Source organism: Alkalihalobacillus trypoxylicola (assembly GCF_001590785.1).
GTDB lineage: Bacteria > Bacillota > Bacilli > Bacillales > Bacillaceae_D > Alkalihalobacillus > Alkalihalobacillus trypoxylicola.
Map to the genome: position 1 here is coordinate 57672 of NZ_LTAO01000001.1, position 461373 is coordinate 519044.

Annotated in this window: 457 protein-coding genes, 4 pseudogenes, 1 riboswitch and 1 other annotated feature (1 of these 463 cut by a window edge); of the genes and pseudogenes, 63 read left to right on the forward strand and 398 right to left on the reverse strand. The window is 35.9% G+C overall.

Annotation, left to right across the window (positions count from 1 at the left end):
• The 40 genes from AZF04_RS00250 to AZF04_RS00440 all read right to left on the reverse strand — a co-directional run.
• Nucleotides 1–114, reverse strand: partial view of a YokU family protein gene (locus tag AZF04_RS00250; protein WP_412459184.1) — the 5' end (the start) only. Its footprint begins 159 nt before the window's first position; the window shows 114 of its 273 coding nt (coding positions 1–114); its start codon is at nucleotides 112–114; its stop codon lies beyond the left edge, outside the window.
• Nucleotides 111–1520: a lysine 2,3-aminomutase gene (gene kamA / locus AZF04_RS00255; RefSeq protein WP_061947063.1), complete on the reverse strand. Its 1410-nt coding sequence runs from the start codon at nucleotides 1518–1520 to the stop codon at nucleotides 111–113. Before kamA ends, AZF04_RS00250 begins: the two co-directional genes overlap by 4 nt.
• 74 nt (nucleotides 1521–1594) lie before the next feature.
• Complete coding sequence (ablB, locus tag AZF04_RS00260) at nucleotides 1595–2446, reverse strand: putative beta-lysine N-acetyltransferase (RefSeq protein WP_061947064.1); 852 nt, start codon at nucleotides 2444–2446, stop codon at nucleotides 1595–1597.
• A 429-nt stretch (nucleotides 2447–2875) separates the two neighbouring features.
• The gene (locus AZF04_RS00265) at nucleotides 2876–3448 is read right to left on the reverse strand and encodes a class D sortase (protein WP_045481843.1); all 573 of its coding nucleotides are present in this window, start codon (nucleotides 3446–3448) and stop codon (nucleotides 2876–2878) included.
• Nucleotides 3449–3460: 12 nt separating this feature from the next.
• Nucleotides 3461–5302 (reverse strand): ABC transporter ATP-binding protein, encoded by a 1842-nt coding sequence (locus AZF04_RS00270; RefSeq protein WP_061947065.1) that lies wholly within the window; start codon nucleotides 5300–5302, stop codon nucleotides 3461–3463.
• The gene (locus AZF04_RS00275; RefSeq protein ID WP_061947066.1) at nucleotides 5302–7035 is read right to left on the reverse strand and encodes an ABC transporter ATP-binding protein; all 1734 of its coding nucleotides are present in this window, start codon (nucleotides 7033–7035) and stop codon (nucleotides 5302–5304) included. The genes AZF04_RS00270 and AZF04_RS00275 overlap by 1 nt, the downstream gene beginning before the upstream one ends.
• 40 nt (nucleotides 7036–7075) lie before the next feature.
• Nucleotides 7076–9010, reverse strand: coding sequence for an ATP-dependent DNA helicase (locus AZF04_RS00280; protein ID WP_061947067.1), 1935 nt, complete (start codon nucleotides 9008–9010; stop codon nucleotides 7076–7078).
• Nucleotides 9011–9078: 68 nt separating this feature from the next.
• Nucleotides 9079–10245 carry a Ger(x)C family spore germination protein gene (locus AZF04_RS00285; RefSeq protein ID WP_082795235.1) on the reverse strand — a complete coding sequence of 389 codons (1167 nt, stop codon included), beginning with the start codon at nucleotides 10243–10245 and terminating at the stop codon, nucleotides 9079–9081.
• Between the two features lie 5 nt (nucleotides 10246–10250).
• Nucleotides 10251–11735, reverse strand: coding sequence for a spore germination protein (locus AZF04_RS00290; RefSeq protein WP_061947069.1), 1485 nt, complete (start codon nucleotides 11733–11735; stop codon nucleotides 10251–10253).
• Entirely contained in the window at nucleotides 11707–12825 is a 1119-nt protein-coding gene (locus AZF04_RS00295) for an endospore germination permease (RefSeq protein WP_061947070.1), read from the reverse strand. Before AZF04_RS00295 ends, AZF04_RS00290 begins: the two co-directional genes overlap by 29 nt.
• Nucleotides 12826–12933: 108 nt before the next feature.
• Nucleotides 12934–14271, reverse strand: a complete 1338-nt coding sequence (locus AZF04_RS00300) for an MATE family efflux transporter (RefSeq protein ID WP_061947071.1) — start codon at nucleotides 14269–14271, stop codon at nucleotides 12934–12936.
• Nucleotides 14272–14519: 248 nt separating this feature from the next.
• Nucleotides 14520–15515 carry an oxidoreductase gene (locus tag AZF04_RS00305; RefSeq protein ID WP_061947072.1) on the reverse strand — a complete coding sequence of 332 codons (996 nt, stop codon included), beginning with the start codon at nucleotides 15513–15515 and terminating at the stop codon, nucleotides 14520–14522.
• Nucleotides 15516–15543: 28 nt separating this feature from the next.
• Nucleotides 15544–16017, reverse strand: coding sequence for a DinB family protein (locus tag AZF04_RS00310; RefSeq protein ID WP_061947073.1), 474 nt, complete (start codon nucleotides 16015–16017; stop codon nucleotides 15544–15546).
• Between the two features lie 157 nt (nucleotides 16018–16174).
• The gene (locus AZF04_RS00315) at nucleotides 16175–17275 is read right to left on the reverse strand and encodes a branched-chain amino acid aminotransferase (protein WP_061947074.1); all 1101 of its coding nucleotides are present in this window, start codon (nucleotides 17273–17275) and stop codon (nucleotides 16175–16177) included.
• 533 nt (nucleotides 17276–17808) lie between these two features.
• Nucleotides 17809–18675: a foldase protein PrsA gene (locus AZF04_RS00320; RefSeq protein ID WP_061947075.1), complete on the reverse strand. Its 867-nt coding sequence runs from the start codon at nucleotides 18673–18675 to the stop codon at nucleotides 17809–17811.
• A gap of 2 nt (nucleotides 18676–18677) precedes the next feature.
• Nucleotides 18678–19919: a S1C family serine protease gene (locus tag AZF04_RS00325; RefSeq protein WP_235599892.1), complete on the reverse strand. Its 1242-nt coding sequence runs from the start codon at nucleotides 19917–19919 to the stop codon at nucleotides 18678–18680.
• A gap of 138 nt (nucleotides 19920–20057) precedes the next feature.
• Complete coding sequence (gene ssuE, locus AZF04_RS00330; protein ID WP_061947077.1) at nucleotides 20058–20579, reverse strand: NADPH-dependent FMN reductase; 522 nt, start codon at nucleotides 20577–20579, stop codon at nucleotides 20058–20060.
• 96 nt (nucleotides 20580–20675) lie between these two features.
• Nucleotides 20676–21182 (reverse strand): hypothetical protein, encoded by a 507-nt coding sequence (locus AZF04_RS00335; protein ID WP_061947078.1) that lies wholly within the window; start codon nucleotides 21180–21182, stop codon nucleotides 20676–20678.
• Nucleotides 21183–21286: 104 nt separating this feature from the next.
• Nucleotides 21287–21577 (reverse strand): hypothetical protein, encoded by a 291-nt coding sequence (locus AZF04_RS00340; protein WP_061947079.1) that lies wholly within the window; start codon nucleotides 21575–21577, stop codon nucleotides 21287–21289.
• Nucleotides 21578–21657: 80 nt separating this feature from the next.
• On the reverse strand, nucleotides 21658–22737 hold the full coding sequence (locus tag AZF04_RS00345; RefSeq protein ID WP_061947080.1) for a sulfate/molybdate ABC transporter ATP-binding protein: 1080 nt from the start codon (nucleotides 22735–22737) through the stop codon (nucleotides 21658–21660).
• A 7-nt stretch (nucleotides 22738–22744) separates the two neighbouring features.
• Nucleotides 22745–23617 carry a sulfate ABC transporter permease subunit CysW gene (gene cysW / locus AZF04_RS00350; RefSeq protein WP_061947081.1) on the reverse strand — a complete coding sequence of 291 codons (873 nt, stop codon included), beginning with the start codon at nucleotides 23615–23617 and terminating at the stop codon, nucleotides 22745–22747.
• A 14-nt stretch (nucleotides 23618–23631) separates the two neighbouring features.
• Nucleotides 23632–24468 (reverse strand): sulfate ABC transporter permease subunit CysT, encoded by an 837-nt coding sequence (gene cysT, locus AZF04_RS00355; protein ID WP_061947082.1) that lies wholly within the window; start codon nucleotides 24466–24468, stop codon nucleotides 23632–23634.
• A 99-nt stretch (nucleotides 24469–24567) separates the two neighbouring features.
• Nucleotides 24568–25632, reverse strand: a complete 1065-nt coding sequence (locus AZF04_RS00360; protein ID WP_412459186.1) for a sulfate ABC transporter substrate-binding protein — start codon at nucleotides 25630–25632, stop codon at nucleotides 24568–24570.
• A gap of 42 nt (nucleotides 25633–25674) precedes the next feature.
• A complete protein-coding gene (locus AZF04_RS20480) occupies nucleotides 25675–25842 on the reverse strand; it encodes a YezD family protein (RefSeq protein ID WP_081766590.1) in 168 nt (55 codons plus the stop codon).
• Nucleotides 25826–26272 carry an RrF2 family transcriptional regulator gene (locus AZF04_RS00365; protein WP_061947084.1) on the reverse strand — a complete coding sequence of 149 codons (447 nt, stop codon included), beginning with the start codon at nucleotides 26270–26272 and terminating at the stop codon, nucleotides 25826–25828. The genes AZF04_RS20480 and AZF04_RS00365 overlap by 17 nt, the downstream gene beginning before the upstream one ends.
• Before the next feature lie 197 nt (nucleotides 26273–26469).
• Nucleotides 26470–27252 carry an ABC transporter ATP-binding protein gene (locus tag AZF04_RS00370; protein WP_061947085.1) on the reverse strand — a complete coding sequence of 261 codons (783 nt, stop codon included), beginning with the start codon at nucleotides 27250–27252 and terminating at the stop codon, nucleotides 26470–26472.
• Between the two features lie 109 nt (nucleotides 27253–27361).
• On the reverse strand, nucleotides 27362–29245 hold the full coding sequence (locus AZF04_RS00375) for an LTA synthase family protein (protein WP_061947478.1): 1884 nt from the start codon (nucleotides 29243–29245) through the stop codon (nucleotides 27362–27364).
• A 357-nt stretch (nucleotides 29246–29602) separates the two neighbouring features.
• Complete coding sequence (zwf, locus tag AZF04_RS00380; protein WP_061947086.1) at nucleotides 29603–31099, reverse strand: glucose-6-phosphate dehydrogenase; 1497 nt, start codon at nucleotides 31097–31099, stop codon at nucleotides 29603–29605.
• Between the two features lie 469 nt (nucleotides 31100–31568).
• Nucleotides 31569–32045, reverse strand: a complete 477-nt coding sequence (locus AZF04_RS00385) for a thioredoxin family protein (protein WP_052340072.1) — start codon at nucleotides 32043–32045, stop codon at nucleotides 31569–31571.
• A complete protein-coding gene (locus AZF04_RS00390; RefSeq protein WP_061947087.1) occupies nucleotides 32042–32473 on the reverse strand; it encodes a disulfide oxidoreductase in 432 nt (143 codons plus the stop codon). The genes AZF04_RS00385 and AZF04_RS00390 overlap by 4 nt, the downstream gene beginning before the upstream one ends.
• 422 nt (nucleotides 32474–32895) lie before the next feature.
• Nucleotides 32896–34245: a 5'-deoxyadenosine deaminase gene (locus AZF04_RS00395; protein WP_061947088.1), complete on the reverse strand. Its 1350-nt coding sequence runs from the start codon at nucleotides 34243–34245 to the stop codon at nucleotides 32896–32898.
• A gap of 28 nt (nucleotides 34246–34273) precedes the next feature.
• Nucleotides 34274–34373, reverse strand: a riboswitch (purine riboswitch).
• Nucleotides 34361–34852, reverse strand: coding sequence for a (2Fe-2S)-binding protein (locus AZF04_RS00400; protein WP_061947089.1), 492 nt, complete (start codon nucleotides 34850–34852; stop codon nucleotides 34361–34363). Its footprint overlaps the riboswitch before it by 13 nt.
• On the reverse strand, nucleotides 34797–37115 hold the full coding sequence (gene pucD, locus AZF04_RS00405; RefSeq protein WP_061947090.1) for a xanthine dehydrogenase subunit D: 2319 nt from the start codon (nucleotides 37113–37115) through the stop codon (nucleotides 34797–34799). Before pucD ends, AZF04_RS00400 begins: the two co-directional genes overlap by 56 nt.
• Complete coding sequence (locus AZF04_RS00410; protein ID WP_061947091.1) at nucleotides 37112–37996, reverse strand: FAD binding domain-containing protein; 885 nt, start codon at nucleotides 37994–37996, stop codon at nucleotides 37112–37114. The genes pucD and AZF04_RS00410 overlap by 4 nt, the downstream gene beginning before the upstream one ends.
• Before the next feature lie 10 nt (nucleotides 37997–38006).
• Complete coding sequence (locus tag AZF04_RS00415; RefSeq protein WP_061947092.1) at nucleotides 38007–38642, reverse strand: nucleotidyltransferase family protein; 636 nt, start codon at nucleotides 38640–38642, stop codon at nucleotides 38007–38009.
• Nucleotides 38639–39658: an XdhC family protein gene (locus AZF04_RS00420; RefSeq protein ID WP_061947093.1), complete on the reverse strand. Its 1020-nt coding sequence runs from the start codon at nucleotides 39656–39658 to the stop codon at nucleotides 38639–38641. Before AZF04_RS00420 ends, AZF04_RS00415 begins: the two co-directional genes overlap by 4 nt.
• A gap of 449 nt (nucleotides 39659–40107) precedes the next feature.
• The gene (locus tag AZF04_RS00425) at nucleotides 40108–40929 is read right to left on the reverse strand and encodes a uroporphyrinogen-III synthase (RefSeq protein ID WP_061947094.1); all 822 of its coding nucleotides are present in this window, start codon (nucleotides 40927–40929) and stop codon (nucleotides 40108–40110) included.
• Entirely contained in the window at nucleotides 40922–42382 is a 1461-nt protein-coding gene (locus AZF04_RS00430; RefSeq protein WP_061947095.1) for a HAMP domain-containing sensor histidine kinase, read from the reverse strand. The genes AZF04_RS00425 and AZF04_RS00430 overlap by 8 nt, the downstream gene beginning before the upstream one ends.
• A complete protein-coding gene (locus AZF04_RS00435; RefSeq protein WP_061947096.1) occupies nucleotides 42366–43055 on the reverse strand; it encodes a response regulator transcription factor in 690 nt (229 codons plus the stop codon). The genes AZF04_RS00430 and AZF04_RS00435 overlap by 17 nt, the downstream gene beginning before the upstream one ends.
• A 149-nt stretch (nucleotides 43056–43204) precedes the next feature.
• Nucleotides 43205–44002: a S1 family peptidase gene (locus AZF04_RS00440; RefSeq protein ID WP_061947097.1), complete on the reverse strand. Its 798-nt coding sequence runs from the start codon at nucleotides 44000–44002 to the stop codon at nucleotides 43205–43207.
• 195 nt (nucleotides 44003–44197) lie between these two features.
• Between AZF04_RS00440 and AZF04_RS00445 the strand changes: the two genes are divergently transcribed.
• Together AZF04_RS00445 and bshB2 are read left to right on the forward strand one after the other, a co-directional pair.
• A complete protein-coding gene (locus AZF04_RS00445; RefSeq protein ID WP_061947098.1) occupies nucleotides 44198–44548 on the forward strand; it encodes a YojF family protein in 351 nt (116 codons plus the stop codon).
• Between the two features lie 15 nt (nucleotides 44549–44563).
• The gene (bshB2, locus tag AZF04_RS00450; protein WP_045481741.1) at nucleotides 44564–45232 is read left to right on the forward strand and encodes a bacillithiol biosynthesis deacetylase BshB2; all 669 of its coding nucleotides are present in this window, start codon (nucleotides 44564–44566) and stop codon (nucleotides 45230–45232) included.
• A 51-nt stretch (nucleotides 45233–45283) separates the two neighbouring features.
• On the opposite strand, the gene AZF04_RS00455 is transcribed toward bshB2, so the two are convergent.
• Complete coding sequence (locus AZF04_RS00455; RefSeq protein ID WP_061947099.1) at nucleotides 45284–47080, reverse strand: methyl-accepting chemotaxis protein; 1797 nt, start codon at nucleotides 47078–47080, stop codon at nucleotides 45284–45286.
• Between the two features lie 996 nt (nucleotides 47081–48076).
• Between AZF04_RS00455 and AZF04_RS00460 the strand changes: the two genes are divergently transcribed.
• Entirely contained in the window at nucleotides 48077–49015 is a 939-nt protein-coding gene (locus AZF04_RS00460) for an ArsR/SmtB family transcription factor (RefSeq protein WP_061947100.1), read from the forward strand.
• Between the two features lie 49 nt (nucleotides 49016–49064).
• Here AZF04_RS00460 and AZF04_RS00465 read toward each other — a convergent pair whose 3' ends face one another.
• The 5 genes from AZF04_RS00465 to AZF04_RS00485 form a co-directional block, all read right to left on the reverse strand.
• Nucleotides 49065–50150: a GntR family transcriptional regulator gene (locus tag AZF04_RS00465; RefSeq protein ID WP_061947101.1), complete on the reverse strand. Its 1086-nt coding sequence runs from the start codon at nucleotides 50148–50150 to the stop codon at nucleotides 49065–49067.
• Nucleotides 50151–50289: 139 nt separating this feature from the next.
• Entirely contained in the window at nucleotides 50290–51783 is a 1494-nt protein-coding gene (araA, locus tag AZF04_RS00470; RefSeq protein WP_061947102.1) for an L-arabinose isomerase, read from the reverse strand.
• Between the two features lie 11 nt (nucleotides 51784–51794).
• The gene (locus tag AZF04_RS00475; protein ID WP_061947103.1) at nucleotides 51795–53462 is read right to left on the reverse strand and encodes a ribulokinase; all 1668 of its coding nucleotides are present in this window, start codon (nucleotides 53460–53462) and stop codon (nucleotides 51795–51797) included.
• A 2-nt stretch (nucleotides 53463–53464) separates the two neighbouring features.
• Nucleotides 53465–54163, reverse strand: a complete 699-nt coding sequence (gene araD, locus AZF04_RS00480) for an L-ribulose-5-phosphate 4-epimerase (protein WP_061947104.1) — start codon at nucleotides 54161–54163, stop codon at nucleotides 53465–53467.
• A 724-nt stretch (nucleotides 54164–54887) separates the two neighbouring features.
• Nucleotides 54888–55922: an aldose epimerase family protein gene (locus tag AZF04_RS00485; protein ID WP_061947105.1), complete on the reverse strand. Its 1035-nt coding sequence runs from the start codon at nucleotides 55920–55922 to the stop codon at nucleotides 54888–54890.
• A gap of 193 nt (nucleotides 55923–56115) precedes the next feature.
• Here AZF04_RS00485 and AZF04_RS00490 point away from each other — a divergent pair, with 193 nt between their 5' ends.
• The 4 genes from AZF04_RS00490 to AZF04_RS00505 all read left to right on the forward strand — a co-directional run bounded on the left by AZF04_RS00490 (nucleotide 56116) and on the right by AZF04_RS00505 (nucleotide 59629).
• Complete coding sequence (locus tag AZF04_RS00490) at nucleotides 56116–56904, forward strand: HAD-IIA family hydrolase (RefSeq protein ID WP_061947106.1); 789 nt, start codon at nucleotides 56116–56118, stop codon at nucleotides 56902–56904.
• 3 nt (nucleotides 56905–56907) lie between these two features.
• Nucleotides 56908–58065 carry a sn-glycerol-1-phosphate dehydrogenase gene (locus AZF04_RS00495; protein ID WP_061947107.1) on the forward strand — a complete coding sequence of 386 codons (1158 nt, stop codon included), beginning with the start codon at nucleotides 56908–56910 and terminating at the stop codon, nucleotides 58063–58065.
• A gap of 41 nt (nucleotides 58066–58106) precedes the next feature.
• Nucleotides 58107–59018: a 5'-3' exonuclease gene (locus AZF04_RS00500; protein ID WP_061947108.1), complete on the forward strand. Its 912-nt coding sequence runs from the start codon at nucleotides 58107–58109 to the stop codon at nucleotides 59016–59018.
• A gap of 116 nt (nucleotides 59019–59134) precedes the next feature.
• Entirely contained in the window at nucleotides 59135–59629 is a 495-nt protein-coding gene (locus tag AZF04_RS00505; RefSeq protein ID WP_061947109.1) for a hypothetical protein, read from the forward strand.
• Between the two features lie 76 nt (nucleotides 59630–59705).
• On the opposite strand, the gene AZF04_RS00510 is transcribed toward AZF04_RS00505, so the two are convergent.
• From AZF04_RS00510 to AZF04_RS00530, 5 genes are all read right to left on the reverse strand, one after another.
• Nucleotides 59706–60368, reverse strand: a complete 663-nt coding sequence (locus tag AZF04_RS00510; protein ID WP_061947110.1) for a hypothetical protein — start codon at nucleotides 60366–60368, stop codon at nucleotides 59706–59708.
• A gap of 127 nt (nucleotides 60369–60495) precedes the next feature.
• Nucleotides 60496–61452: a DUF4349 domain-containing protein gene (locus AZF04_RS00515; RefSeq protein ID WP_061947111.1), complete on the reverse strand. Its 957-nt coding sequence runs from the start codon at nucleotides 61450–61452 to the stop codon at nucleotides 60496–60498.
• A gap of 754 nt (nucleotides 61453–62206) precedes the next feature.
• Nucleotides 62207–63061: a DegV family protein gene (locus tag AZF04_RS00520; protein ID WP_061947112.1), complete on the reverse strand. Its 855-nt coding sequence runs from the start codon at nucleotides 63059–63061 to the stop codon at nucleotides 62207–62209.
• A 178-nt stretch (nucleotides 63062–63239) separates the two neighbouring features.
• Nucleotides 63240–65351 (reverse strand): DNA helicase RecQ, encoded by a 2112-nt coding sequence (gene recQ, locus AZF04_RS00525; RefSeq protein ID WP_235599893.1) that lies wholly within the window; start codon nucleotides 65349–65351, stop codon nucleotides 63240–63242.
• A gap of 25 nt (nucleotides 65352–65376) precedes the next feature.
• A complete protein-coding gene (locus tag AZF04_RS00530; RefSeq protein ID WP_061947113.1) occupies nucleotides 65377–66474 on the reverse strand; it encodes a PQQ-dependent sugar dehydrogenase in 1098 nt (365 codons plus the stop codon).
• 157 nt (nucleotides 66475–66631) lie between these two features.
• Between AZF04_RS00530 and AZF04_RS00535 the strand changes: the two genes are divergently transcribed.
• Nucleotides 66632–68218 (forward strand): ABC-F family ATP-binding cassette domain-containing protein, encoded by a 1587-nt coding sequence (locus tag AZF04_RS00535; protein ID WP_061947114.1) that lies wholly within the window; start codon nucleotides 66632–66634, stop codon nucleotides 68216–68218.
• A 31-nt stretch (nucleotides 68219–68249) separates the two neighbouring features.
• Here the strand turns inward: AZF04_RS00535 and AZF04_RS00540 are convergent, their stop codons facing one another.
• The 4 genes from AZF04_RS00540 to AZF04_RS00555 all read right to left on the reverse strand — a co-directional run bounded on the left by AZF04_RS00540 (nucleotide 68250) and on the right by AZF04_RS00555 (nucleotide 73474).
• Nucleotides 68250–68912, reverse strand: coding sequence for a DedA family protein (locus AZF04_RS00540; protein ID WP_235599894.1), 663 nt, complete (start codon nucleotides 68910–68912; stop codon nucleotides 68250–68252).
• A gap of 67 nt (nucleotides 68913–68979) precedes the next feature.
• Nucleotides 68980–69180 (reverse strand): DUF6501 family protein, encoded by a 201-nt coding sequence (locus AZF04_RS00545; RefSeq protein WP_045481687.1) that lies wholly within the window; start codon nucleotides 69178–69180, stop codon nucleotides 68980–68982.
• Nucleotides 69181–69356: 176 nt separating this feature from the next.
• Nucleotides 69357–70610: a 2-oxoglutarate dehydrogenase complex dihydrolipoyllysine-residue succinyltransferase gene (gene odhB, locus AZF04_RS00550; RefSeq protein WP_061947116.1), complete on the reverse strand. Its 1254-nt coding sequence runs from the start codon at nucleotides 70608–70610 to the stop codon at nucleotides 69357–69359.
• Between the two features lie 14 nt (nucleotides 70611–70624).
• Nucleotides 70625–73474: a 2-oxoglutarate dehydrogenase E1 component gene (locus tag AZF04_RS00555; protein ID WP_061947117.1), complete on the reverse strand. Its 2850-nt coding sequence runs from the start codon at nucleotides 73472–73474 to the stop codon at nucleotides 70625–70627.
• 736 nt (nucleotides 73475–74210) lie between these two features.
• Between AZF04_RS00555 and AZF04_RS00560 the strand changes: the two genes are divergently transcribed.
• Entirely contained in the window at nucleotides 74211–74819 is a 609-nt protein-coding gene (locus AZF04_RS00560; protein WP_061947118.1) for a lytic transglycosylase domain-containing protein, read from the forward strand.
• Nucleotides 74820–74850: 31 nt separating this feature from the next.
• On the opposite strand, the gene AZF04_RS00565 is transcribed toward AZF04_RS00560, so the two are convergent.
• The gene (locus AZF04_RS00565) at nucleotides 74851–76026 is read right to left on the reverse strand and encodes an MFS transporter (protein ID WP_045488574.1); all 1176 of its coding nucleotides are present in this window, start codon (nucleotides 76024–76026) and stop codon (nucleotides 74851–74853) included.
• Nucleotides 76027–76311: 285 nt separating this feature from the next.
• Between AZF04_RS00565 and AZF04_RS00570 the strand changes: the two genes are divergently transcribed.
• Both AZF04_RS00570 and AZF04_RS00575 read left to right on the forward strand, forming a co-directional pair.
• Nucleotides 76312–77544: an aminopeptidase gene (locus AZF04_RS00570; RefSeq protein ID WP_061947480.1), complete on the forward strand. Its 1233-nt coding sequence runs from the start codon at nucleotides 76312–76314 to the stop codon at nucleotides 77542–77544.
• Nucleotides 77545–77714: 170 nt separating this feature from the next.
• Nucleotides 77715–77954, forward strand: a complete 240-nt coding sequence (locus AZF04_RS00575; protein ID WP_061947119.1) for a hypothetical protein — start codon at nucleotides 77715–77717, stop codon at nucleotides 77952–77954.
• A 53-nt stretch (nucleotides 77955–78007) separates the two neighbouring features.
• Here the strand turns inward: AZF04_RS00575 and AZF04_RS00580 are convergent, their stop codons facing one another.
• From AZF04_RS00580 to AZF04_RS00610, 7 genes are all read right to left on the reverse strand, one after another.
• Nucleotides 78008–79138, reverse strand: coding sequence for an alpha/beta hydrolase (locus AZF04_RS00580; RefSeq protein WP_061947481.1), 1131 nt, complete (start codon nucleotides 79136–79138; stop codon nucleotides 78008–78010).
• 669 nt (nucleotides 79139–79807) lie between these two features.
• Nucleotides 79808–80335: a peptide-methionine (S)-S-oxide reductase MsrA gene (msrA, locus tag AZF04_RS00585; protein WP_061947120.1), complete on the reverse strand. Its 528-nt coding sequence runs from the start codon at nucleotides 80333–80335 to the stop codon at nucleotides 79808–79810.
• Between the two features lie 36 nt (nucleotides 80336–80371).
• Complete coding sequence (locus AZF04_RS00590; protein ID WP_045488562.1) at nucleotides 80372–80662, reverse strand: HesB/YadR/YfhF family protein; 291 nt, start codon at nucleotides 80660–80662, stop codon at nucleotides 80372–80374.
• 299 nt (nucleotides 80663–80961) lie between these two features.
• Complete coding sequence (locus AZF04_RS00595; protein WP_045488559.1) at nucleotides 80962–81168, reverse strand: hypothetical protein; 207 nt, start codon at nucleotides 81166–81168, stop codon at nucleotides 80962–80964.
• An 83-nt stretch (nucleotides 81169–81251) separates the two neighbouring features.
• Complete coding sequence (locus tag AZF04_RS00600) at nucleotides 81252–82139, reverse strand: chemotaxis protein (RefSeq protein WP_082795210.1); 888 nt, start codon at nucleotides 82137–82139, stop codon at nucleotides 81252–81254.
• Between the two features lie 180 nt (nucleotides 82140–82319).
• Nucleotides 82320–83042, reverse strand: a complete 723-nt coding sequence (locus AZF04_RS00605) for a SurA N-terminal domain-containing protein (protein WP_061947122.1) — start codon at nucleotides 83040–83042, stop codon at nucleotides 82320–82322.
• A gap of 221 nt (nucleotides 83043–83263) precedes the next feature.
• Complete coding sequence (locus AZF04_RS00610) at nucleotides 83264–84196, reverse strand: dipeptidase (RefSeq protein WP_061947123.1); 933 nt, start codon at nucleotides 84194–84196, stop codon at nucleotides 83264–83266.
• 81 nt (nucleotides 84197–84277) lie between these two features.
• On the opposite strand from AZF04_RS00610, the gene AZF04_RS00615 reads away from it, so the two are divergent.
• Nucleotides 84278–84685, forward strand: coding sequence for an Hsp20/alpha crystallin family protein (locus tag AZF04_RS00615; protein WP_061947124.1), 408 nt, complete (start codon nucleotides 84278–84280; stop codon nucleotides 84683–84685).
• Nucleotides 84686–84719: 34 nt separating this feature from the next.
• The gene (locus AZF04_RS00620; protein WP_061947125.1) at nucleotides 84720–85088 is read left to right on the forward strand and encodes a YppG family protein; all 369 of its coding nucleotides are present in this window, start codon (nucleotides 84720–84722) and stop codon (nucleotides 85086–85088) included.
• 1 nt (nucleotide 85089) lies between these two features.
• On the opposite strand, the gene AZF04_RS00625 is transcribed toward AZF04_RS00620, so the two are convergent.
• From AZF04_RS00625 to metA, 5 genes are all read right to left on the reverse strand, one after another.
• Nucleotides 85090–85392, reverse strand: coding sequence for an iron-sulfur cluster biosynthesis family protein (locus AZF04_RS00625; protein WP_082795209.1), 303 nt, complete (start codon nucleotides 85390–85392; stop codon nucleotides 85090–85092).
• A complete protein-coding gene (locus tag AZF04_RS00630) occupies nucleotides 85393–86580 on the reverse strand; it encodes an MFS transporter (protein WP_061947126.1) in 1188 nt (395 codons plus the stop codon).
• 105 nt (nucleotides 86581–86685) lie between these two features.
• On the reverse strand, nucleotides 86686–87903 hold the full coding sequence (locus AZF04_RS00635; protein WP_061947127.1) for an EAL domain-containing protein: 1218 nt from the start codon (nucleotides 87901–87903) through the stop codon (nucleotides 86686–86688).
• 92 nt (nucleotides 87904–87995) lie between these two features.
• A complete protein-coding gene (locus AZF04_RS00640; protein WP_235599895.1) occupies nucleotides 87996–88856 on the reverse strand; it encodes an alpha/beta fold hydrolase in 861 nt (286 codons plus the stop codon).
• Nucleotides 88857–88973: 117 nt separating this feature from the next.
• Entirely contained in the window at nucleotides 88974–89885 is a 912-nt protein-coding gene (gene metA, locus AZF04_RS00645; RefSeq protein WP_061947129.1) for a homoserine O-acetyltransferase MetA, read from the reverse strand.
• 168 nt (nucleotides 89886–90053) lie between these two features.
• Here metA and AZF04_RS00650 point away from each other — a divergent pair, with 168 nt between their 5' ends.
• Entirely contained in the window at nucleotides 90054–90719 is a 666-nt protein-coding gene (locus tag AZF04_RS00650) for a reverse transcriptase-like protein (RefSeq protein ID WP_061947130.1), read from the forward strand.
• Here AZF04_RS00650 and AZF04_RS00655 read toward each other — a convergent pair whose 3' ends face one another.
• From AZF04_RS00655 to AZF04_RS00680, 6 genes are all read right to left on the reverse strand, one after another.
• Nucleotides 90720–91589 (reverse strand): PHP domain-containing protein, encoded by an 870-nt coding sequence (locus tag AZF04_RS00655; RefSeq protein WP_061947131.1) that lies wholly within the window; start codon nucleotides 91587–91589, stop codon nucleotides 90720–90722.
• Nucleotides 91590–91672: 83 nt separating this feature from the next.
• Nucleotides 91673–92500, reverse strand: coding sequence for an ammonia-dependent NAD(+) synthetase (nadE, locus tag AZF04_RS00660; RefSeq protein WP_061947132.1), 828 nt, complete (start codon nucleotides 92498–92500; stop codon nucleotides 91673–91675).
• Nucleotides 92451–92825 carry a hypothetical protein gene (locus AZF04_RS00665; protein ID WP_064504010.1) on the reverse strand — a complete coding sequence of 125 codons (375 nt, stop codon included), beginning with the start codon at nucleotides 92823–92825 and terminating at the stop codon, nucleotides 92451–92453. The genes nadE and AZF04_RS00665 overlap by 50 nt, the downstream gene beginning before the upstream one ends.
• Before the next feature lie 100 nt (nucleotides 92826–92925).
• A complete protein-coding gene (locus tag AZF04_RS00670; protein ID WP_061947133.1) occupies nucleotides 92926–93351 on the reverse strand; it encodes an acyl-CoA thioesterase in 426 nt (141 codons plus the stop codon).
• 19 nt (nucleotides 93352–93370) lie between these two features.
• A complete protein-coding gene (locus tag AZF04_RS00675) occupies nucleotides 93371–95704 on the reverse strand; it encodes an AAA family ATPase (RefSeq protein WP_061947134.1) in 2334 nt (777 codons plus the stop codon).
• A gap of 526 nt (nucleotides 95705–96230) precedes the next feature.
• Complete coding sequence (locus AZF04_RS00680; RefSeq protein WP_061947135.1) at nucleotides 96231–96683, reverse strand: VanZ family protein; 453 nt, start codon at nucleotides 96681–96683, stop codon at nucleotides 96231–96233.
• A gap of 432 nt (nucleotides 96684–97115) precedes the next feature.
• Between AZF04_RS00680 and AZF04_RS00685 the strand changes: the two genes are divergently transcribed.
• The gene (locus AZF04_RS00685; RefSeq protein WP_061947136.1) at nucleotides 97116–100094 is read left to right on the forward strand and encodes a 5'-nucleotidase C-terminal domain-containing protein; all 2979 of its coding nucleotides are present in this window, start codon (nucleotides 97116–97118) and stop codon (nucleotides 100092–100094) included.
• 266 nt (nucleotides 100095–100360) lie between these two features.
• Here AZF04_RS00685 and AZF04_RS20485 read toward each other — a convergent pair whose 3' ends face one another.
• The 6 genes from AZF04_RS20485 to AZF04_RS00710 all read right to left on the reverse strand — a co-directional run bounded on the left by AZF04_RS20485 (nucleotide 100361) and on the right by AZF04_RS00710 (nucleotide 109409).
• Nucleotides 100361–100489, reverse strand: coding sequence for an FbpB family small basic protein (locus AZF04_RS20485; RefSeq protein ID WP_081766758.1), 129 nt, complete (start codon nucleotides 100487–100489; stop codon nucleotides 100361–100363).
• Nucleotides 100490–100540: 51 nt separating this feature from the next.
• A complete protein-coding gene (locus AZF04_RS00690; protein ID WP_061947137.1) occupies nucleotides 100541–101260 on the reverse strand; it encodes a DUF421 domain-containing protein in 720 nt (239 codons plus the stop codon).
• A 616-nt stretch (nucleotides 101261–101876) separates the two neighbouring features.
• Nucleotides 101877–105191: an efflux RND transporter permease subunit gene (locus AZF04_RS00695; RefSeq protein WP_061947138.1), complete on the reverse strand. Its 3315-nt coding sequence runs from the start codon at nucleotides 105189–105191 to the stop codon at nucleotides 101877–101879.
• Between the two features lie 142 nt (nucleotides 105192–105333).
• Nucleotides 105334–105780 (reverse strand): MarR family winged helix-turn-helix transcriptional regulator, encoded by a 447-nt coding sequence (locus AZF04_RS00700; protein ID WP_061947139.1) that lies wholly within the window; start codon nucleotides 105778–105780, stop codon nucleotides 105334–105336.
• A gap of 118 nt (nucleotides 105781–105898) precedes the next feature.
• Nucleotides 105899–108613 carry an aconitate hydratase AcnA gene (acnA, locus tag AZF04_RS00705; RefSeq protein ID WP_061947140.1) on the reverse strand — a complete coding sequence of 905 codons (2715 nt, stop codon included), beginning with the start codon at nucleotides 108611–108613 and terminating at the stop codon, nucleotides 105899–105901.
• A gap of 292 nt (nucleotides 108614–108905) precedes the next feature.
• Nucleotides 108906–109409, reverse strand: a complete 504-nt coding sequence (locus tag AZF04_RS00710; RefSeq protein ID WP_045488515.1) for an acyl-CoA thioesterase — start codon at nucleotides 109407–109409, stop codon at nucleotides 108906–108908.
• A 408-nt stretch (nucleotides 109410–109817) separates the two neighbouring features.
• On the opposite strand from AZF04_RS00710, the gene AZF04_RS00715 reads away from it, so the two are divergent.
• From AZF04_RS00715 to AZF04_RS21860, 3 genes are all read left to right on the forward strand, one after another.
• Entirely contained in the window at nucleotides 109818–110141 is a 324-nt protein-coding gene (locus AZF04_RS00715; RefSeq protein WP_061947141.1) for a hypothetical protein, read from the forward strand.
• Between the two features lie 21 nt (nucleotides 110142–110162).
• The gene (locus tag AZF04_RS21715) at nucleotides 110163–110288 is read left to right on the forward strand and encodes a hypothetical protein (RefSeq protein WP_268753406.1); all 126 of its coding nucleotides are present in this window, start codon (nucleotides 110163–110165) and stop codon (nucleotides 110286–110288) included.
• A gap of 212 nt (nucleotides 110289–110500) precedes the next feature.
• Nucleotides 110501–111409 carry a peptidoglycan-binding protein gene (locus AZF04_RS21860; RefSeq protein WP_061947142.1) on the forward strand — a complete coding sequence of 303 codons (909 nt, stop codon included), beginning with the start codon at nucleotides 110501–110503 and terminating at the stop codon, nucleotides 111407–111409.
• A 74-nt stretch (nucleotides 111410–111483) separates the two neighbouring features.
• Here the strand turns inward: AZF04_RS21860 and AZF04_RS20390 are convergent, their stop codons facing one another.
• Genes AZF04_RS20390 through AZF04_RS00730 form a run of 3 tightly spaced genes read right to left on the reverse strand, consistent with a single transcriptional unit; the run spans nucleotide 111484 to nucleotide 112328 of the window.
• On the reverse strand, nucleotides 111484–111651 hold the full coding sequence (locus AZF04_RS20390; RefSeq protein ID WP_045488508.1) for a PspC domain-containing protein: 168 nt from the start codon (nucleotides 111649–111651) through the stop codon (nucleotides 111484–111486).
• 40 nt (nucleotides 111652–111691) lie between these two features.
• Entirely contained in the window at nucleotides 111692–111886 is a 195-nt protein-coding gene (locus AZF04_RS00725; protein WP_061947143.1) for a hypothetical protein, read from the reverse strand.
• A gap of 19 nt (nucleotides 111887–111905) precedes the next feature.
• On the reverse strand, nucleotides 111906–112328 hold the full coding sequence (locus AZF04_RS00730) for a hypothetical protein (RefSeq protein ID WP_061947144.1): 423 nt from the start codon (nucleotides 112326–112328) through the stop codon (nucleotides 111906–111908).
• Between the two features lie 126 nt (nucleotides 112329–112454).
• Between AZF04_RS00730 and AZF04_RS00735 the strand changes: the two genes are divergently transcribed.
• The gene (locus AZF04_RS00735; RefSeq protein ID WP_061947145.1) at nucleotides 112455–112889 is read left to right on the forward strand and encodes a DUF2621 domain-containing protein; all 435 of its coding nucleotides are present in this window, start codon (nucleotides 112455–112457) and stop codon (nucleotides 112887–112889) included.
• 58 nt (nucleotides 112890–112947) lie between these two features.
• Here the strand turns inward: AZF04_RS00735 and AZF04_RS00740 are convergent, their stop codons facing one another.
• Together AZF04_RS00740 and AZF04_RS00745 are read right to left on the reverse strand one after the other, a co-directional pair.
• On the reverse strand, nucleotides 112948–113481 hold the full coding sequence (locus AZF04_RS00740; protein ID WP_061947146.1) for a CcdC family protein: 534 nt from the start codon (nucleotides 113479–113481) through the stop codon (nucleotides 112948–112950).
• 224 nt (nucleotides 113482–113705) lie between these two features.
• Nucleotides 113706–113957, reverse strand: a complete 252-nt coding sequence (locus AZF04_RS00745; RefSeq protein WP_061947147.1) for a hypothetical protein — start codon at nucleotides 113955–113957, stop codon at nucleotides 113706–113708.
• 427 nt (nucleotides 113958–114384) lie between these two features.
• Between AZF04_RS00745 and AZF04_RS00750 the strand changes: the two genes are divergently transcribed.
• On the forward strand, nucleotides 114385–114639 hold the full coding sequence (locus tag AZF04_RS00750; RefSeq protein ID WP_061947148.1) for a hypothetical protein: 255 nt from the start codon (nucleotides 114385–114387) through the stop codon (nucleotides 114637–114639).
• Between the two features lie 371 nt (nucleotides 114640–115010).
• Here the strand turns inward: AZF04_RS00750 and AZF04_RS20870 are convergent.
• Together AZF04_RS20870 and AZF04_RS00755 are read right to left on the reverse strand one after the other, a co-directional pair.
• A pseudogene (locus AZF04_RS20870) lies at nucleotides 115011–115103 on the reverse strand (YneF family protein); the annotation flags it as partial.
• Nucleotides 115104–115268: 165 nt separating this feature from the next.
• A complete protein-coding gene (locus tag AZF04_RS00755; RefSeq protein WP_061947149.1) occupies nucleotides 115269–115490 on the reverse strand; it encodes a hypothetical protein in 222 nt (73 codons plus the stop codon).
• 153 nt (nucleotides 115491–115643) lie between these two features.
• On the opposite strand from AZF04_RS00755, the gene AZF04_RS00760 reads away from it, so the two are divergent.
• Complete coding sequence (locus AZF04_RS00760) at nucleotides 115644–115847, forward strand: helix-turn-helix domain-containing protein (protein ID WP_061947150.1); 204 nt, start codon at nucleotides 115644–115646, stop codon at nucleotides 115845–115847.
• A 19-nt stretch (nucleotides 115848–115866) separates the two neighbouring features.
• On the opposite strand, the gene AZF04_RS00765 is transcribed toward AZF04_RS00760, so the two are convergent.
• Nucleotides 115867–116079, reverse strand: a complete 213-nt coding sequence (locus AZF04_RS00765; RefSeq protein ID WP_061947151.1) for a helix-turn-helix domain-containing protein — start codon at nucleotides 116077–116079, stop codon at nucleotides 115867–115869.
• Nucleotides 116080–116107: 28 nt separating this feature from the next.
• Entirely contained in the window at nucleotides 116108–116299 is a 192-nt protein-coding gene (locus AZF04_RS00770) for a helix-turn-helix domain-containing protein (RefSeq protein ID WP_061947152.1), read from the reverse strand.
• Between the two features lie 307 nt (nucleotides 116300–116606).
• On the opposite strand from AZF04_RS00770, the gene AZF04_RS00775 reads away from it, so the two are divergent.
• Both AZF04_RS00775 and AZF04_RS21070 read left to right on the forward strand, forming a co-directional pair.
• Nucleotides 116607–116933 (forward strand): hypothetical protein, encoded by a 327-nt coding sequence (locus AZF04_RS00775; protein WP_061947153.1) that lies wholly within the window; start codon nucleotides 116607–116609, stop codon nucleotides 116931–116933.
• Between the two features lie 153 nt (nucleotides 116934–117086).
• Nucleotides 117087–117251 carry a hypothetical protein gene (locus AZF04_RS21070; protein WP_156479501.1) on the forward strand — a complete coding sequence of 55 codons (165 nt, stop codon included), beginning with the start codon at nucleotides 117087–117089 and terminating at the stop codon, nucleotides 117249–117251.
• Nucleotides 117252–117370: 119 nt separating this feature from the next.
• On the opposite strand, the gene AZF04_RS00780 is transcribed toward AZF04_RS21070, so the two are convergent.
• From AZF04_RS00780 to AZF04_RS00790, 3 genes are all read right to left on the reverse strand, one after another.
• The gene (locus tag AZF04_RS00780; RefSeq protein ID WP_061947154.1) at nucleotides 117371–118288 is read right to left on the reverse strand and encodes a peptidoglycan recognition protein family protein; all 918 of its coding nucleotides are present in this window, start codon (nucleotides 118286–118288) and stop codon (nucleotides 117371–117373) included.
• A complete protein-coding gene (locus AZF04_RS21720; protein WP_235819837.1) occupies nucleotides 118288–118431 on the reverse strand; it encodes a phage holin in 144 nt (47 codons plus the stop codon). The genes AZF04_RS00780 and AZF04_RS21720 overlap by 1 nt, the downstream gene beginning before the upstream one ends.
• A 103-nt stretch (nucleotides 118432–118534) precedes the next feature.
• The gene (locus AZF04_RS00790; protein WP_061947155.1) at nucleotides 118535–118975 is read right to left on the reverse strand and encodes a hypothetical protein; all 441 of its coding nucleotides are present in this window, start codon (nucleotides 118973–118975) and stop codon (nucleotides 118535–118537) included.
• A 122-nt stretch (nucleotides 118976–119097) separates the two neighbouring features.
• Here AZF04_RS00790 and AZF04_RS00795 point away from each other — a divergent pair, with 122 nt between their 5' ends.
• Nucleotides 119098–119601, forward strand: coding sequence for a hypothetical protein (locus tag AZF04_RS00795; protein ID WP_061947156.1), 504 nt, complete (start codon nucleotides 119098–119100; stop codon nucleotides 119599–119601).
• 25 nt (nucleotides 119602–119626) lie between these two features.
• On the opposite strand, the gene AZF04_RS00800 is transcribed toward AZF04_RS00795, so the two are convergent.
• From AZF04_RS00800 to AZF04_RS00905, 22 genes are all read right to left on the reverse strand, one after another.
• Nucleotides 119627–119875 (reverse strand): hypothetical protein, encoded by a 249-nt coding sequence (locus AZF04_RS00800; RefSeq protein WP_061947157.1) that lies wholly within the window; start codon nucleotides 119873–119875, stop codon nucleotides 119627–119629.
• A complete protein-coding gene (locus tag AZF04_RS00805) occupies nucleotides 119875–120315 on the reverse strand; it encodes a hypothetical protein (protein ID WP_061947158.1) in 441 nt (146 codons plus the stop codon). The genes AZF04_RS00800 and AZF04_RS00805 overlap by 1 nt, the downstream gene beginning before the upstream one ends.
• A complete protein-coding gene (locus tag AZF04_RS00810) occupies nucleotides 120312–124964 on the reverse strand; it encodes a phage tail spike protein (RefSeq protein WP_061947159.1) in 4653 nt (1550 codons plus the stop codon). Before AZF04_RS00810 ends, AZF04_RS00805 begins: the two co-directional genes overlap by 4 nt.
• A gap of 24 nt (nucleotides 124965–124988) precedes the next feature.
• The gene (locus AZF04_RS00815) at nucleotides 124989–125690 is read right to left on the reverse strand and encodes a distal tail protein Dit (protein WP_061947160.1); all 702 of its coding nucleotides are present in this window, start codon (nucleotides 125688–125690) and stop codon (nucleotides 124989–124991) included.
• The gene (locus tag AZF04_RS00820; protein WP_061947161.1) at nucleotides 125687–128509 is read right to left on the reverse strand and encodes a tape measure protein; all 2823 of its coding nucleotides are present in this window, start codon (nucleotides 128507–128509) and stop codon (nucleotides 125687–125689) included. Before AZF04_RS00820 ends, AZF04_RS00815 begins: the two co-directional genes overlap by 4 nt.
• Nucleotides 128509–128889 (reverse strand): hypothetical protein, encoded by a 381-nt coding sequence (locus AZF04_RS00825; protein ID WP_061947162.1) that lies wholly within the window; start codon nucleotides 128887–128889, stop codon nucleotides 128509–128511. Before AZF04_RS00825 ends, AZF04_RS00820 begins: the two co-directional genes overlap by 1 nt.
• 62 nt (nucleotides 128890–128951) lie before the next feature.
• The gene (locus tag AZF04_RS00830) at nucleotides 128952–129260 is read right to left on the reverse strand and encodes a hypothetical protein (protein WP_061947163.1); all 309 of its coding nucleotides are present in this window, start codon (nucleotides 129258–129260) and stop codon (nucleotides 128952–128954) included.
• A gap of 45 nt (nucleotides 129261–129305) precedes the next feature.
• The gene (locus AZF04_RS00835; RefSeq protein WP_061947164.1) at nucleotides 129306–129809 is read right to left on the reverse strand and encodes a phage major tail protein, TP901-1 family; all 504 of its coding nucleotides are present in this window, start codon (nucleotides 129807–129809) and stop codon (nucleotides 129306–129308) included.
• 14 nt (nucleotides 129810–129823) lie between these two features.
• Nucleotides 129824–130237, reverse strand: coding sequence for a DUF5072 family protein (locus AZF04_RS00840; protein ID WP_061947165.1), 414 nt, complete (start codon nucleotides 130235–130237; stop codon nucleotides 129824–129826).
• 1 nt (nucleotide 130238) lies between these two features.
• Complete coding sequence (locus tag AZF04_RS00845) at nucleotides 130239–130604, reverse strand: hypothetical protein (RefSeq protein ID WP_061947166.1); 366 nt, start codon at nucleotides 130602–130604, stop codon at nucleotides 130239–130241.
• A complete protein-coding gene (locus AZF04_RS00850; protein WP_061947167.1) occupies nucleotides 130604–130912 on the reverse strand; it encodes a hypothetical protein in 309 nt (102 codons plus the stop codon). The genes AZF04_RS00845 and AZF04_RS00850 overlap by 1 nt, the downstream gene beginning before the upstream one ends.
• Nucleotides 130909–131241, reverse strand: a complete 333-nt coding sequence (locus tag AZF04_RS00855; RefSeq protein WP_061947168.1) for a phage head-tail connector protein — start codon at nucleotides 131239–131241, stop codon at nucleotides 130909–130911. Before AZF04_RS00855 ends, AZF04_RS00850 begins: the two co-directional genes overlap by 4 nt.
• Before the next feature lie 111 nt (nucleotides 131242–131352).
• Nucleotides 131353–132159, reverse strand: a complete 807-nt coding sequence (locus AZF04_RS00860; RefSeq protein WP_061947169.1) for a N4-gp56 family major capsid protein — start codon at nucleotides 132157–132159, stop codon at nucleotides 131353–131355.
• A 17-nt stretch (nucleotides 132160–132176) separates the two neighbouring features.
• Entirely contained in the window at nucleotides 132177–132749 is a 573-nt protein-coding gene (locus AZF04_RS00865) for a DUF4355 domain-containing protein (RefSeq protein WP_061947170.1), read from the reverse strand.
• 258 nt (nucleotides 132750–133007) lie between these two features.
• Nucleotides 133008–133919: a minor capsid protein gene (locus AZF04_RS00870; RefSeq protein WP_061947171.1), complete on the reverse strand. Its 912-nt coding sequence runs from the start codon at nucleotides 133917–133919 to the stop codon at nucleotides 133008–133010.
• Nucleotides 133903–135267, reverse strand: coding sequence for a phage portal protein (locus AZF04_RS00875; protein ID WP_061947172.1), 1365 nt, complete (start codon nucleotides 135265–135267; stop codon nucleotides 133903–133905). The genes AZF04_RS00870 and AZF04_RS00875 overlap by 17 nt, the downstream gene beginning before the upstream one ends.
• A 15-nt stretch (nucleotides 135268–135282) precedes the next feature.
• Entirely contained in the window at nucleotides 135283–136653 is a 1371-nt protein-coding gene (terL, locus tag AZF04_RS00880; RefSeq protein ID WP_082795203.1) for a phage terminase large subunit, read from the reverse strand.
• Nucleotides 136654–136808: 155 nt separating this feature from the next.
• Nucleotides 136809–137378: a recombinase family protein gene (locus AZF04_RS00885; protein ID WP_061947173.1), complete on the reverse strand. Its 570-nt coding sequence runs from the start codon at nucleotides 137376–137378 to the stop codon at nucleotides 136809–136811.
• Between the two features lie 172 nt (nucleotides 137379–137550).
• Nucleotides 137551–137991 carry a terminase small subunit gene (locus tag AZF04_RS00890; protein WP_061947174.1) on the reverse strand — a complete coding sequence of 147 codons (441 nt, stop codon included), beginning with the start codon at nucleotides 137989–137991 and terminating at the stop codon, nucleotides 137551–137553.
• Between the two features lie 88 nt (nucleotides 137992–138079).
• Entirely contained in the window at nucleotides 138080–138853 is a 774-nt protein-coding gene (locus AZF04_RS00895) for a hypothetical protein (RefSeq protein ID WP_061947175.1), read from the reverse strand.
• A gap of 13 nt (nucleotides 138854–138866) precedes the next feature.
• Nucleotides 138867–139238 carry a PH domain-containing protein gene (locus AZF04_RS00900; RefSeq protein WP_061947176.1) on the reverse strand — a complete coding sequence of 124 codons (372 nt, stop codon included), beginning with the start codon at nucleotides 139236–139238 and terminating at the stop codon, nucleotides 138867–138869.
• A 148-nt stretch (nucleotides 139239–139386) separates the two neighbouring features.
• The gene (locus AZF04_RS00905; protein ID WP_061947177.1) at nucleotides 139387–139809 is read right to left on the reverse strand and encodes a DUF3908 family protein; all 423 of its coding nucleotides are present in this window, start codon (nucleotides 139807–139809) and stop codon (nucleotides 139387–139389) included.
• A 213-nt stretch (nucleotides 139810–140022) separates the two neighbouring features.
• On the opposite strand from AZF04_RS00905, the gene AZF04_RS00910 reads away from it, so the two are divergent.
• Together AZF04_RS00910 and AZF04_RS00915 are read left to right on the forward strand one after the other, a co-directional pair.
• Nucleotides 140023–140457 (forward strand): DUF4231 domain-containing protein, encoded by a 435-nt coding sequence (locus AZF04_RS00910; RefSeq protein ID WP_201030524.1) that lies wholly within the window; start codon nucleotides 140023–140025, stop codon nucleotides 140455–140457.
• A gap of 1 nt (nucleotide 140458) precedes the next feature.
• Nucleotides 140459–140860, forward strand: coding sequence for a TIR domain-containing protein (locus tag AZF04_RS00915; protein WP_061947178.1), 402 nt, complete (start codon nucleotides 140459–140461; stop codon nucleotides 140858–140860).
• A 3-nt stretch (nucleotides 140861–140863) separates the two neighbouring features.
• Here the strand turns inward: AZF04_RS00915 and AZF04_RS00920 are convergent, their stop codons facing one another.
• From AZF04_RS00920 to AZF04_RS00940, 7 genes are all read right to left on the reverse strand, one after another.
• On the reverse strand, nucleotides 140864–141058 hold the full coding sequence (locus tag AZF04_RS00920) for a hypothetical protein (RefSeq protein WP_061947179.1): 195 nt from the start codon (nucleotides 141056–141058) through the stop codon (nucleotides 140864–140866).
• 143 nt (nucleotides 141059–141201) lie between these two features.
• The gene (locus AZF04_RS00925; protein ID WP_061947180.1) at nucleotides 141202–141969 is read right to left on the reverse strand and encodes a hypothetical protein; all 768 of its coding nucleotides are present in this window, start codon (nucleotides 141967–141969) and stop codon (nucleotides 141202–141204) included.
• A 406-nt stretch (nucleotides 141970–142375) separates the two neighbouring features.
• Complete coding sequence (locus AZF04_RS21075; RefSeq protein WP_156479500.1) at nucleotides 142376–142534, reverse strand: hypothetical protein; 159 nt, start codon at nucleotides 142532–142534, stop codon at nucleotides 142376–142378.
• A gap of 183 nt (nucleotides 142535–142717) precedes the next feature.
• Nucleotides 142718–145531: a hypothetical protein gene (locus AZF04_RS00930; RefSeq protein WP_061947181.1), complete on the reverse strand. Its 2814-nt coding sequence runs from the start codon at nucleotides 145529–145531 to the stop codon at nucleotides 142718–142720.
• 354 nt (nucleotides 145532–145885) lie between these two features.
• Nucleotides 145886–146773 carry a hypothetical protein gene (locus tag AZF04_RS00935; RefSeq protein WP_061947182.1) on the reverse strand — a complete coding sequence of 296 codons (888 nt, stop codon included), beginning with the start codon at nucleotides 146771–146773 and terminating at the stop codon, nucleotides 145886–145888.
• Between the two features lie 90 nt (nucleotides 146774–146863).
• Nucleotides 146864–147016 (reverse strand): hypothetical protein, encoded by a 153-nt coding sequence (locus tag AZF04_RS21080; protein ID WP_156479499.1) that lies wholly within the window; start codon nucleotides 147014–147016, stop codon nucleotides 146864–146866.
• A 278-nt stretch (nucleotides 147017–147294) separates the two neighbouring features.
• A complete protein-coding gene (locus AZF04_RS00940) occupies nucleotides 147295–147894 on the reverse strand; it encodes a hypothetical protein (RefSeq protein WP_061947183.1) in 600 nt (199 codons plus the stop codon).
• A gap of 426 nt (nucleotides 147895–148320) precedes the next feature.
• On the opposite strand from AZF04_RS00940, the gene AZF04_RS00945 reads away from it, so the two are divergent.
• Nucleotides 148321–148983: an SOS response-associated peptidase gene (locus tag AZF04_RS00945; RefSeq protein ID WP_061947184.1), complete on the forward strand. Its 663-nt coding sequence runs from the start codon at nucleotides 148321–148323 to the stop codon at nucleotides 148981–148983.
• Nucleotides 148984–149305: 322 nt separating this feature from the next.
• Here the strand turns inward: AZF04_RS00945 and AZF04_RS00950 are convergent, their stop codons facing one another.
• The 7 genes from AZF04_RS00950 to AZF04_RS00980 all read right to left on the reverse strand — a co-directional run bounded on the left by AZF04_RS00950 (nucleotide 149306) and on the right by AZF04_RS00980 (nucleotide 156866).
• Nucleotides 149306–150112 carry a helix-turn-helix domain-containing protein gene (locus AZF04_RS00950; protein ID WP_061947185.1) on the reverse strand — a complete coding sequence of 269 codons (807 nt, stop codon included), beginning with the start codon at nucleotides 150110–150112 and terminating at the stop codon, nucleotides 149306–149308.
• A gap of 442 nt (nucleotides 150113–150554) precedes the next feature.
• Nucleotides 150555–151469 (reverse strand): tyrosine-type recombinase/integrase, encoded by a 915-nt coding sequence (locus AZF04_RS00955; RefSeq protein WP_061947186.1) that lies wholly within the window; start codon nucleotides 151467–151469, stop codon nucleotides 150555–150557.
• 256 nt (nucleotides 151470–151725) lie between these two features.
• Complete coding sequence (locus AZF04_RS00960) at nucleotides 151726–151941, reverse strand: YneF family protein (RefSeq protein ID WP_045479009.1); 216 nt, start codon at nucleotides 151939–151941, stop codon at nucleotides 151726–151728.
• Between the two features lie 142 nt (nucleotides 151942–152083).
• A complete protein-coding gene (sirA, locus tag AZF04_RS00965; protein WP_061947187.1) occupies nucleotides 152084–152542 on the reverse strand; it encodes a sporulation inhibitor of replication protein SirA in 459 nt (152 codons plus the stop codon).
• Between the two features lie 208 nt (nucleotides 152543–152750).
• Entirely contained in the window at nucleotides 152751–154748 is a 1998-nt protein-coding gene (tkt, locus tag AZF04_RS00970; RefSeq protein ID WP_061947188.1) for a transketolase, read from the reverse strand.
• Between the two features lie 241 nt (nucleotides 154749–154989).
• A complete protein-coding gene (locus AZF04_RS00975) occupies nucleotides 154990–155229 on the reverse strand; it encodes a DUF896 domain-containing protein (RefSeq protein WP_061947189.1) in 240 nt (79 codons plus the stop codon).
• 656 nt (nucleotides 155230–155885) lie between these two features.
• Nucleotides 155886–156866 (reverse strand): TraB/GumN family protein, encoded by a 981-nt coding sequence (locus tag AZF04_RS00980; protein WP_061947190.1) that lies wholly within the window; start codon nucleotides 156864–156866, stop codon nucleotides 155886–155888.
• A gap of 422 nt (nucleotides 156867–157288) precedes the next feature.
• On the opposite strand from AZF04_RS00980, the gene AZF04_RS00985 reads away from it, so the two are divergent.
• Nucleotides 157289–157732, forward strand: coding sequence for a hypothetical protein (locus AZF04_RS00985; protein ID WP_153017185.1), 444 nt, complete (start codon nucleotides 157289–157291; stop codon nucleotides 157730–157732).
• Between the two features lie 54 nt (nucleotides 157733–157786).
• On the opposite strand, the gene AZF04_RS00990 is transcribed toward AZF04_RS00985, so the two are convergent.
• The 3 genes from AZF04_RS00990 to AZF04_RS01000 form a co-directional block, all read right to left on the reverse strand.
• Entirely contained in the window at nucleotides 157787–158002 is a 216-nt protein-coding gene (locus tag AZF04_RS00990; RefSeq protein ID WP_061947192.1) for a hypothetical protein, read from the reverse strand.
• 573 nt (nucleotides 158003–158575) lie between these two features.
• Entirely contained in the window at nucleotides 158576–159235 is a 660-nt protein-coding gene (locus AZF04_RS00995; RefSeq protein WP_061947193.1) for a YneB family resolvase-like protein, read from the reverse strand.
• Nucleotides 159236–159266: 31 nt separating this feature from the next.
• Nucleotides 159267–159485 carry a hypothetical protein gene (locus AZF04_RS01000; RefSeq protein WP_061947194.1) on the reverse strand — a complete coding sequence of 73 codons (219 nt, stop codon included), beginning with the start codon at nucleotides 159483–159485 and terminating at the stop codon, nucleotides 159267–159269.
• A gap of 154 nt (nucleotides 159486–159639) precedes the next feature.
• Between AZF04_RS01000 and lexA the strand changes: the two genes are divergently transcribed.
• Entirely contained in the window at nucleotides 159640–160278 is a 639-nt protein-coding gene (gene lexA, locus AZF04_RS01005) for a transcriptional repressor LexA (protein ID WP_061947195.1), read from the forward strand.
• Nucleotides 160279–160436: 158 nt separating this feature from the next.
• Nucleotides 160437–160676 (forward strand): hypothetical protein, encoded by a 240-nt coding sequence (locus AZF04_RS01010; protein ID WP_061947196.1) that lies wholly within the window; start codon nucleotides 160437–160439, stop codon nucleotides 160674–160676.
• A 111-nt stretch (nucleotides 160677–160787) separates the two neighbouring features.
• Here AZF04_RS01010 and adhE read toward each other — a convergent pair whose 3' ends face one another.
• The 7 genes from adhE to AZF04_RS01040 all read right to left on the reverse strand — a co-directional run bounded on the left by adhE (nucleotide 160788) and on the right by AZF04_RS01040 (nucleotide 167271).
• A complete protein-coding gene (adhE, locus tag AZF04_RS01015) occupies nucleotides 160788–163400 on the reverse strand; it encodes a bifunctional acetaldehyde-CoA/alcohol dehydrogenase (protein ID WP_305765090.1) in 2613 nt (870 codons plus the stop codon).
• A 360-nt stretch (nucleotides 163401–163760) separates the two neighbouring features.
• On the reverse strand, nucleotides 163761–163883 hold the full coding sequence (locus AZF04_RS21725; RefSeq protein WP_268753408.1) for a hypothetical protein: 123 nt from the start codon (nucleotides 163881–163883) through the stop codon (nucleotides 163761–163763).
• An 894-nt stretch (nucleotides 163884–164777) separates the two neighbouring features.
• Complete coding sequence (locus AZF04_RS01020; protein ID WP_061950394.1) at nucleotides 164778–165248, reverse strand: hypothetical protein; 471 nt, start codon at nucleotides 165246–165248, stop codon at nucleotides 164778–164780.
• 28 nt (nucleotides 165249–165276) lie between these two features.
• Entirely contained in the window at nucleotides 165277–165501 is a 225-nt protein-coding gene (locus tag AZF04_RS01025; RefSeq protein ID WP_061947198.1) for a helix-turn-helix domain-containing protein, read from the reverse strand.
• A gap of 9 nt (nucleotides 165502–165510) precedes the next feature.
• On the reverse strand, nucleotides 165511–165987 hold the full coding sequence (locus tag AZF04_RS01030; RefSeq protein WP_061947199.1) for a DUF2975 domain-containing protein: 477 nt from the start codon (nucleotides 165985–165987) through the stop codon (nucleotides 165511–165513).
• Between the two features lie 638 nt (nucleotides 165988–166625).
• On the reverse strand, nucleotides 166626–167060 hold the full coding sequence (locus AZF04_RS01035) for a DUF6773 family protein (protein WP_061947200.1): 435 nt from the start codon (nucleotides 167058–167060) through the stop codon (nucleotides 166626–166628).
• Between the two features lie 4 nt (nucleotides 167061–167064).
• Nucleotides 167065–167271: a helix-turn-helix transcriptional regulator gene (locus tag AZF04_RS01040; RefSeq protein ID WP_061947201.1), complete on the reverse strand. Its 207-nt coding sequence runs from the start codon at nucleotides 167269–167271 to the stop codon at nucleotides 167065–167067.
• 306 nt (nucleotides 167272–167577) lie between these two features.
• On the opposite strand from AZF04_RS01040, the gene AZF04_RS20875 reads away from it, so the two are divergent.
• The 3 genes from AZF04_RS20875 to AZF04_RS01055 are packed head-to-tail and all read left to right on the forward strand — an operon-like array spanning nucleotide 167578 to nucleotide 169003.
• On the forward strand, nucleotides 167578–167901 hold the full coding sequence (locus tag AZF04_RS20875; protein WP_045479042.1) for an ArsR/SmtB family transcription factor: 324 nt from the start codon (nucleotides 167578–167580) through the stop codon (nucleotides 167899–167901).
• A 3-nt stretch (nucleotides 167902–167904) separates the two neighbouring features.
• Complete coding sequence (locus tag AZF04_RS20880) at nucleotides 167905–168300, forward strand: SRPBCC family protein (protein WP_061947202.1); 396 nt, start codon at nucleotides 167905–167907, stop codon at nucleotides 168298–168300.
• A gap of 1 nt (nucleotide 168301) precedes the next feature.
• On the forward strand, nucleotides 168302–169003 hold the full coding sequence (locus AZF04_RS01055) for an FAD-dependent oxidoreductase (protein ID WP_061947203.1): 702 nt from the start codon (nucleotides 168302–168304) through the stop codon (nucleotides 169001–169003).
• 372 nt (nucleotides 169004–169375) lie between these two features.
• Here AZF04_RS01055 and AZF04_RS01060 read toward each other — a convergent pair whose 3' ends face one another.
• Nucleotides 169376–169840 carry a spore coat protein gene (locus AZF04_RS01060; protein ID WP_061947204.1) on the reverse strand — a complete coding sequence of 155 codons (465 nt, stop codon included), beginning with the start codon at nucleotides 169838–169840 and terminating at the stop codon, nucleotides 169376–169378.
• A gap of 80 nt (nucleotides 169841–169920) precedes the next feature.
• On the reverse strand, nucleotides 169921–170271 hold the full coding sequence (locus AZF04_RS01065; RefSeq protein WP_061947205.1) for a hypothetical protein: 351 nt from the start codon (nucleotides 170269–170271) through the stop codon (nucleotides 169921–169923).
• A 320-nt stretch (nucleotides 170272–170591) separates the two neighbouring features.
• On the opposite strand from AZF04_RS01065, the gene AZF04_RS01070 reads away from it, so the two are divergent.
• Entirely contained in the window at nucleotides 170592–171155 is a 564-nt protein-coding gene (locus AZF04_RS01070; RefSeq protein ID WP_061947206.1) for a GNAT family N-acetyltransferase, read from the forward strand.
• Between the two features lie 196 nt (nucleotides 171156–171351).
• Here AZF04_RS01070 and AZF04_RS01075 read toward each other — a convergent pair whose 3' ends face one another.
• Nucleotides 171352–171828 carry a hypothetical protein gene (locus AZF04_RS01075; RefSeq protein ID WP_061947207.1) on the reverse strand — a complete coding sequence of 159 codons (477 nt, stop codon included), beginning with the start codon at nucleotides 171826–171828 and terminating at the stop codon, nucleotides 171352–171354.
• A gap of 154 nt (nucleotides 171829–171982) precedes the next feature.
• On the opposite strand from AZF04_RS01075, the gene AZF04_RS01080 reads away from it, so the two are divergent.
• A complete protein-coding gene (locus AZF04_RS01080) occupies nucleotides 171983–172195 on the forward strand; it encodes a hypothetical protein (RefSeq protein WP_061947208.1) in 213 nt (70 codons plus the stop codon).
• 71 nt (nucleotides 172196–172266) lie between these two features.
• On the opposite strand, the gene AZF04_RS01085 is transcribed toward AZF04_RS01080, so the two are convergent.
• Together AZF04_RS01085 and AZF04_RS01090 are read right to left on the reverse strand one after the other, a co-directional pair.
• Entirely contained in the window at nucleotides 172267–173082 is an 816-nt protein-coding gene (locus tag AZF04_RS01085; protein WP_061947209.1) for an SMI1/KNR4 family protein, read from the reverse strand.
• 64 nt (nucleotides 173083–173146) lie between these two features.
• On the reverse strand, nucleotides 173147–173629 hold the full coding sequence (locus AZF04_RS01090; RefSeq protein ID WP_061947210.1) for a hypothetical protein: 483 nt from the start codon (nucleotides 173627–173629) through the stop codon (nucleotides 173147–173149).
• Nucleotides 173630–173816: 187 nt separating this feature from the next.
• Between AZF04_RS01090 and AZF04_RS01095 the strand changes: the two genes are divergently transcribed.
• Nucleotides 173817–174029, forward strand: a complete 213-nt coding sequence (locus AZF04_RS01095) for a DUF6366 family protein (protein WP_061947211.1) — start codon at nucleotides 173817–173819, stop codon at nucleotides 174027–174029.
• Nucleotides 174030–174143: 114 nt separating this feature from the next.
• Here AZF04_RS01095 and AZF04_RS01100 read toward each other — a convergent pair whose 3' ends face one another.
• Genes AZF04_RS01100 through AZF04_RS01105 form a run of 3 tightly spaced genes read right to left on the reverse strand, consistent with a single transcriptional unit; the run spans nucleotide 174144 to nucleotide 175381 of the window.
• On the reverse strand, nucleotides 174144–174866 hold the full coding sequence (locus tag AZF04_RS01100) for a hypothetical protein (protein ID WP_061947212.1): 723 nt from the start codon (nucleotides 174864–174866) through the stop codon (nucleotides 174144–174146).
• A gap of 54 nt (nucleotides 174867–174920) precedes the next feature.
• A complete protein-coding gene (locus AZF04_RS21730) occupies nucleotides 174921–175046 on the reverse strand; it encodes a hypothetical protein (RefSeq protein WP_268753409.1) in 126 nt (41 codons plus the stop codon).
• Between the two features lie 2 nt (nucleotides 175047–175048).
• Nucleotides 175049–175381, reverse strand: coding sequence for a GNAT family N-acetyltransferase (locus tag AZF04_RS01105; protein ID WP_061947213.1), 333 nt, complete (start codon nucleotides 175379–175381; stop codon nucleotides 175049–175051).
• A 179-nt stretch (nucleotides 175382–175560) separates the two neighbouring features.
• Here AZF04_RS01105 and AZF04_RS01110 point away from each other — a divergent pair, with 179 nt between their 5' ends.
• Nucleotides 175561–175962 carry a hypothetical protein gene (locus tag AZF04_RS01110; protein WP_061947214.1) on the forward strand — a complete coding sequence of 134 codons (402 nt, stop codon included), beginning with the start codon at nucleotides 175561–175563 and terminating at the stop codon, nucleotides 175960–175962.
• Nucleotides 175963–176288: 326 nt separating this feature from the next.
• On the opposite strand, the pseudogene AZF04_RS21995 reads toward AZF04_RS01110, so the two are convergent.
• The 3 genes and pseudogenes from AZF04_RS21995 to AZF04_RS21085 all read right to left on the reverse strand — a co-directional run.
• Nucleotides 176289–176438, reverse strand: a pseudogene (locus tag AZF04_RS21995) (hypothetical protein); the annotation flags it as partial.
• Between the two features lie 415 nt (nucleotides 176439–176853).
• Nucleotides 176854–177105: a hypothetical protein gene (locus tag AZF04_RS01115; protein ID WP_061947215.1), complete on the reverse strand. Its 252-nt coding sequence runs from the start codon at nucleotides 177103–177105 to the stop codon at nucleotides 176854–176856.
• Nucleotides 177106–177970: 865 nt separating this feature from the next.
• Complete coding sequence (locus tag AZF04_RS21085; RefSeq protein WP_156479555.1) at nucleotides 177971–178126, reverse strand: hypothetical protein; 156 nt, start codon at nucleotides 178124–178126, stop codon at nucleotides 177971–177973.
• A gap of 207 nt (nucleotides 178127–178333) precedes the next feature.
• Here AZF04_RS21085 and AZF04_RS01120 point away from each other — a divergent pair, with 207 nt between their 5' ends.
• On the forward strand, nucleotides 178334–178798 hold the full coding sequence (locus AZF04_RS01120; protein WP_061947216.1) for a DUF3888 domain-containing protein: 465 nt from the start codon (nucleotides 178334–178336) through the stop codon (nucleotides 178796–178798).
• Between the two features lie 197 nt (nucleotides 178799–178995).
• Here AZF04_RS01120 and AZF04_RS01125 read toward each other — a convergent pair whose 3' ends face one another.
• On the reverse strand, nucleotides 178996–179211 hold the full coding sequence (locus AZF04_RS01125) for a hypothetical protein (protein WP_061947217.1): 216 nt from the start codon (nucleotides 179209–179211) through the stop codon (nucleotides 178996–178998).
• A gap of 246 nt (nucleotides 179212–179457) precedes the next feature.
• Entirely contained in the window at nucleotides 179458–179676 is a 219-nt protein-coding gene (locus AZF04_RS01130; protein ID WP_061947218.1) for a hypothetical protein, read from the reverse strand.
• 369 nt (nucleotides 179677–180045) lie between these two features.
• On the opposite strand from AZF04_RS01130, the gene AZF04_RS01135 reads away from it, so the two are divergent.
• Nucleotides 180046–180387 carry a YolD-like family protein gene (locus AZF04_RS01135; protein WP_061947219.1) on the forward strand — a complete coding sequence of 114 codons (342 nt, stop codon included), beginning with the start codon at nucleotides 180046–180048 and terminating at the stop codon, nucleotides 180385–180387.
• Between the two features lie 103 nt (nucleotides 180388–180490).
• Here AZF04_RS01135 and AZF04_RS01140 read toward each other — a convergent pair whose 3' ends face one another.
• The 4 genes from AZF04_RS01140 to AZF04_RS01155 all read right to left on the reverse strand — a co-directional run bounded on the left by AZF04_RS01140 (nucleotide 180491) and on the right by AZF04_RS01155 (nucleotide 184463).
• Complete coding sequence (locus AZF04_RS01140; RefSeq protein ID WP_061947220.1) at nucleotides 180491–180967, reverse strand: hypothetical protein; 477 nt, start codon at nucleotides 180965–180967, stop codon at nucleotides 180491–180493.
• A 339-nt stretch (nucleotides 180968–181306) separates the two neighbouring features.
• Nucleotides 181307–182656 (reverse strand): type I glutamate--ammonia ligase, encoded by a 1350-nt coding sequence (gene glnA / locus AZF04_RS01145; protein ID WP_061947221.1) that lies wholly within the window; start codon nucleotides 182654–182656, stop codon nucleotides 181307–181309.
• A 69-nt stretch (nucleotides 182657–182725) separates the two neighbouring features.
• A complete protein-coding gene (locus AZF04_RS01150; RefSeq protein ID WP_045479108.1) occupies nucleotides 182726–183130 on the reverse strand; it encodes a MerR family transcriptional regulator in 405 nt (134 codons plus the stop codon).
• An 82-nt stretch (nucleotides 183131–183212) separates the two neighbouring features.
• The gene (locus AZF04_RS01155; RefSeq protein WP_153017186.1) at nucleotides 183213–184463 is read right to left on the reverse strand and encodes a methionine gamma-lyase family protein; all 1251 of its coding nucleotides are present in this window, start codon (nucleotides 184461–184463) and stop codon (nucleotides 183213–183215) included.
• 662 nt (nucleotides 184464–185125) lie between these two features.
• Here AZF04_RS01155 and AZF04_RS01160 point away from each other — a divergent pair.
• Nucleotides 185126–185543 (forward strand): annotated as a pseudogene (locus AZF04_RS01160) (VOC family protein).
• A gap of 520 nt (nucleotides 185544–186063) precedes the next feature.
• On the opposite strand, the gene spoVK reads toward AZF04_RS01160, so the two are convergent.
• Entirely contained in the window at nucleotides 186064–187014 is a 951-nt protein-coding gene (spoVK, locus tag AZF04_RS01165) for a stage V sporulation protein K (RefSeq protein WP_061947223.1), read from the reverse strand.
• A 186-nt stretch (nucleotides 187015–187200) separates the two neighbouring features.
• Between spoVK and AZF04_RS01170 the strand changes: the two genes are divergently transcribed.
• Complete coding sequence (locus AZF04_RS01170) at nucleotides 187201–188193, forward strand: tyrosine-type recombinase/integrase (protein WP_061947224.1); 993 nt, start codon at nucleotides 187201–187203, stop codon at nucleotides 188191–188193.
• A gap of 49 nt (nucleotides 188194–188242) precedes the next feature.
• Here the strand turns inward: AZF04_RS01170 and hfq are convergent, their stop codons facing one another.
• The 115 genes from hfq to AZF04_RS01745 all read right to left on the reverse strand — a co-directional run bounded on the left by hfq (nucleotide 188243) and on the right by AZF04_RS01745 (nucleotide 305437).
• The gene (hfq, locus tag AZF04_RS01175) at nucleotides 188243–188476 is read right to left on the reverse strand and encodes an RNA chaperone Hfq (RefSeq protein ID WP_045479119.1); all 234 of its coding nucleotides are present in this window, start codon (nucleotides 188474–188476) and stop codon (nucleotides 188243–188245) included.
• Nucleotides 188477–188506: 30 nt separating this feature from the next.
• Nucleotides 188507–189448, reverse strand: coding sequence for a tRNA (adenosine(37)-N6)-dimethylallyltransferase MiaA (gene miaA / locus AZF04_RS01180; RefSeq protein WP_061947225.1), 942 nt, complete (start codon nucleotides 189446–189448; stop codon nucleotides 188507–188509).
• 33 nt (nucleotides 189449–189481) lie between these two features.
• Nucleotides 189482–190285: a class I SAM-dependent methyltransferase gene (locus AZF04_RS01185; RefSeq protein ID WP_061947226.1), complete on the reverse strand. Its 804-nt coding sequence runs from the start codon at nucleotides 190283–190285 to the stop codon at nucleotides 189482–189484.
• A 19-nt stretch (nucleotides 190286–190304) separates the two neighbouring features.
• Nucleotides 190305–192236 (reverse strand): DNA mismatch repair endonuclease MutL, encoded by a 1932-nt coding sequence (mutL, locus tag AZF04_RS01190; protein WP_061947227.1) that lies wholly within the window; start codon nucleotides 192234–192236, stop codon nucleotides 190305–190307.
• 12 nt (nucleotides 192237–192248) lie between these two features.
• On the reverse strand, nucleotides 192249–194864 hold the full coding sequence (gene mutS, locus AZF04_RS01195; RefSeq protein ID WP_061947228.1) for a DNA mismatch repair protein MutS: 2616 nt from the start codon (nucleotides 194862–194864) through the stop codon (nucleotides 192249–192251).
• 429 nt (nucleotides 194865–195293) lie between these two features.
• Entirely contained in the window at nucleotides 195294–195869 is a 576-nt protein-coding gene (locus tag AZF04_RS01200; RefSeq protein WP_061947229.1) for an outer spore coat protein CotE, read from the reverse strand.
• Between the two features lie 276 nt (nucleotides 195870–196145).
• Nucleotides 196146–196571 (reverse strand): YlbF/YmcA family competence regulator, encoded by a 426-nt coding sequence (locus AZF04_RS01205; protein WP_045479134.1) that lies wholly within the window; start codon nucleotides 196569–196571, stop codon nucleotides 196146–196148.
• The gene (miaB, locus tag AZF04_RS01210) at nucleotides 196571–198199 is read right to left on the reverse strand and encodes a tRNA (N6-isopentenyl adenosine(37)-C2)-methylthiotransferase MiaB (protein ID WP_061947230.1); all 1629 of its coding nucleotides are present in this window, start codon (nucleotides 198197–198199) and stop codon (nucleotides 196571–196573) included. The genes AZF04_RS01205 and miaB overlap by 1 nt, the downstream gene beginning before the upstream one ends.
• Nucleotides 198200–198601: 402 nt before the next feature.
• Nucleotides 198602–198862, reverse strand: a complete 261-nt coding sequence (locus AZF04_RS01215; protein ID WP_003321353.1) for a stage V sporulation protein S — start codon at nucleotides 198860–198862, stop codon at nucleotides 198602–198604.
• Nucleotides 198863–199122: 260 nt separating this feature from the next.
• Nucleotides 199123–199920 (reverse strand): TIGR00282 family metallophosphoesterase, encoded by a 798-nt coding sequence (locus tag AZF04_RS01220; protein ID WP_061947231.1) that lies wholly within the window; start codon nucleotides 199918–199920, stop codon nucleotides 199123–199125.
• A gap of 137 nt (nucleotides 199921–200057) precedes the next feature.
• A complete protein-coding gene (gene rny / locus AZF04_RS01225; protein WP_045479142.1) occupies nucleotides 200058–201632 on the reverse strand; it encodes a ribonuclease Y in 1575 nt (524 codons plus the stop codon).
• A 152-nt stretch (nucleotides 201633–201784) separates the two neighbouring features.
• Nucleotides 201785–202450: an ATPase gene (locus AZF04_RS01230; protein ID WP_052339997.1), complete on the reverse strand. Its 666-nt coding sequence runs from the start codon at nucleotides 202448–202450 to the stop codon at nucleotides 201785–201787.
• The gene (locus AZF04_RS01235; RefSeq protein WP_045479145.1) at nucleotides 202437–202700 is read right to left on the reverse strand and encodes a hypothetical protein; all 264 of its coding nucleotides are present in this window, start codon (nucleotides 202698–202700) and stop codon (nucleotides 202437–202439) included. Before AZF04_RS01235 ends, AZF04_RS01230 begins: the two co-directional genes overlap by 14 nt.
• A gap of 1 nt (nucleotide 202701) precedes the next feature.
• A complete protein-coding gene (locus tag AZF04_RS01240) occupies nucleotides 202702–204153 on the reverse strand; it encodes an AAA family ATPase (RefSeq protein WP_061947232.1) in 1452 nt (483 codons plus the stop codon).
• Nucleotides 204146–205135, reverse strand: a complete 990-nt coding sequence (locus AZF04_RS01245; RefSeq protein ID WP_061947233.1) for a metallophosphoesterase family protein — start codon at nucleotides 205133–205135, stop codon at nucleotides 204146–204148. The genes AZF04_RS01240 and AZF04_RS01245 overlap by 8 nt, the downstream gene beginning before the upstream one ends.
• A gap of 464 nt (nucleotides 205136–205599) precedes the next feature.
• On the reverse strand, nucleotides 205600–206652 hold the full coding sequence (recA, locus tag AZF04_RS01250) for a recombinase RecA (protein ID WP_045479150.1): 1053 nt from the start codon (nucleotides 206650–206652) through the stop codon (nucleotides 205600–205602).
• Nucleotides 206653–207011: 359 nt separating this feature from the next.
• Nucleotides 207012–208616 (reverse strand): DEAD/DEAH box helicase, encoded by a 1605-nt coding sequence (locus tag AZF04_RS01255; protein ID WP_061947234.1) that lies wholly within the window; start codon nucleotides 208614–208616, stop codon nucleotides 207012–207014.
• The gene (locus AZF04_RS01260; RefSeq protein ID WP_061947235.1) at nucleotides 208613–209869 is read right to left on the reverse strand and encodes a competence/damage-inducible protein A; all 1257 of its coding nucleotides are present in this window, start codon (nucleotides 209867–209869) and stop codon (nucleotides 208613–208615) included. Before AZF04_RS01260 ends, AZF04_RS01255 begins: the two co-directional genes overlap by 4 nt.
• An 18-nt stretch (nucleotides 209870–209887) precedes the next feature.
• Complete coding sequence (gene pgsA, locus AZF04_RS01265) at nucleotides 209888–210466, reverse strand: CDP-diacylglycerol--glycerol-3-phosphate 3-phosphatidyltransferase (protein ID WP_045479159.1); 579 nt, start codon at nucleotides 210464–210466, stop codon at nucleotides 209888–209890.
• Nucleotides 210467–210491: 25 nt separating this feature from the next.
• Nucleotides 210492–210986 carry a YajQ family cyclic di-GMP-binding protein gene (locus AZF04_RS01270; protein WP_045479163.1) on the reverse strand — a complete coding sequence of 165 codons (495 nt, stop codon included), beginning with the start codon at nucleotides 210984–210986 and terminating at the stop codon, nucleotides 210492–210494.
• Between the two features lie 275 nt (nucleotides 210987–211261).
• Nucleotides 211262–212140 carry a helix-turn-helix domain-containing protein gene (locus tag AZF04_RS01275; protein ID WP_061947236.1) on the reverse strand — a complete coding sequence of 293 codons (879 nt, stop codon included), beginning with the start codon at nucleotides 212138–212140 and terminating at the stop codon, nucleotides 211262–211264.
• Between the two features lie 20 nt (nucleotides 212141–212160).
• Complete coding sequence (locus AZF04_RS01280; RefSeq protein ID WP_045479169.1) at nucleotides 212161–212934, reverse strand: YmfK family protein; 774 nt, start codon at nucleotides 212932–212934, stop codon at nucleotides 212161–212163.
• 240 nt (nucleotides 212935–213174) lie between these two features.
• Nucleotides 213175–213426 (reverse strand): DUF3243 domain-containing protein, encoded by a 252-nt coding sequence (locus tag AZF04_RS01285; protein ID WP_061947237.1) that lies wholly within the window; start codon nucleotides 213424–213426, stop codon nucleotides 213175–213177.
• An 86-nt stretch (nucleotides 213427–213512) separates the two neighbouring features.
• Nucleotides 213513–214238, reverse strand: a complete 726-nt coding sequence (gene ymfI / locus AZF04_RS01290) for an elongation factor P 5-aminopentanone reductase (protein ID WP_061947238.1) — start codon at nucleotides 214236–214238, stop codon at nucleotides 213513–213515.
• A complete protein-coding gene (gene yfmH, locus AZF04_RS01295) occupies nucleotides 214231–215526 on the reverse strand; it encodes an EF-P 5-aminopentanol modification-associated protein YfmH (protein WP_061947239.1) in 1296 nt (431 codons plus the stop codon). Before yfmH ends, ymfI begins: the two co-directional genes overlap by 8 nt.
• A gap of 3 nt (nucleotides 215527–215529) precedes the next feature.
• Complete coding sequence (gene yfmF / locus AZF04_RS01300) at nucleotides 215530–216810, reverse strand: EF-P 5-aminopentanol modification-associated protein YfmF (RefSeq protein ID WP_061947240.1); 1281 nt, start codon at nucleotides 216808–216810, stop codon at nucleotides 215530–215532.
• Between the two features lie 35 nt (nucleotides 216811–216845).
• Nucleotides 216846–217571 (reverse strand): GntR family transcriptional regulator, encoded by a 726-nt coding sequence (locus tag AZF04_RS01305; RefSeq protein ID WP_061947241.1) that lies wholly within the window; start codon nucleotides 217569–217571, stop codon nucleotides 216846–216848.
• Nucleotides 217572–217645: 74 nt separating this feature from the next.
• Nucleotides 217646–220018, reverse strand: a complete 2373-nt coding sequence (locus tag AZF04_RS01310; protein WP_061947242.1) for a DNA translocase FtsK — start codon at nucleotides 220016–220018, stop codon at nucleotides 217646–217648.
• A gap of 124 nt (nucleotides 220019–220142) precedes the next feature.
• Nucleotides 220143–220355, reverse strand: coding sequence for a YlzJ-like family protein (locus tag AZF04_RS01315; protein WP_045479188.1), 213 nt, complete (start codon nucleotides 220353–220355; stop codon nucleotides 220143–220145).
• Entirely contained in the window at nucleotides 220352–221095 is a 744-nt protein-coding gene (locus AZF04_RS01320) for a ClpP family protease (RefSeq protein ID WP_045479191.1), read from the reverse strand. Before AZF04_RS01320 ends, AZF04_RS01315 begins: the two co-directional genes overlap by 4 nt.
• Before the next feature lie 348 nt (nucleotides 221096–221443).
• The gene (locus AZF04_RS01325; RefSeq protein ID WP_061947243.1) at nucleotides 221444–223111 is read right to left on the reverse strand and encodes a ribonuclease J; all 1668 of its coding nucleotides are present in this window, start codon (nucleotides 223109–223111) and stop codon (nucleotides 221444–221446) included.
• Nucleotides 223112–223431: 320 nt separating this feature from the next.
• Nucleotides 223432–224304, reverse strand: a complete 873-nt coding sequence (gene dapA / locus AZF04_RS01330) for a 4-hydroxy-tetrahydrodipicolinate synthase (RefSeq protein WP_082795211.1) — start codon at nucleotides 224302–224304, stop codon at nucleotides 223432–223434.
• 76 nt (nucleotides 224305–224380) lie between these two features.
• Nucleotides 224381–225592, reverse strand: coding sequence for an aspartate kinase (dapG, locus tag AZF04_RS01335; RefSeq protein WP_061947245.1), 1212 nt, complete (start codon nucleotides 225590–225592; stop codon nucleotides 224381–224383).
• 12 nt (nucleotides 225593–225604) lie between these two features.
• A complete protein-coding gene (gene asd, locus AZF04_RS01340; RefSeq protein ID WP_061947246.1) occupies nucleotides 225605–226654 on the reverse strand; it encodes an aspartate-semialdehyde dehydrogenase in 1050 nt (349 codons plus the stop codon).
• A 125-nt stretch (nucleotides 226655–226779) separates the two neighbouring features.
• Nucleotides 226780–227376 (reverse strand): dipicolinate synthase subunit B, encoded by a 597-nt coding sequence (locus AZF04_RS01345; protein WP_061947247.1) that lies wholly within the window; start codon nucleotides 227374–227376, stop codon nucleotides 226780–226782.
• Between the two features lie 21 nt (nucleotides 227377–227397).
• A complete protein-coding gene (gene dpaA, locus AZF04_RS01350) occupies nucleotides 227398–228273 on the reverse strand; it encodes a dipicolinic acid synthetase subunit A (protein ID WP_061947248.1) in 876 nt (291 codons plus the stop codon).
• A gap of 186 nt (nucleotides 228274–228459) precedes the next feature.
• The gene (locus AZF04_RS01355; RefSeq protein WP_045479300.1) at nucleotides 228460–228714 is read right to left on the reverse strand and encodes a YlmC/YmxH family sporulation protein; all 255 of its coding nucleotides are present in this window, start codon (nucleotides 228712–228714) and stop codon (nucleotides 228460–228462) included.
• Nucleotides 228715–228805: 91 nt separating this feature from the next.
• The gene (locus tag AZF04_RS20890; RefSeq protein ID WP_061947249.1) at nucleotides 228806–230044 is read right to left on the reverse strand and encodes a M16 family metallopeptidase; all 1239 of its coding nucleotides are present in this window, start codon (nucleotides 230042–230044) and stop codon (nucleotides 228806–228808) included.
• 12 nt (nucleotides 230045–230056) lie between these two features.
• Nucleotides 230057–231025: a polysaccharide deacetylase family protein gene (locus AZF04_RS20895; protein WP_235599908.1), complete on the reverse strand. Its 969-nt coding sequence runs from the start codon at nucleotides 231023–231025 to the stop codon at nucleotides 230057–230059.
• Between the two features lie 257 nt (nucleotides 231026–231282).
• Entirely contained in the window at nucleotides 231283–233397 is a 2115-nt protein-coding gene (gene pnp / locus AZF04_RS01370; protein WP_061947251.1) for a polyribonucleotide nucleotidyltransferase, read from the reverse strand.
• A 183-nt stretch (nucleotides 233398–233580) separates the two neighbouring features.
• Nucleotides 233581–233850 (reverse strand): 30S ribosomal protein S15, encoded by a 270-nt coding sequence (gene rpsO / locus AZF04_RS01375; RefSeq protein WP_061947252.1) that lies wholly within the window; start codon nucleotides 233848–233850, stop codon nucleotides 233581–233583.
• 118 nt (nucleotides 233851–233968) lie between these two features.
• Entirely contained in the window at nucleotides 233969–234925 is a 957-nt protein-coding gene (gene ribF / locus AZF04_RS01380) for a riboflavin biosynthesis protein RibF (protein WP_061947253.1), read from the reverse strand.
• 73 nt (nucleotides 234926–234998) lie between these two features.
• The gene (gene truB, locus AZF04_RS01385; protein ID WP_061947254.1) at nucleotides 234999–235913 is read right to left on the reverse strand and encodes a tRNA pseudouridine(55) synthase TruB; all 915 of its coding nucleotides are present in this window, start codon (nucleotides 235911–235913) and stop codon (nucleotides 234999–235001) included.
• Between the two features lie 77 nt (nucleotides 235914–235990).
• Nucleotides 235991–236356 carry a 30S ribosome-binding factor RbfA gene (gene rbfA, locus AZF04_RS01390; RefSeq protein ID WP_045479317.1) on the reverse strand — a complete coding sequence of 122 codons (366 nt, stop codon included), beginning with the start codon at nucleotides 236354–236356 and terminating at the stop codon, nucleotides 235991–235993.
• A 27-nt stretch (nucleotides 236357–236383) separates the two neighbouring features.
• The gene (locus AZF04_RS01395) at nucleotides 236384–236665 is read right to left on the reverse strand and encodes a DUF503 domain-containing protein (RefSeq protein WP_061947255.1); all 282 of its coding nucleotides are present in this window, start codon (nucleotides 236663–236665) and stop codon (nucleotides 236384–236386) included.
• On the reverse strand, nucleotides 236662–238770 hold the full coding sequence (gene infB / locus AZF04_RS01400) for a translation initiation factor IF-2 (protein ID WP_061947256.1): 2109 nt from the start codon (nucleotides 238768–238770) through the stop codon (nucleotides 236662–236664). Before infB ends, AZF04_RS01395 begins: the two co-directional genes overlap by 4 nt.
• A 15-nt stretch (nucleotides 238771–238785) precedes the next feature.
• A complete protein-coding gene (locus AZF04_RS01405) occupies nucleotides 238786–239097 on the reverse strand; it encodes a YlxQ family RNA-binding protein (protein ID WP_061947257.1) in 312 nt (103 codons plus the stop codon).
• On the reverse strand, nucleotides 239094–239369 hold the full coding sequence (gene rnpM / locus AZF04_RS01410; RefSeq protein ID WP_268753410.1) for an RNase P modulator RnpM: 276 nt from the start codon (nucleotides 239367–239369) through the stop codon (nucleotides 239094–239096). The genes AZF04_RS01405 and rnpM overlap by 4 nt, the downstream gene beginning before the upstream one ends.
• A gap of 20 nt (nucleotides 239370–239389) precedes the next feature.
• Nucleotides 239390–240502 carry a transcription termination factor NusA gene (nusA, locus tag AZF04_RS01415; RefSeq protein ID WP_061947259.1) on the reverse strand — a complete coding sequence of 371 codons (1113 nt, stop codon included), beginning with the start codon at nucleotides 240500–240502 and terminating at the stop codon, nucleotides 239390–239392.
• A gap of 47 nt (nucleotides 240503–240549) precedes the next feature.
• On the reverse strand, nucleotides 240550–241020 hold the full coding sequence (gene rimP / locus AZF04_RS01420) for a ribosome maturation factor RimP (protein WP_061947260.1): 471 nt from the start codon (nucleotides 241018–241020) through the stop codon (nucleotides 240550–240552).
• A gap of 231 nt (nucleotides 241021–241251) precedes the next feature.
• Nucleotides 241252–245556, reverse strand: a complete 4305-nt coding sequence (locus tag AZF04_RS01425) for a PolC-type DNA polymerase III (RefSeq protein ID WP_061947261.1) — start codon at nucleotides 245554–245556, stop codon at nucleotides 241252–241254.
• An 88-nt stretch (nucleotides 245557–245644) separates the two neighbouring features.
• Nucleotides 245645–247357 carry a proline--tRNA ligase gene (locus tag AZF04_RS01430; protein ID WP_061947262.1) on the reverse strand — a complete coding sequence of 571 codons (1713 nt, stop codon included), beginning with the start codon at nucleotides 247355–247357 and terminating at the stop codon, nucleotides 245645–245647.
• A 35-nt stretch (nucleotides 247358–247392) separates the two neighbouring features.
• Nucleotides 247393–248649: an RIP metalloprotease RseP gene (rseP, locus tag AZF04_RS01435; RefSeq protein WP_061947263.1), complete on the reverse strand. Its 1257-nt coding sequence runs from the start codon at nucleotides 248647–248649 to the stop codon at nucleotides 247393–247395.
• A gap of 19 nt (nucleotides 248650–248668) precedes the next feature.
• Nucleotides 248669–249817: a 1-deoxy-D-xylulose-5-phosphate reductoisomerase gene (dxr, locus tag AZF04_RS01440; protein ID WP_061947264.1), complete on the reverse strand. Its 1149-nt coding sequence runs from the start codon at nucleotides 249815–249817 to the stop codon at nucleotides 248669–248671.
• Nucleotides 249818–249850: 33 nt separating this feature from the next.
• Entirely contained in the window at nucleotides 249851–250648 is a 798-nt protein-coding gene (locus AZF04_RS01445) for a phosphatidate cytidylyltransferase (RefSeq protein ID WP_061947265.1), read from the reverse strand.
• Nucleotides 250649–250667: 19 nt separating this feature from the next.
• Nucleotides 250668–251441: an isoprenyl transferase gene (locus AZF04_RS01450; RefSeq protein WP_061947266.1), complete on the reverse strand. Its 774-nt coding sequence runs from the start codon at nucleotides 251439–251441 to the stop codon at nucleotides 250668–250670.
• A 138-nt stretch (nucleotides 251442–251579) separates the two neighbouring features.
• A complete protein-coding gene (frr, locus tag AZF04_RS01455; protein ID WP_045479355.1) occupies nucleotides 251580–252137 on the reverse strand; it encodes a ribosome recycling factor in 558 nt (185 codons plus the stop codon).
• Nucleotide 252138: 1 nt separating this feature from the next.
• On the reverse strand, nucleotides 252139–252855 hold the full coding sequence (pyrH, locus tag AZF04_RS01460; RefSeq protein ID WP_045479359.1) for a UMP kinase: 717 nt from the start codon (nucleotides 252853–252855) through the stop codon (nucleotides 252139–252141).
• A gap of 85 nt (nucleotides 252856–252940) precedes the next feature.
• Nucleotides 252941–253825 carry a translation elongation factor Ts gene (gene tsf, locus AZF04_RS01465; protein WP_061947267.1) on the reverse strand — a complete coding sequence of 295 codons (885 nt, stop codon included), beginning with the start codon at nucleotides 253823–253825 and terminating at the stop codon, nucleotides 252941–252943.
• A gap of 164 nt (nucleotides 253826–253989) precedes the next feature.
• Nucleotides 253990–254715, reverse strand: coding sequence for a 30S ribosomal protein S2 (gene rpsB / locus AZF04_RS01470; RefSeq protein ID WP_045479366.1), 726 nt, complete (start codon nucleotides 254713–254715; stop codon nucleotides 253990–253992).
• Nucleotides 254716–254878: 163 nt separating this feature from the next.
• A complete protein-coding gene (locus AZF04_RS01475; RefSeq protein WP_061947268.1) occupies nucleotides 254879–255397 on the reverse strand; it encodes a DUF6115 domain-containing protein in 519 nt (172 codons plus the stop codon).
• 14 nt (nucleotides 255398–255411) lie between these two features.
• Nucleotides 255412–255732: a hypothetical protein gene (locus tag AZF04_RS01480; RefSeq protein ID WP_061947269.1), complete on the reverse strand. Its 321-nt coding sequence runs from the start codon at nucleotides 255730–255732 to the stop codon at nucleotides 255412–255414.
• 13 nt (nucleotides 255733–255745) lie between these two features.
• Complete coding sequence (locus AZF04_RS01485) at nucleotides 255746–257140, reverse strand: DUF342 domain-containing protein (RefSeq protein WP_061947270.1); 1395 nt, start codon at nucleotides 257138–257140, stop codon at nucleotides 255746–255748.
• Between the two features lie 85 nt (nucleotides 257141–257225).
• On the reverse strand, nucleotides 257226–258002 hold the full coding sequence (locus AZF04_RS01490; protein WP_061947271.1) for a FliA/WhiG family RNA polymerase sigma factor: 777 nt from the start codon (nucleotides 258000–258002) through the stop codon (nucleotides 257226–257228).
• A 22-nt stretch (nucleotides 258003–258024) separates the two neighbouring features.
• A complete protein-coding gene (locus AZF04_RS01495) occupies nucleotides 258025–258510 on the reverse strand; it encodes a chemotaxis protein CheD (protein WP_061947272.1) in 486 nt (161 codons plus the stop codon).
• Entirely contained in the window at nucleotides 258503–259138 is a 636-nt protein-coding gene (locus tag AZF04_RS01500; RefSeq protein ID WP_045479383.1) for a chemotaxis protein CheC, read from the reverse strand. The genes AZF04_RS01495 and AZF04_RS01500 overlap by 8 nt, the downstream gene beginning before the upstream one ends.
• Before the next feature lie 17 nt (nucleotides 259139–259155).
• Entirely contained in the window at nucleotides 259156–260208 is a 1053-nt protein-coding gene (locus tag AZF04_RS01505; RefSeq protein ID WP_061947273.1) for a protein-glutamate methylesterase/protein-glutamine glutaminase, read from the reverse strand.
• 12 nt (nucleotides 260209–260220) lie between these two features.
• A complete protein-coding gene (locus AZF04_RS01510) occupies nucleotides 260221–261084 on the reverse strand; it encodes a MinD/ParA family protein (protein ID WP_061947274.1) in 864 nt (287 codons plus the stop codon).
• A complete protein-coding gene (flhF, locus tag AZF04_RS01515) occupies nucleotides 261077–262219 on the reverse strand; it encodes a flagellar biosynthesis protein FlhF (protein ID WP_061947275.1) in 1143 nt (380 codons plus the stop codon). Before flhF ends, AZF04_RS01510 begins: the two co-directional genes overlap by 8 nt.
• Nucleotides 262216–264255, reverse strand: a complete 2040-nt coding sequence (gene flhA, locus AZF04_RS01520) for a flagellar biosynthesis protein FlhA (RefSeq protein WP_082795212.1) — start codon at nucleotides 264253–264255, stop codon at nucleotides 262216–262218. The genes flhF and flhA overlap by 4 nt, the downstream gene beginning before the upstream one ends.
• A gap of 12 nt (nucleotides 264256–264267) precedes the next feature.
• Nucleotides 264268–265362, reverse strand: coding sequence for a flagellar biosynthesis protein FlhB (flhB, locus tag AZF04_RS01525; RefSeq protein WP_061947276.1), 1095 nt, complete (start codon nucleotides 265360–265362; stop codon nucleotides 264268–264270).
• A gap of 2 nt (nucleotides 265363–265364) precedes the next feature.
• Nucleotides 265365–266141, reverse strand: a complete 777-nt coding sequence (fliR, locus tag AZF04_RS01530) for a flagellar biosynthetic protein FliR (protein WP_061947277.1) — start codon at nucleotides 266139–266141, stop codon at nucleotides 265365–265367.
• Complete coding sequence (gene fliQ / locus AZF04_RS01535) at nucleotides 266141–266410, reverse strand: flagellar biosynthesis protein FliQ (protein WP_045479403.1); 270 nt, start codon at nucleotides 266408–266410, stop codon at nucleotides 266141–266143. Before fliQ ends, fliR begins: the two co-directional genes overlap by 1 nt.
• Before the next feature lie 15 nt (nucleotides 266411–266425).
• Nucleotides 266426–267130 carry a flagellar type III secretion system pore protein FliP gene (fliP, locus tag AZF04_RS01540; protein ID WP_045479406.1) on the reverse strand — a complete coding sequence of 235 codons (705 nt, stop codon included), beginning with the start codon at nucleotides 267128–267130 and terminating at the stop codon, nucleotides 266426–266428.
• Nucleotides 267127–267852 carry a flagellar biosynthetic protein FliO gene (locus tag AZF04_RS01545; RefSeq protein WP_061947278.1) on the reverse strand — a complete coding sequence of 242 codons (726 nt, stop codon included), beginning with the start codon at nucleotides 267850–267852 and terminating at the stop codon, nucleotides 267127–267129. The genes fliP and AZF04_RS01545 overlap by 4 nt, the downstream gene beginning before the upstream one ends.
• 28 nt (nucleotides 267853–267880) lie before the next feature.
• Nucleotides 267881–268243, reverse strand: coding sequence for a response regulator (locus AZF04_RS01550; protein ID WP_061947279.1), 363 nt, complete (start codon nucleotides 268241–268243; stop codon nucleotides 267881–267883).
• A 31-nt stretch (nucleotides 268244–268274) separates the two neighbouring features.
• Nucleotides 268275–269456: a flagellar motor switch phosphatase FliY gene (gene fliY / locus AZF04_RS01555; RefSeq protein WP_061947280.1), complete on the reverse strand. Its 1182-nt coding sequence runs from the start codon at nucleotides 269454–269456 to the stop codon at nucleotides 268275–268277.
• A complete protein-coding gene (gene fliM / locus AZF04_RS01560; RefSeq protein WP_061947281.1) occupies nucleotides 269449–270441 on the reverse strand; it encodes a flagellar motor switch protein FliM in 993 nt (330 codons plus the stop codon). Before fliM ends, fliY begins: the two co-directional genes overlap by 8 nt.
• Before the next feature lie 44 nt (nucleotides 270442–270485).
• Complete coding sequence (fliL, locus tag AZF04_RS01565) at nucleotides 270486–270920, reverse strand: flagellar basal body-associated protein FliL (protein ID WP_061947282.1); 435 nt, start codon at nucleotides 270918–270920, stop codon at nucleotides 270486–270488.
• On the reverse strand, nucleotides 270907–271134 hold the full coding sequence (locus AZF04_RS01570) for a flagellar FlbD family protein (RefSeq protein ID WP_061947487.1): 228 nt from the start codon (nucleotides 271132–271134) through the stop codon (nucleotides 270907–270909). Before AZF04_RS01570 ends, fliL begins: the two co-directional genes overlap by 14 nt.
• Nucleotides 271135–271172: 38 nt before the next feature.
• The gene (flgG, locus tag AZF04_RS01575; RefSeq protein WP_061947283.1) at nucleotides 271173–272009 is read right to left on the reverse strand and encodes a flagellar basal body rod protein FlgG; all 837 of its coding nucleotides are present in this window, start codon (nucleotides 272007–272009) and stop codon (nucleotides 271173–271175) included.
• Between the two features lie 83 nt (nucleotides 272010–272092).
• On the reverse strand, nucleotides 272093–272470 hold the full coding sequence (locus AZF04_RS01580; RefSeq protein ID WP_061947284.1) for a TIGR02530 family flagellar biosynthesis protein: 378 nt from the start codon (nucleotides 272468–272470) through the stop codon (nucleotides 272093–272095).
• Between the two features lie 4 nt (nucleotides 272471–272474).
• Nucleotides 272475–272969 (reverse strand): flagellar hook assembly protein FlgD, encoded by a 495-nt coding sequence (gene flgD / locus AZF04_RS01585; protein ID WP_061947285.1) that lies wholly within the window; start codon nucleotides 272967–272969, stop codon nucleotides 272475–272477.
• Nucleotides 272970–272983: 14 nt separating this feature from the next.
• A complete protein-coding gene (locus AZF04_RS01590) occupies nucleotides 272984–274288 on the reverse strand; it encodes a flagellar hook-length control protein FliK (RefSeq protein WP_061947286.1) in 1305 nt (434 codons plus the stop codon).
• Between the two features lie 40 nt (nucleotides 274289–274328).
• Nucleotides 274329–274910, reverse strand: a complete 582-nt coding sequence (locus tag AZF04_RS01595; RefSeq protein WP_061947287.1) for a magnesium transporter MgtE N-terminal domain-containing protein — start codon at nucleotides 274908–274910, stop codon at nucleotides 274329–274331.
• A gap of 14 nt (nucleotides 274911–274924) precedes the next feature.
• Nucleotides 274925–275362, reverse strand: coding sequence for a flagellar export protein FliJ (fliJ, locus tag AZF04_RS01600; protein ID WP_045479443.1), 438 nt, complete (start codon nucleotides 275360–275362; stop codon nucleotides 274925–274927).
• Nucleotides 275363–275378: 16 nt separating this feature from the next.
• Complete coding sequence (gene fliI, locus AZF04_RS01605; protein WP_061947288.1) at nucleotides 275379–276680, reverse strand: flagellar protein export ATPase FliI; 1302 nt, start codon at nucleotides 276678–276680, stop codon at nucleotides 275379–275381.
• Complete coding sequence (gene fliH / locus AZF04_RS01610; protein ID WP_161485250.1) at nucleotides 276677–277456, reverse strand: flagellar assembly protein FliH; 780 nt, start codon at nucleotides 277454–277456, stop codon at nucleotides 276677–276679. Before fliH ends, fliI begins: the two co-directional genes overlap by 4 nt.
• Entirely contained in the window at nucleotides 277449–278462 is a 1014-nt protein-coding gene (fliG, locus tag AZF04_RS01615) for a flagellar motor switch protein FliG (protein WP_045479448.1), read from the reverse strand. Before fliG ends, fliH begins: the two co-directional genes overlap by 8 nt.
• A gap of 13 nt (nucleotides 278463–278475) precedes the next feature.
• Nucleotides 278476–280053, reverse strand: a complete 1578-nt coding sequence (gene fliF / locus AZF04_RS01620) for a flagellar basal-body MS-ring/collar protein FliF (RefSeq protein WP_045479451.1) — start codon at nucleotides 280051–280053, stop codon at nucleotides 278476–278478.
• Nucleotides 280054–280108: 55 nt separating this feature from the next.
• Nucleotides 280109–280411, reverse strand: coding sequence for a flagellar hook-basal body complex protein FliE (gene fliE / locus AZF04_RS01625; RefSeq protein ID WP_045479454.1), 303 nt, complete (start codon nucleotides 280409–280411; stop codon nucleotides 280109–280111).
• Nucleotides 280412–280427: 16 nt separating this feature from the next.
• Nucleotides 280428–280880: a flagellar basal body rod protein FlgC gene (flgC, locus tag AZF04_RS01630; RefSeq protein ID WP_174522642.1), complete on the reverse strand. Its 453-nt coding sequence runs from the start codon at nucleotides 280878–280880 to the stop codon at nucleotides 280428–280430.
• 4 nt (nucleotides 280881–280884) lie between these two features.
• Nucleotides 280885–281283 carry a flagellar basal body rod protein FlgB gene (gene flgB, locus AZF04_RS01635; protein WP_061947290.1) on the reverse strand — a complete coding sequence of 133 codons (399 nt, stop codon included), beginning with the start codon at nucleotides 281281–281283 and terminating at the stop codon, nucleotides 280885–280887.
• Nucleotides 281284–282190: 907 nt separating this feature from the next.
• Complete coding sequence (codY, locus tag AZF04_RS01640; RefSeq protein ID WP_045479469.1) at nucleotides 282191–282970, reverse strand: GTP-sensing pleiotropic transcriptional regulator CodY; 780 nt, start codon at nucleotides 282968–282970, stop codon at nucleotides 282191–282193.
• Between the two features lie 23 nt (nucleotides 282971–282993).
• Nucleotides 282994–284388, reverse strand: a complete 1395-nt coding sequence (gene hslU, locus AZF04_RS01645; protein WP_061947291.1) for an ATP-dependent protease ATPase subunit HslU — start codon at nucleotides 284386–284388, stop codon at nucleotides 282994–282996.
• Nucleotides 284389–284440: 52 nt separating this feature from the next.
• Nucleotides 284441–284986 carry an ATP-dependent protease subunit HslV gene (hslV, locus tag AZF04_RS01650; protein WP_045479472.1) on the reverse strand — a complete coding sequence of 182 codons (546 nt, stop codon included), beginning with the start codon at nucleotides 284984–284986 and terminating at the stop codon, nucleotides 284441–284443.
• A gap of 41 nt (nucleotides 284987–285027) precedes the next feature.
• A complete protein-coding gene (gene xerC, locus AZF04_RS01655; protein ID WP_061947292.1) occupies nucleotides 285028–285942 on the reverse strand; it encodes a tyrosine recombinase XerC in 915 nt (304 codons plus the stop codon).
• A gap of 60 nt (nucleotides 285943–286002) precedes the next feature.
• Complete coding sequence (gene trmFO / locus AZF04_RS01660; protein ID WP_061947293.1) at nucleotides 286003–287310, reverse strand: FADH(2)-oxidizing methylenetetrahydrofolate--tRNA-(uracil(54)-C(5))-methyltransferase TrmFO; 1308 nt, start codon at nucleotides 287308–287310, stop codon at nucleotides 286003–286005.
• A 275-nt stretch (nucleotides 287311–287585) separates the two neighbouring features.
• A complete protein-coding gene (gene topA / locus AZF04_RS01665; protein WP_061947294.1) occupies nucleotides 287586–289658 on the reverse strand; it encodes a type I DNA topoisomerase in 2073 nt (690 codons plus the stop codon).
• A gap of 124 nt (nucleotides 289659–289782) precedes the next feature.
• Nucleotides 289783–290592 (reverse strand): DNA-processing protein DprA, encoded by an 810-nt coding sequence (dprA, locus tag AZF04_RS01670; RefSeq protein WP_235599896.1) that lies wholly within the window; start codon nucleotides 290590–290592, stop codon nucleotides 289783–289785.
• 552 nt (nucleotides 290593–291144) lie between these two features.
• Complete coding sequence (gene sucD, locus AZF04_RS01675) at nucleotides 291145–292059, reverse strand: succinate--CoA ligase subunit alpha (RefSeq protein WP_045479484.1); 915 nt, start codon at nucleotides 292057–292059, stop codon at nucleotides 291145–291147.
• A 17-nt stretch (nucleotides 292060–292076) separates the two neighbouring features.
• Entirely contained in the window at nucleotides 292077–293237 is a 1161-nt protein-coding gene (gene sucC / locus AZF04_RS01680) for an ADP-forming succinate--CoA ligase subunit beta (RefSeq protein WP_045479487.1), read from the reverse strand.
• A gap of 269 nt (nucleotides 293238–293506) precedes the next feature.
• Complete coding sequence (mnhG, locus tag AZF04_RS01685; RefSeq protein WP_061947295.1) at nucleotides 293507–293890, reverse strand: monovalent cation/H(+) antiporter subunit G; 384 nt, start codon at nucleotides 293888–293890, stop codon at nucleotides 293507–293509.
• On the reverse strand, nucleotides 293877–294152 hold the full coding sequence (locus tag AZF04_RS01690) for a Na(+)/H(+) antiporter subunit F1 (protein ID WP_061947296.1): 276 nt from the start codon (nucleotides 294150–294152) through the stop codon (nucleotides 293877–293879). The genes mnhG and AZF04_RS01690 overlap by 14 nt, the downstream gene beginning before the upstream one ends.
• On the reverse strand, nucleotides 294145–294630 hold the full coding sequence (locus tag AZF04_RS01695) for a Na+/H+ antiporter subunit E (protein ID WP_061947297.1): 486 nt from the start codon (nucleotides 294628–294630) through the stop codon (nucleotides 294145–294147). Before AZF04_RS01695 ends, AZF04_RS01690 begins: the two co-directional genes overlap by 8 nt.
• 5 nt (nucleotides 294631–294635) lie before the next feature.
• Nucleotides 294636–296120: a Na+/H+ antiporter subunit D gene (locus AZF04_RS01700; protein WP_061947298.1), complete on the reverse strand. Its 1485-nt coding sequence runs from the start codon at nucleotides 296118–296120 to the stop codon at nucleotides 294636–294638.
• Nucleotides 296113–296451, reverse strand: coding sequence for a Na(+)/H(+) antiporter subunit C (locus tag AZF04_RS01705; protein WP_061947299.1), 339 nt, complete (start codon nucleotides 296449–296451; stop codon nucleotides 296113–296115). Before AZF04_RS01705 ends, AZF04_RS01700 begins: the two co-directional genes overlap by 8 nt.
• Entirely contained in the window at nucleotides 296451–296885 is a 435-nt protein-coding gene (locus AZF04_RS01710) for an MnhB domain-containing protein (protein ID WP_061947300.1), read from the reverse strand. Before AZF04_RS01710 ends, AZF04_RS01705 begins: the two co-directional genes overlap by 1 nt.
• On the reverse strand, nucleotides 296882–299290 hold the full coding sequence (locus AZF04_RS01715) for a Na+/H+ antiporter subunit A (protein WP_061947301.1): 2409 nt from the start codon (nucleotides 299288–299290) through the stop codon (nucleotides 296882–296884). The genes AZF04_RS01710 and AZF04_RS01715 overlap by 4 nt, the downstream gene beginning before the upstream one ends.
• A gap of 890 nt (nucleotides 299291–300180) precedes the next feature.
• A complete protein-coding gene (locus AZF04_RS01720; RefSeq protein WP_061947302.1) occupies nucleotides 300181–300501 on the reverse strand; it encodes an EscU/YscU/HrcU family type III secretion system export apparatus switch protein in 321 nt (106 codons plus the stop codon).
• Nucleotides 300498–302177: a hypothetical protein gene (locus AZF04_RS01725; RefSeq protein WP_061947303.1), complete on the reverse strand. Its 1680-nt coding sequence runs from the start codon at nucleotides 302175–302177 to the stop codon at nucleotides 300498–300500. The genes AZF04_RS01720 and AZF04_RS01725 overlap by 4 nt, the downstream gene beginning before the upstream one ends.
• Before the next feature lie 20 nt (nucleotides 302178–302197).
• Entirely contained in the window at nucleotides 302198–303022 is an 825-nt protein-coding gene (locus AZF04_RS01730; protein ID WP_061947304.1) for a ribonuclease HII, read from the reverse strand.
• Nucleotides 303023–303242: 220 nt separating this feature from the next.
• Nucleotides 303243–304106 carry a ribosome biogenesis GTPase YlqF gene (gene ylqF / locus AZF04_RS01735; RefSeq protein WP_061947305.1) on the reverse strand — a complete coding sequence of 288 codons (864 nt, stop codon included), beginning with the start codon at nucleotides 304104–304106 and terminating at the stop codon, nucleotides 303243–303245.
• A 12-nt stretch (nucleotides 304107–304118) separates the two neighbouring features.
• Nucleotides 304119–304676, reverse strand: coding sequence for a signal peptidase I (lepB, locus tag AZF04_RS01740; RefSeq protein WP_045479518.1), 558 nt, complete (start codon nucleotides 304674–304676; stop codon nucleotides 304119–304121).
• A gap of 161 nt (nucleotides 304677–304837) precedes the next feature.
• Nucleotides 304838–305437 carry a hypothetical protein gene (locus AZF04_RS01745; RefSeq protein WP_061947306.1) on the reverse strand — a complete coding sequence of 200 codons (600 nt, stop codon included), beginning with the start codon at nucleotides 305435–305437 and terminating at the stop codon, nucleotides 304838–304840.
• A 294-nt stretch (nucleotides 305438–305731) separates the two neighbouring features.
• Here AZF04_RS01745 and AZF04_RS21090 point away from each other — a divergent pair.
• A pseudogene (locus AZF04_RS21090) lies at nucleotides 305732–305851 on the forward strand (SDR family oxidoreductase); the annotation flags it as partial.
• 409 nt (nucleotides 305852–306260) lie between these two features.
• On the opposite strand, the gene AZF04_RS01750 reads toward AZF04_RS21090, so the two are convergent.
• A complete protein-coding gene (locus tag AZF04_RS01750) occupies nucleotides 306261–307232 on the reverse strand; it encodes an N-acetylglucosamine kinase (RefSeq protein WP_061947307.1) in 972 nt (323 codons plus the stop codon).
• 257 nt (nucleotides 307233–307489) lie between these two features.
• On the opposite strand from AZF04_RS01750, the gene glcD reads away from it, so the two are divergent.
• Together glcD and AZF04_RS01760 are read left to right on the forward strand one after the other, a co-directional pair.
• Nucleotides 307490–308905, forward strand: a complete 1416-nt coding sequence (glcD, locus tag AZF04_RS01755) for a glycolate oxidase subunit GlcD (RefSeq protein ID WP_061947308.1) — start codon at nucleotides 307490–307492, stop codon at nucleotides 308903–308905.
• Nucleotides 308902–310230: a (Fe-S)-binding protein gene (locus AZF04_RS01760; protein ID WP_061947309.1), complete on the forward strand. Its 1329-nt coding sequence runs from the start codon at nucleotides 308902–308904 to the stop codon at nucleotides 310228–310230. Before glcD ends, AZF04_RS01760 begins: the two co-directional genes overlap by 4 nt.
• A 145-nt stretch (nucleotides 310231–310375) precedes the next feature.
• On the opposite strand, the gene AZF04_RS01765 is transcribed toward AZF04_RS01760, so the two are convergent.
• From AZF04_RS01765 to murQ, 12 genes are all read right to left on the reverse strand, one after another.
• Entirely contained in the window at nucleotides 310376–311518 is a 1143-nt protein-coding gene (locus AZF04_RS01765) for a CdaR family transcriptional regulator (protein WP_061947310.1), read from the reverse strand.
• A 39-nt stretch (nucleotides 311519–311557) separates the two neighbouring features.
• Complete coding sequence (locus AZF04_RS01770) at nucleotides 311558–312433, reverse strand: MurR/RpiR family transcriptional regulator (protein ID WP_235599897.1); 876 nt, start codon at nucleotides 312431–312433, stop codon at nucleotides 311558–311560.
• A 230-nt stretch (nucleotides 312434–312663) separates the two neighbouring features.
• Nucleotides 312664–313812: an exo-beta-N-acetylmuramidase NamZ family protein gene (locus tag AZF04_RS01775; protein ID WP_061947311.1), complete on the reverse strand. Its 1149-nt coding sequence runs from the start codon at nucleotides 313810–313812 to the stop codon at nucleotides 312664–312666.
• Between the two features lie 26 nt (nucleotides 313813–313838).
• Nucleotides 313839–315395: a beta-N-acetylhexosaminidase gene (nagZ, locus tag AZF04_RS01780; RefSeq protein WP_061947312.1), complete on the reverse strand. Its 1557-nt coding sequence runs from the start codon at nucleotides 315393–315395 to the stop codon at nucleotides 313839–313841.
• 15 nt (nucleotides 315396–315410) lie between these two features.
• Nucleotides 315411–316457, reverse strand: coding sequence for a serine hydrolase domain-containing protein (locus AZF04_RS01785; RefSeq protein WP_061947313.1), 1047 nt, complete (start codon nucleotides 316455–316457; stop codon nucleotides 315411–315413).
• Nucleotides 316458–316463: 6 nt separating this feature from the next.
• Nucleotides 316464–317459 (reverse strand): GNAT family N-acetyltransferase, encoded by a 996-nt coding sequence (locus AZF04_RS01790; protein WP_235599898.1) that lies wholly within the window; start codon nucleotides 317457–317459, stop codon nucleotides 316464–316466.
• A 78-nt stretch (nucleotides 317460–317537) separates the two neighbouring features.
• On the reverse strand, nucleotides 317538–318713 hold the full coding sequence (locus AZF04_RS01795) for an anhydro-N-acetylmuramic acid kinase (RefSeq protein ID WP_061947315.1): 1176 nt from the start codon (nucleotides 318711–318713) through the stop codon (nucleotides 317538–317540).
• A gap of 334 nt (nucleotides 318714–319047) precedes the next feature.
• Nucleotides 319048–320658: a glycoside hydrolase family 3 protein gene (locus tag AZF04_RS01800; RefSeq protein WP_061947316.1), complete on the reverse strand. Its 1611-nt coding sequence runs from the start codon at nucleotides 320656–320658 to the stop codon at nucleotides 319048–319050.
• Nucleotides 320658–321617, reverse strand: coding sequence for a carbohydrate ABC transporter permease (locus AZF04_RS01805; protein ID WP_045479552.1), 960 nt, complete (start codon nucleotides 321615–321617; stop codon nucleotides 320658–320660). The genes AZF04_RS01800 and AZF04_RS01805 overlap by 1 nt, the downstream gene beginning before the upstream one ends.
• 14 nt (nucleotides 321618–321631) lie before the next feature.
• Nucleotides 321632–322552: a carbohydrate ABC transporter permease gene (locus tag AZF04_RS01810; RefSeq protein WP_052340019.1), complete on the reverse strand. Its 921-nt coding sequence runs from the start codon at nucleotides 322550–322552 to the stop codon at nucleotides 321632–321634.
• Nucleotides 322553–322654: 102 nt separating this feature from the next.
• On the reverse strand, nucleotides 322655–323974 hold the full coding sequence (locus AZF04_RS01815) for a sugar ABC transporter substrate-binding protein (protein WP_061947317.1): 1320 nt from the start codon (nucleotides 323972–323974) through the stop codon (nucleotides 322655–322657).
• Nucleotides 323975–324056: 82 nt separating this feature from the next.
• Nucleotides 324057–324959 carry an N-acetylmuramic acid 6-phosphate etherase gene (gene murQ, locus AZF04_RS01820; protein WP_061947318.1) on the reverse strand — a complete coding sequence of 301 codons (903 nt, stop codon included), beginning with the start codon at nucleotides 324957–324959 and terminating at the stop codon, nucleotides 324057–324059.
• A gap of 339 nt (nucleotides 324960–325298) precedes the next feature.
• On the opposite strand from murQ, the gene AZF04_RS21485 reads away from it, so the two are divergent.
• From AZF04_RS21485 to AZF04_RS01845, 5 genes are all read left to right on the forward strand, one after another.
• Entirely contained in the window at nucleotides 325299–329258 is a 3960-nt protein-coding gene (locus AZF04_RS21485; protein ID WP_061947319.1) for a SpoIID/LytB domain-containing protein, read from the forward strand.
• Between the two features lie 696 nt (nucleotides 329259–329954).
• A complete protein-coding gene (locus AZF04_RS01830; protein WP_061947320.1) occupies nucleotides 329955–330719 on the forward strand; it encodes a DeoR/GlpR family DNA-binding transcription regulator in 765 nt (254 codons plus the stop codon).
• On the forward strand, nucleotides 330716–331627 hold the full coding sequence (pfkB, locus tag AZF04_RS01835) for a 1-phosphofructokinase (protein ID WP_061947321.1): 912 nt from the start codon (nucleotides 330716–330718) through the stop codon (nucleotides 331625–331627). The genes AZF04_RS01830 and pfkB overlap by 4 nt, the downstream gene beginning before the upstream one ends.
• A 16-nt stretch (nucleotides 331628–331643) precedes the next feature.
• Entirely contained in the window at nucleotides 331644–333527 is a 1884-nt protein-coding gene (locus tag AZF04_RS01840) for a PTS fructose transporter subunit IIABC (protein ID WP_061947322.1), read from the forward strand.
• Between the two features lie 400 nt (nucleotides 333528–333927).
• On the forward strand, nucleotides 333928–334446 hold the full coding sequence (locus tag AZF04_RS01845; protein ID WP_061947323.1) for a hypothetical protein: 519 nt from the start codon (nucleotides 333928–333930) through the stop codon (nucleotides 334444–334446).
• Nucleotides 334447–334937: 491 nt separating this feature from the next.
• Here AZF04_RS01845 and rplS read toward each other — a convergent pair whose 3' ends face one another.
• The 10 genes from rplS to smc all read right to left on the reverse strand — a co-directional run bounded on the left by rplS (nucleotide 334938) and on the right by smc (nucleotide 344331).
• A complete protein-coding gene (gene rplS / locus AZF04_RS01850) occupies nucleotides 334938–335285 on the reverse strand; it encodes a 50S ribosomal protein L19 (protein WP_045486424.1) in 348 nt (115 codons plus the stop codon).
• A gap of 119 nt (nucleotides 335286–335404) precedes the next feature.
• Nucleotides 335405–336139 carry a tRNA (guanosine(37)-N1)-methyltransferase TrmD gene (gene trmD, locus AZF04_RS01855; protein WP_061947324.1) on the reverse strand — a complete coding sequence of 245 codons (735 nt, stop codon included), beginning with the start codon at nucleotides 336137–336139 and terminating at the stop codon, nucleotides 335405–335407.
• On the reverse strand, nucleotides 336136–336657 hold the full coding sequence (gene rimM, locus AZF04_RS01860) for a ribosome maturation factor RimM (RefSeq protein ID WP_061947325.1): 522 nt from the start codon (nucleotides 336655–336657) through the stop codon (nucleotides 336136–336138). Before rimM ends, trmD begins: the two co-directional genes overlap by 4 nt.
• Nucleotides 336650–337063 (reverse strand): YlqD family protein, encoded by a 414-nt coding sequence (locus AZF04_RS01865; protein ID WP_061947326.1) that lies wholly within the window; start codon nucleotides 337061–337063, stop codon nucleotides 336650–336652. Before AZF04_RS01865 ends, rimM begins: the two co-directional genes overlap by 8 nt.
• Before the next feature lie 134 nt (nucleotides 337064–337197).
• A complete protein-coding gene (locus tag AZF04_RS01870; protein WP_045486436.1) occupies nucleotides 337198–337428 on the reverse strand; it encodes a KH domain-containing protein in 231 nt (76 codons plus the stop codon).
• Nucleotides 337429–337449: 21 nt separating this feature from the next.
• The gene (gene rpsP, locus AZF04_RS01875; protein ID WP_003322054.1) at nucleotides 337450–337722 is read right to left on the reverse strand and encodes a 30S ribosomal protein S16; all 273 of its coding nucleotides are present in this window, start codon (nucleotides 337720–337722) and stop codon (nucleotides 337450–337452) included.
• Between the two features lie 146 nt (nucleotides 337723–337868).
• A complete protein-coding gene (gene ffh / locus AZF04_RS01880) occupies nucleotides 337869–339227 on the reverse strand; it encodes a signal recognition particle protein (protein ID WP_061947327.1) in 1359 nt (452 codons plus the stop codon).
• Between the two features lie 11 nt (nucleotides 339228–339238).
• Nucleotides 339239–339571 (reverse strand): putative DNA-binding protein, encoded by a 333-nt coding sequence (locus tag AZF04_RS01885; protein ID WP_045486443.1) that lies wholly within the window; start codon nucleotides 339569–339571, stop codon nucleotides 339239–339241.
• Nucleotides 339572–339753: 182 nt separating this feature from the next.
• Nucleotides 339754–340752, reverse strand: a complete 999-nt coding sequence (gene ftsY / locus AZF04_RS01890; RefSeq protein WP_045486445.1) for a signal recognition particle-docking protein FtsY — start codon at nucleotides 340750–340752, stop codon at nucleotides 339754–339756.
• 12 nt (nucleotides 340753–340764) lie between these two features.
• Nucleotides 340765–344331, reverse strand: a complete 3567-nt coding sequence (smc, locus tag AZF04_RS01895) for a chromosome segregation protein SMC (RefSeq protein WP_061947328.1) — start codon at nucleotides 344329–344331, stop codon at nucleotides 340765–340767.
• A gap of 235 nt (nucleotides 344332–344566) precedes the next feature.
• Here smc and AZF04_RS01900 point away from each other — a divergent pair, with 235 nt between their 5' ends.
• Nucleotides 344567–344791, forward strand: coding sequence for a DUF1128 domain-containing protein (locus tag AZF04_RS01900; protein WP_045486451.1), 225 nt, complete (start codon nucleotides 344567–344569; stop codon nucleotides 344789–344791).
• Between the two features lie 43 nt (nucleotides 344792–344834).
• Here the strand turns inward: AZF04_RS01900 and rnc are convergent, their stop codons facing one another.
• The 11 genes from rnc to AZF04_RS01955 all read right to left on the reverse strand — a co-directional run bounded on the left by rnc (nucleotide 344835) and on the right by AZF04_RS01955 (nucleotide 355422).
• Complete coding sequence (gene rnc, locus AZF04_RS01905) at nucleotides 344835–345626, reverse strand: ribonuclease III (RefSeq protein WP_045486455.1); 792 nt, start codon at nucleotides 345624–345626, stop codon at nucleotides 344835–344837.
• A gap of 167 nt (nucleotides 345627–345793) precedes the next feature.
• The gene (locus AZF04_RS01910; RefSeq protein ID WP_045486458.1) at nucleotides 345794–346030 is read right to left on the reverse strand and encodes an acyl carrier protein; all 237 of its coding nucleotides are present in this window, start codon (nucleotides 346028–346030) and stop codon (nucleotides 345794–345796) included.
• A 106-nt stretch (nucleotides 346031–346136) separates the two neighbouring features.
• Complete coding sequence (fabG, locus tag AZF04_RS01915) at nucleotides 346137–346880, reverse strand: 3-oxoacyl-ACP reductase FabG (protein WP_061947329.1); 744 nt, start codon at nucleotides 346878–346880, stop codon at nucleotides 346137–346139.
• A 1-nt stretch (nucleotide 346881) separates the two neighbouring features.
• Nucleotides 346882–347829: an ACP S-malonyltransferase gene (fabD, locus tag AZF04_RS01920; RefSeq protein WP_061947330.1), complete on the reverse strand. Its 948-nt coding sequence runs from the start codon at nucleotides 347827–347829 to the stop codon at nucleotides 346882–346884.
• 16 nt (nucleotides 347830–347845) lie between these two features.
• The gene (plsX, locus tag AZF04_RS01925) at nucleotides 347846–348844 is read right to left on the reverse strand and encodes a phosphate acyltransferase PlsX (protein ID WP_061947331.1); all 999 of its coding nucleotides are present in this window, start codon (nucleotides 348842–348844) and stop codon (nucleotides 347846–347848) included.
• Between the two features lie 20 nt (nucleotides 348845–348864).
• Nucleotides 348865–349431, reverse strand: coding sequence for a transcription factor FapR (fapR, locus tag AZF04_RS01930; protein WP_061947332.1), 567 nt, complete (start codon nucleotides 349429–349431; stop codon nucleotides 348865–348867).
• Nucleotides 349432–349515: 84 nt separating this feature from the next.
• The gene (gene recG, locus AZF04_RS01935; RefSeq protein WP_061947333.1) at nucleotides 349516–351564 is read right to left on the reverse strand and encodes an ATP-dependent DNA helicase RecG; all 2049 of its coding nucleotides are present in this window, start codon (nucleotides 351562–351564) and stop codon (nucleotides 349516–349518) included.
• Nucleotides 351564–352445 (reverse strand): L-serine ammonia-lyase, iron-sulfur-dependent, subunit alpha, encoded by an 882-nt coding sequence (gene sdaAA / locus AZF04_RS01940; RefSeq protein WP_045486474.1) that lies wholly within the window; start codon nucleotides 352443–352445, stop codon nucleotides 351564–351566. The genes recG and sdaAA overlap by 1 nt, the downstream gene beginning before the upstream one ends.
• Nucleotides 352446–352466: 21 nt before the next feature.
• On the reverse strand, nucleotides 352467–353129 hold the full coding sequence (gene sdaAB, locus AZF04_RS01945; RefSeq protein WP_061947334.1) for an L-serine ammonia-lyase, iron-sulfur-dependent subunit beta: 663 nt from the start codon (nucleotides 353127–353129) through the stop codon (nucleotides 352467–352469).
• Nucleotides 353130–353341: 212 nt separating this feature from the next.
• Entirely contained in the window at nucleotides 353342–355036 is a 1695-nt protein-coding gene (locus AZF04_RS01950; protein WP_061947335.1) for a DAK2 domain-containing protein, read from the reverse strand.
• A gap of 23 nt (nucleotides 355037–355059) precedes the next feature.
• Entirely contained in the window at nucleotides 355060–355422 is a 363-nt protein-coding gene (locus tag AZF04_RS01955) for an Asp23/Gls24 family envelope stress response protein (RefSeq protein WP_045486481.1), read from the reverse strand.
• Between the two features lie 219 nt (nucleotides 355423–355641).
• Here AZF04_RS01955 and rpmB point away from each other — a divergent pair, with 219 nt between their 5' ends.
• Nucleotides 355642–355830 (forward strand): 50S ribosomal protein L28, encoded by a 189-nt coding sequence (rpmB, locus tag AZF04_RS01960; RefSeq protein ID WP_045486484.1) that lies wholly within the window; start codon nucleotides 355642–355644, stop codon nucleotides 355828–355830.
• 37 nt (nucleotides 355831–355867) lie between these two features.
• Here the strand turns inward: rpmB and spoVM are convergent, their stop codons facing one another.
• From spoVM to AZF04_RS02045, 17 genes are all read right to left on the reverse strand, one after another.
• Nucleotides 355868–355948, reverse strand: a complete 81-nt coding sequence (gene spoVM, locus AZF04_RS01965) for a stage V sporulation protein SpoVM (RefSeq protein ID WP_045486487.1) — start codon at nucleotides 355946–355948, stop codon at nucleotides 355868–355870.
• A gap of 842 nt (nucleotides 355949–356790) precedes the next feature.
• Complete coding sequence (locus AZF04_RS01970; protein ID WP_061947336.1) at nucleotides 356791–357042, reverse strand: GNAT family N-acetyltransferase; 252 nt, start codon at nucleotides 357040–357042, stop codon at nucleotides 356791–356793.
• Between the two features lie 95 nt (nucleotides 357043–357137).
• Nucleotides 357138–358481 carry an FAD-dependent oxidoreductase gene (locus AZF04_RS01975; RefSeq protein WP_153017192.1) on the reverse strand — a complete coding sequence of 448 codons (1344 nt, stop codon included), beginning with the start codon at nucleotides 358479–358481 and terminating at the stop codon, nucleotides 357138–357140.
• Between the two features lie 100 nt (nucleotides 358482–358581).
• Nucleotides 358582–359235 carry a ribulose-phosphate 3-epimerase gene (gene rpe, locus AZF04_RS01980; RefSeq protein ID WP_061947337.1) on the reverse strand — a complete coding sequence of 218 codons (654 nt, stop codon included), beginning with the start codon at nucleotides 359233–359235 and terminating at the stop codon, nucleotides 358582–358584.
• On the reverse strand, nucleotides 359232–360125 hold the full coding sequence (rsgA, locus tag AZF04_RS01985; protein ID WP_061947338.1) for a ribosome small subunit-dependent GTPase A: 894 nt from the start codon (nucleotides 360123–360125) through the stop codon (nucleotides 359232–359234). Before rsgA ends, rpe begins: the two co-directional genes overlap by 4 nt.
• Nucleotides 360126–360145: 20 nt before the next feature.
• The gene (pknB, locus tag AZF04_RS01990) at nucleotides 360146–362188 is read right to left on the reverse strand and encodes a Stk1 family PASTA domain-containing Ser/Thr kinase (RefSeq protein WP_061947492.1); all 2043 of its coding nucleotides are present in this window, start codon (nucleotides 362186–362188) and stop codon (nucleotides 360146–360148) included.
• Between the two features lie 5 nt (nucleotides 362189–362193).
• Complete coding sequence (locus AZF04_RS01995; protein ID WP_144203099.1) at nucleotides 362194–362946, reverse strand: Stp1/IreP family PP2C-type Ser/Thr phosphatase; 753 nt, start codon at nucleotides 362944–362946, stop codon at nucleotides 362194–362196.
• Nucleotides 362947–363001: 55 nt separating this feature from the next.
• A complete protein-coding gene (gene rsmB, locus AZF04_RS02000) occupies nucleotides 363002–364351 on the reverse strand; it encodes a 16S rRNA (cytosine(967)-C(5))-methyltransferase RsmB (RefSeq protein WP_061947339.1) in 1350 nt (449 codons plus the stop codon).
• A 6-nt stretch (nucleotides 364352–364357) separates the two neighbouring features.
• A complete protein-coding gene (fmt, locus tag AZF04_RS02005) occupies nucleotides 364358–365290 on the reverse strand; it encodes a methionyl-tRNA formyltransferase (protein WP_061947340.1) in 933 nt (310 codons plus the stop codon).
• 20 nt (nucleotides 365291–365310) lie between these two features.
• Nucleotides 365311–367722: a primosomal protein N' gene (priA, locus tag AZF04_RS02010; RefSeq protein WP_061947341.1), complete on the reverse strand. Its 2412-nt coding sequence runs from the start codon at nucleotides 367720–367722 to the stop codon at nucleotides 365311–365313.
• Complete coding sequence (gene coaBC, locus AZF04_RS02015) at nucleotides 367719–368951, reverse strand: bifunctional phosphopantothenoylcysteine decarboxylase/phosphopantothenate--cysteine ligase CoaBC (protein WP_412459191.1); 1233 nt, start codon at nucleotides 368949–368951, stop codon at nucleotides 367719–367721. The genes priA and coaBC overlap by 4 nt, the downstream gene beginning before the upstream one ends.
• A gap of 133 nt (nucleotides 368952–369084) precedes the next feature.
• Nucleotides 369085–369306, reverse strand: coding sequence for a DNA-directed RNA polymerase subunit omega (gene rpoZ, locus AZF04_RS02020; RefSeq protein ID WP_061947343.1), 222 nt, complete (start codon nucleotides 369304–369306; stop codon nucleotides 369085–369087).
• A 2-nt stretch (nucleotides 369307–369308) separates the two neighbouring features.
• Entirely contained in the window at nucleotides 369309–369923 is a 615-nt protein-coding gene (gene gmk, locus AZF04_RS02025) for a guanylate kinase (RefSeq protein WP_061947344.1), read from the reverse strand.
• Nucleotides 369924–369984: 61 nt separating this feature from the next.
• The gene (gene remA / locus AZF04_RS02030) at nucleotides 369985–370248 is read right to left on the reverse strand and encodes an extracellular matrix/biofilm regulator RemA (protein ID WP_045486521.1); all 264 of its coding nucleotides are present in this window, start codon (nucleotides 370246–370248) and stop codon (nucleotides 369985–369987) included.
• A gap of 94 nt (nucleotides 370249–370342) precedes the next feature.
• Nucleotides 370343–371227 carry a YicC/YloC family endoribonuclease gene (locus AZF04_RS02035; RefSeq protein WP_061947345.1) on the reverse strand — a complete coding sequence of 295 codons (885 nt, stop codon included), beginning with the start codon at nucleotides 371225–371227 and terminating at the stop codon, nucleotides 370343–370345.
• Between the two features lie 195 nt (nucleotides 371228–371422).
• Nucleotides 371423–373228: an OmpA family protein gene (locus AZF04_RS02040; RefSeq protein ID WP_061947346.1), complete on the reverse strand. Its 1806-nt coding sequence runs from the start codon at nucleotides 373226–373228 to the stop codon at nucleotides 371423–371425.
• Between the two features lie 327 nt (nucleotides 373229–373555).
• A complete protein-coding gene (locus AZF04_RS02045; protein WP_061947347.1) occupies nucleotides 373556–376273 on the reverse strand; it encodes a calcium-translocating P-type ATPase, SERCA-type in 2718 nt (905 codons plus the stop codon).
• A 182-nt stretch (nucleotides 376274–376455) separates the two neighbouring features.
• Here AZF04_RS02045 and AZF04_RS02050 point away from each other — a divergent pair, with 182 nt between their 5' ends.
• Nucleotides 376456–378174 (forward strand): Rqc2 family fibronectin-binding protein, encoded by a 1719-nt coding sequence (locus AZF04_RS02050; protein WP_174522652.1) that lies wholly within the window; start codon nucleotides 376456–376458, stop codon nucleotides 378172–378174.
• Between the two features lie 93 nt (nucleotides 378175–378267).
• Here the strand turns inward: AZF04_RS02050 and moaA are convergent, their stop codons facing one another.
• The 47 genes from moaA to AZF04_RS02280 form a co-directional block, all read right to left on the reverse strand.
• The gene (moaA, locus tag AZF04_RS02055; protein WP_082795272.1) at nucleotides 378268–379290 is read right to left on the reverse strand and encodes a GTP 3',8-cyclase MoaA; all 1023 of its coding nucleotides are present in this window, start codon (nucleotides 379288–379290) and stop codon (nucleotides 378268–378270) included.
• An 86-nt stretch (nucleotides 379291–379376) separates the two neighbouring features.
• The gene (locus tag AZF04_RS02060) at nucleotides 379377–379592 is read right to left on the reverse strand and encodes a helix-turn-helix domain-containing protein (protein WP_045486547.1); all 216 of its coding nucleotides are present in this window, start codon (nucleotides 379590–379592) and stop codon (nucleotides 379377–379379) included.
• A gap of 15 nt (nucleotides 379593–379607) precedes the next feature.
• Nucleotides 379608–380228 (reverse strand): DUF2975 domain-containing protein, encoded by a 621-nt coding sequence (locus tag AZF04_RS02065; RefSeq protein WP_061947350.1) that lies wholly within the window; start codon nucleotides 380226–380228, stop codon nucleotides 379608–379610.
• Between the two features lie 403 nt (nucleotides 380229–380631).
• A complete protein-coding gene (gene pyrE / locus AZF04_RS20900) occupies nucleotides 380632–381264 on the reverse strand; it encodes an orotate phosphoribosyltransferase (RefSeq protein ID WP_061947351.1) in 633 nt (210 codons plus the stop codon).
• A gap of 3 nt (nucleotides 381265–381267) precedes the next feature.
• On the reverse strand, nucleotides 381268–381975 hold the full coding sequence (gene pyrF, locus AZF04_RS20905; protein ID WP_061947352.1) for an orotidine-5'-phosphate decarboxylase: 708 nt from the start codon (nucleotides 381973–381975) through the stop codon (nucleotides 381268–381270).
• Nucleotides 381960–382889: a dihydroorotate dehydrogenase gene (locus AZF04_RS02080; RefSeq protein WP_045486559.1), complete on the reverse strand. Its 930-nt coding sequence runs from the start codon at nucleotides 382887–382889 to the stop codon at nucleotides 381960–381962. Before AZF04_RS02080 ends, pyrF begins: the two co-directional genes overlap by 16 nt.
• Nucleotides 382886–383668 (reverse strand): dihydroorotate dehydrogenase electron transfer subunit, encoded by a 783-nt coding sequence (locus AZF04_RS02085; RefSeq protein ID WP_061947353.1) that lies wholly within the window; start codon nucleotides 383666–383668, stop codon nucleotides 382886–382888. The genes AZF04_RS02080 and AZF04_RS02085 overlap by 4 nt, the downstream gene beginning before the upstream one ends.
• Before the next feature lie 22 nt (nucleotides 383669–383690).
• Nucleotides 383691–386879 (reverse strand): carbamoyl-phosphate synthase large subunit, encoded by a 3189-nt coding sequence (gene carB, locus AZF04_RS02090; protein ID WP_061947354.1) that lies wholly within the window; start codon nucleotides 386877–386879, stop codon nucleotides 383691–383693.
• An 18-nt stretch (nucleotides 386880–386897) separates the two neighbouring features.
• Nucleotides 386898–387989 (reverse strand): glutamine-hydrolyzing carbamoyl-phosphate synthase small subunit, encoded by a 1092-nt coding sequence (gene carA, locus AZF04_RS02095; RefSeq protein WP_061947355.1) that lies wholly within the window; start codon nucleotides 387987–387989, stop codon nucleotides 386898–386900.
• Nucleotides 387986–389272, reverse strand: a complete 1287-nt coding sequence (locus AZF04_RS02100) for a dihydroorotase (RefSeq protein WP_061947356.1) — start codon at nucleotides 389270–389272, stop codon at nucleotides 387986–387988. The genes carA and AZF04_RS02100 overlap by 4 nt, the downstream gene beginning before the upstream one ends.
• A 24-nt stretch (nucleotides 389273–389296) precedes the next feature.
• Entirely contained in the window at nucleotides 389297–390202 is a 906-nt protein-coding gene (locus tag AZF04_RS02105; protein ID WP_061947357.1) for an aspartate carbamoyltransferase catalytic subunit, read from the reverse strand.
• A gap of 171 nt (nucleotides 390203–390373) precedes the next feature.
• A complete protein-coding gene (locus AZF04_RS02110) occupies nucleotides 390374–391699 on the reverse strand; it encodes a solute carrier family 23 protein (protein WP_061947358.1) in 1326 nt (441 codons plus the stop codon).
• 164 nt (nucleotides 391700–391863) lie between these two features.
• Nucleotides 391864–392400, reverse strand: a complete 537-nt coding sequence (gene pyrR, locus AZF04_RS02115; protein WP_045486577.1) for a bifunctional pyr operon transcriptional regulator/uracil phosphoribosyltransferase PyrR — start codon at nucleotides 392398–392400, stop codon at nucleotides 391864–391866.
• Between the two features lie 194 nt (nucleotides 392401–392594).
• The gene (locus AZF04_RS02120; protein ID WP_061947359.1) at nucleotides 392595–393509 is read right to left on the reverse strand and encodes an RluA family pseudouridine synthase; all 915 of its coding nucleotides are present in this window, start codon (nucleotides 393507–393509) and stop codon (nucleotides 392595–392597) included.
• A complete protein-coding gene (gene lspA, locus AZF04_RS02125) occupies nucleotides 393506–393976 on the reverse strand; it encodes a signal peptidase II (protein WP_045486582.1) in 471 nt (156 codons plus the stop codon). The genes AZF04_RS02120 and lspA overlap by 4 nt, the downstream gene beginning before the upstream one ends.
• Before the next feature lie 71 nt (nucleotides 393977–394047).
• The gene (locus AZF04_RS02130; RefSeq protein ID WP_061947360.1) at nucleotides 394048–394707 is read right to left on the reverse strand and encodes a TraR/DksA C4-type zinc finger protein; all 660 of its coding nucleotides are present in this window, start codon (nucleotides 394705–394707) and stop codon (nucleotides 394048–394050) included.
• Between the two features lie 217 nt (nucleotides 394708–394924).
• Complete coding sequence (gene ileS / locus AZF04_RS02135) at nucleotides 394925–397699, reverse strand: isoleucine--tRNA ligase (protein ID WP_061947361.1); 2775 nt, start codon at nucleotides 397697–397699, stop codon at nucleotides 394925–394927.
• A 76-nt stretch (nucleotides 397700–397775) separates the two neighbouring features.
• Nucleotides 397776–397996 (reverse strand) — a binding site (T-box leader).
• Nucleotides 397997–398053: 57 nt separating this feature from the next.
• A complete protein-coding gene (locus AZF04_RS02140) occupies nucleotides 398054–398539 on the reverse strand; it encodes a DivIVA domain-containing protein (RefSeq protein ID WP_061947362.1) in 486 nt (161 codons plus the stop codon).
• A 97-nt stretch (nucleotides 398540–398636) separates the two neighbouring features.
• Nucleotides 398637–399410 (reverse strand): YlmH family RNA-binding protein, encoded by a 774-nt coding sequence (locus AZF04_RS02145; protein ID WP_061947363.1) that lies wholly within the window; start codon nucleotides 399408–399410, stop codon nucleotides 398637–398639.
• Between the two features lie 10 nt (nucleotides 399411–399420).
• Nucleotides 399421–399681, reverse strand: a complete 261-nt coding sequence (locus tag AZF04_RS02150) for a YggT family protein (RefSeq protein ID WP_061947364.1) — start codon at nucleotides 399679–399681, stop codon at nucleotides 399421–399423.
• Between the two features lie 40 nt (nucleotides 399682–399721).
• Nucleotides 399722–400177: a cell division protein SepF gene (locus AZF04_RS02155; protein WP_045486596.1), complete on the reverse strand. Its 456-nt coding sequence runs from the start codon at nucleotides 400175–400177 to the stop codon at nucleotides 399722–399724.
• 15 nt (nucleotides 400178–400192) lie between these two features.
• The gene (locus AZF04_RS02160) at nucleotides 400193–400879 is read right to left on the reverse strand and encodes a YggS family pyridoxal phosphate-dependent enzyme (RefSeq protein WP_412459192.1); all 687 of its coding nucleotides are present in this window, start codon (nucleotides 400877–400879) and stop codon (nucleotides 400193–400195) included.
• Nucleotides 400880–400890: 11 nt separating this feature from the next.
• Entirely contained in the window at nucleotides 400891–401715 is an 825-nt protein-coding gene (gene pgeF, locus AZF04_RS02165; protein WP_061947365.1) for a peptidoglycan editing factor PgeF, read from the reverse strand.
• A gap of 104 nt (nucleotides 401716–401819) precedes the next feature.
• Nucleotides 401820–402113: a YlmC/YmxH family sporulation protein gene (locus AZF04_RS02170; protein WP_045486602.1), complete on the reverse strand. Its 294-nt coding sequence runs from the start codon at nucleotides 402111–402113 to the stop codon at nucleotides 401820–401822.
• 359 nt (nucleotides 402114–402472) lie between these two features.
• The gene (gene sigG / locus AZF04_RS02175; RefSeq protein ID WP_061947366.1) at nucleotides 402473–403258 is read right to left on the reverse strand and encodes an RNA polymerase sporulation sigma factor SigG; all 786 of its coding nucleotides are present in this window, start codon (nucleotides 403256–403258) and stop codon (nucleotides 402473–402475) included.
• Nucleotides 403259–403662: 404 nt separating this feature from the next.
• Nucleotides 403663–404376, reverse strand: a complete 714-nt coding sequence (gene sigE / locus AZF04_RS02180; protein WP_045486608.1) for an RNA polymerase sporulation sigma factor SigE — start codon at nucleotides 404374–404376, stop codon at nucleotides 403663–403665.
• Between the two features lie 17 nt (nucleotides 404377–404393).
• On the reverse strand, nucleotides 404394–405320 hold the full coding sequence (gene spoIIGA / locus AZF04_RS02185) for a sigma-E processing peptidase SpoIIGA (protein ID WP_061947367.1): 927 nt from the start codon (nucleotides 405318–405320) through the stop codon (nucleotides 404394–404396).
• A gap of 336 nt (nucleotides 405321–405656) precedes the next feature.
• Nucleotides 405657–406811 (reverse strand): cell division protein FtsZ, encoded by a 1155-nt coding sequence (gene ftsZ / locus AZF04_RS02190; protein ID WP_061947368.1) that lies wholly within the window; start codon nucleotides 406809–406811, stop codon nucleotides 405657–405659.
• A gap of 32 nt (nucleotides 406812–406843) precedes the next feature.
• Nucleotides 406844–408139, reverse strand: coding sequence for a cell division protein FtsA (gene ftsA / locus AZF04_RS02195; protein ID WP_045486616.1), 1296 nt, complete (start codon nucleotides 408137–408139; stop codon nucleotides 406844–406846).
• A gap of 167 nt (nucleotides 408140–408306) precedes the next feature.
• Nucleotides 408307–408672 (reverse strand): small basic family protein, encoded by a 366-nt coding sequence (locus tag AZF04_RS02200; RefSeq protein WP_045486618.1) that lies wholly within the window; start codon nucleotides 408670–408672, stop codon nucleotides 408307–408309.
• 2 nt (nucleotides 408673–408674) lie between these two features.
• Nucleotides 408675–409385 (reverse strand): DUF881 domain-containing protein, encoded by a 711-nt coding sequence (locus AZF04_RS02205; protein WP_061947369.1) that lies wholly within the window; start codon nucleotides 409383–409385, stop codon nucleotides 408675–408677.
• An 8-nt stretch (nucleotides 409386–409393) separates the two neighbouring features.
• Nucleotides 409394–410113 carry a DUF881 domain-containing protein gene (locus tag AZF04_RS02210; protein WP_045486626.1) on the reverse strand — a complete coding sequence of 240 codons (720 nt, stop codon included), beginning with the start codon at nucleotides 410111–410113 and terminating at the stop codon, nucleotides 409394–409396.
• Nucleotides 410097–410906: a cell division protein FtsQ/DivIB gene (locus tag AZF04_RS02215; protein WP_045486628.1), complete on the reverse strand. Its 810-nt coding sequence runs from the start codon at nucleotides 410904–410906 to the stop codon at nucleotides 410097–410099. The genes AZF04_RS02210 and AZF04_RS02215 overlap by 17 nt, the downstream gene beginning before the upstream one ends.
• Before the next feature lie 1289 nt (nucleotides 410907–412195).
• The gene (gene spoVE, locus AZF04_RS02220) at nucleotides 412196–413296 is read right to left on the reverse strand and encodes a stage V sporulation protein E (RefSeq protein WP_061947370.1); all 1101 of its coding nucleotides are present in this window, start codon (nucleotides 413294–413296) and stop codon (nucleotides 412196–412198) included.
• A gap of 253 nt (nucleotides 413297–413549) precedes the next feature.
• Nucleotides 413550–413675, reverse strand: a complete 126-nt coding sequence (locus AZF04_RS21735) for a hypothetical protein (protein ID WP_268753411.1) — start codon at nucleotides 413673–413675, stop codon at nucleotides 413550–413552.
• Between the two features lie 204 nt (nucleotides 413676–413879).
• Entirely contained in the window at nucleotides 413880–415229 is a 1350-nt protein-coding gene (murD, locus tag AZF04_RS02225) for a UDP-N-acetylmuramoyl-L-alanine--D-glutamate ligase (protein ID WP_061947371.1), read from the reverse strand.
• A complete protein-coding gene (gene mraY, locus AZF04_RS21355) occupies nucleotides 415229–416203 on the reverse strand; it encodes a phospho-N-acetylmuramoyl-pentapeptide-transferase (protein WP_045480182.1) in 975 nt (324 codons plus the stop codon). Before mraY ends, murD begins: the two co-directional genes overlap by 1 nt.
• 3 nt (nucleotides 416204–416206) lie before the next feature.
• On the reverse strand, nucleotides 416207–417571 hold the full coding sequence (locus AZF04_RS21360; RefSeq protein ID WP_061947372.1) for a UDP-N-acetylmuramoyl-tripeptide--D-alanyl-D-alanine ligase: 1365 nt from the start codon (nucleotides 417569–417571) through the stop codon (nucleotides 416207–416209).
• A complete protein-coding gene (locus tag AZF04_RS02240; RefSeq protein ID WP_061947373.1) occupies nucleotides 417558–419033 on the reverse strand; it encodes a UDP-N-acetylmuramoyl-L-alanyl-D-glutamate--2,6-diaminopimelate ligase in 1476 nt (491 codons plus the stop codon). Before AZF04_RS02240 ends, AZF04_RS21360 begins: the two co-directional genes overlap by 14 nt.
• Nucleotides 419034–419158: 125 nt before the next feature.
• Complete coding sequence (locus AZF04_RS02245; RefSeq protein WP_061947374.1) at nucleotides 419159–421093, reverse strand: stage V sporulation protein D; 1935 nt, start codon at nucleotides 421091–421093, stop codon at nucleotides 419159–419161.
• Nucleotides 421094–421197: 104 nt separating this feature from the next.
• Complete coding sequence (locus AZF04_RS02250) at nucleotides 421198–423402, reverse strand: penicillin-binding transpeptidase domain-containing protein (protein ID WP_061947375.1); 2205 nt, start codon at nucleotides 423400–423402, stop codon at nucleotides 421198–421200.
• Nucleotides 423403–423486: 84 nt separating this feature from the next.
• Nucleotides 423487–423846: a cell division protein FtsL gene (gene ftsL, locus AZF04_RS02255; RefSeq protein ID WP_061947376.1), complete on the reverse strand. Its 360-nt coding sequence runs from the start codon at nucleotides 423844–423846 to the stop codon at nucleotides 423487–423489.
• A gap of 17 nt (nucleotides 423847–423863) precedes the next feature.
• Entirely contained in the window at nucleotides 423864–424796 is a 933-nt protein-coding gene (gene rsmH / locus AZF04_RS02260) for a 16S rRNA (cytosine(1402)-N(4))-methyltransferase RsmH (RefSeq protein ID WP_061947377.1), read from the reverse strand.
• A 40-nt stretch (nucleotides 424797–424836) separates the two neighbouring features.
• Entirely contained in the window at nucleotides 424837–425268 is a 432-nt protein-coding gene (gene mraZ, locus AZF04_RS02265) for a division/cell wall cluster transcriptional repressor MraZ (protein WP_045480166.1), read from the reverse strand.
• Nucleotides 425269–425421: 153 nt separating this feature from the next.
• The gene (bshC, locus tag AZF04_RS02270; protein WP_061947378.1) at nucleotides 425422–427041 is read right to left on the reverse strand and encodes a bacillithiol biosynthesis cysteine-adding enzyme BshC; all 1620 of its coding nucleotides are present in this window, start codon (nucleotides 427039–427041) and stop codon (nucleotides 425422–425424) included.
• Nucleotides 427042–427185: 144 nt separating this feature from the next.
• Nucleotides 427186–427569, reverse strand: coding sequence for a DUF3397 domain-containing protein (locus tag AZF04_RS02275; RefSeq protein WP_045480161.1), 384 nt, complete (start codon nucleotides 427567–427569; stop codon nucleotides 427186–427188).
• Nucleotides 427570–428487 (reverse strand): 2-dehydropantoate 2-reductase, encoded by a 918-nt coding sequence (locus AZF04_RS02280; RefSeq protein WP_061947379.1) that lies wholly within the window; start codon nucleotides 428485–428487, stop codon nucleotides 427570–427572.
• A 278-nt stretch (nucleotides 428488–428765) separates the two neighbouring features.
• On the opposite strand from AZF04_RS02280, the gene AZF04_RS02285 reads away from it, so the two are divergent.
• Nucleotides 428766–429245, forward strand: coding sequence for an N-acetyltransferase (locus AZF04_RS02285; RefSeq protein ID WP_045480156.1), 480 nt, complete (start codon nucleotides 428766–428768; stop codon nucleotides 429243–429245).
• Between the two features lie 55 nt (nucleotides 429246–429300).
• On the opposite strand, the gene AZF04_RS02290 is transcribed toward AZF04_RS02285, so the two are convergent.
• From AZF04_RS02290 to AZF04_RS02300, 3 genes are all read right to left on the reverse strand, one after another.
• Nucleotides 429301–429924, reverse strand: coding sequence for an RsfA family transcriptional regulator (locus AZF04_RS02290; protein ID WP_045480153.1), 624 nt, complete (start codon nucleotides 429922–429924; stop codon nucleotides 429301–429303).
• Nucleotides 429925–430208: 284 nt separating this feature from the next.
• A complete protein-coding gene (gene rpmF, locus AZF04_RS02295) occupies nucleotides 430209–430382 on the reverse strand; it encodes a 50S ribosomal protein L32 (RefSeq protein WP_003321705.1) in 174 nt (57 codons plus the stop codon).
• 91 nt (nucleotides 430383–430473) lie between these two features.
• A complete protein-coding gene (locus tag AZF04_RS02300) occupies nucleotides 430474–431001 on the reverse strand; it encodes a YceD family protein (RefSeq protein ID WP_061947380.1) in 528 nt (175 codons plus the stop codon).
• A 198-nt stretch (nucleotides 431002–431199) separates the two neighbouring features.
• Here AZF04_RS02300 and AZF04_RS02305 point away from each other — a divergent pair, with 198 nt between their 5' ends.
• The gene (locus AZF04_RS02305; RefSeq protein ID WP_061947381.1) at nucleotides 431200–432420 is read left to right on the forward strand and encodes a nucleotidyltransferase; all 1221 of its coding nucleotides are present in this window, start codon (nucleotides 431200–431202) and stop codon (nucleotides 432418–432420) included.
• 43 nt (nucleotides 432421–432463) lie between these two features.
• On the opposite strand, the gene AZF04_RS02310 is transcribed toward AZF04_RS02305, so the two are convergent.
• Together AZF04_RS02310 and AZF04_RS02315 are read right to left on the reverse strand one after the other, a co-directional pair.
• A complete protein-coding gene (locus AZF04_RS02310) occupies nucleotides 432464–433522 on the reverse strand; it encodes a YlbL family protein (protein WP_235599900.1) in 1059 nt (352 codons plus the stop codon).
• Entirely contained in the window at nucleotides 433512–434315 is an 804-nt protein-coding gene (locus AZF04_RS02315; protein WP_045480145.1) for a patatin-like phospholipase family protein, read from the reverse strand. The genes AZF04_RS02310 and AZF04_RS02315 overlap by 11 nt, the downstream gene beginning before the upstream one ends.
• Nucleotides 434316–434487: 172 nt before the next feature.
• Here AZF04_RS02315 and ylbJ point away from each other — a divergent pair, with 172 nt between their 5' ends.
• On the forward strand, nucleotides 434488–435723 hold the full coding sequence (ylbJ, locus tag AZF04_RS02320; RefSeq protein WP_061947383.1) for a sporulation integral membrane protein YlbJ: 1236 nt from the start codon (nucleotides 434488–434490) through the stop codon (nucleotides 435721–435723).
• A 30-nt stretch (nucleotides 435724–435753) separates the two neighbouring features.
• On the opposite strand, the gene coaD is transcribed toward ylbJ, so the two are convergent.
• Genes coaD through AZF04_RS20910 form a run of 3 tightly spaced genes read right to left on the reverse strand, consistent with a single transcriptional unit; the run spans nucleotide 435754 to nucleotide 437014 of the window.
• Nucleotides 435754–436242 (reverse strand): pantetheine-phosphate adenylyltransferase, encoded by a 489-nt coding sequence (gene coaD, locus AZF04_RS02325; RefSeq protein ID WP_045480139.1) that lies wholly within the window; start codon nucleotides 436240–436242, stop codon nucleotides 435754–435756.
• A gap of 29 nt (nucleotides 436243–436271) precedes the next feature.
• On the reverse strand, nucleotides 436272–436820 hold the full coding sequence (gene rsmD / locus AZF04_RS02330; protein WP_045480137.1) for a 16S rRNA (guanine(966)-N(2))-methyltransferase RsmD: 549 nt from the start codon (nucleotides 436818–436820) through the stop codon (nucleotides 436272–436274).
• Between the two features lie 50 nt (nucleotides 436821–436870).
• On the reverse strand, nucleotides 436871–437014 hold the full coding sequence (locus tag AZF04_RS20910; RefSeq protein ID WP_169802503.1) for a hypothetical protein: 144 nt from the start codon (nucleotides 437012–437014) through the stop codon (nucleotides 436871–436873).
• Between the two features lie 185 nt (nucleotides 437015–437199).
• Here AZF04_RS20910 and AZF04_RS02335 point away from each other — a divergent pair, with 185 nt between their 5' ends.
• Entirely contained in the window at nucleotides 437200–437592 is a 393-nt protein-coding gene (locus AZF04_RS02335; protein ID WP_045480134.1) for a DUF7147 family protein, read from the forward strand.
• 16 nt (nucleotides 437593–437608) lie between these two features.
• On the opposite strand, the gene AZF04_RS02340 is transcribed toward AZF04_RS02335, so the two are convergent.
• The 3 genes from AZF04_RS02340 to AZF04_RS02350 all read right to left on the reverse strand — a co-directional run bounded on the left by AZF04_RS02340 (nucleotide 437609) and on the right by AZF04_RS02350 (nucleotide 439993).
• Nucleotides 437609–438856, reverse strand: a complete 1248-nt coding sequence (locus tag AZF04_RS02340; protein WP_045480131.1) for an MFS transporter — start codon at nucleotides 438854–438856, stop codon at nucleotides 437609–437611.
• Nucleotides 438857–439040: 184 nt separating this feature from the next.
• Nucleotides 439041–439319 carry a YlbG family protein gene (locus AZF04_RS02345; protein WP_045480128.1) on the reverse strand — a complete coding sequence of 93 codons (279 nt, stop codon included), beginning with the start codon at nucleotides 439317–439319 and terminating at the stop codon, nucleotides 439041–439043.
• Nucleotides 439320–439549: 230 nt separating this feature from the next.
• Nucleotides 439550–439993, reverse strand: a complete 444-nt coding sequence (locus AZF04_RS02350) for a YlbF/YmcA family competence regulator (protein WP_061947384.1) — start codon at nucleotides 439991–439993, stop codon at nucleotides 439550–439552.
• Between the two features lie 182 nt (nucleotides 439994–440175).
• Between AZF04_RS02350 and AZF04_RS02355 the strand changes: the two genes are divergently transcribed.
• The gene (locus AZF04_RS02355; RefSeq protein ID WP_061947385.1) at nucleotides 440176–440943 is read left to right on the forward strand and encodes an ATP-grasp domain-containing protein; all 768 of its coding nucleotides are present in this window, start codon (nucleotides 440176–440178) and stop codon (nucleotides 440941–440943) included.
• 88 nt (nucleotides 440944–441031) lie between these two features.
• On the opposite strand, the gene AZF04_RS02360 is transcribed toward AZF04_RS02355, so the two are convergent.
• The 3 genes from AZF04_RS02360 to AZF04_RS02370 form a co-directional block, all read right to left on the reverse strand.
• Nucleotides 441032–441286 carry a YlbE-like family protein gene (locus AZF04_RS02360; protein WP_045480118.1) on the reverse strand — a complete coding sequence of 85 codons (255 nt, stop codon included), beginning with the start codon at nucleotides 441284–441286 and terminating at the stop codon, nucleotides 441032–441034.
• Between the two features lie 19 nt (nucleotides 441287–441305).
• Nucleotides 441306–441752 carry a YlbD family protein gene (locus AZF04_RS02365; protein WP_061947386.1) on the reverse strand — a complete coding sequence of 149 codons (447 nt, stop codon included), beginning with the start codon at nucleotides 441750–441752 and terminating at the stop codon, nucleotides 441306–441308.
• A 70-nt stretch (nucleotides 441753–441822) separates the two neighbouring features.
• Nucleotides 441823–442932 carry a CAP domain-containing protein gene (locus tag AZF04_RS02370; RefSeq protein WP_061947387.1) on the reverse strand — a complete coding sequence of 370 codons (1110 nt, stop codon included), beginning with the start codon at nucleotides 442930–442932 and terminating at the stop codon, nucleotides 441823–441825.
• Between the two features lie 232 nt (nucleotides 442933–443164).
• Between AZF04_RS02370 and AZF04_RS02375 the strand changes: the two genes are divergently transcribed.
• Nucleotides 443165–443515 carry a YugN family protein gene (locus AZF04_RS02375; protein ID WP_045480112.1) on the forward strand — a complete coding sequence of 117 codons (351 nt, stop codon included), beginning with the start codon at nucleotides 443165–443167 and terminating at the stop codon, nucleotides 443513–443515.
• A gap of 72 nt (nucleotides 443516–443587) precedes the next feature.
• On the opposite strand, the gene AZF04_RS02380 is transcribed toward AZF04_RS02375, so the two are convergent.
• The 7 genes from AZF04_RS02380 to cyoE all read right to left on the reverse strand — a co-directional run bounded on the left by AZF04_RS02380 (nucleotide 443588) and on the right by cyoE (nucleotide 450080).
• Nucleotides 443588–444040, reverse strand: coding sequence for a TcaA NTF2-like domain-containing protein (locus tag AZF04_RS02380; protein WP_412459193.1), 453 nt, complete (start codon nucleotides 444038–444040; stop codon nucleotides 443588–443590).
• Between the two features lie 49 nt (nucleotides 444041–444089).
• Nucleotides 444090–444647: a DUF420 domain-containing protein gene (locus AZF04_RS02385; RefSeq protein WP_061947389.1), complete on the reverse strand. Its 558-nt coding sequence runs from the start codon at nucleotides 444645–444647 to the stop codon at nucleotides 444090–444092.
• 463 nt (nucleotides 444648–445110) lie between these two features.
• Nucleotides 445111–445455: a cytochrome o ubiquinol oxidase subunit IV gene (locus AZF04_RS02390; protein WP_061947390.1), complete on the reverse strand. Its 345-nt coding sequence runs from the start codon at nucleotides 445453–445455 to the stop codon at nucleotides 445111–445113.
• A gap of 4 nt (nucleotides 445456–445459) precedes the next feature.
• Entirely contained in the window at nucleotides 445460–446080 is a 621-nt protein-coding gene (locus tag AZF04_RS02395; protein WP_061947391.1) for a cytochrome (ubi)quinol oxidase subunit III, read from the reverse strand.
• Nucleotides 446081–447961: a cytochrome c oxidase subunit I gene (gene ctaD / locus AZF04_RS02400; RefSeq protein WP_061947392.1), complete on the reverse strand. Its 1881-nt coding sequence runs from the start codon at nucleotides 447959–447961 to the stop codon at nucleotides 446081–446083.
• Between the two features lie 44 nt (nucleotides 447962–448005).
• Complete coding sequence (gene coxB / locus AZF04_RS02405; RefSeq protein ID WP_061947393.1) at nucleotides 448006–449043, reverse strand: cytochrome c oxidase subunit II; 1038 nt, start codon at nucleotides 449041–449043, stop codon at nucleotides 448006–448008.
• A gap of 101 nt (nucleotides 449044–449144) precedes the next feature.
• A complete protein-coding gene (gene cyoE, locus AZF04_RS02410; protein WP_061947394.1) occupies nucleotides 449145–450080 on the reverse strand; it encodes a heme o synthase in 936 nt (311 codons plus the stop codon).
• 285 nt (nucleotides 450081–450365) lie between these two features.
• Here cyoE and AZF04_RS02415 point away from each other — a divergent pair, with 285 nt between their 5' ends.
• Nucleotides 450366–451265, forward strand: coding sequence for a COX15/CtaA family protein (locus tag AZF04_RS02415; RefSeq protein WP_061947395.1), 900 nt, complete (start codon nucleotides 450366–450368; stop codon nucleotides 451263–451265).
• A 42-nt stretch (nucleotides 451266–451307) separates the two neighbouring features.
• Here the strand turns inward: AZF04_RS02415 and AZF04_RS02420 are convergent, their stop codons facing one another.
• Entirely contained in the window at nucleotides 451308–451589 is a 282-nt protein-coding gene (locus AZF04_RS02420) for a YlaN family protein (RefSeq protein ID WP_045480090.1), read from the reverse strand.
• A gap of 101 nt (nucleotides 451590–451690) precedes the next feature.
• Complete coding sequence (gene glsA, locus AZF04_RS02425) at nucleotides 451691–452620, reverse strand: glutaminase A (protein ID WP_153017194.1); 930 nt, start codon at nucleotides 452618–452620, stop codon at nucleotides 451691–451693.
• Between the two features lie 138 nt (nucleotides 452621–452758).
• On the opposite strand from glsA, the gene AZF04_RS02430 reads away from it, so the two are divergent.
• Nucleotides 452759–453271 (forward strand): hypothetical protein, encoded by a 513-nt coding sequence (locus AZF04_RS02430; protein ID WP_061947396.1) that lies wholly within the window; start codon nucleotides 452759–452761, stop codon nucleotides 453269–453271.
• A gap of 323 nt (nucleotides 453272–453594) precedes the next feature.
• Here AZF04_RS02430 and AZF04_RS02435 read toward each other — a convergent pair whose 3' ends face one another.
• Nucleotides 453595–454923, reverse strand: a complete 1329-nt coding sequence (locus AZF04_RS02435; RefSeq protein ID WP_045480088.1) for a PhoH family protein — start codon at nucleotides 454921–454923, stop codon at nucleotides 453595–453597.
• Between the two features lie 393 nt (nucleotides 454924–455316).
• Here AZF04_RS02435 and AZF04_RS02440 point away from each other — a divergent pair, with 393 nt between their 5' ends.
• Nucleotides 455317–455520 carry a YlaI family protein gene (locus tag AZF04_RS02440; protein ID WP_045480087.1) on the forward strand — a complete coding sequence of 68 codons (204 nt, stop codon included), beginning with the start codon at nucleotides 455317–455319 and terminating at the stop codon, nucleotides 455518–455520.
• A 17-nt stretch (nucleotides 455521–455537) separates the two neighbouring features.
• Here AZF04_RS02440 and AZF04_RS02445 read toward each other — a convergent pair whose 3' ends face one another.
• Nucleotides 455538–455879, reverse strand: a complete 342-nt coding sequence (locus AZF04_RS02445) for a YlaH-like family protein (protein ID WP_052340033.1) — start codon at nucleotides 455877–455879, stop codon at nucleotides 455538–455540.
• 41 nt (nucleotides 455880–455920) lie between these two features.
• Complete coding sequence (gene typA / locus AZF04_RS02450; protein WP_061947397.1) at nucleotides 455921–457759, reverse strand: translational GTPase TypA; 1839 nt, start codon at nucleotides 457757–457759, stop codon at nucleotides 455921–455923.
• Between the two features lie 173 nt (nucleotides 457760–457932).
• Here typA and AZF04_RS02455 point away from each other — a divergent pair, with 173 nt between their 5' ends.
• Nucleotides 457933–458118 (forward strand): DUF5325 family protein, encoded by a 186-nt coding sequence (locus AZF04_RS02455; protein WP_045480084.1) that lies wholly within the window; start codon nucleotides 457933–457935, stop codon nucleotides 458116–458118.
• A gap of 86 nt (nucleotides 458119–458204) precedes the next feature.
• On the opposite strand, the gene AZF04_RS02460 is transcribed toward AZF04_RS02455, so the two are convergent.
• From AZF04_RS02460 to AZF04_RS02470, 3 genes are all read right to left on the reverse strand, one after another.
• Nucleotides 458205–459092, reverse strand: coding sequence for an NAD(P)-dependent oxidoreductase (locus AZF04_RS02460; protein WP_235599901.1), 888 nt, complete (start codon nucleotides 459090–459092; stop codon nucleotides 458205–458207).
• A gap of 2 nt (nucleotides 459093–459094) precedes the next feature.
• Nucleotides 459095–459898 (reverse strand): inositol monophosphatase family protein, encoded by an 804-nt coding sequence (locus tag AZF04_RS02465; protein ID WP_045480080.1) that lies wholly within the window; start codon nucleotides 459896–459898, stop codon nucleotides 459095–459097.
• Nucleotides 459899–460090: 192 nt separating this feature from the next.
• Nucleotides 460091–460282: a hypothetical protein gene (locus tag AZF04_RS02470; protein ID WP_045480079.1), complete on the reverse strand. Its 192-nt coding sequence runs from the start codon at nucleotides 460280–460282 to the stop codon at nucleotides 460091–460093.
• Between the two features lie 228 nt (nucleotides 460283–460510).
• Between AZF04_RS02470 and AZF04_RS02475 the strand changes: the two genes are divergently transcribed.
• A complete protein-coding gene (locus AZF04_RS02475; RefSeq protein WP_061947399.1) occupies nucleotides 460511–461152 on the forward strand; it encodes a YktB family protein in 642 nt (213 codons plus the stop codon).
• Nucleotides 461153–461373 lie beyond the last annotated feature (221 nt).

The following is a 461373-nucleotide window of genomic DNA, read 5'->3' on the forward strand; positions in this document are numbered from 1 at the left end:
AAGACTGGGTGTTTCCAAAATGATAATAGCTCGATCTCCTGCCGGTAATTCCCAATAAACCGTATGTTTCATTTCTTTGACATTTTGTTCATTACACCATAAACATGTCATCATGACTGACTATCTCCTTCCTCCTTTGCCTTTTTTAACTCTGCTTGGTACTTCTTTTCTTTCAGCTTTTCTCGTATTTCTCTTTTATCCTTAAGAGTGCTACGCTCTGGATTTTTCTCAAATAAATCTCGGCGCTCCAATCGTTCTAATCCTTTTGGTAAAATCGTCGTTTTTCCCCCGGTTAAAAGCGCTGCGATCCCTTCCTGTGCTTTTTCATTCTTTGAGACTGGATAGACCGTTTCAAAATAAGGATCTGCAGCATTAGCATTATAGTCCTTTGGCTCTGGATATGCCGAAATAACTCCTTCATAATTTCTGATTACGACCATATCCGCACTTTGAGATAAAATGTAATTTGGTTGTAAAGTAATTTTTCCACCACCACCAGGAGCATCAACTACAAATTGTGGATTCGCATAACCTGATGTATGACCTCTTAATCCTTCAATAATTTCTAGCCCTTTTGAAATCGGTGCACGAAAATGACTAATTCCCTCTGATAAATCACATTGATAAATGTAATAAGGTCTGACCCTCATCTTTACTAAATCATGCATTAACTTTTTCATAATCCGAACACTATCATTAATTCCAGCTAAAATGACGGCTTGGTTTCCAACAGGTACACCAGCATTTATTAATTTTTCACAAGCAGCCTTCGCTTCCTCCGTAATTTCAATCGAGGTATTAAAATGAGTATTTAGCCAAACAGGATGATATTTCTTTAAAATATCGCATAGTTGATCGGTAATACGTTGAGGAAAGACTACAGGAGCCCTTGTTCCAATTCGTATAATTTCTACATGGTCAATAGCTCTTAAGTTCTTTAATATATATTCAAGGATATGGTCATTAATTAACAGACCATCTCCTCCCGAAATTAACACATCTCTTACTTGTGGAGTGTTTTGAATATATTCAATGGCAGAATCTAACTGTTTTTTTGGAACACCCATTCCTATTTGACCGGAAAATCTCCTTCTCGTACAATACCGACAATACATGGAGCATTGATTGGTCACTAGAAATAAAACGCGGTCAGGGTAACGGTGTGTCAATCCTAATACGGGTGAATCTTCATCTTCTTCTAAAGGATCCTCTAAATCATATTTTGATTTGTTTAGCTCGGAGTCAATGGGAACGGATTGTTTTCTGATTGGACAATCTGGGTTATCTGGATTCATCAAGGATGCATAATAGGGGGTAATATTTAGTGGGATGGTTTTGGTGGCGATTTGTACACCTCTTTCTTCTTCAGGAGTTAAATTAATCACCTTCTTTAAATCCTTTAACGTTCTAATCGTGTGTGTAAGCTGCCAAAGCCAGTCATCCCACTGCTCTTGACTTACGTCTTTCCATAATTCAACCTCCTGCCAATGTCTATTGGGTTTGTAAACGAAATTTTTCATGATATTCGCCTCCTCTTCCTTTCAATATTTATATGCAATAAACTTGGCTAAGGAAAAAAGAAGCGAATGAATACTTAATTATTTTTTTGGTTTTTTACCCATACATTTAAATTTTCATAATCACCAAACATGATACAATTAGCACCCATTCTTCCCTTGTAATCATAGTGTAATTGATAAAATGCTTGATTCATCCCAAAGGAACCTGCTCTTGCAAGAGAGTATAAATAGTAGATGTTTCGTTTTTTTAAATCGTTCTCAATATACGGAATCAATTGCTTCATTAGTCCGTGATTACGAAAATGAACGGAGGTTGCACAATCTGTAATTTCAGCATGATGATAGGTTTGGTTAATATCAGCTGAAGCTGCACAAAGAATTGCATCATTTTTTTTGATCACATAAAAGGAATTGCCTGATTTTAAGGATTTTAATATATAGTCTGGATCGTGAATAGGAACAGGGTAGCTTTCAAAAATACCTTGATAAAAGCTTGCTAATTGATCAGCCTCTTTATCTGACACTACTTTTATCTGATGAACCTCTTTTTTTTCTGCAAGAGATTTTATAGGCTTACTTCTAACTTTTTCTAGTAAATCGTCTTCTGATACCCAATTTCCCTTATTCTTTCTTTCGTTTAGAACATATTTACACATTGCGAAATTATCAATGCCATTAAAAAAACCACTAAATATAGCCTCTAATTGAAACCCAGCTTCTACTAGTTCCTCCCATTGATTTGGCCTGCTATAAATAATCAGCTTTTCATATTGAAATGCTGATAACTCAGAACGTAACGCATCGAATAAATCGTTTACAGAACCTGAAAATTCATCGACACGAATTCTTTTGTTAAAACAATCTAAATAAAGTTGTGCCTGTAACGTTTCTGTCTGTATCATTTTGTTCTTATAAGTATCTGGCATAATTTCCTCCTAAAAATCAATCAAAAGAATGTTATTCTATTATATGGTTGATGAGCTTTTCCTTATGTTGAAAGTTTCGTTTACATGAAAGAAAAAAGTGAGGGACATTACTCATGAATGAAGTACACCACACATGGTAAATACTCCATTATTCTTACCAAAAGCCACAGAAGTCTGGTCGGGTTTCAGCGAACGAACTTTTTTAAAAGGTGAATTTCAGTATAGGAGCTTCATCCATCTGGAGTCTGCGTGCCTTGTGTCCGCTAGATTTCACCTTTCATAAAGGAACAAATCCAAAAGGACCCACCTTCTTTTGGTAAGAAGGAAGGTCCTTTCGTCATTTGTGAATGCATCCACTACACATCATTTCATGTTTCGCTACATGAGCTATTTAAAACAGCTTTTATCCAAGCCTCTTTTGTTTCGTTATTAGTCTAAAACTGGCTTAGCATAGATGATATATCGGTCTGGTGCTGGTCCGATAAAGTTAAACGGATAACAGGTAGATAATGTTAGAATTTCGTCAGGTGCTGTTGAGCGGATAACCGTTGTATCATCCTCAGGAACAATTTCAGAATCATACATTTCATATGTAAAAGTTCCATAAGGCATTTCAACAATAAATTGATCACCATTTTCAAGCTCTCCAAAACCTCTAAAAACAGAGTCTCGATGACCAGATAATAAAACTTGGTCACCTTGTCCTGGAAGTACGGTTGTTTTGTAATGACCGACTCCACGATCCAGCTCCTCTTCTTCTGTTCCTGAAATAATCGGCAGATCTTTTTCTAACTTAGGAATCTTCAATAAGCCGATGACATCACCATCTGATATATCCATGGAATCAGGTCCTTCAACCGTGTGGTCCCCATCCATAGCTAATACTTGATTAGCTTCTGCTAATGATTGTTTTTGCTTCTGGCTAGATTGAAAAATTTCATAACCTCCATAGGCTAGAAAAACGAGACCAACAATCATTATAAGGTAAGCAACATATTTCATAATGGACCCTCCTTAACTTGCTGAATGCTCATCAAATTGACTTTGATAAAGCTCTGCATAAAAACCTTCTTTGTCTAACAATTGCTGATGAGAACCTTTTTCTACAATATCTCCCTTATTTAAAACTAAAATTAAATCTGCGTCTTTTATTGTTGAAAGTCTATGTGCAATTACAAAGCTAGTTCGACCGATCATCATATCCTTCATCGCGTGTTGTATGTTCATTTCTGTCCTTGTATCCACACTACTTGTCGCTTCATCTAAGATTAGTATTTTCGGTTCTGATAAAATAGCTCTTGCTATTGTTAATAACTGCCTCTGACCTTGTGAAATATTGGAAGCATCTTCAGATAAAATTGTATCATACCCATCAGGTAATGTCCTTATAAAATCATCCGCAAATGCTTTTTTTGCCGCTGCCACTACTTCTTCTTTAGTAGCGCCCTCTTTTCCGTAGGCAATATTATCATAAATTGTCCCTTTAAATAACCATGTATCCTGAAGAACCATTGCAAATAATGAACGCGCCTGCTTACGACTAAGCTCCTGTAACGAGACTCCATCTACTTTTATACTTCCTTCATTCACTTCATAAAAACGCAATAATAAATTAATTAATGTTGTTTTTCCGGCACCAGTCGGTCCAACTATCGCAATCGTTTGTCCAGAACTTACATCTAGTGAAAAAGGATTAATGACCGGTTTGTCAGGTTCATAACCAAAAGTAATCCTATGAAATTCTACAGAGGATGCTAAGTGACTTAACTCAACATTAGCTTCATCTTCTTGAATTTCCTCCTCTTCATCTAGTAATTCAAAGATTCGTTCTGCTGAAGCTAATGCAGTTTGAATTAAATTGGCCACACTAGCCACTTGAGTCATCGGTTGAGAGATTTGTTGAGTATATTGAATAAACGCTTGTACATCACCAATTCTAATTGAATTGTTAATAACAAGTAACCCTCCAACTATACTAACTAGAATATATCCTATATTAGATACAAACATCATAAGTGGCATCATGAGACCTGATATAAACTGAGATCGCCAACCTGTTTGATAAAGTTTTTCATTAATAACATTAAAATCTTCAATCGCCTTTTCTTCTTGACCATAAGCTTTTACAACTTGATGTCCACTAAATATCTCCTCAACATGGCCATTAATGGCACCTAACTCTTTTTGTTGTTGCACGAAATACTTTTGTGACATTTTAGCTATTAGCCGGATGACAAGTAAGCTTAAAGGAATGGTCACTAAAATAACCAAAGATAAAAGTGGACTAATGATAAGCATCATCAAAATAATTCCAATAATCGTTATGACAGATGTAATAATTTGCGTTAATGCTTGCTGAAGAGAGTTGTTTATATTATCAATATCATTAACCGCTCTTGATAATAAATCCCCTGTTGAATGCTTATCAAAATAAGATAATGGCAAGCGAGTAAATTTTTCTTTTACTTCCTTACGTATACCTGCTACTATTCTTTGCGATATTCCTGCCATGATAAATTGTTGTATAAAGCTAAAAAAGCTTGCTAGCACGTATAAGCCCATTAGGAAAATTAAAAGCTTAGCTAAAAAAGTAAAATCAACCGGTAGTCCAGAAGTAAAACTATCAAATATAGAAGAGGTAGCATCCCCTAATATTTTTGGACTGACAACATTAAATAAAGTAGCAAAAACAGAGGCTAAAATCACCAATAAAATCGCCCATTTTTGCGGTTTTAAATAAGAAAATAACCTTCTGAAGGTTTTCTTGAAATCTTTTGGCTTTTCCGCCATCATCATCGGTCCATGATGAGAAGGACCTGGTCTGTGCTTACTATTCGTAGTAGATTCTTTACTCATTACGCACTCTCCTCCTCTGATGATTGAGAGCGAACAATTTCTTGATAAATTATATTATCTACTAGCAGCTCTTCGTGAGTACCTTTCCCAACCATTTTTCCTTCATTTATCACGATGATTTGATCAGCATCTTTTATACTGCTTACTCGCTGAGCAACGACAATAAAAGTAGAATTTTTTAAATGAGTTTTTAATTCTTTTCTTAATCTCGCATCCGTTTTATAGTCTAGTGCAGAAAAGCTATCATCGAATAAATAAATACTTGCTTTTCTTAGTATCGCTCTAGCAATTGAAAGCCTTTGTTTTTGACCACCTGATAAATTAGCACCTGATTTATCAATGACACTATTCAATCCATCTTCTTTCTCCATGACAAAATCATATGCTTGGGCTATTTTTAAGGCCTCTTTAATTTCTTCGTCTGTTGCGTCTTTTTTACCCACTCTCATATTTTCGGCAACGGTACCCGTAAATAAGGTAGCTTTTTGAGGAACAAAGCCAATTTGCTTTCTTAGGGCTTCTTGTTTAATGGAACGAACATCGACTCCATCTATTGAAACACTTCCAGCTTCAACATCAAAAAAACGAGGGATTAGATGTAATAATGTCGATTTTCCGGATCCGGTACTTCCAATTATAGCGGTCATCTTTCCTGGCTTCGCCTCAAAGTCAATCTGTTCGAGTACTAACTTTTCGGCATTTTCAAAGCGAAAGTTGACAGAGTCAAAGGTAACGACACCTGAAGAAGAAAATGTTTTCTTCGTAGAGTTCGAGTCTTGGTCTACAATAGAAGGCTTCATATTTAATACTTCGTTAATTCTTTTAGCTGAGGCCTGCGCTCTCGGAATCATGATAAAACCAAATGAAAGCATAATTAGTGACATTAAAATCATCATCGCATATTGTATAAAGGCGATTAAGTTACCAACCTCCATCAGCCCTTGCTCAATTCTAATGGCACCAAACCAAACAATTGCTACATTTGTAAAGTTCATAATGAGCATCATTAATGGAAAAAGAAATGACATGATTTGATTAACTCGAATTCCCGTATCACGAAATTCTTCATTAGCTGAGTTAAATCTCTTTTGTTCCGTTTCTTCTCTGTTGAATGCTCGTATGACTCTGATTCCGTTTAAATTTTCTCGCAAAATCAAATTTAATCGATCTGTTTTCTGTTGTAAAACAGAAAACAAAGGAATGGCTTTTTTACTAATAAAAAAAATCGTTATAGCTAATACTGGTAACGCTCCTAAAAATATTAAAGATAGGCCAGCATCACGAGAAACAGCTAAAATAATCCCACCAATTAACATTAATGGCGCTCTTGTCATCATTCTTAACATCATATTCATAACATCTTGCACTTGTTTAACATCGTTAGTCGTTCTCGTTATAAGAGAAGCAGCCCCAATTCTTTCATATTCTTCAACCGACAGCTTTTCAACATGCACAAATAATGATTTACGAATATCTTTCCCAAAACCAAGTGCCACTCTAGTAGCGAAAAATGAGGAAGTTATCGACAGTAGAATAGCTAAAATCGAACAGACGAGCATCCATCCACCCATTTGAAGCATATACGGCACATCTTCATTTACAATTCCAATATCCACTACTTGGGCCATTAAAGTTGGTAACAATAACTCTAATAAACTCCCTAATAATGTTAGGATTAAAACTAAGACAATGAACCAGCGATATTGAGTTAAATACTTTAATATACTTCTCATTTACTGTACTCCTTACTTGTTGTAGCTTTCGATAAATTCTTTAGGATTCATTTTTAAGCCTTATACTTGTAGGCATCGCTTCATTAAGTTCTTGATATAATTCTTCATACTCTCTTTCTTTCATCCAAACCGTAATTGCACCCGAGTCATTTTGTGTTCTAATTAATCTTCCCATCCCCTGACGTAGGCGTAAAATCATAAAAGGAAGGTCTACGTCTTGAAAAGGGGAATCAGTCGCTTTTCTTTTTGCTTCAAAAACGGGGTCTTCTGGTGGAAAAGGTAATCCTGGTATGAGTACTTGTGTAAGTGACTCACCTGGAATATCGAGCCCTTCCCAAAGATGATAGGAAAGCAAAACAGAAGAGATTTCATTCTGAAATTGTTCTACTAATAAACTAATTTCCTGATCACCCTCAAAATATAATGAGAATGGCCATTGTTTATTATTTGCCCATTTTCGAAAATCCTCCATCTCGTTTTTTGCTCGAAATAAAATCAAACTTTTCCCTTCATTCTTAATCAGAGCCTCTTCTAATTCCTCCCATAACACCTGTTGGTCTTCTCGAAGTATATGAACATCAATAGCCATTTTTGATTCGTAATCAAAGGGAGAATTTACAGAAAATGATAGAGCTTTATTTATGCCAAGACTTGAAGTAATATAAGAAAAATCTTGATTTTTTGATAAAGTTGCAGAAGAAAAAACGATAGGTAACTCTTTCGAAAAGACTTCTTCACTCAGTGTTCCATCTACTAATCGAGGCATAATCACTAGCGATAGTTCTCCCCTATTTTCCTCTACCCATATAATTCCTTCTGATTCCTGAAGAAATGTTTTTATCCCTAAAAGGAAAAAATCAAGATACTCTTCCATCATGTTTAAATAATACCGGTCCATCGTAAATAGTTGTACATCAAAAACAAGCTCGTCTAGAAGTTTTTCCACAACTTGAAACAACCTCTGAGCAATATTAATCATAGAAGGGGTACGCTCAATTTTCATTTTTGTTGAATGAACAACGTTTTGTGAATGTTCTCTTATCTCATCAAACCACTCATCATGTAGTAAAAGAATTTCCTCAATTAAAAATAAAGTCTCTTCGCGTACATTTTCTTCTGTGTAACCTGTAAGGACTTTAGTAAGAGTATCGGAATTAAATCGATAGGTAAATGCTTTCTGAGCGGCAAACTCTAGTAAATGCCCCTCATCAAATATGATACTGCTTGCCTCTGGTAACAATGGCAGCTGTCCTTCTCGTTTTCTCGATTCCTTTGTCCAAATATGCTCCATATAGAAATCATGAGAGCATATCATTAAATCTGAAGCCGCTTTATAATATTCCCTATTTAAGGTTTGACCACATCGATGTCGCAAATCACAAACGGAACACTGCTGTAAAGGGTCATAAGCAATTTCTTCCCATTTATCATCCGATAACCATTCATATTCCTTACGATCACCATAGCGATAATAAGAATCCATCGAATGGGTTTCTTGAAAAACAAAAGAGGGTATTTGATCATATACTTTATGGATTTCTTCATCATCTGTGCTCAAAATCAGATGATCTAACTTTTTAACACAAATATAATTTTCTCGCGCTTTTGCTAAACGAACATCGATTGGAGATTGAAACATTTGTTCCAGCTTCTCTTTATCTCCACCCTTTTTGACAATTTGTTCAATTAGTGTTTCATCAGCACAAGCAATAATAGCTGGCTTACGTAAATATCTTGCATATAAAATTGCATACATTAAATAAACGATGGTTTTACCTGTGCCAACTCCAGCCTCTGCAAAAATGGTTTTTTTTGATATAAAAGCTTGTTCTAATTGAAAAGCCATATAAATTTGTTCATCTCTAAGCTCATAGCCATGCTCTGGCATGATGTCATAAAAAAAATCTCCTACATATTCCCCTAATTTCTGAAAAAAGTGGTCGTTTCGACCAAGTTTAAAAGGTAAGTCTTTCATTTCTATCTCCTTTAAGTCAGCATCATAACTTTATTATTATACTAAAAAGAAGCAGAAATGAATATAAATCAGCTCTCTTTCGTTTCTATTAATTCTTTAGGTTTTAATAATCCAGAATGGTCGATATTTACCTCAACATTTATTTGATTTAAGGAATAGTTCTCTAATCCTGTATCCTGTGAAGAAATGATTTCCTTCCAGTCTTTGTAATGCTTCGTATATAAGAAATATTCTAATTCATACAAATCTATTTGACGCTTCTTTGCCCAGTCATAGGTTGCTTTAACCTGGTCTTCTATGATTGATTCTGCTAATTCTTCTAATTCGTCTACAGGTAATTCTTCTAGTAACTCTACAATGTTTCCTTCCATTTTTATATGAACATTAAAAATGGCTTCATCATTTACTACTTGCTGACTCATTTCAATTTTAGGAAAATCAAAAACTAACACGGCTATTTTTTTCCCTTCTTTTTCTAGCATTAGAGGATATCTTTTTGTATCTTCATTCACCCAATGATAGCCTTTATATTCATCTAAAGAAATAAAGCCTTTATATTGATGGTCCTCTAAAACATAGACACCATTGTACTCTAGCTTATTGGTTGGCTCTAGATTTTTTTTCCATTGAGTACGATTTATTTTTAATGAAGGCAATTTTGTAATTTTCCCAGGCTCATTATAATGAATGAAAACATCCTTTAAGTATAAGCTGTCTACAAATGATTTTTGCTCTAAGATTTCTTCTGGTTTATGTAACAGAGTAACCAAGCTAGACAAATTAAAAAAAGCAGGAGCTGCAAAAATTTCATCAATCGGTTCATTAGTTGCAAATGCCCATTGTGACAGCCTTGTTTCACTATACCTTGTATAACCATCCAAAACTTCTTGTAGTCCATTTTGTAATAATCTTTCTGTGAAAACGACAGATGTCACATGACTCCAAAGCGTTCTAATTTGAGATGATTGATATAAGTTCGATATAGCCATATTAATCGTATCTCCTTCAGATCGACCTATATATACTTGAGCCTCTTGACCCGGGTTACTTTCTCTTTTTGCTACAAAAGAAAAATCCAGCATTTGAGAATAAGCTATGTATTTATTCGTTTCTGGATTATAATCTAACCCTATTGCCACCGAGTAGTTTAAATCTTGAACATCATATAAATCCCAGCACCCTGCTAATAAGCATAGGAGAGAAAGCATTAATATCCACTTCAGTACAACCTTCATTTCTCTCAACCCTTTTTCTTCGTAATAATATTTGGAATATGAACTTTAAGACTTTTCGGTTTATCTAAAACGGCTGTTATCAAATCAAGAAAGGTAACAGGTGAAAGAGGCTCTAAATAACCGACTCCAAAAGAAGTTAATCCAGCTGCATAACAAATGGTTATAAATAGTCCAACAAAAAAACCAAACATCCCTAAAAAAGATGAGATGATTAAAATGAATAGCCTCAATAATGTTACCGTCCCAATTAACGATTGATTAATCAGAGTAAATTGAGCCACTGTCGAGACAGCCATGACAACTAATAGTGTTGGTGAAGTAAGTCCAGCTCTGATAGCCGCATCTCCAACGATTAATCCACCAATAACAGCTATCGTCTGTCCGACTGACTTTGGTAATCTCACTCCAGCTTCGCGAAATATTTCAAACATCCATATCATTAAAAAAGCTTCCATTGGCCCAGAAAAAGGGATACCAAACCTAGAGTTACTTATGGTTGCTAATAAATGAAAGGGAATTTGCTCAACGTTATAAGTAGAAATACCCACCCAAAACCCTGGTAAAAAAACAGATACTAAAAGCCCAAATACTCTTAATAATCGCTCAAGTGCTACAAAATAAAAGGGGTTGTAATAATCCTCAGGTGACTTTATTTGTTCCGTCAAATTCGTAGGAGCAATTAATACCATTGGTGAGCCATCAATAATTAAAGCAAACCTACCTCTCTTTAGACTTTGAACCACAATATCAGCGCGCCCCCCATAGTTCACTAATGGAAACAGTGAAAACCTACCATTTCCTAAATACTCCTCAAGCTGCTGACTACTTTCAACATAATCAATGTCACATTCATCAAGCTTTTGAATAATTTGATCGAGGATTGATGAACTTATTGTCCCCTCTAAATAGAATAAAGCAGCTACCGTCTGACTTTTCTTGCCTAAATCATACATTTTATTTTTTAATAAAGGTGTTTTAAGCCTTTTTCTAATTAAAGAAATATTCGTATGAATGTCCTCGGTAAAGCCATCTCTAGGTCCTTTTACAGAAATCTCCGTAGCCGATTCTTCTGTCTCTCTTTTTGCTACATTTGACATTACTCTAAAATAAAATTGATTCTTATCATGATAGAAGATTAATAAGTTTCCACTCAGCAAATTTTCAAACAAAGAATCGTTTGATGAAATCTTACTAAGTGCCAATGAATGATAATGCTCATCCCATAAGGTGTCCACCTCGTCAAAAAACATTGAGAGTTTTGGTAACAAATAGTCATTTAATTGCTTTAAGTCAATCATTGAGCTCGAATAAATTAACGTTAATTCCTCTTCTTTAAACGATATCGTTTGAAAAACAAAATCATCTGAATGAGCTAATAATTGTCGAATGGTTTTTAAATGATCACTTTTTAAAGCTTCTAAAGAATAGGAATTATAGGGCTGTTGCTGCTTACTCTCATTATCATCCTTGCTTCGATATTTTATTTTCAATCATCCTCCCCTCCTTTTTACTTACAGTCAAAATAATAAAAAAGCTAATAATCATAACAGCTACATAAATATAAAACAGCACTTTAAAATAAACCTTATAAAAATCAATAATGTTAATAAAAGATAAAACAGGTGTAACAATCATCAATAGAAAGCTTATCAGCACCGTCCCTTTTAAAATCACTAATTTTTTTTTAGTCTGAAAAAGGTATTGTGTTAGCTCTATTATTAAATACACCGAAAAAGTGGTGCGAATAAAAGCTCCTGATAACCATTGATAAATCGATAAGAAATCAACATTGGAAATATAATCACCAATCCGTACTAATAGCCACTGTTCATAGGCTGGATAACGCATATCGATGGAATGCAAACCAAAGAGTGCGATCGAAGCCATTAAAGGACCTAATGTTAAACCAATTAAGAAAAAATTTAAAAGCGAAAAATGCTGAGTTTTCATTCTTTTAGTTAATCGATGCTGAATGAGCAATATGGAAAAAGTTTCAAAAGTCGTGCTCAAAATATACAGTAGTGTTTTGCTTATATCCGAATAGGAAGTTGTGAAAAAAGGCTGTAATAAACCGTAATCTTTAAACTGTAGGTTAGCCATTGTGACAAAAAAGCCAAATAAGATTACAAATGGCAAAAGAATCCCTGAAACGATTGCGATTGTTCTAATTCCTTTATTTAACAAATAAAAAATAATGATAATTAAAGTTAATGTTGTGACGATTTTCGGCGTGTTTACTAAATAAGTGAGCTTTGTCCACTCTATGACCTCTTTTAATGTAGTAAAGCCATTTACAAAAAATATAGTGATAAAAATAATGGCCAAAGGATAGCTAACATACTTTCCCGTTCTTTGCTCTAACCAGCTTAAAAAGTGCAAAGAATTCGTTTTTTTCATAAGTAAGGCAAGAAGCCATGCCCACAAAATACAAAAAGGAAGCGCTAGTAATACGGCAATCCATGAATCTTTATTTGAAAATTGTAAAAGTAACGGAATAATTGTCACATGATTAACCAAACCAATAGATAATAACAAAATCAGAAATGTTTGTGAAATCGATATTTTATCGACAGCTATCATAAGGATACCCCCGTGACAATCTTTATTTTTTTAGTTGCCCCTATTAGCGCTTTTTTTATTCATTCCATAAAAAAAAAATCACCCTAATGAGGATGATTTTTTACAAGACTACCCTTTTCTATTTAATGGTCGTAACTTTTCTTTCATTAATAATTGAACTTTCTTCCTTTTTAGAAAGATTAATAAGACAACTAGTTCCACTCCCATTCCAATTGATTGCGCAAAGGCTCCAATCATTCCGTTCCAATGTGGAAAATAAAAGGATAAAACCAATAAAATAACTAGTGCGGTTATAACATTTGACGATTGGGTGAATACCATTACTTTTGTTTGTCCTTTCAGTAATAAAAGACCGTTACAAAAATCAATGAATGGGAATACAAGCACTAAAATAACAAAAACCCTTAAGCTCATAATCGTGGCCGTTAGCAATTCACCTGTTGCTCCTAGAATATTTTCAATTAAAAAAGGGCCAAGATTCGTATAAGAGAGCAGTAATAATATAAGGGTTGGAATAAATCCTATCATCATTAAAAATTGTTTCACCTTTTGACTATCCTTTTGATAATAAGACAAAACAATTTGATGGATATAAGAGAAGAAACTAATTAATAGCTGGGCAATGCTAAGCGCAAGAGCAAATGAGGCGATAGCTAATTCAATTTGCGCTGTTTTCCCCAAAAATATATTAATCATTGGACCAATCATAACAATAATTAAAGAGGAAAGTATTAAAGGACGATAAAAAACAAAAATTTGACTTTGATTTTTAGTCGTTTTTTCTTCTTTTACAGGAAGCTTTTTAACTAAGGATTTCCCTTCCCAATAACTGACTGCACTTTCGATGATCATCCCGACTAAGAATATCCATGCCCCGGTCGTTGCATTAATAGTTCCAAAATGAATGAAAATGAGTGAAAATATATACATTCCAATTAACCGGATAATCATACCGATTGTCAGCCACTTTGTTTTTTTATTGATAATAATAACGCCTTGATACAAACAACGAATGGCAGAAAAGAACGTCACAAAGATTAATAACTGATAAACCGATACGATTTGCTCTACGAGCTGTATTTCTGCTCCAAACAAATGAATAAATATAAAAGGACCCACAGGAGTAAAGGCAATAATCGCCGTTAATAATAATAAAGTTGCAATAACATACATACTAACTCTTTGCATGCTATTAAACGTTAATTGATCTCTAACTAGAGCAGAGCATGTATGTCTTAATAAGACGCCTAATCTTTCTGTAATCGCAAATAAGCTCATTGCTAAAGCATAGCTCGCAATAATGGACTCTGGATCATCACCTCTTGCTAGTGTTCCGTTTATAATTAAGTGCGAGATCATGACTAAGCTTGCAGATAATCCAAGGGGAATAAAAAAAAGCAACATTTGCTTTGTCGTTAATTGATTTTCTTCCTCATTTTCTTTCATGTATATTTCTCCACCCTACTTCATTCTACTATTCTATATTTGTGATGCTACTACCATTATATTTCGCAACACGAAAAATATGTTTAGTATTACGTTAAATCAAAATAGATACAATTACAAGAGAAATCTGAAAATGAAGAAAATATTTATGATGGCATATAAGGAAGATGTTCATTTTTTCGCAAAAAAAGAAAGAAGTAGAGAGCTTTTTGCCTCTTGCTTCTTTTCTTTTACTGACATTAAGAGTATTACTGAGATAAATCGATTACATATCTGCCAATCGACTTTCCGGCTAACAATATTTCCATCGACTTTTGCACTTCATGAAGACTAATGATTTTAGTTATTTCATTCATTTTATCAAGTGATGGGATCGTATCATTAATAAATTGCCAAACTTTTAGCCTTTTCGACATTGGATATTGAACAGAATCGATACCTTTTAATTCAACGCCTCTCGTAATAAATGGAAAGACTGTTGTTGGAAGATTTACTCCTCCCGTTAAACCACTAGCTGCAACAACGCCACCATATTTGGTTTGCGCTATAGCCTGTGCGAGAGTTTCTCCACCAACACAATCTATTACGCCTGCCCATTTCGACTTTTGTAGAGGTTTCTTATTTTCTAACAAGCTTTCTCTACTAATCACCTCTTTTGCTCCTAATGATAATAAAAAATCGTAACATTCCTTTTTTCCTGTACTGGCTACTACAGTAAAACCTAATGAAGCAAGCATAGTAATAGACATACTACCGACACCGCCAGTTGCACCGGTTACTAAAATTGGTCCCGCTTCTTTTGTCAGTCCTGACTCTCTCAACTTTAAAATCGATAAAGCTGCAGTAAAGCCGGCAGTCCCAAATAACATCGCTTGTTTCAAAGACAATTCAGACGGTAGCGGAACGACCCACTTTTCTGGGACTTGTGCTAATTGCGAAAAACCGCCATGATGTGCCGTACCTAATTCATAACTCGTTACAATCACCTTTTGCCCTTGATGGAATTTTGCACTTTTTGATTCCAAGACCGTACCTGATAAATCAATGCCTGGTATTAATGGATAAAAAGAGGCGATTTTATTATCACGCTTTAACGTCATCGCATCTTTATAATTCACACTAGAGTAGGCTACCTTAATTAAAACATCTCCTTCAGGTAAATCATCTTTTGTAAGCTTTTTGATGCTTCCATCTATTTCGTCATGTTCTTTTTTATTCAAAACATAAGCAAGAAAGCTATTCACAAATGACACTCCTTTTAATCAATAAGTGCTATTGCTCTTCTTTAGTAGGTCCAAATAAACCTGTTACTTTTAAACCTGCTTGTCTCATCAAAACAGTTAATTGGCCCCTGTGATGGGTTTGATGTTCGATAATCATAAACAGCAACGTACCTAATGGTATTTTTTGTCCGAACATATCGATTTCTTTTAATAATTCTTGGTCATCCCAATTCTTTTTTACATACGATAGAAATTCACTTGTAGCTATTTCATAAGTGTTGACAATTTCATCTGCTGTGCGTGGTATTTGTTTCTGGTTTTTATTAATACTAAAAGGAATTGAAGCGAGTCCACCCAGTCCAATTACAGAAACCCCAAGATGCCAGCTTAACCAACCAATTGTATTATGATTCTCTACAATGTTCTGGTCTAAAGTCTCATCGGTTACATGAGTTAATAATTGAATCGTTTTCTGTGATTCAACCTGCCAAATATTCACAAAGTCATCTAATTTTCTAAACATAAAATCCTCCTTTATATGGAACCCTTCTAGTATATCCAAAACAATCTTCCTCACGAAAGCTTTTTGCTTGTAAAAAACAGAATAAGGTATTGGCTTAAAGTGTTAAGCCAATACCTTATAAATAATAAATGTATAAAAATAAAAAATGGCAGAAGCATTAATGTGATGGAATCGTTTCGTCTAATTCTCTAACTTGTTGAGTCCATCCAAATGGATCTGAAATTTTACCTGTTTGAATTTTGGTTAAAGTATCATACAGTCTTTTAGCCGTTTCTCCCGTTTCTCCTTGATTAATTTTAATAGAAAGGTCATTCCAAATTAATTCACCTATAGGAGATATAACAGCCGCTGTGCCTGTTCCAAAGGCTTCTTCTAATAAACCTTTTTCATAAGCTTCTACTATTTCCTGTATGGTTATTTTCCTTTCCACAACCGGAACATTCCAAGAATTTAATAGCTGAATAAGTGATTTTCTAGTGATACCTTCTAAAATGCTTCCGTTCAACTCAGGAGTAATAATTTCTCCATTTATTTTGAAGAAAACATTCATACTCCCTACTTCTTCAATATATTTTTTTTCTAATCCATCTAACCAAAGAACTTGTGAGTAACCTAATGTAGAAGCAGCACTTTGGGCATTGTAAGCAGCTGAGTAATTACCGGCAGTTTTTGCCATCCCTGTTCCACCTTTTACGGCTCGGGTAAATTGTTCCTCAACATAAATCCGAACAGGATTTATACCTTCAGGATAATAAGCTGCAACTGGAGATAGAATGATCATAAAAGTATATGAACATGATGGGTTCACATTTAAACTATTTTCCGTTGCGATAATAAATGGACGAATATATAGAGAAGTTCCTGGATCTTTAGGAACCCAATCTTTTTCGATTGAAATAAGCTGTTGTAAGTAATATAATACTTCTTCTTCATCTATCTGCGGAATACTAAGTCTTTCACTTGAAGAATTAAGTCTTCTCATATTTTGTTCAGGTCTAAATAGTAAGATCTGATCATCATTTGTTCTGTATGCTTTTAACCCTTCAAAAACTGTCTGTCCATAATGAAAAATCATTGCCGCTGGATCTAATGTAATCGGTTGATATGGAATAATCTTGGCATCATGCCAACCTTTATCGATTGTATAATTCATTTTAAACATGTGATCAGTAAAAACCGAACCAAATTTAACTTGATTTACATCTGGTTTTTCCTTAGGCTGCATCGTTTTGATGATTTGCAATTTATTACTACTCACTATTTTCATCTCCTTTTGACCGCTAATCACATTTTAAAAGTTCATTCTAAAGATTTCAAGACTTAAAATTATTCCTTTGAGACTGTGTTATAGATTATAACGTTTTCTTATAAGAAAACAAAAAACGAACAAAACCTTATATATCAACATAGAAAACGCTTTATTTTTTTGATTATTCTAAATAAAAATGAAGTCAAAAATTTTTTTAAAATTGTTGTATAACAAAAGAATAGTGGAAGCATAGAAAAAAAGTCGGGATAATATTGATAAATAAAAACCTTGACACTTTTTAGGTGCTTAGACACTTTGCATCCCCCTGGACACTCTGCTGTTCAAAGCAGATTACGTCTTGGTCACTTCATCCTACTGAAACCTCCGTGCCTTGTGTCAGCTAGAATATGTATTTCATAGATCATTTACAAATTCAACAGGACCCTCCTTCTTAAAAAGAAACAGGGTCCTGTTCGTTATTTGTGCATCAATTACATAAATGAATCATTATTATAGCTTCTATCCAACCTAATTAAGCTATTTTAAAAATATTGAATATCATATTCTTCTTTAACGGAAGATAACCAACTATTATATTGTGCTTGAATTTTTTGATCAAGAAGTGCGGATTCAACCTCTTCTTTGTGATCCTCTAAAACGGCTTCTTCTGCTTCAAGTTTGTCAGTAACTTGTACAACATGGAAACCAAAATCAGTTTCAATAGGATCACTAATTTCATCTATATCCATTTCAAATACCGCTGCATCAAAGGCTTCAACCATTTCTCCTCGACCAAAGAAGCCTAGTTCACCACCATTATCTTTATTGGATTCATCTGTTGAATATTCAGCGGCTAATTCTGAAAAAGCTTCTCCATCATTCAATTTTTCGATTACTTCCTCAGCCTCTTCTTCACTTCCAACTAAGATATGGCTTGCTTCCACTTGCTCTTGTTGATTATATTGTTCTTTATTAGAATCAAAATGCGCTTGAATATCTTCATCTGTAATCTCGATGGACGGCTCAATCATTTTTCTTGAAAGTAAATATTGAGTAATGTCATTTTCAATATCCTCCATCAAAACACCATTTAACGCAAGCATTTCTTCAAATGCCTCTTCTCCACCATACAAATCAAAATATCTTTGCTTTTCTTCGTTTATTTCTTCGTCAGAAACCGTTACACCTTGTTTTTCGGCTTCTAATTCAATAACTTTATTTGTCACTAGTGTTTCTAAACCTTCTGTCCCATATTGATCCATAACAAGATTCTGTACGTCTTCTTCTTTAATTTTTTCACCGTTAATACTTGCCATTACATTCGGCGAACCTGAAACCGTTATTCCTAGCAAGATAGCACCGATTAAAACGACCGCTATGGATAAACCATAAATTACATTTTTCTTCATCTTTATTCCCCTTTGTCTAAATTACTTTGGTTTGCTGTAGCTAATTGAATGGTAATTTCAAGAAGTTCTCCTTGACGATATACTTCCACGTCAACCTCATCTCCTACTGAAAGCTGATAGAGCTGTTTTCTAAGTTGAGTAGAGTTTTGAATATCTTCACCAGCTAGTGTAACAATAACATCGCCAGACTGTAAACCGCCTCGTTCAGCAGATGAGTTTGGTTCTACAGCTGTAACGGCAACACCCGTCTCGACTTCAACCGGTAGATTTGGTAAATAGCTCCGCGGAACTTGCTCAAGATTTGCTAATCCAATCCCTAAATAAGGACGAGAAATTTGCCCCGATTCTATTAATTCATCTACCAGTGGGATTAAATCGTTACTTGGAATAGCAAAGCCAAGACCCTCTATTCCATTTTCGGCAATTTTCAAACTATTTATGCCCACTACTTCTCCTGATGTATTAATTAACGCACCTCCACTATTACCTGGATTTATGGCTGCGTCTGTCTGTATTACATCCAAATCCCACTCACCAGCCGATGTTTCCACTGAAATAGAGCGATTTAAAGCAGATACAATTCCCTGTGTAACCGTACGAGATAAATCAAGACCTAGAGGATTTCCAATAGCTAGTACTTGTTCACCTACTCTTAAATCATCTGAATTAGCAAATGATAAAGTCGATTCAACAGAGTCTGCATCAATTTTTAGAACCGCTATATCCGTTAAAATATCTGACCCGACCAATTCTGCTTGAACGGTTTCACCAGACTCTAATGAGACATCGATTTCACTTGCTCCTTCAATTACATGTTGATTTGTAATGACATAGGCTTCCTGTTCATTAATTTTATAAATGACACCAGATCCTGTACCTGCTTCAACAGCTTCATTGTTTAATTCATTTGTTTGGGTTTGATAGAAAGAAGGAAATGATTGTTTTTGTTTATTTATAACACCAACAATAGATTTTGAAGCTTCTTCTATCGTTTCAGAGATGGAGTGAGCATGAGTATCATCATGATTACTTTCTACTTGTTTGTTTACCTCTGTTTCTTCGGCATCAGCTTCACTTGCATAAGAAATTTGATTAGCTACTATATCTTCATAATAACCTGTTAATGGGACAATAGACAATGTTAAAAATGAACCAACCACTCCTGCTGCAAAACCTGTAATAATAGAACGGCCTTTTTTATCCCTTTTTTTCTGTGGAATTTTTTCATTTTCGTGTTCGTGCATGTTTTTCACCATCCATCTTATTTTCTTGTTCTCATCATAAATAAGAAAGATGTCAAGCAAATGTCAAAAACATAAAATGATTAAAATAAAAAAACAATATAAGGGAACTACCTCCCCTTATATTGCCTACCAGATTTATTAATGGTCTAGAAAATCATGAAATGCTTTGTCCAGTCTCGTTTTTGCTTGTTCATTTATTTGTAACTGGTCCTCTTTTACCCATTTCACATCCTGCTCTATCGTATAAACTCCTCTTCTTATGTTATCTGGCTCTAAACTAGCAAGAACAGGCTTTAAACTGTTGTCGAGCATTAAATAATGAGCTAAGCTCCCCCCTAGAACAATCGGTAATATATCCTTGCCTTTAAAGCCTTTTGGAGGAATTAAATCTAAATATGTTTTTAATACTCCTGTAAAAGAAGCTTTATATACTTGAGTAGCCACTATTATTTTTTTAGCTTTATTTATACATTCATGAAAAGCTTGTAAAGCTTGATCTTGATACAATCCTTCTATTAGAACTTGTGCGGGCAAATCTATAATATGCAATATTTCAGCAGTCTCTGATTTATTTTCAGCATATTCTTTTGCGTATTGAATCATTCCATTCAAACGTGAATTCTTTTTTGGACTTCCAGATAAAATCACTATATGACTCATATGATGGCACCTTCCTTTAAACAAGTTTAAAGACAAAAACAAAAAGGTATAGCTACTTAATTTTGTAGCTACACCTCTGGTCATCCAGTCGGGGAATTAAATATAAAAAGTTAAAGGTATATACTTTTTTAATAATGAAAATAAATATTCATTAATTTCTTGGTCAGAATCTTTTCGTTCACAGCGATACGATTTTTTTTCACTCTTTTCCATGACATACATAGTTGGAATCAGCTCGGTCGAAACAATTCGATTTAATATCGGCTTTAAACTAATTTCAATAATGGAAGCATGTACCTGGGTTCCTCCCATAATTACAGGAAGAAGCATTTTACCTTTAAAAAACGTGTGCTCAAAGGTTTGAAGGAAATGAATCATTTGTTTATATGGATTTTCTTTCGCCTCAAACAATAAAATAATCAAATTAGCCTCTTTAACAGCTTGAAAAGCCTGCTCTCTAGAATCCTTTTCATAAAAACAATCTAAAGTAACATTTGAAATCAATTCACCAAACTTGTCTAGCTGAACTTTTAATGCTTTCTCTATGCATTTTAATGATGGCTCATTCGTAGGTACTTCTACGAGCGTTATTTGATAGGACATCGATTATCCCCACACTTTTCTTAATTCTTAATATTCCTAGTTGTTTAATAAGGATTATAACATAATGATAAGAAAAATCAACACTTTAAGTACAGCATTAAAGTTTAGTAATTGAATGGACCATAAGGATACCTTTCCAAATAGCCTTCTTCAGCTTTTTTTAGCATCTCTGACCAATCAGAGAAGTAGGTACGTTCCTTGACGAATTGATTCCACTTGTCACTATCAAAATCAATAAAAATCGTTAACAAAAGATGATCTTCATGTTTATAAGCTATTCTCATAGCCTTCCAAGATAGGAAGTCGGTATCCTTTTTCATAAACTCTTCATGAAAAAGGATAGAAGGTGGTGCGATAAAATAAGGGATCATGAAAAACGAGCTAAACCCTTTCATAAATAATGGATTCCTCCTAAAAAAAGCCTTTATTTCATTTAGAAATAAAAGCTTTCGGTTAACCGATCAGCACTCATAGATTATATTGAGAATTCTTCTGGTAAAAAAACTTTCATTTGTCTAGGCTTAACATAGATTACTTGGTTCAGTTTTAATTGAAGTTGAGAAAATCGTTCTTTTTCTACTTCTAATTCAATGGATTCTCCATTCTCACGTAGTCCCTCTAAAAATACAATTGGACCGACTGCATGTATATATTGCACAGTGATAGGTAAAAATTCAACGTCCTTTTCTAACTGAATATCAAAATGGTGTGGTCTTGTGTAAGCAAGTGCTTCTTCGGCAATTTGAGATTGATCTTTTATATTATTCTCTATATTACTAGTTTGATAGCCTGATGTTTCAAAAACCCCTTCTTGCATACGGCCTTTAAATATATTTACATTCCCTAAGAAATCAAAAACAAATGGACTATTTGGATTTTCATATACATCATCCGGAGAGCCAATTTGTTTGATTTTCCCTTCGTTCATAACGACTACCCGATCAGATACATCTAAAGCTTCTTCTTGGTCATGTGTAACAAACACGCTCGTAATATGATATTCATCATGTAATTTTCTAAGCCATTTACGTAAATCTTTACGGACCTTTGCATCTAAAGCACCAAATGGCTCATCTAACAACAACACTTTAGGCTGAACCGCCAAAGCACGAGCGAGAGCAACGCGTTGTCTTTGCCCACCAGAAAGTTGACTTGGAAAACGCTTGTCATATCCTTCTAATTTAACTAATGAAAGAAGCTCATTCACCTTATCTTTTATATCTTTTTTTGAAAGTCGCTCTTTTTTAGGCTTAACACGAAGTCCATAAGAGATATTATCTGCAACTGTCATATGAGAAAATAATGCATAATGTTGAAAAACAAACCCAACTTGTCGTTTGATTGCCTCAACAGTAGTCATGTTCTGTTCATCAAAATAAATTTGCCCACCATCCGGTTGTTCAAGACCAGCAATAATTCTTAAAAGTGATGTTTTTCCAGAACCTGAGGGACCTAATAAAGCTACTAATTCCCCCGATTCAATATTTACGTTAATATCTGTCAGTGCCTGAAAGGCTCCAAAGCTTTTAGATATATTTTGAATGTGAATAGACACTTTCTTGTTACACCGCCTTCTTATGATTCGCTGCTTTCCATTCTATTGAGTTCTTAACAATGATTGTCACAATGGCTAAAATAGACATTAATGATGCAACGGCAAACGCTGCGGTAAATTGGTATTCATTGTATAAAATTTCTACATGTAAGGGCATTGTATTCGTCATCCCTCTTATCTTTCCAGAAACAACGGACACAGCACCAAATTCACCAATGGCTCTAGCGTTACAAAGAATCATTCCATAGATGAGTCCCCATTTTATATTGGGAAGTGTAACATGCAAGAATGTCTTCCAGCCGTTAGCCCCAAGAGTAACAGAGGCTTCTTCTTCTGCTGTTCCTTGTGCCTGCATTAAAGGAATTAATTCTCTTGCAACAAAAGGAACGGTTACAAACATTGTTGCTAATACAATTCCAGGTAATGAAAAAATAATCTGTAAGCCTCTTTCGATAAAAAAGGGACCCACTAATCCGTGTACACTAAATAACAATACAAAAACAAGTCCTGCAATGACAGGTGAAATGGAGAATGGTAAATCAATAATCGTCGTTAAAAAGCTTTTTCCTCGAAATGAGTATTTAGATATTAACCAGGCTGCCATTAGACCAAATAATGTATTTAATGGTACTGTAATCGCAACGACCAGTAGGGTTAGCTTAATGGCTGATAGTGCATCAGGTTCCGTAATCGATGCCATGTAAACAGATATGCCCTGTTCAAAAGCTTTTATAAAAATAGCCACTAACGGTAGCAATAAAAACAATGTTAAAAATATAAGGGCTATCGTAATTAATGTCCATTGAACGGTTTTTGATTCACTAGTTGACTTGGGACCTGGTATGGTTTTAGTTGTTTTAATGGGTGTCAAGCTAGACATTGAAAACTCTCCTTTTACGCATGTCTTCTCCCACTCCACCATTGAATGAGATTAATAAATAAAAGCATAAAAAACGAAATAACCAGCATAACTGCTGCTATAGCAGTTGCTCCTTGATAATCAAATTGTTCTAATTTAGTCATAATTAACAATGGGGTAATTTCTGTTCGCATAGGCATATTTCCGGATATAAATACGACAGAACCATATTCTCCTAACGCTCTAGCAAATGCGAGTGCAAATCCTGTTAAAAGCGCAGGTAGTACGATAGGTACAATAATTTTAGTGAATGTATAATACCGATTTGCTCCTAGACTAGCTGATGCTTCTTCTAACTCTTTTTCAATACTTGCTAAAACAGGCTGAACCATTCTGACAACAAAAGGCAAACCAATAAAGGTTAAAGCCACCATAATACCAAGTGGAGTAAAAGCGATTCTAATCCCTAAAATATCTAAATATTGTCCTACCCAGCCATTGGAAGCATATAACGTTGTTAAAGCAATCCCAGCTACGGCTGTAGGTAATGCAAAGGGTAAATCAATTAATCCATCTAGTATTCTCTTTCCAGCAAAATCATAGCGTACAAGTACCCAAGCTATAAGCATTCCAAAAATAGCATTTATAAAAGCTGCAACAAAAGCTGCTCCAAAACTTAATTTATAGGAAGCGACCACTCTTGGGTCTGTTACCGTCGCCCAAAAACGCTCCCACCCCATTTCAAATGTATTAAAGAAAATCATTAATAATGGAATTAGAATGAGTAAAGTCACATACATCATGGTGAATCCAAAGGTTAGACCAAATCCAGGTAATACACTATATTGCTTAAATTTCCATTTGCGCCTCAAAACTTAAACTCCTCTCTGCACTTATAAAAAGCTCTATCGATTATCACCATCTTTTCCTCTCTCACCTGGACGAAAAAGTAAGAGAGGAGTTGATAGCCTTTAAGGCTGATAGATTTGGTCGAAGACTCCACCATCATTAAAGTGTACTTCTTGTGCTTCTTGCCAACCTCCGAAAACCTCATCAATTGTAAATAATTGAATATCAGGAAAAATATCATGTTGAGACAAGATTTCCTCATTTCTCGGTCTATAATAATGCTCAGCAGCTAATTCTTGGCCAATATCGGTATACAAATATTCTAAATAGGCTTCCGCAACCTCTCTCGTTCCCTTATTATCTACATTTGTATCTACAACAGAGACAGGAGGTTCAGCTAAAATACTAATCGAAGGATTTATGATCTCAAACTCGTCTTCTCCTAGCTCATTAATAGCTAAATAAGCTTCATTTTCCCACGATAAGAAAACATCACCTATCTTTCTTTCAACAAAGGTAGTGGTTGCTCCCCGAGCACCAGAATCTAGAACTTCTACATTTTGATATAACTTACTAACAAAATCTTGAGCAGCTTCTTCACTACCATATTCTTCTAGTGCATAACCCCAAGCCGCCAGGTAGTTCCAACGGGCTCCTCCAGAAGTTTTTGGATTTGGAGTAATAACTGAAATATCGTCTTTTACTAGGTCATCCCAATCTTGAATGTTATAAGGGTTTCCTTTTCGTACCAAGAAAACGATTGTTGAAGTATATGGAGTAGAATTATCCTCTAAACGTGATTGCCAGTCTTCCGGTATTAGCTCTCTAGAATCATGTAAAACATCGATATCATACGCTAATGCAAGGGTTACTACATCCGCTTCTAATCCATCAATGACAGAGCGCGCCTGACTACCCGAGCCACCGTGAGATTGGTTTATCGTTACATTCTGTCCGGTTTCTTCCTTCCAATAACTTATAAATTCTTCATTAAAATCCTGATATAATTCTCTCGTAGGGTCATAGGAAACGTTAAGAATTTCTATGTTCTCTCCTGCTTCTCCACCTGAGCTTGACTCTTCATTACCTGTTGACGCTTGCTCATTTTGGCACCCGGATAATACCAACCCGGCAATCATTATTAATCCTAGACCTGATACCCACTTGAATTTTTGCATCCTTTCCAACTCCCCTACCCAATTTTTTCATTATCTTGTCATGATTTTATATTATGAGCCGCTCTTTTTTATTTTTCTTTGCTGTGCAAAACGAACTTTCTCCGTAGCATCAATTTGTGTAATTTGATGATCGTGAATGGTGATTAAAACTGTCCCAAAAGCAATCTTTTCAACTGCTTTTTTGATTTCTTCTGCCTTATGTTTATCGTATTGCCCCATTTTGAGCCCCTCCTTTTGTTTGAATGTTTTGTTCTAAAAGGTTCTTTAAAGAGGTTTGGTCCAGCACTTCTGCAACGGTGTCACGAACAATCCCCCACAATGGCTGTAATAAGCACGTAGACTCCAGCACACATGGTTCATAAGAAGTGACACTTACACATCCCATTGGTGCTAGTGGCCCCTCTAATCGACGAATAACATCACCAATAAAAATATCTTGACTGTCTTGCTTTAATTGAAAGCCCCCATCCAATCCTCTTTTACTTGATATATAATCAAGTGTTTTTAACTGAGCCAATAGCTTTTCTAAATAGGGAGCAGGAACTAACGTTTCCTCACTTATTTCCTTCACTTTAAACCTTTTATCAGGTTGCTTAGCTAAAACAATTAAGGCTCTTAGCGAATATTCCCCTTTACTTGACACTCTCATTGCTTCCACCTCTTAATTATAAGTATTAAGATATGTTAAGTCGGGTTTATCCAAAAATAAAAAAATAGCCTTAACTAGTGAGTTGATCTAGCTAAGGCCTTCGGTTGTCCGATCAGCATTATATCTTATTTGTATCTATAATATTATTCATATTAATCATACCTGTCAAGTGTGAATTAAAACTTTTCTAAAATTTCTTACTTTTTTATTTGTAGCCAAGGTCTATCATAATTCCATTGCAAGGTCACAGGAAGCTGAAATGTCTGCGATAGATTATGTTCATTTAACATTTCTCCTTTATTTCCCTTTGCTACTATTTGTCCATTATGTAAAAGCAAAACGTGACTGATGCTCGGTACAATTTCTTCAAGATGATGCGTTACATATAAAATAGTGGGTGCTGTTTCTAATTGAGTAATTTCCTCTATCGTCTCTAATAGCTGTTCTCTTATATAAACATCTAGTCCATTACATGGCTCATCTAATATTAATAATTCTGGCTTAACGATGAGAGCCCTCGCAATCATGGTTCGCCTTTTTTCACCTTGTGATAAATGTTGGAACGTAGCATGTGCAAAATGCTCCATTTTCAGCTGCTTAAGGAGCTCTAGTGCTTCGTCTATCAAGCTCTCCTGAACTTCCTCATAAATACCAACTGAAGCGAATTTCCCGCTTAAAACAACTTCTAATACGGTATCCGTCGCCCTTGTAGCAAACCTTTCATCAAGGGCCGTACTGACCCAACCAATTCGTTTGCGTAATTCATGGATATTAGTTTGACCAAATTTTTGGTCTAGAACTGTAACCTGGCCATCAGTTGCCCATTCAAAGCCTGTTATTAATTTAAGTAATGATGTTTTTCCTGAACCATTCAATCCTAAAATCGCCCAATGCTCACCAGTTTTTACCTGCCAATTAATCCTATCTAAAAGAGTTTTTTTATTTTTTCTCCAATTGACATTTCGTAAATCTACTTTCATTCTGCACCCTCCTATCTGTATATCCTTATATTATATCTTGATTCTCCCTCACTTTGTCAAAGTAAAAAAACCTTCAAATCCTAAGACTTTGAAGGTTTTACTAACTACATTATTTTTCTGATTCGGTCTTCCACTCTTCTTCTGGATTTTTATAGCGTAATAAATCTCCAAAAAGAATTTTATCGGAATAATTGAGATCAAGATTGACTCGTTCAAAATAAGGTTCACAGCTTTCAGCATCTATTTCTTCTTCTGTCTGCTTATCATAACAAATTCCTCTAGTATAAATATAATCATCACTTATGAAGCTTCCATCTCGAAGAACAACAAATGAATCTCTTTCAGGAGAATTTAAATCACTACCAAAATGATACATATCCTTTGTATCAACCCCTAGTAAATGTAACAATGTCGGCTTAATATCGATTTGTCCACCTATCATTTCGCTAACATGGTTTTGATCATAACCTGGTATATGAATATACATAGGAACCCTTTGCAATTGAATCGTATCAAATGGTGTTATTTCTTCTTTTTCTAAGAACATCGCCATAGAACGGTTATGGTTTTCTGAAATACCATAATGGTCACCATATAAAATAAATATCGAATCCTCATAAATTCCTTCTTCTTTTAGTCGATCAAAGAATACTTCTAGAGCATGATCCATATACCGAACAGTAGGGAAGAAGCTGTTTAACGTTCTACTGCGAGAATCATATTCATCAATAAATTTATCCTCTTCATCTAAATCAAACGGATAGTGATTTGTTAATGTAATAAATTTTGTATAATATGGCTCTGGTTGACTTTTCAATAAATCAATAGATTGTTCAAAGAAATCTACATCCTTTAAACCCCAACCAACAGAATTCTCATCATTAACATCGTAGCTATTAATATCAAAATAGCGATCATAACCCAAAGATTGATACATCATGTCACGATTCCAAAAGCTTTTATTATTAGGATGCATAACAGAAGTGAAGTAGCCTTCCTCTCCTAGATTACTAGGTGTCGCATCATATTCGTTTCCGGCATGAGTGAAGAAAACCGATCCACTATCTCTACCAAACATTGAATTTGCAACTAGATATTCAGAATCAGACGTTTTACCTTGAGCTGTTTGATGATAGAAATTCTCAAAATAAATACTTTCATCAATTAAAGAATTAAGAAATGGTGTAATCTCCTGACCATTCATATCATTATTAATGACGAATGTTTGAATCGATTCCATAGAGATTAAAATCACGTTTTTGCCTTCTGCTATACCAAACAATTCATCATTTGGTTCTTTATAATTTGATTTAATATAATGCTCAACTTCAACAAAGTCTGAGCTATCTGCTAATACTCGCTGAGCTCGCGTTTGTGATTGTAAATATCCATCATATATATGATAGTTAAAAATCCCAATGTTTTTAACGATAAGGTCTCTATCGAAAGAGCGAGTCAAAAGCTGAGGTCTTTCAGCCTGTGCTAACGTTAAATTAACAACAAAAATCGAAACCGCAACAGCCATTATTAATAAAGGCTCTCTTTTTAGTGGCTTCAAATTAAAGGCTGCTCTTTTTCTCTTAAAATAATATAGAATAGCAATATCGATAAATAACCAAAAATCATACCAATGAATTAATCCACGAATACTAGACCCTAAATCTCCCATATTACTCGTTTGGAACAAAACAGGGATCGTAATATAGTCAGTAAAAAAGCGATAATATAATAAATTAAAGTAAAGTATTAAAGTCGCAATCGTTGTTAATACGATAATCGCCGATTTTCGCCTTTTTGACGAAAAAAAGAAACCAATCCCTATTATTAATATTGCAGAGCTAAGCGGGTTGAAAAATAGTAAGAACTCTTGCAAAGGATTTTCCGACGGAATATTAAAGCCAATTTTATAAACGAGATACGTTTTTATCCATAAAAAAAAGACTGCTAATGAAAAAAATTGTAACCTATAAAAAAAGTTTTTCACTTTCGTCATATTTAATTTCAATGTAAATTCCCCTTCCTAATCCATAAAACATATTAACTTTTTCTTTATATTTCTCTCTCTTTTTTTAAGTTAACATTAATAATCTTAACGGAATGCCAAAATAAGTCAATAGAAATAATGTGTAAGATCATGAGAAGTACCGACAAAATAATCGAATAAACGAGCTGTTATTCTGCCATCTACTTAATTTAGACGAGATATCATTCAAAAAGGTTTCATTTTTTTTACCTTTTATTCATAAAAAGATCCGACCATCGTCTTTTACAAAACCTTTACCTTTACTTCATATTTCAAAAAAGAACTTTCAGCCTACATAGACTAAAAGTTCTTCTCCAAAATACATTGTTATAATTTCTCTAAAGGCCACCATTTAAACCCATCTTTTTCTAACAAGCGCTCTGATTCAATTGGCCCCATCGTTCCAGCCTCATATTTAGCAATATCTTTGTTTGAATCAGACCACGCTTCAGAAATGGGGTCTATTAACGCCCAAGATAGGTTTACTTCATCCCAATGCGCAAAGTTCGTCGCATCGCCTAGCATACAATCATATATTAGTCTTTCATAAGCCTCTGGTGTATTTACACCATCAACGCTAGTATGACTATAATCTAACTTTACAGGAATTGTCTCACCAAGGAGACCAATTTTTTTACCATTTAAAATTAGAGTAATCCCCTCATCAGGTTGAATATGAATGACTAATAAATTCGGATGAATCGAAGAATCCTGCTTTTCATTTTTTTGAGTATAAACATTCAATGGTAGATCTTTAAACTGTACGACTATTTTTGTCGATTTTTGAGCCATTCTTTTTCCCGTTCTAACATAAAAAGGAACTCCTGCCCAACGATGGTTGTCAATCATTAGCTTTCCGGAAACGAATGTTTCTGTTTTGGATTCAGGATTTACATTCTTTTCACTTCTATATCCTGGGACTTGATGATCCTGAATTGTGCCAGCGTCATATTGTCCACGAATGAAGTAATCATCAGCTTCTTCAGAGGAAATGGAACGAACCGCCCGAAGTACTTTAATTTTTTCACTTCTTACTTCATCTGTTGCTAATCGTATAGGTGGGTCCATCGATAATAATAAAACCATTTGTAATAGGTGGTTTTGAACCATATCCCTTAGTGCACCTGAGGTTTCATAGTAGCCACCACGATCCTCTACACCTAAAACCTCACTTGAAGTAATTTGAATATTTGATATATGTCGATTGTTCCATAATGGTTCAAAGATGGCATTTGCAAAGCGAATCACTTCAATATTTTGGACCATCTCCTTACCTAGATAATGGTCAATTCGATAAATTTGATCTTCTGTAAAGGCTTCTCTAATCTCATTATTTAATTTCTGAGCAGAAGGTAAATCGTGTCCGAATGGCTTTTCAATCACTAAGCGATTCCAACCATCGGATTGTGTAACCCCTTCATTTTTAAGCTGTATGGCGATTGTACCAAAAAATTCTGGCGCCATAGCCATATAATATATACGATTACCAGGTATATGAAATTCAGTTTCGAGTTCCTGTAACCTTTGATTCAAACGTTGGTATGATTTCGTATCTGTTACATCGAAAGGCAAATAAAAGAAATGATTACAAAATTGCTCGATGTTATCAGTAGGCAGATGAGCTTCTTCTATCGCTTTTCTTACATTATCTCTTAATGTTTGGTCATCCCAAGGTCTTCTAGCAATTCCAATGACGACAAACTGCTCAGAAAGCTTCCCAGTTATGTATAAATTATAAATGGATGGGTAGAGCTTACGTTTTGCCAAATCGCCTGTTGCACCGAATAAAACGATGCTTGTTTTTGGATTATGGTTTTCACTCATACGTTCTCATTTCCTCTCTTATCCTGGCATTACACTCCTACCATTTTATATAATGCAGTAAACAATATTCATTCATAGAGACAAACTTTAACTTTTTTCTCTTTCACGTTAAAGCAACATTGTTAATAGTATAACTCATATTTCAAAGATGTAAATAACAATTGTATTGAAAGTCCCTATTGTTTAAGTAGTGGATATTTTTGTTCCCTTAACGATTTATTTTACCGTTTTAATGAAAGAAAAATCAAATATATCAACCAAAACTTTTAATGAAAGAATATTCTAACAAATAAAAAGTATAGTCGAAAATAGTATGAAATACAAGCTTTTAAAAAAGGCTTTTTGTTCACAAAGGTAAAATATCTTCATCCTAATCTTAATAATCACTAGTCAAAAAACCATAAAAAAGGCAATTTTCATAAAAAAACAACCCAGTTACTTAACGTAAGCTTGGGCTGTTAGGTGTGAATTACTCTTCATTTAACGTATAGCTTTCAAAGAATTGTTGGTAATCTTCATTAGATGCTGCCCCAACGATTCTAAATACCTCTTCACCATCTTTGTATTGAACGAGCGTAGGAGTTGAATCAACATTAAAATCATTCCATCCTTGCTCAAATTCTAACAAGTTATATTGAAGCAGGTTAACATTCATGTCATCCGCAATAGGCATTAACCTTGGCGTAACCTCTTGACAATACTGACATTTAGGACTGAAGAAATAAACGGTTGCATCTTCTTCATTTTCTATTTTCTCTTCAAGCTCTTCTGGTAACACGATATTTTGATAATTAGGGTCGTCTAATTGGTCAACGGTTGCTGGATCTAGTCTACTTTTATTGTAAACATTATCCCCAGATTCCTGAGATTGTTGCATATTTGTAACAAGTACTAAAGCGGCAAAGATTACGACGATTACTGAACCAAAAATGATAAGTTTTTTCATGATTTATTTTCACCTCTTCGATTTCTTATAACGACATAACTAACAATGCTAATGATTAAAAAAGCCGTACCAGCTAAAAATGGAATGGTTATAAAACCGAACCAATTTATGTATTGCCCCGTACATGGAACTCGTCCACATGCTGGTGCTGCATCATTAAGAAAGGTCATCTTTTGTAAAGCATAGTGATACGTAGAAAGGCATAGTCCTATTATTGATAAAAAGAATGAATATATAGCTGCAGAACTATCTTTTCTAATAATACCAATTAATAGAATAAGAACAATTGGGTACATTAAAATTCTCTGGTACCAGCATAATGTACATGGCTCAAACAACCTTACCTGAGAAAAATAAAGAGACCCTAATGTGGCAATAAGGGAGGTCGCCCAGCCAAACAACATTAAATTTTCGATTTTTTTCTTCATATATCTGCCTCATTTCGACAAATTCAACTCATTTACTACCTTCACTATTATACGTTAAAAAAAAATTAAATGCTTGTCAATCTAGTGAACATTATATTTTCTAGTTAATATATTATAGTAAGCGATTAATAAAGAGATTTTTTCATTTATTTACATGAATCCATTTCTTTATTCATATTTTATAATGAAAACGGAAACGATTAGGTTTTTGATTTTCACTTTAGGTAGATGCTTTCCCAAGGGCTTGTCTTCAGCTAACTCTGACTACGCAGCGCTTCGTCAGAGTGGATCTTCACACGGCGCTCATCCTTTGGCAGTCACTACCTATCGTTACAATCTACGATTGAATTCACAAACATTCAATACATATGATTTGACAAAAAAACACTTTCTTCAACAAGAAGAAAATGTTTTTTGAACCCTTATAAACGACTAGCTAGATGTGGAATTCTCTTAATTAATCTTGATATGGAATGATCCGCTTCTTTTAAAATCACACTTTTATCTATGGTTTTCATTACTTTATTTTGCATTAAAATTTGCCCATTCACAATAGTAGTCTCAACATCTGAGCGCGTAGCTGAATAAACAATTCTTGAGATAGGATCGACATCAAAAGCAGGATAGCTATGAAATTGATTTAAATCTAGAATGACTAAATCAGCTTTTTTTCCTACCTCTAAGCTTCCAATTTCAGCCTCTAACCCTAAAGCTTTAGCTCCATTAATGGTCGCCATTTCAAAAACGGTCGTAGCGTCCATCGCCGTTGGACCATTTTTAGGCTTATGAATTAAAGCCGCTAATCTCATCTCCTGAAACATGTCTAAATTGTTATTGCATGGTGCACCATCCGCTCCTAGTGAAACCGACATCTGCATTTGTAGAAGCTCAGGAATTTCAGCGATACCAGAAGCTAATTTCAAATTAGAACCTGGGCAATGGCTTACATGAACGCCTCTTTCTTTTATGACCCTTTTTTCTTCACTATTTAACCAAACACAATGAGCTAACAAAAGCCGTTCATTAGCTAACCCAAGATGGTCTAAATATATTATATTTCTCATCCCTGTTTCTGCTTCAACCAGTTTAATTTCTTCTCTGTTCTCAGAAGCATGAGTATGAACTTTAATTTGGTTTACTTCAGATAATTTCTGAACTTCTATTAATAATGTCTCCGTACAGGAAAGGACAAATCTAGGAGCAAACGAATAATGAAGCCTGCCATTATCATAATGATGCCACTTCTCCATTAAATCAACACTTTCTTGTAGAGAAGCGGTTGTCGTTTCTTGTAAATTTTTAGGAACCCCTGCCCCTTTATCCATCATGACTTTTCCTGAAATAGCACGAATACCAGATTGAGCAAGTGCTTCAAAAGCCTCATTAGAATGGTGAACCGTCTCCATATCAGCAATGGTTGTGGTCCCGCTTTCAATAAGCTCTCCAATACCTAGCATGGCAGAGTAAAAGATCGACTCGGGATCATGAGCAGCTTCTAAAGGCCAAATTCGCTTTTTAAGCCAATCCATTAGTTCAAGGTCGTCTCCTTTACCACGGAATATCGTTTGACATAAGTGGATATGAGTTTGAATAAAACCAGGTATGATATATTTATTGGTTGCATCGATTATTCTGTCTACTTGACTAGTTTGTTCAATTTTTGGAGCGATTTCGATAATTTTTGTCGCTTCAATTAATAAATCACCAGTAAAAATATCTCGCTCTTGATTCATTGTAATAATGGTACCATTCTTAATCAAAAGTTTATTCATAACGTTTGTTTTCCTCCTTAATAAATACCTACCATAAAGTTTTTAACGTAGTTAGGATTTATCGGTTCCAAGTAGAGACCCTCAAACCTTATTATTGAGGTTATACGCTATGAAACTACATTAAATTAGAATGAATGACACGTTGAACGGCTCTTTTAATTCCTGCGTAGCCTGTGCAACGACATAGATTACCAGATAATGCTTCTTTTATCTCCTCATCTGTCGGATGATGATTCTCCGATAATAACGCTTTGACCGCTATAATCATACCAGGTGTGCAATAACCACATTGAAAACCACCCTCTTCTATAAATGCTTGTTGAATCGGATCTAGCTCTTTTTGAGAAGCAAGGAATTCAATCGTTTCGATCGTCATGCCGTTCACTTGAAAAGCCATTGTCATGCATGCGTTCATTAAACGACCATTAACAAGAATGGAACAGGCTCCACATCTGCCAATTTCACAAGATACCTTTGTTCCCGTTAATTGTAAATCCTCTCTTAAAATATCCACGACTCGTTTCGTAGGTTCCGTATTTAAAGTAAATGGCTCATTGTTCACACTTATTTTCAACTGAAAAGGGGGAGTCATTGTATGACGATTCATGTAGCACCTCCATGTTCCATTTAGTCATATTCATTAGTCGTTCTCTATCAATTGGTAGTTGATTAAGCCAATTACCGGTCGCATCATGAACAGCTTTTACAATCGCAGGTGCTACAGCAACCGTTCCAATTTCACCTACTCCTCTAGGTCCGAAATGATCCCCCTTTGCTAATGTTTCGATTGCCTTAACTTCTAAATGCTCAGGTGTATCTTTAACGGTAGGAATAAAATACGTATCGAAATTATCTGTTACGTAACGACTTTGCTCCATTTTTGCGTCCTCCATTAATGAATAGCCTAATGACATGATGCCCCCACCTTCAATCTGTCCCAAATATCCTAACTCATTGACAACAGGTCCAGCAGATATAACCTGTGATAAATCAATCACTTTTACTTTACCAGTCCGTAAATCTACTTCAACATCTGCTGTAACTGCAGCAAAGGTAAACAAATAATGACCCGAATCTATTTGATCAGGAGTTGTCGGGAATTGTATTTCCGTTTCAGTCATGATTTCTATTGTGCGATTGGCTAAATCTTTAAAAGAGAGTAAGAAATTTTGTGATGATTGTTTCTCGTAAATCCCCCCAGGTCCAATCGTTAATTCGACTTCAGATAATTTCGTTAATTCAGAAGCGGCTTTTAACATTTTCTTTAGAAAAGTTACTTTCATATTTTGTACACTATGCCAAACCATACTTGTAGCTCGTGAAGCTGTTGATGAACCTGATGAAGGAACTTTTTCTGTATCACCAATAACTATTTTCAAATCAGAAGCATGACAGCCTAACTCTTCTGTGACAATGGTTTCTATAACCGTTAATACTCCTTGACCAAATTCCTCAAATCCAAAAGCAATTTCAATCAAACCATCTTTCCTTAAAGTTAAACGACCACCTGACGGGTCGAGTCTTCCATAGCCAAGCCCTCCACCATGCATAGTGATAGCATATCCTCTCCCATATTTCAGCCAAGGTCTGTTCGATTGTGGTTTAAAGCTCTTTGTTTGCTTCTCCTTTAAACAATGCTCTAAAACATGGCGCGCTCCATTTGTAGGGGCAATACGCTGCCCCAAAGACCCTCGGTCCTGTTCATTTCGAATATTCAACTCTCTTAAATATAATGGACAAATATTTAACCTTTCCGCTAGCCGATCCAGTTGTCCTTCTAATGCAAATGTAACTTGATTACCTCCAAAGCCTCGAAACTCCCCAGACACTCCATTATTAGTAAAAACAGAAATACCATGGACATCAACATTCTCAATCCGATATGGACCTGTAGAGTGCTCGACTGCAAAATCTAAAACCGCTGGACCAAGAGTGGAGTAGGCACCTGTATCAGCTACTATTTTCACTTGATGGGCTACTATTTTCCCTGTATTCTTCGCTCCCGTTTTCATCGTTATTTTCATCGGATGCCTTTTGATTCCTGCTCTTACTGATTCAACTCGTTTATTATGGATTTTGACCGGTCTTTTTGTTTTTAAAGCTAAAAGAGAAGCATAAGGCTGAATATTTAATTCATCCTTTCCTCCAAACGATCCCCCCATTGGACTTGAAATAATCCGAATGGACTTTTCGGGTAAATTCAAAATTCTAGATAATTGAAAACGATCCTTATAGCCATGTTGTGTTCCTACATATACTGTTATACTTCCATCCTCATGAGGAACAACCACTCCTCCTTCTGTTTCCATATATGAATGCATTTGTCTTGGCAATTCATACGTTTCTGAAATTACCACATCACATTCATCCTCTAAACTTTTCTCTACTTCTCCATGAGAGAAAGAAGCTTCATGAAGGATGTTCCCACTAGGGAATAATTGAGGGGCATCATCCTTTAATGCTTCCTCTGGTGAAGTAATAACCGATAATGGTTTGTAAGTTACTTCAATTAAGCTTATAGCTTTCTCAGCAGTTTGAATGGAGGTAGCAGCTACGCAGGCTATTGCATCTCCAGTAAACCGAACGATGGAATCACAAAGAACGGGTTGGTCTGGAGTGACAATTCCAAATCCATTCAGTCCAGGTACATCCTTTGCTGTTAATATGGCTACAATTCCATCAAGCTTTTCCGCTTTACTTATATCAATAGAAAGAATTTCAGCGTGTGGATGGTCACTTCGGTACACCTTTCCATATAACATGTTCGGAAAAGTAAAATCCGTTAAATATTTCAATTTTCCGGTTACTTTTATCGCTCCATCTGGACGTAATCTTTTTCTAGAATGTTTTAATTCTGATTGTAATCTCATGAATGTATTTCACTCCTTTCTAACAATTTCTCCACTAAAAAAGAGGCTAACAAGTTGGCAGCCATCCTTTTTTTGTATTCTGCGGATGCAAACGGATCATCAACAGGATTATATTCTAAAAGAATAACTTTATACATTTCATTAATCTCTTCCTTCGTTAAGGTTTTTCCCTTCATTAATCGTTCCGTTCTTAATAGTCGTTCGGGAAAATGCTGACTAGATGAAACAGCTATTCGACACTCATCAATCTTAAATCCTTTTTGGAGCTCTAAGTAACAAGAGATAGAGATTATGGAAGGAGTAAAAGCTTCCCTTCTACCTATCTTCTCAAAATAAAAAGTATGGTCATAATCAGCTGCTCGATTAGGTATCAAAATATTAATAATTATAGCGTTAGAAAAAGTTTCGGCTTGATTTATCATTAATTCTAAAAACTCATGTAATAAACTCGTTTGTTCACTTACTCCGTCATACCATAAAATTTGTGCATTCAAAGATAAAAGGACATGAATTAAATCTCCATATTGATAACCAATATTTCCGCCAATAGTCGCTTGATTTCTAATACCAGGAGCGGCGATTTCTTTAACTGCTGAAATTAGACTATTTTGATATTTTTGTATAAATGGGTGCTTGAGCAAATAGGATAGAGTTACATTGCTGCCAATAGATAAGAAATCATTTTGAGAGTGACTTACTTCCTGTAAGCTAGGAATCTCTCTTAAGCTAATAAGGTGGTCTGGTTTGGAAATGCCCTTTTCCTCTTGCAGCCTCAAGATTGTTCCTCCTGCTATATAAGCTGAATTATTTCTAAATGTGTTTTTTATTTTCCAGGCTTCTTCTATAGTAACTGGAAGCCATATTTGGGGCACATGGCTCATTTGATTCACCTCATTCTAATTTTTCTTTAATAAAATGATAATCCTTCATGGTATCAATATCAGTAAAAAGTCTCTTATTTTCATACTTTATATGATGAACAAAATCTGGGTCTGTTCCTAAAATTATCGCTTTGGCACCTCTATCACCTTTTAGACTTAATAAAGAAGAGAACGCTTTTTCATTACATAAGATAGGGGGTTGAATTGTTCCTCCTTGACACGAAGTAATAAATGTAATGTCTTTATGTTGCTCTTTAAAATGAGTACGCTTCTTTATTAAGACATCAATCATTCTCCTTGTTATAAAAGGCTGATCAGCAAGAATCGTGACAATGGCGTCAGCTTTTTGACAAATAGCTTCTTTTACACCAGCTCTAACCGACGAAGATTGACCTAAATAAGCTTTTTCATTTATAACAAAAGTAATACGGTCACATTCGTTCATAGTGAAGCTATTTTTGAATTGTTGTACATCCTTATAATGAGAACATACAACAATCAGCCCGTTTAATTGACTTGATAATGCCGTTTTTAAAGCTATTACTCCTAAATAATCATTTTGATAGGGTAACCAAAGCTTTGACACGCCCATTCTCTTTGATAAACCAGCAGCAAGATAGATTCCTATAATTCGGTTATTGTTCATGACCCGACTTCTTGAACCTTTATTTGTTTCATACGGATTAGTTGGGCTACTATACTTATGGCAATTTCATTTGGACCTTCTGCATGGATGTGTTCACCAATTGGACTGTAAACATTAGCGGGGATTTGTTTTTCTTCTAATAATCTCTCAGTTCTCGATTTTGATCCTAAAATACCAATATACGAAATGTTTTGTTTTAGAAGCTGTTTTAATAGAATTTGATCCTTTTGAAATTGATGGGTCATTAGAATGACAAAATCGTCATCTTTAACTTCAATTTGCTGTAATATCTTATCTGTGGAAATTAACTTTTTTTCACACGTTTGAGGAAAGCGTTCGTTACTTATATAACCCTCTCTCCAATCACAAATGACAATTTGAAAATTTAAAGGCTCTAAATAGGATACTAACGGTTTAACATCATCTCCCGCTCCGAAAATGAATACGTTTCTTTTCGGAAGAAACGATTGAAAATATAAATAATCCTTTTTAGATAAACTCACTAGCCCTGCCGTTCCTTTATCTTGTTTGATATCATCAGTCTGAATAAAATCTTTGCCATTTTGGTAAACAGTCATCTGATTCTTTTTTAAAATGACTGTAGAAAAAGAGCGATTTTTTTCGATTTTTTTATAAAGTGTTATTTCTTCTCCATTACGTAAATATGTTTGAATAATCATGGCCGTTTTGCGAATACTCTCAGAGCATGACTCTACAAGAACATGAATGATACCGTTACAACCCGCACCAGCTCCCCAAGATAAATCATCCTCTGATTTCATGTCGAAGGATAGAAGCATACTACTCGGTTTTTTTAATTGTTGAATTCTATTAGCTATATCCTCTTCTAAACAACCTACACTCAAGACTCCATAGCGTTGACCATTTTCACAAAATAACATCATGGTTCCTTCCTTACGATAGGCTGAACCTTCCACTTTAACAATCGTAGCCAAATAATCTTTTTCAGATGCTTTAATGATTTGATTGTTAATGCTATAGCTAGAATCATTCATTTAGATACCCCCAACCTAAACCCAATAAATAATGAGGCTTTCTGTCATTGAATCTGTGATTTACTACCATTAGTTTTGAGTATCATAACCAAAAAGTGAAAGATGTGCCATTCATTTGTAAGATCTAATCACATAATCATTTCTCTTTTGTATTCATTGGCTAAATTAATATGGTACGTGAAATTATTAAAATTGGAATAATGAAGGACCTTTTTGATTTAAGTCTAACAAAATACCTGTCGACAAAGTCTTGTTAATTTTTATCTACTAAAGATAGATGAGGGATTTCGTTATCGAAAACGAAAAGGGGGATATTCGTAGACGACTTTTGTTGTTGTTCACATGAGAAAACGCAACTGAGATTATATCATTTAATAAACAAGTAAGCACCTTTAAGATTAATTTCTCAAAGGTGCTTGCCAACCGTAATTTTTTTATGCTTGTTTTTATTAAACGAGCTTTGTCATCGATTTTACATACTGGGATAGTGTGACAATCATCGCTCCCATTCTTTCATGCTTAGGACTAATAATCCTTTCTACTTTCCATTCTCGTAACTCTTCTGCTGTTACTTTTCCAACGGCTACAGCAATCACTGTATGATTAAACCATTTTCTCAGAACGTCAGCTTGATTTATAGAGACTGCATATTCAAATAAACATCGAACTTGATAATAGGTAGTAAAGCAAATCGCATCAACCTTACCCTTCTCCAATTGTTCAAATAGTTGCTCTACTTGCTCTCGCTCCGCAGGTAAATGCTTATAAGGGTAAATTTCATGGATGATTGCTCCTTTATTCTCTAAAAAAGAGGTTAAAGCTGGAGAATGTAGGCCATGTAATTGCACTGCCACTTTTTGATTCGAAAATGACGTATTTTTCAATGCTGAAATCAAGCCTCTAATTGTCCCATCTTCATCTGTTACTTTAGGAATTAAGCCTAACTCTTTCAATGCAGCTATTGTTTTATATCCTCTAGCGACAAGGTTGGTTTTAGCCCAGGCATCAAGTAGTGCTTCCTTTAAATCAATGCTCTCAGCTGCATCGACGATCGCCTTAGTTCCCATTCCGGTCGTTAAAATGAGCCATTCATATTGATTTTCAATCATTAGTTTTATATCATTTTCTAAATCCTTATGATCTAAAAAGACTGTGCCTTGTAAGGAGAATACTTTTACTTCGCCACCCTGCTTGTTTATTAAAGTAGTCATTTCTTCTGTTTTTCTAGATGCTGTTAACACAACCTGTTTGCCCTCTAATGGTTTACTCATCTAATTCCCTTCTTTCTTCTAAACGTCTTGATACCGGTATGATGACAGTGAAAGTCGTCCCTTCTGAACTTGTTTCCTTTAACTGAAGGTCTCCCTCCATGGCCTGTGCAATCATTTTACTAAATGGAAGCCCTAAACCTAGCCCTCGAATTTTATATTTTTTAGATTCTCCTCTAAAAAAACGCTCAAAAATATAATCCTGCTCACTAGGAGCAATCCCGCTTCCGTTATCCTTAACATCTATCAATAGGACATTTTCTTTTTCATTTAATGTAAGGCATACATATATTTGCTGATACTCTTTATTCATCGAATGATAAGCATTATTTAAAAGATTCATGAGAATTTGTTTAATTCTAGCCGGATCAGCATACATTGTAAAAGGTCGATCCAGGTTCTGAATGACACAATCGACACCTGGTGCTTGTGTCCTTTTCCATAGGTTTACCTGTTCTGAAAGTAAGGAATTGATTTCGATTGGCTCTTTCTGTATCGGAAATTGATTGACCGTAAATGAGTTAAAAGCTAATAAATCATCCACCATCTTATGCAAACGATCCGTTTCTTTTAAGGAGCTCTCAATAAACTCCCTTGCTTCCTCTTCTTCTACTACTCCGTCTTTAACAGCCTGTAATAATCCACTTATAGAGGTTACCGGTGTTTTTAATTCATGAGTAACTCCAGCCAATAGCTCAGTGCGAAGAGTTTCAAGCTGGTGTAGACGCTTAGTCATTTTTTCAAAAGAATCGACCAATTCATGAAGCTCTTTCTCTTTAGGAGCATCTGGTATATGAACATTAAAATGTCCTTGCTCTACCTGTTTGGCTGCATAAGCAACTTGTTCAATTGGTTTGAGAAATCGCTTTGATAAAAAGTAAATAGCAGCCCAGCCTAATAAACCGAGGCTAATGACAAAGATGAATAATAATTGATATTCTTGATTTAGCTTCGTTAAAATTTCTTCAGATTCGACTAGAACCACCCAACCAATGATATGTTCTTGCCATTGTATCGGTGTCTTAACCATATAATAGCTAGCACGTATAGGGTTGGTCACATTAATCTTTTGGATAGGTTCTTCCGCATATAGAAGCTCTATAGGAATTTGAAAGCTAAATAAGCGTTCGTTTTGCTCATTTATTGAGATAATAGCTCCATCTGGATTCACAATATATATAGAAGGATCACTATCCAAATCGATTAACTGATTTCTTTCAGATACAAAACCGTGAACATCTCCTCTTGTTCTAGGTTCACCACCTGTAATCTCAACAAATCTAGAGGCAATTTCTTCTCCTAGTAACGTCGTCATATTTAATCGATGCTCTAGTGTCGTATGACGAATCCAGATAACAGAAAGGACCGTAATCACTAATAAACCAATGACCAGCGTGATCACATAATTTTTTGTCCACGAACGCAATAGACTTTTACGATTAGAAGTTGTTTTCATTGACACGAAGTTGATACCCCAATCCTCTTAATGTTAAAATTTCCCCTTCTTTTTCTGGCCAATTCTTTAACTCTTTTCTTACTCTTTTGATAGATAAATCAACAGCTCGATCACTGCCTTCATAATCCATTCCCCATACATGATCTAGTAGTTGCTCCCGCGTGAACGTTTGGTTAGGGTGTTTGCTCAAAAACAAAAAGAGAGAAAGATCCTTTGGGGTTAGCGTTAGTTCTTGCTCTTTTATCCATATTCGATGTGATTTGTAATCGATAGCAAGTGAACCAAACTTCTTACTCTCCATATGTTTAGACGGATTCGACCTTCTTAATACAGCATGCACTCTTGCGACCATTTCTTCTGCAACAAAAGGCTTTGTAATATAATCATCCGCACCACCATGTAATCCAGCTAACTTATCATTTACATCATTTAAAGCTGTGAGCATAATCACTGGACAACTAGATTGATTTCTGATTTCTGCCAGAATACTCCACCCGTCCTTATTAGGAAGCATGACGTCTAATAAAACTAAATCAGGCTGAAAATCAATAAAAACCTCGATTGCTTCTCCTCCATCAAACACTTGTTTCAAATGAAAGCCTTCTTTCCTTAAGTAAGCATTTAATACCTGACTAATTGGTTTTTCATCTTCTATAATTAAAATTTTTTCCATCGTCTTCACACTTCCTCAAACCATCACAATATTTAATATAGAATACCTTCTAGACATGTCAAGTGTAAGTCAAAACGATTCGATTTCCCTATATTATAGCAAAAATTTTCTAAAAGCTTTCTTGGCTGGTTATTCAAGGATTTATCCAATTATTTTTGAAAATATTCTAATTCACTTATAATCGGTTCAATAGGGACGGCTAAACCTCTTCTATTTTCAGATGATGACACTCTTCTCGCATAAACAACCCCTACTACTTCTCCGTTTTCTGAAATAACAGGACTTCCACTATGCCCTGGAAATATCGGATTAGTAATTTCTAAAACGTTGAAATCCTCTTCATTTTCATTATGTATAGTTCCTTTATTGGCAATCTGGGATTGAAGTAAAGGATTCCCTATCACATAAATCGTATCATTCCCTTGACCATTTTCTGAGCTTATATTCAAATGAGGGATTCCTTCTGCCTCTACTTTTAAAAGAGCAACATCTAAGGTAGGATGTTCTTCTATGATCTCTGCTTCATAATAATCACCTGATGGGAAGAAAATAAGGATGGGTGCTTGTTCGTTCACAACATGTTCATTCGTTAATAGATACCCATCGCTTGTAATAGAAAATCCCGTCCCTCTAGACGTACCGTTTTGAATTGAAACGACGGCATCCTGACTAGCTTGTACAATTTCTTCCTCGGAAAGCTTTTCTGATTCTTGTCTGAGTGAAATAGTATCCAAATTAAACATATCAAACCACATGGAAAAAACTTGTATAATTAAACCAGTAATAATCAAAGCTGCAAGAGATTGAAAAATCCTCTTCTTTCGCTTTTTTTTCTGTTTCTCTATCTCTGTTTCTTCTTCTTCTTCATAAAATGCTTCTAATGGTGGCTCGTCTATTTCGAGGTTTTCGTTCTCTGAATGTTTCTTATTCTCTTCATTATTGGACAATTTACATTCTCCTTCTAATAAAAATATACTATCTATCATAGCTATTTCATTTATTTAATGGTTGTCTTCTATTTTACCATGATTAATCAGATGAAGTTAAAGAAAGTGATTCTTTACATTTAAGGACTAAATGATTGCTCATTTACGCTCATATCGCTACAATGGATAGTAATTAGTAGAAGGAGGGTGGCAGAAATGGAACCCATATTAGATAAAGAAATACTTCAAAAAAACATTGATCGATATGCATTAAAAAATATATACCTTCATTTAGAAACAACTAATGGCGCTTACGCCTCTCATCACAATGAAAAATTCTTTTCAGCAAGTGCTTATATAAGAAATGCTGAAATTAAATATGAGCATGGCAAAATAACCGGCAGTGGTCCTTATCGTATTGGACTAAAATTAGAAAAACTAGGTTGGGTATATGCAGAAGGTTTAACTCACTTTGAAGCAAATGATAACCAACTTTTACTTGCTGGACATGGTTCAGATGGAAAGTTAGGAGTTGCCTTACAGCTTAGTCAAACTCCATTTCAATAATAACAGGAGGATTTTATGAAAAAGGAAAAACATGTACTTGTCATTTTCCCCCATCCCGACGATGAAGCTTTTGGGGTGTCGGGGACGATTTCTAAACACCGCGCTAATGGCACTCCTGTCACCTATGCATGCTTAACTTTAGGAGAGATGGGTCGTAATTTAGGAAACCCTCCTTTTGCCACTAGAGAATCCTTACCAAAAATTAGAGAAAAAGAGTTACAAAAAGCAGCACAGGTTATGGATATTCAAGATTTACGAATGCTAGGATTTCGTGATAAAACGATTGAATTTGAAGACCATGAAAAAATGGTTCGGTTATTTACCGATTTACTTGACGAAATAAAGCCTACCTTAGTGATTACTTTTTATCCTGAATATTCCGTACACCCCGATCACGATGCAACGGCAAGATATGTGATAGATGCTATAGGTCGTAAAAAGAAAAAAGATAGACCTGTCGTTCACTGTATTGCTTTTTCAAAAGGACACGAAAAGCATATCGGAACTCCAGATGTCATCCACGATGTTACTGAATTTGCTGAACAGAAAAAAGGGGCAATGAGAGCGCATATTTCTCAAACATCTTGGATGCTTGAAGAAATGGAGCCAAAGTGGCAAGAACAAGACCCTGAGGCGATGAAATGGTTACAATACGAACGGTTTTGGACCTATCATTTTGAATAATATCTCCTATTAAAAAACCACGTGAGCTAAGCTGCTCATGTGGTTTTTCGTTTATATTTGGAAACGTCTCATCAAATTTCTTAATTGTTCTGTTGTTTCTTTTAAGCGATTTGTATTTTCTACAACTACTTCTGTAGATTGATTTTGCATATGAACGGAACGAGATGCCACTTCGACACTAGCTGTCGTTTGTTCGGTTGCCGCTGCCAACTGATTAACAGATTCCTGTATACCACTACTTTCTAAAGCCATATCTGATATTTGCTCGGTTATCACTTTAATTTCCTGCCCCATGGTAGCGATCGCTTTTTGAATTTCGAATATATCTTGACCTGTGTGTTCAATCATATTCATCCCGTCTTGAGCCTCAACATTTGCCTCAGTTAAAACGGTACTAACGCGCTTCGTTTCTTGCTGTACACTTGAGGTAATGGATACAATCTTCTCTATTGAATTACTAACTTCATTAGACAATTTTCTAATTTCATTTGCAACAACAGCAAAGCCTTTTCCTACATCCCCTGCTCTTGCAGCTTCAATCGAAGCATTTAAGGCTAATAAATTAGTTTGATCCGCGACGCCTCGAATAACATCTACCATCTGATTAATCTCAATTGATTTTTTGGCTAACTGATTTATACTCTCCGTTGCCTCTTCAATGGTATCATGAATGTGAGTCACCTTATCAATCGACTGTTTCATTTTTTCATTACCATTTGTCGTCAATTGAATAATACCTTCACTAGATTCGCGAATGGTCTGACCTGATTCATCAATCGTTTTAATCTGATCATTAAAATTCGTCGTCGATTGTGAAATATCAACAGTCGTTGATGTTTGTTCTTGTGAAACCGCTAACAATTGATTGAGCGTATCCGTAATTTGAACACTTCCTTCATTCAATTGAACAGAAGATTGTTCTAAGCTATCTCCTTGCTTATTCACACGATTCGTTACGACCGCTAACTCTTCAATAATCGTTACTAAACTAATATGCATTTGATTTAATGAATTTCCTATCACGCTAAATTCATCTTTACCTGTTACCTTTAATGGCTGAACCGTCAAATCACCATCGGCTATTTTTCCACTAAAACGAACGGTTTGAATCATAGAGCGTTTTACAATTTTATTAATCACTAAAATAACACTTATCCCTAATAGTAAGGAAATAACTACCGCTATTATCGTCGTCAAAATCGTCTGGTCAATTTGTTTTCTTGCCATTTCTGAATCGGCAATCCTTTGTTCATCTACAATCTTTTTTAATTGCTCAAAAGCAGCTAATGTTTGCGCTCTCAATCTTTCGATTCGGACATAAGTATACGACTGAAACTCTACATTACTTGCCATTCTTTCGTCTAATACATCGTTTGAAAATATTAATTCTATCTGTTCTTGATTATTCTCAGCATACGTTAATAGGTTTTGCATTTCTTGCTTATCCAAATAAGGTTCAATTTCCACTCGGTGCGTTTCAAGTTCTAGCGCTTTTTCTTCAAATTGTGTGACTAAAACATCATCTGCTCGATTAATATAACTTAATGTTAAAAAGATTAACTCTTGATATAAATCATTCATCTCTGAAATTTTAGCAGAGCGTTCAGCACTTCGGTCAAATTGAACCATCTCTCTCTGGACATCGTTCAAATTAGTAACTAAAATAGCTGTGGTTAAACAAAATAAGAAAATAGTAACGATAAATGCAAATCCATACTTCCAGGCCAAACTTAGCTTATTCCATATGAATACTTTACTAAAGAGTGAGCCTAACTTCCTCCAAATGATCATGTTTTTTAATGTCGAGCTTCCTTTTTTAAAAAATTTAAGCCCTTTCATTTTTTTCATTTCATCCCCTCCAATATCGTGAATCCCCTAGAAAATCACTATATCTTTCTTATATTGTAAAGTAATTGTGTCATTTATACTATTATTTTTTTCTTATTTTTTGAATTTTCCTCCTTTTTTTTAAATAAAATTACATTTAATAGGTATTTTTTACTATTCGTTTTGTTCATTTTACTAGATGAGAGAATTTCATCATTGCTCTATAAGAATGAAACTGAACGTTTCTTATAAAATATGTTTTGAATGTTTACGAATACACTTGTTGATTGTAACGGTAGGTAGTGACTCCCAAAGGAAGAGCGCAGTAAAATATGTTTTGAATGTTTACGAATACACTTGTTGATTGTAACGGTAGGTAGTGACTCCCAAAGGAAGAGCGCAGTGTGAAGATCCACTCTAACGAAGCTTTGCGTAGTCGGAGTTAGCTGAAGACAAGCCCTTGGGAAAGCACCTACCTAAAGTGAAAATCAAAAACCTAATCATTCGGTTTTCATTAAAAAAATGTCTTTAATGTTTGTGAATTCACTTGTTGATTGTAACGGCAGGTAGTGACTCCCAAAGGATGAGCGCAGTGTGAAGATCCACTCTGACGACGCTCTGAATAGTCAGAGTTAGCTGAAGACAAGCCCTTGGGAAAGCATCTACCTAAAGTGAAAATCAAAAACCTAATCATTCGGTTTTCATTATAAAAATGTCTTTAATGTTTGTGAATTCACTCGTTGATTGTAACGGTAGGTAGTGACTCCCAAAGGATGAGCGCAGTCTGAAGATCCACTTTGGCGAAGCTTTGCGTAGTCAGAGTTTGCTGAAGACAAGCCCTTGGGAAAGCATCTACCTAAAGTGAAAATCAAAAACCTAATCATTCGGTTTTCATGATAGGAATGATGAAATGGATTCAGATAAAAAAAACTAGCTGTTTTACTTGTTAACCTTCCTATAAACCGATATCATTATATTAAACAAAAATATTAATTGCTTAGTTAATGGAGGAAACAAATGCGAATCGATTTATCACTTGAATCTTTGCCCGTATATGAAGCACTCTCAAGCAAAGTTCGCTTAGCTATTATCCATTTTTTATCAGACAAACCGATGAATGTGAAAGAATTAGCGGAAGCCGTAGGGTTAAGTAGCGCGATCATGACCATGCATATAAAAAAGTTAGAAAAGGCAGGCATTATAAAGACAGAGATGGTACCAGGAAAAGCTGGTGTTCAGAAGCTTTGTTTTTTAGTTATTGACCAAATTGAAATAAACTTTCCTAAATTAATTTCACAAAAAAAGGATTTTCATGAGACGGAAGTGTCAATTGGTCATTATACTGATTTTCAAATTGAACCGACCTGTGGAATTGCTACTCCAGAAATCATTATTGGAGAATTTGATGAACCAAGATATTTTTTAGCTAACGAACGTGTTGATGCCAAAATTTTATGGTTCAGCAAAGGGTTTATTGAGTACAAAATCCCTAACTTTTTACTCTATAGTCAAAAAGCGAAAGAATTAGAAATCACTTTAGAATTATCTTCAGAGGCGCCATTTACAAACGAAAATTGGCCTTCTGATATTAGTTTTTTGTTAAACGGCGTTACCCTAGGTACATGGACTAGCCCTGGAGATTTCGGAGATAGTCCTGGAAAGTATACACCCGATTGGTGGCCAAGAGTGATTAATCAATATGGATTATTAAAATGCTTAAGAATTAACGAAAAGGGTACCTACATGGATGGTATCCAAATATCTAATATAACGATTGACGATATAGATGTTAAAGCTAAGCAATGGACCTTTAAAATCGCTGTAGATGAGCAGGCAGAACATGTCGGAGGGGCAACTGTTTTTGGAAAGGGCTTTGGTAACTATAATCAAGATATTATTTTCCGCTTGTATTATGTAAAAGAAGAGGGTCCTATAGTAGAAGAAAAAGAGAGCTAAAAAATAAGAAACGATCCAACATTTACTTGGATCGTTTTTAATATTGATATTATGGTGCATAGCTAGTTGATTTTCGAATAATAAGTTTCGGTTCGTATTGCTTCATTTCTAGTGAAGTTTGTTCAGGGTTTTCTATGATTGAAACAAGACTTTCAGCCGCTTCATAACCTAGCTCATTTTTAGGATGTTCAATGGTAGTTAGTTTAACTTCTGTAGCTTCTGATAAAAATGAGTTATCAAATCCTACTAAAGAAATTTGACTAGGAACGGCCATTTTTCGAGTTCTTAATTCGTTTAACATTAGAACCGCTAACTCGTCATTATAGCAAACAATTCCTGTTATAAGACGATGATCTAACAGTTTTTTTAATTCTTCTAACGGTTTTGTAGATTTTACTTCTGACGTGTATGTAATAATGTGTTCTGGATTTATGTCAATTGAATGTTTTCGATGAGCTTTAATAAAGCCTTTTAATCGTTGAACTCCTTGACGATCATCTGTTTTAAAAAAACCAGCAATTTCCCTATGGTTTCTTTCAATTAAATGCTCGGTTTGGATAAATCCTCCTTTTTCATCATTTATAACGAAAGCAGCAGGCTCTAGCTCCTCATAATATCCGTTAATCATAATATAAGGTATTTGTTGTTTTTCTAATTGAAAGTAATAGCTTAAATTAGGACATGTATAAGCACTTTTAGTAGGCTCAATGATTACTCCATCGAATCGTTGCTGTATAATTTTTTCTAGTATGGATTTTTCCTTCTCACTGTCGTTGTTTGTACTAAATAAGCTTACTTGATAGCCTTTTTCACTTAAATAAGATTCCGCTCCTCTAATAATGGACGGAAAAATATAATCAGAAATAAAAGTGGTAATAATCGCAATCGATTTAGGTGTGTGCACCGCTTCCTCTTTTTGCGACACTTTATCTTGAACGAAGGTACCAGCACCTTGCTCACGATACAACCAACCTTCATTAACTAATTCTCCTATCGCCATTCTAACAGTATGGCGACTCACTTCATGTTGCTTCATTAATTGACTTTCAGAATCAATTCTTTGATTCGCTTGATATTCACCAGCTAAAATTCTCTCTTTTATACGATCCTTAACCATACGATACTTTGTTTGCACCTAACACACCTCAAATTTAAGGATTAATACCTTCACTATCCCATGCATCTTTCCTATCTTATCATAAAATCTCTTCCTTAATAAAAAAGTAATGTAGATGCAGGAAAAAAGAGGGAAATGTCCCTCTTTTCTTTAAGATTTAAATATTTAATTTATAAGCTATTTCATTCCATCTTAATTCCTGCTGAAAGCTTCTAATTGTCGTATCTTCATTAATATTAACACTTTCCACATTAAACATATCGGCTAAATCATGAATTTGCTCTGGTGAAATTTCATAAGAAAAGACAGTATGATGAGCTCCTCCTGCATAAATCCATGCTTCTGCTGATTCACTTAATGATGGTAGTGGCTTCCATAATACTTGGGCAACAGGTAAATTCGGCATTTCTTTCTCCGTATCAACCGCTTCAACTTCATTAATAACCAAACGGAAACGATGACCTAAATCTATGACCGAAACATTCAACGCTCTTCCTTTTTTACCGTTAAAAATAAGTCGTGCTGGGTCTTCCTTACCACCTATTGATAATGGATGGACCGCAATTTTAGGTGTATCCGTTGCGATTGTCGGACAAACCTCTAACATATGAGATCCTAACACAAGCTCATTTTCTGGCTCGAAATGATACGTATAATCCTCCATAAAGGATGTTCCTTTATTATTAGCCATAATTTTCATTAATCTTAAAAGAGCAGCTGTTTTCCAATCTCCTTCTCCAGCAAAGCCATATCCATCAGCCATCAACCGTTGAACCGCTAATCCTGGAAGCTGTTTCATACCATGTAAATCCTCAAATGTGGTCGTAAATGCCGTAAATCCACCTTCTTCTAAAAAGGCTCTTAAACCTAATTCAATTCTTGCTTGCTCTAAAATAGAATTTTGAATAGGACCTTCCTGTAAAGCGTCCTCCTCAAGCTTAAAGACCTTTTTATACTCATTAAACAGTGCATACACGTCTTCTTCTGAGAACTCATTCATTTTTTGAACTAAATCACCGATCCCAAATCCGTACACAGACCATCCAAATTGAATTTGAGCCTCTACCTTATCACCTTCTGTAACAGCTACCTCTCTCATATTATCTCCGAATCGAGCCACTTTAATAGATTGACTTTCCATCCACGAAATAGCTGTACTTATCCATTTTCCAATACGGACTTTAACATCCTCTGACTCCCAATGACCAACCACTACTTTTCGAGCCTTATTCAGCCTAGTTGTCATAAATCCATATTCACGATCTCCGTGAGCAGATTGATTTAAATTCATAAAATCCATATCAATTTCATTCCAAGGAATATCGCGATTAAATTGGGTATGAAGGTGTAAAAGCGGCTTTGATAATTGTTTTAAACCAGCAATCCACATTTTTGCAGGTGAAAAGGTGTGCATCCATGTGATAAGCCCCGCACAATCAGAATCAGAATTGGCATCTATTGTAAGTTGTCTAATCGAATCAGGATTCGTTAATACAGGCTTTAATACAATTTCAGCTGGGAAAAAATCACATTCGTTAAAGTGCTGAACCATCTTTCTAGAATGCTCTTCAACTTGTTGAATGGTTTCCTCTCCATATAAGTGTTGACTTCCTGTCACGAACCAAAGTTGATATTTTTTTGTTTGAAGCATAATATTCCCTCCTATTGATAGGTTCTCAAATTTTTAAGACGTTTCATCACATCATTGGCTCCACGACCAAAATAATCATGTAATTGACTATATTCCTCATATAGCTTTTGATAGATTTCAACATTTTGTGGAATCGGTGTATACACTTCATCCTTCACTCTTGCCATAGCTTTTGCAGCATCGACAATGGTTTCGTACCCACCTTTTTCAATACCAGCAGCAACTGCACCAAACATAGCTGCTCCTAAGGCTGGAGTTTGCTTGGATGCAGCAATTTTAATAGGACGGTTTGTTACATCAGCATATATTTGCATTAATAATTGATTTTTTTGTGGAAGACCTCCACATGCAAACAATTCATCCACTTCTACTCCTTGATGATGAAAAGCATCCACTATTTTGCGAGTGCCAAATGCCGTTGCTTCTAGTAATGCACGATATAATTCTTCTGGTTTTGTTTGAAGTGTCATTCCGATAAAAAGTCCACTTAATTCTGTATCAACTAATACAGAACGATTTCCATTCCACCAATCTAGTGCTAGAATACCTGATTGACCAGGAGCCAGTTTCTTTGCTGCATTTTCTAACCATTGATGGACATTCAGACCTTCTTGTTTGGCCTGTTCATAAACATGTGCAGGGACATTTTGTTCAACGAACCATCCGAAAATATCTCCTACAGCGGATTGACCTGCCTCATAGCCTAAATAACCAGGAATGATTCCATCTTCCACTACTCCACACATACCTTCTACTAGTGTCTCTTTCTCACCTAATATCGTATGACAAATAGAGGTTCCCATCGCCATAACAAGCTTACCAGGTGTCACAACACCAACAGCTGGCATAGCGGCATGTGCATCAACATTACCTACAGCTACTGCTGTACCAGCTAATAAGCCCATCTTTTCTGCCATTTCTTCTGTTAATTCTCCTGCTTTCGATCCTAGTGGAACGATTTCGCCTCTTAATTTGGTTTCGGTCAAGTTTTCAAGACGAGGATCTAAAGCTTTAAAGAATTCCTTTGATGGATAGCCATCACGTTTATGCCAGATCGCTTTATACCCAGCTGTACAGCTATTCTTGGTAATACTTCCTGTCATTTTGGAAATAACCCAGTCAGTTGCTTCAATAAATTGGTCGGTTTCTTGATAAATCTCCTCATCTTCATTTAGAACCTGCCATATTTTTGCTATCATCCATTCAGAAGAAATTTTCCCCCCATATCTAGGTAGAAATTCTTCACCTCTTTGCTCAGCTAATTCATTGATAGAATTTGCTTCAGGCTGTGCGGCATGGTGCTTCCATAGCTTACACCAGCTATGCGGTCGGTTTTTCCACTTTTGATCAAAACTTAACGGCTCACCTTGTTTATCGATAGGAAGCATTGTACAAGCAGTAAAATCGATTCCAATACCAATGACGTCCTCTGCTTGAATACGAGCCTGTTTAATGACAGCTGGTACCGAATTCATTAAAACATCTAAATAATCATGGGGATGCTGCAGTGCCCATTCATGCTCTAAAGTAATATCAGTACCTGGTAAATACTCATCAATGACCGCGTGATGGTAGTCTGTCACATGATCACTTACTTCATGACCATTTTCTAAATCAACTAATACTGCTCTACCAGATAACGTCCCATAATCAATACCAATTGCATATTTTTTTGCCATTTTTATTCCTCCTTTTTTTGACCGTAATAAGCGTTAGCACCATGCTTTCTTAAAAAATGTTTATCTAATAATGTTTGATTCATAGATTCAACTTGTGGATTTAACATGTACGTACGTGATGCCATTTTTGCAACTTCCTCTAGAACTACAGCATTATGAAACGCATTATTAGCATCTTTTCCCCATGCAAACGGCGCATGTGAGTGTACTAAAACACCTGGTATATAATCTTCATTTAACTCCTTAAATGTTTCAATAATGACACTTCCCGTTTCCTTTTCATAGTCTGCTAGAATTTCTGAATCAATCATCGGTCTTGTGCATGGAATTTCTCCATAGAAATAATCAGCCTGTGTAGTACCTAGTGCAGGAATTCCTCTTCCTGCTTGAGCAAAGCTTGTAGCCCAAGGAGAATGAGTATGAACAATTCCCCCTATATTAGGAAAGGCTTTATATAGTTCAATATGGGTAGGAGTATCAGATGAAGGCTTTAAATCCCCTTCTACAACTTGACCATTTAAATCGACAACTACAAGATCTTCTAATTTCAACTCCTCATACTTTACTCCGCTTGGCTTTATTACAATTAATCCTTTTTCTCGATCAATTCCACTTACGTTTCCCCATGTAAACGTAACCATTTTGTATTTGGGTAATTGTAAGTTAGCATCTAAAACTTCCTGCTTTAACTTTTCAAGCATTTTCTCAACTCCTAAAGAGATTATCTACCTTTCATTATACACATGTACGGACATATTTCTAGTTTTTTTTATAATGGAATCAATTTCATCATTCATATCTTAACTCTGACTATTCATAGCGTCGTCAGAGTGGATCTTCAGACTGTGCTGATCCTTTGGGAGTCACTACCTACCGTTTCAATCATGAAGTTAATTCGCAAAAGTTTAGAACATATTTTATAAGAAACGTTCGGTTTTATTCGTTTATAAAGCAATGATGAAATTCACTCAATGATTTAAAAAAACAAAATAAAGGTAGCCATTGAATAAATACGCAGAAATAAAAATACCTTAGAAGCTAGATGCACGGCTGTTTATCCCCAAAACACTCCGCGTCCTGAAGGGCGCTACCTATCAATTTTTTTAAAGGGTTTTGACATCGCCTCCTTAGCCTACTTAAGTTCCCGCTCCTTGTGCCGGCAAACTTATATCATTTACTCAAAATTCAACAGGCCCCCTACTTAGCAAAAGAAGGAAGACCTGTTGGTTGTCTGTGTATTTATTTATTTATTCAAATCGTTTCAAATTTCACTACATGAAATTTTTTAAAAATAGCTTTTGTTCTAGCCCCATTACCTTGTTTTTCAATAGAAGGGTGAAGACTCGAACGTTCTCAACTTCTTTCATCGTGACTACACTTAACTTAATCATCACAGTTTATTTCAAGAACCAGTTTAGTCGAACTTTATGATTCTACCGAGAAAGACCATGTCGTTTCTACTTGATACGTATCTTCCTTTTTTAAAACAATGGAAGGAAAGTTTTGATGATGGATCGCATCTGGGTGTGCTTGCGTCTCTAAACAAATACCTAAATATGGCTTCCCTTCAGTATGTCTAATGGAAACCGAAGAGTCCAGCTGATTAGACGTATAAATAACAACCGCTTTTTGATCCGTTACGACTTGAAGGCAACGCCCACTTTTTTCGTCCTTTAGAAAAATGTCTCCTTTTGATAGAACAAATGGGTGGTCATATCCTCCTCCGGCTAATGTAATTTGTGAGTGATCCGATTGAAACCCTTCCTTAAGAAATTGACCATTAGTAAAATCAAATGGTGTTCCTTCTACATTTTGTATTTCTCCAGTTGGTATAAGATCATTTTTTAAAGGGAGAAAATAAGGGCTGTTCATTTTTAACCAGTGATTCGAAACATCCTCTTTATAATTTCCACTTAAATTAAAATAAGTATGATTGGTCATATTCAATAACGTATCTTGATCACTATTTGCAACATACATTAGCTTTAATTCATTATTTTCTGTTAACTCATATGTAACACTCACATGTAAGTTTCCAGGATATCCTTCCTGACGATCTTCACTTAAATAAGAAAAAGTGATCTTTAACCCATTATCATCATACGAAGCTTTCCATATTTTACTATCAAAACCTGATTGACCACCATGCAAGTGATTCTCACCTTCATTTTTAGGAAGTTTGTAAGTTTGATCATTTAATATGAATTCACTTCCAGCAATTCGTCCAGCTACTCTCCCTATAATCGCACCAAAATATCCAGGATTTTTTCTATACTCATCTAATGAATCATATCCTAGGACTACATTTTCTAATTGACCTTCTCGATCAGGAACGAGAATATCAGTAATTACACAGCCATAATCCAAAAATACAACCTGCATTCCATGATGATTTGTTAACGTATACTTATGAACAAACTCTGATTCTACTTGACCGAATTTCTCTTTTTTTATTGTCATAACGCTACACCCTTCTCACTTTATTAATTAATTTTATTATCTTACATTCATCGTATTATAGTTTTTGTATAAAAGGAAGAGCCTTTTCAAAATTCATAAAAGAAAACAGTGATTGACGTTTTCTTTTTCATCACTAATAATAAAATGGTAGAAGATTAAACGGTTTTTTTCAGAAAAAGGAGTGGAGAAGCTAGTGAATTCTGAAGTTCTAGGATATTTAATCGATTTAGATGGTACCGTTTTTCAAGGGGAAAAATTAATTAGCGGTGCCGCTCAATCTATCCATAAAATGCAAGAACAAGGAAAGAAAATAGTATTCTTAAGTAATCGTGGAAATGTTTCACAGAAACAATGTTTAGAGCAATTAAAGCTGCATAATATTAACGTTGATGAGGAACAAATTCTTTTATCCTCTACTGTAACCGCTCAGTACATAAGAAATTACTACCCACTTGCAAGTGTATGGACTCTTGCCGATCAAGGTTTAAGAGATGAGCTGGCAACTCATAATATTAGGCTTGCCAAGCAACCAGAAGAAGCTGAATTTTTAGTCATATCTTTACATGAACACCTACAATATAGTGATTTGAATTTAGCATTTAAAGCGGTTATGAATGGAGCTAGAATTATCGCAACTAACGCTGATAAAATGTTCCCTAATGAAGAGGGACCGGCCTTTGATGTAGCCGGATTAATTGGAGCCATTGAAGCCACTACAGGAAAAAGTCCTGAAATCATTTTAGGTAAACCATCTGTTTTTATGGCAAAAGCCGCACTGACTCAACTACAATTACCTCCAGAAAAATGTATGATTATTGGAGATAGTCCAGATTCTGATATTCTACTAGGCAATACTCACCAAATGAAAACCGCTCTCGTTTTAACGGGAAATACAAATAAAGAACAAGCTCAGCGCTTAACTGGAATGAGAAAACCTGACTATATTATACATTCAATCGCTGATTGTATGAAGGAGATATGATATATGAATATTAACGCCCTAAATGAGTTAGGAAAGCAAGAAACATCTTTAAATCTTTTTTCTATTCAAATAGAGAAATTAATTATAGACGAGCATGCAGTCGAGATGCTGTTAGACTATGTTTCTAAAAAATCGTATCGCACCATTAAACTCATAACTGATGCAAACATATGGAATTTGTACGGACAAGATTTGGTAAAAAGATTCAATCAAGATCATCTTTTGCCTACTACTATTATTGCTGAAAATAAACAAGGTGATGTCGTAGCAGATGAAAGAGCGATTATGCAAGCTTTACTAGAAACACCTAATGAAGTTGACGTATTCATTGCTTTAGGCTCAGGAACCATTCACGATATTACACGCATAGCAAGCTACAAAATGAAAGTTCCATTCATCTCAGTACCAACAGCTCCTTCTGTAGACGGCTTTAACTCAATGGGTGCTCCGCTCATTATTAATGAGCATAAGGTCACCTATCAAACGCAGGCACCGATTGCTTTATTCGCCCCATTAGCTTGGTTAAAAGATGCACCAAAAGAAATGATCGCCGCTGGCTTCGGTGACATGCTAGGAAAAATCACGTCCCTAGCTGATTGGACATTTGGACATTTGTCAGCAAACGAACCCTATTCCGAGATCGTTGCCAATATGACACGTCATGCATTAAATAGATGTTTGGATAGCCTACCACTTTTAATGAGTCATGATGAAAAAGGAATAAAGATCCTGATGGAAAGCTTAGTTGAATCAGGACTTGCTATGCTTATGTTAGGCCAATCTCACCCTGCTTCTGGTGGAGAGCATCATTTGTCTCATTATTGGGAAATGGATTTTATTAAACAGAATAAAAAGCAAGTTTTGCATGGGACTAAGGTCGCCATTGCAACTTTAGCTATAATAGAATACTATAAAAAAAATATGAATACACTTATTGAAAATGATGAAATGGACGAATCAAGTCAAAAAGAAATAGAGAAACTAATCGCTAAATTCCCTGATCCTAAATTGTTAAAAAGATGGATTGAAGAAATCGGAGGAAAAACGAGCATAGCTGATATCTCAGTATCTCCTAATCTTTTTGAAGAAAGCCTTTCACATGCTCACACGATTCGTAATCGTTACACCATGCTTCGTTATATTAATGAAAATAAAAAGTAACCATAAATAACTATGATTATTTGAAAAGGAAATGATAAGGTATGAGTTCACAGCAATTACTTTTAATAGATGGTTTTAATTTATTAAGTAGAGGTTATTTTGCCACCTCCTACGGAAAAGAAGAATCTCAATTAGCAACAAATAAAGATGGCGAATATATTAATGGAGTACGTGTCTTTTTTCAAAAATTATTTCAGTTAATTAAAAACGAACCCTATACTCATGCCATTATTGCTTGGGATGTTAAAAGAGAGGAATCTATTCGTAGACAATACGCACCTGATTATAAAGGAACACGAGGCGAATTACCCACTCCACTTATTGAGCAATATGAAACTTGTACAAAACTATTAGATAAGCTGCAAATCCACCAATTAACTCTCTCTCCATATGAGGCAGATGATATTATCGGTACGATTTCTTCTCACTGGAGAAATCATTACCAAGCTCCATGTTCTATTTATAGTAATGATCGTGATTTACTACAACTTATTAATGAATCGACGGTCCAGATAATCGCTAAAAAAGCTGGAGAAGTGAAGTATGATTTAGAATCTTTTCAGAATGATTATGCTCTTTCACCATCTCAGTGGGTTGATGTTAAAGCTTTACTTGGTGATAAAAGCGATAATATCCCTGGTTGTGCAGGTGTTGGAGAAAAGTCTGCTTTGCCGTTAATTCAACAATATGAAAATATTGATACACTTTATAAAAACCTTCAAGCGAATACGGTAGATACAACGTTTAAACGCTACTTCAAGAAATTATCCAGTGGATACGAATCGGTTTTATTGAGCAAAAAATTAGCTACGATTATTTGTGATATTCCACATTTAGAGGATTTTAATTTTGAAGATTGTATACTTCCTGTCAATAAAGAGGAGATTGAAAATATATTGGCTAGCTATGGTCTATCCATCAAGTATCAACCTCTTCATTTGATTGCTAACTAAATGGCGTCTAAACGAGTCAACATCAAGTTGCAAATTGCAGCTTCATGTTGACTTTTTTTTGTAATTACATTATAATTCTATATTTGTGTTTGAAAATTAGTTTAAGAGGTGGTTAAATGCTACTAACAAAGCCTTCTTCCTTAGAGGAAAAAATCGAAGATATGGAATTTCAATTTTATAGATTACAAGATAATTTAAAAAAGATTGCCAAGCAGTGGAAAGTATTGGGTTTTGAAGAATATCAGGATCATAAATGGGTAGTTGTATCCGTAGTGGATGATGCAAATGTATGTAAAATCATGCTTAATACTTGTGAGCAATCCTTTCTCGGTCACTGGGATTTTACCATTCAAGCTCAATATCTGAATGATTATACGATTCATATTGGAGATATTATCGGACAACCTAATAAAGGTTTTGGCAGCATATGTATGAGGTATTTAAAAGAATATGCCTCATCAAAGAATATCCAAATAATTGAGGGTGACATTGCAAAGAGAGATTGGGGCCATCTAGATAGACTTACCCATTTTTATAAGAAACATCAATTTCAAATTGAACTTGATAACGAGAACAAACAAGGAAAAATTATTTGTAACCCTCATTTATAACTATAACAAACATTAAAAGGCTAGCTTAACGCTCTTAATCCGTTAAGCTAGCTTCACTTATTTCCTATCTAAACCCTTAAGGAAAAGATAAAGAATCAACCATCGTCCAAAACTCTTCTTCTACTCTTTCACTATCGGCATTAACAGGTATAAACATTTCAAAGGACAAAATGTCTGAACCATAGCTTTTTGCAAAATAATAGGTTTTTACTTCTTCATCCTCCACGAGTAAAGAATATTCTAATCCATCCATTGGTATCTCTACATCCTCTATAAGTTGACCTTCAGCAAACTCAATAATATTGTCTTTAATAAGGTCCATTTCCGCCTCTGGTCCATTAGAAATAATTCTAGTAAATGCCAAACCATCATCTTCTACGTAAATTTGATCTCTTCTTGGCTCTTCAGGAGTAAACACATAATCATTTAACACATAAACTTCATAGCCCGAATCACTTTGTTCATACTGACCAGAATCGGCTTGCTCTTCACTTTGATCTTCGTCTGTAGCCTCTTCCGTATTGTCTGTAGATTCTGAACCATCCTCATTAGACGATTCTTCATTATTATCATTGTCGCCTTCGACTTCTTCTTCTTCAATGGAGTCTTCTTGATCGATCACTTCTGGCTCATCATCCGTATCTATGCCCTGATCATCATTCATTCCTTCTTCGTTTGTTGAACAGCCAGCAATAATAAAGAATGCCGCTACTGTTACACTTAATTTCTTCCAATTCATTATTTGATCCTCCTATGCTGTAATCAACCTTAATAATCTCATCTTACCCTTTCTAGTTTCTCAATGTTCAATCAATAACTGTTCGTTTTATTTAACTTTATCATCCAACTCTTAAATCAACTATAAACTATTCCACTTTTTGGTTATCTTTGGCTTTTTTCTTTTTTCTAAGAGTATATAGGATAGATCCAAAGATAAGAAATAATGGAACTAATACAGGAGATGCGCCTAAAACAAACACGATAATATTTGAGAAAAATGAGATTAATAAATTTATTGTATCATAAAAAAGTTTCTTTGTTCTTTCCATAATGTTTAAAGATTGATTATCTTGAATTGGATCAATACGGACTTTTTCTTCAAACCAGTTTATAGTTACTAATGAATAGTCTATGCGTTGATCCAAGTATTGAATTCGCCCTTCTAATTGCTCAATTTCGGTTTGAGTTTCATCTAAATCTCTGGAAATCGTCAATAAATCCTCTGTATTTTCAGCTTCGTCTAAAAAGTTTAACAATCTTTCTTCTACTACTTTTTTAGAGGAAAGTCGACTATTTAAATCAACATATTCTTCTGTTACATCATTTCCGTTAACATTTTTTTGTATGAGCTTTTGTCCCTCTTTTTCAACATCTAATAAAAAGGCTTGAAATTGATTTTGTGGGATTCTTATACTTAAGCTTCCACTTATCATATCACTGTGTTCATAATAAGAAGCATCTATCAAAAATCCTCCCAATTGTTCAGCCTTTTTAATTAATGCCTCCTCAACCTCTTCATATTGAATGACTTCTAATTCCAAAAAAGCTTCGTATATTACTTTACGATCGGACGTACTGAAATCACTTTCAGATGAGATTTCTATTTCTGCCATTTCTGTACCCGATTCAGTATTTATTATATCTGAATCTGTAGAATCCTCGATTGACATTTCATTTTCTTGTTGTGTGGGTGATGTCTCAAAAGTAGCTGATTGCCTATCTATTGATACTGTATCTTCTGCCGAATCTTCTGTAGATTGCTGACAGCCAATTAATATCCATACCATACAAAATAAAGTAAATAAAAATAATATTTTTTTCATCGTAAAATACCCTCTTTTCGCTCTATTTATTATAGAACGCTGTGATGACAAAAAAGGTTTCTACATGAATAAAAACGTTTTTATATTATGTGAATCAATTTCATCATTCATCTTATAATGAAAACCGAATGATTAGGTTTTTGATTTCCACTATAGGTAGATGCTTTCCCAAGGGCTTGTCTTCAGCTAACTCTGACTATTCATAGCGTCGTCAGAGTGGATCATCTTCAGACTGCTCTGCTCCTTCGGGAGTCCACTACCTACCGTTACAATCAACAAGTGAATTCGGAAACATTCAAGACATTTTTTATAATGAATGGTCTGCTTGAATCACTTAAACCCATTCATCATTTATAACTTTTAATGAGAACGGAGCGATTAGGTTTTTGATTTTCACTTTAGGTAGATGCTTTCCCAAGGGCTTGTCTTCAGCTAACTCTGACTATTCATAGCGTCGTCAGAGTGGATCTTCAGACTGCGCTGATCCTTTGGGAGTCACTACCTACCGTTTCAATCAAGAAGTTAATTCGAAAATGTTTAAAACATATTTTATAAGAAACGTTCGATTTTATTCATTTATAGAGCAATTATGAAATTCACTCATGTATTGTAAAAATTGCAAGGTAAATTTAAAAGACGAACATTTCTATAAAGAAACGTCGTCTTTTGTCTAATACAGTATCATTTATATGATTTCTCTTTTCTAGCTCCTGCTAGTCTGAATATTATAAACTCTTGTCTTCATCCCCTATTATTACTCTGCATAATACATAAGTGCAATAGCACCTGGACCCGTATGTGTACTTATAATAGGAGAAGTTTCTGTAATCAAAACTTGAGGTAAAGTAGCCACTTGCTGTAGTGATTCCTTTAAAGAATTGGCTAATTTTTCAGCATCTATATGAGCAATTGCCACGCTCTTTATAGATTTTCCTTTTTGAATGGTTTCTTGTTCAAACTTCTTTGTAAATAATTGAATCATTTGTAAGTGTGTTCGAACTTTTTCAACAGGCGAATAGACGCCATCAGCAAGAGACGCGATTGGTTTGATTTTTAGAAGTGAACCTAATAAGGCTTTACCTTTTCCGATTCTTCCACCTTTTGCTAAATATTCTAGCGTATCAACCATAATATATAAAGATGAATTGTCTTTAACCACGTTTAAACGCTCTACAATTTCATTTACTGTGTACCCTTGTTTTGCTAGAGTTGCAGCCTCTAGTACTTGAAATCCAAGAGCATGAGAAATAAATCTGGAATTAATCACCGTCACATTAGCATCCACCATATTAGCAGCTAAGGAAGCGGTTTGATAGGTTCCACTCATTCCTTCTGTTAAATGAATGGAAATAATCTCTACATCCTCGCCTTCTTCCTCATATATTCTCGAATAAACTTCTTGAAATACACCAATAGCCGGCTGAGAGCTTTTAGGAAGATCATGAGAAGAAACTAATTTCTTTAAGAACTCTGCTTTTGTTATATCAATTCCATCTAAATAGGATTTCCCTTCGATCGTAATTGAAAGCGGTATCACTTCGATTTTTTCTCGTTCTAATATTTCTTTAGGTAAATCACATGTAGAATCTGTTACAATTCGAATTGTCATCGATTTAACTCCTTACTTTCTATCACTTTTCCATTTTGTTTTACTTTAACTTTGTCATAAAATAATAAACTTTTTTTCATCATAACATAGGTAGAAGCTTGAAAGATAGGGGTTTTTTACGAAGTCACAAAGTCATCAAAGAATATCCACACTAAAAACACAGACATTGGCCACTAGACTATTTTCCTACAACAAAACGTATCTCTTGATAACTAATGTCAGCAGGAAGTAATTCTTTAATAGGCTTTAACTTCTCTATTCCTACTTTTTCAATGGCTTTTTTAATCTGCTGTACCTTTTCCTCTTCTACATATTGTTCTAAGGAAGTAATCTCTTGATTATGAAAGCCTTTTAATAGATGGTTTTGGACCGTTATCTCTGTTAATTGTCGTTCATTCGCAATTTCCTCTATTGTCTTCCCGGCTAAAAATAATTCAACTGAAATTTTGTATCCATTCTTTTTAGTCGCTTTACCCTCTGGTGTTGAACGTTTTTTCATTACGTTATCATCTTTTTTTATTTGTTGTAATTGCTCTAAAAAAATCGGCCCATAATCACGTAGCTTCTGCATTCCTACTCCGGAAATATTCATTAGTTCTTCTTCCGTCACTGGAATGGTTCGTGCCATTTCCTTTAATGTCTTATCAGAAAAAATATAATATGGTGGGAGTTGCTTTTCTTTTGCCAGCTGTCTTCTTTTCTCTTTTAAGATTAAGAAAATATCATCATCCTCGGAAACACTCTCAATATTTTCGCGAATACGTTGTTCAATTTTTTGCTGTCCCTTTAATACATAAAGAGCTTTATTCGTTAATTCCAAAACCGGATAACTACTATTCGTCGGCTTTAAAAATTGCTCAGCTATTAAATAATCGATAAAAGAAGTCGTTTCTTTTAATGACCATGAGTTCAGTAAGCCATATGTGGAGACATCATCTAAATTCCACTGTTTGACTTTTTGATTACTAGAACCTACGACAACTTGGGCAATCATCGTCTTACCATATCTTTCTCTTAGCCTTTTAATCGTAGATAAGATGATTTGTGCCTCTTTTGTCCGGTCGATCAGTTGCCCTTGCGTTTTACAGTTGTAGCACTTTCCACATGGCTTAGATGAACTCTCTCCAAAGTACCGAAGAATATATTCGCTTAAGCAAGCATCTGTATGACAATAACCAATCATTTTCTGTAAATTTTCATATTCTTGGGCTTGTCTATCCGGATCTTGATTTGACTGCTCGATTAAGTATTGCTGCGTCCGGATATCTTGAGGAGAAAAAAGCAAAATACATTCACTTTCTTCTCCATCACGCCCCGCTCTTCCCGCTTCTTGATAATAAGCTTCGATTGTTCTTGGTAGTTGGTAATGGATAATAAAACGAACATTTGATTTATTAATCCCCATCCCGAAAGCATTGGTAGCAATCATAATAGATGCCTCATCGAATAAAAATTTCTCCTGATTCATCTGTCTTTCAGCTTCACTCAAACCGCCATGATAATAGGTTACAGATAACCCTTCTTTTTTTAATTGATGATACAGCATCTCTACATCCTTTCTAGTAGTAGAGTAAAGGATACCTGAGGAATGACGGTTTGCTTTTAAATACTTTAATACATAGGAAACTCTTTCAACATTTTTTAATACCGTTAACGTTAAATTAGAACGTGCATAGCCTGTTGAAACAAGCTGGTCGTCATCTAAATATAAATGACTCATTAAATCATTCTTTACTTTATTCGTCGCAGTAGCCGTTAAGGCAAGTATTGTCGGTTTTTCCTTTAATTGTTGAATCCAATCAGGAATTTTCCGATAACTTGGTCTAAAGTCATGTCCCCACTGAGATAAGCAATGAGCCTCGTCAATTGCAACAAGTGAGATATTTAAACGTTTCGTAATATCGATAAATTTAGCTTGTGCAAGCCGCTCAGGAGCAACATAAACCAATTTATAAAATTGTCTTTTCAACCCGTGCAATCGTTCTTTTTCTTCCGTTGATGTTAACGTACTATTAATATAAGTAGCTTCTATGCCTAAATGTTTTAAAGAATCTACTTGATCTTTCATTAATGAAATAAGTGGTGTAACAACAACGGTTACACCATCTAATATTAAGGCAGGAATTTGATAACAAAGAGATTTTCCACTTCCGGTTGGCATAATCGCTAATGAGCTCTGTTTATTTAAAATCTGATAGATTAGCCGCTCCTGACCTTCTCGGAACTTTTGATATCCATATATAATGTTTAACTTTTCCTGTGCTAATTCCATCATTTCATCGATTTTCACGTTTTGATCACGTTCCTTACCATTCTTATTCGTTTAAGGCGTTGATCGGTATGGAAATGAACCGATCGTCTTCCTCCTCTGGTGAACCTCTACCATCACGATTATTCGTGATAAAAAATAAAAGGTCGTCCTTAATATATACATCTCTTATCCTACCATAATCATGCACAACTTGTTCAAGGTCTTGATTATGAACATGATAACGGAACACACCCTCCCCTCTTAAACCAGCGAAATATAAATAATCTCCTAAGACAGCTGCACCTGATGGCGCCCACGTATCGTCTCCTGAATGAATGAGAGGATTGACCATTCCATCCATCTCTTCATCTCCTACTATTTCAGGCCAGCCATAATTGCTTTGAGATTCGATTTCATTTATTTCATCATGAGCCGTTGGACCATGCTCTGTACTAAATAATTGTAGTTCTTGACCCCAAGCCAGGCCTTGAGGATTTCGGTGACCAAAACTGTAAATATAAGAGCTCTCAGTAGGGTTATCTGGGGGTACAGATCCATCTAACTCTACTCTTAAAATAGAACCAGCAAGTTGACTTTTATCCTGTGAATATTCAGGGACATTGGCATCTCCTGTTGTTACATAAAGCTTTTCGTCATGACCAATCTTTAATCGTCCGCCATTATGAATCGGGTCTCCAGGTATTAGCTCTACTAAATGGTTTTGTTCTCTCCAAACTTGTTCCTGCTGATCCCATTTTACTTTTGCCACTTTATTATAGATCGCTCCGTCTTCTAATTGATATGTATAATAGATATACCCTTCTTCATTTTCTTCAAATTGAGGGTCTAAAACAAAACCAAGTAAGCCGGCTTCCCCTTCTGTGAACAGATCATAAAGTAAATGTAATTCCTGTCTCTCTATCATGTTATCCTCAATACGAACGATAGCTCCGTTTCTTTCAGTTAAGTAAAAGACATTTTCATATTCTGCTATTGCCCAAGGGATTTCTAACCCTTCTGCAAGAATATTAACATCCTCTTCCTCAACATTTTCAATGACATCCGCATCTGCCTCTAAACTATTCTCATTCTCTACGGTATTTTCGTTAACTCCACAGCCTGTTAATACCATTAATACTATTATGAAATAAACGATTTTCATATCAGTACTCCATCCTCTCTATTAAAACTCTACTCTTTCCTTACCCTTTCTTACTAGCTTCTATGATTCTTTTTTGATTTTTTTTACGAATCGCCTCTAATATAGTACAATCAATGGTATAATTCATTTCGATTAACTATTTGGAGGATAATGATTCATGATAACTGTAACAAATGTAGGATTACAATATGGAGATCGTAAATTATTTGAAGAAGTAAACATTAAATTCACCCCAGGCAACTGTTACGGGTTAATAGGGGCAAATGGAGCAGGAAAATCAACTTTTCTAAAGGTATTGTCAGGTGAAATTGAGCCTCAATCTGGTGACGTCTCATTAAAAGCAGGCCAGCGCTTAACCGTTTTAAAACAAAATCATTTTGAATATGAAGAGCAGGTAGTTCTTGATACGGTTATTATGGGACATGCTAGACTATACGACGTCAGACAAGAAAAAGATGCTATATACATGAAAGAAGAAATGACAGATGAGGACGGCTTGAAGGCAGCAGAGCTTGAAGGAGAGTTTGCTGAACTGAATGGCTGGGAAGCAGAGTCTGAAGCAGCGATTTTATTAAAGGGACTAGGAATTGGTGAAAGCTTACATGAGAAAAAAATGGCTGATTTATCTGGCTCAGAAAAAGTAAAAGTTCTTTTAGCACAAGCTTTATTCGGGGATCCAGACGTATTACTTTTAGATGAGCCTACCAACCATTTAGACCTTAAAGCCATTCAATGGTTAGAAGAGTTTCTAATGAACTTTGAAAATACAGTCATAGTTGTATCACATGACAGGCACTTTTTAAACAAAGTTTGTACACATATTGCTGATTTAGACTTTGGTAAAATCCAAATATATGTTGGTAATTATGATTTCTGGTATGAGTCAAGTCAATTAGCATTAAGAATGGCTCAAGATGCGAATAAGAAAAAAGAAGAGAAAATTAAGGAATTACAAAACTTTATTGCTCGATTTAGTGCAAATGCTTCTAAATCAAAGCAAGCAACTTCACGAAAGAAATTATTAGATAAAATAGACCTTGATGATATTAAGCCTTCTTCAAGAAAATACCCTTACGTACACTTTTCTCCTGAGCGAGAAATTGGAAACGATGTTCTTAGGGTAGAAAATTTATCGAAAACGATAGACGGAGTCAAGGTGTTAAACAATATTAGCTTTGTTTTGAACAAAGAGGATAAAATTGCACTTTTAGGTTCTAACGAAATAGCCAAAACAACCTTGTTTAAAATACTTGCTGGTGAATTAGAGCCAGATGAAGGAACATACAAATGGGGTATAACTACTTCACAAGCTTATTTTCCTAAGGATAACTCTGCTTTCTTTGAGGAATCTTCATTGAATCTTGTCGATTGGTTAAGACAATTTTCTCCAAAGGATGATAGTGATACCTTTTTAAGAGGATTTTTAGGAAGAATGTTATTCTCAGGCGATGAAGTAAAGAAAAAAGCTTCCGTCCTTTCTGGTGGTGAGAAGGTAAGATGTATGCTATCTAAAATGATGCTAAGCGGAGCCAATGTATTACTTTTAGATGAGCCTACCAACCACTTGGACCTTGAATCGATTACAGCTGTAAATAATGGACTGATTCAATTTAAAGGCGCTCTTATTTTCTCATCTCATGACCATCAATTTAATGAGACGGTCGCAAATCGATTAATTGAATTAACAGAGGATGGGTTAATCGATAAAGAAATGAGCTATAACGAATACTTGGAAACTAAATAAAACCATAAAAAACAGAACTAAACTTTCAAGCTTACGTTCTGTTTTTTTTCATCTTATTTTTCCAACTAGCTTTTTTTAATCGTTCCTTTAAAACAAGTGCCATAATGACCAAACAGGCTAAAACCACTAAAGTGAGTATTAATTGTTCAACAAAAGAGGTCCAATCATTGATCGTTCTGCCATAATAAAATCCTAAAAAGAAATAGATTGACATCCATACTAATGCTGAACTAAAGCTTATGAAAAAGAAGTTTATGTATTTGTACTTACTAAGTCCGATCGCAAAAGGAACGGCATGTCTAACAAAGGGAAAAAAATAGCTGAAAGCGGCTGTTTTTAATCCGTATTTTTCTAAGAGTTCATTTCCCTTCTGTGCTTTCTTTCTCCATTTCTGTTTTGAAGATGCAATATGATTCATGTTAAGGCTGGTTTTGTGACCGAGGAAATACAAAAAGCTACCATGAAAAATAATCGCTAGAAATATCGTAATAAAGGCTGTTAAAGGGGTTAAAAAGCTATACGTAGCAAGATACCCGCCTGCCATAAGTAACACTTCATTTGGAACAGGGAAAATAAACAAACCAATAGCGAAAAGCAAAAAAAAGGCGATGTAACCATATTCTCTAATGTACATATATATGGTTGATAATTCCATAATCGCTCTCCCATCATTTAAAATCAATATCTTTTTCATATTCTTCTCTAATACTATTTTACAAAAAAAACAAAAAAAGAGATAGTATTTGCTATCTCTTTATCGGTTAGTTTTGAAAATATTCTTTATAATAGCCACCTATTTTTCCCGTGTTATCTATTACAAAATAAAATTCCTCTGTTTCATTTTTTAACTCGTAACTTTTTCCTTCAGTTAAAGAACCACTTACTTTATACTTTTTAGCATTTGTATGTATACATGTAACGCTTCGAATTGTTTTTGTATTTTCCCATTGGTGATGAATCATCTGCCATCTCGCCCTTCTCTCTTTTTAATCTACATATTTCTTTTATCTATTTTAACAAACTTTTCTCATAAGCTCCAACACTATCCTTTAGAGAAGGTCTGGTTGGCATATTTATAAAAGAAAAAATTGTTTCAAACAAAAAGCAGCTTCTCTATTATAGAAAAGCTGCTCTGCTATTAACCTTCTAATAAAAGTGATTCTGGATCTTCTAACAATTCTTTGACTTTAACAAGGAAACTAACTGCTTCTTTACCATCTACAATACGATGATCGTAGGATAAAGCAATATACATCATTGGACGGTTTTCAAAATTTTCTTGGTCGATTGCAACTGGTCTCCACTGAATTTTATGCATTCCAAGAATTCCAACTTGTGGCGCATTTAAAATTGGTGTCGACATTAATGAACCGAATGTACCTCCGTTTGTTATGGTAAAGCTTCCACCTTGTAAATCATTCAAAGTTAATTTATTATCACGAGCTTTTCTTCCGAGCTCTCCAATTCCTTTTTCAATTCCCGCAAAGCTAAGCTTATCTGCGTCGCGGACTACTGGTACAACTAGACCATTATCAGTCGAAACTGCAATACCAATATCATAGTACTGCTTCATTAAAATTTCGTCTCCTTGAATTTCAGCGTTAAGAAGAGGAAATTCTTTTAATGCTCCAATTACTGCTTTAGTAAAGAAGGACATAAAACCTAATTTTACTCCATTCTTATCTAAGAAAGCATCTTTACGACGTTTACGAACATCCATAACAGCTGTCATATCTACTTCGTTAAAAGTTGTAAGCATTGCTGCTGTTTGTTGTGCTTCAACAAGACGCTTAGCAATCGTTTGACGACGACGTGTCATTTTAATACGTTCTACTGGTTTCCCGTCGTTCGAAGCAGGAGCTGATTTTGGAGTTGATGTCTTCTGTTCTGTGTTAGAAGCCTTCGGTTGATTTTGGTAACTTTCAACATCTTGTTTACGAACACGACCAGTTGGGTCATTCGTAGAAATATCTTTTAAGTCAATTCCTTTTTCTCTAGCTAATTTACGAGCTGCTGGAGAAGCTAATGGACGTTCATCTGAAGAAGTAGACTCTTCGGACTTTTGCTCTTCTTTAGCTTCTGGCTTACTCTCTGTTTTTTCAACTTTATCTTCTTTTTCTTCTTCTTTACTGCTAGATTCAGAGCTTCCTTCTGTACCTTCATTATCGATTACAGCTATTACTTCTCCTACTTCGACTGTATCACCAGGTTCTTTTTTTAGTTCTTTAATAACACCAGAGTGCTCTGCTGTAATTTCTAAGTTTACTTTATCTGTTTCTAATTCTGCGATGTAGTCTCCTTGATTGACAAATTCGCCGACTTCTTTTAACCATTGAGCAATAGTTCCTTCTGTAATTGATTCTGCTAGTTCAGGTACTTTAATTTCGATCACGACTTATGGCCTCCTTAGTTTTTGCGAGTCAAAGATTCTGTAATAATACGCTCTTGTTCTGTTCTATGAGCGATCGGACTTCCCTCAGCTGGACTTGAACGGAATGTTCTTCCTATATAACTAAGGTTGACTTTATCTGGTGTAATATCACGAATTCGTGATTCCATAAACGGCCAAGCGCCCATATTCTTTGGCTCTTCTTGAACCCAAATTACCTCTTTCAAGTTTTTGAAACGTGCAAATAATTCACGGATAGGTCGCTTAGGAAATGGATATAATTCTTCCACTCTGGCAATATGTAGCCAGTCCCAATCCTTCTCTTCACTTTTTTCCATTTTTTCAGTGATATCAATAGATATTTTACCACTACATAAAATAATTCTTTCTACCTTTGTTACTTTTGTGCCCAATCCTTTCTGTTCAAGGACAGGAAGGAACTCACCCTCAGTGAATTCATCAGCAACCGATGTCGCATAAGGGTTTCTTAATAAACTCTTTGGAGTCATGATAATAAGAGGACGAACAGAATCCTTTTTTAGGATGGCTGCTTGACGTCTTAAAATATGGAAATATTGAGCAGGTGTAGTACAGTTGGCAATCGTCCAGTTGTTCTCTGCACCTAGAACTAAAAATCTTTCTACTCGCCCACTAGAGTGTTCAGGACCTTGACCTTCATGACCATGTGGAAGTAAAATAACAAGCCCTGATTTTTGGCCCCATTTAGCTCTTCCCGCTGATATCCATTGGTCAAACATTACCTGAGCTCCGTTCGCAAAATCTCCGAATTGAGCCTCCCAGAGAACAAGCGTTTCAGGAGATTGAACATTATACCCATATTCAAAGCCAACCACAGCTGCTTCAGATAATGGACTGTTATAAACAGCAAATGAAGCATCAGCACTTTTAAACTCTTTTAATGGAGTATATAGTTTATCAGAATCTTTGTCATGTAGGACGAGATGGCGCTGTACAAACGTCCCACGTTCAGAATCTTGCCCGGATAAACGAATTGGTGTGCCATCAGCTAAAATGGACGCAAATGCAAGCACCTCTCCATGAGCCCAATCAACCTTACCGCCTTCATCAAAGCTTGAAAGACGCCTTTGTAAGATTTTACCGATTTTATCATGAGCTTTAAAATCAGAAGGCCATTCTAATAGCTCTTCATTATATTTTGTTAAGTTGTCTAGTTCAACAGCTGTTTTTACTTTTGGTAATCCGTTTACAATAAAATCTGGTTGAGATATTTCAATACTATTATGCGCTTTATTCTCAGCCACTTGGTCATATTCGCTACGTAAATGCTCTAAGATTTCTTTGTCTAATTGATCGCCGAAGCCTTTTTCAACCACTCCAGAACTCTCTAAAAAGTCCGCATAAATTTTTCGAGCTGTTGGGTGTTTTTTTATAATAGTATAGGTTTCAGGCTGAGTCATGGAAGGATCATCTGTTTCGTTATGACCTAATCTTCTATAACCAATTAAATCAATTAAGAAATCCTTTTTAAAACGTTTTCGGTATTGAAACGCTAAATGAATAGCTGCCATACAGGCCTCTGCATCATCCGCATTGACATGCAGAATTGGAATTTCAAATCCTTTAGCTGGATCACTTGCATAAGTTGTTGATCTTGAGTCATAGGTCTCAGTAGTAAAGCCGATGTTATTGTTCGCAATAATGTGAAGTGAACCACCTACTTGATACCCTGTTAAACGACTTAAATTTAATGTCTCGGTTACGATTCCTTGCCCAGGGAAAGCTGCATCACCGTGTATTAAAACGGAATATGCCTTTAATATTTCTTGCTCAGGATCACCTTTTGATGTTCTAACTTCTTGCGCTGCTCTTGCATAGCCTTCAACAATAGGACTAACGAACTCAAGATGTGATGGATTGTTAGCAAGAGTAACCGTTGCTTCCACTGTATTTTCTTCTTTTATTTGACGGTCTGCTCCTAAATGATATTTAACATCACCCGTCCAGCCATTAATTCCAGTTGAGCTTTCGGACGATGTATCTTTTTTAGGTGCATGTAAAAATTCAGAGAAAATCATACGATATGGTTTACCCAACGTATGGGTTAAAACATTTAATCGACCTCGGTGCGCCATACCAATCATAATATTTTCAGTTCCCTCGTGAACAGACTCACGTACGGCTTCATCTAGCATTGGCACAAGTGTATCTAAACCTTCTATAGAAAATCGTTTTTGTCCGACAAAAGTACGATGTATAAATTTTTCAAATCCTTCAACCGCCGTTAACCTTTTTAATAAATTAACTCTGGCAGTTTTTGATAGATTCGGTAAATACATACCAGACTCTACCATTTTATATAACCATTTTCTCTCTTCTTCATCCTGAACATGCCCAAATTCAAAAGCAGCACTTTGAGTATAAACTTGCTTTAAGTATTCAATCGCTTCGAAACCGTTTTTAATATGCTCTGGCGCTTCAGGAATTAGCATTTCTACAGGCACTTGTCTTAAATCCTCTTCCGTTAAATCAAAACGACTTAACGTGATTAAATCTCCGTTCGTTCTTTCTTTTAAAATTGGATGAACATCAGCAGCTAAATGCCCTTTTGTTCGGATTGTATCGGCTAAATTAACAGCACTTACAACCTTCTTCATCATGTCCGTCCCTGCAGAAACATTTACCACTGGAACTTCTGCTGCGCTGAACCTTTCTTTCTCATCATCAGACGTAGGCGGAGGACCTAACGTATCGAAGAGTTCTCTTAAATCTTCATCGACCGCGTATGGGTCTTTCGTATACTCCTCATATAGTTCAATCGCAACGCCAAGGTTTGGACCATGGAATCTTTTCCATGACTCGGCTGATTTGTTCTCCTTGCTGGACATGTGACAAAAACCTCCTAGTTACTTTTAAGTCAAATCTTCAGAAGTTGCTAATATAACGCTTTCATTCCTATTTTATCATGTTTCCGTTTTTTGCTCAAAGGTTATATGTTCAAATTCGTCGATTTGTGAAACGATTTTTTGAATGAATGATTTAAGTTACACAATATTGATGGAACATTATTCGTCTCATTAAAAGTTTAAATCTTTTTATTCTGAAAATCTAGTGATTTGTCATAAAATATTCTTATTTTTATAACTTTTTTTAAGAATCGAGGTCATTTATAAAAAGAACTAATACTATTTTCATAAAAATAGATAATTACACATAAACAAACGTTGTTATTTTTATAAAATTACATTATTTTTTTAAAATATTCTAAATAATTATGATACTACTTTCGATGCGTTTATTTTAATACTTTTCAGTCCATTCGATATTACAAAAAGGAAACTAAGTTCTTTCAAATATGATTATGTTTAGTAATTAACCTCTCTTTTTCAAATCATTTGTTCATTTACCATTCGTTCTTTTCAATTTTTCCGTTTTAATGGATAAATGTCTTTCAATTTCAGTGTTGTTTCATTTCTTGTCTTATATTTTTTTAACTATGATTCTTGTCATTTCATCAAAAATTAACGAATTCGCCATATTTCATACTTATTTTTAAATGTGTTATTTTCATATTATTCTTTGTGTTTTATAATGAAACAAGATTATAAGAAAGGTGTCGACAAAATGATGAAATGGAAACGTTACATCATTCTGTTCTTTTTCATTACCTTATTGCTTTTTATTATTGTTTTACGTATTGCGCCGACTGAAAAATGGCAAGAATTTAAAATGAAATCTTCTATTAGTCAGCATGAAATACCTGAAGAATATATTGATTTATATCAAGAGGCGGCAAACGAATATCATATACCTTGGGAGCTTCTTGCCTCGGTTCACCGAGTTGAAACTATTTTTTCAACTATGGATCCCCTTGTTAGCCCAGTAGGTGCATTAGGACACTTTCAATTTATGCCTAGAACTTGGGTTGGCTGGACTTATCCAGGAGGAGATTTAGGCGAAATCGATGAAGATGTCGATATAACGGACCTTACACTTATTGAAGAGCATGGAGGATATGGTGTAGATGGAAACGGTGATGGTATTGCAGATCCATTTGATATTGTAGATGCTGCCTATTCAGCAGCTAAATATTTATCAAAATATGGTGCATCTGAAGGGAATTATGAAGAAGCTTTATTTGCCTATAATAAAAGTGATGATTATGTAGAAGAAGTAATGATGTATTTTAATACCTATCAAGAAAATTATGAAACATTCACTCTTCAAGAGTAAAAAAACAGACCTTTTATAAGGGTCTGTTTTTTTAACTGGCTGCTCTTAACGTCTTCTTTTTGATTTTTTGTTTGTATACATAACAAAAAGTGAATAAAGTCATGATAAAAATCGAAACACCGACAAATTGATACGTAAAGCGAATCGTTTCGTTCCCCACAAGCCAACCAATAAAATCTAAAACAAGTGGTGAGAGAAATTGCCCTAAAAACAACATGCTTGTGACAATTGCCATCGCTCTTACCGTTTTATTTCGAGGAACTAATTTAGTTACTCTATCCATAACGGTCGGCATGAGACTACCAAATCCGAAGCCGATTATACCAATGCCTAGCATTAAAAAAATGATGTGATAAGACCAACCCATAATCACAAATCCGATGCTCATTAGTAAAAGTTGAATAACTAAGAAATAGCCCTTCAACCAATAGGTTAGTTTAGATAAAAGCAACCCGGCAAAAAAACCTGTTGCTGTTCCAATCGAGATAACAATTCCGGCAAACTTTGAATCCCCTAACCCTGTTTCCTGCATATATAAAGCTATATTAGCGGGGAGTGAATAAAAAGCAAGTAATAAAAAGAACATGGCCAAACCATAACCATAAACGGATACAGGAAGTTTTGATTTTTTATTCATCATTGAAGCTTCCTCGTCCTTAGGTGTCGGAGGCAAAAAGAAAAATACTAAAAGGGCAACTATAATAGCAACTAAATACACAGAGAATGACATTCTCCAACTTATAGATGCTAAAAACCCAGAAGATATAAACAAGACGATCCCACCAAGATTATTAGCAGCACTTACCTGCCCCATTACCTTTGTACGCATAGCACCATCGTAAAAGTCAGCAACGATGCTTGTAGAAATCGGCATTAATAGCCCTACTCCAATTCCTAAAATAGCCCGAAACAAAAGAAGCGTTTCTATAGAAGTAACGAGTCCTCCACAAAATCCGCCAATTACATAAAAAATTATACCGACTAAAACTAAATTTTTCTTTGTAAATTTGTTACACAAATAACTTGAAATAAATGTAAAAGGAATAATCATGACCGATGGAAGTGTTAAAATTAGTTTAATCATTGTTTCACTTGCATCTGGAAATGCTTTCGCAATATCAGCCAATGCTGGTGAAATAGCGGCACCAGCCATCACGGTCAAAAGTGAAATAGACAAAATCGCTATGCGAAGCGTATTAGAATTCATTAAAACCCTTCTTTCTATTTGTATCCACTGCTAAATGGCATCACCTTTATTATTTTACACAATACACTCTTAAAAACTCAAGAAAAATATTTCGATTCACGAAATATCATTTTTTTTTGAATTGCTAGATTTTTTGTTCCCTGCTTTTTTAGATGATATTGGGTGTTTCTAGCCTTTCCTTTTGGGATTTGTTAAAATAAATAATGAAAATTCAGATGACCTAATCAATACATTTTTGCAGAATGTGTCATCTAAGCTTTCAAATTTTTGTAAAAAAGGATGATTATATTGTCATTTGAAGAAAAATTAGAAAAATATGCAGAGCTTGCTGTTGAAGTTGGCGTAAATATTCAAAAAGATCAAACCTTAGTCATTAGAACCTCGCTTTTTGCCGCCCCTTTTGTACGCCTAATAACCAAAAAAGCTTATGAACTTGGTGCTAAACATGTACATATGGATTGGAGTGATGAGGAGGTAACGAAATTAAAATATAAGCTTGCACCAGAAGAAGCTTTTAATGAGTTTCCTCAATGGATTGCTGACGGCTATGAAAAAATGGCCGACCAAGGCGCTGCTTTTTTGAGTATCGCTGGAGCTGATCCCGATTTATTAAAAGGTGTCGATCCCAATCGTATTGCTGCTGCGAATAAAGCAAGTGGAATAGCAATGGAAGGCTTTCGTTCTTACATGACCTCCGATAAAGTCAGTTGGTCAATTGTTGCTCACCCATCTCACAAATGGGCTAAGAAAGTTTTTCCAGAATTAGATGAAGAGCAAGCGATGACAAAGCTTTGGGAAGCTATATTTTCTGCTACTCGTATGGATGAGGAAAATCCTGTAGATGCTTGGAAGAAGCATTTAGAAGTTTTAGATGAGAAAATGAACTCTTTGAATGAGAAAAATTACCACGCCCTACATTATAAAAGTGAAGGAACTGACTTAACCATTGAGCTCCCTGAAAAGCATATATGGATAAGTGGGGGTAGTACAAACAAAGAAGGAGTTCCTTTCGTTGCAAATATGCCAACTGAGGAAGTTTTTACAGCCGCTAAAAAGAATGGTGTAAATGGAGTCGTTAGCTCCACAAAGCCATTGAATTATGGTGGAACTTTAATTGAAAATTTCAGTTTAACATTTAAAGATGGCGCAGTTGTTGACTTTACTGCAGAAAAAGGATACGAAACATTAAAAAGACTTCTTGAAACCGATGAAGGTGCCAGGTATATTGGTGAAGTCGCACTAGTGCCACATGATTCGCCTATTTCAAATGCTAATATTGTCTTTTATAACACTTTGTTTGACGAAAATGCGTCCAATCATTTAGCACTCGGGAGTGCTTATGCCTTTAGTATTAAAGGTGGGAAAGAAATGAATAAAAAACAACTTGAAGAGAATGATTTAAATACGAGTATTACCCACGTTGACTTTATGATGGGTTCAGCAACAATGGATATCGATGGTCTGAAAAAAGATGGTACAAGAGAGCCATTATTCAGAAAAGGAAATTGGGCTTTCTAAATTCCTCCCTTTACCGTTTTCTTTTGTAATATAATAAACCGCCGGTTTGTACTGGCGGTTTTTTTCTTTTAATATAAACCAACTTATCGTCATTTCCTTATTTAGTTATGAAGCTTTTATGAGTGATTTTTGTATTTATGGTTACACTAACTAAAAAAGGAGGAATCAGTATGACTACACCCTACAATTGTCCGAGTTGCAAAACAAACCGAACGAGGTTTCATATCATTGAACAAGTAGCTCAAGCTGTTAAGTTGAATCCGGAAACAGGTGCGATAGTTGAAAAGTATGAAGCAAATGAATTACAGCCTTTTCATCTTCCTTACCAAGGTCCTTCTTTAAAAATACAATGCGGGGCCTGTGGTTTAATCGAAAACGAATCCATGTTTTCAAGAAGAGCACAAGCATAAAAGAATCCATATTAAGACTTTTGAATTGTCTTAATATGGACGATTATTTTCGTTTAATCAAAGCTTGATATGATTTGTTTTCCAATAAGAAAGCTTCCTATTGCATACGCTTCTATTTCTTCACGTAACTTTTTATTATGGTCTATATCGTCTACAACTCTTAATTGATAGGGCTGATAAAAGATCTCCTCATTAAAAGCTTTATGCAAAAAATGAGATGTTTGAGCTAATCCGTGGTTGCCATGATATAAAACTTGATGAAAAGATATAAAACCATGCATTACACCATTATAACGAATGGATTCAACAGGATTGCCACTTTTAGATAGCTTTTTAGCATATTCTTCTCCTTCGTCTCGTAAAGGATCAAATTCAGCCGTCACAACAAATGCTGGAGGAAGATTACTTAAATCTTCTGCATCTAAAGGTGATGTATAAGGTAAACTCCACGTCTCCTGATCAGGAGTATATTGTTCCCTTGCCTTCATCATGACATTTCTTGAAAGCAAATAATAGCCACTGTCATATGCTTCACGCGAATAAAAATCTACATCTGAAAAAGTGGTAAGTGGATATAATAATACTTGTGCCACAAGATCAGGTCCGCTGCGATCACGGGACATCATCGAAACAACAGCTGCTAAATTACCTCCAGCACTATCTCCTACTACTGCTATTTTATCCGCATCCCCATTCAATTGTTCTGCATTTTCATATGCCCAAAGTAAAGCCTCGTAGCTATCTTCAATCGCTGTTGGAAAAGGAAAATCAGGAGCTACTCTGTAGCCAACAGCAATCACAACGCTACCCGTTCTTGCAGCTAATGACCGAATAACATTATCATGAGTGTCAATGCTTCCATAACCCTCCATAAAAGCTCCGCCATGATAATACATAATAATCGGATGCGGACCCTCTTTCAAAGGTTGATAGATTCTCAAAGAAATGTCATCACCATCTGAGGTCGGCATTTGGATCACTTCACTTGTAAAAGTAGGTGTTCCTTGTTTGGCAAAAATCCTTGGTACTTTCATATCTGGTGCCACTAAATTATGATGAACAGCGTGAAGTAAAACCCCCGTTTTTATAGGTACCTTCCCTGCTTCCGTATAGGAAATATATTGAACAGCTACAATCATCGTCGTTAGAAGCCCAATCATAGCTAAACTGAATACTATAATCATACGTTTCAATTTTCTTCTTATCCTCATGCATGTCACCTCTCTTACGAAGTAAATCATTCCATCCATTCGACATTTTATTATTATATTAAAATTGTATCATAATTTTATAAATTTTCACATATTTTTTCACTACTTTTATGTATTTACATAATTGTGTCGAAATCTATAGAACCGCTCTTAATCTTTGAGGTTAAGAGGTTAAATTCATAAGCATGAATTGTTCCTCAACCAAAAGAGGATAACACATTTTTACGATTTATCTATGTCTTTATGATTGCTGCCTACCACTCATTTTCTTTAATTGTTTCCCATGAAAAAGAAACCAAGAAGCTTTATGACTTCTTAGGTTTCCTTTTTTTATTCTTATAACGAAAATTGAATCCATTTCATCATTCATATCTTATAATAAAAATCGAACGTTTTGGTTTTTGATTTTCACTTTAGGCAGATGCTTTCCCAAGGGCTTGTTCTCAGCTAACTCTGACTATTCAGAGCGTCGCCAGAGTGGAACTTCAGACTGCACTGATCCTTTTGGAGTCACTACCTACCGTTTCAATCAAGAAGTTAATTCACAAACGTTTAAAACATACTTTATAAGAAACGTTCGGTTTAATTCGTTTATAGAGCCATTATGAAATTCACTCAATTAGAAGAATCTACAATTAAGATTTATTCCCAATGAGTGGTAATAAACTCATCCCGCCCTGATTTTTTTCGATCGGCTTTATAATGGTCAGGAGATTTTTTATAAAAATCTTGATGATACTCTTCTGCGGGGTAAAAAGGTTGGGCTTGCAGTATCTCCGTTACAATAGGCTTCTTAAAAGTACCCTTCTGTTTCAACTTTTCCTTAGATTGCTCGGCAAGCTTTTTTTGCTCATCTGTATGATAAAAAATGGCTGTACGATATTGAGCACCTCTATCATGAAATTGTCCATCTGGATCCGTCGGATCAATTTGCGGCCAATAAAGCTCTAACAGAGATTGATATGAAAAAAGGCTCGGATCATAAGTGATTTGTATAACCTCATAATGGCCAGAATCACCTTTTTTAACTTGTTCATAGGTTGGATTCTCAATATTTCCTCCAGAGTAACCCGATTCAACTTTTATAATCCCTGGTAACTGGTCAAAAGGTTGAACCATGCACCAAAAACAACCTCCTGCAAACGTAGCAAGTTCATTTTCTTTAGTCATCTCATCCTTCTTCCTTCCCAAATCGAATGGCTGCTTTTATAAGTATTCGAATTCTATTTCATCGAGTTTGCGACTGTATTTTACATTTAAATGCTGATCATTAAAATACCATAAGTCCGATTCTTCTACAAAAAACTTTAAACCTTCTATTTCAACTAAAGAACCGGCAGACGATGGTTCTTCTATTGCGACACCTAATGAAAAACCTTTTTGTATGGTTGCACAACCACCATATCGAGCAAAAAAGCGAATGTACTCACCTTCACCCTTTAAATCGAATTCTTTTTTGAACCATTGAACAGCAGGCTTTGTCACTTGAATGTTCATTCTATCCCACTCCTAATTAGTGTTGGCTTTTTATTTCTTATCTTATTTTATCTTATCAACCTCAATGAATTCTGTCCATTTTTTCACTTTTTGTTCATAAGTTGAATTAAGGAAACATTTTTGCCTTAATTGAATATTCTATAGAAAAGGAGTTCACAAAAATGAAAAAGAAATCTTTACAATATGCTTTATTATTTGAAAAGCTAGGTATCATTAACAAAGAACAAATGGAGCAAATCGAAAAGAGCTCGTCCACCCCATATAAAATAAGATAAAAATAACAGTCGATTACACGACTGTTATTTGATCCCTTTTCCTTTTGTTAAATGACAGGGTACACCTTTTCCAATACTCCCTGGAACACTCATTTTTTCTATATATTCTATCCCTTTTTTACATTTCTGTTTACATATTATACATGTATCGGAAGTAACATGCTTTAGCGTATGCTGATACTTTTCATTAGGTGTACTTTTAGTTTGTATTTTTTTCTTTGCTTTAGCCATCTTTTTCCCTGCCTTTATATGAACTAATGCATCATATGCGGAAGGAATGAGATGGTGATTAACCTATCTTAAGCTTTTTTCTATTAAGCCAAGCATTGATCAATGGTTGTTATTAATCTTCCTATTTCAGGCTTCGATATCTGTTCTGTTGCACCCACTTTTTCACCTTTATGATATAAATCATCACTTATAATCGATGAGAAAATGACAATAGGAATTTGATTTAATTCAGGATGCTCTTTTATTTTTTTCGTTAAATGATGTCCATCCATTTGAGGCATTTCAATATCAGAAATCACTAAATCGATCACTGGATTTTCTACATTTTCTGTAGATAAATAAGTCCATGCTGCTTTCCCATCATTAAAAAAGTGTAAATGATTGTATCCAGCAGTCGAAAGAGTTTCTTCTAACAATTTACGCAAAACTGCCGAATCTTCAGCTATAAGTATATGTTTATTAGAGCGCTCACGCTCACCTAAGGATTTTACTTCTTCTACATCTAGTCCTGTCTTAGGATTGATATCCACTACTATTTTTTCAAAATCAAGTAATAGTGCTAAGATTTGATCCATCTTCACAATCCCTATTGTGTGGCTTTCAAAACCAGTAGATAAATCACTTGGCTTTTCAATTTGCTCCCATGAGATACGATGGATCCTAGATACAGAGTGAACATGAAAAGCGACTTTCATCTTATTCAGCTCAGCAATTATTAATTTATCTTGTGCTGGCTTTTCTGAAGGAGGTAGCGCTAAAACATTCGCTAAATCAACAACAGGAATAACTTCTTGTCTTAATCTAATAATCCCCTCAACATGTTGGTGGCTATTGGGAGTAGCCGTAATCGGTAACGGGTTAATGATTTCCCTTACCTTTAATACATTTATACCAAAAGAACTATTTGCAATTGTAAATAATACAATTTCTAATTCATTTGTTCCACTCTCTAATAAAATATCGTGATTCAATATATTCCCCTCATTTCATTAACTTATTATATATATCGGCCAAAACTAAAAAATTTTTATTACAAAAGACCTAACTAAAAAATTATTTATATTAATTTTATAGGATAAAAGATAGATTCCGCAAGTAGAAATTAAAAAAGAGTGACAAATAGGATTTTCCTATATGTCACTACTTTGTAATTAAAGATAAATTTGAACTTCATTCTCTTCTCTTAGCTGGTCTAATAATTCAACTAAACCTTGTAAGTATTGTTCATTTTCAACCTCAAGTGATAATCGCTCTTTTTCTTCTTCAAACTCTCCTAATTCCATTTGCTCCGTTTTTGAATCATATAAATCTCTCATATCTTCCTCAGATGCCTCTTCAACGACGATGTGCTCGTCCAAATATTTCTCTCGTTTTATATAGGTTTGAGCTTCTTCTCTTAAATCACTCAGCGTCATATCATGTTCAGCCAGTAAGTGTTCTAACTCTTCATCGTTTGTGACCTGAAGGTTCATTTTTTGCATTTCTATCGCTTGCTGAATTTCTTCCTCCGCTACTTCAATCGATTCATTTTCCACTACTTGAACAAGCAACTCATCATTGATGAATAAATCTAAAACCTGTGTTTCAAGTTCTTTCATCGATTGCTTTCCTTCATCTGTATTTAAATCTAAATCCACACCACTTAACGCTAAAAAGCTAGCACGGTCTTCTAAATAAGAAACAAAAGGCTCTCTCTCAATTTCTTCACCGTTAACGGATGCGATTACCTCTGGATAATCCTCTTCATTTATTTCTATTTGAACATTTTCTTCACTTTCACCGGAGGCATTCTCTTGATCCTCAGAAGCACCACATGCCACTAAAATGATCATTGAAAGCAAAGCAATAACTGTCAATTTTCCCTTTTCTAACATTCAATAAAGACCCCTTTCATATAAGTGAAACTGTCTCTATTGTAACATAATTTTAATTAAATCATTCATATTACATAAACCACTTCGAACTTAAAAACAGGTTTTTTTTTACTTTTTTGAAAGTATCACATAAATATGAAAGGAAAAATCATGCATTTAGCCGCTCTTTTCAATGTTTGCTTCAAAATGACCAAAAAAATGTAAGATTTTCAAAACATTTTTTATATGAATTTTCTTTGGATAAATGCTTTAAAATTTTGATGAGCAATCTTTTCAATGAGTTCTACTGGAAAAAACTTCGTTAGCTCCTGCAAAAGAAAAGGTAATTTTCCAGAATGCTCAACATCTGTTATAAAGCAATCAATTCCATCAAAATCAGAACCGATACCAATAAGATTTTCTCCTCCTAATGAACAAATATGTTCAATGTGACTTGCTAAATCTTTTATTGCCGCTTGTTTTGTTCCTGTTAGAAATTCTGGATAAAGAACCAAGCCCATATAGCCACCTTTTAAGATTAAGGCTTTAATTTGTTCATCTGTTAAATTTCTAGGACTATTACAAATAGCTTTTGCATTAGAATGACTGGCAATCGGGAATTCAGCTCGTTCCATTACATCCCAAAAACCTTTCTCACTAATGTGTGAAACATCGGTTAATATCCCTTTCTTATTGAACTCCAAAACCATTTCTTTTCCAAGCTCGGTTAATCCTGCTCCTCTTGTCTCATTGACTCCATCAGCAAATAAGTTAGCAAAATTCCAAGTTAGCCCTACCGATAACACACCTAATTGAGTGAGAATAGACATTTTCGTCAAGTCATTACCAATCGCATCTAATCCTTCTAGTGCTAATACAGCACCTATCTCCCCCTCTTTTAAATCAAACATATCTTGCCATTGACGAATATGCTTCATTCTAGGATTAGGTTTTAAAATTTTTTCATAAAATGCCTGAACCTGATCCAATACATGGTCAAATTTATGATTTTGTTTGATCTCAGGCTCAATAAAAATAGCAAAAAATTGAAGCTTCACGTTACCAGTCTGCAAATGATGATAATTCGTTTGAATATCACTATTATCCGTAAATGAACGCGATGGATCCTCGGTTAGCTTCAATAGTGCATCACAATGTGTATCTATAATTTCCATTTGTATTTAAACACTCCTTTACTCACTTTGTACTGGTTATTCACATAGGATAAAAAAAGAAATTCTTATGGAGGGATTTTAATGTCTGAGCAAGCTCCTAAAAATGAAAAGCAAGTCGCTCCTTTAAATATGCTAAAATCGATTGATGATTTTTTCCAACAGTCCTTCAATCGCTCTCCACTTCATTCTCTATTTGACCAACCAATTCCTATTAAAGTAGAAGATTTAGAGGATGGATTTTTTGTCAAAGCACAATTGCCTGGAATCCATAAAAGTCAAATCGAGTTAAATGTCTATCACCATGCTGTCCAAATTATTATTTATCAGGATAAAGCAATATCCTCTACTCATAATCATTATGAAAAAAGAGAAAGAACGATTGGCGTACCTTTTTTAATTGACTACGAGCATGTTCAAGCCCAATATCAAAACGGCCTATTGACTATTAAGTTGCTTCCGAAAAAGAAGGCTATTCAAATTGAAACATAAAAATATATGATCTCTATAGAAAGGAGCATTTTTTATGTATAACCCACATTTTCAACATTATAGAAAAAATAATAACCAACCTAGCATTCAGCCATATTATCAACCAAAGCCCATGCATTCTCCTTATCATTCTATGAAGCCATCACCCAATCATTCAAACAAACCGATTTTCAGACCATTTTCTTCAAAGACATTACAAAAAGAAGGCAGATTTCCTAATAAAGAGAAAGAAAATGACCTTCCTACCTTAAAATCGCCTTCTCTATTAAAAAAAGTATTCTTTGATGAACAAGGTCAAATCGATTTAAGTCAAGCTGTAAAAACGGTCGATCAGGTTGCGAGAGTAGTCGGTGAAATTACCCCGATCGTTCAACAGGTTAGTCATTTTTTTACCAAGAAGTAAGTTATTCGATAGTACGGGCATAGGCGAGTATTTGATTTTTGTTCGTAAGTTTAATTCCTTGATTAGAAATATAATCAATTTTTAAATAATCTCCAATTTCTTCGATGGCCTTTTGATCATAAAGGAAAGTGATTCCCTCTACTTCTATCATTTGATCATTTTCCTTTTTAGAATCTTTCATTAGTTTATAATCAACCATCGTACTGCATTCAAACGTATCAAAAGCGACTACTCTTAAAGGAGCCCCTTCTTCCAATTGTTGTTTTACAAAATATTTAGCATCTTCCGTAAGAATAATATTCATCTAAAGTCCCTCCTTGATATGTTCCTTTTTCTCTTGAAATAATAGAAAAATTACAAATAAAATCATACCTATAAAAGAGCTGAGCCCCATTAGAAAATACATATGCGCTATACTAAAAATATCCATAATGATCCCACCAAGTAAAGAACCTATAATCCCTGATAAAGCAAAAAATGTCGTAATAAACAAAACATGCCCTGTTGCCTGTAATTGCTCTGGGAACATTTTGCTAACATATTGCAGGGCGGTAATATAGATTAAGCCAAAAGAAAATCCATGCAGTACTTGTAATGGTAGAATGAACCAAGGATTGGTAATAAAACTCATAAGTGTCCACCTAATCACAAATATAAAGGCAGCTGCAATGATGAGCTTTATTGGATGAATGTTTTTAAACCATGTCAAACTAATAGCAAAAACAAATGCTTCAGCTATAACGGCTATAAACCAAGCCCAGCCGATCATGGATTCTAGACCACCTAATTCAATAATATAAATACCTAAATAGCTATCATTTGTTCGATGAGGAATAGAAATAAAAATAATACAACCTAAAAACAGAGCAAGCTTCTTATTCACACCAATTTTGAGTGCATGAATAATCGTCACAGGCTTTGTAGAACCTGGCACATCTTCTACTAAACAAGCACATATAAAAGCTATAAAGGCCATTGTAATTAATGGGATAACGAAATGATTAACACCTATAATGGATAATATATAGCCTGTTATTAATGAGGTGGTTGCAAATCCAAATGAGCCCCACATTCTGAGCCTTCCGAAATTTAACCCGCGATAATTCGCCGTTTTTTGAGCAAGACTATCTCCGAGTGGAGTAATCGGTGATAAAAATAAAAACAAAACAAACATGACGATGATATATTGATAAAATCCAGAAGTTATATAATAAAGTGAAGCAGTTAAAATTAGACCAATTAAGGCTATCATTAACATTCTCTTTATTGTTTTAAATTTATCACTTAAATATCCCCAAATAGGCTGGGCTACTAGCATAGCCATTGGCCCTACTGCCATTAAAATACCTACTTCACTACCAGATAAGCCCTCTTCTCGATAAAAAACAGAAATATAACTAATAATGACTGTGTTGGTGGAATAGGCAAAAAACAAATAAATAATTAGCCGATAAACAGCTGAATGACTACCAGTTAATACTGGCTCTTTCACATTAAATCTTCCTTTCTAATAAAAGCTGATTGTGAGCAACCTTCGAAGCTTCCCCAATCAGCCACTCATTGTTCATTAATCACTTCTCTATATAAATGAAAATCTTTATAGAAGTCCTTCTTGTTCAAATAAATAATCATAAGGAATATCTATAAATAAATATAAAAAGTCCGATAACGGATAGGAATAAGTACGAATTCTCTCATCTCGCTCAATGTCTGTATAGAGATCCGATAGTAATCCTTTTTTTTCTACGTTCATTCTAACGATATTTTCTAAGAAATACGGTCTCCAACTCCAGTTCTTATATCGACCTTCCGGGAGTAACTCCCATTTCCCTGTGCTATTTTTTTCTGCATTAGCCGTTTGTTGAAAGCCTTCTTGATCGCAAATATACACGCGAAAGGCAAAATCATGACAACTCGTAGCTATGTGCAAAAGATGTTCATCTAATTGGTCGAAGCTCGTCATTTTAATAAGCTGTTTTAGTTTTTGGCTTATGACATTCGACAATTGAATTTGTGATTCTACTTTTTTTCGTTCGAATGTGATGAAATGCTGAAATTCCTTCTGAATTTTTTCTTTGCAATCATCTAAAGGAATAAAGGATGAATGAGCCTTTGACAAATAATCTCCCTGATAATATCTTCCTCCGTTACGCCATGCATAATTCAACTGATTGAAGCTTGATATCCCTTCGAATAAAAGAGTAGCTCCGATTTTTCTAGAGAGCATTGAAATCGAATGATGTACTTCTCGGTATAAATGGGGTAATGAATCTTCGTCTAAAAAGTCAACATCTACTTTAACAATATTAGGTTTTAAAAGGGCAAGGTTATCAAGGTTTGTATGATTAAAACCGACATTATTAATGGCGATGCGAATACCTGTACTCTGAATATATGTAAGAAGATGTTTAAAATCATCTACTTGCTTCGAAATGACTTGTTCATCTAACTGAATAACGACTTGACTCTTAATGTTTGGATACTCTTTTTCCACCTCATCTAATCTCTTAAGTAGCGTTTCTCCATTATCTTTTAGTAGCAGAGTCGCATCATAATGGAAAAATAGGTTAACAAAATCATTCGATATGATTAGATTGTTTATAGCCATTTTTTGGATATGGTCTTCTAATTCGAGACGGTATTCATCTGGAATCGAACGATCGTTAAAAAACCACCCTAAGCTTCTCACCCCTTCGTCACTCTGCAACTTTGCCAAAACTTCATATCCTATGATAAGCTGCTTGTCGGCACTAATAATAGGTTGATAATAAGGGATTACTTTTTCTTTATTCATCATTACATCTAATGGGTCCACGCTTTCCACCTCCAAAGCTAAGCCTTTTTCATTATATCATACCGTGTTGTGAATAGCGGTAACAGAACTCCTGTACACAAAAAGAAATCAACCTACTTAAGAGTTGATTCCTTCGAAATAATATCATTAAAAAACCGATGAATATGCTTTACGATTTCTTTTGGTCGCTCCTCAGGTAAAAGATGTCCGGTTTTCTTAAAGCTATAAAATTGATTATGAGGTAAATCCACCGAGAGCTTCCTTCCAATATGAAGAGGAATAATTTGATCATTTTCTCCCCACAAAATTAAAGCTGGATGTTGAATGGTTTTTAATTGTTCTTTAGTTAAGTCTCCTTCGCGATCTCTCATCAGGTAAAGTAATGAATGATAAAATTCTTTATCCAAAAATGGCCTACTATATTCTTCCACAATCTGGTTGCTAATCATTTTTCGATTAAAGACCACTTGTTCTATCGTCTCACGATAATTCTTTTTAGCCATCCACCAGCGCATAATCTGAGGAGCAAAAGGAAAATAGGTTGCATAATAATAAGCCTTTTTTACCTTTTTTAAATAAGCTGAGCTATTTAATAAAATAAGTGAATGAACAAACTGAGGTGATTGGCTAGCCATATAAAGGGCAACCTGCCCACCCATCGAATGCCCTAACAATATCGCCTGATTAATATGTAGAAGCTTGGCTAACGTTAAAACCAATTTCGCGTAATTTTCGAAAGAGTAGTGAAAATCTCGATTTTTCCCACTTCTACCAAACCCCGGCAAATCGATTAATAAGCAATTAAAATCTTTTTGTAGGAGTGAAACCATTTTTCTAAAACAATAGCTAGAAGAAAGAAAACCGTGAATCATAATAATAACAGGTCTATTTTCTTTGTTGGGATGCTTATAATATTCATAGTACACATCTGAATTCAACAAAAACACAGTTGATTTATCAACAGTAGCCTTCACATGGATCACTCCCATTCATCAAATCGTTTTTTGATTAGGGTGACCCAAACATTCGCTTTTCATTTATGATTCACAATATTTACTTACTATTCTTTAATTGACCCTCATACTTGCCATTTAAATAGTGAAATCATATGGTGTTTCCTGATAAACATAATAATTTAACCAATTAGAAAATAACAAGTTGGAATGAGCTCTCCACCTTAATCTTGGTTTATCATTTTGATTATTATTTGGAAAATAATTACTAGGTATTTCTACAGATAGCCCTTTTTGGATATCACGATGATACTCTTCCTCTAGCGTACAGGCATCATACTCAGAGTGTCCTGTAACAAAAACCTGTCTGCCATCTTTAGATGCACACAAATATACTCCAGCTTCATCCGAAACACTTAATAGCTGCAATTGCTCATGAGCAAGGATATCTTCAGCCTTTACATCCATATATCGAGAATGAGGGGCTAAAAATTCATCATCAAACCCTCTGATTAGGTTCACATTATTTTCTGTTACATAATGATTGAATACACCAAATACCTTCTTATCGACAGGATTTTTTTCAATCCCAAAATGATGGTAAAGCCCTGCTAGTGCTCCCCAGCATATGTGAAGGGTTGAAGTCACATTTTTCTTACTCCAATCCATAATCATCTGAAGCTCTTTCCAATAATCAACTTCTTCAAATTTTAACTTTTCAACGGGTGCTCCCGTAATAATCATTCCATCGAAATTTTGTGATTTTACCTCATCTATAGTTTTATAAAACGAGGTTAAGTGTTCAAAAGATGTGTTCTTTGAACGGTGAGTATCTGGATGAATAAAAGATACGTCAAGCTGTAAAGGTGTATTACCTAGAAGTCTTAAAATTTGTGTTTCCGTTGTTTCTTTAATAGGCATTAAATTTAAAATGACAATTTTTAATGGTCGAATATCTTGAGAATATGCGCGACTTTCATCCATTACAAATATGTTCTCACTATTTAAAATGTCTTTGGCTGGTAAATTATCTGGAACTTTAATCGGCATTTTCTCCAACTCCTTATATGTATATGTCTATCTATTATGCTAAAGTGCTTCCATGTCGATACACCTGACAAATAATTCTGAAATTTCTCTGTTCAAAACGTCATTTTAGCCGACATTTGACAATAAGTCAACATTTGTCTAAGCTAATTTCTAAAAAGGAGGAAAACAATGGAATTAAGACTTGAATGGAATTATAAGCCTCTTAAACATCACCAATCCTTTAAGATGGAAAGTGAATGGCTCACCATAGATGAAAGCATTTCATTAAAAAACGATTTAGAAAAAACAGGTAGAGCGAAAGACATGAATTGGTACGACCGGCGTGGAGTCGTATGGAGTAACAAAGATTTATCTAAATTAAAAGAGGAACTATTTGAGCTCCCTCATAATGTGACCTCCTACTTTGATGCTAGTTTTGACAAAGAATCTAAAAAAAGCGGCCTAGGCTATGTGTTATACTTTCAACAAAACGGACAGGAATGGCGCGTTCGTGCGAATCAAAAGCAAGAGCTTTTAACCGATAACAACGAAAGTGAATATAGTGCTTTGTATGCTTTATTAGCGAAGTGTGAAGAATTAGAAATAAAACATCAGCTCATAACGGTCCAATCAGATTCAATGGTTGTCATACACCAAATGACCGATGAATGGCCCGTATATGAAGAACATTATTTAAGATGGTATAATCGAATTAAAGAAAAGCAAAATAAGCTCGGATTATCGATTGATTACCAATGGATTCCACGAGAAAAAAATAAAGAGGCAGACAAATTGGCTGCACAGGCTTTAAAAAACGAAGAAATTGATGCTAAGCTTCCAAAAAACAAGCGATAACTATCGCTTGTTTTTTATTGCCTCCATTAATGCTTCTGCATATCGATTATCGATTCTTGTTTTGCCCAAAGGCTCTAATGTTCGACCATAATCCTCATGATGAAAATCAGAACCACCAGTCACTAAAAGTTTTTTATTCAATTTCTTTTCTAATTCTAGATGTATTTTTTGATATTTACTTCGTTCTTCGGGTGAATGGTCACGATGAAAAATTTCTAAGCCATCTAAATGATATTCCTGACACCAATATAAGAGATGTTGATCAAGGTGAGAATAATGACCAGGATGAGCCACTATAGCGACACCTTTACAGAGGTGAATCCAATCAATAGCTTCCTGAATGGACATCTCCTTCTCTTTTTCAACATAAGCTGGTTTTCCTTCAGCAAGATACAAATCAAAAGCTTCTGCCACACTATTAACCACTTTATTTTCTACCATTGCTTTAGCAATATGAGGTCTTCCTATACTTCCTCCATCAACATGCTTTAGAACAGAATTTGCCGATAAAGTAATGTTCACCTGAGCAAGTTTATTCAAGATATGGTCTAATCTTTTTCTTCTCTCCTGCTGCTGTTTATTTAGTAATTCAATCAAGGGCGTATAAGTGACATCGAGACCGTAGCCTAAAATATGAACACTTGTTTTCTCGAACTTTGTAGAAAATTCAATACCTGGTATCACATGCATGCCTAGTTTATCTGCCGTCATCTTTGCTTCTAAAAATCCATTAACCGTATCATGATCAGTTAAGGATACATATTTTAAACCGACTGCATGACATTTTTTCATTAACTCTGTAGGGCTGTAGCCTCCATCAGAAGCGGTTGAATGCATATGAAGATCGCTTTGATCATTTTCTCTGCTCATGAGTAGGTCTCCTTTTTATGAAAGAAATGTAACCTCTGATAGAATCAGCACGTAAAAACGTTAAAGTGCACCTCTATCTTTCGTTATTTCCACCATGAATCAGATAAAACGACGGGCTGATTTCTTTTGTGTTCTGTCATTTTATAGCGCCTTTCAATTTGGGTAGCGATGGTTTTATCCACATCTTTTCCCTCTAAATAATCATCTAATTGGTCATAGGTGATTCCTAATGCTACTTCATCAGGTATTCCTGGTTTGTCATCTTCTAAATCCGCTGTAGGAGCCTTTAAATATAATTTTTCTGGTGCATTTAAATGAATGAGCAATTCTTTACCTTGTCGTTTTGTTAATCCAAATAATGGAGCAATATCACATGCACCATCGCCGTATTTAGTAAAAAAGCCAGTAACCGCTTCGGCTGCATGATCGGTTCCTACAACCAAGCATCCATAATGAGCTCCCACATCATATTGTGCTTTCATTCTTTCTCTTGCTTTTGTATTTCCTTGAACAAATAATGACATTTGTTCGTTAGTAGCCTTAGTAAATGAGGCAATTGATGCTTGTACAGCAGGCTTAATATTAATAGTGAGCTGATTAGAAGGCTTGATAAAGTTCAGGGCAGCCTGAGCGTCTTCTTCATCTAGCTGTTCCCCATATGGCAATCTCATCGCAAAGAACTGGTAGGTCTTCTCTTTTTGTTCTTCATTTAATTCATCTACGGCCATTTGAGTCAGCTTCCCAGCAAGTGTCGAATCTTGTCCACCTGAAATCCCAAGAACAAATCCATTAGTACCGCTTTTAACGACATAATCTTTCAAAAATTGTACTCTAGCCTTTATTTCTTCCTCTGCGTTAATTTTAGCTTTCGAATGTAAATCCGCCATGATTTTCTCTTGATTTACTAACATAAAGATTATAACCTCCACTACTTTTTTTCAGATTTAGTCTTTCCAGTTGCTCCAGCTTATTTTCCGCTTGCAATACTTGATATTGCTTCTCTCCTAATAAATCAAAATGTGGAAAGTGACCTCTTTTATCTATCCAGTTTGGGTGAAGCTCATATTGTTTTCCCCACTCCATTAACTGTTCGACATTTATACAGCCAACTTTTGTTACAGTCTTACATCCTGGAAATCGTTCATCATACCAATAATGAGTTAAAAAGGAAATTTCTCCTTTGTTAACATTGTGTTTCCATTCTGATAATTGTTCTTTTGTTATGCCAAAGGCCATATAATAAGCACCCTCCAAAAATCAAAAAATATATACTCTACTCTCTCATTTATGATAGCATAAAATCCTTAACGAGGCTGCAATCAACGATTTTCCCCAATCAAGAATTCTTATTTTTGATTTCTTCATACAGATCATGCCATTTTGGTAAATATTTTCTTATAGAAATAGGTCGGAAACCTTCTTTTTTGACACAAACATGGACAGAACGTCCTGTTACACAAAGCTCCTTTTGCTCATTCACTATTTCATATCCATAAGTAATTCGTAACCCGTCATAGGCATCGACCCACGTTTTAAGTGTTACTGTTTCTCCATATAGAGTAGGTTTTTTATAAGAAATGTTAATATCAACAACAGGAGAGAGAATACCATCCTTCTCCATTTCAGCATAATGGTATCCTAAATCTTTAATAAATTCGGTTCGACCTACCTCAAACCAGACTACATAATTAGAATGATGTACAATACCCATTTGGTCTGTTTCTGCATATCGCACATCTATATTGGTTGTAACGATTTTCATCCTATCCATTCCTCCTAAATTAAACGGCTTCACTTACTGCCTGTAAATCTTCTTCTTTAACCATCATTAAATCTTCTTTACTCATTTCAGACTCTTCTACTAATCGCTCAGCTTGAGCTTGAATAATTTTTTGGACTAAATTCGTAGCAAATCTTCCATTACCTGAATGTCCCGTTTCCGGAATAAGTTTTACTAATAGACTGGAAGCCTTTTCCGACAATTTATATCCTAAATCATTTATTTGCTTTTCTATGATAGCGAGCAGTTCTGACCGATTATAAGACGGAAAATCAATTTCTTTCGAAAACCTTGAGCGTATCCCTGGGTTACTGGAAAGAAGCTGCTGCATTTCTTCTTCATAGCCAGCAAGGATTACGACAATATTTTCTTGATGAATGCTCATCTCTTGTAAAAGGGTTGCCATTGCTTCTTTACCAAAATCTCCTCTACCTTCCGAATAAAGAGAGTAAGCCTCATCAATAAATAAGACACCACCAAGAGCATCTTTTATTTTTTCTTTTGTTTTTCGTGCAGTTTGACCGGTGTACCCTGCCACTAAGTCTGCTCGACTCGCTACGACTAAATGACCTCTTTTTAGCAGTCCAATTTCCTTTAAGGCTTTCGCATACAAAGAGGCAACCGTTGTTTTTCCTGTTCCTGAAGCACCGGTAAAAATAGTATGTACCGTAATCGGATTAGTTTTCATATGATGCTGTCGTCTCAGTTGCTGAACCTGTATGTATGCAGTCATTTTTTTTATTTCCTTTTTCACATTTTCTAAACCGATTAAGGATTGAAGCTCGACCAATGCTTCCTTATCTTCATTTTCTGTCTTTTTAGGAAGAAAATCCTCTTCATCTAAAAGGATGTAAGCTGACGTTCCTAGCTCCTCACTTTGCTGGCTTGAACCCTTTTCAAAAATAGCATCTAAGACAATATTTTTGACTGTGCGAGCATTTCCAAAAGAATCATCTACTTGGGCCCTTTCGATTCTTTCCTTTAAAGCAGTTAAACCGGCCTCTGTAAGGATAAAATCATTTTCTTTTGCCACACTCTCTCCTATCTTTAATAATTCACTCATGGAGTAATCTTCAAGTAATAAAAGGTTCTGCTCTGGAAATCTAGAGCGAAGACCTGGATTTGAGCGTAAAAATAAATTCATCTCCTCTGGATATCCCGCTAAAATAACCGCAAAGGTATTCGCTAATTTCTCATTTGTCATAGCCGAAACTAATGTATCGATCACCGTTTGCCCAAAATCATTATTATCAGCGCCAGTACGTTTTAAACTGTAGGCTTCGTCAATGAAAAGAACCCCACCATTTGCTTTTTCAATCGCACGCATTGTTTGTTCTTCCGTTTGACCAACATAGGCCCCTACTAACTGAGACCTATCAACTTCTAGCACCGTTTCATGCTCTAATAATCCTAACTCATAATAGATTTTAGCCATTAGTCTTGCTAAACTGGTTTTACCAGTTCCGGGATTCCCTATAAAAATCATATGTAAGCTCATTGCATCACGGGTTCTAAAGCCTAGTTCTGTCCGTTTTTTCTGATATTGTAAATACTGATAGAGCTTATGAATTCGTTTTTTTATCGGAGCGAGACCTATCATATCATTTAATTGTTCGAGTGCAGAGGTATTCTCCGTCTGATCGGTAAGCTGTAGTAGTCGTTCTTTCCACTCTTGAGAAAGCTGTTCAATTTGATTTGTCGCTTCTTTTATTTGTTTCAATTGCTCTGCAGAGTAATAAATTCCAGATATCGATTTGGCATATTCCCTGGTAGCTTTCGAAATTAATAAAAATGGCTCCTCAAATTGCTTATACAATTCTACAAGCTTCTTCATTTCCTCAGTACGCGAGTCGTGTTCAATGACATTAAAATGGTTCTGTAAATCTCGATACACTACTTCTAATTTCTCGAGGTTTTGGAAAAATTGCTCAGCAAGGTGATAATATTGCTCAGCTCTTTCTTTTTTTGTCGAGCTATGGTCGGTTTCTCTTATAACCGGAAGCTGTTCCGGAAAGTCGTCAAACTCCAAACATGCTTCTAGTATTTTTTCCAATTGATATTTTTTGATTTCAATATTTTGACCATCAAGCTGAATCGCTTGCTCCATCCAACTTTTTGATAAAGTATCTAATCGATGTGATTCACTCCATCTTTTTTCAACCAATTTTGTATAAATAAGAGAACGAAGCTCCTTATTTTTTTCAGAAGGCTGTTTTTCTTGTTCTAACTGCTTAATAAGCAAAAATGCTTGAGACTCTGAAAGCTGGTTAGAATGGTTATCAGTATCCTTAATCCAATCTTCTATTTGGTCGATTGTCCATTGCTTATTTTTCATATAAGAACAACACCTTTCTATGTAAAAGCTATTTTATCACTAACCATGATAGAAAGTACAAAAAAAGACGCTATTAAAAGCAGCCGCAGCCTGTCGACAAAGTCTCATAAAATGGAAACAAGTCAACCGTTTTTTCACTAGCAGTTAGGATGCGGCTCTGCGACTCAGCTACCGATATGGGGGCTCGCTTTCCACAGGAGAGCGTTGAACTAACCGGCTGCTCCCCATCACATTGGGGATTATCATTATTAACAAAAAAAGCAACCTCCCCCTAAGCAGGACAAGGTTGCAGTAGTCGTTTGTATGAAGTGTATGTATTCCATAGCGAACACAAGGCATGAAGACTTCAGTGGGAAGTAATGACCATGTCGAAATCCTCTTTTAGTTCGACGTAACTCCACCGGACGTTTAGTGTCTTGAGAGAGCGGTCAACCGGACTACCTAACACGTGTGGCATTTTTCATTCATGAGTATTGTCCCACCCTCATTTGTCTACGGTCTGATAAGGCAATTAAAAAAAGCCGTTTTATACGTCTATATAAATTATTCTTTGTTTAAGTTTAACAAAAAGTTGATACAAAAAAAATCCAAGACTGACCCCTAACGTATTTAAAATTAAATCATCCACATCTGCTACTCGATACATAAATGAAAATTGAAATAGTTCAATGCAAAAAGAAGTTAAGAACCCTAGTATCGTGATTTTCACAAGACGAATTTTAATTAAGAAAGGAAGTAAAAAGCCAAAAGGGATAAATAATAAAATATTTCCGACGACTATTTTTAAAGGGTCGAATATGGTAGGACTATACCAACTAATTCGGTAAATACTTCTAAAAGGAATGACATTATAATTCCTTCCCCCAGGACCTCCATCCCCTAACGATGCTCCATAATTCCATGCTAAAAGAGTAATATAAATTAATACCATTAGATAAGTTGAAAATAGTATAAAGGGAATCAATTTAGATTTATTCATATCATCATTCCTAGATTAAAAGTTATTTACTATCCTATGCCTGTCTTATTATTTTTAAAACACATTTGTTCGTCGGTTCATGAACTCTTACAATGAATTTTATTTTTGAATGAAAACTATGATTCATCTAAAAACAAAGCCCGTCATTACCATTGTGTTAAAAGTATTGTAAATACGTTTACATGTAATCGTCCTTCTTTACAAAAAGGATAGGCGCTCTACTAATCTAGCTTTTATAAAACGTTTGAGCCTCTTGCCGTTTCTAGTCCTTTACCAATGAAGGTTAATCATTGGTGTACCATGTAGGCAGTTAGAAATCTTTACATGTTTTTTATAGAATTTTAGTAGAAATCGCGATTTTTTTTGTTACCATTATGATAGAGACGGGTGAATCTTACCTTGTCTACTATTATAAAAACATGGAGGTAATCTATGAATAACGTTCTTACTTGGCGAACGCCAAAAGTTCTTTCGATTTTTGTTGTGCTATTTTTTTTCCTTTCTTTCTTTAACCAAGCCGAAGCAAATGAAGAACTTGATTTAACCATTCTACATACGAATGATATTCACGCAACTTTTGATCAATATGCAAAGGTTTCTGCATATGTCAAAGAACAACGTGAGTTATCGAATTATTTCCTTTATCTTGATGCTGGTGATGCAGTTAGTGGAAATCCAGTCGTAGATTTAAATAAAGGAAAACCTATCTATGAAGTTTTTAATCTAGCTGGCGTAGATGCATTTACACTCGGTAATCATGAATTTGATTTTGGGCAAGAAGCCTTCTCAGAAAATATGGCTCTATCTGAATTCCCATGGTTGGCCGCTAACATGGATGTAGGGACGACAAATATAGAGCAGCCTAAACCATATGAAATTTTCGATTTCGATGGCTTATCGGTAGCTATCTTCTCACTTACTCAAGCTCCCCCAGCTACAGCTCCTGCTAATACGGTAGGAATGGAATTTGATGGGAACTATGCTGAAGTAGCTAAATCCTATCAAGAAGAATTAGAGACACAAGCAGATGTAATCGTTGCACTTACTCACATTGGTTTCGACTATGACAAGCAACTAGCTGAGGAAGTCGATTATTTTGACCTCATTATCGGTGGTCATTCACATACGACTCTAAATGCACCTAATGTTGTTAATGGAACCCCCATTGTTCAAACAGGATCTAACTTGAACAATGTAGGAAAAGTAACCTTAACATACGATCCAGCTACTGATGCAATCGTTAATACGACAGGAAGCCTATTATCGGTATCCTCTTTAACTGATATCGATGAAGAGGTACAGGCTGTGATTGACGGATACAACGCTGATATGGAAGACCTTCTTGGTGAAGTAATCGGAACTTCTTCAAACGGATTAACTAGAGACGGGCGTTTTAATGGTGATGCTCCTCTTGGTAACTTCTGGACAGATGCGATGCGTGATATAGCTAACAGTGATATTGCCTTTACGAACAACGGTGGAATCCGCGCGAGTATAGATGCTGGCGAAGTAACATTAGGAGATATTTATCAAATTGAACCTTTCGCTAATGAAGTGATGGTTTTTGAAATGACCGGCCAAGCGATTAAAGATGTGCTTGCCTACTCTTATTCTCGTGATAACCGTAATGAAATTGATTTACAAGTATCTGGATTGCATTATAATGTGATAACGGGACCTACAGGAAGCTTTCAAGATGTGTTATTAACGATGAACAATGAACCGATTAACTTAGATGATACGTATACGGTGGCCGTTGCCAATTATATTGGTACTGGTGGTTCAGGCTATCATTTTGAAGGAACCGTCCTTTCTGAAACAGTTGGATTAATGACGGAAGCCATGAAAAACTATGTATTAAAGCTTACAGCTGAAGGAAAAACTCTTGATTATTCAAGAGAAGGCAGAATTAGACTATCAGTCGATCCAACCGCTCCACTACCAGGTGAAATCATCGGTTCAACGGAATCAGGATTATATTCTGCCAATAAAAATAGAAACGATGTAGGAATCGGAAACCTATACACAGACGCTATTCGTGCTAAGGCAGGGACAGATATCGGACTATTAAATGGCTCATCCGTTACAGGTGAAATTCTTCCTGGTCCGATTACCGATCAACAAATCGAATCTCTAGATAGTTTCGGTAACGTCATTGTATCGGTAGAAGCAACCGGTAGCAAAATTAAGGATGTAATACTAGAACAAGCTAAATACCGTCGTGGTGTTGATATTCAAGTTTCTGGGCTCACTTATAACTTAATTACAAATGAAAATGGTGCCATCATAGATGTTGAGATCAGCTTAGCAAACGGAGATACTTTTGACTTAGATAAAATTTATACCGTTGCATACAATGACTACATGCATGGTACTAATTTTTATAATTTAAATTCAAATACAATCGAAGCGAATTTAGGACCAGTCTGGACTTCAGTGGTTGATTATATTACAGCCCAAGAAACGGCTATTAATTACGAAGAAGGAAATCGTATTACTATTAATGGTGAAGGATCTGAAGAAGATCCAACCGGTTTACGAACTGTAGCTGAAGCAATCGCAAACAACAGTGGCACTGCTAAAGTAAAAGGATATATTGTCGGTTCTATTGTCAACTCTTCACCTGTTATCGGCGAAGGTACACATGCACCATCAAATCTATTACTAGCAGACTCACCAAATGAGACTGATCGCTCCAAAATGCTACCCGTTCAACTCGTGAATGGAACGGCTGTTCGTAACGGACTGAATCTACCTTCAAATCCTGAAAATTTAGGAAAATTAATTACGGTAACAGGGTCACTCGAGGCTTATTTCTCTACTCCAGGAATGAGAGCCCCTACTACCTTTACATTTGAAGAAGTGGAAGAAGAGCCTGAGGTTCCTGAAGAACCAGAAGTTCCAGAACAACCTGAAGCACCTAGTTGCGAATTTGAAGCTTGGGATGCTCATACAATATATGTAGCTGGTGACAAAATTGAACATGAAGGTAACTTCTATGAGGCACAATGGTGGACTCAAAACCAAAATCCTAATAACAACTCTGGTAACTGGCAAGTTTGGCAAAAAGTAGCTGATTGTTATGAAATTCCTGACGGTCCACAAGATTGGAAGGAGACAACTATCTATAATACAGGTGACCAAGTAATTGTCGACGGTCAAGTATATGAAGCCAAATGGTGGACTCAAGGTCAGAATCCTATTGACCACTCTGGCACTTGGGAGGTTTGGCAAAAGGTAAATGAAACAGAGCCGGAAGGACCACAGGAATGGGATAGTCAAGCCATTTATACTGCTGGAGACACTGTCACACTTGATGGCAAAATGTATGAAGCCAAATGGTGGACTCAAAACCAAAATCCTAAAAATAACTCTGGCACTTGGGACGTTTGGAAGGAAATAAAAGAATAAGCTAAAGAAAAAGTGAAATAGAGTGCACTCTATTTCGCTTTTTTTGGTGGTGATTTCAACATTTCTTCTAAAGTGGAGTATTAAAGGGTCAAACGCAAAAGCTAGTAACTTTTTCTGTTGAAAGTTTCATCGTCCATCTATGTTCTCCATTATTAAATATCATTACGATTCTAAAAATAAATTCATGAAAACTAAATCAAAAAACCCGAAAAATTAATGCTACGCTTTTCGGGTTTCTCTTGTTGTTAATCAAAGGTTTTTTATTTTTATTTACTAAATTGATGACGTTCTTCAAAACGTTTCTCTAGTTGCTCCATTTTTTCCTGATCATTCATAATTTCTTCCTTATTTTCTTTTACTAATTCTGCAAATGATAACGTTCTAATTTTTCTCATGCACTATGCACCTCGCTTTTTTTATACAAGTTTGGTACATTTTCTCTATTATTATACATGATTCGTAGCTGATTTTTTTGGACTTATGTAAACTTGACCCGCTTCGTTCATACTCATCATAAAAATATCTCGATACGTATACCCTTTTTTATGGAGAATCTCCTTAACATGTTCGACTGTCGTGATTTTTTCTATGTTCCTCATAACCAGCATTCCATCCTCAATGAGAATTTTTGGGTAACCCGAGGATGCTTTCTCTTGTTTCAAGTCGTTTAACGTTACAGGGTTATATTGATCTTTTTTAATCACACTAATTTGTCCATTCATTTCAATAATCGCGTAATCAACCTCTGTTAAATCACTAACATTGTTTAATCTTAATCCCATCAACAGAGACTCTAAAGTTACTTTAGATTTTTTTAATTGTTCATGTAAGATCATTCCATGCTTCATAATAATCAATGGTTCATTTTCAATAACTCTTCTAAATCTTGGTGTTTTTAAGGCGATAAACGATAAAGATAAATGGATACAGCCTATTGTTGCCGCTGCAGCAAATGGTCCTGTTAACGGTAGTTCTCCATCCGTTAAGGGTTCACCTAGAATATCTCCAATCACGACACCAAAAATAAAATCTAAAGGATCGATCGAACCCATTGAGCGTTGACCGAGTATTTTTACAATCGTAAAAATATAAAGATAGATAATAACTGCTCTAATGAAAAATCCATATATAGGCAATGATTGATTACCTGTCCAAAAGTCTAACATATCATATAACTCCTAGCTCTTATACTTGGATTTTTTTCTTGAAAAATCGTTACTCATTTTGGCCACTTCTTGTTCAGCATAAGACCCTTTGCTTTTTGCGAAAATTTTATCACTTTTTTTTGGTTCCTTATTTTTATTCAATGTAACTTCACACTCCCATCTACCTTATTATGAGTTAGTAAATGCCATTTTATTAAAATAACTTAGTTGTTTTTTAAATTTTGGAAGTTGAATCAATTTCATAATACATATCTTATAATGAAAAACTAACGATTTGTTTTTTGATTTTCACTTTAGGTAGATGCTTTCCCAAGGGCTTGTCTTCAGCTAACTCTGACTACGCAGAGCTTCGTCAGAGTGGATCTTCAGACTGCGCTGGGAGACACTACCTACCGTTTCAATCAAGAAGTAAATTAAAAACGTTTAAAACATATTTTATAAGAAACGTTCGGTTTTATTCGTTTATAAAGCAATTATGAAATTCACTCAGTTGTATTATAATATTTCTTTATTCGAAAGCATTTTTTCTTTTTAATAGCAAAACGCCCTCGAGAATAAAATCTCAAAGGCGTTTCCTAGGTTTACTCATTTAAAGCAAAACCACTCATATTTCCTGTTATTTCTTTTTATTAGAATCAACAATTCGTTCTAGTAACTGAATAATCTCTTCTTTACTAATTTCATTACCTTCTTTTGGTTCTTTTTCATGTTGTTGCTCCGAATTTTCTTCGGTTTTTTCTTCTGCTTTATCTGCTGTTTCTGCTTGATTGTTTTTAGCTTTCTCTTCAGATTTTTCTTCTTCAACAAATGAAGCTTCTAAATCTTCATAGGTTGGCAATTGCTCACGTTCCGTTACTTCTACATATTCTCCTTCTACGGTTACATAATGCCTTCTCTTCCTTCTTGTTTCTTTGTCGAGATAACTATAAATGACCGGAATTAAAAATAATGATAGGAATGTACTACTTATTAATCCACCAATCACCACAAGTGCCATCGGTTGCTGAATATCAGCTCCTTCTCCAATACCGAGCGCTAAAGGAATCATTCCTAGTATAGTGGTAACCGAGGTTAAGACGATTGGTCTTGTACGGTCCTTAATTCCTTTAACTAACGCTTCATATGTCGCCATTCCTTTTGTTTTTAATTGATTCACATAATCTACTAGGACAATTGCATTATTAGTGACAATTCCGATTAATACCATCAGTCCAATAAATACAACCACACTGATTGGTGTTTGTGTAATGGTTAATATAAGCGCCGCTCCAATCACGACTAGAGGAACCGTAAACATGATAATAAATGGAGCTTTGAATGACTCAAATTGAGCGGCCATTACTAAATAAATAAATATAGTTCCTAAAATTAAGGCTAAAATCATGCTAGTAGCTGAATCCTCAAGCAATTCTTGATCTCCACCGTATTGAAAGCTTGTTCCATCATCAAAATTCACTTCATCTACTGCATCTGCAATGATTTCTGTAATCGTACTCTGAGGCGTATCGACTGAATAATGAACCACAAATTCTACCGCTTCCTCTTGCTCCCAACGGTTTATAGTAGCAGTACTCTCACCATCTACAACTTCGGCAACCTCACCTAGTGCTATAAATTCATTTGCCCCATTTTGTATTTGCAAGTTCTCTAAAGCTGATATGTTTTCAATAAAATCCGGCTCTAATTGAACAATAATATCATAAATATCAAAGTCCTCTGTCTGAAGAGTCGAAGCCGTTTGACCACGAGTTAGTGAATTTAATTGTTGAGCAATTTGTGCAGGAGCAAGTCCATTCTCTCTTGCCGCGTCTGGGTCAATTTCAATGGCAACCTCTGGAATGGTATCCTCTATACTCGTATCCACTGAACGGATAGAATTTGATTCTTCTATTTCAGCTTGTAATTCATCGGCAGTTTCGTATAGACGGTTAGAATTAGAGTCACTGATTGTAAAGACAACCGTATTCGCTTCTCCTCCCATTGCCGTCATGGTGAGAATAGAAATTTCAGCATCATCATCTGCACGTCTAATATCTCTTTCAATTGATTCAATAAATTGACTTGTACTAATGGAACGATTTTCGACAGGAACCATTGAAACGGAGATTTGAGCAATATTACTCGTCCCTCCACCTGCCATATCTTGAGCACTTGAACCTACGGTTGTCATATAGCTAGAAATTTCATTATTATAATCATCTAGAATATCTTCAACGGCTTCGGCCGCTTCTTGTGTTCGAGACAGTGACGTTCCAGATTCCATCTCAATATCAATCGTGAAAGAGCCTTGGTCTCCATCTGGTAAAAATTCAAATCCCACTGTTGTTAATCCGAAAATCCCGATCACTAAGGTTACTAATGTAATGAAAATGACAGTGATTCTGTGATTTAAAACCCATTTTGCCATTGATTCCAGCATTTTCATTGTGTTGGATTCGTTTCTTTTTTCTTCTAAATTTTCCTTTGGTGTCTTTAACCATCGACTTGCAAGCATTGGAATAACGGTCACTGCTACTAATAATGAGGCTAATAAACTAAAGGATACGGTTAAAGCAAATTCCGCAAACAAACTTCCTATTAAGCCGCTTATGAATACGATAGGTAAAAAGACAGAGATCGTAGTCAAGGTAGAGGCAGTAATCGCAGAAGCGACCTCTTTCGTTCCCTCTAATGCGGCTGTTTTTGGATCTTTTTTCATGGATAAATGTCGATAAATATTTTCAATAACAACGATCGCATTATCGATGAGCATTCCTATTCCTAGAGCTAGTCCACCTAAACTCATTAAATTTAAACCAATGTTCGTAAAATACATAAAAGCAAAGGTCGTTATGACAGAAAATGGGATTGCAATCCCAATAATCAAAGGAGTTTTCATATTTCTTAAAAAGAAAAATAGAACGAGCATGGCGAGTATTCCACCAAAAATGAGCGCACTTGACACGCTATTAATCGATAAATTTATAAATTCTCCTTCATCATACAGCGTAATAATGCTTAAATCTTCGTATTGGCTTTCATCCATCAATTCGCTTATTCTTTCATTGACTACATCTGAAACAGCCACCGTATTCGCTTCAGATTCTTTCATAATGGTTAATTGAATTGCTTCTTCTTGATTGGCTCTTGTTATAATATTTTGGTCCTCTAAGGCAATTTGAACGGAAGCAACTTCATTTAATGAAATGTCTTCTCCTGTTTGCGGATCGACCGTTAGGATTAAATTTTCTATATCTTCCACAGAGGTTAATTCACTAATATATCTAGTTGTGAAGCTCAAATCATCCTCGACTACCGTTCCACCTGGCATCGAAATATTATGTGCTTGAATAACCGAGATGACATCATCCTGTGTTAAGCCCGCATCTACTAAATCATCTTGATTTAAGTCTACATGGACCTCTTCTATTAGGGAACCTGATTCGTTTACACTTGCAACACCAGGTATTTTTAAAATTTCATCTTGTAAATCAAATACCGCATCTTGAAAATCTACAATAGAATCATTAGAAGTTACGGCAATTTGCAACATAGGAAGCATAGATGGATCAAATTTTAAAAAACTTGGTTCGTTGGCCCCATCTGGTAAGGGAATTTGTCGAATCGTATTAATAATATCTAACTCAACATCATCAATCGTTGTCGACCAATCAAACTCTAATAAAATTAAGGCCGAACCTTCAGACGTTTGTGAAGTAATTCTTTTTAATCCAGAGGTGGTTGCTAATCGACTTTCTAAAGGTTCAGTAACCCGTTCTAGCACCTCCTCTGGACTAGCACCATCGTAACTAGTTGCAACAGCTGCAATTGGTGGATTAATACTTGGAAATAACTGAAGTGGTAAATTACTGAGAGAAACAAAACCAAATATTAATAGAAATACCATTGCAACAATGGTGAATTTTGGTCTTTTAATGGAAAAATTGGTCATTCTACACTCCTACCTCATTTCTTGAAAATAGTTTAAAAGCTTAATAGTTTATTTACTTAATTAAATTCATGCTATTATGCTACTACGAGACTGTCAATTAATCCGATTCATACTTCAATGCTTTTACATGATTTCACATACTCTAAGATTGATTTTTTGTTTCTCGAATAATTTCCTCGAATTGTTCAAGTGTATGTAGAGAATGCTTTAAATCCTCAATCGGAATCTTCTTAATGTACTCATTGACTACTTTTCTTTCAAACTGCTGCAGTTCCTTTTTGACGATTTCCCCTTTTTGACCTAAGGATAATCGCACTTCTCTTCGATTTTCCAAATTGATCGTTCGCATGAGTAAATCCTTATCCTCTAATTTATTTACAATTTGTGTAACAGCACTTTTACTAATATCTAGAAAATCAGCTAACTCTCTTAATGTAATATTTGGATTTCTTAGAAATAATAATAAAATGGCTTCTTGTGTTCTTGATAAATTTAGCTGACTTAATTGCTCAATTTCAGGTGTTAAATTTTTCGTTATATGATGAACGGCTGCCTCGATTTTTAACAAAACCTCTCTATACTCATCCATTCGCACTCACCTCACTAGCATTTTTTTCAAGAAACGTTTTATTTAGTTAATCAAAGTCTAAAAAAAATTGCAAATGAAAAAGACCAGCTATCAAAAACTGGCCTTTTCCCTTTCATTATTATGATAACTTTTGACGAAGTACCATTTGTAAGATACCACCATGCTTATAGTAATCTACATCGACTTCACTATCAAAACGAACTAATGCTTCAAACTCGGTTTTGTTACCAGCTTCATTTGTAGCTATTACAGTTACATATTGACGTGGTTTTACATCTTCAGGTAAATGAACTTCAATTGCTTCTTTACCTGTTAAACCTAAGCTTTCCGCACTTTCACCATCTTTAAACTGAAGAGGAAGTACTCCCATCAATACAAGGTTACTACGGTGAATTCTTTCGTAGCTTTCTGCAATAACGGTTTTAATTCCTAATAGGTTGGTTCCTTTAGCTGCCCAGTCACGAGAGCTTCCCATTCCATAGTCTTTACCAGCTAATACAACTAAACCAGTATTCGTTTCTTTATATTTCATCGCTGCATCATAAATCGACATAACCTCACCTGTTGGCCAATACGTTGTATAGCCACCTTCTGTACCAGGTGCAATTTGGTTACGAATTCGGATGTTCGCAAAAGTTCCACGCATCATCACTTCGTGATGACCACGACGCGAACCATATGAATTAAAGTCACGTTGCTCAACGCCTTTGTCTAGTAAATACTTACCTGCTGGTGTATCTTTTCCAATTGCACCTGCTGGTGAGATATGATCAGTCGTTACTGTATCACCAAATTTACCGACTACACGTAAGTCCTTGAGTGGCTTAATGCTTTCAGGCTCTTTAGATAAACCTTCAAAGAAAGGAGGATTCGCAATATAAGTCGATTGGTCATCCCATTTATATAAAGAATCATCCGTTGTGTTAATTTCATTCCAGCGCTCGTTGCTTGAGAACACATCTTCATATTCACGACGGAATAGTTCAGGCGTGACCGTTTCTAATACAACTTTTCGAATCTCTTCGGCTGTTGGCCAAATGTCACTGAAATAAATATCTTTACCATCTTTACTTTTTCCGATTGGATCGTTTTTCAAGTCGATATCAACCGTCCCAGCTAAAGAATAAGCCACAACTAATGGTGGAGATGCTAAATAGTTAGCCTTCACTAATGGATGAATACGACCTTCAAAGTTTCGATTTCCTGAAAGAACAGAAGTAACCGTTAAGTCATTGTCAGCTACTGCTTTTTCAATTTCATCTTCTAGAGGACCAGAATTCCCGATACAGGTCGTACAGCCATACCCAACGATATTATAACCAAGCTTCTCCATATAAGGTAGAAGACCAGAATCTGTTAAATAACCAGTAACGACTTTAGAACCTGGCGCTAAAGATGTTTTCACATACTCAGGAACCTCTAATCCAAATTCTACCGCTTTTTTCGCTACGAGGCCTGCCCCAATAAGTACATATGGGTTAGATGTATTCGTACAGCTTGTAATAGCAGCAATCGCAATAGAACCTGTTTTCATCGTTGTTTTACGGCCATCTGCAAAATCTACAGAAACTTCTTTATTAAACTCTTCCTCAGACAAACCGAGCCCTTGAGTTCCTTGAGGAGCTACAATCGCATCACGGAAAGAAGTTTGCATATCAGATAATGGCACTAAATCCTGTGGACGTTTTGGACCAGAAAGATTGGCTTCAATTTCAGACAATTCAATTTCTACTACATCTGTATAAGTAGGATCTGGAGTTTGTCCTGGGACATAGAATAACCCATTTTCTTTGCTATATTGTTCTACTAATGAAATTTGTTCTTCAGAACGACCTGTTAAGCGAAGATAGTTTAAAGACTCGCTATCTACAGGGAAAAATCCACAGGTAGCACCATACTCAGGAGCCATGTTAGATATGGTCGCACGGTCAGCAAGAGGCATAAATTCAAGTCCTGGACCAAAGAATTCAACAAATTTACCAACTACCTTTTTCTCACGAAGTACTTGTGTTACTTTTAGCGCTACATCTGTAGCTGTTGTTCCACTAGGTAGCTCTCCAGTTAGTTTCACTCCGATTACTTCTGGAACTGGGAAATAAGAAGGCTGCCCTAACATGCCGGCCTCTGCTTCAATTCCTCCAACACCCCATCCAAGAACACCAATACCATTGATCATGGTAGTATGAGAGTCTGTCCCTACTAAAGTATCAGGAAAAGCAACCGTTTCTCCATCCTTCTCGATAGCATGAACGACATTCGCTAAATACTCTAAGTTTACTTGGTGAACAATTCCAGTTGCCGGTGGTACAGCACGATAATTATCGAATGCTTTTTTTGCCCAGCTTAAAAATTCATAACGCTCTGCGTTACGTTTGAATTCTAAGTTCATATTATAAAGTAATGAGTCACTTGTTCCAGCTTTATCGACTTGAACAGAGTGGTCAATAACTAAATCAACAGGGATTTCTGGGTTAATTTGGCTTGGATCGCCACCCATGTCAGCCATAGCCTTACGAAGTGCTGCTAAATCCACTACTGTTGGAACACCCGTAAAATCTTGTAAAATAACTCGAGATGGCTTAAATGGTACCGAGATATCCTCATTTTGCTCTGGAGTTCCCCATTTTGCTAGATTTTCAACGTGTTCTTTTTTAATAAAATAATCATCATATTGGCGAAGCACAGATTCTAATAACACCTTAATAGAATAAGGTAATTTAGAAATTTCACCGATTCCCGCTTGCTCAAGAGCGTCTAAGGAATAATACTTGAAAGATTTGTCACCGACGTTAAACGCTTTTTGTGACTTAAAAACATCTAAATTTTTTGACATATGTATTCCCTCCTCCATATTCAATCATACCGTAAACATACAAAATTGTCTAAAATCTAACCTGTTTTAAAAGGTTACTTATGTAAGAAAGCGCTTTATTATACAAAAAGCGACATCCCTTATATAGAATAGCAAAAGTTATGAAAAGAATAAATCATTTTTTATATTTTTATAAGAATTTAATCAAAGAATTACTTATTTTCTTATTCTTTTAGGAATGAAAAAGGTAGCTCTTGGAAACCTCATTCTAAGCAACAGCATGCTCTTTTGCTTGACACATTTTATGATTCTATTATGAATCATCTTGACTAAGGTGTTCTCTCGCTTTTCTCTCCTGTCGTCTTTTTTCTCTATTTTTGAACCTCTCTTCTGCTCCTTGATATTGCCATCTTTCTTCTTCTGTTTCAGGAATAATTTTCGGAACCGGTGTAGGTTTTCCTTTTTCATCTAATGCGACGAATGTAAGATAAGCACTAGCTGTTAATCGTCTTTGCCCCGTTAATAAATTCTCAGCCTCGACCTTTACATAGATTTCCATTGAAGTGGTTTTTGTATAACTAACGAATGCTTCTAAACAAATCGCTTCTCCGGTATGAATAGGTGCGATAAAGTCCAAGCTATCACTTGATGCTGTCACGACTCTTGCTCTTGCATGCCTCATAGCTGATATGCTTGCTACTTTATCTGCATAAGCCATCACATTTCCGCCAAACATCGTCCCATGATAATTCGTATCCGGTGGTAAAACTAAATCTGTAAAAATCGTTCTAGACTCACTTACTTTTTTACTTCCCATTATAAAGCCCCTTTATTATTAAATTCATACTTATTATATAGTTTTTTGAATGACTGTGCATCATTCATATCTTATAATGAAATCCGAACAGTTAGGTTTTTGATTTTCACTTTAGGTAGATGCTTTCCCAAGGGCTTGTCTTCAGCTAACTCTGACTAGGCAGAGCGTCGTCAGAGTGGATCTTCAAACTACGCTCATCCTTTGGGAGTCACTACCTACCGTTACAATCGACAAGTTAATGAACAACCATTCAAGACATATTTTATAATAAAAGTTCGATTTCATTCACTTATAGAACAATGATGAAATTCACTCATTTATAAAATCTATACTTTTATCCCTTTTCAAAATAAAGATAACCGTATATAATGACCTATACTCCTATTATGAGTTAGGAAGGTGCGAGCATTGAAAAAATATATTTTGGGTGTATTAAGTCTTGCAATCTTGCTATCTTTTATTGTGCAAATACCTTCCAGTACAGATGCCCACATACTTAACAAAATGATTTCTGCTTCTGTTGATGTGAATTCTTCAACTGCTATTAACGAATTCTCCATTAGCACAAGTGACGGTACGCTCGAGAACCTTTCTATCGGTTTAATGGAATTGGGTAGCCAACTATTAGTAGTAGCTAGTTTCGTATTTAGTTTACTCACGCTCCCCTTTTTACTATCTCGATTTTACCAATCGAATTACCTCATCCTTTCTGATCAATTATTAATTAAATAATTGACTATGAAGGAGGGTTTTATGATGATGTGGATTCGCATGATTTTAATTGTTATTCTATCATTTACCGCTTTAAGCTTCTTTACCTTTCAAGGAATTGAAGGAGTTAAGGCCGTTATCGAAATCATTAAATCAACGAAAGCTTAATCGAAGAACCAAGAGCCAAAACTTTAAAGTTTTGGCTCTTTTTTTACATGGAAATAAATGGACATAATTTAACAAGAGGATTTCAAACTCTCTACTTGGATCATCTAGATTACAATATGATTTCGTTCCGATTAAAAAAGCCCCTTTTGCTTGCTTCCACCTGTGATCGGCTGTTAGGATAGCAATCGTTAGACAAAAAAGGAGGTTTTCAGATGATGAAAACAAACAAAGCGACAGCTATTAGAAATCTAGGATTACCAATTGTAGCTGCTGGTGCCATTCTCTTTTTTACCCCTTCACATGCAGGAGCAGAAAAATTAGAGGACAACGTATTGTTAAAAGGCATGGATGGAGACCAAATCGAAGAGCTACAAGAAAAGCTTTTTGAAGATGGCTTTCTCGATAAAGAGGCTATCCATGGTTCTTATGACAACGATACTAAGGAAGCTGTAAAATCGTTTCAAAAAGAACATCAATTATATATAGATGGCATTGCAGGACCTCAAACAATGGGTGCTATTATGGTCTTGGAAGAAGGAGATGATGGTATCTATGTTAAAGCTCTTCAAAAAATATTAGGAGACTTTGATTATTATGATGGAGAAATTACAGGTGATTTTGACAATGAAACCAAAAATGCTGTAAAGAAAGCCCAAAAGGATTTACAAATTACAGTAGATGGAATAGCTGGACCAGACACTTTTGGTTCTTTATATAACGGTGTCTACAACACGGAAGAAACATTAGAATCATCTGAAAATAAAGAAGTAGCACCTGTGGCAACCTCTCAACCCAATAATAACGAAAGCTCTGAGAGTGATAACGCAGATGGAACGGTATTAACCATGGAGGCAACAGCCTACACTGCTGAATGCGAAGGCTGCTCAGGTATCACAGCAACCGGTATTGATTTACTAGCTGACCGTAACAAAAAAGTAATTGCGGTTGACCCAAGCGTCATACCACTTGGAACTAGAGTACACGTAGAAGGTTATGGTGAAGCAATTGCTGGTGATACAGGTGGAGCGATAAAAGGAAACAAAGTGGATCTTCATGTTCCTACTAAAAATGAAGCTATTCAATTTGGTAGACAAAATGTGAAGGTAACGATTCTAGATTAATAGCAAGTAAAAAAGACAGTAGAGCAAGCAATTACTCTACTGTCTTTTTAATTTCGAAAATGAACGTTTTACTGTTAGGCTTCTGTTAAGATAACAGCCATTAAAAGATAAGCAATTATAGAAATTGGTAAGATAACAAATAACACTCTGACGAGAAAGCTTGATATACCGAGGTGCTGTGCAATTCCTCCACATACGCCAAAAAACATTTTGTCCGTTGATGATCGGTGCAATCCACTCATTATATCTCTCCTTTTCTTCATAAAACCCTATGTAAGGATATTATTTCGTCCAGCCTGGTTCATATGTATATTCGATATTTCCTTTATGCTGTGCATTCCCTCTGAAGGATTGTTTGTCCTCCTGCTCCATCAGTATTTCTCTGAACATTAGAAATCGTTCTTTTTGTACTAATATAGATGGTACTTCATTATTCCTTAATGCTTGTAACTGATTCACTATTTCTTCTTTTTCCATAACCTATTCATCCTTTACATTAAATAAAGTACGGTAGAATTTTTACTGCAAACATAATAATAATAGTAAGAGTTAGCAGTAGACTAAACACAAATAAGCTTTGTATTTCTTCTTCATTATGTTGCTGATTTCCTAAAGAAGCAAGGCTTAATCGAACTTTCTTTGCCGTAAATCCTAATAGCACTCCTAAACCTAACCATATTAAGAAAACAGATATGGTCCACAGTGATAACCAATTCTGAATCATAATTAAACCAGATACAAAAGATATAATAAGAGCGATATGAGCAACTGAGATAATACGTCTGTATATTTTTAAAAGCACCACTAATTTACTCGGCTCTAAACTACCAACACCTTTTATCAATATAGGAAAAGGAATTATAATAAAAAAGACTACTGCTATTAATACATGTATGCCGTAACTTACGATATAATCCATTACGATGACACCTCCTAAAACATCATACAAAATTAAACCATTTTTTTAAAGCTAAAATACTCTTCATTCCACTTTCTTTTAAAAATATGGTAGGATATGATCGAAAGTAAACGAGGTGAGATATAAATGGAGAACCTTTTTATGTGGTTTATCATTTTTTGGACAATATTTTTAATTACAGTCATGTTTATAGGCGGTTATTTCATGTTTCGAAAGTTTTTAAAAAGACTTCCTAAAGATGATGGTAAATCAATATTGGACTGGCAGGAATTTTATATTAATGAAACGATTGAGCTATGGCACGATGAGCAAAAAAATTTATTAAACGAATTAGTAGAGCCTGTTCCAGACCTATTTCGAGACGTAGCAAAAGGTAAAATCGCAGGCAAAATTAGTGAGCTCGTCTACAAAGAAAAAGCGAATGAAATCACTTTGGATTATATTATTCGTGGTTATATTATCGCTACTCCAAAAAGAGATCATAAATTTCTAAAAAAGAAGTTAACCGAGCTAGATATTGATATAAAACCTTATCAACCACTTTTTGAGCAATCTAGCTAAAAAACCGTTCTCCTTGATCGAAGTTCAAGGAAGAACGGTTTTTTACTTATGTATTGTATTAGCGTTGAATCGGCGTATCCCAGCTCACATTTGTTTCGAATTGCTGTTGTTTTTGAAGCTTCTTAAAGGAACGAAGCATCGCAATTCTCCACGGAAGGAGCATCGAAAAAGCTAAAATAAAAAACATACCTGCAAGTTGCTCATAGGTTATGATATGTCCAAAAATAAAACGAGCTAATAAACGAATACTAAATAAACCAATTAGCAAAACAGGAAACCACTTTGAATGCTTGAAAAATATAGAACCCTTTTTTATTTCAAATTTTGAGGTTAAAATTAATGGAATCGAAAAGAGCAGCCCTACTGTTACAGCTTCCACGATTAATAGTAACGAAAGCCTAGTTGGCTCGTATAAAAACATTAAAAACCCTGTTGACATAAAAAAAGGAGGTAATACTATTTTTTTTAGTGAAGCTGGCTTTTTTTGTGACTTTAAACGAATCATAATGGCTAAAATGGCCATACAGACCGCACCTACAGATGAAATGATGATGTAATACTGCTCCAACAAGCTCAATCCTTTCAAATACATCTTATATCCAACATTATTAAAGATATAGGAATTCTCCCTTAAAAACAAATGAATATTGTTCTTATTTAAATAGGGAGGTAATTTGATAGGCTTTATTAACGTATTAAGGTTTCTCTTTAAATGATTTCTATTATAAAGTCGTAAAGCTCTCGCTCATGATTTTAATTTCCTAAATTTTTGTTGCTTCATTCAGTAGATTAGATTTTTTTTATAATACATTCGTTCTACTTACTTAAAAAGGAAATGGTTAATTTGTTCTCACCGATATAATGTTTGATTTCTCCCTTTAGAAAAAGTGGCGTATTTTTATCCAAATACTTATACACCGGTGGAAAACCACTATCGTTGTTTATTTTTAATAATACTTTTTCAATGGAGATATTGTATAATTGACAAATATCTTGTGGGCTGACTAAATGTTTTTTTTGATGGTTACTTTTTTCCTCTTCTTTACTGACCATTTTTATCTGTACCATGTTATCTATTTTCCCCCTAAAGCTTTTTAAAAAATTAACATACCATTAGCTTCTGTACAAAAAATGTACGAATCTGATATGATTTAAAAAGTCGGGCATAGGGAGACGGATGATATTTTAAAATTTTCGATACTGAATAAGCACCCTTCCCCAAATCAAACGTCCCAGCGCCAAGCTTTTTTCAAAAAAGGAATTTATTATGGTTATTTTGATTAGGCGATGGTACCCTTTAGTTCGTATTGATTATGCCCGTGAAGAAAGTACTGTTTATTTTGGAATAATAGTACCTTTTTCCTAAATGAATGTTAATTTTATAACTGCATATAGACTGTTCATTCACCTATACTCCATAAATGATAGGTCATTTAAGTTCTTTTACTGTATACTATTGTATAAGCCATTATTTTCAACATAATCAGGGGGACTCATGAAAAAATATATTTATCCGATATTTCTTGCATTCTTACTTGTTTTTATTTGTTTTTCCGTATATAAAATCATTCCAAATTTGAATACCTTATTTACATTAATCTTCATTATGATTTTAGGTGCAACCGGACACTTTTTGATGGAGTTTCTAAAAAAGCATGCAAATCAATATGATGAAAGTGCTAAAAAAATTAAAACAACCTTTTTCTCTACCTTCATTATTTTAGCCGGTGCTTGCTTGTTCTTCATTTAATGAATTCCCTATATAAAGGGGATTTTTTGTTTTTATTCGCCATTTTTCGAGTGATTAGCTCGTCATCTCAGAGACCATGTTAAAAAGGACGAAAAATAGATTAGCCTTGTTTACTATGGCATTCTTAAATCCGAAGCCTTTAATTCATACTAAAACCTCAAAGATTACAAAACAACTTTTTAACTTCTACTAATAATTATAAAAAAAACCACTCTCTCACGGTTTAAAATTCTCCCGAGAAAAAGCAGTTTTGTTTGTTTAGAAGATTATGATTGATTGAAAATAAAACGATTAGTGGATTTCACTTTCAATCCCTTAAAATGATGTGTCCATATACATAAAACCCAATATAAGTGGGTTAAATTCAATGTTTATTTCCCTTGCTGTCTTTGCATAGCCTGCATCATTTGGTTAATTTTCTTTTGCGATGGCTTTTGACCCATTTGCATCATCATTACTCGTAACTACTGATATATAAGGGTTTATCAATATACTTCCATTTCAATTCTCCGTAAGAAAAATATACCACAGTTAGTTAAATTTTGTCTATAAAAAACATTTAGATTTACTTTAGTGCTTAATTTTCCTACTAATATTTATTATAGAAGAAACTCGTCAAAATGCCATTATTATCTATAACCTTTTTCTATAACCTCTTTCACACTGATTTCCCAATCTGCAGCATTCAACTCTGAAACTTTTCCATTCCAGCTTGTTAATTTAACAGTATTTACATCAGTTGTAACATCATTAAAATCATTCAATGCAATTTTTTTAGCAACATCCTCATTTACCGCTTCTACCTCCACCACTGATAACACTGTAGTTTCTACTAATACTTCAAACTTCATAAACTAAATCCCCCCTCAACGAACCTTATGAGGTTCATTTATTAATTCAAATAATATACCTTATAAGGTTCAAAGTCAATAAATAATTATTATTTTTTCGCACTTTATAAGGTATAATATAATTATAACTAGTTAATATTAGGAGGTAATAAATTGATTAAAAATAATATCAGTGAAATTATGAAGAAGAAAAAAATGAATATCACCCAATTGTCCGAGGAATCTAGTTTACATCGAAATATCATTTCTAGGTTAATTAATAATAAAACCAACGGTATCGACTTTAGCACGATGAACAAGCTTTGCAAAGCACTTGAGTGCCAAGTAGGTGACTTGTTTATTTACATAGAAGAATAAGAGACCATAAATAGGTCTCTTATAGCTTATACATGTAACTATTACAGTTGTTCACATTTCTTATCCACTTGTCTAATTCTTCTCTATGCACTTTAAGCTGTCTTCCAAACCTCATAACTGGAAAATCACCAGAATGCATTATTTCATAAACCCTATCTCTACCCAAACCTGTTATTCTTTGAACATCATTCACTCCTAAGAATAACCCTTCTTCTTTGTTGTTAATGTTCATTAAACCACCTCTAAAAACTATTTTAATTCTATCTATACAATGAATTATTTTTTTCGTCCATAATCCAAGTATAGAATTTACTCTCTTCCACATAATATCTTCCACCAATCTTCATACTGGGTAAACTTTTGTTATGAATAACCTCATATGCAGTATGTAAACTTATACCTAAAATTTCTGCTATATCTTTTGCTTTTAATAATTTGATTTTATCGCTCAACAGTAACCGTCCCCTTCAAATAACGTAAATTATTGATTACTCTTTTCTCCCCTTTAATTCTCAGTTAAAAGATATTATCTAAAATAAACCTTAATGGATCGTAACATATAACTCAATTAATTTCCAATATATGGTTATGTTTATGTATTATATTTAATTAAATACAACATTCATTTTAAAATTTTCCCTACTCACTAGGTATAAAGACCATACTTACACTAGGCATTATTATGTATTATAAAAAATAAAGGGACAATTTTGATTTGAAATATTGAAAGGTAAAACTTTGTGTAGAGGGGATATGACAATGAATATTGGTGATTTAGGTGAAAGAGAATTTATTGAGATATGCACTGAAGCCATCATGAATTGTTATACGCAATATATATATTTACTTTACGAGTTGCCAAATGGAGTTAGGTTCTTTCAAGTTGAGTGTGAATTAAATCATGCTAACTGTAATTTAAAGTTGAAAGATGGTACACCGATTAGATTAATATGCGTCATGGGAAGAGATTTAATAGAGGATTTCCATCAGAAAGCTTTGAATGATGAATTAGGTATTGAGTGGGTAAATAAAGGGGTTAAACATGTAATTGCAACGGGAGAATTGGGAGCTAATAAGATTGTATAAGTATTTGAATTACGAAAAAAAGTTATTGTTAAATTGACTTCTTCTAACAAGTGACATTTTAAATAGGTGTGCATAACTTTACACTGCTATATTTTTATATTATAATCTAGCCTCATATTTTCAAAATATATTATTTTAGGAGAGTAATTATTTATGTTGAACGAAGATAATTATAATAACAAAAAGGTCTACATGACTAAGAGTGGTGTTGAAGTTACCGTAATCGAGTTGAATAAACCTAATTTCTCACGAATGGCAGAGGCGTTACGTCAATTCGTGAAGGATGTAAATGATTATAATAAGTTGAATGGACGATAAGTTAGAATAATCTGAAGACAGTTATACCTGATTTTTCTCCATCATTTTTAAGTTATCAATTCTATTTACTAATAAATCTTTACGAATATAAATCTAGCCCCTAAAAAGGGGCATTTTTTCTATCTAAACAATCTACTCCAAGTATCTCTGCCAACCAATCCATCAACGACTAATTTATTTTGTCTCTGAAACTTTTTAACTGCATTCTCACACCCATTACCAAATATTCCATCGAATCCATTAGGATCAAGCTTATGACAATACAACATGCCTTGAAGAATATACGTTATATTTCCTCTAGCTCCATGTCTAACAACACGTGTAGCATTCAGAGTATTATTACCCCAGATACCATCCTCAACTAATCCAGCTTTAAATTGTTTATTTAACTCTTTTTGATAAGCCCTGATGGCTTCACGTTTAGTTAAATTTCCGTAAATGTTATCTGTTGCTAATTTACTTTTATAGTTTGAGTTAATCCATGTTTGGAAAGTTCTAATGTATGTATTTGTGTTGGAAGGTTGAGGGGTTTTGTTAGGTTGTTTAGGTGTAGAGGATTTTTTTGATTGATTATTTATCATATCTTTTAAATCAGTCATTCTAAAATGTTTACCAGGACAAGCAGTTGCAACTATATCTTTATGACCGATTATATCATTTGCTGATTTAATATTAGGACATTGACTCATTAACCATGCATTTAATGCCGCTCCAGACTCAACCTGAGCATCCGTCATTGATTGAGAAGTAAAATCACCTTGATAGCCAATACCTAGTGTAGTGCTGTTGTTACCAGCGCAGTGAGCACCTACATTCCAGCCTCTACCTTTATATATGGTTCCATCAAAAGCGATCCACCAATTATAGCCAATACCTACCCATTTGTTACTATCACGATGAAAATTATGTACTTGCTGGACTGTCCAACTTTTATGAGCCATATGATGTTGAACTAACTTTGAAATACGATTCTTATTAATAGGTGTAAGATTACCAAAAGATAATTTACCATCTACTATATTTGGTTTTCTAGACATCATTTATCCCCTTTCGTTAAACCTTGTTCAACTAGTACTTCTTTCTGCTGTCTACCCTTAGCAGTCACATAATTATTTTTAAACCATGTCCATACTGATACAATAAAAGCCAACCCATAAGCGACTGACTCCTCATCTAACACTGGAATTGGTTACAAATTGTAATTGACTAATAACATGTTTATCCACGTTATTCCTAATAATATGGTACGTGAAATTGTGCCTTTATCCATATTTCTTCACTCCTTATAAATTTAAATCTAAGCCAAAAAAAGCACCGACTAATAACACACCGATACCTACAATCCATAATATTTTTTTCATCAAATCTTTGTTTTGTTCTTTCAGGTAAGTTTGATTTTCTTTCATAATCTCAACTATTTGTATCTGATTATCTTTCTGCATATTAATAATCTTCTGATGATTATCTTTATCTTCTTCAACGATTTTCTGAACAGAATCTACTTTATTATTCGTATCACTAGATTCTCTCTTGAGTTGCTCTAACAATAATTCAAAAGCTTTTATACGCTCTTCAATAGCGTTGATACGATTGTGTGTTTTAATCGTGTGTTTATTGATAACTTCATCTTTAGCATCAAGTTCTTGCTTAAGTCTATCAACTTCTAATCGAACAGCATGGACTTGATTTTCTAAGTCATGCAATTTTTTATCTATGTCTGACAAATATAAGTCTCCTTTCTAAGAAAATATTATATATTCATTTAAAATTAAATCTTAAAACATTAACAAATACTCCGATAATATCAATGAGTAAACTAAATTTTACCCTTTTAATGGAGCTGAAAATGGAAAATAAAAAATCATTATTCCAACGATATAGTAATATAAATAACAAAAGTCTGCTAAGCATTTATAATGACATATTGTTAAGACCTGAAGAAGTTGATGAATCTTTTCAAAGTTCACCATTTTATGAGCAGGAAAATTTAATTGCCCAATGCAAACAAGCTATTGAGACACAACAGTCTAGTTTTTCAAAATCAATGGGTTTGCTAACTCTAACGGTAGCCTTAGTTACAGTAGTAATTACAACTATATTCACTATTTATAATTCAATAACTAGTCTCCCTATAACATCAGAAAATGAATATAATAACTTAATTCTAGGAATTTTAAATGAGTATACAACTGGAATATATCTACTACTTGTAATGCTTGTAATTTTTACAGTAACATCTACATTTTTGTTTATTCGTGATTATTTCTTAACAATAAAAAGAGGAAAATTAGTATTTTTACTTAGTCACTTGGAATCTTTCAAAACTAGACAATATATTAAGAACCCTTAGAAATTAACCCTAGAACAGAGAGCCTTTATTCGGCTCCCTGTTCTTCTCCTAATAATCTCTCAATAAACTTTTCTTTCGCTAGACCAGCTAAAGCATTTAGTCCTGGATTGGCTAGATATTCCTGCATGGTTGCTGCCACTCGACCACTTGCATTAATTTCACCTAATGGATCAGTTGCATTAAATCGAATTCTTACCCCACTTACTTCTCCATTGCTATGCGTAAAATCTACACCCGACACACGAAAGTCTAAAGCTTGTACTTGTTCTGTCATTATTCGTCATCTCCCTTTTCTTCTTGATTTTCTTTTGCTATTTCAAATGCTTCAACCCATAAAAAATGAGCTTCCGCATCAGATTCGGAAAGCTCTTTGTTATAATCCATCATGACCTCTTCAACGGTTTTGAGTGCCGTTTCAAAGTTTTTACCTTCTAAAATATAATCTTCATCCATCAACTCTTGCTGCTGTTTTTTAAATTCTTTCTTATCCCCTACTAATTTAAAACCACCTCCTTCAGCTTGTACCAAATCACCGTTATCATCTAGTTCAGCAAATGATTTTAATAACTCTAGTTCCTCATCACCAAAAACCTTATGTTGCTCTTGTAATACCTTAACCACTCTCATACGATGAACCGATTTCTTCCCTTCCAACGTAACCTTTAATAAAAAATCTGCTGCCTTTTTTAAATCCTGTTTTTGTAATCTAATCACTCGATCATCTCCCTTAATTGTTTAACTTCTTCTTCTAATTTTTTAACCCGCTGGTCTGTTAATTGCATCCTTAAATCAAAAATATCAAACCGATCCTCATGGTTATCTAAAACCTCAGTTAAATCTTTGACACCTTTCCATATATGTGATGCCATAGAGTAAAAATCTAGCGTATCTCCTGTCTGAGCATGTATGATGCCTGGTACTTCATCAAGCATTAATCCAAGCCTTGCTTTTGCTTCGCTTTCCTCCCATTTATAGTTATATGTGTAAACATCAGAATTTCTAAAAACATCAAGTGTATTTGTTTGATACAATTCAATATCACGTTTTGTTTCTCTGGTGGAAGATGGAGGTTGAAAAGCGCTTGCTCTAATGGCTTGATAAGTACCCGTAGTTCCTGTTCGAGTAATCCTGACTTCGCCAGTGGTGCCTGTTGGTCTGATATAGATATGAGAGCCTCCAACACCACTATGCTGGTCAAAGGTATTACCATAATACCCACTAGCTCTTACGCTTGTGTAGGTAGTGGATTCATGACTTCCACCCCATAAACCGTTTGTTGTTACTCGTAATTCTGAGGATCCTGTACCACCAGTTCCAACATAAAAATTACTACCACTTGTTTCTGAGTTACTGCGAATACTGTGAGCTAAGATTTCATTAACTTGCAAGTCTGTATAGTTGCTAGAGCTTCCAGTTCCCATGATTCGAACACGTTGATCCGTCCTTAAATATAAAATAGCGCTTGTGTTTACTTGTAAGCTATCTGCCAAGATACCAGAAGCTCTAAGATTACGATACACACCGCCAGCAAGTCCCTCCGAAGTAATTCTGACTTCATTGTCTGTACCAATATAGGCGCTTGAATTAGGTGGAGATTTAAACCCCCTGGCTCTTACGTTTATATAAGAATAATCAGAAGCACTTCCACCACCTGGAATTGTGTCTCTTCGAACGGCTCGTACTTCTCCCCTGGTATCACTATCACCTGCAGCTAAATAAATATTTAAGTTTGATGTTCCTAATGCTGCTGAAGTAATGAGGGAAGAATCGGCTTGAAATCGCAAGCTTCCATTTGCATTGTACCCATATAAGCCATCAGGATTAATCTCGACCCTTTGACCATTTGAGCGTTGAAACCTAGCGTTACCGCCTATGATCTCCATGAAATCCGTATGGTTAGCAGAATAGAATCTAGCACCTTGTACATCAATACCAATCAAGGTTCCTGTTGTGATTTTTACAGCAGATAGATTGGCAATCTTAGCATCATCAATCGTAGCATCTGCAATCTTAGCTCCTGTAATGGTACTTTGTTCAATGTGGACATTTTGTATAATACCTTGTTGGAGATTTAAGCTTGTAATAGCTGCATTGGCTATGGCTCCATTGCCTGCTGTAATGCTGTTGGCGCTCATGTGGTTAGCTGTGATGGCCCCATCAACAAATACATTAGTATCAGACATTCTTCTTAAAACAGGATCTTGAAAGTAATATCTTGGGTTATTACCATTATCCATAACTCGTAGAAATAGACACATATATCTGGCTCTAGGTGGTATTGTTGTTTTACTTTCTGTCAACCTCCAAGCTGTTACACCTGTATTTACTGTGCCACCGCCAAAATTAACAAAATTTCTATTAGCATCCAGGTAACGTAACTCTAATCTAACTTGATTAAAGGGACCCGCTCCAACTGCCCTATACCAAATGGAAAAGTAATATTGCTCCCCTTCTGTGACTTCTATTAAATGATTCCCACCTAGTCCCATTCTTCCCTCTGGTTGATTAGAAACGGCTTGATGTTCTAAAAATTGTGCCCCTTCTACTCTTGATGTTGTACTTGTTAAAGTTCTCCAAGTGCCACGATCTACAAAGTGACCACTCAAACCTTGACTAAAATCAGCATTTTGAATTAAATTACTAAAATTACCGATGCTTAAAAGCCTTGTGTCAATCTTCACTTGCTCTGGGGTTATATTTAGGGCGCTGACTATTCCATCTCTCTCGACTCTGGCATTAATTCTATCGGACTGAACCGATAGCTCACCTTCTGCTTTCGTCATTCGGTTTCCTACAACTTCTATTTCTTGCGCTCGAAGATTAATAGAAGTTGCATTTTGTACTATGGCTGTTTCTGCTGAATAAATCCTTGAACTGTAATTGTTAGTTCTATTACCAAAACTTAAATTACCGTTATCAATAGTGAACTGAACATCTAACCAACCAACATCAGCAGGTGAAAAATACTCATTACCATTACCTTCACCGATTCCACCATAAGCAATTAAAACATAAGTTGGATGGCTCCCTGTCCAATCTGCATCAATAAATAACTCTTTTGATCCACCGTTTTTATATATAGCATCGGGTAAACCTTCAAGGTGTCTATTTCTAGCAGGTGCATGAGCCCCAACTAAAACAAAAATTTTGTCTTGTGTTAGCTCATTCAACGCTTCTGCTAGATATCTCGCATTAATTTGATCACTATAAATATCATACCTTGTATGACTTTCCCATCTCTTTGAATCACGATTATAAATACTAAGGGTATAAGACCTATCCTGTGATTGGCTATTTCCCCATAAGGTTTCACCGTTTGTCTTGTATAAACCCGAATGCTTTCTGTAATTGGCAAACCCAGAATTGTTATACCTAACAGCAACCGCATGATAACGTTCAATGCTATCAAATTCACTTCTTAAATCACTAACCGTTACACTAAATTCATCAAATCCTAAGACTAAATTAGTCACTTGATTGCTAACATTTGTAACTTTACCGTCAATAGCTTCTACTACCGTTCGGTCAGCTTTAGCTTCAAAACGCCCCTCAAATTCTTCAATTGATGTTGATATCAGATCAATACTTTCCTCAACATTTCCAAATTTACCGTCCACATATTCAAGCCTTGCCCTGTCTGCCAACTCCTGCATTAACGCATTTTCAGTATGTTGTATCTCTTGGTCGGTATATACTTTAGCATCAGCTTGTATCTGGTCTAATACTTCTTGACGTATATTCTCAAAGTTGATTCCGTCTTTCCCTATGATGTCAGCTTCTTCGTGCAACTCTCTCATTTTCTCAGCAAGCTCTGGACCAAATAAAATATCCTCTGTCAAAATACGAGCTGTAGTAGCCGATACTTGTTGACTAAACTCACTTGTCGTACCTTGATGATTAACGGCTCGAATACGATAATACCAACGTTCATCCGTATTTACGGCGTGTGAATAAGCAGACACCATCCCACGCCACAATAGATGTTCGGGTTGTGGAATAAAGTTTTCTACTTGGGATCCATACACTTCATAATGCTTGATATAAATAGCACTATCAAAAGCCCAATAAAGTTGAATGACTTTCATCCCTGATTTAGCTACTACTTGTGATGGTGTACCAGGTTTAATGTCTGGGAAACTTCCCTCACCAACCTTTTGTGGACGATTACCTATCTTTTGAATTTCTTCTTCTAATCTTCCGATCCTATCATCTGGTTGTTCCACTGATAAGAACTGACCAATCTCAACGATTGCGGTTCCTTCAATGTCCAATAAGTCATATTCAATCGCTATGACTCTAGCTTGCACCTCAATAGGTCGAGCAAATTCACGGTCAAACGCTCTAACCGTATCACCTAGACTTACTTTTTCGTGTTCGTAACCTGCGATATGTTCTAATAACTGTACGGATAATTTATAATTTATTTCTGGTTCAGAAAGGGATTGTAGCTCTTGCCATGTAGCCATCAGTAATTCTTCTGGATTTTCAATATCACCATTTTCCCAAGTCGTATCTAAATGAATTCTCTCTCCATCTTGTAAGTATCCATACTTCTCTAATGCACCAGGATTACCAACCCACAATTGACCAAGAGGTTTATCAACTGGATCGCCATTTGATACTTTCCATTCCACATCACCAAAACCAATATATCGAGTGTATCCACCTATTTCTTTACCTTCTTCATCCTCAGTTGGCAACGAAGCACCACGACCATAAAGTGCTGTATATGGATAAGATAAAACTACACGTTGAATCTCTTCGATATCATGGTCAATTTCAAAACGTTTACCACGGTCTACTCCTAACCGTTGCATGAGCTTAACTTGACGAGTTGTGATAATATTTTGAGCATCAAATAAGACTACATCTTTAATATCTCCACCCCATGTATTACGGACATTCCATAATGCATTAAGTGATGAGATGTAATAAAAATTCGTTGAAGCAGTACCAAATGAACCTTCTACTATCCCTGACCACCTAGTCCCTTGTAAAGATGCATTAAGAGCTGTTTGTGCTTGTTGATTATTAAATCTTCGGTCAACAACAGTATGATTACTTAATTCAACCACGAAAGCTGGCAAACAAATTGCTGTTGTTTCTACACCATTAATATTGTTTATATCATCAATTTCCTTGATAACATAAAGTCTCAAATCACCATCTTTATCACGAAAGACCACTTGATTATCTTCCACAACATGAACAGCTTCTTCAGTATTTGCATCAACTGTAAATACAAATGGCTCACTTGCAATCTGGTTCAATTCATCACGAACCTTTGTGCTAGTAAGTCCAGTTTCTTCTGTTATGGTGGCTAATAGTTTATCATCTTTGTTTAAAATATAAATTTCTGCCAAGTGAATCCTCCTTTCTAATAGACTTTAATAAAACCTTTCGTCATAAGTAATAGTCGTAGCTCTACTGGCTCTTAAGCGATTAACACCTGGTTTAAGGTCAAACCAATATGACTGCATAGATAATATTTCTGGTCTGACTGTTCCACTTACTATTATCTTGCGTTTAAGATAATCTATTTCTAAAATATCACCTTGAATAAAGTTATAGTTTAAAAGTATTAGACCGCCTTTATCATTTTCAAGCGTGAAACTAATAGCTGCAGAACTAAAAACCGTTCGACTTTTCCAAGGTGTTTCGACTTGACCAATAACTATGTAATTTGAATATGTTGATGAAACCTCAATATCTTTTGATTTCCCTAATTTAAATGGGACTTCGCATAGAAATGTCAAAGTCCCTCTCATAATATTGAACTCATCTTGTAAATCAATTCTAGCTAATCTTGCCATATAGTAAATATCAGGAAAATGATTAAACTCCAATCTTTTGCTTTCAGATTTCTTTAACCAGCCTATTAAATCAACCTTTAAGTTATCAATACCAGTACCGTCATCTTTAATTATTACAGGAACATCAATATACAACTCTTTAAGCATTGATTTTTTTACTCTGCCACCAAACCTATTATTTTGATGTATTTCATGTTCAATTTCAGTAATTGTTGGCAGAGTAAAATTGACAGAGACATTTAAATAATCTTTTTCTATCCCATTAAATATCATCATACAAATACACCATTATATCTTTTTCCTCTCCCTTGGGTTCTTTTTTGAAATCTTGTTATATCATCTACGGTGGCACGAGCTATTTCTCTACCATCTATATAAATTGGTATCTCAGCAGAAATAGAATCATTTTCATTAGAGTGTGAATTATTTGTATGTATAATTCTTGCATGATTAGAATTAGCTTTACCAGCTTCACGAGCATATTTCATAGAAACATCATGAGGGATTACCTGTGTTCCGTTTGGTAACTTAACTAGTTCTCCACGACCACCCTCATTCATTCGAGCGAAACCACCACCCCAATCATCTGTACCACGTTGCAATTGTGGGATTGGACTTATATTGACTCCAGGAATTTTATTGATTAATCCTATAGCAGAGTTAATGCTACGGATGACAACATTGACAAACCCTTTAACTTGACTAACTAACTTACTAACATTGTCTCCTAGTCCATCAAAGATACCAGATACAAAAGATTTTAAGCCATCCCATGAGCTGGTTATGGCGTTAAAAACATTTTTAATGATATTTGAGACTCCAGACATAATATTAGAGACGATAGATTGTATCTTGTTAAAGACACTTGAGACCTTGCCACTTAATTTTGAAATCGTGTTCGAGATATTTTGAATTGAAGAAGAAATAAATTGCATGATTCCACGAAAAATACCAGAAATAATATTAAAGACTGAGGTAAAAACCCCTGACACAAATGTGGTAATTGGTTTAATTACTTTGAAAATTGATGCTATTACGTTTGCTATAAATGTGATAATTGGAGAAATTATCGCAATAATACTTGAGATTATACCTGCTACAAAAGCAATTATTGGCATGATTGTAGCCATTATATTCGCCATAACGTTAATCACTGTTGTTAATACAGCCATTACAACTGGCATAATAGCTTCAAAAATAGCAATCACCGCACCAATAATAGCAATCAATGCTGGAGCTACCGCTTGGACAATATTTAATATCACGTCCACCATCATCAGTAGAACGGGTACAAGTGCATCAATTATTGTTGATACAAGAGGCATTAATTGTGATACCAGTCCTATTACAGTTGTAACCAATGACATAACAACAGGTACTAATTGCATAAATAAATTTAAAAGAATCGGTAACACAGCCATAACAATGCTCATAAAAGCAGTCCCTAAGTTTATAATAATCGGTATTAATTGCGAAACTACATTAAGAACCATTGGAATAATAGCTGCTGCTAATTGACCTAATGTTTGACCTAATAAATTTAGAATCGGCATAGCCATTGAAGCTATTTGGCTAAATCCTTGAGCTATTTGTGGAGCGAACTCCGATAATACCATCATCGCCAATTTTAAAATTGGATTGAATCCAAAGAATAGAGAAGATAAAGTAGAAACTTCACCACCTGCACCTTGAAATCCACTTATAATACTTGATACAAATTGACCAATGACATCCACTACAGTACTAACAACAGAGGATATTAACTGAAACCCCGAAATAAGCTTATCACCTATGGTTGATGCAAATGATTGAGCACCTTCAATTCCACTACTCCACAAACTTTGAAGTATTGGTGTAATGAAAGCTATCGCAGTAGATATGGCATTTTTAACAGTATCAAACACAGCAAATACTTTACTTCTAAATTCTTCACTTTTAACCATAGCTATTCCAAAAACAACACCTAAACCAATGATTGCACCAGCAACTAATCCAATTGGGCTTAATAAAAATGATGCTAAGGTTGCTAAGGTTCCAAATCCACTCATCAGTGAGCCTATAATTTTCAAAGCGGGACCGATACCTACCAATATAGCCGTACCAATACCAACTGCATGTAAAATAGTACTTTGCATAGATGGAGATAACCCATCAAATCTGGCTTTCATTTCACTTGCCTTGTCCAAGAAGTTGTTAAATGATTCACCAAATGCGACACCAAGTTGAGCGGCTTTATCTTCGACTACTCCTAATGAATTGTTAAAGCCTGTAAGGAGTGGTTTCATTGTTGAAAAAAAGCCACCACCTTTTCCACCAGCATCTAAAAAGTTAGCTCCAATTCTCCCTACTGATGCCCAAATATTAGCTATACCAGCTGTAAATGAGTTTTCACCCATGATTTTAGCAGCACCACCAATATTGTTCTCAATAGCTTTCAAAAAATCTTTAGAAGATACTTCACCGTTAGATGCCATATCTCTGATTGCTTCTGCTGATGTATTGGCTTCGACTGCAAGCCATTGATAGATTGGAATTCCTCTTTCAGCAAGCATATTTAAATCACCTGTATAGGCTTTTTGAGCTGTCTGCACCTTGTTAAAAATTGAACCCATCCCATCCATACTGTCTCCAGCCATCGCTGCAGCGTCACCGGTCAATGACAAATATCTAGTTAATTCTTTACCGGGTTTAATTCCAGCAGCAACAGCACTTGCAGCAGTAGTAGCAGCAGAATCTAATCCATAAGAAGTACCTTTAACGGAGTCTAATGCTGAATTCATTATAATTTCTATATTTTTAGCATCATGTCCTAATCCCATCAACTTTGCTTGAGCTGTGTCAATACCTGTAAGTCGATTAAAACCTTTTACTAAGGTAATACCCGTTAATGCAGTGGTTGCACCAAGAGCAGGAGTAGTTATACTTCTCGTTAATTTATCACCAACGCTATTTAATGACTTACCAATATTATCAAATGTTTTACCAACATTACCTACACGACTTTGTATATTAGATAGTGATTGTTGCGCTTTAGCAAAACCTTTTGCAAATCCACTAGCATCTGCGGTTAGCTTAGCTGTTAATGTGTATGACATTATCTACCTCCTTTCTTAGTGGGGCGTTTTTGTCCAGACATTGAGTAAATTTTATCCACCCATGATTTCCCTTCATTTTCCTCAGTTTGTTTAATAATTGATTCAGCATTTTGATTAAACTCTTTATCAACTTTCTTGCGACTCTTCTTAAATAAATCGATAAACTTTTTGTTTTTCTTTCGTTTTGAGTTTACTATTGCGTTAAGATGAGCGTTACGTGCAAAAGTTGATTCATTAACAACCTTATCCTCATAGGCTTTATATATAAATGCTTTTTCCAGTTCAGTTAGTTGGTTATATTCAGCTTTTGAGTAGTTAAAATTAACAACAAAAAAAGCGAAGTCCCTTACACCTTGATAGGACTTTGCTTCTTCTATCATCTTTTTTTCGTTATCGGTTAACGGCTTTGAGCCACCTTCGTCACCAAAATAGTCATACTCAATTAAGCGTTGTGGAACAAAAAAGCTAAGTCTTCTTCTAATTTTCCGATGATAATATTATTGAGGTTTACATATCCATTTTCTTCAATTAAAGATTCAAAAATGTCTAGTGCTTTTTGACCTTTTACAGTCTTTTCTTCGCTTGTGTTATATAGACCAACACTAAATAATCCCTCCATTAGATGGAGAGACAGCATTCCTCTATTTTTAGTTAACTCTGCCATAAGTGAAATATTATACATACTTTCTAACGTTTTCATTTTTTGTCTATTAAATCTCAAATCTAACACATCATTTTCTACTTTAAACATTTACATTCCTCCGATTTTTATATAAGTATTTTTTTTGATATTAAATTAATCTTCTCCGTTATCTAAGTCTGGTAGTCGATCAGCATCTTTATCTGTTAAATCAACTAATCCACCATTACCCTCAAAAGATGCTGAATAGGTCATAGCGTCATCAAATGGTGCTTCCAAAGAGTAGTCACTAAGGATAGCTAAACCTCCAAACATACCTGTCCGAGTCTTTTGGTTAATGACTTTTAAGCATACAAACTCTCCATCATTAAAAGCTTTAGACAATGCTTTGTGCGATGCATGATCTGCTACATAAAGCCCATCATTATCGATTGACCATTCTTTCATCCCTGCAATTTTCGACTTCCAACCACCCTTGGTGTCTTTACTTGTTACTTCAATTGAGTCTGCCGAACGATTAATAGTCAACCCTTGTTGACCAGCAATAGCAAGTAAATCACTACCTGTGCTATCAAATACAGCCAACACAATATCCTTACCAGCTACCGCTTGAGCTGCACCTTGTGTAAAATCACAATATAAATTATCTTCAAATGCCATTTATATCACTCCTGTTAAATTTTAATTTTAAATCCGTATGACACATTAAAAATGAACCCCAAAACTGCATGGCGTTCATTCGTTTCTTTCTCTATGTAGTTGCTAATAAGACCACTAGATGCTTGTTTAAATAGCTCAAATCCGTCTGGTAAACGTATGTATTCGGTTAAGGCTTCCTGTACTGAGCTTATATTTGCATAATGTCCGATACTACTGTTAGATGGCTCACTTATTACATGCACATGGATAATATACTCATCAACATACATAGTCTTTGTATTTTTTTCAGTCATTCCCACAATCTCTAAAAAAGTGAAGGGGGATGGCTCATTAACTCCAACATTATCAATACACTTTAAATGGGTATTCGCTTCAATTTTATTCTTGAGTGCAACATGCATATCTAAAATAGATAATTTTTTAAGCATATTATCCCTCCTTCATTTTTGAGATTAAATCTTGTTTAAATATAGGTTGTTGGATATTTACATTTGACTGTAAATAATATTGACCACTTACATAGCCACCATTTTTTAAACGATGACCATGCTCTACGTGTGGTGCATAATCCTTTGTATAACCCATAATCCCATTGTTTAAATCAACCCCAACTGACTGTCTTAATTCATTTTTATCTACAGGCGTACCACCACTTGATGGAGACTGAGATGATACGGCACGGTTACGCATCTCTAATAGATTCTTGGCTTCAACTTTTTTAAAGTCAGTCTCACTCTTTTTTTGTAATTGGTCAACTAATGTCTCAATGCCCATCCACTCGTATCTAATTCGCACTATGTAAAATACTCTCTAACGTGCAATATTCTCCAACGAACATAGTCACGTTTATCATTAATAATGGAGTATCGATCGTCACCAACTCTAATAAAGTCAGCTTGTTTAATTATATCAAGTGGTGCATCAGTCATTAGTTTACGTTGAGTGCGTGTAACTTCTCTGTCGAGTAGAGCGATTTCTTCAGATGACCAATTGTTAAATCTACCATCATGTGAGCCAATAACAACAGTGTCATAGATTGGATTACCTAATACATCTTCATCAATTTTCACATTAGCGTAAAAGTCAATTTGCTCAAATCTCATAAAAATCTAACCTTGCTACGAGATGAATCTTCTTCATTTTCAATCATCCGCTTATACTCCAATAGTTCAGTCTCATATTGCTTGATTAAATCATTGACAAATTTTATTGAGAATCCATCTACACTTTCACTGTCAGTTCCTTCGTGCTTCATTATGTGTTTGTTGTACATAGCCGCCACAATTTCAATACAGATTGATTCTAATTGAACAGGAAAAGACTGATCAAACAGCCCAATTCGTAATTTAATACGATCTTGAGCTGTTGTAATCAATTCATTTGCAATTCCATCATCAATATTTGGTATTCGTAATTTTAAACGTTCAATCATGGTTAATCACCACGCTTTATTTTTTTAGTTACTTTCTTTTTTGGTGGAGTTGGTGTTGATTTAGGCTGTTTCACCTCTTTATTTTTTCGATGTCTTCTCAACAACATGAGATTACTCTCCAGAGCCTGTGGCTTGGATTTTTACAACACCAGCATCGTTATAAAGATTTACAGTATAATATTCGTTACCTGTAATTACGACTGTACGATTTAAAATATCCTCATCAGCTTTAATCTCAGGATATTTTTTTAATACAATCTCAACTGCACCTTGCTTTTGTAGATAAGATGTACCTTCAGCTAAACGCTTTGTACGGACAATGTCTTTTACACCAACAAGTTCAGAAACTTGCCCTGAAGTCAATGCCGTTTGACCAGTTTGACCATTAGTATTAAGCAAGGATTTTACTAGCTTAGTATAGTCTTTCGTATTAACGAATAAGATATAATCTTGCTCATCTTCATCATCAAATACATCTACAGCGTCAAGGATAGATTCTGCATTTGTCGCTGTGCCGTTAAATGATAATTGTGTTTCACCTAATGCTGTTAAGTAATCAATCTCAACTTTGTCTTTAAGAGCAAGTAGAATTTGATTCTCCGCTTCTTCCAAAGTACCACTTACATTAGTTAAAATTGCACGTTCTGTAATTTCTACGGCTTTACCAGTCTCTTTTACAGTAACTTTAGTAGTAGACATGCTTAATTTAGTTGTATCCATAGGTAACCCTTCAACTAAATCTTCAGCAGCTCCAATGTAAGCATATTTTGGACGAGTAATTGTATCACCTGGCTGACCAACTAATTTTGTATCAATACGTGCAAATGGTGCAAAGCGAATAGCTTGCGGTAATTTTGCTGAGATAGCATCTGCCATTACCTCAGGGTTTATTAAATCTATAGCTTTTGTTTGTGTCATAATAAATCAAACTCCTTTTAATTGGTTAATTTTTTGTATGTATCATAATCTTTTTTGTAAAGCTCATCTCTTTCGATGTAAGAAAGCTTGTTAAAATCTTCTTTCGTCAAAGTAACAGGCGTTTCCGTTTGCTTTTTAGGTGATTTACCCTTCATTTTTTCAAGTATTTGGGCATCAACGATACGAGCCACTAATGAACTAAAAGCAGATACAGCCACTTTAGTTGCTTCAGCATCTTCTCGCACAACTAATGAAAGAATCTCGTCATCTGCAATAATATTAGAGTCTGCTAACATCTTAGCTGCTTCTCGTCCAAGCGAATATTTATTTTGTGCAGCTTTCAATTCTTCATTTTCACGCTGAAGCTTTTCAAATTCATACTTCTGCTTTTCATCAGCATTCATTTTAGCTAACTTTTCAGCTTCTTCGATTGCCTTTGCTTTGTCTTTTTCAGCTCTAGCTAAACGAGATTGTACAACTTTCTCCAACTCTTCTTGGGTAAAAGTTTTAACTTCGTCTTGCTTTTTTTCTGCTAATTCATCTTCTTTATTTTTTAATTCTTCATCAACAATATTGTTTTCTTCGGGCATAATGGAGATCTCCTTTTTTATACTCTTGTGAGAGTTTATCCTTGCACAGTTATAAGCCATAAGCATGTTTTGGGCATAAAAAATAAGCCTTAGTAGGCTTTAAAATTTATTTCTTTTACTTTTTTCCCATAATGTATGCTGTTTAATTTTTTGATACCAAAATATCTCACACTTATCACAATGATAAGAGGTGACAAAGTTAGTTACTATAAGCAACTCTAACTTAGTACCACAATCCATACAATGCATATAATCCTCCTAATCTAACAAACCATCTAAATTCCCAATAAAAGTAGTTCTACACCAAGAATGGAACGGAGGGAAATTCACTCCTACCTCCATATCCTCAAATCTAAATGTTTGACCATCTAAACTTCTACAAATTTGACTTGTCTTACTATCACGAATAGCAGATATTGTATACTCTGTTACTCCAGCATCAATATAGGCTTTAGTATGGGATTGATTTAATACAAATGATGATTCTGTAAAAACTAATCGTTTAGCATCATACATACCTACTTCAAATCGTTTGGACATAACTTTAGCTGTCTTATAATAATTGTCGCCACGAGCGACAGAATCACGAAATTCTGTTTGCATATAGCTAGACATCTTTAATTTATTTTTCCAGATACGGTCACTAAAATTTTCATCATTTACCCATTTGGTGAATATAGTATCTCTCATGACTTGGTCATTTACAGCCACAAAAGAGTTGCCTAAACCAAGTTCCTTCATTAATTTATTATAATTTTTACCGTATGTATCAAGTAGATGTTTTTCAAGTAAATCATGCTCAATTGCACCTAGTTCCAGTAATTTTAGATTAGTAGAGTAATGTAAGCCTTGTAATCTATTTAGATTATAAATACTTTCACGAACAGGCATTAAATGAGAATGTTGTGGATACTTTACTGCAAACTCACCCATAGATTGATAGAGTAAGTTGCGCTCATCAGTGGATAGTGATTCGAGTAGATTGCGATATTCAATTAGATTATCTTTACCGTATTTGGCAAAATAGGATGCAATCTCTTTCTCGTATTCTTTGGACATACGAGAATACTTTTTGTTTAACTTAACTGTTGCTTGATTATCAGATTTATCTTGATTATCTAACCATTGATTATGTCTATTCTGCCAATATTCCTTATTCTTCTTGGACATTGGCGGCTACTCCAAATGGCGTATTCATGTCATTAGCGAATGTATTAGCTTGATTAGCTTCTTTCGCTGATTCGGCTTGAATTTGGTCTAATTCGTCCTGTACATTATCAACTACTGATAGCATGGATAATTGTGTGCGTTTAGATACTCGCCCAGCTAACATATTGACTGCATTAGCTTCATCAACAATATTGTGCGGCTTATTGTATGTAAATACATAATCAATATCAAGATAAGATTCTTTGTCTACTCCAAAATTAGTAGGAATTGCAAACATCATCTTAAATCTTTGCATTATACCTGCTGTAAATTTCCGTGTTTTTAATTTAGCTACATCGTCCATAGACTTTAACTTATACTCTAATGCAATACCACTCGAAGCACCAAATGACTCATCCGAGATGTTAGCCACCATAGATTTTTGATAGATTTGATCTTCTAAACGATTGATTAAATTTTCTTGTGTTGTGTCTGCGTTCGGCTTATCCAAAAATTGAACAGTGATACTTTTGGAGTCTCCATCTTTTAGATTGATGATACGATTATCACGAATGTTTTTAATTGTTTCTTCATCTAGATCAATCCCCAGCACGGACAAGTAAGCATCGGCAAAATAATCCACATCGTTCGCTTTTTCAGATATAGCTTTGTTATAAGCGTTAATTAATGAGATAACATTCTCAAACGCTGATTGCCGTTCTTCATTTTCTATGTATTCTATAAGTGGTACATCACCATAATAATGTTCACGTTGTTCAGGTGATATTACAATTTCAGACTTGTCGTTAGTAAAAAAATCAGTTTCATCAAAATTAGAGTAAATATTGCCGAATTTATTACCATCTTTATCTGACATCACACGTACACCATATAATGGATCTTGTGAGATAGTGTCATCATAAATAACAAATGCCGATAGTGGATCGAGGTATGTGACACGAGTATTAGCATCTTCATCTTGATAAAGAAACTCATATGCATGACCATAAATAGATGTCATTTTCGATAACTCTGCATTGTTGTCATTTTGACTATTACGCTTGGCAATTAGTTTCATTTTATCTGCAACAGACTTATCTGGATGAACGGTTTTAACTGGATTACCAATAAAATAACCGTTTAATGTATCAACAATGTACTTTGCAAAGTTAACTACTAAACGGTTATCTGGTTTATTCATCTGTTTTTTAGCTTGCTTTACAATATCATGATTACCCTTATACATGTCCATTAAGTAGTTGTATCGTGGTATTCTTGCTGAGTGTAAATCTATGTATTCTTTCAATTTTTCAGATGTTAATTCTTCTTTCTTTTCCATAGTAAATATAGATGGTGCAGTAAATAACATTACTTCCCTCCTTTTTTATAAAGATGTTTTAAATAGTTTAATTACAATGTGATTATTTATGGATTCAGCAATTCCAGTTAAACAGTCAACTGCATCATCGTGTTTGTTACGCTTATCTTTTTGATAAGTTGTAATAGCTTTATAAAACTCTTTCCACCTTATATTCCAATTATGAGGAAAATAAATATGCTTCATGACAAAGTGTGAGTTTGATACAATACGTGCTTTCTTATTTTTAGATTGGTGAAACCATTCAATGACAGTTTTACGTGTATTGTGGTTATCCCATAATAAGCGCTCGACATTTCTTGCAGCACCCTTACCACCATTGTTAGATTCAAATTTAGCTAAGTTTACTTCATTGTCATATAACATTTTAGCTGTAGCAGGTTCAGTCACTTCCATACCTTCTTGAGTATAGTAAACATCGAGAAGGTAAGCTTCACCATTGTATAAACCTGCCACAATCGTACACCAGTAGTCATTACCTTGATCGGCTGTGTCAGTGTAGGATATAATCTGCTCAAACTTAGAGTTACCCTTGTCATCTTGTGGGATATCATCATAGGTGAGTAAGTCCTTATATAGAGAGCCTTTCACATCAATTGGCTCTTGATGGTAGTTGCTTGCAAAAGACAACGGATCTGACTGACGTTTTAAATACAAATAACGCTCCTTAGACAGAACGTCATCACAAAGCATAGTATCTGTTTTTTCGTTGTAGGCTTCCATTTTTAAGATGTACCATTCGTCAGCATCTTCAGAGTCTAGTATGCGACCACACGGATCACCATTAGCCCAACGAGTCATATTCATGATTTCTATAGAGTTGGATTCAGCACGAGAAATAAATGTACCTGTATACCACTTCCATATCTTATCTAATGCATCATCATTAGTGGCAACCTCTATGTCCTTTACTAAATCATCACATATAAGGATATTTGCACCCTTACCTGTAACACCACCACCAATACCAACACCTTTGTATGAGAAGAATGACCCCTCTAATGCCCAAGTTTGGACACTAGCATTACCATCTTTAATTTTAGTTTGTGGAAATACATCAGAGTAGATAATATCAGTGGGAATATTTTTAGTTTCCTTGATTCCATCACGACAATAACGTGAGAAATCTGTAGCCATATCGTCATTATAGGAAGCTGTAATAATCTTATTTTGATTATTAATTCCAAGTAACCACTTAGTAAAGTTAACTAATGTACGTGATTTACCGTGACGAGGTGGAATATTCATCATTAACTTTCGGTAAGGTTTACCAGTTTTTTTATTTATTAATGTACCCTCATATAAGGCTTGAAGCGTGTCGCAAATCTCCTTGAGATATAATCGGTCATCTTGATAAAAGTCTTGCTCTAACGTCATACAAAACTCCCAAAATAACTTACGTGATTGACGTAGTTTCAGCTCACGCTCAATAGCTAACTCTTGTTTAATCTGCTCAATATCAACTGTGCTTATATTATTCACCCCCTGTTTTAAGCATAAAAAAAGACAGCTCACTTTATATGGTGGCTGTCTTACTGTTCTAATTTACGTTTATTAATTTCTTTGTATAGTTTACCTTGAGATATGCCGACTTGTTCAACTATCTCTTTTATACTGTATTCACTACTGTCATACATTCTTAAAGCAACGTTGACTTTATCATTATCTAATTTTGGTCTACCTAGCTTCTTTCCTCTATTTTTAGCACTTTGTAAGCCTTCTTTAACACGTTCAGCAATCATGTCCCGTTCTAATTCAGCGATAACGCACATCATTTTAAACATAGCCTGCCCAGTAGGTGTAGAGGTGTCCATCTTTTCTTTCAAACTGTTAAATATAACACCTTTTTGTTGTAATTCATCGACTATGCTAAGTATATCTAACGTTTTACGACCAATTCGAGAGATGGATTCAACTATCACCGTATCGCCTTTTTGGACACGATCCATTAATTCATTTAATCCTTCTCGTTCACGTTTAGTCCCTGTATATTTCTCTTTGATAAGAATATCATATCCATGTTTTTGTAATGCGTCTAATTGTCTATCTAAATGTTGATCTTGAGTCGATACCCTTGCATAAGCTATTACTTGATTTTTCATTGATTATCGCTCCCTGTATTATTGTTAATTTAAATATAATACAAACGATAATTAATGTAAACCTTTTGTGTAATATTAAATGCAACTATTTTATGTAAAGTAAAAAGCCTATTAAATCAACAATCGACAACTAGATAAAATTATTACATTTAATAATTGTTTTATGTAATATTTAAGCGTTATTTTTAAATTTCTTCTGTTCTTCATAAGCCTTCAATATCTCATCATCTGACATTTGCTCAAATGGATTAGAATGCTCATTTTGTATAATCTGCTTATCGGTAAACATAGCTAAATGTTGACCAAGTAACTTATATGCGTTTAACTTTTCTGTCCGAGTCGCTTCTTTGTGATTAGCAATATCCAAAATTCCAGCTAATACATTTTCAACTGTTACAAGCGAAGCCATTTCAAACTCTTTCTCCTTAGCTTGAATTGCTTTCTTTACTTTAGGAAGTTTTAATATTTGACTCGCCATACTATCAGCACTTTTCTCACTATATCCTGCCTCTAATGCTGCTTTTCTTCCAACTCCACTCTTTAGATAAGCATTCACAAATTTACGTTGTTGAAATGTTAAATCATCTCGTTTGCTCTTTTCAGCTCTAGGCATTGACTTACCTCCTTTATATTAAATTTAACTACTTTTAAGACATTTTCTATAAAAAAACTAACAAAAAACACTACAATTAAAGTAGTGTTTACTTATGATTTTTAATAAACTGCAAGGTTGAAATCATATTTATTAATTTTAATGCATCTACCCTAGTCCATAGACTTGGGTCATCTCTTCCATGCAATATCCAATTTCTATTTATTACAGTCCCTCTTTCATCTGTGAAATCTTTACGAACAAAAATATTACTAATTAAGTATTCTTGCAGTGTGTATGAAACAAGAACCATAAAACCCTTATGATTTTCATCAGACTGCTCTTTCCATTCATTCAACAACCTTTTTCCGATGTTGTCACTATTTGCTATTTTAGAGATTTCGCCTTCAACTATGGTAATTAGCATAGGAATTATTACTCTAAACTTTTCTGTTTCATACAAATGAATACAGTCTTCCAGAACATTTTTCCATTTATCATCTATTGTACTCATTATTGTATCCACTGTAAGCATTAAATTTTTATTAGAATTATATTCAAAATACGCCTTAAAAGCTGAATCAATAAATTCTTGATCCTTTTCCAATAAATCTTCATCTAAATACATATTAGTGTCTATCTCCCCAGTAAGTGTCCACCCATATTTAGAATTGTTTTTTGCCAATTTTTCTATTTTACCAGTATCAATTTCGATTAGTGGAAATTCAAACTTTGGAAATACTATTTTAGGTAATTCTATTTTTGGAATATTAGCAGTTATAGACTCTCTAAATCTTTCAACTAATTTTACCTGCTCACCAATTGCTCTTAGAAACTTAGTCTGCTCATCAAACACTTTAAATAGTTTCTCATTAGGTATCATAAGATCACCTCACTTACAAATCATGCCTGTAACTTACTCCAACTAATTCTTTACTTACTTTACTAGCTTTACGAATAGCCTCTCTTACATCATGTGGACTCTTAATCTGCTTAAGTAACAGCACTGGATCACTCTCATCAGCAGATACAATTTCAATATCGCCCAAATCCATCATTTTATCTTTCATTTTTTGTTTAACAGTAATATCTTTAATTTTAAACAACTCAATATCACTTCTCGTCTCCGTCAATACACCTTGCTTAGTAATTTTCAATCGTTCGTTTGTTAACTCATAATACTCTTTCGGTATATTTAAAAATCCAGCTTTTTTTCCCTTAATACCAAACAAATGATTTTCGAATGCCATAATTGTTTTTTCACTCATATTTAGACCCACCTTTTACCGTATTTTACTATTTATATACGTATATATTCGTGGTTAAGTTGCATTATCCTCTAAAGATTTTATTTATCATCCTATTCTTCCTGATTTAGAGAAATAAAAAAGCCACTCAATCGAGTGACCGCTAAAATTATTTAATTAACTCTCTGTAAAATTCTCTTATTGCACCTGAGTATTCGTACACCCAATTTTCATTCGAATCAGCTTTACTGTTAAGTATCAACACATCTCCACTTTTAAAGTTTACTGTCAAAACAACCTCATTCTGATGTTTAGATGATATCAATTCAATCCTATTGATAAGCTTCTCAAATGATATGATACTAATTTGATTCTCTAAATTAGCCTTAACTAAAAAAACCTTATTTTCAGTTAAAAAAATAAATTCTTTTTCTTCGATGTCATTATATAAGTTCTTCGGATAAAAATTTGTGATCATATTACTATCTATTAACCCATCCAATTCACTAATTAATCTGCTAAACACTCGTGAATACTCAGCTACTCGTCTACTTTTAACATCTTCTTTAAAGTCGTTATAATTGTAGTCCATTTCCCACTCTCCTCTTCCAGCATAACGCTTAATTCTACACGAAGAGACAAAAGTCCTGCTACATATTAAGATAATTAATAGTTTTATAGAATATAATGTAAAATAATCTAGGTAATTACCAAAAAATCCTTCAATTTATACGAACTTTGTAAGATAATAGTATTAGTATTAAATCTTTAAAATATTTTGAACAGGTGGTGAAATTTATTACAATTGAAAATTTCTGAAGAAAAATATATTCAAGAAAGACTTGATGACCAGATTAATTGGTATGACAGTAAAAGTATGGTAGCACAAAAAATTTATAAGCGCTCAAAAATTTTTGTTATTATTCTATCAGCCTCAATCCCCTTGTTAATAGGGTTAATACCAGATTTCAAATTTATTGTAATTTTGGTTAGTCTTATAGGTGTAACAATAACCGGGATCGAAGCTTGGCTAGGATTATCGAAATATCACGAGAATTGGATCGAATACAGAAGTATTTGCGAAACTTTAAGACATGAAAAATACATGTACCTTACTAAAACCGGGGTTTACGATACAGAAATTCCATTCAAGGCTCTTGTAGAAAGAGTGGAAAGTATAATCTCTAAAGAAAATGTAAACTGGGCAAATTTAAATAGTAAGGAAAAAGGAGGAAAATAAAATGGCAAAGAAAGTATTTGTTAGTTATCACTCTGCACTTGAGGATACAAGGTATAAAAACTTATTAGTAGCTTGGTCTAAGAATGATAATGGTTATTTTGATTTAAAATTTGACGACACTTCTGTAGGTGTATCCATTAACTCTACCAATGCAACTTATATAAAAAGTGTGATAAAAGGTAAGATTTCTGATAGTTCAGTATTTCTTTGTTTAGTAGGTGAAAACACACATAATAGTGATTGGGTTAAATGGGAAATTAATAAAGCTGTGGAATTAGGTAAAAAAGTGGTGGCAGTAAAAATTAAAAGTTCATATCAAACACCTGAAAATCTTTATGGTATTGGCGCTAAATGGGCTATGAGTTTTACTTACGAATCAATTAAAAAAGCATTAAATAACTAATAGTTAATCAATAAGTTTATAAGTTTTCTCAAAAATATCTGGTTTAACTGGATACTTTTCGCCATGAACCCCTGTAACTATCCAATCACCAGGAGAAGCTTTCATTGTGCCTTCCAAGGTTTTTATATCCATTTCTTCAGTCACTTGATAAGCTTCTACAACAACTGGTTTTTTTATGAATTTCTTCTTAGAAACCATCAAAACACCTCTTTATATAATTGATTTGTATTTTTGCTAGTTATTTACGTATTAGCTCTAGAGGTGTTTTCCCTTTAATCTAACACTCCAAACCATCAAAGTTACTATCATTTTAAATAGAAAATTAAAATATTATGTATTTATCAATTAGTAAAATAAAAATAAATCTTACCGTCTTTAAAGCTCATTACATGCTTATTCGTTCTAATATCTAGCTTCTGAACAATATTATCATCATGGTCGTAATATCTAGTTATCATATCGATAGCTGATTTTGTAAAATTAGCAGTATCAAATTTTGCAATATGGTCATAAGCAAGATGCATTTTGACTGGTTTACTCCAATCCACATTTAACTCTTCTTCTTTCGGCATTTGAAAATATGGAAAATAATCACACCACGTTTTAAATGCATGTGTTTTGACCCATTTGTTTTTAGTCAGAGACTCATATTGACGATTCTCACTAAATGGGTGATAGTTTATACAATGATACTTATCGATCGGTAACTCTAACTTACTCAATCTACGCTCCAACTGCCTAATCTTCTTCGTCTGAGCCGTTTTATCTCCACCATGCATCTTATTAGTCAATCTAATCACATCATTTTTAATCTCACCAACTAACTCCTGTAGCTGCATAATCTCCCAAGTTCGATAATTCAATACATTATTATTAATACGTTGCTCAATTACATCAATAATAATGTTACACATAGTGATACGATCCTCATTTTTTATTCGCTTCGTCTCACGCTCAATTTTACTCAACTCACAAAATAATTTGTACTCACCAGGGATATCATCACACGACATAAACGTCTTTCTAATACGGTACTTACTATACTTTACATTAAATGCTTTTGCTTGCTCCTCTGCTGATACTCGTTCTAATGTTGCACCTTGGTTCATTAATTATCAACGTCCTTTTTTGGGTAGTAGCGTATACTTGTACGCTCTGTTCAACCTCATCTATTTGTGTAATAAAAAAACTTGAGCTATAGCTCCCAAACTATAGCTCACGCTACTACACAAGGGTTGACGAGACCCAACAGAAAGCACAAAAAGCGTATGACACCTAATTTAATAACTAGATGCCATACAAAAAATGGAGGTAAAAATTTAGATAAAATCAGGAATTATTGGCTAGATAACTCCTCGCCAATTTACAATCACTCTCAACGCTATCACCTGTTCTATTAAGTAAATTATAAATTGGAGACAAATTATCTATTTTAGGGGTTGTAAATAGAGCACAAAATGTGATAAATTATAATTACGGAATCGTATGCAGTTGTAAAAATATAAAAAGAGAGGATTACTTCCTCTCTAATTCTTCACGATCTATTAATCTGCAAAATTCTTTCATGCACTTATCTAAATTAGGCTTATTGACCGCTGTCACAATCAGCTTTCTTTTTTTACTCGTTCCTATCTTGTTAATAGTTTTTTTATATTCACCTGAGGAATGATTCAAAATAATTAACCCTCCTTAGATTTTGTTTTTATATCAGATGGAGAAAGATAAAATCCGAACTTTATGATCTATTAACGTCATTACCTTTCCTTTAGAGGGGATTTTCGTATAAAAATAACACCTCAAAATTATCCCATTTTTAAAGGCTTTTTGAGGTGTTATCATTTTATTTTTTAAAATTCATCAGGACACTTTTTCTGTCTGCTTTTTACTCTGCCTACTTTTACGTTTTCTCACTGCATCTAGGTGTTTATTTCGCTTAATCTGACACATTTCACATCTGATTTGTCTCTCTTTTGTTATCTCAACCTCACATTTACAATCCAAACATTCTAATTTATTATGTACATTTCTATTTATATTCCACACAATAACATGACCAAACGCATCCCATAATAAGTTTTTATTTTTACTTCGCTTTTCGTATAAGTATTCCACTAATACATCTGCAATAAAAACATCATCATTCTTTATTAGGCGAAGTTGCTTGCGTATATCTTTAATTACTCTAAATTCAACTTTCCTCATACTTTTACCTTGCAGCCTAGATTCTTTCTTTATTGCCCAGTGTTTTTTGCGGTTTAATTCATCATACTTCTCAATAATATTTACCGCTAACTTCGAATTAATATTTACACTCTTGTTATATAGTAGATTACTATAATCAAACGTTCCAACTACATCTTTAAAGATAATATGCTTACTGGTAGGTGGAATAATTTTATCCCTCTCAAGTCTATTGACTACACTGTTATTAATTTTAGCTACATTCTTTTTAGATTTATTTTTTGCGCTGATAAAAAAGTGAGGCACTCTACCATTTGCAAACTTTTTAATTTCTTTATCGACTTCATTCGGTCTTGTTGGCATCCACAAAGTCTTAGCGTAATCAATGACAGCATTACTTTCTAGGCACAACCATTTTACAACTCTAACCGCATTTTCATCCACTGCACCAGAGTTCCACACTTTAGTAATTTGATTATTTACCGTACCGATATTTTTTTCGTACGCTGATTTTAGGCTATTAAATATTATTTGATTGTCGATAATATCTGGTTGAGCACTCTTTAAGCTATATTGCAAAGGCACAACACCTTTAATGTTCCTCTCTACGATATTGATCCATTTTTCATCGCTCACGATCAACGCTTCGTCTCCATCTACATCAAACATTAATAGCTGACTAATGAGCGATTCTACACTAGTATAAATACAATTAGTAACAAACCATTCCTTAATATCTTTATTGACTTTATTAACGTTTATACTGTGTTCCTTGTACAAGTGAGGGGATCGAAGCACGTCTAATTTTTGACCGTCATCATATAAACTACAACTTACTTCTCCATCATTCAGCAAACCTTTGGGTTGGTCGATATTTAAAAACAACTTCTCGCAAAATGCGTATGTATCCGGAGCAATAAATACTCGTTTATTGCCACTCAATAACAACTTTCCACTCTTGGCACGCTTTATTAACGCTCGTCTAGTTTCCTTCATTTCCTCTTTGGTATGCTCATCATTTACTAAATTAGGATATAGATCAATTGCTTCTTGGAAGCTATTTTTATGCTCATTCTCATCATTTGCCCCGAGAACATCTAATATCACATCCAAATCATTACCAAACTTATTTATGTTATGTACAGTCTGACTAGCTATGTATTCCAACTCACTATTTGAAACATCAGTTAGAGTTTGTAAAACTTGATAAGATAACAGTTTATCATCAAAACCATCTTCATCCACTTCTTCCATTGCGATTGCAGCTTCACAATTAAATTCATTAAATGCCGTTCGGTAATCATCCCAACTTTTATCTTTATCTTCTCTATTAATAAAGTAGCCCCATGCCTTAAATTGACTTTTAGTAAAAATTATAGAGATATCATCTTTTATCACATTCCACTCTTTACCATATATATCAGTTACAACTGGAGAAGCACCAGGGTTTTCATTTATAAATTTATCGAAAGGTGTTGGAATTAATAGACCTTTAAAAAACGGTAAACGTATCTGTATCGCTTTATTTGACACAGATGGTAAACATATCCCAGCACCATCTGTATGAGTAATATCAACAGGATAATTTTTTTTACGATTAATGTTATAATTTTCATCAATATAATCTACAGTTCCAAAAACTGAAGTTTCCAAATCATCCACAACAATACAGTTTTCAATATTGAATCCTTCCCACTCCACACTCGCTGTCATACTTAGTGCCGTATAAGCATTATATTTATTGGGATTCATGCCGCCATTTTTATTGATACGTTCACGAGTCAACCCAGCAAATAAAGAAGATTGAACCTTATCCAATACTGACTTCTTGATAAATACAGACTTTTTATTTCTAATCCCTCCAGCACTTGATGTGAAGTAGCAATATTTTTCACCAGATGCATTAGTAAATCCATTAACAACAAGTTTTTCAAATATTTTATAACGATATGCTCTAATCATAATAATATCATCTGTTGTCTCATCTTTATTAATTCCTAATGCTCTAGTTAAAACAGAATCAAATTGTGATATTATATTACTTTCGATTAAATCTTGATTTCTCAGCGTGCGAATACCTTCAAATTGGTCAGCCATTTTATCTAATTCAGCGACAATATTAGTGATTCTATTATTGTATGGTTCAAACAATTGCTTTTTCAGCTTATTAATTTGTTTTTTGTTCCGATTGATAGCCGTTAATTCTTCAATAATTCGCTCTTCCAGCATCTCATTAAATCCAAAAAAATAAAAATTATACAATGGTGCAGAGCGAGCAACATTAGCAAAAGAGAAAGCTTTATAATATTTTTCGAGATCCTTATCTTCAATCACTCTAGTTGATTCAAGTTTATTTAGAATATCTTTATACAATGACATCCCTAATTCTAATGTCTGCTTTTCATCATGGATCTTTCTTTCCTCATCACTCAAAAAACTCTCCGTAGATAAACTATAAATATAAATTTGATCCTGTAAATTTTCCGCCAAATATTTCACTCTCCATTTTCAATTTTAATATGATCAATATTCCCTTTCCTGTGCGTCAAGCACAGCGGTATGGAGAAATCCATGCCGAGAAGATTCTAAAGAATCTTCTTATATATCTACTTATATATTTTCTAAATAAATATTATTAAATAGTCTTCTTATGTATATTATTATGTATCTTCTAAAAGATCTTATAGAGAACGCACACACCACTCAAACCCTTACACCACAAAGGATACAAATTCTCATTTTCGAATTTTCTTCCATAAAACAAAAAACAACTTCCTAAAGAATAAAATTAATTTCCTTATTATAAAAATCTATTTCCCTATTTTTATAATTCATTTCCGATTTTTAATAGTCAGCTTCCAATTCTTTAAAAACATCTTCCATATCATCAAAATCTACTTCCGTCTTTTCTAAGTTTACTGCCGTCTTTTTTGACGTTCGCTCAATTACCGTATTCATTAATGCTAGGTTATGTATTGGAGTGTAGGAAGAAGAAGGCTCTTCACCATTATCAATTTTAAAATTATAGTTAGCTGGTCTAACCTCCGATATAAGATCGAGATCAATTAGTTTATTGACATATTTATGTGTATTTTGATTAAGTTTGATATTTAACCTCTCTGACAATTTACTTATCGTTATGTAAATAGACTTATTTGCCTTTTCACGGTTTATACGGTTAAAAAATAAGTATGTTATAAACTCTTTTCTATTTAAAATTCCATTATGTAATAAATCGAACTCATCAATATGGACATTAAAATAGCTATGATATTTAACTTCACCAGACTTAGCACTTTTTACTGGAGGTATAAAATCAACATAATAGTGTGTAATCTTTTGGTTTTTTTGAGCAACTGGATTGTATGCAGCGTGTATTTTTTTGTTGACTAAATATGCTTCTTGTTCATCGACCTCTCTAAGTTCACCATATATCCAATGGTATCTCGCATTAGTTTTAGATTTAATTTCACCAAGTTTAATAATACTCGTTCTAATTTGTTTGTCGCTCATTTTTAAATACTTTGCAATTTCCATCTTAGACAAAACTAATTTATTTTGGTTGATTAATTGTAAAAATGCAAATACAATCAAATCAGCTTCAGTAATTTTCCCCTTCTCATATATGTCGTCAAATATATTGTTATTTACCTGGACAAAAGCTAAATTACTCTTGATATAGTTTTTAATTTCATCATAACCCCTAATTTTCTTTCGTTTAATTCGCCCCATTCAATTCCTCCATTTTTTGTATTTTCCAATGACATTAGCAACAAACAGCTGAACTATTACATCTCACTCACCTCCTCTCAATTAATAAAATTACTCAGCTTGAGCATATAATTTAATCAACATATCTTCATCTTTGTACTCACACTGTCCACTAAAATCCTCATAACTCTCTAATAAAGCTTCAGTCTCATTTTGATTATTGTCATTTAATAAAGTTAAATACCCTATCAATAGTTTGTCCATTGTTCGTTCAACCTCCCAGTATTTGTAATTTATATATAATCTGTATTATATATATTTTCTAGTTGACTTATAGTTTACTTCCAAGTATACTTTACCTATGTTAAAAATAAATACAGGGAAAACTCTATTTTTTTGAGTCGTGCTTTGATATTAAACTATCAGACTAACAAAGTCAATAGTTTATTTGTGTTTTTAAAATACTTTAAAGCTAATCCAGATACAGGGTTAACTTTAAAGTATTTATGTGTTATCTTTTTAGTATATTATTGACAATAATCTTATCGTTTTTCTAAGATTGTTTTAGCTGCTTTGTATCTTATTTCTTCTTCATTGCTATTTAATAATTTCTCTAATACACTCATTGCTTTATCTTCTAACGAAGAATTTAGCTCTAACTCTTTTTCACCATAAATTATACTATTAACAACATTATAATGCTTTGTTATATCTGCAATTGCCCCTGGGTATCTCATTGATACCTTTAATTCTTCTGGTAATTCAGTTCTAATTAAAGGTTCTTTATCAAAAAACCATTTAACTCTTCTTTGATGTGGATATCCAGTTCCTTTTTTATCAATATCTAAACTCTCTTCGTATACATACTCAGATTTAATTTCTCCAAAATATACATCTTTCTTATTATCATCTGGTACAACGACAATATCTCCTCTTTTCATAACATTAACAAAAGAATTTACATTCCCAACACCTTCCTCCCAGTCAAACTGTTCCAAAAGGGTACGAATATCTGAATAATTATGATTAATTAAATTTTTACCAACAGGATACCCAACAGCAATAATATCTGAATTTAAGAAATCCACCATATGGTTAGTTCCATGCGGTAAAGGTCTGACAAGCCATACATTTTTTCTCATATTCTACACTCCTTATTCATCTTTATAATTAATTATAATGAAACATGATAACTAATTATGTTAACTTATGATAACACATAATAACTTATGAGTAAATATGAAAATGTTTTGATTTAGAAATAATTTCCTAATCTATACTGATTACCATCTACTGTAATCTCATAATTCTCTCCACCTAATTCACACATGTCCTCCATTTTCCCTTATTCTACCTACGTTTTTTCCACTTTTCCTCTAAAATTACGACTCATATTTTCGACTCTTGCTCTCCATTCCTACTATCACCACTTTCCCCTTATGATACATAGCTTTTTCACACTTTCCACACCTATATTCGACTCACACTGTTTAATTTGCATCTCATCCTCACATACTATAATCTTATAAATAATTATATCTAACCCTATTCTAAAACGAGGTGAAACTATGTGTGGAAGATTTACAATAATCACACCTAAAGAATCTCTTGAAGAACAATTACAGCTCCCTTTTCCTGAATTTAGTCCAAATTACAACGTAGCTCCTTCTCAAAAAGTATTATCTATTGTTTCTGATTCCTCTAACAAATGGAAATCAGGATTTCTACAATGGGGTTTAGTTCCATCATGGGCTAAAGACACTAAGATTGGCTATAAGATGATCAATGCTCGTGGTGAAACTTTAGATGAAAAACCTTCTTTTAAACGTTTATTATCTCGTAGACGTTGCTTAATACCAGCGGATAGTTTTTATGAATGGAAACGTAATGATGATAATACCAAACAACCCTATAGAATAATGGTAAATAAGGGAGATGTTTTTACATTTGCTGGACTATGGGATAGATGGAAAACAGATACTCAAGAAATTGTGACTTGTACGATTATTACCACTAAACCAAATCATTTCATTAGTAATATACATGATCGAATGCCTGTTATATTAGATGGTGAAGATAGAAAGACTTGGTTAGACAATTCTATTGAGGATAAACATATTCTTAAGGAATTATTCACACCTTATGATGAAAATAAGATGTCAGCTTATGAAGTGTCTACACTAGTGAATAGCCCAAGAAATAATAGTGCTGAATGTGTGGAGGGAATATAAAAATCGCATAAAATAAATTCCTTTAATTCCTCACACCATTATTGGAATTTTTTACTTATTGATAGCTTTATGTTTTTTAATATATAATCACATTACAAAAGCTCAGTAAGGGCGTGGCGTTAGGTGTGTAACTTGACTCCAGGAAGAGTTATCATATTCTCCATTAATGGTTTTGGAGTGTTTGATAGCTCTTTTTTTTATTTTATTAAGATTTATACTATCTACATAAGTGCCATAATTAAGTGATATCCAATTAAAACAGCTGCACATATTAAAATTAGCTTTTGGTCAATATCTAAGTGGATAAAACGTTTGATTATACTCATTTTGACACCTCTTTTAATTGTGCCAGTTCCAAATCAAATAACCGATCAAAAGTTTCTAATACACCTTTATATAAATATCCAAATATATTTTTGATTTTACCGTATTTGACTTTATAAACCACTCCTTGCAAAACTCTGATTACATCGTCTAAATAAGCGTCTATAGAGTGATCTAGGGCGCATTTAGAATATGCTAATTGGACTTTGTTATAGAGTTTAACAATGTCAGATTCATTTTTAGAGATTAGTTTTGCATACATGGCGAATCGATTAGGGATATAAGTTGGTAAACAAAATATTTCATTTTGATTGGAAGGATCGCTAATTACGTTTACTAGATCTTTAGATTTTTTAAAAGGTTGTTTAAGAGATTGTTTTGATAGACTGACCCCATGACTACTAGGCTGAATATTATCATTTTTAAGCTCTGTAAGAGGCTCTACAGGCAAAATAACATAAGTATTACTCGTTTGCCCTCTCCTCTTTATATCTTGCGTCTGATAAGCTTTGATGATCTTTAAGGCGATTAACTCCTTGATAGACCTCTGAATAGTCCTAACGCTCACTTTCAGATGCTCTGCCATAGTTTTATTAGACATCCAAGAGACACCTAAAATAACAACGCTGTGAGAGCTAATATGCGCTAGTAATGCCATAATAGATTCTTTACATGAGTAAGCCTTTAAAGTGTCCATGTGAGCCGATACGGACTGATTTAGAGCATCTAGAGTTGCGAATGATTGTAGTGTATTTCGCTCATTTGAGAGAATATAATCTGGATTGTATTTAATTAGTGGATTCATTGTTTTAGTCTCCTTTTAATTAAAGGACACTCGCCAACTTATTACCCTCTGTCTTATTTTTCGACATACTTAAATAAACCTACAAAGAAGTGGATTTTTTTGAGGTAACTGTGATAAAATAATATTAGTGAGATATTATTTATCGGTTGGGCATTGTGAGTGTTGGTAGCACTCATAGTGTCCTTTTTATTTGTTTATTATTTCAATATTAATTGAACTGTAACTATCTTATTTCTCTACCGATCAATAGCTCTAACTCTTCTTTGATTGTATTGAGAGAATCTAAAGAGCCTTGAATATAACCAAAGCGTTCCAGTAAGTGCTTGGGTGGGTTATTCCCGTATTCTTCTAATATCGAATTAAATTCTTCTTCATTCCGTCTAATAATCTTCGTTTATGGGTTTTAAATTACTCACTTATTTGTCACTCCTCTTAAATTTTGCTAGTACACATTGTGTAGATTCATTAGTGGACTTGAAGAAATCGCTTTTACTGATAATTGCGAGCTATCCAAACTCCTCAAATATCGCTCCGTTATATTTATATCACTGTGTCCTAAAAGTTTGGATAAACTGTAGATGTCAATGCCAGATAAGACACTCTGTACTGCAAAATAATGCCTAAACATATGTGGTGAAACCCTCTTACTATCTATGCCAACACGCTTTGAAGACTCTTTAACTAAGTTATAAACTGCTACAGTAGACATTGACTTACCCTGATAAGCTAAAAAATAGTGGTCACTTTGCTTAATCCTACCTTTAAAATATTGACGTTTTACTCTCTCATATTTAATTAATATCTTTTTTAACGCTGGAGAAATAAAAACCAATCTCTCTTTACTCCCTTTTCCGAAAACTAAAATTTCCGTCTCACGTACATTAACCTCCTTCAATCCAGAAACTTCCATCGCTCTTAAACCGCAGTCAGTCATAATACACAAAATTGCCAAATTTCTGGTATTTAAGAAATCATTGCCTTTAAAGGAGTTCATCATTTTTACGACTTCGTTTGTTGTTAGTCCAGTTAATACAAGTTTAGGTACTTTTGGTAGAGCCACTTTATCCATCGGACTCTTAACTAAATATTCTTCATTAACACACCAGTTAAAAAATGCCTTAACTTGTTTAGCCATACTTTGAATAGACTGGGGTTTTAACCCTGAATTTTGCTTATATCTTAAATAGGCTTTCATGTCTGCTTGGTGAATCGATGTAAGCTCTGTTATACCTCTCTTCTCAACTAAAAAAGCTTTGAGTTGCTTATATTCTTGACGTTTATTAATCATAGTTTTCTTTGTATAATTTCGTGCAAGACAGTGATACTCATATTCCATAAACGCATCCTCTAATAGCATTAATTTCACCTCTACACTTAATCTATCCTTTTGGAAATTAAAGCAGAAAAATTAACCAAAATCCCTTTTAAAACACAAAAAAATCACATCCTCTCCTTAATTTTACATACGGAGATAATGTGATTTAAAAGTAAATTAATTGTAATTTTAAAAGAGTGATGATGGATTAAGCCAATCAATATTTTAGAATATTAGATAACGTTAATTCAATAATCAAAACTCTTGTAACCCTTGTTATATCAGTAGTTTTTGTAGTTTATTTCCCTTGCTGTCTTTGCATAGCCTGCATCATTTGGTTAATTTTCTTTTGCGATGGCTTTTGACCCATTTGCATCATCATTACTCGTAACATTTGCTCGTTAATTGGTGGATTTTTCTTCAAATAATTTTTCATTGTTGCCCTAGCAATAAAAAACCCAATAGCTAGTCCAGCTAATACGGCAGCTGTGTAACCAAGAATATGCCAAATCATTCCAACTTCCTCCTTCGACCTTTAAAACATTCAAGCTAAGCGACATCATGTGCTTGACTCAATCTTTTTCATTATATCTTAATGAAGATCGTTTTAAAAGGTCTAAAAAATCAGTTTTATAAATATTCTCCCTTAAAACGATTTAATTCCAAGAAACACCAGTTAAATATTTGGCTTGTCGTATCGGATTTAACCACCCAAAATGCTTTTGTTCAACATCTACAGCGAAAAAGCAAGGGTCAATCTTTCTTAATACCTCAAAATAAATCGTTTCCGCATCTAATGCCCCTTGTGATGTCACCGTCAAATAATGCTGATTTATAATGAGATCAGCTGAGCTAAATGGCTCTTTGATTTGGACACGATGAATTTGCTCTGATTCAGAATAACCTCTACTCTCTCTTAACGATTGTTTGATTCTTTGTTGCAATAATAAGGTTGGAAGAGGCTTGGAAATATACTCTATTTGTTTTTCAATAATGATTCGATCTGCTAAAGAACCTCTCTCGCGATCAGAAAACAATTGAAAGAGTTTAGGTTCTTGTCCGAAATAATGACTAGCGACTTTTTCCTGTAATAAATACACTTGGTAACGTCTCATTATGAACAGCTCCTTCAGACAAGTTTTTTTCTATTATACCTATTCCCCAGTAAAATCTCTGTCTGTTTGTAGGAGAAGGAAACCACTGTTTTTGTCGAAATTTTGCTACTATAGGATACTTTTCTGCTACCAAGAGTAAGAAATGTCGAAATCTTTGTAATCGCTAAAAAACCCCTTCCTAATAAGGAAAGGGGTTAAGATGCATCGTTTATTTTAATAAAGCTTTTGCTTTTGCTGCAACGTTTTCTGCTGTAAAGCCATATTCAGATAAAATTTTATCAGCAGGTGCTGAAGCTCCAAACGTATCGATCGCTAGAACATCCCCATGATCACCTACGTATTTAGCCCAACCTATGGAAGAACCCATTTCAATCCCTAAACGAGCTTTAACGGATGATGGCAATACAGAGTTTTTATATTCATCCGATTGCTTTTCAAAGCGATCCCAGCTTGGCATACTAACTACAGAAGCTTGAATTCCTTCTTTTTCTAATAAAGACTGCGCTTCAACCGCTAAAGGTACTTCTGAACCAGAAGCTAGCAATAATACCTCGGCTTCTTCTTTTGCTTTCGAAACCACATATGCTCCTTTTTTGACACCTTCATAAGCATGCTCGTCGGTACCTTCAATTGTTTTAAGGTTTTGTCGAGTTAATACTAATGCAGTAGGAACCTCCTTGCTCTCAAGTGCAAGTTTCCAAGCAGCAACTGTTTCATTACTATCTCCAGGTCGGATAACAGACAATCCCGGCATAGCACGTAAAGCAGCTAATTGCTCGACTGGCTCATGAGTTGGTCCATCTTCCCCTACAGCAATACTATCGTGCGTGAAAATATAAATAACTGGTAACTTCATTAGTGCAGCTAATCGAATAGCAGGTCTTAAGTAATCAGAAAAAACAAAGAAGGTTGCTCCAAATACTTTTAAACCTCCGTGTAATGCCATTCCGTTGATAGCCGTTCCCATCGCAAACTCACGAACCCCAAACCAAATGTTCTTTCCTTCATAGCTGTTACGTGAATAGTCACCTAAATCCTTCATATAAGATTTATTAGAACCAGCAAGGTCGGCAGAACCACCAAAAATTTGTGGTACATTTTGAGCAAAAGCATTTAATGCTTCTCCAGAAGATGAACGTGTAGCAACGCTTGAGCCAGCTTCATATGTTGGAGCTTGACTATCCCAACCTTCAGGAAGTTCACCTGAAGTAGCTAACTCATACTGCTTCGCTAATTCTGGATACTCTTTTTTATAAGAAGCGAATAGCTGATTCCACTCATCTTCTTTTTTCTGACCTTGTTGTTTTTGTTCAGAGAAAAATTGAGCCACTTCATCTGGTACATGAAAATCTTCTTCAAAGGTCCATTTATAGTAATCCTTTGTTAGTTTGATTTCATCATCACCTAGAGGAGCACCATGAGAGGCAGATTTTCCTGATTTATTAGGTGAACCGTAACCAATGACCGTTTTCACTTCAATTAATGTCGGACGCTCGTCTGCTTGAGCTTGCTCAATGGCTCGTCCTATTTCTTCTAAATCTCTTCCGTCTTCAACACGAATCACTTGCCATCCGTATGCTTTGTAACGATCTTCCACATTCTCAGAGAAAGAAAGGTTTAGATCTCCATCTAAAGAAATATCGTTAGAATCATACAGAACAATAAGACGTCCAAGCTTCAAATGGGCCGCTAAAGAGGCTGCTTCTGCAGATACTCCTTCCATTAAATCTCCATCTCCACAAATACTATATGTAAAGTGATCAACAATTGGGAAATTTTCTTTATTATATGTAGCAGCTAAATGACTTTCTGCCATCGCCATACCTACAGCCATTCCTATTCCTTGACCTAATGGACCAGTTGTTGCTTCAACTCCTGGAGTATGACCATATTCAGGATGCCCAGGTGTCTTACTTCCCCACTGTCTAAATTGCTTTAAATCCTCAATTGAGACATCGTACCCAGTCAAATGTAATAAACTATATAGGAGCATTGAGCCATGACCGGCTGATAAAACAAAACGGTCACGATTATCCCAGTTTGGATTGCTTGGATTATGGTTCATAAATTTCGTCCATAAACTAAACGCCATAGGTGCGGCACCCATTGGCATACCTGGATGACCAGAATTTGCTTTTTGAACAGAATCAATTGATAATGTTCGAATCGTATTAATAGCTAATTGTTCAACATTTGTTGTCAACATGCTTCATCCTTTCCACACTTAACATTTTCTCGTTATAATCATATACTTTCTTACTGCATAGTACAAGAGTTACCATTATGAATATTTTCTTTCATTTTTAAAAATTCTGTTAATCTCATTTTAAATATTATGTTACGAAAGAAAACTACTATACTTTTCAGGATAGTAGCTATCTTTTAATAGAAGATATTCATCATGAAAATACTCTCTTACTTTCATTCATGAGGGATTCAATATTTAATTATTGTTGGAAACCCCGATACGTTTTTTTACTTTCCCTTAATGCATTAGGAGTCACGTCATCTCCCTTTTCATCTACTACTTTTACATTGTGAAGTTGATTTTTAAATGAATTTCTAAAGGTATTTAAATACTCTTGTCTAAGTTTGTGTTGTTCCTTCTCCTCAGATTTTGTAAGTCCTCCCGCCTTTGCGCGTTTGGACAATTCATTTATTCGATCGATTTTATCCTTCGATAACATCTTATTCACTCACTTTCTAATTTTAAAAAATTAACTAATTGAATCCATTTCATCATTCTTATCTTATAATGAAAACCGAACGATTTGGTTTTTGATTTTCACTTTAGGTAGATGCTTTCCCAAGGGCTTGTCTTCAGCTAACTCCGACTTCGCAGGGCTTCGTCAGAGTGGATCTTCAAACTGCGCTCATCCTTTGGGAGTCACTACCTACCGTTTCAATCAAGAATTTCATTCGCAAACGTTTAAAACATATTTTATAAGAAACGTTCGATTTTATTCGTTTATAGATCAATTATGAAATTCACTCAATCCTATGAATGACAGGTCTAATTCTAGCTTTTACCCATGCTTACATCACAGATAATAAAAATGCCTGCTTACACAAACAGTTTAGCATGTGTACTTTTGTTACCGCAACTTTCGGAATTAGAATGAGATTGGAAATCTTGATAGTTGTTTATTCATGATAAGTATTTTTACACTTACTCAGATTTGTTTGCGATTTAAGGTACGCTTCTGACACTAGCTACCGATTTTTTTTTTACTATTTTGTCCTTTAAAAATAAAAAAGAAGCTTCCCTCACTAAATGTAAAAGGAAAACTTCTCAAATTATGTGTTTTATAAGAAAGAAAAAAGTAAATTCGCAAAAGCCTTATTAATAAATATGTTCAATCTCATACCCCATATCTTCTAGAATGGAAGGAATACTCGGCTCCATTAAGACATGAGCCGTTCCGACAAAAACAAAATACGTTTGCCCAGAATCCTCTTGTAAAATCTCATCAATTTGTACTGCCATTCCCATGTTTCTTTCATCATTAATAGCTTCCCAATATTCGTCATCAATGCCCGCCTCATCAAAACTCTCTGTCATATTAGCTAAGGCTTCATAATTTCCATCTAGCCAATCTTGAGCCAATTGTTCTACATTTTTAATTTCTTCATCGAAATTCTCGATCATGAACTCTAGGGTTTGAATTTGTGTTTCTAAAGACAGGTCACTCAGCATATTATATTGGAGTTCTTCACTTTCCAATGGACGGATTTCCTTTCCAGCTGCTTCAGCTCGTTCTAAGAAGTATAAATCTACTGCATAATTTGGAGATATCGTAGACTCTTGTACAATCATTTGAAACAGAAATCCTAGCTCAACATACCAAGGCTGAAAATGATTCACCATATCCATTTCTAAGTCATATCTTTCTAAAATAACCTGTAATTGTTCATAAGCATCTTCTGACAGTAAATCGTCTAATGTCGTTTCATCTTCAAGCATTGCTAAATCTATTAAATCATCAGGTGACATGGTCATTTCTAATAAATTGATTTCTGGTAATACAACGTCTGCATTTTCAAAAGCACCTTCAATTTCTGGGTGCAGCGGATAAAAATCTTCTGTCCCTACATGAATCGTTCCTTGCATGTAAACTTCCGTATCACCTGATTCCACTTTCCAGAGAAATCCACCATTATCGGTTTCTTCTTGAGCTTCTTCCTCATTGACCTCCTCCTCTTGTGCTTCACCGTTTTCACTCGTACCTGTTTCTGTTTCCTGTGATTCCTCAACTGTTTCAGTATCATCATTACATGCAACAAGTGCTATTGATAATAGTAAAAGTAGTATATATTTTTTCATTTGATTTCCCCCAAATCCTATTTTTTTCTTCTCTGAACCTTTAATTTCCTAAATAAAGGTAAATAAAACCTGATTTTCAAAAGGATGTTTTCGTACATATTTTTTTCTTTTGGCATTAAAAAGGCATTTATTCACTATTTTATTGTATGATTAGAGGAAGATTTCTTCATCAACTAAAGGGGAGAAAAGTCTTATAAGTTTTCTCCAAAAACGATTAGCAGTTAAAAGCAGGATTAGTAAGACTAGAAAAAATTAAAAAAGGAGAAATAGAAGATATTATGACTAAAAGAAACTTTTATATTATACTTTCTTTCCTTCTTTTAAATGGAATATATCTTATGTTACATTTTGGACATTTTTTCCTAGTTTACTTAGGTATTTCAGGATTCTACCCAATACTTCTCCTCAATGGAGTGTTCTTAGTGTCTGTCAGTTTTTTTAAGCACTTCCCTAAAATTTTAAGAACAATTTCGAACATCCTGGCTCTATCCTTTATCACCATTTTCCTCGTCTGTTTCATGGTTGTTTCATTGTTCGGACCTACTTATCTCACATTAGAATCTAAAAATGGAGATTTGAAAGTAACAGTTGAATATACTGATTCATCATTTTTAGATATACATCTAGGAATGAATTTATATGAAACGACTGGCTTTTTTGCTCACAAGTTAAATGAAGATAAAATAGATGTGATGGTTATAATGAATCAGGCAGACGGACGCCCTTCTAGTTTTTTCCTTGGACTTGAAGGTGCATATTGGACCGAAGATAGCCAAATTCACTTACCAGTATGGCGAAATGAAGTCACTTTAAACGTCAGCCGTTCAAGTTCAATTACAGGTGGAGAACCCCTTCATATACAGTAAGATGAAGATGAACTATTGAAAGCAAGAATGCCACTTCTTCAACAATATTAGAGTTTAATAATAGAAATCGCTAGCAAATTCTACATGCTTGAATTCTGCAATATTTTGATAATGTAATTGTTTTAAACCATTTAAATGTATTTCTACTAATGTCTCTAACTCCATTTGTTTGGTTAAATGATTGAAGGTTAATAGTTTCCACTGCTTTTTATTTCTTGCTTCTAGTAAATGGTCTAAGATTTCTTTTAAGAATTTCATTCCTTGCCCCATTATAGATACCATCCTTTTAGGCTAGTATGATAACTCAACAACAAAAAACGTTAATCCTCTTAGAATTAACGCCACTTAAACTTTATTTTAATTCAACCATATCTCACAAACCGAATAAATAAAATCTAATTGAACATAGAATAGTTTAAGTAACTAAAGTTCTCCCTTACTACTAAAATACTTAAAAGTGATTATCGAAAAAATTACTTATAGAGCCTTACTCTTGTAATTCCATTCAAAGGAAATACTTCAAGGTAAAGTTATATGCTCAATTGGAATACTTACTTCATTTATTCTTTTCAATAAATGAAGCAATTTCATAATTCATATCTTATAATGAAAAACGAACGATTAGGTTTTTGATTTCCTCTTTAGGTAGATGCTTTCCCAAGGGCTTGTCTTCAGCTAACTCCGACTACGCAGGGCATCGTCAGAGTGGATCTTCAAACAGCGCTCATCCTTTGGGAGTTACTACCTATCGTTTCAATCAACAAGTTAATTCACAAACATTCAAAACATAACTTATAAGAAAAATTCGGTTCCATTCACATGTAGAGCAATTATGAAATTCACTCAAATATGATTTGATTCGATTTCTTTTACATACTGTTGGTACCGTCTGTGTACAGTAGCTTTAGAAATGTCGTAACCAAATCCTCTTAAAGTAGCAGCGATATCATGGAACGGTAATTTTTTTTCTCGCAATCGGACAATCTCTTCTATCGGTGCCTCGATTTTTTTTCTTCCACCCGTATTATTCTTAGATAAATTTCTTTCTGGTTGATATCCATTTCGGACCGCCGTTTTCATACCACGACTTATTTTCAGATTGTGGATTTTTCTTTGATATTCTTCTACGATCGAGACAATTTCAAGCACCATATGATCAGCCTCAGATAATTGAAGCTCTCCACCATCCTGAACGGTAAAAATGGTTGTACCGTGCTTGGTCAATTCATGAACAATCGCCATCTTAGCATGGCCTCTCCCGATTCTAGTATCATCCTGAACCAAAACTCTATCAATCGATTCAGATTTACAAAATGATAATAAATCAATTAATTCTGGACGATCCATTTCATATCCACTAGCAACCTCTTTAAAAACCTTCACTATTTTCCAGCCTTTTTCAGTAGCGATACTCTTTAACTCAGCAACTTGCCTCACCAAAGAGCTTTCTTGTATTTCTTTTGATGTACTTACTCTTCCATAAATAACGATATTTTCCGACATTAGACACTCTCTTTTCATTTCTTACTGATAGTTACTGAGAGAAGGATGTCATACTCTTCTCTTTTTCTACTAATTGATCATATTCTGATTTGCTTAATATTCTTTCTTCTTGATCATCTTCAAAAGTTATCAAGGGCTCATTTTCAATCGTCGAACTCTTATCGACTTGTAATATAGGAAGTAGCATTAGTCCTAAAGTTAGAAAAGCTACTAGAATCATCATTTTATCTTGTCCTGTAATTTTTTTCATCACATTCACCTCAAATAGGAATATACGTTCTGTCACTTATACTAAACTAGAACATTTGTTTGTGTCAAGCTTTATTTAGAACTTATGTTTGCATTACATACGTTCGCATGTTACAATTTATTTAATCAAAGAAAAAGAAAAAAGGGGTGACATCGTGACACTTACTAAACTATCTAAAAGACAACAGGAAATTTTAGATTTTATAAAAATTGAAGTACGAAAAAAGGGTTATCCACCTTCTGTACGTGAGATTGGTGAAGCAGTAGGGTTAGCTTCTAGTTCTACCGTTCATGGTCATTTATCTAGACTTGAGAAAAAGGGATACATTCGTCGCGATCCTACCAAACCAAGGGCAATTGAAGTGTTAGACTTAGACCAAGGACAAGTAGTAGAGATGGATTCTATTGACAGAAAAGTGAATCATATTCCTATTATTGGTAAAGTTACGGCTGGTTCTCCTATTACTGCCATTGAAAATATTGAAGGGTATTTACCATTGCCTGAGCATCTTTCTTCAAATGAACAAACTTACGTGCTTGTAATTGAAGGAGATAGTATGATAGAAGCTGGTATATTTAATGGTGACATGGTGATTGTTAAACAGCAGCAAACGGCTAATAATGGTGATATCATTGTTGCCATGACAGAAGACGAAGAAGCGACGGTAAAAAGGTTCTTTAAAGAAAAAGACTTTATTCGCCTTCAGCCTGAGAATTCTACAATGGACCCTATTCTATTAAAAAATGTTTCCATTCTAGGAAAAGTAATTGGTGTTTTTAGAACGATTCATTAAAGAGTATGTTAACTACTAAAGGAATATTCCTTTAGTAGTTTTTTATTTGTATGATATTCGACAAATGTAACAGATATTGTTGAACGATTTAGGAAGGATTGATCGACTTTTTAGCTAATAAGTTTAGTAAGAAAAACCTAATCTTAGGAGGATTTAGTGTGAATAATGAGGATCGTTTAATACTAATCGTTATAAAGGGTATGTGTGAGGGTCATGTTTTTCCATCGATTGAAACGTTATGTTTAAGTACAGGTCATTCTCGAAAAACATTGTTTCCCATTTTATATCGACTCAGTAAAGAAGGAAAGATTGCTTGGGTTAATGAGGATGCTGTCATGAGTGTTCCTAGCCAAAACCATAATTTAACTACATCAACTAGTGTGCAGAAAATCATTTAACATAAAAGAGAAAATGAAAGTGCTCTGAACGACATCGTCGCTAAGAGCACTTGTTTTGATACTATACATTTTAAACTAGATCAGGCTATCACTTTTCGTAACTCGCTCCACTTATACCCCTTCATACGCCTTTTGATAGATTTCTTTCAACTCCTCGATTAGTGGCATTCTAGGATTGGCCGTTGTACATTGATCTTCGAAGGCACGTTGAGATAGTCGATTGATTTTCTCTTTAAATAACGTTTGATCAATCCCACAAAGTGAAAGACTCATAGGTATATTTAATTTCTTTGCGAGCTTTATAATCGCTTCTACAAGACTATCCACCCCTTCTTCTGTAGATGCTGCGTTGAGCCCTAATACACGTGCAATTTCAGCATATTTCTTATCTGCTTGATAGTATTGATACTTAGGGAAACTAGTAAATTTAGTTGGCTTTTGTGCATTGTATCGAATAACGTGAGGCATCAGAATTGTATTTGCGCGCCCGTGAGACAAATGAAATTCTGCCCCTAGCTTATGAGCAAGGCTATGATTAATTCCTAAAAAGGCATTAGCGAAAGCCATTCCAGCGATAGTAGAAGCATTATGCATTTTTTCACGTGCAAGAGAATCATTTCCATTGTGATAGGCTTTTGGCAAATATTCAAAAACAAGTTGAATCGCTTTGATAGATAAGCCCTCTGTATAATCATTAGCCATCACAGAAACGTAGGATTCAATAGCATGAGTTAGTACATCCATTCCTGTATCTGCCGTCACTTCTGGTGGAACCGACTGTACATAAACAGGATCAATAATCGCTATATCAGGTGTTAACTCATAATCGGCAAGAGGATATTTTGTTTGTCCTTTTTGATCGGTAATCACCGTAAATGGAGTGACCTCTGAGCCTGTTCCAGAAGTTGTTGGAATCGCAATAAATTTTGCTTTTTTGCCTAGCTTCGGATATTTAAAAACTCGCTTTCGGATATCTAAGAACTTTTGTTTTAAGCCGTCAAATTCAATGGATGGATCCTCGTAAAATAACCACATTGCTTTGGCAGCATCCATTGCCGATCCACCTCCTAACGCTATAATGGTATCAGGATTAAAATCATTCATTGCCTTTGTTCCCCTATAGACCGTTTCTAAGGAAGGATCGGGTTCGACATTAGAAAATACCTCGTATAGAACTTTCTCGTCTCGACGATTTAAATAGGATAAGACGTTTTCAACATAACCCATTTTTACCATAATATCGTCGGTAATAATCATTACTCTCGATAACCCCGGTATATCTTTCAAATATTGGGTAGAATTTTTTTCAAAGTACATTTTCGCAGGTACTTTAAACCATTGCATATTATTTTGCCTTTTAGCTATTTTTTTAATATTAATTAAGTGTTGGATGCCCACATTAGAGGAAGTAGAATTCTTACCGTAGGAGCCACAGCCTAATGTTAGTGATGGTAGTAATTGATTATAAATATCTCCTATTGCTCCTTGTGATGAAGGAGCATTGGTAATAATTCGACAAGCCTTCATTTTTAACCCGAATTTTTCCATTAATTGTTCATTCTGAGTATGAATAACCGCTGTGTGCCCCAGTCCTCCAAAAGCTAGAATTTCTTCTGAAAGCTTGAAACCATGCTCTACGTTTTCCGCCTTATAGCAAGCTAATACAGGACTTAGCTTCTCTCTTGATAATGGAGATTGAGAGCCTACAGTCGTTAGTTCTGCTATTAAAATTTTCGTGTCGATTGGAACATTAATACCCGCATATTGTGCTATTTCATAGGCTTTTTTTCCGACAATTGAAGGATTTACTGCACAAGTTTTTTCACTAATTACTAATTTTTCAACTTTTTTTAGCTCCTCCTTATTTAAGAAATAGCATTGATAAAATTGAAGTTCTTTTTTGGTTACTTCATATATTTCTTGATCGATAATGACGGCCTGCTCGGAGGCGCAAATCATGCCATTATCAAATGTTTTCGACAAGATTAAATCATTTACGGCTTGCTTCACATTTGCTTCTTTGTGTATATAACACGGAACATTCCCAGGTCCTACACCAAGAGCTGGCTTACCTGTTCGATAAGCAGATTGCACCATTGCTGCACCACCCGTTGCTAAAACAATCGCAATATCTTGATGATTCATTAATTGTGTAGTGGCTTCTAAAGATGGCGATTCAATCCATTGAATGCAGTTACTTGGAGCTCCTGCTTTCATAGCAGCAGAGTACATAATTTCTGCTGCTTTTTGACTACATTTTTGAGCAGAGGGATGGAAAGCAAAAATGATTGGATTTCTTGTTTTTAGAGCAATTAAGATTTTAAACATCGTGGTAGAGGTCGGATTGGTGACTGGTGTAACACCTGCAATAACTCCTAATGGCTCAGCTATTTCTATGACTTCTTTGTGTGGATCCTGATTGATTATTCCAACTGTTTTTTCGTCTTTTATTGAATGATACACATATTCAGTAGAAAATATATTTTTAATCATTTTATCTTCTACAACACCCCTACCAGTCTCTTTTACAGCTAATTCTGCTAGTTGAGCATGTGCATCTAAGCCTGCTAAAGCGAGAGCTTGAACCACTTGATCAACCTGTTCTTGAGTATGAGTTAACAGCTCTTTGTATGCCTTCTCTCCTTTTTTTACTAATGAATCAATCATCTGCTCAACTGAATTATTTACATTTTTCTTTAACGTCATTTCTTTTGTTTTCTCCATTTTCACCACTCCTTTTAAAAATTAGTTTGTGAACATTTTCACAAGTTCTGTTAAAAAAAAGATGAATGGCCAAATCACTTTTTATACTTTAAGTATATGTATATATTTTCAAGATGTCTTTGACTAAATGGTGAATATTATGAGTACACTCCTTCACATTTTTGCCATTTTTATTATCTTACTATTTGAAAACCTGCTGAGAAAAGTAAACAATTTGATAATTACTTCCAGCTAATGGTGGCAAGCTCCACCATCTCCCCCTATCATTAATCACTAAAAAATAAAAACCAGTGATTTTACGATTGTAAAGTGCACTGGTTCTTTATATTAAGGTGGCGATTACGCCAACCTTTAAGTTCATTACATGCTATGTTTAACAATTAACGTTAGAACGACAATTGTTCCAATTAATAAAGTATTCATCCAAAAATTTTCTTTTTTCATTTTTTCATAGTTAATTTCATTATTATTTGTTTGTCCCAACCATTATCACCTCCAGCTTTTTATAATATTTAAATATCCCCATAATATTTATTGTCTACTACAAAATATGTAAGTAGGCCTAATGATTATACTTTCATTAAGCATTGGGACTTATCTTTCATTTTACCATATTTTATGTCTACGCAATGAATTAATTATGTATAAATTTCGTCAATTATAGGAATTTGTTTTAAATTGAATCAATTTCATAATAATGAAAACCGAACGATTAGGTGTTTGAATTTCAATTTAGGTAGATGCTTTCCCAAGGGCTTGTCTTCAGCTAATTAGAAAAGAAATAAAGCATCGGTTAAATTATAAGTGAAAATCATAATAAGTTTAACCTTTCCTCCATTATTAGGTCACTTGATTTATGTAATCATGCGACTAATTCATTTAATTTTTATAATTACAACATCTACCTTGAAATATGTGAGACAATGGATGTAAGGAGGAGTGCCTTATTTATATACTGATTAGATGTATAAAAGGGAAAGAGGAAACGTTGAAAGATTCTATTACTCAAAACCCAAAAGCCTTCCTTACCATACACGAAGCTAAATCATTAGCTGATAAATTGAATCACCATTTGAACAAGAAAAAAGTTAATTTATGGACCGTTAAATCTATAAAATAATGATTTATTAGTGTACATTCAGGTATCCAAGAGATACCTTTTTTGTTTATTGTCCCCCAAAGCGGGTATATCCATTATTAATTACTAAAATTTGGGGTGTTTAACTTGAAAAGAAAATATATACTCATTTATGTTTTAGCTTTTTTCGCAGTGCTAATCGGGAGTGCTTTAGCTCGATCGATTTTTGGCTAAAGTAAATTGAGCCAATGGCATACTTTTAAATTCTTGATCAATGCCTTTATGCTCACTGACTAATATTAATAACTAAAAAGCCAAATATATTTTACTTCATTCTCCACAGTCCAAGCTGTCAATTTAATCCTCTGCTTCTTATCCTTATATTCGATCGCTTCTCCTAATCCCATTTCTTTATAAGTATAATAATTATTTCCATAAGCAGTAATTACATCTTCATCTATGTTCCCTGTTTTTATGCCCCGAGAAGTTTCTAAATGATTGCTTATTGAAATCGATTCAATATAGTGATGATAATCCGTTTTTATATAAATATCGTCACCACTATATCCATATCCCCCAGGTTGCTTGTCTTTTTGATTAATCCCATATAATGAAAGTAATTGTTCGTCTATTTTATTACCTATAGAAAAAGGTCCAATAGACTCGTCTTTTAAAGAGGTTGAGGGAGTAAGAAATTCCGTAATAGGAACAAACCATAAAAGAACGATCATCATCAGTAGCACTATCGTTATTATCCTTAATCGTTTCAAAATTCCACCTTCCTATCGAGAGATATTTTTACACGTTATTATCATTGTTATTGTTCCGATACTCAAGAATATCACCTGGTTGACATTCTAATGCCTCACATATTGAATCCAATGTTGATATTCGGATAGCTTTCGCTTTTCCATTTTTTAAAATTGAGAGATTTGCCATCGTAATCCCTACTTTTTCTGAAAGCTCTGTTACACTCATTTTTCTTTTGGCTAACATGACATCGATATTAATAATAATAGCCATCATTTCACCTCATACGGTTAAATCATTTTCAGATTTTATTTCTAATGCGTTTCTTAATAGCGTTTGTAGTAACATGGAAAAGACAGCTACAACAAAAGAAGAAAAAATAATAGTTAAAATCATTAATGCGATTCCTGGATGAAAAGCATTTTGTATCATTAGAAAAATGGCACCCAATGTATAAAATAAACTAATCATAATAGCACACGATTTAATAACCCTTAAACCTTTTACAGATTTTATTGAAAAGGCGTCATTTTTTTCTATTCGACGTAACAATTTAACAGCTTGATATAGAGCTATGTAGAAAGGTGGAATGGTTGCATACAATCCAATTAAAACTGGATACCTTAAGTACGAATACTCCGGAAACATCTCCGCTGTTTTTTTAGCTAGTGATGGCATGAAAAAAATACATAAGATTAATACAATGAATCCGATTATAATAATCGCCATCTTTAAAAAAGTTGTTTTACCCTTTTCCATGAAAAAACCCCCTCTTAGACTTTCTATTTATATGAATCCATCATAATCTAAAATTTATCGTTTTACAATAAATTTTTAATATTTAATAATAAATATTCAGTGAATTTCAATAATAATCCCAAAAAAAGTATCTATTCTGCGCTTTTCATTTCCAAATCACATAGGCTTATTTTGAGAAATCGTTTGCCAGAAAAATAGTAATTGTTTTATTAAAGGTTTTCATGGGAAAATAACCGATTGTTCATATTTATAGTTGAACCCTTTCTTAATAAAGAGTTCAATAATGTCTTTCGGTCTATGGGGAGGTCAACAACTAAAAAAGTCAACCTAAAGGGATGGATTTCAGTAACATTAGGAATTATTACTTTCAGTGATTGGTTTTTTGTGGGGCTAATAGGATATTTAAATTATGTCAAAACAAAGAGGATTTAAATTAATTTTAATAATTGGAATGACTTTGAACATTCTCTTAACTTTCATTGGATTTTCTTAACACCAGTAAGCAAGTTTAGTTTTACCTTTTTCTACACAATAGAAGCACACCTTACATACTCATGATTAAGCTTATCTGTTTATGAGAAGAATGGGCATAATCATGAGTAGACTTCTTCATCTCGTTCATCATCCCGTTTCCACGTTTATTCTTCATCCTCTAATTTTTTTGCCTTTTCTTTACGCAAATAAAAAATATATAAAGATGGGATAAATATCGCGATAAAGAAGAAAAACATACTTATACTTTTAGCAACTAATGAATTGTCTTGTAAAAGGACAAACGCTATAACAAAGGATAGAAGTAAGCTTACTATCAAGCTTACACCGATGGAATATTTTGATGGCTTTTTATCGTTATCATCATTCTCAACAGATAGATTCATCTGTAAATAACCAGAAACTATACCTGTAATAATAAAAACGTACCAAACAGGTGTTGATGTTAATTCAGCTATTCCATGTTCAATCACATGTAGAGTGAGTAAGAATATAATTCCTAATGTTTGAATGATAAATAATGTTCGGAACATTTTCAGGTTTTTCTCAGCAATTCTTTCATCCGTTATTTTTTTAAACATTTGCTTAATCCCCTTCCTTATCTATCCAAAATAATTGATCAAGTGTCTTTTCAAGCTCATAACAAATCTCCATACAAAGCTTTAAAGATGGATTATAAGCCCCTTTTTCGATCAAGCTAATCGTTTGTCTAGTAATCCCAATTTTTTGCGCTAATTGTTGCTGTGTATATCCTTTTTCCATTCTTGCTATCTTCATTTTATGATTCAACATTCTTCTCCTCCTACATGAATTGTAACATATAAATTGCATTATGAAATATATATATTACATTCTTACATAACAGATTTTAAACTTGACCTTGGTAATTAACATCGATTCGAATGGAAAAAATCCCCTCATCGATCATCAAAATATTTTCCAAGGGAAAATCTTGGTCAATTTTCCCGTACATTTATCAAGTATTTGAAGCATCAACATTAGCTCATTGTTCCACTATTTCATTTTTCGATTGACACGACACCTTAAAGTGTCATATCATTAAAAGACACTTTAAGGTGTCTTTTTTCGGAGGTGACTATGAATCAAGCAGCACGTCAGCAACATGATATATTTTTTGCTATTGCTGACCCTACAAGACGTAAAATGATACAACTATTATCAAAAGAAAAAGAACTCGCTTTACATGAATTAACCCCTCATTTTCCTATTGGTAGAACAGCCGTCACCAAACATCTTACTATTTTGAATGAGGTAAATCTTGTTTATAAAAGAAAAGTTGGTCGAGAAACGATATTCAGTTTTAATGGTGCACCCCTACAGGAAATAAAGGATTGGGTGCTTTACTATGAAGAATTTTGGAGAGAACGCGGAAATTTATTAAAAAACATATTGGAGGAATAATCTTTGTTTAATGTATCACTTGATTTTGAATATAAAAGTCCAATAGACAAAGTGTGGAATGCTTTAACCAATCCGGACATACTTGCTCAGTGGGTCATGGAAAATAATTTTAAACCTATCGTTGGCTATAAATGTAGGTTTTGGAATAAAGAAATTGGTTTAGTCGTACATAGTGAAGTGCTGACTGTAAATAAACCCTCTCAATTATCGTACACTTGGATTGGAGGCCCTATCGATACAGTTGTTACATGGACTTTAAAGCAGGAAGGTGACATAACCTATGTACACTTAGAACAAACGGGCTTTCCTGACCAAAGCACTGAATATTACGGAGCCTATTATGGCTGGTCTAGTATGTTAGAGAAATTATCATCATATTTAAGCGGGGAGTCGATATAGTATGGGCTTTTTAAAGGATTCATTAACAATCTTTAAAAAAAATGAACTTTCTTTTCTTAAAAAGGAATCAGAGGGTTCTAACATATGGACCTTTTATTTTAAAAAACCAAAAAACTTACATTGGCATTCTGGTCAACATGGACTTTTTAAAATAAATCAAAAAAATCTTAAGGATTCTACTCGAGCTTTTACCTTATCTTCATCACCTACTGAAGAATTCATTACGATTACAACTTCAATAAAAGAATCACCAAGTGATTTCAAAAATGCTTTATTTCATTTAAAGCCGGATGAGACAGTCACTTTGAATGGTCCTGTTGGCTCTTTTTATGTGAAAGAAGATAAACCTTTGTATTTCATTGCTGAAGGGATTGGGATAACTCCCTTTTACTCCATGCTCAAACATATGAGCGACCAAAACAATAATCATACAATGAAAATCAAACTTCTATACGTGGATAAATATGATAGATTCCCGTTCAAAAACCATTTGACAACACTATCTCAATCTTTACCTTTAGACATCGTCTACCTTACTGACGCCTCGGCGCTTTCAGCTCAACTCAAAGCCAGCGTTAACGAAGAAAAAGAAGCATTTTATTATATCGCGGGAAGTAAAGCCTTCATTCATGACAATGTGAAGCAATTAAAGCAATACAACGTACCTAGCAAACATATTTTTAAGGATTCATTCTTTGCTTAATAACGAATAGAGAGAAGGTTAAGACCCTCTATTTTTCTATACATCCAAAAACAAAACGTAGGGAGATTAACATTTCAAGCTTAAAGCTTATGTATAGACTTACAAAAACCAAGAAAGCTTGCCACTATACCTTTTTTTAACCTGGTAATGAGATTTAACAAATTCTATACTATTTTATAAATGATATTTTCAGCAATGTTTCTTTTTCGCTCTTTCTTTATGACTTTTAGTCACATAACTAAATGATAAGCATATATTGATAGTAAGAATTATTGTCACTCAAAAGTAAAGGGGCAATTCTCTTACTTTCGATTATTGCCCCATCCACTATCATGAGCTAGGCTTTATAAAGCTTTAGTCTGGCTCTTCTTTTTATAAAATGTCTAATTGTACTAATAAAGCTAATAGAATTTGAAGTAACAGCTGAATATTGATCGCGATTTGAGTATCAGTTGTGCTAACATCTACATTTCTAGAATTTTCTACAACTGTTTTTTGATAGCTTAATTGTTTAACTTTAGAGCTTTGTAAAAGATCTTGAGTAATTTTTTCAGCTCTTTCACTATCTGCAATAGAAATACTAATGACTAGAGCAATAGCAGCTTGTAAAGAAGCTTGCAAAGAAAGAGCAGCTTTTGTATCGGTAGAATTGACCGTTACATCACAGGAATCTTTAATGAAAATATACTCCTCTGAAAGCTGTAAAGTCTTATTCGTTTGATCAGCATTTTGATTTTCACTATTACCGTTGTTACCCATTGGATGACATGAATTCGGATCAAGAGCTGACCATCTTCTTGCTCCCTCTACTTCTAAAGAATTATTTTGTTCACTCATTTTTCATTTCCCCTTTCTTGTAAGATAATTTAAATTATGTTTTTTTTTTGATTTTGCTTGGACGAACTAATTAAAATCTCTTAAAATCTTTTTTGATTGAAAAAATGGTTATTTGAATATTTTCTAGTAATTTTAGCTGTTGGTTGATCGAAAAAATTAACTTTAGGAATTTGATTTTCACTTTCACTAGTGTTTACTCTTTTTGCAGAAGAACGATCATTATCTCTCTTAAACGATTGACTATCCATTGACGCTTCAACGGTTTCTAGATTTAAGCCTTGCAAAAATTTATTCACCTCATCTTGAATACCTAGGACCGTGCTTTTCACTTTTGCTTGATCATTTAAGGATAAGTCATTGCTACTTCTTACATTATGTTTATCTAGAATTCGACCTACCGCTACCTCTACTAATTTTTGCTGATTTTTCATTATTACTCTCCTTTCAAATATCTTTTATTCTTATTTCATGACAGACAAAATGATAGAAAACTAGAAATACACTACTAGTCTCTCTAGGGCTATCTTATGTTTTTTTGCTTGTTTTGCTTGGGCTTTTCTTAAATTCAAGCTAAAAGCTTGTACATACATTTAATAGACTTCTATACCTACTTAGCTAAAAAAAACAACAAGAAAGTGAGAGATGCAAAAAGAGAATTTCCCTTCTTAATCTTGTATATAAATGATTTACATCTTTCCACTACTGTATTAAATTGTAATATAAAGAGAATTTGAAATGGAGGGATTATGAGATGCTTCAAACATCAGAATCAAAAGTAACACTAAGAAAAGTTGCCCATACGGATGTGGATACTTACCATAAATGGCGGAATGATTTTGAAGTAATGAATTCCACAAGTCTTTCATTGGATGTATACAGTTTAGAAGAAACGAAAGATTTCTTTGAACAGGTTATTTTAAATGGAAATCATTCAAAAAGTTATATAATTGAGGAAACGGAAGGAAATAATCCTATAGGGATTACCTCTTTAATCAACATCGATTCCAAAAATAGAAATGCTGAGTTTATTATTGATATTGGAGAAAAGGAATATTGGGGGCAAGGCATCGCAACGATTGTCTTAAAGGAAATTTTAGATTTTGCTTTTTTTGAATTAAACTTACATAAAGTCTATCTAAAGGTATTCTCTTTTAATGAAAAAGCCGTTCACCTTTACACTAAACTGGGCTTCAAACAAGAAGGAGCAAACAGAGAGGCACTTTTTAGAGGGAATCGCTGGCATGATATTATACATATGGGCATTTTAAAGAAGGAATGGGAACTAAATAAGGAGAGTCGAGCTGTGACTAACTGATGAGCCAAATAGGTGAAACCACCTTCTCAGATCTAACAATTAGAACTACTAAAAAGGTCACCCTCATCCTAGGTGACCTTTTTTTTATCCTATTGGTTTACCTACATTTTATACATTTATATCTCAACTGGAACACGGCAGTTCAAGAATCCTCTTCAGCAAAAAATAGGAATCAAAGAGTTTTCTTAATGAAAATTCAATCCATCACATGCATTTTAATAGGTTCGATTTTCACCTCAATATCCATTTCATTTTCATCCTCATCTTCAAGCGTCAATAAAGAGCTAGTAAGAATGTCATAATCCCCTTGTTCTTTTAGGATAAATTCTTCTTTTGTGTTAATGGATTTTCCCTTCTTAAATTCAGTTGTAACTGCCATATCCACATAAGCTATTCCGAAATCAACTTCTTCTCCATGATCATGCAAAAATGTATTTCTTATAAAAGGGTTGGCATGCATAACCGAAATATCGTCTGTTCCTTCATAAATTAACTTCTTCTCAATCCAAAAAGGCTCATCTACATTTACTTGAATGGGTACCGTTAGTTCAATTGTAAAGTACTCCCCTTTTTCTAAGTAGGTCTGTGTATCGTGATGAACTTGTCGTTCACTCTCATTACATCCACTTAAAATCATGAATATAAGGAGTAGGCATGTATATTTAATTTTCAAACCAAAACCTCCTTTATAAATAGATAGTCCAATCAATAGGACCTTCATTATGTACATAGTATAGGTCTTGAGCAGGCAGCTTTCACCTAAATCTGTTTTACCATCCATTTTTTAGGGTAAATAACAGAGTAATACATGATGATGAGGTGATAACATGGTTTCTTTTAAAAAAAGAATGCATCATTCAAGATACCGTACTGTTTTAACTTGTATGTTTTCTATGCCGATTATTGCCGTTTTAGGCTTTTTTAATATCATCCCTGTTTCCAATACATTAGCTTGGTTTGCACTCGCAGCCTTTATTGTTAGTTTGATTGTTTATTTTGGGACATTCAAAAAAAGAAATCCAGCTGATGAAATAAATTAAAGATATTCTATAAAATTAGGATATCTTTTTATCAGTAAAAGTATATAAATACCCCCTAAAGGTTCAAGACCTTAACTTATCCTCTTTTGTAATTTTTCCAAGCTGTAATCTGTTAATTCTTTCACTTCTTTATTTTTACTTTTGGAAAGGTCATTTAGTATGTTTAGTAAATCGCTATCTTCTATTGTCCCTTGATTTTCCCCTTCAGCGCAGCACATTAAAAATAACAGTAAATAGACTTGTACCTTTGGCTTTTTGTGTTCTTTCATTTTTTTTACCATATATCGTATTAACTCATTATTCGTTGAGAGCACTTTCGTGAAAAGACGGTCTACTTCTTTTGGAGTACCTTTTAGGATTACTTGATCGATTTCACTATAGTAATGCTTCACTTCCTCATTTGTAAGCTCTTTATCATAGGTAGATGGCTCTTCTTCTATATACTCAACTAACCCTGAGATCAATTCATCAAAGTTCTCTGCTAATTTAAATTCTTGGTTTTCATCTACATCTATACATATAACCGATGGATTTTTTCTGTTTCTATAGTCTAGGCAAAGAAACATTGGTGGTTCAGCGGAGATGATGATTAATTTTTGACTACGAATTCCCCATTCTTTTCGTAAATACAAAGTATCTAAAATTCCAGGACTCTCTCCAATTCCCAATAGATAATCGATATAAACCGATTGTTCACTCCAGCTATTAGGTTCGTTTGTGGGAAAATATTTATTGGTCAAATAAAACCCATTTCTATTTTTCATCAAGTTTACATACGAGCTAGGTAAAACAATGTTTAATTCATTTTGTATTTTTTCTATTTGCTCAGTGCTCGGTTCTCCAAGATAATAATCATCAAGCTCTTTTTCCCATAGTACTCTCGTCATATTCTTCATTCTCCTTTATTCTTGCACTATACTAGTAGCTCAACTTTCTAACATCACTTACTCGTTATTTTATAACAACATCTATTTTGGGATTTTGAAGCGGTTCTTCACTGATATGATAAAAAAATTGAGACTCTGAATCATAGCTTATCGCTTCATTATTTAATAATACTTCGTCCGCATGATGGAATGTCAAGTTCTTTCCAAATAGTATCGTTACATCTCCTTCGTCTATGAGTTCATACGAAAAATCAACTTCTCCCTCGAAATCGATAAAATTACCGTTCAAATAACCTCTACTATCTTGTTTATCCTCTCTATATACGGTGAGAAAATTAATAGCAGCCGAATTTTTATAGCCTCTAATCAGCACATAAATTTCTTTTTCATTAGATAGTTTTTTCTGTTCTATTATTCTAATATCTGGATCGATTGACTGGATAAAGCTTTCAGCATCAAACACTGTCTGTTGACGATTATTTTCTAACAGAAAGGAACAAGAACACAAAAGCAATAGGTAGAGTATTATCGCTAATTTCTTAATCATTGGACCACCTACTTCCTAAAATGAATGAGATATACAACATTTTTACCAATTAGAAATTCCTTCATTTCATTCAATATCAACTTTCTTCCAAATTTAAGCTTCAATAATGAAATGTATAGTTATAAAACGAAGCTAAATCATATATAATGAGGTTAATCTAGTTAAATATTGAAAAAGGAGGGAAAACATGAAAGAAACTAAGCAAACACCTCAAGAAAGAAGAGAAAAGCTAAGACAAGATGAACTCAAAGGAAACCCTACAGGAAATCTGGGTGATGCATTTAACCGATCACAATTCGGAAGTCTGTCTGATTTGGTTGGTAGTTTAGGGTGGAAAAGATTTGGCATACTAATCCTAGTCATTATTGTCTTAATGGTTTTCGCTTATTTTTTTATTTAAGCAAGTAATTAGAGCTAAGTGTCATTAAAAGAACATTAGCAGAAAAAAAGATGATTCTAGAAGCATCTTAAGAATATTGAAAATTACATGATTTCTGATAATAGAGAACCTTATCTAATTCTTTTCAAAAATTTTTGAAAAGTCTTCTTCCGTCATGTTTTCTACTAAATTATCATATATAATCACCTGCTGATGATAATCAATTGCTCTACCATCTCTAAATTGATAAACGATTTCCTCGCTCTGCTCATCTTCACTCTTGTTCAGTCTAATCCTATAATCTAAATCTCCTTTTATTCTCTTAGAAACAAATTTGAGGTTTTTCTCAGCTGAAATTTCTATCTGATATAATTCATGCGCTAGACTATACCCATTTTCAACAGTTGGATTTTCACTTAGTAATAGGATATATTCTTTTTCCGGATCAGGCTCTTCATAATCGAGATTCGGCAACGTAACCGTAGTGATATAACGACCTCTCTCATTAAAGATATCCATTTTTTCTTCGTAAGGTATAAGTACCGAAATACTAGTCGGTGATTGACCTTTATAATACTCGGTTATATGAAAGTTAAAAACACGTCCTTCATAATAAAAATCTTCGGAAGGTACTTTACCTTCTTCATCAGAGGTAATCATATTAACTGACTCTAGATAATGAGTAAAATGGCCTTTTATAATAACATCTCCGCTGCCGATTAACTCTTCTATTGAGTTAGGTGGACTTTCATTATCAATCTTGTCATAAATCGTTAATACTTTTCCTTGTGAGCAAGCACTAAGAACAAAAATGAGAAATATAGCTTTTATAAGTATCCCTTTAGACACTCTTACCATTAAAAGGTACCTCCATTCTTAAGAGACATATTATAAATATCCAATCTATCATTTCTAAGGTACAAATTTCATACTCGTAATAAAGACATCAGGTCCTACTTCAATATCTTCAAACTCAACAAATCCAAATAAATTATAAAGCCTTTTAGCAGGTTCATTTTTTGCTCCAGTACTTACCATTACTAAAGAATCTTTCGTAACTTTATTTTTATAAAATATTCTAGTAAACTCTTCGCTATCCCTCTCCGAAAATGACTGGGGTCTACAACTAACTTACCTATTTGAAAGGAATCTCGCTTTTTTATGTAGGAAATAAAGCCGATTAACACACCTCTTTCTATATAACCTAAATATGTTTCTTCGGAATAAATAATTTCATCGATTGTTTCTTTTAATGGTGGAATTCCATCAAAACGAATGATTTCTGCTTCTACTTTATAAGCTAATAACTGAATGGTAAGTATTTCCTTAGCGGTCTCTTGATTTTTAACATTTATTTTAACGATGATAAACAACACTTCCTATACATTTCTTTTATGTATATATTTTACTATTAAATGATAATTAATTACATGATCTTTACTTAATAGGAAATGAATGAGATACTTTAAGACGAATTTACATTTGCTATATTACGAGACGTAAGCTCTACTAATTCAAATGGTTAATAAATTCAAGATGAAAGGTTTTGTTTATGAGAAAATATTTAAAATGGATTCTTTCTATAACAGCATGTTTGTTACTATATGTAATGTATATGTCCTTCTTTTATAACCCTCATGAAATAGACGTTCATGTAAAAAATGAGACTCATGAAGCGATAATGGGTTTGTCGATTACTTATACGAATGTTGAATCACCGATTGAACTGCCTGCCATACAAGCTGGCGAAACTCATAGCATAAAAATTGATATAATGGAAAGCTCAAATGAGCAGTTTCATGAAGGTTCTATGGAACTACACTATCATGAAAAGTATGAAAAAACGATTATTGGTTATTTCGGAAAAGGCTATAATGGAAAAGTGGACATTATTATTGAGGAAATAGATAGCAACGGTCAACTATCGATTGAATCTAGTACAACAGTAAGATAAGCAGTATCCAATCTAGGACAAAGAAATTTATTGACTGCATGTCGAAAATGAATGTATTGAAAAGTGGCAGATACCAAATGCATGATTGAAGAGCACCGTATGTGTAAAGTGCTCTAGTTAAATCCACCAACCCACTCTTCGTCCGGTGGAAGCACCAAATGAACGATAATAATCAGCTCGGTTAGGTTATTTATTTAGATTCTTCAACAAGACCTCCCTTCTATAAATAAAAAGGAAGGTCTATTTCTTGTGTACCTATTCATTACACTCCCTATTAGATTTCGCTTCATTCAAAAATTTAATAAGTAGGTCTGTTCATCGTTTCATTAGTTGCTCTTAATCAAAGACTTTACAAAATCAAGCGTAATGGTTTTTAATGAGGAATTAATTTTTAAATTCGCCCTCTCTAAGCATTTAGAGCAAATCCAATTCTCTTCAGCTATTTTATATCTATTTAACCCTACATGTTGGTTACAAACTGCACACTCAACAAAAAAACCATTCTATCACCTCTCCCAGTATATACGTAAAATAAAATGGAAAGTTCCGGACATGATAATCTCTTAAACTTTGCATAATTCTATCAATATATTCGCTCTTATAAAGTGACTATTTTGATTGAGGTGGTGTCGCTTTGAAACTTTAGTTGAAGTAATTCGTATGTATATTAGAAACGCTTTTAAAATGCTTAGGAGGTTCAATCATGTTCAAAAACTGGTATAGCTACTTTCTTTGTATCATCACTTTTTTGATTATTGGATTTTTAACTTTTAATAATACTACTTCAGCTATCATTTTTGGAATAGTAAGTGGTGGAATCTTTGGATGGGTTCTTTCCTCTCCCTCAAAAAAAAGTAACAAAAGCTAATTGCTTTCTGTATTAAAAATAAACTAAAAAATATTCCATAACATATAAATGACTTCTACTAACAAAACTGTCACGAAAAAACCGACAATGCCTATAACCCATTTTTTATTTTTCGTATTAGATCGTACCATTTCAATGGCAATTAAAGTTACAGTAAGGGCTACCGATAAATTAAAACCAATATCAAGCCATATTAAATCAACGAAAAATTCAACGACAAAAATAATTAATGCTACAATTGCAGTCCATGGCCACAATCTTTGTGCTAGTTTCATACATTTCCCCCGCAATCTGGTTGTATTTTATTTATTTCACCAAAATGATAAAAGAGGTACGATAATTAAATATTTTCCCCTTATAGAACGTTAAGTCCTCTTTGCTCAATCCTCTTTCCACATTAATATCATGCAGGATTTTAGTATTTTTTGTCAAATTACTTTTTTTAAAAAAAGTATGGAACTAGGAGGAATAAAGAATATTATTATTCATTATTTTAATGAGCGTGTAATGACCGACTTTACGTCCATTTTATTTGTTTACTTCTCTTTATTTGAAACCATTTCATAATGCATATCTTATAATGATAACCGCACGAGTTGGTTTTTGATTTTCACTTTAGGTAGATGCTTTCCCAAGGGCTTGTCTTCAGCTAACTCCGACTACGCAGGGCTTCGTCAGAGTGGATTTTCACACTGCGCTGATCCTTTGGGAGTCACTACCTATCGTTACAATCAACGAGTTAATTCGAAAGCATTCAAAACTTCTTTAAATAACTTGTCTGTTTTATTCTTAAACCCACTTCATCCTTCCTATCTTTTAATAAAAATCGAGCGGTTAAGTTTTTGATTTACACTTTAGGTAGATGTTTTCCCAAGGGCTTGTCTTCAGCTAACTCTGACTAGGCAGAGCGTCGTCAGAGTGGATTTTCAAACGGCGCTCATCCTTTGGGAGTCACTACCTACCGTTACAATCAACAAGTAAATTCACAAACATTCAGGACATGGTTTTTAATAAACGTTCTTTTTTCATTCATTTATAGAGCAATGATAAAATTCACTCATTTGTTTTAATCTATAAATTTTAACCAAGAAAAAAAGGCAATGTAACTACATTACCTAATCATTATCGTTCTGAAGATTTTCATTTAAATTTTAAAGCATTAGTTAGAACTTCAGAAAGCGAAGCTTCTAGCTCATCAGGAAAAGTTTCTAAATCATTTTTAAGCTCTTCTATCTGATTCTCAACCATTTTAAATCTTGGGTCACCTTCTTTGATTCGTCCAAATATGAACATCATTAACACCTCCTTGTTACGATTTTAGCTTATGACGCAGCGTAACAAGCAAGACGTTTATTTATTGTATTTTAAGAATCGAATAATTTTAAGAGGTCAATTTTAATCGAGTCAAAAAAAGTATAGTGTCAAACTTCATTTTCTACACACTCTAAATTTTATATATTATGGACACTTCCATGTATGTTTTTTACTAAAAGTGGAAATATAATGATTATTCAACTAAAGGGTGGTTTAAGTATGAAATATCGGATTGTTCTTTGTGTTTTTATTTTACTTATATTTTTTCCTGGTAATACTGGCTTAACTTATACTATTGATACGAATAGAGAATCAAATGATTTAATCATTCATGATGCACTAATGTCCTTACTTGAAGCCCCTATTGCTAAAGCCGTTGGAGAATTTTATTCCCAGTCGCTAACAGAACAACCTGAGGTTTATCCCTATGATATTGATATTATTCAATTAAAGAGAGTAAATGGCTTTCGTAGCTTCTTATTTGAAATTACTGTAGAAGTAATGCCTGTTCTTGGACCTCATATACAAGTTGGTAAAGATAGATTGACGTTGGAACTCCCTTCTTCTCCCACTACTCCAATAAAGGTAGTAAAATATAATCATTTAGAAACCTATGAATTACCTCCAAATTGGAAGAATGTCTTAAAGAGATAAGCTATACTTCGTAGGTTTCTCCAGCTCATAGTAATAACAAACAATCCTCTTTCATTATTAACAATTAATCAAGGTGTTTCATGGTGATTATTTAAAAAAGAGTGTTAATCTAATTCAGTACTAAATACCATTGGAACAACATGAATTCACTTCATATTTAGAACGTAAAAAAGACCACTCATTCGAGCAGCCTATTATTATTCATTAACAAGTTCTTTAATTTTTACATGTGTGACATTCTCAGAACAAACAATGACCTCATCTTCCCCTACATTCCCAAAAGTCACATATCGGTTTTCTGTTAATGCTCCATCAACAGCTTTTACTACTTTTTTAATGTTATCATCTTCTCTTTCTGCTTCAAAAACAGGTTTATCTCTTCCCACGACATAAACTTCCATCGAGAATTTCACTATAGTCACTCCTTATTTTGTAGCATTTTCACTAATCTTTACCCCGAAATAAGGTGTGATATTCATGGAATTTATGAAAAATTCTATAGTATTATGCCTTTTTAAGAAAATAATATAGAGAATGTTATTATAAAAGCGAGTACTCAAATATGCCATGCGTTAATGAATGAATGACTATTGTTAATGAGAATAAGATAATCTATTTTAATAATTTCCTCTTATACATCTATTTCTGAGCGTGACTTTTTACTTATATAATTTTTTGTAGCCTGTCATCCCTTTTTTCCAAAAGAAAAAGAGAAATATTGCTATATATATAGGATGTATTGCAAAAGTAATGATGTATACCCTAATTACATAATCCCTAATATGATAAAAGGTACTACCAAATACAAAAAACAATACTTCAGTTATTAACACAATTAAAAAGGTAATCCAAAACCAAATAGGATATCTCTTAATCATAATCTATCTCCTTTTAAAGAAATAACTTCTTATACCCATATTTTATACGTCACCATCTGTTCTTTTAATGCTCTCATTATACGCTCCATTTATTAATTTATATCCGAATGTTCCTAATACCATTAAACTCAACATACAATTAGTACGATCCCATTTCAAGAAAATGTTACCATAATTATCTTAAAAAATGGAAATAGTTTCAAGGTAATTTGCTCTTCATTTGATATTTACTCCGTTAATCTCACAGTCTCTCATTTCTAATACAATTCATGAATACCCGAGTTCTTTTATTTTTGCGAACAAACATTCTTTAAATAAGTTGATGTAGGAACCTATGTTCGCATATACTATATATAGGGAGTTGATTAAATGACAGACGCAGTCCATTTAAGACGAAGGAATAAACTTTGGAAAACTAGCTTTATCTTGCCTGAACATGTCATCGAATTACAGAATTTAAAGCAAGAGGATCAAAAAATGCCAAAATCTTTATTAAATGAACAAGAACTATATGAACTTGGCTTAATTGCTTATGATAGCTTAAAGAACTCTTTGGAAGTAAAAGTGACGTATTGGGCAGATGGTTTCTTTAAAGAAATTTTGGGAATAGTAGACTCTATTGATCATCTACTTAATAGATTTAAATTAAGTATAGGAGAAGAATTCATGTGGATTGATGTAGTGAAACTTCAATCATTAGAAAGAATATAGCTTTATATAAATTAGGTTATTAGAAATCTAGCAAACACTTATAACTAAAAAAAATAAGTCCTTTTAGGGGCTTATTTGTAATATTTATCTCTTATTTTTTCTTCTAACTGTGGGCTTTATCTAATTGTAACTTCATATTTGTATTTCCTGTAACATCTATTAAAAATTGAAAAAAACGCTTAGAACCTGTTAACATTGTTATTAAAAATTCTCTACTAGGTAAAACTATTTTTTTATTGTGCACTTGAAAATACAATTGATTATGAACCTGTTTAATAGATAGTAAAGCTTGAGAATTTGAGAATGAAATCGAAGCTTCTCCTCGTAAAATAAACGCCTCTATCAATTTTAAATAATTAGGCCAAAGGTAATCAAGATCATCCGAATAAATTTCTGTTAAAAAGATTATATTCTGATATCTAACCTCAATATATCCAAAAATATCTGTTATGAGTTTACCACCTGAAAATTTCATCCTTTCACGAAGCATAGCAGCTGCGGCATTATAATCCTCTTCAATAGAAAGATAAGTAAATTTTTTTTTCTGCAGAAATGATTTTACTTCCATTTGATTAAACAACTGCATCATCCCTTCAATCAATTAGTTACGTACTGAAAGAATGTTATGACATGGCCTCTGTCAAACATACACAAATTATACTAACTCCATTATACGTAGATAAAATTGACATTCCAAAATTTAAAATTAGTTATTGCTTCATTTTGAGTTGCAAAGCTACTGTTCTAATTGATATTAAACTGTCCACGCTACATATGCTACAGAAGCTTTGTGACTTTTTTGGAATGATTAAGCTTTCTGGGTGTATTCTGGGTGCACCCAGAATCACCCTTAGTTTCTTCACTTAATTAAAGTGCAACAAAAACCCTTAACACTATATGTGTCAAGGGTTTCGGGTCATTAATAGTTTTGTAGGTATTGGTCACGTTCCCAAGGGTGTACTTGCGTGCGGAACATATCCCATTCGATTTCTTTTGCTTCGACGAAGTGTTCTACTGCGTGCTCACCTAGTGCTTCGACTAGTACTTCATCTTTTAATAGAGCGTCGATTGCTTCTTTTAATGTAGCTGGAAGGTCATCGATGCCTTCTTCTACGCGCTCTTCTTTGCTCATAATATAAATATTACGGTCTGTTGCTTCAGGTGGAGATAGTTTCTTTTTCACTCCATCAAGTCCTGCTGCAAGCATAGCTGCCATTGCTAAATATGGATTAGCTGCTGGATCTGGGCTACGTACTTCAATACGAGTACTTACTCCTCTAGAAGATGGAATACGTACTAGTGGACTTCTATTACGCATAGACCAAGCCACGTATACAGGCGCTTCATAACCTGGTACTAAACGCTTATAAGAGTTTACGATTGGATTCGTAATTGCTGTAAAAGCTTCTGCATGCTTCAAAATACCAGCTAAGAACTGCATCGCTGTTTCACTCAATTGAGACTCAGTGCTCTCATCAAAGAACACATTTCCTTCTTTTGTGAATAGTGACATGTTACAGTGCATTCCTGAGCCGTTTACACCAAATAATGGTTTTGGCATGAAGGTTGCATGCAATCCATGCTTACGAGCAATCGTTTTTACGACTAATTTAAACGTTTGAATGTTATCACACGCTGTGATTGCATCTGCATATTTAAAATCAATTTCGTGCTGACCAAGAGCTACCTCGTGGTGAGAAGCTTCGATATCAAAGCCCATATCCTCTAATTCTAGAACGATATCACGACGACAGTTTTCTCCTAAATCTGTCGGAGCAAGGTCAAAGTAACCACCTTTATCATTAAGCTCTAAAGTTGGCTCGCCTTTTTCATCATTTTTAAATAGGAAGAATTCTGGCTCTGGTCCAATATTAAAGGCTGTGAAGCCTAGTTCTTCAGCTTGCTTTAATACTCTCTTTAAAATTCCTCGAGGGTCGCCCTCGAATGGAGTAGGCTGCTCTCCTGGCTTTCCTGGCATATAAATATCACAAATTAAACGAGCAACTCGTCCTTTTTCAGGTGTCCAAGGGAAAATAACCCATGTATCCAAATCAGGATATAAATACATATCTGACTCTTCAATTCGAACAAATCCTTCGATAGAAGAACCATCAAACATCATTTTGTTGTCAAGAGCTTTTGTTAATTGGTCAACGGGAATTTCTACATTCTTAATGGTTCCTAATAAATCAGAAAACTGCAAACGTATAAAACGAACATTGTTTTCTTCTGCAATTTTTAGAATATCTTCTTTTGTAAACTTCGCCATTTGTTGTTTTTCCCCTCTCAAAATCATTTTATATGGATATAGTATTCCTTTACCTTTGGAACCTATTTATCACCTTTTATGTTGTGGATAGAATCTAGATAATTCTCCTTGGATTAAGGACGCTTTTCCATTTTTCCCTGCTTGCATAATCTCTGACTTTAATCGTTTTCTTAACTCTCGCTGTGATAATTCTTTCTTCACTGTTCGCTCTTTTAAAGTCTCTTTAGTTTTTTCTTGCTCTTCTAGATAATGCTTAATTGCAGATAAATTAAAGCCTTTTTCTAATAAATCCTTAATTTCTAACAAACGGTCAACATCATTAAAAGTAAACAACCTTTGGTTTCCTTTTGTTCGAACCGGCTTCACTAATTGATGCTCTTCATAATAACGGATTTGTCTCGCTGTCAGCTCGGTTAGTTGGATTACAATCCCGATTGGAAACAATGGCGTATTACGACGATCCTCTATTCTCATCACGTCACCTCCGCTTAAACCTACTATTAGACTACTAGATGTAAGATTCAATGTCAACTAATGTGAGCATTCTTGACATGGATTACTTTTTTAAGGAATCTAATGTTTTAAGCGCTTCTATTATCGCATATTTTACGTGCTCATACGTGAGACCACCTTGTACATACGCTGTATACGGAGGGCGAATTGGACCATCAGCCGTCAATTCAATGCTTGCACCTTGGATAAATGTACCAGCTGCCATAATCACTTCACTTTCATAGCCAGGCATGGAGCTCGGATAAGGTGTAACATGACTATTAATAGGAGAATTCAATTGAATAGATTGGCAAAATTGAATCATCTCATCCGCTGAAGGAAAAGAAACCGATTGAATTAAATCCGTGCGGGGATCACTCCACTTCGGTGAGGATTCAAGACCCCTTTCCTCTAAGCAAGCTGCTGTAAAGATGGCTCCCTTTAAAGCTTGAGCGACAACATGGGGGGCTAAAAAGAAACCTTGATACATTTCCTGTAAGCTATATAGTGTCGCTCCTCCTTCCTTGCCAATCCCAGGAGCAGCTAAACGATAAGAAGCGAGCTCTATGAGTCGTTGCTTACCCACGATATACCCTCCAGTTTTAACGATTCCACCGCCAGGGTTTTTTATTAAAGAGCCTGCCATCAAATCAGCTCCAACATGACACGGTTCAAACTCCTCTACAAATTCACCATAGCAATTATCAACAAAAATGATAATATCTTCATTGATGCTCTTAATAAATTCAATCATCCTTTTAATTTGCTCGATTGTAAAAGATGGACGATTATCATAGCCTCTTGAACGTTGAATGCCAATCATTTTCGTTTTCTCTGAAATCGCTTCTTTAATTTTTCCCTCATCAATCCAATCGTTTTGAAGTGGAATCGCTCGATAATCTATTTGAAATTCCTTTAATGAGCCATGTCCATTACCACGTATTCCAACAATCTCTTCTAACGTATCATAAGGCTTACCTGTTATGTAAATCAATTCATCTCCAGGACGTAACACACCGAATAAGCAGGTGGCAATTGCATGAGTACCTGATATGATTTGTGGTCTTACAAGTGCGGCTTCTCCACCAAACACATCTGCATAAATTTCTTCTAACGTTTCTCTTCCTACATCATCATAGCCATAGCCGGTCGATGGTGTAAAATGAAAATCTGAAACCTGATGCTGTCGAAAGGCTTCAATCACTTTTCCTTGATTTTTAAAAGCGATTTTATCTTTTTCTTTATGTATGGCTTCTATCTTTTTTTCTACCCTTTCTAAAAATGCTTCAAACGTCTCATTTTGCGTATTATCCATCATAATCTTCCTTTTCTATCTTACTTAAAAGTCTACTTTGTCATTATAGCACGACGTTGAATATTGTCGAAATTGATAGGGGGAAAACGTAGGCTCTTAAATAGATGTGACAACCTAAAAGTTGGATTATAAAATAAGACTCTTTAATAAAGACGATTTTCGTAAATTGTAACGCATGTAGTGACTCCCAAAGGATCAGCACAGTTTGAAAATCCACTCTACGACGCTTTGCGTAGTCGGAGTTTGCTGAATACAAGCCCTTGGGAAAGCATCTACCTAAAGTGAAAATCAAAAACCTAATCGCTCCGTTTTCACTATAAAATATGAATTATGAAATTGATTCAAGTAAATAAAATTGAACGTCTATTATAAAATATCCTTAAATGTTTTTGAATTTTCTTGTTGATTGAAACGGTAGGTAGTGACTCCCAAAAGATCAGAGCAGTCTGAAGATCCACTCTACGACGCTCTGCGTAGTCAGAGTTAGCTGAAAACAAGCCCTTGGGAAAGCATCTACCTAAAGTGAAAATCAAACACCTAATCGCTCAAGAAGAAGTCTTTGAAAGAAATCAGAATTAACAAATAAACAATAGAAGATTAGAAGGAGAAGTATCCAAAAAAGAGAATAGTCTAATGATCAAAAAATGGGAGTAGTTTTTAATTTGAGTGAAAAATTATGGAGAATTGGCACTACTTATATTCCAGTAACGAACGTAGAAAACTCATCTGATTGGTACGTAATTAAAATTGGTGCGGAGTTAAATTATAAAGATGAAAACAAAGCGATTTTAAACCTTGCGAACCAAAGTATTTTTTAGTTAAATCAAATGCCACCAAAGTTCTAATTTCATAGATATTTATGGAGAAGAACGTTTATCTTTAACTTTTGAAGTGAATGGGATAGATGCTCTGGGAGCCGTTCATAAAGATTTTATTGAGAATGAAGTAATAGTTGGAGACATTGAAAAAAGAGGACACTCTGGGAAAAATTTTGTTTTTTATGATTTGGATCAAAATAAGTTTGATGTATGGAGTGAACTGAGCCCCATTTTCAAAGAAAGATATGTAACCTCACAATAATTAAGCTAACAGAGTAAAAGAACGACTATAGGCACTTCCTTTGGGAGTAGACTTCAACATGACCAAATAGAAAACTTTAGGATAGAACAAGCAGGGAGAAAATCTGCTTTAAAACATCACATTAGAGAAACTTGAAATAATGTGGAATGTTGCAAACAACAATAACGAACCATGCAACCTCCTTATATTAAAAAGGAGGTTCTTTTGAACGGGTAGATTCCATACGACAGACTTAAGCTAGCGGACACAAGACACGGAGACTCCAGTGGGAAGTAGTGGCCATGCCGAAATCCACTTTAAAAAAAGTTAGTTCGGCGGCACCCCACAGGACGCGAAGTGTCTTGGGAGAGCGAACAGGCTGGGAGCTAAAATGTGTGGAATCATTCATTCGTGAGTATTGTCCCTCTCCTATTCTTTGTATGTGTAACCATCCATCACATTACACACCATTTCTTATTTCGATTTAATAAGTCAATTAAAGAAACGTTTGACTCCACCGTCACGACAACTACGATTCTTTTTATTGTGTATTAACTCGAGACGCTTGAAAATTAAAATCATCTGCTTCAAGTGTTTCTAAATGTTTGCGCTCAAATAGCCCACCTCTTAACAGGCGAACTGCTTGCTTACGAATGGCTTCTTCTACTAAATTTCTAATATACCTTCCATTACTGAATGAGCGCTCCTGCTCAAATCGTATAATCTTTATGTGCTCTCTTAAATGACGTGTTGCTTCCTGACTTAATTTATATTCTCTCTCACTGGCCATCGCCATTAAGATATCAATTAACTCTTCTAATGAATAATTCGGAAATTCCATTGAAATCGGAAATCTCGATGGTAGACCTGGATTCAAGGACATAAAATAATCCATTTCCTTCGAATAACCGGCTAAAATGAGCACAAAATCATGCTGCTGATCCTCCATAGCCTTTACCATCGTATCAATGGCCTCTTTACCAAAGTCTTTTTCTCCACCACGAGCTAAAGAATAAGCTTCATCAACGAATAACACACCACCTTGAGCCTTTTTAATGACTTCTCTCGTTTTCTGAGCCGTATGGCCAATGTATTCTCCAACTAAGTCAGCTCGTTCCACTTCTAGCAAGTGACCTTTTTCTAAAACGTTCATATCATGGAAAAATTCTGCAATAAGCCTAGCTACGGTCGTCTTTCCTGTGCCTGGATTTCCTTTAAAAATCATGTGGAGCACTTGCTTGGATACCTTTAAACCATTCTCTTCTCGACAGCGATTAACGTAGAGCCATGCATAAATTTCATTAATGAGCCTTTTTACATCTTTCAGCCCGACATATTGATTCATCTTTTCTTCGAATTTTTTTAATACTTCATGCTTTTCTTTATCTTGCTCTGAATAATAAACAAGAGTCTTGGAGTCTTTTTCTACCCTCGTTTGGTTTAATACGACATTAATTCGTCCGTTCCTTTTAGTGTTTATGGGGTTACTCATGCTGCTCACCCTTCCATCACTTACCCTTATTTTTAATTCTACGCTGAAATGATTAAATTGTGACAAATGCCTAAAAAAAGATGCTAAAAAGTGATAGGATATCATTATAATCGAGTAATATTTATATGAAATGGTTCCGATGATTACGGTTAACCATTATCACTCATCACTAAGTGAGGTGACAAAATGAATGAGCTTCCAGAAATCGCAAATAACTTTTTAGATCATTTATATGTAAAAGGTCGAAAGAAATCAACCATAAAACGTTATCAATATGATTATCAAGATTTTTTTTCTTGGTTAAACGTACAATATCCAAAGCAAGAATTAACTCATTCCTGGAATTCTCTTTCGATAAAGGCAGGTAAAGCATTTCTCGATTTTTTAATACAAGAAAAGCAGTATAAGGTCGTTACGATACGAAGAATTCATTCTGCGCTTAGACAGCTTGCAGTCTATACTTGCTCAGAAAAAAATCTTTCCCATCCATTTATCGTTATCGAACCTCCTGATTCAATAGAAATACCTTTATCAGCCTCAGAATGGGTATCCAAAAAAGAAGCCGATCAATTATTATTTACGATTAAAAATGACTATGATTTATCAGAAGCACAAATAGGGGTTAGACCTTTATTAAAAGCTAGAAATGAAATAATAGTCCTTCTCTTTTTACGCTATGGATTAACCTTACAAGAGGTCGTACAGCTGAAAATGAAGGACATGCGGTTTGAAAAAGGGGAAATTTATGTTTATCGGAATGGTGAGTATAGAAGTATTTCTCTAACAGCTTCTGATCAACAATTGGCCTTTCGTTATTATCAAAATATACCGGAAGCTGTTCGACCACGCTATCATGGCGAAGATCCCTTTTTTGTCGCGTTTGATTTTCAAAGAAAAACCTATCGTTGGTCCTATGAGGACGATCGTCCAAAGAACTTAACTAATATTGCTATCCAAAAAATGATTAGAGTAGAAGCTAAAAGAGCTATGCTAAGAAGGGGTATATCTGCACAGCATTTAAGGAATCGTTTTATCTTACATTCTCTTTTGATCGGAGAGCTATCATTACTTAACTACCAAAAGCTAGGATTTAAATCTTCTCTTTCTTTCAGACGCTATACGCTAACACTAGAAAACGTAACTTCAAACGAAACGAAAGAGCTTCAAACAAAGATATAAAATAAAAAAAGCCCATTATTTGGGCTTTCTTTATTAAACATGCTCTATTTTACTCGGTTCCTTCATTTTTCAACTGAACATTTCTTTGCGGTGCGAAGGTTGATATAGCGTGTTTATAAACCAATTGTTGCTTCCCATCTGTTTCAAGGATAATAGTAAAATTATCAAAGCCTTTTACAAAGCCACGCAATTGAAACCCGTTTAGTAGGAAAACTGTTACAGAGATATTATCTTTTCTTAATTGGTTTAAAAATTGGTCTTGGATATTAATGGATTGTTTCATTCGTCTGTCCCCCTCTAATTAGCTATCTTTTTATTTCGATATATTCTTTATTTTTCCTTCTATAAAGTCTGAGATTTGTTGAAAAACTTTTGGAGTGATTCCATCAGACATATCGAACCATGTTGTATTCGTTTTATTTTTGAACCATGTAAATTGTCTTTTCGCATATCGTCTAGAATTTTGCTTTAGATTTTCAATCGCCTTCTCCAAGCTAACGTCTCCATCCATATATTCAAAAAGCTCTTTATAACCGATGGCTTGAACGGATTGTACACCTTTTAGCCCCTGCTTGTAAAGCGATTCCACTTCGTTTAATAAACCATCCTCTAACATCTTATCGACCCTATCATTAATTCGGCTATAAAGCTGCTCTCGTGGCATCGTTAACCCGATTAAGGCTAAATGATAAAATTCATCATTTGGATGATTGATTTGTTGCTTTGTAAAAGGAATCCCTGTTACATGAAAAACCTCTAAAGCACGAATTACTCTTCTTTGATTATTAGGATGAATAACATGTTTCGCATCTGGATCAACGGCTAAAAGCTTTTGATATAGAGCCTCTTTTCCTGCTGATAAAGCCCATTCCTCTAGCTTTTTCCGATAGGAACTGTCTTCTTCTTTTTCTTGAAATTGATAACGGTTGATAATGGCATTTACATATAAGCCTGTTCCGCCTGTTAAGATGGGCATTTTACCCTTCTCGTTCAAATTTGAAATTAAAGGGAGAGTACGATCTTGAAATTCTGCTACAGAAAAATCTTCATCGGGATTTTTAAAATCTATTAAATGATGAGGAATTCCTTTTTTTTCTTCCTCTGTCACCTTAGCCGTTCCGATATCCATCCCTCGATACACCTGCATAGAATCTCCACTAATCACTTCTCCATTGTATTTCTGAGCTAACGAAATACTTAAAGCAGTCTTTCCAACTCCAGTAGGTCCAACAATTGCAATTAAATTCTCTTTCATCATCTTCTCCCTATTTTATTACTTCCAAACATCCTAAAGACGGTTTTTTTCTAGCATATCCTCATTTATATCATAGTAACCATAATGAAAGGCTGCATGCTGGCGTTTCACAACCTTTAGCCCAAACCTTTCAAATCTACTACTTTTCCAATGGTCCTTTAAAACAATACGGTGTTTCGCAACTCGTTGTGCTTCTTGAAACGATTCTATTAGCAAATCCTCATATAATGCTATTTCTTTTAATCCTTTAATTCCCGTCGACTCATCTATACTCTGTTCAAACATAGGATCAAAATAGACAATGTCGAAGGAACGGCTTGGCTGCTTTTTTAAAAAAGAAAGATGATGTTCGTGATGAACCTTAATATTTTTCATTAACTCTAAAAGATCAGAGCGAGCATCATTCCATGTTTGAAGCCCTTGCTTCACGATAAAAGCAATCATTTCATTCGCTTCAACACCTACCACTTTTCCTTCATGTCCGACTAAGTATTGAGCGACTAAGCTATCTGCAGCTAGACCTAATGTACAATCTAAAAAGCTCATTCCCTTTTGTAATCCAGTCATTTCCTTCAATGGCTCACGCTGATTATTCTCAATTTGCTTTATTCTAATGAGAGCAGAATTAGGATGATAAAAAAATGGCTGATTACTTCCTTGTGGATAGTAAGTATGTTTATTTTTCCCTACCACCAAAATATCATCCTTCAACCTATCAACCAGCGACTGCAATGACTCACTTTTTCTTTCGATATATGGACTTTCAAAAGCATTGGCTATTTCCTTAGCTAACGGTTCTAGCTTTTGACTATTCTTTCTAACCGTTGTTACGTGCAAGTGTGAAAACTCCCTCCATTTACATGACTCTTTTAAACATTTTCTCTAGTTCATGCGTTGAAAAATGAATGAAAATAGGACGCCCATGAGGACATGTAAAAGGATCATCACAGGTTCTTAAAGTTTCTAAAAGAGAGAATAACTCATCCTGTCTCAAATGGCGATTCGCCTTAATGGCCGCTTTACAGGACATGAGAATAGCTGCTTCCTCCCGAAAAGCCCCTATGTCTAACCTTTGATTTTGAAAAAGCTGATCGATTAATTCTCTAACCGTTTCCTCTTCTAACCCTTTAGGAAACCAAGTAGGGTGGGAGCGAACGATAAAAGAATTCATTCCAAAATCTTCAACAAATATTCCAACCGTTTCAAGCTTTTGAAGATTGTCTGTTATAATGGCTTTTTCTTGATTGGTGCACTCAATCGTAATCGGGACGAGTAGTTCCTGTACACTCGAATCGACTACTTTAACTTTCTCCCTATAATACTCGTATTTAATACGCTCCTGCGCCGCGTGCTGATCAATCAAATACATTCCTTGGTCATTTTGAGCAATGATATAGGTTCCATGGACCTGTCCTACTGGATAAAGAGTAGGTACACGAGAATTAGGAATAGAACCTTCACCCTGGTCGCGGTCGTCACTTTCAATTTTTTCTTTATGACTAGAATCTATCACATTGTTATTTAAACTTTCATTATAAAATGTAACTTCTTCTGCTGTATGTGAATGGTCTTCTTTCCATTCATGATTTGCACTCTCTTCTTTTAACGGGTCTTCATCAGCTTTTCGTGGTTGTTTTGGAAGTGATGATCGCTTATGTTCAACTGCTTTTGCTACTTCTCGTACATTACTTAACCGCTCATTTTCCTCCTTAACAGCCGTTTCAGAGTAGGATTCAAATTGGAGCGACATTTGCTCACTTGAGGCAACCTTCTTTTTCGGCAAAGTGGCTTCTGGAATAAGAGTTTGCTTTTGAAAAACTTTTTTTATGCTGTCTGTTATTAAATGACTAAGCTCCGCTTCTTTACTCAATCTTACTTCTAGCTTAGCAGGGTGAACATTGACATCTACTAGTAAAGGGTCCATTTCTATAACTAAGACGACAATCGGAAAGCGACCGATAGGTAATAACGTGTGATAGGCCTGTTGAATGGCTTTTGTTAAGGCGTAATTTTTTATATAGCGACCATTTACAATAAGTGATACATATTGCCTAGATGCTCGTGTTATTTCTGGCTTACTCACATACCCTATTAGATGATAATCCAAGGTTTCTCCATTTATTTCTAACAAATGAGTTGCAACATTTCGACCATATATAGCGGCCATAACCTGCTGTCGATCTCCATTTCCAGACGTTTTTAAAAGTAGCTTGTTTTCATGATAACACTCAAAGGATATGTGTGGATGAGCAAGAGCTAAACGATTAACAATGTCACTAATATTGCCTGTTTCGGTCGAGACGGTTTTTAAATATTTGAGTCTTGCAGGTGTATTATAGAATAATTGACTAATAAAGATTTCTGTTCCCTTTCGGGTCGCTGCTGCTTTTGATTCTATAATTCTTCCACCTTCTAGTGTTAGCTCCGTTCCTACTCCACTTCCAGTGCCTGTTTTTATCGTCAAATGAGAAACTGAGGCAATACTAGGCAATGCTTCCCCACGAAACCCTAATGTTCTAATATGAAATAAATCATGGTCGGTGGCAATCTTACTCGTAGCATGCCTTAAAAAGGCTGTTTGAACATCTTCTTTATCCATGCCTTCTCCGTTATCAACGATCCGAATCGAACGAAGGCCTCCTTCTTCTATTTCAATTAAAATATGGGTGCTTTTTGCATCAATAGCATTCTCAACTAGCTCTTTCACAATTGAAGCTGGCCTTTCGACAACTTCTCCTGCCGCTATTTTATTAGATAGACGATCATCAAGTTGTTTTATTTTGCCCATTCGTAATCCTCCCTATGACTTTAGACATTTTTGCCATTCGTATACCTTCTGAATGGCTTCAAATGGTGTTAAATGAAGGACATCAACCTCTTTAATCATTTTTAATAGCTCTTTTTCTGACTTCGATATGCCTTGCTTTTGTCCGGATGATTCTGGATTGACTGGGAATAGAGATAATTGTGTTGGCTCATCCATTGCCTCATGAACCACCAGCTCTTTATGCTCACGATCATCCTTTTTCGTGTCAAGCGGTTGCCCCTGCTCCAATTCCTCAAGAAGCTTTTCAGCTCTTTTTGTGACAGTTGAAGGCATTTGGGCTAATTCAGCAACATATATTCCATAGCTTCTGTCAGCTTGTCCATCTATGACTTTATGTAAAAACACAACAAGCCCATCATCCTCAGTAGCTGAAACATGAACATTTTTTAAATGACGAAGAGAATTCTCTAAGTCTGTCAATTCATGATAGTGAGTAGAAAATAACGTTTTAGCTTTAATCTCTTCATGAATATATTCGATAATTGCCTGTGCCAAAGCTATTCCATCATACGTTGAGGTTCCTCTTCCAATTTCATCTAATAGAATTAAACTGTTTTGCGTTGCTTTCGTTAATGCATATTGTGTTTCTAGCATTTCAACCATAAAAGTACTTTGTCCACTTGCAAGGTCGTCAGCCGCTCCGATTCTTGTAAATATTTGATCGAAGACGGGCAACTCGACCGATTCTGCTGGAACAAACGAACCAATCTGCGCTAAAACAACCGTTAATGCTAGCTGTCTCATATATGTACTTTTACCCGCCATATTTGGTCCCGTAATTAAAAGCATTTCCCGTCCTTGCTCCATAAACACGTCATTTGCGACATAATCTCCCTTTGGAATGACGGTCTCGACTACAGGATGCCTACCAGCTACAATTTTGACCGTTTGGTTTTGGGAGAAGGATGGTTGTACATAGCGATTTTTTTCTGCAACTGCCGCAAATCCTGCCAATACATCCACTTCACTTATCGCTTTTGCTAAAGTCTGAATCGATGATACATATTCTTTTGCTGTTTGACGTATGTCAACAAACAACTCATATTCTAGCTGCTCCATTTTATCTTCTGCATTTAAAATAAGCGCTTCTTTTTCTTTGAGCTCTGGTGTAATATAGCGCTCTGCATTCGTTAAGGTTTGCTTACGTTCATATCTACCTTCAGGTAATAAGTGAGTGTTAGCTCTCGTAACCTCTATATAGTAACCAAAAACTTTATTAAAGCCGACCTTTAGAGATTTTATCCCTGTGATTTGGCGCTCTTGCTGTTCTAACTGTGCAATCCATCTCTTGCCATTAGCTGAGGCGTCCTTATACCGATCTAACTCTTCATGAAATCCGTCTTTTATTAAACCGCCCTCTTTTATTGATATAGGAGGGTCTTCGATTATACTTGCTTCTAATAACTCTATTAACTCATGATAGCTTTGATTCTCACTAAACCATCTCTTTACATAAGATGGGTTCATTTTCTCTAATAATTGTTTAATCAAAGGAATTTTCTTAAGCGAGCGTTTTAATTGAATTAGCTCTCTAGCATTCACATTTCCGTAAGCTATACGCCCAACCAAACGTTCTAGGTCATAGACCTGCTTCAATTCATCACGCAATTCCTCTCTCTCGAAATAAGAATTCAGCATCTGATCGACAATCTGGTGGCGTTCGATAATCCTTTTTTCTTTTATTAATGGTTGTTCTATCCATTTTTTTAGCATTCTCCCTCCCATCGATGTGACCGTTTGATCCACTACGGCTAGAAGTGAGCCTTGCTTTTTTTTATCTCGTAAAGATTCAATTAATTCTAGATTTCTTTTAGAATGTCGATCAATTTTCAAATAAGAGTTAGCAGGATAATAGACAATAGGCTGAAGATGGTCAAGTGAGCGCTTTTGTGTGCGCTTAAAATAATGACACATCCGCCAGAATGTTTTTTGTAGCTTTATTTGCTCTAAGTTGATTACTAGATGCTTATACTCTTCTATTTCCTCAATCTGATCTTCATAAGAAATCGTTACATCGGTCATTTCTTTTATTTTCTCCAGTTGCTCCTCTTTGAAGTCTGTTGAAATAACCAATTCCTTCGAATGAGAATTCGAGATTTCTTGTAACCACTCTTGTACATCATCTGTCAATAAAGTGACTTCATTTTCACCTGTTGATAAATCAGATCGAATAAAACCAACCGTTCCATCACCAAAATCCGTTAAAGAGGTTAAAAAATTATTTTCCTTTTCTTGAATTAATTGACTTTCCACAATGGTTCCTGGGGTTAATACTCGAACAACCTCTCGTTTAACGACACCTTTGGCCGTTGCTGGGTCCTCCACCTGTTCACAAATAGCAATTTTAAAACCTCGTTCTATTAATTTAGCAAAATATTGCTCGGCAGAATGATGAGGAACCCCACACATAGGAATTCGATGCTCACCTTTTCCTCGACCTGTTAATGTAATTTCTAGCTCTTGAACTGCTTTTTCAGCATCCTCATAAAATAATTCATAAAAGTCGCCTAAACGAAAAAATAAAAAGGCATCTTTGTATTGTGCCTTAATTTCTAAATATTGCTTCATCATAGGTGTTTCTTGCATGATTCTAATACCTCCACCGTCCAGTCTACATTAGTCATTATTATACCATATGAAAATTAATTGTATCTAGGTCTATGCCTATTCACTCTAAATTAATCGTTAGGGTCTGGGCAAAGTGAAATTTGAAGTGGTGAATGAATTCATACACAACAAATAGTCTATTCCTTCCTTTGATAAAGAAGAGGACCTTTGGAATTCGAAGAACACTGTTGAGTCACTTAGGGTAGGAAAAACTTATTTGTAAAAAGGGCTTTTAATAGCACCTCAGCGTACGCAGAGTTTTTTGAGGGAGTGAACCCGTTTATACCTAACATCTGTGGTATTCTTTCTTCATTCGAATGGTCAGAGCTGCTTTTTTTTTCGTATTACACTCTTTCAATTTAAGGAACTACTAAAAAAAAAGAGAACCAGAATCATCCGGTTCTTCAGGCATTATTTTTTATGAAGTTCCTCATGCAAAAAATTCGGATCTAGGCGCTCAAATTCTTCATCACTAACCTCATCATTAAAATCTTTAGCAGGTAATTCTTGGATTACACCCTCTGGGTTTACAGCAACCGCTACCTTCGTTTCTCCTATACATTCAACCACAAATTCTCTCTCTACCTGAACCGCTACACTATCTCCCTTTTCGGTAATCGTCGCTTCTAGTGTATTAGGCTGTTGAATCGCTCTTGCAATAACGTCCATATCCTCTGATAATACATTCTGATCCCGTACGGTTAGCTCAATAATGTCTGTATACCTTACAGTCTGAGTGGCAACATCGGTTTTCGTATTATTATCATAGGAAAACCATACATTTATATCATAACTTCCTTTTACTTCCACGTTCTCCCCTTTTTTTGCCGCATCATATTTGTGGTTGATAATCCAGCAGCCAAGAATACTTGAAGGTTTGTGTGATGGGCTAACTTTGTGAGTGTTCTCAGAAAACTTTCGCCCTTTTCCGCATATGGCCTTCGTGATAATCTCTCGATAGCTAAATTCCTGATCATTTAGAGACATGTAACATTACCCTCCTCTTTCTTGTATCGTTCTTGATAGTCGGTTGCTCTTACTGGCTTTCGCCTCGTTCGCAAGCAAACTGTTCACTCCCATCCTATGCAGGACAAATGACTAGTGTGCAAAAATAATCCAGAATGAACTTTTCTATAAACGATATGTAATCAGCAGGTGAAATAGTACGTGTTTCTTTAGAAAAAAGTTATTTTTTTTCCTTTTATTGATCATAATAAAAAAGAACTCTAAAGTTTTCATCCTTTAGAGCTCTCTAAGATCATATTAGCATTTATCTTGAATTAGTGGATTTTTGACAGTCGTTCCTCTCAACACATCTCCACCCATAGAGACAATTATCTCTTCTGTAATTTTCTTTGTAATAGTGTTAGATACCATTTGTAATAGTTCATTTACTTCTAGCTGACTTTGTTGAAACTCTTGTACAAGTGGAATTTGTTCAATTTCATCTTGTAGCGCATCAATTTTTTCTTCTGTTTGTTTTAATGCTTCAATCTTTTGATAATGCTTAAGATTGACGGCTTCTTTTTGGAGCTTCTTAATTTGAGCGATTAACTCTTGAACACGTAAATGCTCATTAATTTTTTTCTCTGCCTTTTTAAAAAAGTCAACCTCTTCTGTTTGAGCCATCATACTCGCTAGCTCTTTTGATTTTTGGATAATTTCATCTCTTGTATATTTTGTTTCCATTATCTTACTACCTCCGCAGATTCAACTAATTCTCCGTCTAAAGACCATGTTTTAACATTGGTGATTTTTACAAAACAGATTTTGCCAATGATTGATTTTGGCGCTCTAAAATTAACCAATCGATTGGTTCTTGTTCGTCCAGCTAAAATATCTGGATTTTTCTTACTTTCCCCTTCAACTAGCACTTCAACAATTTTACCTTGATATCCAAGATTCTTTTTAGCTGACATTTCATTCACAAGTGCATTTAAACGACCTAATCGCTCTCGTTTCACTTCATCAGGTACATTGTCCTTCATTTTCGCAGCTGGTGTTCCTTCTCTTGGTGAATAAATATACGTATACGCACTATCAAATTCGATTTCTCTTACCAATGATAAGGTATCTTGAAACTGTTCTTCTGTTTCATTAGGAAACCCTACAATTAAATCGGTTGTAAAGGATGCATTTGGAATCGTATCTTTTATCTTATTGGCTAGCTCAATATATCTTTCACGAGTATATTTACGTGCCATGAGCTTTAATATTTGAGAATTCCCATGCTGAACAGGCAAATGAATGTGCTCTACTAAGTTTCCACCTTTAGCAAGAACCTCAATTAAATGGTCATCGAAGTCCCGAGGGTGACTAGTGGTAAATCTAACTCTCGGTATATCAATTTTATGAATATCATCCATAAGATGTCCTAAACGATAATCCATATCGTCTAAATCCTTACCATAGGCATTTACATTTTGTCCTAAAAGAGTAATCTCTTTATAGCCCTGCCTTGCTAACTCACGAACTTCCTCGATAATATCTTCTGGACGGCGGCTTCGTTCTTTTCCTCGCGTATACGGGACAATACAGTACGTACAGAATTTATCACAGCCATACATAATGTTAACCCAGGCTTGTGTTTTCCCTTTACGTTCCCTTGGCATATTTTCAATTATATCGCCTTCTTTGGACCACACTTCAACGACCATTTCTTTACCAAAAATCGCTTCTTGAAGAAGATGAGGCAATCGGTGAATATTATGTGTTCCAAAAATTAAATCCATATGTTGATGCTTTTTCATAATACGATTTACTACATTTTCTTCTTGTGACATACATCCGCAAATTCCAAGGATTAATTCCGGTCGTTCTTTTTTTAATGTTTTTAGATGTCCGATCTCTCCAAAAACTTTGTTCTCCGCATTTTCACGAATGGCACATGTATTTAATAAAATAACATCCGCTTCCATATGATCTTCTGTTTCAGAGAAGCCCATCTCTAGCATTAAACCAGACATGTTCTCTGAATCATGAACATTCATTTGGCAACCATACGTTCGAATAAGGAATTTCTTACCTTGTCCAATCGATTTCATTTCTGTAGGAATTAACTGCTCAGGACGAATGACTTTAGCATCTTCTTTCCCCCGTCGCTTTCCTTGCTTAAAATCGGGCTGGTCATGAATCGCAATTTCACGACCTTCAATTTTAATGACCTTTTTATTTCCTTCTTCGGAAATGATTTTGGCATTAGAAAAATCAAAATACTTACTATAATCTTTAGTTGTTTTTCCGTTCGAGGATTTTACGTCCTTTTCGGAATTTTCATTTGTATTTCCTTGCTTTCCTAAACGCTGCTCTTCGTTCATTTATAAAACTCCTTTAACGAAAAATAAAAACATTCAATTCATTATTATAATATTCTTTTACTATAAACACAATCATCATGGTCTTAACTGAGCGTGGACAATCTGTGAATATGATCATTAAAAACGGTTGGGACTATCATGAAAAAGGAACTTTACAGATTTAATTTCTCCATTATTCGCTACCTAAAGACCATTTCACATCCGATGAGGTGTTGTGAGTTCGGCATGGCCACTTCAGTGGGATGAAGTGCTCGTGACTTGTGTCCGCTAGCTCTTGTTTTCATAGAAACTACTAATTCAGCGTTGCCTTCCTTCTTTTCATCAATGAAATCATCTAAGCCCAAGCCTCAAAAAAAGCTGCTTATCATATAAGCAGCTCACACATCTTTATAAACTTCATCATTATCGTGGTTCAATTATTAATTTAATGGCCGTTCTTTCTTCACCATCGATTTCAATATCTGTAAACGCAGGAATGCATACGAGGTCTATTCCGCTTGGTGCCACAAATCCTCTAGCGATTGCTATCGCTTTGATAGATTGATTCAATGCGCCAGCCCCAATCGCTTGAATTTCGGCCGCACCACGTTCTCTGATGACACCAGCTAGAGCACCGGCTACTGAATTTGGTGTAGATTTTGCTGAAACTTTTAACACTTCCATTTCTTGTACCTCCTTTAAGTACGACTAACATTAGTTTTTACGAAACGAGGAATTTTCAGGTGCACATTTGAACGATGACTCCTGATGTCACGACTGTACAAGAGATGCTAAAAATCAAGTAACCCTTCTAATCATAGAAAGCTATACTGGATTCACTAAGCACACTCCCATTGAGCGGGCTTAATTAATAGTATTTCGCAAAATCCATTCATATTCCTGCTTTCAAAAATAAATTGTTCAAGAATCCATCTTTAGTCTGATTAATGATGGATATATGGATGGTCTTCATTGATGAGGATTCGTTGAATAGATTTTGCAAGGCCCGATTTAGGATCGACATCAATCACTACTCCATTTAGTTGTTCCCTTCCTTCCGAAACTTCAAACCTTGCCGGTAAATTTGTTAAAAATCTTTGGATAATCGTCTCTTTCTCCACACCTAGAATTCCATCATACGGTCCCGTCATTCCCACATCGGTAATATAGGCTGTTCCGTCATGTAGTATACGTTCGTCTGCGGTTTGTACGTGAGTATGAGTCCCAACTACAGCAGTCACTTTTCCATCTAGAAACCATCCCATAGCTTGCTTTTCACTTGTTGCTTCAGCATGGAAATCTACAAAGATATAAGGTGTTCGTTTCTTAGCGATTTCAATAATTTCCTCTGCCTTTTGAAACGGGCAATCATTCGCAGGTAAAAAGGTACGACCCATTAAATTAATAATGGCAACCTCTATCTGATTCACCTTCACAAACGTATATCCTTTTCCTGGAACTCCCTGCGGGTAATTAGCTGGACGAATCATATGAGTTGCAGAATCAATAAAATTAAAAATTTCCTTCTTATCAAAGCTATGATTACCTAGGGTCACAGCTTGTGCTCCCGCATCCATAAATCCTTTATATATTTTTTCCGTTATTCCTTTTCCAGATGCCGCATTTTCTCCATTTACAATGGTCACCGTTGGTTTTAGCTGCTTCTTTAATTTCGGTAAGTATTCACTGACCATATCTCGACCAGGCGAACCAACCACATCGCCAATAAATAATATTCTCATAATTTCCTCATTTCTATTTTCAATAAGTTTTCACCCTTTAGTATATAGGATTACGAGCAAAGTTAAAAGTGAGAACCGTACACCCTTTTATTGATTACTATCTCTTAGGCAAAAAAAATAAAGCAGCATCTGCTGCTTTATTTTGCATATTCAACTGCTCTTGTTTCACGAATAACGGTCACTCGGATATGTCCTGGGTAGTCAAGCTCTTCTTCTATTTTCTTCGTAATATCTCTAGCTAGCTTATGAGCAAGAGCATCATCTACTACATCAGGTCTTACCATAATCCGAACTTCTCGCCCTGCTTGAATAGCATATGTCTTTTCTACACCATCAAAGGACTCAGAAATTTCTTCTAGCTTTTCAAGACGTTTAATATATGTTTCTAACGTTTCACGACGAGCTCCAGGTCTTGCTGCTGATAAAGCATCTGCTGCTGCAACAACTGTAGAAACAACAGAAGTTGATTCAACATCACCGTGGTGAGACGCTATTGCATTAATGACTACTGGATGCTCTTTGTACTTACTTGCCAATTCAACACCTATCTCAACATGACTTCCTTCGACTTCATGATCGATAGCTTTTCCAATATCATGCAATAAGCCCGCTCGTCTTGCTAATTTGACGTCTTCTCCTAATTCCGCTGCCATTAAACCAGCTAAATAGGCGACTTCCATCGAATGCTTTAAGACGTTTTGACCGTAACTCGTTCTGAATTTGAGTCGACCTAAAATCTTGATTAAATCTGGGTGTAATCCATGGATTCCCATTTCAAATGTAGCCTGTTCTCCATATTCACGAATCGCTTCATCCACTTCACGACGAGACTTGTCTACCATTTCCTCGATACGAGCAGGATGTATACGACCATCTTGGACAAGCTTTTCTAGAGCAGACCGCGCAATTTCACGTCTTATCGGGTCAAACCCTGAGAGTATAACCGCTTCAGGAGTATCGTCAATAATTAAATCAATTCCCGTTAACGTCTCTAAAGCGCGAATATTACGACCCTCACGTCCAATGATTCTACCCTTCATTTCATCATTAGGAAGTGTTACAACTGAAACAGTGGTTTCAGCCACATGATCGGCTGAGCAACGTTGAAGAGCTAAAGATAAAATTTCTCTTGCTTTTTTATCAGCTTCTTCTTTTGCTTGCATCGTACGATCTTTAATATAAATTGCGGATTCATGTGCAAGCTCTTGCTCTAATTCTTCACGGATTGACGCACGTGCTTGTTCACGAGAATAACCAGAAATTCGTTCAAGCTCTTCTTTTTGTTTTTGTACGATTTCCTCTACTTTGCTTTCCAAATCTTCAACTTGTCGTTGTTTTTTGGTGAGAGAATCCTCCCTTTTTTCTAAAGCTTCTTCTTTCTTGTCTAAAGTTTCACTCTTTCGGTCAAGGATCTCTTCTTTTTGAACCAAACGATTCTCTTGTTTTTGAATCTCATTTCTTCTTTCACGAACATCACGTTCAGCCTCGGTACGAATTTTATGAACCTCATCCTTTGCCTCAAGGATAGCCTCTTTGCGACTCGCTTCTGCATCGCGCTTCGCATCTTCAGTAATTTGTTTCGCGGCTTGTTCAGCACTTGAAATTTTCGCTTCTGCAATGGATTTTCGAACAAGATATCCAACAACTGCACCGATTAATACGGCGACAACAAGCAAAGCAGGTAAGAGGAAACCATTATCAGAAATTCCCACTCTTTCACCTCCTCTTGCTATCTAATTGTTGGTTCCATACATGCATTTTGGTCATGTTTTCATATGTTCAAACAATTTTAGAATGAATGCGACCAATAATTATAAAATTAGTGCCGCATACCCTATAATTGTAAAGCTCGTCTAGACCATTGTCAAGGTCTGTCAAGGATAGCTACCTCACTTATTCCATCTTGAATCTCAACCTGATAAGCTTGATCCGCCGATTCGGCCAAATGATGATTATGGGTAATCATAATCACTTGCCGATCAAACATACTACTTAGTGATTTCAAAAAATCATATAAAAGGTGAACATATTCATCTGATACATGCTTCCCCGGCTCATCTAAAAGAAGAGCTCCATTCAGCTTAGGTTGAACGGTCTCTAATAACGCAATTCTTAAAGCAAGCGTAACAATATCGACGACGCCCCCTCCACGAGAATCCTGTGGACGAGTCTTAACCTTAATCCCTTCATATTCACTAACAACATAAAATTCGGCTACTGCTTTATTTCCTTGCTCCTCAATTTCAATCACAAAAGAAAATAAAGGTCCAAAAACATATTGTAGGGCATTCGAAACAAGGGTTTCCATCTGCTGCTTCGCTTGCTCCCTTGCGTACTCAGCTGATTGCTGGAGAAGGATTCTTGCTTTTTCATAAACTTCTGCACTTTGCCTATATTCAGCCAGTTCCTTTTCTTTATTTTGAAGCTGTTCTTTTAGTAAGGAACGATTGGCATCTAATCGAATCCATTCTGTTTTTGTTTGCTCAAGAACTTCCTCTAACTTCAATAGCTTATCTTCAGTCATTTCCATTCTTTATCAATTCCTTAGGAATCATATTCCAGGCTTTTTCAAGCTCTTCTTCTATTTGCCTTTCAAGTCTTGTGATTTCATTTTCTAGCTCTTCCGGTTTGACACCTAGGTCTTCTAGCTCTTCTAGTAATCTTTTTTCTTGGTTCTCAAGCTCCTCTAACCTAGCCTCCGCTCTATATCTTTTATCCTTTGCTTCATCAATGGTTTTACGCATTTTTGTTAAATCATGCTCTACTTTTTCATGATTCATACTAATTCCCCCTTTTTCCACTTAATAACGCTTCTACTTTCTCTGTTTGAATTTCTCCACCACAAACAGGACAATGACCTTTCGATAACAAAATTTGCTCATATGTTTCTTCTAAAATCTGTAAGTGGCTTTTTTGCTGTTTAATAAATTGTGTTCCAACATGTAACCCTTGCCTCAATTCATCACGCTTTTCTTTTAATAGCTGATAATTTCTCCATTTACTCAAATCATAATCGATTTGCTTGGTATAGTGCTCAACCGCTTCTGCGTTTCTAAGCTGTTGGAGTGTTTGTTTCCATATCGTTTTCGTTTCATTCAATTTTTTCTCATTTTTATAAAGAGTCGAAAGCTGTTTCCATCTTCCTAAAATCTCCATCATGTGTGTTATTTGTTGGTAAGGGTTCTCCTTTAAAAAATCGGTTCTCTTTAACTGATTTTTTAACTGACTTTTTTCTTGTATAGCCTTTGTATATTCTGTTCTTTTAGCGCTAAAATATCGATGCTTTGCTAACGATTCTTTTGAATTTATATAGATGGTTTCCATCTCACCTAAAGAGCTTGTTATTTGAATCCAATGCACACATACTTTTTTAATTTCATGCATTTCTTGTAGGTATTTTCTTTTTCGTGAAAGGTCTCGCAGCCTTGCTAAAGAATGACTGATTGAGTCGACTTTCTCTTCCCAAATAGACAACGATTGTACAGTATTTAAAATCTGTTTCATTTCAGTACTTTCGTATGTAATCTGCTCTTTATGTCGTTTTATTTGCTTTAATGATTTTAATAATTGCTGATTTTTCTTGATCGACGTTATATTACTTTCAGTTTGATCAATTTTTGCTTTTGCTTCATCTAATTTTTCATAAGGTAGCAGCTTTTCCTTTAGCTTTTCCACCTCTTCTTCGCCATGCTTTAACCTTTGATTGAGCTGAGATAAATCTTTGGACGTATCTCGGATGGCCATGTCTAAATAATGAGCACCACTTATTCTTCCTATTGTCTTAGCTCTTATTGAACCGGTTTGTTCTAATAAAAAAGGCCCATCTAATTGCTGTGAAAGATGGAGGTTAAGCTCATGGTCTCGGTCAACACGTAAGGGTAGCATTCCATGGGCTTCTACTACCTCTTTAGGAACATGAATACCAAATCCTTCAAGAATTAAATCTTCCTTCTCTGACTCTTTAATCATGTAGCGATTTTTTGAGCTCGTCCTTTCTCTAATAATCGTCACGTTATTTTCAAAAACAATCGTAACCCTAGCAAAATTAGCTCCTACTCGAATAAAGTCCGTACCACGTGGTTGGTTAAACAAAACCCAGCGAATAGCACGAATAATCGCCGTTTTCCCGCTATCTGACTGCCCTACTAATACATTTAATCCTTTATCAAACTCTATTAAACTATCTAAATGTGATTGGAAATTTTCAAGTCGAACCGAGAGGATGTTATTCATATTCTTCCCCCTTCCAGCTTTCTTCAACGACTGTAATTCTTCTTAAAGCTTCTTCCTTTACTTCATTCTCCACATTAGACATAGCTGCTAATTCTTGAATAATATCGGTCATTTTAATATTTTGGAAGTCACTTTGCTCTTTTACTTGCTGAATAAATTGGTGAAGCTTTTGCTCTTGATGAACCCCCTTTTCCAAAAAGCTTCGGTCTAATACTTGCTCTCCCTTTGCAGCCACTTTTAAAACTCGTTGTTTTAATTGGATATAACCTTTTGAGAGCTCTCCAAGAATAATTTGAGGCTTTCGTATGATCTCACTACTATGATTATTAACACGAGCAATCGCTCCTGGATTGCAAATATAAGTACCTTCACGTTCTTTTATTCCAAATCCACCATGATAGTGACCTGTTAATAAAATATCAGCAGTAGTACCCCAAATATGGTCAATCAGAGTATGTGGAATTCCATCAGGCAAAGATTTTTCCACCAGCATACTATGAACCATATGAATGAGGATATCCGCCTTATGTTCATTTAAAGGGTAGTAATCGAGCTTTGGGTCTCTTTGGTCTAAATCATAATGATAGGGTTGGCCTGACAGTTGAACCTTTAAGCCGTCCTTTTCGATCAATATTGGTTGATGAGGATGGATTACCGTCATTAAACCAAAGGAATCAATTAACCCTAGCATGGTTCTTGATAGAGTGTTAGGGTTATGTCCAAACGTATCATGATTACCTGATATCGCATAAATGGGACTATTTGCCTCTTTAAAAAGCTTGGCAAATTGACCGACAACATTCGGAGATAAGTCTGGTCGATCAAAAACATCTCCACCATGCAAAATAAAATCGACTTCTTCCTCATTTGCAATATCAATGATTTCCTTTATTTTATTTTTTAAGCTTTCAACAAAATCATCGAGACGATTTTTGGGAGTTGTTCCCCTTATATGTGTATCTGTAAAGTATAAAAATTTCATATTTTATCACCTCTTTTAGTTTACCATGATTTTGTTACTTCTCTAAAATAAATGTTTTGTCACTTTTTAACTCCTCAAAAAAAAGGGGGCTAAGATAAGACTCATGAATGACTCCTCACTTGTTAGGCTGTTCTCTCCCCCAAGACACTTCGCGTCCGATGTGGTCGTGCTGAACTAACTAGTAGATTTAGGCATGGCCACTTCCTCCCACTGGAGCCTTTGTCCCTTGCGTCTGCTTGCTTACGGCTTTTATAGGAAATCTACCATTTCAAAAAAACCTCCTTCTATTCACAAGAAGGAGGGTGGTTCTATGTTCGTTATGAATGTTTTGCATCGATTACACATCATTTCAAGCTTCTCTACTATGATGATTTAAAAACAGATTATGTCCATCCTCTTAGAGGAGTTCAATCAACGAAACCAAACAGCTAGTCTTGGCTTTTGCCCCACATCCTAGAAACTATTTATTTTAAATCAAGAGGCAATTCATCCATTTCATCTGAACTTGGAGGCTCCACTAAAATCTCTTCGTTTAAACCATAATGACTTCTAATTTTATTTTCTACCTCTTCTGTTAAGCTTGGGTTTTCCTTGAAGAATTGCTTCGCATTCTCTCTTCCTTGCCCTAAGCGTTCTTCATTATATGAGTACCAGGCACCACTTTTTTGGACGATGTCTAACTCAGCAGCAATATCTAAAATAGAACCTTCTCTTGAAATTCCTTCTCCATACATAATATCAACTTCTGCTTGTTTAAAAGGAGGAGCTACTTTATTTTTTACTACCTTAATTTTCGTTTTATTACCAACCATATCATTACCTTGCTTCAGCGTTTCAGCGCGTCGAACTTCAAGACGAACAGATGAATAGAACTTTAAAGCACGTCCCCCTGGTGTCGTTTCTGGATTACCAAACATTACCCCAATTTTTTCACGGACTTGGTTAATGAAAACAGCAATCGTTTTCGATTTATTAACAGCACCAGATAACTTTCTCAAAGCCTGGGACATTAATCGAGCCTGTAAACCTACGTGACTATCTCCCATTTCTCCTTCAATTTCAGCCTTAGGAACTAAAGCTGCTACGGAATCGATAACAATAATATCTATTGCTCCACTTCTAACAAGTGCCTCCGCAATCTCTAATGCTTGCTCTCCTGTATCTGGCTGTGAAAGAAGAAGCTCGTCAATATTAACACCTAGTTTTTGTGCATAAACAGGGTCTAAGGCATGCTCAGCATCAATAAAGGCCGCTTGTCCACCATTTCTTTGCACCTCAGCAATAGCATGTAGTGCTACTGTTGTTTTACCTGATGATTCAGGACCATATACTTCAATAATACGTCCACGTGGATAACCGCCTACTCCAAGCGCAATATCCAATGCTAATGCTCCACTTGAAACGGTAGATACACGTTGATCCGTTTGTTCCCCTAGCTTCATAATTGAACCTTTTCCAAACTGTTTTTCAATTTGGCGTAATGCCATATCAAGAGCCGCTTTACGATCGTTACTCATGCAAATCTCTCCTCTATCATTATATTCAAAATCATTTTTTATCATAAGAAAGGAGGAATTTCCTTCACCTATTAGACGAATATATGTTTCCTCTTTCATATCATAACGTTTTTTTGAGCTTTTGCCAATAGTTTTTACGAACATTTATTCGGTTTTTGGAAATTTTTTTAGAAGGAAGGGTAAATGAATGAAACTTCTCATTTAAATTCACTATCTAGTATCGATAGTGCATGAGATTGTGAGGGAATTTCGATAGATGGAACCATATCATCTTCCACTCGTTTCATACGAAATGATCGATGATATGGTCTATAATAAGCAAGGGTTCATTCTGAACAGCTTACTCGGTAGTCATTCCATTAAGAACGTGAAGGGGCATTTCTTTCACGCTTAGGGCGTGGTTTCGCCGGCTCGAGATTAATTCTCGCTCCATTAACTCGTGAATACCTTAGTGCTTCATATACAAACGGGGCAACGTCTTCTGGTACTTCCATAAAAGTGAAGTTCTCAAAGATATCAATACGACCAATCGATTTACTAGGTATTCCGACTAACTCAGCTACTTCATCAGACAAAATTTTAGGTGTTAAAGATACGTTTCTTCCTACATTTATAAAGAAACGAACCATTCCTTTTGCACCACCCGTTTCTCCAAAATTGTAGCCAGCTTCTTCATTAGGAGTATCGGTTGAAAAGTTCATCTTTAAAAGAGCAGAGACAACATCTTCAGGTGAATGATCGGCTAAAACTTCCTTCACAAGCGGGGCAAACAAGCTCATTTCTTTTCCGCCTTGTTCAATGGTATCTTTTACGAGCTTTTTCCATGAATCTCTTTGCTTTTCAACTACTTCTTCAATAGTCGGAACTTCTTGAGAAGGAATACTCATCTTAATTTCTTGTTCAATGGATCTTAAATGCTTCATCTCTCTTGGAGTAACGAGTGTTAAAGCTAACCCTTGTCGTCCAGCTCTTCCCGTTCGACCAATGCGGTGAACATAGCTTTCTGGATCTTGTGGAATATCATAGTTGATAACATGAGAAACATTCTCTACATCTATCCCTCTTGCTGCAACATCTGTAGCAATAAGAAATTCAATCGATGAATCTCTAAATTTTTTCATAACGGCATCTCGCTGCGATTGCGTCAAATCACCGTGTAAACCGTCTGCAAGATAACCTCTTGCTTGTAGAGCTTCTGTCAGTTCGGCTACACCTTTTTTCGTACGGCAGAATAAGATCCCTAAATCAATTTCTTCACTATCAATAATACGACATAAAGAATCGATCTTATTTCTCTCTAATACTTTATAGTAAATTTGATCAATTAACGGAGCCGTGACCTCACCTTTGTTTATCGTAACCATTTTTGGTGTTGTCATATATTTTCTTGAAAGCTTCTTAATAGCAGGAGGCATAGTAGCAGAGAACAACAATGTTTGTCTCTCTTCTTTAATTTGCTTTAAAATATGTTCTATATCATCAACAAAGCCCATATCTAACATTTCATCTGCTTCATCTAATACAATCGTATGAACAGAATCAAGCTTCAGCGTATTTCTTCTTAAATGATCAAGAATTCTACCTGGAGTTCCAATAACCACTTGAACACCTTGTTTCAGAGCTCGAATTTGATGTCCAATCGATTGACCACCATAAATAGGTAATGTACGGATTTTTTTATAAACAGAAATCTTTTGTAATTCTCCTGATACTTGGATTGCCAATTCCCTTGTTGGTGTTAAAATCAGGGCCTGAACCTTTCTTTCATTCGTCACTTTGTCAACAACAGGGATTCCAAATGCGGCTGTCTTACCTGTTCCCGTTTGGGCTTGCCCGATTACATCGCCACCTTCTAAGATGACTGGGATTGCTTTAGATTGAATGGGAGATGGTTCTTCAAATCCCATTTCCTTTATTGCACGTTTAATTGAGTCTGATATTTGAAAGTCACTAAAATACTTCATTCTTTCCTATTCCACCTTTTCAATTCATTAAGCAAATAAAAACATCCATATTTAATCGTTCTTTCGCGAATTGCTTGTCTTGTATGATGTAATTGTAAACGATATGTAACGCTTTGCTCTTTCTCTTTTCCAACAATCCCAATAAATACAGTACCCACTTCTTTATTCTCTTGCTTATTAGGTCCTGCTACACCGGTAAAACTAATACCGATATCGGAGCCAAACTTCTCTTTAACAGATTGAGCCATAGCCAAGGCAGCTTCTTCACTAACAACGCCTACTCCATCTATTATTTCTTTCGACACCTGCAAGTGATACTCCTTTACATTTGTCGAATAAGCTACAATACTTCCTATAAAAACTTCAGAGGAGCCTGGAAAATCGGTTAATGCTCCTGAAAATAAACCACCTGTTAAGCTTTCTGCAGCAGAGATGGTAAGATTTTGTTTTTTTAATTGAAGGAAGAGCTGCTCTTTTAAGGAAGTATGATCATATCCATACAAATAATCTCCAACTCGCTCAGTAATCTTTGCTTCCGTTTCGTCAAGTAGCAGTTTGGCCATATTTGCGTCTTTATGTTTAACCGTTAAACGCAATGTCACTTCACCATCACCAGCTAATGGGGCTATGGTAGGGTTTGATTGAGCCTCAATTAAGTCTAATACTTTTGTTTCTAACTCCGCCTCACCAATATTAAAGAAACGCAAAACTCTAGTTGTAAGTGTCGCTTGATGATTCATTTTCAATTCTAATAAAGGCTTTAATTGATTAAGAAACATCGGTTCCATTTCTTTTGGCGGACCTGGAAGTAAGGCGATCATTTTTTGATCTTTTTCTAAAAGCATCCCCGGTGCCATCCCGAAATGGTTTTCAAGCACTTTTGAATGTTTTAGCACAAGTGCCTGTTTTTTATTATTTTCTGTCATCACTCGATTTCTTTTCGTAAAAAAGCTTTCTATACTCGTTAAAGCATCTTCATTATAGCTTAAGCCTGTTTGAAACAATTCAGCAACTGTTTCCTTCGTCAAGTCATCCTTGGTTGGGCCTAAGCCACCCGTTAAAATAATAAAATCAGAGCGTTTCTTTGCCGTCTCTAATACTTCTTTTAATCTAAGGGCATTATCACCAACAACTGATTGGTAATAATTATCAATCCCTAATAAAGCAAGCTCCTTTGAAAGAAAGCGAGCATTTGTATTCAGTATTTGTCCCAATAATAACTCTGATCCAACTGCAATTATTTCTGCTCTCATTTTGCACCACCACAGCTCTTAGCCTTGCTTGGCAAGAACATGTTTATTTTTAATGAAATAGTCTACTCCTGATACAATGGTTAAAATAGTTGCTATCCAAATCATAATTTGATCAAATGGAAAAGAGATGATAGAGAATGGGATATTGTAGAGCATGAGGGCTGATATCCCAATAATTTGAAAAACAGTCTTCCACTTACCAAGCGGACTTGCTGCAATCACATCTCCATCAGCTGCTGCAATTAAACGAATTCCAGTCACGGCAAATTCACGACTTATAATGACAATAGCAATCCAACCAGCTAATAAATCAATTTGAACGAGCCCAATCAGAGCAGCGGTTACTAGCAGCTTATCCGCTAGTGGATCTAAAAACTTACCAAAGTTCGTCACTAAATTCAGTTTTCTTGCATAGTAACCGTCTAACCAGTCAGTAGAAGAAGCGAAAATAAAAATGAGCGCAGCAATGAAATGATGAACAGGGATTTCCACTCCAAGCCATTCAAATGTCCCAAAAGGTAAATCTACGAGCAAAAAAACCATAAAGATAGGGATTAAAATCATTCTAGAAACCGTAATTTTATTTGGCAAATTCACTTTAATTAACCTTCCTTCTAAACAATTAACGCATATTTACAAACTGCAAAGCAAAATCAGTATCCTTATTTTTAAACAGCTGAATGACCGTTTGTAGGTCATCAATACTTTTGGCTGTTACACGAACTTGTTCGTTTTGGATTTGAACTTTCACTTTTAATTTTTCATCACGGATCCACTTACTGACTTTTTTTGCATTTTCAGCACTAAGTCCACTTTTTAAATCGATTACTTGTCTGACTGTGCCTCCAGAGGCTGCCTCTATTTTATTCAAGGACATCGCCTTCTGAGAGACACCCCTTTTAATAAATTTAGTGCGTAAAACATCAAGAACACTATCTAATTTGTAATCATCATCAGAAATAACCGTTATTTGTTCATCTCCAGAACGCTCAATAGAGCTTTTCGAGCCTTTAAAGTCATAACGATTATTAATTTCTTTCATTGCTTGGTTAATAGCATTATCGACTTCTTGTTGGTCTACATCAGAAACGATATCAAAGGAATGCTCTTTCGCCAATTCATACACCCTTTCCTAAATTGTTCAATTTTCACTTAAAAAGAATCGTCTTTCATTGTATCACAAACGTATTCTTCTATTCATAAGTAATAGATTTCTTCATTTTTAATCGTGCTCTTACATTTAACGGATCAACCTATTCGTATTCTAATACATTTAGGAAAGAAAAGCGAACATTATAGAATATATCATCATATGACTTCCGGTTTTACCGGTATATCTTTGTATGAGCTTTAAAGAGAAAAGAAATAAAAGTGAACTCGGTGCGTTCACTTTTATTGTGCAGTAAATTCAATATTTATTTTTTGATGTGGAATGTCTAACTCATATTCAACAAGTTCATCATTAATGAGTACTTCTACATTCGAAGAACTACCTAAATTAATCAAAACACTCTCTTCTTCACTGTAGTCAAAGCTTTCCTCACCACTAGATGTTTGAGCAGAGTAAACAATGTCTCCAGAAGAATTTCTAATATCAACATAAGAATCTCCGTTGAAGATAATATCTACTTTAAGTTCTTCTCCATCTAACTCATAATAAGCTGTATTCCCTTGAGTTTCGGTGAAGGTCAGTGTTCCTGCTTCGTCTTCAATGATTTCTTCTTCTTCATTCTGCTCTTCTTCCTCTTGAGAGTCTGAAGAGTCCGATGGATCCGTTTCATTCTCATCCTCATCTTCATTACCTACACCAGAAAAATCTCCTTCCACCACATTTTGCTCATCAGGTGGAATGACTTCACTTTGATTATTTCCAAAATTAGATACGACTAACCAAGCGGCGGCTGCCACTACAGCCAAGAATAAAAGTCCCGCCATTAATGGTATCAACGGACTTCTTCTTGTTCGATTCGGTTTGATAGGTGCAGAAGTAGTAGATCGTTCTCTTCTTGAAGGTAATTCAGCAGATTCTTTTTGCGGATTAGGCAACTCTTTTTCATACTGGTCAAAAAGCTCCTCTGGATCTAGACCTATTGATTCTGCATAGGATTTAATAAAGGCTCTTGCATAAAAAATTCCTGGCAGAGTGCTAAAATTCCCTTCTTCTATAGCAACTAAATACCGTTTCTGTATTTTGGTTTGAGTTTGTAAATCTTCTAATGTAATTCCTTTTTCTTCTCGAACTGCTTTTAAATGCTGACCTAGCTCTGACATGCTAACACCTACCTAAAACTTTAACTAATATCAAAAGAAGAAAAACCAGATTCTACTGACTCATAGGTAATTTCTTCTGAATCATCATTTCTTAACTCAATAATGCAATCGAAATCTTCCAGTTCATATTCTGTTTCTCTCACAAAGATATCTGGATGCTCCACTACTTTAACAACTGGCAATTGCATAATTTTTTTCACTAAAGAACGATGCTTCTCCGTAGCCCTCATCGTTGAAACGATTCCATCAATAATAAAAATATGCTCACTTGCAAGTTCTTCTTCATTTAAATGGGTTCGTACTGTTTGTCTTAGTAAGGTGGAGGATATAAACGACCATCTTTTGTTCGCACAAACACTTGAAGCTACAATGGATTCGGTTTTTCCAACGCGTGGCATTCCTCTTACACCAACCAAAAAGTGACCATCACGCTTATAAAGCTCTGCCATAAAATCGACTAACAAACCAAGCTCTGAGCGGATAAAACGAAAGATTTTTCGATCATCTGCATCTCTTTGTATGTACTTTCCATGCCTAATAGCTAACCGGTCGCGCAATCTGGGCTCTCTAAATTTCATTACAGAAATACTATCTATTGTTTTTAAAATGGCTAAAAACCTTTTAATTTGGTCATCATCTGTGCTTTTAATAAGCATTCCACGATTGATATCATCTACACCATTTATCGTAACAATATTTAATGAAAGCATTCCTAGTAAAGAAGAAATATCCCCTAATAAACCCGGACGATTTTTGACAATTTGATATTCTAAGTACCATTCCTTAACTGTCATCGAAAACACCTTTCTACTTAGAGCTAAGTTGACATCAATTTTGTCTAAAAATTGCTAAAAAAGACGAACTTTTTCTTTTCTTTTATCATAATGGATTTTATCTCTAATTGAAAGATGTTTATAGCGTTTTTATCAAAAATAGTACTTCCTATAGCTTCATTTCATAATTGTTTCGCTTTTTTACACACTCATTACAAAATAAGGTAAAAAAAAGGATATCGCTAAGCGATATCCCATTTTTTAATGCTCGTGTTTTACTAGCTTTACCATCATATTAGCAATAGCATGTTGCTCATTTTCATCTGCCACTTTCCATAGCTCTGCTAAAACACGTTCTTGTTCATTTTTTGGTTCAACTTGTTCAGCTAAATACTCCCCAACTTGATAAGCAATATCACTTATTACGCCTTGGTTCATTCCTTCATTTTCAGCTTGATGAAGGCGCTCGCTTAAGAAATCTTTCCATTGATCCCAATTATCAATTACAGACATTATATTGTCCTCCTTCAAAAGTAAAATCCTTCTCTAGTAGTGTTCCTTAATTACTTTGAAGTATACAAAAAAAATTGTCTTCATTCCTAATACCACGCACCATCGACGGAAATAACCTGACCATTTAAATACGTAGACTCCTTTTTAAACAAAAAGGCAACCATATCAGCTATTTCTTTCGCATTGCCTAATTTTCCAGCAGGAATTTCCTCCATTAATGCTCGCTTTTCATCAGCAGAATAACGGGAAAGCATATCGGTATCAATGGCTCCTGGAGCAATAGCATTAATTTGAATATTATTAACAGCTAATTCTTTAGCTAACGCCTTTACAAAGCTATTCATTCCACCTTTTGCAGCAGAATAAATAACCTCACATGATGCACCTACTCTTCCCCAAATAGAAGAAATAAAGATGATTTTACCGGATTTTTTTTGAATCATATGTGGCAAAAGCTGTTGGGTAATATAAATAGGGTTATGTAAATGTATATTCATTACTGCATCTATATCTTTCTTTTGCATGTCTGTAAATAATCCAACATAATCTATCCCTGCATTATGGACGACCTTGTCTACAGGTACATGGATTTGCTTGATTAATTGTTCCCCACCAGTATCAGATAGCAAATTCGCCTGAATACCATACGCTTCTATACCTTTATTTTCGCAATCCTGTATTAAACGACGAACTTTTTCTTCATTTTTAAAATAATGTAAAAAGAGAGTGCGCTCCGGAGAGGCAAGCGACCTCGCAATCGCTTCACCTATACCTCCAGACGCACCAGTAACTAAAATATTTTCTTTATTCATGATACCCCTCAGCTTTTACGTGACAAGCAGTAAAGCATTCGAAATCAAAGTGTTCCTTTTTTAATTTCGTTAAGTAATCAATATCTAAACTCTCTAAAACTGAAACCACATCAAACAAGTTCATGTCATTGAACTTATATCGAGTAAATTGGTTAGCAATATATTCAGGTGAATTTAAAGAACGCAAAAATGAACCAATTTTTTTCTTAATAATCCGATCCACTTTATCCTTTGATAGGTCCGTTCCCAAAAACTCTTCAATTTGCTCCTTTAATTTCTCCTCTAATCGCTCAGGGTATTTTGTGTCTCCACCAACAATTGAAAAACCAAACCCCTCTTCGGCTGAGTAATCAAATGAAAACGTATCATCGATTAACCCTTCCCGATATAAATCTTGGTAATAAGAAGAGCTTTGACCGTACAATAAATCTAATAATACATTAAGACCTAATTCGTACTGTAATAAGGTGTCTCCTTGACGACTCGGGTTTTTATCTTTGAAACCAACTAATAATTTTGGTGTTTGAACAGGCATATGAATAACTTCTTTTTTCTTCGCCACTTTCTTGCTCTCTTCTGGATAAAAACGTTCTATTGGTTGCGGTTTTTCAAAGCTCTTTTTTTGCTGATTATCTTTAATTTGTTTCATGACCTCTTCAGGGTTGACGGGCCCTACTACAAAAAGTAGCATGTTGCTCGGATGATAGAAGGTGTGATAGCACGTATACAACAAATCTTTTGTAATGTCAGCAATTGATTTAGCGGTACCAGCAATATCGATTTTTACCGGATGCTTTTCATACATATTTTCAATAACACCAAAATAAGCACGCCAATCTGGATTATCATCATACATCGTGATTTCTTGTTCAATAATTCCTTTTTCTTTTTCTACACTTTGTTCTGTAAAATAAGGATGCTGTACAAAATCGATTAATGTTTCAAGATTTTTCGATACATTAGACGTGCTTGAAAACAAATAAGCAGTTCTGGTAAAGCTAGTAAAAGCATTTGCGGATGCACCTTGTTTACTAAAGTCCTGAAAAACATCTCCATTTTCATCCTCAAACATTTTATGCTCTAAAAAGTGAGCAATCCCATCCGGGACTGATATCGCCTCTTTTTCACTAATCGGAGTAAAATGATTATCTATCGAGCCATATTTAGTCGTAAATGTAGCAAACGTTTTGTTTATTCCTTGTTTAGGTAAAATATACACATCTAACCCATTTTCTAGCTGTTCATAAAAAAGAGTCTCTTGAATTTGTTCGAATTGAATGGGTTTCATACGTTACGCCTCCTTCCCTTTTAAGAAATAAATAGTATCTAGCTCAATCTTTTGAGCAACTTGAATCATTTCCTCTTTGGTTACCGATTTAATTTCTTCAATCCAGCTTTCAACAGAACGTTCATAATTACTTACGACTTGATGGTAGGACAATTCAACAAAACCTCTTGCAACATCAATGGATTCTAACAATTGATTAATTAGCATCGCTTTCGTTTGCTCCATCTCTGCTTCACTAAATTGACCTTCTTTCATCGCTTTCATTTGTTCTTTAATGATTTCAACAGCTCTGTCATATTTCGAAAATTCAATCCCTGACATGACCATAATTAATCCTTTATGACTCTCAAACCGTGAAGCAGCATAATACGCTAGGCTTTCTTTTTCTCTTACATTAATAAAAAGCTTTGAATGGGAAAACCCACCAAATAGTCCATTAACCACTTGCATGGCCACATAATCATCATCTTTAAAGGTTGTGTTCGTTCTAAAGCCAATGTGGAGTTTGCCTTGCTTAATATCCTGCTCTTCAAAAACAACCTCTGGTTCTGTTATATGTTTTGTGTGTTGCTGTTGTTTCGTTTCGTCGGCCTTTATTACGTCTCTTGCTTTTATTTCTTGAGACAAAAGAGTTTTTACTTCCTCTATGTCAAAATCGCCGACCAAATATAAATCAAATGAGTTATTGTTTAACATTTCTTCATAATAATCTGTTACAACTTCAGGAGTTAAGTCTTGAACCTGCTCCTTTGTCCCAAAAGCAGTTAGAGCATAAGGCTCTCCTTTAAACATTTCTTCTGTTACACGTACATTCGCATAACGCATTTTGTCATCATAAACAGATTCAATTCGCTGGATTAAGGAACGTTTTTCACTTTCGAAAATGTCAGTCTGAAAATGACCATTTTCTAATAATGGTTCAAATAAAACTTCTTTTAAGAGCTTAATACCTTTTTCTAATAAAGGAGTGGGATCACTTAGAAACTTTTCATTTGCTAAATCGACGCGAATCGAAATAATGTGATTTTCGCCTTTTTTTTGAATATCAGTCGCAAGGATTGCACCATATAATTCATCTAATCGTTCTCTAAACTCTGCTCGATTTGGCGTTTTTTGAGTAGCACTTTGGAGAATTTGTGGTATAAGCGCCCTCTTAGCAACTGTAGCTTCTTCAAGAGGTGCTTTGATCATTAATTGAATACTATTGGTTTTAAATTTTTCAGTTTGAATGAGATGAACATCCAAATTATTCAATTTATACGTAAGCTCTTTTAATTGAGTCATACACGACCGGCTCCTTTTTTGTCATTTTCATTAGGTTATGCTTTTTGTAGTTTTCTTACTACGTGGAATTTAAATTTATCTGCTCTAAAATAATTAAGAGAATATAATAAAGGTTCATCATTTTGGTTATAATGAGTTTGTTTCAACAATAACAAAGAAGATTCGGTTTCACATTCTAATATCTCCGAAATTTTTTCATGATAACCAATCGGTTCAATATAGGTAACGGCATAGGATATCGACTGACCGGCTTCTTCTAATAAGGAAAAAATGGAACTCATACTATGAATGGAAAAATCATTCATTAAAAAATGAGGAATTTTATCTAAACAGTAAACGACAGGAATCTGATCAGCTGTCCTTACCCTCTCAATCTCTAATACTTCTTTTAACTCTTCCATATTAAACCGTGTACGATCCTCATCAGAAGCTTCTTTTACGGCCGAAGATAAGAAAATAGTTCCGGGAGTCATATTAGCATTAGAAATCATATCCGTAACACTTTGAAGTTCTTCTATTCCTGCTGAAAAAATAGGCTTCGTATGTACAAATGTACCTACCCCATGTCTACGGATTACTATTCCTTCTTCTTCTAATAAACGAAGTGCTTCACGTAAAGTTGCCCTACTAATACCCAGCTGCTTCGACAAATCAAATTCAGAAGGTAACTTTTCTCCTTCCATATATACCTTATTTTCGATATCTTGTTTAATTCGGTCAATTACTTGTAAATACAATGGGCGATGGTCTGTTTTTATCACCTATTCCACTCCTTTGTTGTGACTCACTTCTCGTTTTTCACAAAAACCCTTATTATTAAATAACTCATTTCCAATTAAGAAGAGATTTCCTCATCCGATTTCTTTGTAAGAAGCACCTCTCTAGGTTTACTACCTTCATAAGGTCCAACTACGCCTCTTTCTTCAAGCTGGTCAATAATTCTTGCCGCTCTAGCGTACCCAATTCTAAATCGTCTTTGGAGCATGGATACCGAAGCTGTCTTCATCTCAACAACTAGGTCACAGGCTTCCTCGTATAGTTCATCGGTTTGTTCATTTATTGAGACAGATACCTCTTCCTTTGGAGTCATTTCTTCTATGTATTGAGCTTTTTGTTGAGAAATGACATAAGAAACGACCGCTTCAACTTCTTCATCCGACAAGAAAGCACCTTGAACACGTGTAGGCTTTGTTGCACCAACCGGTAAATAAAGCATGTCTCCTCTTCCCAGAAGCTTTTCGGCACCGCCCGAATCGATAATCGTCCTAGAATCAACTTGTGATGATACCCCGAAAGCAATTCTTGATGGAATATTTGCCTTAATCACTCCCGTTATAACATCAACAGATGGTCTTTGCGTCGCTATAATCATATGAATACCTGAGGCTCTGGCCATTTGAGCAAGGCGTGCAATAGAATCTTCGACATCGCCGCTTGCAACCATCATTAAATCTGCAAGCTCATCTACGATTACGACAATATAAGGTAAAAAGGCTTGTTTAGTTGAATGATCCTCTTGCTCTTGAATTCGCCTTAAATACTCATTGTAGCCCTCTATATTTCTTGTACCTGAACTTGAGAACAAATCATATCTTCGTTCCATTTCAGCTACAACCTTTTTCAAAGCTTGTGAAGCTTTTTTAGGCTCCGTAACAACGGGAGTTAATAAATGAGGAATCCCATTGTATACATTTAGCTCAACCATTTTTGGATCAATCATCATTAATTTTACTTCATGTGGTTTTGCTTTTAATAAAATGCTAGTAATAATTCCATTTATGCATACACTTTTTCCACTACCAGTTGCTCCTGCTACTAGTAAATGGGGCATTTTGTTTAAGGGAGCTAAAACAGGATCTCCTGCAATGTCTCTTCCTAAAGCAACTGACAGAACATTTTGATCGTTTTTGGATATGTTAGAATCTATCACTTCTCTCAAAGTAACGATCGCTACCTCTTGATTAGGAACCTCTATACCAATGGCCGATTTTCCAGGTATAGGTGCTTCAATTCGAATATCCTTTGCTGCTAAAGCAAGAGCCAAATCGTCCACTAAATTAACAATCTTACTAACCTTTACTCCAACACTAGGATTTACCTCGTACTTCGTAACCGCCGGTCCTAGGTGCACCTTCATTACCTTTGCTTTCACTCCAAAACTTTCTAAGGTTTGCTCTAATTTTTTCGCATTTGAAGTCAGTCTTTGTTTGTCACTCATTTGATTTGTTTTTTTCGGTGATGATAATAAATCAAATGAAGGCAGCTGATAATGCTCATTTTCTTCGATCATAGTCATCATGCTGGTTACATTTTCTTTCTCGATATTTACTTCTGAATTTTGTTCATATGAAGTTTCTTCAACTATTTCTTCTGCAGATGGCTTGTCCTGCTCTTTTGATGAAGGAGTGCTTGCATTAGTTTTTGACGGATCAACAGGACCTTGGTACACTCTGTCAGCAAAGTCGACAATTTCAGGAACAACTTGTTCTTCCTCTTCTTCACTTAGTTGCTGTTTTTTCTTAAGCTCTTTTTTCTTCCTTTGACTTTCTCGTTCTTCTGCTAATTTTTCTCGAGTTTTTTCCTTCCACTTCTTCCCTTCTGTAAAGAAGCTAGAAATAGAATCTGTAATATATACATAAACCTTTCTAAAACCACTGGCCAGAAACTCCGTTACTGATTTCCCAGTTAATAAAATAACCCCAATGATAAACAGAATAAAGCTTAAAAAATATGATCCGTTTGCAGCAAATAAAAAATGACTAACTGAAAAAATCGAAGCTCCTATCATTCCTCCTCCTAAATCAGTTGGCGGAATATCCCCTCTCATTTCAAGCCAAAATAGTCTCCAAGTGTTACGAATAACTGATTGGTCCTCAAACCCTTCTCGATTCCCTAATTGACTAAATAGGCCAATATGACTGAAGAGTGAAAAGGAAACGATGATCACATAAACTCCTGCCATTTTTCTCGACCAAAATGTTGGTTTTTTACGTTTAAAAATAATATATAAGGCCGTTAATAATAAACCTAAAGCTAAAACGATAAACCATTCGCCTAAAAAGAAACGAAATAAGCGAACAAATACTTCTCCTACTGAACCTAATCGAGCTAACGTTACGACAGCAATAACTAATAAACCTAATCCGATTAATTCAAAGGTTAGCTGAGATTTCCATTGCGTTTTTTTCTTTTTTTTACGTTTTGCCATCCTACTCACCCTTTGTTATATGTTGCTCCATATATAAGAAGCAGCCAGATTTTGGCTGCTTTTTAAAATCATTTTTATTATAGCATAATTCATCTTTATTCATCAGTATGAATTGTTAGCTACTTTAAAACATCTGAATAATAGTCCCTGGTGTATATTCATTATTTAAATAAGACATGGGGTTAGTTGAGAGAAGACGCACGATTTGATAATCCGAATGATTTACTTTTTCGACAATTAGGTGACCGTCCTTCACTGGTAATGTTACATATTGCGTATAGCTTTGTTCATCATTAGAAAATACTTGCTCATGTGGCATCATTGTATATAAAATCATTGCACCATATCCCCTTTTGAGCGATTTTCTTCAATTAATTCATTTAACTTTTTAATCGCTTGGCCGATCCCACCGACTTCATTAATTAGTCCATATTCTACAGCATCTGTTCCAACGACATTTGTACCGATATCTCTTGTTAAATTTCCTTTACTAAACATAAGCTCTTTAAATTTATCTTCGGTTACCTCTGAATTTTTCGTTACAAAATTAATGACTCGTTCTTGCATTTTATCTAAATATTCAAAGGTTTGAGGCACACCGATGACTAAGCCTGTTAATCGAATCGGATGAATGGTCATCGTTGCTGTTTCAGCAATTAATGAATAATTAGCAGCTACCGCAATGGGAACTCCGATAGAGTGACCTCCACCTAAAACAAGCGTGACGGTAGGTTTCGACATAGAAGCAATCATTTCTGATATCGCAAGACCTGCCTCTACATCTCCGCCTACTGTATTTAAAATGACAAGCAGCCCTTCGATTTTAGGGTTTTGTTCCACCGCTACTAATTGTGGAATCAAATGCTCATATTTTGTCGTCTTATTTTGAGGTGGAAGTTGCATATGACCTTCAATTTGGCCAACGACGGTCATACAATGAATATTTGAATTTTCCATCGAAGGAACATTCGTTTGTCCGAGCTCTTGTATTTTGCTTAAAATTCCATCTGGTTTTTGTTCTTTTTTCATTGGTTGTTGAGGCTCTTCTTGGTTTGTATGAGAGGAATATTGATTCATACGGCAAATCCTCCTTCATTGAATTACCATTAGTATGAGCGTAATGCTACCAATTATACGATTTTACTCGCCGCCTTGATTTGAGAACGTTAGAAAAAAGATGAGTGATGATTCTTATGCCTTATTTCATAAAAGCATTGAGTATCATCGACAAGTAGATTTAAAACCAAAAGAATCTTTCTCTTCCGACCGTAATAAGCTCACATCCCGCTCAACAGTCAAAAGAACTCTTCTCTTAATCAAAAAGGCGCTTTAGTGCATGAGCTTTTACCATTAGATAGAATCTTGATCATGTTTCCTTTTTCATACTTAAAACGCCTTTGAGTTTTCCTCAAAGGCGTTTCTCATTTATACTTCCATAATGATAGGTAAAATCATTGGTCGACGCTTTGTTTTCTCGAAAAGATAACGACTTAGCCCTTCTCGTACATTACTTTTTAGACTAGACCATTCATTTACATTTTCAGTCATACACTTCGTTAGTATTTGACTGACTAATTCATTTGCATCCTCTAATAACTTCTCGGATTCACGAACATATACAAATCCACGTGAAATAATATTAGGACCGGATACGATCAGATTTGTCTTTTTGTTTAAGGTTACCACAACAACAAGGATTCCATCCTTTGATAGCAAGCGTCGGTCTCTTAAGACAATATTGCCTACATCGCCAACACCTAAACCATCAATTAAGACATGTCCAGAAGGTACTTTTCCAGCTTTTCTTGCTTGTCCTTTTGAAAATTCAACAACATCACCTTTATCAACTAGGAAGATATCTTCTTCCTTCACTCCTACATCTAACGCTAACTCACGGTGAGCATGCTGCATTTTAAATTCACCATGAACCGGAATGAAATAATTTGGTTTCATCAGGTTTAGCATCAGCTTCAATTCCTCTTGACTACCATGTCCAGAAGCATGAACCTTTGCTTGTCCATAAACCACTTCAGCACCAATGCGATGAAGTTTATCAATAATCGATGATACGGAGCGCTCATTTCCAGGAATAGCATTCGCGGCAATAATAACTGTATCATAAGCCGTAATGGTAATTTGACGATGGGCACCCTTCGCCATTCTCGTTAATGCCGACATGGGCTCACCTTGGCTACCTGTCGTTAAAATGGTAATTTGTTCATCATCATACTTCTTTAATTCGTCAACCTCGATGATTAGATTATCAGGGTAATTTAAATAGCCTAGCTTTGAGGCAATTGTCATTACTCTAATCATACTTTTCCCAACGACTGCAAGCTTTCGATTGGTTTTAACAGAAGCGTCCATGACTTGCTGAATTCGATGTACATTAGATGCAAAAGTCGTCACAATAATTCGGCTATTCGTATTTTCAAATACTTCGGTTATTCCTTGTCCTACTTCTGTTTCTGATTTAGTTAAGCCTGGTCTTTCAGCATTGGTACTATCTGACAATAGGCATAATACCCCTTTTTGTCCGATCGTAGCCATTTTACCGATATCAGCTTGCAATCCATCTACCGGAGTTTGATCAAATTTGAAATCCCCGGTATGCACAACATATCCTTGCTCCGTTTCAATACATACACCTACTGAATCAGGAATGCTGTGATTCGTTCTAAAAAATGTAACGTTGGTGTCTCCTGCTACTACTGTTGAGTCCTCATTAATAAGATGAAGCTTGGCTTGTCTCCAAATTCCTGCTTCTTTTAATTTTTCTTCTACTAGACCAAGGGTTAATTTTGTTCCATAAACAGGAACGTTTAATTTTTTCAAAACAAAGGATAGACCACCTATATGGTCTTCATGTCCGTGAGTCAAAATAATTGCTCGAACACGCTCTTCATTTTCGAGTAAATAAGTAATATCAGGAATAACAATATCTACTCCTAGCATATCGTCATCTGGAAACATTAAACCTGCATCTACGACGATAATATCTTCATTTACTTCTATTCCATACATATTTTTCCCTATTTCGCCAACTCCACCTAGGGCAAAAACACGTACTTTTTCTATTTTTTCATTTGACAATTTTCTTCCTCCTAAATAGTAGAAAAACAACGACCTAATTTTTCTAACATTACCAAATTAATCCTGATGTAATCGATGTAAATCCCTGTACTAATATCTATTTTTTCCGCCCTAACCCTTGGCAATCCGAAAATAAATGAACTCAACATTTCGCTATCAATCAAACCCGTACGAATCACTTGTAATCAGTATACCTTATTTTTAAATTGAAAGACAAGACTCAAACTTATGTAGACCGTTTTTTTCATGCATAAAAAAAAGTTCAAGAAAAAATCATTCTTCTTGAACTCATCTATTTACTAAACCTTTAGAGGCTACCTTTATGGTAGTAGCTTCATTTCTTTTTTAATTATATTTTTTTCTTCTTTACTTAATTCTACAAGGGGTAATCGGACATAGCCACTTTCTATCCCCTTTAATTGAAGTGCATATTTAATACATGTGGTGTTCGGAGCAATCGTTAATGCCTTCAACAATGGAAGTAAGGATTGATGAAGTTTAGCCGCTATTGATACCTTCCCATTCTGATAAGAACGAATGAGAGTTTGAAATTCATGACCACAAACATGTGAGGCTACAGAGACGATGCCAACACATCCTATAGAAAGAGCAGGCAATAGTAGGGCATCATCTCCACAGTAAACGGAAAAATCATCATCTGTATGAGTGATTATCTCTGCTATTTGCTCTAAATCTCCACTCGCTTCTTTTAAAGCCATAATGTTTTCAACTTTTGATAATTCAATCGCGGTTTGACTATCCATATTGATTCCCGTCCGACCAGGTACATTGTAAAGCATAACCGGAAGTGGAGTGGCGGCAGCTATTGCTTTAAAGTGTGAGATTACACCTTGCTTGGAGGGTTTATTATAAAATGGAACAACAGCCATTACTCCATCTACTCCAAGTTCGGTCGCAAGCTTGGTTGCTTTAACGGACTCAGCGGTATTATTTGTTCCTACACCTGCAATAATCGGTACTTTGCTATCCACATATTGTATACAAAACTTAAATAGCTCTTCTTTTTCCGTCGAAGTTAAAGTCGATGCTTCTCCTGTTGTACCTACGAGTACAAGGGCATCGGTTCCATTTTTTAATAAGTGGTCGATTATACTTTCGACCCTTTTATAATCAATTTGACCATCTTCTTTAAAAGGCGTTACCATAGCTGTTAACACTCGGCCAAACTTCACCCTCATCATCCCCTTAAATCATTATAACGAAAATAGAAGAGGCAAAGCATTGATTTGTTATTGATTTTACAAATTCCTATACGTTCGTTTCAAGAAAAATTTGATGAAGAGCATTGACTGCTTTTTCTAGGTCATTTCCTTTTACAAGTACCCAAATGGTCGTATGTGAATCAGCTGATTGCAATATTTGAATTCCGTGACTTGATAAGGCGCCAACAATTTTAGCTGTAACTCCAGGGACACCTGTCATACCAGCACCAACCGCTGATACTTTAGCACAATTTCGTTGTACTTCAGGTTCATAGTCCATAGCCTTTAGGATCGAGATAGCTCGGTCAGCTACTTCATCTAATACGGTGTATACGACTCCACGTGGATTAATATTAATAAAGTCTACACTAATTCTTTCACTCGCCATTGCTTTAAAAACTTTTTCTTGTAAGTTATATTGCCCTTCTTTTGCCAAAACTTTTATTTGTGTGACGTTGGAAAGATGAGCGATACCAGTAATAACTCGTTCTTTCACATCACCCGTGTAATCTTCATGCAATGAAGAAGTGATTAGTGTACCTGGATGCTCTGAATAAGTAGAGCGGATATGAATAGGTATTTTGGCTTGCATCGCAACTTCAACAGCTCTAGGATGAATCACCTTTGCTCCTTGATAAGCCATATTACAAATCTCTGTATATGTCATGACATCTAGAGGTCTGGCATCTCGTACAATACGCGGATCTGCTGTCATTACACCTTCTACATCCGTAAATATATCGACCCATTCAGCATGAACAGCTGCGCCTAAGGCTGTGGCTGAGGTATCACTACCGCCTCTTCCAAGAGTAGTGACTTCACCGTTAGCAGATAAGCCTTGAAAGCCTGCGACAACCAATGCATCATGGTCGTTTAATAAATTTTTTAAGTGCTCTGATCTCATATCTTTTATTTTCGCTTGAGTAAAATCTTCATTTGTTCGAAAACCTGCTTGAGCACCCGTTAATGCTTGGGCTTTTAAACCATTTTTCAGCAGCATTTCAGTAAATACCACAGAGGAAATAACTTCACCACATGAAACAAGAAGGTCTTGTTCTCTTTTTGGAATGATATTTTTATCCATTAATCCTAATAAGGTGTCTGTGGCATAAGGCTCTCCTGCTCTTCCCATGGCTGAAACCACGACAATCACTTTATAGCCATTCTCTTTTGCCTTCTTTACATGCTGAGCTGCTAGTTGGCGTACTTTTTCATCTTTAACAGATGTACCGCCAAATTTTTGGACAATTATTTTCATACGACACCACTCTTACTTTGCTAGTAGATTTAGTTTTACTAAACTTTCAGCAATCTGTACTGAATTCCATGCTGCGCCTTTTAATAAATTATCTGATACAACCCACATATGATAGCCGTTTTCTCTGTCTAAATCACGACGAATTCGGCCAACAAAAACATCATTTTTCCCAACTGCAGTTGTAACCATAGGATATACTTGCTGGTCTGGGTCATCCTGTAAGGTAATACCAGGAGATGAAGAAAGTAAGTCCTTAATCTCTTGAACCGTTGCACCCGACTTATTCGTTTCAATATATACAGATTCAGAATGACCTGTTTCAATCGGCAGTCGAACACAAGTTGCCGCAACCTCTAAATCACTCATATGCATAATTTTTTTCGTTTCATTAATCATTTTCATTTCTTCAAATGTATATCCATTTTCTTGAAATAAATCGATTTGAGGAATCGCATTAAAGGCAATTTGATAATGTTTTTTATCACCACTACATGGAAGAATTTCTGCTTTTGCCTGTTCTCCATTTAAAATAGCTTGAGTTTGTTCTTTCATTTCATCTATCGCTTCTAATCCGGCTCCTGAAACTGCTTGGTACGTAGAGACAACGACTTTTTTCAAGCCATATTGCTGTCTAATAGGCTCTAATGCAACAACCATTTGTATCGTTGAACAATTCGGATTAGCGATAATGCCATTGTGCTCATTCAGGTCTGATTCGTTCACTTCTGGAACGACTAAAGGTACATGAGGGTCCATTCTGAAAGCACTCGTATTATCGACCACGATCGCTCCTCTCTTAACTGCTTCACTCGCAAGCAGCTTTGAAACAGAACCACCTGCACTAAATAAAGCTAGATGAACATGTTCAAAAGATTCTGGAGTTGCTTCTTCTACTGTATACTCTTGCCCTTTATAATAGAGCTTTTTCCCCGCTGAACGTTTTGATGATAATAATTTTAATTGGTCTATTGGGAAATCCCTCGATTCCAATGTTTTTAGCATTTGTTGTCCTACTGCACCTGTAGCCCCAACCACAGCTACATTATACGTACTTCTTTGCATAATCTCTTCTCCCTTCAACTCCAATATGTGGATGTTCTCTGTCTTTTTTTGCTTTCAAAGAATATATACTCTATTAAACTTTAAGGGAAAACAAGTATTTATGCAACTATTGCCCACAATTCCTCTTATTGATCTTTATACTTTTCTACTAAAACGGGTTGAAGTTGTTTATACTCTAGTGCAGCCAGCACAGTGTCTACTAGTGAATCCATTCTTGCCACTAAAGAATTAGGCTTCTTATCAGGATCATCCTGACCAAAAGGGATAAAGAATATATTCTTCGTAGCCATTAAACGCATAATATTGACTCCATTCAAACCTAACGCATCATTTGTGGAAATTCCTAAAACAACAGGATTTTCATTTCTTAAAGTCGCTTTCGCTCCCATCAGGACTGGAGAATCGGTTAAAGCGTTAGCGAATTTACTTGTAGAATTCCCTGTAATCGGAGCGATTACCATACAATCCAGTGGTGTTTTCGGTCCAAAAGGTTCTGCTTTCACAATGGAGTTCACAATCGGTTCTTTTGTTATTTCTTTAATCCTTTTTAACCAACCTTCGCTATCACCAAATTTTGTATCGGTTGACTGTACGGTATAGGTAACAAATGGAGTCACTTTGGCACCTAATGTTACTAATTTTTCCATTTGAGGTAACACAGCATCATACGTACAATGCGACCCCGTTAGACCAAATCCAATATGCTTTCCTTTTAAAGACATGTAGCCACAACCTCCTTAACTCTATTCTTCCGTTAATAAATCAAGTAAGATATTCGCTAAAATTTGCCCAGCGGTTTTTGGCGCGACAATCCCAGGTAAACCTGGAACGAGCTGTGCTCTAATGCCTCGTTTTTCGGCATACTTAAAATCCGTTCCTCCTGGCTTTGACGCTAAATCAATCACTAGTGCATGAGCGGCCATTTGACTTAATACTCTTTCTGTTAAAATCAGGGCGGGTACCGTATTAATACATATATCTGTATCTGTTACTTCTTCTTCTAACTTCGTGATTGGAACGGGTGTTAAGCCCATCTCATAAATCCGTGCTAAAAGTGCCTCTTCTTTTGCAGCTACTTTGACAGAAGCTCCTAATGAATGAAAAATACGTGCAATTGTCATCCCAATTCTCCCAAGTCCTATAATGCAAACATTGGCTCCATGAATAGTGATATCAGTATGCTGTATTGTGATCATTACCGCACCTTCTGCAGTTGGGATAGAATTAAATATCGCTACATCATCACGGTCCATTAGGTTCACTAACTTTCGATTGCTCTTTCTTGTGATATCATCTAAATATTTATTGCTAATGCCGCTGTAAACGACACAGTGTTTCGGTGTTTGCTTTAGATGATCATAAGTCAAGATAATCGTCTCATTAGAAAAAACTGTTTCAATTTTCCCCTCAAGGTCCGTACCGCTAACTGGTATAATTAAGACATCAACGAGCTCCCATTTTATTTCATCCAATCCTACTTTCGAAGCACCGATAAAGCCGTCATCTAACTGTTCGAAACCTACCATAGAAATTTTCGCATCATGCAAAGATAATTTCTTAATAATTTCTAATTGCCTGGCGTCTCCTCCTATGACGACGACATGCTTTCCATTTAACATAAGATAATCGGGTCTCCTTTCTTCCTCTTAATATCTTCGTCTATTATAAAAGTGAAGGGATGATAACCATGCTACAAAATAGCATATGTGCCCTAATAACTAGAGGTGAATGTAAAAGCCTAACGAGCGCAAAAAAAGCAGACGAACCATTTGAAGGTTCATCTGCCTTTATAGAAGTTATAAATATTAACTTTCAGGATTACCACCAAAGTCCAAATCAATGATAATCATATCTTGACCTATCTTTTTAATTTGTTGCCAATATACGGTCACTTCATTTTCTTTTTTTCCAAATCCAAACCACCTCATAGTCGGAACCATAAATGCATGTATTTCACCCGTTTCCTCATCAATAAGTAAATCAGTTTGCCCTAATACCCCTAACCTCTCTCCTTTTTGAAAATCAATAATTTCTTTATTGCTCATTTCACTTAATCGCATATCATCACCTCATTCACTTGTACTTATATAACCTTATGTCCTATAAATGAAAGAAAGACCTCTAATCAAAATAATGATTAGAGATCTTTTCTTAAATAAGAGACTCTGGCATTTTACCCGTGTCGTTAATTAAAGAGACGGAAGGATTACTTAATAATATACGTTTGGCGAGATGGTTCACATCTTCTAAATCTACATCATTAATTTCACTAATGATTTGATCTAACGAACGATGTTCCTTTATGAGCAACTCGTTTTTTCCGTTTCTACTCATACGGCTATTCGTACTTTCAAGACTAAGCATTAAACTCCCCTTGAGTTGCTCTTTTCCGTTTGATAACTCTTTTTCTGATAAACCTTTTGCGGCTATTGTCTCGCCAACTTCCTTGATCGCTTCAATTAATTCATCTAATTGCTTATGAGCTGTACCTGCATAGATGGTTAACATACCACTATCTTGAAATGAAGAGTGATAAGAGAAGACTGAGTAGCATAGACCTCTCTTTTCACGAATTTCCTGAAATAAGCGACTACTCATACTTCCACCTAATAGATTATTCAGAAGAATTAATCCATAAACATCTTTATGGCCAATTTCTAATCCTGGGTAGCCTAGACAGAGATGAGCTTGCTCAGTTGTTTTTTTTCTAACTAATTTGTTTGCAGTAAAAATAGGTTTTTCTTGCAGAGGCTTATAAGTCGTTTTCTTCACCTTTGAGAAAATTTCCTTAATATTTTCCACCATCGCATCATTAATATTACCCGCAACGGAGATGACCACATAATCTCCTGTATAGAATTTATCCATATAATCCTGAAGCTTTTCCTTTGTGAAGGTATTAAGCGTTTCAGCGGTCCCTAAAATAGGGTATCCAAGTGAGTGGTTCTGGTAGCTTACCTCACTTAATAAATCATGAACAATATCATCTGGAGTGTCATCCACCATTTTTATCTCTTCGAAAACAACATTTCTTTCTTTAATGAGCTCTTGATGCTCAAAAGTTGATTCAAAAAACATATCTGCCAAAATATCCAAGGCAAATGGTGCATGCTCATCTAAAACCTTTGCATAATAGCAAGTGTATTCTTTCGATGTAAATGCATTCACTTGACCGCCGATTCGATCAAAGGATTCAGCTATGTCAGAAGCTGATCTTGTTTTTGTTCCTTTAAAAAACATGTGCTCTAAAAAATGAGAAATACCATTCTCTTCCTTTTGTTCATTTCTTGAACCAGTTCCAACCCAAATTCCGATTGAGACGGAACGGACACTTGAAATAGGCTCTGCTAAAATACGAACACCATTATCTAATTCTATTTTTTGAATCAAGTGATTCCCCCCCTATTCCTGTTTAAGGGTTACACCAAGATGCGCTCTGTCCTCTGCTAATAAATCAGTAACAGTACTTATTTTTAATTCTTTATCTAAAATTCCTAAAATGATACGTTCTAATCCTTTGCTCGTAGCTTCTGTTGGGTGCATTAAAATCATTGCCCCATTATGAACTTTAGAAATCACTCTTTCACTCATTTCATCTGGGTTAGGTTTTTTCCAATCAACCGTATCTACAGACCAAAGGATCGTATTCATTTTAAATGAAGCTGCGCGGTCTACAACATTTTGATTAAAACTTCCACTTGGCGGTGCAAACCATCTTGGTGTAACATTTAACGTTGCTTCGATAACATCATTCGTTTTTTGTAATTCTTCATCCATTCTCTCTCTAGTCAAGGTATTCATGTCTGGATGTGAGTACGCATGGCTACCAATTTCATGACCTTCTTCTTTAATCATTAACGCAATTTGCGGGTTATTTTTGACCCAAGAACCGTCTAAGAAAAATGTAGCTTTTACCGAATACTGGTTTAGTATTTTTAAAATTTCTGGAATATATTCATTTCCCCACGCTACATTAATGAGAAAGGAAACCATTTCTTTATTTTCATTTCCTTTATATATAGGGCTTGGTGGTAAATCATCTAGATGTATATCTGGAGAAACTTCTTTAAGAACAAGCCTTTTCTCATCAAATTGCCCTAGTTTCTTCATCTTATCATAGGATGCAAGGACGTCAACCTCGACTCCATTATATCCTGGAACAGCTTTCCATACTCTATCAATGCGAGCATCGATCGGGCCGCTTTTATATTGATTGGCGTTTGCTATAATTTCTTCCTTTAACGGATCTTGTTCAGCCATAGCCAACATAACATCCTCTTTCATAGAATGAAGATAATTCAATGAAAATGGATTGTGCACAGCAGAATAAGCAATTATTAAAAGGCATGAACAGGCTAGAGCATGAATCATATATTTTTTCACTGTCACTCCCCCCTTCATTTCATTCTATGAAAATAGGGACGAGTTAGAACAAAAGTGAAAAAATTTCTTCACTTATATAAGCGGTTTATAACCAGTATATACAAGTTTGAATATTAATGAAAGGTATATGATAATACTTTATTACTTTTATGTATGTTAGCATATAATGGATTATATTTCACTTGTATCTCTTTAATTGTTCATAAAAAGGAATAAAAAAAAGACTGGAAATATTCCAGCCCTGTTTATTTTGAATTTTCTTGCTGTTCTTTTTGTTCTTTTAAAATAACTTTTCTAGAAAGATTGACTCTTCCCTGATTATCGATTTCAGTTACTCGAACTAGAATTTCATCGCCAAGCTTTACTACATCTTCGACTTTATTTGTTCTTTCTTCAGCAAGCTGAGATATATGAACAAGTCCATCCTTACCTTTGAATAATTCGACGAACGCACCGAATTTTTCAATTCGCTTCACTGTTCCTAAGTAAGTTTGACCTACTTCAACCTCTCGAACAATATCCTCAATAATCGCTTTGGCTTTTTCATTCATTGTACTATCTATAGAAGAAATATAAACTGTTCCATCTTGTTCGATATCAATTTTCACACCAGTTTCTTCTATAATTTTGTTAATCATTTTTCCACTTGGTCCAATGACATCTCTAATTTTATCTGGATTGATTTTCATCGTCATAATTTTCGGAGCATAATCAGAAAGCTCTTGACGATATTCTCCAATGGTAGCAAGCATGCTATCTAGAATAATCATTCTACCACGCTTCGCCTGCTCTAATGCTTCTTCTAAAATTTCTCGATTAATACCAGAAATTTTAATGTCCATTTGAAGAGCTGTTACTCCTTTTTTAGTTCCAGCTACTTTAAAGTCCATATCACCTAAAGCATCTTCCATCCCTTGAATATCTGTTAAGACGGTTACGTAATCGTCCTGCTTAACTAAGCCCATCGCAATTCCAGCTACTGGAGCTTTTATTGGCACACCTGCATCCATCATTGCTAAAGTGCTTGCACAAATACTTGCCTGTGAAGTCGAACCATTTGATTCTAATACTTCAGAAACTAAACGAATCGTATATGGGAAATCATTTTCATTTGGTATAACAGGCTCAAGAGCACGTTCACCTAGCGCTCCATGTCCAATTTCTCGTCTTCCTGGTCCTCGAATAGGTCCTGTTTCACCCACACTAAATTGTGGGAAATTATAATGATGCATAAATCGCTTCGATTCTTCTATTCCTAATCCATCTAAAATTTGGACGTCACCTAGTGCACCAAGTGTACAAATACTAAGCGCTTGAGTCTGTCCTCTTGTAAACAAACCAGAACCATGCGTTCTAGGCAAAATTTTAACTTGTGAAGAAAGAGGGCGAATTTCATCACTAGCTCTTCCATCAGGACGAATCTTTTCAACAGTAATCAGACGACGAACTTCTTCTTTTACAAGCTTTTGAAGCATGTCCTTTACATCGCCTAAACGAGTCTCTTCTTTTTCCTCAAATTTTGCGATTGTTTGCTCAATAACTTCATCAATTGCAGCTTGTCTTGCATGCTTTTCTTGTACTTGAACGGCTTTTTTAATATCTACCTCTGCCAGCTCACGAACCTCTTGTTGTAAGTCCTCATCAATATGCTTTAAAACAGGTACTTGCTTCTCTTTACCGATTTTAGCTACAATTTCTTCTTGGAACGTAATTAAACGTTGAATCTCATTATGACCAAACATAATTGCTTCTAGCATCACTTCTTCTGGCACTTCATTAGCACCAGCTTCTACCATATTGATAGCCTCTTTAGTTCCTGCAACGACTAAATGAAGATCACTAGCATCAAGCTGCTCAGTTGTTGGGTTAATGATGAAATTCCCATCGTGATCTCGACCAATCGTAACACCAGCAATTGGACCATCAAATGGAATATCTGAAATCGATAAAGCTAAAGATGAGCCAAACATTGCCGCCATTTCAGAAGAACAATTTTGGTCAACACTCATCACAATACTAATCACTTGAACTTCATTTCTAAATCCATCAGGAAATAAAGGACGGATAGGGCGATCGATTAAACGGCTAGCTAAAATCGCCTTTTCGCTCGGTCTTCCTTCTCTTTTAATAAATCCACCTGGAATTTTTCCTGCTGCATACAATCTCTCTTCATAATTTACCGTTAGTGGGAAAAACGGAAGATCTTTTGGTTCCTTTGATGCGGTAGCTGTACTTAACACAGCCGTATCCCCATAACGAACTAATACGGCACCATTAGCTTGCTTAGCTAATTGTCCAGTCTCAACGGTTAATTCACGACCTGCCCATTCAAATGTAAACACTTGTTTATCTTGTTCCATCAAGCGTACTCCTCTCGTACACAAATATAATTAATCTTTTCTTATTATTGCCTATTTACTCAAAAAATAAAAGGATCTGAAGTAGAATTCTATGAATATCTATGTATTTTTTATATGTTCACTCTATTATTTTTAATTATAAGCGAAAAAAAGCGGGATTTAATCCCGCTTTTTAGCATCAAACTATCGACGTAAGCCAAGCTTATCAACTAGATTACGGTAACGAGTAACATCTTTATTACGTAAATAAGTTAACAAGTTACGACGTTGACCTACCATTTTTAAAAGACCACGACGTGAGTGATGATCTTTTTTATGAGTACGTAAATGCTCATTCAATGTGTTGATCTGCTCAGTAAGGATAGCTACTTGAACCTCTGGAGAACCAGTGTCCGTATCATGTGTTTTAAAATCAGCAATGATTTCGTTTTTACGTTCTTGCGCTAATGCCATCCTATTCACCTCCTTTTTCTAATCTCCTGTTCCCTAGCTAACGTCGGTGAGTCGTATCGCCAAGAAAAGGATTTTGTACATGATTCATGTACCATCATTTATAATACATCGAATAAGACTAGAATGCAAGCTGATTCTTTTTTAAATAAGTAATAGATTGCTCTTTATCCATATGAATTTGATGAATGAGATCATCTATCGAAGCAAACTTTTTTTCTTCTCGAATTCTTTTCAACCATTCAATTTCTACTTCTTTTCCATATATATCTTGTTTGAAATCAAAAATATGAACTTCAATACTCGGGTCTCCCTCATGCTTAACATGAAAAGTCGGCTTATAGCCAATATTACAAACCCCAAAATAATGATGACCATCTATACTCAATTTTACAACATATACACCTGTTTTAGGTATTTCATATCTTTCATTCATTTGAATATTAGCTGTAGGAAAGCCTAATTTTCTTCCTCTTTTTTCACCGTCAATAACGGTTCCAGACATTTTATAATAACGACCTAAATCATCAGGTATCAGCTGCACTTCCCCTTGATGAATAAGCTCGCGAATATGAGTCGAGCTTACTTTTATAGAGCCATTTTTAAGCGCTGGCACCATTGAAAAGTTAAAATGTCCCTTTGAATCCTCTTCTATAGTATCCATATTCCCTTTGCCTTTTGCTCCATAAGTGAAATCAAAACCTGCAACCACATGCTGAACATTTAAAGAGATCAAATAATCCTTAACAAATTGCTGTGGAGATAAGGAAGCAAATTCCTTAGTAAAGGAAATAATATAAAATTGGTCGACACCTAGCTTCTTCATTTGCTCCATTTTTTCTTGTAGTGGAGTTATATACCTCATAGGTCTCGTTGAGGTTGACAGTACTTCTTTTGGATGAGGATGAAACGTCATAACCGCAAGAGGTAACTTCTGTTCAATAGCAACCTTTGCAGCTGTTTTTATGACTTGCTGATGACCTTTATGAACTCCATCAAAATAACCTAAGGCCATCACAGAGGGTGCCTTTTTGATTCGTTCTGGATCAATAGGATGTTTGATATAAATCGTTTCCAACTAAGATCCCCCTTACTTTCTGTTAAAATCTCTTTCATCTGTTGTTATAGCTCTTAGCTACTATATATTCATTTCATTGAGTCCAAATCATTTTTTCCGGTTTCATATAGCCAACCTCAGTAGGATGATTTTGATAGATAGCTAAGCAATGACCTTCTTTATTATAAAGCGTAAATCGATTTTCTTCTATCATTTTGATTTTAGGTAGTACCGAGCCATTTTTTATTTTTTTCTCTATCTCTTCATCGACTGTATATGAAGCTAAGAAAGAAAGAGCGGTTTCAAGTGGCTTTAATCTAGCATAACGACCTACAAGCTCCTCTTGTTCAATTTCTTCAAAGCTAAGACAATCTCCTAAAGAAAAAGGTCCTGAAGCGGTACGAATTAATTTAGACATATGAGCCGGATAGCCCAGCTTTTGACCAATATCTACAGCTAACGTTCTAACATAAGTCCCTTTACTACATCTTACCTTGAAACGAAAACGAAGATTTTGTTCGTCTTGCTCAAAGATGATATCATCGATTCTTTTTATTTTGTGGATGACAATGGTTCTTTTCGGTCTCTCTACCTGTTCGCCTTTTCTAGCATAATCATATAAACGTCGACCCTTTACTTTAACTGCTGAAAACATAGGTGGTATTTGAACCTGTTCACCTAAAAAGCTATGTAGTACCGCATCCAATTCTTCTTCAGATAATGAATTCTCAACATTTTTTTTCTCAACGATTTCACCCGTTTGGTCTTCTGTTGTAGTAGAGAAACCGATGGTCACTTCTGCTTCATACTCTTTAGGATATTCACTCATATATTCTGCAACCTTTGTTGCCCTTCCAATACATATAGGTAAAACACCTGTCACTTCAGGATCTAAAGTACCTGTGTGTCCTACTTTTTTTGTTTGATATAACTTCCTCAATTTCGCCACACAATCATGTGATGTCATTCCTGCTGGCTTTAATAACGAAAGAATTCCAGATTCATTCATATGCCCCACCTCTAAACGATTCAAATTAACTAAAAAATGGGTAGTGAGCACGTTAGCCCCTACCCATATGTTTTTAATTATTCATTTCGATCAGACTTTGAATCTTCGTTTAATTGGTGCAATAAAGATTCAATTCGATTTCCATACTCAATCGATTCGTCCAATTCAAATAATAATTCAGGTGTTTTTCTTAAACGAATTCTTTTACCAATTTCAGAGCGAATGAAACCTTTTGCTTTCGAAAGCCCAAGCAAAGTAGATTCCTTTTGCTCATCACTTCCAAGTACAGTAATAAAAGCTTTCGCCTGTTGTAAATCTCCTGTTACATCTACACCTGTTACAGTGACAAAGCTAATACGAGGATCTTTCAATTCTCGCATAATAATATCACTTAGTTCTTTTTTCATTTGTTCGCCTACACGATGTGCTCGAACATTACTCATGGTTACTCACCTCATTTATTGACATTTCTATAGCCATTCATAATCCGTTAGGGTTCGTTCTACTAACGGTTCTTGATCGATAAGCGAAAGCGCTCGCTGCAGCTCTTTTTCACATACAGCTTTTGTCGTTCCTACTGTTACGACTGATACCTCCGCTCTTTGCCAAGTATCTTGAAAGTTAGTTTCGGCCACAGCTACATTATAACGCTGCTTTAAACGAGTCAGTATGCTTTTGAGAATGGAACGTTTCTCCTTTAATGAATGGACATCATATAGGAAGATTTCACATCGAACAGATGCGATCATCATTTACGCTCAATTTCCTCCATAATGTAAGCTTCAATTAAGTCGCCTTCTTTAACATCATTAAAGTTCTCAAGCGTGATACCACACTCATATCCTGCTGACACTTCTTTTGCATCATCTTTAAAACGTTTAAGAGCTTGAATTGCTCCCTCATAAATGACCACACCGTCACGAATCAAACGAACGGTTGAGTCACGAGAAATTTTACCATCTGTTACATAAGAACCAGCGATCGTACCAATTTTAGACACTTTGAACGTTGTTCTTACTTCTACTTGACCGATGACTTTCTCTTCAAACTCAGGGTCAAGCATTCCTTTCATCGCAGCTTCGATTTCATCAATGGCATTATAGATAACACGATGAAGTCGAATGTCTACTTTCTCTGATTCTGCTGTACGCTTTGCATTATTATCTGGACGAACATTAAATCCGATAACAATTGCATTAGAAGCCGATGCTAAAATGATATCTGATTCAGTGATAGCACCAACACCCGTATGAATGATATTTACTTTTACGCCCTCTACATCAATTTTGACTAAAGAGCCTTTCATCGCTTCAACAGAACCTTGGACATCAGCCTTTATAATGATATTAATATCTTTAATATCCCCTTGCTGAATTTGGGTAAATAAATCGTCAAGACTAACACGAGAGTTTTCAGAACGACTAACTTCGCGTTGACGAGAAGCACGAGCCTCACCAATTTGACGAGCTTTTTTCTCATCTTCAAAGACCTGGAATTGGTCGCCTGCTTGTGGAACATCGTTTAAACCTGTAATTTCAACCGGAGTTGATGGACCTACATGCTTTACTCGACGTCCAAGATCATTGACCATAGCACGCACACGCCCATAAGAACTACCAACTACTATTGGGTCTCCTACTTTCAATGAACCATTTTGTACTAGTAAAGTAGCTACTGCACCTCGCCCTTTATCCAATTCAGCTTCAATGACGGTACCTTTGGCTAAAATATCAGGATCCGCTTTTAATTCCGCTACCTCTGATACAAGTAAAATCATTTCAAGTAGCTCATCAATTCCAGTACCATTTAAAGCCGAAACATTAACAAAGATTGTATCTCCACCCCAAGCCTCAGGAACTAATTCAAATTCTGTTAGCTCTTGCATAACTCGGTCTGGATTCGCTGCTTCTTTATCCATTTTGTTAACAGCGACAATAATAGGAACGTTCGCTGCTTTCGCATGGTTAATTGCTTCTTTTGTTTGAGGCATCACACCATCGTCAGCTGCAACGACTAAAATTGTAATATCTGTAACCTCAGCTCCACGTGCACGCATCGTTGTAAACGCAGCATGTCCCGGTGTATCTAAGAAAGTAATTTTTTTACCTTCTGTTTCCACTTGGTAAGCACCAATGTGCTGTGTAATCCCACCAGCTTCTCCCTCTGTTACCTTCGTTTCACGAATAGAGTCAAGCAAAGTGGTTTTACCATGGTCAACGTGACCCATGATCGTTACTACTGGTGGACGCTCTTGTAAATTTTTCTCATTTACTTCAACAATGTAATCTTCAAAATCAATTTCATCGATAATGATTTCTTCTTCTACTTCCACACCGTAATCGCCAGCAATTAATTCGATGGAGTCTTTATCAAGCTCTTGATTTATGGTTGACATAATTCCAAGAAACATGAGTTTTTTAATCAATTCAGAAGGCTCTTTATTTAATTTCTTAGCTAATTCTCCAACAGTTAAAGTACCAGAATACGTAATCTTTTCAGGTAAAGCCTTCACCTTTGGTGGTGTAGGTGCTTGTTGAACTTTTTTATTTTGCTGCCCTTTATGATTACGATTTTGTTGTTGTTTGTTACCTTTGGACTTATTTTTAGGTCCATTATGCTGCTGTCCTTTTGATGATGGTGCTGGTCGATTCCCTGAAGGGTTAGCAGGCTTTGCTGATTCTTTTTGCGTGGTTTCTTTTTGAACAGCAGGTTTTCCCTCTAAAGAAGCAATCATTTTCTCGTCAATTACGGACATATGATTATTCACTTCAATATTAGCTGCCTTTAACTTTTCAATAACCTCTTTACTTGAAACATTCTTTTCTTTCGCATATTCGTAGATTCTCATTTTTTTCATATACGTCCTCCACATTCATTGGTCAATGAATGCTGTCATTTTTTTAGCAAAGCCGTCCTCTTTAATTCCAATAACAACCCGTTCAGCTTTACCAATTGCCTGTCCTAGCGTAGCACGATCTCCTACCAATCGAACTTGAACTTGATAATGACGGCATTTGTCCAATAATTTTTTCTTTGTATTCTCTGAAGCATCTTGCGATAGAAGTACTAGCTTTACCTTCCCAGCACGCACTTCCTTTATGACGAGCTCTTCCCCAGTCACAATTTGCCTTGCTCTTGCTGCTAGCCCTAATAAAGACAGCCATTTTTCATTTTCATTGTTCATTTTTTATTCCCGCGCTCTCTTGAAAGCTCTAGTTCATCATAAACCTCTGAACTAACCTGAACTTGCAGGTGCTTTGAGAGAATATCTTTCTTCTTCGCTAAAAGAAAGCATTCCTTATCATTAGTAAGGTAAGCTCCTCTTCCATTCTTCTTACCCGTTAAGTCCACTGAAACGTCTCCTTCTGGCGAGCGCACAATTCGGACTAACTCTTGTTTAGGTTTCATTTCATTTGTAACAACACACTTGCGAAGTGGAACTTTTCGTTTTTTCAATGGCTCCATCTCCCTTTTTCTTAATCCTCAGTATCATTTGAAAAAGATTGATTTGTAGCTTCAGATTCCTTGTGGTCTTCTTCTGAAATTAATCCAAGCTCTCTTGCCTCTGACTCACTTTTGATATCAATTTTCCAGCCTGTTAACTTTGCTGCTAATCGAGCATTTTGACCTCTTTTACCAATAGCTAAAGACAGTTGATAATCAGGAACAATGACTTGAGTCATTTTTTCGTCTTCATTCACATTAACTTGCACAACCTTTGATGGGCTTAAAGCATTTGCCACGTACTCAACCGGATCCTCAGACCAACGAACAATGTCAATTTTTTCCCCTTTAAGCTCATTCACAATCGTTTGAACTCTTCCACCTTTTGGACCTACACAGGCTCCAACCGGATCGACTTCTGGATTATCAGCATGAACCGCTATTTTAGAGCGATCTCCAGCTTCTCTTGATACTGACTTAATTTCCACCGTACCATCATAAATTTCTGGTACTTCAAGCTCAAATAACCTTTTTAGTAAGCCTGGGTGAGTTCTTGAAATTAAGATTTGTGGTCCTTTTGTCGTTTTTTCAACTTTTGTAATGTAAGCTTTAATTCGGTCATTATGTGCATAGGATTCGTTTGGCATTTGCTCGTTTACTGGCAATAATGCCTCTACCTTACCTAAATCAACATAAATAAAACGATGGTCTTGTCTTTGGACAATTCCTGTCATAATATCTTCTTCACGGTCAATAAAATCCGCATAGATAATTCCGCGCTCAGCCTCTCGAACTCTTTGCGTGACAACTTGTTTTGCCGTTTGAGCAGCAATTCGTCCAAAATCCTTAGGTGTCACTTCAATTTCTACAATGTCATCAACCTCATAATGAGAATTAACCTGCTTAGCTTCATCTAATGATATTTCAAGTCGCGCATCAAACACTTCTTCTACTACTACTTTTCTTGCAAAAACTCGGATACTACCACTATCTCGATCAACATCAACACGAACGTTTTGAGCAGAATTAAAATTTCTTTTATAACCAGAGATTAGAGCGGCTTCAATCGCTTCAATTATGACTTCTTTACTAATCCCCTTTTCTCCTTCGATTGTTGTTAATGCATCCATAAATTCGCTATTCATGGACTTCATTTCCCCCTTTCACTTACTCAAAATTCTCTTACCTATTTTTAGAGCTTTATAGCTAATCTAGCTTTTGCCACTTTTTCATATGGAATGTCCAATTGCTTTTTCCGTGTTTTCTTCATCACTTCTACTGTCAGTACTCCATCATTAAATGAGAGTAAATCTCCTTCGAACGACTTTTCGCCATCCAAAGCTTCATAAGTACTTACATGAATGTACTTGCCCACAGCATTTTCTAATTCTTTTTCATTTTTTAAAGGTCGCTCAGCTCCAGGTGAAGAAACTTCTAGAAAATAAGCTTGTTCAATAGGATCGACCTGATCTAATTGTTCACTGAGCTTTTCGCTAACCTCGCTACAATCTTCTAAATCTACACCTGTTTCGGAATCTATATAGACTCGTAAAAACCAATTTGGTCCTTCTTTTTTAAACTCAACCTCAACCAATTCCAGTTTTAAAGGCTCTAAAATAGGAAGAACAAGTTCAGCAACAACTTCTGTTACTTTCTTACTCACGACTAACCCTCCTTCAAATAACCACTACCTATAGTCGAAAAAGGCGGGTCGTTCCTATAAGAAATCGTCTCAAAAAACCCGGCCCATTCTTGTCATAAGTTTAGAAAATGACTCTAAACCAAAACGAAAGAGTGGGTTTCCCCACTCTTTTGCGGTCTGTTATTCTAAGTATTACCATAATCACAATATCATAATCTCCTTTTCTTTGCAACTAAATGGAAAAGTCTTCTGTTAGAAAAGAGAGAGCTGATTGGAGTCAGGTAAGCCTTCTAAACAGCCATGATCATCCAAATGTTCTAATACCGTTTTCGTTAGTTTACTTTTTTGCTGTAAATCTTCCTTCGATAAAAATTCCCGCTCTTGTCTAGCTGAAACGATATTATGTGCCGCGTTCGTTCCGACCCCTGTCATCGCATTGAATGGAGGGAGTAACTGATTTCCTTCTACTATAAATTCAGTTGCACTAGAACGATATAATTCTACTTTTTTGAATGAAAATCCTCTTTCAACCATTTCTAAAGCTATTTCTAGGACGGTTAATACTGCTTTTTCTTTTGGCGCAGCATCCAGTCCCTTGTGGTTAATCTCTTCTATTTTCGCCTTAATGGCTGCGGAGCCTTTAATCATTGTATCTAAATCAAAATCATCCGCTCTTACAGTAAAATAAGAAGCATAATAAAGAATAGGATGATGGACTTTAAAGTAGGCTATACGCACTGCCATTAAAACATAGGCAGCTGCATGAGCCTTTGGAAACATGTACTTGATTTTTAAACAGGAGCCTATATACCAATCTGGAACATTGTTTTCTTTCATGGTTTCGATCCACTCAGGCTGTAATCCTTTTCCTTTACGAACGGACTCCATGATTTTGAAAGCTAAAGAAGGCTCTAGACCTTTATAAATTAAATAAACCATAATATCATCACGACAACCAATTACATCCTTTAGTTCACATGTGCCGTCATAGATTAGTTCATTGGCATTATTTAGCCATACATCTGTCCCATGAGAAAGTCCTGAGATTTGGACTAGCTCAGAAAACGTGCTAGGTTTCGTTTCTTCGAGCATTTGTCTAACAAATCGTGTTCCAAACTCTGGAATTCCCAATGTTCCTGTTTTACACATAATTTGATCTTCTGATACTCCTAATACATCAGGACTACTAAAAATCTTCATTACTTCCGGGTCATCAGTAGGAATCGTTTTCGGATCCACTCCACTTAAATCTTGTAGCATACGAATAACCGTCGGGTCATCATGACCTAAAATATCTAATTTAAGAAGGTTATCATGAATCGAGTGAAAATCAAAATGAGTCGTTTTCCATTCCGCCTTTTGATCATCTGCTGGAAACTGTATCGGACAAAAATCATGTATATCCATATAATCTGGTACAACGATGATTCCGCCAGGATGCTGGCCCGTTGTTCGTTTGACTCCCGTACACCCTGCGACTAACCGATCGATTTCTGCACCCCTCATCATTAGGTCATGATCGCCTTGATAGCCTTTCACATATCCATACGCTGTTTTTTCAGCTACTGTTCCGATTGTACCTGCTCGATAAACATATTCTTCTCCAAATAGTTCCTTCGTATAGTGATGGGCTCTCGGTTGATATTCACCAGAAAAGTTTAAATCAATATCGGGAACTTTATCTCCTTTAAATCCTAAGAACGTTTCAAAAGGGATATCATGTCCATCTTTCACATAAGCCTTACCACATTCTGGACAATCTTTATCAGGTAAATCAAATCCTGAACCAACCGTTCCGTCATCGAAAAAATAGGAATGCTGACAATTTGGACAAACGTAGTGTGGTGGTAATGGATTAACCTCTGTAATTTCCGTCATCGTTGCCACAAAAGAAGAACCTACAGAACCACGTGAACCAACTAGATATCCATCTATAAGTGATTTTTTTACAAGCTTGTGGGAAATTAAATAGATAACCGCAAACCCATGTCCGATAATACTTTTTAATTCCTTTTCTAATCGCGCTTCAACGATTTCCGGTAAGGAGTCACCATAAATCATCCTTGCACGATCATAGCTCATCTTTCTAACCTCATCATCAGCACCTTCAATTTTAGGTGTATATAATTGATCTGGAATAGGATGTACCTCTTCTATTTGATCCGCCAATTGATTAGGTGTCTTTACGACAATATCGGTTGCTACATCTGAGCCTAAAAATTGAAATTCATCCAGCATTTCATCGGTTGTTCGGAAATGAACCTTTGGTAGAGTTTGTTTATTTAATGGATTAGCACCACCCTGTGAAGCGATTAAAATTTTTCTATAAACATAATCTTCTTCACTAAGATAATGAACATTACCAGTCGCAACTACAGGTTTATTTAATTTTTCTCCTAATTGAACAATGTTGGTTACAATCTCTCTTAAGGCTGTTTCATTTTTTATAAGTTCTCTTTCAATTAAATGCTGATAATTACCTAAAGGTTGTACTTCAAAATAATCATAAAAAGCAGCGATTTCTTCAACTTCCTCAGGTGACTTCTGCATCATCCCTTCAAATACTTCGCCTTTATCACAGGCAGAGCCTATAAGTAAACCTTTTCTAAGCTTTTGTAATTGGGAACGAGGTATTCTAGGTGTACGAAAGAAATATTGAACATGAGACATAGAAACTAATTGATAAAGATTTCTAAGTCCCTCTTGTGTTTGAGCAAGAATTGTACAGTGAAAAGGTCTCTGTCTATGAAAATTCCCTTCCCCCATATGTTCATTTAATTGCTTATGGATCGTTATGTCACGCTCCATAGCATCCTTTACCATTTTCCATAATAAATAGCCAGTAGCTTCTGCATCATAAATAGCTCTATGATGGCTTACTAATTCGATATCGAATTTTTTACATAAAGTATTAAGACGATGGTTTTTTAATTCAGGATATAAAAATCGACCTAATTCAAGTGTATCAATAACAGGATTATTAGCTTCTCCAATACCTGACTTTTGATAGCCAACATTCAAAAATCCCATATCAAAGCTAGCATTGTGTGCCACTAAGATTGAGTCGCCGACAAACTCTTTAAATTGAAGTAGTACATCCTTAATCTCTGGTTGTCCCTTAACCATGTCATCGGTAATACCCGTCAGCTCGATAATCGTATTAGAAAGAGGTTCATGAGGGTCTGCAAAGGATTCAAAGCGATCGATAATCTCTCCATTCTTCACCTTCACAGCGGCTAGTTCGATAATCGTATTATAGACTGCTGAAAGACCGGTCGTTTCCACATCAAAAACCACATATTCCGCGTCTGCTAATGAAACATCAGCTTCGTTATACACAATCGGAACTCCATCATCAACTAAATTAGCCTCTAATCCATAGAGTACTTTGATATTGTTCTTTTTTCCTGTTGAGTAAGCCTCTGGGAAAGATTGAACGACTCCATGGTCTGTTATAGCAATTGCCTTATGCCCCCATTTAGCCGCTTGTTCAACATATCTTCCTGCAGAAACAACACCATCCATTTGACTCATCGTAGTATGTAAGTGCAGCTCTACTCTTTTCTGCTCTTCATCAGCGGTATCGACTCGTTCAATAGGTTTCACTTCATTAATATCATTAGCGATCATCACTAAGTCACGGACAAAGGTATCCATTTGAATACCACCTCGGACCTTAACCCACATCCCTTTTTTTACTGATTGTAATAAAGGAACATCTTCTTTATCTCTTGAGAAAATTTTAACTAGGATTGAATTGGTATAATCGGTAATCTTAAAGGTTAATAGTGTTCTTCCACTACGAAGCTCACGAGTTTCTGAAAAGAATACATAACCTTGAGCTGTGATTCGGCGCTCTTCATCGACAATCGATTCTAATGGCTGAGGGTCATCCTTAATCGGATAACCAATCATTAAAGCTGAATTTTTCAATTGTTTCTCTGTTGCTTTTTCTTGTTTTTTCTTTTCTAAAATGGCTTCTACTACTTTAGAATGATCTTCCTGTTCTCTTTGCTCTACAAATCTTTCAAAATCCTTTTTAGATTCTTGAATATTAGCATCGATTTGAATGGCTGGCAGAGAAAGCTCTTCTAAAACCATTTGCAAAGGCTCATGAAGCTTTCTTTTTAAAGCAACAGCTTCTGTTTCATTTCTTACTGCAATAACTAAGCGTTTCCCATCAAATGAAGGTGTTTGATTCGTTAATAAATCTCTTAACCCGGAAGAAATTCCTTGTATATGCTCTGTAATTAACGGCCAATAATCGACCCATTGCTTTTCTTCTAATACGGATTTCTCATAATGTAAGGTAGCATCAACAGAGGCAATCTCTTTAAAGGTATCCACTAGTCTTTGCCTAAACAGTTGATACACCTGAGCAGGTAATAATGTTGGTAGAATAAACGAAAAATGCCACTTTTTATTTTCTCGATAAATGGAAAGCTTCTGAATTTGTCCATTTTTAAAATGGTCTTGAATAATAGATTCAGGCATTTGTATTTGCTCGAGAAGAAGTTGTAGCCGTTCTTTTCTTATATCTTGTTCGCTCTGAGTCATTTTACTTCCCTCCTCGTTAGCTCTTTGAGAAAAGTAGAGATAAATTCAGGTACCTCTAAATTAGAGATACCTGAGTTCCCTTTTCAATTCATTCACTTTTTAACTCTTGAACCTTGGCAGCTAAATAGTCTACCAGGTCTGAAACAGAAACCTCAACGGATTCACCAGAATGACGAATTTTTAATTCCACTATCCCTTCACTTGCTTTTTTACCAATCGCAATTCGAATAGGGATACCCACTAAATCCGCATCATTGAATTTCACACCCGCTCTTTCCTTTCGATCATCAAAAAGCACTTCGTAGCCTTTTTCGGATAATAGCGAATATAAATGCTCACCTAAATCAGCTTGTTCCTGATTCTTCATATTAAGAGCTAATAAATGGATATGAAATGGTGCTACTTCATACGGCCAAGTAATTCCTTTTTCATCATGATGTTGTTCAATAATCGCTGCAACTGTTCTGGAAACTCCAATTCCATAGCACCCCATCATAATAGGCTTAGATTTTCCATTTTCATCGAGTACCGTTGCTCCCATATTTTCAGAATAAAATGTACCTAACTTAAAGACTTGTCCAACTTCAATTCCTTGAGCAAAACGGATTTTACCTTTACCGTCTGGAGAAGGCTCTCCCTCTTTAATAAAACGGATATCGCCATAGTTTTCTACATCAATATCTCGCTCAGCATGAACACCAGTATAATGCTTATGCTCTTCATTGGCTCCACAAACCCCATTCACTATATATTGAATGGCATGATCGGCTACTACTTTTAAGCTTGTACCGATTGGTCCGATACTGCCTACAGGCGTTTTTACAACTTCTAATACCTCTTCATTAGTTGCTAAACGAATTTCTTTTGCATTTAATTGATGCTTCAATTTGATTTCGTTTAATTCATGATCACCACGAATTAAAACTAAAACCCAGTCACCATCTACATTCGTAAGAAGCGATTTAATTATTGAAGAGGCTGGAACGTTTAAAAGTTCGGATACATCTTCAATCGTTTTAACATCTTTCGTTTCAACCTTGTTTAATTCTTCACGATGAGTAGGAAGATCATTAGGCGCTTTTACTTGAACGGCAGCCATCTCTATATTAGCTGCATAATCAGAAGAATCTGAGTAGGCAATCGTATCTTCCCCAACCTCAGCCAAAGCCATAAATTCATGGGTATCTTTTCCTCCCATAGCTCCAGAATCTGCAATAACAGGTCTAAAGGTTAAGCCAACACGTGTAAAGGTTTTCGAATAGGCTTCATACATTTTTTCATAGGCTTCATGAAGGCTCTCTTCATTAGAATGAAAAGAATACGCATCCTTCATGATAAATTCTCTTCCACGAAGCAAACCAAAGCGAGGTCTTCTTTCATCTCGGAATTTGGTTTGAATTTGGTAAACGTTTAATGGTAGCTGTTTATACGATTGGATAAAGTCGCGAATAATCGAAGTAATTACTTCTTCATGAGTTGGTCCTAAGGCAAAGGAACGATTATGACGATCTTTTAACCGCATTAATTCACCACCCATTTTATCCCAGCGACCTGTTTCTTGCCATAACTCTGCTGGATGAAGGGTAGGCATTGTCAATTGTTGAGAACCAGCTTTCGACATCTCTTCATGAACAATATTCTCTACCTTATGAATCACTCTTTTAGCTAGTGGTAAATAGGAATAAACCCCAGCTGCAAGTTGTTTAATCATTCCAGCACGTAGCATTAATTGATGGCTAGCAATATCTGCATCAGCTGGCACATCTCTAAGGGTAGGCAATAAAAATGATGATTGTTTCATAATAATCTCCTTTTAAACAGTCTAGAAACCTGTTTTTACATAAATAATCGATTAATATCATTCCAAGTAACGACGATGACTAATAGGAATAATAAAGCAAAGCCGACAAAATGGACCATTCCCTCTTTTTGAGGATCAATGGGTTTCCCTCTTACAGCCTCAAGACCTAAAAAGACTAAACGTCCACCATCCATTGCTGGAATAGGTAATAAATTAATAATTCCTAAGTTAACACTTAGCGCTGCAGCCCAACGCATTAAAACAAATATACCTAAAGCTGCTGCCTCACCTGTGTAATTATAAATCCCTACTGGACCAGCTACATAATCAATAGAAAAGTCCCCTGTAAGAATCAAACTAAGTACATCAAAAATCATTGTAGTAAAAAACCACGTTTCTTGTGCACCAAACACAATAGAACCAAATAATGAGAATTCAGAAGGCTGCATAATACCAATAAACCCTTCTGCTTCTCCTTGTGGATTCTCACGTTCTGCTGGTGTTACCTCAATCACCAAAGCTTCTCCATTTCGATTAATTTCAAAATCGATGGGTTCGTTTGGGTTTTGCTGGATAACTGCTGTCATATCGATCCAAGAGTCAACAGGACTAGAATCTATCGATAAAACGACATCCCCCTCCATCAAACCAGCTTCTTTGGCAACTCCTTCATCTGTTATTTGTCCGATTCTCGCTTCATCGACGGGAAGTCCTTGAAAAAGTGCAAATAACGTAAATAAAACAAAGGCTAGGACAAAATTCATTAAGGGACCAGCGAAAATAGCAAGTGAGCGTTGACCAACAGTCTTTGAACCAAACTGTCTATGCCATGGCGCAATTTGCGTTGCTATTTCATCTTGAATCAATTTTGCTTTTTCATCAACGGAATAAGTTACTTTCTCATCATGTTCATCATAAGCAACAATTTCTAATGCATGCTCTAAGTCAATCTGTTCGACTTGAACAACTCTTGCTTCAGGATGCTTTGATTTATTATTGATAATGATTTTTTCTACTTTATCTTCATTGTTAAGTACAAGTCCGATATCATAACCAGGCTTAATTTGAATCGTCTCTGGGTCTTCACCAGCCATTCTTACATATCCACCTAATGGAAGTAAACGTATGGTGTAAATCGTTTCATTTCTTTCAAAAGAAAATATCTTAGGACCAAAACCAATTGCGAATTCTCGACAAAGAATTCCTGCTCTTTTGGCAAAAACTAAATGACCCCATTCATGAATAAATACGAGCAATCCAAAAACGACTATAAAAGAAAGTAACGTTTCCAATCAATATTCCCCACCTTTCCTAGTTCACTTTAGAATGGATTAAGTCTCTAATCCTTTGATCAATTTCAACAATTTCATCTAATGTAGGTTCTTTTATAACATCATGATGTTCTAACGCTTGTTCAATTAAACGTTCAATTGATAAAAAGTCAATTTTTTTAGATAAAAAGGCACTAACCGCTTCTTCATTTGCTGCATTTAAAACAGTTGGCATTGATCCTCCTATTTTTCCTGCTTCATAAGCAAGTGCCATCATTCGGTATCTTTCTAAATCTAAAGGCTGAAAATGTAGTGCACCCAATTCCCATAATTTTAACCTGTCTCCAGTCTTCCTTTCAAGCCTTTTCGGATAGGTTAAAGCATACTGAATCGGAACCCTCATATCTGGTGTTCCTAACTGAGCAATGACACTTTTATCAACAAATTCAACCATCGAATGAATAATACTCTCTTTATGTAATAATACATCAATATGTGAATAAGGAATATCAAATAACCAATGTGCCTCAATTACTTCTAAACCTTTGTTCATCATCGTTGCTGAATCAATGGTAATCTTTGCACCCATCGACCAATTCGGATGCTTCAAAGCGGCTTCTAGTGTGACATGCTTTAATTCTTCTCTTGATAAATCTCTAAAGCTACCACCAGAGGCTGTTAGGATTATTTGCTCTATTTGCTCATGATTTTCTCCATTTAGTGCCTGGAAAATCGCCGAATGCTCACTATCTACCGGCAATAATGGAACGTTATGTATTTTCGCTGCTTTTGTGACAAGATGACCAGCTGTTACTAATGTTTCTTTATTAGCAATAGCGATTTGCTTTTTGGCTTCGATCGCTGCTAAAGTAGGCTGAAGTCCAACACTACCTAACACCGCATTAACTAAAACATCTGCACTCTCAATGGTTGCAACTTCTATTAACCCTTCTTCTCCACATAAAACCTTTACTTTATCTCCAAACTCCACTTGTAATTTATGCATACTTTCTTTATCAGCAACAGATACAACTTCCGGCTGAAATTCATGAATCTGTTTTTTTGCTAGGTCTATATTATGTCCGATCGACATGGAAACTAATTGAAAATGTTCACTATGTTCCCTTATGACATCTAATGTTTGGGTGCCAATAGACCCTGTTGAGCCTAGCAGTGCAATTTTTTTCATGTGTTCACCCTCTTGTTTATAGTTTAGCAAATTTTATATCAATTGAAGAAGGTGTAAGACCGGCACCACATAAATTAAGCTATCAAAGCGGTCTAATATTCCCCCGTGACCTGGTAATACATTACCAGAATCCTTCACTGCATAATGACGTTTTAATGCAGACTCAACCAAGTCACCTAATTGTCCAAATATCGAAGCTACGAGCATCACGAATAAAGCGGTCGTATAGTGATCAAAGATAGGAAAGAAATAATAAAATATACTACCTAAAAGCACCGCACATAAAATACCGCCGATTGCTCCTTCGATTGTTTTTTTCGGACTAATTTCGGGCCAAAGCTTATGTTTACCAAAAGCTCGTCCCACAAAATAGGCTCCAGAATCAGTTGTCCAAATTAATATTAAAACAAAGAAGACTAGCATCATTCCCGTTTCAGCTATTTCTCTTGTCATGAGCAAATAATGAAAACCAAACCCAACATAGACAGAAGATAAAATGATGAATCCTACCTCATCGAACGTCATTTTATTTTTAAGTAATACCGTTAGCATTAATAAAAATAAAATTAAGAACACAAAAATTTCTACTTTTGTAAATTGAATTGGAAAGAAGGAGTCAAACCAATTTGAAGGTATAAGTAAGAGCCACATCGAAATTAAGCTAATTAATCCGATAATCGAAAAGGGTGAAATTTTCTTCATTTTTAATAGCTCCATCATCGCCACAGAAGCGACAATGAAAATAAATAATGAGAATAACCACCCACCAGCCACTACTAGGCTAATAAACAAAGCTCCACCTAAAACTCCTGTTATAATTCTCTGCTTCAAAATATTGCGCCTCCTTTAACTATACCCCACCATAGCGCCTTGCTCGATTTTGATAGACTGATATAGCCTCGGTAAAATGGTCCTCATTAAAATCAGGCCATAGTACATCAGTAAACCAAAGCTCACTATATGCAGCCTGCCATAGCATAAAATTGCTTAGTCTAATTTCTCCACTGGTACGAATTAACAAGTCAGGATCTGATAAGGAAGCGGTCATTAAATGTTGATTAATGGTTTCTTCATTAATTTGATCAGGTCGTAATTTTCCCTCTTTTACTTCCTCACTAATCGATTGAATCGCTTCAACTAATTCTGTGCGGCTTCCATAGTTGAGAGCAAAATTTAAAATTAATCCTGTGTTATCCTTTGTTTCAGCCACTGCTTTTTCAACCGCATTTAATGTATATTCTGGTAAGTGGTCCAGACTTCCCATTAAACGCACCTTCACATTTTCCTTTTTTAATATCGGTAATTCACTGTTTAAATACCTTTCGGGTAGTCTTAATAAATAATCGACCTCCGTCTTCGGTCTTTTCCAATTCTCAGTTGAAAATGCGTATAATGTTAAGACTTCAATCCCAAATTCATTGGCTTTTCTCACTATTTTATTGACAACTTTCATTCCTTCACGATGTCCAATAACACGTGGAAATCCTTTTTGTTTAGCCCATCTTCCATTTCCATCCATAATAATGGCAACATGTTTCGGCATTTTCATACTATCAAGATCAATAGTTGGTTCTTCTCTTGATTCCATGCCTTTTGATTTCCATTTTGAAAATTTATCAAGCATCCGTCTGCCCTCCATTTATGCGCAATCCTGAGTGTCGCTTCTTTAAAAGTAACCTATGATTAACACATGAGAGAAAAAGTGTAAAAAACCCCCTAAAAAGAGGGTCTTTATTCTTCATCTAGTTTACAACGATTTTGATTAAACTTCCATAATTTCTTTCTCTTTATTAGCAGAAATACCGTCCATTTTTTCAATCGTTTTGTCCGTTAATTTTTGCACTTCGTCTGTATAACGGCGTAAATCATCTTCTGTCAAATCGCCATCTTTTTGTGATTTTTTAAGTTCATCATTAGCATCACGGCGAACATTACGAACAGCAACTTTCCCTTCCTCTGCTGAACGTTTTACTAGCTTAACTAACTCTTTTCGACGCTCTTCCGTTAATGCAGGAATTGCAATACGAATAATCGTTCCGTCATTGGACGGAGTTAACCCTAAGTCCGCTTTTAAAATGGCACGTTCGATATCGTTAATTGAAGATTTATCAAATGGTTGCACAGTCAATAAACGAGCTTCTGGTACCGAAATGGTTGCAAGTTGATTCAATGGTGTCTCCGCTCCGTAATATTCAACCGTTACCCGGTCTAATAAGGCTGGATTTGCACGACCAGCACGCAATTTCGCTAGTTCACGATTTAGCGCGTCTACTGCTTTATTCATTCTGTCCTGGGCACTATTAATAATTTCTGTTGACATATTATTTCCCCCTCACTACTGTACCGATTTCTTCACCTAGTACAGCTCGTTTTATATTTCCTTCTTCCATAATTGAAAAGACAATTAAAGGAATATTATTGTCCATACATAATGAAGATGCTGTTGTATCCATTACAGCTAATCCTTCTTTAAGTACATCCATATATGTAATCGAAGTATACTTAGTAGCATTTTCATCTTGAGTTGGATCGGCACTATAAATTCCATCCACATTATTTTTCGCCATCAAAATGACCTCAGCTTCAATCTCTGCAGCTCGTAGTGCGGCAGTCGTATCAGTAGAAAAATAAGGGTTTCCTGTACCAGCAGCAAAGATAACTACGCGTTTCTTTTCTAAATGACGAATCGCTTTTCGACGAATATATGGCTCTGCTACTTGACGCATTTCTATTGAAGTCTGTACTCTCGTTTGAATTCCAATATCCTCTAAGCTATCTTGCAAAGCAAGTGAATTCATTACCGTAGCAAGCATCCCCATATAATCAGCAGTTGCTCTATCCATACCCTTAGCGCTGCCTGCCATACCACGCCAAATATTTCCGCCACCAACTACTACTGCTACTTCCACATCTAATTCTACTATTTCTTTAATTTGTGTAGCAACAGATTGAATGACTAGTGGATCAATTCCGTAACCTTGCTTTCCCGCTAGCGCTTCTCCACTCAATTTTAAAACTACTCGATTATATTTTTGCATGATGCCCTCCATATCGTCATACATATAAGATAAATTAGCTTGCTTTGAAAAAAGGGACACGGATGAATGTGCCCCTTATCTTGAATTATTTCTTTACTTGAGACATAACTTCATCTGCGAAGTTATCTTCTCTTTTCTCAATACCTTCGCCCACTTCAAAACGAATGAAGCTTTGAACGGTAGCACCTTTATTTTGAAGGAATTTGCCTACTTTTTGATCGCCATCTTTTACAAATGGTTGGTCAACTAAACATACTTGTTCAAAGAACTTGCTTAGACGGCCCTCTACCATTTTTTCAACGATTTTTTCTGGCTTACCTTCGTTAAGAGCTTGTTGCTTTAAGATTTCACGTTCGTGATTAACCGTTTCTTCTGATACAGAAGAACGATCCACATAAGTAGGATTGATAGCCGCTACATGCATAGCGATATCTTTCGCTAACTCTTGGTCTGTTGTTCCGTTAAGTACCGTTAAAACTCCAATACGGCCACCCATGTGTAAGTACTCACCAAATGCATCAGCATCTGTTTTTTCTACTACAACAAAACGACGAAGGGTGATTTTTTCACCAATCTTTGCAACAGCTGAATTAATGTGCTCTTCAACAGCTGGTCCATTCCCTTGAAAATCTTGCTTTAAAGCCGCTTCAACGTCTGCTGGATTTTGTGTTAGAACGTGGTCAGCTAAATCTTTTACTAAAGTTTGGAAAGCTTCATTTTTCGCAACAAAATCTGTTTCAGAGTTTACTTCGATAATGATGGCTTTATTTCCTTCTGATTTTACATATGTTAAACCTTCAGCCGCAATACGGTCTGCTTTTTTAGCTGCTTTTGCAATTCCTTTTTCACGTAAAAGGTCAATTGCTTTTTCCATGTCACCATCAACTTCTGTTAATGCTTTTTTACAATCCATCATTCCTGCGCCTGTTTTTTCACGCAATTCTTTTACCATACTCGCTGTAATTGCCATTATTTTACGCCTCCTTAAATTCAAGTATGTACGACATCAAAAGGTTTCAACCTTTATAAATGCCTACATAAACATTACATTGACTGAGTTTATATGTACCTTTCAGTCCAAAAAAGGATGGAAAGGGTATCCCCCTTTACCACCCTTTGACCGCATAAATAAAATTAAGCCGTTGTTGTTTCTTCTTCAACTTCTTCTTCAACAGCTTCAGCCGTTGTTGCTTCAATCACTGCATCAGCCATTTTTGCTGTAAGAAGTTTAACCGCACGAATTGCATCATCGTTACCAGGGATCACATAATCAATTTCATCTGGATCACAGTTTGTATCAACAATCGCTACGATTGGGATGTTTAATTTATGAGCTTCTGCAATAGCAATGCGCTCTTTACGTGGGTCAATAACAAATAATGCATCAGGAACTCCTGGCATATCCTTGATTCCACCTAAGAATTTTTCAAGGCGGTCCATTTCCTTATTCAATAAGATAACTTCTTTTTTCGGAAGCACTTCGAAAGTACCGTCTTCTTGCATTTTTTCTAGGTTTTTCAAACGAGTAATACGTTTTTGAATGGTTTCAAAGTTTGTTAAAGTACCACCTAACCAACGTTGGTTAATAAAGTACATTCCACAACGCTCAGCTTCTTCTTTTACAGAATCCTGTGCTTGTTTCTTTGTTCCAACAAAAAGGATTTTCCCTCCGTCAGCTGCAATAGAACGAACAAAGTTATAAGCTTCGTCTACCTTTTTAACTGTTTTTTGTAAATCAATAATATAAATTCCGTTACGCTCTGTGAAGATGTAGCGATCCATTTTTGGGTTCCAACGACGAGTTTGGTGACCGAAGTGTACCCCAGCTTCTAGTAATTGTTTCATGGAAATCACTGCCACATCCAACACCTCCTTATAATGGTTTTTGTTTTCCTCCGCATTCTTCATATTTGCCCAAAACTGTCGAAACAGCACCAATGTTCAAATCAGAATGCGTGTGTGATTAACACCGTCAACTAATATACCATATTGAACCTATGCATGCAAGCTCTAATTGCTACGCTCATTTATAAAAGTTTAATATAACCTGTACTTCACCTTTGCCTATTTTCAAGCTTTTAGCAATTTGTTCAATATTCTGGCCTTGTTTCGCTAAGCTTAAAACCCTCACGGTTAAGGAAGGTTCAAAAGCAACGCCCTCACTTTTACTTTCATCAGAGAGGAATGGCGGTTGGTAATCACTATAACGCTCATCCTCTTGTATTTGCTCGCTACTTTGCTCAGTGCCGGAATTGGAGTTTGTAGAGGAACGGGTTTCTATCTCATCATCATCATCATCATCATTTGGAAGCGCTTTTATTTGAGCTTTTTCCGCATGATCTGTTTTTTTATTTATTTCGTTTAATAATTTTTGGTTTTCGGCTTGGATTTCTTGAACCGACGCCATTAACGCTTCTTCAACATCTTGTTTAATAGATTGTATGTTGGCTACATCCTTATTCAATTGACTTATTCTCGAGGATAATAAAAAAATGATAATAAATAAAATGGCGTGCAATAAAAAGCTTAACGTTATCCACATGAATGAATCAGTCCTTACCCACTAAAATCAATAAATTTCCCTTTATAGGGATGCGGTTTATCTTGGTGACTTTCTTTTTTTTCCTCTTCCTTTTGCTTTTCCGATTCGCGCTTATCTTTTTCTTGCTGCTTCTCTTTTGATTGCTCACGTATTTTAGAATGACTTAGCTCTTCTGACTGATTGACTGATTTTCGCTTTTGATCCTGCTCTTCCATTTGTTCCTTACTTATATAATCCTGCCTATTTTGAAATCGTTGCTGTAATTGCTCTTGTATTTTTCCCGTTTTTTGGGATTGCGGGATGGAACCTTGCATTTCAATCGGCCGAAGACTCATTTGGACAGCCCCTTTAAGTTAAAGTTGAAATGGTTATTTCATTTTGAATAAGAGAGACTTGAATTTTTGGATAAGAGGATGTTAATTTACGTCGATACTTCCCAAAATGGACATTTACATTCGGGAAGGCCATTCTCTCTGCTTTAATAAAACCGATGATTACGGAAGAAGTCAACTCTTTTAGCTCTTGTAGCTGCACGTTTATATCTTCTTCTTTTTCCAAAAGGTCGTTTAAATGGTGCTGTACTCTTAATTTTTGGATTTTTTCACTTCCCATTAAAGGACCAACCGTTTGTTCTTTTTGAGCAAAAAGCTTCATCAGTTTGTCTGTTTTTGTACGCTCTTCACTCCATTTATGTAATTGAATCTCTAGCTCTTTTTGCTTGGAAACTGTTTGTTCAGAGGGACCAATATAAAGTTCTGTCTTCGTATGCATACCATTTCCAAATTCATTTGCTTGAATTTTAAAACCAGCTGAAATGGAGCCTCCCACAATATTTCCTTTTCCTCTTGTACACACAATCTCCTGTCCTGCATAGCAATGGCTATGGAGGATGGATTGAGTAACATATATAGAATCCTCTACTTCAACATGTCCCTCGTTTATAAAGGTTGTCTGTAAGCTACCTTTAGCATAAATGGAGCTTCTTTTTTGTCCTACGATTCCTGCTCCTACAAAAATAGAACCATCTGCCTTCAGCTCAGCTCCTTCAACCGTTCCCATAATACGGATATCCCCACCAGCTTCGATTTTAAAGCCTGTAGGTACGTTTCCACGGATTACAACATTTCCAACAAAGGATATATTACCTGTTTTTGTCCCCATATCCCCTTTTATTTCATAAATGGGATAAACGTGCACCGTTTTCTTATTGACAGACATTTGACCATTAATAAGTGCATACAATGTATCTGTTTCATTATCTAAACGAGTATTTTTCCCCGGTCGGAGCGTGAAGTCTTTCCCTCTCTTTGCAGGTATTTCTTCTCCTAAAACATTTTTGCCTGGTTCGCCTTCCGTCGCCCTTATTTTTTGGGCCAGCTTCTGACCTTCTATTACGGATGGAATTTCAATTACCTTTTTTAAATCAGCTTGACCTAGCCCTTCTTCCTGGTCGACCCCTTCTTCTTTTGTAAAAGCGACAATCTTTAAAGTGGCATCCTTTCCTCGAGTTGCTTCTTTCCCAGTTGCTATACATTGTGGCTCAAAAAATCCAGTTTGTTGCTCAAAAACAAAATCTAAAACCTTTGCATCGATTCCAAATTGGATGCCACCTTCTTCAATAAATTGACTGATTTCATTTAAGTTAAATACTTGGTCTTCTAGTACTGGCTGCTCTTGCCTAACCCATGCCTGCATTTTATCAGCACTAATTTGCAACGAAAAATATTGATCGGCTACTAGCATATTTTCAGCTCCTTAAGTGATTAAAATCTTACTCTAAAAAAGGGCAATCCATATTTTATGGCAATCTAATCAAATCATGAGGGCTTTAGGAATTTTCTAATTTATGCCTTTTAAATGCCGTTTGTAATCTTGAGATCGCTTTTGAATGAATTTGGGAAATTCTCGAAGTTGAGAGTTTCATCACTTGTCCTATTTCAGTTAAGGTTAAACCTTCATAATAAAATAAACTCACAACAAGCTTTTCTTTTTCTGATAATTGACTAACGAGCTCAACTAATTCCTGCTTCGTCGTTTCCTTCATTAACACTTGCTCAGGTGATAGCGTTGCTCCATCTTTAATCGTTGACATGAATGTATCTCTTTTTTCCGAATCCTGTGTATATTCATCAATAGAAAGCATATTAGCCGTAAATTGCTCACTGACTATTTGACTAACCTCTTGCACGGTCATATCAATTTCTTCTGCAATTTCCTCAGCAGTCACATACCTTCCATATTGCTGTTCTAGCTTTTCAATGGTTGACTCTACTTTTTTTACTTTTTCTCTCATAGACCTTGGTAACCAGTCTATTTTTCTAAGACCATCTAAAATGGCTCCTCTTATGCGGAAAGAAGCATAGGTATCAAACTTCAAATCTCTTTCCAGATTAAATTTCTCCAGCGCATCGAACAAACCAAATTGACCATGACTTAACAAATCATCACGATTAACATTTCTAGGAAGCCCTACCGCAATTCTCTGAACGTGATAATGAACAAGTGGCATATAAAGACGTACTAGACGGTCACACGCTTCTTTATCTTTCTCTTTCATCCATAATTCCCATAATTGATTTTGCTCATCTACCATAACGTGGGCCATTTCGTTTGCTCCTTTACAGTTATTAAATATCTTTTGTCCCTTTCTGAACCGTTCTAATATTTAGAACCATTGTGCTTGGAAAAAACTCAATCGTTCTCCCACTTTTTCCTCCTACATCTTCAGAAACAATTTGAATTTGTTCTTTCTCTAAAATATTTCTCACAGCCTCTACATTTCTTGGGCCAATTCTCATCATTTCATTCGCCTTAGCAAAGGTAAACATCTGAGCTCCGCCAGCCATTTTAGCCTTTAATTGTCTCTTTTTTGCCCCTTTATCTACTAGTAATGTAATTAAGTCATGAATCGCTGTATCCGCATATTTCGCACGATTTTGAACAGCTTTACCATTTAAAGAATCAGGTAGCATAATATGGGCCATTCCTGCTATCCCATTTGCTGAATCGTAAATGACGATACCTACACAAGAACCTAAACCAGAAGTACGAATGGAGTGAGGTGTTTTAACTAATTTTAAATCAGCCATTCCCACCTTTATAATCTCACTCATTAAGAGTCACTCCTAAAGCAGTAAATATCGTCTCAAAGGCTTTCGGATCAGGGATAAAAAAGAATTGACCAGACAATGGCTTTTGCTTCGCTTCAACATCAATAATTTCAGTCTCGACTAATATGACATAATCAGAGTATTGAGATATATTGAGTACCGCATAATTAACGATTGCTCCAGCCATATCAATCGTTACAGCAGGAACTGTCGGCACTAAAGATAATTGAGTAAAATCTGAAAAAGCAGACAAATAGGATCCGGCTAATATATTTCCTAATTCGTGAAGTGCAGAAATCCCTAATTCTTCTTTTGACTCACGATGTAAATTAAAGGGCTGCTGAATGAGTTTGGATACGAGATTCTCAGCATCTTCTATAGACGTTAAAAACATCATGCTTCCAGATGCTTCTCCCTCAACTCTTAAAAAAATAGCGACCATTTCGACCTCTGCTCCGCCGACAATATCGGAAATCTCTGAAAAAGGAACTAATTTCACAGAAGGAACATTCATATCTATTTTTGTAAGTAAAAGCCTTGATAAGGCAGTGGCAGCATTGCCAGCACCAATATTGCCAACTTCCTTTAATATGTCAAAATGGTATGAATTCAAAGAATGAATATTAGGCATTTTGTACCTCCTCCACATTAAATATGCTTTAACATCGTTTCTGCAATCTCTTCTAAATGAACAATTTCATCAATGACTTTAGACTTAATGGCTACCTTAGGCATTCCAAAAACAATCGAGCTTTCCTCTGATTGTGCAATAGCATAACAGCCTCCTGCAGATTTTAATGAAAGTAAACCCTCTGTTCCATCTGCCCCCATTCCCGTCATAATAATGGCTACCTTTTCAACGGTTAATAAAGATGACGCAGAACGAAACAGCAAATCAACCGCTGGCTTTAGACCCTTAATAGGCTCTTCATCTAAATAATCAATCATTAGATTATGTTCTCCTTGCAGGAGCCCGATATGATAGCCACCTGGAGCTATATAAGCCGTACCATTTTGAAGGATTTCGCCTTTTTCAGCTTCTTTTACGGTAATTTCTGAAAGAGAATTTAGACGCTCAGCTAAAGAATTTGTAAATCCTGCGGGCATATGCTGTACGATAACTATCGGCCAAGGAAAATGAGCTGGTAGCTGAGTTAATACTTCTTTTAGAGCTTTTGGCCCTCCAGTCGATGTTCCAATTAAAAATATTTTTTTCTTCTGTGAGTATGACTTTTTAAAGGGCAAAATTGGACGTTTTTTTCTAACCGTAGGCAAAGAAACAATCGTTGATTTCAGGTTTTTTACCTTTGCGGCACATTTCACCTTATACACAATAATTTCTGCAATTTTGTTAATGTCCAACGAAATAGCTCCGGATGTTTTGGCTATAAAATCAACAGCACCATACTCCATCGCTATCATCGTATTTGTTGCCCCTTCCTTCGTTGTACTGCTCAGCATAATAATGGGACATGGATTTTCTTCCATTATCATTTTTAATGTTTGTAACCCATCTAAGACTGGCATTTCAACATCAAGTGTCATCACATCTGGATTCAACTGACGTCTTTTCAAAATCGCCTCTTGACCATTTCTTGCTGTTCCAATGACCTCAATCATCGGATCTCTGTTTAACATGTCACGAATCATCTTGCGCATAAATGCTGAATCATCCACGACAAGAACACGATATTTCTTCACTTTTTGGACCTCCTAGCTGAAAGTCTTTTTTCGAAAAAATGCTTTCATTTTTTCGGCAAAGCGAGATGTTTTTGTGATTCTACTTGACTCCCCTAGATAATGGGAAGCAATTGTTTTTAGGCCAGTACTGACTCCAGCATGTGGTAAGAATATAAGAAAAGGCTTTTGAGCTTTTACAGCCTTAGTGACCGATGGATCATTCGGTAGTGAACCTAGGAGGCGAAGCTCTTTGTCTAAAAATTGCTTTGAAACTCTATTAAGATTTGAGAAGGTTTGGGAACCTTCCTCTTTTGTATCTATCTTATTGATTATTAGATACATAGGTTTTGAGTAATCCTTCAATGTTACAAATTTAATCATAGAATAGGCATCTGTCATGGAAGTAGGCTCCGGTGTAGTAACCACCATCATTTCATCCGCTGCCAATATAAAACCAATACTATCCTCTGTAACCCCAGCTCCTAAATCTAATAGGATAAAATCATTCTCTTGACTTAACGATAATAGCTGCTGTGTAAAACGGTCTAATAATGATTGATTAATTTTAACGAAGCTTGTAAGCCCAGAACCACCCGATATATATTGAATATTTTCTGGTCCTTTTTCGATAATATCCCAAATAGTTAATTGACTTTCAAGCATGTCTACAATGCTATATTTAGTCGGTTTTCCCAACATAATATCCAAGTTACCCATACCAATATCCAAATCTACTATCGTCACTTTTTTTCCTTTTTGGGCTAATGCGATAGCAAAGTTTAAGCTGACATTCGATTTGCCGACTCCTCCTTTGCCACTTACAACCGCGACGACCTTAGCCTCTGTTTGCTGATTTTGATTCACCTGCCTGCGTAAACTCTCTGCTTGATCATGCATGCTGGTAACCCTCCAACAATTTTTCGATTAAAAAAGAAGGTGTAGCTTCAATTAAATCATCAGGTACATTTTGTCCGTTACTAATATAAGCGATTCCTTTATTTTGCTCCAAAGGAAGATTGATCATTGCACCATATGTTGAGGTTTCGTCCATTTTTGTAAGAATTAACTGCTCGATTTCTATCATGGAAAATTGCTCGATAATTGCCGCTATATCATCATATTTTGATGTTAATGAAACAACTAAGCTCGTAGTAGCCTCCTCTTTAAAATCAATAATCGTACTCAGTTCCTTCACATAAAGAGGGTCTCTAAAATTTCTACCTGCTGTATCAATGATTACTAAATCATACTCAGCAAAGGCTTCTTTCGCTTTTTGCAAATCTTCTAAATTGTAGGCTACCTCTAATGGAATTTCTAAAATTTTCGCATAGGTTTTTAATTGCTCTACCGCCGCTATTCGGTACGTATCAGTTGTTATGAAGGCTACCTTTTTTTGCTGCTTAAGCGAGGTAATAGCTGCTATTTTGGCAATGGTCGTCGTTTTACCAACCCCTGTTGGCCCAACAATCTGTAAATATTTTTTATTAAATGTAAGTGGCTGTATTAAAGTGGCCTTCATTTTATCCTTTAAAAGCTGTTTTAATTGATTGACAGCCTCTTCATTCGTAACCGTTTTTGCATCATCTTTTAAAAACGAACCCTTGACTAATTCATAGATAAGAGACTCTCTAATTGCCTCCGTAACACCCTGCTTACTTAAAAAAGTAGAAAGAGATTGAAATGGTTCAGGATATTCTTGCTTAGCATTAGGCTTCTTTAATGTTTGTACCATCTCTTTTAATGAATGTAATTCTTGCAGTAAAGCATGGTCTTGCTTTTGAGTCACTTGAATAGGTTTCGCTTCAAGCGGCTTAATCTGGGGTTTTTTTTCTATTTCTTTCACAGCTTTTATTTTTTTGGGCTCTGGATCAACCGCTACAATTACTTCTAGTTTCTTTTTTGTGAAAAACCCTAGAAAACCACCTGTTTGAATTTCCTTTGAGTGGAGAATAACCGCATCGTTACCCAAATCATCCTTGACCTTTTCTTTAGCCTCAGATAATGAATTTACTAAGTATTTTTTTATCTTCATGATGGATTCACCACCCCAACGCTTTGTACTTCTACATTTGCTTCTAGTTCGTTATATGACAAAATTGGAATTTGTGGTAAATAGCGTTCTAGCATTTGCCTCACATACATTCTTACAGCTGGAGAGCAAAGAATGATTGGCATTTGCCCCATTTGTGATAGTCTTTCTGTTTCTTCCATTGTTGCTTGTAAAATGAGCTGCGAATCGTTTGGATCTAGTGAAACAAAATTACCATGCTCTGTTTGCTGAATCCCATCGGCAATTTTCTTTTCAACCGAACCGCTTAATGTAATCACATACAATGGCTCTCCAGGTGTTGAAACCTGTTTTGTAATTTGACGAGCTAGCGATTGACGTACATATTCTGTAATTAAATTCATATCCTTAGACATCGGACCATAATCGGCTAAGGTTTCAAATATAATAGGTAGATTTCGAATCGAAATATTCTCTTTTAATAGATTCTTTAATACTTTTTGAATTTCTCCAACAGACAAGTGATTAGGAGTTATTTCCTCAACTAATGCTGGATAAGTTTCTTTTAAATGATCAATCAATTGCTTCGTTTCTTGACGACCTAACAACTCATATGCATGTCGTTTAATCACTTCTGTTAAATGGGTAGAAACAACAGATGGCGGGTCTACAACGGTATAACCTGAAAGCTCTGCCTGTTCCTTCATCTCCTCCGATATCCAAATTGCAGGTAAACCAAAAGCTGGCTCGATTGTTTCAATACCAACGATTGATTCGTCTTCGACCCCTGGACTCATCGCCATATAATGATCTAAGAGTAACTCACCTTTTGCGACTTCATTACCTTTAAGCTTAATCGTATATTCATTTGGTTGAAGCTGAATATTGTCACGAATCCGAATGACAGGAACGACCATACCTAGCTCTAATGCTAATTGTCGACGAATCATTACGACCCGATCTAGTAAATCTCCTCCTTGATTCGTATCAGCTAACGGTATTAAACCATAACCAAACTCAAATTCAATTGGATCGATCTGTAATAAACTAACTACACTTTCAGGTGACTTGATATCCTCTTCTTCTTCCTCTGAATCGGTAGCCGCTATTTCTTGCTCATTTGTCTTCTTCTCCATTTTTGAGAGCTGGTAGCCTCCAATTGCCAATAGAGCGGCAATCGGTAAGGTAATCCATTTATCTATTGGTGTAACAAGACCTAATAATAAAATAGTCGCAGCCGCAACATATAACATTTTTGGAAAAGCGAGTAATTGTGTAGCAATGTCCTCCCCAAGATTTCCACTTGACGATGCTCTTGTTACAATAATTCCAGTTGCTGTAGAAATGAGTAATGCAGGAATTTGTGAAACTAGACCGTCACCAATTGTTAATACTGTGTACGTCGTAGCTGCTGTTCCTAAATCCATTCCCATTTGCATCATTCCAATAATTAAACCAAAAATCATTGAGATGAATACAATGACTATACTAGCAATGGCATCCCCTTTAACGAATTTACTTGCTCCGTCCATCGCTCCATAAAAGTCGGCTTCTTTTTCAATTCTCTCACGGCGATTTTTGGCTTCTTGATCAGAGATGAGACCTGCATTTAAATCAGCATCAATACTCATTTGCTTACCTGGCATTGCGTCTAACGTAAATCTAGCTCCAACCTCTGAAACCCTTTCGGCACCTTTTGTAATAACAATAAATTGAATAAGAACAATAACCATAAACACGACAAACCCTACAAGCGCATTTCCTCCCACAACATAATTACCAAATGTATCAATGACATTACCTGCATCTGCATTTGATAGAATAGACCTAATGGTCGAGACGTTTAACCCAATTCGAAATAATGTCACAAGTAATAATAGCGTAGGAAAAATAGAAAATTGCAGTGAATCCTTAGTACTCATCGCTACTAATATAATAATAAGAGAGAGAGAAATATTTGTAATGATAAGGAAGTCTATCAATGTAGTTGGTAAAGGAATAATTAACATAATTACAATAAAAATGACACCTATTAAAACGGACAATTCTCTTATTTTCACAACACTCTCTCCTTAACTATTAACCTGTTTATTTTTCAAACGATAAACATAGGCTAAAACTTCTGCTATTGCTTTAAAAAGTTGCTCAGGTACCTGTTCGCCAATTTCAGCTTGACTATACAAAGCTCTAGCTAGCGGCTTGTTTTCGACCATAATGACATCATGGTCACTGGCTATTTTTTTTATTTTTTGTGCTAAGTAATCTACACCTTTTGCAACAATTATAGGGGCATCAGATTGGCTATCATCATATTTTAAAGCTACGGCAAAGTGGGTTGGATTCGTAATGACTACATCTGCCTTTGGAACTTCCTGCATCATCCTTTGCATCGCCATTTCCATTTGCTTTTGCTTTCTTTTAGATTTAATCCTAGGATCCCCCTCCATATTTTTATGTTCATCTTTGATGTCCTTTTTTGACATTCTCATTTGCTTTTCATTATCGTAACGTTGATATAAATAATCAGGTATGGATAATAGTAGCAACAGTAGTGCTACCATTAAACCCATTTGAGCCGTTAAGGTAGCAATTAGTGCAAAACCGTCCAAAATCGATTTCTGGGAAATCTTCATCACATCTTCTAAGTTAAACCATATGACTAAAAAAACAGCGAAACCTACAAATCCGATTTTCAATAACGATTTGCTTAATTCAACAATGGCTCTCACTGAAAAAATTCGTTTGAATCCCTTAATCGGGTCTATCTTTTTTAAATTAAATTTAAGTGGTTCACCCGTAAACAACGGCCCTACCTGAATATAACTGGCAAAAATACCAGCAACCATTGCTACTAGCATTATTGGTAAGAGCACAAGGGCTACTTGGGTGAGAATATCTAGAAACATGACACTTAAATTTGCACTCGTAATATTCATTAGCAAATATTCTTGTAAGCTTTTTCTAAAGACATTAAAAATCATTTCGCCAAGCATCGAACCACCAAATATCCATAAAAACAAGAAAACAGCTAACAATATCAAAGCGGTATTAACATCTGTACTTTTGGCAACCTGTCCCTTTTTCCTTGAATCCTGCCTTTTCTTGGGTGTTGCTTTTTCTGTTTTTTCATCAGCAAAATATTGTAAATTCATTGGTAAAAAATTCATAATCATACACCTCCAAGCAATTGCATAAGCGTCCGCATGACTATTGTGATTTCATTCATTAACCCTCGAACTAGCATAAAGAAAACACCTAAATACACCGATAATAATAAAAGTCCAACTAAAATTTTCAAGGGCATACCAACGACAAATACATTCATTTGAGGCACTGAGCGTGACACCATTCCTAATGCTACATCGACTAAAAATAAGGAACCAACGATTGGAATGGCCATTTGAAAAGCAAACATAAACATGTAAGCAAAGCTTCTTGCTATAAATAGCAAGACATTTTCTTGACCGAATGGCAAAAATACTTGATCGATCGGGATAAACTGATAGCTATGATAAACTCCATCAATCAAAAGATGATGACTATTTGTTGCCAGTAAAAAAAGAATCGTAAATGTATATAAATAACTCCCAATCAAAGGACTCTGCGCCCCCGTTTGAGGGTCAACCACATTCGCTATTAAAAAACCCATATTCATATCAATGAAACCACCAGCTGTTTGAACAGCATACAACATAATCGTTGCAATGAGTCCAACCATAAGCCCAACTAGAGCTTCCTTAATGATTAAAAAGAAGTAAGTGGTGTCAATGGCAATAATCGGATTATCTATTGTAAAAACCATAATCCATGCTAAAAAAATCGAAATACCGACTTTAAAGGTATTGGGAATCGTACGATGCCCATAGATTGGTAAAACAGCGATAAAAGCCAGGACTCTAACTAAAACTAATAAAAACGCGGGTAGCAATACAATCCAATCAGCCATTATCCAATATACCGGTGAAGGTGATGAAAAATATTATAGGCAAAATCGGTTATTTGTGAGAGCATCCATGGACCAAATATGACTAATGCAACAAGAACTCCGACAATCTTTGGGATAAAAGCTAACGTTTGCTCTTGAATTTGCGTAGTCGCCTGAAAAATACTAACTAGTAGCCCTAGACCTAAAGCTACTAATAATAAAGGACCCGCTACTAATAACACAACCCAGACTCCATTTTCAGCTAGGCTAATGATAAATTCTGAGCTCATAAGAGCACCTACCTTTTATCGAAAACTTAATAATAAAGACTCAACAATTAAATACCAACCATCTACGATAACAAATAATAAAATTTTAAATGGCAAAGCGATCATAACCGGAGGGAGCATCATCATCCCCATTGACATTAGAACACTCGCCACAATCATATCAATGACCAGAAATGGAACAAAAATTAGAAAACCAATTTGAAAAGCTGTTTTTAATTCACTAATTGCGAATGCAGGGATTAGGGAGGTCAAAGGAATATCATCCAATGATTCAGGTTGCTCAAGACCTGCATACCCCATAAATAAAGCTAAATCTTTTTCTCGTGTATGAGCTGCCATAAATTCCTTCATCGGAATAGCCGCTTCTTGAAAGGCTTCCTCTTGTGTTAATTCCCCATCCAAAAATGGGGTGAGAGCACGATCATTTACCTCAGAGAAGATAGGTGCCATGATAAAAAAAGTTATAAATAAAGCAATCCCAATAAGTACCTGGTTAGGTGGCACTGACTGTGTCGCTAACCCCTGTCTGACAAAAGAAAGAACGATAATAATTCTAGTAAATGAAGTCATCAGAATTAAAATCCCGGGAGCCAGTGAAAGCACGGTCAAAACTAATAATAATTGCACGGTCGTAACAACGCTTGCTGGATCATCCGATAAAAAATCAAAATCCACACCAGGAAAGGATATTAAATTAGGTGTAATCAAAAACTCAATCATTTATTATTTCTCTCCTTCACCTTTTCATGAAGCTCATTTTGTGAGGATGTTATTTGGGTTAATTGGTTATTCAAAAGCTGTTTAAATTGATTTCTATCAGACGTTTTGTCATTATTTAGATTTTCTTCGTTGCCTTTTTGGAGCTTTTTCTTTAACCACCCAAAACCCGTTTGAACTGTTTGATCCACACCATTTTCCAATTGGGATTCATGTTGCTTTAATATCTGTTCCACTTCATCTTCATTTTCGATTTCCTTTAACAGTTGAATTGAGTCACCTACTCCAACGATGAATAAACGATCACCAATTCTTACTAACTGAATGGAACGATTAGAGCCTAAAGGAACTCCTCCAATATTTTGCATGTAATGATTGGAACGATACACCTGTGTCTTTTTGTTAATAAAACGAAGTCCAAAATAAATAAGAAAGATGACAAAGGCAAAAGCTCCAATTAACTTTAATAATGAGAAAAAAATATTTTGGTTAGAGAGCCCTACCATATCTTCATTTTCATCCTGAAATGGAGTGGTCTCCGTGTCATTTTCAGAGTCATTGGGAGTTTGATTCTCTTCTTCCACAAGCTCTTCACTTTCAGCTTGTCTTTCTTTCAAAGATTCATTTACCATTTTATTGCTCTCTTCAGCAATAGCTGATGGAATGTTGATGCCGGTTAACATAATGATAACCAGACACATCATTACCGTTTTTCGGATTACCACGAAGTGCCACTCCTTATTTACGCATTTACTAACTTAATGTCTTTTGAATTGCTTCTAATACACGATCTGCTTGGAAAGGCTTGACAATAAAATCCTTTGCACCAGCTTGAATGGCATCAATAACCATAGATTGCTGTCCCATTGCTGAACACATAATAATTTTAGCAGCAGAATTGATTTCTCTAATTTCTTTTAAAGCAGCAATTCCATCCTTTTCAGGCATCGTAATATCCATTGTTACTAAATCTGGAGATAATTCTTTATACTTTTCAACCGCTTCTACTCCATCGCTCGCTTCTCCAACAACGTTATAGCCACCTTTGATTAAAATATCCTTAATCATCATTCTCATAAAGGCTGCATCGTCTACAATTAAAACTTTACTCGCCATTCTAACTATCCCAACCCTTTCTACGATATATTTATTTTAAATTACGTACTCTTTCCTCTTGACTGATAATATCGGTCACCCGTACTCCGAAGTTTTCATCAATAACGACTACTTCGCCTTTCGCCACTAGCTTACGGTTGACTAGTATATCTACAGGCTCCCCTGCTAGTTTATCTAATTCAATAATGGAGCCTTGAGTAAATTCTAAAATATCTTTAATTGAACGTTTCGTGCGCCCTAATTCTACCGTGACTTGTAGGGGAATATCTAAAAGCATATTCAAATTTTGTGATTCGGCATCTGATAATGAAGGTGTATCAAAATCAGTAAAAGCTGCTCTTTGAACATTGGCATTCCTCATATGTACATTTTGATTTAATGAAGGAGATTCTTGGTATACAGGAGCACGTTCAGATTCTATTTGTCTATTCACAGGCTGTGACATAGAAATCGACGGTTCTGGTGTTTCTTCCAATACTTCCTCAGAATAAAGAGATTCTGTATTTTGAGCAGGACTTTCTTCATAAGAAGCACTAGGATTCATTAAATCTTCTACTAATTTTTTAGCAAAAGAAACAGAGACAAGCTGCATAATCTTTGAATCAATTAATTCTCCCACTTTTAAACGAAATGATATTTGAACTAAAATATCTTCTTGTGGTAAATGATTAACACCCTTGTTCTCTTTAATATCCATTAAATCAATACTAGGAGGAGAGATATCTACTTTCTTATTAAAGATGGTAGACATCGAAGTTGAAGCCGAACCCATCATTTGATTCATTGATTCTTGAACTGCACTTAAATGCATTTCTGTTAATTCTTCTTGTTCGACTCCTTCTCCACCTAGCATTAAATCAGCAATAATAGAAGCATCCTTTGTATGAATAACGAGAAGGTTCATCCCTTCGAATCCCTCTGTATACTCAACATGTATTGCTACATGAGGCTTAGGAAATTCTTCTGGTAAATTCTTTTTTTCTATTAAACTAAGTTCTGGAGTCGTAATATCGACTTTTTGATTTAATAAGGTTGAAAGAGCTGTTGCAGCACTACCAAAGGAAATATTCCCAATTTCACCTAAGGCGTCCTTTTCAATATCTGATAAATAATCGGTAACTTTTAAGTCACCTGCTTCATCAGTTGAATCATCATCTCCAATACCTTGTAACAAAGCATTGATTTCATCTTGGGAAAGCATATCATCATTCATTCGTGTCGGCCTCCTCCATTTTTTCTGTTATTTGAACAGCCATTTTATTTTTCACTTTTCCTGGTTGAGCCAAGAATTTCTCCTCTCCTCCAACATACACAGTTAAAGGCTTTTGAATAGCTTGGTTCAATGTAATAATATCTCCTTCAGACAGCTGTAAAAATTCCTCAATCGTTATTGATGCCTGACCCAATTGAGCTTGTACCAATAACGGAGCTTTTCTAACATTCGTTTGCAAACTATTAAATTCACTTGGTTTTCTTTCACGCTTTTTCTCTTGCATCCAATAATGCAATGATAGCTTTGGTAGTACCTCTTCTAGTACAACATGAGGTAAACAAATATTAATCATTCCAGATGTTTCAGCAATGGTAGTTGATAGTGAAATGACCACTACTGTTTCATTCGGAGATACCATTTGCAAAAATTGAGGGTTCACTTCCAAATCTTCCATCTGTGTATCTAATTCAACAACAGATGACCAAGCCTCCTCAAAGCTTTCTAACGTTCTTTGAAAAAGCTGTGACATAATTCTAGTCTCAATTTCAGTTAAACTATCCACTTTATTGACACTAATACCTTTACCACCTAATAAGCGATCTAGCATGGCATACGCAACATTTGGGTTGACTTCCATAATGAATCGTCCATCTAGGGGTTGCGGTTGAAATACATTTAATATCGTCATCTTTGGAATGGAACGGACAAATTCTTCGTAAGGAAGCTGATCAACCGAAGTGACTGATATTTGGACAAATGTTCTTAATTGTGCCGAAAAGAAGGTTGTGAGTAATCTCGCGAAATTCTCATGAATTCTTGTTAAACTCCTAATCTGATCCTTTGAGAACCGAAGAGCTCTTTTGAAATCATAAACTTTCACCTTTTTTTCTAACTCTTCTTTTTTTAATTCTTCTGCATCCATTTCTCCTGTAGATATTGCCGATAATAAGGCATCTATTTCACCTTGTGATAATACATCAGCCATATTTTCACCTCACAATCCTGCCACTCGTTCTAAAAAATTATTTTTTACTGAATAACCCAACTGGTCGCATAAACCTTAATTGCTTCTCCCTCACTTAGAAAATCATTAATATCAGACTGAATTTGTAATTCAACTTCCTCAATACTCGTTGAACCAGATAGCTCTGAAGGGTTGATTTCAGAAAGTGTGTGGATAATCAAATTATTCACTTGAAAGTCTCTTTTTTCTAATTCTTCTACTGCTTCTTTCGAATTCAATTGAATATAAAAACTTGCTTTAATGTATCCATTATTGGAATTCAAATTGGTAATAATATCTTCTGTTGTATAAGCTCTTTCAATCAATTGATCAAGCGAATAGTCTTCCTCTGCTAACGTTTCATTCGTAAACTGATTCAATATAACTAGTGCAGCCACTCCTACTAAAATTAAGGCTAGGAGAAAGACCAATAAAATATTGGCCATTTTACTCTTCACCATCTTCTTGACCCTCCATTTCCTTCAGAATCCCTTTTATACCAATCATCTCTAAGCATTCATTTATTTTTTCTTCTACTAGAGAAATTTCGTCTTTGACAACGAGCTTTTTTCCATTTAAAAGCGTAATGGTTGTATCAGGAAAAGCTTCGATTTGCTCAATTAAAATGACATTTAAATAAAAAGTCTTTCCATTTAGCCGAGTTAATTCAATCATTTTTATATGGGCTAGATCTTTCATCTAGCCCTCTCCTTTTATCGTTTTAAGTTAACTAATTCCTGAAGAATTTCATCAGATGTGGTAATAATTCGAGAATTCGCTTGGAATCCACGCTGTGCTACGATCATCTCTGTAAACTCCTCAGATAAATCAACATTCGACATTTCCAATGTTCCTGCAACTACTGACCCAGTACCACCTTGACCCGGAACAAATATTTGAGGTGCTCCTGAGTTAGGAGTAACTAAATATAAGTTATCACCAGCCTTTTGTAAGCCTTCTGAGTTAGGAAATTTAGCTAAAGCAATTTGTACATCAGATTCGATTAATTCCCCTTCACTATCGACGATATTAATGGAACCGTCTTGTCCAATAGAAAAGCTCTTTATATTATCCAATCCAGCTGTAATGTCATCTAAAGTACCACCGGCTATGAGTGAAAAATTGATGTTATTCCCTTCTGTATCTAGCACATATAAACCACTACCATTCACTAAATACCCTTCAGAGTCTAGATAGAAATTACCAGCACGAGTGTAATAATTCGTATCTCCATCTTGCACGACAAAATACCCATCACCTGAAATACCAACGTCAAGAGCTCGACTAGTGTTTTGTAAGCTCCCTTGAGTATGAATCGTATCAATCGTTGACAATTGCATACCTAACCCTACTTGACTTGAATTAACTCCACCACGGTTTGCGGTTGGACCTGTCGCTCCAGACAGTTCCTGACTCATCATATCAGCGAAGGTTGCTCTTCCTTTTTTGAAACCAAATGTATTCACATTCGCTATATTGTTACCAATTGTATCTAATTTTGTTTGCATGTTTCTCATACCTGAAATACCTGAATACATTGAACGTAGCATATTTACACTTCCTTCTATTTTTTTACTTGACTGCTTCTATCAATCCGCAGCTTATGGCTTCCTACTAAGAGGTCCGGCCATATTTAATCCTGTATTAAAATCGTCCCATTAATATTTGAGAAAATTTGCTGATGAGCTTCTTCTCTTGCTAATGCTGTTATAACGGTCTTATTTTTAGCACTAACGATTAGGGCCGCATCTTTTGTCAAGACAAGAGAATCCGTTATGCCCATTTCTTTCGCTTCTTGCACTTTTGATGAGATTTGTTGCCAAGTTTGTGGCAAAATCTCTATTTCTCTTTGTTTTAACCTTTGTTCAGCATGCTTACTTACTTTTAAGCTATTATGTTCCAATTCGTCCCGCAAAAGCTGTTGAAAAGACTGCGTAGTCGATTTTACCTTCGGCGAAGCGATGGAGTGTGGCTGAACCGTTTGTAAGGAGGCTATGGTTACTTTATCCATTAAATCACTCCTTTTGCTCTCCTTGAGTATCATCTGTTCCATTTTTAACTGGTTCTACTTGAACTAACTGATAATTACTAATCCATGTATTATTATCTAGTAATAAGCGAATTGAACCATCACTTTCAATTTTCACTGACTGCACTTTATTTTCAAGATATTGAACTTCTGGACGATGACCATCCTCATTATCTATAAGTTGCATCCATTGAATTTCTTTTCCTATTAATTCACTATGAGTTACTAGATTTTGCGTGATTTGCATATCCATCATTTGGCTTATATTTTGATTCATATTGGTCATTTGCTCCAATGATGAAAATTGAGCCATTTGTGCGATAAATTCGCGGTCGTCCATCGGATTTGCAGGGTCTTGATTTTGTAACTGTGTAATTAAAATTTTCAAAAAGTCATCTTTCCCCAATACATTGGATGATGCCGATCTTGTAGTCGGTTCTAAATTGGAGTACCATAAATCATTCGAAATTGGTTGGCTCATTTGCTCAATCCTTCCTAAATTTGCTCATCGATTGTAAAGGTTGCTAGCCACTCTTGAAAGTCTCGATCCTCTTCTAGTAAAGATTCTTGTTGGTCCTCTTTACTATCTTGTGATTCCTGCTGTGAGCCTTGACTTTGCTCATCGCCCAACCTTTCGTTCTCTTCCATAATCTCAATTTTTTCTAACGGCAATTGCTGTTGCTGTAGAGCTTGTCTTAACTGAAGAATTTGTGATTCTATCAACTCTTTAGCCGCATGTGATGTCGTTAAAATTTTAGCTACAAGTACACCTTCTTGTTGCATAACTTGAATATCTAATCTTCCTAAATGCTCTGGGTGCAATCTTACTTGGATTTTTTGTGTTTGGTTAGGAAGTCCAGCTTTCACTTGTCTTTGAAATATTTGTACAAGCTGTTCAAGCATTTGTCGTGAGTGTACTTCTTGATTTTGATTCGCCCCTAAAAAGATGGAAGCTTGCTGAGCTTTTGGCATTGCTTGAGCAAAGTGATGCTCTTGTACTTTTAAAGGTGTATGAACCTTTTCCTCATCCATAGGATTTGATGGAGCTTGACCAGACATTGAATGGCTTTCTTGACTAAGTATGGCTTGAGTAAGATTTGCAGAAGATGTGATCGGCTTCCAATTCAAATCCTTCATTTGAGGCAGAAAGTAGTTTGCCTTCTGATCCTCTTTTGGGTCTATCCACTGGCTTAAGTTTGAAAAGAAGGTTTGAATTTTGGCTGCCGCTTCTGATGCACCTTTTTCTTTCATCATGGTTTGCAAATAGGTTAAAAGATTATTTCTTTCCTCTTCTTTTAATGAAAGTAGTGATAACGCTAATTGTAGTGGGCTAGAGTTTTTTAAGGAAACCGAATCCGTCATTGCTTTTTCAGTCTTTATTACATTTAGTTCATCCTTAAATACCATCAAGAATAGCAGTAAAGCCTTTGCTTCATCATCCCTCTGAAATTCCTCTAATAAAGAAGATAAATCCTCATCAAAAATCAATGAAGCCTCCTCTAAAATAGAAGGGTCTAATAATTGACTGCCGTGTACTATTTCTTCTATTTGCAGCAAGATTTCTTCATTTAAAGGTTTAGTATCCAAAAATATGGGGAATTGTTCTTCAATCCAACTCGTTAACGCATGCTCTTTTGGATTCTGCAAATTCTGCTCTACTTCTTCTTCCTTGTTTAAATGAAGCTGAGAAGTAAAAAGCTCAAAAAATGGGGACTCTCCCTTTGCTTGTTCAGTCGACTCATTTAACACTTTTATCGTCTGTTCAACCTTTGGATTTCCTGTCATTAATACGTGGATCACTTTTTGTCACCTCCCTTCTAATGTGAAAAGAAAGCAGCCTTTACCTATTGGCTAACCTTTTCATAATTTCCGCTGCCTGCTCACTTTCTAATTTAGAAATAATTTTCGATTGTTCTTCTGATGAGATCGTGTCAAGGTGAACAATACTTTCGTCAATAGTTAACTCTGCGATAATTCTTGCGGCATTTTTAGCAGACATATTTTCATAAAGCTTTCCAATTTCTTCATAAGAATTGGTTGCGTTTGTTTGTACAACATCGTCTTCACTATTTTCCTCACTTAAGAGTGCCCCTATTTCTAATAACTCCTGCTCAAGCTCAGCAATTTGGCTATCTCGCTGTTCAATAGTCTCATTAAGTAAGGTTAAGTTCTCCTGTTGCTGTAGTAATTGCTGTTCTAATTGTTCAAACTCTTCACTTTGGAGCTCACTCACTTCTGCTTGGTCGTCAAAAAATAATGAAACAACCGGCAAAGCAGTAACGGAGCTTTTTATTTTTTCAATGGTTGGATGCTCCACCACTGTAAGCGTGACAACAGCTAAAGCAAGAATGAGCACAAACGGAATGATAAATATAACCATAAACCATTGGAATTTACTCATTTTTTTCTTTGTTTCATTCATCATTATCACCCTTACTATCTTTTGGAGTACATGAGCACTGACATTTCATCCATCATATTTGTTTCAAGGTAGGCTTGATTTTCCTTATACGCCTGCTCCTTTAAATCTTTCATCTTTTGGTACTTTTTAAATTCAATGGTTCTTTCCATTAACTCTTCTTGCTTACGCTGCATATTTTTTCTAGCCATTTGAGTTCGTATTTGTTGCTTATTTATTTGATCCTGAAGTCTTAGAAATTGAGATTCCTGAACTTGGATATCACGAATTTTTATGCCTTTTTCAATTTGATTACGAGCTGCGTCTTCTAAGCTTTCTTTTGATTTTAAAAGTTGATATAAAACCGTAGCTGTATTCTCAAAATCGTCAACCGCTTTTGAATAAATGGTTTGACCTTCTTTTTTTTCTCTTTCTCTTAACTCCATAACCTTTTGTAACGAAAACTGAAAGGTCATAAGTTCAACACACTCCTTATCCAAATTGACTAATAAGCTGTTCTATTGATTTTTCAGCATCCAGAACATCATCGGTTTCTTGCTTTAAGAAATCGATAATTTGCGGATGAGCAGTTATTGCTTGGTCGATTTCAGTAGAAGACCCTTTCTTATAAGCACCAATTTGAATTAAATCTTCTGCTTCTAAATAAGTAGATAAAAGATTGCGTACATTTTTTGCTGTTTGATTATGTTTAGTAGATACAATATCATCCATTACTCGACTAATACTTTTTAAAATATTAATAGCAGGATAATGGCCCTTATTAGCCAGCTGTCTTTCAAGAACAAAATGTCCGTCCAAAATCCCTCGAACAGCATCAGCTATCGGTTCATTCATGTCATCTCCATCAACTAAAACCGTATAAAAAGCAGTGATCGAACCTGAATGATTAGTACCAGATCGCTCTAGAAGCTTAGGTAAAGCAGCAAATACACTTGGTGTATATCCTTTAGTAGTTGGAGGTTCTCCGATCGCTAAGCCTATTTCTCGTTGGGCCATGGCAAACCGCGTCACAGAATCCATCATTAAATTGACATTTAACCCTTGATTACGGAAATATTCAGCAATGGCTGTCGCTGTCATTGCTCCTTTTATTCTCATTAATGCAGGTTGATCGGAGGTAGCCACCACCATAATGGTATTTTTTAAGCCTTCTTCGCCTAAATCGCGCTCAATAAAATCCTTTACCTCTCGACCACGCTCACCAATAAGAGCAATTACATTAATATCCGCAGCTGAATTTTTAGCAATCATCGCCATTAGTGTACTTTTACCCACACCACTTCCAGCAAAAATGCCTACCCTCTGACCTTTACCTACTGTCAAAAAGCTATCAATAGCGCGTACACCTAAACTAAGCATTTCTTCAATTCTCGGTCTAGTAATCGGATTTGGAGGAGGTTGTTCCGTTGGAAATGGAGTTAATCCTTTAGGAAGAGCATCTCCACTTAACAACTCTCCACAACCATCTACTACTTTCCCTATCAACGAGTAGCCAACTTTTACTTGTAATGACTTACCCGTTGCTTCTACTAAACTACCTGGAGCGATTTGAGAGATTCCATTTAAAGGCATTAGTAACACAAATTCATCTCTAAAACCTACTACCTCTGCTTTTATTTTTTGGTTTCCTTTACCAACTAAAATATAACAAAGCTCTCCAACAGATGCCTTTGGGCCTTTTGCTTCTATTGTTAATCCCACAACTCTCGTTACTTTTCCAAACCATTTGTATGAGCTTAAATCCTCTAATTTCCCTATTAAATAATCATTCATTTTTCAAGCTCCTGTAGCACCTCATGAAGCCGAGCCTTTAGTTCGTTTAGTTGCAAATCTAATGATGCCTCCATACGACCTAACTCGGTTTCAATGGTACAGCCATGCTCTGGCAATGATGAATCCGGATAAATAGCTAGCTCTTGTGTATGACTTAAAAGCTGTTTGATTTCTTCCTTCTGTTTGAGAGTATGCTCATACCAATTGCTCTCAACATATATTTTAATCTTTTGATGCTCGCGAACCTCTTGAATAATTTGAAAGAGCATACTGTCCCAAATCTCTGAATTCGTGGATAATTCTTTACCTATTACTTTTTTAGTTAAAGCATGAGCGAGTTGGATTATTTCAGGCTGTAATTCCTCTAATTTCTTTTGATAATCCTCTTCAGCTAATTGAACAATATGATTGGCTTGCTCTAATTGATTAGTAAAATCCTCAAGAGCTTTTTCACTTCCTTGTTCATAGCCACTTTGATATCCAGAACGAATCGCTTCTTCTTTAAGCTTTTCGATTTCCTTTAACATCTCTTCTTTCTCTAGATCAAGGTCTTGTCTCCATTGCTCTATTTCAATAGTAGCTTTATCTAATAATTGCTTAGATTCGAGCCTTGCTTGTTCTAACATAAGCTTACTTTCATTTTCTCTTTCTTCGAATGAAGGTTGAGATTCTTCTGAAATCATTGCTCTTGGAAGAATCCGCTCAAGAGATTGAATTAATATCTCTCTGTCTTGATCCTTAGATTTTGTAAAAGAAGACTTGATAATGTTAGACAATAATATCATCTCCTCCTCCACGAGCAATGACGATTTCCCCAGCTTCTTCTAAGCGTCGTATAATCGAAACAATCCTGGATTGAGCCTCTTCTACATCTCGTAATCTAACAGGTCCCATGTATTCCATTTCTTCTTTAAAAGCTTCAGCCATTCTATTCGACATATTACTAAGAACAATTTCTTTCACTTCATCACTTGCTACTTTAAGAGATAGCTGCAAGTCTTCATTTTCAACATCCCGAATAACACGCTGAATAGAACGATTGTCCAGTGTAACAATATCTTCGAAAACAAACATTCTTTTCTTAATTTCTTCTGCAAGTTCTGGATCTTGAATTTCTAGTGCATCGAGTATCGTTCTTTCTGTACTTCTGTCGACACTATTTAACACTTCAACGACAGACTCAATCCCACCAGCATCTGTATAATCCTGAGTAACAGTAGCTGAAAGCTTTTGCTCCAAAATCCCTTCAACCTCATTAATGATTTCTGGAGAGGTGCTATCCATAACCGCAATTCTTTTTGCAACATCAGCTTGAACCTCTTGTGGTAATTCAGATAAAATTTGACCCGCTTGCTCACTTTCTAGGTAAGATAAGATTAAAGCAATGGTTTGCGGATGTTCATTTTGAATAAAGTTTAAAATTTGTGATGGGTCGGCCTTACGAGCAAAATCAAAAGGTTTCACTTGCAGTGTGGAAGTAAGCCTATTAATGATACTCATGGCTGCTTGCTCACCCAATGCCTTTTCTAAAATGCTCTTAGCATAACCGATACCACCTTGGGCAATATAATCTTGTGCTAGAACCAAGGAATGAAACTGTTCTAATATCTCTTCTTTTAAAGAGCTATCTACTTTTCTCACATTTGAAATTTCTAATGTTAATTGCTCAATTTCTTCCTCACTTAAAAATTTATAAACATTTGCAGCTACATCTGGTCCCAATGAAATCAAGAGAATAGCTGCTTTTTGTCTACCCGTCAACGGTTTATTTGCTCTTGTCAAAGTCGTTATCCTCCTAATCTTCAGAAAGCCATGTGCGGATTAACTTCGAAAAGTCTTCAGGTTTCTCGCGTGCCATTTTTTCTAATTGCTTACGCTTATTGGCACTTTCGCTAGAATCCTCGTCAGGCAGATCTTCGATTTCCGTTAATAAATGACTCTGCTCATCTGCAAATTCTTCTGCCTCGTTATTTTTTGACTTTCTCACTAACATTATGATTAAAACAACAATAATGATGACTAAAAGACCAGCAAGTACATATAGCCAAGTTGATACAGAGGAAGGAGCTGCATCATCAAATACTGGCTTCCCTTCAAAAGGTTGTGAAGAAACAAAGATTCTTTCTTCCACCATTGCATCCGTTAACTCTTCATCATAAATACCAGAAATTGAGGTTCGCACCATCGTTGATAGTATTTGTTGAATGTCATTTAATTGTTGTACAGGGAGCTCGGCCATCCCTTCTGGAGGCTCAACCATTACCTGAATTCCAATATCTCGAACTTGATAAGGGCTTTCGACAATTTCTTTATTAATACGGTTTACTTCGTTATTAATTCTTTCCTCTGTCTTTTCCCATTCAGCTTCTCCAGCTCCGTCAATTCCTTCATAGTTTATAATTTCATCCCCAGCACCAGGAACACCACCTACATTTGTCCCTGTACCACTGTAAGCTTCTTCTATTCTTTCAACGCTTAAGGCAATGCCTTCCATTGTTTCTTCATTTACAGGTTCAACCAATTGTTCTACACGATTTTCTTGTGTGAAGTCAATATCAGTTGTAACTGAAACTAGCACTTTGTCACGCCCAACCATCGTTCCAAGCATCTGCTGTAACCCACGTGTGATATCCTGCTCGATTTCTTTTTGAATTTTTCTTTGTTGTTCAAATGTCGTTAAGGTAGTTGAACTGTTTTCATCATCGTATAAATAACTATTAAACATTTGATCAGATATACCGATATTCTCTATAGGGAGATTTGGAACACTTTTTGACGCCAGGTGATACAAAGCACGAACTTGATTAGCATCGAGCTGGTATCCAGGATCAACTTGTAAAATAATAGCTGCCGTAGCGGCTTCTTTTTCATTATTTAACCAGACACTTTCTTCTGGCAATGTAATCATGACATTAGCACTTCGAATTCCATCGATAGAGCTCATTAGATTTTCAAGCTCAGTTTGAATCGCTGCGCGCTCGATGACACGAAACTCATTATCTGTCATTCCAAAACCCATCTGGTCCTGTATAGCGGTGTAATCGATCGTTCCACTATTAGGAATCCCTTCAGCAGCAAGCTCAACCTTCAAATTATCAACAATTTGCTCTGGTACCATAATAGTAGTCCCATTATCGGTTACATTTGAAGCAATCCCCCTAGAATCAAGGGTTTCTTTAATTTGTCCTGTTTCTTGAACTGTTAAATTACTATATAAAGGTGCATAATTTGTTCTTGTCGTAAAGAAAAGTAGTAAACTGATTAGTAAAATAAGACCAATAATAGCGATAATAAAATATCTCTTTTGTGATACTGTTCTCTCTGACCAGTAGCTCGTTACTTTTTCTTTATATCCTATAAGTTTCTCGTTCATGATTCCTCCTACATTCAAAAAAGCAGTAGAGAATTTTATTAAAATTGCTCGTTATCTATACTTGCATTCTCATAATTTCTTGATATGCTTCAACGACCTTATTTCTAACTTCAACCGTTGCCTGAAGAGTAATAGAAGCTTTTTGACCGGCTATCATTACTTCATGCAAATCTTCTATATTACCAGTTGCTAAAAGCTGTGTTTTTTGCTGTGATTCATGCTGCGCTTCATTTACCGCATTTAAAGCTTCTTGGAACGCAGCTTTAAAGCTTTCCTGTGCTTGTGCTGGGGTTTTTAATGGTGTATTCACTTGCTCGCTATTATGTACAAATGGAGATGAAATCTGATTGATTTCCAATTTTAGTCACGCCTTTCTACTTTCCTATTTCTAGTGCTTTTAGTAGCATGTTTTTTGAAGCGTTCATTGTTGTAATATTCGCTTCATAAGAACGTGTGGCACTCATTAAATCTACCATTTCCCTTAAAGGATCTACATTCGGCATAGAAACATATCCCTGTTCATCAGCATCTGGATGTTCTGGATTATATATCAATTTAAATGGTGTCGTATCTTCAACAATAGATGAGACCCTTACACCCTGTCCGACTTGTTCATTATTCATTGCGGTCGATAAAAACGAAGAAAATCCTTGATTCGAATTCGGACTAAGAGTAACCATTTTTCTCCTGTATGGTTGCCATTCTCCATTGACCATCTGCCCTCGAGTTGTTTCCGCATTTGCCATGTTAGCAGAGACAACATCCATTCTAAATCTTTGAGCAGTTAGAGCCGTTGCACTCGTATTCATGCTATTAAAAATCGTCATCTCTTTAGCTTCCTCCCCTTATCACCATTTTCAAATTCGAAAAGCTACCGTTCATTCTATCTATTAAGCTGTTATAATAGATTTGATTTTTAGCTAACTCAGCCATTTCTTGGTCAATATCTACACTAGCACCATTATGAGTATAAGATGTTTGTTCTTGAATGATGCTTGGATGTGAACTTGATGATTTAAATTCCAAATGATTTGAATGAGTACGGTATGCATTTAATGTTGATGAAGAGTCTAATTCTTTTTTTAGTACGTCCTGGAAGCTTACCTTTTTTGCTTTATAATTAGGTGTATCTACATTTGCAATATTTTCAGAGATAGCTCGATGACGTAATTGTGAACCATTAAGACTTTTCTCTAAAACACGCATGGTCGTTCCTGAAAACAAATCCACCTTTCACCCTCCTGAAATCATAATCAAATTATCCCAAAAAACGATAACTTTTCCCATATTTCTACAAATTCTCTCAATAATCTTATAAGAAAATTGTAATAAAGATTGGGACAAATGTCTAACCTCGTTTTACCTAAAATAACATTCAGTAAAAATGTACTAAATAATTAGGGGTATTTCACGTTTTTTTCGACAAAATACGCGCAAAACACACACCTTTTCTATCATTTCAATGGTTAAACTACATACTTTTTTACCATCAAAAAAAGGTTGATTTTTTCCTCACAGTACAAATTTGTCCAATTTTCGAACAATTACTCTATCAATATTTTCGATTATCATTCAAACTCTACAACCTTTTAACTAGAATTACTGTGTCTAAATAACTAGATACTTTATATTTTCTTCTGTTCATTCCGATTTTAGCAAACGACATTTTTTCATCTTTTTACAGAATATTTTGTGTTTAATCGACAAAGATAAGATACTCCTATGGTTTCTAACCATTAAATAGGAACGAACCTTTAGTGAAACTTTAAATGAATCAATTTCATCATGCATATCTTATAATGAAAACTGAACGAATAGGTTTTTGATTTCCACTTTAGGTAGATGCTTTCCCAAGGGCTTGTCTTCAGCTAACTCTGACTACGCAGAGCTTCGTCAGAGTGGATCTTCACACTGTTGGGAGTCACTACCTACCGTTACAATCAACAAGTGAATTCACAAACATTCGAAACATAACTTATAAAAACGTTTGGTTCCATTCATATTTAATTCGTGCCTTAGATTTATTTCCAGGACGATCCTATACTCATCTTATACAAAACAAAAAAGTGAAATGGAGCAAAGCCCAAATCACTTTTTGAATAGAGGATTTAGAGACCTAAAAGTAATCCCTTAAACCTTATTTTGATTTTAATTTATCTAATTCATTTAAGAATTTGTCATTTAAGACTTTTATATAAGTACCCTTCATTCCTAAAGAACGAGATTCAATAACACCTGCACTCTCAAGTTTACGAAGTGCATTGACAATAACAGAACGAGTAATTCCTACACGGTCTGCAATTTTACTAGCAACTAGTAGCCCCTCTTTACCATCTAATTCATTAAAGATATGCTCTACTGCTTCTAATTCACTATATGATAGAGAGCTAATGGCCATTTGCACAACCGCTTTACTTCTAGCTTCCTCTTCAATTTCTTGTGTCTTCTCATGTAGAATTTCCATCCCTACAACTGTTGCACCATATTCTGCTAAGATTAAATCGTCATCGTTAAATGACTCTCCTAATCTTGATAAAACCAAAGTACCTAGTCTTTGACCTCCACCAATAATAGGAACAATCGTCGTTAAACCTGATTGAAATAAATCCTTATTTTCAACAGGAAAAGCAGTATAATCACTTTCAATATCTAAGTTAGCTGTCGTTTCCTCTATTTTAAACAATCCAGATGTGTACTCCTCTGGAAACTGACGATCATCAAACATTTTTTTCATTCTTTCATTTTCAATCTCTTGACTAATAGCAAAACCTAATAGCTTTCCTCTTCTGCTTACAACAAACACATTAGAGCTTATCGCATCACGTAAAGTTTCTGCCATTTCGCGGAAATTCACATGCTGACCACCCGTTTTTTGAAGCATTTCATTGATTTTTCTAGTTCTTGTTAATAAAGTCATAATAACTTTTCCTCCTAAAATCCTTATAAGATAAATTGACTTAAATCCCGATTTTTTGCGATCGTAGCTAATTTCTCATCTACATATTCAGGAGTGATCACAATCTCCTCTAAATTAATATCAGGTGCTTCAAAAGATAAATCCTCTAACAATCTCTCTAATAAAGTATGAAGTCTACGAGCACCAATATTTTCTGTATCTCTGTTTACTTCTGTAGCAATTGTCGCAATCTTATGAACAGCTTCGTCTGAAAATTTAACTTTTATACCTTCCGTTTCCAAAAGAGCTATATATTGTTTAACGATCGCATTATTTGGCTCTACTAAAATCCGAACAAAATCTTCTTTTGTCAGGTTATTTAATTCAACTCTAATAGGAAAGCGTCCTTGTAACTCAGGAATTAAATCAGACGGCTTTGCAACATGAAAAGCACCAGCTGCAATAAATAAAACGTGATCCGTCTTAACTGGTCCATATTTAGTTACAACGGTTGAGCCTTCTACAATTGGTAAAATATCTCTTTGAACCCCTTCTCTAGATACATCGGCAGATTGTTGATTTCCTTTACCTGCAACTTTATCAATTTCATCAATAAAGATGATTCCCAAGTGTTCAGCTTTTTGAATCGCCTCCTGGGTCACTTCATCCATGTCGATTAATTTCTGTGCTTCTTCCTCTGTTAGCACCTTTCTTGCTTCACTTACAGGAAGTCGACGTTTTTTTCTTTTTTTAGGAAGCATTCCCCCAAGCATCTCTTGCATGTTCATGCCCATTTGCTCCATGCCAGCTCCCTGAAACATATCCATAAAGCCTTGAGTTTGCTCTTCTACTTCTATTGTAACCATGTAGTCTTCAAGCTCTCCAAGAGCTAATTGGTGAGCAATTTGCTTTCTTTTTTGAGCAAGGCCTTGATCCTCAGACGGTTGTTCATCATCAGAAGAGTCATTTTGATTTCCGAAGAACATTTCAATCGGGTTCTTATAATTGGATTGTTTTTTTGCTTGCGGAGCTAATAAACTTACTAATCTTTGATTTGCTTGACGTTCCGCTTGTTCTCTGACACTTTCCATTTTTTCTTGTTTCACTATTCTTACACTGGATTCCACAAGATCTCGAACCATTGACTCAACATCTCTACCTACATAGCCGACTTCCGTAAATTTAGTAGCTTCCACCTTAAGAAATGGAGCTCCTACTAATTTAGCTAGTCTTCGAGCAATTTCAGTTTTCCCGACACCAGTCGGACCAATCATTAAAATATTTTTAGGCGTCACTTCATCCCGCAACTTTTCTTCAAGCAAGCCTCTGCGGTAACGATTTCTAAGAGCCACGGCAACCGACTTTTTTGCTGCCTCTTGACCTACTATAAATTGATTTAGTCGCTCAACAATTTGACGAGGTGTTAAAGAAGTACTCATTGAACCACACTCCTTTTCTCAAAACATTCTATTTTTTCCACGCAAATAGTCATTAGTTAATCTCTTCAATTACAATCTGGTCATTCGTATACACACATAACTCACCAGCCGTTTCGAGAGCAGCGGTCGCAATTTCTTTAGCGCTCAATTGAGGTGCATATTTTTTTAGTGCACGACCTGCAGACAGTGCATAATTACCTCCAGAGCCAATCGCTAAAATTCCATCGTCTGGTTCAATTACTTCTCCAGTACCAGAAATGAGCAATAAATGATCTTTATTCATCACAATTAGCATAGCCTCTAGTTGTCTTAACATCTTGTCACTGCGCCATTCTTTTGCTAATTCGACAGCTGCGCGCTGAAGATTTCCACTATATTCTTCTAATCGGCTTTCAAATTTCTCATAAAGAGTAAATGCATCAGCAACGGAACCAGCAAAGCCGGCGACAACCTGATTTGAAAATAATTTTCGAACTTTTTTAGCTTTATGCTTCATTACAACAGTATTTCCAAAAGTTACTTGTCCATCGCCACTCATGGCACATTGTCCATTATGAGAAATAGCAAAAATGGTGGTTGCATGAAATTGTGAACTCATATTGCACCTCTTCTTTAAACAATTTATCGAGATAGCTTTTGCTAAGCTCTTGGATGATGATTGATATATACATCTCTCAAGCGTTCTTTTGTTACATGTGTATAAATCTGAGTAGTGGATAAACTTTCATGACCTAACAAATCTTGAACAACTCTTAAATCAGACCCGTTATTTAATAAATGAGTCGCAAAAGAATGACGTAAAGCATGTGGACTAATTTTTGTCGTAATTGCGGCTGCTTTTACCCTTTTATCTAAAATGGTTCGATAGGCACGAACAGATAGTGTATTTCCACGATAATTAAGAAAGAGCGATTGTTTCTCATTTGAAGCAGATGATCCCTGACTTAATTTTACTCTTCCGTCATTTAAATACATGTTCAATGCCTCACATGCAAAAGCTCCAACTGGAATGTATCTTTCTTTTCTTCCTTTTCCACGTACAAACACCATACCAATCGAAAAATCAAGGTCATGTATTTGTAAATTAGCACATTCACTAACCCTCATACCCGTTGCGTAGAGCAGCTCAATGATAGCCCGGTCTCTTTGCATTAACGGTTCATTTCCCTGAAGAGAAGCAAATAATTGCTCCATCTCTGTTTCATAAAGAAAATTAGGTAACTTATTCGCTTGTTTAGGTAAATGTGTTACATGAAAAACATTTTCCTGTATATAATTTTCTCTCTCTAGAAATCGAAAGTAAGACCGAAGTGCTGAAATTTTCCTAGATACGGTTTTACGAGAAAGCTTTTTATCAAACAAATAGGTTAAATATCGAAAACAACTTTCATTTGTGACAGAGACGGCCTTTTCAATCCCTAAACCTTTTGCAAAAGTAAAAAAATCAGAAATATCCTTTTGATAACTAGAAAGGGTATGAGGAGAGCAATTTTTTTCAAGTTTTAAAAATAGAAAAAACTGCTCAACAAGCCCCTGTTCATGAGAATTCTGCACCTCTTTCACCTCACAAAGCTACTAAATTCTATCATGATTTTTTAAAGGAAACAATAAAATCTATATATTTTTCACAAAATTCTGAATTTCTGCCAATGCTCGGTTAGCCAACTTCTCATAACGTTCTTTTTTATTACGGATCCTTTCTTCAAAAGGAGGTAGTAATCCAAAGTTCGCATTCATTGGCTGAAAGTTTTTGGCGTTTGCCGTCGTAATATATTGGGCCATACTTCCAATAACCGTTTCACTTGGAAACTCTATAGTTGGTAAGTGATGGACTAGACGAGAAGCATTAATTCCTGCAATCAATCCAGCAGCTGCTGATTCAACGTACCCTTCTACGCCTGTAATTTGACCAGCAAAGAAAAGGTCTTCTCGATTTTTATATTGGTAGGTAGCTTTTAATAAATTAGGTGAGTTTATAAAGGTATTACGGTGCATAACACCATAACGGACAATTTCTGCATTCTCTAAACCAGGTATAAGCTGTAAAACTTCCTTTTGTGGTCCCCACTTCAAATGCGTTTGAAAACCAACAATATTATAGAGAGTTCCCGAGCTATTATCTTGTCTTAATTGAACGACAGCGTAAGGTCTCTTCCCTGTTTTCGGGTCTTCTAATCCTACTGGCTTCATCGGACCAAAAAGCATTGTTTTTTTACCTCTATTAGCCATTACCTCAATAGGCATACAGCCTTCAAAGAAAATTTCCTTCTCAAACTCTTTTAAAGGAACTGTTTCAGCGGCGATCAACGCTTCGTAAAACCGATTAAATTCCTCTTCCGTCATCGGACAGTTTAAATAAGCTGCTTCACCTTTATCATACCTTGACTTTAAATAGACTTTATCTCTATCAATGGAATCTGCATCAATAATTGGTGCAGCGGCATCGTAAAAATATAAATATTCTTCTCCGGTTAATTGTTTTAATTGATTAGATAATGAGGCAGATGTTAATGGACCTGTCGCAATAATCGTTGGGCCTTCAGGAATTTCTGAAACCTCTTCTGAAACAACTGTTACATTTGGGTGATTTTTCACTTTATCTGTAACAATCGCTGCAAAATCGTGGCGATCGACAGCTAACGCTCCACCAGCCGGAACAGATGCTTGATCGGCTGCTGCAATGATAACCGAGTCAAGCTTTCTCATCTCTTCCTTCAAAACACCTACAGCATTCGTTAATGCATTAGAGCGCAAAGAATTACTACATACTAGCTCTGCGAATTTATCTGTATGATGGGCAGGTGTCTGCTTAGTGGGTCTCATTTCGAATAACTTCACCTGAAGTCCTCTTTTTGCTAATTGCCATGCGGCCTCACTGCCAGCTAATCCAGCGCCGATGACATTTACCTGTTGTTCACTCATTCCATGACTCCTCCTTAAAAAAATATGAACAATTTATGAACAATGACTTTATAAAGAAAATGACACGTTTAGGACCTTACATTTTTAATATAAAAAATTTATAAAAATACAAAAATAGTTAGGCAAAAGTCTTTCTATCCCTTTGTAAAGCCAACTTCTACATACAAACGCCTTCACCCTTTTTGGAAGGTGAAGGCTTAATAAGTAGTACAGCTTCTTCCTATTGCAATCATATCATAATACTTTTTTCTACAATATTCAACAAAAATGCTTAATCAATTTGTCTCTTCTTTGTAATCGCATTTTGTACACTGCACATGGATTCCTTTTTTGGACTTCTTCTCAACAAGAAGACTTTGACATTTAGGGCATGGTCGATTAATCGGTTTATCCCAAGATAAAAAGTCACATTCAGGGTATCGATTACAACCATAAAATACTCTTCGTTTTTTACTTTTTCTTTCGACGATTTCCCCTTTATGGCAAGTTGGACATGTAACTCCTATATCCTTTACAATCGCTTTTGTATTGCGACAATCCGGGAAATTGGAACAGGCCATAAACTTTCCGTAACGCCCCATTTTATAGACCATTTCGTGTCCACACTTCTCGCAATCTTCACCGGCGGGTTCATCTTTAATCTCTACTTCTTTCATTTCTTCTTCCGCTACGGACAATCGCTGTTCAAAGTCTTTATAAAAACCATCAATAATACTTACCCAGTTATTGGAGCCCTCTTCTACAGCATCTAAGTCTGTCTCCATTTTTGCTGTAAATTCAACATCAAGAATTTCCGGAAAGAACTCTACGATTAGTTCTAATACAATTCCTCCAAGCTCTGTTGGGATAAAACGTTTCTCCTCTAAAGCCACATATCCTCTGCGTTGAATCGTGTCTAATGTTGGAGCGTATGTGGACGGACGACCTATTCCAAGCTCTTCTAATGTCTTAACGAGCCTTGCTTCAGTATATCTTGGAGGCGGTTGAGTAAAGTGCTGATTCGGTTGAATCTCTTGCTTTTCCACTTTATTCCCTTCCTTTAAATCAGGTAGAAAGCTTTCTTCATCCTGGTCTCCATCATCATTTCCTTCAATATACAGCTTCATAAAGCCAGCAAATTTTACCTTTGAACCGTTTGCACGGAAGATAACGCCCTCATTTTCTAAATCAACACTCATCGTATCCATAATAGCAGAAGCCATTTCACTTGCTACCATACGCTCCCAAATCAATCTATATAAACGAAGTTGGTCACGCGATAAATATTCCTTCATTTTTTTAGGCTCATAAAAAACGGAAGTGGGACGAACTGCTTCGTGTGCGTCTTGTGCATTCGTACTTTTTTTCTCGGTTCTTTTTTCTTTACGTACATAATCCTTACCGAATTGACCTTCAATATACTGCTTTGCCTCTGCTTTGGCTGTATCTGAAATACGAGTAGAATCCGTACGCATATAAGTTATAAGACCGACTGTTCCTTCTTTTCCAAGATCAATTCCTTCATATAATTGCTGAGCAATCATCATCGTTTTTTTAGCTCGGAAATTTAGCTTTCTAGCTGCTTCTTGTTGCAAAGAGGATGTCGTAAAAGGAGCAACAGGATTTCTCTTCCGTTCTTTCTTTGTTACAGACGTAACGAGGAATTGCTCGCCTTTCATTCTTTGAAGAATTTGCTGAACCTCTTCTTCAGAACTTAAGCTTTTTCTCTTTCCATCTGTTCCATAAAACTTAGCATCAAAAGAATTTTGATCGAGTTGAAAATTGGCCTCAATACTCCAATATTCTTCTGGCACAAAATCATTAATTTCCTTTTCTCTTTCTGTAATTAACTTGACAGCAACAGATTGAACACGCCCTGCACTTAGTCCTTTTTTTACTTTTTTCCATAGTAGAGGACTGATGTTGTACCCAACTAGTCTATCTAAAATTCGTCTCGCCTGTTGCGCATCGACTAAGTTCATATTAATTTTTCTTGGTGTTTTAAATGCATCTTTTATCGCTTGTTTTGTTATTTCATTGAAAACGACACGACATTCTGAATCTTGATCGACCCCTAAACTGTGAGCTAGATGCCAAGCAATGGCTTCTCCTTCTCTGTCAGGGTCAGCCGCTAAATAAATTTTCTTCGCTTTTTTGGCGGCCGTTTTTAATTCCTTTAATACGGGTCCTTTACCTCGAATTGTAATATAACGTGGTTCGAAGTCTTTTTGCACATCTACTCCCATTTGACTTTTTGGTAAGTCCCTTACATGACCCATTGAAGCTTTCACAGCGTATTTTTTACCTAAATACTTTCCAATGGTCTTTGCTTTGGCGGGAGATTCTACGATTACTAAATAATCGGCCATAATGCAACTCCCTCTCTCGAAGATAAAATGAAATCTTCCCTATTATTAAACACACTTTCTATTTTTGTCAAACGAATGAAATAAAAAAATAGTAAAAACCTGTTATTTCTTACTAAAAAATCATTTAATATATTGCTTGTAAATCTTCAATAATGTCCTGTGCTTGCATGACTAGCTTCGCTCCTTGCTGTATTAAATAATTGCTTCCAGAAAAATTTTTTTCATAAATTGGCCCAGGAATAGCAAAAACATCTCGTCCTTGCTCTAACGCCTGATCGGCTGTAATCAAAGATCCGCTTTTCTCCTTCGCTTCTACAATGAGTACGCCGTGTGAAAGTCCGCTTATAATTCGATTTCGAGCAGGAAAATGCCATCTTTTTGGAGAAACATATGGGGGGTATTCGGAAACAATTAATGAATCTTTTTTTATCTCTTCAAATAAATGTTTGTTTTTTTGAGGATATATATGAAAAAAACCGGAACCTAGAACGGCAATGGTATGACCTTTATTCTGAAGAGCCAACTGATGTGCGACGGTATCTATTCCTAGAGCCATACCGCTGACTATTGTCCAATCGTCTTTAATAAGGGTGGGGAGAATCTCGCCCATACTTCGTTTTCCAATAGAAGATGGGGTTCGCGTACCAACAACTGCAAACATTTTTGATTGTAGTAATGAAATTTTTCCTTTTGTATAAAGGATAAGTGGGGGATCATAAATATTCTTTAATAAAGGAGGATAGTGAGGATCTAAAATCGTAATCGGATTCATTTCTCTTCTATTTAAATAGGATACAATTTGTCGAGGTGTAAATCGATGAAAATCTTCATACAGCTGTCGAGCTTGTAATGATGAAAAATGATATGTGGTTTGGAGGGAATGAACATCTAAAAGGAATATCTGCTCTAAATATGGATCGTTTTTTAATATCATAAAAGCTTTCTTATTAGTCATCCCTCGACAATAATGAAGGTGGATTATACGTTCTCGCAAATCTTGCAATCTAACACAGCCTTTCTTTTATGGTGTTATTTTATTATCATTCCTTCGACATATTGCTTCTTAATTCCTTTATTTGTTAATTTGTTTTTTTGATATTTTAATTGAAAGAATACTTTTCAATCGAAGTATATGAATACGTATAAACGCCTTTGAGAATAGATTCTCAAAGGCGTTTATGTTTTAGAGTAGAGACTAGGACAATCGGCATGAATGAAGAACTCTACGCATGTTAAGTCACCAGCTGTTCGCTAGCCTGAGACTATCCATGTCCGGTGGGGGTGCTCCCGAACCCACTTTTTTAAGCATTTCGGAATGGCCACTTCGTCAACAGCTAAAATTCTTCTTTCATAAAGAATCTACCCGTTCAACAAAACCCTCCTTCTTGTGAATAGAAGGAGGGTTCATGGTTCGCTATTATGTGTTTGCATCCATTACAAATCATTTCAAATTTCGCTAAATGAGATGATTTAAAAACAGGCTATATTAGTTACTCGCTTCATGAGTTAGGCATTTTTCATAAATACCTTGTTTCTTTAAAGCAGCAATTAACGTTTCACCCATAACAGAAGGCGTCTCAGCTACACTCACACCGCAGCTCTCAAGCGTTTTAATCTTTTCAGCAGCCGTACCCTTACCACCGGAGATAATCGCTCCAGCATGGCCCATACGCTTCCCTGGAGGTGCAGTTTGACCACCAATGAAACCAACCACTGGCTTCTTCATATTTTCTTTAATCCACTCTGCCGCCTCTTCTTCTGCTGTACCGCCAATTTCACCAATCATGATGACAGCATAAGTGTCCGGATCTTCATTAAATAGATTTAATACATCTATGAAGTTTGTTCCGTTCACAGGGTCTCCACCGATCCCAACTGCACTTGATTGACCAATACCGGCCGTTGATAATTGGTGAACCGCTTCATATGTTAATGTACCAGAACGCGAAACGACTCCTACATGACCTTTTTTATGGATATATCCAGGCATAATTCCAATTTTACATTCTTCTGGAGTAATAACACCAGGGCAGTTTGGTCCAATTAAACGTGTCTTCTTACCTTCCATATAACGCTTAACTTTGACCATATCAATGACTGGAATTCCTTCTGTAATACAAATAGCTAAATCAATTTCAGCATCTACGGCTTCCATAATTGAATCAGCTGCAAACGCTGGCGGTACATAGATAACCGTTGCATTTGCTCCAGTTTTAGCCACAGCTTCCGATACTGTGTTAAATACAGGAACTCCTTCAACCTCCGTACCACCTTTACCAGGCGTCACACCACCAACGATATTTGTACCATACTCAAGAGCTTGCTGTGTATGGAAAAGACCTGTTTTTCCTGTAATCCCTTGAACGATTACTTTTGTATCTTTGTTAATAAGGATACTCATTTGTTTGTCCCGCCTTTCTATTTCACTAGAGATACGATTTTTTGTGCACCATCTGCCATTGAATCTGCAGCCGTAATATTTAAGCCTGATTCACTTAAAATTTTCTTACCTAATTCGACATTCGTTCCTTCAAGGCGCACAACTAAAGGAATCTCTAATCCTACTTGCTTAGTTGCTTCAACGACACCTTCAGCAATAATGTCACATTTCATAATTCCACCGAAGATATTAACAAAAATACCTTTTACCTGATCATCAGATAAGATAATTTTGAACGCTTCTGTAACTTTTTCAGCCGTTGCACCGCCCCCAACATCAAGGAAGTTAGCAGGGTCACCATTATAATGTTTAATAATGTCCATCGTTGCCATCGCAAGTCCAGCACCATTTACCATACAACCGATATTACCATCTAATGCAATATAGCTTAAATCGTATTTAGACGCTTCAATTTCTTTTTCATCTTCTTCCTCTAAATCACGGAAATTAAGAACATCCTTTTGACGATATAGAGCATTGGAATCAAAGTTAAATTTCGCATCAAGAGCCATCACTTTTCCGTCACCAGTTGTCACTAATGGGTTAATTTCAGCGATAGATGCATCTTTTTCTACAAACACTTGATACAATCCCATCATAAATTTAACCGCTTGACCGATTAGCTCTTTTTGAATATTAATATTAAAGGCAATTCTTCTAGCTTGGAACCCTTGTAGACCTACTGCAGGGTCAATAATCTCTTTAAAGATTTTTTCTGGAGTTGCTTCAGCAACCTCTTCAATTTCTGTACCGCCTTCTTCTGACGCCATTAAAACGATTCTAGAAGTGGCACGATCTAAAACTAGACCAATATAATACTCTTTTTGAATATCGCAGCCTTCTTCAACAAGTAAGCGCTTTACTTCCTTGCCTTCTGATCCAGTTTGATGAGTGACAAGAGTTTTCCCTAAAATCTCATCAGCATATGTACGGACTTCATCTAAATTTTTGGCGACCTTTACTCCGCCAGCCTTTCCACGTCCACCAGCATGAATTTGTGCTTTTACTACACAAATCTCAGTACCTAAATTCTTGGCAGCTTCTACTGCTTCGTCTACAGAAAATGCCACTTTACCATTTGGAACTGCTACTCCATATTGACGTAGGAGCTCTTTTCCTTGATATTCATGGATATTCATTCTCTCCAGCCTCCTATCGGTAACTTAATTGTTTCCATTCACTCAAATTTTTGAATGATTTAGAACCATATTTATTTTAGCATTAATTTAAAAAATTTGGGAGGATTTTATTTCATTGAATCGACAAATTCTCCTTTTTTTTGATGAATGCCTCTCTCCATATATTTTTTTGTACCTACAAAAGAGTGATTTGTATTAGTGATTTTCATATAAATTTTATCATATATTCATATTTTTTCGTTTTGCCTTACAATCGTTGGTATTCACTTTTAGCCATTATTTTCTTGTTTTTTATCGTTATCTACATCCTTTAACTGATCATAATAAGGCTTTAATTCATCCCTCACAGAACTTTTGTGCAGAGAAGTTCCAGAACGATATGCCGTTCTAGCTATAATAAAAACCGCAATAGGAACTGTAATCACAATAAAGGCAATCCCAAGTAAAACCTTACCTAAAAAAAGCTGGTGATGATATAGAAAGTAAAGAAATGTTGAAAGCAATATAAGGATGGATGCTGTCACCGAGCTTTTACCTGTTGAATGAAGCCGTGAATAAACATCAGGTAATCGAATAATTCCAATACTAGCTATTACGCTAAAGGCACCTCCTAAAATCACCAAAATGATGATTAGCCATTCAATCGCGCTCAAATAAATCTCTCCTTTCAATAAATAAAGCAATCGATACAGAGCTTACAAATGCAATAATAGCTACGACAATAATGACATCCGTATAGGCATGGGTATCCTGCACCATCATGAGCATGCCAATAAAACTAATTAATAATAGACCGACGGTATCTAACGCCACAATTCGATCAGAAATAGTGGGACCAATAAAGGCACGAATGCTACTTAATAAAATCGATATTGTCACCACTACTAAAACAATTGTCAAAATGGTATCAAACATTGTCACGAGTCACCTCCAAAATTCGTTTCTCAAATGTTTCAAGAATAAAACGAATTTGCTTTTCACGATCTTCGGCTTCTAAAAAGTGAACAAAAAGCGTATCTCCTTCACTCGAAAATTCCATTGAAAGAGAGCCAGGTGTGAGAGTTAAGACTGCCGCTAACAATGTTTTTTCAGTTTCTGTTTTTAACTTTGTTGGAATCGCAATAATTCCTGGACTAATTTTAATTTTCGGGCTTAAAACAATTTTTGCCACATGTAAATTAGCAGATATAAGCTCCCTAAAGAAAACAAGGATAAAAATAACCGTCGCCCAAGCTCTTCCTAAATAAAAACGTTCTCCTTTTAAGCTTATAAAGAAATAGACGACACCAACACTAATCAAATAGCCAATTACGATATCTATGAGTGTCAAGCTGTTTTGAAAGAGGACCCAGGTCACTGTAATGACAACCGTCATAAAAATTTGAAATAACATCGTATCTACTCCCCTAATACCGCATCAATATATAAAGATGGGTTTAATAATTCATTGGCAATCACTAAAGAATAGGTGTAGACAGGTTCAGCAAATAAACCCATTAAGCAAGTGATGACTAATAATGGAGCAATTGGAGTAATTACTTTTCCTATTGAATACTCCTGCTGTTTGTTCGTTTGCTTTTCTGGTCCCCAGAAAACATTTAAGAATATTTTAATCATCGAAAACAATGTTAAAATCCCTACAAATAATCCTAAAAATCCAATAAAAAAGCTACCTTCTGTAAAAGCGGCTAAAATTAATGGGTATTTCCCAAAAAAACCACTTAAAGGAGGAATTCCAGCTATTGATAGACCCATTACGAAAAAGGACCATCCAAGGAAAGGATGTGACTTTAAAAGTCCTCCCATTTTACTTAAATCTGTCGTACCTGTTACTTTCTCCGTTGCTCCGGCATATAAAATGAGTCCCGTTTTTACGATCATATTGTGAGCAATGAAGAAAATAGCTCCAGCTAATGCAGTTGCTGTAAATAGACCTAATCCCATCAGCATATATCCAATTTGACTAATTATATGAAAAGCTAAGATTTTCTTGAAGTCAAATTGGGCGACCGCACCTAAAACACCAAGTAACATCGTAAAGCCAGCTAAAATAAGCATTAAGCTTTGATGAGTAAAATCTTGTTCGTGAATGAAAATTAATGAAAATACTCGAATAATCGCATAAACACCGACCTTTGTAAGTAATCCTCCAAACAAGGCGGTAACGGCTGCTGGTGGTCCATAATACGATTGTGGTAACCAAAAATAAAGTGGAAATATCGCCCCTTTTATCGCAAAAGCGATAAAAAACAAAATAGAAACGACGAGGATTGGACCTGTTTGTTCTAATTCTGTTACTCGTTGCGCTAAATGAGCCATATTAACTGTGCCAGTAATAGTATAAATAAAAGCAATCGCTGTTAATAAAAGCATAGAAGAAAAAACATTGATCACCGCATACTTAAACGTTTCTCGAAGCTGAAACTTCGAGCCCCCTATGACCATCAAGGCATAAGAGGATAGTAACATCACTTCAAAAAAGACAAATAAATTAAACAAATCACCTGTCAAAAAAGAGCCATTTACACCTGTTATTAAGAAAAAATAAAAGGAATAAAAATAAAACTTTTCTCTTTCAATATGCATAGTAGGGAAAGAAAACCATAAACAAACGAAACCAATTATACTAGATAAAACCACCATAAAAGTGGCAAGCGTGTCTCCGACAAAGACAATGCCAAATGGAGCTTGCCAGCCACCTATAGCTATGGAAATCGTTCCATTTAGATAAACAGTCACCGCTAAATAGATTGATACAATAAGCTGCACAAGCATCGCTAAGGTACTAACGATTCGTTGAAGGATAGGTTTTCTAACCAATATGATTAAGAGAGCTCCTACAAAAAAAGGAATAATAACAGGAAGCATGATTAAGTTATTCATCCTGATCACCTCTCAATCCTTCAACATCCTCCGTACGATGCTCTTCATAATTTCGATAAGCTAAAATAATTAAAAAGGCCGTAATTCCGAAGCTAATGACAATCGCAGTTAAAACCAACGCTTGCGGAAGGGGATCAGTGGCATGGTCTCCACTCATCTGTACTAAAGGTGGAACACCCTCACGTAAACCAGCCATGGTAAAAAATAATAAGTGTACACCATGGGCGATTAAAATAAGACCGATCGTAACCTTTATTAAGCTTCTAGTTAATAAAAAATAAGTTCCTACTGAGAATAAAACGGAAATAGCTATTAGCATCATCCATTCCATTATTCAGCATCCTCCACTATTGTCACAGTCGCCGCCATTGCCATACCAACCACTCCTATATAAATTCCTAAATCAAAGGGAACTGCTGTTGTAAGTTCCACTTCTCCCAAAAACGGGATTTGAAAATAATCAAAGTATTGAGTAAAAAATTCATCACCAAAAAATACTCCTACCATCCCCATTCCAAGAGATAATAGTAATCCAATGCTTATTAAAATCGGATAGGTCACTTTCATTAACGCTTTTCCTTTACCTCTACCAAAAAATAAATAAACAAGCATTAGTGAAAGTCCACCCATGAGTCCTCCTATGAAACCTCCACCTGGTTTATTATGACCTGCAAAAAAAAGATAAATAGAGTAAGCAAATAAGATGTAAATGACAACCGTTAGCAAAACTCTATACATTACATCGTGAGAGCGTGAAAACTTCAAACATCCTCCCCCCTTCCAAGTCGATGTCGAACCAACGTAATAATGGCTAAGCCTACTATTCCTAATACAAGAACTTCTAATAACGTATCAAGAGCGCGAAAATCTACTAAAATCACATTGACTATATTTGTTCCTCCACCGAGTTCATAAGCATTTTCTATATAAAAATCTGAAACTGGATCAAAATCTACTTCATTTCCAAATGAAAAAGCACTAGCTCCTATTAAAAACACTCCAAGTCCTACACTAATAGAAATTAATAGATTGATTCCCTTTTTTCTCTTTGAACGAAACTCTGGTTTAAACGCGGGCAAGTAACGAAAGGTTAATAAAAGTAACATAATCGTGACTGTTTCCACTAATAATTGAGTTAAAGCTAAATCTTGTGCACTAAATATGGCAAAAATCAAAGAAATCGAAAGCCCTACTAACCCTAAAACAATGATTAACGTTATTCTATTTTTCATGAAAGGTATAGCCAAAGTACTAATAATTAATATAAGAAGAATCCCAATAACATAGGGTGGAACATAAGACGCTTCACTTAATTGAAGCGAGACAGAATTAAATCGATAAAACGTATACCCGACAACACCTATTATAAAAAGAAGCATAAATACCATATAGTCTCTTAGACTTCCTGTCATTTGTAGATTCGTTATCCACTTAGAACTAACATCTAAGCCTTCGATACTTCGGTCAAATAACGTATGCAAAGGTTCTCTTTCTTTCTTAAAAAAAGAATATTTATTTTGAAAGAATGGTAATTTTCTATAAAGAAAGAATCCTAAAATAATTACAGCTAATGACATCATTAACTCTAAATTAATTCCATGCCACAAACTCAACTTCGTTTGGATTTGCTCTAGGTTGAGCTCAGGTAAAATACTTAAAACGGTTGGCTCCACAATAGAGCTCATCCACAAATTCGGAAAAATCCCCAATATTAATACAAGTGCTGCTAAGATGATCGGGCTGATTAGCATACCTATTGGAGCCTCATGAACCTTTTTATCGTATTGAGAGGCGTCGAAATCCCCTGTAAACGTTCTAAAAAAAATAATACTACAATATAAAAAAGTACCTACACTTGCTACCCAGCCAACAAAAGGAATCATAAATTCTAAACCACTATGAATGCCCATTTCACCAATTGAAAGTAAATTTGTAAAGAACATCTCCTTGCTTATAAAACCGTTAAATGGTGGAATTCCAGCCATTGCTGCTAAGCCTATAATAGACAGTGTACAGCTGACTGGCATTAGAGCCATAAGACCACCTAATTTCTTTATACTTCTTGTTCCCGTCTCATGATCAATAATTCCAACAACCATAAACAAACTACCTTTAAAAGTTGCATGGTTAATTAAATGAATGATTGCCGTTAAAATAGCCGCTGCGTAAATCTCCTTACTTTCCATAGAAGTAACTAAAAAGGTTTTCGAACCAATTCCTAATAATACAACGATTAGTCCAAGCTGACTGATCGTCGAGTAAGCTAATATGGCTTTTAAATCGGTTTGTCTAATAGCCGAAATAGCGCCCCACAAAAGAGTTAATAAACCAATACTTAATAAGAGCCATGACCAACTCTCCGTTAATCCGAACAAAGGGGTTAAACGAGCCATTAGGTAAATTCCTGCCTTCACCATCGTCGCAGAATGGAGATATGCACTAACAGGAGTGGGAGCTTCCATAGCATCGGGTAACCAAATATGAAATGGAAATTGAGCCGATTTGGTGAATGCGCCTAATAATACAAGGAGCATAGCTGGAATAAACAGAGGGCTACTCATCAATGTCTCAGACTGATTAATTAAAGCCTGAATACTGAATGTCTGCGCCTCGATATATAGAAGAAGAAACCCGGCCATCATACTAAATCCACCAAAAACGGTAATGAGTAATGACTTTCTAGCTCCATAAGTGGATTTTTCCCGATGAAACCAAAATCCAATTAATAAAGCAGAGGCTAAAGTGGTTAATTCCCAAAACACATAAAGAATCATTAAATGATCTGAAGTGACAATTCCAAGCATCGCCCCCATAAATAGGAGGAGGTAAACATAAAAATTATGTAGCTTTTCCTTTCGTTTATCTAAGTAAAAAATTGAATATAAAATAACTAGCGCACCCATACCTGTTATTAATAAAGCAAACAACAGACCAAGGCCATCTAGGTACGCTGAAAAATTCAAATCAAGAGATGGTACCCATTCTACTTGGTGAGAAATAGATTTTCCTGTTCGAATTTCTGATACGAACTGGAAAAAGTAAAGAAACAGAATGAGTGGAGTTGCTAATACATACCAACCAATATGCACATTCCTCATTAAATATCGAATAAAGGGTATGGTTATAGCAATTAAAAAAGGGCTGAGAATAGCCAAATGAAGAATGGACATGTTAACCTTCCTTTCTAATGGTGTTTTTCTTCCCCTTAAATTTGAAATGTAAGGAATGGTTTTAGAGGTTCTCTTAACGAAAATAGTTCCACAAACTATAACTAAAATTCCCGTAACCCTATCAAATTAAACTACTTTCCTCGTACGAATTACATATTTTAATATCCAAAAGTAAAAACGTATGAATAAAAAACACCACAGATTGAGATGAACAGCAGCTGTTCGCCCGCCCAAGACACTTCGCGTTTGGTTGGTTGGGAGATGCCGAATGAACTTTTTTTAAAAATAGATTTCGGCATGGTCACTACTTCCCACTGGAGTCTCCGTACCTTGCGTCCGTTAGCTTACGTCTTTCTTAGGAAATAAAAAAAACCTCCTTTTTTCACAGTAAGGAGGGTCCATTATTCATATCTTATATAATGAAAACCAAGCGGTTAGGTTTTTATTTTCACTTTAGGTAGATGCTTTCCCAAGGGCTTGTCTTCAGCTAACTCTGACTACGCAGAGCTTCGTCAGAGTGGATCTTCAGACTGCGCTGTTCCTTTGGGAGTCACTACCTTCCGTTACAATCAACAAGTGAATTCACAAACAGATGATCTTTAATAAAAACCGAACGGTTAGGTTTTTGATTTTCACTTTAGGTAGATGCTTTCCCAAGGGCTTGTCCTCAGCTAACTCTGACTACGCAGAGCTTCGTCAGAGTGGATCTTCACACTGCGCTGTTCCTTCGGGAGTCACTACCTTCCGTTTCAATCAAGAAGTTGATTCAGAAACATTCAAGACCTTTTTATAATGAATGTTCGGTTTTATTCACTTATAGAGCCATTATGAAATTCACTTATTTAGCTTCTTTAATGAAATGACTAGTAAGCCTTTATACTGAAATCCTTTTATAGTAGAGGGCGTTTTGACCCCTCTTCATCTTTAGGTTGAGATTCACCCGAATAAGTATCAAGCTGATAAATAAAGGCGAATATTTCAGCTACCAACTCATATAACTCCTCTGGAATTTGTTCATTTAATTCAAGTTGACTAAGCAAAGTAACAAGAGTCGGATCTTCTTGTATAGGAATATTCGCTTTTTTGGCTTCTGCAATTATTTCTTCTGCAACCAAATTTCTGCCCTTTGCTTTAACCGTTGGCGCTTGATCAATCCCTTTTGTATACTTTAAAGCAACCGCTTTTTTTACAGAGTCATCATGCTTACTCATATTAATATATCGACTCCTTGATAAGAGGAATTCCATCCTAAGCTTCTTGGGTTTTCCTTATTTTCTTCGCTTATCGGCTGACTTCTTTTCCATATGACCGTTTGTAATTCAAAGCCAGCACGTGTTAGCTTGTCTTTCAACAAAGGAGTGAGGAGCTTCAACAAAGGTTCCGGTTTTTCATTTTCATTGTACATAACGACGTGTAGATTTTTTTCTTTTATCTGAACATCTATCATTGTATCCTTTAGGTTCTGAAGCTGCAGAAAAAATAAAATTCGACAGTTTTCTAATTGTATTTGGTCATCTTCTTTTTTGGTACCTTGCCACTGAAAAGATAAATCCCATGACTGATCGCCCATCATCATAGGTAAAGTAAAGAGCATCGAAGAAACTGGTTCTTGAGTACTATTAGCCGTCAGTTGTAATTGCCAGCCCGTCAAATGAGAAAGAATTTGTTCAACTGTCTGCTTAATCGAAAGAGAATGCTGGTACCCATTCAATTGTAATAAGTTTCCCTTTAAAGATTCAATATTAACAGTGAGAGCCTGCTGCTGTTGGATTCTTTCTGCTAAATGTTGCTCAAATTGCAAGCCTAATCCTCCAAATAGACGGTTCAGCTTCATAGAAAGCTTATCTGCAGGTGAAGAACCATTCGTTATTTCATTCCACTGTGATTCGACCATTTGGCTCATAACCATTCTTTCCGCATTCGTAAGCTTACTAAAATTAGGAAGAGCCATTGTTTGCTCCCCTAGCTTTGAATGTAAGGTTTGAATGGCTTGTAGTAGCTTAGGATTTTGCTCTTTTAAAGCGGAAACCCAGTCTTGCTCTGCTCGCAAACCACCCTGCCTTTCCTGAAATCGCGCCGATTCTTTTGTAAAAGCATGTTGAAGAATCGATATAGCTTTTTCAATGGATGGGTCAGATGTTTGTTTGGCGATAAAAGCTTTCGCTGTTTCCAAGTCGGCATTTTGTAAGGAGGAAGTGACAGTCGAAATAAATAATTGCTGTAAAAGACTAGACGGCTTTTGATGTAAAAACTGACTTAATGTTTTTTCCAGTGATACTTGAGCATTTTGATAGGCTGTTCCTAAAGAAGAAAGTTGCTTCTGTAGCTTTGTTACATTTTCTATAAAAGAATTCGCTCCTTTATTGATTTGTAATAAGGCTAAATAACTCTCTTTTGTTAAAGGCCATTTTTTTTCAAGTAACGAAGCAACATGAGTGCTTGCTCCTTTTTCATTTGGATTCATCGATTGAAGTAATGAAATCGCCTGTTCAAACTCTGCTTTTGTAAAAGGAATACTTCTTGATAATAACTGTTCGAGAAAAGGTAACGTCCATTTAGTTGGTGCCTGACTAAGATATTTTACTATCCCCAAAGTCGAAGTGGTGCTTCCCTGAGCTTGCTGTAAAAGTAGTGGCTTTATAGTTGGTAGCTTCCTTCCCTTTAGCACCTCAAACCAATAGGAATGCCCTAACGTTAAACCAACCTCTAATTTCGCCATCATCGTCTGTCCTTGTAACGAAATCTTCGCCATATTTTGGGGAAATAGCTGCATAACTTTCCCTTGAAGGACCTGTCCTTCTTTAAGTGCCAATTTGGGTACCCCAACCGCTTGTTTAGGATTCTGTATGAACGCATTACTCTGAGTTTGGTTTAAATTCGTTAACACATCATTCACCACCTATTTCATTAAAATAATGAGGTTTGAACTGGTCCTGTCCCCTCCTGTCGAGATTGTCGAATACTTTCAGATACTGGTTGAAAGCTTTTACGATGCTCAGATGGTAGGATTCCAAATTTCTTTATTCCCTCAAGATGTTCCTTAGTTCCATAGCCCATATTTTTATCAAAATGGTATTGCGGAAATTTCTTATGTAATTGTTCCATATATGTATCCCTAGCAACTTTCGCCAAACAGGAGCTTGCTGCAATCGATAAACTTCTAGCATCTCCTTTTATTAAGGAAGTTTGTGGAATATCAACTGTAAGGTTCATCGCATCCACTAATAAATGATCCGCTTCTAATGAAAGAGATTGAACAGCTTTCTCCATCGCCTTTTTTGTAGCCTGATAAATATTCAATTGATCAATTTCAGCTGCTGTTGAAAAGATAATGGAATAAGATTGTGCTTCTTTTTTAATGATTTCAGCAAATTTTTCTCTTTTTTCTTTACTTAATTTTTTTGAATCATTTAATCCGAGCAGTTGAAAATCCTTTGGCAATATAACAGCTGCTGTTACAACAGGACCTGCCAATGGACCTCTTCCTACTTCATCTATGCCCGCAATATGCTGATATCCTTGGTCATATAACTCCCATTCAAATTTTAGCATGTCTTGATGCATTTCTATGAGCTTATTGTGTGCTTCTATTTTTCTTTGATGGCGCCTTAGCAAAGATTGAACGCCTTTACGAGAATCATTTTTTAATGCTTCTAATCTTTCTGTAGAAGAGTATTCTTCCTTGTCTAACCATTCTTCTACTTCTTTTATCGTCAATTCTTCTAATTTCATAGGTGATTCCTCACTTTTTATATCGGCTTTTTTTCGAAAATGTGATGCAAGTTAAAAGGAAGAGGATGAGAACAAAAATGTTAGGCTACCGGCTGCTTGCTCCTTCTATCCTTTCAAAAAAACCCTCCTTTTTCACAATAAGGAGGGTTCATGATTCGTTCTTGATGTTTGCATCCATCAAACATCATTTCAATCATATGGTGATTTAAACAGGTGTTGTCTAGGTCTGCTTGAGATTTTTCTCTGGAATTTCAAATGATAAACGACCTAATAACCCACTTCTTAGCTCTCTTAATATGGTTTCTGCGACTTTATCATAATCAATATATCCACCACTCATAATAAATCCTCTATTTTTACCGATTTGGTCAAATAATTCGACATTGTCATCTGCAAGCTCTGTTAGCTTATATCGCTCTTTCAAACGGTTTGGGTAATATTGCTTCAAATAGGTTAAAGCAAATAATGCTACATCTTGAAAATCCAAAATTTCATCCTTAATAGCACCCGTAACAGCTAAGCGAAAGCCTGTTTCTTTATCTTCAAACTTAGGCCACAATATTCCTGGAGTATCTAAAAGCTCTAATTGCTTACCGACCTTTATCCATTGCTGTCTTTTTGTGATACCTGGTCGATCTCCCACTTGTGCTGTTCTTTTCGAGGCTAACCGATTAATTAAAGTCGATTTACCAACATTAGGAATTCCTAAAATCATTGCCCTTATCGCTCTTGGCTTCATTCCTTTTGCTTTCATTTTCTCGATCATCGGAGAAGCTAATTGCTGACATACCTGCTGTATTTTTTCCGTTCCTTTTCCATTTTGAGAATTAATAATCAGAACAGCATGTCCTAGTTGTTCAAAATACTTTTTCCATTCTTTGGTTAAATGTTCATCCGACAAATCAGCTTTGTTAAGCAAGATGAGCCTTGGTTTGTGCTCAACAATTTTATCGATCATCGGATTTCTTGATGAAAGAGGAATTCTCGCATCAACGAGTTCAATAACGACATCTATCATCTTCAGTTGCTCTGTTACTTCTCTTCTTGCCTTAGCCATATGGCCAGGAAACCATTGTATTGTCATGCTATTACGCTCCTATTTTACGATCCTAATATCTTTTAATGGCCAAAAAACAACATTCGCCTGGCCTATCACTTCATCATAGTGTATGGTTCCGATATCACGACTATCTTTACTATGTCTTCGATTATCGCCCATGACGAATAAATGTTCTTCCGGAACCACTAATTCATTTGTTACATCATACAAAGTAAAATTATTCGTTAATGTTTCCCCAGAATAAGACGCTTTCAATTCCTCAAGATACTGCTCTTCTATAGGCTCATCATTAATATAAAGGGTATCTAAGCGAAATTCTATTTTATCTCCTGGTAAGCCGATCACTCTTTTTATGTAATCCTTCCCACCGGGAGCATGGAAAACAATAATATCGAACCTTTCAGGCTCTAAAAAAGAATAACCAATTTTATTAACAATCATTCGATCTCCATTTTGTAATGTAGGTGACATTGACTCCCCATCTACTACAATAGGTGCAAACAAAAAGTAACGTACTAAAAAAGCAATAATTAAAGCAATAAATAATGCTTTAATCCATTCCAAAGACCCTGATTTTTGTTTCTCTTTCTCCATTGCCTTGCCTCCAATAGTAGTCTCTTAGTTCATATTGTAGCACAATTCATAAGTAGATAATAGTTTAGACCTCCGCATCATACGACTAAACCTTTATTAGAATTTCGCTAATCATTGTAACCTTAAGAGTACTTTGGCAAAAGGATAAAATCCCTCATCAATCAATCAGATGATTGAATCTCATCTATAATCATTAATTGATGTGTATCAATGGCTCGATCAATCGCTGTATTTGTTAAATAATCCTGTGGATCATGTGGAATGGTGATATCTCTTTCACCATCAGAAAAAGTGTAAGAAATCGTAATCTGACTGCCTTCTTGTACGAGTCTTGTTGTATGATCTATATCCTCCCATAAAATTCCCTCTTCCGAGAAAGACCAGATGGAAATTTCATGTACACCTTGTTCATCTAAATAAATATAGTGATATATCGATAATAGGAAAATAGGAATTGATAAGCATCCTAGTAGGACATGCAAAGGACCCCATCTATAATCTTTATCTTTTATCTCGGACCATTTCATTGAAAAAAATAAGGAAAATAAGACAACAGCTATCCAAACCATTCCTAATCCAAATCCGATAAATGCCTCACTAGGACGAATGAATGTCCAATGAGAAGAGGAGAAAAACAAGAAATCTTGAATAAATAAAATAGCAACCATCGGCACTATGAGGGAAGTTAAAATAAGTATTACACCAATGGACATTACATATGGTAATAACTTATCCGACTCTACTTTTTTAAAAGAAAACATAAGATTTCACTCCTTATAAAATTGAAGAAAGATTAACATAAATTTAAGTTAATCCCTCTTTTATTTATGTTTCTACGAATAGCTATAAAAAAAGTTTCAAAAAATTATAAAAATGGAAACCTTTTTATAAATGGTATGATTTATTTAGCGATGAAAAAGGAGATTTATGATGGCAACAATCCTATAAACGATTAAAAAATGTAAATACTAAATCCCGGTTTTTAAAAGTTTTAGGACGTACTATTAATAAATACTCGTCTCTTTGTGTGCGTCCTCATTTATAGGAGGATTATAATGAAACCTTTAAATAGAAAAGTAGCTATTGTGACTGGAGCAAGTCGCTCAAAAGGTATCGGAGCAGCTATATGCCTCTCTCTCGCAGAAGCTGGAATGGATATATTTTTCACTCAATGGTATAAATTGATGAACTAGAGGTTAACAGGACAAACCATTCGTTGCGAAGGTGGTTTTTTAGGTTAAATAAACTATTAATGAAGACATATTCAGATTCAACAAAACAATCTCCGTCCCTTGAAAAAGGGGTGGAGATTGTTTTGTGCTACCAAATATGAAAGAGAATGGACTTTGCTCTGGTATATCCACGCACCTATGTGAGGTGCGACTGCGAAAACTTTTCATAATGCTATAAAATAGATACTTTTTTGTCTATTTGAGAACTATATTTATGAGTGTTCAAGCGGAAGCAAGTCGATTCCGACAGCTTTCGCCATTTTTCACGGTGCGAATCCTTTAGGGAATTTATGATCGCCTCCTATTCGCACTACTAGTTTTTTAGTAGTTATCTTTTTTAATTTCGACAAATTCACACATAGTCCTCTAAAAACCTATTCTGGAAGCTAATCTTATCTAAATTTTTATTGACAGCTTGAAAGGCAGCAATAACGGCTCCTGCTACTGGTGGTAATTTAGGTACGGTCACTTCTACTTGATTGATTCCATGGTCTTTTAACGTTTTCACGATATCATTCAATAATAAATCACTTCTATTCATCACACCGCCAGTAAGAACGACCGGGATTTTCCCTTCTAGTTGAAAGGTGCTTATCTGTATTAAAGCGGTAATTTGTTCCCCTAATTGTTGGGATTGATATTTAATAATCTCTAAAGCAACCTGGTCACGATGATCAGCAGCTAGCATGACGATTTTACTTAGTGAAGCTATCGTTGTCCTTGCTCTCTCCCCATAAATAAGGGGTATCATTGAATCAATTTGTTTAACTTGAAAATATTCTAAAAGAAGAGTGGATATCTCGGTGCTCGGACCACGATTATCTTTTTCTAAAAAAGCTGCATGAAGCCCTGCTCGACCAATTGCATAGCCACTTCCCTCATCTCCTATTAAATACCCCCAGCCACCAACTCGATGACGGTTACCCTTCGAATCTAATCCATATGTAACGGAACCGGTGCCAGAAATTTGTACAACTCCCGGCTCACCAAAAGTACCTGAGAAAAGGGCAATAACTGCATCATTATCAATGGTGACAGCTATCTCAGGTAATTGATTTTGTAAAATTTGCTTCATTTCCTCTTTGTATTTTGGTGACTCGATCCCCGATAAACCAGCAAAAACACTAACCACATTTTTATAAGCCTTTGGATTTTGAATACTTAATGAATGGACTAATTTTAGTAGTTCATTTTTGGCTTCATCGATCCCGATAGAATTAGGATTCGAAGTACCTCCTGTAGCCTGTGCCACGATTTCTCCAGTAGATGAAACTAAAATGGCAATCGTCTTCGTGCCACCACCATCAATGCCTATAACAAACATAATGGCCCCCCTTGTTTTCTTTTTATCATACAAAACTCTAATATAGTTGTCTATACCTCTATAAGAATAGGTCGTTGATTTTGCCAACAGGTACTTATGGAAATAGTAGCATGCTTAATTATGAAGAGATTCACAGTTCCCAATTGTGTTAATAACCAAAGTAATGGTTTCTTTTATCATTATTTTTAGACTTTCACACATAGTTTTTCAGGTACAATCTTTTTATGATAAAGGTAGTAAATATAGGAGCTGATCGGATGATTACAGATTCATTAAAAATGAAATTAATAAGCATTGTTGGGCAAGAAAACTACGAGGATAGCCCAGCATCTAAGCTCGTATATTCTTTTGATGCGACACCGAATTATCAAGCAATGCCTGATGCCATTCTTTCACCAAGAAACAAAAACGAAGTCGCTGACATTGTCAAGCTTTGTAACGAACATACGATTCCTATTGTACCTAGAGGCTCTGGCACTAATTTGAGTGCAGGAACAACCCCTCTTGAAGGCGGAATTGTTCTTTTATTTAAGCATTTGGATCAAATTCTTGAGATTGATCAAGAAAATTTAACAATTACGGTTCAACCTGGTGTAAACACTTTGGAAATGATTCAAACAGTAGAGGAAATCGGCCTTTTTTACCCTCCTGATCCTAGTTCTATGAAAATCTCTCAAATTGGTGGAAACATCAGTGAGAATTCTGGTGGATTACGCGGTTTAAAATATGGGGTAACTCGTGATTATGTATTAGGTCTTGAAATGGTCCTTCCTAATGGAGAAATCATTAAAACGGGAGGTAAACTTGCGAAGGATGTAGCAGGATATGATTTAACTCGTTTATTTGTTGGATCTGAGGGTACGCTTGGAATTGTGACGGAGGCCATTCTCAAACTAATTCCTAAGCCAGAGTCGAAAAAAACGATGTTGGCTTTATATGACAGTATGGAAGCTGCAGCACAGACGGTATCAACCATCATTGCCAATCGAGTGATACCTGCAACCTTAGAATTTTTAGATCAACCTACCCTTAAAGTAGTTGAGGATTTTTCAAAGATTGGTCTTCCAACTGATGTGGAGGCCGTCTTATTAATTGAGCAAGATGGTCCAGTTCAATCCGTTCAAGCTGATATGGAAAAAATGACAGCTATATGTGTACAAAGCGGTGCTTTAAAAGTAAATGTTGCTAAATCTGAATGGGAAGCTGAACAGCTGAGTACAGCACGCCGGTCTGCATTATCGGCTTTAGCACGTTTAAAACCGACAACTATTTTAGAGGACGCAACTGTTCCACGTTCAGAGATTGCTAATATGGTTCGAGCTATTAATGAAATCGCCTTAAAGTATCAAGTTGAAATCTGTACATTCGGACATGCTGGAGATGGTAACCTACATCCTACCTGTATGACTGATAGCAGAAATAAAGATGAAATGCACCGAGTAGAACAAGCTTTAGAGGAAATCTTCCAAACAGCCGTTTCTTTAGGGGGTACTATTACGGGTGAGCATGGTGTTGGAGCCATGAAAGCGCCTTATTTACACCTGAAGCTTGGCGAAGAAGGTATAGAAGCCATGCAAGCCCTTAAGCATGCTTTTGACCCAAATAATATTATGAATCCAAGTAAAATCTTTGCTAAATCCTCACGTAAAAGAATTGTGGTGAACCAATCATGAATAACACAGAGAAAGAAAGAATCATTCGTCAATTTCAAGAGAAAATGGACTATGATGAGTTGTTAAACTGTATGCGTTGTGGCTTTTGTTTGCCTACCTGTCCTACCTACATCGAATCTGGAAAAAATGAGCTTCACTCGCCACGTGGTCGTATCGCTTTAATGAAAGCAGTCGTTGATGGTGATATAGAACCAGATGATGAAGTTAAACGCTCATTGGATATGTGTTTAGGCTGTAGAGCATGTGAGCCTGTCTGCCCATCTGGTGTTAAATATGGGCATCTTCTCGAAGAAGCTCGCGACATTATTTATCAAAACAAAAAGCCTTCTTTACCAGTAAAAGCCGTTCGTCATCTTGTATTCGAACAGCTATTTCCTTATCAAAATAGGATGACTACACTTGTCGGATTAATTGGTTTTTATCAACGCTCTGGACTAAGCACCTTAGCACGCAAAACACATATGCTTAAGTTACTTCCAGAAACGATGCAACTGATGGAAAAGGCCTTACCTGCTATACCGAAAGGCAAGGAGATTAGAAATCGCAGTGAACATTTAAAACCGATAGGCGATAAAAAGAAAAACGTTGCTTTTTTCAACGGCTGTTTAATGGACACCGTATTTATGAAAACCAATGAAGCGACAAAAAAACTTTTACAGTATGCAGGCTGTGACATCGTGATTCCGAAAACACAAGCTTGCTGTGGAGCCCTACATGGACATAGCGGAGAAAAAGCAAAAGCAAAAGAATTGGCTAAAAGAAATATTATCGCATTTGAACAAGCTGAGATCGATTATATTATTACGAACGCTGGTGGTTGCGGAGCCTTTTTGGTCGATTATGACCACCTCTTAAAGAGTGAACCAGAATGGCATGAACGAGCTAAAGCTTTTACAGCAAAAATTAAAGATATTACTTCCATTCTCGTTGAGTTGAATTTTCAGCAAGAATCGCTCAAATTAAAGGATGAGGTATTAACGTACCAGGATTCATGTCATCTACGTAATGGTCAAAAAACGTTCATTCAACCGAGACAATTGCTTCAATCGATTGAAGGCTCTGACTATGTAGAAATGAAAAATGCGGATCGTTGCTGTGGTTCAGCTGGTATCTACAATATTGTTGAGTCGGAAATGTCGATGCAAATCCTTGACTATAAAATGAAAGAAACGAAAAAAACGAAAGCAAAAACGATCGTTACTTCTAACCCTGGTTGTCTTTTGCAAATGAGGCTTGGGATTGAAAAGGAAGGCTTGCAAGGGCAAATGCGTGCGGTTCATATTGTTGATTTATTGCTCGAAGCTTATGAGAATGCACATTCATAGATTTATCATTTAAAGATACTGTTAGTTGTGCTGTTTTCTCTTATGATATAAGAGTGTTGGATTGTTTTTGAGCTAAGCTAACAGTCCAACACTCTTCATTCTTTTTAATTTGCTTTTGTTATTGCCTTCAGCTAAACGTACCTATCTATATATCTAGAGGAAATGACGCTGAATTCTCATCAGTAAACAAGAGAGCTAGATAAAATAAAGTGATGCCAAGCGAGCTTTTAACATCAATATCGGTTAATAGACTTATTTGATTTAATCGATAGTGTAGGGTGTTTTTATGGATATGTAAGGATTTTGCTGTTTCTACAATCGATTGATTATGGTGTAAATATGCTCTTAGCGTAGTCATCAAATCGGTTTCTTTTAATAGTGGACATAATACCCGATTCATGAATTCTGTTTGTGTAGCTCTATTAATTTCGGAAAAAATGATGTCGAGTGATAAATCATTATAAAAAACGATCGCCTTATTTTGATTGGCTACTTTGCACGCTTTCCTTGCCTCGGTATAGGCACCTTTTAATTGATTGCTTACTAGTGTATCGCCAATACCAGCGTGAAAGCTTCCCATTTGATGGAGTTTCAAAAAATTAGTGCGCCAGCGCTGCAACTCACTTTTGATTCTTTCGTACTCATGCTCATCTTTTTTTACCGAACGTAATAATAAAAAGTCTCCATCAAGTGTTCTTATCAACCTATCATTTTGTCTTTTTGGAAAAGCGTGCGTAAACCAATCATTCATAAACGAATAGACACTCTTCTCATTTGAATCTACAGCTTCAATACTTATACATATATAAGGAGTTCCTACCGCTATTCCTAAAAGTTGACCACGCTGAATGATAGATTTTTCCATTTTTTCTTCGTTCATCCACTCATGAAAAAATGTTTCTATTCCTCTTTGCTGCCATTCCTTTTGCTCAATATAATAGGTTTCCTTAATCATTAATTCTGTCATCTTACGCACAAGATCAGCATAGCTCTCTATTTTTTGAGGATGCCCTGTTACACCTAGTACACCTATTATTTTCCCTTCGAATTGAATGGGTAAGTTGATTCCTAATTTAACACCTTTTAATGTCTTTCTATTATGTTCGTTAATGTAAAGTTTTTCTTTATTTTTTAAGACCGTTTTAGCTCCTTGATGAATAGTACCAATTCGTTCTTGCTCAGTAGCAGCAATAATGACTCCTTCCTCATCCATAATAATTAACCTTTCGTTTAAGGTAAGACGCACTTCATCGATTACTTTTTTAGCTAATTCTGGTAATAACTTCATAGCTATGAACCTCACTTTGTTCATCCGTTTGAAAGCTACTTATTTTTTGGTTCGTCCTCTCGACTGTCGAAGTGAATCGACCGCATCTCTCGTTTCATTCAAGTGTTTAACCGACTTGTCATACTGTGACGATGCCACGCACATAAATAGAATATCAATAACCTGTAACTGGGCAATGCGTGAAGAAGTTGCACCACTTCGAAAAGTAGGCTCTCTAGTTGCCGAAGTATAGAGCTGAACATCCGCTATATCACTCACCAGTGATTGCCCGTATTTCGTTAAACTTATTGTCCTTAATCCTTTTTTCTTCGCTATTTCTAAAAATTTTGCGACTTCTCTTGTTTCACCAGAAAAAGATATACCAATCGCTACATCTTCTTCTGTCGCTGTCGCTACCATCGTAGTGGCCATATGTACATCAGTAAAAGCATAGGCAGTTTTATCGATTCGAACAAATTTTTGTTGACCATCAAGTGCAATAATTCCTGAAGCCCCAATTCCGAAAAAATGAATACGGCGTGCTTGATTTAAAAAATCTACAGCTTTTTCTAGCTCTTGTAAATTAAGAAGCTCAGCCGTTTCTCGTATGGTTTGAACAGAATTGTTCGTCATTTTATCTATAATCGTTTCTGCTTGTTCATTCGGTTCAATATCCCTTAAACCTAGCTGTGTTGTTTTTTGTAAATCTCCAGCTATCCTTAGTTTCAAATCTGGTAGCCCTTTTAAGTTTAATGATTTACAAAGGCGAATAACGGCAGCACTGCTCGTTGCACTTTTTTTACCGATTTCATGGGCAGTTAAAGATATGGTTTCCTGTGGATGTTCAATCATGTATGCAGCAATTTTTCTCTCAGAAGGTGGAAGCTTATTAAGCATTTCTGTTAACATAATGAGTCCACCTGTTAAATAGGCCATTTAGTCACCTCCTATGATTGTTTTCCATGGCTATTTCTATTATACAAAAATGAAGGACTTTTGTATGAATGTCACATAAAAGCAAAAATCTTTATAAATCACTTCGGGCTTGGGACAGCACCCGACGCTGAGTGCTGAATCATTTATTTTGTCCGTAAAATCCCATCATCCCTAACTCCACTACTTACCTTTCTGTAAACGGTCTTAGTGTAAGCACCTATTATTACTACTTAGCGATACAGTCGATATTTAGCCGTTTGCTCCTTAAACAGAACACTTTGTTCTTGGCATTGAGCTAAAAATGTGTCCGTTTCTCCTGAAAGAATTTGCGCTTGCATGGATTTGGTGCCCACTAACAAATCAAACATGTACCTTCCATTTGGATGCTGTACAAATTGAAAGTCATTCGGATAAAGTTTGTTAATGATTTCTAATAGTCTCACTCCTGCTTCAAATGAATGAAAGTCCTCTCTAGAGGTTACGTGTAATTGTATACCACTACAAACCTGACCCTCAAATTTCTGATACGTTGGTACAAAAGAGGTTGGTCTAGCAATTACACCAGCTAAGCCAAGTGAATTAAATTCTTTTGCCAACTGATATCCGTCTATAAATGGTGCCCCAACATATTCAAAAGGTTTGGTCGTACCTCTACCCTCTGATACATTCGTTCCTTCCAATAAACACGTACCCGGATATAAAATAGCCATATCTAATGTTGGAGCATTTGGTGAAGGTGGTACCCAAAAGAGTTCCGTTTCATCGAAATAACAGGATCGCTTCCAATTCTCCATCTCAATAACGGTTAGCTCACAGTCATAACCGTATTCATGCTTAAATAGAATGGCTAATTCACCAACTGTTAATCCATGTCGATTCGGTATCGGTAATAGCCCTACAAATGAGCGGACATCTTCTTCAACTAGATTTCCCTCTACCTTTTCTCCCCCAATAGGATTTGGTCGGTCTAAAACAATAAAGTGCTTCTTATATTGCTGACAAGCTTCCATCATATAAGCCATTGTATAAATAAATGTATAATATCTAGATCCTAAATCTTGTAAATCAAATACAATCACATCAACATCTGATAACATTTCCACAGACGGCTTCTTACTTTTACCGTATAAACTATACACAGGCAACCCTGTTTGTGGATCTTGGGAAGAATCTACCTTCTCTCCCTCTTTTACATCACCACGAATTCCATGTTCTGGGGCATATAAAGCGGCAAGATTAATTCCAGAATGCTTGGCAAACAAATCAATCGTTGGAACGAGGTCTTGGTTTACACCAGTCAAATTAGTGACAAGGCCCACCCTTTTATTCTGAAATGGTTCGTATTCTGATGCCAAAAATCGCTCTAATCCTAGTTTCACATCGGTTACCTCCAGGCTATGATTATTTAATAGGTGAGAGTCACAGGAGCTTTGCCCGTTGCTATTGTATCACCAAACAAAACGGAGCCTGCCGCTATAAGAGCAGGATAGCTAAACTCATACGTATTTAAATAGGTTTTCACATTTTCCGGTATCACTTGAATATCATAAGGACTACGCATTCCGATGACAATGACTTCTTTTCCTAATGAAACAAGCTTTTCAACAACCTTTATCTGCATTGGATCCTGTGTGGCCGAGACTAAGCCTACAATAATCTTTTGATGATTTTCGGTTAAGACTTCTATTCCGTCTAATGATTGGGGAAAAGGCTGAATGTCGAGTACATTTGAAAATGTATTCAAAGCTTTTCCTAATGCTAAATCACCATTTAATGAATCCTCAGCACCGGTTAATTGTGGGGTTTTAGGCTCCAATACTAATAAGCTCTCTTCTTTACTCAGTGGGATTGCATGACTTTTTTCAACCGTAATACTTTTTTGATAAACTTCTTCTGCGATTTGTTGATGTGCTTGAGCCGTATCTTGAATGCTAATAGCTTCTTTTGCATCAAAAGTTAAGTACTTACGCTTTAGCTTCATCACTCGTTCATAGGCAGCATCAATGACCTCTTCCGTTATTTCTCCTGCTTCTAACGCTCGCTTTACTTCTTCTATCGCACCTACCTGTCTATCCTGGCGATGCGAGATCATAATGAGGTCAATACCTGCCTGTAATGCGACTACAGCTCCTTTTTCTGTTCCAATGGTCTTAGAAATAGCATCCATTTCCATACAATCTGTCGTCACGACACCGTCAAAGCCTAATTGCTCTCTTAACAAGCCTGTAATAACACTTTTTGACAACGTCGCAGGTGTACCCTCATTTTTTTCTAACACTGGAAAATGAATGTGAGCAGACATCACTGTATCAGCTCCTGCCTCTATGCATGCTTTAAACGGGACTAGCTCCACCTTTTCTAGACGTTCAAGCGAATGAGGGATCGTTGGCAAACCTAAATGTGAGTCTATATTCGTATCACCATGACCCGGAAAATGTTTCAGAGTGGTTACCATACCACCAGCCTGCAAACCTAGCATGGACTTCCTTCCTAACTCTGCCACTTTTTCAGGGTTTTCACCAAAGGAACGAACACCGATAACGGGATTATCCGCATTATTATTCACATCTAATACAGGTGCTAAATTCCAATTGATACCGAGCTCCATAAGCTCTTCTCCACAAATTCTCCCTAATTCAAATGCATAATCACTTTGATTCGTTGCCGCGGTAGCCATCGCTCCAGGTAAGATAGTCGTACCCTTACTTAACCGACGAACCACTCCATTTTCTTGGTCGACACAAATTAATAACGGTTTTTCTTGAAAACGAGCGGCTATTTGTTGCAATTCTGTTGTTAAAGCTTTCACTTCGTCCGGTGTACCAATATTTCTTGCAAATAAGATTATATTTCCGACATGGTATTTTTCAATTAACTCTTTCATCTCTTTTGGCACCTTTTTACCATTAAAACCAACAACAAAAAGTTGACCTAGCTTTTCTTCTAATGTCACTTTACTCATCTTTTTCCCACCTTTTTATAAAGTTGATACAATTAAATTATGTAAACGTGGTCTCAACCGAATAATTGGATCCTTTCTCCCGAAATGAACTCGATTGGTTAACAAAATGACTCTTAGTTGAATTTCGGGATCAAACCAAATACTCGTTCCTGTGAAGCCTGTATGACCAAAGCTTCCTTCTGAAAATAAATCACCACATGAGGAGAAATTTGGACTATTTAATATCCAACCTAAACCACGATATTCAGAGTCAAACAGTGTATAATTTTTTTGAGAAACCGCTAATGTCTGCTCTGACAAAATTCTCTTCCCTCGGAAATATCCGCCTTGCTCAATCATCTCCGCAAAATTTGTTAGGTCTGTTACGGTTGAGAATAAACCAGCGTGACCACTAATACCACCCATACTTTCAGTGTTATCATCATGGACGATACCTTGCTTATAGTCACGGAGCTCCTCACTATATTCTGTTGCCGCATACCTCGTTTTTTCATAATTTAAATGAAAGCCCGTTTCATTCATTTCTAATGGGGCTAAAATTTCCTCTTCAACAAATCGAGCATAGGGAACACTGGTTATCTTCTCTATCAAATGATAAAGCGTAATAAATCCCAAATCACTATAAACGACTTGCTTTCCAGGTGGTGCAACTAGTTTCTCTTCATAAATACTTTCCATAATTTCACCAACAAGAAGTTTTTTCTCATAATAGCGTCTATGTGCGGGAAGGCCAGAAGTATGGGTTAGTAAGTGCTTAATTCGAATTTCTTCTTTCCCCCCTCCTGAAAATGAAGGTAGAAAAAATGAAACGCGATCATCTAAATGTAGATCTCCATGCTCAATCAGCTTTAAAACGACGGGTAATGTTGCGATAACTTTTGTTAAAGACGCTAAATCGAAGACGGTCGTTATTTTCATTGGTTCTTTATTCGGAAATACTCTTTGAAATCCAAAAGTTTCTTGTAGTAGCAATTTACCTTGTTGTGCAACCTGAAGGGTCGCACCTGGAATATGGTTCAATTGTATTTCTTTTTCTAGAAAATTTCGGACTTTTTCAAACAAGTTCCTTCACCCCAGGTTCTTTTGTAAATTACGATAGCTTTTCCATTCCTTAAAGCCTAGCTTCTCATAAAACGAAACTAACCCTGTCCAGTCAATGACCATCGAAGAAACACCTCGTTTCCGTAAATAATAGATGGCTGCTTCTACAACAGCTATACCATAACCAGATTTACGTTCTTCTTTTGCCACTCCCAAAGGACCAATACCTCCAAGGTTGTGCTCAAATAAGGAACTCCAGTATACATTTTGAGCGATGATAGGAGAGCTTAAATCATTAATTCTACAAAAGCCGATAATTGATCCTTCTTTCTTCACAACTACGAACTCCCTTCCAACTCCTCCCATTTCAAAGTATTTATGGGCTTCATATTGCCATCTTCCAGGAAAGCTTTGCTTCAAAAAGTGTAGAAACTGATCCTTTTCTTCAATCTTTAATATCGTAAAAGATATATTTTGTATAACTGGGAGGGTTACTTCCTCTTGATCTTTAAAACTTCTAACCATGTCATAGTCGCGGCCATATGGCTCATTTAGCTCGTATCCTTGACTTTCGAACCAGCGAATCGTTTGTTCATAGTTTGCAGGAATACCTGGGAAAAAATGAAACGGGTCGCGTCCTAACATAATTTCTTTAATATTTTGATTCTGAAAGGCTCCCTCTGCTTTTCTTAATAATTCTGAACCGATCCCTTGATTACGATAATCCTTATGAACGACTAAAACTTGAATCCAGCCAACATCCTGGCCAAGATTTACTTCTCTATTTTCTTGGAACATCTTTGAGATTATGAATCCTACTAATTCATCTTGCTCGTTTAAAGTGAGGTAGGAACCTTCAAAAAATAAATTACAATCAGAGAAACTATTTTGAATAAGTAACCTTTCAGACATAGGAAAATCAGCACCCATTTCCTGATTCCATAGGTTTACCATATCTTGAACCTTCAAACGCTTTAGTGATTGATAGTGAAGCTTCATCCTTAAGCAATCCTCCTTGTTCATTTCTAGCCCCCAGTTAAAAGAGCCATACATACCATTTGTCTATGTTTTGTAATGAAAAAACTGAGTCAATCGATGAACTCAGTTTTTTGAAGGGAAAGCTATTTTACCCATCGACACTTTCTTTTTTGCTCCTGTGGCCGATGGCGTGTTGTTTGTTTGCTGTTTTAGAAATTCGTTACCTAAGACAGCAAAAGCGATAGCTTCCTTGGCATCACTCGAAAAGGCTAAAGCCTCCATTCCCTTCACTGGGCGGCCTAAACGATTAGACAGTTGTTTCATGATAAATAAATTATGAACACCACCACCGCCAACGTAAAATTCATCCAGTTCTACATGTGAGTCAAGCTGCTCTTCTACCGTTTTGACAATGGTTTCAACTGTGTAGCTTGTTACCGTTGCCACAATATCAGCAAATGATAACCCTCTCTTCTCCCCTTCATCCCAAAGTTCTCTCGCCATATCACGGTGATAATATTCTCGTCCTGTGCTTTTTGGAAACGGCTTAGACAAGAAATGATCAGAAGCTAGTATTTCTTTGAGCCACTCATGATTAACTTTGCCCTTGGAAGCTAAGTTACCTGCTTCATCAAAATGCTTGGCGCCATTTGAACCAATTCGAATGACTTCATCAATTAGCACATTTCCAGGCCCCGTATCAAAAGCGATTACAGAGCGATCTAAGCTTTTAGGCAAAACGGTAAGATTGGCCATTCCTCCAATGTTTATCAAGCATCGTCCTTTCATTGTACTTCTAAATAATAGATCATCCACAAAAGGTACCAAAGGGGCTCCTTGACCACCTACGGCTAAATCGGTCGGTCTAAAATCACCAACTGTTAATGTTTGTGTGCGTTCTGCAATAACCGCCAGTTCTCCAATTTGCATAGTGGCAAATTCTTTAGGTAAATGGTGAATCGTTTGCCCATGTGAGCTTACAAAATCTAAGTCTGAAAGCTGATAAGTGGTATCTTTCATTACAAGTATAACGGCTTCCGACATCTTCTCTGCTAACTCAACATTCAACCGACATATTTCATCAACACGTGAGGTTTTTACATCACAGGCTGCAAATAATCTCTGTTTTAACGATTGATCATACTCTAACGTTTCAAAGGCTAATAGAGCTACCTTTGTCTCATATCCAGAATGTTCAATTTCAACGAGTGCAGCATCCACACCATCTCCAGACGTTCCAGACATCAAACCAACCGCTAATACTTTTTCTTTTTGCAAAGGTAAGGATATCATTGACATTTTTGTTGCACCTCCATTGTTTTTGTATACAAATACTTTAAGAGCAATGTCTATTTTTCAAAGACCGCTCCGGGAATGGGGCTCGCTTTCCGCAGGCGGGCGCTGAGCTAACCGGCTTTGCCGGTGGATCTCAGCCTGCCCTCTCCTCCTGCAGGAGTCGGCTCCCATTCTCACCGCTGGTGTTTGAGAAAACTCATTTGTTTATTTGCTTCTTGTACAAAGAATACATTGAATAACTAGCCTTTAATAAAAGAGCAAAACCACACTTTACTATTTGTAGGAATCGAAGTGATTCGGGCAACGTCATGTTGGGTTTGTATGCAAGAATATACCTTTATTCTGGACTATTTTTAATGGTAACCGGCAATTTTCCGTGTACTTCGCTTAAGCCATAAATAACTCGTGCTGCGATTTGTAGTGCACTAGTATTAAATTCATAGGTAGCTAGAAAAGCATCCACATATGGAAATATGGAACGGTCATAAGGGACACGACATGCGACACCAATGATTTTTTTATTTAACGAAGAAAGCGCCTTAATATATTGTTGTTGCTGCGGTGATAAAACCGCCGAAATCGTTGCTATAATAATTACATCTACTTGATTTGCTTCTTTAATCAAGCCTTCTAAATCCCCTTTTGAATCCTCTAACGGGATCTTAAATGCTTGAGCATGACGATCTATTTTTTTGATTTCCTCACTTAAAGCATTCATCTTAAATCGTTGATCTTCAACCCTTGTTAAATATGAATACTCAGGGTAAACCACAAGAACCCGTTCATTTCCATCAACCGATAAAGGAAGCAATTGCTTATTTTCTACTAACGTAATTCCTTGTTTCATAGCCTGTAAAGCCTTTATCTGATGTTGCTCAGAGCCAACAAAAGGTGGGATTTTTAATGAATTCAAATCTTGTTCAGTCCAGTTTAAATAGCGTTTCTTTAATAATTGTATTCTTTGATAGCTCGACTCTATCATTTCTTTCGTTAACTCACCTTGATCAAAAGCATGATAAATTTCTTCAAGTGCCTCATATTGTAGCTCTGGCAAATTTGAAATCATAATTAAGTCAACACCTGCTTTGATAGCCTCCACCGCGCCTCGAGCTGTTCCAATTGTTTTTGAAATCGCATCCATTTCAAGACAATCCGTTGTCGTCACACCACGAAAACCTAATTGGTTACGCAATAGCTCCGTCATCACGCTATATGATAAGGTTGCTGGAATTTGAGCCCTACTTTCTAATGCTGGAAAATGGATATGTGAAGTCATCACTATATCTGCACCAGCATCGATACACGTTTGAAAAGGTTTCAGCTCTACCTCCACTAGTCGTTCCATAGGATGGTGAATGGTTGGTAAGGCTAAGTGTGAATCTATAACTGTATCTCCGTGCCCTGGGAAATGCTTAAGCGTCGAAATGACTCCAGCCTTTTGTATACCTTTCATCCATGAACAGCTCAGCTGACTAACACGGCTAGCATCTTCTCCAAAGGAACGAACACCAATTACAGGGTTATTGGGATTATTATTCACATCAACAGTTGGTGCTAGATTCCAATTGATACCTAAAGCTTTTAACTCTTTCCCCGTTAACATACCTATCTCTTCAGCAAGTAACACATCATCTGCTGCACCTAACAACATCGCTCCAGGGAAGACAGTTGTTCCCTCACCTAGACGCCTTACTGCACCGTTCTCTTGATCCGTGCAAATAAATAGCGGCTTTTGATGACCAGATTGTTGGGCCCATGCTTGTAATTTAGTCGTAAGGGCAAGTAGCTCTTCAGGCTTTCCTATATTCCTACCAAATAAAATAACACCACCAACAGAATACTCCTTGATAAGCTGCGCTATTGCTGGTGAAAGGGATGATGTTTGGTCTGCTTTAAAACCAAACACCATCATTTGACCGATTTTGTATTTCCACTCTTTTGAAGGCATTATTCCTTCACTCCTCCAAGTGTCAAACCTTTAATAAAGTAACGTTGGAAAATCAAGAAGAAGATTATGATTGGTACTGCTGCGACGGTAGCTCCTGTCATCAGATACTTAAAGCTTGTTAAATTGGCATCCTGTAATGTTTTTAAACCTGCAGGAAGCGTCATTAAATCCGCATTATTGATGACTATAATTGGCCACAAGAACGCATTCCAAACCATAACAAAAGTGAAAATACCTAAGGTTACCATCGCCGGAATGGCTAGTGGTATAACGATTTTGTAAAATATCTTCCATTCGTTTGCTCCGTCAATTGTTGCTGCTTCTATTAACTCATCAGGTACCGAAAGAAGGAATTGTCGCATCAGAAATACCCCAAAGGCGGCTGCAAGGTTTGGTAAAACTAAAGCCCAATGGGAGTCGAACATTTGTAAATTTTGGACAATAATAAAGGTTGGTACAAGTGTTACTTGCTCCGGAATCATCATGGTAGCAATAATAATCCAAAATAAAATCCATTTTCCAGGGAAATTCTTTTTCGCAAAGACATACCCTGCCATCGTATCTATGAGCACAATTAAGGCGGTCGTCACCACCGCGATATATATACTATTAAAGAGCCATTTGAAAATCGGAGTGGTTGTAAAAAGTTTCGTAAATGTACTAAAGGTTTTCTCAACCACTTCATCCATTAAATCAGCATGAACTTGAGCTTGCTCCATATCACCTGCTTGTTCAGCCGCTCTCTTTTTCTGCCACTGTGAGAAGTATTCTGTAATTCCAACTGGATACAGCTTTGGCGGTGTTGATTCTACGTATGAAATGGGGCGGTCCATCTCTTCATTTTGGTAACTTGGCAATTGTAAAGCAGTCGAAAATACCCAATATAGTGGTAAGAGGGAGATGACAGCTAAAATGGATAAGATAAAAATACTAAATGGTTTTTTTAATTTTGACAGCATAATAATCCCCCTCTCTATTTATCCTTCATAAGTCTAAACTGAGCAATTGCAAAGCCCATTAAGATTAAAAATAATATGACCGATTGAGCTGAAGCTAAACCAAAATTAAAGTCTCGGAACGCTGTTTTATAGATCATGTGGACGATCGTCTCGGTAGCATTACCAGGACCTCCACCTGTCATCATGATAATTTGCGTAAATACCTGAAATGAACCGATTGTACTTATAATAATCAAATAGAGTGTTGTCGGTTTTAGCATTGGCAAAGTAATCCGCATAAATTTATGGTAAGGAGTAGCTCCATCAATATCCGCTGCTTCATATAATGAAGGATTTATATTATTCATTGCGGCCAAATAAATAATAATTCCAGAACCTGGAGGTATAAGTATCGACATAATCATTAATGCAGGTAACGCCGTTGAGGATTGAGCTAGCCAGTTTACTGGCTCAAATCCAAAGAATTCTATTATGTAGTTAAATATACCGAAACGATAGTTATACATCCAACGCCAAACCATCGCAATAATGACCATTGACGTTACCGTTGGTAAATAAAAGGCAGAACGGAAAAACGTCTGTGAAATCCTACCTAACGGATGAATCATTGCAGCAATTACAAGTGCTGTAATAATAAAAGCTGGAACGGTTACTACCGTATATAATAAAGTGTTCATAACAGCCTTACGGAATACCTCACTTTGAAAGGCATCGATGTAATGCTTAAAGCCAACATAATCTATATCAAAAACGCCACGGTCTTGAAATGAAATCACAAAAGCCCAAACGATGGGAATAAACATAAAAACAGTAAAGAATATCAACTTAGGCATTAGAAAAAGATAGGCCACTTTATTCTTTTTTATTCGCTCCCATAATGACTTCTTCGGAACGATTATTTTTTCAGATGTATTGATTTGAGGTTGATTGTCCACTCGTTCCTCATCTCCTAACTATATTAATAAGGAAAAGCTCTTCCTCCTTTTTTGGAAAGAAGAGCTTCAATTACATAATTGCTTTTAGACTATAACAGTCCATTAGTCCATAATACTCTCAACTTGCGTTCTTGCATCTTCTAATGCTTCTTGAGCTGTTTTCTCACCGTTAGCCGCTAATTGTAAATGTCCTTGAATCGCTTCATCAATTCTTGCCCATTCAGGGTGGCGAGGTACAGGTACTACTTGTTCTGTTAATTCTTGTGCCGCAGCCATTCCTGGATTATCTGCAAAAGGATCCATGTCAGCAGCTGAAATTCTAGCTGGGAATGTTCCATAATTCTGAGCTGTTACATATTGCTCATCTGTACTTGATACATGCTTTAAGAATTCTCCAACCATCTTTTTCTTAGCTTCATCTTCACCTTGGTTAAACATGACATAACCACCGACTCCACCAATTGTCACAGGCTCACCTGTATCACCAGTTGGATACTCCGCAACCATAAAGTTCATATCATACTCTTCTGTTTGTAGTGAATTAATAGCCCATGTTGCCCAAGGTTGAACGGCTACCGTTCTTTGAGCTAAGTTAGCAAATGACTGGAAAGTACCTCCGACATCATTACTTCCCATCTCAGCTGGAGCTACTTCATAATCAAACTTCAAATCAAGTAGCTTTTGTAAACCACTAATAGCTTCTGGAGAGTCAAACGTATACTCAGATAAATCGTCACTTAACGGATAACCACCATCCATAAATAAGAATGGCCATGCTTCATAGTAACCAGGCATAATATATGTGGAGAATCCATATACACCGTCTCCCGTTAACGCTTCCATTTTCTCAATAAACTCATCATACGTCCATTTGCCATCGACTGGTGGCTCTACACCCTTTTCTTCAAACAGATCTAAGTTTAATAGAAGGGTTTGCACACTAATGGAATTTGGCACACCATAAATATGTCCATCGTGCTCATATGCTTCTACTGCATTCGGTAAGAAGTCAGCCCACTCTTCATCTGTATAAAGGTCATCTGTGTTCTCGATTACACCATCTTCAATATGATTTAAGCTAATCGTTCCACCACTAATGTCGATAGGAGCTATATCTGGCCAATTTTTCCCAGCGATTGCTACACTCAAACTATCTCCAAGCTCTGCCCATGGCTGTTGAATAAGTTCAACCTCAACATCCGGATACTTCTCTTCAAATTCCGCCACTTTTTCTTCCATCCAGTGGAATTTGTTCTCATTCTCATCTTCCCAACGTGGTCCATCCCAAATCGTAATTTTTCCTTTCCACTCTTCCCAGTTCTCAACATCTGTCGAGGAAGTATCACTTCCCCCACAAGCTGTTAAAGCGGTAATCCCAACAATAACAGCGCCTGCAATCATTGATTTTTTAAATCTTTTCACAAGAATCCCCCTTACTTGCTTCATGATTATATAACATTCCAATAGAAAATTTCTATCAGAAGAAATACCATTAATAATGTGCTTAAGCACGTTCGATTGCTTTTCTAACAAACCCTTCACTCTGCTGTAATAACAATAAAGCTTGTTCAAAGTTAACATTTCCTTTGACCATCACAATCGCTGCTTTCACATCGTTATTCGCCTGTTGAAGACTTACCTCAGCGACTTCTTCTGAAGCACCTGTCACATTCATCACAATATTTTTCGCTCTTTCTTTAAGCTTGACATTACTAGCATTTAAATCAACCATTAGATTTTCATAAACCTTACCAAGCTTAATCATTGTCGTGGTTGTAAGCATGTTTAAAACCATTTTATGGGCTGTTGCTGCTTTTAACCTCGTAGAGCCTGTTAACACTTCTGGACCAACGATGACTTCAATAGCAATTTGAGCAATATTACCTAGCTCTGAGTTTTGATTAGCGGTTAAAGCTATCGTGGTTGCTCCCAATGAATTTGCATATTCAATCCCACCATATACATATGGGGTTCGACCACTTGCCGCAATACCAACTAATACATCTCCTTTTTGAAAGTCCGCTTTTACTAAATCATTCTTCCCTTCAAAAGGATTATCCTCCACTCCCTCTACAGCCGTGATAATTGCTTTCGTCCCACCTGCCATAATACCTTGGACAAGCTCCGGATCTGTTCGAAATGTCGGTGGACATTCTGAAGCATCAATAACACCAAGTCGTCCACTTGTTCCAGCTCCCAGATAGAATAATCTTCCTCCGATTTTCAAAGCTTGATAGATTTCATTGGTTGCTTTTTCTATTTCTGGCAAACAATTTTGTACAGCTAAAGCAACACCTTGATCTTCTTTATTCATTAGCTGAATAATTTCTAGTGTTGAAAGCTGATCGATATTAACTGTTCTCTCGTTCCTCTTTTCTGTCATTAATGCGGAAAGGTCAAGTTCCATGTAATCACCAAATTTCTGTAAATGTGTAATGAAATTTAATTTTATTTTATATTATATTTTCCGAAACCAAATTTCAATACTATTTTCACATTTTTTTGATTTTTTTTCAACTCTTTTTTTTGTATTTATTAAATAAGTCTTTAAAACTAGAGGGATTTAGCTACATTCTACTATCATGAAATATTGAATAGGACTAAAATAATTTTTTGTAAAAATATCATTTATTTTGAAATAATGTGTTGAAAATTCTAAATTGTCAACTTATAATGAATTCCAATTGATAAGAAAGGAGGATCTTGTTCTATTCTATTAACAAACCGAATTTAAAGGAGGATTTATATGATAAAGAAAGCGCTTACAAAGTCGATGTATGGATTTCTTGTTTTTGTTTTATTATTTGCCCATATGCCTCAAGCTTTTGCTAGTGAACCTTCTTCAGATGATACTACAGGGTACTTTCATGAAAAAATTATGTCAAAAGTAGCTAATCATTTAGAATTAGAATTACAAGGAATTCTCCCTCTTGCCACAAATTACACCGTTCATCAAATTAAAGATGGACAACCTCAAGCAGCCACCTTTTCTGATGTTCGAGTAGGAGCTGAAAATGTCGTAGTCAAAGTCAACTCCCAAAGAGAGATTGAAAAAATTGAGATTTACGGTGATACTCCTATTGAAAACATCCGAGTCGGTATACATAATACAGGTTTCGGTTCACTTGACCATGAACAATTTCAAGCTCGCTCTTTAGCCGGTCTTACTATAAGTGATAAAAAAGCCGAGGAAAGTTTTAATATTTCCGCAAATGAAACGGTAACCATTAAAAATAATGGTACAGCTTTAACCGTTCAAAAAGATGATGAAGTGATTTATGAAACCGAAAATCGCTTATATGTCCATTCACTTGATGAAGAAGCAAAAATTACGATCGACTCACACCAAAGAAATTATGGTGCACCTAGTTATCGTGGTTTCTTTGAAATAACAGCGTCTACAAGTGAACAGAAGCTTCGTGTTCTAAATGAAGTCAATTTTGAGCATTACTTATACCAAGTTGTTCCAAGCGAAATGCCAGCTAGTTTTGGTGAAGAAGCATTGAAAGCACAGGCTGTCGCTGCTCGTACCTACGCCTTAAATAATTTCTTCTCAACATCTCATGTAGCGAATGGGTATCAAGTCGTAGATAGTGTCTTAAGTCAGGTATACAACAATGTCTCAGAAAATGATATGACCACCCGTGCCGTTGATGCCACTAAAGGTGAAGTTATGCGAAGTAATGGTCAATTAATTGATGCTCGCTTTTATTCAACTTCAAGTGGATATAGCCAAACGAAACACGAAACATGGGCAGAAGGTGACGGTACTTACCCAAGCGCCGTTGTCCCTTATTTAATGGCTGAGACTCATATATATGATCCTGTGACGATGGAACCCATTGAATTTGACACAGCCAATGAAGAAGAGATGGAGCAATTTTTTCGAGATTTATCGTTACGTGGTTACGGAGATGACTCTCCTTTACATCGCTGGAAGATCGAACTGACAGCTGAAGAATTAACGAGCACCTATAATATTAATTTAGCCACACGTTATAACGCTGATCCTAAATTCGTCTTAACCTTGGATGAGAATGGCGAATTTGTCTCTAAGCCAATACCTGTCGAAGGAATTGGTGAACTTATAAGTTTAGAGGTCGCTAAGCGCGGTGCTGGAGGTGCTGCTACAGAGCTAATTATCGAAGGTACAGCCGGTACCTATAAGCTTATTAAAGAATTTAACATTCGTTTCACGACTAGTTTAACAGCCGCGCACTTGGGGACTTCTAATGCAACGATACACCTAGCACCAGGTGGCAGTGAAGATTATAGCTCTACTCGAAATAATTTAGGTACACTCCCTTCCTCATCTTTTGTGTTGGAGCATACATTCACAGATGATAACCAATTAGAATCGGTCACTTTTTATGGTGGTGGTTTTGGACATGGTGTTGGCATGAGTCAATACGGTGCTGGAGATCTTGGGAAAAGACTTGGCTGGAATTACCAAGAAATTCTAGAACTCTATTATCAAAATATAGATTTGGATTATATTTATGATGCCGTTATAGAAGAACCGCCTACAATACCTCCTATTGAAGAACCAATGGAGACTAGCTTCCAGGAAAGAATTATGTCCAAAACCAGTTCTTCTCTTGAGTTAGAGCAACAAGGAATACTTAACCTTGCTTCTGATTTCCAAGTAATAAGAATCGTTGATGATGCAGAAGAATCAGCAAGCTATGCAGATGCTCGTGTTGGTGCTGAAAATGTAACCGTTCATGTCAACAATGAGGGTGAGATCGTTCTAATCGAAATTGATGGAGCTACACCTGTTGATAATATGCGTGTGGGTATTATGAATCAAGGCTTTGCTTCTATTGACCATGATGTATTTAGTGTCCAATCAGATCAAGGTTTAATGATTCTGGATAAAAAAGGAGAGGAATCCCTTTCCATTCCCGCCTCTGAAAATGTGACGTTTACAGTTACAAACGGTACAATTTCTGTTGAATCCGATGGACAAGTCCTTTATGACAGTACAGAACGTCTATATGTAGAAGCCATTGAGGAGCAAGAACTAGTAAACAGTAATGAATCTAGTTTTCCTAGCCTTACTGTTACGTCATTTACTAGAGCTCAAGGCATCCCTCATTATCGAGGTGTTTTTGAAATTACTGCTTCACCTACAGATGGAAAATTAAGAATTATAAACGATGTTCATTTTGAGGAATACCTATTTCAAGTTTTACCAAGTGAAATGCCTGAATTTTTCGGCTTAAATGCTTTAAAAGCTCAAGCAGTAGCTGCAAGAACCTATGCATTAAGTGACTATTTTAGCAATCGATTCACAGCAGATGGTTACTTTGTTAATGATAGTGTTTTAAGTCAAGTCTATAATAATAGTGCTGAAAACCCTACCTCTACCCAAGCTGTATTAGAAACAAGTGGCGTTGTGATGGTGGATGAAAACGACCAATTAGTGGATGCTCGTTATTATTCTACTTCCAGTGGATTTGGTGCTTCTAAGCATCAAGTTTGGTCAGAAGCAGATGGGGCGTTTCCTGGTACCGTCACTCCTTATTTAATCTCACAAAGTCATACATTTGACCCGAATAATCCAGGACAAATGTTAGAGATTGATACGCAAGATGAGGACATTCTTAACGCATTTTATAAAGATTTATCTTATGAATCTTATGATGGGGAATCATGGTACTTCCGTTGGATGGTTGAGCTTTCTCACGAAGAATTAGCTAATACAATTAATGCGAATATTTTTGAAAGATATGAAGCACAAAGGGATTTCGTTTTAACGTTAGATGAAAATGATGAATTTGTTTCAAAGCCTATTCCTGAAGATGGAATTGGTGAATTTGTTAATATGTATGTTTCAGAGCGTGGCGATGGTGGTTTGGCGATGAGCCTTATCATTGAAGGAACAACAGGAACCTATCAAATTTTAAAAGAATACAATATTCGCTTTTTGATTCGACCACGTTCTCAAGATACTGGTGGTGATACCGTTACTCTTTATCGCGCTAAACAAGGCGAAGGTGAGTATGGAATGCCACTTGACAACTTTTCCATTTTACCTTCTGGATTTTTCAGTTTTGACTTGGAAGATGAGCATGTCTCTTTCTATGGTGGTGGATACGGACATGGCGTAGGCATGAGTCAATTTGGTGCGTATCAGCTTGGTGAGTTCAATGATTGGGACTACTCAAGCATTCTAAGCGCCTATTACCCGAATATGAATTTAATTCATTTCGAAGAAGGAACCGTTATAGAAGTACCTGGTGACGGTGACCCGGGTGACGGCGACCCAGGCAATGGCGATCCAGGCAATGGTGATCCAGGCAATGGCGACCCAGGCAATGGTGATCCAGGCAATGGTGATCCAGGCAATGGCGACCCAGGCAATGGTGATCCAGGCAATGGTGATCCAGGCAATGGCGACCCAGGCAATGGCGATCCAGGCAATGGCGACCCAGGCAATGGCGATCCAGGCAATGGCAATCCAGGCAATGGCGATCCAGGCAATGGCAATCCAGGCAATGGCGATCCAGGCAATGGCGATCCAGGTGTTGGAGCTCCAAATGACAATGGTTCCAGTGGCTCCAACGGCGATAAAACTCAGAATCATCCATTACCTAACACCGCAACCTCTTATTTTAATTTACTATTAATTGGCTCGAGCTTGCTTATTGTTTCGTTTAGCATTCTGATGTTCAACAGACGCATTAGATTAAGCTCCGTCTAAATAGCATATCCTAAAAAACTGAGGAGCAGATTTGTGAAAGAAACTGCCCTCAGTTCTTTATTGATTTCACTTCTTTCCTCTCCATATAAACAGTTCTTATAATAAAACAAATCCATTTCATTAAAATACTTTCCTGCTCTATCTCAGCTCAATCTTTTCTTGTAGTGATTGTTATATATTCATAACCAACAAAACGGTCAACATATCTCCGAACCTCGAACATCGATAGGACCTCTTAAATAATAAGTACTCTCCACATTTTCGCAAATGGCTTCCGTTTACTATAACTATTTATACTTGTATCAACCATGCTCGGTTACAACTATTGCGATTTGAATAAAAATTTTTTTACTTGCAAACGGAACGATTAGGTTTTTGATTTTCACTTTAAGTAGATACTTTCCGAGGGCTTGTCTTCAGCTAACTCTGACTACGCAGAACTACGTCAGAGTGGATCTTCAAACTGCGCTCATCCTTTGGGAGTCACTACCTACCGTTACAATCTACGAGTTGATTCATTTACATTAAAGACATTTTTTATAATAAATGGTCGGTTTTATTCACTTATAGAGCAATGATGAAATTCACTTAGTTTGTCTTGAATAAAATACCAAAATTTATAATGATAGTTTTTGGTTGATTTTGATTGATTATGAATGTATTATGAAATTAAAATAAACAAAGGTGGTTCTCACTATGTTAACGCTCGAACGAAAAGAGCTCATTTTATCTTTATTAAAAAATCAAGAAATCATAAAAATACAAGATATCATTGACCACACAAAAGCTTCTGAATCAACGATAAGAAGGGATTTAACAGAGCTGGAACAAGAGAAAAAACTAAAGCGTATTCATGGAGGGGCTACTCGTTACACAAGTAAAAGAGAAGAACCTACGATGGAACAAAAAACACTCAAAAATCATCACGAGAAAGTAAGCATTGCCAAAAAAGCAGCCTCTTTTGTTCAAGATGGTGATTGTATCTTTCTAGATGCTGGAAGCACCACCTTTGAAATGATTCCTTTTTTAAAAGGCAAGGAAATTGAAGTCGTTACGAACGGCTTGTCAAATATCCCTGCTTTACTAGCTGCCAACATTCAAACCCATGTTCTTGGTGGTTATGTTAAAAAAGGCACACATGCTTTTATAGGTCGTCATGCCTTAGAGACTCTCGCTCACTTCCGCTTTGACTTTGCCTTCCTTGGAACAAACGGTGTTACTGTCGAGGATGGGATTACAACCCCCGATCCAGAGGAAGCTTACATTAAAGCAAAGGCGATCGCCTCGAGTCGGCAAACCTTTGTTTTAGCCGACCATACAAAATTCGGTGATGTCACCTTTTCAAAAATTACAGCCATTAGTGAGGTCAATCTCATCACGAGTGAATGGTTAGAAAAGCAAAATGCGGAGTTAGTAAAAATATTAAAAACAAACACAACTTTGGAGGTTTCACCTGTATGATCTATACCGTCACTTTAAATCCTGCTTTGGATTATTTTGTTGCAGCACCATCGATACAGGTAGGCAGCCTAAACCGTGCTACATCTGATCAAAAAGAACCAGGCGGTAAAGGAATAAATGTTTCAACTGTATTGACATCTTTACAAGCTTCTAATGTGGCCTTAGGTTTTATTGGAGGTTTCACAGGAGAGTTTATTCAATCATCATTAAAACAGCGAGGTGTTCGAACAGATTTTATTCGAATTAAAGAAGATACACGATTAAACGTAAAGGTAAAGAGTGAGGTCGAAACTGAAATTAATGGTGTGTCGCCTACCATTACTATTTCAGAGCTTAATCAATTAACCGGTCAACTAACACAATTAAATAAACAAGATATTGTCGTTTTATCAGGGAGTGTTCCATCGGCACTTGAACCAGAGATTTACCAAAAATGGATAGCAACCTTAAGAAAAAGAGAAGTGAATGTTTTTCTTGATACTAGTGGTCTCCCTCTCACATATGCCATTCAAGAAAAACCAACTTTTATAAAGCCTAATCACCATGAGTTATCAGAACTGGTTGGTCAAGAAATACACTCCATTGAAGATGCCATTGCACCTGCTAAACAACTAGTCGAACAAGGCATTCAATATGTGATGGTCACTTTCGCTGGAGACGGGGCTCTGTTCGTTAGTGAAAATGTAACGTTACTGGCAACAGCTCCTACTGGTCAATTAATCAATTCTATTGGTGCTGGTGACTCCACCGTAGCCGGATTCATCTATGGATATCAAAAAAATTGGAGCTTACATGACTGTTTCCAATTTGCCATTGCCGCGGGAAGTGCGACTGCTTTTTCAGCAAACCTGGCACAAAAGCAAGACATTGAATCATTATTAGAAAAAACGTATATACGTCAAGTATAAAAAGGAGCATTTTACTATGAGAATATCTGATTTACTCAGGAAAGAAACGATGATACTTGATTTACATTCATCTTCAAAATCAGAAGTCCTTGATGAATTAATTGAAAAACTCGATCAAGCTAATACATTAAACGATAAAAAATCTTTTAAACAAGCTATTCTTAAGCGTGAGGAGCAAAGTACAACAGGGTTAGGAGAAGGCATTGCGATTCCCCATGCCAAAACCTCTGCTGTTAAAACTCCTTCTATTGCTTTTGGACGCTCGCAAAAGGGCATTGATTTTGAAGCTTTAGACAGCCAGCCAAGTCACTTGTTTTTTATGATTGCCGCTTCTGAAGGTGCAAATAATGAACACTTAGCTACCCTTTCAAAGCTATCAACCTATTTAATGGATGAAACATTTAGAGAACATATTCTAAAGGCTCAATCAATTGAAGAAATCTTAGACATTATTGATTTAAAAGAAAAGGAAGAGTCCGAGCATGATGAACTAACACAAGAAAACAATCAAGAGCAAGTTTTTATTCTTGGTGTTACAGGATGCCCAACAGGAATTGCACACACATTTATGGCTGCTGATGCTTTAAAAAAGGAAGCTAAAGAGCGTGGGTATCATATTAAAGTTGAAACGAATGGCTCTGCTGGTGTAAAAGATAAGTTAACAAAAGAAGAGATTGAAAAGGCTGATGGAATCATCATTGCCGCTGATACAAAAATTGAGATGGATCGTTTTCACGGTAAACGTATTGTTATCGCCCCTGTGTCGGACGGCGTTAGAAAACCAGCTGACTTAATCGACCGATCTCTATCAGGAAATGAACCAGTATATCAAGGAAAAGAACTTAATGAGGAAAATCAAGACAGTAAAGGTTCCAATTCATTTGGTGCTAGTATTTACAAGCATTTAATGAACGGCGTTTCTAATATGTTACCATTCGTTATCGGTGGTGGTATTCTCATCGCAATAAGCTTTATTTTTGAAACCCTTTTTGGTAAAGAAAATTTTATTCGTGAACTATTAATGACGATTGGTAGCGAAAATGCCTTTGCTTTATTTATCCCGGTTCTTGCTGCTTTTATTGCAATGAGTATTGCGGATCGTCCCGGTTTTGCTCCTGGTTTAATTGCCGGTTATATGGCATTTATGAATGATTCAGGCTTTTTAGGTGGGTTAATTGCTGGTTTCCTTGCCGGTTATATCGCATTATTAGTGCGTCGTCTATTAGCTAATTTCCCACAAAGTTTAGATGGGTTACGTACAATTTTATTTACTCCTGTCTTAACTATTTTATTTACAGGTACACTCATGTATTTCTTAGTGAGTCCATTAGCTACTGTTAATGTAGGACTACAAGAATGGTTAGGAAATCTCGGAACTAGTAATATGGTCATTTTAGGAATCGTCCTAGGAGCGATGATGGCTATAGACATGGGAGGCCCCGTTAATAAAGCCGCTTATACTTTTGGTATTGCAATGCTTGATGCTGGTAATCTTGGACCACAAGCAGCCGTTATGGCAGCAGGAATGGTTCCACCACTCGGTATAGCGATTGCAACAACCATTTGGAAGCATAAATTTACAAAACAGCAACGTGAATCTGGTAAAACAAATTATATCTTAGGTGCTTCATTTATAACAGAAGGTGCTATTCCTTTTGCTGCTGCGGATCCTGTTCGTGTTATCACAGCAAGTGTGATAGGTGCAGCTGTAGCAGGAGGTTTAACAGGCTTATTCCAAATTACACTACCTGCTCCACATGGAGGAATATTTACGATGTTCCTTGTTAATGGCACTAACTTTTCATATGTAGGATTATATGCCTTAGCTATCATCATCGGCTCGTTTATTACAGCAGTGATTTATGGAATCATTAAACAACCTCTACAAGAAAAAAACTAATGTAAAAATCTAAGATATAATTAAAAACTCCGTCTCTGAAAAAGAGATGGAGTTTTTTCTGCTAATTGAAAGTGAATTTTGCCCTTCTATAGGCGGTGTATTTCTCCATATTCAGCAGTATCAATACAAAATCCACTTCATTTTTGACCTTTTTGTCCTTCAAAATGAGAATCAAATAGAGCTCTAATTAACCTTTAGAATTCTAAATATAATTCACCTGATACCTCCACTCTCTAAAAAACTTCTTCTACACTGTGAGACTTCCCTAAAAGGAAAAACACAATCAAATGATTACAATATGATAAGATATAATAAAAGTTATGTATAAGGCATGGGAACAAATTGAATCAACTGTTACGAAAATGTGAATACTTAAAAAATCATTTTAGGAGGTCAACTCTTGATTAAAATGGAGACGTTTATCAGAATAGATGAGAATGATATTGATTCTACTAAATTTATTGATCTATCATTACACGATAAATCAAAACATTCTATTTTAAAAAAGCATCTCTATGAGAATTACCTTTTATATTATGGTTATGTTTATTTAGAGTATAACAATGAAGTAATCTTAGATAGCTCCCACTGTAATGCATTAGATGTATACTGGTGCTATATGTCTAATATTATGATTTATGACTTAATTGAAAAGGGATATAAATCGGACTTTATTTCAGGAGAAAGTGAGCCCTATGAGCTACAACTCACAAATAAAACGGTGGAATTTACAATAAATGAAAAAACGTATAGCCTACCAAAATATGAATTTTTAAAGGTACTATTGGAGGAAGAAAAATATTATATAGAATTTCATAATGATGCTATGAAAGATAAAGAAGAAGAAAAAATACCATTATTATTAACCAAAGAATTACTATTAAAAGTTGAAGAAATGAAACCTAAACCTAATGAATAATATCTGTATATTCAATGGGGTTTGCATTTAAGTTATTCCCCCACTAGCTCTAGGAGTTATCACGTTTTCTTATCCTTTTGCTTGATTGTCGCTTGGAGGAAGACATTTGAAACTCTTTTTCGTTTTGGCTGAGGTTCTTTGAAAACCTTTTGGATTGTATGTAGCTTGTCTATGATGTTAAGACCGATATGATAAACCACAAAACGTGTTCAACCTTTATATAGTCAATCACATTATGTTTAATCCTCTAATTATAACGATATATAACCCTTATTAAACCCAACTATCACTCATTTTAACTGCTCTAATTCATCCTTAGTAAAGCTACATCAATCTTCTGTTGTCTCCCTAGTTTTCCACATCAATAATCCTCCTAAGTCGTACTATTTTATTATTTTTAGACGTCTGGGATACGTTACTTTAAAAATAAAAAAGACGACCCCCACCATAATATGGGAATCGTCTTAGTCATTGATTTTACGTCATTTTTCTTATCGACGAACTTCTTTAATACGGGCCGCTTTTCCACGTAGGCTACGTAGATAGTAAAGTTTCGCACGACGTACTTTACCGCGACGCTTCACTTCGATCTTAGCGATCTTCGGTGAATGTAATGGGAATGTACGTTCAACGCCAACACCGTAAGAGATTTTACGAGCTGTAAACGTTTCGCTAATACCAGATCCACGACGCTTGATTACAACGCCTTCGAATAACTGAATACGCTCACGAGTACCCTCAACAACCTTAACATGAATAACTAGCGTGTCTCCAGGACGAAAGCTTGGAAGATCAGTGCGTAGTTGCTCACTTGTAATTTCACGGATAATGTTGCTCATGTAATTCCACTCCTTCCATACAGATGTTCTTGTGTATCAAAATAGACAGCGGAACATCGTAATCACGGGCAATTGCCACAAAGAATATAATAGCACATATAGCTATTAGTCACAAGTATTTATTCTTCTTTTTCCCATTGTAATAGCCATTTCTTTTCTTCAGCGGTTAAATGTTTCTTTTCTAATAAATCAGGTCTTCTCTGCCACGTCCGTTTTAACGATTCTTTTGCACGCCACTCTTCTATATGTGCATGGTGTCCTGATAATAGCACATCCGGTACCCTCATCCCTCGAAAATCGGCAGGGCGGGTATAATGTGGATGCTCTAGTAAACCCGTTGAAAAGGAGTCAGATTTAGCCGATTCATCGTTTCCAAGTACACCAGGCAATAATCGAACAACACTATCCACAACGACCATTGCTGCCATTTCTCCACCTGTTAATACATAATCCCCTATCGATATTTCATCGGTTACTAAATACTCTCTAATTCTCTCATCATAGCCTTCATAATGGCCACATAAGAGCACGATATGGTCCTCTTTAGATAGCTCTTCTGCTTTTGATTGCTGATAGGGCTCTCCTTGAGGACAGAGTAATACAACTCTTGGTTTCTTAGTCGTTTTTGTCTGCAAATCAGCTACAGCATCAAAAAGCGGCTGTGGGCGCAGTACCATGCCTGCTCCACCTCCATAAGGATAGTCATCAACCTTTAAGTGCTTATTATCTGTATACTGTCTAAAGTCACATGCATTTAAATGAACAAGCTCCTTTTCCTGCGCCTGCTTAAGAATCGAGGATTCAAAAACTCCAGTAAACATTTCTGGAAAAAGAGTGAGCACATCTATTTTCATTCTAGTAATCCTTCCATTACATGTATGATAATCGTCTTATTTTCAACATTTATTTCTTTGACGACTTGCTCAATATAAGGAATTAAAATATCACGGCCTTTTTCTTTTCTCTGAACAATCCAAACATCGTTGGCACCGGTTGATAGAATGTCTTTAATTTTGCCAAGCACTTCTCCTTCTTCCGTTAACACCTGACAGCCAAGAATTTCATGGTAGTAAAATTCATTGTCTTCCAGATCCTCAAGATATTCAGATGAAACATATAGAGATTGACCTTTGTATTTTTCCACATAATTAATATTTTGAAGATTTTCAAAAGAGAGCAATGTAAAATTTTTGTGCTTTCTACTTGTTGCAATTTTAACAATTATCTCTTTTTTTGTATTCGGATCGGTCAGCATTAGCTCTTGTCCTATTGCAAAGCGCTGCTCTTCAAAATCAGTCGTTGCGATTACTCTTACTTCACCTTTTATACCGTGTGTATTGACGACTTTTCCTACTCGGTACCATTCATTCATGTGTATTCCTACTTTCACGATATTCTATTAATAGCCCATCTTTTACGATAATCTCCAATTGAGATTTTTCATCAAACCATTCTTCTCCTATGTTACGCTCAATGACTAGGTCCACTTGATCGACCTTTAATTCTGAACCGAGCTCTAGCTTATGTATTTGCTGCTCACGAAATGAAAGAGTGTGAATTCGTTCTTCTCTTTTTTTAATTTCTTTATTATATTTTAACCGAATCGAATGCTCATCATGCTTATGTCCAAGTTCTTTTAATGCTTTATGCTGTTGAAATTCCAACTGTTTCTTTTCTTTTTGACACGCAAATAATTGTTCCTGTATATCGGTTAGTAGTTCTTCTTTTTTGGATTCCGTTAAAATGTGCTTCACAATAGCCTTCCGGATAAACTTCAAAAAAAGCCACCTCCATACGTCCAGACAAACGATTCTACTTTTATTTTATCTCATACTATGAGAAAGTTCTATGCTTGAAAATGTAAATTAGTAAAATAAAAAAGGTGAGGAAACTCCCCACCTTTTTAGCGTTGCTAATCGACGATATCTACTCGTACTCGCTTGTTTTGCTTCATTGCTGCGGCATAAACAACTGAACGAATTGCCTTAGCTGTACGACCTTGTTTGCCGATTACTTTTCCAATGTCACTTTCATGAACATTTACTTGGACCAAAAGTTGATGACCCTCATCTTTTTCCTCGACTTTAACATCTTCTGGTCGTTCAACAAGAGCTTTCACCATCTGTTCAACTAACGCCTTCATCGCATTCTCCTTTTTGAAGAATTACTTTTGATTCTTTGCATTGTGTAGTTTTTCCATTAAACCAACATTTGAGAAAAGGTTACGCACTGTGTCAGAAGGTTTTGCACCTTTTAACATCCAATCAAGTGCTTTCTCCTCTTTTACATCAAATTTAGCTGGTTGAGTTAAAGGATTATATGTTCCAATCTCCTCGATGAAACGACCATCACGTGGCGCACGAGAATCTGCAACAACTACACGATAAAATGGGGCCTTTTTAGAACCCATACGTTTTAAACGGATTTTAACTGCCATTTTTAAAACACCTCCGAAATAGAATCACACAATAATTTATAATATCATCAATTTCGCTAGAGTCAAGAGAAAATCCTTAACAGACATAAATTTCTATATTTGTTTGGAATTTATTCCTTTTTTTACTAGCAAAAACGACTTTTCCGTTAGAATGGAAGCTTTAAGCCTCCTAAGCCTTTTCCTTTTTTCTTACCTTTACCAGAAGTCATATTCGACATTTGCTTCATCATCTTCTTCATTTCCTCAAATTGCTTTAAAAGACGATTCACTTCTTGAATACTCGTTCCACTTCCATTGGCAATTCGACGCTTACGACTGGCATTCATTATACTAGGGTCCTGCTTTTCTTTTGGTGTCATTGAACGAACAATCGCCTCAATGTGTCCAATTTGCTTTTCATCGACTTTTAAATCCTTCATACCCTTCATTTTATTCATTCCAGGCATCATATTTAATAGCTCATCTAATGGTCCCATATTACGAACCTGACTTAGTTGATCTAAAAAGTCATCAAAGGTAATGTCCATCGTTCTCATCTTTTTCTCAAGCTCTTTTGCCTTTTCTTCATCAACATTCGCTTGAGCTTTTTCAATCAAAGTAAGAACATCGCCCATTCCTAGTATACGAGAAGCCATTCGCTCAGGGTGAAATGGTTCGAGTTGGTCAATCTTCTCGCCCATACCGGCAAATTTAATCGGCGTATTGGTTACGGCTTTAACCGATATAGCCGCTCCCCCACGTGTATCACCATCAAGCTTTGTTAAAACGACACCCGTTAGGTCTAGTTGCTCATTAAAGCTCTCTGCAACATTTACCGCATCTTGCCCTGTCATCGCATCAACAACTAGTAACACTTCATCTGGCTTAGCTATCTCTTTAATTTGTTGAAGCTCATTCATTAGCTGTTCATCAACATGTAAACGACCAGCAGTATCGATTAGCACATAATCATAATGCTCTTTTTTCGCTTCTTCAATCGCCTGCTTAGCTATTTCAACAGGACTCACTTGGTCTCCTAAAGAGAAGACTGGCATGCTTAATTGTTTACCTAGAGTTTCCAGCTGCTTAATCGCGGCTGGACGATAAATATCAGCAGCAACAAGCATCGGCTTTCGGTTATGTTTTTTACGAAGATGATTGGCTAATTTTGCGCTGGTTGTTGTTTTACCTGCCCCTTGTAATCCAACCATCATCACGACTGTAGGTGGCTTGTTATTTACGGCAATTTTGCTCTGCTCTCCACCCATCAATGATGTTAATTCTTCATTTACTACCTTTATAACCTGCTGACCAGGTGTCAAACTTTTCATGACATCTTGGCCTAATGCTTTTTCTCTGACATTGGCAATAAATTGCTTAACTACTTTAAAGTTAACATCCGCTTCAAGCAAAGCCAAACGAACTTCACGCATCATTTCTTTAACGTCTTGTTCACTTACCTTACCTTTACCACGAATTTTTGTAAGAGTTCCTTGAAGCCTTTCAGCTAATCCTTCAAATGCCATTTGGTCGCCTCCTAATCTAATGTCTCAAGAGATTGAACGATGGTCATCATCTCTTCAGGAGTCGCGTTGCTTGTTAGTTTTGATTTTAGCTCCGTTAATAATTTTGAACGAGATTCAAACTTATTTAACAATAAGAGCTTTTCTTCATATTCTTCAAGCATCGCTTCCGTTCGTTTAATATTATCATAAACTGCTTGGCGACTAACTTCAAACTCTTCAGCAATTTCTCCTAAAGAAAAATCATCAAGGTAATACAGCGACATGTACTTTTGCTGTTTCGGTGTAAGTAAAGCTTGATAAAAATCGAACAAAAAATTCATTCGTACCGTCTTATCTAGCAACATACTCATCTCCTTGTTAAGTGATTTTCCTTTACAAGAGATTATGATACAGACTTTTAAAGTTAGTGTCAAGTTTTTTTCTTAACAGTTTATTTTGATAGTCGTTTCAAAAAAATAAAAGGAAGCCACAGCGAATACTACCTTAAGTAAAAACGAACTGTGAGCTTCACATTTTTAATGATCGATTATGAACTCTGATTGGAATTCTCTTCTTCTAGAGCATCCTTAAATAACCCATAAACAAATTGATTGGCATCAAAAGGCTGTAAATCATCAACTTGCTCTCCTAAACCAACAAATTTAACCGGAATATCTAGTTCATTTCTAATCGCTATGACAATACCACCTTTGGCTGTTCCATCAAGTTTAGTCAGCACAATACCTGAGACGTCTGTTGATTGTCCAAATGTTTTTGCTTGAGATAGAGCATTTTGTCCAGTCGTAGCATCTAAAACTAATAGAACCTCATGAGGGGCTCCTGGAACTTCTCTTTCAATCACTCGCTTCACCTTTGCGAGCTCATTCATTAAGTTTACTTTGTTTTGTAATCGACCGGCTGTATCACAAATTAATACGTCGACAGCTCTTGATTTCGCGGCTTGAACTGCGTCAAAGACGACTGCTGCTGGGTCTGATCCTTCTTGCTGTTTAATGACATCAACACCAACTCGTTCTCCCCACACCTCTAATTGATCGATCGCTCCAGCACGGAACGTATCTCCTGCGGCTAATAAGACCGATTTACCTTGTTTCTTTAGATGATTAGAAAGCTTTCCAATCGTCGTGGTTTTACCAACCCCATTTACTCCTACTACTAATATAACCGTTAAACCATTATCGGAAAATTGAAGACTAGGATCATCGTCTTCTTTTTCGAGAAGCTCAGCAAGCTTTTCAGAAATGACCGGCTGAATATCACTTGTATCTTTTATATTTCTTAAGCGTACCTCATCCTTTAATTCATCTATTAGGTTCATGACTGTATGAACACCAACATCTGCACTTATTAAGATCTCTTCTAGCTCTTCGAAAAATTCTTCATCCACTTTTCGATAGCGATAGACTAGCTCATTCATTTTACCAACGACAGATTCTCTTGTTTTTTCAAGTCCTGATTTGAATTTGTCTGTAACCTCTGTTGTTTGCGAAGAAATCTTTTCTTTTAATTTTTTAAAAAAGCTCATCTTATATTCCTCCTAGCTTCCGACTAACTCTTTAGTCTCTTCTAATTTAACGGATACTAAACGAGAAACCCCAGATTCTTGCATGGTGATTCCATACAATACATCGGCTTCTTCCATCGTTCCCTTACGATGTGTAATGACAATAAATTGAGTTTCACTACTAAAATCCTTTAAGAAATGAGCAAAGCGGCTCACATTCGCTTCATCAAGAGCAGCCTCTACTTCATCTAACACACAAAACGGGACGGGCCTAACTTTTAAAATAGCAAATAATAATGCAATTGCGGTTAAAGCCCTTTCTCCACCTGATAATAGTGCTAAATTTTGACGTTTTTTCCCTGGTGGCCTTGCGACAATTTCTACACCTGTCATTAATAAATCATCTGGTGTTGTAAGCACTAAATCTGCTTCCCCACCTCCAAAAAGCTCTTTAAATACGACCTGGAAGTGAGAACGAATTTGGACAAAGCTCTGCTCAAAACGTTTCGTCATCTCTAAATCCATTTCATTAATCACATCATGAAGCGTGGATTTAGCGGACAATAAATCGTCTTGTTGAACTTTTAAGAAGTCAAAGCGTTCTTTCACTCGTTCGTATTCTTCAATCGCTCCTAAATTAACTGTTCCTAGCTCTTCAATGGAAAGCTTTATAAGTTTAACCTTTGTGGCTGCTTCCTCTGCCTCTATAAGCAAAGGATATTGATGCTTGGCCGCTTCATAGGATAATTCATACTCCTCTCTTAGCTGTGTTAACCCATTATCTAATTCGACATCATAACGGTTAACCTTAACCTCCTTGGACTGCACCTGGCTAATTAAATAGGTTAAGCTAGCTTGATTTTCTTTAAGCTGAGCTTCAAGGCTTGTATAACGCTCATCTAACTGCATTCTTTCTTCCTGCATTTGCGAGAGCTTTTGAGCTAAACGTTCCTTACCTTTTCTATTTTCATCTATTTGCTGCTCCAGCGAGCCTTCACCGGTTGTCCGATTCGTCATTTCCTGCTGAATAAATTGCGCCTGCTCTTTTAACTCCATGAGTTCCGAGTGCAAATGCTCTTTTTCTTGCTCTATGCGAATATTTTCTTGATTTTTATTTGTATATCGTTCCTTCAAAGTGGCTAGCTCAATTTGTTCTTTCGTTAATTGTTCAACTAACCTCTCCTTGGAGCTTTGTTTTTGAGCCAGCTTTTCTTCTAATTGCTTGATTTGTTGCTCTAGCTCGTTTCGTTGTTTCTCTAATGTAATTTCTTTCTGCTCTAGTTCTTTAATACGTGTCTGGATTCTCTTCTCTTCATCCATGAAACTATTTTGTTCACGATCATAGCGAAGAAACCGGTCCTCCATAGATTTTTGTTCAAGCTCAATCTCTTTTTTGTTTGCTTTTAATTCTTGTTCCTTTGACCTTGCTTCTTCTCCTTTTAAGCGAAGCTGCTCTAATTCTTCTTCAGACTCTGCCATTTCATGCTTTAATTGCTTCACCTGCTGTTCTAATTGAAGCGTAGATTTTTCCATCGACTCGTACTTAGCTGCTACTTCCTCTAACTCTCTTTTACGACCTAGAAGAGGTGCCTGCTTTTGTTTCATACTTCCACCCGTCATCGAACCACCAGCATTGACCACATCACCTTCAAGAGTTACTACCCGATAACGATACGATAGCTTTGCAGCAATACGGTTAGCAGCTTCTAAATCCGAAGCAATGATTACATGACCTAGCAAGTTCCAAAAGATATTATGATAAGACTGGTCAAAGTTTATTAAAGTAGCTGCGACCCCTACAAACCCTGAATCTTTTTTAATCGGTTGAAGCTGATAGTCATTAATTTCGCGAGCCTTTAAAACAGAATGTGGTAAAAAGGTAGCTCTTCCTAAACGGTTTCTTTTTAAGAACTGAATGGCCATTCTTGCATCACTTTCCGTCTTAACGACTACATGCTGCATCGACGCACCTAAGGCCGTTTCCATCGCAGCTTCATAATCTTTTGGAACGACTACTAATTCAGCAACGGCTCCTACTACACCAGGAAGCTGATTTTCTCTTGCTTTTAAAATTTCTTTTACTCCCTGAAAAAATCCAGAGAAATCAGATTCCATTTCTTCGAGTACTTCTTTTTTAGATTTTAACTTCTGCAGCCACTGGTAAGCTTCATACAGCTTCGATTCTTTTTGGTTAAACGTATTTTTTTTCGTTTCCCATTTACTCTTTTGTTGACGATATCGATCTGTAAGATGGCTCATCACATCTTGAGCCTCTATTAATGTTTCATTAGCCTCTTTCCACTTATCTTCTAGCTTTTCTCTAATAGACAGTAGCTCTTCATTTTCAGTATGTAGCCTCTTCGTTTTTTCGCTCTGCTGACGATGCTGTTCTTCTAAGTATCGCTTTTCATTCCGAACAGAGGCTCCTTCATTCAAAATTTCAATATAATCCCCTTTTGATTGCTCAAGAATCTCATGAACGTCTTCTTCGCTTTCTTTAAGTAATTGCTCTTTTTCTTTTACTTTATTAGTTAACTCCATTAATAGAGCTTTTTCCTTCTTTAGCGAGCTTTCACTTTCTTGACTGGCCATCTCCATTTTTTGAAGCTGTGCTTCTTTATCGATGATAGACTTTGTTAAGGATTCTATATTTTCACTGGCATGCTTCAGCTGCTCTTTGTATAGACGCTTTCTTCCTTCAGCTTTTTCCAATGATTCACTTGTCATAAGCAATTCTTCTTGTAACTGATTCAAATCATATTGAAGCTGCTTAGAGCGGTCTCTTACATGTTCCAGATTTCCTTCCATTTTCTCTACTTTTTCTGCTTGCACTTCTTGCTTTTCTCGATAGACAATCAGAGCTTCTTTTTCTTCTGTCCATTTTTTGTGTAGCTCCGTTATTTGATGAACTAACAGCGCTATTTCTATTTCTTGAAGCTGTTCTTTTTTCTCTAAATACTCTTTCGCAATGGAAGATTGGATCTGTAAAGGTTCTACTTGACCCTCTAACTCATATAAAATATCCTCCACACGATTTAAATTTTCTTGTGTTTCAGATAAACGTTTCTCCGCCTTTACTTTTCTTGTTTTATATTTTAAAACACCTGCCGCTTCTTCAAAAATCACTCGGCGGTCTTCTGATTTACTGCTTAATATTTCTTCGACTTTTCCTTGTCCAATGATGGAATAGGCTTCTCTTCCTAACCCTGAATCTAAGAATAAATCAATGATATCCTTTAAGCGACAAGTTTGTTTATTAATTTGATACTCACTATCTCCCGATCGGTAGACTCTTCTTGTTACACTTACCTCTGTATAATCTACCGATAAATGATTATCCTCATTATCAAGAACAAGTGTGACCTCTGCAAAATTTAAAGGCTTTCTTGAATCACTTCCAGCAAAAATAATATCCTCCATTTTTGCTCCACGAAGGGACTTGGCCGACTGTTCCCCAAGCACCCACCTAATGGAGTCAGATATATTACTTTTTCCACTTCCATTTGGACCCACTACGGCGGTTACACCTGGAACAAAATCAATACCTATTTTTTCAGCAAAAGATTTAAATCCGACCACTTCTAGCCGTTTGAGGAACATACGCATACCCTCCACTTTCTTTTATACAACTTATTTATTTTATCACATCCTCGATACTCATGACAGAATGGATAGTCAATATTCACAGCTTTATATCATTATTGAAGAAACAATCGACACTACTTGCAAAAAATACAAAAAGAAAGTATTGAATTTCTTCCACAGTATAGGAATTAAGTGATAAAATAAGACAAGTAGATGTTTAATTTGAAAGAATGTACAGGAGGTACTACTATTGGATTTGAGTGTAAATAGTCGTGAGAATATTGAATATATGATTGAAGCGATTAAAGATAAGCTACAATTTGTAAATGCAGGAGCCATTAACGCGAAAAATTTTAATACAGACAAATATGAAGAATTAGTTGAAATTTATGAAATGATCATGAAGAAGTCTGCCTTCTCTGTTAGTGAGCTTGATGCCATTGCCTCAGAGTTAGGCGATCTACGAAGTAAATAACGAAAAAACGTGTACTCCTTTAGAGGAGTACACGTTTTTCCATTCAGGAAGGCGATTTTTGGCTAAGTTTTACTAATGCCTGTTGAGCGGCGTGTTGTTCAGCCTCTTTTTTCGAGCGACCTGTACCTACACCAAGTGAAGCATCATTTAGCTGTACCTCGGAAACGAATTCCCTATTGTGAGCAGGACCTCGTTCCTGAACGATAACATATTGAATTTGACCTAAATTATCTCGTTGAATTAATTCTTGCAATTGGCTTTTAAAATCCATCATATGAGAAAAAGCACCCTCATCGACTTTAGGATAAATCGTTTTGGTTAGAAATTCGTAAACAGCTTCCATCCCTTGATCCAAGTACAAAGCACCAATAAATGATTCGAAGATATCTGCTAATAAAGCCGGTCTTAGTCGACCTCCTGTAATCTCCTCACCTTTTCCAAGTAAAACTAACTGCCCAAAATTCAATTCTTGAGCAAACTTAGCAAGAGAAGGCTCACAAACAATAGAAGCTCTAAGTTTCGTCATATCTCCTTCACTCATTGATTTAAATTTTTTGTACAAAAATTGAGAAATCGCTAATTCTAACACTGCATCTCCTAAAAACTCTAAACGTTCATTATCTTGAAACGTATAAATCCGGTGCTCATTCACATAGGATGAATGCGTAAAAGCTTGAATTAATAATTTCTTATTTTCAAACATAAAGCCGATTTCTTTTTGTAATAGGTCAAATCTTTCTCGTTGTTCATTAGATAAAGTTAACCGTCTTGGACTTCGGCGTCGCTCCTGATTAGTAGTTCTTGGCTTTTTATGATTTTTTGAAGACTGTGACATGGCGACCTCCAACACTTAATGTAAAATCAATTCTATTTTGCACCTTAAATAGAAGTATACATATGTTCTAAATGAAAACCTAGTACTTATCAAAAAAACATAAATAAGAAGTAGAACTTCATTTAGAAAGCAAGTCCCACATGGTCATCCATCTGGGACTTTACTCATTAATTGCTGGCGTTGTTTATGTAATTTACTACATCAGCAACTGTAGAAATTTTTTCAGCATCTTCATCAGAAATCGTTAATTCGAATTCGTCTTCAAGCTCCATCACTAGTTCTACAACGTCTAATGAATCTGCTCCTAAGTCATCTTTGAATGAAGCTTCTAGTTTTACTTCAGACTCTTCCACTCCAAGACGATCGACGATAATTTTACTTACGCGTGATAATGTATCTGCCATTAATCGTTCACCCCCTCTCAATAGTGTTTCAAACTAGATGAATTTTACCGAGTCCTTTTCATTCTGTCAAGATAAAAAATGGATAGGTCTATACGAGTAATGCCCGTTATGGCATCACCATTCCACCGTCTACATGAAGAGTTTGACCCGTCATATAATTAGCATCATCACTCGCTAGAAAGCGAACGACAGCCGCTACTTGCTTTGATGAACCTAATGCTCCAAGTGGAATAGAGCTTAATAATTGTTCCTTCATTTCTTCATTTAACTCATCAGTCATATCCGTTTCAATAAATCCAGGCGCTACAGCATTCACTAAAATAGAACGATTCGCTAATTCACGAGCTAAAGTTTTCGTCAAACCTATAACTCCTGCTTTCGCTGCGACATAATTAGCTTGACCTGCATTTCCTAACGTACCCACGACGGATGCGATATTAATAATTTTTCCACTACGCTGCTTCATCATTGGACGGGTAACAGCTTTTGCACAGTTAAATACACCCTTTAAATTCGTGTTTATAACCGCATCCCATTCTTCTTCTTTCATTCTCATAATTAAGTTATCTCTTGTAATTCCAGCGTTGTTCACTAAAATGTCAATTTTCCCAAAACGATTAATCGTTTCTTTTATCATCGCTTGAACTTCATCCGCATCGGCTACATTTGCTTGGTAAGAGAATGATTCGACGCCAAAGCCTTTAATTTTTTCGACTACTTTTAAAGCTTTTTCTTCGTTCCCAGCGAAATTGACGACAACATGAGCTCCTTTTTCTGCTAGCTCAAGCGCTATCGCTTCACCAATCCCTCGCGAAGCACCTGTAACAAGCGCAACCTGACCTTGTAACATGTTAGTTTTCCTCCTCTTTCATTTTATCAAGCATTTTATTTAAGCTCGCTCGATCTTGAATAGAATAAACGGTTGAACGACGGTTAATTTTTTTAACAAGTCCCGCTAACACAGTACCTGATCCAATCTCAATAAACGTATCGACTCCCTCAGACAGTAAGTAAGAAATACTATCTTCCCAAAGCACTGGTGAATAAACTTGTTCAATTAGATAATTTTCTAATTGGTCTGCTTCTGTTACGCTAGTTGCGGTTACATTAGCAATGACCGGAACATTTGCATTCACTAGTTCAATTTCTTCAAGCACATTCTTTAATTTCCTTGAGGCAGGCTTCATTAAAGAAGAATGAAAGGGTCCACTTACTTGTAGAGGCAAGACACGTTTAGCACCTTTTTCCTTAGCTTGACCACCAGCTATTTCTACCCCTTCAGCCGTTCCTGAAATGACAATTTGCCCTGGACAGTTTATATTGGCTAACTCTACGACATAACCGCTTTTAGATACCTCTTCACAAATAGCTTGTAATTCGGTTCTGTCCAATCCTAGTACAGCTGCCATTGCACCTTCTCCGAAAGGTACCGCTTCTTCCATAAATAAACCTCTATTACGAACAGCATATACAGCATCTTCAAACGATAGAGCACCTGCAGCCACTAGAGCGCTATATTCACCTAAACTGTGCCCCGCTACATAATCAGGTTTGATTCCTTCTTCTCTTAGTAGTTCTAGAACAGCGATACTCATCGTAACTAAAGCAGGCTGAGTATGCTCTGTTCTTCTTAATGTTTCCTCAGGACCTTCTTCAATGATTTTGCTTAGCTCATATCCTAAACGTTTGTCAGCTCTCTCAAAAAATTGTTGACTACTCTCATTGTCTTCCCGAAGTGCATTTCCCATACCGACAGCCTGAGAGCCTTGTCCCGGAAATAAAAAAGCAACTTTCCCCATTGTAACAACTCCTTTTTTATTCTACCTCTTCTTTTATCTTTGCCACTTCGTTTGTTATGATGGTAACCACTTGTTCTTGAACCATTTCATAGGCTTGGCGAATAGCATGGTAAACCGCATGACTATCAGATGAGCCATGAGCTTTAATAACTGGTGCTTTTAATCCAAATAATGCAGCTCCACCATACTCCGAATAATCGAGCTTTTGTTTAATATCCTTAAAGCTAGGTTTCAAAATAGCTGCTCCAATTTTATTCTTGGCTGATTTCGTAAATTCCTTTTTAAGAATCGAAAACATCGCAGAAGCGGTCCCTTCAATACTTTTTAAAACAAGATTACCAGAGAATCCATCACAAACGGCTACATCGACAACTCCATGTAATAAATCACGAGCCTCTACATTACCGTTAAAGGAAATCGTCCCATTATTCATTAGGGCAAAGCTTTCCTTCATTAACTCGTTCCCTTTTCCATCCTCTGTCCCGACATTAACAAGGCCGATTTTAGGTGAGGAAACCTTTCTAACCATCGACATATAAATCTCACCCATCAATGCATATTGCTTTAAGTGAGTGGGCTTTGCATCCATATTTGCTCCAACATCTAAAAGTAAAAAGCCTTTTCCATCAACAGTCGGAAGCATTGGCGCTAGAGCAGGACGTTCAATCCCTGGAATTCTCCCTACATGAAGCAAGCCAGCAGTCATTAAGGCACCTGTGTTTCCGGAAGAAATACATGCATCTGCACGACCCTCTTTCACTTCTCGAACGGCTAATACCATCGAAGAATCCTTCTTTCTTCGAACAGCAGTAGTCGGTTGATCGGTATCCTCTATTTTTTCAGTTGTATGTAAAATGGTAATTCCAGTCATATTCGTTATATATTTTTTGATCTTTTCTTCATCACCAATTAAGGTCATTTCTAACTCTTTTAATGTTTTAATCGCTTGTTGAGCAGCCTCCACTTGTGCTTGTGGAGCATGATCGCCACCCATTACATCTAAGGCTATTTTCATCATATAAAACCCCTATCTGGTTATCCGTTCTTCATTTGCTTTGTACGGTACATAAGAAATTCCCCAGAAAAAACAACCTCTTGTTCAACAAAGCTTTGTACTTCAACAATCGTTCTTTCCACTTCGATTCTTTTTACTGTAGCTTTCGCAATGACACGTTCACCTGATTTTACTTGACGTGAGAAACGAATCGTAGCTTTGGCGGTCAACGCCATTTCATCATTAATAATCGCAACGGCTAAAGAATTAGCCTGAGCAAACAAATGATGACCACGAGCAATTCCAGAGCGAGTGAACACTTGCTCAGATTGAATATCTAAAATAGATATCGCACGTTCATCAAGCTGAAGATCGACAATCTCTCCAATCACTTCATCGGGCGATAGTGCTTTAACATCATCTAATTGCTGTTTCGCTACATCCTTTATACGCTCCCTCAATTCAGGAATGGATAGCTCCATTCGGTCTAATCTTATCGTTTGGATACTAACATCGAAAAAGTGAGCCAATGCTTCATCCGTCATAAAGGGATCTTTTTCTAAAGTTTCTTGTAAAAGTGCTTGTCTTTCCTTTTTTTTACGTCTCATCTTATGCACCATCCAAATTTATATGACTAGGTACTAAGAGTAGTATATAGCTGCTAGTCAAACATTTCAATACTTTATCCAATATTAATCTAGTTTTGTTCCAGAAAAGACCCCTTCTGCTTCTAAATACTGTCTCAAAAAATGAAATTCTTTATTACTCCAAAACCCTTCACTTTGAAGCATTTCTGCTGCATCCTGCCTCGCTACTTCAAGAGCTCTATAATCATGAACCACATCTGCTATTTTAAAATCTGGCAGACCACTCTGTTTGGCTCCAAAAAAATCACCAGGCCCTCTAAGCTCGAGGTCTTTTTCAGATAACACAAAGCCATCATTTGTCTCTGTCATAATTCTCATTCTCTCTTTTCCTACCTCTGATTTAGGGTCAGCTAAGAGAATACAATAGGATTGCTCAGCACCTCGGCCAACCCTACCTCGTAATTGATGGAGCTGTGAAAGTCCAAATCTCTCTGCATCATAGATGACCATAACCGTAGCATTTGGAACATTAACACCGACTTCTACAACGGTTGTTGATACTAACACCTGTACAAAATTTTTACTAAACTCAGTCATGACTTCTTCTTTTTCACTTGCATGTAATCGTCCGTGCATAAGACCTACACGACATGTACCGTGGAAATATTGGTCGAGTATTTGATGAACATCTAACGCATTTTGTAAGTCTAGCTTTTCAGATTCTTCAATCAGGGGACAAATCACGTAAGCTTGTCTTCCTTGTTGAATTTCCTTTTCCATAAAGCTCATCACACGTTCAAACGTGTCAGGCTTAGTCCAATACGTTTCAATCGATTTTCTTCCCGCAGGAAGCTCATCTATAATCGATACATCCATGTCACCAAAAACGGAAATCGCTAACGTTCTTGGAATTGGAGTGGCTGTCATAAACAAAACATCTGGATGCTCTCCTTTAGAGCGAAGAACTCTTCTCTGCTCTACCCCAAAACGATGCTGTTCGTCGGTTATGACTAGTGCTAAATTTTTAAATTCTACTTCCTCTTGGATGAGCGCATGAGTCCCTACTACAAGATCGATTCGACCCTCTTTTAAATCGTTCAAAAGCTCTTTCCTTCTTTTCCCTTTTATGGAGCCTGTTAATAGAGTTACTGTAATATCCTGTTCTTGAAAAAGTTGAATAAGAGATTCGACATGCTGTTCAGCTAATATTTCGGTCGGGACCATTAAAGCCGTTTGATAACCAGCCTTCACCATCCCCAAAATACAAATGGCCGCTACGACCGTTTTCCCAGCTCCTACATCTCCTTGTAAAAGTCGGTTCATTTGAAAGGGAGACTGTATATCATTCATAATTTCTCTAATCACTCTTTGTTGAGCGTTTGTTAAAGGATAGGGAAGACTATCTATAAACTCATCAATCTTATGTAATGGAAGAGAAGTGGCTACTCCTCCGCTTTGTTCACGCTGACCTCGTTTAAAGCCCTGCATTTTTAATTGGAATAAGAGAAACTCTTCATATACCATTCTTCTTCTTGCATGTTTTAGTGCCTCTGGATTTTTAGGAAAATGGAGGGCATACAGCGCATCCTTCTTACTAGGCAGCTTATATTTTGTTAACAGAGTTGCCGGAAGATTTTCCTCTATCTGATCACCATACTGTTGGTAGGCTCTTTCTATATATCGCTTAAGCATCTTAGAGGTCAACTTCCCACTCACCGAATAAATAGGAACAACTCGTTCCTCTTCGACTCTTTTGCCAAACCATGCCTCTGATGCCGTAATCGTCATCCGATGCTGATCCCATTTACCTGTAATCGTGACCTCTTCTCCAACCACTAATTTACTTTTCAAAAAAGCTCGATTAAAGAATGTAACCGTCACTAATAGCTGATTAATAAGAACTCTAAAGCTTAGTCTATTTTTACTTTTACCAAAATAACGAATAGAAGGCTGACTGTTAATGACACCTTTTACGGTAATTCTTTCATCATGTATGACCTCATGCAAATCCTTTAGCTGATAATCCTCATAGCGAAATGGAAAATACTCTAGTAAATCTTTTACCGTCCGAATTTTTAGCGACGCTAATTGGAGGGCTGTTTCATCTCCTATTCCATTAATTTCGGTTACAGAATTATGAATAGCACTCATCATTATTTTCCTTCTCGCGCAAATATTTGCGCCTCTAATTTACGTCCAGTTTTCGTTGCAGCTAAACCGCCCTCTCCCGTTTCTCTAAGAGCTTCTGGCATCGTTTGCCCAATTCGGTACATCGCATCAATTACTTCGTCAGTCGGAATTCTGCTCGTAATTCCTGCTAAAGCCATATCTGCTGCTACTATTGCATTCGAAGCCCCCATCGCATTTCTTTTTACACAGGGTACCTCTACTAAGCCTGCTACAGGGTCACAAACTAAACCAAGCATATTTTTTAAAGCTATCGCCATCGCTTCAGCTGATTGCTGTGGTGTCCCACCGGCAAGTTCAACTAAGGCAGCTGCTGCCATACCAGTTGCTGAGCCCACCTCTGCTTGACATCCCCCAGCCGCACCAGATATAGAAGCGTTATTAGCCACAACAAATCCAAATGCTCCTGCAACAAACAAATAATTTAGCATTTCCTCTTCTGTTGGTTGTAACTTATTTTTCATTCCAAATAAAACGCCAGGTACGACTCCAGCAGATCCTGCAGTAGGAGTTGCACAAATCATCCCCATTGCGGCATTCACCTCATTTGTAGCAACCGCTTTACTAACTGCATCTAATAGGACGTCACTTGATAAGTACTGACCCTTCTTAATATAATCTTGCAAAAGAACAGCATCTCCACCTGTCATACCAGATACAGAACGAACATTTTCGGTTATCCCTCTTTCTACAGCCGCCTCCATAACCAATAAGTTTTGACGCATTTTCTCTACAATTTCTTCTCTCGATTTTTCCGTTACAAACATTTCTTGTTCAATCATTACTTCGGAAATCTTTTTATTTTCTTCATTTGCTTTTTTCACTAATTCCGCTACATTTTTAAACATGTCTCGTTATTCACTCCTTTATTACTCATGTATTTTCGTTACATGCTCAATATGTGGCAATTGGTCTAACTCTTTTAATACATGAGAATCAACATTTTGATCAACTTCAATAACCATTAAGGCTTCTTCACCTTTTTCTTTACGAGAAACCTCCATATGCCCAATATTCATTTCATGCTTCGCCAAAATATTGGATACCGCAGCAATTACACCAAAACGATCATTATGAACAACTAAAATCGCTGGGTGATTCCCTGAAAGCTTCAATTGAAATCCATTTAATTCGATAATTTCAATTTTTCCACCACCGATTGAAATTCCAACAAGCTCCATCTGCTGTTCGTCATTTTCTAAAATAATTTTAACGGTATTTGGATGTTCCATTTTGGCCTTCTCTTCGATAAATTGAACCTCCATGCCATCTTTTTCGGCTATCGTGATCGATTGAGGAAGTCTAGGATCATCTGTATCATAATCTAGGACTCCAGCTACTAGCGCAACATCAGTTCCGTGGCCACGATACGTTTTTTCAAAAGAACCATATAAATGAAAGAAAGCTTTTTTTGGCTTTGTACCAAATAAAGTACGTGCTACTCTTCCTATTCTTGCAGCACCTGCTGTATGTGAACTTGATGGTCCAACCATAATTGGACCAATAATATCAAAGACTGTACGGTATTTCATATGATCAATCTCCTTTTGCAAAGATATCATTATATTAAAGTAGCATTTTCTTGATAATTGTATACGTTTATCTTAGCATGAAATCTACTGTAAAGTTAACTAATGTTATTTTACGCTATTCTTTGTTTATCATGATTTACAAAACAAAGAAGCTACTTCTACAGTAGTAAAAGTAGCTTTCTTTGTAAGTATTCATAATGGTTTTCGTGAATTTATTCAACCGAGAATATAAAGGAATATAATGGCTGATCCCCTTTATGCATGTCAATCTCTACCTCTGGATAGGCATTTTCTATAAATTCATAAACGGCTTCCGCTTCCTCATCGGTAGCATCTTCCCCTTGTAAAATGGTCACAATTTCACTATCTTCTTCAATCATTTCTTTTAATAATGTCGTTGTAACCTTTATTTTATCTGGGCCTGCGCTTACAATTTTTTTCTCAGAGATTCCCATGAAATCATCTTTTTTAATGTCAATCCCATCCATAGAAGTGTCTCTAACAGCAAAGGTTACTTGTCCAGATTTTATAGTGGACATAGCAGAACTCATTACCTCAGCGTTTTCTTCGAGTCCCTGATTCGGATTATAAGCAAGTAGTGCAGCTAAGCCTTGAGGAACGGTCTTAGATTTAACAACTGATACATTTTCTGACACCACTTCGGCTGCTTGCTCAGCTGCCATAATAATATTACTATTATTTGGAAGTATAATAATATTTTCAGCATGTACTTCTTCAATTGCTTTGACAATATCCTCTGTACTAGGATTCATGGTTTGTCCACCTTCAATGACTACGTTAGATCCAAGCCCTTTGAAAAGATTTCCAACTCCTTCTCCCATCGTCACAGAAATAATACCAAATTCACTTTTTTCCTTTGGTAAATCCGAACCCTTTATCGATTCCTCTTCATATACGGGGTTCGCACCTTCTAATAAACTGGTATGCTGCTCACGCATATTCTCAATTTTTATATGAATCATCTCACCAAACTTTTGAGCTCTTGATAAAACCTCACCTGGCGTCTCTGCATGAATGTGCACTTTAAGTAGGTCATCATCAGAAACAACTAACAATGAATCCCCAATTTCACTCAAGCTCTGGCGGAAAGCTTCTTCATTATAAGGTGCATCCTTTAATTTTTCCTCTTCAAAACGTACCATAACCTCTGTACAATATCCAAACACAATATCTTCTGTTGACATTTGGCTTTGTGCATGATGCTCAACTTTAATTAAAGTTTCCATTTCTTCAGAAGAAGGTTCATTGAGAGCGCCTTCACTTACCTCTTGACCGCGTAAAATAGCCAAAAAGCCTTCATAGATATAAAGTAGCCCTTGTCCTCCAGAATCAACAACGCCTACTTCCTTTAATACTGGTAACAGGTCTGGAGTTCTTTTTAAAGACGCCTTTGCTTCTTTAACAACTTCCTCCATTACAATGATAAGGTCACTCTCTCGCTCTGCTGCAACAGAGGCTTGTTTAGCAGCATCCTTGGCTACTGTAAGGATCGTCCCCTCCACAGGCTTCATAACTGCCTTATAGGCTGTTTCCACACCACGTTCTAAAGCTTCCGCAAAATCTTGGGCAACAAGTACTTTTTTTCCTTCGACTGATTTTGAAAAGCCTCGGAACAATTGAGATAAAATAACCCCAGAATTTCCACGAGCTCCCATTAAAAGCCCTTTTGCAAATGAACCTGCTACTTTTCCAGCATCCTCTTCATGCTTTTGCTTCACTTCTTTTACGCCAGATGTAATAGACAAGTTCATATTTGTACCTGTATCACCATCTGGAACTGGAAAAACGTTTAGGGAATCAACTATTTTTACATGGCGCGACAATTGGCTGGCCCCTTCAATAAACATTTGAGCCAGCTTTTTTCCTTCAATCTGTTTTAATGACACTGACATTTCCTCCTTAACAGCACCTACGGATTCGTGACCCGAACTCCTTGAACGAAAATATTCACGGAATCCACATCAAGACCTAACATTTGTTCTAATTGATATTTTACTTTTGTTTGAACGTTGTGAGCAACTTCAGAAATTTTCGTTCCGTAGCTAACGATAATATACATGTCAATGTGAATATGATCCTCTTCTTCACGAATAACGACACCACGTCGAAAATTTTCTTTTCCTAATAACTCACTCAACCCATCTTTTATTTGTTTCTGTGAAGCCATTCCTACTATTCCGTAACAATCAACAGCCGCTCCACCTGCAATTGTCGCGACAACCTCTGTTGAGACATCTACTACTCCAAGTTGCGTTTTCATTTCGATAGACACGTCCATTCCTCCTTATGTTAGCCAACGACTTTTTGGGTTACAGACATTTTACTATACTCTTTCATTTTTTAAAAGGCTTTTAGCGTTTGCATTTTTCATAAGCTGTCAAGTTAATTTACTTGATTATATTTTATGAATCCTATTGCATTCTTTTAAGCGCTATGCTAATATATTCAAGTATGCTCGGAAGTATTTGTAAGGTCATAAGGAGGTGCTTTCATGGCTCGTAAATGTTATATTACAGGAAAACAGGCGAAAAGTGGTAACAAACGTTCTCACGCTTTAAATAAAACGAAGCGCTCATGGGGTGTAAACGTACAAAAGGTTCGTATTTTAGTTGACGGTAAACCTAAACGTGTATATGTTTCAACTCGTGCGCTTAAGTCTGGTAAAGTTGAACGCGTATAATGTCAAACAAAAAAACACCGAAATCGGTGTTTTTTTGCTATCCTTTTTTAAAAGAGCTTAGAATGACCTTTACAAATCCACCTATGAATTTCGGTAGCTTGATAGTGTAGAATTTCATAAATCCTCCTCCTCAAACTGTAATGACCAAGTAATATGCAGCCCCTATGACATGAAGGTCATCATCTTTCTCCGTGCCAAAAGTAAATTCCAACTAATTTATAACTAATTAAATATACTACTATGAACTTTTCTCATCCTCGCTCATCCTATTTCGCTAGTATACTCATCACTTATAAACTATGTTTGTTGTATTTGACTTGCATCACTTATCTACGGAATTCACTTTTCTTTACAATCAAGCTTATGCCTCTCAAAAAATAAATATGACAAATATTCTAAAACCTTCTTGTATTGGCAAATAGGAGATTTTTAAAGTATATGCTACTCATTTAAAAATTTGTCCTTAAATGATTAAAGATTCGTGTTATTGGTTTTCTAATTGAATGAATCTCATCATTCCTATCTTATAGTGAAACACGGAACGATTTGGTTTTTGATTTCCACTTTAGGTAGATGCTTTCCCAAGGCTTGTCTTCAGTTAACTCTGACGACTCAGAGCTTCGCCAGAGTAGATCTTCAGACTGCGCTGATCCTTCGGGAGTCACTACCTACCGTTACAATCATCGAGTTAATTCGCAAACATGTGTCTTTTTAAAAAAACTAACGATTTGGTTTTTGATTTCCACTTTAGGTAGATGCTTTCCCAAGGGCTTGTCTTCAGCTAACTCTGACGACTCAGAGCGTCGTCAGAGTAGATCTTCAAACAGCGCCCATCCTTTGGGAGTTACTACCTACCGTTACAATAAACAAGTTAATTATTAACAAACATTCAAACATATTTTATATCGGTTTCATTCACTTATAGAGCCATTATGAAATTCACTCAGTTGATTGAACTTTTTATGAATTTTGCTCAGCGATAACAGACTTCGCATAAGGACATTGGGGAATAATCGTTTTCTTCTCTAGTTTCATTCTCTCTACTACCGACAAAACCAACTGTTTGGCAAGGCCTCTTCCTCTCATCGACTCCTCTACAAACGTATGCTCAATAAGGATACGCTGAGTCCCTGATGGACGAAATATAATTTCAGCTATGATTTTTCCCGTTTCATTTTGAATGAAGTGTTTATTTTCTTGTTCAATAATCAAAAGTCTTCCCTACTTTTTGGTTTATTTTTTAAATAAACGATTCCAAAAACAGTCACAATATTTATATTTCCCCGTGCTTTGCCTTTTATGATACATCATTTTGACTGATTCTTGGCTCTCCTTGCCGCTTGTTGGATCGGGTCCCATACTCCATTAAATGGGGGCGCATAGGATAGATCTAGGTGCTCTAATTCATCAACCTTCATTTCATTAAATAAAGCTACACTTAGGACGTCTACTCTCTTGTCTACCCCTTCTTTACCAATTATTTCAGCTCCTAATAGCCTTCTTGATTGTTCATCATAAATGATTTCTATTAATAAAGATTGACTTTGCTTAAAATAGCCCGCTCGATCCATCCCTTTGTATTGTATTTTGTTTGCTTTTTTGAACTTTTCCTTCGCTTCAACGTATGATAAACCCGTCCTAGCGACCGTTAAGTCAAAAAATCTAAAAATGGCAGTCCCAATTACCCCTTTAAATGTCTTCTTTTCACCTGCTAAATTCATACCAGCAATTCGACCTTGCTTATTGGCATGAGTTCCTAAAGGAATATAATCATTCTCTTCTTTTATTCGATGGTATTGTGTCGCACAATCACCAGCAGCGTAAACTGAAGGAAGATTTGTTTGTAAAAATTCATTAACGACTAGTGCCCCGTTGTCTAGCTTCTCCACCACTTTATCTACAAAAGAAGTATTAGGTTCAATCCCTATAGCAAAAATAACCATATCTGTATGATAGAGATGCTGATCGGTTTGAATTGCGACTATCTCCTGTTGTTCATTTCCTTTTAAAGAAAGGACCGTTTCGTTAAACGACAATTCAATTCCTTTTAATCTCGCTTGCTGCTCTACTTGATTGGTAAATTCCTCTCCCCACTTTTTAGATAATCGACCATTTCTTTCTACAATCCTTACTTTTTTCTGGTGAGTAACAAATGCCTCAGCAAGCTCAAGCCCTATGTAACCACCACCTACTATGGTGACATGTTCTTTATCAGCCATATAGTCCAGTACCTTTTCTAAATCTGGTATCGTTTTAAACGTAAAGACACCTTTATAGGTATGACCTTCAATATTGGGCATTATTGGAGAAGCACCTGTAGCAATCAGAAGTTTCTCGTAAGGAATCGAAAAGGAGGATTTTGTTTGATGATTAAATCCATGAATGATTTGTCTTTCACTATCCATCTCCGTCACCTCATGATGAGGTCGTACATCCAAATGAAATTTAGTACGATAAACATCATATGAACGAACAATTAAATCTGATACCTCTTGAACCGATCCTTCAATTACATAAGGAAGTCCACACTGAGCATAGGAAAAATAAGCACCTTTTTCTAAAATAACAATGTTTTCCTTAGGTTTTTTTCGATGGATTTGCATCGCCGCACTCATACCTGCGGCGTCTCCTCCAATAATGACTGTAGTCACATAAACTCCTCATTTCTTATAATTTACTGTTTTTTATGAAATTTCAGATGATAAAAAAAGAGGAGCATAAACACTCCTCTAAAAAATGAAGACTTCATCACTACTTCTGTCCATTCCGTATATTCGAAATCGCTTTTGCACGGTTAACTTCATTATAGATAGCTGAACCTGCTACTAAAACATTTGCACCTGCCTCTACACATAAAGAAGCCGTTTCTGCATTTACTCCTCCATCCACTTCAATATCAATCTGTAGATTCTTTTCATTTGCTAGTTTTTTGACCGCTTTAATCTTCGATAAAACAGAGGAAATAAAGGATTGACCTCCAAATCCTGGATTAACGGTCATGAGCAAAACGAGATCGACATCCTCTATAATAGGCTCTATTGAACGAACGGGTGTAGCAGGATTAATTACAACTCCTGCCTTTATATTGTGTTGTTTAATTAATGAAATGGTTCGATGTAAATGGGGACAAGCCTCTACATGAACAGAAATAATATCAGCACCAGCCTTTGCAAATTCAGGTATATATGAATCCGGTTTTTCAATCATTAAATGAACATCAAGAGTAAGATTCGTTAATGGTCTTATTGCTTGCACAACAAGAGGACCAATGGTGATATTTGGGACGAAGTGACCATCCATTACATCGATATGAATATAGTCAGCTCCGCCTTCTTCTACATCTTTGATTTCATTCCCTAATTTTGAAAAATCTGCTGATAATATCGAAGGAGCAATTTTTATCATCGGTCGTATCTCCTTTTTTGATTGTTTATCTCTTCTAAGAACTGTAAATAATGCTCGTATCTTTCTTGATGTACTTTTCCTGTTTGTAATCCATCTTTTACAGCACATTGAGGCTCAGAAGTATGAGAGCAACCTCTAAATTTACATTCATTACTTAATGCATGCATTTCAGGAAAACATTCGCTTAATTGCTCGGGTAACATTCCCGTAAAATCTAAAGAACTAAACCCCGGTGTGTCTGCAATTAACCCTTTTTCAATCGATATTAATTCAACATGCCTAGTCGTATGCTTTCCTCGACCAAGATGATTAGATATTTCATTCGTTTCAATTTTTAAGCTTGGCTGTAAAACATTTAGTAAAGAAGATTTACCGACTCCTGACTGTCCAGCTACAACCGAAATACGGTCTCTTATAAATGGAACCATTTTCTCTACCGATTGTGCTTCGTTGGTTGTCGTTAGAATAACTTTATATCCAATATCCTCATAAAGCTTCTGATATTTCTCCATTTCGGTCAGCTGCTCATTTGTAAGTAAATCCACTTTACTAATAATAATAATCGTCTCTATTTGATTCCATTCAATTTGAACTAAAAAGCGATTCAATAAATTCGAGCTAAAATCTGGCTCTAATGCTGAAAACACTAACAACGCTTGGTCTACATTAGCAATGGGTGGTCGTACAAGCTCATTTTTACGTTCATCCACTTCAAGAACATATCCATCTGTCTTATTTTCTGCTTCAAATAAAACAGTATCTCCAACGAGAGGTTTAATCCCTCTTTTACGAAAATTACCTCGTCCTCGACATTGATATACTTCATGATCATTAGAATCTTGTACATAATAAAAGCCACTCAATGCTTTCATAATCTTACCCTTTGCCATGTAAACCCTCCATCATATTTTTACTGTGAACCAAATTGATAGGCTCCACTTAAGTTTTCATCTAGTTCTCCATTTACATACGTTTCAAAAGATCCAGGCTGTTCCTCACTAACTAATAGCTCTAGACGGTATTCCTTACTACTCGTAATTTTTTCCTCGATTAGAACTTCCTCTTGTCCATTCGTCGATACATCACGATAAACAATCCGAATTTCTACTTCCCCTTCATAGTCATCGGGAATATTATATTGTAATCTCAAAGGATAGGTTTGGAGTTCCTCTTCTTCTCCTTGTGAAGGAGGCTCATCTTCAACAGGCTCCTCTATAATCGGTTCCGGCCCTAATGAAATGGTCACTCTAACCGTTTCTCCAGGGTATAGAGTTGTATAAGCATCAGGTGAATGGCGGATCACATACCCTTGCTCGACACTATTACTATGCTCCTCACTAAAATCAGCAACAAGCTCTACTTCTTCAAAATAATCTTCTACCTCACCTTTAGACATACCAATCAATTGATCTAAACGCACTCTCGAATCTACACTATACGTTAATGTAATCACTTTATCGTCGGCAGAAACCGTTTCTCCAGGCTCTGGACTTTGAGAAGTGACAATTCCAGCTGGAGTGTCCGTGGATTCCTGTGGATCCGGTATGACTTCAAATCCCATCTCAGTTAAAATCCTACGAGCACTTTCGTAGGTTCGATCAACATAATCATCAATGACTATTTCCTCTTCTCCTACATTAACAAATAAAGTGACTTCAGCATTTTCTTTAATCATAGATCCAGGCTGTGGAATTTGCCTAACGACTTCTTCATTCTCAGCATCTTCTACGGATGTTTCTTGTCTGATTACAACCAAGTTTCTACCTGTTAACTCTTCTTCAGCTGTTTCATACAATTCCCCAACCAAATCAGGCACTTCTACTTCATCCACTTTAAATAGGTTTGGCATAAGAGCAAATGTCGTAATTCCTGCTGCTACAATCAGAAAAAGAATAATCCCCAAAATAAGTAGCCATTTTTTCTTCTTTTTCTTTTTCGGTTTATGATTTTTATCATCAGCCTTAGAATCGTATAACTTGTCTAGCTTCTGATCCTTACCTGTATCATTTGTCTTCGGATTTACTTCTATCGTTTTATGTAAATCCTCTTCATGACTAATAGATGTAATAATAGGAATCGCTTTTGTCACTTCATCATCTGATTCGTGAAATAGGTAAGGAGCTTCATTCAATCTTTCAGCATTCAAGCTCGTTTCTAAATCCTGCTGCATGCTATGGCTAGATTCATAGCGACGGAGGGGATCTTTGATCGTTGCTTTTTTTATAATGTTTTCTAGACTTTGTGGCACATTTGAATTAACCGCTTTTGCAGATGGCATATCATTTTGCAAATGTTTAATGGCTATCGATACAGCTGTATCACCTGAAAAAGGCAATAAGCCTGTAACCATTTCATATAGAACAATTCCTAACGAATAAATATCAGATTTGTAAGTAACATGTCCACCTCGAGCTTGTTCTGGTGATAAATAATGTACAGAGCCCATCACCGAGTTTGTATGAGTAATCGTAGCTGCTGACATCGCTCTCGCAATCCCAAAATCTGCAACCTTTGCCACTCCATCCTCACGGATTAAAATATTATGGGGCTTAATGTCACGATGAACAATGTGATTGTCATGGGCGTGAGATATCGCACTTAATATTTGCTCCATAATTTCGACTGCTTGCTCATTTGGAAGAGGTCCAACATTTTGAATGAGCTCCTTTAATGTTTGCCCCTTTACATACTCCATGACAATGTAATATGTATCTCCTTCTTCGCCAACATCATATATATTAACAATGTTTTCATGAGCCAGGCTCGTAGCAGCCTGTGCTTCTCTTCTAAATCTCTTGATAAATTGTTCATCGCTCGAAAATTGTGGCTGTAATACTTTGACGGCAACATAGCGGTCTAAAATGACATCGAGCGCTTGATAGACATTTGCCATACCGCCTCCGCCAATAATTTCCTTCACTTCATAACGACCGTTTATTCTTTGTCCAATCATATCACTCACCGACTACTTTCTTCTTCCACTTTAGGATATAACACGATCGCCACTGTAATATTATCTTCTCCTCCGCGCTCATTAGCGATCTCAATAAAGGAGTTTGCTGCTTCTTCAATCGACTCATTCACATCTAACAGCTCTCTCATTTCTTTTTGTTCCAACTTATTCGTCAGCCCGTCGGAGCATAGTAATAGAAGCTCTCCACCTTCTATTTGTAAAGATTGAATATCAATAGATATTTCCCGCTCGGTCCCAAGAGCGCGTAAAATGACATTTTTGCGAGGATGATTTTCTGCTTCCTTTTCCGTAATTTGCCCTGTTCTTACAAGCTCATGAACGAGCGTATGGTCTTCCGTTTTTTGAGAGAAGCCAAATTCATTCTGAACATAAATTCGACTGTCGCCGATGTGACCAAGCGTCATAAAGTCGTTCATGCAAATAGCGGCAACAATCGTCGTCCCCATTCCTTGGCAATCTGAATGAGTGATAGAATGTTGATATAGCTTTTCATTTACAGAATAAACCTTTTCACGCAGCCAATTTTCTGCTTCCTTTACCGAAAGCAATTCCGTATTTTCCCGCCATGCTTCCTCAAAAAAGGCTCTTGTCATTTCACTGGCAACATCACCTGCTAAATGTCCTCCCATTCCATCAGCAACAATAGCAAGCGTTCCATGTTCATTTACAAAAATTCCACCATTATCCTCGTTATGCGTTCGGATCTGTCCAGTATCGGTCTTAAAAGTGTAGGCCAATTCCATCCGCTTTCACCTGTCCCTTTCTCTATCAAACTCTAAGCATAAGTTGATATTAACGCTTTAATAAGCTAGCAATAAAGAACCCATCTGTTTGAAAATCTTGAGGAAGAATTAATAGCCTTCCTTTTTGGTTGCAAGCTGTTTGTTTAAGCTTTTCAGGCATTCTTTCTTCCAATGTTTCATCCCATGTAAAATCGGAATTCTTCTGTAAAAATGATTTCATTTGTAGCTCGTTTTCTTCCTGATCAATTGTACAGGTACTATAGACAAGCTGACCACCCTTTTTTAAAAGTGGAGCGACTTTATCCAAAATAGACGCTTGAATTTTTGACATTTCAACGATATCCTGCTCTTTTTTAGACCATTTAATATCTGGCTTTCTTTTCAGCACCCCGAAACCCGTACATGGGGCGTCCACTAAAATTTTGTCAAAGCTTTGTTCTTGATAGCTATTGATCAATTCTCTTACATCCATACTTACAGCCTCCACAATGGATAGCTGGAGACGTCTGGACTGATTGCTAATGAGTCTAACTTTATGCTCATGTAAATCGATCGCTAATACTTTTCCTTTATTGTTCATTCTCTCAGCTAAATGAGTAGATTTTCCACCAGGAGCAGCACAAGCATCTAAGACATGATCATCCTCATTAGGTGATAATGCTCTAGCGACAAGCATCGAACTTTCATCCTGAGCAGTAAATAAACCATCTTTATAGGCGCTTGTTGAAAAGACCTGTCCTTCTTTAACGATTAATGCGTCAGGAGATAATTCTCCTTTAACCGTCAAAACTCCTTCTTTCTCTAATTGTTCCATTAATTGTTCTCGATTTGTTTTGATAGCATTGACCCGAATCGTAACATGCGGTGGCTTTAGACTTTCCTCCATAATTTGAATACTTTCGGAAACTCCAAACTGTTCAATCCACCTTCGCACAAGCCATTTAGGTGTACTGTATTGGATCGCTAATCGTTTGTTCTCATTTTTAATACTATCGAACGTTGGTACTCCTTGCCTTTGCACTGAACGCAAAACGCCGTTAACGAATGAGCCAATCCCTTCATGACCTTTCTTTCTCGCTATATCGACCGCTTCATGAATAACGGCTCGCTCCGGAATTTTATCTAAATATACCATTTGATAAAGAGACATTTGCAGCAATGTTTTGACCCATACTTCTATCGTTTCTAGGCCATCCTTAACAAATGGTGTAAGAAAATAATTTAAGCTCATTTTACGCTGAATAGTGCCATACACAAGCTCCGTTAATAAACCAATATCCTTTTGATTTAATTGACTTTTATTAATGGTTTCATTTAATAATAAATTACTATACGCTTTCTCTTCTTCTACTTGTAACAATAAGTCAAGCGCCCATTCTCTTACTTTTTTTTGTGTCATACTTTATCAATCTCCTAGCTTTTGGCCCACCATCAAATTTGCCCCTCTTATGAAGGATTCTGCATTCATTCTCTTCTTTCCTGCTGGTTGAATTTCAGTTAATTTCAATGAAACATCATTGCCTGTTGCAACAATGAAACCATCTTTTTCAATAGAGATAATTTCACCTGGTTCGCCTTTTTTTGTCAAAACGACTTTCTCAGACCACCATACTTTTAAAGGCTTTTGTTCTAATGTTGTAAAAGCCACAGGCCAAGGATTTAGTCCTCTTATTTGGTTATAGAGCGCTTCACCTGATCGGCTCCAATCTATTCTCTCCATGTCCCTAGAAATATTTTTAGCAAATGTAACCTTTTTTTCGTCCTGTTTTTCAGGCTCTATTTTTCCCTCTAATAATTGGGGTAAGGTGTCCATTAGAAGATCTCGACCAGCTAAACTTAATTTATCATGTACAGAACCAACCGAATCATTCTCTAATATCGGAACTTCAATTTGACTGAGCATATCACCTGCATCTAATTTTTCAACCATATACATAATCGTTACACCGGTTTTGGACTCACCATCAATGACCGCTTGATGAATCGGTGCTCCTCCTCGATATTGAGGAAGAAGAGAAGCATGAACATTAATGCATCCGTGCTTAGGATAATCAAGTAATGCTTTTGGTAATAGTTGACCATAGGCAGCCGTAATAATTAAGTCTGGTTCGTACGAAAATAACTTTTCTAATTCGTTCATTTCACGAATTTTTTCTGGCTGCAAGGTTGGGATTCCTAGCTCGATTGCAGCTTTTTTTACAGGAGGGGGTGTCATTAATTTTTTTCTTCCTACTGGTCGATCGGGCTGTGTCACCACCGCAACTACCTCATAATGATCGACTAATGTATGTAAAATAGGAACGGAGAAATCAGGCGTTCCCATAAATACGATTTTCATATTGAACACGACCTTTCAACCTACATAAATGTATAAGGGTTTAAATCTATTTGTACTTGAAGATGACCTGAGTTAATTCTATTCATAAAATGCTCTTGAATAGTATGTAGAACACTCATTAACTTTGGTTCATTTTTGTATTTTATCAAACATTGATAGCGATATCTATCTTTTATCTTAGCAAGAGGAGATACGACAGGACCTAAAATGATGGTCGTAGATGAAAGCTCTCTTTTTAAAATATCAACGATTTTTTCTGAGGTTGAAATGACCTGAGTTAATTCAGAATGGGAAATATTGATGAGTACCATAAAATAATAGGGAGGATACCCCACTTGTTTTCTCTGACCCATTTCAATTTCAAAAAATTTCTCATAATCATGAGTTTGAACGAGTTCATTACTATAATGTTCCGGATTGTATGATTGAATCACCACTTGACCTGGAAGCTCATGTCTACCTGCTCTACCACTAACCTGTTCAAGAAGTTGAAACGTTCTTTCCGCCGAGCGAAAATCAGGAAGATGTAGCATCGAATCTGCTGATAATACGCCAACTAAAGTAATCGCAGGGAAATCTAGACCTTTCGCAATCATTTGAGTACCAAGTAAAATATCTGCTTCTTTCCTCTCAAACGCTTCTAATAGCTTTTGATGGGAGCCCTTTTTACTTGTTGTATCAACATCCATTCTTATCACTTTTGCCTCCGGCAATACTTTCGTTAGCTCTTCTTCTACCTTTTGGGTTCCAGAGCCAAAAAAACGAATATGCTCACTTCCACAGGAAGAGCAAGTGTTAGGCATGATATGCTCATTGCCACAATAATGACATTTTAATCGATTTTGGTTACGATGGTAGGTTAATGAAACATCACAATGCTCACACATTTCGACATGACCACAATCTCGACACATCACAAAGGTAGAGTGACCTCTTCTATTTAAAAATAAAACCATTTGTTCTTTTTTTTGAAGGCGAATTTTCATTTCTTCCATTAAGACTTGCGAAAACATCGAACGATTGCCATTCCTTAATTCTTCCCGCATATCGATCATTTCTACCTTTGGCAACGGTTGATTTTTAACACGTTCATTTAATTTTAGTAAAGTATAAACTCCTTTTTTGGCTCTTGCGTAAGATTCTAAAGAAGGGGTGGCACTCCCTAAAATTACCGGACACTGATAGGTTTGGGCTCTATACTTCGCAACCTCACGAGCATGGTATTTAGGATGATCCTCTTGTTTATAGCTCGTTTCATGCTCTTCGTCGATGATAATAACACCAATATTGTTAAACGGGGCAAAAATCGCTGACCTCGCTCCTACGACAACCTTCACTTCCTGCCGTTCGATTTTTCTCCATTCATCATATTTCTCTCCTACTGACAACCCTGAATGTAGAACAGCTACCCATTCGCCAAAGCGACCTTTAAATCTCTGGACCATTTGTGGTGTAAGTGATATTTCAGGCACGAGCATAATCGCTTGTTTTCCCTTCTCAATCACTTCAGCTATAGCTTGTAAATAAATTTCTGTTTTCCCACTACCGGTCACACCGTGAAGTAAAAAGGTTTCATGCTTTGTTTGTTCAATAGCTTCAAGAATAGGAAGCAAGCTATTTCCCTGCATTTCCGTTAGCTTTAAAGGTTTCGATTGTTGTATCGTTAAACCTTTCATCGCCTCGCGATATACTTCCTCTTCTACCTCTATCAGTAACTTTTTATCCAATAAAGCATTCAAAGTCTGACGTCCAAATTTAAGCTTTGTCAAAATTTCCTCTTTTGAAATGGGAGCTTGTCTTTCCATTAAAGCAGTCAAAAGAAGCTGTTGTTTTTTAGCTCCTTTAGGAATCTGATTATTCATTCCCTCTAAACTATCAGAGGAAGGGTTGAGAGAAATCCATTTTTTCATTTTTTTATTTGCACGATTTTTTAATTGATAACTCTCTTCTATTTTCCCTTCCAGAATAAGTGTTTGAAACTCAATTTTTTCTTGTTTCGTCAAGCCTTTTAAATGGTCTATGGTAAGAACAGAAGTATCTAGAAAGAGTGTTTGGATAAATATAGGCAGTGATTGAGGCTGATTCTTAAGAGTCCACTCTTTTTTTACTTTCGTTTTTAAGGCTGCGGGTAGCATAACTTGAAAGGCCGATATTTGGTAACATAACGTCTGTTCAGCTACCCATTTTCCAACATCTATTAGCTCTTCAGTCAAAACTGGTTCATGGTCTTGTAATTCAAGAATTGGCTTTAATTTGTTCAGCTCGCTATTAGATGTAATTTCCATAATAAATCCTTGAACCGTTCGTGGACCAAAGGGAACAATCACTCTCATACCTACTTGAAGAAATGGATCCCATTCTTTTGGGACCAGATAATCAAACAATCGGTTTGTTTGGGCACTTGGTACATCGACAATTACTCTTGCAATCATCTAGAACCATTCCTTACGATATAATGAGAGATTTCATTTAATATTTCATATGCGATTTCTAATTTTGGTGCTTTTGAAACACGTTTTTGACGTTCATCTTTTGTTAATATTAATACTTCGTTAGAATCACTATGAAAACCAGTTCCTTCTTGTCCGATTTGGTTGGCTACTATCATATCTAAATGCTTTTTCTCTAGCTTGCCCCTTGCATATTGTTCAACCTGATCCGTTTCAGCAGCAAAACCTACTAGGATTTGTCCTTCTTGTTTTTGATTGCCTAATGCTGCTAAAATATCTGTTGTTTTTTCCATTTCTATTGACCAGTTAGACATTTTCTTCTTCTGCTTTTGCTGTAATGTCTGAATAGGCTTATAATCTGCCACTGCAGCTGACTTAATAATAATATCTGAGTCTTGACTATGAGACTGCACGGCCTCTAGCATGTCTTGAGCTGAAGTTACCGAGATGAATGATACTCCTTTTGGTGGAGTTTGAGAGGAAGGCCCAGAAATTAACGTAACCTTTCCACCTAGACTGCGAGCAGCCTTTGCCAAAGCATATCCCATCTTTCCAGATGAATAATTCGTAAAATAACGTGCAGGGTCGATTTGTTCTTGTGTAGGACCTGCCGTTATAAGAATGTTACGATTATAAATTTCGTTATGCTGAGCTAAGTTCCTTGCTGTTTCTTCTTCAAGGAATTCAACGATATCCTCCGGTTCTGCTAAACGACCTTTGCCTACCCAGCCACAGGCTAGGAATCCTTCATCAGCATCGATAAAAATGACTCCATCCTCTTTTAATGTGGTCATATTTCGCTGCACAGCTTTATGATTATACATATTTACATTCATAGCAGGTGCTATATATACCGGAGCCTTTGTCGCTAATAGCGTAGTCGTAAGCATATCATCAGCCAATCCATTAGCTAGCTTTGCTATTAAGTTAGCGGTTGCTGGAGCAATGATGATTTTATCAGCCCAATCCGCTAATTCAATATGAGCGATTTCAGAAGCTTTAGGTTCAATAAAGGTGTCAGTATAAACCTCATGTCGTGACAAAGCTTGAAAAGTTAAAGGGGTTATAAACTCTGTCGCTGATTTCGTCATAATGACCTTTACATTAGCTCCTGCTTGTATTAGCTTACTTGTTAACGCAGCTGCTTTATAGGCAGCAATCCCACCACACACACCAAGAACAATCTTTTGACCTTTTAACAACTCTCTCACCTCTTTTTTTCAAAATACCATAATTCATTTCTTATTAACATTCTAAACGCTTGGATCAATTTATACGGTATCTTTCATACAAAACTTACGAAAGAAAGCAACCTATCTCATTCAAAATAGGTTGCTTCGCATTTTATTCGTCTTCACTGATTAATTCATTACGCTCAAAACGTAGGTTTTCTTGAATAATTTCTTCTAGCGCTAATCCTACTGGTTTATAAGATTGCGGCTTATTCACAAGCGGACCTCTAGATACATTTTCTTTCATCTCTCTTGCACGTTTAGAAGAAACCGTTACTAGTGTATATTTAGAATCTAATTTATCCATTAAGGAATCAATTGAAGGATATAACATATTTATTGAACCTCCACTAATTGTTTATATTTTTCGAACAAACGCTCTCTTTTACAATGCTCTGCGGTTACGATTGCTTTTATCCGTTCAACCGCAAGAGCGACTTCATCATTTTCAACGACATAATCATATCGTTTCATCATCTCTATCTCTTCTTTTGCCACCGTCATACGTTTGTCAATGACGTCCTCGGTTTCCGTGCCTCTTCCGACAATTCGATTTCGTAATTCCACTAAACTTGGAGGCATTAAAAAAATAAAAATCCCTTCTGGAAAACGATCTCGAACCTTTGAGGCTCCTTGAACTTCTATTTCTAAAATAATGTCATCGCCTTGATCTAATGTTTGACGAACATAGTCAATAGGTGTGCCATAATAATTCCCTACGTATTCAGCCCACTCTAACAGCTCTTGGTTTTTAATCATTTCTTCAAATTCTTCTTTCTCTTTAAAGAAATAATTCACTCCATCTACTTCACCTTTGCGTGGCTGCCTTGTTGTTGCAGATACTGAATACTGGATATTGGTTTGCTCTTTTCTCAGTGCCCCACAAACCGTTCCTTTTCCTACTCCTGCAGGACCTGACAAAACAATCAATAATCCTTTTTCTTTTTCCATTGAAACCTCCTACCCTTTCTCATGTGAGGGAATTTTCCCCACGTATCAATAACAATATTAACTATGCATCTTCATTACTATCTTCTTTAGTGGATAGCCTCTGAGCAACTGTTTCTGGTTGAACGGCACTTAAAATAACATGATCGCTATCGGCAATAATAACGGCTCTTGTTCTTCGGCCATATGTAGCATCTATTAACATATTCCGATCTCGTGCATCCTGAATAATTCTTTTTATAGGTGCAGATTCCGGACTTACAATAGAAATGATTCGATTAGCTGATACAATATTTCCAAATCCAATATTTATTAGTTTTATATTCATGCTCAAATCCTCCACTTAAAAAGAGCCTTCTCACTCTCCTCATTTTTATCCAAACTACTGTAACTATATACGATATTTGTTTGTATTTCTAGCTTTATTCAATATTTTGTACTTGCTCCTTGGTTTTTTCAATGAGACTTTTAAGTAAGACGACCTGCTGTTTTATTTGGATATCTGTAGCCTTTGCCCCTAGCGTATTGGCTTCTCGATTGAGCTCCTGCACTAAAAAGTCTAACTTTCTACCAATAGGGCTTTGACTCTGCAAGCTATCAACAAATTGTTTATGATGAGAGCGAAGTCTTGATATTTCTTCACTAATATCACACTTATCAGCCATTATACCAATTTCAGTAAATAGCCTTGCCTCATCCAGGTTATGTTCCACATTCATTAACTCTTCTACCCGTTTTTGAAATTTTACTTTTTGTTGCTGAACCATGTCAGGTGATAAATCGTCAATCTTCTCTATACTTTGGTTGAGACTCATTAATAGTTCTTGAAAATGCTGCTCGATAGAAAATCCTTCCTTCTGCCTCATTTGGTCTAATTGCACACACGCTTTTTCGACCGTTTGAAGCAAGCTATCCTCTAGCCCTAAAATTTCTTCAGTCGTTTCTTGTAATGTAACAATTTGATCATTGTTCATTAGTTGCTGAAGATTTAATGATGAAGAAATCTTGGCATAATCGCTTATCGATTGAGCGGTTTGAAGATAGTGCTCTAAAAATGACCAATTCACTTCTAGTTTTTTAGTAATTAGATGATTTCCCTCTACATTAATATAGATATCTAATTTCCCCCGTTGCACCTTATCCCGCACTTTTTTTCGAATCGCATCTTCCAGATAAATGAATCTACGTGGCAACTTCATATTGTTGCACTCAAAAAAACGATGATTCACACTGCGAATCTCGACTTCAATGGAAAAATCATCATGAGAAAAATGAGCTTGACCATAACCTGTCATACTTTTTACCATATGTATCACATCCACTTCTTTATTTTACCTAATTTTAGAGTGACCAACAAGTCTTGATTATGTAGACCGAAGAATCGCTATTGAATGTACCTTAATATTCAACGCAAAAAACCGATGAACTTTACTTTTTTTAAAGTCACACCGATTTTTATCATTTAAGTGAGCAATGTATTCAAACTCTTTATCGCTTAATGTTCACTCTTTATATTCTTGAATTGGGACATCTGTTATGCGCCAAGGTACAAGAGAACCAATCGAATAATGTAGGTTACCCTGATAGTTTTGCGTAGGAGCCTTATCGAGGGTTATCACATCTGCTGGCACATCCGGCCAAATAACCGTTACTACAATAGAATCATCTAAGTCAAGGTTATTTCCAACACCAAGCTTGACATTACGACTTACTAGTGGAGCGAGCTCTTTTTGACCAAGCTCTTGACGATCATTAACCGTAAGCGCCCAATAGTCAATTGGAAAAATACGTTGATCTCCATACAGTAACGTAACCCCATTTGCATCATTATGATCTAACATTCCACCGCTTGTAAGAACATCCTCACCAACATGAAAGCCTCTACCTCCATGCCCAAGACCTGAATTCATTAAATGAGGGATATAAGCTGTATTATCGTCTGTATTATGAATTCGAAGTCGACCAATGATAAATCCGTCTAACCTTGTTAAAGAATCAATTGAAATACCATATGGATAGCGGTCAAGATATTCAACTTCTAGCATTTTACCAGTTTCATACTCCATCACCGCTCCTAGGCTATCTGGTATTTCTGTTTTTTCTTCTACTATTTCTACTAAATTAGCTGGTGGTGTAAATAAAAATTCCACGCGTCGATTCAACGCCTGTCCTTCCTCACTATCATTAGAAACTATCGGCTCGTGGAAGGAGCGACCTTCAATTTTTACACTCTCAAAAGAAGTCAAGTCGACAATTTCGGCTAAATGGTCTCGAACTGACTTTGCTCGTTCTTCAGACAAGGTTTGGTTATATTCATCTGTACCGTTATTATCCGTGTGACCAACAATAAATAATTCACCACTGTCTACACGGCTTAACTCCTTAGCCGCTGCTTCTAAAATTTCATGAGACTCGCTTTGTAACTCTGAAGAATCGATGGCAAATAGCACATCCGAATCTAACGTGATCGTTGCTTGTTCTTCTTCAACTAACGTTCCAACAGGAAGCTCAATACTTTCATGATACGTTTGCAGAGGATACACTTGTTTTTCTAAATCATCTAAGCTTATAGCTAAATCCTCGGTTATATTTCCCTCTAGAAACTCTTGAGCTTGCTTTCTTACATTTTCAGATTCTATCACCGGTACTGAAGAAATCAGATCAAAGCTTTCAATTAAAACATGGACAGTATCTTCGACTGGTGCATTAAAAATCGCCGAATAAGTTACAACCTCTCCCTCTTTAAATGCACGTTCATCAATCCGTTCACCTGTAATGGCATTCGTTGCCAAATATTGCTCACCTTGATGATCTTCCTTATAATCTTGAAAGAATAATGTGTGCGATACGGTATATTGAACGGGATCTAGTAACCTCATTTGATAACCGAGTCGTTCAAACGGATTTCCTCTATTAAGGCTATGAGTTCTATACGAAGGTGGATGATGAATCATATCCTCTAAATTAATCCGTTCATTACCACTAATCTTTTGAAAATCAACCGTCAATAAAGCCAGTTCACCTTCTATTTCAATAGGATGAACAGCTACTTCTATTTCTACCTCGCCCCCTTCACGCTCAAATGTCTCTCGATGGACGACCGAGTTTTCCGAAGGATTGTCATTTTCAATCTCTTTTTCTTTATTTTCTTCCGATGCTGTTAGTCGTTCAGCTTCTTCTACTTCCTCTACTTCTTCCTCACTTTTTAATTCTTCCGGTAACTCATGTTGCTCTATCGTAATATCGTCACTTGAACAAGCAACCAAAAGCAATGTAAAAGCAGGAACGATCCATAATCGCTTTTTCATATGAACATCTCCTTAACAACTAAATCAACAACCCCTACTAAATCTAAAAAACGATAACATGAAACAATATGTAATTTATTACCTTAATGATCATAAATAAATTTACAACATTTTACAATAGACTTTATTCTTAAGACTAAATTCATAAAAATGACTAAATCTCCAACAACCAAAATGTTAATGATTAGCACAGTGGAAATGACTAATGCCCTTTATAAGCTTTTTAAGTCGTAATTCTCCATTTATAAAAAAATAGTGGGCAAAATCATCAAGCGATGAGCCTACCCACTAAAGTTTGGTTCTTATAAAGTTTGGTTCTTATAGAGTTCATTCTTTTACTGTCGGTTTTCTTAATAATTGGAAGCCACCTAATACGACCGTCGGTATGGCAGCCATTGCTAAAATAAGCAACCATTCTCTAAAGTTGAGCGTAACGGTGTGGAAAATCGTTTGTAATGGTGGATAATACAATACGATGAGCATAAGGATAACGGAAATCAATACCGCCCCAACTAAGTAACGATTTTCAAAAGGATTACGATGATAGACTGAATATTCACTTCTACAATCAAAAACATGGATAAGCTGAGCCATCACCAGTGTAGCAAATGCTACCGTTTGTGCTCTTATTAAGTCATCTGGATGTGCCGATAAAGTGACGGCAAAGGCCACCAAGGTTACAATTCCGATCATGATACCTCGACTGACTATCTTCCAAGCAAGCCCTCTTGCAAAGATTCCTTCGGATGGGCTTCTAGGCTTTCTTTTCATGACATCTCCTTCAGGCTGATCCATTCCTAAGGCTAAGGCAGGTAATCCATCTGTTACTAAGTTTATCCAAAGTATTTGGATAGCTACTAAAGGTAGCGGCATTCCGAGTAGCATCGCAAAAAGCATCACTAATATTTCACCAACATTGGACGCTAGCATATACCGAATAAACTTTCGGATATTTTCGTAAATATTTCTTCCTTCTTTGATCGCTTCTTTGATTGTTGAAAAATTGTCATCGCTTAAAATCAAGGCTGAGGCTTCCTTGGCAACATCGGTTCCTGTAATCCCCATTGCGATTCCTATATTTGCTGCCTTAATAGCAGGAGCGTCATTGACTCCGTCTCCTGTCATCGCAACAATATGGCCATTTTTCTGGAGAGCCTTCACGATTCTTAATTTATGCTCTGGTGTTACTCTTGCGTAAACATCCACCTGATCAACCACTTGTGATAATTCATGATCACTCATGAAGGCAAGCTCTTTTCCTGTTAAAGACTTTCCATATTTGGATAGTATCCCAATTTCTTTAGCAATTGAACAAGCGGTAAGCTGATGATCACCCGTTATCATAACCGTCTTAATACCGGCTTCTCGACACTCTCTAACCGCCTTGATTACTTCTGGTCTCGGAGGATCGATCATCCCTTGTATACCAATTAACGTTAATTGACGTTCTGCTTCAAATGCTTGTTGAAAGGTTTCGTTTTGATTTAATGGACGAAAGGCGACTGCAATGGTTCGAAGAGCTTTATTTGCCATGGTTGTCAGCGTCGCTTCCACCTCAGCTTTTCGCTTCGGTGTTAGTGCTTCTTTTTTATTTTGATAGATTAAAGAGCTACACTGTCCTAACACAACATCAGGTGCACCCTTTGTCATTACAAAGCGATTTCCTTTTTCATCCTTTACGATCACACTCATCATTTTACGAGTGGAATCAAAGGCAAATTCCCTTTCCCTTTTATATTTTTGGTCAAGAAGCTGACGACTGTAACCAGCTTTATATCCTGCTACTACAAGTGCTCCTTCTGTTGGATCTCCATCAATAAAATAATTGGTTGTATTTTTTTTAAGTAATGGCTTTTTATCTTCTCTTTTTTGTAGCTCTGCATTATTACATAAAATCGAATAACTTAAAAGCGTTAGCATGCTTTTTTGACTTCGAATATCAATACTTTTGCCATTTGCTATAAATTCTCCGCTCGGCTCGTACCCGTTCCCTGTAATATAGACCGTTTCTCCTCCACTCCATATTTGCGTAACAGTCATATTATTTTGCGTCAAGGTACCTGTCTTATCTGAGCAAATTACCGTTGCACAGCCTAATGTTTCAACAGCAGGAAGCTTTCTGACAATCGCTTTTCTCTTAATCATTCTTTGTACCCCTAAAGCAAGCGCCACCGTTACGATAGCAGGTAACCCTTCAGGTATAGCAGCAACGGCCAAAGAAACTCCAGATAGAAACATCGTATAAAGATCATGTCCTTGCCAAACACCAGCTACAACCACTAACGCAGTCAATATTAAGGCTATCACAATTAATATTTTACCTAACTGCTCTAAACGGCGTTGTAATGGTGTGACCATGGTAGGTGTTGTTTGTAAAAGATGAGCAATTTTCCCCATCTCCGTTTTCATTCCTGTCGCGACCACAACACCTATACCATTTCCTTGAGTAACAAGCGTCCCCATAAACGCGATATTTTTTTGGTCGGCAATGTCTAATGACTCTTTATCAATCTCATTATGATGTTTTTGTACAGGAATTGACTCTCCTGTTAACGAGGATTCTTCAATCGTTAAACTACTCGTTGATATTAAGCGTATATCCGCCCCTACTCTGACTCCACTCTTTAGCTTGACTACATCCCCCGGAACAATTTGACTAGACAAAAGCTTAACCCATTGTCCATCTCGTAACACATTCATCTGTGGTGCCGAAAGCTCCTTTAATGCATCCAGAGATTTTTCGGCTTTTCTTTCTTGAAAAAATCCGAGAATACCATTTAATAACACAATAAACATAATCGTGATTGCGTCAATGTATTCTCCTAGTAGTCCTGAAATAAACGTCGCTGCAAATAAAACTAAAACCATAAAGTCCTTAAATTGAGACAAAAACAAAGCAAGATTGGAAGTCTTTTTTCCTTCGTCTAATTTATTTTCTCCATAGTGTTTTAATCGTTTTCCAACTTCCTTGTTCGTAAGTCCGTTTTGATTATGAGAAGCAAGCCGTTGCTGAAGCTGCTCTTGTGTTAATCGATACCATTCCATTTTTTCACCTCGAGTCTCCTTTTTCTCTTTTTTATAGACATGTAGATTCTATCTAATGCATTCATATTCAGACCTGTCCCAAAACATGCTATACTCGTTGTAGCAATATTCGTTTTCTCCTAAAAAATGAAACAAGCTAAAACCGAAAATAGAAACAGATTGTTTAGACAGAGGTGAATGACATGTCATTTGATGGAATGATGACCCGAGCTGTAGTCAAGGAATTAAATGATTCCTTAGCAACAGGTCGAATCAATAAAATATACCAACCTTTTAAAACGGAACTGATTTTATCTGTTCGTTCAAAAGGAAAAACAAATTCTTTATTATTATCAGCAAATGCCCAATTTGCTCGTGCTCATCTAACGAGGGAGAAATATAGTAATCCTGCTACTCCCCCCATGTTTTGTATGCTACTCAGAAAGCATTTAGAAGGCGCGATCATTGAAAGAATTGAGCAGTTTGGAACCGAACGAATGATTTTTATCGATTGTCATTCTAAGGACGAATTAGGAGATGAAACTAAGAAAAGATTAATCGTTGAAATTATGGGGAAGCATAGCAATATTATTTTAATTGATAGACAAACAGATATGATTTTAGACAGTATTAAGCATATCAGTCTTTCCCAAAGTAGTTATCGTTCCGTACTGCCTGGTCAATCTTATAAATTTCCACCACCTCAAGAAAAGAAAAATCCACTTGAGGCAACAGAGATGACCTTATTAGAGGGCGTTGATTTTAATGCAGGGAAAATGGATCAACAGTTAGTCACTTTATTTGCAGGATTTTCCCCCCTCATTGGAAAAGAAATTATTCATAGAGCTCATCTAGTAAATAGACAATCCTTAATGGATGCTTTCTTTTCAGTCGTTAATCCGATAAAGTCGGATCAATATAGTCCTAAAATCATCTTTTCAAAAAATAAAGAGTATTTTTCGGTCGTTGAACTTAACCATCTGACTGGAACTGAGAAAGAGTTTGAAACCGTAAGTGAAATGCTCGACCGATATTTTTATGGAAAAGCTGAACGAGACCGTGTTAAGCAGCAAGCTCACGACTTAGAAAAGCTTTTAATGAATGAATATCAAAAAAATAAAAAGAAAATAAAAAAACTAGAAAAAACATTGGTTCAAGCAGATAAGGCTGCCGATGACCAAAAAAAAGGTGAGCTATTAACTGCTCATATGCACTTAGTTAAAAAGGGAGATACATCGGTGGATGTCGTTGACTATTATGACCCAGATGGCAAGATTATTACGATTGATCTTTTACCTTTAAAAACTCCTTCTGAAAATGCCCAGCTCTACTTTAAACGTTATAATAAAGCAAAAAATTCAGTGGCCATTGTGAAAGCACAAATTGAAGAGACGAAATCTGAAATTGTCTACTTTGAACAGCTTATTCAGCAAATGGAAAGTGCTTCACCTGCTGACATTGATGAGATTAGAGAAGAATTAATGGAAGAAGGTTATATAAGGAAAAGGCAACAAAAGGGTGATAAAAAGAAAAAGAAAGACCACAAGCCCCAATTGGAACGGTATGTATCTTCAAACGAAATCGAATTTTTTGTCGGTAAAAATAATAAGCAAAATGATTATCTTACAAACCGATTTGCTAGACAAGATGAGGTTTGGCTTCATACAAAAGATATACCAGGCTCTCATGTAGTCATTCGAAGTACAGAACCGGATGAATTAACGTTACAGGAAGCAGCAACTGTAGCTGCCTTTTATAGTAAAGCAAAGCTTTCTAGCTCTGTTCCTGTCGATTATACAAAGATTCGTCATGTAAAAAAACCTAATGGTGCCAAACCCGGCTATGTTATCTATGACAATCAAACGACTTTATATGTTACCCCTAATGAAGATTTAATTCTTTCATTACGGTCTCGTTCTTAAGAGAAGGGCACACTCGTTCTCATACTAAGCAAAAAAGTGAAATGGAGAATAAATTTACTCCATTTCACTTTTTTTATTTTTAAAATTAAACGATTACCCACCAATATGAGACATTTCAATTTTGTTAGTAGTATGATTTTTTTTCGACATTCTTTCTACCGAATATTGGTCATCTCTCAAATGCCATGTTTCAATAATTCTTGATTTGATGACTTCGTCGGTGGCATGGTTTCTTAGAAGACTTTTAAATTCCGTTCCTTTTGAAGCAAATAAACAGGTATATAGGGTACCTTCTACAGACAACCTTGCTCTTGTACAAGAGCCACAAAATGCATCAGAAACGGATGAGATGATTCCAATTTCAGCATCTTGTCCCTTATACTTGTAACGTGTTGCTACTTCTCCTAAATAGGATGGCTCCTGTGCTTCTAATGGCATAACCTCATTAATTTTTTCAAAGATTTCCTTTTTCGTCATGACTTCTTTCATTTTCCAGCCATTCGAGGTGCCTACATCCATATATTCAATAAATCGAAGCGTATACCCCTTTTCACGAAAGTATTGTGCCATCGGAAGGATATCTTGGTCATTGACTCCTTTTTGAACAACCATATTGACCTTCACTTCTAAACCTGCCTCACTTGCTGCCGCCATCCCTTTTAATACAGGGTCTATTCCGATTCCTCTTCCATTTATACGGCCAAAACGCTCATTATCTAAGCTATCTAAGCTAACTGTAACTCTCTTTAACCCTGCTTTTTTCAAGGATTTCGCATGATAAGGCAGTAGAAAGCCGTTAGTAGTCATCGCTATATCTGAGATACCAGTAGCCTGAGATAAAGAATGTATTAATGATGCAACATCCTTCCTCATCAAAGGTTCTCCTCCCGTTATGCGTAGCTTTTGTAGAGAAGTCACTTGATAAAACAATGAAACCAGTCTTGTTATTTCTTCAAAGCTTAATAGCTCATCCTTTTTTAAAAAGGGATAATTCTCATCAAAAATCTCTGATGGCATACAGTAGTGACACCGGAAATTACAGCGATCCGTAACAGAAATTCGCAAGTCCTTTAAAGGTCTTAGCCGTTGGTCATATATGGGTTTCTCTAATGTCATCCATCTCATCCTTTCTTCAGCCAGCCATCTATGAAAAACGGTTTGTTATGATACATTTATTTATACCAAATCTTAAGCTACATGAGTTATTCCTTTTCATCTTCTACATATTCAAGTATATCACCAGGCTGGCAATTTAAGGTTTTACAAATGGCATCTAATGTCGAGAATCTTATAGCTTTAACCTTACCTGTTTTTAAGTTTGATAAATTAACCGTTGAAATATCAATAGAATTTGCCAATACGTTCAACCTCATTTTTCTTTCTGCCAATACACGATCTAAACGAATAATTATACTCATGATTATTCCCTTCTGTTATAACGTCGTATCAACGTCTTCCTGTAAATATACACCATACCTAAATAGATGGTAAACGGCTAATAAAAATAATCCAATCAATAAGCCCACATAATGAAGATTCATTAAACTAATATTTAGTGAATGTGTCACAAAAATATTAATAGCTAGATTAATCATAAAAAGACCAAATATTGAATATGCGATTACTACGAAAGCTATTCTTTTCAATTGCGCTACTGCCTCAAAATGAAAAGGACTTTCACTCTCCATCATATGATTAATGAATGTCGTGACTAAATGAAGCACATAAAATAGTAATGGTGTGTAAACAAGTTGATTGCTTAACAAATAAGTAATAAAAGCCGTTTTGACCTCAAACATATAAGGATAGGGCATCGAGGTTGGTAACAATGAAAAAGGAACTAATAATGAAAAGCTAAAGCTACCTAACATTCCAATATTTAGTTCCCAATGCGCCACTCCCTTTGTAGCTGTAAATGCAACCTCAGGCAAAAATAGGCCCCAAACCAAAATAGTTATAAAAAACAATATAGTGAGAGCAATCAGTACTTTACATACATTTAATAACGTAACAATTCTCGAAAGTTGTGTATTCATTTTTGAACGATGATACATATTCATCCCCCCTTCGTTTTTAGTATAAAGCTGTTACTAATTCATTACCATTAAAAAATTAATGATAATCGATAATTTTTTTATGATATTTGTTAATGTCTCAACAAGAAATTGCTGTGACAATACGATTAAAAGAAGAACTATACACATGTTAAGTGCCCGTATGTTCGCTTCCACAACACATTCTGAGTCCGATGGAGAGCTTCCGAACTACCTGAATTTCGTCATGGTCACTACCGACCACTGGCGTCTCTGTGCCTTGTGTCCGCTATCCTACGATTTTCATAGCTCTAAAAACCCTCCTTTTTGCAAAAAAGGAGGGTTCTATCGTTATTTTTGAATTTTAAATTTCGCAATAGGAGCTTCTTTATAAGCAACTTTTGTCTCAGCCTTTTTCTCTATTCTATGATTGAATCCAAGACTCATCGGCTGGATTTTTTCTCCATTGCAATAACCTTTCCGACTCACCTTCGGAAATGACGCCATTTTCTTTTGCCACTTCTACTAAAGTCGAATAGTTGGATAATACTTTCGTTTCTAACTTTTCCTGTGCAAAGTTTTCATGAGCTTTTTCTAATTCATATGTAAAGATTGCGACAACACCTAGTACGTCAGCACCTGCCTCTTTAACAGCTTTCGCTGAAGTAATAGAGCTGCCTCCTGTTGAAATTAAATCTTCAACAATGACGACCTTTTGTTGAGCTTCTATTTTTCCTTCTATTTGGCTTTGCTTGCCATGCTTTTTAGCTTTTCCACGAATATAAGCCATCGGTAAATTTAAATGCTCACTCACCCAAGCTGCATGTGGAATACCTGCAGTAGCTGTCCCGGCAATAACCTCAGCTTCTGGAAAATGCTCTTTGACTAACTGTGCTAGACCTTCAGAAATCTCTTTACGTACAGTAGGATAAGACATCGTTAAACGATTATCACAATATATAGGAGAGCGTAAGCCAGAGCTCCATATAAATGGCTCATTTGGGCTCAAACTCACCGCTTTAATATCTAATAAATGCTTAGCAATTTGTTTTTCCATTCGTTATTCCCCCCAGTTAGCTTTCATCATTCTATAGGTTTGTAATGGGTTTTCACTTGCCGTAATGCTTCGACCTACTACAATCGCATCACTTCCTAGCGACCTCGCCATTTGAGGTGTTACAACACGCTTTTGGTCACCTACTGCGTCGTTTTCTTGTCTAATTCCAGGGGTAACCGTTAAAAACGTTTTTCCACACTCTGCATGAATAAGAGGAACTTCTTTTGCTGAACAGACGACACCATCTAGTCCTGCTTCCTGAGCTAATTTAGCATAATGAAGGACCACTTTATCCATAGATTGAGTGATTAGTAATTCATTTTCTAACATAGATGAGTCCGTACTAGTTAGCTGAGTTACCGCTATTAATTTTGGACGCTGTCTGCCTGGAGCTGTCCCTTCCTCCAAACCTTCCAGAGCTGCCTTCATCATCTTTATACCACCAGCCGCATGAACATTCACCATATCTATACCAAGCGTAGCTAACACCTTCATCGAGCGTTTCACCGTATTCGGAATATCATGGAGCTTCAAATCCAAAAAGATAGAATGTCCCGCCTTCTTTAGCTCCTCCAAAGCTGAAATTCCTTCGCGATAGAACATTTCCATCCCTACTTTCAAAAAGAGAGGTTCTTCGCCGAAGCTTTCTAACAGCTGTTTTCTTTTTTCTGGATGATCCACATCTAAAGCAATCATTAATGGATGTTGCATACTTCTTTCCAGCTCCCTCCTATTAGTTCGGAAATATGGTCTACGCCCATTTCATCCAGTTTAGCAGGTAATTCATCAATAAGCTTTGGGCAAATATATGGGTCAACAAAATTTTGTGTCCCTACAGCTACTGCACTTGCCCCAGCTAAGAAGAACTCAATGACATCATCTACTGTAGCAATCCCACCCATTCCAATAATAGGAATGTTAACGACTTGACTCACTTGATGGATCATTCGAATCGCCACTGGTTTTATTGCTGGACCTGATAATCCCCCAGCTTGATTGGCTAGAATAGGTTTTTTCGTTTTCAAATCAATACGCATTCCTAGCAATGTATTAATCATCGATAACCCATCAGCACCAGCTGCTTCGACGGCTTTCGCCATGGAAACAATATCTGCTACGTTAGGTGACAATTTCACATACACAGGGACCTGTGATACTCTTTTTACTTCTTTTGTTAATTCAGCCGCTACTTCTGGTACTGTTCCAAAAGCTATACCTCCTTTTTTTACATTAGGACAGGAGATATTTAATTCAAGCGCTGTTACGTTTGAACTTTTAGATACCTTTTCGGCTACTTCTATATAATCCGACATTTCTGAGCCGGCAACGTTAGCTAGTATTGGGACATCAAAGGAGTCTAACCACGGTAGTTCTTCTGAACAAACTTTATCCATTCCCGGATTTTGTAAACCAATCGCATTTAACAAGCCACTTTTCGTTTCAGCAAGTCTAGGAGTCGGGTTACCAAAACGGGCCTCTACAGTCGTAGCCTTTATGGCTATTGCACCAAGCTTACTCAAATCATAAAATTGCGCATATTCTTTTCCAAAACCAAAGCACCCAGAAGCAGGCATAATTGGATTTTTCAAATCTAATCCAGGTAATTTTAATGCTAGACGGCTCATAGAACAACCTCCCCTACTTTAAATACAGGTCCATCTGTACATACTTTTTTATAGCTTGTACCTTCAGGGTCCTCTGTAGGATGACACACACATGCGAGACAAGCTCCGATACCACAGCCCATTCTTTCTTCAAGTGACAAAAACCCGCGGCTATTTTCAAATTGGGAAGTTAATGCCTTTAGCATGACATTAGGTCCACATGAATACAGCGTATCAAAAGAAAGTTCATATTTAGAAATAGCATCTGTTACAAATCCCTGTAAACCGTGGCTACCATCTACGGTTGTAATATATGTTTCGCCCAATTCGTTAAATTCTTTCTCATAAAAGACAGCACTTTTCGCTTGAAAACCTAGCACATGAATGACTTTTACGCCTCTTTTTTTCAATTGCTTCGACAGATAGTATAGAGGGGGGACACCAATCCCGCCTCCTACTAATAAAGCTACTTCACCAGGCTCGGTTTCTTCTACTGGAAACCCATGTCCTAAAGGACCTAGAACATCAACTTGTTCCCATTTTTGTTTTTTTGACAACCGATTCGTTCCTTCACCCTCTACACGATAGAGCATCGTTAAAATTTCTTGCTCCAAATCAATATCACAGATGCTCAAAGGACGCCTTAGTAATAAATCATCATAAGAATCTACTTTCACATGAACGAATTGACCAGGGTTCGTCATACTTTTCACCAAAGGTCCTTGACATTTGATTTCAAATATTTGTTCAGCAATTTGCTGTTGACTTACTATAGACAGAATACCTTGCTTATTCATCATCATTCTCTCCTTTCGATGTTTCCTAGTTCATTACTGGCATGCTTTCAGATGAGAACGTAATTGATTCAATGACGGATAATAAGGCATCAGCCGTGTCAATTGAAGTTAAGCACACGACGCCATTTTCTACAGATTCTCTTCGGATTCTAAATCCGTCTCGAGCTGGCTGTTTTCCTCTTGTAAGAGTATTGATGACAAATTGCGCTTGACCTTGACGGATGACATCAAGAAGATGAGGCTTCTCTGCTCCTATTTTGTTTACAACCGTCACAGGGATATTTAATGTCTTAATCGCATCTGCTGTGCCTTCGGTTGCGAGAATTTCATAACCAATTGCATGAAATCTCTCTACTAAACTCATGGCTTCTTCTTTATCTTTGTTTGCTACTGTAAAGAGAACCGCTCCATGTTTTGGAATGTTCATACCTGATGCTATTAATCCTTTATACAATGCTTTTTCTAATGTGCGATCTCTACCCATCACTTCTCCAGTTGATTTCATTTCTGGGCCTAGTGTGATATCGACGCGACGCAGCTTGGCAAAGGAAAATACAGGTACTTTAACGGATACCTCTTTTGCCTCTGGATGATAGCCTGTTTCATATCCGAGTGTTTGTAGTGATTGTCCAAGCATGACTTTAGTAGCTAGATTAGCCATCGCGACTCCTGTAATTTTACTTAGGAATGGCACGGTACGACTTGATCTTGGGTTCACTTCTAGAACATACACTTCATCCTGATGCCATACAAATTGTATATTTAAGAGACCGACTATATTCAAACCTTGAGCAATCTTAATCGTTCTATCTATTAATCTTTGTTTCATTTCCTCTGGAACGGTTTGTGGTGGGTAGACGGCAATCGAATCCCCTGAATGAACCCCTGCTCGTTCTATATGCTCCATGATTCCAGGTATATAAACGTTTTCTCCATCTGAAATTGCATCAACCTCTAGTTCCTTACCTGTTAAATATCGATCCACTAATACGGGGTGCTTTGGATTAACCTTAACCGCTCTTTCCATATAATTTAAAAGTTCTTCTTCTTTATAAACAATTTCCATCGCACGACCACCTAGAACATAGGACGGTCTAACAAGTACGGGATAACCAATTTCATTTGCAATTGAAACAGCTTGTTCAACTGATGTAGCAGTCTTTCCAAGGGGCTGTGGAATATTTAATTCCATTAAGCTTTGTTCAAATTTATCACGATCCTCCGCTCGATCCATATCCGCTAAAGAAGTTCCGATAATTTTAACCCCTCTTGCTTCAAGTCCTTCTGCCAGATTGATAGCGGTCTGGCCGCCAAATTGAACAATGACTCCTTCTGGCTGCTCATGCTCAATGACATGCATAACATCTTCTATCGTTAATGGTTCAAAATAAAGCTTATCTGAAGTACTAAAGTCTGTTGAGACGGTTTCTGGATTATTGTTCATAATAATCGCTTCATATCCTGATTCCTTAATCGCCCAAACCGAGTGAACCGTAGCATAATCAAACTCAATTCCTTGACCAATTCGAATCGGACCTGAGCCTAGAACTAAAATACTCTTTTTATCGGTTCTAATCGATTCCATTTCTTCTTCATAAGTACCGTAGAAATAAGGCGTAGCAGATTCAAACTCAGCGGCACATGTATCCACCATTTTGTAAACAGGTAAAATCGCATTCTCTTTTCGGAACTGATAGATTTCATGCTCTGAGCATTGTAATAAGCTTGCGAGCGTTTCATCAGAATAGCCTCTTTGCTTGACCTCTTGAATCAATGACTTCTGTAAACCTTCTTTTTTGATTATTTCTTCATAATGAACGAGTTTTTTTATTTTTTGTAAGAAAAATCGGTCAATTTTCGTTTTTTGATGAAGCTCTTCTAGTTCTATATTTCTTCTATAAAGCTCGGCAAGTGCAAAAAGTCTTTGGTCATCTGGCGTTTGAATTCGGCTTAACAATTCTTCTGTCGATAAAGCATCTAACTCATGGTCGTGAATATGATGATAACCTGCTTCTAATGAGCGTACAGCCTTTAAAAGAGATTCTTCAATATTTCTACCAATTGCCATGACCTCTCCGGTTGCTTTCATTTGTGTTCCTAATTTTCGATTAGCTGCATTAAATTTGTCAAATGGCCAGCGTGGGATTTTTGCTACAACATAATCTAGTGCAGGCTCAAAGCTTGCATAAGTCGTTCCAGTTACGGGATTTTTAATTTCATCTAAGCTATAGCCACAAGCAATTTTAGCTGCCATTTTTGCAATAGGATATCCTGTCGCTTTTGAAGCAAGCGCGGATGAACGACTTACTCTAGGATTCACTTCAATGATATAATATTGATCACTTTCTGCATCCAAGGCAAATTGAACATTACAGCCTCCTTCAATTCCTAAGGCACGGATAATTTTCAAGCTAGAATTACGAAGCATTTGATAATCACGGTCCGTTAACGTTTGGCTAGGAGCAAAAACAATCGAATCACCTGTATGAACGCCTACTGGGTCAAAGTTTTCCATATTACATACGACGATTGCCTGATTTTTACTATCACGCATAACCTCATATTCTACTTCTTTAAACCCTGCAATACTTTTTTCAATGAGACATTGTGTAACGGGACTATACTTTAATCCACTTGATACAATCTCCTCTAGCTCTTCATCATTATGACAAATCCCCCCACCTGTACCTCCAAGTGTGTAGGCTGGTCTTACGATAACCGGAAAACCAATATGTTCAACAAATGTTTTTGCCTCTGCTAATGTATGAACAATTTCACTTTCTGGAACAGGTTCTCCCAGCTCGTGCATAAGTGAGCGAAATTGCTCACGGTCTTCAGCTTGTTTAATCGCTTTTAAATCTGTTCCAAGTAATTCAATTTGATACGTCTTTAAAATTCCTGATTCTTCTAGCTCCATTGCCATATTCAAGCCCGTTTGTCCACCTAGTGTAGCGACGATTCCATCAGGTCTTTCTTTTCGAATAATTTTACTGACAAATTCAAGAGTAATGGGTTCAATATACACTCGATCTGCCATGGTCGTATCCGTCATAATGGTCGCGGGATTAGAATTGATTAAAATGACTTCATAGCCCTCTTCCTTTAACGCTTGACAAGCCTGCGTTCCTGCATAATCAAATTCAGCTGCCTGACCGATTACAATAGGTCCAGAGCCAATCACTAATATCTTCTTTATGTCTGTTCGTTTTGCCATTGTTCTCTCTCCTATCTTTTATACATGTAATGGTTGCTTTGTTTGTTCATTAATCATTTTCATAAAGCGGTCAAACAAATGATTCGCATCGTGCGGCCCCGGTGATGCTTCAGGGTGATACTGAACGCTAAATGCTGGAAGATTTTTGTGCTTGATCCCTTCAACCGTTCCATCATTTACAGCGACATGAGTTAGCTCCAATTCTGTTGACTGTAAAGATTCTAAATCTACCGTGTAGCCATGGTTTTGTGCCGTAATATCTATTTGTCCAGTCGATACTTCTCGAACAGGGTGGTTAGATCCTCTATGCCCAAAGCGTAAACGACTAGTGGTCGCTCCACAAGCTAAGGATAATAGCTGATGACCTAAACAAATTCCGAAAATAGGTGTTTTCCCTAATATTTGCTGTATCATCTCAATCGCTTCTGGCACGTCCTCTGGATTTCCAGGTCCATTACTGAGTAATACTCCATCGGGACCTAGGCGCATAATTTCTTCTGCTGAAATATTATAGGGTACAACAATCACATCACATTGACGTTCAATTAGTCCGTGTAGAATTCCATGCTTCATCCCATAATCAACTAACACGACCCTCTTACCTTTTCCAGGAATATGATAAGGGTCCTTGGTCGATACTTTTGAGACTTGATCCTTCATCCATTCACTGTTCTTTAAAAGCTTTACTACCTTTTCTTTATCCACATTTATATCGCAAATTCGTCCCTTTAAAGTTCCATGCTCACGAATTAATCGAGTCAGCTTTCTCGTATCGATACCAGCTAGCCCTGGAATTCCCTTTGCTTCTAATAGAGTGTGCAATGATTCTTCACTTCTCCAATGGCTTGGTTCGAGCTCTATCTCTTTGACGATTAATCCATGTATAGCTGGAGTAATCGATTCAAAATCATCGCGATTAATCCCATAGTTTCCTATTAGTGGATAAGTTAATGTGACAATTTGACCGCAATAGGATAAATCCGATAAAATTTCCTGATATCCAGTCATTCCTGTATTAAAGACTACTTCTCCACTCATTTCCAAATCGGCACCAAAGCCATATCCTTTATAACTATCGCCATTTTCTAAGATTAATAGTTTTTCTTTCATTGAACGTCACCTCTTTGTTGTTTATCCCAAACTTTATTACCTGACACAAAGGTCATAATCGGCCATCCTTGACAAGCCCAATCCTGAAAAGGCGTATTTTTGCCTTTTGAAACAAAATCCTCTTTATTAATTCTTTCCTCATGCTCAAGGTCAATAACGGTAATATCAGCTGTAGCGCCCTCTTGTAAAACCCCTTTATTTAACCCAAAGGTTTTAGCCGGTAAAATCGATAGCCAATCTACTAATTGCTTTAAGGTTATTTTTTTATTTAAAACAAGGTGTGTATACAATAAAGGAAAGGCCGTTTCTAACCCTACTATTCCAAAAGGTGCTCGTTCAATAGCTTGAGATTTTTCTTCCTCTGTATGAGGCGCATGATCCGTTGCGATGAAATCGATTGTTCCATCTAATAAGCCTTCCATTAATGCCTCTTGATCATCCTTCCCTCGTAAAGGTGGGTTCATTTTATAATTCGTATCAAGGCCAGGAATATCTTCTTCGCTTAATAATAGGTGATGAGGGGTTACCTCAGCTGTCACGTTTATCCCTGCTTTTTTAGCATCTCGAACGACTCTTACAGACTCTTTTGTACTAATGTGACAAACGTGATAATGAGCACCTGCTGCTTCAGCAAGCAGCACATCACGCGCAATATGTACGGATTCACATACAGACGGAATACCATTAATTCCGTGTTTTTTAGAAAAGTTACCTTCATGAACAGCTCCACTATGAATTAATGTGTTTTCTTCACAATGAGCGACGATAGCCATGTCTAGCTTTGCTGCTTTTTCCATAGCTTGTAGCATCATATCTGCAGACTGAACACCTACCCCATCATCAGTAAAAGCAAATGCACCAGCTTCCTTTAGTGAAGCAAAATTAGTCAATTCTTTTCCAAGCTGTCTCGTTGTAATCGCGGCATATGGTAATACATTCACATATCCCGTTTCTTCTACTTTTTGATGTACCCACTGTAATTGCTCACTTGTGTCCGGTACTGGACGTGTATTAGGCATCGCACATATCGTTGTAAACCCACCTTTTGCGGCTGCTAATGTACCTGTTTCAATGGTCTCTTTCTTTTCTCCACCAGGCTCTCTTAAATGAACGTGCACATCAATGAGTCCCGGAACTACCAATTTCCCCTTAATATCGATTATTTCATCATATTCATCTAATGTTTCAAAGCTTACTTTTCCGTTGATGATGGAAAGATTAACCTGCTTTTGCTCTCCATTCTCTGTTATGATATTTCCTCCAACTAATTGAATTATACTCATAATAAACCTCCAGTAATTTTGTATTTAAACATAAGATAATGCTTTTTTTAAGACCGCCATTCTAACTGCTACACCATTTTTCATTTGTTTAAATATTCTTGAACGTTCACATTCTACCAATTCAGTTGCTATTTCCACACCCCTGTTAACTGGAGCAGGGTGAAGAATAATACTATTTGCTTTCATTCTTTTCTCTCTACTAACCGTTAATCCATACTGTAGGTGATAATCGTTTTCTTTATAAAAGCTTTCTTCATGATGACGTTCATGTTGAATACGGAGCATCATCATCACATCAGCTATTTCAACAGCCTCGTCCATCGTGACGTATTGGTATTGCTCAGCATAGCCATTCATCCAGGCTTGTGGTCCGCTAACATAAACATTGGCTCCAAACTTTGTGAGAATTTCGGCATTTGACCTAGCCACTCGACTATGTCTTAAATCCCCACAAATCACAATATTCAAGTGATTTAAGCTACCGTACTCTTGCTGAATGGTTAATAAATCTAATAATGATTGAGTTGGATGATGTCCACAGCCATCCCCAGCATTTATAATCGGAATTTGAATTCCTTTTAACTCTTCAAAATAAGCATCTTTTGGATGTCTGATGACGAGGACATCCGCCCCGATAGACTCAAGTGTTTTAGCGGTATCATAAAGTGATTCACCTTTTTGAACACTAGATGTTTCGGCAGAAAAATTTAATACGTCTAAACCTAGTTTCTTTTCGGCTACTTCAAAGCTAAGCTTCGTTCGAGTGCTTGATTCAAAAAAGAGATTAGCTACAAACCTTTGCTTTTCAGAATTCCAAGTCGCACCTCTTGAAAAGCTTTCTGCTTCGGCTAATATTTCTTTAATTTCGATTAGTGTAAGATCTGTTAACTTATGAAGTCCTTTTTTTGAGTTCATTAGTAAGTCGAGCATTTAAACCCCTCCATATGTTTTGTTTATACACATCTAACTACTGATTTTTTTATGAAAAAAAGCCCTAAATATACATTTAGGGCATGGTGAAAGGAGCCATAATCATAGAATCGATTACGCTTCCTTCCAAAAAGCCCCTTTTAAGTCTCTCTGTACTTGTTTAAAGGATGCTTAACTATTCTGTTCGTTTACTTCTTCCTTGATAAGCTGCTGATTCTCTCCAAAAGCAGCCTTCTTGTCTGGCAATATTAAATGGAGAATAACCCCTACAAATGTTGCCAAGGCCATAGAAGCAATTTCAAAATCTTGATTAAACTTTAAAGCTGCTCCTCCGATTCCAATGACTAAAATCGATGAGGCAATGACTAGGTTTCTTTTAATTCCAAAATCAATTTTATTATCAATTAGCATTCTTATACCGGCTGATGCGATAATTCCGAATAATAGGATTGAAATTCCACCCATAACCGCTGGAGGAATGGAAGAAATGAGCGCTGAAACCTTCCCAATGAAGGCAAATAATACGGCGATAACGGCTGTTCCACCAATAACATATACACTGTATACTCTCGTCATTGCTAATACACCAATATTTTCACCATAAGTCGTGTTAGGTGGTCCACCTACAAAAGAAGCTACAATTGAGGCAAGTCCATCTCCCATAATAGAACGATGCAGTCCTGGTTTTTTAATAAAATTACGTCCGGTTACTTTACTCAAAACCATTTGTTGACCAATATGTTCAGCCAATGTCACGGCAGCAACAGGAACCATTATGAATATAACTGCCCATGAGAAATTGGGAGTATACGTAACAAAAGGCACCATCATTTCTGGTGCTTGAAACCAGTTCGCTTCTAGTACTGCTGTAAAATCTACTAACCCTTGTACTGCAGCAAAAATATAACCACTTACTACTCCAACTAGTACAGGAATTAGACCAAAAAATCCTTTAAAAAACATATTAGCAATAATCGTAATGCTTAAAGTAAATAATGCAACGATGAAGTGCTGAAGACTGTATACAGAAGTGCCATCTTCCAAGCTAATGTTCATCGCCATGTCAACGGCTACTCCAGATAAACCTAAGCCGATTACCATAATAATAGGACCTACTACTGCAGGAGGTAAAATATTTAAAAGCCAATTTACTCCACTTCTTTTTACTCCTAAAGCTACTAAACCATAAACAATTCCAGCAAAGAATGTTCCAACCATTACACCTTCAGGTCCTCCAATGGCTTTTGCCGATATAATAGGACCTATAAAGGCAAATGAAGAGCCTAGGTACGCAGGAATTTGACCTCTCGTTACGAGTAAATAGGCTAATGTCCCTAAACCACTTGATAATAAAGCTACTGCAGGGCTTAACCCTACAATTGCTGGTACTAAAATCGTTGCTCCAAACATCGCAAATAAGTGCTGTAAACTTAAAATCATCCATTTATCAAAACGTGGTACATCTCTTATTCCTAACATTTCTTTTTCTTGACTCATCATGTTCCCCCTGTTGTTACTCTTAAAAAAAGCCCTCTTTGCCTGTTTGGCTAAGAGGACTGCAGAGGTAAGTCGAAACGACATACCTTACCCTAGGTTTAATAAAACCAAGGTTTTCTCTGCTCTTAGCAGTCTCTCAGGACTGTTTTAAAGAGTTTAACTTATTATTTTTTTTTAATCTTAACTTGGTCAATTTGATCTACTTCAGATAATTCTGCGACAATAATTTCACTTTTAGAGGTTGGAACATTCTTGCCAACATAATCTGGTCGAATAGGAAGTTCTCTATGTCCTCTATCCACTAGCACTGCAAGCTGAATTTGCTCTGGTCTCCCTAAATCAATTAAAGCATCTAAAGCCGCTCGAACCGTTCTTCCCGTATAAAGAACATCATCAACTAAAATAACTTTACGATTTTCAATTTTAATCGGGATGTCGGTACCTTGTATAATTGGTTCTTCTGAAGAGCTTTTAACGGTCAAATCATCTCGATAAAGCGTTATATCGATTTCACCTACTGGTAATGGCTCTCCCTCAATTTGCTCGATTCGTTCTGCAAGTCGGTGGGCTAGGTAGATTCCCCTAGTTTTGATCCCAACTAATACACAGTTTTCAATCCCTTTATTTCTTTCAATAATTTCATGAGCAATTCGTGTGGTAGCTCTTCTAATAGCTTGTTCATCTAAAATTACTTGCGTCAATGATTAGCCACCTCCTTGCTTATCTTTTCATTAAAAATAAAAAACCTCTTGTCTAATCGAAAGACAAGAGGGCAGTATGAATGATTGACAGATTGATTTCCAATCAGCTTTTCATCGTTTCCTTCTTAGTCTCTCGGGACTACAGTTAAAGGATATGAAGTTCTTATTTAATATCCCATACATATGGAATGATGTCAACTAATAATTCGCAAATGGTTTAAAGTATCCTCCATCTCTTGCGGTAGCTTAGAAGAAAATTCTAGCCATTCATCCGTTCTTGGATGATTAAAGCCAATTGTCGATGCATGTAGAGCTTGACCATTCAATGATAATGTTTTTTTTGGCCCATATTTGGGGTCACCAGCTAATGGATGTCCAATATATTTCATATGAACTCTAATTTGGTGTGTTCTTCCTGTTTCTAATTCACATTGGAGGTAGCTATAATCATTAAACCTCTCTAAAACGGTAAAATGCGTGACAGCATCACGGGAGTGTTCATCGGTAACGGTCATGCTCTGACGGTCTTTTTTATCCCTTCCAATTGGAGCGTCAATTGTACCTGTTTGATGGTCAATGACACCATGAACAATCGCTTGATAGACCCTTTTAGTCGTTTTATTTTTTAATTGATTAACTAATGATTCATGAGCTACGTCATTTTTAGCAACCATTAGTAATCCAGAAGTATCTTTATCAATACGATGAACAATTCCTGGTCTTATTACGCCATTAATCCCTGATAAATCTTGACAATGATAAAGAAGAGCATGCACAAGAGTACCTGTATAATGGCCAGGAGCTGGATGAACGACCATTCCCTTTGGTTTATTAACAACAAGCACATCTGCATCTTCATACACAATATCTAGTGGGATATTTTCAGGTTTTAACTCCATAGCTTCTGGCTCTGGAACGTGAACGGTAATCATATCCTTTTCGTTTACCTTATAATTACTTTTTATACTTTTTCCATTAACAAGCACATGCTGTTCTTTTATCCATTGTTGTACTTGTGTTCTTGACCACTCCTGCTCTAAAACCGTCAAAAGTTTATCAATTCGTTCCTGATGATTTTCCTCTGTAACCGTCCATTCAAAAACATTCATTTATTGTTCCCCTTTTTCGCTTTTCGTTCGTCTAAAATCATTTTCAAAAATAATAATCCTACTCCAATACATAGTGCCGAATCTGCCACATTAAAAATGGGGAAGCTATAACCAAAAATATATGTATCAACAAAATCGACTACTTCCCCCCTAAATAGGCGATCGATGAAATTACCTAATGCTCCACCAAGTATTAATGCAAGGGATGTTCCATAAAGCTTTTCATGCTTCCCTTCCTTTTGCATAAAATAAATAACTGCAATAACCGCTATAAAGGTAACGATATAAAAAAACCACATTTGTCCTTGCAAAATACCAAACGCAGCTCCCTTATTACGATGGGAAGTTATATATAATACATTTTCAATAATGGGAATTCGCTGGGCTATTTCCATTTGAGTAGCAACTAACCATTTGGTTATTTGGTCTAAAAGAATCACTAATGCTGCAATGAGATAATAAATCAATGTTAATCCTCCGTTCTTTGGAAACTCTACTGTAGCATTATAGCACAAATAGAGGGGAATAACCCCTCTAATCATTCTTCATTTTCTTCAAAATAATGAGCTAAGTGGACATTTCGTTGAAACTGCACGTTGTCTGCTCCTTGATAACCTTCAATACCTGTTGAGAGGAATCCTTCTATTTCCTCTACATACCCAATTGATTCGTCATCTTCATCTAATGAAGCGTCCTCATAAGTCATACTATTATCATTAAACCTAGCTACAGCTTGATATGCATCCTCTGCATCAAACTGTGTTTCATGATCGTTATGATCGTATTCGTAACGTGAAAAACCTTGCAATACATCTTCTTCAACCGGTCGATAATTGGAAACGGTATGTGAAGATTTTTCTACAATCGTTCGAGCTGTAGGTGCAGCATTCAGTCGTTCGATGGGAATTTGTTGACCCGTTTTTTCGCAAATGCCGTAGGTTCCTTTTTCGATGCGTTCAAGCGCATCTACTATTTCATGATATTCATTTAGAGAATGTTCTTCTAATGCAAAATCCTTTTCTCGTTCATATAAATCTGTTGCTGTATCAGCAGGATGATTATCATATTGTGAAAGCTCACCCGTTCCAGCCGATAAGCTATTATGATGTTCACTCTCTTGTTTACTTTGTATTTTCTTTTCTAATTCCTCTTTTTGTTTTTGTAGTATTTTCTGTAACCTTAGTATATATGGATCCATCCTCTCACCTCCCCAGTTGTTAAAGCTTTAGATCCATTTTTAGCATTCCACAACCGCATGTAATTAGACAACGTAACTTTTTACAGTTTAAAGACCATCCAATCGTACAAAATAATACAAAAAGTATAAAAAACTTCATTGAACCATTACTTTAATGTTTGTTCTAAACACAAAAAAGCGAAATGGAGCAACCCCCATTTCACTTTTTATTTTAGAATTATTCTACATCTCTATAATGAGTGCTGACTGTTTCCGCACAAGATTGACATAGACTTGGATGAAGTTTATTTTCTCCCACTGATTCAGATACAGTCCAGCAGCGTTCACAAACAGTTCCTTCCGCAGCAGTCACAGCTACGGCTAAATGTTCAAATGTAACACTTTCTTGACTAGCTTGATTTAAGCCTTTTACTAAATGTACTTTAGATACAATAAAGAGTTTTTCTAGCCTATTAATTCCTGCTAATAACTCATACTTTTGATCATCAGCATAAATAGTTAGAGCGGCTTCTAGCGATTTACCAATGACTTTTTCATTACGTGCATGCTCTAAAGCCTTTAGAATTTCGCTGCGAATGTCCATAAAATTATTCCAAGTATTTTTCAATTCTTCGACATCACCAAATGTACGAGCTTCAGGCATTTCTGTTAATTGAACGCTCTCTCCTTCAACATTTGGAGTATTTTCCCAAACTTCATCAGCAGTATGAGGAAGAATTGGAGATACTAACTTCGCTAATGTTACAACCGTCTCATACATAACCGTTTGAATGGCACGTCTTTCTGGATGGTTACTATGCTCGATATAAAGAGTATCCTTTGCTAAATCCATATAGAACGAGCTTAATTGTATCGTACAGAAGTTATGAAGCGTGTGATAAACTTGTGAGAAATTGTACTCCTCATATCCTTTTTTCACACTTTCCACCACTTCATTTAACTCTACAAGCATGAATAAATTTACACCATCTAAATCTTGATCAGAAACTGAATCAGTAGCTGGATTAAAATCATGTAAATTTCCTAATAGAAATCTAAAGGTATTCCTAATTTTTCGATAAGCTTCAGATACTTGCTTTAAAATTTCATCCGAAACACGAACGTCTGCTTGGTAATCTACTGAAGCTACCCATAAACGTAGAATATCTGCTCCTAATTGCTTCATAACATCATTTGGAATGACTGTATTGCCAATCGACTTACTCATTTTTCGACCTTGGCCATCCAATGCAAAACCATGACTAAGAATAGAGCGGTAAGGCGCTTTACCTGTTACGGCTACTCCAGTAGAAAGAGATGAATTAAACCAGCCACGATATTGGTCTGAGCCCTCTAGATATAAGTCTGCAGGTCGCTGTAAATCCTCACGTTCTTCTAACACTGATTGATGGGACGATCCCGAATCAAACCATACATCCATAATGTCCATTTCTCTTGTGAATGACCCATTAGGACTGTGCTCTGAAGTAAAGCCTTCTGGCAATAATTGTTCCGTTTCCCATTCAAACCAAATGTTAGAACCGTGCTTTCTAAATAAGGATGATACATGGTCGATCGTTTCATCTGTAATAATCGGCTCTCCATTTTCACCATAAAATACAGGAATAGGAACTCCCCATGCTCTTTGACGCGAAATACACCAATCTCCTCGGTCTCTTACCATGTTATATAAACGTGTTTCTCCCCATTTTGGAATCCATTTAACATCTTGTACCGCTTGTAAGAGTTCTTCTCTAAAGTTTTCAATAGAAGCAAACCACTGCGCCGTTGCACGATAAATAACAGGCTTTTTCGTACGCCAATCATGCGCATAGGAATGGGTAATGAATGATAGCTTTAAAAGAGCTCCCACTTCTTCTAGCTTCTCTCCAATAGGCTTATTAGCTTGGTCATAGAATAACCCTTCAAAGCCTGGTGCTTCATCGGTCATATTTCCTTTATCATCTACAGGACATAAAACATCTAACCCATATTTTTGTCCAACTAAATAGTCATCCTCACCATGTCCTGGAGCCGTGTGTACACAACCAGTTCCAGCATCTAGTGTTACATGCTCACCTAAGATGACGAGAGATTCACGATCATAAAACGGATGCTTTGCCGTTACATATTCTAGTTGAGAGCCTCTTAATGTTTTGATTACTTGATGATCGTTCCATTCTAATTCCTCTACAAGTGACTCCAATAGTCCCGATGCTACGATAAATTTATGTTCATTAACAAGCACGACACTGTATTCTAGCTCAGGATGAACCGTAATACCTAAATTAGCTGGAATTGTCCAAGGAGTTGTTGTCCAGATGACTATTTTCTCATCACCATCTAGTACAGATTTTCCATCCAGTACATCAAAAGCTACATAAATAGAAGGGGAACGCTTATCTTGATATTCAATTTCAGCTTCTGCAAGAGCAGACTCTGATGAAGGCGACCAATAGACTGGCTTTTTCCCTTTATAGATATAACCTTTTTTCGCCATTTCACCAAACACCTTAATTTGCTGAGCTTCATAGGATTTGTCTAGAGTAATGTAAGGGTTCCACCAGTCACCACGAACACCTAATCTCAAAAACTGCTCACGCTGACGCTCCACCTGTTTTAGTGCATATTCTTCACAAAGCTTACGAAAAGCTGCTACTGTCATTTCTTTTCGTTTTACTTTTCCTTTTTTTGTTAAGGCTGTTTCAATAGGTAAACCATGAGTATCCCAACCAGGCACATAAGGTGCATGAAACCCTGACATTGATTTATAGCGTACGATAAAATCCTTTAAAATTTTATTAAGCGCATGCCCCATATGGATATCTCCGTTGGCATATGGAGGTCCATCATGTAAGATAAACATTGGTTTTCCTTTTGTTTTTTCTTGAACCTTTTTATAAATATCCATCTCTGCCCATTGTTCCTGTCTTTTAGGTTCATTTTGGGGCAAATTCCCGCGCATTGGGAACTTTGTCTTTGGCATTAATAAGGTGCTTTTATAATCGACCATATTCCGTAATCCTCCTCAAATGTCTTGCTTACAAACCATATTTTCTAGACAAAATAAAAAAAGTCCTCTCATCCCTAGTAGGGACGAGAAGACTACCCGTGGTACCACCCTAATGAGAAAACAAATGTCTCCCACTTTAGTCACTCGTAACGTAAGTACTACGTATCCCTTACTTTAGGTTCAGGGATAAAACTAAAAGGTGATATTCCTCATGATAACCATTTCGAGCTTACACCGTCCTCGAATCGCTTAAAAAGGTTTTGTATGATGAGTACTGTCCTCTATAATCGTCTGTTATATGGATATTAAGTGTTATTATTATAAAATAGCTTGGAAAGAAGTGCAACTTAGAAATTAATTAGTAGCTTCCTCTTCTTCCTCGACCGTCACTTGGTCCCAATCCTCTGTTTGAAGCATCTCTAGCTGCGCTTCAATTAACATTTTAAATCTCATTTTATAAACAGAAGCTTGTTTTTTAATTTCTTCCATCTCAATCATCACTTTACGTGATTTAGTCAGTGCATCATTTATGATGCGATCCGCATTTTTTTCCGCTTCCTTAACAATTAATTGAGCTTCCTTTTGAGCATTTCTTCGAACTTCCTCAGCTGATTCTTGGGCAACTAAAATGGATTTGTTTAACGTTTCCTCTATGTTTTTAAAATGCTCTAGCTTCTCATCCAGGTCTGTTACTCGAGCAAATAAGTCCTTTTTTTCACGTAAAACGGCTTCATAATCCTTAATAATCTGGTCAAGAAACTCGTTTACCTCATCTTCGTCATAGCCACGAAAAGTTCTCGTAAATTCTTTGTTATGAATATCTAATGGCGTTAAAGGCAATGCCGACACCTCCGTCTATCAACTGTCATTTAAATTTTTTACTGCTTTTAATGATTCGACAAACTTTTCTTATTCCCTTTAAAAAACTATACACTACTTATTTTTTTACTCGATAAGAGACTCTTATTTTCCCTTTTTTGGTTGTTCCTTCTATTTGTAATAACTGACTTCTACCGTAGCTACGAACAGAAAGATGATCTCTTTCAGTAAGCTGATAAGAGCCAGATTCGATTACTTTCCAGTTTACTTTAACATAACCTTTTTTAAGAAGGGGATCCACTTTTGAACGAGAGAGTCGATAGATTTCTGAAATAACAGCATCTAATCGTAAAGAGGACAATGTCCCACTAGCTTCGCTCCAATTTTCTATGACTTGCAATTGCTCTCCAAAAGGCTGTTTCTGAAGCTTTACAGAAGCTTTTCCTATACTCGTTACATTTACTTCAACAAATGAAGCCACTTCTTTTGCTGTAATAAATTGAATTCGCTCATCTTTAATAAAAATGTCTCCAAACTTTTCACGCTTTAAACCAATAGCCATTAATGAACCTAAAATATCACGGTGTTGTAATTGTAAAAATTTCACTGGATAGTTCAGCTCAAAAAGAGTGCAATCAAAACTTTCCTCATTAACTTCTATGTAGGGCGGAGCTAAAAATGCTCTTTTTCTCTCCACTTCTCCCATTCCTCCAAAAAAAGCAAGAGAAATTTCATCATCATTTCCTATGATGAGCTGAATGATTTCTTGCTGTCGTGGGTCAAGAAAATCAGTAAGCTTTTCACTATAATGATATTTAACCTCTTTTTGCCACGATAATACCTGGTCGACGAATGAACGTTCTTCTTCTCTAAAATGTTGATATATAGACATAAATCACATTCTAGAACCCAAAAATGGCTCGGACTCCATTCATCGCTAGTCGCAACACAATAATGGCAACGATAGGAGAAAAGTCAATCATAGCAAATGGAGGAATAAATTTTCTAAATGGTTCTAAGTAAGGCTCAACAATCCTACCTATAAATTGTCCGAATGATGATTCTCTTGCATTAGGAAACCACGACATTAAAATGTAAGCAATAATAAAAAACGAGTAAATTGTCATAGCTTGATGGATAATTTGACCAATTGTTACTAACATCTTACACATTCACCACCTTTATATTACTAACCGATTTCTATCATTGAAAATGGTCTTCAACCAAATCGGTAATAGTACCTGCAACATCGACATTATCAGGCGTACATAAAAAGATATTTACCCCTAATTTCTGAATGTCCCCTCCAATAGCATACACGGTTCCACTCAAAAAATCGACTATTCGTTTCGCTTGCTCATGTGATATTCTTTGTAAATTAATAATAACAGCCTTTCTTGCCTTCAAATGGTCAGCAATTTCCTGGGCTTCATCATACGTTCTAGGTTCAAATAAAATCACTTTTGAGCTATTTTTGACACTTTGAAGACTTACGACATTTTTGCCCTGCTTTTGCTGCACGGAGGATTGAGAACGACTTTTTTTATAGGCAGGCTCTTCCTCATAGCTTCTATCTTCAGGCTCCTCGACGTACTCTTCAATTTCTTGAACATCATCATCTAATTCAAAGAAACGTTTAAATTTCGTTTTCATTCCCATTTAACCATCCTCCTTTTAGTTCTTTAACGGATTCCCCACTAAAACTGTTCCAATACGAATAAAGGTGGCTCCTTCTTCTATAGCAATCGAATAATCATTCGACATCCCCATCGACAATTCCTTACAAGGAGCATGCTGATAACCAAGGCCCTCGACTTGATCTCTAAGCTCTCTTAGTTTTCTAAATATCGGTCTAGTTCTTTCAGGGTCTTGGTAGAAAGGAGCCATTGTCATTAAACCTACCACTTCAATCGAGGGGTATTCGGCTAACTTTTCAATAAAAGGAATAAGCTCAGCTTCAGAAATTCCAGATTTGCTTTCTTCCTGAGAAACATTAACTTGAACAAAGCAAGACACCTTTTTACTTGAGCGCTTGTCCAGTTCTTCAGCTAAAGAAAGTCGATCAAGAGAATGGAAATAATCGTACTTATCGATCACTTTTTTCACTTTTTTTGTTTGAAGTGATCCAATGAAATGCCAGTTTCCTCTTTCACCGAGTTGTTCCCACTTCTCGACTCCGCCTTCTACACGATTTTCTCCAATATGCTCTAAACCTGCATCTAAAGCCTCTTTTGTTGTTACAGTATCAACATACTTTGTGACAGCTATAACCTTGATTTCATCTTTATTGCGTCCACAACGACCTGCAATTTTCTCAATTTCAAGGTTCAGTTGTTTATACTTTTCTAAAATCGTCATCATTTATACCCTCACTAATCTCTTTGACCAATAAAACTCATCATTCTTCCACTTTTTCCTTTATCTCTACGGTGAGAAAAGAATAGGTCATCCTCGTACGTACAATAAAGAGATAACGTCATTTGTTCTTCAAGAAGCTTAAAGTTTTCAAGTAATAGTAACTTGTTTAATAAGCGTAAATCTAATAAAAAATGATCTGAGCGATGCTGAATCATTACTTTATTCGTTAATTCTTGACCATACTTTTTTTGAATTTGTTCAAACAAAGTTAAATCAACTTCATAGGCTTTTTGACTAATACAAGGACCAATCGCGACCTGTATATCTTCAATTGCAACTTTTTCTTCAGTGAGCCAGGCTTGGATCATCTTTTCTCCTATACCCAAAACGGTACCTTTCCAACCCGCATGAGCAAGACCTATTAATCCTTTAGGCTCGCACCAGAAATATAACGGCACACAATCAGCATATAAGCTAGTCAGCAATACATTCGATTCATTCGTATATAATCCATCCGTCGCTTCGATCGCTGTGTGTAATGAGCTCGCTCCTCTTCCTTGATCATCTTTTTTTACTTTACAAATAGTCGCTTTATGAATTTGTTCAGATCCGACCCAATTTTCTAAAGGAAAAGAAAGAGAATCTGAGACTAGCTGCCTATTATTAAGAACAGATTGTTCCTCGTCAGACACATGAAACCCCATGTTTAGGGAATGAAAGCTACCTTGACTAACACCACCATGTCTAGTTGTAAATCCAGCCTGTATCGATTTATTTTGTTGTAACCAAGGTTCTATAAGTAAATATTGAGTATGATACCTTTTAAAAGGCTCATTCATGAGTAAGCCCCTTTCTTCTAATACCATCTAGCACTGTAAATAAAAAGTCTTTGTTATAGTTTATCATAAATTGATTCTTTCAAGAAACGACTTTCTTCACCAATTTAGCGCCTTTTTAAAGAATTTTGCCTAAATGATGTTTCAGAGAATGCCTTCATAGAATTTGGTACCTCTACTATAATAACATCTGAGCCAATTTTAATGATATTACTCCAAGGAATGATTACTTCCTGTTCATTTCTTCCGAGTAACCCCATCACTTTATTGGCCCCATTAATAATCATAGCCTCTATTTTACCTGTCGTTAAATTTATATCTAAATCTGATAAATGCCCTAAACGTTTTCCGTTCTCCATATTAACAATATCCTTGGACTGTAAATCTGAAATTTTCATCATCGTCATCCACATCCTTTTTTTCAAATTAAGGAGTGTATTCACTTCACCCTTTTCCTTCAATATATGCAAAGAGAAATAAAAATATATGTCCACTTTTAAAAAGTATTTTATGAAACGCGTGATATAACGATTCAGTTTAGTTGTGATAAAAGCTATTTTTAAATTACTCCTGTAGCAAAACTTGAAATGGTGTGTAATGGCTACCTACACAAATAACAAATAAGACGCTCCTTCTTATCAAAATCAAAAGAAGGAGCGTCCTATAAAAGAAGAAATCTAGCGAGCACAAGATACGGAGACTCCAATGGGAGACAGTGGTCATGCCCTTTTTCTAAATCTAAAAAATTCATCTATCCTATTTAGCTTTGTGCATGCTTGTTCATTTGATTAATAGCGGCCTTCTCGAGACGAGATACTTGAGCTTGTGAGATACCAATTTCATCCGCTACTTCCATTTGTGTTTTACCCTGATAAAATCTCATATTTAATATCAATTTTTCACGGTCATTCAAACGAAGCATCGCTTCCTTTAGTGCAATCTCTTCAACCCAGTTCACATCTTTATTTTTGTCATCGCTAATCTGGTCCATAACAAAAATCGGATCTCCGCCATCATTATAAATAGGTTCAAATAATGACACAGGGTCCTGAATGGCATCTAGTGCGAAAACAACATCTTCCTTTGGAACATCTAGTACTTTGGCTATTTCCTGTACTGTCGGTTCTTTTTCACGCTTCTTTTCCGCCATTAATTGGTCACGAACTTGAAGTGCCTTATAAGCAATATCTCTAAGTGACCTTGAAACTCGAATTGGATTATTATCACGTAAATATCTGCGTATTTCTCCAATAATCATCGGTACTGCATAAGTAGAAAATTTGACATTTTGCCCTAAATCAAAGTTATCAATGGATTTCATCAAGCCGATACAACCTACCTGAAATAAATCATCGACAAACTCGCCACGGTTATTAAATCGTTGAATCACACTTAACACTAACCTTAAATTTCCATTTACTAGCTTTTCGCGAGCGCTATCTTCTCCACCTTGAAGTTTGACAAATAATTCTCTCATTTCTGTATTTTTCAATACAGGTAATTTCGAAGTATCTACACCACATATTTCTACCTTATTTCGCGTCAATTCTTTCCCTCCTGACGGGAGATGATGTCAAATAAAGTATCTCCTTGAGGAAAAAAAATATGCATAGGCTATCCCCACTTTTTTTCGAAAAGTGTACTCAGCCTATGCTAATACTAGAAATATTTTTTATTTTATTTTTTTAGATGAATCCATTTTATCATTTATAACTTTTAATGAAAACGAGCAATTAGGTTTTTGATTTTCACTTTGGTAGAATGCTTTCCCCAGGACTTGTCTTCAGCTACGAGAGCGTCGTCAGAGTGAATCTTCAAACGGCGCTCATCCTTTGGGAGTCACTACCTACCGTTACAATCAACGAGTGAATTTGCAATCATTAAGGACATTTTTATAATAAGTGGTCGGTTTTATTCACTTATAAAACAATTTTGAAATTCATTTAGATGTTAAACCATTTTATTAAATTCTTTTTGCAGTCTTTTAATAATTCTTTTTTCTAATCTTGAAATATATGATTGCGATATTCCTAACATATCTGCTACATCTTTCTGAGTTTTTTCCTCATCTCCAGCTAAACCAAATCGAAGCTCCATAATTTGTTTTTCCCTTGCATTTAAAGTGTGCAAAGCTTTAACTAAAAGCTTTCTATCTACTCGTTCTTCTATTCCCTTCGTTATAATGTCCTCATCCGTCCCAAGAACATCTGATAAAAGAAGCTCATTACCATCCCAATCAATGTTTAATGGTTCATCAAAAGAAACTTCTGATCTCGTTTTATTATTTCTTCTTAAGTACATTAATATTTCATTTTCAATACATCTAGATGCATAAGTGGCTAATTTTATTTTCTTTTCGGGATTGAACGTATTGACCGCTTTAATTAAACCTATCGTCCCGATACTTATTAAATCTTCAATATTAATTCCGGTATTTTCAAATTTCCTAGCTATATAGACAACTAACCTTAAATTTCTCTCAATTAATACAGAGCGAACCGCTTTATCTCCAGAAGGTAATTTTTTTAATAAAACAGCTTCTTCTTCTTTAGATAAAGGCGGTGGGAGTGCTTCACTTCCCCCTATGTAATAAATTTCGTCAGATTTCATCCCTAAACGATGCATCAATCGATACCAAAAAAGAGTCACCTTTAGTTTAATCATTCCGTTCTCCTCCAAATTTAAGCTAATTTTTCAACAGTGGGGTTTATGACTAGCTTTGGATGAATAATACTAGTAAAAAGTCCATCTGCTGAAAGCTCACCATCCTGTAGACCTATTAGTACTTTTTCATTTTGAAAAACTTCACCATGATTCATAATCTCAACCATATCTGGTTTAATAGCTACCAAAAAAGGGTTAGATTGACCAATAACTCGATAGGGAATAATTCGTACACGATGCGCAATTCCTTCTTTTTCTGCTAATGTAGTTTCATGTCCATCGACCACTTTCAACAATTCATCGACCATTTCTGATGAATATACTTGCTTTAATTGACTCGTTTCCAAAATCATTACAGGACTTTTTGTAATAGGATCGACTAGTTGATTACCTGTATCAATTAAACCTTTTACGTTTAATTCTTTATCGCTAATAACAATGCGAATCTCAACTATTTGTTCAGCTTGGATTTTTTTCGTTTCAATCGTTTCAAATCGTTGCTTTGAAAAATACCAAACTAAAGGAAAGCCGATTAAAACGAAAAACCAACTAAATTGGCTTCCGATAAAAACCCCATTTTCTGGTGCAAAAATAGATAGGATGTCCAATTCTGTTTGCCAAAAATAATGAAGGGCAAATAATCCACCACCTGTCATAAATGTTACAAAATAAAACATCGCTAAATTCTGCATAAAAAACCTCAACCTTTGATAACCAAAGGCTATCCAAACGATTAGAATCGAAAATAATCCTTTGAACCAAGGCTGATAGACAATTGAAGCAAATGAAGTGAACATTGCAAAGACAATCAAGGATGCGAAAAAGGTAGCTAACAAAAACCGAATATGCCGAAATTTTCTTTTGAGAACGATTGCCGTTAAGGCAATAAGTAAGTAATCAATACCAAAGTTTAATAACCAAATGAGATCGAGATAAACAGTCATTTGTATCCCTCAATATTCATTTTCAATAAGTATAAATCACTAGCATTTCTAAGTCTGTCACTTTCTGACGAGTTACTACTTGTTATTTTGAAAGATTTTTGCCTATTCTGTCATAATTGTATTTTTGGAAATACTATAGGAAATAAAGAGTTGAAGGAATAAGACAAAACGAATCAATGAGGAATACAAGAGAGTCTATAAAGTTTAGTCTCATTAATCAATCATAAGTGGCAATGCTGAAATGAATATAAAATACAAAATACGCTTCCTTAAATAAAAACAAAAAAATCGAGAAGCTTTTTAGCTTCTCGATTTTTATTAAATACAAGCTTTTATTTACGAACGATTACGATTTCGTCTATTTCTTAAAAATGTTGGAATGTCTAATGTATCCAATTGCTCATCAGAAGACTGTGAATGAGATGATTGATTGGAGTTATAGCGTTGTTCCTTTTGTGGAGCTTCTTCTTGTTTAGGCTTCGCATGGCTTTGTTGATTTAGCTTAGGCGAAACTTGGCGTTGCGCTGGCTTACTTTCCATTTCTTCAAATCCAGTTGCTATGACCGTTACCACAATCTCATCCTTCAAATTTTCATTAATGACTGACCCAAATATCATGTTTACTTCTGAGTCAGAAGCGGCCGACACAATTTCTGCTGCTTCATGAACTTCATATAAACTTAAGTTTGCGCCACCCGTAATATTCATTAATACGCCTTGCGCTCCATCTACAGATGTTTCTAATAATGGACTTGAAATGGCTTTTTTTGCAGCCTCTGCGGCACGGTTTTCTCCAGTCGCTATCCCAATCCCCATAAGAGCTGAGCCCTTTTCACTCATAATCGTTTTAACATCAGCAAAATCTAAGTTAATGAGACCAGGAACGGCTATTAAATCAGAAATACCTTGTACACCTTGACGCAATACATTATCGGCCTCTCTAAAGGCTTCTAACATTGGTGTATTCTTATCAACAATCTCTAACAAGCGGTCATTCGGGATAACAATTAAAGTATCAACCTTTTCCTTTAATGCTTCAATCCCCGCCGCTGCTTGATTTTGACGCTTTCTTCCTTCAAATGTAAATGGTCTTGTAACCACTCCCACCGTTAGTGCACCTAATTCTTTTGCTACCTCAGCGATGACAGGTGCGGCTCCAGTACCTGTTCCGCCACCCATTCCAGCCGTAATAAATACCATATCTGCACCTTGAAGTACTTCCTCTAACTGCTCTTTGCTTTCTTCAGCGGCTTTTTTTCCAATTTCAGGATTTGCTCCAGCGCCAAGTCCTCTTGTCAACTTGCCACCTAATTGTAATTTTGCCTCGGCTTTAGATAAATGCAAAGCCTGTGCATCTGTATTTACAGCAATGAATTCCACACCTTGTAATCCATTTTCAATCATTCGATTTACAGCGTTACTTCCACCGCCACCTACACCAATAACTTTAATTTGTGCTAATTGATCCATATCCATTTCAAACTCTAACATGTGAGGTCCCCCTAATCGACTAACATTTAAAACTATTCAAAGAATGCTTTAAAGAAATTTTTTACTTTTGCTTTTGACTTTTCTGTTTTCTCTTGCTTTTCCTTTGGTTGTTTCGTTGGTCTTGAATCATAACTTCGATTCGAAGTCTGACGCTCTTCTACTTCTTCACTCACAGAAGATGCCACTTCTTTTCCTTGCACTTTAACGTTTTTGTAGGCAAATTGAATCAATCCTACACTCGTTGTATATTGTGACTCACGAACACCTATATAATCTGGAATAGCAATTCGAATACTACCTTGTAACAACTCTCTTGAAAGTTCTAATAAGCCAGGCATCATCGCTGTACCGCCTGTCAGCACATAACCACCAGGAAAATCTTGATAGCCTAATCGATTCAATTCCTTATATATCAGCTCAAATATTTCTTCCATTCGAGGCTCAATAATATGAGCTAACTCAAATTGGTCGAATTGCTCTTTTTCATTCGAACCTATTACGGAAGCTTCAAACTTTTCTTCACTAGAAGCTTCATCAATATAAGCATGTCCATGTTTTAATTTAATTCTTTCTGCTTCTTCTGTCGATGTTCTTAAACCAATGGCAATATCATTTGTAATATGATCCCCACCAATTGGCAGTACGGATGTTGATTGAAGTGACCCTTGTTCAAAAACAGAAATAGTGACCGAGCCACCACCAATATCAATCATACATACGCCTAAACTTTTTTCATCTTTTGAGATAGCGACAGAGCCCGCTGCCAAAGGCTGTAAACAAACATCTGCAATTTGTAAACCAGCTCTTTCTACACAGCGTAAAAGATTATGTAGAACAGTTTTTGATCCGGTAATGATGGTTCCTTCCATTTCTAAGCGAACACCTATCATTCCTCGCGGGTCATTAATTTCATCTAATCCGTCAACAATAAATTGTTGTGGGATTACATCAATAATTTCTCGCTCAGGTGGGATAGATATGACTTGTGCCGCATCGATGACTCGTCCAATATCCTCATTGCCAATTTCTCTATCTGGACTAGAAACCGCTACTACCCCATGACATGGTTGCAGTTGAATATGATTTCCATTGATGCCAACAATGACCTGACGAATAGACAGTCCGACCATTCTTTCAGCTTGCTCAATAGCTCTTCTTATGGATTGAACCGTTTCATCAATATCAACAATTGCCCCTTTTTTAATTCCATTTGATGGGGTTGTTCCAACACCTATTATATTAATGGATCGATTGGCGATTTCACCAATAATCACTCTGACATTGGATGTACCGATGTCTAAACTAACATAAATTTCATTGTTGTTCATTCTGTGGCACCTCCTTATTCTATAAAGTAAAACGAACATTTGAAATTTGATTTTTTATCTTTTTGTACATTCTTAACTATAAATTTTGTCAGTAAAACGCTTCATCATTTCATATTCAACATGTATAGGTTAATTTCCTCTTACAATTCAAGATTTGTTTCATAAAGTTAACTTTTTTCTTTGCGCTCTTTTCTTTGCTTTTCCCAATTACTTATCCACAATCTTCTAATAATAGCTATGTTTTGAAATAATCGAACACCAAAGGCAAAAATTGCTGCTAAATATAAGTCTACACCAAGATGTACACCTAGGAAAGCTAAACCTGCTGCCAAAATAATATTAAAGAAAAATCCACTAACAAAGACCTTCGCCTCAAATGTTTTCTCCATATGTGCTCTAACTCCACCGAATAGAGTATCTAGTGAAGCTAGCACAGCAATGGATAAATAATTAGAATACTCAACCGGAACTCTAAACTCTGTAAGTAGACCAATCGCTATTCCAATGATTAAACCTAGTATAGGCAACCACATGCTTATTCCCCTTTCACTTCTTCCATATAACGAACCCTCGGAATCCCTTCATAGGCAGGTAGTACCATTCCCTCTTCAATTTGGATGGATAGACTAAATCCGGCCATTTCAAATTCTTCTAGAGAATTTGATACTAATAATTCATTATGAAGTCTCTCTGGATTGTCATGAATGACTTTAATATCAAAAGGAAGCGGGGGTAATCTTCTAGAATTTAATTGAGTATCTCCATTCACATCCCTGAATGCCGATGTTGTTATAAATCGTTCTTCAGCTATGGACATTTCCTTTGCACCAAAAAAATTCAATTCATTCACTAAAAAGCGAAAAAGCTCTGGACTAGGTTGCTTTTGTTCATTCTCACCAACGTATGGTTCTTCATAAACTGGTTCAATTCTTATAACCACTCCGTTACCCTTATATTCCGTTAGACTGGCCGTAGCTTTTAAATCATCAAGCTGATTTTCTAAAACTGTCACGACATCCTCATGATTATGTAAGGTTGTTTCATATTCCGCTAATAAAGTTTGTAGTTTCTCAATCTCTTGATTGTAAAATTGCCTTTTATTTTGTTCTTGATTTAATAAATCTCTTAGCTCTCTAACATCTCTTGTATCTCGTATTGTATTTGCGCTTTGGGTGGATGAATATTGGATGGAAATCATAAAACCAACCATAAATGTAATAAAAGTAAAAATCCAAATTCTCTTCATCCTACTTATCACCCGCTTTCAGATAAGTAAGGATTCAATTCAATAGAAGGAAGCTTTTGAATACGAACGGTAATCCCTTCATTAACTAATTGATCCTTTACTCCTCCTAGAATATCTAACGAAGCCGTTAAAGTATCACCGTCTCCTATGGCTGTTATAGTAAAAGGAGCGGCTGAAGCCTGTCCATCTACTAAAATCACCGGACCAATACATTGAATATAGGATTGATGGGTTAACCGGTACCCATTAATAGCAACTGCTTCAGCTTGCGAAACAAAAAGCTCGTCTACTACTTTTTGTACATGTTCCTCATGAACAATGTAATCATTTGGATTTTCTCCATTTGGTAGGTACTCTGCATCCTGCAATGTCACTTCAATTCCTGCACCATTCACAGGAACGGCTCCACTGATTTTTCTTATCCGATTAATATCTTCAATTAAATTTTTACTTCGCACTTCTTCTTCTTCGTTTATATTGGCCAATTCTTGCTCCAACTGCCTAATTTCCGCTTGAAGCTCAAGTAATTCTGATTGCAAGGTAAAATTTGTTTCTTCTGTATCTAGAATTTGTTTTCTAAGTTCGTCTTCATATCTCCATTGAGTTTCTTCATATTCATTACTAGAAGAGCCTGTTTGTTCCATTGTTACTTGATAACTCCATGCCATTATAAAACCTAAAAGTAACAGAACGAAGGATAATAATACATGTTTACCCCTCACCTTCATCAAAATCAGCTTCCCCCTCTAAATCCTCATCTTCTATTGATTCCTCTGTAGAAAATTCCTCAAAATAAGGGCTCATTCTCATATGTAGAATTCCATTCTTGTTATGATCAATCTCATGAACAATAGATGGATATGGTGCCATCCATTCACTAAAGTTTCTAATCGTAGAATGTACTTCGATTCCATCCGTCATATAAACGATAATCGCATTAGGATCGGATTCACTACCATTATGGAATATTTCCGAAATTCGCTCGCTTATTTGTTCTGGGATATTAGCTAGTTCACCAGCAATTTCTGATAATGCGTCTCCCTCTTCAAACCCTAATAATATAGGTGCATCCGATGGGAATTCATGTCTTGGCAACTCTGATAAAAAAACACCCGTTGCTAAAATAGGAAAATACTTTTCACCTCTGTATAAGTAACCCACTCTCGGGTACTCAGAAACTTCAATTGAAACCGTGCTTGGAAAGCTTCTTTCAATAACAGCCGATTGAATTTCTGGCATAGTACTAATCGATTCTTCTATTTTATCAGCCTGAATGTTCCATATATGGTCACCTACACTAAGACCACTTGCATCAATAACCGCGTCTTCGCTAGTAATATATTGCCCGTTTACTTCGATGTTTCGAACATGACTTAAAGGTGATTGCATATAAATAATCAGAAGTAATATGACGAAAAACAAAAATAAAAAAAACAGCAATCTACGATTAGCTCTTTGCTTACGCTGTTCTTTTAACGATGGCACGCGATCATCTAATGAAACTAATTTATCGTTATCCATCGCTTCAACTCCCGTTTTTCAAGCCCTTCTTAGGACCTAATTAATTGCATCGAACTTTTAAAAATTACTCCTTGTCATCTGTTTAATTATACCATAAATTAGGGACAAATTGATTACTTCTTTGCTACTTTTGAGCATTTTTACTCAAAAGAAAAAACCTTTCTAAAATCAATATAAAAATGTTCAAAACAAATCGACACTTTTATTATAAAAGAGAGTTACCTTTCTTTCCATGGAATGATTTGCTAAATTTCTTCTCTATAAAATTCTAAGCTTTCCCACTAAAAAAGTACATGTGTCTTTTTTAGCTCTATACCCTAATTTTTGAGTAACTAAACATCTTTTTTAACCATATTTAAATGATTTATTCTATTTTAACATGTGGTATATAACAATCCCATTACTGAAGTGTGTGATATTATCTGAATCTATAGCGGTTCTAGGATATATGATCATATTTTTACATAATTATATACAGTGTTTAAAAAACTTTTCAGCACTGCCTTTTACAAAATGACTTCTGAATTCCTAATGTCATGCTCGAAAAAGAACTAGTTTTGCTAATGAATTTGTGAGTGAATTAAACTCATTTCTTTCATTTAAATTTTTATAACAAACGAATCAATTTCATCATGCATATCTTATAATGAAAACCGAACGATTTAGTTTTTGATTTCCACTTTAGGTAGATGCTTTCCCAAGGGCTTGTCTTCAGCTAACTCTGACTACGCAGAGCTTCGCCAGAGTGGATCTTCAGACTGCGCTGATCCTTTGGGTACCGTTTCAATCAAGAAGTTAATTCACAAACATTTAAAACATATTTTTATAAGAAACGTTCGGTTTTATTCTTTTATAGAGCAATTATGAAATTCACTCAAACAAATAAGGGTGAGACCAAACTCACGAATTAATGATTATACCATTCTAGGTCCCCGCCTGTTCGCTCCCTCAAGACACTTCACCCGTGGGGTGGCGCCGAAATAACTTTTTTAAAAAGTGGATTTCGTTATTGCCACTATTTCCCACTGGAGCCTCCGTGTCTGGTGTTCGCTAACTTACGTCTTTCATAGGGAATTTATCCTTTCAAAAAACCCTCCTTTTTCACAAAAAAGGAGGGTTCATCGTTCATTATTGATGTTTGCATCCATTACACATTTTTCCTATATTCTATAAGATGATGTTTTAAATGAGATTTTGTCCTAGCATCATTCCTACGTTTTTCTTCAACTCCGTACATTGAATAGCATAAAATTAAAACGGACAAGAGCTGTAACCATAAATTCTACTATTTAAATTCTAGAGTGACGACTTATATTCAGTAGGACACCTAATGACAGTAACATCAAGGTTAAAGAAGAGCCTCCATAACTTAATAATGGCAAGGTAATTCCTGTTACTGGAAAAAGTCCGATAACGACTCCTATATTAATCATCACTTGAATGGCAACCATGGAAATAATACCGACCGACAATAAGCTTCCAAATAAATCCTGTGCTCCAAGAGCAATCCTTATGCCACGCCAAAATAATAAACCAAACAAAACTAAAACAATAAGACCTCCGATAAAACCTAATTCCTCTGCTAAAATGGCAAAGATAAAATCAGTCTGCGGCTCGGGTAAATAAAAATACTTTTGTCTACTCTCACCTAGCCCCATTCCCATTAAACCACCTGGGCCGATCGCATAAAGTGATTGAATAATTTGAAAGCCTGCCCCCAAAGGGTCGGACCATGGATCAAGAAAGGACGTGATTCGTTTAATACGATAGGGTGCTGATATGATTAATCCTACAAAACCTAAAACTCCGATAAAGCCTAGCATAACAAAATGCTTCGTCCTAGCACCCGAAACAAATATCATCACAATACATGTCGCAACCATTACGGCACCTGTACCCAAATCTGGTTGAAGCATAATCATAGCAAAAGCGACCATAACTAAGCTTAAAGTGGGTAAAAGCCCTTTTTTAAATGAAGTAATATTCTTCTGATTCATAGACAAGTATTTTGCTAAAAAGATAATCATCGCCATTTTCATAAACTCAGAAGGCTGAATCGAAAAAGCACCTACTCCTAACCAGCTTCTCGCCCCTCCTCGAACTAATCCCACTCCTGGAACTAAGACGATAACGAGTAAGACAAAGCATATGATCAGCATTATTTTTGAAAGGCTTTTCCAATTCCAGTAATCAATATTCATGATGACGAACATGAAAATGACACCAACAACTGCAAAAAACAACTGTCTCTTTGCGAAGAAAAAAGAATCATCAAACCGGTAGGATGCCCAAGCTTCACTTGCGCTATATACCATGACCATGCCGATCGTTAATAATGCTAAAATAATAAATAACAAAAAATAGTCTGGTGCTTGTTTTTGTTTTGTCAAGCTCTCCACCTCTTTACCAATTAAAGCTCAATTCCTCTTTTTATAAGCTATGCGTACAAGCATAAAAACATGTCTTTATCCTTAAAAGAGATAACAGCTTTTTCATAGGATTGAAGTGGTTTTAAACCATTTAAATTAAACTCAAAAAGCTTGTGACTATTTACTGGTCACAAGCCCTTTTTTATTAGTATATCGATTACATAATCCATCACGCATATGACTTAAAATGATGTACACTTTCACTTTTGCATGCTTAAACTTGTATCTCACTCATAAATGAATGAGTATTATCTTCTGTATCTTTAAAAAATACCATCCAGTGGGGTGTTGCCGAATGAACTTTATAAAAGTGATCCTCTGCATGGACACTTCCTCCCACTGGAGCCTCCGTTCCTTGTGTCCGCTAGCTTACACTTCTGCCCTTTCAAAAAAACCCTCCTTTTCATAGTAAGGAGGGTTCATGGTTCGTTCTTGATGTTTGCATCCATTAAACATCATTTAAAATTCTCTTTTATGTGGTGACTAAAAACAGGTTTTGTCCGGGTCTGTTTATATTCTACCTCACGATATGCTTTTTTAATGACTATAGACTTTCTACAGCATCAATAAACTTTTGTCCTCTTACTTCAAACGTTGGATATTGATCCCAGCTCGCACATGCAGGTGATAATAAAATGACGTCATTTTGATTAGAAATTTGCCATGCTTTATGAACACCGTCTATGACATCAACCGCAGTCATAATTAGTTCGATTCCTGCTTTTTGAGCTGTTTCTTTAAGCTTATCCGCGGTTTGTCCAAATGTAACAATCGCTCTTACATTAGTTAAGTATGGGATTAACTCCTCGAAAGAGTTACCTCGATCAAGTCCTCCTGCAAGCAATAAAGTTGGTTTTTGAAAGGATTGCAAGGCCTTTACTGTCGCTAAAATATTGGTAGCTTTAGAATCGTTATAAAAGGAACGCCCTTGCAATTCCTTCACAAATTGCAAGCGATGCTTGACACCATTGAACGTTTTTAACACATGCTGAATCTGTGAGATTTCAGCCCCCATTAGCATAGAGGTTCCAATCGCAGCTAATATATTTTCCATGTTATGAGAACCAGGCAGGACGATTTCATTAGCATTTATGATCTGTTTACCATCATAATAAATAGTACCTTCAAACAAACAAACACCTTGATCCAAATATGTATGTTGAGTAAAAGGAATTCCAGTAGCCCGATTCTCCTTCACTAATTGAACGACTTTTTGATCATCTAAATTATAAACAAGCTGATCGTCATCATCCTGATTCTTGAAAATAGCTGCTTTCGCCTTATGATACTCTCCGAGAGTACCGTGGTAATCTAAATGAGCTTCGAATAAATTAAGAAGAACCGAAACCCTTGGTTTAAATTGGTCGACTCCTAATAGCTGAAAACTTGAAACTTCCATTACAATCACTTGATTACTTTGAGCTTGTTCTGCTACTTCACAAGCAACCGTTCCAATATTTCCAGCAATCAAAGGCTCCCTTGCACTTGATTTAAGCATTTCGTAAATTAAGGTCGTTGTTGTCGTTTTTCCGTTTGAACCAGTAATCGCAATAATTTCTGCTTCGCTTATTTGATAAGCTAGTTCTATTTCTGTTATGACATTAATATTTCTATTTTCTGCTTCCTTAATTAATACATTAGAATAAGGAATACCTGGATTCTTAACGATTAAAGTCACAGATTCATCTAATAAAGATAAAGGGTGCTCGCCACAAATAACACGAAAGCCTTCTTCCATTAATGCTTGAGCCTGAGTATGATCCTGAAGAGGCTTTGCGTCATTAATCGTTACTTTTGCACCTAGTTTTTTTAACAACCTCGCTGCCGCTTCCCCACTTTTGGCAAGTCCTAGAACAAGTACATGCTTACCTTTTAACGTCTCTATCGCTTTCATTACAACCACACCTCGATGTATATGCCTAACACAGCTAAAATCATACCTACGAACCAGAATGTCACGACCACTCGCCATTCTGACCAACCAGATAGCTCGTAATGATGATGAAGTGGGCTCATCTTGAATACTCGTTTCCCTCTCGTTTTAAAGGAAATAACTTGAATAATAACAGACAATGTTTCAATGACAAAAACACCACCTATTATAATTAATAAAATTTCCATTTTGGAAATAATAGCGATTGCTGCTATCGCTCCACCCAAAGCTAATGAACCTGTATCTCCCATAAACACTTTTGCTGGATGTGCATTATAAACTAGAAATCCAAGAACAGCGCCGACTACTGCAGCACTAAAAATAGAAACGTCAATTAAGTCAACGTACCAGGCTAAAACTGCAAATGCCCCAAATGCAATGGCAGACGTTCCTGCAAGTAAACCATCGAGTCCATCCGTTAAATTGACGGCGTTTGAAGCACCTACTAACATGACGATTACGAGTGGTAAGTATAACCAGCCAATATCAATTTGAAAGTTCGTTGCAGGTATTGAAATTTCGGTTGAAAACCCAATATATCTTAACCCAAAATAAAAGAGAACGGAGATCAGTAATTGACCTAACAACTTCTGTTTTGATGTTAACCCTAAATTTCTCTTTTTTACAACTTTAATATAATCATCTAAAAATCCGACCAAACCAAAACCGACCGTTACAAATAAAAGTAGAAGTATTTCCTCACTAAAAGATAAAAATCTGATTGAGATAAATAGAGCGGCAATTGCTATTGCAAGGACAATCACAATTCCTCCCATGGTTGGTGTTCCTTTTTTCTTTTGATGTGATTCAGGTCCTTCTTCTCTTATACTTTGACCGAATTTCAATCGTCTTAAAAATGGTATAAATAATGGTGATAACAATACTGAGATGAGAAATGATAATACGAGTGATAATAATAGAACGAGTTCTAACACTAATCACCCCTCCTTTCTGTTTTGTTGATATTGATTTATTAGTTGTTCTAGCTCCATTCCTCTTGAAGCTTTAAAAAGTATGACTGTCTGATTATTCACTTTTGAAGCAATGCTACTTTCTGCCTCTTCCTTCGTCGAAAAATATTCAACATTGATAGAATCTATGCGATGATTTTGAAACCATTCATCATATATCCATTTTGCTTTCTCTCCTACTAGAAGGATATCCGTAATCGGAGCGACTAAGCTTGAAGCAACCTGTCTATGTAAGAGCTCCTCTTGTTCTCCTAATTCAAAAATATCTCCTAATACGACGATTTTTTTTGACTTATCTGGAATATCCTTAATCGTTTCAATAGCGGCTATCATTGAGGTTGGACTTGCATTATAAGCATCGTTGATAACCCATTCCCCATTCGCACCTATGCTTTTTTCTAATCTCATACCTGTTAAAGAAACTCTGCTTAATCCTGCTTGAATTTGTTTATGATCAAAACCAAGCTCTGTGACAAGAGCTATACATATTGAAGCATTTTTCACATTGTGACGACCTAATAATGACAATTTAAAAGGTTCTTCCCCTAAGAAGAAATGAAAGCCGTCCAGTTTGGGCTCAATCTTTGAAATCACATAATCATTCGTCTTTTCTACACCTATCTTAACCACCTTATTTGAATAATAAGGATTTAACAATTTTTCATCACCATCAAGGTACACTCTTCCGCTATCAAGCAGCCCGCTCGTAATTTCCATTTTTGCTTTTGCTATACCTTCTCGACTGCCCAAAAATTCCATATGAGACTCTCCGATATTGGTAACGACAGCTAGATTAGGCTTCGCGATATTTGAAAGTAATTCAATTTCACCAAAGGCGCTCATACCCATTTCTAAAATTAAGTACTGACAGTTGGAGGGCATCGATAAAATGGTCATAGGTAATCCAATATGATTGTTAAAGTTCCCTTCCGTTTTAAACGTTTCTCCATGAATCGATAATAAGCTCTCTAAAATATCTTTTGTTGTTGTCTTACCGTTACTTCCTGTAACAGCTACAACAATAGGATTTACTAAATCTCGATAAGTTTTGGCCATTTGCTGAAAGGAAATTAAAGTATCTTCCACAAAGTACAATTGAAAAGATTCAGGTATATCCGCTGGAACTGATTCATTTATATTCCAAAGAGCACCGATAGCCCCTTTATTAATCGCATCACGAATAAAGCTATGACCGTTACGAGCAGCCACTAATGGTATATAAAGAGCCCCTTTTTTCAAAATTCTCGTATCGAAGGCAACACTCGAAAACTTCTGAGTTCCTATCGAACGAGATAATGTGGAGGATGCTGAAATCAAATCAGATGTTAACATGGCGAATACGCTCCTTAATCGCTTCATACGCTATTTCTCGGTCATCAAAATGAATAGTTTGATCGGAAAAAATTTGATATGTTTCATGACCTTTTCCTGCAATCACGATAATATCTCCACTTTGAGCACTTGAAATCGCATCATAAATCGCTTTTTTTCGGTCAACTTCTATCATGTAGTTTGAATATGAAATCCCCTTGATCATGTCATCTATAATTTTATTTGGGTCTTCGCCCCTTGGATTGTCGGATGTAAAATAAGCTTGTTCCGCATATTTGGTCGCAACTTCCGCCATAACAGGTCTTTTAGAACGATCTCTATTCCCGCCACAGCCGACAACTACCTTAACAGAAGATTGAGCAAGCTCTTGGACGGTTTCTAATACGTTTTTTAAGCTATCTGACGTGTGAGCATAGTCAACTACAACAGTAAAATCTTGTTTTTCATTCACTTTAACTGTTTCGAATCTACCTGCTATACCTTTAAGCTCGGAAAGACTTTTGACAATATCCTCTTTCGGAATTCCAGATACATAGGCTGCAGCAACAGCAGCCAAAATATTATAAACATTAAATTTCCCAATGAGTTGTACATCAACTTGGTAGGTTTGATTAAATATGGTTAATTCAAACATCGTTCCTTTTGCACTTAATTGGATATTTTTAGCTGAGATATCCGCATTATGATGGATACTATAAGTAATAATCTCAGCACTTGTCATTTTCATTAATTTTTGTGATGCCGGATCGTCGATATTAAGTACAGCAAATTTACCATCATATTGGCTACCTAATTGAGCAAATAAAAGTCCTTTTGCATTTAAATAATCTTCCATCGTTTTATGGTAATCTAAGTGGTCAGGTGTTAGATTCGTAAATACCGCTACATTAAAATCGCACCCAAACGTTCTGCCACTTTCCAAAGCATGGGAAGAAACCTCCATTAATGCGGTATCAACCTGGTGGTGGACCATGCGCTGAAAGGTTTGCTGAAGTAACAGTGATTCAGGAGTCGTATTTTTAGTCTCAATTTTTTCCTGACCTACTTTTGCATACATCGTTCCAATCACACCTGTTTTTTTCGCATTTCTTTGAAAGATATGCTCTAAAATAAGGGTAGTCGATGTTTTTCCGTTCGTTCCTGTAACTCCTATTAAATGAAGATTTTTAGTAGGATTATGATAGAAATGATTAGCTAATCTTGCCATTGCTCTTCTAGAATCTTTTACGATTATGACTGGTACATCTAGAGCTAAAGGTTTTTCAGCGATTACCGCAACGGCACCGTTTTCTACTGCATTTTTAGCGAAATCATGTCCATCAACAGTATAGCCATTTATACAAATAAATAACGTACCAGCTTTTACTTGCCGATGATCCATTTCTATTTGTTGAATGATGGGGTCCTCCTTTACATCGACTTGTAAAAAAGGAAAGACATTTACTAACTCCGATAATTTCATTTTAACACTCCGTTCGTCCTATCAAGCAAGACGGCAAAGCTGTAGCCTTTTGCCGTCTATTGCTACTGTTTATACCATTATATAATATTACGTGTATTGTGAATATAAGCACACATGATACTATTTTAGTCGTTTCCTACTTGTTTGTCACCCATATAAAGTCGGATTGTCGATCCGGTTTTTATTTTTTCTCCTGGCTCAGGTGATTGAGCAACAACTATTTGCCCTTCTCCAGTTGCCTGAACATGCAATTCATAAAATGAATCATGAATTTCTCTTCGAGTCAGTCCTATCATATCCGGAACCTCAATAAGTGGTTCTTCATCCCAATTTAATTCTTTTTCTATTTGGTCGTCTCTTTTTTCAACCCCCATAGCTCTAAGGCTATCTTCTATAATCGTACCAACTATCGGAGCGACTACTTGGCCCCCATATTGAATCGTTTCCTTTGGGTTATCGATGGCTACATATACCACAATCTCTGGATCATCTGCAGGAGCAAAGCCAACAAATGAAAGGATATAATTATTTTCTAAATATCTTCCATCCTTTGCTTTTTGCGCAGTACCTGTTTTCCCGCCGACTCGATATCCATCAACAAAAGCTTTTTTCCCTGTCCCTTGAGCAACAACCGTTTCAAGTGCATATCGAACTTCTTCTGAGGTTTCTTGCGATATCACTTGTCTTTTCATAATCGGAGAGTGGCTATCTACCACTTCTCCAGTTAAAGGATCTACCCACTCTTTCGCGATGTAAGGCTGATATAGATAACCTCCGTTAACTGCTGCCGAAACCGCCGCTACCTGTTGAATAGGAGTAACAGCCACTCCTTGTCCGAATGCTGTAGTAGCTTGCTCTAGTGGTCCAACCCGATCACGGTTAAAAAGAATCCCGGTTCCTTCACCTTGTAAATCAATTCCTGTTTTTTGACCAAAACCAAAATCTTCAATATAGTCAAACAGGCGGTCCTTCCCTAACCTTTCTCCTAGTACTACAAAACCAGGGTTACATGAGTTCTGAACCACTTCTAAAAAGGATTGTTGACCATGTCCACCTTTTTTCCAGCATCGTAAATTGTGACCAGCTACTTTAATATATCCAGGGTCATAAAAGGAATCCTCTTTTAAATTTACGACCCCTTCTTCAATCGCAGCTGAAATGGTAATGATCTTAAATGTCGATCCAGGCTCATATTGCATCCATACTGGTTTATTTTGATTATAAACTTCAGGAGCAACCTCCTGAAACAACTCTGGATTATAATGAGGACGGCTACTCATCGCTAAAATTTCACCCGTATTTGGATTCATTGCAATGGCAATCGCTCCATCCGGATTATAGGTCGCTTCTGCTATATCTAACTCTCTTTCAACAATCGTCTGAACACGACTGTCTATCGTCAATACCATATCTAAACCATTAGAGGGAGCCGTGTATTCGTCGGCTAAATTAGGCATTCTATTTCCCTTTGCTGTCGAGAAAAAGGATACATACCCTTTTTCACCTTTTAACTGTTCATCATAATATAATTCAAGTCCTGTTAAGCCTTGATTATCAATCCCAGCAAAGCCTAAAACATGAGACAAATAACTACCAAACGGATAATGTCTCTTACTATCCTCGGCAATATAAACACCCGGTAACCTTAGTTCTCTCACTTCATCGGCTTTATCCTTTGTAATCTTCCTTCCTTCTGGAGTTATGCGAACCATTGATTCTTTTTGAGTAATTTTTTGGTATGCTTTTTGCCTATCCATATTTAAAGTGGCCGCTAATTTCTCAGCTGTATCTACAGGATCTTGTACCTGTCTAGGGACCACCAATACCGAAGGAGCACTTATATTAGTCGCTAACGCAACTCCATTTCGGTCGACAATTTCCCCTCTTTTCGCCTCAAAAGGAACATTACGACTCCAGGAATCTTCTGCAGATTCTGTTAAAAAATCACCTAATACAAATTGAACATAACCTAAACGAAAAATAATCGTGATTAAAATAGCCAGTCCAATAAAAAAAACGATGATTAACCTTTTTCTTACTGTCACATTAGAAACTCGCACAAAAGCCAACCCCCCGCACTATCAAATCAAAAGTGTACATAGCTTGTTTATAACTATGCTCTCTAATGATTCATTAGAACATTGCGGAGGGTTACTATTAAATCCTAACTATCTATTCCCACTTCTTCTTCTAATTCCTCTTCCTCGTTTTCTTCCTGTTCTTCATCTTCATCATCTTGCTGCTCTTCCATTTGATGATTGGCTAATTCTATCACAATATAATCTCCTGGTCGCACTACATCACCCGGAGCAACATTTTGAGCGGTCACGTAGCCATTTCCAAAAAGGTTTGGAGTGATTTCTAGAGCATCAGATAATCGCAATACATCACGAGTAGACCAACCTATCACTTCCGGCATTTCATATTGCTCAGCCTCCGTGACGATAAAAACTTTTTCTCCAGGAAGCAGCCCTTTTCCAGAAGCCGGTTGCTGACTTATTATAGATTTTCCATCACCGAGCACGACTACCTCTAATCCTTCCTCTTCAAGTTCTTCTTTTGCTTCTGCTATAGACATCGAGGTAAAATCATTTAATTTGTAGCCTTCAACGGTTTCCTTCGCAATTTCTTCGACAGAAGGGGTAATCTTTAAATATTGAAGACTTTGTTTCATAATCGTTGTAAATATTTTTCTAGTAGGCTCTGACCCGGTCTCAATATCTTTTAATTTTGGTCTTTCTACTGCTACATAAACCAATACACTAGGGTCGTCTTTAGGAGCCATCCCTAGGAATGAAAAGATATTTTCGCCATGACCATGAATATACCCACCGCCATTAGGATTTGGAATTTGAGCAGTTCCTGTTTTTCCAACCACTTGAAATCCTTCAATATAGTAAGGATTACCTGTTCCTGCTCTTTCGTTCACTACTCCCTCTAATAAATCTAACATTTCTTTGGATGTTTCTTCACTAATAGGCTCTCCAACTATTTCCGGCTCATTTTGATACATCACTTCATTGGTTTCCGAATCTACAATTCGATCAATGATATAGGGCTTCATCATCTTACCACCATTAGCAATACTTGTAGCCGCTTGAATTTGTTGAATCGGCGTAACAGCTGTACCTTGACCAAATGAGGTAGCTACTGCATCAAATTGACTTCCTTTAGCAATTAAACTATTCGCTTCATTAGGTAGGTCAATTCCTGTTGGTTCATTAAAACCAAACCTTTCCCAATAATCATACAATTTTTCGGTTCCGAGACGCTCTATCGTTAGTTTAGCCATCGCTACGTTGGAAGAGCGTAGAAATCCCTCTGTAAAACTAATAGATCCCCATCCGACCCCATTATTATGGTCTCTTACCTGATCAGGTCCTATATCCCAGCTTCCAGATTGGTAGGCTTCATTTGCTGGAAACACACCTTCCTCCATGGCAGCTGCCACTGTAAACATTTTCATTGTCGATCCTGGCTCAAAGTGATCAGATATCGAGAAGTTCATATAATTAGTGATTTTTTCATATTCATTTGGATTAAAGCTTGGTCGATTACTCATGGCTAATATTTGACCTGTCTTAGGATCAGCAACAATAGCAATCATTCTTTCTGGTTCATACTCTTCATCTACCTCTGTCATAACCTGCTCTAATGAGGTTTGAATATTACCATCAAGTGTCAAATAGACATGGTTCCCATTTTCAACTGGCTCAATTAATTCATTAGGATTTAATAATGGTGCTCGGTTTGTATCAGATAAATACGTAATACTTCCATCCTTAGCACTTAAATATTCATCTAGACTACGCTCTAAACCCATTCGTGCTTCTTCCATATTTCTTTCTGTATATCCGATAACGTGCGAAGCAAACATTTGCTTCGGATAATACCTTCTTGGTTCTGTCATAAAGAAGATTCCATCTAAATCTAACTCTTTAATTTCTAGCATTTGCTCATAACTTAAATTCCTTGCACCTGTTCCTAGCTCTACCTGGAATTTATCTTGAGATAATAAGCGAGCTAGATTACCAACCTCTTGATCAATATATGGCGCTAGCTTCTCGGCAGTCTCTTCTGGTTCCTTCACATAACTAGATTGATCTCTATTCAAAATAGCAAAAACCTTATAAGATTTTACTTCCTCTGCAATAGCACCACCACTTCGGTCGAAAATCGTCCCACGAACACCTTCTAGAGGAATTTTCTTCGTCCATCTTTCTTCTGCTATTTGGTCTAGTTCATGACCCCTTACTTCTTTTGTCACCTGAATATGTAGAATACGTCCAATAAAAACAGCAAAAATGATAAAAAAGATCACCATTAGGACAATTGCACGTATATTCGTATTAGCTCTTTTTATTTCCATCCTCTCACACCTCTTATCTAAACACCCTTACTTGAGTATCATACACGATCATCGAAAAAAAACTAGTTCAATTCTTAGCTTGAACTAGTTTTGTTGTTGAATAGGGTTAACATTTTCTTCATTTAATCCCATACCACTTTCCTTTGCCAATTGTAAAATACGATCTGGGTTTGATAATTCTAGCACTTGGAGATAAAGTCCGCCATTAATTTCTGATTGCTCAGCCACAACCTGTTCTAGTTGATAAATATCTTGATTCATCCTATACATTTCAACATAATTATTAACAATAATGGCTCCGACAATAAATAGAGATAAGATTAAAATTCCAATAATTGATTTTTCACCTAATGTGAGCTTATGCCTTACTCGCCTAACTATCTTTTTCTTTCTTTTAGGTTCTAGTTGTTCCTGATGTTGTATTTGTCTGGCAATCATACTCATATAAAAAGTCCCTCCTCTTAATTCTTTTGTGCTACACGTAATTTAGCTGACCTAGCTCGGTTATTATCCTCTAACTCTTCCTTACCTGGTGTAATCGGTTTTCTTGTAATCAGCTTTAAGGTAGGTTCATATCCTTCAGGAATAATCGGTAAACCCGGTGGTAAGTCAGGCCCCTTACTTTTTTCTTTAAAAACCTCTTTACACAATCGGTCTTCTAAAGAATGAAAAGTAATAACAGAAATCCGACCATCTTTTCTTAACAATTCAATTGAATCTTCCAATGCATCCTCAAAAGCTCCTAACTCATCATTAACAGCAATTCGAATGGCTTGGAAAGTTCTTTTTGCTGGATGTCCACCTGTTCTTCGAGCTGGCGCGGGTATCGCTTCTTTGATTATTTCTACTAATTGACCCGTTGTTTCGATTGCTTGCTTCTCACGGAACGCTTCAATCTTCCTTGAAATTTGCTTTGCAAACTTCTCTTCGCCATATCGAGAAATAATTCTGACTAGCTGAGAGAAAGGCCACTCATTGACAACTTCCTTCGCCGTCAATGCAGCATTTTGGTCCATCCTCATATCTAAGGCAGCATCTTGATGATAACTAAAACCTCTTGTAGCATCATCCAATTGCGGTGATGATACACCTAAGTCAAACAAAATGCCATCCACTTCCGTAACTCCATGTTTCAAAAGTTCTTCTTTTATGTATCGAAAGTTAGATTTTATTAAAGTAAATTTACCTTGGTATGATTCAAATTTTTCTGAAACGGCCTTTAAAGCTTCATCATCTTGATCAAAGCCATATAAATGTCCGTCTTCATTCAACTGCTTTAAAATGAGCTCTGAATGTCCACCTCTCCCTAGAGTACAATCAACATATACCCCATGAGGTATTATATTCAAACTCATGACTGATTCATTTTTCAAAACCGTGGTATGCGTAAACATATTATTTCCTTTCTTTTGCATTTGCCTAAAGTTCTATCTATTACAAATCGAAATCAATGATATTTTCTGCTATTTCACTAAAGGAATCTTCTGATTCATCGAAGTATTCTTCCCATTTATCCTTTGCCCAAACTTCTACTCGATTGGATACACCGATGATGACACATTCTTTCTCGAGCAATGCATAATCTCGGAGTGACGAGGCAATGTTTATTCTTCCCTGTTTATCGACTTCACATTCTGTTGCACCAGAAAAGAAGAATCGGGTAAAAGCTCTAGCATCCTTTTTTGTAAAAGGTAGCGCCTTTAAGGAGTGTTCTAATTTTTCCCATTCTTGTAGTGGGTAGACAAATAAACAACGGTCTAAGCCCCTTGTTACAACGAAAGATGAACCAAGGTTTTCACGAAATTTAGCTGGTACAATCATTCGTCCCTTATCATCAATGTTATGGCGATATTCTCCCATAAACATAAAGAGTTCATCTCCCCCCACTTTATACCTCTAACTTACCACATCCCTCCACTTTGTACCACTATTAATTACTTTAAACAAAATAAAAAAAAAACCCTGCATCATTACAGGATTTTTTCTCTCAATCTTTTGACAGGGTTTTTATACTTTTTTTTACAAGAAAATTAACTTATGTGCTCCATCTACTTCACCTGTTAATTCAATTAAACGGGATAATTCGACCCTTCCTACTAGATTTAGTAAAATTAATGGATGAATTACGCGTTCTTGTGGGCGATTATTAGGTGCTAACCAATGGCCTGATTCTTCAAATTTCGATATCATATACGACTGTTCTTTTTTGACATGTCTAATCATACGCTTTTTGACAAAATCTATTTCACGATTTAATATCTCTAAATTTTTCTCAGCTAATTTCCCAACATTATAATCGATGCTATCAGCTAATTCTCTTAATGAGGAGTGAGCTGTGTTAATTGAACTTTTCGTATCCTCAACGATTTGTTCGATCGAAGGATGGTATTGCTGCTCTAACCATTCCTCTAATCGTTGAGCAGATTCCCCTTTTAAAAAGGATAGATAGGAAAATGATTGCTCATTCATCCATTTTTCAACCATTTTAGGTACAACTGTCATTTGCACTCGTGGCGTTACAGGAGGTACTTTAAATGAGAATAAATGAAAGCATTCTTTTAAAGTTGCCCAATATTTTAATTCACCTGGTCCTGCAACAAAGGTTAGAACCGGCAATAAATATTCTTGCATCAATGGTCTTGTCACTACATTATTACTAAAGGATTCAGGATTTCTTTTAAGCTCTTCTAATAACTCTTGTTTTGAAAATTCTTTTGTCGTATCTCTTATATAAAAAGAACCATCTGCATAGTCTAACCGTGACCGTTCGCCATTATATTCATAAAAAAGGTGAGCATTTTCCTTTTCTGTTTCAATTGGCGATCCATAACCAGCCTCTGCGAAAGCCTCGACTCCTTTTTTATGGGAAGCTTGGACCTCTTCAGCTCTTTCAATAAGCTGAGCGAAAAAGTCGATTTCTAGTTTTCGTATTTCTGGTGCATGGGCATCGAGTAGAATAAGGCCAAAATCCTGGAATAACCAATTCATTATTTTTGAAAAGAACTCTGTAAACGTTTTAGAATCGCGAGCAAGAATATGAATATGCTCATTAAGCTCTTTTGTAAATTCGGTTTCAGGAAGTCTCGAGAAAGTCGTTTCTATCCATTCAGATAATAAAGTTTGATCAAGAGTCGCTAATGAAGCAGATGATTGATTAGCCTCAGTCTCGTATGTATGTTTGACCCATTTACTTTTTTTCTGTGTATAGACAAATCGAATTTCATCTAAATCATGATCTTCCCCTGCAACCCAAAAAATCGGCACTACGGGAACAGATAGCTTTTCTTCTTGCTGCCTTGCCAACATAATCGCTGTTACAGCCTTATAAAAAGTGTACATGGGGCCCGTTAATAGACCAGCTTGTTGCCCACCGACGACTGCGACCGCTTTTGGATTTCGTAATTTTTCAATCTGTTCTAACACTTTTTTAGGGTATGGCAGTTGTTGATGGTAAGACATTAAAAAATCACATAACACTTGTCGTTGAAAATCTCTATTTTCTAATTCTTGTAATCTTTTTTGATAATGATTTTGATCCTTCCAATGGTAATCAAAAAAGGATGATAGCTTTTCACTATTTTCCATATAATCATGGAGGAATCCTTTATTTTCAGAAAGGTCTAGATTAATTACCTTCATTCTTCATAGACGCCCCTTCTACTTTGAAGTCACTTTGCACATTCATTTTAACTCATTAATCCCCATTAAGTCATTGTATGCTTTAAAAGACATTATGTGCATATATTAGCAAAAAGAAAACAAGTAACCAAATGATTTGCTCAATTAATTCAGAAAAAAGATTCGACTAATTAATCCATACCCACTTAGAATTAAATATAATAGAAGAAAGATTAAAAAGTTCATGCGCCAAATCCCTTTAAAAAGCTTACTAATAATGATGTCCTGTGCTATGCTCCAATGTAACCAAGTAAAAATAATCGCAATAACGAATAAAATTATTAATATATACCAAAAAAAGGAGATCGACCATAATTCAACTCCTATATAATAGACCGCTAACACAAACCAAATCATACTCCAATCAGAAGCAACACGAACTGATTTTCTTTTATTTTTCGTCGTTTTAACCATCGTAATATAAGTCAAATACCATGCAAAAAGAGGCAAGGTAACAAATGTCGCAAAAACCCATGATACAACTGTCATCTAAACTTCCCTCCTGCCTGTTTCGTTCTCAATTCCTTTTACAGCCATATATGTATAAGTTAAATAAGGAGTAGACCTTCTGTTTTGCTTGGCTAGTCTCACTGCATATCCTAAAATCGCTTCTATTTCCATTCTCCTACCAGACAATCGATCTGTTAGCATAGAAGAAGTATTGTTTTGAGTAAATGTACAAACTTCAAGTACCTTCTTTATCCCTTTATCTCTAGGAACAGATAGTACTTCGGTTAGCTCTTCTATTAATGGATTCATAATTTCTCTAATATAGGGATTTTTTAAAAGCTCCCCATTTTTCACTTGAAATATAGTCGTGAGTGGATTTATCACACCATTAACCAATAATTTTAAATGTAGCATAGGTAACCATTCTTCTGCATATTCGTTAGGAAATTGTTTATTTTTAAAGCTTTCAAAAAAGGACCCTAATACACTCATTTCGTCCTGTTTCTTATAATACGCCCACCGTGTAGTACCTTTTCCTGTATGCTGAACAGAAGTAGCCCCCTCTTTTTTAGCACCATGTTCAATAACCGCCAAGCCTATTTCAACCTGGTTGATCCCTTCTAACATCTCCACATGAGCTAAGCCATTTTGAAGAAATAACCAGCTTGAACTCTTGATCTTTTCTTTTATTAAAGGTAAAACGTCGGGTAGTTGATAGGATTTCACAGCGAAAATAACGAGATCTGTAAAATGTTCTGCGACTGTTGTGATCTCGTATGCATCTATATGATCGACAAGTAAATGATCATCCTGTCTAATAAATTCGACCCCGGACTTATTTATCAAATCAGCTTGTTTTTTCGTTCTTGTGATCAGTGTAACCTTCATCCCAGCTTCTGCACAATAAACAGCATATAACAAGCCAATCGATCCAGCTCCAACTATTGTAATGTTCATACCATCTTTCCCTTGCATTTTTTTCTATCATATATGATTATACTTCATAAAACCAAATGTTTTTCGTGATTCCACTACTTTTTTCCTACTCTATACAAAAAAAAGAAAAAAAGACTTAGGATTATACAAAAATGAAGGTCTTCATTTTGGTTGATTTGTATCTCCATTATAAATTGATTTTTCCTTTAAACGGTTTAATTAAAGATTTTTTGTTAGCGATTTCTTTTAAATTTTAGTAAACTATATACAGCATTTATTAATCTGGGGAGGCATATGAAATGGGTCATGAAGTGAAAAGACTTTTAATCAATTATAAAACAATAGAAGAATTTAAAAATTTTCGAGAGTATGGAGCCGCTGAACTTTATATGAAAGAAGATTTAGAAGAGAATTTAATCGAGAATGATAGCGAATCGCCTTTTTACGGAATTTACTTCGGAAAAAAATTAGTTGCGCGAATGAGCCTATATCGAATCAATCAAAAATACGATCGGTATTTCGAACCTTCACAAGATTATTTAGAATTATGGAAATTAGAGGTTTTAGAAGCCTATCGTGGTAAAGGGTACGGACAATCTTTGGTGAATTTCGCCAAATCCTTCAAACTACCTATTAAAACAAATGGTCGTGTCAATTCAAATGACTTCTGGCATAAAATGGGATTTACTGAAGTTACTTACCAGCCCGATCGAGACCGTGGTGAAAATCCATTTGTTTGGTACCCGGATGGTGTACAAGAGCAGCCGGCCGATCAATAAAAAAGTAAATATTATAAATAAAAGGTTCGAGAACTCAAGGGTTCTCGAACCTTTTTTATAAAGTTAATTTCCTAGCTCTATCCATAATCGATAATAAAGAACGATAATCTTCCTTCATGATTGATTTTTCTTCCTCAACCTTAGCAAGCCTCTCTCTCAAACGCTGGTTTTCAATTTTTAAATGTTCATATTCATCAGGTTGTGGCCTAAGCTTCATTGAATGTTCATACTCTGAAAGAAAATCGATCACTCTTTCCATCGTTAATGGCTCATTTTCATTCCAGATGTTTTCATCTTGCTCAAGTTCCGCTTCAATGATTTCTTCCTTCTCCACTGATACATTAGCATCTGGTTCTACTTCTTCTTTTTTCGATTTAAAAACCCGAACGTTTTTCTTCTTTTCCTGCGGTCGTTCCACTTCCTGTTCTTCTGAAGCCGGCGCTTTTATAGCTTTTATTTTGGTCCGTTGTTTTTTTGCAAGGTGAATAGCAGATTCATATTTTTTTCGAATCGTTGAATTCCATCTAAATCCACAAGCCGCACTTGTTCTTGAAAGTTTTTGCCCTACCTCCTCAAATGCCGCTAACTGTGTGCTTCCTTCTCTTATATGTCTTAGTACAACTTCTGCTAGAATCAAATCTTCATCTGTACTCCAAGCATCTTGACGAATGGTTGTCATATGACCCCTCCTTTATCAATCATTGATCTAATCATATGCAGCAACTACTAAAGATAGACTTTGTTCTAGTAAATGAGTATATCCTTTTTTGCTATAGACTATTCACAAAGATTTGTGGTCATAGATTTTACAGTGTTCAAGCTTACATTAGAAAACAAACAATGGATTTATGGTCATACAGTTCCTTGGAATAATGAGCCAGTTTCGTTCAGTCCAACTATGCTCTTATTCAGTAAGAAAACAAATAAAAAAACAAGCGATAATATTATCACTTGTTTTTCCTATTATTTACTTACTACTTCTTGGCCTTTATATGAGCCACACTCTTTACAAACACGGTGAGCCAATTTTAACTCTCCACACTCTGAACACTTCACCATACCAGGTACCGCTAATTTGTAGTGAGTACGACGCTTATTTTTTCTTGTTTTAGATGTTCTTCTAAAAGGTACTGCCATCATTCCCACCTCCTTAAAGGTAATGCGTAAAAACCTTACGCTTGCATTTATGAAAGGAAGCCGATTCTATCAAAACCGTACTTCGATTTTCTTACTCTTTCTCAAAAAATTTAGCTAAGTCAGCTAATCTAGGATCCATTTTGTTTTGGCGGTCTGACTCTGTTACTACTTGCCAATCTTTTCCTTCAGAGGGCGCTTTTTTGCTATCATCCTCTTGCACTTCATCAGCAAAGATTTGGATAGGTATTTCCAGTAAAATTCTTTCATAAAGATATGCACGGAAATCCAAATATACTCCAGATAACTCCACCAATTCTTCATGACCATCTTCATCAATATGATACCAATTTTCACCCTCGCGAAATTGCTCTTTGGAGGATATGTTAATTTTCAAAGGTACATCCACTAATGTTCTAGAGCATGGAAGAATAAGTTCAGTATCTAAATGATAAATAATGTTTAGCACATTTCCTACATATTCAACTCTACCCGATACAGTTGCCATTTGAATCGAGCGAATGTTGGATTCACTCTTTTTGACCTCTGAAAGATCGATCTTTTCGTTGAATATAAACGGCTTATGCTTTGCTGTTTTTAGTTGTTGTATAGTCCATTTCATTTTATATCACCTCTAAGGCAACAAAAGTAATTATAAATCTCCCAATTTTTTTTGTCAACCTTTTTTCTTTACAGTCTTTCCTTTATAATGAATATAATAAAGAATTTTGTGCTTGATTTTTCATTTTATCACGTAAAAAAACCGGCGTAAAGACTTGCCTTTTTTTATACGCCCATTTCCTTTAAAAGGAGTTTCATAATGAGTCATTCAGTTGGTTTGATCGTAGAGTACAATCCATTTCACAACGGACATGCCCTTCATTTACAAACATCCAAACAACTTTCAAATGCTAATATGGTCGTTGCTGTCATGAGTGGCTTCTTTCTGCAACGCGGAGAACCTGCTCTTCTTCCAAAATGGGAAAGAGCACGAATGGCTTTAATGGCAGGAGCAGACCTCGTGATTGAGCTTCCTTATTATTATTCCGTTCAAAAAGCCGAACTATTCGCAGAAGGTGCAATCAAAGTATTATCAGAACTAGGTGTCCATTCTGTTAGCTTTGGTAGTGAAAATGGAGATATTCAAGATTTTAAGGAATTGATTTCGTTTATTCAGCAGCATCAATCTGAATGGGATGAGCTTGTGCGGATGGAAATGAAGTCTGGTAAAAGCTACCCTAAAGCAACCTCTAATGCATTCGAGGCGATTAACAGTAATCAAAAGCCAAGTCTGTCATTATCACAACCGAATAATATTCTAGGTTACCACTATTTACGAGCTATCGAAAAATTTGCTCCTACAATGGAGGCTTATACACTTAAGAGGACAAGCGCTCAATATCATGACGAACAAATCCCTATTGAATCAATTGCTAGCGCTACAAGTATTAGAAAAGCCCTTTTCGAAGAGAAAAATCTTCATTTGATTAAACATGTTGTTCCTACTTCAACGTGGGACATTCTCTCTCAGTATGAACAAGCATTCAACAGCTTTCAACAGTGGGAATCGTATTTTCCTTATTTGCAATATCAGCTCATCACCTCTACTCATGAGCAGCTAAGAGAAATTTATGAATGTGAAGAAGGGTTGGAATTTCGGTTAAAAGAAGCCATTAAACAATCAACTAGCTTTTCGGACTTTATGAACAAAATTAAAACAAAGCGGTATACTTGGAACCGACTTCAACGTCTCTTAACGCACATTTTAACCCAAACGACCAAAAAGGAAATCGATCAGCTTCTAGCTCTCGAAACCCTTCCTTATCTGCGGCTTTTAGGAATGAGCTCAAGAGGACGAGAGCACTTACGAAAGAATAAAAAGGAAATAAATACTCCTATCATAAGTCGCTTTGCCAATGCTTTTGGTCCTTTAAAAGAACTAGATGAGCGAGTAGCAGCCACTTATGCTACTGGTCTCCCTAACATCGCAAGGGGCAATGGAATGTCATCTGAATACAAACAAATTCCTATTCAGCTTTAATTAAAACCATTAGCCAGGAACAAAGACCTTTCCTGGCTAATGGTTATTTTGGCTGCAATTCGTCTAGAAAGGTAATGGCATCATCTATTGTTTCTATTGGGATTACTTCTAGTGATGCTTCGATGTCGATAGCAGCTTTCTGAGCTTGTTCGAAATTACTTCCTTCTACTAAATCAGTCGATGGAGCAAAAAAGTAATCCGCCCCAACCCTTTCAGCTGCCACAACTTTTTGAGCAATCCCTCCAACAGGCCCTACTTCACCTTCTTCGTTAATCGTTCCAGAGCCCGCTACCTCATAACCTTTCGTTAAGTCACCTTCACTTAGAGTATTAAGAATCTCCAAGGAAAACATTAAACCTGCAGATGGTCCACCTATTTGAGCTGTATCAATTTGAATTTCAGGCTCAAACGTAACTTCCTTTGCGGTAACAGGGCCTACAATACCCATTCCCACTTGCATCTCTTCACCCGTTTGCAATTCGTCAGGAAAAATAGAAAAGCCTATTTCATATTCTAATTCTTCGCCACTTCTTAAAATTTTAACTGTCACTTCATCATCAATCGTTTTATCAGCAAGCGAAGAAAATAAATCTTCTACATCTAAAATAGGCTGACCGTCAATCTCCGTAATGATGTCACCAACACGTAAAATAGATGATGCTGGCATTCCATCAATTAATTGTGTAACATTTACACCCAAATAATCAATCTCCACTGTTTTTCCAGCTTTCTCATAAGCGATAATAGTAGCAGCTTCTTGAGAATTTTTCATATGCATTAATTGGCGATGCTGATACTCTTCATCTGTTTCTCCATCTATTCTCACCTGGCTTTCCGGGTGAATGACACGATAAGGGCTGAAGTAAGACCATAAATAGAAAAATACATTTGCTTTACCCATTTTTACGGTCGTCAGCATGAAATGTCCTTGCTCTTGCTCATCCTCAAAAACAGACTCTTCCATTTGAATATATTGGCTCAACCTTTCAGCAGAGCCAGGTTCCGAATAATAAAAAGGTATCGGTAAAAAATAAAGAATAAATATAATAAGTACTAAAAATATATATCGCTTCTTAAGCATTGGTCGTTTTTCAGCGCTCAATGTGGTTCTCCTTCCAATCATTTATCTTTTCTTTTAACTCTTCTATCCTCTCTTTTGCAGCTACCTCTCCTGCTTTTATGATAGAAGATACATCCTTAAATAGAAGTCCATTTGTTTGCTTTACAATCGGCTTTATCGTAAATGAATTCTGTACATCCTCTGTTTTACTACTCATTTCCTTCGCCATCATATCAATGGTCATCATAATCACATCAAATATAGTAAGTAGCTTTTGCTCTACTTTGTATGCACTTACGTCTACACCAATAACAATATCGGCCCCCATTTCCTTCACTACGGAAGTAGGCACTCTTTCTAGCACACCACCATCAACCAGCACCTGGTCATTCTTAGTAACAGGGACAAATATTCCAGGTATGGAAATACTAGCTCTTACAGCTTCAGCAATATCTCCTTCTTTCATAATGACTTTCGTTCCAGATATTAAATCAGCCGCAACAATTGAAACGGGAATCGGTAGCTCCTCAAGCTTTTTAGATTTCGCAAGGATACGAATTAGTTCTACCACTCTTTCACCCTTTATAAAGCCAAGCTTAGGAATGGTGTAATCCACGTAAAATTTCCTTTTAAATAAGGTCGCAAATCTTTCCATAGTTTCCGTAGTATGACCTACTCCATACAAACTAGCTACTAATGCACCCATACTGCTTCCAGCTAAATAATCTATCGGTATTTTTTCCTTCTCTAATACTTTTAATACACCAACATGAGCAAAGCCTCTGACACCACCTGCTCCTAGAGCTAAGCCAATGGTAGGTCGCTGCTTAGTCATTACATCAACTCCTATCATACGATTTCCTCTGTTCTTTTTCAATCATATGGTCTAATTTTTCGAAGTAGACGTATATTTAATGGTAGTAGAAAAGACGAGCTCTAAAATCAGCTTAACTTGGATATGGTTCTTTAAATGACACGCTTTTGAAAAGTAAAGGAGGTTATTCTTTTTGAATTCAAAAAGAGCCCATACCCTCATATTAGCTAGCACCGCTCTCTGTTTAGCGGTTGCTTTAATGTTATTTCCTAAAGAATCCTTAGAAGCATCTGTTCGAGGAATGAATATTTGGTGGAATGTTGTGTTTCCTTCTCTTCTACCTTTTTTTATTGTCTCTGAATTGTTAATTAGTTTTGGTGTCGTCACCTTATTGGGCTCTTTGCTTGAGCCATTTATGCGACCACTTTTTCGCGTTCCAGGAATTGGTGGTTTCGTTTGGGCGATGGGACTTGCTTCTGGTAATCCTGCTGGTGCAAAATTATCTGCTAGATTAAGAAAAGAAAACAAAATTACAAAGATTGAAGCTGAGCGCTTAGTATCATTTACTAGCTCTTCCAACCCACTTTTTATTTTTGGTGCTGTTGCGGTTGGTTTTTTTCATAATCCAGCACTAGGTATTCTTCTTGCCCTTGCTCACTATGGAGCCAATTTAATGGTCGGCTTAATGATGAGGTTCTATGGTGTTCGTGATCATTCAGCTTCTGAATTTAAAAATGAAGATACTATAGTTAGAGGTACGCCTCTTAAAAATATGGTGACCATTCTACATAAAGAGCATCAAAAGGATGGAAGGCCACTAGGAAAAATATTAGGAGATGCAGTCCAATCCTCGGTTCGAACCTTATTAATGATTGGTGGTTTTATCATATTATTTTCAGTCATTAATAAGGTTTTATCCTTATTAGAGGTCATTAACCTCCTATCGATTTTTGTTAGTTTTTTGCTTTCATTTATTTCATTACCAACGGAATTAAGTCAACCTATTATTTCGGGATTATTTGAGATGACGATTGGTGCTGGTCAAATAAGTGAAACAACTGAAGCGAGTCTATTACATCAAGTGATTGCGGTTAGCTTTTTATTAGGATTTAGCGGCTTATCTATCCAAGCACAAGTAGCAAGCATATTAGCCGAAACAGACATTCGTTTCAAACCATTCATCATCGGACGTATCCTTCAAGGAATTCTAGCCTCAGTACTTTCCTTGCTTTTATTTAAACCAATCTATTTAGAAAGAAGACATGTAACGCTTTATGAGCAAGTAGTGCCTACTTTTCAAGTCCATTCTTTTTCCGAGAACATTTGGACGATATTTTTAACGTATTCCCCTCTTATTACACTTATTTTTCTTATGCTATCTATATTCATATGGACTAAAGAGAGATTATATCCACATAAAACAGCCTAGCATTGGAGCTAGGCTGTTTTGTAATCTTGCTTATGTATTTCCTTTGAAACGTTCCTTTAATGCTAGCGCAACATGTTCAGGGACCAAATCATCAATTTGACCATCATGTTTGGCTACCTCTTTCACTATACTTGAGCTTAAATAGGAATAATCATTTTTAGTCATCATAAAAACCGTATCCACTTCCTGAGCAAGCTTTTTATTCATTGAAGCGATTTGCATTTCATATTCAAAATCCGAAACCGCTCTTAGGCCTCTTACAATGACATGAGCATTCCGTTTTTTCATATAATCAATTAATAATCCGTTGAAAGTATCAATCTCTACATGTTCTAAATGATTGGTTGCTTCCTTTAAGAGCTCTACTCTTTCCTCTACAGTAAATAAAGCTTTTTTCTTTGAATTATGTAAAACAGCAACTATCACATGTTCAAAAATTTCTGAGCTTCTTGTAATAATGTCCAGATGACCATTTGTAACTGGATCAAAGCTACCCGAACATACGGCAATTTTTTTCATGTGGTCCTCCTTTATTCATTGATTATTTTTTAAAATTGAAAAATAGAAATGCATGTATCTCCATATTTCTCCTGTCGAGTCATGGTTAAATCGCCAATGTTTTCTGGTAACGCTCGTTCTTTACTATGTTCACATACAATCACACCAGATTTTTTCAATAATTCAAAATCAGCGATAATCGCGATTTCGTTTGCGATGTCTTCTATAGCATAGGGAGGATCTAAGAAGATTAAATCAAATTGAATCTCTCTTTTAATTAAAGCTTTTATTGCTTTTTTAGCCTCATTACGAAATACTTCTACTTTTGTTTCATATTTACATTTGGCTAAATTTTCTTTAATGGTATGAATAGCCTTGCGATCTTGATCAATGATAATCGCCTTTTCCATGCCTCTACTTAAAGCTTCTATTGATAAACCTCCGCTTCCTCCATACAAATCTAGAAGAATTCCTTTTTCAAAATAAGGACCAATCATATTAAAAATCGATTCCTTTACTTTATCTGTAGTGGGTCTCGTTGATTTCCCTGGTACTGCTTTTAAAGGCAACCCTTTTTTTTCACCTGAAATGACTCTCATTTTTCATTCCCTACTTTCTCCTTTTCAACTAAAAATTATTTTATCATAAGTTACTTAAAGAAAGGAATGTCAATGAATAAGAGGATTTTAGAATTTAAGCGGTCATGTATATTTTGTACAGTCTTGGTCATAATGAAACTAGCAGCATTATTACAATGTTGCTGCAACCGCGGAGAAGACTTACGTTTCCCCATAAGTTCTTCCTCCGGTTTCTCCTCTCCCATAGCCTGATTACATACGGAATGTATGTGTATGGGCACCTCGTAGGGTTTTCTTACGAGGTTTTTTTTATGAATGGTACAATGATTCCTTCTTTCTACTTTCTTTACTTTAAGGTAAACTAAGAGACGAACTGAAATGAGAGGGGTATTGTAATTAGATGATACAGAGATTTATTGAGTTAGGGCAAGGCTATTCAGATTTGTTTGAATTAATGGAAATAGCTAAAAGAAACCAAGATCGAATTTCTGCCTTCGTTCGATTAGATGTAGAGAAAGACTCACAAAAAAAGTCATCTCTAGTCGTCTTGCTAAATCCAACCGAACAAGGTTCTTTTATGCCTTTATATATTTGTTTAGAAGGAATTCCTCATAAGAATGGCATAGAATCCAATAACAGATATGAATTATTTTCAGCACTAGGAAAGCAATTTGAAGTTCCAATAAAAACATTAGAAGTGAAATCCTATACTCAATTTGCGGAAAAAGATTTATATTATCAATATTTAATTGGAATTTTTCGTCTAAACAAACTAATCCCACCTCTTTCATAAAGGTGGGATGATTTATTTAAGAAGGAGATGGTGATTCGCTTCTTTTTTTCATTCTCAATTTCTTTTCTTCTATAAACGTTTTTTTAGCCGATGGCATCACCTTAAACTTAACAATCCATACATTGATGAATAAAATAATAGCACTTATAATAAACAACCCTCTAATGGTAAAGGTAGTCGCTAGCCAGCCCCCCAAAATCGGACCTAACATATTACCTAAATACATAAAGCTATTAGAAAATCCATATGTTCTACTTTCCATCCCAACTGGTGAATGAAGCCTTATGAGCATATTGGCAGCTGGCAACAAGCCTCCTACACATATCCCTAATAAAAAGCGCAAGCCAATTAACATCCATATATCCGTTACAAACGCCTGTGGAATAGATAAGATTGCGACACCAATCATCGCACAAAATAATACATTATGAGCACCCTTTTTATCTGAAACCCTTCCTAAAAAAGCAGAAGACATCATATTAGAAAAACCTAACACAGCTACGGTTAATCCTGCAAAAAAGGCTGTATTTTGATGAGGAGTTAATTCTCCTACATAAAGTGATAATAGAGGATTTACGCCCATTACTGCAAATTGAATAAAGAAAATTACAATATATAATGATAAAACAGGTTGTTTTTTTGTTACGATTTTAAAATCTATTAAAGAATTTGACTTCTGAGGTTCCTTTTTAGGTACAAACCGTTCGTGGACAAAAAATAACACAACTAGTGCAGCAAGTAAGATACTCGCTCCAGTGACAAAGAAAATCGTTTGAAAGCCAAAAACCTCAGCCATAAGACCACCTAATAATGGGCCTATAATACCTCCCGCTACTGCACCTGATTGAAGAATACCTAGAGCATATCCGACTTTTTCTTTTGGTGTGTTTGTAGAAACAAGACCAATTGATGCTGGGATAAACCCAGAAACGACCCCATTTAATAAACGGAGCATTAAAAGGGCTACTGGTCCGGTAGCGAACCCAGTTAATCCGATGACAATAGCCATCCCAAACCCCGATCGTAAAATCATTAATTTTCTCCCATGTTTGTCAGCCATTCTCCCCCAAAATGGAGAAAAGAGAAAGGCCGTCAGAAAATTTGCTCCGAATATAACACCTGTCCAAACATGAATTGAGGCTTCATTTTCTACCCCTAAATCTTTTAAGTATAAAGGTAGAAACGGGATAATCATGGTCATTGCGCTCGCTACTATAAACTGACATACAACTAATATCCATAAATTACGCTTCCAATTTTGCATAGTTCCATTCACTTCCCTATTTATATTATATATTTCGCCATACGAAATAATCAAATAGGCTGAGCGTGTTTAATGGTTGTTTATCCCTTCACCTCTTCAAATTTCGATTACTTTGTTCTATTCCTAGACTTTTTGATTTTTTAATAAAATGCATTAAAAAACTAGATACCTGATCGGCACCTAGTTAAATTCCCATTTTATAATCATACTCTTTTGCCTTATCTGGCTTTGAGTTTTGATATTCTGTTTTGACAAAAGGTCTCATAGATGGCTTCACATCTTTTACAAAGTGAAGGGATTGAAGCTTTTCCATGACTTCAGCTGTTTTCTCTTGATCACAATAGAAAATAACATATTTCATTTTTTTTGAAACATACTGAACATGCCCAAATCTTCTTAATTGTCTCGCAAATTTTAAAGAACTTAACCAAACAGCAATTCCTTGTCTATTACCTACTAACATTCATCGGTTCTCCTTTTTCAATAGGTCTATCATTATTTTATCATTTCAACATGATGACGGCAATAACTTCAATGGAAAATGCTCCTAGATAACATGACATCCTTCCATAATATTTACTTCGCTCTTATTGTAACACCCTTCTCTAACTGTTAATCAAATAATTAGAGAAAAATTAAACCCTTATATAAAAGAAAAACGATTTTACCTTATTAGATAAAATCGTTTATTTATTAAGCACTACAGCTGCAGGAACCACCTGATCCACAGCCTCCAGAGCAGGACATTTGGTCAAAATAAGGATTTCCTGTTGGTACTTTTATCGTATGAGAAATGGAATGCGCTAAAATTCCGCTTATTTCATTTAATAGCTGCTCTAATTCTTTTTCAGCTTTTTTAAAATCCGTCACGAGCGGATGCAAATCAAGCTCTCGTTTTTTCTGACGAATTGTTGTAGAAATTTCCTTATAATCCGGGTGATATTTCCCGAAACGCTGAACCTCTTCATATTGATCTTTCATTTGATTAAATTCGTAGATTACTTTTTGCACTTCTTGATCATCTTGAAGTTGTTTTTTCTTCGATATATAGTCAGCATATACATCAGATTCTGTAATCGCCTGACTTAAATCTGACGAACAATCAATTAAGTCCATCCATGTCATTGTTGCGAGCACACTCTCACCCCCTACTGTATGATAACATGTTACAACAGAGCTTATAAATGATCAACTTGAATGATTTCATCTATTGCTTTTTATATTGACTTTTTCCCCAATCACCACTATAATTTTTTCGACTGTCTAAGTGAGCTTTATAGCTTTTACGAAAAAAGAAAATTGAATAGGAGATACAAATTGTGAATTTTGTAACCTTTAATCCCTTTCGTACTATCGGAATTCCTCATATTAAATATGTCAAACCAGAGCATATGTATCAAGAACGAAATAAAATACTTGATGCCGACTTTTGTTTATTCCCAGAAAATTGGCAAGTTAACTCATTAGTTTATGGTATGAAAAAAAAGATTTTCCCAAGTATTCAAAGCATTCAATTAGGCTTTAATAAAATAGAAATGACCCGAGCACTTTGGAGTGTTTGTCCTCAATATGTTCCTAAAACCGTTATTTTGGGTCGCAATTCAGATAATATTCGTTCTGTTCTTGAAGAATTCCCCTTTCCTTTTGTAGCAAAAGAAATTCGAAACTCGATGGGAAAAGGAGTTTTTCTTATTGAAAGTAAGGAACAATTTCTAGAGTATGTAGAAAATAACCCCTATTTTTATGTTCAGGAATTTTTACCTATTAAACGAGATTTGCGAGTTTGTATTGTTGGAGATGAAATCATCGCTGCCTATTGGCGGGAGAATAGCAATACCTTTCACAACAATGTTGCACAAGGTGGTATCATCAATTATGATCATATTCCTCCTATCGCTTACGAAATTGTAAAAGATGTTGCCCATTTGCTAGGAATTGACCATGCTGGCTTCGACCTTGTGTTCGTCAATGATCAACCGTATATTTTAGAATTTAATACTCTATTCGGAAATCAAGGCTTTCAGCAATTGAATGTAAGTGTTGAACAGAAGATTTATGAATATTTAAATAGACTTTCCGAAAACTAATCATAAATAAAAGACTTTGAGGATTATTTCTCAAAGTCTTTTCTCTACTTTAAAGCAACTTTTCATACATATCATTAGCAGCATTAAATTATTGTATGGCTTGATCAACGGTCGTTTTGCCCATTTTGAACATTTCGATCATCATCATGGCCAGCCCTAAATTATTTTGCATTTTCTCGACTCGCTGAGGCCATGTTTTTCCATAAAAATAATTTGCTTCCTTTTCTAATTGTGGAATTTGGTTAGGATTTCTTGTTAACCTTCTATACCAAAAAGGATTTTGACGAATGAAATCCCGTAATTCCGGCTTTTCATTGAGTAATTGCTGTATTTCCATCCTCATGATGTACCTCCCTCAACTATTAGTCTTTTCTAAAGGAAAAGGAACGATCCGTTGAATTGGATCCTGATGAGCTTGAAGGCTTTTGAAAGGTTTGAATGACATTTTGAACATTTCCTAAAAAGGAACTGAATTGTCCTAAATGGTTTTGTAAATCGTTAATATTCATTTTTTTAAACATAGAAACTAACTGTTGTAGCGTTTCTCCTGAGCTTGCTTCTGATTGCGATTGATTACTTTCACTGTTAAAGCTACTTCCTTCACTTTCCGATTGGTTTGTTGGTTCTTCCACATTCAAAGTAGGCTTATATGGCCCCCACTGTTCATGACTATCCCCTAGTATTGTCCACTCTTCATAAAACTGCTGTAATGTTTTTTGGTTGGATTGTATAGCTTCCACAATACCTGGATGCACTTTGACAAATTCTTTGAATTGTTGGACAGAAGGATTTAATTTATTTTTTGACATCCTATCAACCTCCATTATAGACCAAGTCACTATATACTATTATGGTCATTTGTCCAATGTGCATCATTTTTTAATTTTGAAGCCAAGGCGTCAGAAAGTTTTGAGTAAAATAATCCTGATGAACCCCAACTCCTAAATGAGTAAATTCTTCATGCAATAAATTGACACGATGTCCTTCGCTATTTAACCAACCTTCTACCGCTGCAATACCGTCCACATAATGAGCAGCAATATTTTCACCTGCTAAACGAGGGCTTATGTCTCCAGCCTCAATTCGATCTCCTAACTCACCAAATTGTGGGGAAACGTGGGAAAAATATTGATTTTCAAACATGTCCATACTATGCAAATAGGCGACCTCTGAAATAGGTTCATCCCAATCAAAAGGATCCAGATCATGTCGATGACGGATGATATTCGTCACATCAAAGATTTGTTTTTCTTCCCCACTTTCTATTAACTTCTGCTCTTCCTCTGTAAAAGCAAGTTCTTCTGGTAATTCGCCTCTATAAGAGACCGAATAGGGTCTTTGTTTAATTAATACATCATGATTGAATATACGAATGCTTGAAACTTGATTCGTATGTTGGTCAAAATAAAACTGAATCCAAACATCATCACTATGCTGAACTAATGGTCTAATTTTTTGGTCTTCATCACTTAATTCAAACTGGAAATGACCCCAACTATTTCGAGCGGACACTTGTTCTTCAAACGTATGAATGTCATCCATCTCTTCGTAACTAGATGCCCACTCAATTGGTAAATCATGAACAATATCTCCAATAAAATAACCCGTTACGACCTCTTCATTTTCTATGCCTAATTGAGCATAGCTTGATTCAGATAAAGGATATACCCACCATTCATAACCGTAGCTCGATAAATCCTTTCTTTCTGGTTCGCCAAACTGGTCGACAATCTCTGCTTCTGATTGACCTATGAAAAGTTCTGATTCACTGTTAATAGTAACTTCTTTTTCTTCGTTGCTATCAGAATCTTCTCCATTTACAGACTCCTCTTCCGTTTGAGAAGTCTCTTCTTGTTCTGCGTTATACACAATAGGTGAAACCTCATGAGATGGAAACCACTCACTTATTTGATCACTATAGACATATTCAAATAATGCGATCGCAATAAATAATAAAACACATGTAAAAATAATCATTTTTTTCATCATGCTGGCTCGCCCCACTTCTCCATTTTTCTATTAAGGATTGATTCGCAATAAACCTACGTATATCCTCTCTCTAATTCTGTAACCTTCTGTCATGGAAGCATGAATCAGTGTCGAAACGGTGAAAAAAAAGAGATCTCTAAACAAAATCTAACGGTAATAGATTGCAACTGAAGCTTTTTCATACTATCATTAATAATGGACATAGTAAGATGAAAAGAAGGAGGATTACTTCATGAAATTTGAACATATCGAATTAGCCGATAAAGAAATTAGATTTGAAACTTTACACTATGAAGCTGAAAAACTTGGCTTTGTCCATGCAGAGCAGTGGGACTATGAAAGAGTTATGTTTGATATGAAAATACATAACAATCAAGAAATTTATTATCTTAGAGTACCAGCTTATGCGATCAAGGGCGACATTCCTAAGGACGAAACCATCGTCAAGGTTATGACACCTATTCTCGGTAAATATTACTACCCACATGGTGTAGAATATGCTGGTGAGGATTTCCCAGAAGCTGTCGTTAATCGTTCAAACACGAAGCTACAGCAGCTAAAGGAAGCCTTAGATAAGAAATAAAAACCAGGGGATCCTGGTTTTTTTTATAGGCTAACATAACTTAGTGTATTTGCAAAGAAATATGATGATTTACTAGTTTTCTCTAATCGTGACTATACGAAAGTCAAGTTCAGGACTTTTAATTAGTTCATACTCTATATGACGTTCAATTTGCTCTTGTTCGCCATTCAGATATAATAATAAAACCTCTTCATTTACATTAACAAAATAATTATCATTTTCTTCCGCATCCACTAAAACATCATTCACTTCCATGTGGATAAGTTCTTTCGAGGCATTCCCTTTAATTAAATCATCAAAATATCTTCTCAAACTATGATAAAAACTATTATTCGGGATTAAATAAGGCTCTAATATATCAAAATCCTTTTCTTCTATCGAACTAATCATGGCTTCCTTATACTCAGTGACAAATTGCTCTGCCTCTTCATACAATTTTAAATCCTCTACCTCAGTCACTTGCACTTGGCTACGATTATCAAAGCAGCCGACGAGTAGAAAGGATAGGAGTATTAAGACGGTCATTTTTTTCAAAATCAAAACTCCTTTTCTTTAGCTTGTCCTTCTTTCTCTCTTAATAGTAAGGAGAAATTAAAATATACACTAAAACACCTGTTAAGCTGACATACAGCCAAAGGGGCATCGTCCATCTAGCGATTTTACGATGACGGTCAATTTCCATATTCCATGCTCTAGTTACGGACATTAGAGCTAATGGCACAATCACAGCCGCTAATACAATATGAGTAATTAAAATAAAATAATAGAAGCCGGCCAAAAATCCATCTCCACCATATGAGGTAGAAGTGGACAGAAAATGATGAGCGACATAGGTAATAAGAAATAATGACGTCGTCACAAATGCTGCATAAATGAAGCGTCTATGCCATGTAACGTTTTTCTTCAAAATAAAAATTAAGGCTGTTAATAAAAAGAAGAACGTAAATGTATTAAAAATCGCATTCATTAACGGCAAGATTTTCACATCAAATAGGTCAAACCCTTCATAGGCAGGCATTCTTGATAAAATCAGGACTAAACCATTAATGATTACCGTCACGATAAAAATGAGTGGCTTGTAATTTCTTTTTTTAACAGGTTCATTTGTTTGTACGTAGTCTTTTTGACTCATAATGACAACTCCTTACGAAACGTAAAAATCTTCTCAACCCCTATATTATACATGATTACATTTCTGAATACTTCTATTCATGTCACAATCTTATGAACAAACCTATAAAAAGAGATAATACTCATGAACAAATGTTTCCACACATGTTAGGTGCATGGATGTTCGCTCCCCCAAGACACTTCGCGTTTGGGTGGGAGCTACCGAATTAACTTTTTTAAAAGTGGATTTCACCATGCCACTTCCTCCCACTGTAGTATCCGTGCTTAGTGTCCGCTAGCTTATGCCTTTCAGAGGGAATCTACCCGTTCAAAAAAATCCTCCTTTTTTTCACAAGAAGGGTTAAGGTTCGTTATGGATGTTTGCATCCATTACACATCATTTCCAATTTCTCTCATATGGTGATTTTAAAAAAGTTTTTGTCCCGGTCTCATAAAAAACCCCTTCTATAAGAAGGGGTTACTTTTTAATATTTAGTTACACCAAGCAATAGCATTAAAGCTGCGATTGTTGGTACGGTAATAAAGATACCAGAAATCATAAAAGCATTTGCCCAACCATGATCCTTATCTTTCATATGCATAAAGAATAGCAACTGAAGTGCTAATTGTATCGCTGCTAAAATTAGTATAAATGGTACGGCAAACGAATGAGGTATAATGTCACTCGCTACTGCAGCAAATGCAAGAATCGTTAAGAAAATCATCAGTGCAAAAACGACAATTTGACGCTTAATTTCTTTTTTCGTCTGACGCTTTTCTTCTTCTGACATCGCACTTTTATCAAAAGATTGACTTAAATTATCTGCCATACGATCAGCCTCCTACTCCCATAAGATATACGACCGTGAAAATAAAGACCCAAACTACATCAATAAAGTGCCAGTATAGACCAGCTACATAGAATTTTGGTGCATTTGTTAACGTAATTCCCGCTCTTGCATTTTTAACTAAAAGAACGATAATCCAAGATAAACCAAATGCTACGTGAGCTCCATGTAATCCAACAAGAGAATAAAAGGCAGAACCAAACGCACTTGTTGAGAAACCTAAGCCATAGTGATGAACATACTCATAAAATTCATAAATTTCGAAGCCAAGGAATGCGAGACCTAATAAAACGGTCACCGACATCCAAATCATAAGTCCTTTAAAATTATTCTTTTTCATAGCAAACATCGCTAATACACTTGTTAAACTACTTGTTAAAAGAATAACCGTCATAATAAACACGAGTGGCAACGAAAAAATTTCATGTGCTGCTGGACCATCTGCGACTCCATTTCTAAGCCCTAAATAAGTACCAAAAAATGTAGCAAATAGAATCGTTTCACCACCAAGGAAGAACCAGAAGCCGAGAAATTTGTTTTTACCTTCTAAGGTCGCCCTCTCTGGATGAGAAGGTAAGCCCTTCGAAGTATCAACGTGACCCGCCATTTAGTTTCCTCCTTTCGATTTCATTTCTTCTTTAACACGAGAAACCGGAATGTAATAGCCATGATCATCCTTAATTGAACGGACAAACATCGAACCGAATGTAATAGCTAAACCGATAACAAGTACAACTAATCCACTTCCACCATATATCCAATGTGGTGACATCATAATTGCACCAAAGCCTGCAATATACAAACCAATAGAGATAATTAACGGTAAAATCGAACCGTTTGGCATGTGAATGTCTTGTAATGGCTCAGCTGGTTTCATCGTTCCATCTCCATGAACCTTTTCATAGAACAATGGGTCAAGGGAACGAACTTGAGGAGTTTGAGCAAAATTGTATTCAGGAACTGGAGTTGGAATTGCCCATTCTAATGTACGAGCATCCCATGGATCCGCTACTGTTACACGCTCTCCTTTAATTGCTGAGTAAACGACGTTTATAACGAGTAAGATGACAGCGGCTGACATAAAGAACGTACCGACTGTACTTATAAAGTTAAAAGCATCTAACCCTTGGTCGCCAAGATACGTGTAAACACGACGAGGCATACCCATTAAACCTAATAAATGCTGAACAAAGAACGTTAAATGGAAACCGACATAGAAAATCCAGAAAAAGAGTTTTCCAAGCGTTTCATTAAGCATATGTCCAAACATTTTCGGATACCAATAGAATAATCCCGAGAATAATGCAAGAACAATACCCCCAACAATAATATAGTGGAAGTGAGCCACGACGAAGTATGTATCGTGGTACAAATAATCTACAGGGGCCATCGCAAGCATAACCCCGGTTACTCCACCAAGAACAAAAGTTGGTACAAACGATGAAGCAAATAACATCGCTGTATTAAAGGTAATTTTTCCGCCCCACATCGTGAGGAGCCAGTTAAATATCTTAATTCCGGTTGGTACTGCGATGGTCATGGTTGCAATCGCAAAGATAGAGTTTGCCACAGGTCCCATACCTACTGTAAACATGTGGTGAGCCCATACCATGAATCCTAAGAAAGCGATAATCATCGTTGCAAATACCATCGCTGTATATCCGAACAAGCGCTTTCTTGAAAATGCAGGAATGACTTCCGAAATAATACCAAATGCAGGCAATACTAAGATATATACCTCAGGGTGACCAAATATCCAGAAGATATGCTGCCAAATCACAACATTTCCTCCCGCATCTGGGATAAAGAATTGACCATCAAACACACGATCTAGCATTAATAGCGCTAAGCCAGCTGCTAGTGGTGTAAAGGCGAATAAAATTAAAGTAGAAGATATAAATGATGTCCATACAAACAATGGAAGTCTCATCATTGTCATTCCAGGAGCACGCATGTTTACGATCGTAACTAAAAAGTTAATCGCTGATACGAGCGTACCGATCCCAGATACTTGTAATCCAAGTACATAAAAGTCAATTCCAAGTCCACCGTATTCCTGACTAGCTAATGGAACATAAGATGTCCAACCAGCATCAGGTCCACCACCAAAGAACCAACTTGTACTTAATAATAATCCCCCTGAAAGGAAGATCCAAAATCCTAGTGCATTTACAAATGGGAAAGCTACATCACGAGCTCCTATTTGTAAAGGAATAATAAAGTTCATAAAAGCAAAGAGCAACGGTGTCGCTGCTAGAAATAGCATGATTGTTCCATGCATCGTAATGAATTCATTAAAGGTTTGCCCACTTAGGAAGTTCATTTGAGGCATAATTAATTGAATTCGCATGAATAGAGCCATCACACCAGCTTTAACAAAGAAAAGCGTACCCGCAATTAAGTACATAATTCCGAGCTTTTTATGGTCGACTGTTGTCAGCCAATCCCAAATAACGCTTTTATCTTTCGTATGTGCATGTGTAGCCAATGGGGTTCCTCCTTCTTCACAAAAAGTTCAATATAAACGTATGTTTATTCGTTATCTAGTACGGTTAACGATTTTAAGTAAGCAATTAATGCTTCCATATCCTCATCGTTAATTTGGCCTTCATAGCCTGGCATTAATGTACCTTGCTTAAGAGATTTAGGATCTTTAATCCATTGTGCAAGTGCTCCTTCATCCTCGATGTCGAGATAACCAGCAAATACTTCTCGGTCACCAAAGTTCGTTAGCGTAGGTCCAGTTGCCATACCTTCGCCACCAACCGCATGACAGCCAATACAGCTTTGACTTTCAAAAACCTCTTGCCCTGCTGCCACTAATTCATCCTCAGGCTCTGCTGGCTCTGCTTGCATGCCTTCTACCCAAGCATCATAATCATCACGCTCAAGCGCAATTAATTTAAAATCCATTAATGCGTGTGAAGGTCCACACAGCTCTGCACATTTTCCTTTGTATACGTCGGCATAAGAAGCTTCTAGCCACATTTCATTCGTAATACCAGGAACCGTATCCATTTTACCGCCTAGAGCAGGAACCCAGAATGAGTGAAGAACATCTACTGAATGTAATTCAAACAATACTTTTTCTCCAACAGGAATGTAAACCTCTTGCCCTGCGGTGAATCCTTCATTCTCATAGTCAAACTGCCACCAATATTGATGTCCTGTTACTTTAATAACTACCGTATCCTCACCAACCTCAGGGTCAGGCTCTGTATCGGCCATCATAAATGTACCCGTTATAGTCGGCACAGCTAAGATGACTAATAAAAGAATTGGGATAACTGTCCATGTAATTTCTAATGCTGTATTTCCATGAACTTGTTTTGGAATTTCATCATCACCTGGTTTACGACGGAATTTTGCAAGAATGATGAAAAAGATTGCAAAAACGACAATTGTTACAAAAGCCATCACATAAATAGATAAAAGCATATTGTCTAATAGCCACTTAGCCTGTGGCCCTTTTGGATCAAGAGCCGTCAAATTTTCCTCACCACAGCCAGCTAATAATAGCAATAGTAAAGAAAATGGTAGAAAACGCCATGCTGTTTTCCAACGTTTCATCTGTAAAACCAACCTCACTTTCTTAAAGTAGTTAAAAAACTACATAAAAATATATATTTATAATCATTATTCACCTTTATTCTTCGTTCTATGAACAATTCCTAAAGATGAACAATAATCATAAGCACAAATAAAATCGTTAAATAATTTAAAGAATAGACAAACATTAAGCGAGCCCACTTTAAATCATCCTTCATTTTAAATCCAGCTAGTCCTAATACAAACCATCCTAAGCCTAGTAAAGCAGCAATGACTGTATAAACTATACCGAAAGGATAAAGCAATAGAGAAACAGGTAATAATGCCCCCACATAAAGAACAATCTGTCTCTTTGTCATCTCAAAGCCAGCGACAACTGGTAGCATCGGAATGCCAGCAGCGCGATACTCATCCACACGCTTCATAGCTAAAGCTAAAAAATGTGGCGGCTGCCAAAAGAACATAATAAAAAATAACAACCAGGCGTACATATGCAGACTTCCATCAATAGCAGCCCAACCAATTAAAGGTGGAACAGCCCCGGAAAAACTTCCAACAATCGTATTTAACGTAGTCGTCCGTTTTGTCCACATTGTATAAAGCACTACATATATAAATAGTCCGACAGCCCCTATAATGGCAGCCGTTGGAGTTGTTAACGAAAGCAGAATCATACCAATGATCGATTGCATACTACCGACTATTAGAATATGTTTTCCTGAAAACCTCCCTGTTACAGAAGGTCTTTTTTTGGTTCGCTCCATAATCGGATCAATATCTCGGTCTATGTAATTATTTAAAGTACAGCCGCCAGCCATTACTAATGCAGCTCCGAGAATTCCTAAAATAGCAGCAGGCAAATTAGAAATTAAGCCTGTACTTGTATAGTAGGCCGCTAAAAAAACACCTGCAAACGTCGTTATTAGATTAGAGGTTACTATCCCCTGCTTTGCTAATACTAAATAATCTTTCCATGAATTTTGCTGACTTACAGCAACTGATGAAACATGACCGCTAACGGTTTCAGCCGTTTTTGTCATCGTATCGGTCTTATTCATCAATGCCACCTCCTCAATATATATGAAAACGCATCTATTTGAAACCATTTTGTTGTAATTTCATTGCTTATTAAAAACTCATTCACATTATATCTTAAATTTCATTATCTTTCATCAAAATCGTGACTTTCACATTTTCTTCACAATTAGGATGTTCCTAAAATTGACACACTCGCTAAATTGACATTTATGCGGTTTATTTTTATGATCAAGGTTGTGAACAAATGTACCATTGCTTACTGTAGCATAAATCTCGACAATTTTATAGAAGGTAAGGTGAAATGAATGCATAGAGCATTAAAAACTTATGGCATTATCACCTCAATTGGTGTTCTTATTGTCTTATTACAAGGTGCGACTGTGACTAAGACAGAATCTGGAGAAGGCTGTGGTAAAACTTGGCCTCTTTGTTTTGGAGAAGTGATTCCCACAAATCCAGCGATTGAAACCATCATTGAGTATAGTCATCGAATTGTAGCCGCTTTGGTTGGTGCAATGATTCTAATTTTAGCCATGTGGTCTTGGAAAAAATTAAAGCACCTTCGTGAAGCTAGAATTTTTTGTTTAGCCGCTTTTATTTTAATCGTATTTCAAGGATTGCTTGGAGCAGGGGCCGTTGTTTTTGGACAATCTAGTGCTATTTTAGCGCTTCACTTTGGAATTTCGGCTATGTCCTTAGCATCGGTTGTTATTCTTACGATTTTAGCTTTTGAGGACCATCCAACCGGAAGGCAAATTGCACCTAAGGTAACGAAAGGGTTTAAATACTATGTATTTTTTGTATTAGCCTACTGTTATGCTGTCATTTATACAGGTGCCTACGTTAAGCATACCGGCGCTACTTATGCCTGTGACGGCTTTCCTACTTGTAACGGTATGTGGTTTCCAGGATTCTCTGGAATTGTAGGAGCCCATTATTTCCATCGAGTAACCGGTATGTTATTGTTTGCTTTTATTCTTATTTTACTCATTTGGACACTTATAAAGTATCGTCAACACCTTGTTTTAGTATCAACTAGTTTATTATGCTTATTGCTTGTACTAGCTCAAATTATTAGTGGAGTTTCTGTCGTTTTTGTGGTTGGATCTCTTACGATTGGATTATTACATGCTCTAATTGTTTCCTTACTATTTACTACACTTTGTTACATGGCTTTAGTTTTAACTAGAAATAAGACCCATTAATAAAAAAATAAAAAAAATCAAGCTCATTTGGGCTTGATTTTTTTATTTACGTAATGAAGCTTCATGAAGAGCTGCCAGTTTGCGCTCTAATTCTACTAAAAGCTGTTTGCCTTTCTCTTCCTCTACTAATTCAAGGCGGATTGCAAAGTCGATTTCTCTCGAAAGACCAAACATCTGTGTATCCAAAACCTCTTCGTAAAGGGGGCATTGAGGCATTGTTAAATTTTCCATCTGCACTTCAATCAACTTGCGGATTTTCTCCGCATCGGATTTAAGAAGGGCAAAGGCTTTTTCATTTTGACTTGTCACCATTTCCGTTGACATGTTGTCCCCTCCTTGAATGAAAATATCCTTAAAGTAATAGTATCTTTATTACGTAAAAAATGCAATCCTTTTACGTCAACTCTAGCAAAGAACATGATCCATTAAAAAATGCTCAATTCAAAAGAATCGGAAAGTAACTCAAGTAACTTCATCCCGGCAACACTATTTCCCTTCTCATCTAATGAAGGACCGTAAATTCCTATTCCTAGACGGTTAGGAACCGCACCTAGTATTCCACCCGATACACCGCTTTTTGCAGGAATGCCAACTTTTATAGCAAATTCCCCTGAAGCATTGTACATTCCACAAGTTACCATAAACGTTTTGACTAATCTCGCAACTTTTACAGGAATAATGATTTCATTCCTATCAAATCCTTTGCCTTCGTTTGCGATAACAAAACCAATTTTCGCTAAATCATGGCAAGTTAATTCTATCGCACATTGCTTGGTATAGTATTGTAACAAGTCCTCTATCTCTCCCTCGATTATATGATGTTGCTTTAAAAAATATGCTAGCGCTCTATTTAAATCAGCCGAGAGATATTCAGAGGAAGCTACTTCCTTATTATAAGAAATCGTATCATTCCCTGTCATTTTTCTAATAAGCTCTAAAAGTCTTTCTAATTTATGCTCTGGCGAATCTCCTTTTATTAAATAGCTAACCACTAACGCACCTGCATTAATCATTGGGTTGAGTGGCTTATTCGGCACTTGCGTTTCCAGTCTTGAAATAGAGTTAAAAGGATCACCTGTCGGCTCCATCCCTACCTTAGAAAATACTTCATCTTCTCCACAATCTATAATCGCCAGAGCTAATGCAAGCACTTTAGATATACTTTGTAATGTAAACAGTTCTTGACTATCTCCTGCTGTAAAACAAAACTCAGCACCATCAAAAATCGATAGAGCTAACACTGAAGGATTGGCTTCTTTTAATGCAGGAATATAATCGGCTACCTTCCCTTTATTTGTATGTTTTTTAGCTTCGATGACCATTTCTTCTAACTGTTTTTGCTTATGACAAACCACTCTTTCAGCCCCTTTTTGGATGATGTGACAAAATACAGCTTTCACTTTATACTTATATAGGATATTCATATATTGATTTCTTTAAACGCTAATCATCATAGTAGAAAGAACGGAATGATTTTAGGGAGGACTAAGTCTATGCAAGAATTTGTATTTTTTATTAAAGGAGAAGTCGAGCACCCATTAACGATTGATCCAACGGTTTGGATTTTTGATGAAAGAAAGATTGATTTAGATTTATTTTTTTCTAAAGGGCTAGAAACGACAGAGGATGCTGAATTAGCTTATCAAAAAGCGATTTCACAGCAATGGGATAAGGAAATTATTGAAGGCTCTGAGCCTCCAAACCCTAACGATAATGGAAACAAAATTGCTTATAACAAAAAAGAACTAACGACGAAATCTTACGGAATGCCTTTATTTCCATTCATCTTAAATACAAAGCCTAAACAAGGTACTTCAAAGCTTAGAATTGTGACGAGAGATGGAGAAAATCATATCCTTTCATTAACAGAAGCCAAAACACTTGTTGCTGGTTTCTCAAATGAAGGAAAACCTTTAAAAAATGACGGTCCGATTCATCTTTATTTTGGAGATGGTTCTAATCAAAAAAATCCAATAAAGAACGTCAATGAAATCATCGTTATGTAAGAAAAAGACCGGGACAATACCTCACGAATGAATGATTCCACCATTTTAGGTCTCCGCCTGTTTGCTCTCCCAAGACACATCGCGTCCGGTGGGGTGCTGCCGAATGAACTTTTTTTAAAGTAGATTTCGGCTTGGCCACTCTATCCCACTGGAGTCTCCGTGTCTTATGACCTCTAGCTTACGCCTTCTACCCTTTCAAAAAAACCCTCCTTTTCCACAGTAAGGAGGGTTTGGTACATTGCATACATGACACATCATTTCAAATTTTGCAATAGGATTTTCTTTAAAAGTAAATTCTGTCTCAGCTTATTTTTCATTATTTCCTATAATAAATCAGCTGCTAATTGCGCTAAGCCTGATCGTTCTCCTTTGACCAATTTTATATGACCACTTATGGACTGTTCCTTCATCTTCTCAACAACATAGGTTAGTCCATTATTAAATTCATCTAAATAAGGGTGGTCAATTTGCTTAGGATCACCCATTAAAACGATCTTACTACGCTCCCCTACTCTTGTAATAATCGTCTTGACTTCGTGCTTCGTCAAATTTTGTGCTTCATCTATAATAATAAGCTGCTCTGGTATACTTCTCCCTCTTATATATGTGAGTGCTTCTACCTGAATAGAACCCATTCCTGCTAGAATTCGATCCAATTCACCTGGCTTTTTTGTATTAAATAAAAATTCCAAATTATCATAAATTGGTTGCATCCAAGGCCTTAATTTTTCGTCCTTCTCTCCTGGTAAATAACCAATATCTTTTCCTAAAGGAACAACCGGTCTGGCCACTACTAATTTTTTATAAAGTCCTAAATCTTCTGTTTGCATTAAGGCAGCCGCTAAAGATAGAAGCGTTTTACCTGTACCTGCCTTCCCTATCATGGTGACCAAAGGTATATCTTCTCTTAATAGAAGCTCGAAAGCCATTCTTTGCTGGGCATTTCTCGGCTTTATGCCCCACACCTGTTCATTTTCTGCAATAAAGGCTTTCATAATCGTAACATGGGCATCTACAATAGCGAGCGCTGAGCCCGAGCCCCCTAAAGCATCCTTTAAAATAATAAATTGATGCGGTAAAAATGATTGGCCTTTAAATAATTGAAGAGGTAATTCGCCATTTTTAAAAAATTGCTGAATCGTTTCACTATCTACATATTTTTCGATATAGCCTTGATAAACATGGTCATATTCTACGACTCGATCACTTAGAAAATCTTCTGAATAAATACCAAGTGCGTCCGCCTTTACTCGAACAAGCGCATCCTTACTTACTAAAATCACTTGCCTTTTTTCACCTTCATTTTGTTCTATGGTTAAATTTAAAGCGACAGCAATAATGCGATTATCATTACTCATTTCTGCAAATGAATTTTTTAGCCTTTCAAAGGAGCGATGGTTCAATTCGACTCTTAGGGTTCCACCTGTTTCTTCTAGAGGCACACCCTTATCCAATCTCCCCAATTCCCTTAGTTTATCAATCATTTTTGAAAAGTGTCTGGCATTTCTACCTACTTCATCCATGTTTCTTTTTTTTGAATCTAGTTCCTCTAATACAATAGCTGGGATGACAATTTCGTGATCATAAAATGAATAAATGGAGTGAGGATCCTGTAAGAGTACATTCGTATCTAAGACGTAGATTTTTTTCAATATTCCGCCTCCTGACTGAAGTTCATTACACCTATTACTATAAAATATGCAGTCTGAATCATTATGTCCATAAAATCATCAATCTCCTCTTACTATTGAATGTATGAAGCAGGTTAAAAAGTTAGACGAGTTACTATTGATTTTATGAAGGTTTCACAGAATGTTGTGCTTTTGTATTAGCTGTAACCAATTAAACATTATTTGGAAAAGGTTTCTTTTTGTTATAAAAAACGTTACACTATTAATAGAACACATCAATATTAATAGCCAATTAATTTTTTAAATATTATTTTTAAAATTTCCTTAATAAAATTTTACCCAAAAATAAAGTTTTTCATGATGAACAACTTCTTTGAACAAACAGTATCAGTCGTTAAAAGGCGGTGTGAACGGATGCGAGTTAAATGCGTATTATGTGATAAAATCAATAAAATTGATGACCATTTATTTATAGCTAAAAGATTACGAAATCGTCCCATTCATACGTATATGTGCGATGAATGCCACGAGAGAATTTCTCTTCGTACGGAAGAGAGGAAAGCTACAGGTTATTTTGTTTTAAAGCATCAAAAAGAAGAAAAGAGTGAATGGATTTAAATCCATTCACTCTTTTTTTAGTTAGCTGTTTTTTTCTCATTTTCGTTACTTTGTCGATGGCGATGCAAACGATACCGATAGGCGCCTAATATAAGGGCGGATATAATTAAAACGGCTATCATTGGAGCACCAAATAAAAATTCTAAAAACCATAGAACAAAGCAGCCGATTAAAAGCATGACATAAATAACAACACTTTTTAATATCGGTAATTTTCTTGCAAAACCAAGATTAAATACGAGTATGGCTAACGCTACGATGACGATAAAAGCAAAAAAGCCATTCCACGGATTATTAACCGTTGCTTGCATTAGCCATGTCAAGCTTTCTAACTGCTCTTCCGTGTATGATTCATTCATGATTTATAGTAACACCCTTTCAATCAAGTCCGGAAATTGATTTATTTTTCAGCTAGTTTTTTCTTTTTTTCCACACGTTCTCGTTCAGACTTATTAAGAATTTTCTTACGTAAACGAATGGATTGAGGAGTCAATTCACAATATTCATCTTCATTTAAATATTCCAACGCTTCCTCTAATGTCATAATTCTCGGTTTTTTCATCGTGACTGTTTGGTCTTTAGTAGCTGAACGGACATTCGTTTGAGCTTTAACTTTTGTCACGTTAACCGTCAAATCATTCTCTCTTGTATGCTCTCCAACGATCATACCTTCATAGATTTCAGTAGTAGGCTCAATGAAAATCGTTCCACGGTCTTCTACCTGCATAATTCCATACTGGCTTGCTTTACCTGTTTCCATTGAAACAAGTACACCTTGACGTCTACCACCTACTTGACCTTGAGCCATTGGCTGATAGCTGTCGAATGAGTGATTAATAATCCCATATCCTCTTGTTTGAGTTAAGAACTCAGTCGTATATCCAATTAAACCACGAGCTGGAACCATAAACTCTAATCGAACCTGGCCATTACCCGAGTTCGTCATATTCGTCATTTCACCTTTACGCTCTCCTAGAGATTCCATAACTGCTCCTGTATATTCTTCAGGAACATCAATTTGAACTCGTTCTACCGGCTCAGAGCGGACGCCATCTATTTCACGAATAATCACTTCTGGTTTTGAAACTTGTAATTCAAACCCTTCGCGGCGCATATTTTCAATAAGAATAGATAAATGAAGCTCTCCACGTCCAGAAACAATCCAAACATCAGGAGATTCCGTTTGGTCAACTCTTAGACTTACATCTGTTTCAAGCTCTGCTAATAAACGCTCTTCAAGCTTACGGCTTGTCACCCATTTACCTTCTCGTCCAGCAAATGGACTATTGTTCACTAAAAACGTCATCTGCAATGTAGGCTCATCAATTCTTAATATTGGGAGAGCATCCTGATGTTCAACAGGACAAATGGTTTCTCCAACATTAATTTCTTCCAATCCTGATAAAGCAATTAAATCACCTGATTGTGCTGAGTTAATTTCAATTCTTTTTAGACCTAAGAACCCGAACATTTTTGTCACTCTAAATTGTTTAACAGTACCATCAAGTTTCATTAAGGCTACTTGTTGCCCTACATTAATGGAACCTCTAAATACACGACCAATCCCAATTCTACCTAAATAATCATTATAATCAAGCATCGTAACCTGGAATTGAAGAGGTTCTGCTGAATTATCAACTGGTGATGGAATCGTGTTAATGATTGTCTCAAATAACGAGCTCATATTTTCATCTTGTTTTTCATGATTTAAGCTTGCTGTTCCATTAATTGCTGATGCGAACACGACAGGAAAATCAAGTTGTTCTTCATCTGCTCCTAAATCTATAAATAGGTCAATAACTTCATCAACCACTTCTGTTGGTCTTGCAAAGTCACGGTCAATTTTATTAACAACCACAATCGGTGTTAATTTTTGTTCTAACGCTTTCTTTAATACAAAGCGAGTTTGAGGCATACAGCCTTCATAGGCATCTACTACTAGTAAAACACCGTCAACCATTTTCATAATTCTTTCTACTTCTCCACCAAAGTCAGCATGTCCAGGGGTGTCAAGTATATTAATACGGGTTTCCCCATAATTGATAGCAGTATTTTTAGCAAGAATTGTAATTCCACGCTCTTTCTCAATCGCATTAGAATCCATTGCTCTTTCATCTACTTGTTCATTATCACGAAATGTTCCTGATTGCTTAAGCATCTCGTCTACAAGCGTTGTTTTTCCGTGGTCAACGTGCGCAATTATAGCAATATTTTTTATATCATTACGATACTCTGTCATTCCATTCTCTCCTTCGATCAACTTTAACTGTATAAGTATATCACAACAAAATAAAAATAGGTAATTTGCTTAAAGATAAAAAAGAGTTATTTTTTTGTCACAAACTTTGACTTTTTCTTTTTCATAATTAAAGGTACACTATAAAAGTAGATTCAGCTTAGGGGGTTGTTGATTTGAAAAAGGAAAACATGTTATTTTTACTGTTAGCAACGATCACCGTATTTTGTATTATGATTATCGGAGTTGCTATAGCGGAAAGAAGTATTCTTATTGCTGCACTTGCAGTTCTAGGAATTATTATAGCGATGGGATTAGGATTTTCCCTACGAAAAAAAGAAAGAGAGTCTAGGGAAATCTAGACTCTCTGTTTTGCTTTTCAAACTATTCATTATCCATATCGTATCTAAAAAGTGGCTGAATGCCACTTTTTTTTATCACATGAATATTAAAGGTTACGTTTTACCGTTATATTTGTTTTATTTTCCAATGGTTTAATGATTGCACATATATCTTCTTTAGCATATTTTTCTTTCGCTTCTGCTACTTTTTTTGCACCAAGCTCTACTAAATCCAAAGGCATATCAATTTCTCGCCCTAAGGAAAGCGCTAACTGTATATCCTTATGTAATAACTCTACCGAGAATCTTGGGTTGAAGTTTCTGTTCAAGATAGCTTCAACTGACCAGTCCATACTTTTAGAAAATCCTGAACTTCTTTTAATGATATCATAGGCAATTTCCGTTGAAACACCACATTTTTCTGCCATCACATAGCATTCAGCAAGCGCTGCCTGATGAACCCCAATCAGCATATTGTTTAATAATTTTACCACTGTACCGCTACCAACTTTGCCAACATGTGCAATATATTCTCCATATGAAGATAGAATAGGTTTAACCTTTTCAAATGCTTCTTCTGTACCGCCACACATAATCGTTAATGTTCCAGCTTCGGCTCCCATTGGCCCCCCACTAACAGGAGCATCTAAAAATTCTCCACCTTTTTCAGTGATTAAATTAGATACATACGTATTGGTTTCCTGATCTACTGTGGAATGGTCCAATACAATTAAACCTCTATGTAGCCCTTCTAAAATCCCTTCATCACCCACATAAACTTCTCTTACGTTTTCAGGTAAAGGAAGGCAAGTCATTAGACAATCTACTTGCAAAGCCATATTTTTAGGACTTTTTGCAACTTTAGCCCCGTATTCAATAGCTTCTTGGGCCTTACCACGACCTTCTAAAACATAGGTTTCATAGCCAGAATCGATTAAATGCTTAACCATTGGTAATCCCATCGTTCCAACACCGATATAGCCAATTTTTTTCAAAATTAAACCTCCTCACCTAAATATGTGGACACCATTTCTTTATGAAGCTGTGGCTTTCCTACAATCACAGATTCAGCATCTAACAGAGTTAACGGGTCTCCTGTAAAGCTGGAAGCCTTACACCCTACTTCATGTAATAAAACTAAACCAGCCGCGTAATCCCAGGGAGAAAGCTTGACACTTATATAGCCATCTAAACGGTCAGCTGCAACATAAGCAATTTCAATCGCTGCCGCTCCATAGGAACGGATGCTTCTTACATCTCTAACTAACGCACTTAATGGATTTTGATAAGGATGCTTATTCTCCACTAGCCACTTACTATTTACAGCTATAATCGATTCAGCCAAAGCCCTTTCGCGAACTGGAGCAAGCTCTACACCATTTAAATAAGCTCCATGATCCTTTCTAGCTGAAAATAACTCATCACTCATCACATCATAAACGAGACCAATTTGTCCAACTCCATTATGATAAACGGCGACCGATATAGCAAAATTGTATTTTTGATGCACAAAATTCATCGTACCGTCGATAGGATCAATAATCCAAACAGTTCCTTCTAACGTATTAATATCCCCATCCTCTGATACTCCCTCTTCTCCTAAAAATCCATGATCAGGAAAGGTTTTTTTTATATTTTGATAAAAAAACTGTTCAGTTGCTTTATCAACTTCCGTTACTAAATCATTCACATTAGATTTTGATTCGACTTTAATTGGATTCTTTAAGGCTTCTTTGATACGTTCTCCTGCTTCAATCGTCCATTGTTTTGCAATTTCCTCAATCTCCATCCATGTTGACATACAAAGGCCACCTCTTTTTTTGAAAACTTACATTTTTTTAATTATGACATATTTACTTCAATAAAGATACGCAGAGCAATTAAAACCCTGATTTTACCTTCGCCACAAGAAAACCACTCTGAGATTCAAAGTGGCTTAAGTGAATGGAGCTTTTTATATCTTTCATTTTCAATGGTGTAAAAAGAATTCTTACTACTTTAAATAAGACATTTTACTTAAATCATTCCTTAACTGCTGCAATCTTCTAATGGAATCCTCTTTAGATGTCTCATCCTTCGTTCTTAGTGCATCATATAAACTCATTAGTTCATAATCTATTTCTAGCTTAATTACATTCAATCGTTCTTGATACTTTGGCCTTTTTTGATTAATGGTTTGCTTCATATACATCCACCTCTTTCAATAATCTAGTCAAGGTTCATTATTAACGAAACAGGAATGGTTACTATATTGTATTGTGAATAATAATAAAATGTTCATTAAGATTCATTTATTTTGTTATAAAATCTCTCGAAGTAAAAAAGCGATATTGACATAAGCTAATTTCATTAAAGAGTCCATTATTTATGTTAAAATAAGAACAAAGTATTTTAAAATAGGAGTGTTAAGTATATGGATTTTAAAGGCTTTAACCAAAATGACTTTAACGTCTTTCAATTAGAAGGCTTGGACAATAGAATGAGTGCTATTAAAGATTATATTCAACCAAAATTTGAAGCATTAGCGACAACCATTGAGCCTACACTCTCAAGCTTGTCAGGAGATGAAATGTATACTCATATCGCGAGGCATGCACGCAGAACGGTTAATCCACCGAATGATACATGGGTAGCTTTTGCTAATAATAAAAGAGGCTATAAAATGCTTCCTCATTTTCAAATAGGACTATTTGAATCGCATGTTTTTGTATGGTTTGCTGTTATATATGAATGTCCAATCAAAGCCTCATTTGCTGAGCTATTATTGAAACACCCTAATAAATGGCTAAAAGAGATTCCTAAAGATTTTGTTTGGTCGACTGACCATATGAAGCCAGATGCTCTCAAGCATAGTGATTTAAAGAAGCAGGATTTAATCGACATGTTTACAAAATTAAAGGAAGTAAAAAAAGCGGAGCTACTATGTGGGATTCACATTAATAGGGATGAACACATTCTTCAAAATGGACCAGCTCTTGTTGATAAAATCGAACAAACATTTAAGATTTTAACTCCTTTATATAACGTAGCTAAAAAATCTGCCGTTACTTCATAAGAGGCAGGTACAGAAAATCATTTTTAATTAGTTCATGTGTCGTAATTTGAAATACTGTTTATTAGATGTATTCTTAAATTAACAAACAGGACCGTCCTTCTTTTGAATAAGAAGGACGGTCCTGTTGAATGTGTAGATTCTCTATGAAAGCTAGCGGACACAAGGCACAGAGATTCCAGTGGAATAAAGTGGCCATGCCTAAATCCACTTTTTATAAAAGT

Bases quoted from the DNA above. Each gene is read 5' to 3' on its own strand.
- kamA (WP_061947063.1), bottom strand. From the start codon at position 1,520: ATGAAAAATTTCGTTTACAAACCCAATAGACATTGGCAGGAGGTTGAA.
- ablB (WP_061947064.1), bottom strand. From the start codon at position 2,446: ATGCCAGATACTTATAAGAACAAAATGATACAGACAGAAACGTTACAG.
- AZF04_RS00265 (WP_045481843.1), bottom strand. From the start codon at position 3,448: ATGAAATATGTTGCTTACCTTATAATGATTGTTGGTCTCGTTTTTCTA.
- AZF04_RS00270 (WP_061947065.1), bottom strand. From the start codon at position 5,302: ATGAGTAAAGAATCTACTACGAATAGTAAGCACAGACCAGGTCCTTCT.
- AZF04_RS00275 (WP_061947066.1), bottom strand. From the start codon at position 7,035: ATGAGAAGTATATTAAAGTATTTAACTCAATATCGCTGGTTCATTGTC.
- AZF04_RS00280 (WP_061947067.1), bottom strand. From the start codon at position 9,010: ATGAAAGACTTACCTTTTAAACTTGGTCGAAACGACCACTTTTTTCAG.
- AZF04_RS00285 (WP_082795235.1), bottom strand. From the start codon at position 10,245: ATGAAGGTTGTACTGAAGTGGATATTAATGCTTTCTCTCCTATGCTTA.
- AZF04_RS00295 (WP_061947070.1), bottom strand. From the start codon at position 12,825: ATGATAGCTGTCGATAAAATATCGATTTCACAAACATTTCTGATTTTG.
- AZF04_RS00300 (WP_061947071.1), bottom strand. From the start codon at position 14,271: ATGAAAGAAAATGAGGAAGAAAATCAATTAACGACAAAGCAAATGTTG.
- AZF04_RS00310 (WP_061947073.1), bottom strand. From the start codon at position 16,017: ATGTTTAGAAAATTAGATGACTTTGTGAATATTTGGCAGGTTGAATCA.
- AZF04_RS00320 (WP_061947075.1), bottom strand. From the start codon at position 18,675: ATGAAGAAAAATGTAATTTATGGTTTATCCATAGCGGTCGTTTTAATC.
- AZF04_RS00325 (WP_235599892.1), bottom strand. From the start codon at position 19,919: ATGCACGAACACGAAAATGAAAAAATTCCACAGAAAAAAAGGGATAAA.
- ssuE (WP_061947077.1), bottom strand. From the start codon at position 20,579: ATGAGTCATATAGTGATTTTATCTGGAAGTCCAAAAAAGAATTCACGT.
- AZF04_RS00335 (WP_061947078.1), bottom strand. From the start codon at position 21,182: ATGTCCTATCAAATAACGCTCGTAGAAGTACCTACGAATGAGCCATCA.
- AZF04_RS00340 (WP_061947079.1), bottom strand. From the start codon at position 21,577: ATGAAAGGGTTTAGCTCGTTTTTCATGATCCCTTATTTTATCGCACCA.
- cysW (WP_061947081.1), bottom strand. From the start codon at position 23,617: ATGTCTAGCTTGACACCCATTAAAACAACTAAAACCATACCAGGTCCC.
- AZF04_RS20480 (WP_081766590.1), bottom strand. From the start codon at position 25,842: ATGGGGCAATACGATAAACATAAGGCAGAAGAAATCAAAAAAGCAGTT.
- AZF04_RS00365 (WP_061947084.1), bottom strand. From the start codon at position 26,272: ATGAGAGTGTCAAGTAAAGGGGAATATTCGCTAAGAGCCTTAATTGTT.
- AZF04_RS00370 (WP_061947085.1), bottom strand. From the start codon at position 27,252: ATGAAAGTAGATTTACGAAATGTCAATTGGAGAAAAAATAAAAAAACT.
- AZF04_RS00375 (WP_061947478.1), bottom strand. From the start codon at position 29,245: ATGACGAAAGTGAAAAACTTTTTTTATAGGTTACAATTTTTTTCATTA.
- zwf (WP_061947086.1), bottom strand. From the start codon at position 31,099: ATGAGTGAAAACCATAATCCAAAAACAAGCATCGTTTTATTCGGTGCA.
- AZF04_RS00385 (WP_052340072.1), bottom strand. From the start codon at position 32,045: ATGAAAAAACTTATCATTTTTGGTTCAGTAATCGTCGTAATCTTTGCC.
- AZF04_RS00390 (WP_061947087.1), bottom strand. From the start codon at position 32,473: ATGAAGAAAAAAATCGAAAATTTAATGTTGTTTGGCTGGGCGACCTCC.
- AZF04_RS00395 (WP_061947088.1), bottom strand. From the start codon at position 34,245: ATGAATAAACTTTTGATTAAGAATGGTACCATTATTACAATGAATCAA.
- AZF04_RS00400 (WP_061947089.1), bottom strand. From the start codon at position 34,852: ATGAATCGTCATACAATGACTCCCCCTTTTCAGTTGAAAATAAGTGTG.
- pucD (WP_061947090.1), bottom strand. From the start codon at position 37,115: ATGAGATTACAATCAGAATTAAAACATTCTAGAAAAAGATTACGTCCA.
- AZF04_RS00410 (WP_061947091.1), bottom strand. From the start codon at position 37,996: ATGAGCCATGTGCCCCAAATATGGCTTCCAGTTACTATAGAAGAAGCC.
- AZF04_RS00415 (WP_061947092.1), bottom strand. From the start codon at position 38,642: ATGAACAATAACCGAATTATAGGAATCTATCTTGCTGCTGGTTTATCA.
- AZF04_RS00420 (WP_061947093.1), bottom strand. From the start codon at position 39,658: ATGAATGATTCTAGCTATAGCATTAACAATCAAATCATTAAAGCATCT.
- AZF04_RS00425 (WP_061947094.1), bottom strand. From the start codon at position 40,929: ATGAGTAAACCATTAGAGGGCAAACAGGTTGTGTTAACAGCATCTAGA.
- AZF04_RS00430 (WP_061947095.1), bottom strand. From the start codon at position 42,382: ATGAAAACAACTTCTAATCGTAAAAGTCTATTGCGTTCGTGGACAAAA.
- AZF04_RS00435 (WP_061947096.1), bottom strand. From the start codon at position 43,055: ATGGAAAAAATTTTAATTATAGAAGATGAAAAACCAATTAGTCAGGTA.
- AZF04_RS00445 (WP_061947098.1), top strand. From the start codon at position 44,198: ATGGAACCCATATTAGATAAAGAAATACTTCAAAAAAACATTGATCGA.
- bshB2 (WP_045481741.1), top strand. From the start codon at position 44,564: ATGAAAAAGGAAAAACATGTACTTGTCATTTTCCCCCATCCCGACGAT.
- AZF04_RS00455 (WP_061947099.1), bottom strand. From the start codon at position 47,080: ATGAAAAAAATGAAAGGGCTTAAATTTTTTAAAAAAGGAAGCTCGACA.
- AZF04_RS00460 (WP_061947100.1), top strand. From the start codon at position 48,077: ATGCGAATCGATTTATCACTTGAATCTTTGCCCGTATATGAAGCACTC.
- araA (WP_061947102.1), bottom strand. From the start codon at position 51,783: ATGCTTCAAACAAAAAAATATCAACTTTGGTTCGTGACAGGAAGTCAA.
- AZF04_RS00475 (WP_061947103.1), bottom strand. From the start codon at position 53,462: ATGGCAAAAAAATATGCAATTGGTATTGATTATGGGACGTTATCTGGT.
- araD (WP_061947104.1), bottom strand. From the start codon at position 54,163: ATGCTTGAAAAGTTAAAGCAGGAAGTTTTAGATGCTAACTTACAATTA.
- AZF04_RS00485 (WP_061947105.1), bottom strand. From the start codon at position 55,922: ATGACAATAAAAAAAGAGAAATTCGGTCAAGTAGAATCAGAGTTTGTT.
- AZF04_RS00495 (WP_061947107.1), top strand. From the start codon at position 56,908: ATGAATATTAACGCCCTAAATGAGTTAGGAAAGCAAGAAACATCTTTA.
- AZF04_RS00500 (WP_061947108.1), top strand. From the start codon at position 58,107: ATGAGTTCACAGCAATTACTTTTAATAGATGGTTTTAATTTATTAAGT.
- AZF04_RS00505 (WP_061947109.1), top strand. From the start codon at position 59,135: ATGCTACTAACAAAGCCTTCTTCCTTAGAGGAAAAAATCGAAGATATG.
- AZF04_RS00510 (WP_061947110.1), bottom strand. From the start codon at position 60,368: ATGAATTGGAAGAAATTAAGTGTAACAGTAGCGGCATTCTTTATTATT.
- AZF04_RS00515 (WP_061947111.1), bottom strand. From the start codon at position 61,452: ATGAAAAAAATATTATTTTTATTTACTTTATTTTGTATGGTATGGATA.
- AZF04_RS00520 (WP_061947112.1), bottom strand. From the start codon at position 63,061: ATGACAATTCGAATTGTAACAGATTCTACATGTGATTTACCTAAAGAA.
- AZF04_RS00530 (WP_061947113.1), bottom strand. From the start codon at position 66,474: ATGAAAATCGTTTATTTCATAATAGTATTAATGGTATTAACAGGCTGT.
- AZF04_RS00535 (WP_061947114.1), top strand. From the start codon at position 66,632: ATGATAACTGTAACAAATGTAGGATTACAATATGGAGATCGTAAATTA.
- AZF04_RS00540 (WP_235599894.1), bottom strand. From the start codon at position 68,912: ATGAAAAAGATATTGATTTTAAATGATGGGAGAGCGATTATGGAATTA.
- AZF04_RS00545 (WP_045481687.1), bottom strand. From the start codon at position 69,180: ATGATTCATCACCAATGGGAAAATACAAAAACAATTCGAAGCGTTACA.
- AZF04_RS00555 (WP_061947117.1), bottom strand. From the start codon at position 73,474: ATGTCCAGCAAGGAGAACAAATCAGCCGAGTCATGGAAAAGATTCCAT.
- AZF04_RS00560 (WP_061947118.1), top strand. From the start codon at position 74,211: ATGATGAAATGGAAACGTTACATCATTCTGTTCTTTTTCATTACCTTA.
- AZF04_RS00565 (WP_045488574.1), bottom strand. From the start codon at position 76,026: ATGAATTCTAATACGCTTCGCATAGCGATTTTGTCTATTTCACTTTTG.
- AZF04_RS00575 (WP_061947119.1), top strand. From the start codon at position 77,715: ATGACTACACCCTACAATTGTCCGAGTTGCAAAACAAACCGAACGAGG.
- AZF04_RS00580 (WP_061947481.1), bottom strand. From the start codon at position 79,138: ATGATTATAGTATTCAGTTTAGCTATGATTGGGCTTCTAACGACGATG.
- msrA (WP_061947120.1), bottom strand. From the start codon at position 80,335: ATGACTAAAGAAAATGAACTTGCTACGTTTGCAGGAGGTTGTTTTTGG.
- AZF04_RS00590 (WP_045488562.1), bottom strand. From the start codon at position 80,662: ATGAACATTCAAGTGACAAAGCCTGCTGTTCAATGGTTCAAAAAAGAA.
- AZF04_RS00595 (WP_045488559.1), bottom strand. From the start codon at position 81,168: ATGGCTAAAGCAAAGAAAAAAATACAAACTAAAAGTACACCTAATGAA.
- AZF04_RS00605 (WP_061947122.1), bottom strand. From the start codon at position 83,042: ATGTTAGAAAAGGGAAAATTGACAGTTATTGCTTTGCTTTCAATGATC.
- AZF04_RS00610 (WP_061947123.1), bottom strand. From the start codon at position 84,196: ATGGAAATTATAGATACACATTGTGATGCACTATTGAAGCTAACCGAG.
- AZF04_RS00615 (WP_061947124.1), top strand. From the start codon at position 84,278: ATGTCTGAGCAAGCTCCTAAAAATGAAAAGCAAGTCGCTCCTTTAAAT.
- AZF04_RS00620 (WP_061947125.1), top strand. From the start codon at position 84,720: ATGTATAACCCACATTTTCAACATTATAGAAAAAATAATAACCAACCT.
- AZF04_RS00625 (WP_082795209.1), bottom strand. From the start codon at position 85,392: ATGAATATTATTCTTACGGAAGATGCTAAATATTTTGTAAAACAACAA.
- metA (WP_061947129.1), bottom strand. From the start codon at position 89,885: ATGCCGATTAAAGTTCCAGATAATTTACCAGCCAAAGACATTTTAAAT.
- AZF04_RS00650 (WP_061947130.1), top strand. From the start codon at position 90,054: ATGGAATTAAGACTTGAATGGAATTATAAGCCTCTTAAACATCACCAA.
- AZF04_RS00655 (WP_061947131.1), bottom strand. From the start codon at position 91,589: ATGAGCAGAGAAAATGATCAAAGCGATCTTCATATGCATTCAACCGCT.
- nadE (WP_061947132.1), bottom strand. From the start codon at position 92,500: ATGTTAGTAAATCAAGAGAAAATCATGGCGGATTTACATTCGAAAGCT.
- AZF04_RS00665 (WP_064504010.1), bottom strand. From the start codon at position 92,825: ATGGCCTTTGGCATAACAAAAGAACAATTATCAGAATGGAAACACAAT.
- AZF04_RS00670 (WP_061947133.1), bottom strand. From the start codon at position 93,351: ATGAAAATCGTTACAACCAATATAGATGTGCGATATGCAGAAACAGAC.
- AZF04_RS00675 (WP_061947134.1), bottom strand. From the start codon at position 95,704: ATGAAAAATAAGCAATGGACAATCGACCAAATAGAAGATTGGATTAAG.
- AZF04_RS00680 (WP_061947135.1), bottom strand. From the start codon at position 96,683: ATGAATAAATCTAAATTGATTCCCTTTATACTATTTTCAACTTATCTA.
- AZF04_RS00685 (WP_061947136.1), top strand. From the start codon at position 97,116: ATGAATAACGTTCTTACTTGGCGAACGCCAAAAGTTCTTTCGATTTTT.
- AZF04_RS20485 (WP_081766758.1), bottom strand. From the start codon at position 100,489: ATGAGAAAAATTAGAACGTTATCATTTGCAGAATTAGTAAAAGAAAAT.
- AZF04_RS00690 (WP_061947137.1), bottom strand. From the start codon at position 101,260: ATGTTAGACTTTTGGACAGGTAATCAATCATTGCCTATATATGGATTT.
- AZF04_RS00695 (WP_061947138.1), bottom strand. From the start codon at position 105,191: ATGACCAATTTTTCCATTAAAAGACCAAAATTCACCATTGTTGCAATG.
- AZF04_RS00700 (WP_061947139.1), bottom strand. From the start codon at position 105,780: ATGGATGAGTATAGAGAGGTTTTGTTAAAAATCGAGGCAGCCGTTCAT.
- acnA (WP_061947140.1), bottom strand. From the start codon at position 108,613: ATGTCAAAAAATTTAGATGTTTTTAAGTCACAAAAAGCGTTTAACGTC.
- AZF04_RS00710 (WP_045488515.1), bottom strand. From the start codon at position 109,409: ATGGGAAGTAAAAAAGTAAGTGAGTCTAGAACGATTTTTACAGATTTA.
- AZF04_RS21715 (WP_268753406.1), top strand. From the start codon at position 110,163: ATGATGATGTGGATTCGCATGATTTTAATTGTTATTCTATCATTTACC.
- AZF04_RS21860 (WP_061947142.1), top strand. From the start codon at position 110,501: ATGATGAAAACAAACAAAGCGACAGCTATTAGAAATCTAGGATTACCA.
- AZF04_RS20390 (WP_045488508.1), bottom strand. From the start codon at position 111,651: ATGAGTGGATTGCACCGATCATCAACGGACAAAATGTTTTTTGGCGTA.
- AZF04_RS00725 (WP_061947143.1), bottom strand. From the start codon at position 111,886: ATGGAAAAAGAAGAAATAGTGAATCAGTTACAAGCATTAAGGAATAAT.
- AZF04_RS00730 (WP_061947144.1), bottom strand. From the start codon at position 112,328: ATGGATTATATCGTAAGTTACGGCATACATGTATTAATAGCAGTAGTC.
- AZF04_RS00735 (WP_061947145.1), top strand. From the start codon at position 112,455: ATGGAGAACCTTTTTATGTGGTTTATCATTTTTTGGACAATATTTTTA.
- AZF04_RS00740 (WP_061947146.1), bottom strand. From the start codon at position 113,481: ATGTATTTGAAAGGATTGAGCTTGTTGGAGCAGTATTACATCATCATT.
- AZF04_RS00745 (WP_061947147.1), bottom strand. From the start codon at position 113,957: ATGGTACAGATAAAAATGGTCAGTAAAGAAGAGGAAAAAAGTAACCAT.
- AZF04_RS00750 (WP_061947148.1), top strand. From the start codon at position 114,385: ATGAAAAAATATATTTATCCGATATTTCTTGCATTCTTACTTGTTTTT.
- AZF04_RS00755 (WP_061947149.1), bottom strand. From the start codon at position 115,490: ATGAAGTTTGAAGTATTAGTAGAAACTACAGTGTTATCAGTGGTGGAG.
- AZF04_RS00765 (WP_061947151.1), bottom strand. From the start codon at position 116,079: ATGAACATTAACAACAAAGAAGAAGGGTTATTCTTAGGAGTGAATGAT.
- AZF04_RS00775 (WP_061947153.1), top strand. From the start codon at position 116,607: ATGAATATTGGTGATTTAGGTGAAAGAGAATTTATTGAGATATGCACT.
- AZF04_RS21070 (WP_156479501.1), top strand. From the start codon at position 117,087: ATGTTGAACGAAGATAATTATAATAACAAAAAGGTCTACATGACTAAG.
- AZF04_RS00780 (WP_061947154.1), bottom strand. From the start codon at position 118,288: ATGTCTAGAAAACCAAATATAGTAGATGGTAAATTATCTTTTGGTAAT.
- AZF04_RS00795 (WP_061947156.1), top strand. From the start codon at position 119,098: ATGGAAAATAAAAAATCATTATTCCAACGATATAGTAATATAAATAAC.
- AZF04_RS00800 (WP_061947157.1), bottom strand. From the start codon at position 119,875: ATGACAGAACAAGTACAAGCTTTAGACTTTCGTGTGTCGGGTGTAGAT.
- AZF04_RS00815 (WP_061947160.1), bottom strand. From the start codon at position 125,690: ATGATGATATTTAATGGGATAGAAAAAGATTATTTAAATGTCTCTGTC.
- AZF04_RS00820 (WP_061947161.1), bottom strand. From the start codon at position 128,509: ATGTCATACACATTAACAGCTAAGCTAACCGCAGATGCTAGTGGATTT.
- AZF04_RS00825 (WP_061947162.1), bottom strand. From the start codon at position 128,889: ATGATAGAAGAAGCAAAGTCCTATCAAGGTGTAAGGGACTTCGCTTTT.
- AZF04_RS00830 (WP_061947163.1), bottom strand. From the start codon at position 129,260: ATGTTTAAAGTAGAAAATGATGTGTTAGATTTGAGATTTAATAGACAA.
- AZF04_RS00835 (WP_061947164.1), bottom strand. From the start codon at position 129,809: ATGGCATTTGAAGATAATTTATATTGTGATTTTACACAAGGTGCAGCT.
- AZF04_RS00840 (WP_061947165.1), bottom strand. From the start codon at position 130,237: ATGCTTAAAAAATTATCTATTTTAGATATGCATGTTGCACTCAAGAAT.
- AZF04_RS00850 (WP_061947167.1), bottom strand. From the start codon at position 130,912: ATGAGATTTGAGCAAATTGACTTTTACGCTAATGTGAAAATTGATGAA.
- AZF04_RS00855 (WP_061947168.1), bottom strand. From the start codon at position 131,241: ATGATTGAACGTTTAAAATTACGAATACCAAATATTGATGATGGAATT.
- AZF04_RS00860 (WP_061947169.1), bottom strand. From the start codon at position 132,159: ATGACACAAACAAAAGCTATAGATTTAATAAACCCTGAGGTAATGGCA.
- AZF04_RS00865 (WP_061947170.1), bottom strand. From the start codon at position 132,749: ATGCCCGAAGAAAACAATATTGTTGATGAAGAATTAAAAAATAAAGAA.
- AZF04_RS00870 (WP_061947171.1), bottom strand. From the start codon at position 133,919: ATGTCCAAGAAGAATAAGGAATATTGGCAGAATAGACATAATCAATGG.
- AZF04_RS00875 (WP_061947172.1), bottom strand. From the start codon at position 135,267: ATGTTATTTACTGCACCATCTATATTTACTATGGAAAAGAAAGAAGAA.
- terL (WP_082795203.1), bottom strand. From the start codon at position 136,653: ATGACGTTAGAGCAAGACTTTTATCAAGATGACCGATTATATCTCAAG.
- AZF04_RS00885 (WP_061947173.1), bottom strand. From the start codon at position 137,378: ATGAAAAATCAAGTAATAGCTTATGCAAGGGTATCGACTCAAGATCAA.
- AZF04_RS00890 (WP_061947174.1), bottom strand. From the start codon at position 137,991: ATGCCTAGAGCTGAAAAGAGCAAACGAGATGATTTAACATTTCAACAA.
- AZF04_RS00895 (WP_061947175.1), bottom strand. From the start codon at position 138,853: ATGATACCTAATGAGAAACTATTTAAAGTGTTTGATGAGCAGACTAAG.
- AZF04_RS00900 (WP_061947176.1), bottom strand. From the start codon at position 139,238: ATGAGTGAAAAAACAATTATGGCATTCGAAAATCATTTGTTTGGTATT.
- AZF04_RS00905 (WP_061947177.1), bottom strand. From the start codon at position 139,809: ATGGACTACAATTATAACGACTTTAAAGAAGATGTTAAAAGTAGACGA.
- AZF04_RS00915 (WP_061947178.1), top strand. From the start codon at position 140,459: ATGGCAAAGAAAGTATTTGTTAGTTATCACTCTGCACTTGAGGATACA.
- AZF04_RS00920 (WP_061947179.1), bottom strand. From the start codon at position 141,058: ATGGTTTCTAAGAAGAAATTCATAAAAAAACCAGTTGTTGTAGAAGCT.
- AZF04_RS00925 (WP_061947180.1), bottom strand. From the start codon at position 141,969: ATGAACCAAGGTGCAACATTAGAACGAGTATCAGCAGAGGAGCAAGCA.
- AZF04_RS00935 (WP_061947182.1), bottom strand. From the start codon at position 146,773: ATGGGGCGAATTAAACGAAAGAAAATTAGGGGTTATGATGAAATTAAA.
- AZF04_RS21080 (WP_156479499.1), bottom strand. From the start codon at position 147,016: ATGGACAAACTATTGATAGGGTATTTAACTTTATTAAATGACAATAAT.
- AZF04_RS00940 (WP_061947183.1), bottom strand. From the start codon at position 147,894: ATGAGAAAAAATGTATGGCTTGTCAGACCTTTACCGCATGGAACTAAC.
- AZF04_RS00945 (WP_061947184.1), top strand. From the start codon at position 148,321: ATGTGTGGAAGATTTACAATAATCACACCTAAAGAATCTCTTGAAGAA.
- AZF04_RS00950 (WP_061947185.1), bottom strand. From the start codon at position 150,112: ATGAATCCACTAATTAAATACAATCCAGATTATATTCTCTCAAATGAG.
- AZF04_RS00955 (WP_061947186.1), bottom strand. From the start codon at position 151,469: ATGCTATTAGAGGATGCGTTTATGGAATATGAGTATCACTGTCTTGCA.
- AZF04_RS00960 (WP_045479009.1), bottom strand. From the start codon at position 151,941: ATGATTTGGCATATTCTTGGTTACACAGCTGCCGTATTAGCTGGACTA.
- sirA (WP_061947187.1), bottom strand. From the start codon at position 152,542: ATGAGACGTTACCAAGTGTATTTATTACAGGAAAAAGTCGCTAGTCAT.
- tkt (WP_061947188.1), bottom strand. From the start codon at position 154,748: ATGTTGACAACAAATGTTGAACAATTAGCTATTAATACGATTCGAACA.
- AZF04_RS00975 (WP_061947189.1), bottom strand. From the start codon at position 155,229: ATGTTATCGAAGGATAAAATCGATCGAATAAATGAATTGTCCAAACGC.
- AZF04_RS00980 (WP_061947190.1), bottom strand. From the start codon at position 156,866: ATGAAAAAATATATACTACTTTTACTATTATCAATAGCACTTGTTGCA.
- AZF04_RS00990 (WP_061947192.1), bottom strand. From the start codon at position 158,002: ATGGGGCAAGGAATGAAATTCTTAAAAGAAATCTTAGACCATTTACTA.
- AZF04_RS00995 (WP_061947193.1), bottom strand. From the start codon at position 159,235: ATGTCGGAAAATATCGTTATTTATGGAAGAGTAAGTACATCAAAAGAA.
- AZF04_RS01000 (WP_061947194.1), bottom strand. From the start codon at position 159,485: ATGAAAAAAATTACAGGACAAGATAAAATGATGATTCTAGTAGCTTTT.
- adhE (WP_305765090.1), bottom strand. From the start codon at position 163,400: ATGGAGAAAACAAAAGAAATGACGTTAAAGAAAAATGTAAATAATTCA.
- AZF04_RS01025 (WP_061947198.1), bottom strand. From the start codon at position 165,501: ATGGCTATTATTATTAATATCGATGTCATGTTAGCCAAAAGAAAAATG.
- AZF04_RS01030 (WP_061947199.1), bottom strand. From the start codon at position 165,987: ATGGAAAAGGGTAAAACAACTTTTTTAAAGATGGCGATTATTATAATC.
- AZF04_RS01035 (WP_061947200.1), bottom strand. From the start codon at position 167,060: ATGTTTAAAAAAATAACGGATGAAAGAATTGCTGAGAAAAACCTGAAA.
- AZF04_RS01040 (WP_061947201.1), bottom strand. From the start codon at position 167,271: ATGTTGAATCATAAAATGAAGATAGCAAGAATGGAAAAAGGATATACA.
- AZF04_RS20875 (WP_045479042.1), top strand. From the start codon at position 167,578: ATGAATCAAGCAGCACGTCAGCAACATGATATATTTTTTGCTATTGCT.
- AZF04_RS01055 (WP_061947203.1), top strand. From the start codon at position 168,302: ATGGGCTTTTTAAAGGATTCATTAACAATCTTTAAAAAAAATGAACTT.
- AZF04_RS01060 (WP_061947204.1), bottom strand. From the start codon at position 169,840: ATGAGTGAACAAAATAATTCTTTAGAAGTAGAGGGAGCAAGAAGATGG.
- AZF04_RS01065 (WP_061947205.1), bottom strand. From the start codon at position 170,271: ATGAAAAATCAGCAAAAATTAGTAGAGGTAGCGGTAGGTCGAATTCTA.
- AZF04_RS01070 (WP_061947206.1), top strand. From the start codon at position 170,592: ATGCTTCAAACATCAGAATCAAAAGTAACACTAAGAAAAGTTGCCCAT.
- AZF04_RS01080 (WP_061947208.1), top strand. From the start codon at position 171,983: ATGGTTTCTTTTAAAAAAAGAATGCATCATTCAAGATACCGTACTGTT.
- AZF04_RS01085 (WP_061947209.1), bottom strand. From the start codon at position 173,082: ATGACGAGAGTACTATGGGAAAAAGAGCTTGATGATTATTATCTTGGA.
- AZF04_RS01090 (WP_061947210.1), bottom strand. From the start codon at position 173,629: ATGATTAAGAAATTAGCGATAATACTCTACCTATTGCTTTTGTGTTCT.
- AZF04_RS01095 (WP_061947211.1), top strand. From the start codon at position 173,817: ATGAAAGAAACTAAGCAAACACCTCAAGAAAGAAGAGAAAAGCTAAGA.
- AZF04_RS01100 (WP_061947212.1), bottom strand. From the start codon at position 174,866: ATGGTAAGAGTGTCTAAAGGGATACTTATAAAAGCTATATTTCTCATT.
- AZF04_RS21730 (WP_268753409.1), bottom strand. From the start codon at position 175,046: ATGGTAAGTACTGGAGCAAAAAATGAACCTGCTAAAAGGCTTTATAAT.
- AZF04_RS01110 (WP_061947214.1), top strand. From the start codon at position 175,561: ATGAGAAAATATTTAAAATGGATTCTTTCTATAACAGCATGTTTGTTA.
- AZF04_RS01115 (WP_061947215.1), bottom strand. From the start codon at position 177,105: ATGAAACTAGCACAAAGATTGTGGCCATGGACTGCAATTGTAGCATTA.
- AZF04_RS21085 (WP_156479555.1), bottom strand. From the start codon at position 178,126: ATGATGTTCATATTTGGACGAATCAAAGAAGGTGACCCAAGATTTAAA.
- AZF04_RS01120 (WP_061947216.1), top strand. From the start codon at position 178,334: ATGATTATTCAACTAAAGGGTGGTTTAAGTATGAAATATCGGATTGTT.
- AZF04_RS01130 (WP_061947218.1), bottom strand. From the start codon at position 179,676: ATGATTAAGAGATATCCTATTTGGTTTTGGATTACCTTTTTAATTGTG.
- AZF04_RS01135 (WP_061947219.1), top strand. From the start codon at position 180,046: ATGACAGACGCAGTCCATTTAAGACGAAGGAATAAACTTTGGAAAACT.
- glnA (WP_061947221.1), bottom strand. From the start codon at position 182,656: ATGGCGAAGTTTACAAAAGAAGATATTCTAAAAATTGCAGAAGAAAAC.
- AZF04_RS01150 (WP_045479108.1), bottom strand. From the start codon at position 183,130: ATGAGAATAGAGGATCGTCGTAATACGCCATTGTTTCCAATCGGGATT.
- AZF04_RS01155 (WP_153017186.1), bottom strand. From the start codon at position 184,463: ATGGATAATACGCAAAATGAGACGTTTGAAGCATTTTTAGAAAGGGTA.
- spoVK (WP_061947223.1), bottom strand. From the start codon at position 187,014: ATGAGTAACCCCATAAACACTAAAAGGAACGGACGAATTAATGTCGTA.
- AZF04_RS01170 (WP_061947224.1), top strand. From the start codon at position 187,201: ATGAATGAGCTTCCAGAAATCGCAAATAACTTTTTAGATCATTTATAT.
- hfq (WP_045479119.1), bottom strand. From the start codon at position 188,476: ATGAAACAATCCATTAATATCCAAGACCAATTTTTAAACCAATTAAGA.
- miaA (WP_061947225.1), bottom strand. From the start codon at position 189,448: ATGAAAGAGAATTTAATTGCAATTGTTGGACCTACTGGAGTTGGAAAG.
- mutL (WP_061947227.1), bottom strand. From the start codon at position 192,236: ATGGGCAAAATAAAACAACTTGATGATCGTCTATCTAATAAAATAGCG.
- AZF04_RS01200 (WP_061947229.1), bottom strand. From the start codon at position 195,869: ATGTCTCTAAATGATCAGGAATTTAGCTATCGAGAGATTATCACGAAG.
- AZF04_RS01205 (WP_045479134.1), bottom strand. From the start codon at position 196,571: ATGGAAACAAAATATACAAGAGATGAAATTATCCAAAAATCAAAAGAG.
- miaB (WP_061947230.1), bottom strand. From the start codon at position 198,199: ATGAACGAAGAGCAGCGTTTAGGAAAGCAAGGAAATACAAATGAAAAT.
- AZF04_RS01215 (WP_003321353.1), bottom strand. From the start codon at position 198,862: ATGGAAGTGTTAAAAGTTTCAGCAAAATCTACACCAAATTCAGTAGCC.
- AZF04_RS01220 (WP_061947231.1), bottom strand. From the start codon at position 199,920: ATGAGAATATTATTTATTGGCGATGTGGTTGGTTCGCCTGGTCGAGAT.
- AZF04_RS01230 (WP_052339997.1), bottom strand. From the start codon at position 202,450: ATGGAAATGACTGAAGATAAGCTATTGAAGTTAGAGGAAGTTCTTGAG.
- AZF04_RS01235 (WP_045479145.1), bottom strand. From the start codon at position 202,700: ATGAATCATGAAAAAGTAGAGCATGATTTAACAAAAATGCGTAAAACC.
- AZF04_RS01240 (WP_061947232.1), bottom strand. From the start codon at position 204,153: ATGAATAACATCCTCTCGGTTCGACTTGAAAATTTCCAATCACATTTA.
- AZF04_RS01245 (WP_061947233.1), bottom strand. From the start codon at position 205,135: ATGAAATTTTTATACTTTACAGATACACATATAAGGGGAACAACTCCC.
- recA (WP_045479150.1), bottom strand. From the start codon at position 206,652: ATGAGTAACGATCGTAAAGCGGCTCTTGATATGGCATTACGCCAAATT.
- AZF04_RS01255 (WP_061947234.1), bottom strand. From the start codon at position 208,616: ATGAAGTATTTTAGTGACTTTCAAATATCAGACTCAATTAAACGTGCA.
- AZF04_RS01260 (WP_061947235.1), bottom strand. From the start codon at position 209,869: ATGAGAGCAGAAATAATTGCAGTTGGATCAGAGTTATTATTGGGACAA.
- AZF04_RS01275 (WP_061947236.1), bottom strand. From the start codon at position 212,140: ATGTCAGAGCTAGGTCAGCATTTAAAAGCAGTTCGAGAAGAAAAAGGA.
- AZF04_RS01280 (WP_045479169.1), bottom strand. From the start codon at position 212,934: ATGACAGTTAAGGAATGGTACTTAGAATATCAAATTGTCAAAAATCGT.
- AZF04_RS01285 (WP_061947237.1), bottom strand. From the start codon at position 213,426: ATGTCTGTAATTGATAATTGGGATCAATGGAAAGATTTCTTAAGCGAG.
- ymfI (WP_061947238.1), bottom strand. From the start codon at position 214,238: ATGAATAAAGAAAATATTTTAGTTACTGGTGCGTCTGGAGGTATAGGT.
- yfmH (WP_061947239.1), bottom strand. From the start codon at position 215,526: ATGAAACCCATTCAATTCGAACAAATTCAAGAGACTCTTTTTTATGAA.
- yfmF (WP_061947240.1), bottom strand. From the start codon at position 216,810: ATGACTCAATTAAAAGAGCTTACGTATAAATTGAATAATTTGGATGTT.
- AZF04_RS01310 (WP_061947242.1), bottom strand. From the start codon at position 220,018: ATGGCAAAACGTAAAAAAAAGAAAAAAACGCAATGGAAATCTCAGCTA.
- AZF04_RS01315 (WP_045479188.1), bottom strand. From the start codon at position 220,355: ATGATTTTATATACAATGATGCCACATGAGCAAGTATTTTCTAATGAT.
- AZF04_RS01320 (WP_045479191.1), bottom strand. From the start codon at position 221,095: ATGAATCAATATTCCTCTCATACAAACCAAGAAGAGCCTCAACAACCA.
- dapG (WP_061947245.1), bottom strand. From the start codon at position 225,592: ATGAAAATAATTGTCCAAAAATTTGGCGGTACATCTGTTAAAGATGAA.
- asd (WP_061947246.1), bottom strand. From the start codon at position 226,654: ATGCAAAGAAGTACGTATAATGTAGCTGTGGTTGGGGCTACAGGTGCA.
- AZF04_RS01345 (WP_061947247.1), bottom strand. From the start codon at position 227,376: ATGTCTTTAAAAGGAAAGCATATTGGATTTGGTCTAACGGGGTCGCAT.
- dpaA (WP_061947248.1), bottom strand. From the start codon at position 228,273: ATGTTAAATGGAAAGCATGTCGTCGTCATAGGAGGAGACGCCAGGCAA.
- AZF04_RS01355 (WP_045479300.1), bottom strand. From the start codon at position 228,714: ATGCGATTAAGTGAAATGAGCAATAAAGAAATTATTGATTTTCAAAAA.
- AZF04_RS20895 (WP_235599908.1), bottom strand. From the start codon at position 231,025: ATGATTCATGCTCTAGCCTGTTCATGCCTTTTAATAATTGCTTATTCT.
- pnp (WP_061947251.1), bottom strand. From the start codon at position 233,397: ATGGAACAAGATAAACAAGTGTTTACATTTGAATGGGCAGGTCGTGAA.
- rpsO (WP_061947252.1), bottom strand. From the start codon at position 233,850: ATGGCATTAGCGCAAGAACGTAAAAACGAAATCATTGCTGATTTTAAA.
- truB (WP_061947254.1), bottom strand. From the start codon at position 235,913: ATGAATGAATCTGGAATTCTTTCGTTATTAAAGCCAGCAGGAATGACA.
- rbfA (WP_045479317.1), bottom strand. From the start codon at position 236,356: ATGAGTAATGTTCGAGCACATCGTGTAGGCGAACAAATGAAAAAAGAA.
- AZF04_RS01395 (WP_061947255.1), bottom strand. From the start codon at position 236,665: ATGATGATCGCATCTGTTCGATGTGAAATCTTCCTATATGATGTCCAT.
- infB (WP_061947256.1), bottom strand. From the start codon at position 238,770: ATGAAAAAAATGAGAATCTACGAATATGCGAAAGAAAAGAATGTTTCA.
- AZF04_RS01405 (WP_061947257.1), bottom strand. From the start codon at position 239,097: ATGAACAATGAAAATGAAAAATGGCTGTCTTTATTAGGGCTAGCAGCA.
- nusA (WP_061947259.1), bottom strand. From the start codon at position 240,502: ATGAATAGCGAATTTATGGATGCATTAACAACAATCGAAGGAGAAAAG.
- AZF04_RS01425 (WP_061947261.1), bottom strand. From the start codon at position 245,556: ATGACTCAGAGCGAACAAGATATAAGAAAAGAACGGCTACAACTTCTT.
- AZF04_RS01430 (WP_061947262.1), bottom strand. From the start codon at position 247,357: ATGAAACAATCATCATTTTTATTGCCTACCCTTAGAGATGTGCCAGCT.
- dxr (WP_061947264.1), bottom strand. From the start codon at position 249,817: ATGAAAAAAATTGCACTGCTAGGCTCAACAGGGTCTATTGGCACCCAA.
- AZF04_RS01450 (WP_061947266.1), bottom strand. From the start codon at position 251,441: ATGCTTGATAAATTTTCAAAATGGAAATCAAAAGGCATGGAATCAAGA.
- frr (WP_045479355.1), bottom strand. From the start codon at position 252,137: ATGTCAACAGAAATTATTAATAGTGCCCAGGACAGAATGAATAAAGCA.
- pyrH (WP_045479359.1), bottom strand. From the start codon at position 252,855: ATGCAAAAATATAATCGAGTAGTTTTAAAATTGAGTGGAGAAGCGCTA.
- tsf (WP_061947267.1), bottom strand. From the start codon at position 253,825: ATGGCAATTACAGCGAGTATGGTAAAAGAATTGCGTGAAAAAACAGGC.
- AZF04_RS01475 (WP_061947268.1), bottom strand. From the start codon at position 255,397: ATGTGGATAACGTTAAGCTTTTTATTGCACGCCATTTTATTTATTATC.
- AZF04_RS01480 (WP_061947269.1), bottom strand. From the start codon at position 255,732: ATGAGTCTTCGGCCGATTGAAATGCAAGGTTCCATCCCGCAATCCCAA.
- AZF04_RS01485 (WP_061947270.1), bottom strand. From the start codon at position 257,140: ATGCTAGTAGCCGATCAATATTTTTCGTTGCAAATTAGTGCTGATAAA.
- AZF04_RS01490 (WP_061947271.1), bottom strand. From the start codon at position 258,002: ATGGCCCACGTTATGGTAGATGAGCAAAATCAATTATGGGAATTATGG.
- AZF04_RS01495 (WP_061947272.1), bottom strand. From the start codon at position 258,510: ATGAGTGAGATTATAAAGGTGGGAATGGCTGATTTAAAATTAGTTAAA.
- AZF04_RS01500 (WP_045479383.1), bottom strand. From the start codon at position 259,138: ATGCCTAATATTCATTCTTTGAATTCATACCATTTTGACATATTAAAG.
- AZF04_RS01510 (WP_061947274.1), bottom strand. From the start codon at position 261,084: ATGCATGATCAAGCAGAGAGTTTACGCAGGCAGGTGAATCAAAATCAG.
- flhF (WP_061947275.1), bottom strand. From the start codon at position 262,219: ATGAAGATAAAAAAATACTTAGTAAATTCATTATCTGAGGCTAAAGAA.
- flhB (WP_061947276.1), bottom strand. From the start codon at position 265,362: ATGAATTTTTTACCAATGAATTTACAATATTTTGCTGATGAAAAAACA.
- fliR (WP_061947277.1), bottom strand. From the start codon at position 266,141: ATGGCTGATTGGATTGTATTGCTACCCGCGTTTTTATTAGTTTTAGTT.
- fliQ (WP_045479403.1), bottom strand. From the start codon at position 266,410: ATGAGCTCAGAATTTATCATTAGCCTAGCTGAAAATGGAGTCTGGGTT.
- fliP (WP_045479406.1), bottom strand. From the start codon at position 267,130: ATGATTGAGTTTTTGATTACACCTAATTTAATATCCTTTCCTGGTGTG.
- AZF04_RS01550 (WP_061947279.1), bottom strand. From the start codon at position 268,243: ATGGCGAGTAAAGTTTTAATTGTAGACGATGCAGCCTTTATGAGAATG.
- fliY (WP_061947280.1), bottom strand. From the start codon at position 269,456: ATGAATGATGATATGCTTTCCCAAGATGAAATCAATGCTTTGTTACAA.
- fliM (WP_061947281.1), bottom strand. From the start codon at position 270,441: ATGGCTGATGTATTATCACAAGGTGAAATAGATGCCTTATTATCGGCA.
- fliL (WP_061947282.1), bottom strand. From the start codon at position 270,920: ATGGTGAAGAGTAAAATGGCCAATATTTTATTGGTCTTTCTCCTAGCC.
- AZF04_RS01570 (WP_061947487.1), bottom strand. From the start codon at position 271,134: ATGATTGAATTAACTCGGCTAAATGGAAAGACTTTTTATTTAAATGTC.
- flgG (WP_061947283.1), bottom strand. From the start codon at position 272,009: ATGCTACGTTCAATGTATTCAGGTATTTCAGGTATGAGAAACATGCAA.
- AZF04_RS01580 (WP_061947284.1), bottom strand. From the start codon at position 272,470: ATGGATAAAGTAACCATAGCCTCCTTACAAACGGTTCAGCCACACTCC.
- flgD (WP_061947285.1), bottom strand. From the start codon at position 272,969: ATGAGCCAACCAATTTCGAATGATTTATGGTACTCCAATTTAGAACCG.
- AZF04_RS01595 (WP_061947287.1), bottom strand. From the start codon at position 274,910: ATGAATGAAACAAAGAAAAAAATGAGTAAATTCCAATGGTTTATGGTT.
- fliJ (WP_045479443.1), bottom strand. From the start codon at position 275,362: ATGACCTTTCAGTTTTCGTTACAAAAGGTTATGGAGTTAAGAGAAAGA.
- fliI (WP_061947288.1), bottom strand. From the start codon at position 276,680: ATGAATGATTATTTAATAGGGAAATTAGAGGATTTAAGCTCATACAAA.
- fliF (WP_045479451.1), bottom strand. From the start codon at position 280,053: ATGAACGAGAAACTTATAGGATATAAAGAAAAAGTAACGAGCTACTGG.
- flgC (WP_174522642.1), bottom strand. From the start codon at position 280,880: ATGACGATTTTTAATAGCATGAATACGAGTGCAACGGCTCTAACTGCT.
- codY (WP_045479469.1), bottom strand. From the start codon at position 282,970: ATGACTTTATTAACAAGAACTAGAAAAATCAATGAAATGCTTCAAAAA.
- hslU (WP_061947291.1), bottom strand. From the start codon at position 284,388: ATGAGTACTTCTTTAACACCTCGTCAAATTGTTGAGCGACTAAATCAA.
- hslV (WP_045479472.1), bottom strand. From the start codon at position 284,986: ATGAGTTCACAATTTCATGCAACCACCATTTTTGCTATTTCTCATAAT.
- trmFO (WP_061947293.1), bottom strand. From the start codon at position 287,310: ATGAGTGAACAACAGGTAAATGTCATCGGCGCTGGATTAGCTGGCAGT.
- topA (WP_061947294.1), bottom strand. From the start codon at position 289,658: ATGGCCGATTATTTAGTAATCGTAGAATCTCCCGCCAAAGCAAAGACC.
- dprA (WP_235599896.1), bottom strand. From the start codon at position 290,592: ATGATATTAAAAAACGATCCATATTTAGAGCAGATATTCCTTTTAGAT.
- sucD (WP_045479484.1), bottom strand. From the start codon at position 292,059: ATGAGTATCCTTATTAACAAAGATACAAAAGTAATCGTTCAAGGGATT.
- sucC (WP_045479487.1), bottom strand. From the start codon at position 293,237: ATGAATATCCATGAATATCAAGGAAAAGAGCTCCTACGTCAATATGGA.
- AZF04_RS01690 (WP_061947296.1), bottom strand. From the start codon at position 294,152: ATGTTTGATACCATTTTGACAATTGTTTTAGTAGTGGTGACAATATCG.
- AZF04_RS01695 (WP_061947297.1), bottom strand. From the start codon at position 294,630: ATGTTATTTCAAATTTTTATGACGGTTGTCATTACAGTGACCTGGGTC.
- AZF04_RS01700 (WP_061947298.1), bottom strand. From the start codon at position 296,120: ATGAATAACTTAATCATGCTTCCTGTTATTATTCCTTTTTTTGTAGGA.
- AZF04_RS01705 (WP_061947299.1), bottom strand. From the start codon at position 296,451: ATGGAATGGATGATGCTAATAGCTATTTCCGTTTTATTCTCAGTAGGA.
- AZF04_RS01715 (WP_061947301.1), bottom strand. From the start codon at position 299,290: ATGTCCATTCTTCATTTGGCTATTCTCAGCCCTTTTTTAATTGCTATA.
- AZF04_RS01720 (WP_061947302.1), bottom strand. From the start codon at position 300,501: ATGAGTAAGCATGATGACTCTGTAAAAAAAGCGGTTGCTTTAAAGTAT.
- AZF04_RS01730 (WP_061947304.1), bottom strand. From the start codon at position 303,022: ATGAAATTAGAAGAATTGACGATAAAAGAAGTAGAAGAATGGTTAGAC.
- ylqF (WP_061947305.1), bottom strand. From the start codon at position 304,106: ATGACAATACAATGGTTTCCTGGCCATATGGCTAAGGCAAGAAGAGAA.
- lepB (WP_045479518.1), bottom strand. From the start codon at position 304,676: ATGGAGAAAGAGAAACAAAAATCAGGGTCTTTGGAATGGATTAAAGCA.
- AZF04_RS01745 (WP_061947306.1), bottom strand. From the start codon at position 305,437: ATGTTTTCTTTTAAAAAAGTAGAGTCGGATAAGTTATTACCATATGTA.
- AZF04_RS01750 (WP_061947307.1), bottom strand. From the start codon at position 307,232: ATGTTTGTTATAGGCATTGATGGTGGTGGCACGAAGACGATTGCCATT.
- glcD (WP_061947308.1), top strand. From the start codon at position 307,490: ATGATTACAGATTCATTAAAAATGAAATTAATAAGCATTGTTGGGCAA.
- AZF04_RS01760 (WP_061947309.1), top strand. From the start codon at position 308,902: ATGAATAACACAGAGAAAGAAAGAATCATTCGTCAATTTCAAGAGAAA.
- AZF04_RS01765 (WP_061947310.1), bottom strand. From the start codon at position 311,518: ATGAAGTTATTACCAGAATTAGCTAAAAAAGTAATCGATGAAGTGCGT.
- AZF04_RS01770 (WP_235599897.1), bottom strand. From the start codon at position 312,433: ATGGCCTATTTAACAGGTGGACTCATTATGTTAACAGAAATGCTTAAT.
- nagZ (WP_061947312.1), bottom strand. From the start codon at position 315,395: ATGAGTAAAGTGACATTAGAAGAAAAGCTAGGTCAACTTTTTGTTGTT.
- AZF04_RS01790 (WP_235599898.1), bottom strand. From the start codon at position 317,459: ATGAACAAGGAGGATTGCTTAAGGATGAAGCTTCACTATCAATCACTA.
- AZF04_RS01795 (WP_061947315.1), bottom strand. From the start codon at position 318,713: ATGTCAATGATATCCTTACCTTTGCAAAAAGAAAAAGTATTAGCGGTT.
- AZF04_RS01800 (WP_061947316.1), bottom strand. From the start codon at position 320,658: ATGCCTTCAAAAGAGTGGAAATACAAAATCGGTCAAATGATGGTGTTT.
- AZF04_RS01805 (WP_045479552.1), bottom strand. From the start codon at position 321,617: ATGCTGTCAAAATTAAAAAAACCATTTAGTATTTTTATCTTATCCATT.
- murQ (WP_061947318.1), bottom strand. From the start codon at position 324,959: ATGGAACTTGACCTTTCCGCATTAATGACAGAAAAGAGGAACGAGAGA.
- AZF04_RS21485 (WP_061947319.1), top strand. From the start codon at position 325,299: ATGATAAAGAAAGCGCTTACAAAGTCGATGTATGGATTTCTTGTTTTT.
- AZF04_RS01830 (WP_061947320.1), top strand. From the start codon at position 329,955: ATGTTAACGCTCGAACGAAAAGAGCTCATTTTATCTTTATTAAAAAAT.
- pfkB (WP_061947321.1), top strand. From the start codon at position 330,716: ATGATCTATACCGTCACTTTAAATCCTGCTTTGGATTATTTTGTTGCA.
- AZF04_RS01840 (WP_061947322.1), top strand. From the start codon at position 331,644: ATGAGAATATCTGATTTACTCAGGAAAGAAACGATGATACTTGATTTA.
- rplS (WP_045486424.1), bottom strand. From the start codon at position 335,285: ATGAGCAACATTATCCGTGAAATTACAAGTGAGCAACTACGCACTGAT.
- trmD (WP_061947324.1), bottom strand. From the start codon at position 336,139: ATGAAAATAGATGTGCTCACTCTTTTTCCAGAAATGTTTACTGGAGTT.
- rimM (WP_061947325.1), bottom strand. From the start codon at position 336,657: ATGAATGAATGGTACCGAGTAGGAAAAGTCGTCAATACACACGGTATA.
- AZF04_RS01870 (WP_045486436.1), bottom strand. From the start codon at position 337,428: ATGAAGGCGTTAGTTGAACAGATGGTGAAAGCTCTTGTTGAACGACCA.
- rpsP (WP_003322054.1), bottom strand. From the start codon at position 337,722: ATGGCAGTTAAAATCCGTTTAAAACGTATGGGTTCTAAAAAGGCCCCA.
- ffh (WP_061947327.1), bottom strand. From the start codon at position 339,227: ATGGCATTTGAAGGATTAGCTGAAAGGCTTCAAGGAACTCTTACAAAA.
- AZF04_RS01885 (WP_045486443.1), bottom strand. From the start codon at position 339,571: ATGTTGCTAGATAAGACGGTACGAATGAATTTTTTGTTCGATTTTTAT.
- ftsY (WP_045486445.1), bottom strand. From the start codon at position 340,752: ATGAGCTTTTTTAAAAAATTAAAAGAAAAGATTTCTTCGCAAACAACA.
- smc (WP_061947328.1), bottom strand. From the start codon at position 344,331: ATGTTCCTCAAACGGCTAGAAGTGGTCGGATTTAAATCTTTTGCTGAA.
- rnc (WP_045486455.1), bottom strand. From the start codon at position 345,626: ATGTCACAGTCTTCAAAAAATCATAAAAAGCCAAGAACTACTAATCAG.
- AZF04_RS01910 (WP_045486458.1), bottom strand. From the start codon at position 346,030: ATGGCAGATACATTATCACGCGTAAGTAAAATTATCGTCGATCGTCTT.
- fabG (WP_061947329.1), bottom strand. From the start codon at position 346,880: ATGTTACAAGGTCAGGTTGCGCTTGTTACAGGTGCTTCGCGAGGGATT.
- fabD (WP_061947330.1), bottom strand. From the start codon at position 347,829: ATGGGGAAAGTTGCTTTTTTATTTCCGGGACAAGGCTCTCAGGCTGTC.
- plsX (WP_061947331.1), bottom strand. From the start codon at position 348,844: ATGAAAATAGCCTTAGATGTAATGGGTGGCGATCATGCTCCACAAGCA.
- fapR (WP_061947332.1), bottom strand. From the start codon at position 349,431: ATGAGACGTAAAAAAAAGGAAAGACAAGCACTTTTACAAGAAACTTTA.
- recG (WP_061947333.1), bottom strand. From the start codon at position 351,564: ATGATGAGTGCTATTCATAATTCTGTAACCGAAATTAATGGAATAGGA.
- sdaAA (WP_045486474.1), bottom strand. From the start codon at position 352,445: ATGTTTAAAAATGTAGCGGAATTAGTGAAAAAAGCAAATGAAGAAAAT.
- sdaAB (WP_061947334.1), bottom strand. From the start codon at position 353,129: ATGAAATACCGTACAGTCTTTGATATTATTGGTCCAATTATGGTTGGA.
- rpmB (WP_045486484.1), top strand. From the start codon at position 355,642: ATGGCTCGTAAATGTTATATTACAGGAAAACAGGCGAAAAGTGGTAAC.
- spoVM (WP_045486487.1), bottom strand. From the start codon at position 355,948: ATGAAATTCTACACTATCAAGCTACCGAAATTCATAGGTGGATTTGTA.
- rpe (WP_061947337.1), bottom strand. From the start codon at position 359,235: ATGATAAAAATTGCTCCTTCGATATTATCAGCAGATTTTTCAAAATTA.
- rsgA (WP_061947338.1), bottom strand. From the start codon at position 360,125: ATGGCAAAGGGTAAGATTATGAAAGCATTGAGTGGCTTTTATTATGTA.
- pknB (WP_061947492.1), bottom strand. From the start codon at position 362,188: ATGATTGGACAAAGAATAAACGGTCGTTATGAAGTGAAGGAAATTATT.
- rsmB (WP_061947339.1), bottom strand. From the start codon at position 364,351: ATGACACAAAAAAAAGTAAGAGAATGGGCGCTTGACTTATTGTTACAA.
- fmt (WP_061947340.1), bottom strand. From the start codon at position 365,290: ATGAAAATCGTATTTATGGGAACGCCTGATTTCTCCGTTCCTATTTTA.
- priA (WP_061947341.1), bottom strand. From the start codon at position 367,722: ATGATTGCAAGAGTAATTGTCGATGTACCAAGTGCCCAAACAAACCGA.
- rpoZ (WP_061947343.1), bottom strand. From the start codon at position 369,306: ATGTTATATCCTTCAATTGATTCCTTAATGGATAAATTAGATTCTAAA.
- gmk (WP_061947344.1), bottom strand. From the start codon at position 369,923: ATGGAAAAAGAAAAAGGATTATTGATTGTTTTGTCAGGTCCTGCAGGA.
- remA (WP_045486521.1), bottom strand. From the start codon at position 370,248: ATGAATATAAAACTAATAAATATTGGATTTGGAAATATTGTATCAGCT.
- AZF04_RS02035 (WP_061947345.1), bottom strand. From the start codon at position 371,227: ATGGTAAAAAGTATGACAGGTTATGGTCAAGCTCATTTTTCTCATGAT.
- AZF04_RS02040 (WP_061947346.1), bottom strand. From the start codon at position 373,228: ATGAAAAAGCGATTATGGATCGTTCCTGCTTTTACATTGCTTTTGGTT.
- AZF04_RS02045 (WP_061947347.1), bottom strand. From the start codon at position 376,273: ATGGAATGGTATCGATTAACACAAGAGCAGCTTCAGCAACGGCTTGCT.
- AZF04_RS02050 (WP_174522652.1), top strand. From the start codon at position 376,456: ATGTCATTTGATGGAATGATGACCCGAGCTGTAGTCAAGGAATTAAAT.
- moaA (WP_082795272.1), bottom strand. From the start codon at position 379,290: ATGACATTAGAGAAACCCATATATGACCAACGGCTAAGACCTTTAAAG.
- AZF04_RS02060 (WP_045486547.1), bottom strand. From the start codon at position 379,592: ATGAGTATAATTATTCGTTTAGATCGTGTATTGGCAGAAAGAAAAATG.
- AZF04_RS02065 (WP_061947350.1), bottom strand. From the start codon at position 380,228: ATGTATCATCGTTCAAAAATGAATACACAACTTTCGAGAATTGTTACG.
- pyrE (WP_061947351.1), bottom strand. From the start codon at position 381,264: ATGGAAAAACAAATTGCTAAGCATTTATTAGATATTAAAGCGGTGAGT.
- pyrF (WP_061947352.1), bottom strand. From the start codon at position 381,975: ATGCAACATCCATTAATGATTGCTTTAGATGTGGATCATCCAGAAAAA.
- AZF04_RS02080 (WP_045486559.1), bottom strand. From the start codon at position 382,889: ATGAGCCGTCTAGCATTAAAATTACCTGGATTAGATTTGAAAAATCCA.
- AZF04_RS02085 (WP_061947353.1), bottom strand. From the start codon at position 383,668: ATGATGAATAAGCAAGGTATTCTGTCTATAGTAAGTCAACAGCAAATT.
- carB (WP_061947354.1), bottom strand. From the start codon at position 386,879: ATGGCAAAACGAACAGACATAAAGAAGATATTAGTGATTGGCTCTGGA.
- carA (WP_061947355.1), bottom strand. From the start codon at position 387,989: ATGAAAGAAAAACTATTAATCTTAGAAAATGGCGATAGTTATAAAGGA.
- AZF04_RS02100 (WP_061947356.1), bottom strand. From the start codon at position 389,272: ATGAGTATAATTCAATTAGTTGGAGGAAATATCATAACAGAGAATGGA.
- AZF04_RS02105 (WP_061947357.1), bottom strand. From the start codon at position 390,202: ATGCTCGACTTACTAATGAACTCAAAAAAAGGACTTCATAAGTTAACA.
- AZF04_RS02110 (WP_061947358.1), bottom strand. From the start codon at position 391,699: ATGAGTCAAGAAAAAGAAATGTTAGGAATAAGAGATGTACCACGTTTT.
- AZF04_RS02120 (WP_061947359.1), bottom strand. From the start codon at position 393,509: ATGAATGTTTTTGAATGGACGGTTACAGAGGAAAATCATCAGGAACGA.
- AZF04_RS02130 (WP_061947360.1), bottom strand. From the start codon at position 394,707: ATGGATCCATATATACTAAGGTTACAGAAAATACTACAAAAACAAAAA.
- ileS (WP_061947361.1), bottom strand. From the start codon at position 397,699: ATGGTCGATTATAAAAGCACCTTATTAATGCCAAAGACAAAGTTCCCA.
- AZF04_RS02145 (WP_061947363.1), bottom strand. From the start codon at position 399,410: ATGTCTATATATCAACATTTTAGAGAAGAAGAACGTTCATTCGTCGAC.
- AZF04_RS02150 (WP_061947364.1), bottom strand. From the start codon at position 399,681: ATGTTAGTAACAATTGGTCAAATTATCCATCAAGCTATGACAATTTAC.
- AZF04_RS02155 (WP_045486596.1), bottom strand. From the start codon at position 400,177: ATGGGAATGAAAACGAAATTTAAACGTTTCTTTGAATTAGATGATGAT.
- AZF04_RS02160 (WP_412459192.1), bottom strand. From the start codon at position 400,879: ATGATGACGATTTTAGAAAAGTATAAACAACTGAACCTTGAAATTGAG.
- pgeF (WP_061947365.1), bottom strand. From the start codon at position 401,715: ATGAATGAGCCTTTTAAAAGGTATCATACTCAATATTTACTTATAGAA.
- AZF04_RS02170 (WP_045486602.1), bottom strand. From the start codon at position 402,113: ATGATGAAAATTTCAGATTTACAGTCCAAGGATATTGTTAATATGGAG.
- sigE (WP_045486608.1), bottom strand. From the start codon at position 404,376: ATGATTAAACTAAAGGTGACTCTTTTTTGGTATCGATTGATGCATCGT.
- spoIIGA (WP_061947367.1), bottom strand. From the start codon at position 405,320: ATGACTGTTTATCTCGATCTCATTTGGTTATTAAACTTTGGTATTGAT.
- ftsZ (WP_061947368.1), bottom strand. From the start codon at position 406,811: ATGTTAGAGTTTGAAATGGATATGGATCAATTAGCACAAATTAAAGTT.
- ftsA (WP_045486616.1), bottom strand. From the start codon at position 408,139: ATGAACAACAATGAAATTTATGTTAGTTTAGACATCGGTACATCCAAT.
- AZF04_RS02200 (WP_045486618.1), bottom strand. From the start codon at position 408,672: ATGTGGTTGCCTATACTAGGTTTAATCATTGGAATAGCGATTGGTCTA.
- AZF04_RS02205 (WP_061947369.1), bottom strand. From the start codon at position 409,385: ATGAAGAGAATTTGGATTTTTACTTTTATTACATTTATGGTTGGTTTT.
- AZF04_RS02210 (WP_045486626.1), bottom strand. From the start codon at position 410,113: ATGAAGGTGAGGGGTAAACATGTATTATTATCCTTCGTTCTGTTACTT.
- AZF04_RS02215 (WP_045486628.1), bottom strand. From the start codon at position 410,906: ATGGATAACGATAAATTAGTTTCATTAGATGATCGCGTGCCATCGTTA.
- murD (WP_061947371.1), bottom strand. From the start codon at position 415,229: ATGAAAGCGATAGAGACGTTAAAAGGTAAGCATGTACTTGTTCTAGGA.
- AZF04_RS21360 (WP_061947372.1), bottom strand. From the start codon at position 417,571: ATGTTAACATCTGATTTGATTTCAGCATCCTCCACATTATCTCGTTCG.
- AZF04_RS02240 (WP_061947373.1), bottom strand. From the start codon at position 419,033: ATGAAATTATCGGAGTTAGTAAATGTCTTTCCTTTTTTACAAGTCGAT.
- AZF04_RS02250 (WP_061947375.1), bottom strand. From the start codon at position 423,402: ATGGAAATAAAAAGAGCTAATACGAATATACGTGCAATTGTCCTAATG.
- ftsL (WP_061947376.1), bottom strand. From the start codon at position 423,846: ATGAGTATGATTGCCAGACAAATACAACATCAGGAACAACTAGAACCT.
- rsmH (WP_061947377.1), bottom strand. From the start codon at position 424,796: ATGTTTACGCATACCACGGTTTTGAAAAATGAATCAGTCATGAGTTTG.
- mraZ (WP_045480166.1), bottom strand. From the start codon at position 425,268: ATGTTTATGGGAGAATATCGCCATAACATTGATGATAAGGGACGAATG.
- bshC (WP_061947378.1), bottom strand. From the start codon at position 427,041: ATGAAGGTAATTAATCTAGACCTTTCTGAAAATAAAGGATTCCTCCAT.
- AZF04_RS02275 (WP_045480161.1), bottom strand. From the start codon at position 427,569: ATGACAGTTGTATCATGGGTTTTTGCGACATTTGTTACCTTGCCTCTT.
- AZF04_RS02280 (WP_061947379.1), bottom strand. From the start codon at position 428,487: ATGAACATTACAATAGTTGGAGCTGGATCGATTGGCTTGTTATATGCT.
- AZF04_RS02285 (WP_045480156.1), top strand. From the start codon at position 428,766: ATGGGTCATGAAGTGAAAAGACTTTTAATCAATTATAAAACAATAGAA.
- AZF04_RS02290 (WP_045480153.1), bottom strand. From the start codon at position 429,924: ATGACAACCATTCGTCAAGATGCTTGGAGTACAGATGAAGATTTGATT.
- rpmF (WP_003321705.1), bottom strand. From the start codon at position 430,382: ATGGCAGTACCTTTTAGAAGAACATCTAAAACAAGAAAAAATAAGCGT.
- AZF04_RS02300 (WP_061947380.1), bottom strand. From the start codon at position 431,001: ATGAAATGGACTATACAACAACTAAAAACAGCAAAGCATAAGCCGTTT.
- AZF04_RS02305 (WP_061947381.1), top strand. From the start codon at position 431,200: ATGAGTCATTCAGTTGGTTTGATCGTAGAGTACAATCCATTTCACAAC.
- AZF04_RS02315 (WP_045480145.1), bottom strand. From the start codon at position 434,315: ATGACTAAGCAGCGACCTACCATTGGCTTAGCTCTAGGAGCAGGTGGT.
- coaD (WP_045480139.1), bottom strand. From the start codon at position 436,242: ATGAAAAAAATTGCCGTATGTTCGGGTAGCTTTGATCCAGTTACAAAT.
- rsmD (WP_045480137.1), bottom strand. From the start codon at position 436,820: ATGAGAGTCATTTCAGGTGAAAAAAAAGGGTTGCCTTTAAAAGCAGTA.
- AZF04_RS20910 (WP_169802503.1), bottom strand. From the start codon at position 437,014: ATGGGGAAACGTAAGTCTTCTCCGCGGTTGCAGCAACATTGTAATAAT.
- AZF04_RS02335 (WP_045480134.1), top strand. From the start codon at position 437,200: ATGATACAGAGATTTATTGAGTTAGGGCAAGGCTATTCAGATTTGTTT.
- AZF04_RS02340 (WP_045480131.1), bottom strand. From the start codon at position 438,856: ATGCAAAATTGGAAGCGTAATTTATGGATATTAGTTGTATGTCAGTTT.
- AZF04_RS02345 (WP_045480128.1), bottom strand. From the start codon at position 439,319: ATGTTAGTAGGTAATAGACAAGGAATTGCTGTTTGGTTAAGTTCTTTA.
- AZF04_RS02360 (WP_045480118.1), bottom strand. From the start codon at position 441,286: ATGAGGATGGAAATACAGCAATTACTCAATGAAAAGCCGGAATTACGG.
- AZF04_RS02365 (WP_061947386.1), bottom strand. From the start codon at position 441,752: ATGTCAAAAAATAAATTAAATCCTTCTGTCCAACAATTCAAAGAATTT.
- AZF04_RS02370 (WP_061947387.1), bottom strand. From the start codon at position 442,932: ATGATGAAAAAAATGATTATTTTTACATGTGTTTTATTATTTATTGCG.
- AZF04_RS02375 (WP_045480112.1), top strand. From the start codon at position 443,165: ATGAAATTTGAACATATCGAATTAGCCGATAAAGAAATTAGATTTGAA.
- AZF04_RS02380 (WP_412459193.1), bottom strand. From the start codon at position 444,040: ATGACCGTCTTAATACTCCTATCCTTTCTACTCGTCGGCTGCTTTGAT.
- AZF04_RS02385 (WP_061947389.1), bottom strand. From the start codon at position 444,647: ATGAGTCAAAAAGACTACGTACAAACAAATGAACCTGTTAAAAAAAGA.
- AZF04_RS02390 (WP_061947390.1), bottom strand. From the start codon at position 445,455: ATGGCAGATAATTTAAGTCAATCTTTTGATAAAAGTGCGATGTCAGAA.
- AZF04_RS02395 (WP_061947391.1), bottom strand. From the start codon at position 446,080: ATGGCGGGTCACGTTGATACTTCGAAGGGCTTACCTTCTCATCCAGAG.
- coxB (WP_061947393.1), bottom strand. From the start codon at position 449,043: ATGAAACGTTGGAAAACAGCATGGCGTTTTCTACCATTTTCTTTACTA.
- cyoE (WP_061947394.1), bottom strand. From the start codon at position 450,080: ATGAATAAGACCGATACGATGACAAAAACGGCTGAAACCGTTAGCGGT.
- AZF04_RS02415 (WP_061947395.1), top strand. From the start codon at position 450,366: ATGCATAGAGCATTAAAAACTTATGGCATTATCACCTCAATTGGTGTT.
- AZF04_RS02420 (WP_045480090.1), bottom strand. From the start codon at position 451,589: ATGTCAACGGAAATGGTGACAAGTCAAAATGAAAAAGCCTTTGCCCTT.
- AZF04_RS02430 (WP_061947396.1), top strand. From the start codon at position 452,759: ATGCAAGAATTTGTATTTTTTATTAAAGGAGAAGTCGAGCACCCATTA.
- AZF04_RS02440 (WP_045480087.1), top strand. From the start codon at position 455,317: ATGCGAGTTAAATGCGTATTATGTGATAAAATCAATAAAATTGATGAC.
- AZF04_RS02445 (WP_052340033.1), bottom strand. From the start codon at position 455,879: ATGAATGAATCATACACGGAAGAGCAGTTAGAAAGCTTGACATGGCTA.
- typA (WP_061947397.1), bottom strand. From the start codon at position 457,759: ATGACAGAGTATCGTAATGATATAAAAAATATTGCTATAATTGCGCAC.
- AZF04_RS02465 (WP_045480080.1), bottom strand. From the start codon at position 459,898: ATGTCAACATGGATGGAGATTGAGGAAATTGCAAAACAATGGACGATT.
- AZF04_RS02470 (WP_045480079.1), bottom strand. From the start codon at position 460,282: ATGAAGCAAACCATTAATCAAAAAAGGCCAAAGTATCAAGAACGATTG.
- AZF04_RS02475 (WP_061947399.1), top strand. From the start codon at position 460,511: ATGGATTTTAAAGGCTTTAACCAAAATGACTTTAACGTCTTTCAATTA.